The 461,373-nt window shown below is 45.5% G+C and carries 442 protein-coding genes, 10 pseudogenes, 3 riboswitches and 1 other annotated feature; of the genes and pseudogenes, 367 read left to right on the top strand and 85 right to left on the bottom strand.

What is annotated here, in order from left to right; all coding sequences use genetic code 11:
* Positions 1–100 precede the first annotated feature (100 nt).
* The 9 genes from MKY75_RS15355 (at position 101) to MKY75_RS15315 (ending at position 9,465) form a co-directional block, all read left to right on the top strand.
* On the top strand, positions 101–1,306 hold the full coding sequence (locus MKY75_RS15355) for a M20 family metallopeptidase (protein ID WP_029517641.1): 1,206 nt from the start codon (positions 101–103) through the stop codon (positions 1,304–1,306).
* An 84-nt stretch (positions 1,307–1,390) separates the two neighbouring features.
* On the top strand, positions 1,391–1,819 hold the full coding sequence (locus MKY75_RS15350; protein ID WP_029517640.1) for a CBS domain-containing protein: 429 nt from the start codon (positions 1,391–1,393) through the stop codon (positions 1,817–1,819).
* Between the two features lie 297 nt (positions 1,820–2,116).
* Positions 2,117–3,883 carry a DNA repair helicase XPB gene (locus MKY75_RS15345; protein WP_340885829.1) on the top strand — a complete coding sequence of 589 codons (1,767 nt, stop codon included), beginning with the start codon at positions 2,117–2,119 and terminating at the stop codon, positions 3,881–3,883.
* Between the two features lie 6 nt (positions 3,884–3,889).
* Positions 3,890–5,914, top strand: coding sequence for a helicase-associated domain-containing protein (locus MKY75_RS15340; RefSeq protein WP_340885826.1), 2,025 nt, complete (start codon positions 3,890–3,892; stop codon positions 5,912–5,914).
* Between the two features lie 108 nt (positions 5,915–6,022).
* Positions 6,023–6,463, top strand: coding sequence for a YlbF family regulator (locus tag MKY75_RS15335; protein WP_013310906.1), 441 nt, complete (start codon positions 6,023–6,025; stop codon positions 6,461–6,463).
* 38 nt (positions 6,464–6,501) lie between these two features.
* Positions 6,502–6,762 (top strand): YlbG family protein, encoded by a 261-nt coding sequence (locus MKY75_RS15330; RefSeq protein WP_029517637.1) that lies wholly within the window; start codon positions 6,502–6,504, stop codon positions 6,760–6,762.
* Between the two features lie 228 nt (positions 6,763–6,990).
* Entirely contained in the window at positions 6,991–7,428 is a 438-nt protein-coding gene (locus MKY75_RS15325) for a hypothetical protein (protein ID WP_340885824.1), read from the top strand.
* Between the two features lie 211 nt (positions 7,429–7,639).
* Positions 7,640–8,599 (top strand): selenium metabolism-associated LysR family transcriptional regulator, encoded by a 960-nt coding sequence (locus MKY75_RS15320; RefSeq protein ID WP_340885823.1) that lies wholly within the window; start codon positions 7,640–7,642, stop codon positions 8,597–8,599.
* On the top strand, positions 8,596–9,465 hold the full coding sequence (locus MKY75_RS15315) for a PHP domain-containing protein (protein ID WP_039270856.1): 870 nt from the start codon (positions 8,596–8,598) through the stop codon (positions 9,463–9,465). The genes MKY75_RS15320 and MKY75_RS15315 overlap by 4 nt, the downstream gene beginning before the upstream one ends.
* 93 nt (positions 9,466–9,558) lie before the next feature.
* Here MKY75_RS15315 and MKY75_RS15310 read toward each other — a convergent pair whose 3' ends face one another.
* Positions 9,559–11,304 carry an Rqc2 family fibronectin-binding protein gene (locus MKY75_RS15310; RefSeq protein ID WP_340885822.1) on the bottom strand — a complete coding sequence of 582 codons (1,746 nt, stop codon included), beginning with the start codon at positions 11,302–11,304 and terminating at the stop codon, positions 9,559–9,561.
* A 229-nt stretch (positions 11,305–11,533) separates the two neighbouring features.
* Between MKY75_RS15310 and MKY75_RS15305 the strand changes: the two genes are divergently transcribed.
* From MKY75_RS15305 to spoVM, 19 genes are all read left to right on the top strand, one after another.
* Positions 11,534–14,332 (top strand): calcium-translocating P-type ATPase, SERCA-type, encoded by a 2,799-nt coding sequence (locus MKY75_RS15305; protein WP_029517633.1) that lies wholly within the window; start codon positions 11,534–11,536, stop codon positions 14,330–14,332.
* A gap of 109 nt (positions 14,333–14,441) precedes the next feature.
* Entirely contained in the window at positions 14,442–15,275 is an 834-nt protein-coding gene (dapF, locus tag MKY75_RS15300; RefSeq protein WP_340885820.1) for a diaminopimelate epimerase, read from the top strand.
* Between the two features lie 204 nt (positions 15,276–15,479).
* The gene (locus MKY75_RS15295; RefSeq protein WP_340885819.1) at positions 15,480–16,502 is read left to right on the top strand and encodes a hypothetical protein; all 1,023 of its coding nucleotides are present in this window, start codon (positions 15,480–15,482) and stop codon (positions 16,500–16,502) included.
* Between the two features lie 147 nt (positions 16,503–16,649).
* Positions 16,650–18,536: a bifunctional homocysteine S-methyltransferase/methylenetetrahydrofolate reductase gene (locus MKY75_RS15290; protein WP_340885818.1), complete on the top strand. Its 1,887-nt coding sequence runs from the start codon at positions 16,650–16,652 to the stop codon at positions 18,534–18,536.
* Positions 18,537–18,571: 35 nt separating this feature from the next.
* The gene (locus MKY75_RS15285; RefSeq protein ID WP_029517198.1) at positions 18,572–19,459 is read left to right on the top strand and encodes a YicC/YloC family endoribonuclease; all 888 of its coding nucleotides are present in this window, start codon (positions 18,572–18,574) and stop codon (positions 19,457–19,459) included.
* Positions 19,460–19,515: 56 nt separating this feature from the next.
* Positions 19,516–19,776 (top strand): extracellular matrix/biofilm regulator RemA, encoded by a 261-nt coding sequence (gene remA / locus MKY75_RS15280; protein WP_005548256.1) that lies wholly within the window; start codon positions 19,516–19,518, stop codon positions 19,774–19,776.
* A 14-nt stretch (positions 19,777–19,790) separates the two neighbouring features.
* Positions 19,791–20,363, top strand: coding sequence for a guanylate kinase (gmk, locus tag MKY75_RS15275; protein WP_340885816.1), 573 nt, complete (start codon positions 19,791–19,793; stop codon positions 20,361–20,363).
* Between the two features lie 122 nt (positions 20,364–20,485).
* Positions 20,486–20,689: a DNA-directed RNA polymerase subunit omega gene (rpoZ, locus tag MKY75_RS15270; RefSeq protein ID WP_013310893.1), complete on the top strand. Its 204-nt coding sequence runs from the start codon at positions 20,486–20,488 to the stop codon at positions 20,687–20,689.
* A 90-nt stretch (positions 20,690–20,779) separates the two neighbouring features.
* The gene (coaBC, locus tag MKY75_RS15265) at positions 20,780–22,084 is read left to right on the top strand and encodes a bifunctional phosphopantothenoylcysteine decarboxylase/phosphopantothenate--cysteine ligase CoaBC (RefSeq protein ID WP_340885814.1); all 1,305 of its coding nucleotides are present in this window, start codon (positions 20,780–20,782) and stop codon (positions 22,082–22,084) included.
* Positions 22,084–24,660 carry a primosomal protein N' gene (priA, locus tag MKY75_RS15260; protein WP_340885812.1) on the top strand — a complete coding sequence of 859 codons (2,577 nt, stop codon included), beginning with the start codon at positions 22,084–22,086 and terminating at the stop codon, positions 24,658–24,660. Before coaBC ends, priA begins: the two co-directional genes overlap by 1 nt.
* 139 nt (positions 24,661–24,799) lie before the next feature.
* A complete protein-coding gene (gene def / locus MKY75_RS15255) occupies positions 24,800–25,297 on the top strand; it encodes a peptide deformylase (RefSeq protein WP_029517201.1) in 498 nt (165 codons plus the stop codon).
* A gap of 6 nt (positions 25,298–25,303) precedes the next feature.
* On the top strand, positions 25,304–26,263 hold the full coding sequence (fmt, locus tag MKY75_RS15250) for a methionyl-tRNA formyltransferase (protein WP_340885808.1): 960 nt from the start codon (positions 25,304–25,306) through the stop codon (positions 26,261–26,263).
* Positions 26,260–27,675 (top strand): 16S rRNA (cytosine(967)-C(5))-methyltransferase RsmB, encoded by a 1,416-nt coding sequence (gene rsmB, locus MKY75_RS15245; RefSeq protein ID WP_029517203.1) that lies wholly within the window; start codon positions 26,260–26,262, stop codon positions 27,673–27,675. The genes fmt and rsmB overlap by 4 nt, the downstream gene beginning before the upstream one ends.
* Before the next feature lie 187 nt (positions 27,676–27,862).
* Positions 27,863–28,903, top strand: a complete 1,041-nt coding sequence (gene rlmN / locus MKY75_RS15240) for a 23S rRNA (adenine(2503)-C(2))-methyltransferase RlmN (RefSeq protein ID WP_029517204.1) — start codon at positions 27,863–27,865, stop codon at positions 28,901–28,903.
* Positions 28,904–28,909: 6 nt separating this feature from the next.
* The gene (locus MKY75_RS15235; protein WP_069012748.1) at positions 28,910–29,686 is read left to right on the top strand and encodes a Stp1/IreP family PP2C-type Ser/Thr phosphatase; all 777 of its coding nucleotides are present in this window, start codon (positions 28,910–28,912) and stop codon (positions 29,684–29,686) included.
* Positions 29,683–31,962, top strand: coding sequence for a Stk1 family PASTA domain-containing Ser/Thr kinase (gene pknB, locus MKY75_RS15230; protein ID WP_069012747.1), 2,280 nt, complete (start codon positions 29,683–29,685; stop codon positions 31,960–31,962). The genes MKY75_RS15235 and pknB overlap by 4 nt, the downstream gene beginning before the upstream one ends.
* A 72-nt stretch (positions 31,963–32,034) precedes the next feature.
* Positions 32,035–32,952 (top strand): ribosome small subunit-dependent GTPase A, encoded by a 918-nt coding sequence (gene rsgA, locus MKY75_RS15225; RefSeq protein WP_029517207.1) that lies wholly within the window; start codon positions 32,035–32,037, stop codon positions 32,950–32,952.
* 4 nt (positions 32,953–32,956) lie between these two features.
* Positions 32,957–33,625, top strand: a complete 669-nt coding sequence (gene rpe, locus MKY75_RS15220) for a ribulose-phosphate 3-epimerase (RefSeq protein ID WP_029517208.1) — start codon at positions 32,957–32,959, stop codon at positions 33,623–33,625.
* Positions 33,626–34,015: 390 nt separating this feature from the next.
* Positions 34,016–34,096, top strand: coding sequence for a stage V sporulation protein SpoVM (spoVM, locus tag MKY75_RS15215; protein ID WP_010345573.1), 81 nt, complete (start codon positions 34,016–34,018; stop codon positions 34,094–34,096).
* A 224-nt stretch (positions 34,097–34,320) separates the two neighbouring features.
* Here the strand turns inward: spoVM and rpmB are convergent, their stop codons facing one another.
* Entirely contained in the window at positions 34,321–34,509 is a 189-nt protein-coding gene (gene rpmB, locus MKY75_RS15210; protein WP_013310881.1) for a 50S ribosomal protein L28, read from the bottom strand.
* Positions 34,510–35,018: 509 nt separating this feature from the next.
* On the opposite strand from rpmB, the gene MKY75_RS15205 reads away from it, so the two are divergent.
* The 4 genes from MKY75_RS15205 to MKY75_RS15190 all read left to right on the top strand — a co-directional run bounded on the left by MKY75_RS15205 (position 35,019) and on the right by MKY75_RS15190 (position 40,170).
* Entirely contained in the window at positions 35,019–36,803 is a 1,785-nt protein-coding gene (locus MKY75_RS15205; protein ID WP_340885805.1) for a DAK2 domain-containing protein, read from the top strand.
* Between the two features lie 48 nt (positions 36,804–36,851).
* Positions 36,852–37,721: a DegV family protein gene (locus MKY75_RS15200; RefSeq protein ID WP_340885802.1), complete on the top strand. Its 870-nt coding sequence runs from the start codon at positions 36,852–36,854 to the stop codon at positions 37,719–37,721.
* Between the two features lies 1 nt (position 37,722).
* Entirely contained in the window at positions 37,723–39,771 is a 2,049-nt protein-coding gene (recG, locus tag MKY75_RS15195; RefSeq protein WP_340885800.1) for an ATP-dependent DNA helicase RecG, read from the top strand.
* A gap of 111 nt (positions 39,772–39,882) precedes the next feature.
* Positions 39,883–40,170, top strand: coding sequence for a stage VI sporulation protein F (locus tag MKY75_RS15190; RefSeq protein ID WP_013310877.1), 288 nt, complete (start codon positions 39,883–39,885; stop codon positions 40,168–40,170).
* A 150-nt stretch (positions 40,171–40,320) separates the two neighbouring features.
* Here MKY75_RS15190 and MKY75_RS15185 read toward each other — a convergent pair whose 3' ends face one another.
* Positions 40,321–41,589, bottom strand: a complete 1,269-nt coding sequence (locus MKY75_RS15185) for a DNA polymerase IV (RefSeq protein ID WP_029517212.1) — start codon at positions 41,587–41,589, stop codon at positions 40,321–40,323.
* A 216-nt stretch (positions 41,590–41,805) separates the two neighbouring features.
* Here MKY75_RS15185 and MKY75_RS15180 point away from each other — a divergent pair, with 216 nt between their 5' ends.
* Positions 41,806–44,331: a transglycosylase domain-containing protein gene (locus MKY75_RS15180; RefSeq protein WP_029517213.1), complete on the top strand. Its 2,526-nt coding sequence runs from the start codon at positions 41,806–41,808 to the stop codon at positions 44,329–44,331.
* A gap of 14 nt (positions 44,332–44,345) precedes the next feature.
* Here the strand turns inward: MKY75_RS15180 and MKY75_RS15175 are convergent, their stop codons facing one another.
* The 3 genes from MKY75_RS15175 to MKY75_RS15165 all read right to left on the bottom strand — a co-directional run bounded on the left by MKY75_RS15175 (position 44,346) and on the right by MKY75_RS15165 (position 45,871).
* Positions 44,346–44,633, bottom strand: a complete 288-nt coding sequence (locus tag MKY75_RS15175) for a Ger(x)C family spore germination C-terminal domain-containing protein (protein ID WP_340885798.1) — start codon at positions 44,631–44,633, stop codon at positions 44,346–44,348.
* 153 nt (positions 44,634–44,786) lie between these two features.
* A complete protein-coding gene (locus tag MKY75_RS15170; RefSeq protein ID WP_340885796.1) occupies positions 44,787–45,242 on the bottom strand; it encodes a spore germination protein in 456 nt (151 codons plus the stop codon).
* Positions 45,243–45,469: 227 nt separating this feature from the next.
* Positions 45,470–45,871: a hypothetical protein gene (locus MKY75_RS15165; protein ID WP_049816977.1), complete on the bottom strand. Its 402-nt coding sequence runs from the start codon at positions 45,869–45,871 to the stop codon at positions 45,470–45,472.
* Between the two features lie 301 nt (positions 45,872–46,172).
* Here MKY75_RS15165 and MKY75_RS15160 point away from each other — a divergent pair, with 301 nt between their 5' ends.
* On the top strand, positions 46,173–47,063 hold the full coding sequence (locus tag MKY75_RS15160; RefSeq protein ID WP_340885794.1) for a DMT family transporter: 891 nt from the start codon (positions 46,173–46,175) through the stop codon (positions 47,061–47,063).
* 460 nt (positions 47,064–47,523) lie between these two features.
* Positions 47,524–48,228, top strand: a complete 705-nt coding sequence (locus tag MKY75_RS15155; RefSeq protein WP_029517217.1) for a YitT family protein — start codon at positions 47,524–47,526, stop codon at positions 48,226–48,228.
* Positions 48,229–48,341: 113 nt separating this feature from the next.
* On the opposite strand, the gene MKY75_RS15150 is transcribed toward MKY75_RS15155, so the two are convergent.
* Positions 48,342–48,533 carry a hypothetical protein gene (locus MKY75_RS15150; RefSeq protein WP_029517218.1) on the bottom strand — a complete coding sequence of 64 codons (192 nt, stop codon included), beginning with the start codon at positions 48,531–48,533 and terminating at the stop codon, positions 48,342–48,344.
* A gap of 151 nt (positions 48,534–48,684) precedes the next feature.
* On the opposite strand from MKY75_RS15150, the gene MKY75_RS15145 reads away from it, so the two are divergent.
* Complete coding sequence (locus tag MKY75_RS15145) at positions 48,685–49,488, top strand: lipid II flippase Amj family protein (RefSeq protein WP_340887095.1); 804 nt, start codon at positions 48,685–48,687, stop codon at positions 49,486–49,488.
* Positions 49,489–49,592: 104 nt separating this feature from the next.
* On the opposite strand, the gene msrA is transcribed toward MKY75_RS15145, so the two are convergent.
* Together msrA and MKY75_RS15135 are read right to left on the bottom strand one after the other, a co-directional pair.
* Positions 49,593–50,564, bottom strand: a complete 972-nt coding sequence (gene msrA, locus MKY75_RS15140) for a peptide-methionine (S)-S-oxide reductase MsrA (protein ID WP_340885792.1) — start codon at positions 50,562–50,564, stop codon at positions 49,593–49,595.
* A gap of 178 nt (positions 50,565–50,742) precedes the next feature.
* Positions 50,743–51,360, bottom strand: coding sequence for a TVP38/TMEM64 family protein (locus MKY75_RS15135; protein WP_029517221.1), 618 nt, complete (start codon positions 51,358–51,360; stop codon positions 50,743–50,745).
* 350 nt (positions 51,361–51,710) lie between these two features.
* Between MKY75_RS15135 and MKY75_RS15130 the strand changes: the two genes are divergently transcribed.
* The 5 genes from MKY75_RS15130 to MKY75_RS15110 all read left to right on the top strand — a co-directional run bounded on the left by MKY75_RS15130 (position 51,711) and on the right by MKY75_RS15110 (position 56,082).
* Positions 51,711–52,400 carry a TerC family protein gene (locus MKY75_RS15130; protein ID WP_029517222.1) on the top strand — a complete coding sequence of 230 codons (690 nt, stop codon included), beginning with the start codon at positions 51,711–51,713 and terminating at the stop codon, positions 52,398–52,400.
* A gap of 165 nt (positions 52,401–52,565) precedes the next feature.
* Positions 52,566–53,510, top strand: a complete 945-nt coding sequence (locus MKY75_RS15125) for a Gfo/Idh/MocA family protein (protein ID WP_340885790.1) — start codon at positions 52,566–52,568, stop codon at positions 53,508–53,510.
* Positions 53,511–53,582: 72 nt separating this feature from the next.
* Positions 53,583–53,903, top strand: coding sequence for a hypothetical protein (locus MKY75_RS15120; protein ID WP_013310862.1), 321 nt, complete (start codon positions 53,583–53,585; stop codon positions 53,901–53,903).
* A gap of 95 nt (positions 53,904–53,998) precedes the next feature.
* Positions 53,999–54,277, top strand: coding sequence for a hypothetical protein (locus MKY75_RS15115; RefSeq protein ID WP_029517224.1), 279 nt, complete (start codon positions 53,999–54,001; stop codon positions 54,275–54,277).
* Between the two features lie 320 nt (positions 54,278–54,597).
* On the top strand, positions 54,598–56,082 hold the full coding sequence (locus MKY75_RS15110; RefSeq protein ID WP_340885787.1) for an alpha-N-arabinofuranosidase: 1,485 nt from the start codon (positions 54,598–54,600) through the stop codon (positions 56,080–56,082).
* 82 nt (positions 56,083–56,164) lie between these two features.
* Here the strand turns inward: MKY75_RS15110 and MKY75_RS15105 are convergent, their stop codons facing one another.
* Positions 56,165–56,983 carry an AraC family transcriptional regulator gene (locus MKY75_RS15105; RefSeq protein ID WP_340885784.1) on the bottom strand — a complete coding sequence of 273 codons (819 nt, stop codon included), beginning with the start codon at positions 56,981–56,983 and terminating at the stop codon, positions 56,165–56,167.
* A 166-nt stretch (positions 56,984–57,149) separates the two neighbouring features.
* On the opposite strand from MKY75_RS15105, the pseudogene MKY75_RS15100 reads away from it, so the two are divergent.
* The 6 genes and pseudogenes from MKY75_RS15100 to MKY75_RS15075 form a co-directional block, all read left to right on the top strand.
* Positions 57,150–57,443 (top strand): annotated as a pseudogene (locus tag MKY75_RS15100) (Gfo/Idh/MocA family protein); the annotation flags it as partial.
* Between the two features lie 184 nt (positions 57,444–57,627).
* Positions 57,628–58,395 carry a sugar phosphate isomerase/epimerase family protein gene (locus MKY75_RS15095; RefSeq protein WP_340885781.1) on the top strand — a complete coding sequence of 256 codons (768 nt, stop codon included), beginning with the start codon at positions 57,628–57,630 and terminating at the stop codon, positions 58,393–58,395.
* A complete protein-coding gene (locus tag MKY75_RS15090) occupies positions 58,388–59,470 on the top strand; it encodes a Gfo/Idh/MocA family protein (RefSeq protein ID WP_029517229.1) in 1,083 nt (360 codons plus the stop codon). Before MKY75_RS15095 ends, MKY75_RS15090 begins: the two co-directional genes overlap by 8 nt.
* A gap of 76 nt (positions 59,471–59,546) precedes the next feature.
* The gene (locus MKY75_RS15085; protein WP_029517230.1) at positions 59,547–60,515 is read left to right on the top strand and encodes a sugar phosphate isomerase/epimerase family protein; all 969 of its coding nucleotides are present in this window, start codon (positions 59,547–59,549) and stop codon (positions 60,513–60,515) included.
* A 20-nt stretch (positions 60,516–60,535) separates the two neighbouring features.
* On the top strand, positions 60,536–61,267 hold the full coding sequence (locus tag MKY75_RS15080; RefSeq protein WP_340885779.1) for a ThuA domain-containing protein: 732 nt from the start codon (positions 60,536–60,538) through the stop codon (positions 61,265–61,267).
* 247 nt (positions 61,268–61,514) lie between these two features.
* The gene (locus MKY75_RS15075; protein WP_034095058.1) at positions 61,515–61,859 is read left to right on the top strand and encodes a winged helix-turn-helix transcriptional regulator; all 345 of its coding nucleotides are present in this window, start codon (positions 61,515–61,517) and stop codon (positions 61,857–61,859) included.
* 124 nt (positions 61,860–61,983) lie between these two features.
* Here the strand turns inward: MKY75_RS15075 and MKY75_RS15070 are convergent, their stop codons facing one another.
* Positions 61,984–62,283 carry a hypothetical protein gene (locus MKY75_RS15070; RefSeq protein ID WP_223821919.1) on the bottom strand — a complete coding sequence of 100 codons (300 nt, stop codon included), beginning with the start codon at positions 62,281–62,283 and terminating at the stop codon, positions 61,984–61,986.
* 318 nt (positions 62,284–62,601) lie between these two features.
* On the opposite strand from MKY75_RS15070, the gene MKY75_RS15065 reads away from it, so the two are divergent.
* Entirely contained in the window at positions 62,602–63,369 is a 768-nt protein-coding gene (locus MKY75_RS15065; RefSeq protein ID WP_029517232.1) for a DODA-type extradiol aromatic ring-opening family dioxygenase, read from the top strand.
* A gap of 138 nt (positions 63,370–63,507) precedes the next feature.
* Here the strand turns inward: MKY75_RS15065 and MKY75_RS15060 are convergent, their stop codons facing one another.
* On the bottom strand, positions 63,508–64,224 hold the full coding sequence (locus MKY75_RS15060; RefSeq protein ID WP_013310849.1) for a Crp/Fnr family transcriptional regulator: 717 nt from the start codon (positions 64,222–64,224) through the stop codon (positions 63,508–63,510).
* Positions 64,225–64,482: 258 nt separating this feature from the next.
* Between MKY75_RS15060 and adhE the strand changes: the two genes are divergently transcribed.
* The 8 genes from adhE (at position 64,483) to MKY75_RS15020 (ending at position 77,284) form a co-directional block, all read left to right on the top strand.
* A complete protein-coding gene (gene adhE / locus MKY75_RS15055) occupies positions 64,483–67,095 on the top strand; it encodes a bifunctional acetaldehyde-CoA/alcohol dehydrogenase (RefSeq protein WP_029517233.1) in 2,613 nt (870 codons plus the stop codon).
* Between the two features lie 328 nt (positions 67,096–67,423).
* Positions 67,424–69,685: a formate C-acetyltransferase gene (pflB, locus tag MKY75_RS15050; protein ID WP_165147081.1), complete on the top strand. Its 2,262-nt coding sequence runs from the start codon at positions 67,424–67,426 to the stop codon at positions 69,683–69,685.
* Between the two features lie 51 nt (positions 69,686–69,736).
* On the top strand, positions 69,737–70,495 hold the full coding sequence (gene pflA / locus MKY75_RS15045; protein ID WP_029517235.1) for a pyruvate formate-lyase-activating protein: 759 nt from the start codon (positions 69,737–69,739) through the stop codon (positions 70,493–70,495).
* A gap of 219 nt (positions 70,496–70,714) precedes the next feature.
* Positions 70,715–72,937: a copper amine oxidase N-terminal domain-containing protein gene (locus tag MKY75_RS15040; protein ID WP_340885777.1), complete on the top strand. Its 2,223-nt coding sequence runs from the start codon at positions 70,715–70,717 to the stop codon at positions 72,935–72,937.
* Between the two features lie 253 nt (positions 72,938–73,190).
* Positions 73,191–73,682, top strand: coding sequence for a Fur family transcriptional regulator (locus MKY75_RS15035; RefSeq protein ID WP_039270917.1), 492 nt, complete (start codon positions 73,191–73,193; stop codon positions 73,680–73,682).
* Between the two features lies 1 nt (position 73,683).
* On the top strand, positions 73,684–73,974 hold the full coding sequence (gene yidD / locus MKY75_RS15030) for a membrane protein insertion efficiency factor YidD (RefSeq protein ID WP_029517238.1): 291 nt from the start codon (positions 73,684–73,686) through the stop codon (positions 73,972–73,974).
* A 414-nt stretch (positions 73,975–74,388) separates the two neighbouring features.
* On the top strand, positions 74,389–76,407 hold the full coding sequence (metG, locus tag MKY75_RS15025; protein WP_029517239.1) for a methionine--tRNA ligase: 2,019 nt from the start codon (positions 74,389–74,391) through the stop codon (positions 76,405–76,407).
* A 160-nt stretch (positions 76,408–76,567) separates the two neighbouring features.
* Complete coding sequence (locus MKY75_RS15020; RefSeq protein WP_029517240.1) at positions 76,568–77,284, top strand: cytochrome c biogenesis CcdA family protein; 717 nt, start codon at positions 76,568–76,570, stop codon at positions 77,282–77,284.
* Here MKY75_RS15020 and splB read toward each other — a convergent pair.
* Entirely contained in the window at positions 77,277–78,341 is a 1,065-nt protein-coding gene (gene splB / locus MKY75_RS15015) for a spore photoproduct lyase (protein WP_023989268.1), read from the bottom strand. The two genes, MKY75_RS15020 and splB, sit on opposite strands and share 8 nt — an antisense overlap.
* A 252-nt stretch (positions 78,342–78,593) precedes the next feature.
* On the opposite strand from splB, the gene mntR reads away from it, so the two are divergent.
* The 3 genes from mntR to MKY75_RS15000 all read left to right on the top strand — a co-directional run bounded on the left by mntR (position 78,594) and on the right by MKY75_RS15000 (position 81,983).
* Positions 78,594–79,019, top strand: coding sequence for a transcriptional regulator MntR (gene mntR, locus MKY75_RS15010; protein ID WP_029517241.1), 426 nt, complete (start codon positions 78,594–78,596; stop codon positions 79,017–79,019).
* Between the two features lie 136 nt (positions 79,020–79,155).
* Positions 79,156–80,898 carry a family 10 glycosylhydrolase gene (locus MKY75_RS15005; RefSeq protein ID WP_340885775.1) on the top strand — a complete coding sequence of 581 codons (1,743 nt, stop codon included), beginning with the start codon at positions 79,156–79,158 and terminating at the stop codon, positions 80,896–80,898.
* 95 nt (positions 80,899–80,993) lie between these two features.
* Complete coding sequence (locus MKY75_RS15000) at positions 80,994–81,983, top strand: patatin-like phospholipase family protein (protein ID WP_165147072.1); 990 nt, start codon at positions 80,994–80,996, stop codon at positions 81,981–81,983.
* A gap of 119 nt (positions 81,984–82,102) precedes the next feature.
* On the opposite strand, the gene MKY75_RS14995 is transcribed toward MKY75_RS15000, so the two are convergent.
* The 4 genes from MKY75_RS14995 to MKY75_RS14980 form a co-directional block, all read right to left on the bottom strand.
* A complete protein-coding gene (locus MKY75_RS14995) occupies positions 82,103–82,423 on the bottom strand; it encodes a hypothetical protein (RefSeq protein ID WP_029517244.1) in 321 nt (106 codons plus the stop codon).
* A gap of 7 nt (positions 82,424–82,430) precedes the next feature.
* A complete protein-coding gene (locus MKY75_RS14990; RefSeq protein WP_029517245.1) occupies positions 82,431–83,423 on the bottom strand; it encodes a DUF1385 domain-containing protein in 993 nt (330 codons plus the stop codon).
* Positions 83,424–83,588: 165 nt separating this feature from the next.
* Positions 83,589–84,590 (bottom strand): ABC transporter substrate-binding protein, encoded by a 1,002-nt coding sequence (locus tag MKY75_RS14985; RefSeq protein ID WP_340885772.1) that lies wholly within the window; start codon positions 84,588–84,590, stop codon positions 83,589–83,591.
* A 135-nt stretch (positions 84,591–84,725) separates the two neighbouring features.
* Positions 84,726–84,854, bottom strand: coding sequence for a hypothetical protein (locus MKY75_RS14980; protein ID WP_340885770.1), 129 nt, complete (start codon positions 84,852–84,854; stop codon positions 84,726–84,728).
* Between the two features lie 21 nt (positions 84,855–84,875).
* On the opposite strand from MKY75_RS14980, the gene MKY75_RS14975 reads away from it, so the two are divergent.
* The 33 genes from MKY75_RS14975 to MKY75_RS14815 all read left to right on the top strand — a co-directional run bounded on the left by MKY75_RS14975 (position 84,876) and on the right by MKY75_RS14815 (position 114,869).
* Positions 84,876–85,457 carry a YqhR family membrane protein gene (locus MKY75_RS14975; RefSeq protein WP_340885767.1) on the top strand — a complete coding sequence of 194 codons (582 nt, stop codon included), beginning with the start codon at positions 84,876–84,878 and terminating at the stop codon, positions 85,455–85,457.
* Positions 85,458–85,538: 81 nt separating this feature from the next.
* Positions 85,539–86,612: a M24 family metallopeptidase gene (locus tag MKY75_RS14970; protein WP_340885765.1), complete on the top strand. Its 1,074-nt coding sequence runs from the start codon at positions 85,539–85,541 to the stop codon at positions 86,610–86,612.
* A 33-nt stretch (positions 86,613–86,645) separates the two neighbouring features.
* Positions 86,646–87,203: an elongation factor P gene (gene efp, locus MKY75_RS14965; RefSeq protein ID WP_029517249.1), complete on the top strand. Its 558-nt coding sequence runs from the start codon at positions 86,646–86,648 to the stop codon at positions 87,201–87,203.
* Positions 87,204–87,397: 194 nt separating this feature from the next.
* Positions 87,398–88,651, top strand: a complete 1,254-nt coding sequence (locus MKY75_RS14960; protein ID WP_029517250.1) for an aspartate kinase — start codon at positions 87,398–87,400, stop codon at positions 88,649–88,651.
* Between the two features lie 413 nt (positions 88,652–89,064).
* A complete protein-coding gene (spoIIIAA, locus tag MKY75_RS14955; RefSeq protein ID WP_069012729.1) occupies positions 89,065–90,060 on the top strand; it encodes a stage III sporulation protein AA in 996 nt (331 codons plus the stop codon).
* Positions 90,053–90,571, top strand: coding sequence for a stage III sporulation protein SpoIIIAB (spoIIIAB, locus tag MKY75_RS14950; RefSeq protein ID WP_029517252.1), 519 nt, complete (start codon positions 90,053–90,055; stop codon positions 90,569–90,571). Before spoIIIAA ends, spoIIIAB begins: the two co-directional genes overlap by 8 nt.
* 12 nt (positions 90,572–90,583) lie before the next feature.
* Positions 90,584–90,787, top strand: a complete 204-nt coding sequence (spoIIIAC, locus tag MKY75_RS14945; RefSeq protein WP_010345636.1) for a stage III sporulation protein AC — start codon at positions 90,584–90,586, stop codon at positions 90,785–90,787.
* Between the two features lie 8 nt (positions 90,788–90,795).
* Entirely contained in the window at positions 90,796–91,185 is a 390-nt protein-coding gene (spoIIIAD, locus tag MKY75_RS14940; protein ID WP_340885763.1) for a stage III sporulation protein AD, read from the top strand.
* Between the two features lie 12 nt (positions 91,186–91,197).
* A complete protein-coding gene (spoIIIAE, locus tag MKY75_RS14935) occupies positions 91,198–92,391 on the top strand; it encodes a stage III sporulation protein AE (protein ID WP_069012727.1) in 1,194 nt (397 codons plus the stop codon).
* Between the two features lie 39 nt (positions 92,392–92,430).
* Complete coding sequence (gene spoIIIAF / locus MKY75_RS14930; RefSeq protein ID WP_165147063.1) at positions 92,431–93,201, top strand: stage III sporulation protein AF; 771 nt, start codon at positions 92,431–92,433, stop codon at positions 93,199–93,201.
* A gap of 16 nt (positions 93,202–93,217) precedes the next feature.
* Entirely contained in the window at positions 93,218–93,859 is a 642-nt protein-coding gene (gene spoIIIAG / locus MKY75_RS14925) for a stage III sporulation protein AG (RefSeq protein WP_029517255.1), read from the top strand.
* A gap of 62 nt (positions 93,860–93,921) precedes the next feature.
* On the top strand, positions 93,922–94,746 hold the full coding sequence (locus MKY75_RS14920; RefSeq protein ID WP_165147060.1) for a SpoIIIAH-like family protein: 825 nt from the start codon (positions 93,922–93,924) through the stop codon (positions 94,744–94,746).
* 138 nt (positions 94,747–94,884) lie between these two features.
* Complete coding sequence (accB, locus tag MKY75_RS14915) at positions 94,885–95,376, top strand: acetyl-CoA carboxylase biotin carboxyl carrier protein (RefSeq protein ID WP_029517257.1); 492 nt, start codon at positions 94,885–94,887, stop codon at positions 95,374–95,376.
* Positions 95,377–95,437: 61 nt separating this feature from the next.
* Positions 95,438–96,781: an acetyl-CoA carboxylase biotin carboxylase subunit gene (gene accC, locus MKY75_RS14910; protein WP_029517258.1), complete on the top strand. Its 1,344-nt coding sequence runs from the start codon at positions 95,438–95,440 to the stop codon at positions 96,779–96,781.
* A gap of 125 nt (positions 96,782–96,906) precedes the next feature.
* On the top strand, positions 96,907–97,320 hold the full coding sequence (locus tag MKY75_RS14905; protein WP_029517259.1) for an Asp23/Gls24 family envelope stress response protein: 414 nt from the start codon (positions 96,907–96,909) through the stop codon (positions 97,318–97,320).
* Between the two features lie 73 nt (positions 97,321–97,393).
* Complete coding sequence (gene amaP, locus MKY75_RS14900) at positions 97,394–97,933, top strand: alkaline shock response membrane anchor protein AmaP (RefSeq protein ID WP_340885761.1); 540 nt, start codon at positions 97,394–97,396, stop codon at positions 97,931–97,933.
* A 15-nt stretch (positions 97,934–97,948) separates the two neighbouring features.
* Positions 97,949–98,182: a DUF2273 domain-containing protein gene (locus tag MKY75_RS14895; protein ID WP_023989248.1), complete on the top strand. Its 234-nt coding sequence runs from the start codon at positions 97,949–97,951 to the stop codon at positions 98,180–98,182.
* Positions 98,183–98,318: 136 nt separating this feature from the next.
* Positions 98,319–98,768 carry a transcription antitermination factor NusB gene (nusB, locus tag MKY75_RS14890; protein ID WP_013310817.1) on the top strand — a complete coding sequence of 150 codons (450 nt, stop codon included), beginning with the start codon at positions 98,319–98,321 and terminating at the stop codon, positions 98,766–98,768.
* Positions 98,769–98,805: 37 nt separating this feature from the next.
* Positions 98,806–99,663 (top strand): bifunctional methylenetetrahydrofolate dehydrogenase/methenyltetrahydrofolate cyclohydrolase FolD, encoded by an 858-nt coding sequence (gene folD / locus MKY75_RS14885; protein WP_029517261.1) that lies wholly within the window; start codon positions 98,806–98,808, stop codon positions 99,661–99,663.
* Positions 99,664–99,726: 63 nt separating this feature from the next.
* Positions 99,727–101,040 (top strand): exodeoxyribonuclease VII large subunit, encoded by a 1,314-nt coding sequence (xseA, locus tag MKY75_RS14880; RefSeq protein ID WP_069012754.1) that lies wholly within the window; start codon positions 99,727–99,729, stop codon positions 101,038–101,040.
* On the top strand, positions 101,030–101,290 hold the full coding sequence (gene xseB, locus MKY75_RS14875) for an exodeoxyribonuclease VII small subunit (protein WP_013310814.1): 261 nt from the start codon (positions 101,030–101,032) through the stop codon (positions 101,288–101,290). Before xseA ends, xseB begins: the two co-directional genes overlap by 11 nt.
* Positions 101,262–102,185, top strand: a complete 924-nt coding sequence (locus MKY75_RS14870) for a polyprenyl synthetase family protein (RefSeq protein ID WP_069012726.1) — start codon at positions 101,262–101,264, stop codon at positions 102,183–102,185. Before xseB ends, MKY75_RS14870 begins: the two co-directional genes overlap by 29 nt.
* A 107-nt stretch (positions 102,186–102,292) precedes the next feature.
* On the top strand, positions 102,293–104,191 hold the full coding sequence (dxs, locus tag MKY75_RS14865) for a 1-deoxy-D-xylulose-5-phosphate synthase (protein WP_029517266.1): 1,899 nt from the start codon (positions 102,293–102,295) through the stop codon (positions 104,189–104,191).
* Between the two features lie 76 nt (positions 104,192–104,267).
* Positions 104,268–105,119, top strand: coding sequence for a TlyA family RNA methyltransferase (locus MKY75_RS14860; RefSeq protein ID WP_029517267.1), 852 nt, complete (start codon positions 104,268–104,270; stop codon positions 105,117–105,119).
* Between the two features lie 155 nt (positions 105,120–105,274).
* A complete protein-coding gene (locus MKY75_RS14855) occupies positions 105,275–105,751 on the top strand; it encodes a hypothetical protein (RefSeq protein ID WP_029517268.1) in 477 nt (158 codons plus the stop codon).
* 16 nt (positions 105,752–105,767) lie between these two features.
* Positions 105,768–106,217 (top strand): transcriptional regulator AhrC/ArgR, encoded by a 450-nt coding sequence (gene ahrC, locus MKY75_RS14850; protein ID WP_013310809.1) that lies wholly within the window; start codon positions 105,768–105,770, stop codon positions 106,215–106,217.
* A gap of 58 nt (positions 106,218–106,275) precedes the next feature.
* Positions 106,276–107,994 (top strand): DNA repair protein RecN, encoded by a 1,719-nt coding sequence (gene recN / locus MKY75_RS14845; protein ID WP_069012725.1) that lies wholly within the window; start codon positions 106,276–106,278, stop codon positions 107,992–107,994.
* 123 nt (positions 107,995–108,117) lie between these two features.
* A complete protein-coding gene (spoIVB, locus tag MKY75_RS14840) occupies positions 108,118–109,278 on the top strand; it encodes a SpoIVB peptidase (protein WP_069012724.1) in 1,161 nt (386 codons plus the stop codon).
* A 216-nt stretch (positions 109,279–109,494) separates the two neighbouring features.
* On the top strand, positions 109,495–110,298 hold the full coding sequence (spo0A, locus tag MKY75_RS14835) for a sporulation transcription factor Spo0A (RefSeq protein WP_029517271.1): 804 nt from the start codon (positions 109,495–109,497) through the stop codon (positions 110,296–110,298).
* A 379-nt stretch (positions 110,299–110,677) separates the two neighbouring features.
* Positions 110,678–111,427: a class I SAM-dependent methyltransferase gene (locus tag MKY75_RS14830; RefSeq protein WP_340885759.1), complete on the top strand. Its 750-nt coding sequence runs from the start codon at positions 110,678–110,680 to the stop codon at positions 111,425–111,427.
* A 301-nt stretch (positions 111,428–111,728) separates the two neighbouring features.
* Complete coding sequence (locus tag MKY75_RS14825; protein ID WP_340885756.1) at positions 111,729–113,429, top strand: methyl-accepting chemotaxis protein; 1,701 nt, start codon at positions 111,729–111,731, stop codon at positions 113,427–113,429.
* Between the two features lie 164 nt (positions 113,430–113,593).
* Positions 113,594–114,097, top strand: coding sequence for a hypothetical protein (locus MKY75_RS14820; RefSeq protein WP_029517276.1), 504 nt, complete (start codon positions 113,594–113,596; stop codon positions 114,095–114,097).
* Between the two features lie 367 nt (positions 114,098–114,464).
* Positions 114,465–114,869 (top strand): hypothetical protein, encoded by a 405-nt coding sequence (locus MKY75_RS14815; protein ID WP_069012721.1) that lies wholly within the window; start codon positions 114,465–114,467, stop codon positions 114,867–114,869.
* Positions 114,870–114,975: 106 nt separating this feature from the next.
* Here the strand turns inward: MKY75_RS14815 and MKY75_RS14810 are convergent, their stop codons facing one another.
* On the bottom strand, positions 114,976–115,752 hold the full coding sequence (locus MKY75_RS14810) for a sporulation protein (protein ID WP_029517278.1): 777 nt from the start codon (positions 115,750–115,752) through the stop codon (positions 114,976–114,978).
* Between the two features lie 171 nt (positions 115,753–115,923).
* Entirely contained in the window at positions 115,924–116,520 is a 597-nt protein-coding gene (locus MKY75_RS14805) for a thymidine kinase (protein WP_029517279.1), read from the bottom strand.
* A 208-nt stretch (positions 116,521–116,728) separates the two neighbouring features.
* Here MKY75_RS14805 and MKY75_RS14800 point away from each other — a divergent pair, with 208 nt between their 5' ends.
* From MKY75_RS14800 to lipB, 6 genes are all read left to right on the top strand, one after another.
* Positions 116,729–116,962, top strand: a complete 234-nt coding sequence (locus MKY75_RS14800; protein WP_340885754.1) for a hypothetical protein — start codon at positions 116,729–116,731, stop codon at positions 116,960–116,962.
* A gap of 126 nt (positions 116,963–117,088) precedes the next feature.
* Entirely contained in the window at positions 117,089–118,510 is a 1,422-nt protein-coding gene (gene lpdA, locus MKY75_RS14795) for a dihydrolipoyl dehydrogenase (RefSeq protein WP_069012719.1), read from the top strand.
* Between the two features lie 140 nt (positions 118,511–118,650).
* Positions 118,651–119,679, top strand: coding sequence for a thiamine pyrophosphate-dependent dehydrogenase E1 component subunit alpha (locus MKY75_RS14790; protein WP_029517281.1), 1,029 nt, complete (start codon positions 118,651–118,653; stop codon positions 119,677–119,679).
* A gap of 2 nt (positions 119,680–119,681) precedes the next feature.
* Positions 119,682–120,668 carry an alpha-ketoacid dehydrogenase subunit beta gene (locus MKY75_RS14785; protein WP_029517282.1) on the top strand — a complete coding sequence of 329 codons (987 nt, stop codon included), beginning with the start codon at positions 119,682–119,684 and terminating at the stop codon, positions 120,666–120,668.
* Positions 120,669–120,756: 88 nt separating this feature from the next.
* A complete protein-coding gene (locus MKY75_RS14780; RefSeq protein WP_340885753.1) occupies positions 120,757–122,148 on the top strand; it encodes a dihydrolipoamide acetyltransferase family protein in 1,392 nt (463 codons plus the stop codon).
* A 45-nt stretch (positions 122,149–122,193) separates the two neighbouring features.
* The gene (lipB, locus tag MKY75_RS14775) at positions 122,194–122,892 is read left to right on the top strand and encodes a lipoyl(octanoyl) transferase LipB (RefSeq protein ID WP_029517284.1); all 699 of its coding nucleotides are present in this window, start codon (positions 122,194–122,196) and stop codon (positions 122,890–122,892) included.
* A 120-nt stretch (positions 122,893–123,012) separates the two neighbouring features.
* Here the strand turns inward: lipB and prli42 are convergent, their stop codons facing one another.
* Positions 123,013–123,117: a stressosome-associated protein Prli42 gene (prli42, locus tag MKY75_RS14770; RefSeq protein WP_023989226.1), complete on the bottom strand. Its 105-nt coding sequence runs from the start codon at positions 123,115–123,117 to the stop codon at positions 123,013–123,015.
* An 85-nt stretch (positions 123,118–123,202) separates the two neighbouring features.
* On the opposite strand from prli42, the gene MKY75_RS14765 reads away from it, so the two are divergent.
* The gene (locus tag MKY75_RS14765; RefSeq protein WP_029517285.1) at positions 123,203–124,336 is read left to right on the top strand and encodes a tripeptidase T; all 1,134 of its coding nucleotides are present in this window, start codon (positions 123,203–123,205) and stop codon (positions 124,334–124,336) included.
* Between the two features lie 71 nt (positions 124,337–124,407).
* Here MKY75_RS14765 and mciZ read toward each other — a convergent pair whose 3' ends face one another.
* Positions 124,408–124,551 carry a Z-ring formation inhibitor MciZ gene (gene mciZ, locus MKY75_RS14760; RefSeq protein ID WP_080658620.1) on the bottom strand — a complete coding sequence of 48 codons (144 nt, stop codon included), beginning with the start codon at positions 124,549–124,551 and terminating at the stop codon, positions 124,408–124,410.
* A 125-nt stretch (positions 124,552–124,676) separates the two neighbouring features.
* On the opposite strand from mciZ, the gene MKY75_RS14755 reads away from it, so the two are divergent.
* The 7 genes from MKY75_RS14755 to MKY75_RS14725 all read left to right on the top strand — a co-directional run bounded on the left by MKY75_RS14755 (position 124,677) and on the right by MKY75_RS14725 (position 130,287).
* Positions 124,677–125,288 (top strand): NUDIX domain-containing protein, encoded by a 612-nt coding sequence (locus tag MKY75_RS14755; protein WP_029517286.1) that lies wholly within the window; start codon positions 124,677–124,679, stop codon positions 125,286–125,288.
* A gap of 4 nt (positions 125,289–125,292) precedes the next feature.
* A complete protein-coding gene (locus MKY75_RS14750) occupies positions 125,293–126,489 on the top strand; it encodes an endonuclease Q family protein (RefSeq protein ID WP_029517287.1) in 1,197 nt (398 codons plus the stop codon).
* Between the two features lie 188 nt (positions 126,490–126,677).
* The gene (gene spoIIM / locus MKY75_RS14745; protein WP_029517288.1) at positions 126,678–127,331 is read left to right on the top strand and encodes a stage II sporulation protein M; all 654 of its coding nucleotides are present in this window, start codon (positions 126,678–126,680) and stop codon (positions 127,329–127,331) included.
* 99 nt (positions 127,332–127,430) lie between these two features.
* Entirely contained in the window at positions 127,431–127,928 is a 498-nt protein-coding gene (gene fur / locus MKY75_RS14740) for a ferric iron uptake transcriptional regulator (protein ID WP_013310789.1), read from the top strand.
* A gap of 166 nt (positions 127,929–128,094) precedes the next feature.
* Positions 128,095–128,337, top strand: a complete 243-nt coding sequence (locus MKY75_RS14735) for a YqzK family protein (RefSeq protein WP_029517289.1) — start codon at positions 128,095–128,097, stop codon at positions 128,335–128,337.
* 108 nt (positions 128,338–128,445) lie between these two features.
* Positions 128,446–129,390: a site-specific tyrosine recombinase XerD gene (xerD, locus tag MKY75_RS14730; protein ID WP_029517290.1), complete on the top strand. Its 945-nt coding sequence runs from the start codon at positions 128,446–128,448 to the stop codon at positions 129,388–129,390.
* A 72-nt stretch (positions 129,391–129,462) separates the two neighbouring features.
* Complete coding sequence (locus MKY75_RS14725) at positions 129,463–130,287, top strand: purine-nucleoside phosphorylase (protein ID WP_340885751.1); 825 nt, start codon at positions 129,463–129,465, stop codon at positions 130,285–130,287.
* A gap of 124 nt (positions 130,288–130,411) precedes the next feature.
* Here the strand turns inward: MKY75_RS14725 and MKY75_RS14720 are convergent, their stop codons facing one another.
* Positions 130,412–131,623 (bottom strand): O-antigen ligase family protein, encoded by a 1,212-nt coding sequence (locus MKY75_RS14720; protein WP_029517291.1) that lies wholly within the window; start codon positions 131,621–131,623, stop codon positions 130,412–130,414.
* Positions 131,624–131,826: 203 nt separating this feature from the next.
* Between MKY75_RS14720 and MKY75_RS14715 the strand changes: the two genes are divergently transcribed.
* The 20 genes from MKY75_RS14715 (at position 131,827) to ytfJ (ending at position 151,366) form a co-directional block, all read left to right on the top strand.
* Positions 131,827–133,473, top strand: coding sequence for a glycosyl hydrolase family 28-related protein (locus tag MKY75_RS14715; protein ID WP_029517292.1), 1,647 nt, complete (start codon positions 131,827–131,829; stop codon positions 133,471–133,473).
* Positions 133,474–133,687: 214 nt separating this feature from the next.
* Positions 133,688–134,881: a D-alanyl-D-alanine carboxypeptidase family protein gene (locus tag MKY75_RS14710; protein WP_029517293.1), complete on the top strand. Its 1,194-nt coding sequence runs from the start codon at positions 133,688–133,690 to the stop codon at positions 134,879–134,881.
* A gap of 96 nt (positions 134,882–134,977) precedes the next feature.
* A complete protein-coding gene (spoIIAA, locus tag MKY75_RS14705) occupies positions 134,978–135,331 on the top strand; it encodes an anti-sigma F factor antagonist (protein ID WP_013310782.1) in 354 nt (117 codons plus the stop codon).
* Positions 135,328–135,783, top strand: coding sequence for an anti-sigma F factor (gene spoIIAB, locus MKY75_RS14700; protein WP_029517294.1), 456 nt, complete (start codon positions 135,328–135,330; stop codon positions 135,781–135,783). The genes spoIIAA and spoIIAB overlap by 4 nt, the downstream gene beginning before the upstream one ends.
* An 11-nt stretch (positions 135,784–135,794) precedes the next feature.
* Positions 135,795–136,550: an RNA polymerase sporulation sigma factor SigF gene (gene sigF, locus MKY75_RS14695; protein ID WP_023989213.1), complete on the top strand. Its 756-nt coding sequence runs from the start codon at positions 135,795–135,797 to the stop codon at positions 136,548–136,550.
* Positions 136,551–136,726: 176 nt separating this feature from the next.
* Positions 136,727–137,380 (top strand): stage V sporulation protein AA, encoded by a 654-nt coding sequence (locus MKY75_RS14690; RefSeq protein ID WP_029517295.1) that lies wholly within the window; start codon positions 136,727–136,729, stop codon positions 137,378–137,380.
* Positions 137,377–137,799 carry a stage V sporulation protein AB gene (locus MKY75_RS14685; protein ID WP_029517296.1) on the top strand — a complete coding sequence of 141 codons (423 nt, stop codon included), beginning with the start codon at positions 137,377–137,379 and terminating at the stop codon, positions 137,797–137,799. The genes MKY75_RS14690 and MKY75_RS14685 overlap by 4 nt, the downstream gene beginning before the upstream one ends.
* Positions 137,800–137,825: 26 nt before the next feature.
* Positions 137,826–139,520, top strand: a complete 1,695-nt coding sequence (locus tag MKY75_RS14680) for a spore germination protein (protein ID WP_069012714.1) — start codon at positions 137,826–137,828, stop codon at positions 139,518–139,520.
* A gap of 110 nt (positions 139,521–139,630) precedes the next feature.
* Positions 139,631–140,998 carry a diaminopimelate decarboxylase gene (lysA, locus tag MKY75_RS14675; RefSeq protein WP_069012713.1) on the top strand — a complete coding sequence of 456 codons (1,368 nt, stop codon included), beginning with the start codon at positions 139,631–139,633 and terminating at the stop codon, positions 140,996–140,998.
* Positions 140,999–141,160: 162 nt separating this feature from the next.
* On the top strand, positions 141,161–141,595 hold the full coding sequence (locus tag MKY75_RS14670; RefSeq protein ID WP_013310775.1) for a peptidylprolyl isomerase: 435 nt from the start codon (positions 141,161–141,163) through the stop codon (positions 141,593–141,595).
* 252 nt (positions 141,596–141,847) lie between these two features.
* On the top strand, positions 141,848–142,861 hold the full coding sequence (locus tag MKY75_RS14665; RefSeq protein WP_029517299.1) for a 2-oxoacid:acceptor oxidoreductase family protein: 1,014 nt from the start codon (positions 141,848–141,850) through the stop codon (positions 142,859–142,861).
* The gene (locus MKY75_RS14660; protein ID WP_165147036.1) at positions 142,861–145,149 is read left to right on the top strand and encodes a thiamine pyrophosphate-dependent enzyme; all 2,289 of its coding nucleotides are present in this window, start codon (positions 142,861–142,863) and stop codon (positions 145,147–145,149) included. Before MKY75_RS14665 ends, MKY75_RS14660 begins: the two co-directional genes overlap by 1 nt.
* A gap of 219 nt (positions 145,150–145,368) precedes the next feature.
* Positions 145,369–145,833, top strand: a complete 465-nt coding sequence (locus MKY75_RS14655) for an IDEAL domain-containing protein (RefSeq protein ID WP_029517301.1) — start codon at positions 145,369–145,371, stop codon at positions 145,831–145,833.
* A 71-nt stretch (positions 145,834–145,904) separates the two neighbouring features.
* Positions 145,905–146,078, top strand: a riboswitch (FMN riboswitch).
* Between the two features lie 331 nt (positions 146,079–146,409).
* Positions 146,410–147,075: a riboflavin synthase gene (gene ribE / locus MKY75_RS14650; RefSeq protein WP_029517302.1), complete on the top strand. Its 666-nt coding sequence runs from the start codon at positions 146,410–146,412 to the stop codon at positions 147,073–147,075.
* Between the two features lie 59 nt (positions 147,076–147,134).
* A complete protein-coding gene (ribB, locus tag MKY75_RS14645) occupies positions 147,135–147,818 on the top strand; it encodes a 3,4-dihydroxy-2-butanone-4-phosphate synthase (RefSeq protein WP_029517303.1) in 684 nt (227 codons plus the stop codon).
* 29 nt (positions 147,819–147,847) lie between these two features.
* Positions 147,848–148,312 carry a 6,7-dimethyl-8-ribityllumazine synthase gene (gene ribH / locus MKY75_RS14640; protein WP_023989205.1) on the top strand — a complete coding sequence of 155 codons (465 nt, stop codon included), beginning with the start codon at positions 147,848–147,850 and terminating at the stop codon, positions 148,310–148,312.
* A gap of 174 nt (positions 148,313–148,486) precedes the next feature.
* Positions 148,487–149,281 (top strand): segregation and condensation protein A, encoded by a 795-nt coding sequence (locus MKY75_RS14635; RefSeq protein WP_029517304.1) that lies wholly within the window; start codon positions 148,487–148,489, stop codon positions 149,279–149,281.
* The gene (gene scpB, locus MKY75_RS14630) at positions 149,250–149,861 is read left to right on the top strand and encodes an SMC-Scp complex subunit ScpB (RefSeq protein WP_029517305.1); all 612 of its coding nucleotides are present in this window, start codon (positions 149,250–149,252) and stop codon (positions 149,859–149,861) included. Before MKY75_RS14635 ends, scpB begins: the two co-directional genes overlap by 32 nt.
* 168 nt (positions 149,862–150,029) lie before the next feature.
* A complete protein-coding gene (locus MKY75_RS14625) occupies positions 150,030–150,746 on the top strand; it encodes a DUF2953 domain-containing protein (protein WP_029517306.1) in 717 nt (238 codons plus the stop codon).
* A 128-nt stretch (positions 150,747–150,874) separates the two neighbouring features.
* Positions 150,875–151,366, top strand: coding sequence for a GerW family sporulation protein (ytfJ, locus tag MKY75_RS14620; RefSeq protein WP_029517307.1), 492 nt, complete (start codon positions 150,875–150,877; stop codon positions 151,364–151,366).
* 91 nt (positions 151,367–151,457) lie between these two features.
* On the opposite strand, the gene MKY75_RS14615 is transcribed toward ytfJ, so the two are convergent.
* Entirely contained in the window at positions 151,458–152,180 is a 723-nt protein-coding gene (locus MKY75_RS14615) for a hypothetical protein (RefSeq protein WP_029517308.1), read from the bottom strand.
* A 209-nt stretch (positions 152,181–152,389) separates the two neighbouring features.
* Here MKY75_RS14615 and MKY75_RS14610 point away from each other — a divergent pair, with 209 nt between their 5' ends.
* From MKY75_RS14610 to MKY75_RS14585, 6 genes are all read left to right on the top strand, one after another.
* Positions 152,390–153,652 carry a D-alanyl-D-alanine carboxypeptidase family protein gene (locus MKY75_RS14610; RefSeq protein ID WP_340885749.1) on the top strand — a complete coding sequence of 421 codons (1,263 nt, stop codon included), beginning with the start codon at positions 152,390–152,392 and terminating at the stop codon, positions 153,650–153,652.
* Positions 153,653–153,709: 57 nt separating this feature from the next.
* On the top strand, positions 153,710–154,459 hold the full coding sequence (locus MKY75_RS14605) for a nucleoside recognition domain-containing protein (RefSeq protein ID WP_209947367.1): 750 nt from the start codon (positions 153,710–153,712) through the stop codon (positions 154,457–154,459).
* A gap of 7 nt (positions 154,460–154,466) precedes the next feature.
* A complete protein-coding gene (locus tag MKY75_RS14600; protein WP_209947369.1) occupies positions 154,467–154,997 on the top strand; it encodes a spore maturation protein in 531 nt (176 codons plus the stop codon).
* A gap of 78 nt (positions 154,998–155,075) precedes the next feature.
* Positions 155,076–155,834 (top strand): pseudouridine synthase, encoded by a 759-nt coding sequence (locus tag MKY75_RS14595; RefSeq protein ID WP_023989197.1) that lies wholly within the window; start codon positions 155,076–155,078, stop codon positions 155,832–155,834.
* Positions 155,835–155,943: 109 nt separating this feature from the next.
* Positions 155,944–156,660, top strand: coding sequence for a response regulator transcription factor (locus MKY75_RS14590; protein ID WP_029517311.1), 717 nt, complete (start codon positions 155,944–155,946; stop codon positions 156,658–156,660).
* Between the two features lies 1 nt (position 156,661).
* Positions 156,662–158,104 carry an ATP-binding protein gene (locus MKY75_RS14585; RefSeq protein WP_340885747.1) on the top strand — a complete coding sequence of 481 codons (1,443 nt, stop codon included), beginning with the start codon at positions 156,662–156,664 and terminating at the stop codon, positions 158,102–158,104.
* 217 nt (positions 158,105–158,321) lie between these two features.
* Here the strand turns inward: MKY75_RS14585 and serA are convergent, their stop codons facing one another.
* Complete coding sequence (gene serA, locus MKY75_RS14580) at positions 158,322–159,914, bottom strand: phosphoglycerate dehydrogenase (RefSeq protein ID WP_340885745.1); 1,593 nt, start codon at positions 159,912–159,914, stop codon at positions 158,322–158,324.
* Positions 159,915–160,175: 261 nt separating this feature from the next.
* Positions 160,176–160,425: a binding site (T-box leader), on the bottom strand.
* 185 nt (positions 160,426–160,610) lie between these two features.
* Here serA and MKY75_RS14575 point away from each other — a divergent pair.
* Together MKY75_RS14575 and MKY75_RS14570 are read left to right on the top strand one after the other, a co-directional pair.
* Complete coding sequence (locus MKY75_RS14575) at positions 160,611–161,198, top strand: type II CAAX endopeptidase family protein (protein ID WP_069012705.1); 588 nt, start codon at positions 160,611–160,613, stop codon at positions 161,196–161,198.
* Positions 161,195–161,536, top strand: a complete 342-nt coding sequence (locus MKY75_RS14570) for a hypothetical protein (protein WP_029517314.1) — start codon at positions 161,195–161,197, stop codon at positions 161,534–161,536. The genes MKY75_RS14575 and MKY75_RS14570 overlap by 4 nt, the downstream gene beginning before the upstream one ends.
* Positions 161,537–161,678: 142 nt before the next feature.
* Here the strand turns inward: MKY75_RS14570 and MKY75_RS14565 are convergent, their stop codons facing one another.
* Entirely contained in the window at positions 161,679–162,602 is a 924-nt protein-coding gene (locus MKY75_RS14565; RefSeq protein ID WP_069012704.1) for a polysaccharide deacetylase family protein, read from the bottom strand.
* 94 nt (positions 162,603–162,696) lie between these two features.
* Here MKY75_RS14565 and MKY75_RS14560 point away from each other — a divergent pair, with 94 nt between their 5' ends.
* From MKY75_RS14560 to MKY75_RS14465, 20 genes are all read left to right on the top strand, one after another.
* Entirely contained in the window at positions 162,697–163,074 is a 378-nt protein-coding gene (locus tag MKY75_RS14560; RefSeq protein WP_029517316.1) for a hypothetical protein, read from the top strand.
* A gap of 197 nt (positions 163,075–163,271) precedes the next feature.
* Positions 163,272–163,886, top strand: a complete 615-nt coding sequence (locus MKY75_RS14555; RefSeq protein WP_013310751.1) for a genetic competence negative regulator — start codon at positions 163,272–163,274, stop codon at positions 163,884–163,886.
* Positions 163,887–163,972: 86 nt separating this feature from the next.
* On the top strand, positions 163,973–164,668 hold the full coding sequence (gene prsW / locus MKY75_RS14550; RefSeq protein WP_165147009.1) for a glutamic-type intramembrane protease PrsW: 696 nt from the start codon (positions 163,973–163,975) through the stop codon (positions 164,666–164,668).
* A gap of 264 nt (positions 164,669–164,932) precedes the next feature.
* On the top strand, positions 164,933–166,318 hold the full coding sequence (ypeB, locus tag MKY75_RS14545; RefSeq protein ID WP_340885743.1) for a germination protein YpeB: 1,386 nt from the start codon (positions 164,933–164,935) through the stop codon (positions 166,316–166,318).
* A 165-nt stretch (positions 166,319–166,483) separates the two neighbouring features.
* Positions 166,484–167,143, top strand: a complete 660-nt coding sequence (locus MKY75_RS14540) for a flagellar brake protein (protein WP_340885741.1) — start codon at positions 166,484–166,486, stop codon at positions 167,141–167,143.
* 129 nt (positions 167,144–167,272) lie between these two features.
* Positions 167,273–167,980, top strand: a complete 708-nt coding sequence (gene cmk, locus MKY75_RS14535; RefSeq protein ID WP_340885740.1) for a (d)CMP kinase — start codon at positions 167,273–167,275, stop codon at positions 167,978–167,980.
* The gene (locus MKY75_RS14530) at positions 167,977–168,570 is read left to right on the top strand and encodes a lysophospholipid acyltransferase family protein (protein WP_013310746.1); all 594 of its coding nucleotides are present in this window, start codon (positions 167,977–167,979) and stop codon (positions 168,568–168,570) included. The genes cmk and MKY75_RS14530 overlap by 4 nt, the downstream gene beginning before the upstream one ends.
* Positions 168,571–168,690: 120 nt before the next feature.
* Entirely contained in the window at positions 168,691–169,917 is a 1,227-nt protein-coding gene (rpsA, locus tag MKY75_RS14525; protein WP_029517322.1) for a 30S ribosomal protein S1, read from the top strand.
* A gap of 147 nt (positions 169,918–170,064) precedes the next feature.
* On the top strand, positions 170,065–171,387 hold the full coding sequence (gene der, locus MKY75_RS14520) for a ribosome biogenesis GTPase Der (protein WP_013310744.1): 1,323 nt from the start codon (positions 170,065–170,067) through the stop codon (positions 171,385–171,387).
* A gap of 11 nt (positions 171,388–171,398) precedes the next feature.
* On the top strand, positions 171,399–172,007 hold the full coding sequence (gene plsY, locus MKY75_RS14515; RefSeq protein ID WP_029517323.1) for a glycerol-3-phosphate 1-O-acyltransferase PlsY: 609 nt from the start codon (positions 171,399–171,401) through the stop codon (positions 172,005–172,007).
* Positions 172,000–173,040: an NAD(P)H-dependent glycerol-3-phosphate dehydrogenase gene (locus MKY75_RS14510; RefSeq protein ID WP_340885738.1), complete on the top strand. Its 1,041-nt coding sequence runs from the start codon at positions 172,000–172,002 to the stop codon at positions 173,038–173,040. Before plsY ends, MKY75_RS14510 begins: the two co-directional genes overlap by 8 nt.
* 166 nt (positions 173,041–173,206) lie before the next feature.
* Positions 173,207–173,482 (top strand): stage VI sporulation protein F, encoded by a 276-nt coding sequence (locus MKY75_RS14505; RefSeq protein ID WP_013310741.1) that lies wholly within the window; start codon positions 173,207–173,209, stop codon positions 173,480–173,482.
* Between the two features lie 177 nt (positions 173,483–173,659).
* Entirely contained in the window at positions 173,660–174,310 is a 651-nt protein-coding gene (locus MKY75_RS14500) for a hypothetical protein (RefSeq protein WP_340885736.1), read from the top strand.
* A gap of 39 nt (positions 174,311–174,349) precedes the next feature.
* Entirely contained in the window at positions 174,350–174,700 is a 351-nt protein-coding gene (locus MKY75_RS14495) for a 2Fe-2S iron-sulfur cluster-binding protein (protein WP_029517325.1), read from the top strand.
* A gap of 243 nt (positions 174,701–174,943) precedes the next feature.
* On the top strand, positions 174,944–175,081 hold the full coding sequence (locus MKY75_RS14490) for a hypothetical protein (protein ID WP_013371690.1): 138 nt from the start codon (positions 174,944–174,946) through the stop codon (positions 175,079–175,081).
* 38 nt (positions 175,082–175,119) lie between these two features.
* Entirely contained in the window at positions 175,120–176,598 is a 1,479-nt protein-coding gene (gene spoIVA / locus MKY75_RS14485; protein WP_029517326.1) for a stage IV sporulation protein A, read from the top strand.
* 429 nt (positions 176,599–177,027) lie between these two features.
* Positions 177,028–178,143: a sugar ABC transporter substrate-binding protein gene (locus tag MKY75_RS14480; RefSeq protein ID WP_340885733.1), complete on the top strand. Its 1,116-nt coding sequence runs from the start codon at positions 177,028–177,030 to the stop codon at positions 178,141–178,143.
* Positions 178,144–178,209: 66 nt separating this feature from the next.
* The gene (locus MKY75_RS14475; RefSeq protein ID WP_165147000.1) at positions 178,210–179,727 is read left to right on the top strand and encodes a sugar ABC transporter ATP-binding protein; all 1,518 of its coding nucleotides are present in this window, start codon (positions 178,210–178,212) and stop codon (positions 179,725–179,727) included.
* The gene (locus tag MKY75_RS14470; RefSeq protein WP_029517329.1) at positions 179,724–180,710 is read left to right on the top strand and encodes an ABC transporter permease; all 987 of its coding nucleotides are present in this window, start codon (positions 179,724–179,726) and stop codon (positions 180,708–180,710) included. Before MKY75_RS14475 ends, MKY75_RS14470 begins: the two co-directional genes overlap by 4 nt.
* 247 nt (positions 180,711–180,957) lie before the next feature.
* Positions 180,958–181,230, top strand: a complete 273-nt coding sequence (locus tag MKY75_RS14465) for an HU family DNA-binding protein (protein ID WP_013310732.1) — start codon at positions 180,958–180,960, stop codon at positions 181,228–181,230.
* Between the two features lie 71 nt (positions 181,231–181,301).
* Here the strand turns inward: MKY75_RS14465 and MKY75_RS14460 are convergent, their stop codons facing one another.
* On the bottom strand, positions 181,302–181,475 hold the full coding sequence (locus MKY75_RS14460; RefSeq protein WP_165146994.1) for a hypothetical protein: 174 nt from the start codon (positions 181,473–181,475) through the stop codon (positions 181,302–181,304).
* 156 nt (positions 181,476–181,631) lie between these two features.
* On the opposite strand from MKY75_RS14460, the gene mtrB reads away from it, so the two are divergent.
* From mtrB to MKY75_RS14350, 22 genes are all read left to right on the top strand, one after another.
* A complete protein-coding gene (gene mtrB, locus MKY75_RS14455; RefSeq protein WP_013310730.1) occupies positions 181,632–181,862 on the top strand; it encodes a trp RNA-binding attenuation protein MtrB in 231 nt (76 codons plus the stop codon).
* A gap of 98 nt (positions 181,863–181,960) precedes the next feature.
* Positions 181,961–182,512, top strand: coding sequence for a hypothetical protein (locus tag MKY75_RS14450; RefSeq protein ID WP_029517330.1), 552 nt, complete (start codon positions 181,961–181,963; stop codon positions 182,510–182,512).
* A gap of 116 nt (positions 182,513–182,628) precedes the next feature.
* Positions 182,629–183,498 carry a heptaprenyl diphosphate synthase component 1 gene (locus MKY75_RS14445; RefSeq protein WP_029517331.1) on the top strand — a complete coding sequence of 290 codons (870 nt, stop codon included), beginning with the start codon at positions 182,629–182,631 and terminating at the stop codon, positions 183,496–183,498.
* 9 nt (positions 183,499–183,507) lie between these two features.
* Positions 183,508–184,236, top strand: coding sequence for a demethylmenaquinone methyltransferase (locus tag MKY75_RS14440; protein WP_029517332.1), 729 nt, complete (start codon positions 183,508–183,510; stop codon positions 184,234–184,236).
* Entirely contained in the window at positions 184,229–185,095 is an 867-nt protein-coding gene (locus MKY75_RS14435; protein WP_029517333.1) for a UbiA-like polyprenyltransferase, read from the top strand. The genes MKY75_RS14440 and MKY75_RS14435 overlap by 8 nt, the downstream gene beginning before the upstream one ends.
* Positions 185,096–185,100: 5 nt before the next feature.
* Entirely contained in the window at positions 185,101–185,760 is a 660-nt protein-coding gene (locus MKY75_RS14430; protein WP_029517334.1) for a UbiX family flavin prenyltransferase, read from the top strand.
* Positions 185,717–186,583, top strand: coding sequence for a menaquinone biosynthetic enzyme MqnA/MqnD family protein (locus MKY75_RS14425; RefSeq protein ID WP_029517335.1), 867 nt, complete (start codon positions 185,717–185,719; stop codon positions 186,581–186,583). Before MKY75_RS14430 ends, MKY75_RS14425 begins: the two co-directional genes overlap by 44 nt.
* Positions 186,580–187,554 (top strand): polyprenyl synthetase family protein, encoded by a 975-nt coding sequence (locus tag MKY75_RS14420; RefSeq protein WP_039271065.1) that lies wholly within the window; start codon positions 186,580–186,582, stop codon positions 187,552–187,554. Before MKY75_RS14425 ends, MKY75_RS14420 begins: the two co-directional genes overlap by 4 nt.
* 110 nt (positions 187,555–187,664) lie before the next feature.
* Positions 187,665–188,108 (top strand): nucleoside-diphosphate kinase, encoded by a 444-nt coding sequence (ndk, locus tag MKY75_RS14415; protein ID WP_029517337.1) that lies wholly within the window; start codon positions 187,665–187,667, stop codon positions 188,106–188,108.
* 30 nt (positions 188,109–188,138) lie between these two features.
* Positions 188,139–188,939, top strand: coding sequence for a CheR family methyltransferase (locus tag MKY75_RS14410; protein ID WP_039271068.1), 801 nt, complete (start codon positions 188,139–188,141; stop codon positions 188,937–188,939).
* A gap of 229 nt (positions 188,940–189,168) precedes the next feature.
* A complete protein-coding gene (gene aroC / locus MKY75_RS14405) occupies positions 189,169–190,338 on the top strand; it encodes a chorismate synthase (protein ID WP_013310720.1) in 1,170 nt (389 codons plus the stop codon).
* Position 190,339: 1 nt separating this feature from the next.
* Complete coding sequence (gene aroB / locus MKY75_RS14400) at positions 190,340–191,434, top strand: 3-dehydroquinate synthase (RefSeq protein ID WP_340885731.1); 1,095 nt, start codon at positions 190,340–190,342, stop codon at positions 191,432–191,434.
* 2 nt (positions 191,435–191,436) lie between these two features.
* Positions 191,437–191,811: a chorismate mutase gene (gene aroH / locus MKY75_RS14395; protein WP_029517339.1), complete on the top strand. Its 375-nt coding sequence runs from the start codon at positions 191,437–191,439 to the stop codon at positions 191,809–191,811.
* 502 nt (positions 191,812–192,313) lie between these two features.
* Positions 192,314–193,864 (top strand): anthranilate synthase component I, encoded by a 1,551-nt coding sequence (gene trpE, locus MKY75_RS14390; RefSeq protein WP_029517340.1) that lies wholly within the window; start codon positions 192,314–192,316, stop codon positions 193,862–193,864.
* A 34-nt stretch (positions 193,865–193,898) separates the two neighbouring features.
* The gene (gene trpD / locus MKY75_RS14385) at positions 193,899–194,945 is read left to right on the top strand and encodes an anthranilate phosphoribosyltransferase (RefSeq protein WP_029517341.1); all 1,047 of its coding nucleotides are present in this window, start codon (positions 193,899–193,901) and stop codon (positions 194,943–194,945) included.
* Positions 194,935–195,729, top strand: coding sequence for an indole-3-glycerol phosphate synthase TrpC (gene trpC / locus MKY75_RS14380; protein WP_029517342.1), 795 nt, complete (start codon positions 194,935–194,937; stop codon positions 195,727–195,729). The genes trpD and trpC overlap by 11 nt, the downstream gene beginning before the upstream one ends.
* Positions 195,726–196,397: a phosphoribosylanthranilate isomerase gene (locus MKY75_RS14375; protein WP_340885730.1), complete on the top strand. Its 672-nt coding sequence runs from the start codon at positions 195,726–195,728 to the stop codon at positions 196,395–196,397. The genes trpC and MKY75_RS14375 overlap by 4 nt, the downstream gene beginning before the upstream one ends.
* On the top strand, positions 196,394–197,590 hold the full coding sequence (trpB, locus tag MKY75_RS14370; RefSeq protein ID WP_013310713.1) for a tryptophan synthase subunit beta: 1,197 nt from the start codon (positions 196,394–196,396) through the stop codon (positions 197,588–197,590). The genes MKY75_RS14375 and trpB overlap by 4 nt, the downstream gene beginning before the upstream one ends.
* Positions 197,587–198,393, top strand: a complete 807-nt coding sequence (gene trpA, locus MKY75_RS14365; protein ID WP_165146973.1) for a tryptophan synthase subunit alpha — start codon at positions 197,587–197,589, stop codon at positions 198,391–198,393. Before trpB ends, trpA begins: the two co-directional genes overlap by 4 nt.
* A gap of 58 nt (positions 198,394–198,451) precedes the next feature.
* A complete protein-coding gene (hisC, locus tag MKY75_RS14360) occupies positions 198,452–199,555 on the top strand; it encodes a histidinol-phosphate transaminase (protein WP_039271090.1) in 1,104 nt (367 codons plus the stop codon).
* Positions 199,556–199,581: 26 nt separating this feature from the next.
* The gene (locus MKY75_RS14355) at positions 199,582–200,670 is read left to right on the top strand and encodes a prephenate dehydrogenase (protein ID WP_029517347.1); all 1,089 of its coding nucleotides are present in this window, start codon (positions 199,582–199,584) and stop codon (positions 200,668–200,670) included.
* An 18-nt stretch (positions 200,671–200,688) separates the two neighbouring features.
* Entirely contained in the window at positions 200,689–200,853 is a 165-nt protein-coding gene (locus tag MKY75_RS14350) for a hypothetical protein (protein WP_161626999.1), read from the top strand.
* Between the two features lie 105 nt (positions 200,854–200,958).
* Here MKY75_RS14350 and MKY75_RS14345 read toward each other — a convergent pair whose 3' ends face one another.
* Positions 200,959–201,573, bottom strand: a complete 615-nt coding sequence (locus MKY75_RS14345; protein ID WP_340885728.1) for a class I SAM-dependent methyltransferase — start codon at positions 201,571–201,573, stop codon at positions 200,959–200,961.
* 683 nt (positions 201,574–202,256) lie between these two features.
* Between MKY75_RS14345 and MKY75_RS14340 the strand changes: the two genes are divergently transcribed.
* The 8 genes from MKY75_RS14340 (at position 202,257) to MKY75_RS14305 (ending at position 207,981) form a co-directional block, all read left to right on the top strand.
* Complete coding sequence (locus tag MKY75_RS14340) at positions 202,257–202,853, top strand: RNA polymerase sigma factor (RefSeq protein WP_013310707.1); 597 nt, start codon at positions 202,257–202,259, stop codon at positions 202,851–202,853.
* Positions 202,850–203,476: a hypothetical protein gene (locus MKY75_RS14335; protein ID WP_029517350.1), complete on the top strand. Its 627-nt coding sequence runs from the start codon at positions 202,850–202,852 to the stop codon at positions 203,474–203,476. Before MKY75_RS14340 ends, MKY75_RS14335 begins: the two co-directional genes overlap by 4 nt.
* Positions 203,477–203,546: 70 nt before the next feature.
* Positions 203,547–204,149, top strand: coding sequence for a histidine phosphatase family protein (locus tag MKY75_RS14330; RefSeq protein WP_029517351.1), 603 nt, complete (start codon positions 203,547–203,549; stop codon positions 204,147–204,149).
* A gap of 166 nt (positions 204,150–204,315) precedes the next feature.
* Complete coding sequence (locus MKY75_RS14325) at positions 204,316–205,425, top strand: hypothetical protein (protein WP_069012435.1); 1,110 nt, start codon at positions 204,316–204,318, stop codon at positions 205,423–205,425.
* 52 nt (positions 205,426–205,477) lie between these two features.
* Complete coding sequence (locus MKY75_RS14320; RefSeq protein ID WP_340885726.1) at positions 205,478–205,984, top strand: gamma carbonic anhydrase family protein; 507 nt, start codon at positions 205,478–205,480, stop codon at positions 205,982–205,984.
* Positions 205,985–206,006: 22 nt separating this feature from the next.
* Positions 206,007–206,186, top strand: coding sequence for an IDEAL domain-containing protein (locus MKY75_RS14315; RefSeq protein ID WP_013371655.1), 180 nt, complete (start codon positions 206,007–206,009; stop codon positions 206,184–206,186).
* Between the two features lie 172 nt (positions 206,187–206,358).
* Positions 206,359–207,003, top strand: a complete 645-nt coding sequence (locus tag MKY75_RS14310) for a DUF1405 domain-containing protein (protein ID WP_165146958.1) — start codon at positions 206,359–206,361, stop codon at positions 207,001–207,003.
* 132 nt (positions 207,004–207,135) lie between these two features.
* The gene (locus MKY75_RS14305) at positions 207,136–207,981 is read left to right on the top strand and encodes a sporulation protein YpjB (protein ID WP_318627165.1); all 846 of its coding nucleotides are present in this window, start codon (positions 207,136–207,138) and stop codon (positions 207,979–207,981) included.
* A gap of 76 nt (positions 207,982–208,057) precedes the next feature.
* Here MKY75_RS14305 and MKY75_RS14300 read toward each other — a convergent pair whose 3' ends face one another.
* Complete coding sequence (locus MKY75_RS14300; protein ID WP_029517356.1) at positions 208,058–208,927, bottom strand: YitT family protein; 870 nt, start codon at positions 208,925–208,927, stop codon at positions 208,058–208,060.
* Positions 208,928–209,140: 213 nt separating this feature from the next.
* On the opposite strand from MKY75_RS14300, the gene MKY75_RS14295 reads away from it, so the two are divergent.
* The 27 genes from MKY75_RS14295 (at position 209,141) to MKY75_RS14165 (ending at position 235,533) form a co-directional block, all read left to right on the top strand.
* Positions 209,141–209,470: a nucleotide pyrophosphohydrolase gene (locus MKY75_RS14295; RefSeq protein ID WP_340885723.1), complete on the top strand. Its 330-nt coding sequence runs from the start codon at positions 209,141–209,143 to the stop codon at positions 209,468–209,470.
* A gap of 50 nt (positions 209,471–209,520) precedes the next feature.
* The gene (locus MKY75_RS14290) at positions 209,521–210,039 is read left to right on the top strand and encodes a tetratricopeptide repeat protein (RefSeq protein WP_029517358.1); all 519 of its coding nucleotides are present in this window, start codon (positions 209,521–209,523) and stop codon (positions 210,037–210,039) included.
* A gap of 31 nt (positions 210,040–210,070) precedes the next feature.
* The gene (dapB, locus tag MKY75_RS14285) at positions 210,071–210,874 is read left to right on the top strand and encodes a 4-hydroxy-tetrahydrodipicolinate reductase (protein ID WP_029517359.1); all 804 of its coding nucleotides are present in this window, start codon (positions 210,071–210,073) and stop codon (positions 210,872–210,874) included.
* A 56-nt stretch (positions 210,875–210,930) separates the two neighbouring features.
* Positions 210,931–211,365 carry a methylglyoxal synthase gene (gene mgsA / locus MKY75_RS14280; RefSeq protein ID WP_029517360.1) on the top strand — a complete coding sequence of 145 codons (435 nt, stop codon included), beginning with the start codon at positions 210,931–210,933 and terminating at the stop codon, positions 211,363–211,365.
* Complete coding sequence (gene bshB1, locus MKY75_RS14275; protein WP_165146952.1) at positions 211,365–212,057, top strand: bacillithiol biosynthesis deacetylase BshB1; 693 nt, start codon at positions 211,365–211,367, stop codon at positions 212,055–212,057. Before mgsA ends, bshB1 begins: the two co-directional genes overlap by 1 nt.
* Before the next feature lie 84 nt (positions 212,058–212,141).
* Positions 212,142–213,305, top strand: coding sequence for an N-acetyl-alpha-D-glucosaminyl L-malate synthase BshA (bshA, locus tag MKY75_RS14270; RefSeq protein WP_029517362.1), 1,164 nt, complete (start codon positions 212,142–212,144; stop codon positions 213,303–213,305).
* Positions 213,306–213,360: 55 nt separating this feature from the next.
* Positions 213,361–214,683, top strand: a complete 1,323-nt coding sequence (locus tag MKY75_RS14265; protein WP_318627169.1) for a CCA tRNA nucleotidyltransferase — start codon at positions 213,361–213,363, stop codon at positions 214,681–214,683.
* The gene (locus MKY75_RS14260) at positions 214,676–215,650 is read left to right on the top strand and encodes a biotin--[acetyl-CoA-carboxylase] ligase (protein ID WP_029517364.1); all 975 of its coding nucleotides are present in this window, start codon (positions 214,676–214,678) and stop codon (positions 215,648–215,650) included. The genes MKY75_RS14265 and MKY75_RS14260 overlap by 8 nt, the downstream gene beginning before the upstream one ends.
* A gap of 346 nt (positions 215,651–215,996) precedes the next feature.
* Positions 215,997–216,905, top strand: a complete 909-nt coding sequence (panB, locus tag MKY75_RS14255) for a 3-methyl-2-oxobutanoate hydroxymethyltransferase (RefSeq protein WP_039271112.1) — start codon at positions 215,997–215,999, stop codon at positions 216,903–216,905.
* Entirely contained in the window at positions 216,902–217,840 is a 939-nt protein-coding gene (gene panC / locus MKY75_RS14250; RefSeq protein WP_069011505.1) for a pantoate--beta-alanine ligase, read from the top strand. The genes panB and panC overlap by 4 nt, the downstream gene beginning before the upstream one ends.
* The gene (panD, locus tag MKY75_RS14245) at positions 217,833–218,216 is read left to right on the top strand and encodes an aspartate 1-decarboxylase (RefSeq protein ID WP_013371641.1); all 384 of its coding nucleotides are present in this window, start codon (positions 217,833–217,835) and stop codon (positions 218,214–218,216) included. Before panC ends, panD begins: the two co-directional genes overlap by 8 nt.
* Before the next feature lie 82 nt (positions 218,217–218,298).
* The gene (locus MKY75_RS14240) at positions 218,299–218,931 is read left to right on the top strand and encodes a tetratricopeptide repeat protein (RefSeq protein ID WP_340885720.1); all 633 of its coding nucleotides are present in this window, start codon (positions 218,299–218,301) and stop codon (positions 218,929–218,931) included.
* Positions 218,932–219,088: 157 nt separating this feature from the next.
* A complete protein-coding gene (gene dinG, locus MKY75_RS14235) occupies positions 219,089–221,956 on the top strand; it encodes an ATP-dependent DNA helicase DinG (RefSeq protein ID WP_318627170.1) in 2,868 nt (955 codons plus the stop codon).
* Positions 221,957–221,999: 43 nt separating this feature from the next.
* Positions 222,000–222,653: a redox-sensing transcriptional repressor Rex gene (locus tag MKY75_RS14230; protein ID WP_029517369.1), complete on the top strand. Its 654-nt coding sequence runs from the start codon at positions 222,000–222,002 to the stop codon at positions 222,651–222,653.
* Positions 222,640–223,941 carry an amidohydrolase gene (locus MKY75_RS14225; RefSeq protein ID WP_069011508.1) on the top strand — a complete coding sequence of 434 codons (1,302 nt, stop codon included), beginning with the start codon at positions 222,640–222,642 and terminating at the stop codon, positions 223,939–223,941. Before MKY75_RS14230 ends, MKY75_RS14225 begins: the two co-directional genes overlap by 14 nt.
* A 37-nt stretch (positions 223,942–223,978) precedes the next feature.
* Positions 223,979–224,503: a cell wall elongation regulator TseB-like domain-containing protein gene (locus tag MKY75_RS14220; RefSeq protein WP_039271118.1), complete on the top strand. Its 525-nt coding sequence runs from the start codon at positions 223,979–223,981 to the stop codon at positions 224,501–224,503.
* Positions 224,504–224,949: 446 nt separating this feature from the next.
* Entirely contained in the window at positions 224,950–225,483 is a 534-nt protein-coding gene (locus tag MKY75_RS14215) for a hypothetical protein (RefSeq protein ID WP_069011509.1), read from the top strand.
* Complete coding sequence (locus MKY75_RS14210) at positions 225,476–226,978, top strand: AAA family ATPase (RefSeq protein ID WP_029517373.1); 1,503 nt, start codon at positions 225,476–225,478, stop codon at positions 226,976–226,978. Before MKY75_RS14215 ends, MKY75_RS14210 begins: the two co-directional genes overlap by 8 nt.
* A 136-nt stretch (positions 226,979–227,114) precedes the next feature.
* Positions 227,115–227,987 (top strand): 3-hydroxyacyl-CoA dehydrogenase family protein, encoded by an 873-nt coding sequence (locus MKY75_RS14205; RefSeq protein WP_029517374.1) that lies wholly within the window; start codon positions 227,115–227,117, stop codon positions 227,985–227,987.
* A complete protein-coding gene (locus tag MKY75_RS14200) occupies positions 227,984–229,180 on the top strand; it encodes an acetate/propionate family kinase (RefSeq protein WP_039271124.1) in 1,197 nt (398 codons plus the stop codon). The genes MKY75_RS14205 and MKY75_RS14200 overlap by 4 nt, the downstream gene beginning before the upstream one ends.
* Before the next feature lie 130 nt (positions 229,181–229,310).
* Complete coding sequence (gene asnS, locus MKY75_RS14195) at positions 229,311–230,606, top strand: asparagine--tRNA ligase (protein ID WP_013310674.1); 1,296 nt, start codon at positions 229,311–229,313, stop codon at positions 230,604–230,606.
* Positions 230,607–230,609: 3 nt separating this feature from the next.
* Positions 230,610–231,338, top strand: a complete 729-nt coding sequence (locus tag MKY75_RS14190) for a DnaD domain-containing protein (RefSeq protein ID WP_049816981.1) — start codon at positions 230,610–230,612, stop codon at positions 231,336–231,338.
* Between the two features lie 141 nt (positions 231,339–231,479).
* Positions 231,480–232,145, top strand: coding sequence for an RNA polymerase sigma factor (locus tag MKY75_RS14185; protein ID WP_029517378.1), 666 nt, complete (start codon positions 231,480–231,482; stop codon positions 232,143–232,145).
* A complete protein-coding gene (locus MKY75_RS14180; RefSeq protein ID WP_029517379.1) occupies positions 232,142–232,612 on the top strand; it encodes a hypothetical protein in 471 nt (156 codons plus the stop codon). The genes MKY75_RS14185 and MKY75_RS14180 overlap by 4 nt, the downstream gene beginning before the upstream one ends.
* Before the next feature lie 94 nt (positions 232,613–232,706).
* Positions 232,707–233,972, top strand: a complete 1,266-nt coding sequence (locus MKY75_RS14175; protein WP_340885717.1) for a multi-tm2 domain protein — start codon at positions 232,707–232,709, stop codon at positions 233,970–233,972.
* A 1-nt stretch (position 233,973) separates the two neighbouring features.
* Positions 233,974–234,756, top strand: coding sequence for a hypothetical protein (locus MKY75_RS14170; protein WP_340885714.1), 783 nt, complete (start codon positions 233,974–233,976; stop codon positions 234,754–234,756).
* A gap of 165 nt (positions 234,757–234,921) precedes the next feature.
* A complete protein-coding gene (locus MKY75_RS14165) occupies positions 234,922–235,533 on the top strand; it encodes a flavin reductase family protein (protein ID WP_069011515.1) in 612 nt (203 codons plus the stop codon).
* Positions 235,534–236,074: 541 nt separating this feature from the next.
* On the opposite strand, the gene MKY75_RS14160 is transcribed toward MKY75_RS14165, so the two are convergent.
* The 7 genes from MKY75_RS14160 to MKY75_RS14130 form a co-directional block, all read right to left on the bottom strand.
* Positions 236,075–236,731 carry a methylthioribulose 1-phosphate dehydratase gene (locus tag MKY75_RS14160; RefSeq protein ID WP_165146907.1) on the bottom strand — a complete coding sequence of 219 codons (657 nt, stop codon included), beginning with the start codon at positions 236,729–236,731 and terminating at the stop codon, positions 236,075–236,077.
* The gene (locus MKY75_RS14155; RefSeq protein ID WP_340885711.1) at positions 236,731–237,402 is read right to left on the bottom strand and encodes a 2-hydroxy-3-keto-5-methylthiopentenyl-1-phosphate phosphatase; all 672 of its coding nucleotides are present in this window, start codon (positions 237,400–237,402) and stop codon (positions 236,731–236,733) included. Before MKY75_RS14155 ends, MKY75_RS14160 begins: the two co-directional genes overlap by 1 nt.
* Positions 237,399–238,610, bottom strand: coding sequence for a 2,3-diketo-5-methylthiopentyl-1-phosphate enolase (locus MKY75_RS14150; protein ID WP_165146885.1), 1,212 nt, complete (start codon positions 238,608–238,610; stop codon positions 237,399–237,401). The genes MKY75_RS14155 and MKY75_RS14150 overlap by 4 nt, the downstream gene beginning before the upstream one ends.
* A complete protein-coding gene (gene proC, locus MKY75_RS14145; protein ID WP_029517386.1) occupies positions 238,607–239,473 on the bottom strand; it encodes a pyrroline-5-carboxylate reductase in 867 nt (288 codons plus the stop codon). Before proC ends, MKY75_RS14150 begins: the two co-directional genes overlap by 4 nt.
* A gap of 39 nt (positions 239,474–239,512) precedes the next feature.
* Positions 239,513–240,805, bottom strand: a complete 1,293-nt coding sequence (locus MKY75_RS14140; protein WP_039271142.1) for a glutamate-5-semialdehyde dehydrogenase — start codon at positions 240,803–240,805, stop codon at positions 239,513–239,515.
* A gap of 12 nt (positions 240,806–240,817) precedes the next feature.
* A complete protein-coding gene (gene proB / locus MKY75_RS14135; RefSeq protein ID WP_069011518.1) occupies positions 240,818–242,023 on the bottom strand; it encodes a glutamate 5-kinase in 1,206 nt (401 codons plus the stop codon).
* 241 nt (positions 242,024–242,264) lie between these two features.
* Positions 242,265–243,446 (bottom strand): pyridoxal phosphate-dependent aminotransferase, encoded by a 1,182-nt coding sequence (locus MKY75_RS14130; protein ID WP_029517389.1) that lies wholly within the window; start codon positions 243,444–243,446, stop codon positions 242,265–242,267.
* A gap of 176 nt (positions 243,447–243,622) precedes the next feature.
* Between MKY75_RS14130 and MKY75_RS14125 the strand changes: the two genes are divergently transcribed.
* The 5 genes from MKY75_RS14125 to MKY75_RS14105 all read left to right on the top strand — a co-directional run bounded on the left by MKY75_RS14125 (position 243,623) and on the right by MKY75_RS14105 (position 247,498).
* Entirely contained in the window at positions 243,623–244,441 is an 819-nt protein-coding gene (locus MKY75_RS14125) for a carbon-nitrogen family hydrolase (RefSeq protein WP_069011519.1), read from the top strand.
* A gap of 22 nt (positions 244,442–244,463) precedes the next feature.
* Positions 244,464–245,744: a helix-turn-helix domain-containing protein gene (locus MKY75_RS14120; RefSeq protein ID WP_340885708.1), complete on the top strand. Its 1,281-nt coding sequence runs from the start codon at positions 244,464–244,466 to the stop codon at positions 245,742–245,744.
* 236 nt (positions 245,745–245,980) lie between these two features.
* Positions 245,981–246,400: a hypothetical protein gene (locus tag MKY75_RS14115; protein ID WP_029517392.1), complete on the top strand. Its 420-nt coding sequence runs from the start codon at positions 245,981–245,983 to the stop codon at positions 246,398–246,400.
* 72 nt (positions 246,401–246,472) lie between these two features.
* Entirely contained in the window at positions 246,473–247,276 is an 804-nt protein-coding gene (locus MKY75_RS14110) for a hypothetical protein (protein WP_165146856.1), read from the top strand.
* Between the two features lie 81 nt (positions 247,277–247,357).
* Entirely contained in the window at positions 247,358–247,498 is a 141-nt protein-coding gene (locus MKY75_RS14105) for a hypothetical protein (protein WP_165082404.1), read from the top strand.
* 338 nt (positions 247,499–247,836) lie between these two features.
* Here the strand turns inward: MKY75_RS14105 and MKY75_RS14100 are convergent, their stop codons facing one another.
* Positions 247,837–248,754: a LysR family transcriptional regulator gene (locus MKY75_RS14100; protein WP_029517394.1), complete on the bottom strand. Its 918-nt coding sequence runs from the start codon at positions 248,752–248,754 to the stop codon at positions 247,837–247,839.
* Positions 248,755–248,992: 238 nt separating this feature from the next.
* Between MKY75_RS14100 and MKY75_RS14095 the strand changes: the two genes are divergently transcribed.
* From MKY75_RS14095 to hydG, 3 genes are all read left to right on the top strand, one after another.
* The gene (locus tag MKY75_RS14095) at positions 248,993–250,609 is read left to right on the top strand and encodes an alkaline phosphatase (protein ID WP_165146853.1); all 1,617 of its coding nucleotides are present in this window, start codon (positions 248,993–248,995) and stop codon (positions 250,607–250,609) included.
* 256 nt (positions 250,610–250,865) lie between these two features.
* Positions 250,866–251,918, top strand: a complete 1,053-nt coding sequence (gene hydE / locus MKY75_RS14090) for a [FeFe] hydrogenase H-cluster radical SAM maturase HydE (RefSeq protein WP_257791715.1) — start codon at positions 250,866–250,868, stop codon at positions 251,916–251,918.
* Between the two features lie 49 nt (positions 251,919–251,967).
* Entirely contained in the window at positions 251,968–253,380 is a 1,413-nt protein-coding gene (gene hydG / locus MKY75_RS14085) for a [FeFe] hydrogenase H-cluster radical SAM maturase HydG (protein ID WP_013310651.1), read from the top strand.
* A gap of 146 nt (positions 253,381–253,526) precedes the next feature.
* On the opposite strand, the gene hydF is transcribed toward hydG, so the two are convergent.
* The 8 genes from hydF to MKY75_RS14045 form a co-directional block, all read right to left on the bottom strand.
* Positions 253,527–254,780 (bottom strand): [FeFe] hydrogenase H-cluster maturation GTPase HydF, encoded by a 1,254-nt coding sequence (gene hydF / locus MKY75_RS14080; RefSeq protein WP_340885705.1) that lies wholly within the window; start codon positions 254,778–254,780, stop codon positions 253,527–253,529.
* Positions 254,767–256,215, bottom strand: a complete 1,449-nt coding sequence (locus tag MKY75_RS14075) for an aspartate ammonia-lyase (protein WP_340885702.1) — start codon at positions 256,213–256,215, stop codon at positions 254,767–254,769. Before MKY75_RS14075 ends, hydF begins: the two co-directional genes overlap by 14 nt.
* Positions 256,212–256,802 (bottom strand): 4Fe-4S dicluster domain-containing protein, encoded by a 591-nt coding sequence (locus MKY75_RS14070; RefSeq protein ID WP_013310648.1) that lies wholly within the window; start codon positions 256,800–256,802, stop codon positions 256,212–256,214. Before MKY75_RS14070 ends, MKY75_RS14075 begins: the two co-directional genes overlap by 4 nt.
* Positions 256,803–256,865: 63 nt before the next feature.
* A complete protein-coding gene (locus tag MKY75_RS14065; RefSeq protein WP_340885698.1) occupies positions 256,866–258,371 on the bottom strand; it encodes a [FeFe] hydrogenase, group A in 1,506 nt (501 codons plus the stop codon).
* Positions 258,372–258,403: 32 nt separating this feature from the next.
* Positions 258,404–259,054: a 4Fe-4S dicluster domain-containing protein gene (locus MKY75_RS14060; RefSeq protein ID WP_340885696.1), complete on the bottom strand. Its 651-nt coding sequence runs from the start codon at positions 259,052–259,054 to the stop codon at positions 258,404–258,406.
* Complete coding sequence (gene fdhF, locus MKY75_RS14055) at positions 259,051–261,213, bottom strand: formate dehydrogenase subunit alpha (RefSeq protein WP_029517400.1); 2,163 nt, start codon at positions 261,211–261,213, stop codon at positions 259,051–259,053. Before fdhF ends, MKY75_RS14060 begins: the two co-directional genes overlap by 4 nt.
* A gap of 128 nt (positions 261,214–261,341) precedes the next feature.
* Positions 261,342–261,878 carry a hypothetical protein gene (locus MKY75_RS14050; protein ID WP_230585033.1) on the bottom strand — a complete coding sequence of 179 codons (537 nt, stop codon included), beginning with the start codon at positions 261,876–261,878 and terminating at the stop codon, positions 261,342–261,344.
* Positions 261,879–262,584: 706 nt separating this feature from the next.
* Positions 262,585–263,010, bottom strand: coding sequence for a MaoC family dehydratase (locus MKY75_RS14045; protein WP_340885694.1), 426 nt, complete (start codon positions 263,008–263,010; stop codon positions 262,585–262,587).
* A 237-nt stretch (positions 263,011–263,247) separates the two neighbouring features.
* On the opposite strand from MKY75_RS14045, the gene MKY75_RS14040 reads away from it, so the two are divergent.
* The 3 genes from MKY75_RS14040 to MKY75_RS14030 all read left to right on the top strand — a co-directional run bounded on the left by MKY75_RS14040 (position 263,248) and on the right by MKY75_RS14030 (position 264,486).
* Positions 263,248–263,469: a hypothetical protein gene (locus tag MKY75_RS14040; RefSeq protein ID WP_165146841.1), complete on the top strand. Its 222-nt coding sequence runs from the start codon at positions 263,248–263,250 to the stop codon at positions 263,467–263,469.
* 72 nt (positions 263,470–263,541) lie between these two features.
* Positions 263,542–263,772, top strand: a complete 231-nt coding sequence (locus MKY75_RS14035) for a phage holin family protein (protein WP_340885692.1) — start codon at positions 263,542–263,544, stop codon at positions 263,770–263,772.
* 276 nt (positions 263,773–264,048) lie between these two features.
* Entirely contained in the window at positions 264,049–264,486 is a 438-nt protein-coding gene (locus MKY75_RS14030; protein ID WP_340885689.1) for a phage holin, LLH family, read from the top strand.
* A 104-nt stretch (positions 264,487–264,590) separates the two neighbouring features.
* Here MKY75_RS14030 and MKY75_RS14025 read toward each other — a convergent pair whose 3' ends face one another.
* Complete coding sequence (locus MKY75_RS14025; protein WP_340885686.1) at positions 264,591–265,682, bottom strand: hypothetical protein; 1,092 nt, start codon at positions 265,680–265,682, stop codon at positions 264,591–264,593.
* A 103-nt stretch (positions 265,683–265,785) separates the two neighbouring features.
* Positions 265,786–266,601, bottom strand: a complete 816-nt coding sequence (locus MKY75_RS14020) for a hypothetical protein (protein ID WP_245231627.1) — start codon at positions 266,599–266,601, stop codon at positions 265,786–265,788.
* A 283-nt stretch (positions 266,602–266,884) separates the two neighbouring features.
* Between MKY75_RS14020 and MKY75_RS14015 the strand changes: the two genes are divergently transcribed.
* From MKY75_RS14015 to MKY75_RS14005, 3 genes are all read left to right on the top strand, one after another.
* Positions 266,885–268,300 carry a helix-turn-helix transcriptional regulator gene (locus MKY75_RS14015; protein ID WP_039271170.1) on the top strand — a complete coding sequence of 472 codons (1,416 nt, stop codon included), beginning with the start codon at positions 266,885–266,887 and terminating at the stop codon, positions 268,298–268,300.
* A 180-nt stretch (positions 268,301–268,480) separates the two neighbouring features.
* A complete protein-coding gene (locus MKY75_RS14010) occupies positions 268,481–268,711 on the top strand; it encodes a hypothetical protein (protein WP_029514980.1) in 231 nt (76 codons plus the stop codon).
* A gap of 48 nt (positions 268,712–268,759) precedes the next feature.
* Positions 268,760–269,179, top strand: coding sequence for a hypothetical protein (locus MKY75_RS14005; protein WP_069010667.1), 420 nt, complete (start codon positions 268,760–268,762; stop codon positions 269,177–269,179).
* A gap of 194 nt (positions 269,180–269,373) precedes the next feature.
* On the opposite strand, the pseudogene MKY75_RS14000 reads toward MKY75_RS14005, so the two are convergent.
* Together MKY75_RS14000 and MKY75_RS13995 are read right to left on the bottom strand one after the other, a co-directional pair.
* Positions 269,374–269,672: pseudogene (locus MKY75_RS14000) on the bottom strand (SPRY domain-containing protein); the annotation flags it as partial.
* 77 nt (positions 269,673–269,749) lie between these two features.
* Positions 269,750–269,989: a hypothetical protein gene (locus MKY75_RS13995; protein WP_029514978.1), complete on the bottom strand. Its 240-nt coding sequence runs from the start codon at positions 269,987–269,989 to the stop codon at positions 269,750–269,752.
* A 239-nt stretch (positions 269,990–270,228) separates the two neighbouring features.
* On the opposite strand from MKY75_RS13995, the pseudogene MKY75_RS13990 reads away from it, so the two are divergent.
* The 23 genes and pseudogenes from MKY75_RS13990 to MKY75_RS13880 form a co-directional block, all read left to right on the top strand.
* Positions 270,229–270,347, top strand: a pseudogene (locus tag MKY75_RS13990) (fibronectin type III domain-containing protein); the annotation flags it as partial.
* Positions 270,348–270,968: 621 nt separating this feature from the next.
* Positions 270,969–272,393, top strand: coding sequence for a 3-isopropylmalate dehydratase large subunit (gene leuC, locus MKY75_RS13985; RefSeq protein WP_029514977.1), 1,425 nt, complete (start codon positions 270,969–270,971; stop codon positions 272,391–272,393).
* Positions 272,394–272,414: 21 nt separating this feature from the next.
* Positions 272,415–273,017, top strand: coding sequence for a 3-isopropylmalate dehydratase small subunit (gene leuD / locus MKY75_RS13980; RefSeq protein ID WP_165146838.1), 603 nt, complete (start codon positions 272,415–272,417; stop codon positions 273,015–273,017).
* Positions 273,018–273,249: 232 nt separating this feature from the next.
* Entirely contained in the window at positions 273,250–274,827 is a 1,578-nt protein-coding gene (locus tag MKY75_RS13975) for an N-acetylmuramoyl-L-alanine amidase (RefSeq protein ID WP_318627184.1), read from the top strand.
* Positions 274,828–275,123: 296 nt separating this feature from the next.
* On the top strand, positions 275,124–276,623 hold the full coding sequence (locus MKY75_RS13970) for an N-acetylmuramoyl-L-alanine amidase family protein (RefSeq protein WP_318627185.1): 1,500 nt from the start codon (positions 275,124–275,126) through the stop codon (positions 276,621–276,623).
* 45 nt (positions 276,624–276,668) lie between these two features.
* Entirely contained in the window at positions 276,669–277,319 is a 651-nt protein-coding gene (locus tag MKY75_RS13965) for a GerMN domain-containing protein (protein ID WP_029514971.1), read from the top strand.
* Positions 277,320–277,532: 213 nt separating this feature from the next.
* Entirely contained in the window at positions 277,533–278,207 is a 675-nt protein-coding gene (gene nth / locus MKY75_RS13960; protein WP_069010658.1) for an endonuclease III, read from the top strand.
* Positions 278,208–278,265: 58 nt separating this feature from the next.
* On the top strand, positions 278,266–278,538 hold the full coding sequence (locus tag MKY75_RS13955) for a hypothetical protein (protein WP_013310628.1): 273 nt from the start codon (positions 278,266–278,268) through the stop codon (positions 278,536–278,538).
* Between the two features lie 481 nt (positions 278,539–279,019).
* On the top strand, positions 279,020–282,670 hold the full coding sequence (locus MKY75_RS13950; RefSeq protein WP_340885683.1) for a dynamin family protein: 3,651 nt from the start codon (positions 279,020–279,022) through the stop codon (positions 282,668–282,670).
* A gap of 263 nt (positions 282,671–282,933) precedes the next feature.
* Positions 282,934–284,709 carry an ABC transporter ATP-binding protein gene (locus tag MKY75_RS13945; RefSeq protein WP_029518158.1) on the top strand — a complete coding sequence of 592 codons (1,776 nt, stop codon included), beginning with the start codon at positions 282,934–282,936 and terminating at the stop codon, positions 284,707–284,709.
* Positions 284,706–286,544 carry an ABC transporter ATP-binding protein gene (locus tag MKY75_RS13940; RefSeq protein WP_029518157.1) on the top strand — a complete coding sequence of 613 codons (1,839 nt, stop codon included), beginning with the start codon at positions 284,706–284,708 and terminating at the stop codon, positions 286,542–286,544. The genes MKY75_RS13945 and MKY75_RS13940 overlap by 4 nt, the downstream gene beginning before the upstream one ends.
* Positions 286,545–286,674: 130 nt before the next feature.
* Positions 286,675–287,859: a formate-dependent phosphoribosylglycinamide formyltransferase gene (gene purT / locus MKY75_RS13935; RefSeq protein ID WP_069010651.1), complete on the top strand. Its 1,185-nt coding sequence runs from the start codon at positions 286,675–286,677 to the stop codon at positions 287,857–287,859.
* On the top strand, positions 287,852–288,313 hold the full coding sequence (locus tag MKY75_RS13930; protein WP_013310623.1) for a GNAT family N-acetyltransferase: 462 nt from the start codon (positions 287,852–287,854) through the stop codon (positions 288,311–288,313). Before purT ends, MKY75_RS13930 begins: the two co-directional genes overlap by 8 nt.
* A 207-nt stretch (positions 288,314–288,520) precedes the next feature.
* Positions 288,521–289,261: a CAP domain-containing protein gene (locus MKY75_RS13925; RefSeq protein ID WP_340885681.1), complete on the top strand. Its 741-nt coding sequence runs from the start codon at positions 288,521–288,523 to the stop codon at positions 289,259–289,261.
* Between the two features lie 227 nt (positions 289,262–289,488).
* Positions 289,489–290,169, top strand: coding sequence for a TIGR00266 family protein (locus MKY75_RS13920; RefSeq protein WP_029518154.1), 681 nt, complete (start codon positions 289,489–289,491; stop codon positions 290,167–290,169).
* Between the two features lie 175 nt (positions 290,170–290,344).
* A complete protein-coding gene (locus MKY75_RS13915; RefSeq protein ID WP_340885679.1) occupies positions 290,345–291,292 on the top strand; it encodes a GDSL-type esterase/lipase family protein in 948 nt (315 codons plus the stop codon).
* On the top strand, positions 291,292–292,368 hold the full coding sequence (locus MKY75_RS13910; protein WP_340885677.1) for an ABC transporter ATP-binding protein: 1,077 nt from the start codon (positions 291,292–291,294) through the stop codon (positions 292,366–292,368). The genes MKY75_RS13915 and MKY75_RS13910 overlap by 1 nt, the downstream gene beginning before the upstream one ends.
* Complete coding sequence (locus MKY75_RS13905) at positions 292,361–293,350, top strand: ABC transporter permease (RefSeq protein ID WP_340885675.1); 990 nt, start codon at positions 292,361–292,363, stop codon at positions 293,348–293,350. Before MKY75_RS13910 ends, MKY75_RS13905 begins: the two co-directional genes overlap by 8 nt.
* Positions 293,351–293,448: 98 nt before the next feature.
* On the top strand, positions 293,449–295,428 hold the full coding sequence (parE, locus tag MKY75_RS13900; RefSeq protein WP_340885673.1) for a DNA topoisomerase IV subunit B: 1,980 nt from the start codon (positions 293,449–293,451) through the stop codon (positions 295,426–295,428).
* Positions 295,429–295,450: 22 nt separating this feature from the next.
* Entirely contained in the window at positions 295,451–297,913 is a 2,463-nt protein-coding gene (gene gyrA / locus MKY75_RS13895; protein ID WP_254325447.1) for a DNA gyrase subunit A, read from the top strand.
* Between the two features lie 276 nt (positions 297,914–298,189).
* A complete protein-coding gene (locus tag MKY75_RS13890; RefSeq protein WP_318627193.1) occupies positions 298,190–298,660 on the top strand; it encodes a MarR family winged helix-turn-helix transcriptional regulator in 471 nt (156 codons plus the stop codon).
* A gap of 266 nt (positions 298,661–298,926) precedes the next feature.
* Positions 298,927–299,412 (top strand): MarR family winged helix-turn-helix transcriptional regulator, encoded by a 486-nt coding sequence (locus tag MKY75_RS13885; protein WP_318627194.1) that lies wholly within the window; start codon positions 298,927–298,929, stop codon positions 299,410–299,412.
* Positions 299,396–300,898 carry a DHA2 family efflux MFS transporter permease subunit gene (locus MKY75_RS13880; RefSeq protein WP_340885671.1) on the top strand — a complete coding sequence of 501 codons (1,503 nt, stop codon included), beginning with the start codon at positions 299,396–299,398 and terminating at the stop codon, positions 300,896–300,898. The genes MKY75_RS13885 and MKY75_RS13880 overlap by 17 nt, the downstream gene beginning before the upstream one ends.
* Before the next feature lie 136 nt (positions 300,899–301,034).
* Here MKY75_RS13880 and MKY75_RS13875 read toward each other — a convergent pair whose 3' ends face one another.
* Complete coding sequence (locus MKY75_RS13875) at positions 301,035–301,781, bottom strand: RluA family pseudouridine synthase (RefSeq protein WP_069010639.1); 747 nt, start codon at positions 301,779–301,781, stop codon at positions 301,035–301,037.
* A gap of 9 nt (positions 301,782–301,790) precedes the next feature.
* Positions 301,791–302,654, bottom strand: coding sequence for a class I SAM-dependent methyltransferase (locus MKY75_RS13870; RefSeq protein ID WP_028540694.1), 864 nt, complete (start codon positions 302,652–302,654; stop codon positions 301,791–301,793).
* 497 nt (positions 302,655–303,151) lie between these two features.
* On the opposite strand from MKY75_RS13870, the gene MKY75_RS13865 reads away from it, so the two are divergent.
* The 10 genes from MKY75_RS13865 (at position 303,152) to MKY75_RS13820 (ending at position 314,182) form a co-directional block, all read left to right on the top strand.
* Positions 303,152–303,610: a flavodoxin gene (locus MKY75_RS13865; protein ID WP_039271202.1), complete on the top strand. Its 459-nt coding sequence runs from the start codon at positions 303,152–303,154 to the stop codon at positions 303,608–303,610.
* 20 nt (positions 303,611–303,630) lie between these two features.
* Positions 303,631–304,443 carry a hypothetical protein gene (locus MKY75_RS13860; protein WP_069010637.1) on the top strand — a complete coding sequence of 271 codons (813 nt, stop codon included), beginning with the start codon at positions 303,631–303,633 and terminating at the stop codon, positions 304,441–304,443.
* A gap of 357 nt (positions 304,444–304,800) precedes the next feature.
* A complete protein-coding gene (locus tag MKY75_RS13855; protein WP_069010635.1) occupies positions 304,801–305,454 on the top strand; it encodes an HlyD family secretion protein in 654 nt (217 codons plus the stop codon).
* Between the two features lie 15 nt (positions 305,455–305,469).
* On the top strand, positions 305,470–306,987 hold the full coding sequence (locus tag MKY75_RS13850; RefSeq protein WP_061831583.1) for a DHA2 family efflux MFS transporter permease subunit: 1,518 nt from the start codon (positions 305,470–305,472) through the stop codon (positions 306,985–306,987).
* A 68-nt stretch (positions 306,988–307,055) separates the two neighbouring features.
* Complete coding sequence (locus MKY75_RS13845) at positions 307,056–308,522, top strand: efflux RND transporter periplasmic adaptor subunit (RefSeq protein ID WP_039271208.1); 1,467 nt, start codon at positions 307,056–307,058, stop codon at positions 308,520–308,522.
* A 235-nt stretch (positions 308,523–308,757) separates the two neighbouring features.
* The gene (locus MKY75_RS13840) at positions 308,758–309,600 is read left to right on the top strand and encodes an STM4015 family protein (RefSeq protein ID WP_340885669.1); all 843 of its coding nucleotides are present in this window, start codon (positions 308,758–308,760) and stop codon (positions 309,598–309,600) included.
* A 67-nt stretch (positions 309,601–309,667) separates the two neighbouring features.
* Positions 309,668–311,008 carry an STM4014 family protein gene (locus MKY75_RS13835; RefSeq protein ID WP_340885668.1) on the top strand — a complete coding sequence of 447 codons (1,341 nt, stop codon included), beginning with the start codon at positions 309,668–309,670 and terminating at the stop codon, positions 311,006–311,008.
* The gene (locus tag MKY75_RS13830; protein ID WP_307345875.1) at positions 311,001–311,783 is read left to right on the top strand and encodes an STM4013/SEN3800 family hydrolase; all 783 of its coding nucleotides are present in this window, start codon (positions 311,001–311,003) and stop codon (positions 311,781–311,783) included. The genes MKY75_RS13835 and MKY75_RS13830 overlap by 8 nt, the downstream gene beginning before the upstream one ends.
* 69 nt (positions 311,784–311,852) lie before the next feature.
* A complete protein-coding gene (locus tag MKY75_RS13825) occupies positions 311,853–313,271 on the top strand; it encodes an STM4012 family radical SAM protein (protein WP_165146812.1) in 1,419 nt (472 codons plus the stop codon).
* The gene (locus MKY75_RS13820) at positions 313,268–314,182 is read left to right on the top strand and encodes an STM4011 family radical SAM protein (RefSeq protein WP_340885664.1); all 915 of its coding nucleotides are present in this window, start codon (positions 313,268–313,270) and stop codon (positions 314,180–314,182) included. Before MKY75_RS13825 ends, MKY75_RS13820 begins: the two co-directional genes overlap by 4 nt.
* Positions 314,183–314,326: 144 nt before the next feature.
* Here MKY75_RS13820 and MKY75_RS13815 read toward each other — a convergent pair whose 3' ends face one another.
* The 4 genes from MKY75_RS13815 to MKY75_RS13800 all read right to left on the bottom strand — a co-directional run bounded on the left by MKY75_RS13815 (position 314,327) and on the right by MKY75_RS13800 (position 316,606).
* Positions 314,327–314,605, bottom strand: coding sequence for a YxcD family protein (locus MKY75_RS13815; protein WP_039271218.1), 279 nt, complete (start codon positions 314,603–314,605; stop codon positions 314,327–314,329).
* A gap of 3 nt (positions 314,606–314,608) precedes the next feature.
* Positions 314,609–315,064 (bottom strand): hypothetical protein, encoded by a 456-nt coding sequence (locus MKY75_RS13810; protein ID WP_069010626.1) that lies wholly within the window; start codon positions 315,062–315,064, stop codon positions 314,609–314,611.
* A 154-nt stretch (positions 315,065–315,218) separates the two neighbouring features.
* The gene (locus tag MKY75_RS13805) at positions 315,219–315,791 is read right to left on the bottom strand and encodes a PadR family transcriptional regulator (protein ID WP_013310597.1); all 573 of its coding nucleotides are present in this window, start codon (positions 315,789–315,791) and stop codon (positions 315,219–315,221) included.
* Positions 315,792–316,042: 251 nt separating this feature from the next.
* Positions 316,043–316,606: a beta-class carbonic anhydrase gene (locus MKY75_RS13800; protein WP_029518130.1), complete on the bottom strand. Its 564-nt coding sequence runs from the start codon at positions 316,604–316,606 to the stop codon at positions 316,043–316,045.
* Positions 316,607–316,779: 173 nt separating this feature from the next.
* On the opposite strand from MKY75_RS13800, the gene MKY75_RS13795 reads away from it, so the two are divergent.
* The 5 genes from MKY75_RS13795 (at position 316,780) to MKY75_RS13775 (ending at position 322,243) form a co-directional block, all read left to right on the top strand.
* The gene (locus MKY75_RS13795; protein WP_029518129.1) at positions 316,780–318,297 is read left to right on the top strand and encodes a carboxypeptidase M32; all 1,518 of its coding nucleotides are present in this window, start codon (positions 316,780–316,782) and stop codon (positions 318,295–318,297) included.
* 127 nt (positions 318,298–318,424) lie between these two features.
* On the top strand, positions 318,425–319,516 hold the full coding sequence (locus MKY75_RS13790; RefSeq protein WP_165146803.1) for an ABC transporter substrate-binding protein: 1,092 nt from the start codon (positions 318,425–318,427) through the stop codon (positions 319,514–319,516).
* Entirely contained in the window at positions 319,513–320,325 is an 813-nt protein-coding gene (locus MKY75_RS13785) for an ABC transporter ATP-binding protein (RefSeq protein ID WP_165146800.1), read from the top strand. The genes MKY75_RS13790 and MKY75_RS13785 overlap by 4 nt, the downstream gene beginning before the upstream one ends.
* An 8-nt stretch (positions 320,326–320,333) precedes the next feature.
* Positions 320,334–321,167: an ABC transporter permease gene (locus MKY75_RS13780; protein ID WP_013310592.1), complete on the top strand. Its 834-nt coding sequence runs from the start codon at positions 320,334–320,336 to the stop codon at positions 321,165–321,167.
* Between the two features lie 119 nt (positions 321,168–321,286).
* Complete coding sequence (locus tag MKY75_RS13775) at positions 321,287–322,243, top strand: aromatic acid exporter family protein (protein WP_029518125.1); 957 nt, start codon at positions 321,287–321,289, stop codon at positions 322,241–322,243.
* A 21-nt stretch (positions 322,244–322,264) separates the two neighbouring features.
* Here the strand turns inward: MKY75_RS13775 and MKY75_RS13770 are convergent, their stop codons facing one another.
* Positions 322,265–323,581, bottom strand: a complete 1,317-nt coding sequence (locus tag MKY75_RS13770; protein WP_029518124.1) for an amino acid permease — start codon at positions 323,579–323,581, stop codon at positions 322,265–322,267.
* A gap of 115 nt (positions 323,582–323,696) precedes the next feature.
* Here MKY75_RS13770 and MKY75_RS13765 point away from each other — a divergent pair, with 115 nt between their 5' ends.
* From MKY75_RS13765 to glnA, 16 genes are all read left to right on the top strand, one after another.
* Positions 323,697–324,593: a LysR family transcriptional regulator gene (locus tag MKY75_RS13765; RefSeq protein ID WP_029518123.1), complete on the top strand. Its 897-nt coding sequence runs from the start codon at positions 323,697–323,699 to the stop codon at positions 324,591–324,593.
* Positions 324,594–324,719: 126 nt separating this feature from the next.
* Positions 324,720–325,277 carry an outer spore coat protein CotE gene (locus MKY75_RS13760; protein ID WP_013310588.1) on the top strand — a complete coding sequence of 186 codons (558 nt, stop codon included), beginning with the start codon at positions 324,720–324,722 and terminating at the stop codon, positions 325,275–325,277.
* Positions 325,278–325,410: 133 nt separating this feature from the next.
* Positions 325,411–326,643, top strand: a complete 1,233-nt coding sequence (locus MKY75_RS13755; RefSeq protein ID WP_185156335.1) for a putative amidoligase domain-containing protein — start codon at positions 325,411–325,413, stop codon at positions 326,641–326,643.
* A 110-nt stretch (positions 326,644–326,753) separates the two neighbouring features.
* A complete protein-coding gene (gene mutS / locus MKY75_RS13750) occupies positions 326,754–329,573 on the top strand; it encodes a DNA mismatch repair protein MutS (protein ID WP_340885663.1) in 2,820 nt (939 codons plus the stop codon).
* 63 nt (positions 329,574–329,636) lie between these two features.
* Complete coding sequence (gene mutL / locus MKY75_RS13745) at positions 329,637–331,811, top strand: DNA mismatch repair endonuclease MutL (RefSeq protein WP_340885661.1); 2,175 nt, start codon at positions 329,637–329,639, stop codon at positions 331,809–331,811.
* 12 nt (positions 331,812–331,823) lie between these two features.
* Positions 331,824–332,672, top strand: coding sequence for a class I SAM-dependent methyltransferase (locus MKY75_RS13740; RefSeq protein WP_340885659.1), 849 nt, complete (start codon positions 331,824–331,826; stop codon positions 332,670–332,672).
* Positions 332,656–333,636 (top strand): tRNA (adenosine(37)-N6)-dimethylallyltransferase MiaA, encoded by a 981-nt coding sequence (miaA, locus tag MKY75_RS13735; protein ID WP_069010611.1) that lies wholly within the window; start codon positions 332,656–332,658, stop codon positions 333,634–333,636. Before MKY75_RS13740 ends, miaA begins: the two co-directional genes overlap by 17 nt.
* 20 nt (positions 333,637–333,656) lie before the next feature.
* Positions 333,657–333,902: an RNA chaperone Hfq gene (gene hfq, locus MKY75_RS13730; RefSeq protein WP_029518117.1), complete on the top strand. Its 246-nt coding sequence runs from the start codon at positions 333,657–333,659 to the stop codon at positions 333,900–333,902.
* Positions 333,903–334,092: 190 nt separating this feature from the next.
* Entirely contained in the window at positions 334,093–336,753 is a 2,661-nt protein-coding gene (locus MKY75_RS13725; RefSeq protein WP_165146788.1) for a PBP1A family penicillin-binding protein, read from the top strand.
* A gap of 165 nt (positions 336,754–336,918) precedes the next feature.
* Positions 336,919–337,476, top strand: coding sequence for a DUF402 domain-containing protein (locus MKY75_RS13720; RefSeq protein WP_069010609.1), 558 nt, complete (start codon positions 336,919–336,921; stop codon positions 337,474–337,476).
* Positions 337,473–338,168, top strand: a complete 696-nt coding sequence (locus MKY75_RS13715) for a YdcF family protein (protein WP_029518114.1) — start codon at positions 337,473–337,475, stop codon at positions 338,166–338,168. The genes MKY75_RS13720 and MKY75_RS13715 overlap by 4 nt, the downstream gene beginning before the upstream one ends.
* Positions 338,169–338,283: 115 nt before the next feature.
* Positions 338,284–339,267 (top strand): AAA family ATPase, encoded by a 984-nt coding sequence (locus tag MKY75_RS13710; RefSeq protein ID WP_039271232.1) that lies wholly within the window; start codon positions 338,284–338,286, stop codon positions 339,265–339,267.
* 113 nt (positions 339,268–339,380) lie between these two features.
* Positions 339,381–340,667 carry a GTPase HflX gene (gene hflX, locus MKY75_RS13705; RefSeq protein ID WP_029517891.1) on the top strand — a complete coding sequence of 429 codons (1,287 nt, stop codon included), beginning with the start codon at positions 339,381–339,383 and terminating at the stop codon, positions 340,665–340,667.
* Between the two features lie 111 nt (positions 340,668–340,778).
* Complete coding sequence (locus MKY75_RS13700; protein ID WP_165146785.1) at positions 340,779–342,032, top strand: methionine gamma-lyase family protein; 1,254 nt, start codon at positions 340,779–340,781, stop codon at positions 342,030–342,032.
* An 83-nt stretch (positions 342,033–342,115) separates the two neighbouring features.
* Positions 342,116–342,529: a MerR family transcriptional regulator gene (locus MKY75_RS13695; RefSeq protein ID WP_007430683.1), complete on the top strand. Its 414-nt coding sequence runs from the start codon at positions 342,116–342,118 to the stop codon at positions 342,527–342,529.
* 117 nt (positions 342,530–342,646) lie between these two features.
* Positions 342,647–343,975, top strand: a complete 1,329-nt coding sequence (gene glnA, locus MKY75_RS13690) for a type I glutamate--ammonia ligase (RefSeq protein ID WP_013310575.1) — start codon at positions 342,647–342,649, stop codon at positions 343,973–343,975.
* Positions 343,976–344,041: 66 nt separating this feature from the next.
* On the opposite strand, the pseudogene MKY75_RS13685 reads toward glnA, so the two are convergent.
* The 3 genes and pseudogenes from MKY75_RS13685 to MKY75_RS13675 all read right to left on the bottom strand — a co-directional run bounded on the left by MKY75_RS13685 (position 344,042) and on the right by MKY75_RS13675 (position 345,843).
* Positions 344,042–345,206, bottom strand: a pseudogene (locus MKY75_RS13685) (tyrosine-type recombinase/integrase).
* Positions 345,207–345,284: 78 nt separating this feature from the next.
* On the bottom strand, positions 345,285–345,575 hold the full coding sequence (locus MKY75_RS13680) for an ImmA/IrrE family metallo-endopeptidase (protein WP_445671530.1): 291 nt from the start codon (positions 345,573–345,575) through the stop codon (positions 345,285–345,287).
* A gap of 118 nt (positions 345,576–345,693) precedes the next feature.
* Positions 345,694–345,843: a hypothetical protein gene (locus MKY75_RS13675; protein ID WP_202984580.1), complete on the bottom strand. Its 150-nt coding sequence runs from the start codon at positions 345,841–345,843 to the stop codon at positions 345,694–345,696.
* A 613-nt stretch (positions 345,844–346,456) separates the two neighbouring features.
* On the opposite strand from MKY75_RS13675, the gene MKY75_RS13670 reads away from it, so the two are divergent.
* The 3 genes and pseudogenes from MKY75_RS13670 (at position 346,457) to MKY75_RS13660 (ending at position 348,236) form a co-directional block, all read left to right on the top strand.
* The gene (locus MKY75_RS13670) at positions 346,457–346,603 is read left to right on the top strand and encodes a hypothetical protein (RefSeq protein WP_165146764.1); all 147 of its coding nucleotides are present in this window, start codon (positions 346,457–346,459) and stop codon (positions 346,601–346,603) included.
* Positions 346,604–346,802: 199 nt separating this feature from the next.
* Positions 346,803–347,414, top strand: coding sequence for a DUF421 domain-containing protein (locus MKY75_RS13665; protein WP_165146761.1), 612 nt, complete (start codon positions 346,803–346,805; stop codon positions 347,412–347,414).
* A 193-nt stretch (positions 347,415–347,607) separates the two neighbouring features.
* A pseudogene (locus MKY75_RS13660) lies at positions 347,608–348,236 on the top strand (hypothetical protein).
* Positions 348,237–348,434: 198 nt separating this feature from the next.
* Here MKY75_RS13660 and MKY75_RS13655 read toward each other — a convergent pair.
* Entirely contained in the window at positions 348,435–349,292 is an 858-nt protein-coding gene (locus MKY75_RS13655; RefSeq protein ID WP_165146758.1) for an SDR family NAD(P)-dependent oxidoreductase, read from the bottom strand.
* Between the two features lie 174 nt (positions 349,293–349,466).
* Between MKY75_RS13655 and MKY75_RS13650 the strand changes: the two genes are divergently transcribed.
* The 10 genes from MKY75_RS13650 (at position 349,467) to MKY75_RS13605 (ending at position 357,427) form a co-directional block, all read left to right on the top strand.
* Positions 349,467–349,973, top strand: a complete 507-nt coding sequence (locus MKY75_RS13650) for a MerR family transcriptional regulator (RefSeq protein WP_165146755.1) — start codon at positions 349,467–349,469, stop codon at positions 349,971–349,973.
* Positions 349,974–350,302: 329 nt separating this feature from the next.
* A complete protein-coding gene (locus MKY75_RS13645) occupies positions 350,303–350,557 on the top strand; it encodes a hypothetical protein (protein ID WP_165146752.1) in 255 nt (84 codons plus the stop codon).
* A 361-nt stretch (positions 350,558–350,918) separates the two neighbouring features.
* On the top strand, positions 350,919–351,170 hold the full coding sequence (locus tag MKY75_RS13640) for a hypothetical protein (RefSeq protein WP_165146749.1): 252 nt from the start codon (positions 350,919–350,921) through the stop codon (positions 351,168–351,170).
* Positions 351,171–351,373: 203 nt separating this feature from the next.
* Positions 351,374–352,090 (top strand): NPCBM/NEW2 domain-containing protein, encoded by a 717-nt coding sequence (locus MKY75_RS13635; RefSeq protein ID WP_165146746.1) that lies wholly within the window; start codon positions 351,374–351,376, stop codon positions 352,088–352,090.
* A gap of 156 nt (positions 352,091–352,246) precedes the next feature.
* Positions 352,247–352,954 (top strand): stalk domain-containing protein, encoded by a 708-nt coding sequence (locus MKY75_RS13630; protein ID WP_165146743.1) that lies wholly within the window; start codon positions 352,247–352,249, stop codon positions 352,952–352,954.
* A 427-nt stretch (positions 352,955–353,381) separates the two neighbouring features.
* A complete protein-coding gene (locus tag MKY75_RS13625) occupies positions 353,382–353,594 on the top strand; it encodes a hypothetical protein (protein WP_165146740.1) in 213 nt (70 codons plus the stop codon).
* 89 nt (positions 353,595–353,683) lie between these two features.
* Complete coding sequence (locus MKY75_RS13620) at positions 353,684–354,973, top strand: terminase small subunit (protein WP_340885656.1); 1,290 nt, start codon at positions 353,684–353,686, stop codon at positions 354,971–354,973.
* Complete coding sequence (locus MKY75_RS13615) at positions 354,909–356,366, top strand: DEAD/DEAH box helicase family protein (protein ID WP_165147165.1); 1,458 nt, start codon at positions 354,909–354,911, stop codon at positions 356,364–356,366. The genes MKY75_RS13620 and MKY75_RS13615 overlap by 65 nt, the downstream gene beginning before the upstream one ends.
* Positions 356,367–356,726 carry an ArpU family phage packaging/lysis transcriptional regulator gene (locus MKY75_RS13610; protein WP_165147162.1) on the top strand — a complete coding sequence of 120 codons (360 nt, stop codon included), beginning with the start codon at positions 356,367–356,369 and terminating at the stop codon, positions 356,724–356,726.
* A gap of 74 nt (positions 356,727–356,800) precedes the next feature.
* A complete protein-coding gene (locus MKY75_RS13605; protein ID WP_165146734.1) occupies positions 356,801–357,427 on the top strand; it encodes a hypothetical protein in 627 nt (208 codons plus the stop codon).
* A 269-nt stretch (positions 357,428–357,696) separates the two neighbouring features.
* Here MKY75_RS13605 and MKY75_RS13600 read toward each other — a convergent pair whose 3' ends face one another.
* Positions 357,697–358,950, bottom strand: a complete 1,254-nt coding sequence (locus MKY75_RS13600) for a hypothetical protein (protein WP_340885653.1) — start codon at positions 358,948–358,950, stop codon at positions 357,697–357,699.
* A gap of 43 nt (positions 358,951–358,993) precedes the next feature.
* On the opposite strand from MKY75_RS13600, the gene MKY75_RS13595 reads away from it, so the two are divergent.
* The 9 genes from MKY75_RS13595 to MKY75_RS13555 all read left to right on the top strand — a co-directional run bounded on the left by MKY75_RS13595 (position 358,994) and on the right by MKY75_RS13555 (position 369,132).
* Positions 358,994–359,170, top strand: coding sequence for a hypothetical protein (locus tag MKY75_RS13595; protein ID WP_165146728.1), 177 nt, complete (start codon positions 358,994–358,996; stop codon positions 359,168–359,170).
* Positions 359,171–360,017: 847 nt separating this feature from the next.
* Positions 360,018–362,444 (top strand): S-layer homology domain-containing protein, encoded by a 2,427-nt coding sequence (locus MKY75_RS13590; protein WP_340885652.1) that lies wholly within the window; start codon positions 360,018–360,020, stop codon positions 362,442–362,444.
* 210 nt (positions 362,445–362,654) lie between these two features.
* Positions 362,655–364,115, top strand: a complete 1,461-nt coding sequence (locus MKY75_RS13585) for a hypothetical protein (protein ID WP_165146722.1) — start codon at positions 362,655–362,657, stop codon at positions 364,113–364,115.
* Between the two features lie 5 nt (positions 364,116–364,120).
* On the top strand, positions 364,121–365,425 hold the full coding sequence (locus MKY75_RS13580; RefSeq protein ID WP_340885650.1) for a hypothetical protein: 1,305 nt from the start codon (positions 364,121–364,123) through the stop codon (positions 365,423–365,425).
* A gap of 5 nt (positions 365,426–365,430) precedes the next feature.
* Positions 365,431–365,808 carry a head decoration protein gene (locus tag MKY75_RS13575; RefSeq protein WP_340885647.1) on the top strand — a complete coding sequence of 126 codons (378 nt, stop codon included), beginning with the start codon at positions 365,431–365,433 and terminating at the stop codon, positions 365,806–365,808.
* A 15-nt stretch (positions 365,809–365,823) separates the two neighbouring features.
* A complete protein-coding gene (locus tag MKY75_RS13570) occupies positions 365,824–366,837 on the top strand; it encodes a major capsid protein (protein WP_165146716.1) in 1,014 nt (337 codons plus the stop codon).
* Between the two features lie 17 nt (positions 366,838–366,854).
* Positions 366,855–367,244, top strand: coding sequence for a hypothetical protein (locus MKY75_RS13565; protein WP_025724058.1), 390 nt, complete (start codon positions 366,855–366,857; stop codon positions 367,242–367,244).
* The gene (locus tag MKY75_RS13560; RefSeq protein WP_165146710.1) at positions 367,234–367,677 is read left to right on the top strand and encodes a hypothetical protein; all 444 of its coding nucleotides are present in this window, start codon (positions 367,234–367,236) and stop codon (positions 367,675–367,677) included. The genes MKY75_RS13565 and MKY75_RS13560 overlap by 11 nt, the downstream gene beginning before the upstream one ends.
* 376 nt (positions 367,678–368,053) lie before the next feature.
* Positions 368,054–369,132 (top strand): IS3 family transposase gene (locus MKY75_RS13555; RefSeq protein ID WP_152526729.1). Its coding sequence is split into 2 segments (ribosomal slippage): positions 368,054–368,255 and positions 368,255–369,132, totalling 1,080 coding nucleotides; the frame shifts between segments, so codons are not numbered across the junction.
* Positions 369,133–369,509: 377 nt separating this feature from the next.
* On the opposite strand, the gene MKY75_RS13550 is transcribed toward MKY75_RS13555, so the two are convergent.
* Positions 369,510–369,731 (bottom strand): DUF6199 family natural product biosynthesis protein, encoded by a 222-nt coding sequence (locus tag MKY75_RS13550; protein ID WP_340885645.1) that lies wholly within the window; start codon positions 369,729–369,731, stop codon positions 369,510–369,512.
* A gap of 113 nt (positions 369,732–369,844) precedes the next feature.
* On the bottom strand, positions 369,845–370,279 hold the full coding sequence (locus tag MKY75_RS13545; RefSeq protein WP_029517855.1) for a hypothetical protein: 435 nt from the start codon (positions 370,277–370,279) through the stop codon (positions 369,845–369,847).
* A gap of 239 nt (positions 370,280–370,518) precedes the next feature.
* Here MKY75_RS13545 and MKY75_RS13540 point away from each other — a divergent pair, with 239 nt between their 5' ends.
* The gene (locus MKY75_RS13540) at positions 370,519–371,271 is read left to right on the top strand and encodes a BclA C-terminal domain-containing protein (RefSeq protein WP_165146707.1); all 753 of its coding nucleotides are present in this window, start codon (positions 370,519–370,521) and stop codon (positions 371,269–371,271) included.
* Positions 371,272–372,166: 895 nt separating this feature from the next.
* Here MKY75_RS13540 and MKY75_RS13535 read toward each other — a convergent pair.
* The 5 genes from MKY75_RS13535 to abc-f form a co-directional block, all read right to left on the bottom strand.
* On the bottom strand, positions 372,167–373,264 hold the full coding sequence (locus tag MKY75_RS13535) for a GerAB/ArcD/ProY family transporter (protein WP_029517853.1): 1,098 nt from the start codon (positions 373,262–373,264) through the stop codon (positions 372,167–372,169).
* A 29-nt stretch (positions 373,265–373,293) separates the two neighbouring features.
* On the bottom strand, positions 373,294–374,520 hold the full coding sequence (locus MKY75_RS13530) for a Ger(x)C family spore germination protein (RefSeq protein WP_340885642.1): 1,227 nt from the start codon (positions 374,518–374,520) through the stop codon (positions 373,294–373,296).
* 12 nt (positions 374,521–374,532) lie between these two features.
* Positions 374,533–376,149: a spore germination protein gene (locus MKY75_RS13525; RefSeq protein ID WP_029517851.1), complete on the bottom strand. Its 1,617-nt coding sequence runs from the start codon at positions 376,147–376,149 to the stop codon at positions 374,533–374,535.
* A 92-nt stretch (positions 376,150–376,241) separates the two neighbouring features.
* On the bottom strand, positions 376,242–376,451 hold the full coding sequence (locus MKY75_RS13520) for a hypothetical protein (RefSeq protein WP_029517850.1): 210 nt from the start codon (positions 376,449–376,451) through the stop codon (positions 376,242–376,244).
* A gap of 635 nt (positions 376,452–377,086) precedes the next feature.
* Positions 377,087–378,574 (bottom strand): ribosomal protection-like ABC-F family protein, encoded by a 1,488-nt coding sequence (gene abc-f, locus MKY75_RS13515; RefSeq protein WP_029517849.1) that lies wholly within the window; start codon positions 378,572–378,574, stop codon positions 377,087–377,089.
* Positions 378,575–379,197: 623 nt separating this feature from the next.
* On the opposite strand from abc-f, the gene MKY75_RS13510 reads away from it, so the two are divergent.
* The 3 genes and pseudogenes from MKY75_RS13510 to MKY75_RS13495 all read left to right on the top strand — a co-directional run bounded on the left by MKY75_RS13510 (position 379,198) and on the right by MKY75_RS13495 (position 380,887).
* The gene (locus MKY75_RS13510) at positions 379,198–379,590 is read left to right on the top strand and encodes a phage holin family protein (RefSeq protein WP_340887093.1); all 393 of its coding nucleotides are present in this window, start codon (positions 379,198–379,200) and stop codon (positions 379,588–379,590) included.
* A pseudogene (locus tag MKY75_RS13505) lies at positions 379,568–380,520 on the top strand (GH25 family lysozyme). The gene MKY75_RS13510 and the pseudogene MKY75_RS13505 overlap by 23 nt, the downstream one beginning before the upstream one ends.
* Positions 380,521–380,584: 64 nt before the next feature.
* Positions 380,585–380,887, top strand: coding sequence for a hypothetical protein (locus MKY75_RS13495; RefSeq protein ID WP_340885639.1), 303 nt, complete (start codon positions 380,585–380,587; stop codon positions 380,885–380,887).
* Positions 380,888–381,957: 1,070 nt separating this feature from the next.
* Here the strand turns inward: MKY75_RS13495 and MKY75_RS13490 are convergent.
* Positions 381,958–382,203, bottom strand: a complete 246-nt coding sequence (locus MKY75_RS13490; RefSeq protein WP_340885637.1) for a hypothetical protein — start codon at positions 382,201–382,203, stop codon at positions 381,958–381,960.
* A 36-nt stretch (positions 382,204–382,239) separates the two neighbouring features.
* On the opposite strand from MKY75_RS13490, the pseudogene MKY75_RS13485 reads away from it, so the two are divergent.
* The 7 genes and pseudogenes from MKY75_RS13485 to MKY75_RS13460 form a co-directional block, all read left to right on the top strand.
* Positions 382,240–382,374, top strand: a pseudogene (locus tag MKY75_RS13485) (NucA/NucB deoxyribonuclease domain-containing protein); the annotation flags it as partial.
* A gap of 170 nt (positions 382,375–382,544) precedes the next feature.
* Entirely contained in the window at positions 382,545–383,348 is an 804-nt protein-coding gene (locus tag MKY75_RS13480; RefSeq protein WP_029517404.1) for a discoidin domain-containing protein, read from the top strand.
* A gap of 253 nt (positions 383,349–383,601) precedes the next feature.
* Positions 383,602–384,738, top strand: coding sequence for a hypothetical protein (locus MKY75_RS13475; RefSeq protein WP_165146696.1), 1,137 nt, complete (start codon positions 383,602–383,604; stop codon positions 384,736–384,738).
* A gap of 20 nt (positions 384,739–384,758) precedes the next feature.
* Positions 384,759–385,148: a hypothetical protein gene (locus tag MKY75_RS13470; RefSeq protein ID WP_039271255.1), complete on the top strand. Its 390-nt coding sequence runs from the start codon at positions 384,759–384,761 to the stop codon at positions 385,146–385,148.
* Positions 385,149–385,589: 441 nt separating this feature from the next.
* A complete protein-coding gene (locus MKY75_RS25605; protein WP_416145682.1) occupies positions 385,590–385,688 on the top strand; it encodes an IS3 family transposase in 99 nt (32 codons plus the stop codon).
* A 139-nt stretch (positions 385,689–385,827) separates the two neighbouring features.
* Positions 385,828–385,932 (top strand): annotated as a pseudogene (locus MKY75_RS13465) (YjcZ family sporulation protein); the annotation flags it as partial.
* A 404-nt stretch (positions 385,933–386,336) separates the two neighbouring features.
* Positions 386,337–386,495 (top strand): hypothetical protein, encoded by a 159-nt coding sequence (locus MKY75_RS13460; protein ID WP_203055923.1) that lies wholly within the window; start codon positions 386,337–386,339, stop codon positions 386,493–386,495.
* 436 nt (positions 386,496–386,931) lie between these two features.
* On the opposite strand, the gene MKY75_RS13455 is transcribed toward MKY75_RS13460, so the two are convergent.
* A complete protein-coding gene (locus MKY75_RS13455; protein ID WP_029517409.1) occupies positions 386,932–387,252 on the bottom strand; it encodes a hypothetical protein in 321 nt (106 codons plus the stop codon).
* A gap of 600 nt (positions 387,253–387,852) precedes the next feature.
* Here MKY75_RS13455 and tet point away from each other — a divergent pair.
* Positions 387,853–389,230: pseudogene (tet, locus tag MKY75_RS13450) on the top strand (Tet(L)/Tet(K)/Tet(45) family tetracycline efflux MFS transporter).
* Positions 389,231–389,451: 221 nt separating this feature from the next.
* On the opposite strand, the pseudogene MKY75_RS13445 reads toward tet, so the two are convergent.
* The 5 genes and pseudogenes from MKY75_RS13445 to lexA all read right to left on the bottom strand — a co-directional run bounded on the left by MKY75_RS13445 (position 389,452) and on the right by lexA (position 392,014).
* Positions 389,452–389,991: pseudogene (locus tag MKY75_RS13445) on the bottom strand (GNAT family N-acetyltransferase).
* A 229-nt stretch (positions 389,992–390,220) separates the two neighbouring features.
* Positions 390,221–390,361 carry a hypothetical protein gene (locus MKY75_RS13440; protein ID WP_165146693.1) on the bottom strand — a complete coding sequence of 47 codons (141 nt, stop codon included), beginning with the start codon at positions 390,359–390,361 and terminating at the stop codon, positions 390,221–390,223.
* Positions 390,362–390,401: 40 nt separating this feature from the next.
* Positions 390,402–390,566, bottom strand: a complete 165-nt coding sequence (locus MKY75_RS13435) for a hypothetical protein (protein WP_013310546.1) — start codon at positions 390,564–390,566, stop codon at positions 390,402–390,404.
* 235 nt (positions 390,567–390,801) lie between these two features.
* A complete protein-coding gene (locus MKY75_RS13430; protein ID WP_029517411.1) occupies positions 390,802–391,104 on the bottom strand; it encodes a hypothetical protein in 303 nt (100 codons plus the stop codon).
* A gap of 283 nt (positions 391,105–391,387) precedes the next feature.
* Positions 391,388–392,014 (bottom strand): transcriptional repressor LexA, encoded by a 627-nt coding sequence (lexA, locus tag MKY75_RS13425; protein WP_013310545.1) that lies wholly within the window; start codon positions 392,012–392,014, stop codon positions 391,388–391,390.
* 186 nt (positions 392,015–392,200) lie between these two features.
* On the opposite strand from lexA, the gene MKY75_RS13420 reads away from it, so the two are divergent.
* The 4 genes from MKY75_RS13420 to MKY75_RS13405 all read left to right on the top strand — a co-directional run bounded on the left by MKY75_RS13420 (position 392,201) and on the right by MKY75_RS13405 (position 394,464).
* Positions 392,201–392,569 (top strand): LysM peptidoglycan-binding domain-containing protein, encoded by a 369-nt coding sequence (locus MKY75_RS13420; RefSeq protein ID WP_039271343.1) that lies wholly within the window; start codon positions 392,201–392,203, stop codon positions 392,567–392,569.
* A gap of 108 nt (positions 392,570–392,677) precedes the next feature.
* On the top strand, positions 392,678–392,884 hold the full coding sequence (locus MKY75_RS13415; RefSeq protein ID WP_013310543.1) for a DUF896 domain-containing protein: 207 nt from the start codon (positions 392,678–392,680) through the stop codon (positions 392,882–392,884).
* 120 nt (positions 392,885–393,004) lie between these two features.
* Positions 393,005–393,514, top strand: a complete 510-nt coding sequence (locus tag MKY75_RS13410) for a hypothetical protein (protein ID WP_025724118.1) — start codon at positions 393,005–393,007, stop codon at positions 393,512–393,514.
* A 155-nt stretch (positions 393,515–393,669) separates the two neighbouring features.
* A complete protein-coding gene (locus MKY75_RS13405) occupies positions 393,670–394,464 on the top strand; it encodes an HAD family hydrolase (protein ID WP_029517414.1) in 795 nt (264 codons plus the stop codon).
* Between the two features lie 99 nt (positions 394,465–394,563).
* On the opposite strand, the gene MKY75_RS13400 is transcribed toward MKY75_RS13405, so the two are convergent.
* Positions 394,564–395,106, bottom strand: coding sequence for a 1,2-dihydroxy-3-keto-5-methylthiopentene dioxygenase (locus tag MKY75_RS13400; protein ID WP_069011697.1), 543 nt, complete (start codon positions 395,104–395,106; stop codon positions 394,564–394,566).
* 281 nt (positions 395,107–395,387) lie between these two features.
* Between MKY75_RS13400 and metH the strand changes: the two genes are divergently transcribed.
* The 26 genes from metH to MKY75_RS13270 all read left to right on the top strand — a co-directional run bounded on the left by metH (position 395,388) and on the right by MKY75_RS13270 (position 423,029).
* Positions 395,388–398,828 carry a methionine synthase gene (gene metH, locus MKY75_RS13395; RefSeq protein ID WP_165146690.1) on the top strand — a complete coding sequence of 1,147 codons (3,441 nt, stop codon included), beginning with the start codon at positions 395,388–395,390 and terminating at the stop codon, positions 398,826–398,828.
* A gap of 79 nt (positions 398,829–398,907) precedes the next feature.
* Positions 398,908–399,837, top strand: a complete 930-nt coding sequence (gene rnz / locus MKY75_RS13390; protein ID WP_165146687.1) for a ribonuclease Z — start codon at positions 398,908–398,910, stop codon at positions 399,835–399,837.
* Positions 399,838–400,301: 464 nt separating this feature from the next.
* A complete protein-coding gene (locus tag MKY75_RS13385) occupies positions 400,302–401,150 on the top strand; it encodes a TIGR01457 family HAD-type hydrolase (protein WP_081317588.1) in 849 nt (282 codons plus the stop codon).
* A 73-nt stretch (positions 401,151–401,223) separates the two neighbouring features.
* Positions 401,224–402,042, top strand: a complete 819-nt coding sequence (locus MKY75_RS13380; protein WP_025724124.1) for an Fpg/Nei family DNA glycosylase — start codon at positions 401,224–401,226, stop codon at positions 402,040–402,042.
* Complete coding sequence (locus tag MKY75_RS13375; RefSeq protein ID WP_185156338.1) at positions 402,032–402,880, top strand: deoxyribonuclease IV; 849 nt, start codon at positions 402,032–402,034, stop codon at positions 402,878–402,880. The genes MKY75_RS13380 and MKY75_RS13375 overlap by 11 nt, the downstream gene beginning before the upstream one ends.
* A 71-nt stretch (positions 402,881–402,951) precedes the next feature.
* Positions 402,952–403,290 carry a cyclic-phosphate processing receiver domain-containing protein gene (locus tag MKY75_RS13370; RefSeq protein ID WP_029517420.1) on the top strand — a complete coding sequence of 113 codons (339 nt, stop codon included), beginning with the start codon at positions 402,952–402,954 and terminating at the stop codon, positions 403,288–403,290.
* Positions 403,287–403,601 (top strand): thioredoxin family protein, encoded by a 315-nt coding sequence (locus MKY75_RS13365; RefSeq protein ID WP_029517421.1) that lies wholly within the window; start codon positions 403,287–403,289, stop codon positions 403,599–403,601. Before MKY75_RS13370 ends, MKY75_RS13365 begins: the two co-directional genes overlap by 4 nt.
* Entirely contained in the window at positions 403,598–404,371 is a 774-nt protein-coding gene (locus MKY75_RS13360; protein ID WP_029517422.1) for an ABC transporter ATP-binding protein, read from the top strand. The genes MKY75_RS13365 and MKY75_RS13360 overlap by 4 nt, the downstream gene beginning before the upstream one ends.
* A gap of 22 nt (positions 404,372–404,393) precedes the next feature.
* Complete coding sequence (locus tag MKY75_RS13355) at positions 404,394–405,452, top strand: SAM-dependent methyltransferase (protein WP_165146666.1); 1,059 nt, start codon at positions 404,394–404,396, stop codon at positions 405,450–405,452.
* 180 nt (positions 405,453–405,632) lie between these two features.
* The gene (locus MKY75_RS13350; protein WP_165147153.1) at positions 405,633–407,126 is read left to right on the top strand and encodes a serine/threonine-protein kinase; all 1,494 of its coding nucleotides are present in this window, start codon (positions 405,633–405,635) and stop codon (positions 407,124–407,126) included.
* Positions 407,127–407,168: 42 nt separating this feature from the next.
* Positions 407,169–408,155 (top strand): SAF domain-containing protein, encoded by a 987-nt coding sequence (locus tag MKY75_RS13345; protein WP_165146663.1) that lies wholly within the window; start codon positions 407,169–407,171, stop codon positions 408,153–408,155.
* A 22-nt stretch (positions 408,156–408,177) separates the two neighbouring features.
* A complete protein-coding gene (locus MKY75_RS13340; RefSeq protein WP_340885634.1) occupies positions 408,178–408,891 on the top strand; it encodes a hypothetical protein in 714 nt (237 codons plus the stop codon).
* On the top strand, positions 408,888–409,745 hold the full coding sequence (locus MKY75_RS13335; RefSeq protein WP_165146657.1) for a hypothetical protein: 858 nt from the start codon (positions 408,888–408,890) through the stop codon (positions 409,743–409,745). Before MKY75_RS13340 ends, MKY75_RS13335 begins: the two co-directional genes overlap by 4 nt.
* On the top strand, positions 409,746–411,581 hold the full coding sequence (locus tag MKY75_RS13330) for an ATPase, T2SS/T4P/T4SS family (RefSeq protein WP_165146654.1): 1,836 nt from the start codon (positions 409,746–409,748) through the stop codon (positions 411,579–411,581).
* Complete coding sequence (locus MKY75_RS13325; RefSeq protein ID WP_165146635.1) at positions 411,571–413,655, top strand: hypothetical protein; 2,085 nt, start codon at positions 411,571–411,573, stop codon at positions 413,653–413,655. The genes MKY75_RS13330 and MKY75_RS13325 overlap by 11 nt, the downstream gene beginning before the upstream one ends.
* 51 nt (positions 413,656–413,706) lie before the next feature.
* A complete protein-coding gene (locus tag MKY75_RS13320) occupies positions 413,707–414,186 on the top strand; it encodes a hypothetical protein (RefSeq protein WP_023988985.1) in 480 nt (159 codons plus the stop codon).
* Positions 414,187–414,226: 40 nt separating this feature from the next.
* Positions 414,227–414,622, top strand: coding sequence for a hypothetical protein (locus tag MKY75_RS13315; protein ID WP_165146632.1), 396 nt, complete (start codon positions 414,227–414,229; stop codon positions 414,620–414,622).
* Between the two features lies 1 nt (position 414,623).
* Positions 414,624–415,178: a hypothetical protein gene (locus MKY75_RS13310; protein WP_165146629.1), complete on the top strand. Its 555-nt coding sequence runs from the start codon at positions 414,624–414,626 to the stop codon at positions 415,176–415,178.
* The gene (locus tag MKY75_RS13305) at positions 415,165–416,154 is read left to right on the top strand and encodes a hypothetical protein (RefSeq protein WP_165146626.1); all 990 of its coding nucleotides are present in this window, start codon (positions 415,165–415,167) and stop codon (positions 416,152–416,154) included. The genes MKY75_RS13310 and MKY75_RS13305 overlap by 14 nt, the downstream gene beginning before the upstream one ends.
* A gap of 184 nt (positions 416,155–416,338) precedes the next feature.
* Entirely contained in the window at positions 416,339–417,892 is a 1,554-nt protein-coding gene (locus MKY75_RS13300) for an ABC-F family ATP-binding cassette domain-containing protein (protein ID WP_029517433.1), read from the top strand.
* Between the two features lie 94 nt (positions 417,893–417,986).
* A riboswitch (TPP riboswitch) is annotated at positions 417,987–418,095 on the top strand.
* A 264-nt stretch (positions 418,096–418,359) separates the two neighbouring features.
* Positions 418,360–418,953, top strand: a complete 594-nt coding sequence (locus tag MKY75_RS13295) for a thiamine phosphate synthase (protein ID WP_029517434.1) — start codon at positions 418,360–418,362, stop codon at positions 418,951–418,953.
* A 64-nt stretch (positions 418,954–419,017) separates the two neighbouring features.
* Positions 419,018–420,166 carry a glycine oxidase ThiO gene (gene thiO, locus MKY75_RS13290; RefSeq protein WP_029517435.1) on the top strand — a complete coding sequence of 383 codons (1,149 nt, stop codon included), beginning with the start codon at positions 419,018–419,020 and terminating at the stop codon, positions 420,164–420,166.
* Entirely contained in the window at positions 420,163–420,366 is a 204-nt protein-coding gene (gene thiS / locus MKY75_RS13285; protein WP_029517436.1) for a sulfur carrier protein ThiS, read from the top strand. Before thiO ends, thiS begins: the two co-directional genes overlap by 4 nt.
* A gap of 2 nt (positions 420,367–420,368) precedes the next feature.
* Entirely contained in the window at positions 420,369–421,136 is a 768-nt protein-coding gene (locus MKY75_RS13280) for a thiazole synthase (protein WP_340885631.1), read from the top strand.
* A complete protein-coding gene (locus MKY75_RS13275; RefSeq protein WP_340885628.1) occupies positions 421,133–422,194 on the top strand; it encodes a ThiF family adenylyltransferase in 1,062 nt (353 codons plus the stop codon). Before MKY75_RS13280 ends, MKY75_RS13275 begins: the two co-directional genes overlap by 4 nt.
* 142 nt (positions 422,195–422,336) lie before the next feature.
* The gene (locus MKY75_RS13270) at positions 422,337–423,029 is read left to right on the top strand and encodes a response regulator transcription factor (RefSeq protein ID WP_340885626.1); all 693 of its coding nucleotides are present in this window, start codon (positions 422,337–422,339) and stop codon (positions 423,027–423,029) included.
* Positions 423,030–423,102: 73 nt separating this feature from the next.
* Here MKY75_RS13270 and MKY75_RS13265 read toward each other — a convergent pair whose 3' ends face one another.
* Positions 423,103–423,600, bottom strand: a complete 498-nt coding sequence (locus MKY75_RS13265) for a C40 family peptidase (protein ID WP_340885624.1) — start codon at positions 423,598–423,600, stop codon at positions 423,103–423,105.
* A gap of 279 nt (positions 423,601–423,879) precedes the next feature.
* Positions 423,880–424,521 (bottom strand): thiamine diphosphokinase, encoded by a 642-nt coding sequence (locus tag MKY75_RS13260; RefSeq protein WP_340885622.1) that lies wholly within the window; start codon positions 424,519–424,521, stop codon positions 423,880–423,882.
* Positions 424,522–424,669: 148 nt separating this feature from the next.
* On the opposite strand from MKY75_RS13260, the gene MKY75_RS13255 reads away from it, so the two are divergent.
* Positions 424,670–425,134, top strand: coding sequence for a low molecular weight protein-tyrosine-phosphatase (locus MKY75_RS13255; RefSeq protein WP_029517442.1), 465 nt, complete (start codon positions 424,670–424,672; stop codon positions 425,132–425,134).
* Between the two features lie 143 nt (positions 425,135–425,277).
* Here the strand turns inward: MKY75_RS13255 and MKY75_RS13250 are convergent, their stop codons facing one another.
* A complete protein-coding gene (locus MKY75_RS13250; RefSeq protein ID WP_025724149.1) occupies positions 425,278–426,012 on the bottom strand; it encodes an alpha/beta hydrolase in 735 nt (244 codons plus the stop codon).
* 255 nt (positions 426,013–426,267) lie between these two features.
* Here MKY75_RS13250 and pdhA point away from each other — a divergent pair, with 255 nt between their 5' ends.
* The 8 genes from pdhA to MKY75_RS13210 all read left to right on the top strand — a co-directional run bounded on the left by pdhA (position 426,268) and on the right by MKY75_RS13210 (position 437,619).
* Positions 426,268–427,335, top strand: coding sequence for a pyruvate dehydrogenase (acetyl-transferring) E1 component subunit alpha (gene pdhA, locus MKY75_RS13245; RefSeq protein WP_029517443.1), 1,068 nt, complete (start codon positions 426,268–426,270; stop codon positions 427,333–427,335).
* A 100-nt stretch (positions 427,336–427,435) separates the two neighbouring features.
* On the top strand, positions 427,436–428,416 hold the full coding sequence (locus tag MKY75_RS13240) for an alpha-ketoacid dehydrogenase subunit beta (RefSeq protein ID WP_039271308.1): 981 nt from the start codon (positions 427,436–427,438) through the stop codon (positions 428,414–428,416).
* 34 nt (positions 428,417–428,450) lie between these two features.
* The gene (locus tag MKY75_RS13235) at positions 428,451–430,064 is read left to right on the top strand and encodes a 2-oxo acid dehydrogenase subunit E2 (protein ID WP_277397970.1); all 1,614 of its coding nucleotides are present in this window, start codon (positions 428,451–428,453) and stop codon (positions 430,062–430,064) included.
* 3 nt (positions 430,065–430,067) lie between these two features.
* A complete protein-coding gene (gene lpdA / locus MKY75_RS13230; RefSeq protein ID WP_039271311.1) occupies positions 430,068–431,489 on the top strand; it encodes a dihydrolipoyl dehydrogenase in 1,422 nt (473 codons plus the stop codon).
* Positions 431,490–431,741: 252 nt separating this feature from the next.
* Complete coding sequence (gene thyA, locus MKY75_RS13225; protein ID WP_069011721.1) at positions 431,742–432,536, top strand: thymidylate synthase; 795 nt, start codon at positions 431,742–431,744, stop codon at positions 432,534–432,536.
* Between the two features lie 17 nt (positions 432,537–432,553).
* Positions 432,554–433,042, top strand: coding sequence for a dihydrofolate reductase (locus tag MKY75_RS13220; protein ID WP_069011722.1), 489 nt, complete (start codon positions 432,554–432,556; stop codon positions 433,040–433,042).
* A gap of 238 nt (positions 433,043–433,280) precedes the next feature.
* Positions 433,281–434,768, top strand: coding sequence for a glutamate synthase subunit beta (locus MKY75_RS13215; protein WP_069011727.1), 1,488 nt, complete (start codon positions 433,281–433,283; stop codon positions 434,766–434,768).
* A 526-nt stretch (positions 434,769–435,294) separates the two neighbouring features.
* Positions 435,295–437,619, top strand: a complete 2,325-nt coding sequence (locus tag MKY75_RS13210; RefSeq protein ID WP_340885621.1) for a type IA DNA topoisomerase — start codon at positions 435,295–435,297, stop codon at positions 437,617–437,619.
* 31 nt (positions 437,620–437,650) lie between these two features.
* On the opposite strand, the gene MKY75_RS13205 is transcribed toward MKY75_RS13210, so the two are convergent.
* Both MKY75_RS13205 and MKY75_RS13200 read right to left on the bottom strand, forming a co-directional pair.
* Positions 437,651–438,415: an HAD family hydrolase gene (locus MKY75_RS13205; RefSeq protein ID WP_029517450.1), complete on the bottom strand. Its 765-nt coding sequence runs from the start codon at positions 438,413–438,415 to the stop codon at positions 437,651–437,653.
* Between the two features lie 66 nt (positions 438,416–438,481).
* Entirely contained in the window at positions 438,482–439,399 is a 918-nt protein-coding gene (locus MKY75_RS13200; protein WP_039273282.1) for a hypothetical protein, read from the bottom strand.
* Between the two features lie 442 nt (positions 439,400–439,841).
* On the opposite strand from MKY75_RS13200, the gene MKY75_RS13195 reads away from it, so the two are divergent.
* The 5 genes from MKY75_RS13195 (at position 439,842) to MKY75_RS13175 (ending at position 445,259) form a co-directional block, all read left to right on the top strand.
* Positions 439,842–440,999, top strand: coding sequence for an MFS transporter (locus MKY75_RS13195; RefSeq protein WP_069011733.1), 1,158 nt, complete (start codon positions 439,842–439,844; stop codon positions 440,997–440,999).
* A gap of 82 nt (positions 441,000–441,081) precedes the next feature.
* Positions 441,082–441,807, top strand: coding sequence for a phosphonate ABC transporter ATP-binding protein (locus MKY75_RS13190; RefSeq protein ID WP_340885620.1), 726 nt, complete (start codon positions 441,082–441,084; stop codon positions 441,805–441,807).
* Positions 441,804–443,138: a hypothetical protein gene (locus MKY75_RS13185; RefSeq protein WP_029517453.1), complete on the top strand. Its 1,335-nt coding sequence runs from the start codon at positions 441,804–441,806 to the stop codon at positions 443,136–443,138. Before MKY75_RS13190 ends, MKY75_RS13185 begins: the two co-directional genes overlap by 4 nt.
* Position 443,139: 1 nt before the next feature.
* Complete coding sequence (locus MKY75_RS13180; RefSeq protein WP_007432526.1) at positions 443,140–443,838, top strand: response regulator transcription factor; 699 nt, start codon at positions 443,140–443,142, stop codon at positions 443,836–443,838.
* Entirely contained in the window at positions 443,835–445,259 is a 1,425-nt protein-coding gene (locus MKY75_RS13175) for a sensor histidine kinase (protein ID WP_029517454.1), read from the top strand. The genes MKY75_RS13180 and MKY75_RS13175 overlap by 4 nt, the downstream gene beginning before the upstream one ends.
* Positions 445,260–445,345: 86 nt before the next feature.
* On the opposite strand, the gene MKY75_RS13170 is transcribed toward MKY75_RS13175, so the two are convergent.
* On the bottom strand, positions 445,346–446,572 hold the full coding sequence (locus MKY75_RS13170; protein WP_029517455.1) for a glucose-1-phosphate adenylyltransferase: 1,227 nt from the start codon (positions 446,570–446,572) through the stop codon (positions 445,346–445,348).
* A 235-nt stretch (positions 446,573–446,807) separates the two neighbouring features.
* Between MKY75_RS13170 and glgB the strand changes: the two genes are divergently transcribed.
* Positions 446,808–448,730 carry a 1,4-alpha-glucan branching protein GlgB gene (gene glgB, locus MKY75_RS13165; protein ID WP_340885618.1) on the top strand — a complete coding sequence of 641 codons (1,923 nt, stop codon included), beginning with the start codon at positions 446,808–446,810 and terminating at the stop codon, positions 448,728–448,730.
* A gap of 21 nt (positions 448,731–448,751) precedes the next feature.
* Positions 448,752–450,194, top strand: coding sequence for a glycogen synthase GlgA (gene glgA, locus MKY75_RS13160; RefSeq protein ID WP_029517457.1), 1,443 nt, complete (start codon positions 448,752–448,754; stop codon positions 450,192–450,194).
* An 87-nt stretch (positions 450,195–450,281) separates the two neighbouring features.
* Here the strand turns inward: glgA and MKY75_RS13155 are convergent, their stop codons facing one another.
* Together MKY75_RS13155 and MKY75_RS13150 are read right to left on the bottom strand one after the other, a co-directional pair.
* Positions 450,282–451,343, bottom strand: coding sequence for a hypothetical protein (locus tag MKY75_RS13155; RefSeq protein WP_318627302.1), 1,062 nt, complete (start codon positions 451,341–451,343; stop codon positions 450,282–450,284).
* Between the two features lie 51 nt (positions 451,344–451,394).
* Positions 451,395–452,573 carry a M20 family metallopeptidase gene (locus tag MKY75_RS13150; RefSeq protein ID WP_340885616.1) on the bottom strand — a complete coding sequence of 393 codons (1,179 nt, stop codon included), beginning with the start codon at positions 452,571–452,573 and terminating at the stop codon, positions 451,395–451,397.
* Between the two features lie 148 nt (positions 452,574–452,721).
* On the opposite strand from MKY75_RS13150, the gene MKY75_RS13145 reads away from it, so the two are divergent.
* The 3 genes from MKY75_RS13145 to MKY75_RS13135 all read left to right on the top strand — a co-directional run bounded on the left by MKY75_RS13145 (position 452,722) and on the right by MKY75_RS13135 (position 455,968).
* On the top strand, positions 452,722–454,185 hold the full coding sequence (locus MKY75_RS13145) for an ABC transporter substrate-binding protein/permease (RefSeq protein WP_322252732.1): 1,464 nt from the start codon (positions 452,722–452,724) through the stop codon (positions 454,183–454,185).
* Entirely contained in the window at positions 454,172–454,894 is a 723-nt protein-coding gene (locus MKY75_RS13140; RefSeq protein ID WP_029517461.1) for an amino acid ABC transporter ATP-binding protein, read from the top strand. Before MKY75_RS13145 ends, MKY75_RS13140 begins: the two co-directional genes overlap by 14 nt.
* Positions 454,895–455,124: 230 nt before the next feature.
* Positions 455,125–455,293, top strand: a riboswitch (cyclic di-AMP (ydaO/yuaA leader).
* A 6-nt stretch (positions 455,294–455,299) separates the two neighbouring features.
* The gene (locus MKY75_RS13135) at positions 455,300–455,968 is read left to right on the top strand and encodes a 3D domain-containing protein (RefSeq protein ID WP_029517462.1); all 669 of its coding nucleotides are present in this window, start codon (positions 455,300–455,302) and stop codon (positions 455,966–455,968) included.
* A 193-nt stretch (positions 455,969–456,161) separates the two neighbouring features.
* Here MKY75_RS13135 and MKY75_RS13130 read toward each other — a convergent pair whose 3' ends face one another.
* Entirely contained in the window at positions 456,162–456,968 is an 807-nt protein-coding gene (locus MKY75_RS13130; RefSeq protein WP_069011741.1) for a polysaccharide deacetylase family protein, read from the bottom strand.
* Positions 456,969–457,273: 305 nt separating this feature from the next.
* Between MKY75_RS13130 and MKY75_RS13125 the strand changes: the two genes are divergently transcribed.
* The 5 genes from MKY75_RS13125 to MKY75_RS13105 all read left to right on the top strand — a co-directional run bounded on the left by MKY75_RS13125 (position 457,274) and on the right by MKY75_RS13105 (position 460,892).
* The gene (locus MKY75_RS13125; protein ID WP_029517464.1) at positions 457,274–458,296 is read left to right on the top strand and encodes an NADH:flavin oxidoreductase/NADH oxidase; all 1,023 of its coding nucleotides are present in this window, start codon (positions 457,274–457,276) and stop codon (positions 458,294–458,296) included.
* Positions 458,297–458,384: 88 nt separating this feature from the next.
* Positions 458,385–459,053, top strand: a complete 669-nt coding sequence (locus tag MKY75_RS13120) for a PspA/IM30 family protein (RefSeq protein ID WP_010348252.1) — start codon at positions 458,385–458,387, stop codon at positions 459,051–459,053.
* A gap of 131 nt (positions 459,054–459,184) precedes the next feature.
* Positions 459,185–459,592, top strand: a complete 408-nt coding sequence (locus MKY75_RS13115) for a DUF350 domain-containing protein (protein WP_013310484.1) — start codon at positions 459,185–459,187, stop codon at positions 459,590–459,592.
* A 24-nt stretch (positions 459,593–459,616) separates the two neighbouring features.
* Entirely contained in the window at positions 459,617–460,123 is a 507-nt protein-coding gene (locus tag MKY75_RS13110; protein WP_029517465.1) for a DUF4178 domain-containing protein, read from the top strand.
* 13 nt (positions 460,124–460,136) lie between these two features.
* Positions 460,137–460,892 carry a DUF4247 domain-containing protein gene (locus MKY75_RS13105; RefSeq protein WP_029517466.1) on the top strand — a complete coding sequence of 252 codons (756 nt, stop codon included), beginning with the start codon at positions 460,137–460,139 and terminating at the stop codon, positions 460,890–460,892.
* A gap of 139 nt (positions 460,893–461,031) precedes the next feature.
* On the opposite strand, the gene MKY75_RS13100 is transcribed toward MKY75_RS13105, so the two are convergent.
* Entirely contained in the window at positions 461,032–461,259 is a 228-nt protein-coding gene (locus MKY75_RS13100) for a helix-turn-helix transcriptional regulator (protein ID WP_029517467.1), read from the bottom strand.
* Positions 461,260–461,373: the final 114 nt, after the last annotated feature.

Genomic DNA, 461,373 nt, shown 5'->3' with positions numbered 1-461,373 from the left:
AGGATAAAAATGAAGACTTGAGAGCAGCGGTGCATACGTGGTGACGCTGCATGATGAATCGGGAACTTGCCCGGTGCTTTAAAAGGAGAGGTGGAGCATTATGACACAACATGCGATAGACAAGACCTGGTTTGACCAGTTGCAAGAAAATATGGTGGAGTGGCGTAGACATTTACATAAGAATCCCGAAATTTCCTTTCAGGAAAGCAAAACCGCAGCTTTTGTAGCGGATAAGTTGGAGAGTTGGGGAATCGAGATTCGCCGTCAGGTAGGGGGACACGGTGTTGTAGGCACCATTCGTGGTGCTAAACCCGGGCCTGTCGTCCTGCTGCGTGCCGATATGGATGCTCTTCCTATTCAGGATGAAAAGGAATGTGAATATCGCTCCAACGTAGACGGAGCCATGCATGCTTGCGGCCATGATGGACATACATCCGCGCTACTTGGAACGGCTTACTATTTCAGTCTGAATCGGGACGAGCTGCAAGGAGAAATTCGGTTGTTGTTCCAACCTGCGGAGGAATTGCTGCCTGGCGGAGCGGTCAGTGTAATAAAGGATGGTATATTGGAAGGTGTGGACGTCATTTATGGTATCCATTTATGGACACCTTTTCCTGTCGGAACGGCTGGGAGTTGTGCAGGGCCGCTGATGGCGGCGGCAGATGATTTTTATATTGAAATCACAGGTAAGGGTGGGCATGGTGGGATGCCTCAGTCCACTAATGATAGTGTCGTGGCGGGCTCAGCTCTTGTCATGCAATTGCAAAGTGTCGTAAGTCGTTCAGTCGACCCATTACGACCTGCCGTGCTGACGGTGGGAACCATCCAAGGGGGCTCTGCGCAAAATGTGATCGCAGAAACGTGTCGCTTGAGTGGAACGATTCGTACGTTTGATGAGGAGACACGAACGGTGATGAAGGAGCGACTGCATGAGGTAACAGAGCTCACAGCCGCAACATACGGTACAACAGCACAGGTTCGCTATATTATGGGATACCCACCAGTTGTCAATGACGCACATGAAGCATCTCGTTTCTTTAATGAAGCAAAATCTGTTTTCGGCAAGGAGAATGTACAGGAAGCGTCGAAGCTGATGCCTGCTGAAGATTTTGCGTATTATTTGGAACGTGTGCCAGGTTGCTTCATGTTCGTAGGAGCGGGTAACCCAGCTAAAGGAGCGGTTTATCCACACCATCATCCTAAATTTGACTTTGATGAGGATGCTATGATTAACGCGGTTCGGTTGTTTATTGCGATGTCTACGGGATACGCTGCGGAACGAAAAGCAGGGGCAATTAAGGGCTAAAATGAGTTGAATTGGGAACGGTTCAATCTGGAGTATGAGCTGAATGAAATGGGGTACCCTACTCTTGAAAAGGAGGGAGTACCCATGAAAAAGGTTCAGGAAGTTATGACTAAAGAATGCGTAACGGTTACCCCGCAGGACAATATTTATGAAATTGCGGTCAAAATGAAGGACAATGATACTGGTTTTATTCCGGTTGTGGAAAGCGAAGGCAGTGATAAGTTGATCGGCGTAGTAACGGACCGTGATCTTGTCGTTCGCGGTTATGCGGCTAAAAATTCGGGTTCGGGTTCAGTCGATACGGTTATGACGACAGGTATTCGTACAGCCAGTGCGGACATGTCGGTGGACCAAGCAGCTGAACTGATGGCGGAGCAGCAAATCCGTCGGTTGCCTGTGACGGAAGGAGACCGTCTGATCGGGATTGTCTCAATCGGGGATTTGGCTGTTCGTAATATTTTTGCAGACAACGCTGGAGAGGCGCTTAGTCATATTTCCGAGCAGGTCCACTAGAAGAATAATTAAGGTAGGCATTTGTTGGGGGGGCTTAACCCCGGGCGTTAAATCAGGAGTTCAACCCGAATATGGGTTGGACTCCTTGCTATTCTGGTTGATATTCGAATAAACGGATAAGCTATTTATTATATAACTGAATCAATTTCATAATACCTTTAGCTGCTTCAATCAAAACTAGATATAGATCAAAATGATTCGATTTGTCTGTATCTAATTACAACCACCAAACTTTAATGAGTTATGAAATTGATTCAACTTTAAAATGATGTATTGTTAGATTATCAGGAGGTAGTCATGAATCCAGATCATCCTTGTATTGTACAACGTGATTTTACCGTTCTGCTGGAAATGGGCTTGCCCGGTTCGGAATGGGCTCGTTCACAGTTGCAGATTTATGCGGAGCTGGTTAAAAGTCCGTCCGCTTTTCATACATACCACATCACTCCACTGTCTTTGTGGAATGCAGCTGCCCTCGGATGGAGTGCTGAGGACATTCAAAATAGTTTGTATTCCATGTCCCGTTGGGATATTCCACGTGATTTGTTGAATGATATTGAACAGCTCGTTTCTCGTTATGGGACGTTGACGCTTTCACGAGGTACGAAAGAAGACGGAGGTATAAAGACAGGGAAAGCCAACAGCTATACAATAGGTGATCACTTGATCTTGGCAGCAGAGACCCCCGCTTTACTGGATGAGCTACTGACCAAGCAAGAGCTAAAACAGCTTGGTTTACTTCGCGTTGATGAGGAAAGCGCATCGGTCCCGCCCGAAAATCGGGGCTTGCTCAAGCAGGAATTAACTCGCTTGGGATATCCCGTTGTGGATACGGCAGGCTATCTTGAAGGGAATCAGCTTAGTTTTACCTTGGGAAAGGGACAAACGAAGTTGCAGCTTCGTGATTATCAAGTAAAGGCCGCTGATGCGTTTGAAGGAGCGGACGGCTTAGGGGGTAGTGGTGTACTGGTGCTTCCATGCGGAGCTGGAAAAACAGTGATAGGCATGGCGGTGATGAATCGGCTTCAGTGTGAAGTGCTTATTCTAACATCTAATACTACTTCTGTACGGCAATGGGTAGAAGAATTAAAGCAAAAGACGGATATTTCTGCCGATTCCATCGGGGAATATAGTGGTCAGAAAAAAGAAGTGCGCCCGATTACGGTGGCAACATACCAAATTTTGACACACCGTCGCACCAAGGATGGGGATTTTGAGCATATGAAACTGCTGAGTGAGCGGAAGTGGGGACTCATTATATATGATGAGGTTCATTTGCTGCCCGCGCCAGTATTCCGGGCGACGGCTGACATTCAGGCTATCCGTCGTTTGGGGTTAACGGCCACGCTGGTTCGAGAGGATGGTTGTGAACGGGATGTGTTCTCTTTAATTGGGCCCAAACGGTATGATATGCCATGGAAGGAGCTGGAGCGACAGGGCTGGATCGCTCAGGTCGATTGTGTGGAGTTGCGGCTTCCAATGACAGCTGAACTTTTGGAGCGCAGTATGCGTGCTGAGGGCAGACAGCAGTACCGAATTGCAGCCGAAAATCCGATCAAACTGGAGGCGGTGCGTAGCCTGATGCAGCAGCACAGTGGTTTGCCCACGCTCATTATTGGTCAATATTTGGACCAGTTGCGTACATTGGCTCAGGAGCTCGGTGTCCCACTGATTACGGGTTCAATGAGCCAGACGGAGCGGGTACGTTGGTTTGATGCATTCCGCAAGGGTGCAATTCGGACCCTATTGGTGTCCAAGGTTGCAAACTTTGCGGTGGATCTGCCGGATGCAGCAGTAGCCATAGAGGTATCGGGCAGCTTTGGCTCTCGCCAGGAAGAAGCGCAGCGACTGGGACGCATTTTGCGACCAAAGTCAGGCGAGAATAAAGCTTATTTTTATGCTCTAGTGACGGAGAATAGCAAGGAGATGGATTTTGCAGCTCGTCGTCAGCTGTTCCTGATTGAGCAAGGCTATGAATATGCGGTTCGCAGATTTAGTGTGACAGAGGCTATTGGAAGCAGGGATGCTAAGTCTGGAGATCGTGGAAAGAAAAAGGAGGCCTAATCAAGAATGGGCGTAACGAACACGCAAGACAGCTGGAATGAGCTTTCATCGGATGAGCTGCTGGTACTTAGACGATGCTTTATTCGGCACGCGGGACAGCCCATGAAGGAAGAAGAACCTATACAGCTTACCCGGGGATCGTTAAGCGGAGTCGAAACGAAACTGGCACTGCGTGGATTACGTGCCCGGGGCTGGCTGGAGGCTGTTACCAAATCGTGGGGCGAACGAATTTTATATATCCCGGTTTATCGACTACCGGATCTGTACGATATGTTGTTAGAGGAAAATCCAATGAACATGATGCATTCGGATCATCCGATAACGGTACATGAATCAATGACAGGCCTGGAGTCGGAATTGCTGCATGCGTTGTCACGTATTGCAGTACAGGGCGTCCCTTTGACGGCCAAAGGAACCATACATAAGCGATCATTGCAAAAATTGAATGAACTGACCCCCTTTCGCCCGGAGGACCTGATGGGTCTTGGGTTGCATTATGCGCATGCAGAGCTGTATCCTGTGCAAACGGTGGTCATGATGGATTTGCTACTCAGTTTGGGGCTGTTAGTGAAAGAAACGGTGTCTTTTCGCATTCAGGAAACGGAACTGGCGACTTGGATTCGTTTGTCTGCTTGGCAAATGCGCAAGCATATTTTTGCTACACTCATGGAAAGATACGGCAAGGCCGAAGCATCCATGCAGCATTTTCGCTATATGCTGTGTGCCGTCCCCCAGTATATGGGAATAGAAGGGTGGATATCTATCAAGTGTCTGCTGCAATGGATGCTTCAAGTAGGCCTAATCCAGCAGGAGAGTACGAGCGGAGCTGATTCCAAGAACGGCGCCCTTTTAGACCTTATTCCTACAACCTCAAATCCGGAAGGGTTTGCGGGAGAAACGGGTTCTGATTTTAATTTTAATGGATCTTTCATGGAGGGATTGGAGGGTTGGCTGAAGGCCCTGACTGCGTTTGGAATGGGTGATTGGGGCCAGACTGCATCGGGTAAACTGTGTTTTCGCTGGAATGTATCTGTGTTAGACATGCTTCGTCCCAATAATTACGAGGATACAAATCAAGAACAAGGTACTTTTTATGTACAACCTGATTTTGAAATATTGGTTCCGCCAGATGTGGCATATGATGTGCGCTGGCGACTGGAATGCTGCTGTGAACGTGTGACAGGAGATCGGATGGCAATATACCGGATCACCAGAGAAAGTGTTACAGAGGCAATCGAGTTAGGGATGGAAGCTAAAGCAATTCCTGCTCTACTGGACAAGTTCAGCCGGACAGGCGTGCCTGATCATGTACGTATGGCGGTAGAACAGTGGGCAGGCGATGTCGGACGGACGGCATTTGCAACGGTAACACTTTTGCGATGTAGCACACAGGAGGATGCAGACATGGTTGCACGCCATCCCGCGCTGGAAGGATTGCTGGAACGGCTTGGCGACAAGGACTTTATTATTCCGGCGAGCTCTGTTGTCAAAATACGAAAAACGCTTGCTGCAATAGGATTAGGTCCACGTCGTGAACCCGAAGGTGTGGACGAGCCAGCTCATCATTATCCACTGATTTCGGAAACAGAGAACATAAATTCAGGCAGCCTCAACAGTGAAATGGAGTCCGAACCTATTCAAGCCCGTTCTATATTTTCCCAAGAGGGGAGAGCAGGTTTGGTTTATACAGGGCGAACGCTGCACTTTTACGAACAAGAGCATACACTGCCTGATCCGTCTGACTATTTTCCAGAAAGATCTACAGTCCCCTCCTCATGGACAAAAGAATGGAGGAGTTACCATACTTCCACTGCCCGGCAGTTGATCGAGCAAGCGATTCGTTGGCAGGCTGCTGTGGGGCTGCGAATCGGTGGGAAAGAGGTTAAATGGATACCGGAGGCGGTGGTTTCCGGTGCACCATGGAGTGTCACAGGCTGGTATGCCTCAGGAAGGGATGACGAAACACTTTCTCCTGCGACCTTACAGCCAAGTGAATGGTCAGACATGCGCTTGCTGGTTCCTTTTACATAGTAGGGCCAGGAAGTGCATGAAACTCCTTCTTCTCAAAAGAAGGATGTGGTATGATAAATGAGTCTACTTTTACAGGGTAGAACTTTATATAAAGTGAGATGAACATTCATGAGCGTAGCCGAATTGAACACGGTCAATATGGCAGAAGTGCTTATTAACGCCTATGAATTGGGCGATATGGTCAACCGATCCTTTGAGGTATCGGATTATTTATATTGGAAACAGCGTGTGGAATTGAATCCGTCTATTCAGGCGTGTGTACGCAAGCTGGATGCCAAAAAGGAGCTATTCGCGGAAACGGAGCGTTTTGGGCATTTTCATCCGAACTATCATGAAGCGAAGGATGCAGTGCAGGTCGTTGAGCTGGAACTGGAACAATTCGTGGATGTTAAGGAGTTCAAACGAGCCGAAAAGGCGCTGGATGATATGCTTCATGCCATGTCTGAAACGATTGCATATTCCGTGTCCGAGACTATTAAGGTGCCGAGCAATGATCCGAATGTGAAAAAAGGCGGATGTGGCAGCGGAGGGAAATGCTCCTGTGGATAGGTCATAGGAATGATACCGAGTGGGGGGAGATGAAGCGAATGTTTGCCGAGCGGACAGGGTACATCATTTGGGTAAGCGATATCAAGGCTGCCCGCAATCTGGAGAAATACGGAAATGTCCACTTTATTTCAAAGCGTATGCATTATGTAGTGATATATATGAATGCGGATCGGGCAGAAGACACCGTTAAAAATATTCGCAGACTTTCCTATGTGCGTAAGGTCGAGCGCTCTTTTCGAAATGAGATTAGGACGGATTACAACGACGATAAGGAAAAGATGAAAGAATATGAAATATAATATTAAATGTCTATAAATTGTAAACATTTTTTGAAAGGTCAGCCTACAGGCTGGCTTTTTTTCGTGAAGTCAGGACTTTTGCATAATGGTCTTGATGCTGTTAGACCTAAAAAATCTTAAATATCACCCATAAACTTCAATTTTGTAACTTGTAGTCCCGGGTCTGTTGAGGTAACATATGAATATATTGGTAGATATAAAGACCTATCTGGTGGGGAGAGTGATCCCGTGCGTGACAAAGCAATGCAGCGATGGAGTACATACGAACCGTTCTACGTGGAGATGGGCGATAAAAAAGTCGCCGATATCGTGATAACAAATCATGCGAAATCACGTTACTTAGATCGGGTAGAGCAGAAACAGTCCGAGACGAATCATATCGCCGCCTGGCTTTGGGAATGCCTGAAGCAAAACAGGATGGAGTCCTATTATCATAACGAAGAGGATGTATATTTAATTGATGGTGATCTGGTCGTCGTGGCCGAATTTGGAGAGTTGCCCGGCGAGATGGATATTGCGGGGAATCCGCTTCACAAAATGATTGTCATTACCTTTTTGGGCCGGATGTCGGAGACCATTGAATTAAGGGATTTGAAGTCATACTATTCATGGTTACGCCATTCGCGGCGCATGACACTGATGAAAAGCACTCGTAAGCAAAAATAGACGGTCATTTGGAGAACGGCTTCAGATGAAAAAATCTCCAAACTTCCTGAATACCGTTAAGTTTAAGTAGAAAGTATGCACTTATTAGCTGCATGCTTTTTTTATTTTCCAATAATAAAACTACCCAATTCAGTAAGTTTACTTGGAAATGCTTCGACAGACGTTTTTCTTATGTTAAAATAGGGAGAACAGAGGGGAGAGGGCTGTCAGTATGAACTTTCATCAGTTGCACATTTTTTATACCGTAGCGGAACGCGGGAGCTTCTCGGCGGCGGCACAAGCGCTGCATATGACACAACCTGCGGTGACGATGCAAATTCAGTCTTTGGAAGATTATTTTGGCACAAAACTGCTGCAACGTTCGACTAAAAAAATCGAACTTTCAGAGGCGGGAGCGACACTCCTGCCTTTTGCGAAAAAAAGCATGCAACTGATCAGGGAAGCTGACGAGGCGATGTCTGCTTTTACTCACATGTTGGAGGGAAGATTGCATATTGGCGCCAGCCTAACGATTGGTGAGTATATTGTACCCAGAATGCTGGGACCGTTTGGTCAGGAATACCCTCATATACGCATGGCGATGAATGTGATGAATACAACTCAGATTATGGATGATATACTAAAACATCAGCTGAATTTAGGACTGATTGAGGCCCCAGTCCAGCATCCGGATATCGTGGTGGAACCTGTGATGCAGGACGAACTGAAATTGATTGTGCCTTCAGGACATGCGCTGGCCAAGGCTAAAAAAGTGGTTCTGGAAGATGTGTTCAAGCATCCTTTTGTAGCCAGAGAAAAGGGATCTGGTACACGTCAAGTAATAGAAGATGAGCTGAAAAATCGTGGTATGGATGCCTCCCGACTTGGGATTGTAATGGAGATGGGGAGCACTGGAGCGGTTAAATCGGCGGTGGAGGCTGGACTGGGTATTACCATGCTATCACCATCTTCGGTGAAGCATGAAGTTGCGCTCGGATTATTGAAAATTGTAAATATTTCAGATATCACGTTCAAACGAGAATTTTATGCAATTCATTTGAAGTCGGCGTTGTTGCCGATTCCGGTAGTAACCTTCCTGTCTTACTTGCGTCGTCATGATCAGGGAACGGACGTCCTGAGGGACTCGCAGGACGAGCTTGCAAAGGTGAAAGAGAAGGAGGATGTATCATGAAGGAGCAGATTAACGTAAAACGATATGATTTACACACACACACCCAAGCATCTGACGGAATGCAACCACCTGCAGATAATGTGCGCTGGGCCAAGGAAAAAGGACTGGCAGGTGTGGCCATTACAGATCATGATACGGTAGCTGGCCTGGAGGAAGCTCTGGAAGAGGGAAAACGCATAGGAATTACTGTGGTGCCAGGAGTGGAAATTAGTACTCGAGCTGGCGATAAGGATATTCATATACTCGGTTATTTTATGGATTACCGCAATAAAGTGTTTTTGGAACGGTTGGAAAAGCTTCGCCAGGCACGGGATACCCGTAATGATTTGATTTTGAGTCAATTGCGTAGTCTGGGTGTGGAAATCACACTGGATGAAGTGGTGGCTACGATGGGCAGACCGCTGGCACCAGATGAAAGCATTGGACGTCCGCATATGGCGGATACGCTGGTTCAAAAAGGATATGCGAAGGATATGCGGGACGCGTTTGACCGTTACTTGGCGGAAGGAGCGCCCGGATATGTGTCTGTACCCCGTGTAGAGCCTGCGGAGGCCATAAACTGGATTCGTGAAGCAGGAGGGGTACCCGTGGTGGCCCACCCTGGCTTGTACGGAAATGATGAGCTGGTTCGTTCTATTATAGAGGAGGCGAAGCCTGCGGGCTTGGAGGTGCGACATTCGGACCATGATGCTGAGGCTGAGAGCCGATATACTGCGATGGCGGCGCAATATGGGCTCATTGCAACTGGCGGCTCGGATTTTCACGGCGCGCGTCAAGGTGTTATTTTTCACGGTGATCTGGGTAGCCGTAGTGTGGAAGGGCAGGTAGTCGAGGAATTGAGGAAGGCTGCTGTTGGACAAAAGTAAATAAAAAGCCCCTTGCCTTATGCATGGAACACAAGAAGTGTATCGTGCAAAGAACAAAGGGCTTTTTTTGTGGATTCAATAGGCTAGTAGGACTTAGCCGTTTTTGATGCAATTCGGCAGCTTTTTGACTAGTTCCTCATCGGGTGTAATGAAAAGCGTACGCTGATGGTCGTAGATGACAAAGCCAGGTTTGGCTCCGCTAGTCTTACGTACATGTCGAATCAGGGTGGCGTCCACAGGTACACTGCTGGACTGCTTGGCCTGACTAAAATAAGCAGCGAGTTGAGCTGCTTCCTCCAGCGTCGCATCTCCGAATTGCTCAGCACGTATAACGACGTGTGACCCCGGAATATCCTTTGTGTGCAGCCAGGTGTCATTTGGTCCGGCCAGTCGATTTGTTACATATTCATTTTGCAAGTTGTTTTTGCCAACCAGTAACTCGATACCTTCGGATGATGTATAGACGTGCAGGGTTGGACGGTCGTTTTTCTTCTTTTTCTTTCCTTTTTTGACCCGATCTCTGAGATAGCCCTGCTGAACCAGTTCTTCACGTATTTCCTCAATGTCATTCATAGAGGCATGGGCTAGCTGCTGAAGAAGACTGTCCATATAACGGATTTCTTCGTGTGTTTTCTCCAGTTGTTCGTCAATGACAGCCAGGCTGTTTTTATATTTGTTGTATTTTTTAAAATACCGTTGTGCATTATCCGACGGGTTGAGTAGTGGGTCCAGTGGGATGGACATTGGACGCTGTTCCTCATCATAGAAGTTGGTGAGCGTCACTTCTTTGTCCCCTTTTTTCACCTCATGCAGCGAAGCGAACAGCAACTCTCCATAAATGCGAAATTGATCGGCATCTTCCGCCTCGGCCAAATCCTGCTGGAGATAGTCGAGTTTTTTTACATTTTTACTTCGCTCGTTTTGCAGAAACCGCAGTAGGTCACTGACCTTTTGCTTAACCGTATCCCTTTCTGCCTTTTCACCGAAGAAGTCCTCCATACACTCACTGATCGTAGCGTATTCCTTACGTTCTCCTTGGATCAACGTCAGCGGAATAGCTGAGAATATCACTTTATCTTGTGCATTTAGTCCAGATACCGGCTGAAAACGATGATTCCGCACGTCATCCATGATGTGACTGAATGTACTCCATAGTGAATGATCACTACCACCAGATACTTCATTAGTTACTCGAGTTAGTATCTCTTCAGCAATGAGGGGACTGAGCCCGGTAAAAGTGTTCACGATCCAGCGTTTGGGGGTTTCTTCGGCCTCAATCGCTGTTTGATACGAGGATCTGAAAGCCGCCTCTTCTGTTTCTAGTGGATTCAGCTTGTTTTGTTCAGGAGGCTCCGTGTATTGAAAGCCGGGCATAATGACCCGATAGCTGCTAATAGACGGTGTAACATGATGAATGCCATCTAGCATCACGCCTGTTTCCGGGTCAAGCAAAATAATGTTGCTGTGTCTGCCCATCAGTTCAATGATAATTCGTTTGAGTGAAACATCTCCCAGTTCATCACGTTGACGTACATCCATGTGAATAATACGCTCCATGCCCACCTGCGTGATTTTCTCAATAACGCCTCCTTCGCAATGCTTGCGAAGAAGCATACAAAACATAGGAGCTTCTGTCGGATTAAGAAAGCTTTGTTCTGTAAAATGTACACGCGGGAAGGTCGGATTAGCTGACAGCAGCAGCTTTACGCTTCCGCCTTGTGCCCGCAGATTCAGCACGATATCGCGATCGTTTGGCTGATGTATTTTATTAATGCGCCCGCCTCGGATGCCTTGCAGTTCGTGTACGATAGCGCGGGTTACGATTCCGTCCAATGCCATAATTATGTTCTCCTTTGAAGCAAATGTATTTTCGCCTTCCTACTATGATACATAACTTTGGGACAAAACTTAAGCGGCTTTGTGATATTTCAGATCCTGTCCGAATAGATTGAATCTAGAAAGTCTGTCCAGCTTATCAGCAATCGCGGCACAAAAATATAATAACGGGCAGCCATCCTACGCACAACCGACGGAAGCGGACTATCTGACCGGGAGGGAATTGGGGAGAATGGAACAAGCACACTGGCACCAATTAAGCAATGAACAGCTTTCAACAAGTCTGGAAGTCGACCCGAAGCAGGGTCTTTCGGAGGAACAGCTTGCGGAACGAAGAGAAAGGTCAGGATGGAATGAGCTGAGCGAGGGGAAGCGAGTTTCGGCGATCTTGCTGCTGCTCAACCAGTTCAAGGATTTTATGATGCTTGTATTGATGGGAGCGACCCTGATATCCGGCCTGCTTGGCGAGTATTTGGACGCGATTACCATTATTGCTATTGTTGTACTGAATGGAATTCTTGGCTTTGTACAGGAATTCAGAGCTGAGCGTTCATTGCGAGCTTTGAGACAACTATCGGCTCCGACGGCCAAAGTGTTGCGGGGCGGAAAACGAATTCAAGTTCAAGCCAGAGAACTGGTACCGGGTGATATTGTGCTGCTGGAAAGTGGTGATCGCATCCCCGCAGATGTAAGGTGGTTGAGTACGAACGGCTGTGATGTAGAGGAGTCCGCCCTGACAGGTGAATCGGTTCCGGTGAGTAAGCATTGCCGCCCTATTCATGCCGCCGAGGTACCACTTGGGGATCAAAAAAACATCGGTTTTATGGGCACGATGATGACTAGAGGAACCGCACAAGGAATAGTTATACGTACAGGTATGAGTACCGAAATGGGTAAGATCGCAGACTTGATAGAAAATACGGAGTCGCAGGAGACACCGTTGCAGCACAGATTGGAGCAATTGGGCAAAATTTTGATTATCGTAGCGTTGGCGCTAACGGTGCTCGTTGTCGTAGCAGGCATTTTACATGGACAGCCAGCCATGAGCATGTTCTTGGCCGGAGTGAGCTTGGCTGTGGCGGCTATACCGGAAGGGTTGCCAGCTATTGTGACGATTGCGCTCGCATTGGGTGTGCAGCGTATGATTAAACGAAAGGCGATTGTGCGTAAGCTGCCTTCTGTTGAAACGCTCGGCTGTGCATCTGTCATTTGTTCCGACAAAACGGGTACCCTGACCCAAAATAAAATGACGGTTACCAAGCTATGGCTGGACGGCCGCTTCTGGGGAGTTACGGGAGAGGGCTATGACCCTCACGGGCATATTATGGATAGAGACCTTCCTGCCGATCTTAAAAACGGACAATCTCTGCGTAGACTGCTGCAAGCCAGTGTGCTTTGCAACAATGCGGAAATTGTTCAAGCCGATACAGAGGAGCTACGTTCGAAAAAGAAAACCAAAGAGCCGACGCCGTCCTCCGTTTGGGAGCTAAAGGGTGATCCGACGGAAGGAGCGCTGGTCACGTTAGCTGCCAAGGGCGGAGTCACGCGACAAGGGCTATATGAGCTATACACAAGGGAGCGAGAATTTCCTTTTGACTCGGATCGGAAGCGAATGTCGGTACTCGTACGCCACCAGGGAGGACACATTGTCTTTGCCAAAGGTGCACCGGATGTATTGCTGGGCCAGTGCTCCTACATTTTATGGGAAGGAAATGTCGTTCCGTTAACGGGTACGCTGCGCCAAAAGGTACTGGCAGCTAACGAAGGAATGGCCTCGGAGGCGCTACGTGTACTTGGTGTCGCTTACCGTGATATCCGCTCGCATGAGCGTGTCTCCACGGTTGAGGAGGCTGAAGCACAACTGATCTTTATCGGGCTGACAGGCATGATTGATCCGCCACGTCGCGAGGTTCGCGAAGCCATTGGCAAGTGTCGTCGTGCTGGCATTCGCACTGTGATGATTACCGGAGATCACGGTACAACTGCAGAGGCCATTGCACAGCAGCTGGGCATTTTTCAGCGCGGATCCCACGTGTTAACAGGACAGGAATTGTCTGCGATGGATGATGCGTCGCTGGACAAAGCCGTTGATACCGTCTCTGTATATGCACGGGTTTCGCCGGAGCACAAGCTACGGATCGTCAAGTCACTGCAAAGGCGCGGACATGTCGTAGCCATGACTGGAGATGGCGTCAATGACGCTCCAGCGATAAAGGCGTCGGACATCGGCATTGCAATGGGCATTACAGGGACGGACGTGACCAAAGAAGCGGCTGCGCTTGTTCTGAGTGATGATAATTTCTCTACGATTGTAGCCGCAATTGAGGAAGGACGGAATATTTACGAGAATATCCGTAAATTTATCCGTTATCTACTCGCCTCCAATGTGGGTGAAATTTTGACGATGTTTTTTGCCATGATGGCCGGGCTGCCATTACCTTTGTTACCGATCCAGATTTTATGGGTGAATCTGGTGACAGATGGCCTACCAGCGATGGCTCTGGGGGTGGACCAACCAGAAAAGGATCTCATGGAGCACAAACCTCGTGGCGCAAAGGAAAATATTTTTGCTCGTCGACTGGGCTGGAAAATCATTAGTCGTGGCTTGTTGATTGGTTTATGTACGCTAGCGGCCTTCTGGCTGACATTACGTATTGCACCGGATGACGCAGGACAACTGATCAAAGCACAGTCCGTTGCCTTTGCTACGCTAGTTCTGGCGCAGTTAATTCATGTGTTTGATTGCCGCAGTTCCCGTTCTATTTTCCATCGTAATCCGTTTCAAAATAGTTATCTTGTGCTTGCCGTGCTGTCTTCAATAGTACTAATGCTAGTGGTTATGTACGTGCCTATGCTGCAACCTATTTTCAAAACGGTACCGCTCGGTTTGCGTGAGTGGGCGCTATCCATTGTCGCAGCTGGGATTCCGACGTTTCTGATGGGAGCGGGAAGTGTGTGGGGCGGTCGACGCAACCGTCGTCGCGGCGGAAATACACACTTTTCAGCGGGACGTACGAAGTTTTCATCCTAGAAATCGGGTTATGCATATCGCATCGCTTTCCCACTATTGCCCCGTATGATATCATGGGATCAAAGCTTCATGAGGAACATGACATCAGCAGCAACGGCGGAGGTAAGCTATGGAATTCACAAAAATGAACGGTCTAGGTAATGATTTTATCGTTTGGTTTGGGCATCAGGAGTTGCCGTCTGACGCCTCGGAATTAGCTGTTCGGCTATGTGATCGACATTTTGGTGTTGGCGCCGATGGGTTGGTATATATATTGCCATCAGAAAAAGCGGATTTCTGCATGCGCATTATTAACTCGGACGGCTCAGAGGCCGAACAATGCGGTAATGCTATCCGTTGTGCTGCCAAATACGTATATGACCGTAAGCATATCAACCGTGAACAGATCACGATTGAGACCTTGGGTGCAGGTGTACAGCAGGTCGAACTAACTGTAGAGAATGGACTTGTTCGTATGGTGAAGGTAGATATGGGAGAGCCAATTCTTGAGGGTTTGAAGATTCCAACTACACTGGATCTGACCAGCGTAATTAATGAGCCCATTGAAGCGGGAGGAAGTGGTTTTCGCTTTACGGCTGTATCTATGGGGAATCCGCACTGTGTCATTTATGTGGAGGATGCGCCAAGCTTTGATCTGGAAGCCTGGGGGCCAAAGCTGGAATGCCATCCGCTTTTCCCTAAGAAAACAAATGTTGAGTTCGCCACAGTACGTAGCCGTAAACATATAGATATGAGAGTATGGGAGAGAGGAGCCGGGCCAACGCTAGCTTGTGGAACCGGAGCCTGTGCTACGCTTGTGGCTTCTGTACTAAATGGATATAGCGACCGCCACGCCATTGTAAGCCTGAAGGGCGGCGATCTGGATATCGAATGGAACGAGGAAGATAATCACATATATATGACGGGTCCGGCTGAGATCGTGTACGAAGGTCGTCTGTTCTGAATCATGTGACTATAAAGATAACGTGCAACTACTTATGAATCGTATAGAAGTGAGTGAAGAGAAGACCTTAGTAGGTCTTCTTTTTTTGGACTTAGATGCCCCTGTATACAAGGAATACGATGAACAAAGCAACATTCTGTCTTTTTTTGGCGCCTGAACGATGTATAATATAGAAAATGAAAAACAATAAGGAGGCCGTTCATAGTGCGGAAATTTCGTTGGATTTCAACAGTTGCAGTCCTCATATTTGTAGCCACCGCGCTTCCGGTTCAGGCGGCGACCATTCCTGCCGCCGCGGAAACGACGGATAAGCAGGTTGGGTCGCTAACTCCGACAGTGGTAAGCCGTTTAGAAAAAGCGGTGCAAGAACTCATCGGCTCGAAGACAGCATTTCAATTTGACGATGTGACGGATATGGGGAAAACTTGGATTGTAGAGGGCGGACTGGAAGATGGAACTGCTACGTTGCAAACAGAATATAATAAAGAAAAAAATAGAGTAGATTCTACAACCATACGATATAAAATAAGCAGCTTGGGAAAAGCGATGAACGCGCCACTCAAGACGAAAGTACTAAACAGCGCCAAAGCGTTTGACAGCAAGCGTCCTTTGCAATTTGAAGCATTTTGGCGGGTCAAATCCCCTTATCAGTCCAACAAGCCATCAAATTACTGGGTATTTTGGGGCGCAGGAGAACAGGCTTCCTCGTTGTATGTAGATGTGGATCGAGGTAACGCTATTACCATCAACGCGGACTATGCGCTGAAGAAGGTGGACCCTCTGATACTGAACCGTGCAATGAACACATTTAAGCGTGTGAGTGGACAGCCAATTAAGGTGCAGCACGCTTCACGGTACAAGGACGAAACGAAGGGGCTTTCATATTGGTCGTTTGAGGATGCAAACGAGGCCAGTGAGGTCAAAATTAGCGCGGTAACCGGTAAAGTGCTGGCCGTATCCACCTATGGGGTGGATTGGAATGATGACGCAGATTTCAAAAAAACATTTGCAAGCCCGAAATATACTGCCTCAGAAGCTTTGAAGCTAGTCAAGCCCAAGGCTCAGATGTTGTTTAATATCAATTTGACCGGCTATAAAGTGAAAGTTCAAGGGAATCAATATACGTTCTACAAGCAGCAAAAGGGAACGGATTCTATTGTGGCTAAAGTAAATAAAAAAGGGACTTTTTACGCTTACTCTCTCCATTCTTCCGTTGGGAAAATGTAGTAGGAAATAGAAAAGATGAATCAAGCCGCTCCACTCCTGATATCATATTGTCGGGGAGTGGGGCGGCTTTTTTAGTTTTTGGCTTATGTTTGAAGTCTCTTTATGTTACATTAGTATGAAAATAAAGAGCGGGGTGGAGCAGAGGACATGAAACCGGATTTGCGTACTGTGCTGAATCGTGAAATTATTGTCGGAGACGGCGCAATGGGGACTTTTTTATATCAGCTAGGATTTCCAGTAAATACGTCTTTCGAAGAACTGAACATCACTTCGCCTGATGTTATATCAGACGTGCATGGTCAATATTTAAGTGCAGGAGCTCGATTGCTGGAGACTAATACATTTTCTGCAAATGATTATAAGTTAGCCCGGTTTGGACTGGAATCTAAGGTAGAAGAGATCAATCGTGCTGGTGTGAGAATTGCCAGAAATGCGGCCGGACCTGAACATTATGTGGTAGGTGCAGTGGGTTCCATATGTGGGGGCAAACGGCTTAACATATCAAAGCTGGAGCTGGCAAGAAACTATGAACAGCAAATTGATGCCCTTCTCTCCGAAGGAGTCGACGGTATTTTGTGCGAAACGTTTTATTCACTGGATGAAATACGCATAGCGCTTCACAGTGTACGTAAATATAGTGATATTCCGGTGATTTGTCAGTTTGCGGTCGATCAGGTTGGTCGTACTCAGGATGGTTTTTTAGTGGCGGAAGCTTTTTCGGTGCTGCGTAATGAGGGGGCAGACATCCTTGGATTTAACTGTCACTCGGGTCCGCAGGGAATTATGAGTGTAATGGAGCAGCTGGACGGCCCTTTGTCTGTACCGTTGTCCGTATATCCGAATGCGGGACTAGCAGATTATGTGGACGGTCACTATGTATACGGTGCATCACCTGAATATTTTGGAGAATGTGCCAAAACCTTTGTAGACCTGGGAACGAGGCTGCTCGGTGGTTGCTGCGGAACTACACCGGATCATATTGCTGCTATATCCAAAGCCTTGAACCGTTTGCAACCGCCTCCTCTTGCTTCAAAAGAAGCTTTGTCGAAAGAGTCCTTTCAAGTGGCGGAGCAGATTGCAGATGAAGGGGAACGAGGAAATGGCAGACATACCAGTGAGCCCAACATCGTGGATCTTGTAAAGGAACGACATACGGTCATTGTAGAACTGGATCCTCCGCGCGATCTGGACATTACGAGGTTTATGCAAGGTGCTCATGCGTTGAAGAAAGCCGGGGCCGACGCGCTTACACTGGCTGACAACTCGCTTGCAGTCACTCGCATGAGCAACATGGCGCTTGGACATTTGGTCAGTATTGAAACAGGCTTGCGTCCATTAATTCATATAGCATGTCGTGATCGCAATCTGATTGGTACTCAATCCCACATGATGGGTTTTGACGCGCTCGGTATTGACCATGTACTGGCGGTTACTGGAGATCCGGCGCGGTTCGGTGATTTGCCAGGCGCCAGTTCGGTGTATGATATGACCTCTTTTGAAATCATACGCATGATCAAGCAATTAAATGATGGTGTCGCATTTTCCGGTAAGCCACTGAAGCAGAAAGCTAATTTTGTGGTAGGTGCCGCATTTAATCCTAACGTCAAGCATTTGGGTAAAGCCGTACAGCGGTTGGAGAAGAAAATTGCCTCCGGAGCCGACTATGTTATGACTCAGCCCGTATACGACCACGAGTTGATTGCAGCCATCGCGGAAGCGACACGACATTTGGAAGTACCGATTTTTATCGGTATTATGCCGCTGGCTAGTGGGCGCAATGCAGAATACTTGCACAATGAAGTACCAGGCATTCAGTTATCCGATGAGGTGCGTGCACGTATGTCTGGTCTTGAGGGTCCGGAAGGACGAACAATGGGTGTGTCTATTGCCAAGGAGCTACTCAATACGGCAATGGAACATTTTAATGGTATCTATTTTATGACTCCATTTATGTTCTATGAAATGACAGCTGAACTGACTTCTTACGTATGGCAAAAATCAGGCCGCGCACAGGCCCCCTTGTTTCGACTATAATAATCAATTACAATAGTATAATGGATGTGATGCCGATGTCATTGAGTATGACCGGATACGGTCAAGCTATCCTTCATTATGAGGGCTATAAAGTGCGCTTGGAATTGAAATCGGTAAATCACCGCTATTGCGAAGTGATGATGAGAATTCCGCGCGAATGGACTCGTTACGAAGATGGCTTGAGAAGAACGGTTCAACAGCAGATTAAACGCGGTCGTATCGATGTCTTTATCCACAGGGAACGTGATGAAGAACAGATGCCCGCCGCGCGGTTAAATGACACTGTGGTGCAGGCTTACCTGCATGCAGCGGAGCAGCTGGCGGATCGTTATGGAGTGAAAGGAACGTTAGGGATAAGCGATATTCTTGCTTTGCCTGACGTTCTGGGTGAGCCTGGAGAGGCTTTCCATGGAGACGAAGAGGACTGGGAAGAGCAACTACAGCGAGCTTTGAATGAAGCTTTGCAAGGTTTACTGGAGATGAGAAGGCGAGAAGGCGGGCATTTGGCGCAAGATGTGAAATCCCGTATTTTACGTCTGGAATCCCTGCATCATGAAATGACGGTGCTGGCTCCTCATGTTGTGAGCGACTACCGTAACAGGCTGAAACACAGGCTTAAAGAGCTTCAGGACGGTTCATTTACGCTTGATGAACATAAGTTCGGAATGGAGATTGCGTTATTCGCGGATCGCAGCAATATTGATGAGGAACTTACCCGGCTTCAAAGTCACTTTGGGCAGTGCAAGGGGTTGCTGCTATCGGACGAGCCGGCCGGTCGCAAATTAGATTTTTTAATCCAGGAAATGAACAGAGAAGTCAACACGATCGGCTCCAAGGCTAATCATCTCAACTTGGTTAATTTGGTCGTTGAGATGAAAGCAGAGCTCGAGAAAATTCGTGAGCAGGCTGCAAATATTGAGTAGCTACCTGGTAGCGGCACGGCTGCAAGAGTCACATGTATAGGGGGAAAGACCTGAATATGGCAATCAAATTGATCAATATTGGTTTCGGCAATATCGTGTCGGCCAACCGAATTATCTCCATCGTCAGTCCGGAGTCTGCTCCGATCAAGCGGATTATACAGGAAGCCAGGGACCGTCATATGCTAATTGATGCTACCTATGGCCGCCGGACGCGGGCTGTTATTATTACAGACAGTGATCATGTAATCCTGTCTGCGGTGCAGCCGGAGACGGTCGCTCATCGCCTATCCACTAAAGATGATGACAATGACGAATAAAAATGGAGTGTACTATGGCTAAGGGATTATTATTTGTAATATCCGGACCTTCGGGTGTCGGTAAAGGGACGGTAGGCAACGCATTGCGTGACAAGCTACCAGAGATAACGTACTCCGTTTCTGCTACAACTCGAACACCTCGTTCGGGTGAAAAGGATGGAGTGACCTATTTTTTTAAAACGCGTGAAGAATTTTTGGGTATGATTGAACGAGATGAAATGCTGGAGTATGCTGAGTATGTAGGGAACTATTATGGTACTCCACGTGATTTTGTAGATCAGACGCTTGCGCAGGGAAAAGATATTTTTCTGGAGATTGAAGTTCAGGGAGCGCTAAAGGTTAAAGAAAAATTTCCAGAAGGCATATTCATTTTTCTGCTTCCGCCTTCGCTAGATGAATTAAAGGATAGAATCCGGGGACGGGGCACAGAAACTCAAGCGACCATAGACCACCGTATGTCGGTAGCTGTGGATGAAATGAATCTGTTGCGTCACTATGATTATGCGGTTGTCAATGATGAGATTGATTTCGCTTGTAAACGAATAGAATCCATTATTATCGCCGAACATTGTAAGGTTCATCCTTAAACGAGGGCTTTACATATGCCAAGCGTACCTAAAGAGAAATAATACTGTATAAGCTGAGCTTGAAGGTGTACACTGGAGTTCAGCTTATACAGTCCCAAAACTACATGAAGAGGTGTCTATTCGTGCTGTATCCTTCCATTGATGAAATGATGAAAAAGGCAGATAGTAAGTATTCGTTGGTTGTAGCGGCTTCACGTCGTGCCAGACAGTTGCGCGAGGGTGAAAAGACGACCCTCAAGAATCCTAAATCCCACAAACAGGTTGGAGTGGCGTTGGAAGAGATTTACGCGGATCATCTGCGTCTTGAAAGCGGCGAAGACGAGTAAGAATTATACACAACTATTATAACCGGGCGCAATGCCAATTCCTTTGACAACCGCAAGGTTGTTATTTTTTTAGGTCAGGGGGAGTTAACGATGTTGAAGGGGAAAGTTATTATTCTTGGTATAACCGGTGGAATTGCTGCTTACAAAGGGGCTGCGTTATGTAGTAGGTTGACACAAAAGGGCGCCGATGTTCATGTGATTATGACAGCCTCTGCTAAGGAGTTTATTACCGAGCTTACACTGCAGTCGCTCTCTCGTAATCCGGTGTACAGTGATACGTTTGATGAAAGAGAGCCGTCCGTCGTATCCCATATTCATCTGGCAGATGCGGCTGATTTGGTGCTTGTTGCACCTGCAACTGCGAATATTATTGGAAAAATGGCGCATGGCCTTGCTGATGATATGTTGTCTACAACGTTGTTGGCTACAACAGCGCCTATTATGGTGGCACCTGCGATGAATGTACATATGTACACTCATCCGGCAGTCATGCAAAATATGGAGACGCTTGTATCACGTGGTGTGAAGATGATTGAGCCTGGTGAAGGATTACTGGCTTGCGGTTACGTTGGCAAAGGACGTTTGGAAGAGCCGGACACAATTGTGCAAACGATAGAGCACTTTTTTGATCAGCAAGCCCAGGAACAAAAAAACAACATTAAGTCTGAATCCCGATGGTTTGGTGGCGAATCTGTGGAGGCTCAAGTGCCTGAGTCACCTGTGAATGAGAATGAATCGGTGTTTTCAGGTAAAAAAGTCATTGTAACGGCTGGAGGCACGATCGAGCGAATTGATCCAGTGCGTTATATCACAAATGATTCATCTGGAAAAATGGGCTTCGCCATTGCAAAAGTGGCTCAAAAGATGGGGGCAGAGGTGCACTTGATTGCTGCCAATACCAGTGCGGAACCGCCTGCTGGTATTATGCTTGAAAGAGTCCAGTCGGCTGAAGACATGTACGCAGCTGTATTAAAACAATGGGAAACGAGCGATATGGTCGTTATGGCTGCTGCAGTTGCAGATTATCGACCACGTGAGATAGCACAGACCAAGATCAAGAAAAAAGATAGTGTATTTACGCTAGAGTTAGTGAAGAACGTCGATATTATAGAATCACTCGGACGGAGTAAGAAACATCAATTTTTAATTGGCTTTGCAGCTGAAACTGAACATTTGGAGACGTATGCGAAAGATAAATTAGAACGTAAAAATTGTGATTTGATCGCGGCAAACGATGTAACTGTGAATGGTGCTGGTTTTGGCGTCGATACGAATGCTGTTCAAATTTATGACCGAAGCGGGATCGTTGAGCGTATTCCTGTACAGTCAAAGGAAGAAGTTGCGCGTAAGTTGCTTACTATAGCCGCGGGACGCATGGGTGGGGTGCTGCATTAATGGAGACGGGCAATTTAGTTGCCAAGGTCATTGTCGATGTACCTGCCAAGGATACGGACCGCACCTTCGATTATCTGATACCGGATTCAATGAGACCTTGGATTGAGCCGGGTAGTCGGGTAGCTGTGCCATTTGGCAAACGGACGGTGCAGGCTTTCGTCATCTCGGTAGTCCCAGCTGAGGAACCACCGAAATACAGGATGAGAGCGATTCAGGAGTTGCTGGATTTGGTGCCACCTTTATCTGCCGACCTAGTCGAACTGGGCAAGTGGATGAGTGAACGTTATGCTTGTAATCAAATTATGGCATTGCAAGTGATGATTCCTACCGCGCTCAAAGGCAAAGCAGAACGTTATATCTCAATTGCGGAACAGCATGAGTTAACGCATCCACAGCGTAGTATACAACCGAATCAGGGCGATGAGCTCGAATGGGCACTTCTGACCGACGATGGTATGAGTGATCCGACAGAGCGTCGGATTGTCAGCTTCATTCAGGAGAAGGAGCAAGTCCCGTTGCAGCAACTCAGTCGACGTTTCCCTGAGGAAGCGGAGGTTATTAAATCACTGTTACGCCGGGGTGTGCTTCAGGAAAGTCAAGTTATTAAAGACAAGCTTGGCAAAAAGACCATGAAATCCGTTGATCTGGCTATCGGCATAGACGAGGCATCAACGGTACTGGAGCAATTTTCTGCCAAAGCACAGCGTCAGCGGGAGGTACTTGCTTTTTTGCTGGAACGTAGCGAGTTTTTGCCTCTGTCGCTCAAGGGAGTCATGACCTCATTGAGTGTGTCTGCTGCAACGGTTAAGGCGCTGGAAGATAAGGGCTATGTGTTGCTGGAGGATGTTGAAGTGTTCCGCGACCCGTACCGGGGCAGACACTTCAAGCCTACAGAGCCACTCCCTCTCACAGCAGAGCAGCAGTCGGTGTATGAACGGATTATTCGCCAGCTGGACACGCGTGAGCAAGGAGCTTATTTGTTGCATGGAGTCACGGGGAGCGGTAAGACGGAAATTTATCTACAGACGATTCAACGTTGTATCGAGCAGAATCGGCAGGCCATTGTGCTGGTACCTGAAATATCGTTAACCCCACAAATGGTTGAGCGTTTTAAAGGTCGGTTTGGCGATCAGGTAGCAGTGATGCACAGTAGGTTGTCTGGAGGAGAACGGTACGATGAGTGGCGCAAAATACGCGAAGGCCGTGTGAAAGTGGCGATTGGTGCTCGCTCGGCAGTATTTGCGCCTTTTCGTGAGTTAGGTCTTATTATTATGGATGAGGAGCACGAAACGTCCTATAAGCAGGAAGAGACACCTAAATACCATGCGCGTGATGTCGCCATTCGCAGAGCCCATCAGCATGGGGCTGTCGTTATTCTCGGCTCGGCTACACCGTCGCTGGAAAGCTACTATGCGGCTCGCTCACAAAGCAACGACGAGTTTGCGCCGTTGCTACTTGAAATGCCAACTCGCGCATTGGGGAACATGCTACCCGAAGTACATATCATGGATATGCGTGAGGAACTGCGTGCTGGCAACCGCTCTATGTTTAGCCGTGCGTTGCATAATGGGATTGCAGAGCGGTTAGAGCGTAAGGAGCAGACGGTGCTCCTGTTGAATCGGCGTGGACACTCCACATTCGTCATGTGCCGTAGCTGTGGCTATGTGGCGGGCTGTCCGCATTGTGATATTTCGCTTACGTATCATCAGCGGTCGAACAATTTACGTTGTCATTACTGTGGTTATTCCGAGCCTGTGCCTCAGACTTGCCCTGAATGCGGTAGTGAGCATATTCGCTATTTCGGTACAGGTACCCAGCGAGTGGAAGAAGAGCTGGCGAAGCTATTCCCCGGTATACGTGTTGTTCGAATGGATGTTGATACAACGACAGAAAAAAATGCCCACGAAAAGCTCCTCAAGCAATTTCGTGATAAAAAAGCGGACGTGCTGCTCGGTACTCAAATGGTTGCCAAAGGCCTGGACTTTCCCGATGTGACACTGGTTGGTGTCATTACTGCGGATTCAGCTCTCAATTTACCGGATTTTCGGGCTGCGGAAAAGACATTTCAGCTGTTAACACAAGTAGCTGGACGTGCTGGGAGACATCAATTGCCAGGGGAAGTATTCGTACAATCCTATACTCCAGAGCATTATTCGGTGATTCACGCAAGTCGCCATGATTATGCTTCTTTTGTGAGGGAAGAATTGAAACACCGCCGCAATTTGCACTATCCACCATATTGCCGTCTTATTTTGGTAACCTTTTCTCATGAACAACTCCCGGTGCTGGTCCGGCTGGCAGAGAATTATTCAGCAACACTACAGGGACGGGCCAGACAACGAGGCTGGTTCGGGAATATGGATCGTCTTACATCGGATGTACTCGACATTTTGGGGCCAGTAGCTTCTCCCATTTCGAGAATCAAGAATAGATACCGATTTCAATGTATGATAAAATGGCGTGGAAATATCGACGCGATTAGTTTGGCTCAGCAAGTAGCTGATGAAATGGCCGAATCCGCACAGGCGCAAAAGTTGCTGATTAGTCTGGATGTTGATCCACAAATGCTTATGTAGAGCGTTGCCACAAAAGTTATTAGCACAATTAATGCGGACAAGTCGTCCGTACATAGGATAATGTAGCAGTCGCGTTTGTGATGAATACAGTTAAGCCTAAACGAAGGAAAAAGGATAAAGAGGAAGGTGTTCTGTTGTCATGTCAATTAGAATTATAGTGTTGGAGCCGGATGATGTATTGCACAAAGTAGCAAAGGAAGTTACTAAAATTACACCTAACGTGCAAAAGCTGCTCGACGATATGGCAGATACGATGTATGAAGCGGAGGGTGTAGGTCTTGCTGCTCCGCAAGTAGGTATTTTGAAGCGTCTCATCGTTGTAGATGCTGGAGATGAACATGGTTTGATTAAAATGATCAACCCAGAAATCGTGGCCGAAGAAGGGGAGGACTTGGGTCCAGAAGGCTGCCTGAGTATACCAGGGTTGAACGGGGATGTGCGTCGTGCCGAGAAAGTTACAGTCAAGGGACTGGACCGCGAGGGTAAGGCCATTACCGTTACAGCGACAGGATTGCTTTCTCGTGCTTTTCAGCATGAAATCGACCATTTAAATGGAATTTTGTTCACGGATATTGCAGAAAAAGTATATGAGGTTGCGCTGGAACAGCCAGGACCGAACCGTCAGATAGGAGAGTGAGGTTCGATGAGTCAAGACATTCGTATTATCTTTATGGGTACGCCTGAGTTTGCAGTGCCTTCGTTGAACATGTTACTGGATAATGGTTATAACGTGGTCGGTGTGATTACACAGCCCGATAAGCCACAGGGACGGAAAAAAATATTAACGCCTACACCAGTTAAGGAAGCGGCAGAAAAACGCGGATTACCTGTACTGCAACCGACCCGCCTGCGCCAGCCAGAAGCGGTGGCTCTGGTGGCGGAGCTGCGTCCTGATCTGATCGTAACCGCAGCCTATGGGCAAATTTTGCCAAAATCCGTACTAGACCTGCCTCGTTTCGGCTGCCTGAATGTGCATGGTTCGTTACTTCCCCGTTATCGGGGAGGTGCACCGATCCAGCGTGCGATTATTAACGGTGAGACCGTGACGGGTGTGACGCTGATGTATATGGCGGAAGGACTGGATACTGGCGATATGATATCGCGAGTTGAGGTTGCTATAGAGCCAGAGGATACCTCCGGTACGATTTTTGAGAAGCTAAGCGTAGCTGGAGCAAAGCTTTTGCAGGGCGAGCTGCCTAAATTGCTGGCAGGCCAATCAGACCGTACGCCGCAAAACGAGGACGAGGCGACCTATGCTCCGAATCTGAACCGCGACGATGAGCGTATTTCGTGGAGTGACAATGCACAGCAGATATACAACCGGATTCGCGGCCTTGTACCTTTTTCCGGCGCGTTTACGCTTTGGGAGGAAAATGTTTTTAAAATATGGGCTGCTGAGCAGCCTTTCATAAATAATGAAGTGAGTGGCTCAAATGCTCCAGCACCCGGAACGGTTCTTCAATTGACCGCTCGTGGCATTGAGGTGCAGACAGGCGAGGGAACTCTTTGGCTGACTCAGGTTCAACCGGCTGGCAAAAAGGTTATGGATGCCGGAACCTTTGCGCGCGGCGGACAGATGAAGCCAGGCACGGTGCTCGGATGAGCGGGAGTCACTCCCGTCAGGGAGGCAAAGGCAAGGGAGTGGGTGCCAGATCCGGCAATACTCGCAAACAGACGGCGCGGGAAGTTGCACTTGATGTGTTGACCGGTGTGGAGCAAGAGGGTGCGTATAGCAATCTTGAGTTAAATCGTCGACTTCAGCAGGCAGGTTTATCTGCAAGTGACGCTGGTCTGGCGACTGAACTTGTATACGGTACAGTCGCACGCCGAAATACACTTGATTATTTTTTGAATAAATTTGTTCAAAAAGGAACGGCCAAGCTTCAGGCTTGGGTACGTTCGTTGCTGCGGATGAGTGTGTATCAGGTGGTGTATCTGGATCGAGTTCCGGATCATGCAGTCGTTAGTGAAGCGGTGACCATTGCCAAGCGTCGTGGGCATCAGGGGATTTCCGGTATGGTCAACGGCGTGCTCCGCAGCATGCTGCGTGAGCCGGACAAGCTGCGTATTCCTGACGATTTGTCACCAGAGGAACGGATTTCATTAGAACATTCTCATCCACAGTGGCTGGTTAAGCGTTGGATTAAGCAATACGGTGCAGATACTGCTGAGGCTATCTGTCAGGCTAATAATGAGCCCCCTGCGGTCAGCGTACGGGTGAATACGACAATGACCAGCCGTGATCAGCTGCTGGACGAGATGCGCTCAAAAGGACTTGATGCCGTTCCTTCGGCAGTTAGTCCCTATGGGATTGTTGTTCGTAGCGGTGGCAATATGGCGCTTACCTCGTGGTATACGGACGGCTCGCTGTCCGTACAGGATGAAAGCTCTATGCTCGTTGCCGAAGCAGTTGCTCCTGAGCCCGGTATGCTGGTACTGGATTGCTGTGCCGCTCCAGGCGGCAAAACAGCTCATATGGCTGAGCTGATGAAGGATCGCGGTCGGATCGTTGCAAATGATCTGCATGCCCATAAGCATCAATTAATCCGTGAACAGGCTAAACGACTTGGCCTGGATGCCGTGGAAACAGTCACTGGTGATGCGCTAGAACTGAAGGAACGATATGCCCCAGCTTCTTTTGACCGTATTTTGCTGGATGCACCATGCTCTGGCTTTGGAGTAATTCGTCGTAAACCGGACCTGCGTTGGAGCAAAACTGCGCAGGATGTTCGCGACATTACACAGCTTCAGCATGAGCTGCTGGATAGTGTGGCGGGACTGTTGAAGCCAGGTGGCATTCTGGTATACAGTACATGCACGATTGAGCCGGACGAAAATGAAGGACAATTGACTCGGTTTTTAAGCGAACATTCGGAGTATGAATTGGCAGAGGGTCATTCCTTCCCGGACGTGAGCCGCGAAATGGATAGTATACAGGGAGGCTCGGTACAGCTGTTACCGCAGCATTTCCACAGCGACGGATTTTATATCGCGCGCCTACGTCGGGTGAAATAGCGCGGAAGAGAATTCCATGCAGCTGCCCACCAGCATTTCCACATTCCGCCGGAACATTTCCGGCGGTTTTTTGCATGAAGACGAAAAATTTTTACCCCCTCAGGGATTTGTGCTAAAATAGGAAGAATGAAAAATACGATCTGCGATCAAACAGAACTTAATGAAGAAGGAACGGGTGCAAACATTGATGAAACCTTTTATATATGATTTAACTTTGGAGGAGCTTCAGGACTGGGCCAAGAACAATGGCGAGCCTGCTTTTCGTGGAGGACAAATTTTTGACTGGCTGTATGTGAAGCGGGTCAATGATTTCAGCGAGATGACGAATTTGCCCAAGGCGCTGAGAGAGAAGCTTGAGGAGCAATTTAGTTTTGTGACGCTTAGTGAAATTACAAAGTTGGAATCAAAGGACGGTACAGTAAAATTCCTGTTCGGTTTGCATGATGATCATGCCATTGAAACGGTCATTATGAGACACAATTACGGAAACAGTATTTGTGTAACGACACAAGTGGGTTGCCGAATTGGTTGTACTTTCTGCGCTTCGACGCTTGGAGGCCTCAAACGGAACCTGACAGCTGGTGAAATTACTGCACAGGTAGTACAGGCTCAGAAAATTTTGGATAAAACGAATGAACGAGTGAGCAGCATCGTGATTATGGGCTCGGGCGAGCCTTTTGAAAACTATGAAGCGACCATGACGTTTTTGCGTACAATGGTTCATGAAAAAGGTCTGAACATTGGTCAACGTCATATCACAGTGTCGACCAGCGGTATTGTACCGAATATTTATAAATTTGCCGACGAGGATACCCAGATTAATCTGGCAATATCCATTCATGCGCCTAATGATGCACTTCGGTCGAAGCTAATGCCTGTAAATCGGCGTTATCCCTTTAAGGATGTTATGGATTCTCTACGTTACTATCTTGCTAAGACGGGGCGGAGAATTTCGTTTGAATATGCCCTGATTGGTGGGGTAAACGATCAGGCAGAACATGCTGAAGAGCTAGCGGATGTGTTAAAGGACATGCTGTGTCACGTTAATTTGATTCCAGTCAACCATGTGCCTGAGCGCAAGTATGTGCGCACATCGCGTAGCGATATTTTTAATTTTCAACGTATTCTTGCCGAAAAAGGCGTCAATGTGACGATCCGGCGTGAACAGGGTCACGATATTGCCGCTGCCTGCGGTCAGTTGCGTGCAAAGCATATGGAGTTGGGGTGAAACCATTTGATCAAAACAGTTCATGTCAGCCATGTCGGACGTGTACGTTCGGTGAATGAGGATTCTGCCTGGATCAGGCACTTAGAGCAAGGCTATATTCTTGGGATTGTTGCCGATGGTATGGGGGGGCATTTGGCCGGTGATACGGCCAGCCGCCTTGCGGTAGAGACACTTGCCGCTGATTTGGCGACGCTGGAGAGCGGATTATCCGCACATTCTTTGACGGCGGCGCTCAGCGACGCTATTTTGCATGCCAATGAAGTCATCTTCCAGACGGCTGCACGCGATGAGAAGTATCATAATATGGGAACGACAGTTGTTGCGGTTTTACTATACGACGCATCCGGAATTATCGGACATATCGGTGACAGTCGCGCCTATGTCATATCCAAAGGAGCGGTACGTCAGCTTACAGAAGACCATACTTTGGTTAACGAGCTGTTCAAAAACGGTCAGATCAGTAAGGAAGAACGGGAGAACCATCCTCGTCGCAATGTACTGACACGGGCGCTGGGCACTGATTCCGAGGTGAAAGTGGATATTGACTCCATTACGCTGGAAAAAGGCGATGTACTGTTACTGTGTAGCGACGGATTAAGCAATCTGGTAACGGAAGAACAAATCAGTAAAGTAGTAGGTGCCGCAGAGAATCCTTTGGAGGAGCGTGCGGATCGTCTGCTACATCTGGCGTTGCTTGCCGGAGGAGACGATAACATTACTGTAGCTTTGTTTGAATTGCCCGATGACACGGTTTCATTGAATGAAAAGGGGTGTGACGCATGATCGGGCACCTGCTAGGGGGAAGATACGAAATTATTGAGCGTATCGGTGGCGGCGGTATGGCTCTGGTGTACAAGGCTCAAGACATTTTGCTGAATCGCAATGTCGCAGTTAAAGTGTTGCGCCAGCAATTTGTTCATGACGAGGAATTTATTCGCCGGTTTCGGCGTGAGGCGCAGTCTGCGGCTTCGCTTTCGCATTCGAATGTGGTCAGTATTTATGATGTCGGCCAAGAGGATGAAATCCATTATATTGTAATGGAGTGCATCGAAGGTAAAAATTTGAATGAGATTATTAAAGAACGTGCGCCATTGCAAGTGGATGAAGCAGTACGGATTGCTTCCCAGATTTGTGATGCGCTGGAGCATGCTCACCAAAATCAGATCATTCACCGAGACATCAAGCCTCATAATATATTAATTGGACGTAATGGACGGGTTAAGGTAACCGATTTTGGGATTGCTAGAGCTGTTACGTCAACGACCATTACCCAGACGGGTTCTGTTGTAGGTTCTGTTCATTATTTTTCACCTGAGCATGCAAAGGGTGTCGTCACCGGCGAAAAATCGGACTTATATTCTTTAGGTATTGTCTTATATCAAATGCTGACGGCGCAGCTCCCTTTCCTCGGAGAAAGTCCAATTAGTGTAGCGCTCAAGCATTTGCAAGAGGAGTTTGAGGAACCGCGTAAAATTAATCCGTTGATTCCGCAAAGTGTGGAAAATGTCATTCTAAAATCCATGCGCAAAAATCCAGAAGAGCGTTATCAATCGGCAGATGAAATGCTAAAAGATTTGGAAACCTGTTTGCTGCCGGGACGGCGTAATGAATCCAAGCTGGAGTTTACACATTTGGATGATGAGGATCAAACACGGGTTATTCCGGCTATTAAGCCTCAACAATTAGGGATGTCTTCTAGCGGGGAAGATGTACCTGCCCAACCGCGTGAGTCTGAACAGCTTCCGAGCAAGCAATCGTCCAAGAAAAATAGAAAAAAAGCGATCTTGTGGGTAACACTAGTGTTGGTGTTACTTCTGTGCATGGGCGGAGTGGTGTACTATGTGCAAAGTGTACTTGTCGTGCCTGAGGTAAAAGTACCAGGTGTATTGACACAAACAGAAGACCAAGCGAAGGTTAATCTCAGTAAAGCGGGTTTACTCATTGAGGAGCCAATCCAGCATGAATACAAAGAGGGGATCGCGCCTGGAATTGTATTTTATCAAAGCTATCCTGCAGATTCTTTAGTCAAGGAAGGAACCAAGATTAGTCTGAAAGTCGGGATTGCCAAGCCGCTCACCCCAATGCCGGATGTAAAAGGCCAAAGCTACGAGAATGCTGTTAAGCTGCTGACCGCCCAGCAAATTAAGGAGACGCAGATTCAGCAAAATGAGCAGTTCAGTGATCAGGCCGTTGGGACCGTCCTTAGTCAGACTCCAGCTGCAAATGAGCCATTTGATAAGGATTCAGTCCAAGTTGTGCTCACAGTCAGCAAGGGCGCTGACACTGTAAAAATGCCAAGTCTCGTAGGGAAAACGCAGAACCAAGCGGAAAATGAGGTCAAAAAGGCAGGGCTGAAGGTTGGCTCGATTAAAGAAGAATTTAGCTATGAGCAGGAAAAAGGAAGAGTAACCAAACAATGGCCGTCCGAGGCAGGCAGTGAGTTGCCACCAAATACGGAAATTACGTTTTATGTAAGCACTGGTTACCCGCCAGAAGCGATTACGCTGCCATTTAATGTGCCTGTTGCACCGAAGGAAGAGGGTAAAAACAGCAAAATTCGTATTACTTATACGGATGCACGTGGAGAAAATCAGGAATGGGGAAGCCGTACAATTAATACGACACAGGTGTTCACTATCAACCTGCTAATGGCTCCGAACAAAGACAGTGTTGTCTCAGTATTTAGAGATGGTGACTTTATTGATACGTATCCGGTCTCTTATATTGATGCGAAAAATGGAACAGTGACGATGCCTCAAATTGCCCCACCTGCTGGAACTTCACCAACGGATACACCTGATGGTAATTCCTCGCAAAATGGAAGTGGAAACGGCGAGGAAGGTGATAACGGGGGATCTTCTAATGATAGTGGTGACGGTGGAGGCGACTCGAACAATCAGGAGGGCACAGGAGGTAATGGTGACCCTTCCGCCTTTGTTCCTGGAACGAATTCCACGGGGGCTACGCGCAGTGAGTTGGCAGTTAGCCATAAAAACAACCAAGGTCACGCTTCCCACAAAAAGAAGGAAAAAGTGATTGAGGCTGTTCAGCATCAGTAAACGTGCAATAGGAGATGCTTAACCTGCTATACGCAATAAAACTTAAACATTATGAAGGAGGACATCTTACACATGCCTGAAGGTCTGATCGTCAAGGCGCTTAGCGGATATTATTATGTCTCCAGCCTGGATCAGGATGGGCGTCCGGTATCTGGCGAAGCTACGGTACAATGCAGAGCACGCGGCATTTTTAAGAAAAAAGAGATCACGCCTCTTGTCGGTGATCGGGTCGTTTACGAACTGACTGAGAACGGGGAAGGTATGGTCAAGGAGATTAGAAAGCGTACAACGGAGCTGATTCGTCCTCCGGTAGCTAATACCACGCTTGCTGTGCTGCTGTTTTCCTTACGTGAGCCGGATTTAAACCTGCCTTTACTGGATAAATTTTTAGTCCATATTGAGCACGCCGGGCTGGATACGATTATCTGTCTGACTAAGCGCGATTTGTATGAAGGCAGCCCTTCAGAGGATGACACCGTGCTGACCGTTCAGGAAATGTACCGGAAGATCGGTTATGAAGTGCTGGTAACCAGTGCCCGTACCGGAGAAGGAACGGTTGAGCTTAAGAAGCTGTTGGCTGGTCAAATCAGCGTGTTTTCCGGGCAGTCAGGTGTAGGGAAGTCTTCCATGCTTAATGCTTTGGAGCCTGGGTTAACGCTCGAGACGAGCGCCATAAGCAATAAGCTGGGCCGAGGAAGACATACGACTCGTCATGTAGAGCTTATTCCTTTAGACAACGGAGGGTTTGTAGCAGATACGCCGGGGTTTAGCCAGTTGGATTTTCTGGAGCTGGGTGTGGATGAACTATCTCCCTGTTTTCGTGAATTCCAGCAGTATGCGGAAGGATGTAAATTTCGGGGGTGTACCCATATTCACGAGCCGGGCTGTAAAGTAAGAGAGGCCCTGGAAGAAGGACATATTTCACAGGGACGGTATGATAGCTATTTGCAGTTCTATCAGGAATTAAAAGAAAAAAAGCGGAGGTACTGAGTATATGTTAAAAATAGCACCGTCGATTTTATCCGCTGATTTTGCTCGCTTGGGCAGTGAAGTTGCGGAAGCTGCGGCAGGAGGGGCAGACTGGATTCATGTGGATGTAATGGATGGGCATTTTGTATCCAATATTACATTGGGGCCACCTATCGTTCAGGCTATTCGTCCGCATACGACTCTTCCCTTGGATGTTCATCTGATGATTGAGCATCCTGAACGTTATATTGGCGATTTCGTAAAAGCAGGAGCCGATATCATCACTGTTCATGCTGAGGCGTGTGTTCATTTGCATGGTGTCCTTCACTTGATCAAGCAGCAAGGCGCTCTGGCTGGAGTGGCTCTCAATCCGGGTACTTCACCATACGCGATCAAGGAAGTGCTGCCAAATGTAGATATGATTCTAGTGATGACGGTCAATCCTGGCTTTGGAGGACAGTCCTTCATTCCAGAGACGTTGAATAAAATCAGACAAATCCGTGCTTGGTTGAACGAATTGGGTCGTCCAGACGTACATATCGAGGTAGACGGAGGTATTGCGGAGGAGACGGCACCAGCCGTATTTGAAGCGGGGGCTAACGTGCTGGTGGCTGGTAGTGCGGTATTCGGCAGAGCAGACCGCGCAGCGGCTATTGCTACGATTCGGGACAGTGCAGCTCGTTTGTCCAAGTGAAGCTGACCGAAGCATTGTGGATGACTGTCGCGAGCATGGCGACGGGGTTGACCCTTAGCTGTTTCTCGCTTGTGAAGGCTCCTTGGAATGCCGTTCTTTCACTTTTGGCTGTTCTAGTTGTGCTGTTTTATTTTCGTAAAAATGAACGGCGTGGTTTACGAATAGGTTTTGTGGTGTGCAGCGTACTTTATTATATCCTGTTTATTTTCATACTCTCAGCATATCTCTATGTTCGCGGACTTGTCTGATGGTATAGCCTGGGATGGTTGTGCATAAATATGGTTACATGAGCGGGATTCTCATGTAGCCTTTTTTTGTGGGGTAACAACCCTTGACAGGTTGCATAAACTACAGAGAACGGATGCAGGAGGATGATGGGGAGGGTGAGGCATGAAGTTTTACACAATCAAGCTGCCAAAATTTCTGGGTGGATTCGTTAAAGCCATTTTGAATACATTCCAGAAAAACTGAATTCAACGTAATGTAAACACAGGATGTAGGATGAAAGCTAGAGGTACACAGGGCACGCTTCCCGGGCAGAACAGATAGGTAGCTCGGTAGTAAAAGATAAGAACGCACGGGAAGGTGCCTGACATTTTGTTCTCCTGAACTAGGCAGATATTACTTTTCGAATAACCAAAAAAGCACCCGTTTAAAACGAGGTGCCTTTTGTTTATAACGATATTTTTTTACGACTACACGCGAGTCACTTTACCGGCTTTCAATGCACGAGTGCTGACATAAACGCGTTTCGGTTTACCGTTAACGAGAATGCGAACTTTTTGTACGTTGACGCCCCAAGTACGGCGATTACGGTTGTTAGCGTGAGATACGTGGTTACCGCTGCCAGGCTTTTTGCCTGTTACAGAACATTTACGAGACATGATTCCACCTCCTATTCTGAAAATAACCAAATTCCATATGGAACGGGTCTCTCTTCAGGCCGACTGGGTCAGCCGGACTTTGTAAGTCACTAACCTGAACAAAACAATACTTAAATATAATATCATAGTCAAAAAAGCTCCGTCAACTGATTCAAAAACTTTATTTATTTCTCTTTCGCATTATAGTACAATATGGGATAGTTATTGTTGCGATTATTTTGTATTTAAATGGAATGTGAATTCTTATTCCAGTCATGCCGGCGGTTCAGAGGCGGGACTATAGTTATCATTCCAGCCGATGATTTATTGTGGGGCAGTTGACTGGTTTTTCATTGTATATGACCTGTAGAAGAACGACCAGACGTGAGTACAAGAGCTTATGAAAGTGTGACATTCGTATTCGTCGTCTGGCTTTAGTATAATTTAATTGAACCTGTAGGCACAGTTGAATAAGGTGTGGTGAAGGTTGATAGTAAAACAAGTGTATTAAGCTAGGAAGGGGAATTCTCTTGAGTAATCGTTCTTTGAATGGAACAGATTTTACCGCAATGGTTTTAGCCGGGGCGGAACAATTACAGCAGCATGCGGAACATGTCAATTCACTAAATGTATTCCCGGTGCCAGACGGTGATACGGGAACCAACATGAATTTGACGATGAGCGCGGGCGTAACGGAATTAAAGAGGGGGGATTCTTCCTCCATCGGTGTCATGTCCGGCATATTATCCAAAGGTTTGCTGATGGGAGCCCGCGGCAATTCAGGGGTTATCCTGTCTCAGTTGTTTCGTGGCTTCAGCCGTTACGCTGCCCCATACGAGGAATTGAATACCCTTCAGTTCGCATCGGCATTGCAGAGCGGGGTGGATGCGGCCTACAAGGCGGTGGTTAAGCCGGTGGAGGGTACAATTCTTACCGTGGCGAAGGAAGCGGCTAGGCATGCTGTGTTTTTCTCGCGCCGGACGAACGATATCACGGAACTGATGGAAGAAGTGCTTGCCAAAGCGAAGGAAACGCTTGCCATGACGCAGGACATGCTCCCTGTACTGAAGCAAGTAGGAGTTGTAGATTCGGGTGGGCAAGGTCTTGTGTATATTTATGAAGGCTTTATGCAGCATCTTGGAAGCGGCTTGGTGACGTCTCCAATTGCAAAAAGTGATAATGCACGCCAGGTTTTTGCTCCTCACGTATCGGAGAGACCTACTGCTCCTGCAGTTGTTCCTTCCCCAGATGCGCCGATTTCTGCGCAAGCGAAGCTCGAAACGGATAATATTGAATTTTTGTATGATATGGAGTTTTTTATTAATCGACAACTGGGCGATGCGCAAGGTACCTATTTTGATGAGGAAGCCTTCCGGAAAGCGTTATCTGTAGATGGTGATTCTATTATCGTGATTTCAGACGATGATGTCATCAAGGTTCACGTGCATTCTAAGGCTCCTGGTGAAGTACTGAATTTGGCACTGCGTTACGGAGAAATTACACAGATTCGTATTTTAAATATGCGCGAGCAGCATCGTGATTTGTTGTCTGCGGGTATGGATGTTGCTCCTGAGCCTGAGTGGTTTGCTGAAATACCAACAGAGCCTGTACGTGAGGAAGAGCCGTCTGAGCCTCCCGCTCATGAACTGGCATCCTTTGGTTTTATAGCTGTGGCTTCCGGTGAAGGAATTGCTGATATTTTCAGAAGTTTAGGCGTCGATGTTGTCCTTGCTGGCGGTCAAACAATGAATCCGAGCACAGAGGACTTCGTTAATGCGGCCCGCTCGATTGCGGCTCAACATATTTTTATTCTTCCGAATAATTCCAATATTATTTTGGCGGCAGAACAAGCACGTGAACTGCTAGAGATGGAACGTTTGGTGTCGGTTATTCCGAGCAAAACAATTCCTCAGGGCATTGCGGCAGCATTTGCTTTTCAGGAGGAAGAGGCTTTTGAGGTAAATCAGGACAATATGCGTGACGCAGTCACCCGGGTGAAGTCTGGGCAAGTGACCTACGCGGTACGGGATACGACGCTTGATGATCTGCATATTACAGCAGGGCACTACATCGGTATTCAGGATTCCAAGATTGTTGCGACCGAGGAACACTTAATGGCAACGTCCCGTCTTTTGCTAGCGAAAATGCTGGTGAATGGCGATGAAATTGTTACGATTCTTACAGGTTCGGACGCGAATCAAGAAGACACAGATCAGCTTGTTGCATGGATTGAAGAAAATTATGCGGATGCTGAAGTGGAAGTTCATGAAGGTGGTCAGCCGATTTATCCTTATTTGTTCTCAGTGGAAACCTGATGTGCTTTTGCGCCCCAAGGAAGTCCACTACAAAAGGAGGTCTGACTGATGAGTAGTACCATCATTTTGACGGATAGCACAGCTGATATTCCACCGGAATTAGCAGACCGTCTCGGTATAGTCGTTGTACCACTGACAGTGATGTTCGGCAGCACAGCTTACCTGGACGGCATTGAGATGTCAGCGGCGCAGTTTTACAGCGAACTGGTGCGGGCTGATGAGCTGCCTACGACTTCACAGCCTTCACCAGCCCGTTTTTTGGAGACGTACACGACACTGTTGAAGCAATACCCTGAGAGTCAGGTTATCTCTATCCATTTATCCTCGGGTGTGAGCGGAACGTATCAGTCTGCTTTGCTGGGCAAATCCATGCTAGAGAAGCATGAACATAGAGTGACTGTGGTGGATTCCAAATCAGCTTCATACGGATACGGTATGCTAGTGGTTTATGCGGCAGAGCTAGCGGCAGCCGGGCACTCCCCGGCTGATATTGTTCGGGCTGTGGAACGTCGTGGAGAGCGCCGTTGTTTGTATTTCCTGGTGGATACCCTGCAATACTTACAAAAAGGCGGACGTATTGGTAAGGCAGCGGCAATGGTGGGCACGTTGCTTAACATTAAGCCGATACTTTCGATTGACAAAGAAGGCATTATTTATTCGGTTGATAAGGCGAGAGGGCATAAAAAAGCGACAGCGAGAATTATTGAACTACTGGAGCGGGACTTAAAAGGCCAAAAAATTAATATTGCTGTGGGTCATACGGCAGATCGCTCAGCGGCAGAAGCGTTCGTGGCTCAGCTGGCAGAGCATTTTGAGCTAGGAGATCGAATATATACTGAACTTGGCGCTGTGATTGGGACCCATGTAGGGCCAGGAACGATTGGCATTTTTGTGTGGCCGGCCGGAGATGAGAGGTAATATGCTGCAATTGGATCAAATACCTTTAAAACAAATTCATGGCGTGAGTGCTCTCAAAGAGGGAGAGCTTCACGCTTTTGGCATTTTTAACATACAGGATATGCTGGAATATTATCCGTTTCGGTATGAAGATTACCGACTGCGCTCGCTAAGCGAAGTGAAGGACGGAGATAAGATTACGGTACAAGCCAAAATTATGGGCATTCCGGTGCTTCAGCGTTACGGGCGCAAATCAAGGTTGACTTGTAAATTGATGGCCGAGGATTGGATGTTTACCGCGACGTGGTTTAATCGGCATTTCATGAAGGAGCAGCTAACCTCAGGTCGTGAAATTGTGGTGACTGGTAAATGGGACCTCAAACGTATGCAGATGACTGTTGCAGATTCTGAGTTTCCTGATAAAGGAGTAGCCCGCTCGGGGACACTTCAACCGGTGTACTCTATAGGCGGCAAGATTACGCAAAGCTGGATGCGAAAAACGATGAATCAGACGCTCCAGCAGTTTGGTGAAATGATCCCCGAAATATTGCCTGAGTTGCTTGTACGCAAATATAGTATGATGCCGCGCAAGCAGGCTATTGCGGGTATACACCAGCCTCAGGACAACCGCGAGGGGCAAGAGGCTCGTCGGCGAATGGTGTATGAGGAGCTATTTTTATTTCAGCTGAAAATGCAGGCATTCCGGGCGTTAAATCGTGGTCGAGCGGACGGGGTGGTACATACAGTGGATAACGCCACGATTCGTGAATTTGTAAGGGCTTTGCCTTTTGAATTAACGGATGCACAGAAGAAGGTAGAGCTTGAAATACTGCACGATCTACGCTCACCTTATTGTATGAACCGTCTGCTTCAGGGGGATGTTGGGTCAGGTAAAACAGTTGTTGCTGCCATCGGTTTATTTGCCACAGTACGTTCCGGTTTTCAGGGAGCGCTGATGGTGCCAACCGAAATATTGGCCGAGCAGCACATGCGATCGCTTCACAAGCTGTTTGAGCCCTTTGAAATCAGCGTTGGTCTACTGACTGGGAGTACAACCGGGAAGAAGCGTAAGGAACTGCTAGCTGCTCTCCAAATGGGTCTGCTGGACATTGTAGTAGGCACCCATGCTCTCATTCAGGAGGATGTATATTTTCGTCAGCTTGGGCTTGTTGTAACGGATGAGCAGCATAGATTCGGAGTGAACCAGCGAAGTGTACTGCGTCGCAAAGGCTATAATCCCGATGTGCTGACGATGACGGCCACACCGATCCCTCGTACGCTGGCCATCACTGCGTTTGGCGATATGGATGTTTCTACGTTGTCAGAGCGGCCGAAGGGGCGTATTCCAATTTCCACCTATTGGGTGAAGCACGAACTGATGGATCGGGTACTTGGTTTTATTTCCCGCGAGGTAGACCAGGGACGGCAGGCTTATCTGATTTGTCCGTTGATTGAAGAGTCGGAGAAGCTAGACGTACAGAATGCCATCGATTTGCATATTCAAATGCAGCAGGCTTTTCCACATTACCGCGTTGGGCTATTACATGGACGGATGACTCCCGCAGAAAAGGAAGAAGTTATGCGTTCTTTCTATGCGAATGAAATTCAGTTGCTCGTTTCAACGACGGTTGTGGAGGTAGGGGTAGACGTTCCCAATGCGACACTAATGATCATTATGGATGCGGATCGTTTTGGACTATCCCAGTTACATCAATTACGTGGACGAGTCGGACGGGGTGCACATGCCTCGTATTGCGTATTGATCGCTGACCCTAAGTCGGAGGTTGGTCAGGAGCGGATGAAGGTTATGACCGATACGGACGATGGTTTTGAGGTGGCTAGACGCGATCTGGATTTGAGGGGGCCGGGTGACTTTTTTGGTACCAAGCAGAGTGGGCTACCCGAGTTTCGTTTAGCAGATATGGTAGCGGATTTTGAGGTGCTGGAAAAGGCGCGTGAGGATGCAACTGATCTGATCAAGGATGCGTCCTTTTGGACATCTCCGCAGTATGAAGCATTGCGCGGTTATTTGCAAAAAGAGCAGATTTTTCAGGGGGATCTCATCGATTAATCCACCATGAATTATGAGATTGTTTTAAACGTTTTAAACAGATAGGCACAATGGACAGGCTGGCCGTCATATATTTGGGAATGACCGAATGATATGGGAGGTGTGGCAACATTGAGCTATCAGCAATATGGAATCAGTCCGCAACTGGTGGAGCGGATTAAGTTGAAAATGAAGAATCGTGCGCTCAAGGAGCGGGTTAAGCAGCAGATTGAAGGTGTGACTAAAGCGGACCTGCAAAATAAAGCTAAGGTGCGTCATCTTGTGAAGTCCACTTCTGCTATTTTAAACGAGCGTTTGACGGCTGCGCAGGAGGAGCAATTGACCGCCTTCGTATTGGCACAAAAAATTGATCCGTCCAATACATTTCATCTAATCAAGCTGTGGGGAATGTTCCGTTGATTGCTATTTGAAGAGGTGCTTCAAAGCGTTCTCCATGTTTTTTTGTGAAGCACAGATAAAAAAAGGATTGCCTGATATCAGGCGATCCTTTTTGGTTTGTTTTAGTTCATTCCCCGGGCAATAGCTAGTGTGCACTTATCATGAGACTTTTTATTTGTAATGACCGCCAATTTTGATAGAGCGTTCCATGGCCTGCCCGGCATCTGTTAACGATGATGCTCGCATGATGATGGACTGACCATACCGATCCTTTAAAGTGTCCGTCACCTTTTCCAAAGCACGGGATCGCTCCTGATCCTCAAATAAATCCAACTGATATAGTTGATCATCCACCAATCCGCTTAAAGTAACCCCTGCGCGCTTCACGGGCATATGATTCCAAAAAGTATAAAAGATTTTTTTAACGGTTTCATATACTTTTTGGGTATGGTTTGTAGGATCGGGTATCTTCATTTGTCGGGAGAACCCAGTTGGTGCCTCGTAGGGACTGCATATACAATGAACAGTCACAACTGAGCCCATATATCCTTTGCGGCGGGCGTCCCGACACACCTCTTCTGTTAGTTCAAGCAGGATGGTTTCCACTTCCGCAGGCTGGAGATAGTCGCGGGGAAGAGTCATCATATGACCGATGGATTTGGGAGGTGTATTAAATGTTTCCGGCTTGACCGGGCTGTGATCGATCCCGTTAGCAGTCCGCCATATCACCTCTGCCTGAATATCGGACTGCTTGCCGAAATGAGACCGGAATCTGTCCTGTAGCCGGGGTAAGGGGGTACGTGCGATATCTCCAATGGTGTGTAGTCCAAGCTTCTCCAAATGCCGTTCCATACGCGAACCAATGCCGAACATAAGACGTACTGGCTGAGGCCACAGCAACGCTGCAATATCGGATGTAGGCAACAAGAAAATGCCACTGTCATTTTTTTTAGCCCATATATCTGTCGCGGTTTTAGCCAGCATTTTGTTGGAGCTGATGCCAATTCGAATCCATACTCCTGTTTGTGCCAGTACCTTTTGCTGAATTTCACTTGCAATACTCACCGGATCTCCGAACAGAGAGAGACTTCCGCTCATATCCAGAAACTGTTCATCAATGCTGAAAACTTCAACCAAATCCGTATATTCATTATAGATTTCTGTTATTTTTAATGAGACATCGATATAATGCTGCATACGCGGGCGTACAATGATAAGGTCAGGACATTTTTTCACCGCTTCTCCCAGACGTTCTGCTGTAGATATACCGTATTTTTTGGCCAGCGGACATGCAGCTAAAATAATGCCTGAACGAAGTGCAGGGTCACCGGCCACAACGAGTGGCTTATGTTGGTATTTGGGATCATCTGCTTTTTCGATGCTGGTATAAAAACTTTGGCAGTCCGATAAGAATATGGTTCTATTTCTGCGTTCCTTCAAAAATTCGACCTCCTCTCCTGATAGGTGTTGATCATCCTACCAAAATATTCTTGAATGTATACTCTTATAGTAGTATTATATACAGAACAAGTGTTCCTAATACAAATGTATTTTTTGGAACGTTAGAGTTTACGTAAAACCTAACATGGCGTATCATAATATCTTGAGCAAAAACAAGTGGAAATGAATGAATATTGAGGGGAGAAAACCATTTTTATGAACCCAAAACGTCGACCATCATCTCAAAAACGCAGTAGGTGGCGTATTTTTGGCAGAGTTTTGCTAATTAATATCAAGTGGTTCTCGTTTGCGGGTGTACTTGGATTGCTATTTGCTGGAGGTCTTATATCCGGCTATGTAGCGGCACTGGTTCATGATGAACCTGTACGATCACGTCAGTTGATATATGAAAAGGTAAATGAGAACGCTCTGACCAGCTTTGTATTTTTTAATGATCAGGTAACTCCGGTTGGAAGAATGCGCATGGAGGAGGATCGACAGCTCGTTGATCTGAAGGATGTCCCTCAGTCGATTGTGGACGCCCTCATTTCAACGGAAGACAGCCAATTTTATGAGCACCGTGGTGTGGATTTAAAGGGAACAGCTCGTGCCGTTAAGCAGAAGCTTTTGAATGAAAACCGCCAAACAGGCGGCAGCACACTGACGCAGCAGGTAGCCCGAAGGGTTTTTCTCAGTCTGGATAAGACGGACAGCCGCAAGGTGAAGGAAATGCTGCTAGCATTGCGTATGGAACGGTTTATGGGCAAGGATAAAATATTAACGGCTTACTTAAACAAAATGCCTTTTGGTAATGGTTCCGCTGGTTACAATTTATATGGAATCAAGTCTGCTTCGTTAGGAATTTTCAATGTAAGTGATCTACATAAGCTTCATATTGCTCAGGCGGCTTATTTGGCAGGTCTCCCGCAACTGCCATCTGTTTATTCCGCTTTTGATGGTAAAGGGAACTTTGATGAAGAAGGCTTCAATAAAGCGATGGAGCGTCAGCGTGTCGTGTTGGGAAGAATGCTGGCAACAGGTAAACTTACGCTATCCGAATATAATGAGGCGCTTCAATTTGATGTGAAAGCCACTCTTGCGCCACATCGCGAAAAAAGTTATAACACATTCCCTTATTTGATGCTGGAGACAGAGCGGGAAGCGGCCCAATTGTTAGCGCTCCAGCAAAATCCGGATATCACGCCAGCCGAAATTTCCAAGCCTGAGCATGCCGAGCTTCTTCAAAATACGCGAGAAGAGTTGCAAAGGTCCGGATATCGAATTTATACAACGATAAATAAGAAAATTTATAATAATATGCGGCAGATTGCAGCCAATCCACAAAACTTTTCTCCATACAGTAAGAAGAAGGGATTAGAGCAGATTGCAGCAATCATGATTGATCATAAAACAGGGGCTGTACTTGGTATGATCGAGGGCAGAGATTTTAATACCGAGCAAATGAACTATGCAACTCAAATGACACGTCAGCCCGGTTCTGCCATGAAGCCTATTGCTGCTTATTTACCTGCTTTGGAAAAAGGCTACACTCAGCCAGCCGGTCTTATTGATGATTCACAAATCATATTGAAAGACGGACGTAAAGGTTATCATATTCCTAAAAATTATAACAGACGGTACGAGGGGCTTATGACAGCCCGTGAAGCACTCAATCGGTCAATCAACATCCCTGCGCTGAGGCTGTTCTTATATGAAGTTAAAATTCCTAACGCTTGGAATTTTGTGCGTTCTCTTGGAATTACGACCATTCAGTCGCAGGATGAACATGCACAGACAGGGGTTTTGGGTGGACTAAGTAAAGGGGTATCCGTCGAGGAACTGACCGCAGCATATGGAACGATTCCCAATATGGGTGTATATAATGCACCTCATCTGATCAGCAAAATTACGGATGCCAACGGGAAGATCGTATATGAATTTAAACCGCAGACGAGACGTGTATATTCGCAGCAAACCGCATTTTTGATGACGGATATGCTCAAAACGGTTATATCAGATCCGAGGGGAACTGGCAAACGTCTGCAAAATGCTTTTAAAAGCTATGGTGACATTGATATCGCCGGTAAAACCGGTACGACACAAAACTTTGGTGATGTGTGGTTTATGGGGTATACACCTGACGTTACACTAGGCGTCTGGGCTGGTTACCGCCAACAGGTTAATACACTATCTCAAGAAGGCCATTCCAGAGCACAGTCAGTGTGGGCACTGATCATGAATGAGGCGGTCAAGGACCAGCCTGAGCTTTTTAAGAATAAGCACTTTATACAGCCGGAAGGTGTTGTAAGAGTTACGGTTTCTAGCCTTACAGGTAAGCTACCAGGGCGTTATTCCCGTCAATCGGGTCAACTCGTGACTGACTGGTTTAATCAAAAATATGTGCCTACCGAGGTTGGAAGAGAACAGATTCCGCGTTCTGCTAGACCAGTGGTCCCATCCAAACCAGATATCAAGGAAAAAGCAGTCCCAGAGGTTGAGGTCCCTGCAATAGATCAAGAGAAAATTCCACCAGAGGAAACGGATCCTGCTATTCCTGACGCAGACACAGAGGTAGATATGCCTGATGAGAACAACGATGTGCCATCAACAGATACTTCGCAACCTTCTGTTGAAAATGAACAGGAGACTCCTTCTGAATCGGAAAGCCAGAGTGAGACTCCAAAAAACCAATCTGATGAAGTTACTTATCCAGAAATAATATCTGATCAACCCAAAAACTAAGCGACAGGAACGGTTTAGTTTAAAATGCCGTTCCCAACAATGTCTACAGTGACCTGCGGATGAAAACGAACATTGGGGTATTCTTCATTCCAATCTACACTTTTCCATACTACTGGATGATGAGCGATCAACTGTCTGTCTACGCCAAAGGCATCACATCCATTTTCCTGATTGCTTTGAGGATCATCTACAGTCTCTAGCGTTTGCGACAACACGCCTTCAGGAGTGAGATCATAAGCCGATGCATTTGCCAATCGGGCATCCTTCAAATTGTTCTGATCCCAGCAGCCTGTTATAAACATGAGTAGAGCCAGCATTCCAAGCGCTCTGCTCTTTTTTATGTTTCAGGTCCCTCCTTTTTTTTGAAGAGATAGGATAGAATTAGCAGCAGAAAAAGGGAACACAATTAGGGGGAAATAAGTAGAATTATTGGGCGTAGAACCAATTCCTAGTTATTATTTGATGATATGCGCCAGCTCTAATGGCAAAATAGCTGGATGGAAAGTAATCGTCGCAATGTAAATGGCAAGCAGCGTAAAAGCGATCAAAAAGCTCGTCATTCGAATCGTTCTTAGAAATGAACTAATAATCCAACGAGCGTGATAATCGTCTGGGCTTTGGTAAAATGCAGAAAAAGAGATGGGAGCTTTTAGAGTAGTTGGGCTACCATCAGCCAAAATCGCAATCCGTCCCTCCATTAGATTGGCGGTCACACGATCCGGTCGTTCCGTCTGAGCTATTGAGGGAAGAGAATAAGGATTGTCCTCCTTAAATTCTTGAATAAAAACGGGAGGGAGCGCCATATCGGAGGAGATTGCTTTAATTCTCGTTTTCACTGCTTTCACCAGCTCAGGATTAGCCAAGTCTTGAACATAGACAATAACGATTTTAGTTCGGGTTTTAGATCCCACATAAAGAGCGTACAACCAGTGACGGGGTGACAATTTGTTTGCGAATCAGATTCAGATTGATGGATAACTGCTCAAACATTTCTGCTTAATTCAACGGAAGTTGCGTCATGTCCAGCCAAGAGAGCACCTCCTTTTGGATGAGATAGGCATAATGTGTGCCAAATGGACTGAGTTTATCCATGATCTGGTGACTTATCCATTCTTGAATCACCAGATTACAAGGAGGCTTAATCTTGCGTCGGATCAATTCCTAGATAGTGTCCCAGTTTCCGCCGGACCTCGCTGCGAGCAAAGGATGAAAGCATGAAAAATCGCCTTTGATAGCCACGGCATACATACAAAACCTCTACGCCTTCATGATTTCGGATTTCGCTGTAAATTTTAATTCCTAGTGTTTTCATTCGCGCTTTTGTCTCTGCTAATTGAACAGCTACGCGCTGTTGTACTCCAGTCAGGCTACGAACATACAAATCGGGCATTTTTAGAGGAGAGGTATTTATAATACGAATGTCTCGTTCCAGCACATCCAGAACAAGAGTTAAAAGTACACACATCTTGACCAGCCCTGTGTCTTCTTCAGAAGGTAAAGGAGCTTTGCTCTTGTGGTTCAGTATCTTTTGGCTTGGCATAAAAATCTCCTTTACTCCGAGTAAGAATACAATATATAATCAGTATATAGAACGTATGTTCTATTTATACCTCATTATAGGAATTTTTCCATGGCTAAAGCAATCATCAATTATTGGAAAAGTGATGGGGAGCGATACCCATGTGCCATTATGTAAAGAATCTTACGTTTATCGCCAATGACAGTCAAACAGAGTTTATGTTAAGCTAATGGATAAAAACTTACATAAAAGGGGAGATCGTTCTGACTGCGGTCAGCCTTTACTATTTAACTTAAGAAAGTGGAGAAAGAAGGTATACATATTGTCACGTTCGTTATATGCAGCTTTATTACTGTTGAGCCTCATTTGGGGCGGTTCGTTTATGTTTATCAAGGTGTTGTTGCTACATCAGGTAGGGCCGTGGACTATTGTATTTCTCAGGTCCAGCTTTGGGCTTATTTTTATTGTCTTGTTAATGATACTTATGCGCAGGCCGTTTAAAATCAAAAGCATTCCGTGGAAATCGGTTACTCTGGTAGCTTCGGTCAACATGGTCTTGCCATGGACATTGATCGGTTTTAGCGAGACCAGAATAGCTAGCAGCATGGCTTCTGTATTGAATGCTACCACGCCCATATGGACCATGTTGGTGGGGCTTGTTTTTTTCGGAGCTATTTTTCATCGAATGCAGTGGTTAGGAATGGGTCTCGCTTTTGTAGGAATTATTATTTTATTGGGTATTAATCCTGCATCTATTATTTCTGTTGATCCTGTGGGTTTTGGGTGTATGCTGCTTGCGACTCTTTGCTACGGATTTGGAACACAGCTCTCCAAACGTTTTCTTTCCAATCTTTCCATGTATCAGGCTACCTTTGCGACACTGCTTGGTGCGGCGGTAGGGGGTGGCATTATGATGGCAATGGTGGAGAGACCTGATTTGTCGATTGTTTCTGATTCAGGTGTATTGGGTTCTCTTATAGGACTGGGAGTTTTGGGATCAGGAGTAGCATATATTTTGTTCAACTACATGATTTTGCGGGGGAGTGGGGAATTTGCTTCTTCGGTGACGTATTTTGTACCAGTAAGTGCCATTGTATGGGGCTTTTTGCTCTTGAATGAACATATCGGCTGGAACGTTCTAACCGGGCTGGTCCTTATACTTGGAGGAGTGTTTATGGCCAATCAGCGTAGAACCGCCAAATTAAGTGGATAATAATCTAAACAAAAATAAAATACGATTTGGGTTATATTAAATGTACATTCGCCAAACCTTCGGTATAATGCGTTAATTCACACATACAATAAAGCATGCTCACACATAAAATAAAATATGGTGCAGCAAAAAAGCAAGCTGTTTAGCAGGTGACAAGGTGTGGTATAATAAATTATAGAATTATATGTACCACAGAAATGTCGGAGTTTTATTCCACAAAAGAAAGGATCAGGATACCATGTGTCCCCGAAGGATACTTCCCCAAAGGACGATTTGGAAACGATTTGATCTGTCTTATACTTAGCTTTTCCGCGGAGTAACGTCAAGTTGCGAAAGCCAACTCTGCGGAAGAGGGGATTGTACATGCGAAGGACCAAGTCCTCCAGGCACATCTTACCTGGTAGTTTCCGTAAGAGTGGGTTCATCCACATCAAACTTACGAGAAACCGAGGGAGCCTGTATGAGGAAAACTTACGAATCTATCGTGAACAATGGAGCATTGAGACAGATTGCTGTCATGTTGCTCGGAACATGCATTTTAGCTTTTACGTACTATCACATTAATGCCCAAAATCATTTGTCAGAAGGCGGATTTGCAGGCTTGGCCCTGCTGGGACATTACGCGTTTGGCATATCTCCAGCATGGAGTATGTTGCTGCTTGATATTCCCGTCATATTGCTGGCATGGGTACTGAAGGGCAAAAGATTTATGCTGCTTGCGTTAATCGGAGCCGTCGCTTTTTCACTGTTTTATGCAGGATTTGAGAAGTATTCGACTCTGGTTATAGATCTACATGGAAATCTGCTGATAGCTGCTCTACTTTGTGGGGTGCTTACAGGTTTGGGAGCCGGAATCGTACTGCGATTCGGTGGAGCAACCGGGGGCGATGATATCTTATCTCTGCTGATCAGTGAGTGGCGCGGGTGGAAAATCGGCAACGTGTTTATTGTCAGTGACATCATCGTACTGGGATTATCACTATTGTATCTGCCTATGAAGGAAACAATGTTTACAATACTGGCTGTGTGGCTTGCCGGAAAAATAATTACATGGACGACCACGTTCCAACTGCACCGACCTGTGAAAAAGGTACTGCCAGCGGCTATTCCCGCTAAAAAGGTAGTTGCCAAAACAGTGCCGGTCGTCCACAGCCTTCGTCAATAAGGAAAGGGTGTTACGTTAGGAGAGAAATCTTCTTACGTAACACCCTTTCGCTGTATTCAGCTTCTATCAGGAAGGTTTTAAAGTAGACTGAATGCGTCCGTTTTATATTTTTTCTACTGTTTCTCATCTTGCTCGGCTGGATGATTATCGTTCCATTCCTCGGCTTGGGAAGTGGCAATCGCAATCGAGCGACCTTCTTCATAGCCGTCACGGAGTAGAGCGTTAGCAATATCAACGGCTTTTTCTCGCACACGAGGTTCCAGGTTTTTCATGGATGGAGGGTAATCATGTTTGTTCCAAGGCATAGTTGCACACTCCTTATAGCAGATGATGTACTATGTATTACCCGTTGTAGGATTAAACAAACGGAAATCAAAGAAATGAACATATTGTAAAATGTATCTTGAGAAAAAGCGTATAATGGTGTGCAGAATACCAGAAAAAGGAGTGAAGCATTTGCTTGCCTGGGGTTTTGTTTTTTTGCTGACTATCATCATTCATACTACAGATAGCTTGTCCTATGCTCTGCGGCTTGGTGGTTTGCGAGCGCGTCGGATTGGATTAGCGTTAACCGTTGCGGGAATGCTGCTGTTGGTTTCACGCACCTCTAACATGGCGCAGGGGCCTTTACTCGGAGGGATGGTCGATCAGGCTAAAGCTGCAGCACAAGTGGGCGGAACGGATATTAGACTGGAACTATATATGCATGGGGTACTGCTGGCAGCAACCGTTGGAACCATACTTGCTATATTACTGTATCCAACAGTGGTACGCATGTCAGCCAGATGGATTGTGCATTTGGAGCATACCGGATCTATTCCGGCTTTGGTGCGTCATTTAATGCTGCGAAGTCGCTGGAAACATGCAGGCTACTACATAAAACGTCCCACCTGGTCTATGCTTACTTCATTGATTAGCGGAGCGATACCCAAACGTCTAATTATTCTGAATATAACCGTTACTGCGATTTATACAACAGGAGTAGTATCTGCTTTATACGCTTCATTCCTGTGGCCTGCACAAGGTACAGCAATGTCAATGTCGTCAGGTCTAATCAATGGCGTCGCAACGGTATTACTGACCTTGTTAATTGATCCTAGATTGGCGGTTCTGTCGGAGAAAACGCTACGAGGGGAGCTACCCTTAACTCGGATGAACAGCATGTACGGCTGGATGATCATCTCGCGTTTGGCAGGTACTTTATTAGCTCAGCTATTGCTAGTACCCCTAGCCATTTGGCTTGGATGGGTAATGAGTTAAATTGCTAGCTTCGTAATGATGTGCGGCCATATCCCAAAAAAGGCTGGCCCGTGATCATCTATTAAAGATAGATCGCGGGTCAGCTCCAATGATTTTATGGTTACTTACTGTTCAAATAATGACTTATATGCTCCGTATCCTTCACGTTCCAAGTCTGCTTGAGGCACGAAGCGGAGCGCGGCGGAATTGATGCAATAACGCAGACCATCTGGACCAGGACCATCATCGAATACATGCCCTAAATGGGAGTCAGCTTCGCGACTTCGCACCTCGGTACGGATCATAAAATGGCTGAGATCGGTTTTTTCTTTGACATTATAGCTGCGCAGCGGACGGGTAAAGCTGGGCCAACCGCAACCTGCATCATATTTGTCCAATGAACTGAACAAGGGCTCTCCTGATACGATATCTACGTAAATGCCTTCACCCTCATGATCCCAAAACTCATTTTGAAAAGGGCGCTCGGTCGCGTTTTTTTGAGTTACTTCGTATTGAATAGGCGTGAGCCGATCTTTAAGATCGGATTTATCAATCTTGCCAGACCAATTTTGTTCGATAAAATCCTCACGTCCCGAACCTTTGCGGTAGCGTTTGTAATGAGCGGGGTTTTTCTTATGGTAGTCCTGATGATATTCTTCTGCTTCATAAAAAGTGGTCGCAGGCAGGATCGGTGTAGCAATGGGCTTGTCGAAGCGGTCACTTTGAGCCAAAGCTTCTTTAGAAGCTTCTGCCTTGATTCGCTGCTCTTCATTATGATAGAAAATAACCGTTTGGTAAGATGAACCTCTATCGTGAAACTGTCCACCTTCATCCGTCGGATCAATCTGCTGCCAGAATAGCTCCAACAGTTTTTCATACGGGAAAACTTGTGGATCAAATGTAATCTGTACGGCTTCCACATGCCCCGTTGTTTCAGAGCATACCTCTTCATAGGTAGGATTTTCGGTATGTCCCCCTGTGTATCCAGATCTAACCTTCAAAATACCGGGTAATTCCTCAAAAGGGGAAACCATGCACCAGAAGCAGCCACCTGCAAAAGTTGCTTTTTCTACCGTGTGTGGATTGTTGGTACTCATATTTGTCACTCCAATCTGAGAATGTTTAATTAGTTGTTATTTAAATAGCTTACAATTAAATTATATACGAGATTTTTGCAAAATCCAACGAAACGTCAGAAACCAAACGGCAGTGTAACTGGCTCTGTCCTCAAAATCGCCATGAAACATCCTACAGAAACGGTAGCAAACTGTCGCATTAAATTCTATTGATGCGTTGAAGCCTTTTTCGGTAGAGTATAAAGCCGCCGCCCACCAATGCAGTATATAGCACCAAAATGAGCAAACCAGTGATTGGGTGTTCTGCAAAGGTGCCGCCAGCATAAGCATACACCGCAATTGCGGGAAGCTTGCCAATAGCTGTACCTAGGATAAAGCTCCAGAACGGAAACCCCGCTACTCCAGCGTATACATTTACCGCTGCCTGGGGGATGACCGGAATCAGGCGAGCCAGCAGAACAGCAGCAAAAGGCTCCCTTTCCATGACCCGATTGAAGCGCTCCAATGCAGGAACCCGCTTCAAATAGGCTCGTCCTTTGTCACGAAACAGGGTACGTACTGCAATGAAAACGACCAGTGCAGCCATGGTAGTGCCTAGCCAGCAAATCAGAGCACCTTGCCAAGGACCTGCGGCATAAGCAATAGAAGCGATAATCAGCTTGTAAGGCACAAACGGTATTAACGCGAATAAAAATGCGAGCAGTAGCAGAACTGGAAAGGAGGTTTGCTTGTCCGCCCAGGCGAGCCAATCATATCTGTAGATAAACGCGATGCAAAGCAGCGAAACATAAGCAGCGGCAAGTAGCCATTTTTTCATTTACATACCTCTTTCAATATCCCTGTACGGCTTATCGCTTATACAGAAAAAAATAGGGTTCACATTCCTAATAATGTGTGCTATACTGCCACTAATAGAATAGTTCCCAAAGGGGAGTAGCTCAACGAGTAAAGTCGTCATTACGGGATTTTTAATCCCCGGCTTTATTGGCAACGTAATGTTGTAAGCGAGACCTTTGCCAGGATTTTAGGAATCCGGGTAAATGGTCTTTTTTTGATGCCAAATTTGGGTCAGCGCCGTTTCCGGATTCCGTGAAATGGCGCTTTTTTAGTATAAAGCGCTGAACTATGTACAGTATAACAAATAAATAAAAAAGGTGGGAGAAACGTATGGATTTGTTGTCAATTGAGTTTTTAACCGCATTAGTATCCATCATTATCATTGATCTGGTGCTAGCTGGTGACAATGCAATCGTAATCGGTTTGGCGGCTCGCAATGTTGATAAGGCCAATCAAAAGAAGGTCATTATTTGGGGGACGGTCGGAGCGGTCATCATTCGTGTGATTGCTACGGTGCTGGTCACGTATTTATTGCAAATTTATGGATTGCGTTTGATTGGGGGACTCGCACTTATCTATATCGCCTATAAGCTACTGGTCGAAGAGAAGAAGCATGAAATTTCAGCCACGAATCAAATGTGGGCAGCGATCCGCACCATTATTATCGCGGATACGATGATGGGGCTCGACAATGTACTTGCTGTAGCGGGCGCAGCTCATGGAAATATGCTACTCGTTATATTGGGTCTTGCAATCTCTGTTCCAATCATGGTGTGGGGAAGTACGATTATCTTGAAGCTGACAGAACGTTACCCAGTAGTTATTACGATTGGGGCTGCTGTACTTGCTTATACTGCTGCCAAAATGGTGGTGGCGGAACCGTTGATTGCACACTGGTTTATGAACGGGGTCGTTAAATACGGCTTTGAGGTTCTGGTTGTGGTTCTGGTTGTAGCCATTGGGATGCGTGTTAAAAAAATCAAAAGTGAAAAAACAAGAAAGCAAGTGCAGCACGCCTAAGCTAACTTACATTGAGGTAAACTTAGCTGAAGCTGAATGTTCATGCCATAGAGGCTGTTCCGTTATTGTCCAACTGGACCCGGAGCAGTCTCTTTTCTTTACTTGTCAGCAGACTTCCATGTAAACTAGACAACAGATGAATGAGTGATTAGAGGTGGGAATGATATGGACAAGCAAACGAAGACAAGGGTAGCCATTGCGGGACTGGGTGGTATTGCTCGTAAAGTATATTTGACGTTACTGGCTGCACACCAAGGTGTAGACATTGTAGGTGTCATGAACCGTTCACAGGAGCCGGTAAGTTCCGTCATGGAGCAATATAGGTTGCCTAGAGGAACGACAGATGTGAAGGAGATGCTGGCATGGGAACCGGAAGCTGTATTTATACATGCCGCGACCGAAGCTCATTTTGATCTGGTTATGGCGTGTATTGAAAAAGGGATTGCCGTGTATGTGGATAAACCGTTGTCCTATGATGTTCGTCAGAATCTGGAAATGACCGCTTTTGCGGAAGCACAGGCCGTGCTGCTGGCGGTGGGATTTAATCGGCGTTTTGCCCCGCATTATGTTGCTGCTAAGGCTTGGTTAGAGGAAGCGGGTGGATTCAGTCAATGTGCGGCTATTAAACATCGTACTGGATATGATCGAAGACCGGCGGCACAGACGGTTTATGATGATTTAATTCATATGCTTGACTTGCTTTTGTGGCTGGGTGGCGATGATTATGAACTGCTGCATAGTAGTCTGAATACGACGAGTGAAGGATATATGGATGCTGCGTTCGGGACTGTACGTTTGGGAAATGCCACCGGAAGCTACAGTATGAGTAGACAGGCAGGAGCTGACATAGAAAAACTGGAGCTTCACGGGGCAGGACGGTCTGTTGAAGTAACAAATATGGAACAGGCTGTTTTTATGCAAAAAAATCATTCACCATTAACGCAAGCTTTTGGAAGCTGGGATACGATTTTGGAAAGACGAGGATTCACAGGAGTCGTGAATCATTTTCTGGAGCATATTCATCGTCCGGAGGAGTGTGCTGTACGAGCTGGAAAAGTATTGGAAAGCCATATGCTGGCTGACGAACTGATCAACCGTTTGAGTGATTAATATGGAACGTCCGAACATGATCTTAACAGTCCAGACAGACATCAAGAATTAGGTTGAAGGAGAAATGAATGAATGGAAGAAGATAATCGTGGTAAACAGCTAGAAGAAGCCATCATCGAAAATTATAAGCAAGAAGAAGATATGATGATTCTTGTATTTGCGCAATGGTGTATCAATCACGGGTTGGAGCCAGAGGAATTATATCGTGTAGCGTATCCGCATCAGGATAGCAACGAGCGTCTGCTACGAGTACGCAAATTGACTGTATCGCGTGAAGAAGCGGGTGATATTCCGCTGGATACAGTATTAGGGGTACTATCCATGTTCGGAAATGAGGACTTGGCGATGGTCGTATCCGAGGCGGCTGCCAGCCTTCCGTCGGAACGGAAATAGGGCTAGCCAGAATAAAGGATATACAGTTATCATTTATGGCATCATGGACTCACTATATTTACTTAAGACATTGTTGATGGGGAGGTAAGCTGACGATGGAAGATATACCTGTGCCAAGCACCTGCAAAGGTTGTGAAAGAGATATCTCGATATCGGAAGAGCAAATTACCAGAATTCTAACCAACATGAGACCCAAAATGGAATGTGTAAACGATGAAGTGTACGAAGCCAGACTGTTGGCCTGCTCACAATGTGAAGAGTTAATGTCCGGACATACGTGTGGTATCAGCGGAAGTATTGTTCGTGTACGTGCTTTGGCGGCAGCTCAAAATTGTCCCAGTTACCATGGTTCACGGTGGATAGGAACAGCCTAAAAGATACAATGCTCAGGCTCGGCTGAACCTGGATTACGGGTTAAAGTAGTCATACCTTGGTCTGCCTTAATGGCAGGCTTTTTGGTTTGATTGGACCTTTTCTTAACGATTGACAAAAAGTAGACAATAAAATATATTAAACACGTGAAATATTTTTGTTTAATTATTAATATCTATATTAATATTTACTAAAAGTAATGATGCGTAAAAATTAAGATCGAAAGAAAATCGGTGGTATGAGTGGTATTTAGGCCAAAATGAAAGCGCAAACATTTGTGCGGGTGTTCCAACAATCTTAATATTTTTGGGGAGGGTTTGTTGTGAAGGGTTCTATTGTTGTTAATACCGATTGGAAACAAGGCATTATTAATAAAAACATTTATGGACAATTTGCTGAGCATCTTGGACGTTGCATTTATGAAGGCATATGGGTTGGAGAGGACTCACCGATTCCGAACACAAACGGAATTCGTAATGATGTGGTGGAAGCGCTGAAAAAGCTGAATATTCCTGTGCTGCGCTGGCCGGGAGGCTGTTTTGCCGATGAATATCATTGGAAAGATGGTATCGGACCCAAAGGAAATCGTAAGAGAATGGTAAATACGCATTGGGGCGGTGTGGTTGAAAATAATCATTTTGGCACACATGAGTTTTTTCAATTGTGCGAGCTGTTAGATGCAGAGCCTTATATTTGTGGAAATGTCGGCAGTGGTACAGTTCAGGAAATGTCGGAATGGGTAGAGTACATGACCTTCGATGGAGAGTCCCCAATGGCTGCATGGCGTCAGGAAAACGGTCGTGAGAAACCATGGAAGCTCAAATATTTTGGAGTGGGTAACGAAAACTGGGGTTGTGGCGGTAACATGCGCCCAGAATATTATGCCGATCTGTATCGCCGCTATCAGACATATGTCCGTAACTATGGCGAGAACCGCATTTATCGGATTGCAGGTGGGGCGAATGTGGACGATTATCGTTGGACCGAAGTGTTGATGCGTGAAGCTGGGCATCTTATGGACGGTTTGAGCCTGCATAACTATACGATCCCGGGAAACTGGGAAGGGAAACGGCAAGCACTCGGCTTTGATGAAGCGGAATGGTTCGAGACGATGAAAAAATCACTGCACATGGATGAATTGATTACTCGTCATTCTGCTATTATGGACCAATATGATCCTGACAAAAGGGTCGGACTGATTGTCGATGAATGGGGAACTTGGTTCCTGACTGAGCCAGGGACCAATCCGGGCTTCCTGTATCAGCAAAATACGATGCGCGATGCGCTGGTAGCTGGGCTGCATCTACACATTTTCCATAATCACCATGACCGAGTACAGATGACGAATATTGCTCAAATGGTCAATGTTTTACAAGCAATGGTTCTGACCGAAGGTCCTGCTATGCTGTTGACGCCGACATACCATATATTTGAAATGTTTAAGGTGCATCAGGATGCGCAAGCACTGGCTGTTCATGTAAAGGTAGGCGATTATGAATATGACGGGGATTCCATCCCGCAAGTAAGCTTGTCCGCCTCCAAGGCGCAGGATGGTAATATTCATATCAGCTTTTGCAACGTCCATCCGGGCGTGTCGGCAAACTTGAATTTGGAGCTAAGAGGACTGGAAGAGGTTAAAAAGATCAGTGGTGTTGTCCTTGCCAACGACGATATGCAGGCACATAATACGTTTGATCAGCCAGAGCGTGTGAAAAAGGAAGCTTTCACATCCTATCAGCTTCAAGGTCAGCATTTGGATGTTACACTGCCACCAATGTCAGTAGTGATGCTTACAATTGCTCCGTAAAAAAGCTGGGTCGCAGTATGTTAGCAGTATCCACTATTATTGGTTATGAACAAAGAGAGCGTTCAGGTGAACGCTCTTTGTATTACAATTGCTCGCGGTGAATCACCCTGAATTCTTTGGGCGACATACCGAAGCGGGAACGAAATACACGGTGAAAATACGTGTAATTTGCAAATCCTGACGATTCGGCGGCTTGTTCCAGTGACATGGGACTGAAAATGATTCGTTCTCTCGCCATGTTAAGCCTGATGTCCAGCGTGTACTGCATAATGCTCGTATCGAATGTTTCCTTAAACAGATGTACTGCTCGGGATACGCTGATACCGACGTGTGAAGACACGTCATCCAGCTTGAAGTTAGAGGATGCATTTTCTTCAATATAATTTTTAATCTGATACGCAAGATAGTTATGATGGGTAGCGATAGGATGATCGGATAGCATACGGTCAAACTCCAAACATAAAATGCGCATGTAATAACCTGATATTTCCGGGTAAGGATTAGAAATACGTCGCTGCTCCATCACAAGCTGACGAAATAGACCAAGCAGGGCTTCTGTGAGCTGAACCTTAATTCTGTTGGGTCGTTTATGATGGTTCCACCACTCATCTACCCAGGAACCACCGAAAAAAATGTGATAATCTCCGCTTTCCACGACCAGCTCTCCCATGGGATTCAACTCACTATGAATATCCAGTTCATAAGGCTCGGTAGGATTGAATAACAGTAGGTCACCTGCCTCAATCCGTGTCATTTCCCCGTTAATGCGGGCTTGGCAACGTCCATCTGTTTGCAAACGGAATAAATAATTTTTGATCCCCTCAGGCTGGTTCGAATAAAAGGGCTTTCGATGGAAGGAATAGCCTGCGGTAAGAACCTGACAAGGCTCGACGATAGACATGATGATGACTCCTTTGGGCATATGGCTGTTTCAAATATTGACCAGATTGTTCATGTTTTAATCATATTATTCATTTTAAACGAAACAGAAATAGAATACTATGTGAACTGTAAAGCTTACATGTTAGATGAGAAAGTACATGTTGGAGGCCAAGGAGTGTGACGACGTGGAACGAATGAAGGCCGGGATTATCGGATGCGGTACTATTAGCTCGGTATATCTTGAAAATCTCCAAAAGAGCCCACTCATTGAAGTGGTGGCCATCGCTGATTTACTGGATGAGAGGGCAAAGGAGAGGGCCGATAAATTCAACATTGAAAACGTATACAAATCGGATGAATTACTGCGCCAGCCTGAAATTGAGCTTGTATTTAATCTGACCGTGCCTGGCAGCCACGTATGGTCAGATATAGCGATACTAGAGGCAGGCAAGCATGTGTACAGTGAAAAGCCTTTGGCGCATTGAAATTCACGGACCATCGTGCCAATGCTGAGCTGGCCTACCATGTGTTAGAAGCCATGCATGCTTTTCAGCACTCATCATTGGAAGGCAATACATTACGCTGGTAAGTACGTTCAAGCCGGACGAGGATGTGTATTATGGAACAGATATAATGGTTCCTAACTTAAAGAGGTGAAGGGTAATGGCTAAAGTAGGATTGCAATTGTACACCGTAAGGGAAGAGCTTGAACAGGATTTTGAAGGTACATTGCGCAAGGTAGCTGAGTTTGGCTATAAAGGAGTAGAATTTCATACCTTTTTCGGACGCAATGCCAGGGATGTCAGAGCGCTCTTGGATGAACTAAATCTGGAAGTTGTCGGAACTCATGTACAATATTCTCGCTTGCTGGATCATTTGGATGAGGAGATTTCATACCACAAAGAATTGGGCAATAAGTACCTAATCGTTCCTTATTTAACCGAAGAACAGCGGGAGTGGGATGAACTTTTTGCTAATTTAAATCGTATTGGTGAAAAAGTGAAGGAACAGGGCCTGATACTGGCTTATCATAATCATGATTTTGAATTAACAGAAAAGATCAATGATCGCCCAGTATTCGATGCTTTATATGATGCAGTTTCCGATGATTTGTTACAGGTCGAAATGGATACTTGTTGGGTATACTATGGGGGCTATGATCCAGTGGAATACATCGGACGTTATAATGGACGCCTGCCTATCATTCACTTAAAGGATATGGCACGTGACGAGCAGCAAAAGGCAGTGACTGTAGAGCTTGGTAAAGGCGAAGTGCAACTTCAGGCCATTACAGACGCCGCTATTCAGGCAGGTGTGGATTGGGTCGTCGTGGAACAGGATTTCTGCTCAAACCCTCCAATCGAAAGCATTGAAACCAGCATTAAATGGCTCCAACAATACGCAGCTCAGGGAGGAAATATTCATGTCTAAAACACTTAAAATCGGGATTATTGGTTGTGGAGGCATTGCCAACGGCAAACACTTGCCGAGTCTTGCCAAGCAGAAGCGTGCGGAGATCGTTGCATTTTGTGACATCATTCAGGAGCGCGCTGAAGAGGCAGCAGAAAAGTTTGGTGTTGATGGCTCGCAAGTCTATAGCGATTACCGTAAGCTGTTAGAAAATAAAGACATTGAAGTCGTACATGTATGTACACCTAACGACTCGCACTCGGAAATTACCGTAGCGGCGCTTGAGGCAGGTAAGCATGTGCTGTGTGAAAAGCCGATGGCTAAAACTGCTGAGCAAGCACGGGAGATGCTTGATGCGGCCAACCGCACAGGTAAGAAGCTGTCCATAGCGTATCAAAACCGTTATCGTGATGACAGTTTGTACCTGAAGCAATTAGTCGAGCAAGGAGAGCTTGGAGAAATTTATCTGGGCAAAGCCATTGCTCTACGCCGTCGCGCGGTTCCGACTTGGGGAGTATTCTTGGATGAAGAGAAGCAGGGCGGTGGTCCTCTTATTGATATTGGCACGCATGCACTAGACCTGACACTCTGGCTGATGGATAATTACAAGCCTAAAAGCGTACTAGGTTCAACTTTCCATAAGCTAGGGGATCGTAAAGATGCGGCAAATGCCTTTGGGCCTTGGAACCCTGAGGAATTTAAGGTAGAGGACTCAGCTTTTGGTTTTATTACGATGCAAAATGGAGCTACGATTGTACTGGAATCCAGCTGGGCATTGAACGTTGTAGAGTTTGGCGAAGCGAAGACACTGTTATGCGGTACCGAAGGCGGAGCCGATATGCAGGATGGATTGCGCATTAACGGAGAAAAGAACAGCCGTTTGTTTGATACGAAAATAGATCTGGATGCAGGTGGTGTTGCCTTTTACTCTGGAGAGACGGAAAATGAAGCAGACCGCGAAGCCCGCCTGTGGATCGAATCTATTCTGGACGACAAAGAACCTCTTGTGAAGCCGGAACAGGCACTGGTTGTTACTGAAATTTTGGAAGCTATCTATGAATCGGCACGTACGGGAAAAGCTGTCTATTTTGACTAAGCCGTAATTATCCCGAATAGACCATCGTTATAATGAAAGCAGCTTTTTTCACATATGATACAGGGGGGGATTTCTTTTGAAACTTGGAGTATTTATGGTGTTGTTCGGTGGCCGTTCGTTGGAGGAAGCGTTGGATTATGTGGCTTCTCAAGGATTGGATGCTGTAGAAATCGGTACAGGCGGCAACCCGGGGGATAAGCATTGTAAGCCGGATGAATTGCTGGAGAATGATGCAGCGCTCAAAAATTTTAAAAAGGCAGTAGAGTCCCGCGGACTAACGATTAGCGCACTTAGCTGTCACGGCAATCCTCTTCATCCGCAAAAGCATTTGGCCCAGGCTGATCATGATACGTTTCTTAAAACCGTTCGATTGGCAGAAAAGCTGGAAGTTCCAGTTGTGAACACTTTCTCCGGCTGTCCGGGAGATCATGAGGATGCGAAATATCCAAACTGGCCTGTGGCTCCGTGGCCTAATGATTTTCAAGAAGTGTTGAAGTGGCAATGGGAGAATAAAATTATTCCTTACTGGACCGAGACGGGGAAATTTGCAGCAGATCATCATGTTAAAATTGGACTGGAGCTACACGGAGGCTTCTCCGTTCATACACCAGCGACCTTGCTTCGTTTACGTGAAGCTGCGGGAGAGGTTATTGGTGCTAATCTCGATCCGAGCCATATGTGGTGGCAGGGAATTGACCCAGTGCAGGCAGTTCAAATTTTGGGCCGAGAGGGAGCTATTCACCACTTTCATGCCAAGGATACGACGATTGATCCAATTAATGTAAATAAATATGGACTTACCGATATGCAGGAATATACGAAAATGCTAGATCGCGCTTGGCAGTTCCGTACTGTGGGTTATGGACATGATGTAAAAACCTGGGCAGATATTATCAGTGCTCTGCGTCTGGTGGGATACGATCATGTAGTGAGTATTGAGCATGAAGATGGTCTGATGTCCGTGGAAGAGGGCTTTACTAAGGCTGTCCACAATCTTCGTCAGGTACTGATTGAAGAACCGCTGAGCGAGATGTGGTGGGTCTAACCTAATAGGGGGAAATGTTGATGATTAACGTCACCATTTGGAATGAATTTTTGAATGAAAAGTTGAATGATGAAGCCAAACAGATATATCCTGACGGGATACACAAAGCGTTGGCTGACGGCCTGGCAGGAGAGGGATTTGCCATTCAAACAGCTACACTGCGTGATGATGCAGAGCATGGTTTGGGAGAAGAAGTCTTGAATTCCACAGATGTGCTGCTGTGGTGGGGGCATAAAGCCCATGATCAGGTGAGCGATGAAGTTACGGCGCGTGTTGTCAAGCGAGTGCAGGAAGGAATGGGCTTAATCGTGCTGCACTCAGGCCATTTTTCCAAGCCATTCAAAGCCCTGATGGGCACTAGCTGCGATTTGAAATGGAGGGTGGCAGGTGAACAGGAGATTATTTGGTCGGTGAATCCGTCACATCCCATTGCAGAAGGCATTGACGCCAAAATATTGTTGAAGCAGGAAGAGATGTATGGCGAGTTCTTTGATATTCCAGCGCCAGATGAATTGGTATTTGTTAGTAACTTTGAAGGTGGCGAAGTATTTAGAACCGGATGTACTTTCCGTCGAGGTAGTGGTAAAATATTTTATTTTCGCCCAGGCCATGAGACCTATCCGACTTATTACCAGCCTGATATTTTGAAGGTTATTGCCAATAGTATTCGTTGGACTTCTCCAACAAGTATTAACAAACCAATATATGGTAGAAGTGAACCGGTAAGACCTCTCGGTGGAGTGTTGGTATAATGACAATCATCACATTTTGATGAGCTATATAATGAATAGATTGAAAGGCGGAACCTCTAGGGGATTCCGCCTTTTTTGATTTAACGATTTAGACATATACCTGCTGTGTTGGTTTGTTGTATAATCAGTTTTGGTCATGGCAACTTTATCGGCGCAGGTATTTAATTTAAGAAGAAAGTGTTTTCTTTCGGGATAAAGTATGCTAAAATGATATATACTAACAAAAGGAAAGCTTTATCAAACCGAAATGCAAAAGAAGGTGAAAAATTTGGAGAGTCAACCGCAATGTACAAAAATGTGTCCGCGTTTTGAAACCGCCTTTTCATGTTTGGGCAAGCGTTGGAATGGATTAATTATTCAATCCATGATGAGCGGTCCTAAGCGGTTTAAGGATATTTCCAATCTGATTCCCACAATGAGTGACAAAATGTTATCAGAGCGGATGAAAGATTTGGAAAATGAAGGAATTCTTACACGTCATGTATATCCAGAAACTCCTGTCCGCATTGAATACGAGCTAACAACCAAAGGCCGTGCACTTCAACCGGTTATGGAACAGATTCAATTTTGGGCTGAGGAATGGATTAGATGAGCACCAAACTAAATAAGTGTTTTTCATAGCAAAACAGCCTTTTCCTAGAAAAAAGGCTGTTTTTTATATTGCGTTTAGGACTACTTATCCATTTTGCAGAAATGATGTGCTTAGGCAGCACGACTTAATAGCCTTTGACGCGCCCTGCAACTGAGAATAATGCTGCTGTTGCACGGCGAGGCACACGGGTTTGAATATCCAGCGCGGCCGAACGGAATGTACCCAGACAGGAATGACAAAGTCTCCCTGCATAAATAGGGGAACGGCAGGACTCACAAGGATAATCAAGCTGACTGTATGTGGAGGGAAATTTGCCTGCTCTTACCCAATCTGTGAGCAATTCTATAGGTGTACCAGTTACGTCACTGAGCTGGCGAGTATGAGTAGAAGGATGCTTCCATAGATAGTTAGAACAGCGGTCCAAGAATATATTTTCTTCCTGAATACAAGTACTACAGAGGTTTCTAAGGTTTTGACGAAAAACGGAACCGCATTTTGGGCAATTAGAAGTATGTATCTCCATGGAAACCAGTCCTTTGTATCGAAATAAAGTGAAATTTTAAAATTTATTAGTTACATATTACTATGACATTATACCTATATCAATCTTTATTTATAGAATCTTTGACCTTTAAGTGTATGTTAAAATCTGTGTTGACATGACTCTGTTACTTATGTATCATTACTTACATAAAGTTACTTGATGAATAAAATAAATTGTTGATGATAAGGGGATCTTTATATGATGCCATCTTTATTTTTGGCCCATGGCTCACCGATGCTTGCTATTGAACAGACGGACTATACTTCATTTTTAGAGCAACTGGGGAAAAGTATTCGTCCTAAAGCAATAGTTATCTTTACTGCTCATTGGGAAACACAAACGTTGACGATCAGTTCGATGGATGACGTGTACGATACCATTTATGATTTTGGCGGTTTTCCACCGGAACTGTACACAGTGAAATATCCAGCACATGGTTCTGTGGAACTGGCCAATAAGCTGAAAAAATTATATGAACAAAAGGGCATTGACGTAGAAACTGATCGGGTGAGGGGATTGGATCATGGATCTTGGACATTGTTGCATCGTATGTATCCTGAGGCAGACATTCCGGTAGTTCAGATCTCTGTAAATCCATATCTCTCGCCCAAAGCACAATATGCTATTGGTGAAGTGCTGCGAGGACTGGGAGAACAGGATATTCTGGTCATTGGTAGTGGCGTGACTGTTCATAATCTGCGTATCGTCAAATGGGGGGAAACGAAAACAGAACCTTGGGCTATAGATTTTGATGATTGGATTATTGAAAAAGTACAAAGTAGAGATATAGAGGCTTTGGATCACTATGAAAGCGAAGCACCGTATGCTCGCCAGGCCGTACCCAGAGCAGAACACTTTGTACCGTTGTTTATTGCAATGGGGAGTGGCAATCCTGCAAACAAAGCCAAGGTTATCCATAGAAGCTATGAGATGGGGAATTTAAGTTATCTATGTTTACAGTTTTAAAGAGTGTTGCCAGAAGAAGGACTGTCATTAAAATGCTTCGCTACTGCTCCTGTATAAGTAGGGGAGTGGAAATAAATTAGGGAGTGTTATAAGCTATAGTGGCTTATAACACTCCCTTTTACATAAAAAAACGATTTATTATATCCGGCAAATCTCACGAGGGCATAGTTCACAATGACATACACCTTGCAGCATTTCCAAATCTTTGACAACAATCATACCATTATCATATTCAACTGCATTTTTCTTACGTAGATCACTAAGCATCCGGTTTACGCTTTCCCGGGTCGCACCGATCATATTTGATAAGTCAGTATGAGTAATTTTTTTATGAATCAGGATATGTTCGCCGTGAGGCTCACCATAGGTATTGCATAGACGAATGAGCGTTGAACATAAAGCGCCTGGCTTGCCGTACATCATCAAATCGCGGAACTTAGTCTGAGTAATGCGGTGATGTGAACCCATCCATTTCATAAAGTCAATCGCAAAATCACAATGCTGGCAAATAAGCAGTTCCAAATCTGTATGATCGATTACGCCAATATCACTGTCTTCCAGAACCTCAGCAGAAAAGGAATGCTTAGTACCGAAAAATGGATCGGCTTGACCAACAAGATCGCCGCTTTGATACATATATAGAATAAGTTCCTTGCCCTCATCCGTTGTTTTGGTTACTTTCACGCGTCCGCGCTTAATATAAAACAGCTTATCCGCTGTATCTCCTTCCCAGAACAGATGCGAGCTTTCTGGCATAACTCGATCTTTCATCATTACTTGCAATCGGTTGAAGCTGGCCTCCGAGAAGCAACAGGTGTTGCCGCGGGCTTCCATTACATTTGTAGGGTTTCTCATCGTCCATTTCCCCTTTGTATCCTATGTTTTTTATCTGCAACTTGATCAATTCAAATTCATTATATACTTGTGCAATGAGTTTTTGGGGCAAGAAGAGGGGGTAAAAGTGGCAGAATTCCAAACTTTGTGATTTAATTCACTTCATAAAATAAAATTTTAAATAGATTGTGAAAAAAATCACAATATATCTTGAAAAGCTGTGTTACGATCAGTGCGTGAACAAGAGATAGTACACGAGATAACAGGAGGATGAGGGAAATGGCTGTTAAAAACGAGGTTATTCAAAAAGAGCAAAGCGCAGAGCAGTATATTCAAACGCTGATTGACCGGGGGAACCGGGCACAGCAAGCTTTCATGAGTATGAATCAGGAACAGATTGACGAAATCGTACAAGCTATGGCACTCGCAGGGATGGATAAACACATGTACCTGGCGAAGTTGGCTGTTGAAGAAACAGGACGCGGTGTGTACGAGGACAAAATCACCAAAAACATGTTTGCAACAGAATATATCTATCATAGTATCAAAAATGAAAAAACCGTCGGTGTCATTGAAGACAATGATTTTGACAGTTTTCAAAAGATAGCAGAGCCAGTCGGTATTATCATGGGGATCACTCCAGTGACAAACCCGACTTCGACTACGATGTTCAAAGCGCTGATTGCCATTAAAACACGTAACCCAATCATTTTCGGTTTCCATCCATCTGCTCAATCGTGTAGTGCGGAAGCAGCCCGCGTCTTGCTCGAAGCAGCTGTTAAACATGGTGCTCCGGCCGATTGTATTCAATGGATTGAAGCACCTTCGATGGATAAGACCAATGTATTGATGAACCACCCTGATGTGGCGCTAATTTTGGCAACTGGTGGATCAGGCATGGTTAAGGCAGCTTATAGCTGCGGTAAACCAGCACTTGGTGTAGGTCCTGGTAACGTGCCTTGCTTTATTGAAAAAACAGCAGATATCAAACAGGCCGTGAACGATCTTATCCTCTCGAAATCTTTTGATAACGGTATGATTTGTGCTTCGGAGCAAGCGGTTATTATCGAAGAGCCAATCTTCGAACAAGTGAAAAAATTGATGATCGCTAACGGTTGCTATTTTGTAAATAAAGAAGAAGCAGCTAAGCTCACTCAAGGAGCTATGAATGTCGAGAAATGTGCAGTGAACCCAGCTATTGTCGGGCAGTCTGCTGTGAAAATTGCTGAAATGAGTGGTATTACAGTACCAGCAGGAACTAAAATTTTGGTCGCTGAGATTGAAGGGGTAGGAACAAAATTCCCATTGTCTGCGGAAAAATTGAGTCCTGTATTGGCTTGCTATAAAGTAAAAAATGCGGAACAAGGTATTCAACGCGCTGCTGAAGTCGTGGAATTCGGGGGCATGGGTCACTCGTCCGCTATTCATTCGAACGATGAGGATGTTATCGCTCGGTTTGCAAACCGTTTGCAAACAGGACGTATCATTGTAAATGCACCTTCCACACATGGTGCGATTGGCGACATTTACAACACCAATCTTCCTTCGTTGACACTTGGTTGCGGTTCGTACGGTCGTAACTCGACTTCGTCGAACGTATCGGCAGTCAATCTGATTAATGTGAAAAGGGTGGCGAAACGGACGGTGAATATGCAATGGTTCAAAGTACCTTCCAAAATCTATTTTGAAAAAAATTCGACACAGTATCTTGCTAAAATGCCTGATATCACACGTGTAGCTATTATCACAGACCCTATGATGGTACAACTGGGATATGTAGATCGTGTTATTCATTATCTGCATCAGCGCCAAACACCAGTAGCTATCGAAGTGTTCTCTGAAGTAGAGCCAGATCCATCGACAGTTACGGTAGAACGTGGTACTGAAATGATGAGACGTTTCCAACCGGATTGCATCATCGCACTGGGCGGCGGTTCGCCAATGGATGCCGCTAAAGGCATGTGGATGTTCTATGAATATCCAGATACTGATTTCAATAACTTAAAACAAAAATTCATGGATATCCGTAAACGGATTTACAAGTACCCACGTCTGGGCCAAAAAGCACAATTTGTAGCTATCCCTACAACATCGGGTACAGGTTCCGAAGTTACATCGTTCGCAGTAATTACGGACAAAAACCTGGGCGACACGAAGTACCCACTGGCTGACTATGAGTTGACTCCTGATGTGGCAATTATTGACCCAGTGTTTGTATATTCGCTGCCTAAAACAGCTGTAGCGGACACAGGTATGGACGTTCTGACACATGCTATCGAGGCTTACGTGTCCGTAATGGCTAATGACTACACAGATGGTCTGGCAATTAAAGCCATTCAATTGGTATTCCAATACCTAGAACAATCGGCTCTGACCGGTGATAAGCTGGCTCGTGAAAAAATGCATAATGCTTCCACACTTGCTGGTATGGCGTTTGCTAATGCATTCTTGGGCATTAACCACAGTCTTGCACATAAATGGGGTGGACAATACCATACAGCGCATGGCCGCACGAATGCCATTTTGATGCCGCACGTTATTCGTTATAATGCGAAAAAACCGACAAAATTTGCTTCGTTCCCTAAATATTCGCACTTTGTTGCGGATGAGCGTTATGCAGAAATCGCGCGCATACTGGGACTGCCTGCACGCACCACCGAAGAAGGGGTTAACAGCTTGATCGAAGCGATCCGTAAAATGAACAAAACACTCGGTATCGAGGAATCGTTCCAACAAATCGGTTTCGATGCGAAAGATTTCGAATCACGTGTAGATTATCTGGCTGACCGCGCATTTGAAGATCAATGTACAACTGCGAATCCTAAGTTGCCACTGGTTACTGAGTTGGCTGATGTCTATCGCAATGCCTTCTACGGACGTTTTGACCAATAATATAATAGGTAAGAAGAGGCTTGTGAAAAAGCATTTTCTCGTTCAATACCGATGCAGGCTCTCTATATAGAGGGCCTGTTGGTTTGGGAAGGGAGGTGAACGGCAAGGCTAAGGATATAGGTGCGAAGCTAGGGAAAATAAAGTGACAAAAATCACTCATATTGTGATTTTTGTCACATACTACACTCTATCATTATTCTACAATAAGGGTGTAAGAAAGGTCCCGACACTGAGCGTAAGGCATCGGTGAACAGGCCGGGCTCAAGAAATAGCTTTATCGTGAAAAAAATCACAAGTCCGGAAGACCAAACAATTTGGAGGGATTTACATGTCGGTGATTGAGAGAGAATTACAAGAGCAACAATCTGGCTGGAGAGGTTTTAAAAAAGGCAAATGGACTAAAGAAGTCAACGTCAACGATTTTATTGAAACCAATATCTTACCTTATGTTGGCAATGAAGAATTTTTGGTTGGTCCTACGGCCAACACAACTGCATTGTGGGATATTGTATCCGATCTTACCAAAAAAGAGTTGGCAAACGGCGGCGTGCTTGATGTAGACGTGAATACGCCATCCACTATTATTTCACATAAACCGGGTTATCTAGACCGGGATAAAGAGCAAATTGTCGGTGTACAAACAGATGCTCCATTCAGACGTTCTTTACAGCCGTTTGGCGGAATTCGAATGATGATCGACGCTTGCAAAGCCTATGGTTTTGAAGTGCCAGAAAGTATCATTGATATCTTCACTCATATTCGTAAAACTCACAACCAAGGTGTATTTGACGCTTATACAGATGAAATGAGAGCGGCTCGTAAAGCTGGTATCATTACTGGTCTGCCAGATGCATACGGCCGTGGTCGTATTATCGGTGACTATCGTCGTGTAGCTTTATACGGTGCAGACTTCTTGATCCAAGATAAAAAGCTGCAACTGAAAAGCCTTGAAGTTGATTCCATGGAAGAAGACGTAATTCGTCTGCGTGAGGAAATTTCCGAGCAAATTCGTGCTTTGAATGAACTGAAACAAATGGCTGCTGAGCACGGTTTTGATATTTCAAAACCTGCTAACAATGCGAAAGAAGCTTTCCAATGGGTATATTTTGGATATCTTGCAGCAATCAAAGAACAAAATGGTGCAGCAATGTCCTTAGGACGTGTATCTTCCTTCCTTGATATTTACTCTCAACGTGATATGGAAGAGGGTACAATGACAGAAGAACAAGCTCAAGAACTGGTCGATCATTTTGTTATGAAATTGCGTATTGTTAAGTTCTTGCGCACACCTGACTATAATGAACTGTTCAGTGGAGATCCAACTTGGGTTACTGAGTCCATTGGTGGTATGTCCGTAACTGGAGAAACTCGGGTAACTAAAAACAGCTTCCGTTTCCTGCACACCCTCTACAATCTGGGACCTGCACCGGAACCGAACCTGACTGTACTGTGGTCGGAAAAATTGCCTGAAGGCTTCAAAAAATATTGTGCGAAAGTTTCTATTGAAACTAGCTCCATTCAGTACGAGAATGACGATCTGATGCGTCCGATTTATGGAGACGACTACGGTATTGCTTGTTGTGTATCGGCAATGAAAATCGGTAAACAAATGCAATTCTTTGGTGCTCGTGCTAACTTGGCTAAAGCTCTGCTGTATGCAATTAACGGTGGTAAAGATGAAAAATCTGGCGTCCAAGTAGGGCCTGAATTCCCAGCCATTACAGGTGAAGTTCTGGATTATGAAGAAGTGTTGAGTCGCTTCAAACCTATGATGGAATGGTTGGCCAAACTGTATATGAACACTTTGAATGTTATTCACTACATGCATGATAAATATAGCTACGAACGCATTGAAATGGCGTTGCATGATCGTGATATTCTCCGCACCATGGCTTGTGGTATTGCGGGTCTGTCAGTTGCTACCGACTCCTTGAGTGCCATTAAATTTGCAAAAGTTAAACCAATCCGTAACGAAAAAGGGATTGCTGTTGACTTTGAAATTGAAGGCGAATACCCTTGCTACGGTAACAACGATGACCGTGTAGATAACATCGCTGTGGAACTGGTAGAGAGCTTCATGAGCATGATTCGCAAGCATAAAGCTTATCGTAATGCGCTTCCTACTCAATCTGTACTGACTATTACTTCTAACGTGGTGTATGGTAAGAAAACAGGTACAACACCGGATGGACGTAAAGCAGGCGAACCGTTTGCACCAGGGGCAAACCCAATGCACGGCCGTGATAAAAAAGGTGCTTTGGCATCTCTGAGTTCCGTAGCCAAATTGCCTTATGAACACAGTCTGGATGGTATCTCGAACACCTTCTCTATCGTGCCTAAAGCACTGGGTAAAGAAGAAGAAACACGCAAAACAAACCTTGTTTCGATGATGGATGGCTATTTTGGAAGCCACGCACATCATCTGAATGTCAATGTGTTTGCTCGCGAACAACTGTTGGATGCAATGGAACACCCAGAAAACTATCCACAGCTGACGATCCGTGTTTCCGGTTATGCCGTTAACTTTATCAAGCTGACTCGTGAACAACAATTGGATGTTATTAACCGTACTTTCCACGGTACAATGTAAATAAGTATTACAATGACGCACGCATAGCGGATGCGGGAAGGATGATGCAACATGTTGAAAGGACACATACACTCATTGGAAACCTTCGGGACCGTCGATGGTCCCGGCATCCGCTTCGTGCTCTTTATGCAAGGATGCTTGTTGAAATGTCAGTATTGCCATAATCCGGACACTTGGGCCTTGAATGAAGGCAATCCAATGACCCTAGAGGAAGTATTGGCTGAAATTGAACCGTATTTAGCCTATTACCGTTCTTCGGGAGGCGGATTGACCGTATCCGGTGGAGAACCGACATTGCAAGCTCATTTTGTAGCAGAGCTGTTCAAAGAAGTGAAACGTCGCTGGAATTTGCACACGACACTGGACAGTAATGGCTTTAATGATGCGGGCCGTATCCATGATCTGCTGGACGTAACAGACTTGGTGTTACTTGATATTAAGCATATTGACAACGACAAGCATATTAAGCTTACAGGCAAGTCCAACGACCGTATGCTAAGCACAGCTCGCTGGTTGTCTGAGCAAGGGCGTAAAATGTGGATTAGACACGTATTTGTACCGGGTATTCATGATGACGAGCAAGATTTATTGAATTTGGGACGGTTTATCGGAACGTTGAACGGAGTCGAGAAATTCGAAATTTTACCTTACCATCAAATGGGTGTTTACAAGTGGGAAATGCTCGGTAAGGAGTATCCGTTGGAGGGAGTTCCATCTCCTACAGACGAAGAAGTTCAACGTGCTTACCGACTCATTGAAGAGGGTCGTCTGGAGACTGCAGGAAAGAATGCTGTCTGTCGTCCATCATAATGTAAATGGTGCAAAAGCTATTTCTTAGTAATGAAGCCGCCGCCACATCAGGTCAGATGGGTGGCGGTTTTTTGTTGTAGAATTTTTTGCAGTCACAGGAGAAAGTTCCCTTTTTTTCATGATAAGCAAAATTTCCAGAAACTTTTTAACAACTGACGCGTCTAATAGTATGACTTTTTACGGGAATGATAATAATTTGGTGATAGAAGGAGACAGACAATGAATTTCAAGAAATGGACCATGCTCACCGCTTTGGCGGTAGCTCAGGTGGCCGCAGTAGCCCCTGTAGGAGCAGAAGCAGCATCAACAACCGTTCAATCCACCGATTCGGTTAGCGCACAGCAGGCTCAGACCAATGTTGCTGATTCCAGCGTTCAGAATAGTATCGGAGCTCAAGAGGGAACAGGCACACAAAACAACACGGTAACACCAGATAACACAGGCGTAACCAATGATCCATTGACTGGCCTACCTACGGATACAACCAACGGATCGAACGTATCCAATGATGTATACGGTGGAGACGGAACGATCACCAATCCTGGTGGAGCTCCAACAAACATGGGTGCTAATCAACTGATTTTGTATTTAAACAGCGCGAAAATGGAACAAAACGGACAGGTGTATACGGCAACTCAGCCGATGACTGTTAAGGACGGAGTTTCCTATGTAGCTATCCGTTCACTTGTCAGCCGTGTCGGATTGCAGTTTAGTTATGACACTGCCACCAAAGAAACCGTAATCACACAAGGAACAAATGTCATGCGCTTCAAAACAGACAGCAAGGTTTATACGGTTAACGGTGAAGCCAGACAAATGAAGGGACCGGCTTTTCAGCAAAAGAACGTATTTATGGTGCCGTTGACCTCGATTACACAGGCCTTAAATATTCCTTATACTGTGAATAATACGACTAAACAAGTTATCATGGATTTGAATCAGAAGCCTAAAGCTTCCTTCACGGTTCAGCAAAAAGATATCTATGCGGGCGAAACCCAAGTTACGTATTTGACGAAGGAATCTTCTCCTACAGGTCTACCGATTGTGAACCAACGTTGGGAAGGTAAGCAGGACGTATTTCAGGAGCCGGGTACATATGTAGTTACCTATTCTGTTCTTGACTCTGCTGGAAACTGGAGTGATCCTTACTCAGTTACAATTACAGTAAGACCGCCGAACCAACCGCCAGTCGCTCTGTTTACTACAGATAAAAAAGAGTACAAGATGGGTGAAAAGATCACCATTACGGACCTGAGTACGGATGATGAGAATGCTATTACTAAGCGTGATTGGGAGAACAAGAAACTTGCCTTCTTCCAACCAGGTGATGTAACGATTACGTTAACCGTGACTGATAAGCACGGCGCAACAGGTACCAAAAGTGAAACGATTAAAATTACGAATGAACTGCTGTACAACGAAGATGATTTCAATAAAATCTTCACACCATATGGTGATAAATATACAGTAGACGGCAGTCAGGTGCCTACCATGGCTACCATTCCTTTGACAACTACATCTTCACCGCGTCTTTTGATCCGTGCTAACAGCCCGGAACGTGTATTTCAGGACGGTATTGTGTATCAGGAAACCGGATCAGGAAGCACGCGCATACTCGTCCATCATGTGAATGAAACGGGTCGAGATGTGAAAATGTACGTGATTGCAACCAACAACAATATTACTCCTGCCAACATGAATGTCGAAAATTCCGGTTTTGCCGGACCATCTGAATTTGCAACAGCTGCGGGTAAAGTCTCGATTCAACGATATTTTCAATCCATGCAGGATGGAAGCAAGCGTTCTAGCACAGTTCTAAATCCTGGCGAAAGTCGCATTGTTTTACAGGATCTGAACGCACAAAAAATCAAGCAAAAACAAGTCATTTCTCTGTTATCCGATTTATATACGGATCAACCTATTCAATACACGGTTATTGTGTTAGATGCAAATACAGATCCGTTGACCGTGTTGCCTACTTTGGCAAAACTGCCTAAGGACGGTATTCATAACCGTGGAACGTACGCTAATTCGGATATCTCACTCAATTATACCGAAGAGGTTGGTAAAACAGCTCAACGTATCGTTCTTGGCGATAATAAGGTAGACCCGAACCTGATTGGTACGGATGGTCTGGACGGCTCTTCTGCTTCCAATGCCGGTAATTTTGGTGTTGTATATAAAGTTAAATTGGATCATGTAGCGCCGTATTCACTGATTACGTTCAACCCGCGTGGAGGCGAATATTCCGGCTATGCGATGGTAAACAATCAGGTTGTGGGTATCCCGACAAACGGCTCGGTATGGGCTCCAAATGAGATGAGTGTGCTGTATCGCACAGGGCATATCGAGGAAAGTGTAGAGATGTATTTCACTGCTGCTGCAGGAAGTAACTTGCCGGTTTCCGTAGTAGTTATGCCTTTACCAGCTATTAAAAATTAATATGAATTAACCGGTACTGTTTACCGGCTTAGACCTTGGGTCTCGTCATTCACCGTTTAAAAGTCGATGTCACTTGCAGAATATAGGCGTTCTCCTGCTGCGAATTTGATCGTAGCGCTGGAGAGCGTCTTTTTCTTATGTATAGATGCGAATATCTCTTATAATATTGACTTTAATCGTGGTATAATAAATAGATGCAAGCCTAAGCCTGCATCAGAAAACCTGAAACTACAGACAGGGGAGGGTGAAACGCATGCTGACAAAGGATGAGATTATTGCAACAATGTCCGCTCAGGGGCTGCGTATTACAGATCAGCGCAAAACGTTGGCCACGTTATTTTCCGAGAATGAAGGGTATCTGTCCCCCAAAGACGTTTATGAATATATGGGTAAGAAGTACAGTGGACTTAGCTTTGATACAGTTTATCGTAATTTGCGTGTAATGCAGGAATTAGGTGTGCTGGAACAGGTATCTTTTGAGGATGGAATGAAGTTCAAGGTGAGCTGTAATGAGCATCATCACCATCACCATATGATTTGCTTGAGCTGTCAGAAAACATTACCGATTTCTTTTTGCCCAATGCAAATGACGGATACAACGGATCAATTCCAAATCGTCGAGCACAAGTTTGAAATTTTTGGTTATTGTAAAGAATGTCAACAGAAGAATGGACATACTGATAGTAATTCGGATGGGGGATTCAGACAGACGAGCAGTCACACTCACAGCCACGGGGGCTACTGAAATGAAAATCACCACACGCAGAGTGGTACAGGCTCCGATTAAGTTTTATCGTTCCTATATTTCACCGTTAAAGCCGGCTACCTGCCGATTCTATCCAACGTGTTCAGCGTACGCGTTGGAGGCGGTAGAAGTGCATGGTGCGCTCAAAGGTTCATGGCTTGCTACTAAGCGTATAGCCAAATGCCATCCCTTTCATCCAGGAGGCGTAGATTTGGTTCCTCCTGCAAAAAAGGAGACAGACAGGTCTAGCGAAGATCGTTTGGCTACTCATTCCGAGAAGAGTCTGACTTGACAGCGCTATGCGGATTTCGTTATATTTTGGTTAATATTGTTTTCCTGCGAAGGGATGAGTAGGGTGAATTGTCCAGTACAGAGAGCCGGGGTTAGCTGCAAACCGGTCTGGAGCGAAGCCTGAATATGGTCCTGGAGGAACCTTTTTCGAGCGTATTTGCCACAGTTATTTGTGCACGGGAGGCAAACGTAAGGGGGAGGCGTGTTCCAGCGTTAATGGGCGGTCAGATGTGACCGGTGAAGCCTGTAGTCTGCGAGGATACAGGAAAATTGGGTGGTAACGCGTGAGGTGACTCTCGTCCCATAGGGACGGGGGTCTTTTTTGTGCCCAATTTGTGCCAAATTCATAAATTGGAGTACCATCATGTCAGCAGGTCTTATCGAGCTGCCGTGAACAAAACAGGAGGCAACATACATGTCCAATGAGAACACATTTTACATTACGACACCGATCTATTATCCGAGCGACAAGCTACATATAGGTCATGCTTACACGACAGTTGCGGGAGATGCAATGGCCCGTTACAAGCGGCTACGCGGTTATGAAGTGCGTTATTTGACAGGAACGGATGAGCATGGTCAGAAGATTGAGCAAAAGGCAAGTGCAGCTGGCAAAACGCCACAACGTTTCGTAGATGACATTGTGGCAGGCATCCAAGACCTGTGGCGGAAGCTCGACATTTCCAATGACGATTTTATCCGTACTACGGAGGAACGTCATAAGGCTGTCGTACAGGAAATTTTTGATCGTTTATTAAAACAAGGCGATATTTACAAGGGAGAATACGAAGGCTGGTACAGCATCCCTGACGAGACGTACTACACAGAAACTCAGCTGGTTGACGTGGTGAAGGACGCTAAAGGCAATGTGACTGGAGGTAAGAGCCCGGATAGTGGGCACCCTGTAGAATTGGTCAAGGAAGAGAGCTACTTTTTCCGCATGAGCAAGTATGCTGATCGGTTGCTGCAATTTTATGAAGAGAACCCGCAGTTTATCCAACCGGAATCCCGGAAAAAAGAAATGATTAACAACTTCATCAAGCCGGGGCTAGAGGATCTGGCTGTTTCCCGTACAACTTTTGACTGGGGTGTTAAGGTCAAGGGGGACCCGAAGCATGTCGTATACGTTTGGATTGACGCACTTTCCAACTACATCACAGCCTTGGGATATGGTTCTTCTAATACTGAGCTGTACGATAAATTTTGGCCAGCAAATGTGCATATCGTGGGTAAAGAGATTGTACGGTTCCACACGATATATTGGCCAATCATGCTGATGGCATTGGATCTTCCGTTACCTAAAAAAGTATTTGCACATGGTTGGTTACTTATGAAAGATGGTAAAATGTCGAAATCTAAAGGCAATGTGGTAGACCCGGTAACGTTGATTGACCGTTATGGTCTGGACCAACTTCGATACTACTTGCTGCGCGAGGTGCCTTTTGGGGCAGATGGAACATTTACACCAGAAAGTTTTGTAGATCGAGTTAATTCGGATTTGGCAAATGATCTGGGCAACTTGTTGAATCGTACCGTGGCGATGGTAGATAAATATTTTGACGGCAAGGTTCCGGCTTATGAAGCAAATGTAACAGAATTCGACGGAGCTCTGGAAGACATGGCAACATCGACTTATAGCAAAGTAGAAGAAGCCATGGAAAACATGGAGTTTTCCGTGGCATTAACGGCGATTAGCCAATTTATTAGCCGTAGCAACAAATATATTGACGAGACGCAACCATGGAATTTGGCTAAGGATGAGGCAAAACGTCGTGAATTGGCATCGGTTATGTTGCATTTGGTAGAAAGCTTGCGCATCGCTTCCATCTTACTTCAGCCATTCTTAACCCGTGCTCCTCATAAAATTTGGGAACAGCTCGGTATTAGCCAAGGTGAGCTGACTACATGGGATAGCGGCAAGCAGTTTGGTCGTATTCCGGAAGGAACACAGTTGGTCAAAGGTAATCCGATCTTCCCACGTCTGGATTCAGAGCAAGAGGTTGCTTTTATCGTGGAAGCAATGACAGGAGGTAAGAAACCAGAGGAAGCTACGACACAAGTTCAACCACAGAATGCATCTGAGACGAGCCAGGAAGCGCCGGAGGCAAAGGAAGAGATTGGCATTGAGGATTTTGCCAAGGTAGAACTGCGCGTTGCTCAGGTCGTCGCTTGCGAGCCTGTGAAGAAGGCAGATAAACTGTTGAAGCTCCAACTTGATCTTGGTTATGAGCAGCGGCAAGTAGTATCAGGGATTGCGAAGTTTTATACACCTGAAGATATCATTGGGCGCAAGGTGATCTGTGTGACCAATCTTAAGCCGGTAAAACTTCGGGGAGAGCTGTCGCAAGGTATGATTTTGGCAGCTTCACATGGAGATCAGCTTACGCTCGCCACCGTACCGGAAGGTATGCCGAATGGTGCAGTTGTAAAGTAGTACGCTAGTTAATAAAAGAATGTAATGAGCGTATGCCCGAGAATCATTCTTCTTGGGCATGCGCTTTTTGGCGTGCATCATATTTTGCTCCCGCTACACGTATGTTTAATAGGCAGGGCTTGTTTGCTCGTGTTCACTTAAGACAGGGGAGGAAATGAGGATGACAGATATTAACGCCGGATTGGCGATCGTAGCCGGACTGGTTTCTTTTTTTTCACCGTGTTGTTTACCGCTGTATCCATCTTATTTATCGTATATGACAGGGATGTCTGCGCGTGAACTGGCTGAAGGACGGCATAAGGCCGAGGTTCGTTATCGTACGATGGGGCATACACTTGCTTTTGTACTGGGCTTTTCGGTCGTTTTCTATTCACTGGGTGCAGGTGTCGGGTTGCTTGGAGAATGGTTTGCCAATTATGGGGATACGCTAAGAGTGGTAGCAGGGTTACTTATTTTACTAATGGGACTGGTATCTCTCGGTGTGGTAAGTCCTTTGATTCTAATGAGGGAGCATAAGCTTCGCTGGACATGGAAGCCTGCCGGGTACGCCGGTTCCTTTGTAATCGGAATTGGTTTTGCGGCAGGCTGGTCGCCCTGTATCGGTCCCATGCTAACAGCTATTATCGCTTTGGCTGCAGTAGAGCATCACATTTGGTTCAAACTGATTACAGGCTATGCGCTCGGGTTTGCGATTCCATTTTTTGTATTAGCTTTGCTGGTAGGCTCTGTTCGGCTATCCTCTCGCTATACCTCCATCCTCATCAAAACAGGTGGCATACTACTTGTTATCACTGGCATTTTACTGGTAACGGATCATATGACCGATGTAACGCTATTTTTACAACGGATTACCCCGGGTTGGATGCTAGTTATGTGAAATACTCAATACGACTTAAAGGAAAATGTTCAAAAATACGCTCTGTGATAAACTCTCGCAGTGCATTTTGCTGTTCATCGGGATAAACGTATTTGTTTTGTCCCCAGCGTCCCCATTTTTTCTTGCGTTTCTCTATGTCCATCTCCAGCTTGGTTTTCGGATAACGTTTCTCGATGACAGCTTTGGATGTTTTGGTGAAGCGATGCTGTATTAATTCGAACGTCAAATCTTTTGTAGCATGCTGGGGCAAGGTTTCTCCCAATTTGCGCAGTAACTCGCCGTAACCTTCTTCCCAGCCGTCATACCAGATGATGGGTGCAATGATGAACCCCAGCGGATAACCGGCTCGTGCGATTTTGCCCGCGGCTTCAATACGTTCCTCGAAGCGGGAAGTTGCAGGTTCAAACTGTTTAATAACATAATCGGAATTAATGCTAAAGCGGATGCGAGTATGACCATTATGTTTAATATCCAGCAATGGATCAACATGATGATATTTAGTAACAAAACGCAGACGGCCAAATTCCTCATCTGCCATGAAACGAATCAAGTCTCCAAGCGTTCCGGTGATATGCTCCAAACCAACCGGATCGGAGGTACAAGCTGCTTCAAAACGGGTAATTTCAGGCGCACGCTCCTCGATATAAGCTTTAGCTGCTGATAAGATATCGTCAGTGTTGACATATACACGAATATACGGCTTTGCTCCCAAGGTTGTTTGTAAATAACAGTAGTGACAATGCCCCATGCAACCAGTCGAAATGGGGATGGCATATTCAGCAGAAGGCTTGGATTGATCAAAAGTTAACGTTTTACGGATACCAACTACCAAAGTTTTTTTTGCCATTCGGTACTTTTCAACTTCAGTTTCACCTGGTAAATTGGTAATTCGGTTGTGAGAGGTAGTCATCCGGTACGGAATATCCTTGGCTTTAACCCAATCCATAATACGCTGGCCCTTGGGATAATTTAGTGCGTCTGGCTCAAAAAACACCAGGTCAGGCAAAAATGGCTTGGTTCCTCTGGTTTGGACAGGAGTACGCTCAAGCGTAGACATGGCTAACGCTCCTTTCAAAATAAATCCACAGTGCTCTGGTGTCCAACTTTAACATATTGCCGCAGAAGTAAACGATACAGGGACGACGATATTAGTGTACCCGGCTTAAATTGAACAAATCGTGGCAATAGATGTGAGTGAAGGGATGAGACTTGCCAATGGGCAATGATAACATGTATCATTACATAGTAGGTTTAACGCAGGAAATGAAGGCGGTAAGCGCCCGTTCAATAACAGAAAAGAGGGAAACAAGTGCCAACGCCAAGCATGGAAGATTATTTGGAACGCATTTACCAACTGATTGATGAGAAGGGATATGCTCGTGTCTCGGACATCGCAGAGGGTTTAGAGGTGCATCCTTCGTCCGTCACCAAAATGATTCAGAAGTTGGATAAGGACGATTATCTTGTATATGAGAAGTATCGGGGACTGATTTTGACACCAAAAGGGAAAAAGGTCGGCAAACGGTTGGTTGATCGCCATCAGTTATTAGAGCAATTTCTGGATATGATTGGGGTTGAGAAGGACCTGATATATAAAGATGTGGAAGGTATTGAGCATCATTTGAGCTGGGATTCCATCACCCGTATCGAAACATTGGTTGAATATTTTCGTCGGGATGAAGATCGCTTGCGCCAGCTTCATGACATACACAAGGAATTGAGTGGAGATTCCTAAAAGCATCTGTCCTTATGGACGATGCTTTTTTATTTGTCCCGACCGCAACAAATATCCGGTGATTAGCGTCTATCCATTATATAGCAGGACAAGATAGGGGTTAAAATTAACAGGGTTAGCGGAGGATTGTAATAATATGAATCGAAAGAAAATAGTGGCATTGGCTGCAGGCCTACTCTTAGCAGTGCAGACTGCCATCGTTCCTGGAGTTCAAGCAGCTCCAACTGGTGATATTGAAATTATATTGGACGGACAGTCCCTGCAAAGCGACGCGTCACCGTATATTGTACAGGGAGCCAATGTTACGATGGTTCCTTTGCGCGTGATTAGTGAGGGAATGGGCGCTCAGGTCAACTGGTCGGAATCGTCCGGTATGGTAACGATTACGGCTCAGAACAAAAATATATCTATGGAGAACGGTGCACAAAGCGCTACGGTGAATGGCAAGTCAGTTCGACTGGATGCATCTGCCCGTATGACAAGCGGGAGAGTCATGGTGCCTCTGCGTTTTGTTGGAGAAGAGTTGGGATTAAAAGTGGATTGGCAAGCTTCAGAGCGAGTCATTACGTTAAGCAGTGGTAAGGAAGGTGTCTCAACGGGTGGGAGTAGCTCAGCGGGAAACAGTGCTTCCACATCAGATACGTCTGCATCTGGCAATCAGGAGAGTGTAAGTACGGATCAGGGAGCCAGCGATAATGAGCAGACGGTTGTCACTTCACCGTCAACGTCTACTAGTGAGGACGGTTCAAGTTCTTCACAGGCAAATGTTGTTCAGGTAAAGGCTTCAACTTCCATGCGTGGGGCATGGATTTCTACCATCAATGGAGATTGGCCTTCTTCCGCTGCCCGAAGCAGCTCCGAGAAGCAAAAGCAGGAGTTTACTAAAATGCTCGATGATTTGCAGGGGATGGGCATCAATGCGGTATTTGTTCAGGTTCGTGCCAGCGGTGATGCGCTCTACCCGTCAAGTCTCGTACCCTGGAGCAAGTATTTGACCAACACCCAAGGTAAAAATCCAGGCTATGATCCCTTGAAATTTATGATTAGCGAATCGCATAAGCGAGGGATGGAATTCCATGCCTGGTTTAATCCGTTCCGTGCGAATTCTACAGGAACAACCAGCGGTTTGGCTGCAAACCATGTGGCTAATCAACACCCGGACTGGATTGTTAAGAATGGTAGCCAATTGTACATCAATCCAGGAATTCCGGCTGCACGTCAGCATGTCATTGCGGCGATTATGGAGGTCGTGAACGGATATGATATTGACGGCGTCCATTTGGACGATTATTTTTATCCTTACAGCGGGACTTTTGATGATGATGCGACCTTCAAAGCATATAATGCCAACAAAATCTCTAATAAGGGCGACTGGCGGAGAGATAATGTGAACAGTTTTGTTCGCGATTTGGGCAAAAGCATTCATGCCAGCAAGTCTAAGGTTCAATTCGGAATTAGCCCTTTTGGGGTATGGCGTAACAAATCTCAGGACTTAACGGGTTCAGACACGAAGGCAGGCGTTACAGCGTATGATACGACGTTTGCGGATGTGAGAACCTGGATTAACAAAGAATGGATTGACTATGTAGCTCCACAAATTTACTGGAGTATCGGTTTCCCTGCGGCTGGATATGACAAGCTTGTCGCATGGTGGTCCAATGAGGTCAAAAATTCAGATGTTAAGCTATATATCGGTCATTCTCCGTATAAAATCGGCACCCCTGAAAAGGGCTGGCAAACGGCTCAAGAGCTAATTAAGCAGCTTGAACTGAACAAAGATTATAAACAGGTCAAAGGGGATATTTACTTTAGTGCACAGCATTTGCGTAAAAATCCATATGGACTCATTCAGCTTCTTCAAAATTATTATCAAATGTGATATAAATTGGATCATATAGGTTCTATTTGGGCCTCCGTTCTCATAGATAAGCAGTAGAACTGCTTACTCCCAAGAGAACGGAGGTTTTTTGATCTATGCTGATCAATGCTGTGTTCCAGGGTGGAGGGGTTAAGGGAATTTCGCTGGCGGGTGCAGTTAAGGCTGCGGAGGAGCATGGAATTGTATTCAATCGTTTAGCAGGTACATCATCAGGTGCTATTGTAGCTGCTTTATTGGCTGCGGGATACTCTGCGGATGAAATGAAAGCCGTAATTGAGAAAACCCCCTTGGTCAAGTTGTTACGACGTTCTCCAGTGTTCAATATTAAGTGGATTGGACCAGCAGCTCGTATCTTTCTTAAAAAAGGTCTCTACTCAGGGGAGGCACTGGAGCACTGGGTACGTGAGCTGTTACGAGCTAAGGGAGTGCGTACGTTTGCGGATTTACCTCCTGGCAAACTGCGCATTATTGCATCAGATATCACGAATGGACGCATTCTGGTGCTACCTGAGGATATCAAACGTTTTGGTATCAATCCCTCTTCACTGGAGGTAGCCAAGGCCATTCGGATGAGCACAAGTATCCCTTACTTTTTTGATCCCGTTATGTTAAGGCTTGATTCTGCACTTGCCAAGGGAAAGACCTTTTCTCAGCAATTTATATTTGTAGTTGATGGGGCTTTACTAAGCAATTTGCCTTTGTGGCTTTTTGATGAGCCTGTAAATGAACGTGAGGCCAAAACGATTCCAACGGTAGGGTTTCAAATGGTGGGCAAGACGGGTACGGAGACCAAAGTTTCTTATATACGGGGTCCTTTGACCATGCTGCAGGCTATTTTCGATACCATGCTATCAGCACACGATGAACGATATATTGAGCAGGAGAATCGGTATCGGACGATTAAAATTCCAACATTGGGGATCCGCACTGCACAATTTAACATTTCTACAGTGCAAAGTGATTTGCTGTATGCTTCCGGTGTGCAGGCAGGGGATGCTTTTTTCCACAAATGGAGCATCACTTCTTACCAGCAGCAGTATAGCAAATACCAATTGATGAAGGATACCATGTACGCTATGAAATGAACACTAATTGGCAGTTAAAGTAATTTAAAAGGGTGTAAAAAAGGAGCCTCTTCCCGGTCATATTTGAATATGCGGGTGACGGCTCCTTTGTGCTGCATTTTAAAGGATGATTATTATCGTTAATGATATTTAGGTTGTTCTTCTTCATTTTTGCCCTTGGAACCTTCAATCACATGAAAAGGATACGCTTTGCGCTTGCCCGTAGTCTGCTGCTTACGTGCGTTGGCTGTTTTGGCCATGGTGCGCACAGAGGGTTTGATTTTGGGAGTACGATTGCTTTGTCCTGGCAGGTATTTGTATAGCAGAAATATAACTGCAAAAACAAGGACGGGAATGAGTAAACTCATGAGAAAGCCCCAACTTCCTCTCCACAGCATATCCACAATCCCATATGCACCCAAAGCAAGGGTAAGCCAGAAAATAACAGCATGTCTGTTCATTATTCACTCATCCTTTCACAGGATCAAGTGCAGGACTGTTGAAGGTCTCCTTTACAGGTACATTTTCCAACTCAGCATCCAATTCAAGCATACGCTTAAATGAGGCAATGGATACCTCCACTTGATCATCAGTCGGTTCTTTGGTGGTAAGTAGTTGCAGCCACAGACCGGGGTAACCTAAATAACGAAGTACCGGAATTTCACGAAGAGCATTGGTCAGCTTGAGAAATTCAAAAGAAAGCCCCAGTACGATCGGAAGCAGTAGAAGCCGTTGCCCCATACGCTCCCACAGATTATCGTAGGTGAATAGGGAATAGACTAGTACCCCGATGATCACGGTCAGCATAATAAAGCTGCTACCGCAGCGGTAATGCAAACGGCTGTATTTTTGCACATTGGCCGGGGTTAGTTCTTCTCCAGCTTCGAATGCCGTAATTACTTTATGCTCTGCACCGTGATATTGAAACAGTCGTTTGATCAATGGAGTTTGGGAAATGCCCCATAAATAAGCCAGCAGCAGAATCAGCTTAATGGCTCCTTCGGCGAGGTTATGCAAAATTTGGCTGTGAAACAAGCCGTCGAACAGGAAGTCTTCTACAACAACCGGAACGAGGGTTAACACAATTTTGCCGAACAAAAAGGAGATAATCCCGACTGCCGCTACACCGATCATCATACTCAGACTCCAGCGAGATTCTTCTTTTTTCTTTTGCTCAGCGCGTTCTTCCGGATCTACTTCATCATCAGCATACGCATCGGCTGAATAGTTCAAATGCTTGGTACCTTTGGCGCTGGAGTCGATGATGCTTACAATCCCCCGCAATAAAGGAATTCTGCGGAATTTGGATACCCAGGATTGCTCCTTGCGTGGTACTTCCAAATATGTGATTTCGCCAGTTTTGCGGCGAACTGCCGTGACATTGACACGCTTGCCGCCGAACATGACACCTTCAATGACTGCCTGACCACCGTAGCTCACAGGCTTGGATGCTTGTGACAACCGTCTCACCTCTCTTAATACATGCTTTTTTGTATATTGTATCGAATTTGGAAGGGAATATCTAGTTAGATGAAACTGGTGTAACCACAGGCTTATAAAAAAAGCATTTATGGAGCGTCAGACTGCTCACATAAATGCTACTCATTATAAAACTTCGGAAACAACCTATTGCGTAATTGCCCCAACAACCTGGTCAACCAGTCCTTTTGATGAGAGGGGGCCGCCAAATGTCCATGTCGTACCGTTCAGTGGATAGGTGCGTTTTTCTTTAACGAAATTCAGACCGTTCCAGACCGAATTATTTTTCATAGGTGCCCCGAAAACATCATCGTCCGGCTGCACAATATAGATAAAGTTGCTGTTCTGAACAGCAGACAGAGCTTCAATACCGACGGTTGTAAAGCCATACGGTTCAACTTTGCTTGGTTTCCAATCATTAATCATACCGATCTTCGCCAGTGTTGCCACGACGACTGAGTTATCCGAAAACATACGGAGGCTGGCCGCATTTTGCGAAGTGAAAGCTTGTGTCAGTACATAATGATAATCCGACTTGCCAGCAGCGGCGAGCTTTTCTTTGGCTTCAGCATAATGCTGATCCAGTTCGGCAAGCACCTGCTTAGCTTTTTCTTCTTTTCCCAGAGCAACTGCGATGCTATTAAAAATTTCTACCATTTTATCATGATCGTAGCCATTACCATTGTTCAGATTATATTCGATCGTAGGAGCGATGGCCTTAAGTTGCTCATAGATAGCTTCATTCCCATCAACATTGGAAATGATCAGATCCGGTTTCAATGCAGCAATTGCTTCCAGATTCGGCTCGTTACGCGTGCCGACATCGACCACGCTACTATCCAGAGCCGCCTCCGGTGTCACGTATACCTTGTAGTTGGCATTGTCAGCATTACCCACCGGCTGAACGCCCAACGCAACCAAATCCTCTGTAAATGTCCATTCCAGCACTACGACACGCTGTGCGGGCTTGTCGAGCGTGATCTCACCACTATTATGCTTTACCGTCACAGGACCGGTCGCTGTGTCAGTCGGTTTACTACCCGATGTGGCTACCTGATCTTTGTCCGATGCATTGTCGGCTGCTCCGCAACCTGCCAGAGTGAGCGTAAAAACCATTAACAATAAAATCCCGATGAATCCCTTTTTCATAGAAGCGTTCTCCCGTATATATGTTTTTATAAAATGATAATGATTATCATTTTCACCATTATATTATGATAGAGGATTGAAATTTTGTCAATGTAAAAAACGGGTCCGTACCCTCAAGTCGAAAGCTGCCATTATTCAGCATTCCTGTTCATTGTTAAACTCTCCCCCCTTGGAGCATACTACCAGCAAAATGGAATGCAGAATCCGATGGAAGTACATGCATATCCGATTGCGATAGTCTTTACGATGGGAAAAAGTTTTCATATTGAAAGGGGATTAAACAACATGAGCGAAACCTTCTCTATACCCAAGATAGGACATGAACAGGAGCAACCTCGTGGATCTCAGGATCAACGTAATCATAACGACAGTGGTAGAGGCAGGCAGCAGTCAGGCAAAATACATACGCCTCTCATTCCTTTTGCGCTTGAGTTGGGTTTTTTTTCGGGTTTGCTCTGGGGATTGCTGCGCTGGCTGTTTTATAAGTTGCACTTTACTGTAGTAGCGCCTGGCTTTCTCGCAGAGCCTTTTTTCAAGCATTCATTTATGAACACCATGGCGGGACATCTGGTAGGGCTACTGTTTTTTATTGGATTATCCGTCGTAGCTTCACTGGTGTACACTCTGTTGCTGCGCAGATTTAAGGGTCCTTTACCCGGCATTGTGTATGGCCTGATTTGGTGGGTTGTTTTATTTGTATTAACAGGTCCTAAGCTAGGGATGATGAATGCTCCTGATCGGTTAACATGGAATTCCCTGTATACGGAAATTTGTGTGTTTTTACTGTGGGGACTATTTATCGGATATACCGTTGCTGTCGAGTATACGGATGAAAGAAAGCGCGAGCCTGAGAAAGCTGAGGGCTGAACGTAACAAAAACTTCTCAAGCGCCTATTCCCTGTGTTAAAATAGCATTTGGTTATTTGACAGAGGGGAGCGGAATGAAAGATGAAGAATGACCGGGTGTTAAAGCTGCGGCAGGCGCTGGGCGAGCATAATCTGCGGGCTATGCTGATTACTAGCCCTGTCAATCGTCGATATTTGACAGGCTTCACAGGTTCGGCAGGTTATGTGCTGATTACGGAATCCCATAGCTATTTGCTGACTGACTTTCGCTATATGACGCAAGCGACCGAACAAGCCGAAGGCTTCACGGTAGTGCAGCACGCTGCACAGGTCATGGAAACGGTGAAAGAATTGCTGTCTTCCCATCAGATCAGCGAAACAGGCTTTGAGCAAGACGCTGTAACTGTTGCGACGCATAAAGCTTATAGCGAAGATTTGTCACCTATTTCACTGGTTCCGGTGTCGGGCATTGTAGAGAAATTACGGGTGTACAAGGATGCGGAAGAGCTGGAAGTGATGCAGCGGGCAGCGGATTTGGCAGATGCTACTTTTGCACACATTTTACCTTACATCAAACCAGGTGTCAGCGAGCGTGAGCTGGATCTGGAAATGGAATTCTTCATGCGCAAGCAGGGAGCTACATCCTCTTCATTTGACACAATTGTGGCTTCTGGGGTTCGTTCGGCATTGCCTCATGGCGTAGCCAGTGCTAAGTTAGTACAAGCAGGCGAGCTGATTACGTTTGATTTTGGTGCGTTGCTGGATGGCTATTGCTCCGATTTGACACGTACAGTGGCCACACAAGGGGATTTAGCGCCCCAGTTGCGTGAGATCTACGATATTGTACTCAAGGCGCAACTTCACGCACTTGAACATATTAAGCCGGGCATGACAGGCCGTGAAGCGGATGCACTGACCCGGGATATTATTGCAAGCCATGGCTATGGAGACAATTTCGGGCACAGTACAGGTCATGGTCTGGGTCTTGAAGTACATGAATCTACACGCCTGTCGAAGGCGAGTGATGATATTCTGGAGCCGGGTATGGTGGTAACGGTCGAGCCAGGTATCTATGTGCCTGGATTGGGCGGTGTACGGATCGAGGATGATATCGTTATTACAGATAGCGGCATCAAATTATTAACACATTCGAGCAAAGAATTTACAGTCGTTTAATAACGATAACAGTCCTGTAGGAGGGGTATTTTAGTGATTAACGTTAATGATTTTAAAACAGGTTTGACCGTCGAGGTAGACGGAGATATTTTTACGGTGCTGGATTTCCAACACGTAAAACCGGGTAAAGGTGCAGCATTCGTACGCTCCAAGTTGAAAAACTTGCGTAACGGTAACACCGTTGAACGTACATTCCGTGCGGGTGAAACGATCGGTCGGGCGCAAATCGAAAATCGCGGTGTATCTTATCTGTATGCTAGTGCAGACGATCATACATTCATGGATAATGAAACATATGATCAATTCACATTGTCCAGCGATCAACTGAAATGGGAACTTAACTTCCTGAAAGAAAACATGAATGTAAATATCGTTAGCTATAACGGCGAAATCCTGGGTATTAACCTGCCTACCAGCGTTGAACTCAAAGTAATCGAAACAGAACCAGGTATTAAAGGTAATACAGCTACAGGTGCTACCAAAAATGCCAAATTGGAAACGGGTTTGAATGTTCAAGTTCCTTTGTTCATTAACCAAGATGACGTATTGTTAATTGATACACGTGACGGCAAATACATGTCTCGCGCATAAAATTTGCTGCTTTTAGATTTCCTCTGTCCTTGTGAAGGGCAGGGGATATTTTTATAAGCACTAATATTAAAAAACAATGGCTCCGCACAGCACTTTCGTATTATACTGTACTAAAGTTATTCCGCAGGATGTCACGTTCAAGTCGTTGGGTGCCATCTCAAGGTTACATACTGAGTCTGAGGGAGTGAATATCGTTGTCTTTGTATGTCATGAAATTCGGAGGCAGTTCCGTCGGTGACACGGAGCGCATGAAACGCGTGGCAAAACGCGTTGTGGAGAAACAGAGTGAAGGGCATCAATGTGTAGTGGTCGTTTCCGCAATGGGAGACACGACAGACGAACTGATTGACCAGGCCAAATTGTTGAATGAGCAGTTGCCTGCACGTGAGTTGGATATGTTGATGACGACAGGTGAGCAAATTTCAATCGCCTTGTTGTCGATGGCTATTCAGCAGTTGGGTCATGAAGCGGTATCGTTTACGGGATGGCAGGCTGGTTTCCGTACTGAATCTGACTTTGGTCGAGCACGGATTACGGATATTCAACCTCAGCGTGTGCTGGATGCACTGAGCAGCAACAAGATCGTTGTTGTAGCTGGTTTCCAAGGGATGTCTGTAGAGGGAGACATTACGACGTTGGGACGTGGTGGATCTGATACGACGGCGGTTGCGCTGGCGGCGGCGATTCAAGCGGATGCCTGTGAAATTTACACGGATGTGGACGGCATTTATTCAACAGATCCACGGATCGTGAAGGTTGCTCGTAAGCTAAAAGAAATTTCTTATGATGAAATGCTGGAATTAGCTAATCTGGGTGCAGCTGTATTGCATCCTCGTGCGGTAGAATATGCCAAACATAACCGGGTACCGCTGATCGTGCGGTCCAGTTTTAACCATAATGAAGGAACGGTCGTAAAGGAGGATGCAGTAATGGAACAAGGCGTTGTAGTCAGTGGGATTGCATATGATAAAAATGTAGCAAGAATCAGTATTTTGGGCGTCGCCGATATTCCCGGCGTACTGGCGAAAGTATTTGGAACACTGGCGGCAGCCAAAATTGATGTAGACATTATTGTACAGAGCGGGGTTGAAGCTGGTAAAGCGGATTTCTCCTTTACAGTAGCTCTGACGGATCGTGAAGCGGCACTGAAGACGCTGGAAGGTATTCGTGGAGAGCTTCCGTACCGTGAAGTAACGTCTGAGGAAAACTTGGTGAAGGTTTCCATTGTAGGTGCAGGAATGGTTAGCCATCCGGGTGTTGCTGCGCAAATGTTTGCCGTACTGGCAGAGCAAGGCGTTAGCATTAAAATGGTAAGCACATCTGAAATCAAAGTATCGTGTGTAATTGAAGCGGGTAAGCTTCATGAGGTTATTCAGGCGTTGCATACAGCTTATAACCTGGACACCGAGGAGCAAGCGTTTGTGGGTGGACCGCAAGACCGTCGTTAATAACTGCAACGTGATCTAGACACTGAATATGGCTAATGTGAACGATGCTTATGACAGATAAAGGTTGATACATTATATGCCCTCTATTTATAGTTTGATAAATCATAGAATACAGCAGTAGGTTAAGAGGTTGTTCCATCAGTGAGAGTTAAACTGAGGGGCAGCCTCTTTTTTTCTGAATCTATCTTTTCTACCCAAGGGTTTCCCTTAGCCGACAAGGCTTTGAGAGGCCCTTTTTTATTTGTGCAAATTAGAGAATGGTGCTTAAACAAGCGGGAGAAAGGTCTGTTGAGCGTTGATAGGAGTTAGCAAAAGTTTGCCTAGGTTTTCAATATATTTTCGGCATAAAAAGCGAGAGTCAACCATAGACTTGTCTTAAAGAAAAATGACAACTGTGAGGGGGCTGCATCGGTATGGAATGGCTGGAGTTATTTCCCGAACCGTTGCACGGTATACTCGGAAGGCTTCCAGAAACGGTATTTGAGCAACTGGAAGAAATCCGGGTCAGGGAAGGAAGGCCGTTGGAAATTAATGCAAACGGTGAACATCATTTTGTAACGTCTGCTGGTCAGCTGACTTTGAACCATGTGGAAGCCTATAAGCCTGACCGTGAGGATGCCCACCGACTGCTGGATTTTATCAGCAATCATTCCCTCTATACGATGGAAGAGGAGCTTCGTAAAGGGTTTATTACGATCCCTGGCGGTCATCGTATTGGCTTGGCAGGGAGAACCGTGCTCAACCGAGGACGAGTGGAGCATTTGAGGGATATAAGCAGCTTTAATGTAAGAATTGCGCGTGCAATTCCCGGCATAGCTGATCGGATATTGCCTTATGTAGCAGATCGAATGTCCGGGAAAATCCGGCATACCCTCATTTTGTCCCCTCCTCAGCATGGCAAAACGACACTGCTTAGGGACTTGGCTCGGCAACTCAGTTACGGAGGGATGGAAAGCCATGGGGGGCGACGGAATGGACTCAAGGTAGGCATTATAGACGAACGCTCTGAGATCGCTGGTAGTCACAAAGGTATCCCGGGTTTTGATGTCGGGCCTCGCACCGATGTATTGGACGGATGTCCGAAAGCAGAAGGCATGATGATGATGATCCGCTCGATGTCACCGGATGTCCTCATTGTTGATGAAATCGGACGACCGGAAGATGCTGAGGCGGTGCGCGAAGCGCTCCATGCAGGCATTGCAGTCATTGCTTCCGCACATGGTCGCGATGTGGCTGAAATGGCGACCCGGTCTGCTTTTGCTGGATTAACTACAGGACAAGAGCTATTTCAACTCTACGTCATGCTGGAGCGGACGAGCCGGGGCGTCTCATTCCGACTGGCAGATGCCAAGCAACGCAGGATTACACTGTCTGGAGAAGGGCAGAATGGGGGCATCTCCTATGCTTAAGCTGCTGGGTGCAGCCTTGGTTATACTGGCCGCTACGCTGGCAGGTTGGCAACGGGCAAGGCAGTTTGCAATGAGGCCGCGGCAAATCAGGGAGTTGATTCTTGCGCTGCAAAGATTGACCACCGAGGTTTCCTACGGGGTGTCTCCGCTACCAGATGCTTTCGCCAAGACAGGAGAGCCCTTGCGAGAGCCCTTACGCACTCTGTTTCAGCAAGCCTCACGCTGGATGCACCCCTCTTTTGGCCTGACTGCCAGAGAAAGCTTGCATAAAGCCATTGAAGACTCGTGGAGCCGTTCCTCTATGAAGCAAGCCGAGAAGGAAGCGATGCGGCAGCTTGCTTACAGTCTTGGAACCAGCGACCGTGAAGACCAGATCAAGCACATTGCGTTGACCATCCAGCAGTTATCCCATGAGGAAGCGCAGGCGCAGGCAGATCAGGTGAGGTACGAGCGTATGAGCAGGAGCCTGGGACTGCTGATCGGAGCATTGATCGTCATTTTGATCTATTAGCGGGGTGCTCGAATGAATTTAGAAGTGAACGCAATTTTCCAAATTGCCGGAATTGGCATTATTATCGCTATGATTCATACCGTATTAAAGCAAATGGGCAAAGAAGACATGGCGCACTGGGTAACGGTCATCGGCTTCGTCGTGGTCCTGTTCATGGTGGTGCGAATGCTGGATAACCTTCTGCAAGAGATCAAATCTATCTTTCTTTTTCAGTAGGTGGACACATGGAAATTATTCAGGTGGTGGGCTTCTCCCTCATTGCCACAGTCCTTATTTTAGTCATTAAGGAACAGAAGCCGATGTTTGCCTTTTTGATTGCAACAGCTGCGGGAATCGTCATTTTTTTGCTGCTGATTGGGAAGATCGGATCTGTGGTTGCTGTACTGGAGAGACTGGCCCGGTCTTCAGGCATGGATATGATCTATTTTAAAACCGTCTTGAAAATAATCGGTATCGCTTATATTGCTGAATTTGGAGCGCAAATCGTTCGGGATGCAGGACAAGACGGGATTGCTTCCAAAATTGAGCTTACCGGAAAGGTACTCATTATGGTGCTCGCAATCCCGATTATCAGCATTATTATTGATACCATTCTGAAGCTGATGCCCGCCTGAGGGGGTGATGCCATGAAAAGGCTGGGGGGCATGCCGAATCTCAAAGTAATTGCAATGTTGCTGCTATGTTTCTGGTGTGCCTCGGCTGCGTTCCTCTTTGCAGATAATACACCGACAAACGAATGGATCAGACAGCAGGCGGAGCAAATGCCCAAAGACGAAGTAGAACATTATTGGGACGGGCTCATGCAGCAATACGGCGGATTTTTCCCTGATCAGAAAACGCCTTCCTTCATGGACATGCTGCTTCCAGGCGGTGAAGGGTTCAGCATAAAGGGTGTATTGAGCGCTATAGCTGATTTTTTCATCCATGAAATCCGAGTAAATGCCAAGTTGCTCGTCACCATCGTCATGCTCAGCATTATGAGTATGGTGCTGGAAACGCTGCAAAGCGCTTTTGAAAGCAAACAGGTCAGCAAAGTGGCCTACGCTATCGTATACATGGTCATTATCATTTTGGCGATTAATAGCTTTAGTGTAGCGATTGGTTATGCCAAAGAAGCGATTGATAGCATGATTCACTTCATGATGGCAATGTTGCCTTTGCTGTTTACCATGCTAGCCTCGATGGGGAACGTCGTAACAGTTTCGGTGACCCACCCGCTGATTGTATTTATGATCAACACAGTCGGAACAGTCATTCATACGCTGGTTTTCCCGCTGCTGTTCTTCTCGGCTGTGCTGTATTTGGTCAACTCGCTGACGGGCAAATACAAGCTGACCCAGCTAGCCGATCTGTTGCGGAACGCTGGAGTAGCAGTGCTGGGAGTGCTGCTGACCATTTTTCTAGGAGTCATTTCGGTACAAGGCTTGACATCGTCCGTTACTGACGGATTAACGATCCGTACAGCCAAATATATTACAGGTAGCTTTGTTCCGGTGGTCGGCAAGGCGTTGGCAGATGCGACAGATACAGTTATTTCGGCTTCGCTGCTCGTTAAAAATGCCATTGGTCTGGTAGGAGTCATTATTATTTTGTTCCTATGCGCCTTTCCCGCCCTCAAGATTCTGACGCTGGCGCTCATTTATAAAGTGACAGCAGCGATCATGCAGCCTTTGGGTGATACGCCTATCGTGGCATGTCTGGATGCGATCGGCAAGAGCATGATTTATGTTTTCGCGGCGCTGGCAGCAGTGGGATTGATGTCCTTCCTTGCAATTACAGTCATGCTCGCAGCAGGCAATATGACAGTCATGATGAGGTGAACCAATGCACGTAAACCAACAAGGGGGGAGGAGAGTGACGTGACCTGGCTGGCAGGCTGGCTCAAGGAACTGGTGCTAATCGTGTTGCTGGCTTCTTTTGTCGATATGATCTTACCGAGCCGATCTATGGAGAGGTATGTCAAACTCGTTCTCAGCCTGCTTATTCTGCTGACGTTGCTGTCTCCGGTCGTGCGCTTACTGAGCACCAGTCCTTCCGAGGTTCTAGGGCGAGCATTGGATCTTCAACGTCAGGCTGAGACAGGCAAGAGGGAACCGACATTGGAGGAGATTCTAGCAAAAGGCAGCCAGTTAAAGCTACAGCAAGAACAAAGCTCCATGCAATGGGCTGGCAAAGAGGTAGCTAAGGAAATGAAAGGACAGTTGGAACAGTATACTGGGTTAGCAATTCAGTCGGTCCAGGTTACCCTTGCAAAGATTCAACAGGAGGAATCAGGGCTGGAGGCAGGAACGGGTGTCCAGTCGGTAGTGGTCCAATTGGCAGAACAGCAGCCAGAAAAAGAAAAGAAAAACACAGACGTCTCGCCTGGTGCAGATGTCAAGCCGATTATGGTGGAGCCTGTAGCCGAAAAGACAGTGAATATTCGTGTAGAGCCAACACATGCAAAAACTTCAGATTTTAATGAAGGAACGCGAGAAGATGATCGTAATCCTGACAAAACTGTTGAGGACGGAAAGCCAACAGATACGAAAGCATTTGGCTTAATTACAGGACTTTTACGTGAAAAATGGGGGATAGATAGCAAAAATGTTCAGGTGCTTTCTTCGCAGGATGGAACACATGAATGGTAACAGGAGGTGAGCAGAAATGAGCAAATGGCTGAAAAAGCTGGAGCAATGGCTGGGTGGAGGGGCGGATGGGGCGAAAAGGTTCAATTCATTTCGTTGGTTGCTTATTCTTGGCCTTATCGGTGTAGCGATTATGCTCTTTAATTCATTCGTTAATGTAAAAAAGGTTGATCCAGAAAACGTAGGGCGTGAGCCGCCTGGCGTGATGAAAAATGAGCCTACGTTAGAGACAACAACAGGTGAAGAAAGTTCTTTTGCCGGGATTGAGAAGGTTTTTGAGGACAATATGAAACAGATGCTGGAGCAGATTGTTGGCGTAGGAACCGTTGATGTCATGGTTACGGTAGACTCCACCGAAGAAGTTATCGTTCAACGCAATGTAAAGGACATGCAGGAAGAGAACAATGAGACGGACGCCAATGGTGGACAACGGCACACTACTCAATATACACGTGATGGCGAAATTGTCACCTATGAATCATCTGGTGGTCAGCACACCCCGATTGTGACAAAAAAAGTAAAACCGCAGGTGAGGGGAGTGCTTGTTGTGGCTATGGGGGCAGAAAACCCTACAGTGAAGCAGCTAATTGTCGATGCTGTACAGAAGGGGCTAAATGTACCTTCCTACAAAATTTCAGTCGTACCGCGCAAGCAGGGATAATTTGGAATTCAGGAACAAAGAAGTTTATATTTTAAACCATTAATGAATATGGAGGACGGAACATGAATAATAAAAGACAAACCGTTTGGCTGGTGTCCATGCTGAGTTTAATGGTCGTGCTGTCTGCGTATTATTTGTTTACGGAGGACTCAAGCCCTGCAAATCCACCAGTAGCCGATAGTGAACAAGTGAGCAAGGTTAAGCAGGATGCCGCACAGGAAGCAACGACGAAGGCAGAGGAACAATTGAACGAACTGAAGGTAAACGAAGTAGTGACGAATGGAGAAGTAACTGATGGAGCATCAGCAAATTCCACAAAGTCGGATACGGCTTCTACAACTGACCCAGCAACAGAAAACTCAAAAGGCGACAAAGGTACGGCAGCTACCCCTACTACTGAACCGGCGACATCCAATCAAAACACAACAGCGACTAAGACGGACGCGACAGCACAAAGTGACGACAAAGCAGCCTCTACAGCCAAAACCGACCAGCAGGTACTGGATCAAGTGGCAACTGATCAAGCTGCCCAACCTACAGCAGCAGCTGTGATTGACAACTATTTGCTGGAACGGGACGTGGAAAATCAGAAGAAAAATGATGAACTGACTACCGCAATGAACGACAGCACACCAAAGAAAGCTGCGGAGGCTCAAAAGGAATTACATGTACTTGAAGATAAGCAGGCTAAAATTACTGGAATTGAAGAAGAGCTTCAGCAACAGTTCGCCAATGCGGTCGTCCGTGAGGAAGACGCTGATAAATACAAAGTAGTGGTTCTGAGTGAAAAATTGGATGCTAAGCAAGCGGTAACAATTGTCGACAAAGTCATGAAGGAACTGAACGTAACGCAGGATAAGATCAGTGTCCAATATGTTACACAATAAGACAAAAAACGCGAAAAAGCCCGGATTTCTGCATTATTCCGGGCTCTTTCTATTTTTAATGATTGTGATATAATACATAAAGCTGTTTCAACAATGTTATCAGCAACCGGCAAAATGCTGAAGGAGTGATTAATAGAGATGTTTAAATTAAGCGAGATTAAGGAATTGATCAAGCTGGTGGATGAAACGTCTGTGCATGAGCTTGAAATTGAAAATGAAGGAACTCGCCTGTTGATCCGTAAACCGGGCAAAAGCGAAATCGTTACAGTACAGGCTCCTGTGGCAACACCTGCTTATGCAGTGGCACCACAAGCTGTTATTCCAAATCCACAAGTACAGTCCGATGTTGGATCTACAACTGCTGGAGAACCGAGGGAATATGCAAGCAATCTACATAAAATCGTATCTCCGATGGTAGGCACTTTCTATAGTTCTTCATCACCGGATACGGCTCCGTATGTGAGTATCGGCAGCAAAGTGGGCGAAAAAACAACGGTATGTATCATTGAAGCGATGAAGCTGATGAACGAGCTGGAAGCTGAAGTGAAGGGCGAAATTGTGGAAATTTTGGCCGAAAACGGACAGTTGGTCGAGTATGGCCAGCCATTGTTCCTTGTGAAACCGGAGTAAAAAGCTTGTTTGCACCCTCTTTTGAGGGTTCGGCAAGACTGCTCCCAGGGAGGATAAAGTCATGACATTTCAAAAAGTATTGATTGCGAATCGTGGAGAAATTGCGGTTCGTATCATTCGCGCTTGCCGCGAAATGAATATTTCGACAGTTGCTGTATATTCGGAAGCTGACAAGGATTCGTTACATGTGCGTCTCGCAGATGAGGCTTACTGTATCGGACCGACGCTATCTAAGGACAGCTACCTTAATTTTACGAATCTGATGAGCGTTGCTACATTGACTGAATGTGATGCCATTCATCCAGGTTACGGATTTTTGGCGGAAAACGCAGACTTCGCTGAAATTTGCGAATCGTGTAATATTACGTTTATTGGTCCTTCTCCTGAAGCCATTAACAAAATGGGAGATAAAGCCGTTGCCAAGCAGACCATGAAGGATGCCGGAGTTCCGGTTATTCCGGGTTCAGACGGGCTGGTTGAGGATTTGCAGGATGCGATCGGCATCGCACGTGATATCGGATATCCGGTAATTATCAAGGCCACAGCAGGTGGCGGAGGTAAAGGTATTCGTATCGCCGAAGATGAGGATAACCTCATTCAGCAAATCACTACTGCTCAGCAGGAGGCGCAAAAGGCATTTGGCAATGCGGGTGTGTACCTAGAAAAATATTTGACCGGTATGAAACATGTGGAAATACAAATCATAGCGGACAAGCATGGTAATGTTGCCCATTTGGGCGAACGGGACTGCTCTGTGCAGCGTCGTCGTCAGAAGTTGTTGGAGGAAGCGCCATGTCCTGTACTTTCACAGGATGTCCGTGAAGAAATGGGTCAGGCAGCTGTTCGTGCAGCTTTGGCCGTTCAATACTCTGGTGCAGGTACTCTCGAATTTTTGCTCGGCCCGGACAACAATTTCTATTTCATGGAAATGAATACACGTATTCAGGTAGAACATCCCGTAACAGAAATGATTACCGGTGTAGACCTGATTAAGGAAATGATTTCTGTCGCTGAAGGGCATCCGCTTTCCTTTACGCAGGAAGAAGTCACCATCAATGGTTGGGCGATAGAGTGCCGTATTAACGCTGAGGATCCGGATCGTAATTTTATGCCTGCACCGGGTAAAATCGGGTTTTATCTGCCTCCAGGCGGTCCTGGGGTACGGGTAGACAGTGCAGTATATCCAGGTTATAGCATTCCTCCTTATTATGACTCTATGATCGCCAAGCTGATTGTGTGGGCACCTACACGGCAGGATGCAATTGCCAAAATGAAGCGGGCTTTGACTGAGTTTGCTATTGAGGGCATACCCACAACGATTTCTTTTCATCAGCGCTTGCTAGAGCATCCGACCTTTATTAAAGGCGATTTTGATATTAAATTTTTGGAGGAAAACGAAGTTTAATCGGTATATTTCCTCCGTTTGTCATAATGAACGCCAAATGATATAGTATGGATAATAAGTGAGCATGTCTGCTTTGAAATCCAAAGCTGGAATGAAACTTATTTTGACCGAAAGGTGTTGAAGGTATGAGCACAGTGCCAACCGAATTCGAACGTACAGAAATTGGGGAGATTCAAATTGCCCCAGAAGTTATTGAAGTCATTGCCGGACTGGCTACCGTTGAGGTACCGGGCGTTGCGGGAATGAGTGGCGGATTTGCTGGTGGGTTTGCCGAACTGCTAGGCCGCAAAAATTTATCTAAAGGTGTAAAAGTGGAAGTCGGACAGCGTGAAGCTGCTGTAGACGTCTCCGTCATTATTGAGTACGGTAACCGTCTGCCTGAGGTGGCTGCTGCTATTCAGCATAATGTTAAGCGTTCGATTGAGAACATGACAGGTCTTAACGTTGTTGAAGTGAACGTGCAAATTCATGATGTTCAATTCAAAAATGCCGATAAAGTAGAAGAGCCGGAAGTGCTGGGCGCCGGACGGGTTAAATAGAGCGATACTTTGTACAAACCCCCGACCCTTATGGGTCGAGGGTTTACTCTAATTTAAGGAGGCTGTGCGTTTCGTGGCTAAAGTTATGGACAGACTTCTGCTGTTCTTGTACAGCTTAAGTATCGGAATTATTTCCATTCTCGCCATCCTCCTCCTGAGCGGGGCCATTCCGTATGTTTTAAGTATTGAGGATGAGCGAGTAGTGTGGTTTACCAGCCTGATTATTGCAGGGGTTCTGTTGTTATTGAGTCTTCGTTTTTTTTATATCTCTATTCGACGGAACCAAACCGTACAGCATTCTATTGATCAACGAACGGAATACGGTGACATTCAGATTTCAGTGGATACCATTGAAAATCTGTGCCTCAAAGCAGCTTCCCGATTTCGCGGGATGCAGGATTTGAAAGCACGCGTTCGTGTGTTGGATTCGGGACTTGATATTACGATTCGGGCGGTTGTAGACGGGGAAAGCTCCTTTCCGGTGTTAACCTCCGAGGTACAAAAGGGGGTACACGATCATGTGGAAGAAATTACAGGAATTCCTGTGTCCAATGTATCGGTGTACATCGCTAATGTTTCTCAGTCACCCAGCTTTAAGAGTCGTGTGGAATAGAGGTGATTTTCCCTGATGCCCTGGAAAGAAATATGGGGAAGTTACAAGGGCCGGATCATGGGGATCACGGCTGGTATTTTTTTCGGTTTTATTTATTTGTGGGCAGGCTTTTGGAATATGTTGTTCTTTGCATTGATGGTGTTCATCGGATATACGCTAGGAAGACGTAGCGATTCAGCGCTCGGTTCATTCCTCCCTTGGAAGGAATGGGGCGATTGGTTGTCGCAACGTTGGCGTCCTTTTAAATGAACCCTGTGATACGTGTTCTCCAAAAATAGAGCTGTAGCTTCTTTGCGCCCAACGTTTTGGAGGATGCGTTCACAGGTTTTTTTGTGGAAATTGGTTAGAATGAAAAATAGATATAGGCAAGCGTAGGAGGCAGGGCATGAAAAGACGTCTGGCGAGGGAATTAGCGGTACAGAGTATGTACCATATGGAAATGAATGAAGTGGATGCGGCAGCAGCCGTGGACATGTTGCTTCAGGAAGCCGCTGAGGAAAACGAAGCGGAAGTTGTCGTTAAAAATGCAGCAGTGTTAAGAGCGTATGTCTTGGAGCATGTGCGGGGTACGTGGGAGCACAAGGAAGCCATTGATGGGCTGCTGGTGGATTATCTTAAAGGCTGGCAGATCAGCAGGCTTTCACGTGTAGATCGTCAAATTTTAAGGCTTGCGGCATATGAGATGATTTTCCGTGAGGATGTTCCAGCCAAGGTAGCTGTTAATGAAGCGATTGAGTTGTCGAAGCACTTTGGTACCGAGGAATCCGGTAAATTTGTTAATGGCGTACTGGGGCGAGTGATACAAGAACTGGAGCAATTGAAAGCACGTTTTTAAGTAGAGACTACTGAATCAGGTTGGAGAGTGGTAAAACATGTCAGCACCGATCATTGATGGTAAACAAATCTCTCAGGATATTCGCGCAAGCATTCAGCAAGAGGTCATTCGTTTGAAAGAGCACAGCTTTCAACCCGGACTGGCTGTTGTATTGGTAGGCGAAGATCCCGCTTCGCAAGTGTATGTTAAAAACAAGGAAAAGGCATGCCATGATCTCGGCTATTACTCCGAGGTTCACCGGTTGGCAGCAGATACTTCGCAGGAAGCATTACTGGAACTGGTAAACAAGCTGAACCATCAAAGTACCATCCATGGAATTTTGGTGCAACTGCCGTTGCCAAAGCATATTCATGAAAAAGCTGTCATTGACGCGATTGCAGTGGAGAAGGATGTGGATGGATTCCATCCGGTGAACGTAGGGAATTTGGTCATCGGTGACGATAGTCTATTGCCTTGTACTCCTGCTGGAGTCATTGAGTTAATTAAGCGTGCTGGAGTGGAGATAGCCGGTAAACATGCGGTAGTTATTGGTCGCAGTAATATCGTGGGCAAGCCAGTGTCTTTATTGTTGCAGCGTGAAAATGCTACGGTTACGATGTGCCACTCCCGTACAGCGAATATTGCGGACCTAAGTCGACAAGCAGATATCTTAGTCGTTGCGATCGGCAAAGCCAACTTTATTGATGCTTCGTTCGTGAAGCCCGGAGCGGTAGTGATAGATGTAGGGATGAACCGTCTGGAAAACGGAAAGCTGGCGGGGGACGTTGATTTTGAGAGCGTGAAGCAAGTGTCTGGTCCGATTACGCCTGTTCCCGGCGGAGTAGGGCCGATGACAATTACGATGCTGATGCAAAATACGCTCGTAGCGGCCAAGCGGTCGCACGGTTTGGCATAAGGACAGCTGCCTGTGGCTGAACAACGTATTTACTCTATAAAGGACCTGAATCGTTATATCCGGATGAAATTGGAGTCGGATCAGGTGCTGTCTGATGTATGGATACGCGGGGAAATTTCTAATTTTACGCATCATTCAAGTGGTCACATGTACTTTACGCTCAAGGATGAGGGGAGCCGCATACGTTCGATTATGTTTGCAACCCATAATCAGCGGCTCCCTTTCGTACCGAAAGAAGGTACGCGTGTTATTGCCCGGGGAAACGTATCCGTGTACGAACGAGATGGACAATATCAGTTTTATGCGACTCAAATGCAGCCTGATGGTATAGGAAGCCTTTATTTAGCTTACGAGCAGCTCAAGCAAAAGCTGGATGCAGAGGGACTGTTTGATACTGCTCGTAAGCGTAGCCTCCCTGCCCATCCAGTAACCATTGGCGTGATTACGTCACCGACTGGAGCGGCTGTGCGTGATATTATTACGACACTTCAACGGCGATACCCGCAGGCTGGAATTGTGTTGTATCCTGTGCTTGTACAAGGAAAAGGTGCCGCCCCCTCGATCGTCAAGGCAATTGAAACTATGAATCGTATGCAAGAGGTTCAGGTGATGATTGTCGGACGGGGAGGTGGCTCGTTGGAAGAACTGTGGGCGTTTAATGAGGAAGCGGTTGCGCGCGCCATTTACGCATCGGTCATTCCGGTTATTTCGGCAGTTGGACACGAAACGGATTTTACCATTGCCGATTTTGTGGCTGACTTACGTGCGGCAACGCCAACCGCAGCAGCCGAGTTGGCCGTGCCTAATCAGGCAGAGCTACGGGATCAGCTGCTCCAGCGGGAGCAACGGTTGCGCAACGCCCTCCGGCAGCGGCTGGAAACCAGCCGTGTACGCTTGGCGAGGCTTCAGCGTTCACCAGTCCTGCTGCACCCACGCCGCTATATGCTACAGCATGCAGAGCGAATGGACATGCTGCATCAGCGTCTAATCCGCGCAGCGCGTAACCGTTCTCGTTTGAACGCAGAAAAGAACGCACGTATGCGTCAGGTACTAGAACGGTTTAATCCGCGTGAACAAATTCGTTCAGCACGCAAGCAGACGGATATGGCGCAACGTCAGCTGGAGTCTGCGATGCGTGCTATTACGAAAACGGGACGGCAGCAGTTGCACACGGGAATTCGTCAACTGGATGCGCTGAGCCCACTCAAAGTCATGGCCCGAGGCTATAGCTTGGTATACGATGAGCAGGAAAAACGGCTGATTAAGTCGCTCAAAGACGTACAGCCGGGAGATTCCATCAAGATTAAAGTGAGTGATGGGCAGTTGGACTGCCAAGTATGGGGAATGAAGGAGGACGCGAAGCACGGTGGCGAATGAAACGGAATTGAATTTTGAAGCAGCTATGGCTGCTCTTGAAGAAATTGTCGGACAACTGGAGCATGGAGACGTTCCTCTGGAGCAAGCCATTGATTTGTTCCAGCGGGGGATGAAGTTGTCTCAACTTTGCAGTCAGAAGCTGGAGCAGGTTGAACGTAAAATTGAAATGATCGTGGAAGAGGATGGAGATTTGCGCAAGAAGCCTTTTGGTGGGGGACTGGATGAAAACGGCGGTGAAGGACTTGAATAGACCGTCGTTCAAGGAATATTTGACCGGGACGACGGATGCGGTTTCGTCCGCACTGACCGAGCAATTCCCGGCCGATTGGGACATTCCCGATGTTCTTCGAGAATCCATGAATTATTCACTCACCGCAGGCGGAAAACGGCTGCGGCCTCTGCTTGTGATCGCTGCTGCTGAAGCATTCGGTGGAAGCAGGGAAGCTGCGCTGCCAGTGGCATGTGCGGTAGAAATGGTACATACGTACTCCCTCATTCATGACGACTTGCCAGCCATGGATGATGATGACTATCGGCGAGGTAAGCTGACGAATCATAAGGTATACGGCGAGGCGGTTGCCGTCCTTGCGGGTGATGCTTTGTTGACCCATGCCTTTTACAGTATTGTGCAAGCAGGACGGCGTCACGGTGTTTCGTCTGATTCGCTATTGTCCATAGTTGAGGATTTGTCCGAAATGAGTGGCGCGCGGGGCATGGTAGGCGGACAGGTCGCCGATATGTCAGGCGAGCAAGGAATGACGGGGATCGAGGAACTGGAATATATCCATCTTCATAAAACGGCTGATTTGATTATTTTCTCGCTCTTGGCAGGTGGACGGATTGGTGGGGCGGACAAGGGTCAATTAGAGGCGCTTCGACGCTTTGGACGAGATTTGGGGCTGGCTTTTCAGATACAGGACGATATACTGGACCTCATAGGCGATGAGAGTAAAATGGGTAAGAAAACGCAAAGTGATGTTGAACAAGAGAAGGTCACCTATCCGTATTTCATTGGTATGGACGCATCTTTGCAGCAGGTAGAGGAACTCACCGCATCTGCTAAAAGAGTGATAATAGAGAGTGGTATCCCCGATTCTTCTCGTTTGCTGGAGATAGCCGATTACCTGATGAAGCGTGATCATTAGTTGCGTTAGAGCTGTTTTGACTTGTCTGCGTTTAAGCACAGTCAAAAAGTGTGATATAATACTTGTTAACTTTACTCACAAACTTGAAGGAAAGCGGGGAGATATGCGTGCTGCTTCCACACATAAAGCAACCAGGCGATCTGAAATCACTGTCGGTTGAGGAGTTGGCTTCTCTAGCCGAGGAAATCAGGAGCTTTTTGATTGAGAAGCTGTCCGTGACTGGGGGGCATCTGGCATCGAATCTGGGAGTGGTTGAGCTCACGATCGCCCTGCATTATTGCTATAACAGTCCGAAGGACAAGATGATTTATGACGTTGGGCACCAAGCCTACGTACACAAAATATTGACAGGGCGAATGGACCGTTTTGATACACTTCGTCAGCGTGATGGACTTTGTGGTTTTGTAAAAAGAAGTGAGAGCGAGCATGATGTTTGGGAAGCCGGTCATAGCAGCACTTCTCTGTCGGCCGCAATGGGAATGGCTTTGGCTCGAGATTTGAAGGGCGAGGACAATAAAGTCATTGCAATGATCGGAGACGGCGCGCTGACTGGGGGGATGGCCTTCGAAGCGTTGAATCATATCGGACATGAGCGCAAAAATTTAATGGTAATTCTGAATGACAACGAAATGTCCATAGCACCTAATGTAGGGGCCATGCATAATTATTTGAGTAAAATCCGCTCGGACCGCCATTATTTGCGGGCAAAAGATGAGCTGGAAGTTTTGCTGAAAAAAATACCCGCGATCGGCGGTAAACTTGCCAAATCGGCTGGCCGTGTCAAGGACAGTCTTAAATATATGATGGTGCCTGGTGTACTGTTTGAAGAGCTGGGACTTACGTATCTCGGTCCAGTGGACGGACATGATTTGCCGAAGCTAATCGAAACCTTCCAGCAGGCTGATAATGTCACTGGCCCTGTATTGGTGCATGTCGTAACCACCAAGGGCAAGGGCTATAAACCTGCGGAAGCAGATTCACACAAATGGCATGGAATCAGTCCCTACAAAATTGAATCGGGTCAGGTACTCAAAGCTGTAGGTAATCCGATGTATACGGAAATTTTCGGCCGAACGCTGATTGAGCTGGCTGAGCAGGATGAGCGCATCGTTGCGGTCACACCCGCTATGCCTGGCGGATCAGGTTTGGTACCGTTTAGTAAAGAGTTTCCTAGCCGTATGATTGACGTCGGCATTGCTGAACAGCATGCAGCTACCATGTGTGCTGCGTTGGCAATGGAAGGGATGAAGCCGGTGTTTGCGGTGTACTCCACTTTTATGCAGCGTGCTTATGACCAGATTGTGCATGATATCTGTCGTCATAATGCGAACGTAATGTTCGCGATTGACCGTGCAGGTTTTGTTGGGGCTGACGGGGAAACTCATCATGGCGTGTTTGATGTGGCATTCTTACGTCATATCCCCAATCTTGTGCTTATGATGCCAAAGGATGAGAACGAGCTACGTCATATGATGAAAACAGCGCTCGACTATGAAGATGGTCCAATTGCTTATCGTTACCCACGTGTTAATGTGGTTGGCGTGCCGTTGGATAAAGAATTACAGGCTATTCCCATCGGCAGTTGGGAGCTCCTGCGTAAGGGTGAGGGCTTTGCTGTAATTGCATCAGGACCGATGCTCCAGGTGGCGACAGAGGCTGCGGAGGCGATGAAACGGGAAGGTTTGCAAGTGGGCGTCGTGAATGCTCGTTTCCTGAAACCTTTGGACGAGGATATGTTGCGTGAGCTGGCTCGTCAGCATACGAAGCTGATCGTATTGGAAGAAGCTTCTGAAGCAGGAAGCTTGGGTAGCGCTGTACTGGAATTTTACGCTAAAGCCGAAATACAAGAGGCACAGGTGCGCCTAATGGGGATTCCCGATCTGTTCGTGGAGCATGGCTCCATCAAAGAGCAGCGTGCTGAAGTAGGTCTCACCATTGAAGATGTATGCTTAAAGTTGCGTAAATGGGCTGCTGAGCCAGCATATGGCATGGGACAATCTGTATAGGGTAACTTGAAGTGAAGACCATGACGTTTATAAAAAGTATGACAAGAGCAGCCTGGCTGCCTAAAGGGAGATTAACATGTCTGTTCCGAAGGAACGCATTGATGTATTACTTGTAGAACAAGGCTTTTTTGAAAGCCGTGAAAAAGCTAAAGCTGCGATTATGGCTGGGCTAGTGCTGGCGGACAGCGAACGGATCGAGAAGGCGGGGATGAAGGTACCACGCGCCAGCGAGCTTAAAGTTAAGGGTTCGGTGCATCCGTATGTAAGCCGTGGAGGATTGAAGCTGGAGAAGGCCATCCGTCAATTTGAGCTGGATATGAAGGGCAGGACAATGCTGGATATTGGCTCGTCCACTGGAGGTTTTACGGATTGTGCGCTTCAGCATGGAGCTGAATACGTATACGCCATTGATGTGGGTTATAACCAGCTGGATTGGTCGCTTCGTAATGATGAACGAGTATGCGTAATGGAGAAAACGAATTTCAGATATATGACACCCGCGGATTTGAATGGTTCCGTGCCGAATTTTGCTAGTATTGACGTTTCCTTTATTTCATTACGTATTATTTTGCCCCCGTTGCTTGCCTTGTTGCATCAACCTGCTGATATTGTAGCTCTAATCAAGCCGCAATTCGAAGCTGGACGCGAAAAGGTCGGAAAATCCGGTGTGGTCCGTGATCCTGCTACGCATAAAGAAGTGTTGCAGACCATTCTGATGTTTGCACATGAGCTTGGACTTACGCTGCAAGGTTTGGCTTATTCACCTATTACAGGTGGAGAAGGCAATATTGAATTTTTAGCGCATTGGCGTTTGGATGGGTTTCCTGCTGCAGAATCGCAGCTGGAGAAGATGGATTTCAGACCACTGATTGAACGTACCGTTCAGGAAGCAGGTCAGACTTTTAATAATGGTCCATCGCGTAAGTAACATTCAGGGGTTCTCCATGAGTTCTGTGAACTTAAGGGAACCTCTTTTTGGTGTGAGGGATTGATTGTAGAACTCACGTTCGCCTATAATGAGATGTACAAAGGAAAAGGGATTTTACATCTTGTCCTAGAATATGTCCATGAGGTGATCGGTCCATGGACACAAGATATGATACGGTTATCATCGCTGTGATCGGGGTGATATTAGGAATATGGGCTTTGTATAGCCTACGTGCCTGGTTGAAGGAGCCAGAGCCGCTTGTGCTAAAGACGATACCGATTAACGAGGACTTGGACGAAGGACCTGCCACACACCTACTCGAAGAAGCAGGATATGAAGTAGTGGGCGGGAAGATGAAAATACCGCTTGCTTTTAAAGTGAACGGACATACCGTGTATAGCCGTTTGTTTATAGACTACGTGGCTGTACGAAACGGTTCGACATATATGGTCAAAACGTCACGCCGCAAGAAACCAATGGAGTGGAGTGGTCCTGATTTAAGGGACAGGCTCATGCCGTATTTATTGCTCTATCCGGGTTGCGCGGGTGTATTGTACGTTGATACGGACGAGCGAAGTATTCGCCTTATTACATTAGTGGAAGACCTCGAAGAAGAGGAATATGAAGGTTAATCCATAGGAGGATTATATGAAGGGTCAACGACATATTAAAATTAGGGAAATTATTTCACAACATGAGATTGAGACGCAGGATGATCTGGTTGAAGCATTGCGTAAGGCTGGTTTTCAGGTCACGCAGGCGACCGTATCGCGTGATATCAAGGAGCTACTGCTCATCAAGGTCCCAATGGACGATGGCAGATATAAATATTCGATGCCTTCAGATCAGCGCTACAATCCAGCCCAGAAACTGAAACGTACGTTGGTTGATAACTTTTTGCATATTGACTACACAACCAATCTGATTGTGATGAAGTGTCTGCCGGGAACAGCCAACTCGATTGCTGCTTTATTGGACAATATTGAATGGTCCGAAATTATGGGTACGATTAGCGGAGATGACACCATTTTGATTATTTGCCGATCGGAAGAAAACAGCGAAGCTATCGTGAATCGTCTTATGGGCTACATTTCCTAATTATAATGGCTACGCATATTAGGCGTTTTAATTTGTACATCATAGAGGTGAAAGAACGATGCTGGTCACTTTGTCTATACGGAATTTGGCGGTCGTAGAGGCCGTCGATGTTCATTTTTATAAAGGGTTTCATGTGTTGAGCGGGGAAACAGGTGCTGGTAAATCCATTATTATCGATGCGCTTGGGCTAATTGCAGGCGGTAGGGGCTCTGCTGATTTAGTGCGTTACGGTTGTGATAAAGCAGAGATGGAAGCCTTGTTTGAACTGCCAGTAAAACACCCCGTTTGGAATACACTTGAGGAACAAGGGATTAAGGCTAATGCGGAGGAGCATTTGCTAATTCGTCGTGAACTTACGGTTCAGGGAAAAAGCTCTTCTCGAATTAACGGCCAGATGGTTAATTTAACGATGCTGCGTGAGGTAGGTGAGCAACTCGTCAATATACACGGGCAGCATGAGCATCAAAGCCTGCTACGTGCAGATCGCCATCTGGCGCTGCTGGATACGTTCGGTGATTCGGTGATCGGTCCGGTCAAAACGCTTTATCGGGAGCGTTACAATGCTTTTGTCAAAGCGGAAAAAGAAGTAAGAGAACTGCAAAGCTCCAGTCAAAAGGCTTATCAGCTTTTGGATATGTACCGATTTCAACTAGAAGAGATCGCTGCGGCGGAGTTGAAATTGGGAGAAGATGAATTATTGGCAGAAGAACGGGTCAAGCTATCCCATAGTGAGAAAATGATGGATGGGATATCAGGAGCATACGAACTCTTAAGCGGCAGAGGTGGACTGGATACGATCAATAACGTGTTGACCAGATTGAACGATGTCCAAAACTATGACAGCAAAAGCCTTCAGCCCATTGCAGAGCAGATTCAGTCTGCTTTTTACCAGTTGGAGGACGCAGCATTCCAATTACGTTCTTATCGTGAGGATATTGAATTTAATCCAGGCAAGCTGCATGAAGTGGAACAACGTTTGAATCAAATTACCGGATTACAGCGAAAATATGGTGATAGTATAGAGCAGATTTTGGAATACTATAGCCGTATTGAGCAGGAAACCGATCTGCTGGAAAATAAAGATGAGCGGCTGGAGCAGCTCATTGCAAAACGGGACGAGTTGCTGTCCGATTTGCTTGAGATTTCGGAAGAGCTTACAGAAGCACGTGAAATTTGCGCTGAAGAGCTTGCAGAGCAAGTGGAGCAGGAGTTAAAAGACCTACAGATGGAAAGAACGTCACTCAAGGTGCGCATTGATCCAATTGAAGATCCACGCGGATATGAGTACAAAGGTCTGAAGGTAAGACCTACCAAGCAGGGCATTGATAATGCTGAATTTCTTATTTCCCCTAATCCAGGTGAGCCATTACGTCCACTTGGTAAGATCGCTTCAGGCGGTGAGCTATCACGTATCATGTTGGCGATGAAAAGTATTTTTGCGCGTCATGATCAAATTCCAGTACTCATTTTTGACGAGGTGGATACCGGGGTGAGTGGTCGTGCAGCTCAATCCATTGCCGAGAAGCTATATCGTTTATCTTCCGTTTGTCAGGTGTTCTCCATTACTCATTTGCCACAGGTGGCATGTATGGCAGATCATCAGTACCTTATTGAGAAAAATGTTCATGACGGACGGACCATGACTCAAATTGAGGGACTTACGGAGGACGGGCGTGTCAAAGAATTGGCACGGATGCTGGGCGGTGTGGAAATTACCGAAAAAACATTGCATCACGCACAGGAAATGCTGAATTTGGCGGAAGGAAAGAAAGCCTGAAAAGAGCGGCCGGCGTAATGTTTAACAGTTATAAAAGCCTGGGGGCAAGGTTACCTTATAGGTACGCAATTGGCGACCACCTTTACTCGTCAAGCGAAAGAAGCAAAGGGAGCGTGACAGCCATTGAATTTTTACTCCAGGATCAAATTGCTCGGTCTTTTGCTTGTTTTTCTTATGTGTTCTATCGGTAACGCTCAGCATGTGCAAGCAGCGCTGCCTCCACAAGCTTCTTTGGATTTGTTCGGTTCTAAAAGCGTGAGGACAACCCAAGAAAGTGTAATTCCCGATTTAAAAGTATACCCGGGAGGGCAGACGATTGGGGTTAAAGTAAAATCTTCAGGAGTGCTTGTCGTCGGTCACCATATCATTCAGGAAAGTAATGATCGTAAGGTATCACCTGGTGAAACAGCGGGGATTCGCCTAGGGGATCGGATTACACACATGAACGGCAAACCACTCAATAGCCTGGCAAGGGTTGCTGAAGTAGTAGACGAAGCAGGTAAGAATAAAAAGGCGCTCGACATTACGCTTTGTCGAGGTGAGCAGACCATTTCCACCAAGTTAACACCAGCATATGATCAGGATGATAAAGCATGGCGGCTTGGGTTGTATATTAGGGACTCGGCTGCAGGTGTAGGTACATTAACGTTTTACGCACCAGACCAAGGTGTATACGGGGCCTTGGGCCACGTAATTACCGATATGAATACCCAAACCCCTATTGTCGTGGGAAGCGGAGAGATTGTGCAGTCCAATGTGACATCAATTGCGAAAAGCCAAAGTGGGGAACCAGGAGAAAAACGCGCTCATTTTCTCAAAGATCATCGGGTATTAGGAAATATTGAACGAAATACGAATTTCGGAATCTTTGGGAAAATGTCAGATGAGCCGCAATATGGATTGTATTCGACTCCTATTCCGGTGGCTCTTGCGAATGAAGTAAAGGAAGGACCTGCAGAAATTTTGACTGTACTGGAAGGTCAACAAATTCAGCGGTTTCAGGCGGAAATTGTACACATTTCTCAGCAGGACAAACCGGCAACCAAAGGACTTGTGATTCGTATTGTAGATCCAAAGCTGTTGGATAAGACCGGGGGAATCGTGCAAGGAATGAGCGGTAGTCCGATCATCCAAAATGGTAAGCTTATCGGGGCTGTAACACATGTATTTGTGAATGATCCTAAATCAGGTTACGGTTGTTTTATCGAATGGATGCTGCGCGATGCAGGAATCATGCAGAATAACGTAAGCTTAAAATCATCTTCTAATCTTAAGGCGAGCTAGTGGCCTTAAGATTTTTTTGTCGAAAAGCAGGGGAATAGCTCATAATTGCAAGATAAAGAATCAATTATAATAGAAACTATAAAAAAAATAAATAAAAATAATTTTCGACAGAAGGAATTCATAATTCGATGTCGAAATCATATACTCCGACAAGAAATATTTATATACTGTAAACAGATATCACAATGGAATATCACTCAATGAGGAGGAAGTACATTGCAAAAAATTGAGGTATTGTTGGCTGATGACAACCGGGAATTTACGAATTTGCTTGCTGAATATATTTCCGATCAGGAGGATATGGAAGTTACAGGAATCGCCTATAACGGCGAAGAAGTGCTCCAACGCATCGCAGAATCCCGCAACATACCTGATGTACTTATTTTGGATATTATTATGCCTCATCTGGATGGTCTGGGTGTATTGGAGCGTTTGAGAGAAATGAACCTGACTCCACAGCCGAAAATCATTATGCTGACTGCATTCGGTCAAGAAAATATTACACAGAGGGCCGTACAGCTCGGGGCATCTTATTATATTTTGAAGCCGTTTGACATGGAAGTGCTGGCTAACCGTGTTCGCCAATTGGTGGGACCTCAGTTAGTTAACAGCAGTCCGGTGACCATTTCATCCATGCGGTCCAACGTTGTACCTATGGGTAAGACGAAAAACCTGGATGCCAGTATCACGGCCATCATACATGAAATTGGTGTACCAGCTCACATCAAGGGCTATCAATATTTACGTGAAGCCATTACGATGGTGTACAATAATATCGAAATTTTAGGAGCCATCACCAAAACATTATATCCGGCAATTGCCGAAAAGTTCAAAACGACGGCATCTCGCGTAGAACGCGCCATTCGTCATGCTATCGAGGTAGCATGGACCCGCGGAAATATCGACAGCATTTCACACCTGTTCGGTTACACCATTAATATCAGTAAGTCCAAACCAACCAATTCAGAGTTCATAGCGATGGTGGCAGATAAGCTGAGAATTGAGAACAAGGTGTCCTGAAAGGGCCAGAATGATTGATGAAGCAAGGAATTCTTGGGTTTTGACGTTTATCAATGATAATTGTAGGGACGGCTACGAATCTCCACAACAGCCGTCCCGATACCGATATACTTCTGAATAGTGGACAACTAATACCGCCTTTTTATTGGTTCTTCCAGACACCAGTAAAGGAGCGGTATTTTTTATAATTAAAACAATCTTTCAAATGAGGTGAATCGGATGTCTTTCCGTACTGTTCGAAGTATTTAGTTTCCGGGTTGGAAAAAACGCGTACCAGCCGTCAAGGGGGGAGTCTATCCTTTTGACTAAACAAACTAAAATTTTGAATATCGGTCTGCTAGCCCGTAGCTTTTATCCTTATTTGGAAGGTGAAAAGTAAATGAATTCAATAGAGTATAAAGAGTTTTATGATAAGATTGGAAAAATCAACGGATGGGATTTCAGTAACGTGAAATGTATCTCCAAAGGCGTAAAATGGGACTTCTACAATGAAGTAGCGAAGACATGCAAGAAGTCGGACATATTGCTTGACATCGGTACTGGCGGCGGGGAAGCCATTTTATCAATAGCAGATTCTGCATTACTTCTAGTTGGGATTGACCATTCCACCGGAATGATTGAAACAGCAACCAAGAATTCTGCTGAATCAGACATAGCAAATGTTCGTTTTCTCCAGATGGGTGCTGAAAATCTAAATTTTCCTGAGAACTTCTTTAATGTAATCTCTTCTCGACACTCATGTTTTTATGCAAAAGAAATAGAAAAGGTGTTAGTAAAGGGTGGTATGTTCCTGACACAGCAAGTAAGCGAAAACGACAAATTAAATATTAAAGAAGCGTTTGGAAGAGGACAGGCATGGGGTGCTAAGAAAGACTCGTTAAAAGCTAAATATATTACGGAATTAAGTGATGCGGGCTTTAACGACATACAGTCATTTGAATTCAATGCAACCGAATATTATCAGACTCCTGCAGACTTAATATTTCTCTTGAAATACACTCCAATTATTCCTAACTTCGGAGAAAAAGAAATTGATTTTCAAATACTCCAACAATTTATTTTGGAAAACCAAACCGAAATAGGAATAAGGACAAATTCAGAACGATTTATGGTGATTGCTAGGAAGTAAAACATAAAGAGATACCCGTTTTGGGTATCTTTTTTTTAAACTTAGAAGTTTGATGCAATAAGTGAATAAAGATTTTCAGCATCTCTCTTGCTATATATGACGGTACAATTGTTGGGAATTATAAAACATAATGCTCTACAAGAGGTATATAATATAAACCTGAATCAGTTGCACTAACTATCACGAAGAGAAATCTCCCTTTTGTAAACAGTTCTGAAATTCTCTTTAAATTTGATATAAACAATGTGTCGTTTCTTGTCGATATAGTATCTAATTATAAAGAGAGCTGAGGAGCGAATATATGAAATTTAACATTCGAACAAAATTGATATTAGGTTTTCTTGCGGTAATAATATTATTGATTGTCATTAGTACAACATCTATCTCCAGAATGAAAAAATTAGGTGACACTTCGATGGCAATCGATAGCCATTGGATGCCAAGTGTGACTATCCTGGGAACACTAAATGGTGATATATCTGACGTAGAGCGGATCTCATTAAACATTATTGTAGAACGTGACCCAGAAGAAATGGAGAAGGTTCAGGCAGAATATGATAAGGTTTTAAAAAAGGTTGAGGACGGTCGAAAAACATACGAAAAATTAATTGCTACCCCTAAAGAACGTGAAATGTATGAAGAATTCTCCAAAAATTATGCGGAGTATTTGGCTAAGTTGCCAGAAATGATTGAAGCGGGGAAAGCTAATGATTACACTCAATCAAGCATCCTTCATCAAGAGTCCTATAAGTTATGGTATAGTTCAAACGATATGATCAGTCAGCTCATTAAATTGAATGCAGATGGATCTAAACAGACTACGAAAGAAGCGGTTGACAACTTTATTTCAGGTAGACAACTGGTCATCGTTTTGAGCGTTGTAGCCGTTATATTAGCATTGATCATGGCAATCATCATAGCCCAAATTATTTCTAAACCTATCTTGCGAATCAGTCGTGCTGCTGAAAGTATCGCATCGGGTGATCTTACAAGTGAAGCTATCATTGTGAAGGGCAAGGACGAAATCAGTACGTTGGCACATTCTTTCAATGTCATGGTTGAGAACCTTCGTGAACTGATTCAATCTGTGAGTAAGACGACTGAGCTGGTAACCACTTCCTCAGAAGAATTGACGGCCAGCGCAGAGCAAAATAGCCAAGCTTCTGCACAAATAACCGAAACGGTGCAAGAAGTAGCTACTGGAACAGGAGACCAGGTGCATATGGTGACGAAATCGTCCCAAGCTATTGAGGAAATGTCTATCGGTGTTGAGCAAATCGCCATCCGTGCGCAAAATGTATTTGCATCTGCGCAAGATGCGGCCCATAAATCGGCTGAAGGTAACCAGATGATTCAACAGGCAGTTACGCAGATGAATGCCGTGAATGATTCTATGAATGGATTGGCAGATCTCATGGCTGGATTGGGAGAGCGCTCAGACGAAATTGGCAAGATCATTGATGTTATCACCAATATTTCTAGTCAGACCAACCTTCTTGCCTTGAATGCTGCGATTGAAGCGGCACGTGCAGGAGAACATGGTCGCGGATTTGCTGTAGTTGCAGGCGAAGTTCGCAAGTTGGCTGAACAATCGGCTCATTCTGCTCAACAAATTACGGAGCTTGTGGGATTGATTCAAAAGGATACTACCCATGCTATTGAGGCGGTAGCGTCCAACGGGAAGGATGTCATGACAGGTCGTGAAGTTGTACAAAATGCAGGCGCATCCTTTGAACTCATTCAGGAAACCGTAAATAAAGTGGCCAGTGAAATTGAAGAGGTTTCTGCCGGATCAGAACAAATGTCTGCAAGTACTGATGAGATTGTTGGTTTTGTCAGACAAATTTCAGCAATTGCTGAAGAGGCTGCAGCCGGGACACAGCACGTGTCTGCTGCGACTCAAGAACAACTGGCATCGATGGAGGAAATTGCTTCCTCTGCAAGAAACCTGTCCAAAATGGCAGAAGATCTGCAAGGACAAATTGGTAAATTCAAAGTATAATTCATATACTGCTTTTTATGTCTCAGAGGAATAGCTGCTCTATTGTGAGCGGCTTTTTTCTGTTTTTTATTAATACATTGCAATTAAAGAGTGGAGATAAGAAGAGCCTGTAATTGGAACGATATGATATAATGGTGGGAAATTCTTTGGGTTGGAGTGACATCATGGACAATAAGACTGAACTTAAAGCAAGTGACCTACGTCAGTTAGCGATAGATAAAATCATAGCCACACCATTTTTGAATGATTTTAAGTATCTGAAAAGCAGAAAAGTTTTGAAAAAAGACACCAAGGAATTTATATTTGAAATTTATTTTGGTGCGACTAAATATGGTGCATTAAAAGTTTATATTATCGTGGAATCTAAAAAAATAAAAAAGAAGTATAGTACGGGGGCTTGTTTTCAGAGTGAGTTGATTGCTCTGACTAAGAAATATACGGGAAACAGGGATTACCTTGTGTCCACAGAAGCAGAAAGAGAGCGCGTGATCCAAGAGATTATTGAAGATATCTACACTTTCGCGTTGCCTTTTTTCAAGCGATTTGAACATGTAGAAACACTAGCAGAACAAGTACATAAGTCAGGTTTTTTACCGCATCGCAAACGCTTTGATAAGTTTAATCCGTTGACGAAAAGATTCATTGATTTTTATTATCAAGGGGAGTAATGTAGCCATCTGAGGCATTTTTGTTCTTGTTCTCACCATTGAGCAGTAGATAAGCATTTTGATAAGGAGAACGATTTCCCTAGAGTAGATATTATCGTTTTTTAAAAGGATGATGTACAATTTGTAAAACGGTCAATGTACTCCTCAGGAGAAGATGATTTACCTAACATGCTCAATTTCTTGCTAAGAGGCGAGTCAATGTTGCATTAGAGGGTACGGTTTTTATGTGGGTAGGCATTGGATGAACAGCACAGAGGCTGTACACACGGGTATATTTTAATGAATAAAACTATAGGCTAAGTCATCGCATTGAACGGGCTAGTGGTATTAACCCAATTGATTCTAAAGCAAAGGCGGGGATGAGAGCATGTGGAATAGTCTGACTTGGGTGTTCTTCGGCGTGTTGTTGGTGGCATTGGGTTGGATTGTTAAAGCAAGGCGTAATCGCAGCAGCAACAAACAAGTGAATGAACAGCGGGGCAGTAATGTCGTTGAATTTCGTCCTCGTAAGTCTGCTCGACAATCCCGAACTGGAAATGAATCTAAGTCTAAAGGGTCTTCCGGTTCACGCGTGAATACAAAAGCAGCAGGTATTCAGGCCCAAACTGGATTTGGACTGTCTGACTCAATCCAGGGCACTGGCAAGCAAAAATGTTCCTTTTGTAAAAAAGAAGAGAAATTAACCTTCTATGCGGATGACAATGGATCGCTGTATGGGGTCTGCAAAGAGTGTAAGCATAAGGCGGAAAGACAAGATATGTTGCCACTTTAGTCTATACAGACTGTTGAGGACCATCATTAAGAGAATTCTTAAACTAATAAAAACTCCCAACCCATGTAGTAATTGGTTAGGAGTTTTTTGCCTATGTTCTACATTGTTATCTAAGTTGCCTGTCAATTAATTCCTCAAGCGCATCTGCTATGTGATCTGGTCCATAGGATAGCTCTTCCCGGCTTAAGCTCAACCAGGCATGACGCTCATCCATATCAAAGGCACTCTCCAGCCAGCCAGACAACCCTCTGCCCCTGCGGTCTACTTCTACAAGCACATGCACACCCTCGGGTTCCAACTGCATAACCAACTCTAGTTCCTCGATATCCCGTGCATATTCCGAGCCGGGCGTAAATTCAAACTCCTGCACGAATGGAACACTGCGTCCAAGCTTGGGGTGACGTTCGCATGAGGAGGAGCGGAATCGGAAACCCAACAGGTGAACCGCCTCAAACACTGTATTCATATAGGGATGTGGCTCAATTTTGAGTGAATCACGATCGGTCGGGTCCAAAGCCATGCCAATATCTAATGCTGTTTCCAGCCAGACGGGCTGTTTGGCGTGAGTAACAGGAGTTTCCAACGGCAATCTGAAGGAAAAAGGAATTTCAAGCTCTTGTCCTTGCTCTAGATGAAAGCCGTCAGATACCTTAATTCGTGCAATGCAGCAGGTGGTGGTAGTTTTTTTATCATCGTGCTCCACGATATATTCAGTCTTGAGCTCGATGTCAATTTTGCCGATTTCCTGATCAATTTTGCCGCCTTTGATGCGCATGACGCCACTAAGTTCTTCCCCAGGCACATATACGGCTTGATCCACCAGCGTATCGACTTTAGCTGAACCGATTCCTGCGCTTGCTAAGATTTTGTTAAAGAAACTCATTATTCCTTCCCCCCATATAATCTCATGGTCATGATATACAAACGAAGACTAAAAACTTGTACAGCTTAACCGGATATACGGGGGAATGATTCGAATCGTTCCAAAAAAATGCAAGAAAAAAGTCACTGATACTCACGTAGGCATATTGCAGTTTGTCGATCCATCTGTCTACTAATCGCAGTTCACTTTATGAGGAGGTATAAAGCAATTTCGACAACGAGGCTCATAAGCCTCAGAGTCGCCGATCATCACAATAGGTCCCACAGTGGAAGGTTTACCATTTACCATACGTTGCGTAAATACTGCTTCCGAGCTGCCACATACAGCGCAAAAGGAAGTCAGCTTCTCGATGTCATCCGCCATGGCGAGCAGACCACCGACATAGCCGAATTCCTTGCCTCGGTAATCCAGATTCAGCCCATCGGCAATGACATGCTTGCCGCAATAAGCTAGCTCTTGTACGAGCGACATAATATGACGACTGAAAAACTGGACTTCGTCAAAGGCAACCACGTCGGCATCTTGTGTTTCTTGCAAAATACGCTGAACGAGCTCATCTGTGAGTTTTCTGGGGATAGAGATAGCGGGCAGCCGATATCCGATCCGGCTTACTATTTCGTCCTCGGCATAACGATTATCTTCAGCGGGTTTGTAAGCGACCACTTTACGATGCCCGTATTGGATTAGTTTTTGACAGCGGCGAATCAATTCGCCGGATTTTTCACTGAACATGGGGCCTGTAATAATCGTAATTCGTCCTGTAGGCAAAGCGAATTCCCCTCTCTCTAACATGTACATAACACTGTTAATCTTCTTCTCCGAAAGAAAACGCCATTATAGATTACCATAACCAGCCGTATACAGACTAGAGAAAATATATTGATTTTCGACATGTTTTTGTATGTCCATTCCTAAAACGTAAATGTGGTCGTCATTGCTCTGCCGCCGCGGGCATGATATGGTGAAGCGTAGTGGAATGAAGGGAAGAGTGAAAGGCATGGACGAAAAAAATACGGATTATAGTGCCAAAAAAGGAGCATTACTGGAGCAAGGACTGATCAGCCCGCAAGCTCTAGAACTCATCACTGAGCTGGAGACAGATCTGAACTTTCTGCGCAAGCAAAATGAATCATTTCGCAAGGCGCTGCGAGCCAAATCAGCACAAAGTTCAAGGATGTCTACCAAATTACGAGATGCGCTGTATGAATGATATGGAAAGAGATCTGGATTAAATGGTTAACTTTTTTGTAGCCTATGCCTAAACGCTATATTTTGTACAGTGAAATAAAGAGAGTACAATAAGCTATATATAATCAATTGTTAATGGAGGAGAAACATGACTATACATTGTGATGTCGCTATTTTGGGTGGAGGAACCGGGGGGTATGTAGCAGCTATTCGTGCCGCCCAGCTTGGCAAAGAAGTGGTTATCATCGAAAAGGACAAGCTTGGCGGAACCTGTCTGCACCGTGGTTGCATTCCGAGTAAGGCCTTGCTGCGCAGTGCGGAAGTATATGCGACAATTAAGGAAAGTGCACAATACGGTATTGAGACATCGGGAGCACAGCTTGTATTTCCCAAGGTTCAGGAGCGTAAGGAAGCCGTTGTGGAGCAGTTGCATCAGGGCGTTCAATTTTTGATGCGTAAAAATAAAATTACGGTGCTGAGCGGTAAGGGACGCGTGATTGGGCCGTCTATATTTTCTCCAAAAAGCGGGGCAGTTGCTGTGGAATTAGAAGATGGCGAGATGGAGACGATTGTTCCTGCACATCTCATTATTGCAACGGGATCACGCCCGCGTGTGCTGTCCGGGCTAGAGCCAGATGGCGAATTTATTCTGAGCAGTGACGAAGCGTTAACGATGGAGGAGCTACCCGCATCCCTGATTATCGTGGGCGGTGGTGTGATTGGCGTGGAGTGGGCTTCCATGCTAAATGATTTTGGCGTAGAGGTTACGGTGGTTGAAGCCGCGAATCGCCTCATCCCCACGGAAGACGAAGACGTTTCGCGTGAAATGCAGCGCTTGTTAACCAAGCGTGGTGTCAAGGTGCTGACGGGTTCACAAGTGCTGGCTAAAACATACGGCAAAGATGAGGAAGGCGTACAGATTGACGTGCAAAAAGGGGAAGAAACCGAAACCCTCAGCGCTTCCAAATTGCTCATTTCTGTAGGGCGTCAGGCCAATGTGGAAAATATCGGGCTGGAAAATACGGATATCCGCGTAGAGCATGGCTTTATCTCGGTTAATGAGCATTTGCAGACGAATGAGCCACATATTTACGCCATTGGAGATTGTATCGGCGGCTTACAACTGGCGCATGCGGCAAGCCATGAAGGTTTGCAGGCGGTTCATCATCTGGCGGGCGAAGAGTTTCACAGTGTACCTAACCATCTGATTCCGCGGTGTATTTATACACGGCCTGAAGCCGCGAGTGTCGGCTTAACGGAGCAAGAAGCCCGTGAGCGTGGACATCAGGTGAAGACAGGGAAATTTCCTTTTCAAGCTATCGGAAAATCGCTAGTATACGGCAGTCGGGACGGCTTCGTCAAAGTAGTGGCCGACGAGAAGACCCATGATATTCTCGGTGTACATATGATCGGTACGCATGTGACGGATCTGATCAGCGAGGCCGCTCTTGCGCAACTGCTGGATGCTACGCCGTGGGAAGTCGGACAGCTTATTCACCCGCATCCGACGTTGTCGGAGATTTTGGGAGAAGCGATGTTGGCCGTTGATGGACAGGCGATTGGCATATAGACCTTTCAAATAAATCGGTGCTTTTCTTTTTGGGCAGAAAAGGATTATAATGGGGTTAGCCAGAGTTTAGTACCAGGTTTTAAGACAAGATGGTACTAGGTACTGGAAGTAGGATGTTTGACACTTAAGGAGGTGCCTCAATGAGTTCTAAAGGCGCTGTAGACGCTGGCTTCAGACATGAGCAGCTGGGACTTACTCACGGACAAGTTATTGATATGTACAGATATATGTTGCTCGCAAGAAGATTTGACGAGCGCAACATGCTCCTGCAACGGGCAGGGAAAATTAATTTCCACGTTTCTGGCATTGGACAGGAGGCGGCACAAGTAGGTGCAGCTTTCGGCCTTGACCGGGAAAAGGACTATTTTCTTCCCTATTATCGGGATTATGGATTCGTGCTTGCGGTAGGAATGACGCCGCGCGAACTGATGCTGTCGGCATTTGCTAAGGCAGATGATCCCAATAGCGGTGGTCGCCAGATGCCAGGTCATTTTGGTAGTAAACGGCTACGTATTGTGACAGGCTCCAGCCCAGTAACGACACAGGTTCCGCATGCAGTGGGTGTAGCTTTGGCTGCCAAAATGCAGAAAAAGGATTTTGTATCATTTGTTACGTTTGGGGAAGGCTCCAGCAATCAGGGAGATTTTCACGAGGGCTGTAACTTTGCTGGTGTACAGAAGCTGCCAGTCATCATTATGTGCGAGAACAATCAATATGCGATATCGGTTCCGATTCATAAACAGTTGGCAGGCAAGGTAAGCGACCGTGCATTGGGATATGGATTCCCAGGGATTCGAGTCGATGGTAATGATGCGTTGGCCGTATATGCGGCGGTGAAAGAAGCACGGGAACGTGCTGTCCGTGGTGAAGGTCCTACGTTGATCGAAGCCATGATGTACCGTCTGTCTCCTCACTCCACCTCGGATAATGATCTGGCTTACCGAACCAAGGAGGAAGTGGATGAGAATTGGGCCAAGGATGGCGTAGCCCGTATGAAAAGCTACTTGATTGAATGCGGCATTTGGGATGAGGCCAAGGATGCGGATCTGTCGGCTGAGCTGCTGCTCGAAATCAAGGAAGCGATTGAATATGCAGATAATGCGCCTTTTCCAAAGCCCGAAGATACGCTGCTGCATGTGTATGCAGATAGCGATGGGGAGGGCCTGTAACGATGGCGATTATGGAATATATTGATGCGATTCGTCTTGCGATGAAAGAAGAGATGGAGCAGGATGAAACAGTTTTTGTATTAGGTGAGGATGTCGGGGTGAAGGGCGGTGTCTTTACAACGACAAAGGGGCTGATGGACCAATTCGGTGAGCAACGTGTCATGGATACGCCATTGGCTGAGTCGGCTATTGCCGGGGTAGCGATTGGTGCAGCCATGTACGGAATGAAGCCGATTGCTGAAATGCAATATTCGGACTTCATGCTTCCGGCGACGAATCAGATTATTAGTGAAGCAGCTAAAATCCGCTACCGCTCTAACAACGATTGGAACTGTCCTGTTGTAATTCGCGCACCAATCGGTGGAGGGATCTTTGGCGGTTTGTATCACTCTCAGTGTCCAGAATCTATCTTTTTTGGTACGCCGGGTTTGAAAATTGTTGCTCCATTTACACCTTATGACGCAAAAGGATTGCTGAAAGCAGCCATTCGTGACCCTGATCCAGTGCTATTTTTTGAAAATAAAAAATCCTACAAGCTGATCAAGGGCGAAGTGCCTGAGGATGATTATATCGTTCCGATTGGCAAGGCTAATCTATTACGTGAGGGTGACGATATTACGGTCATCGGTTATAGCCAGCCTTTGCATTTTGTCATGCAGGCTGCTGAGGAATTGGAGAAGGAAGAGGGCATTACTGCACAGGTTGTGGATTTACGCACACTCCAACCGCTGGACCGCGAAGCCATTGTTGAGGCTGCACGACATACGGGTAAAGTATTAATCGTGCATGAGGACAACAAAACGGGCGGCATCGGTGCCGAGGTATCGGCTATTATTAATGAGGAATGTCTGTTCGAGCTGGATGCACCGATTGAGCGCCTATGTGCTCCTGATGTACCAGCTATGCCGATCAGTCCACCGATGGAGAAGTTTTATATGTTAAACAAGGATAAAGTGAAGGAAGCCATGCGCCGTCTTGCAATGTATTAATATAGGGCAGATTGGACGAAAGCATTCCAAAAGTGTAGCGGGGGTAGCGGTAAAACGCGCCCTCCTATGATGTTAAGGAGTTGAAAAAATGTCAGACCAAACACAATGGAACGACGTGACCATGCCACAACTGGCAGAATCGCTCGTATCGGCGACAATTGCCAAATGGCTCAAACAACCTGGGGAAACGGTAGAGCAATTCGAGCCGATTTGCGAGGTTATTACAGATAAAGTGAATGCAGAAATCCCATCCACATTGGACGGCATTATGGGTGATCTGTTGGCAGAGGAAGGTCAGACAGTAGCGGTAGGCGAGTTAATTTGCCGTATTCAGACGAAGTCGGCTGCACCTGCAGTGGCATCAGGGGCGACACCTGTTGCACCAGCATCTCAAAGCACCGTACAAACACAAACTCAGCAGAGTGCTGGATCGGATCAGTCCATGAGAGGACGGTTTTCCCCAGCGGTGCAAACCCTGGCTGCTGAGCATAATGTGGACTTAAGCCAAGTACCAGGCACGGGCATGGGGGGACGAATTACCCGCAAAGACGTGCTGAATTATGTGCAGCAGGGCAGTTCCGCTGCCACTGGAGCATCTGGACAGCCGACTGTGACGGCAACAGGACAAGGCTCTCCTTTTGCAGGAAGACAGCAGTCTGCCCCTCAGTACAGTACACCGATTCAAAATATGGACCCTGCTATTCCGGTTCGTAACAGTGGGATTCATTTGACGGAGGCTCCAAAAGCTCCTGTGATCGAAGTTGAGGGTGGCAACAATAACAGATCCGAGTATTTTATTGATGTTACACCCATTCGCAGTGCAATTGCTCGCAATATGCGACAAAGCGTTTCGGAAATTCCACATGCATGGACGACGATTGAGGTGGATGTGACCAATCTGGTGATGCTCCGCAACAAGATTAAAAACGAATTTAAGCAAAAAGAAGGAATTAATATTACGTATCTGGCTTTCCTCATGAAAGCAGTCGTGAATGCAATCAAGGAATATCCGATTATGAATTCGGTCTGGGCAGTGGATAAAATTATCGTCAAAAGAGACATCAATATTTCGCTAGCCGTGGGTACAGAGGACTCCGTTCTTACCCCTGTTATTAAAAAAGCGGATCAGAAAAATATTGCTGGATTAGCTCGTGAAATTGACGATTTGGCACGTAAAACCCGGGAAGGCACGCTCAAATTGGACGACATGCAAGGCGGAACGTTCACTGTAAACAACACAGGCTCCTTTGGTTCCATTTTATCTTATCCGGTGATTAACTATCCGCAGGCTGCAATTCTTACCTTTGAATCCATTGTCAAAAGACCCGTGGTTATCGATGATATGATTGCAGTTCGCTCAATGGCTAATTTGTGCTTGTCGCTGGATCATCGTATTTTGGATGGAGTGATCTGTGGACGATTCTTGCAACGGGTTAAAGAAAATCTTGAAGGCTACACTTTGGATACGAAGCTGTACTAATCATCCGAACAGTTGAGGAAATGTACGGAGAGGAAGTGACAGGCCGTGAACAGACGACCGCTTGATGTAACCTATACGAATAGGATGGAATATGCCCATGCATGGGATGTCCAGAAGGAGATTGTGGGAAAGCTGGATGCGGGAGAGGCAAGAGAAACGCTTATGCTTCTCCAGCATCCACCGACCTACACGATTGGCTCTCAGCGGCATCCTGAGCATTTGCTCCTCACACCAGAGCAACTGAAGGAGCAGGGAATCAGCGTCTTTCAGATTGACCGTGGGGGAGACATTACATATCATGGGCCGGGGCAGCTTGTCGGATATCCTCTACTTATGCTCGGCAACCGGGAGGCGCTGAATCTGCATGGATACCTTCGAAGTCTGGAGGAAGTGATCATTCGGTTGTTGGCATCTTATGGGGTTGAGGGAAGTCGTAAGCCTGAATATACGGGGGTATGGATCGGGAATCTTAAAATTGCGGCCATTGGTGTCAAATTCAACAAGTGTAAGCACCGCCGGGGCTTCGTAACCAGCCATGGCTTTGCCTTTAACATCAAATCAGGGATACAGCATGAGGGCTTTGAGGGCATTGTCCCGTGCGGAATTCAGGAATACGGTGTGACATCATTGGAGGACTGCATACAGAAGCCTACGTCGGTGGAGCAGATTGCGAAGGAAATTGTACCGTACTTTGAACAGCAATTTTCATTTGCTGCGCAATGGCAAACGCATTCTTTCCAATAAAGGTAAGGCGGGCTATTGTGTATTTACACGGGAGCCCGCCTGTTTGCTTTACGTAACAGCTCGTCCACTCAAGGCTTCATAATGCCTTAGAGCAGCCGGATACCTTGAGCGGTATAGTTATTATAGTGGCATAATAAACGGCTCAATTACCATGAACAGTGTAGAACCAATCATAGCTGCGAGCATAATGTAGACGAAAAAACGAACCCATTTTTTGTTCGACATGTGTAACTCCTTTAGGATAGGTTTAAGTCATAGATAAGAACATCTATCCGTATTGTAGCGTAATCGGGAAAGAGAGGAAAGTTTAATGACAGTAAAAGTAGTAAAAGACCGAATCGTACAGGAATTTATGGAACTCGTACAGGTGGATAGCGAAACGAGAAATGAGCAGGAAATATCACGCGTCCTAAAAGAAAAGTTTAATGCTCTCGGGCTGGAAGTAATGGAAGACGATTCTCGTGAAAGAACTGGACATGGTTCAGGCAATCTGATCGTCACCTGGAAAGCGGAAGGTGTAGAGCAAGCACCCAAATTATTTTTTACCTGCCACATGGATACCGTTACTCCGGGTAAAGGCATTAAGCCGCAGTTGGGTGAGGATGGCTGGATTCGTAGTGACGGTTCAACGATTCTGGGGTCTGACGACAAGGCGGGAATTGCTGCTTTGTTCGAGGCGATTCGTGTCGTGCGTGAACAGAATATTCCCCATGGTCAAATCCAGTTCGTGATTACGGCTGGCGAGGAATCTGGTTTGATGGGGGCACGTGCGATGAAGCCAGACGTGCTAGATTCTGATTTCGGATATGCTTTGGATTCGAATGGTGAGGTCGGCTCTATTTGTATAGCTGCCCCCACGCAGGCACGTATTGAAATGAAGATTACTGGGAAGTCCGCTCATGCGGGGGTAAATCCCGAAGATGGCATTAGTGCCATTCAGGTCGCTTCTAAAGCAATTTCTAAAATGAAACTAGGACGGATTGATAAGGAAACGACCGCTAACATCGGCAGTTTTGAGGGCGGCGGCGCGACGAATGTGGTATGCGATTTTGTGTTGATCCGTGCAGAGGCACGTAGTATTGTGCAGGAAAAGGTTAATCATCAAATTCAGCATATGCGTGAAGCGCTGGAAACCACCGCACGCGAATTTGGTGCACAGGGAGAGTTCCGCAGTGAAGTCATCTATCCGGCATTCAGCTTTACGGAGCATGATGAAGTTGTACAGGTTGCACAACGTGCAATTCAAGGACTGGGACTGGCAACGCCAACCTTTCATTCCGGTGGTGGCTCAGATGCAAATGTGTTCAACGGGCTTGGAATTCCGACGGTGAATTTGGCTGTGGGCTATCAGAACATCCATACAACAGAGGAAAAGATCAAGGCCGATGACCTGGTGAAGGTTGCTGAAGTTGTCGTAGCTCTGATTCAAGAAACCACAAAATAAACTTGTATCATACACTTGCAATATATTGAAAAAAGGTTCAGGTTAAAGACAGGAACAGTGTTCCTTCGTCTTTAGACCTGAACCTTTTTTGGAACAACTAGCGAAGCGATAGTGGCTGTAGGTCCGTGTTCCTTTTGCCATTGGCGCAAGAGTGCTTGAATCTGCCAAGCTTTACCAACGATATGGAGGGTGCTTTCAGTACGGTAGCTTTTCATTTCTGCATCTCCTCATGACAGGAAGTTTGTTATTCTACCACCAGCTTATGTACAAAGTGGACAAGTTAGACTAACTTTGGTGATAATTAATAAAGAAAGATAGATATGAAGGAGGAAACTTACTGATGAACGAGCAAACGAATGGACAATTGAACAATTCAACAAACGATGCACCTCGCAAGCCTTATTCGAATCCTGCGCTAGACGAAAAGACCGTGTCCACACAGCCTATCTTTGAGGGAAAGGTTATTACATTACAGGTGGACACGGTAGAGCTTCCCGACGGCTCCACTGGAAAGCGTGAGATCGTAAAGCATCCAGGTGCGGTGGCTGTTTTGGCTCTACATGAAGGGAAAATGCTGGTCGTGGACCAGTACAGACAGGCGATGGGGCGCTGTGAGGTGGAAATTCCTGCAGGTAAGCTGGAGCGGGGTGAAGACCCGATGGAAGCAGCGGGACGTGAGCTGAGAGAAGAGACAGGTTATACTGCCAAGTCGTTGAAGCTGCTGCATTCCTTTTATACCTCTCCTGGGTTTGCGGATGAAATCATTCATCTGTATGTGGCCGAAGAGCTGGAGTTAGGTGAGATGGAACCGGATGAGGATGAATTTCTGGAGCTGTTTGAGGTGACGCTGGAAGAAGCACAGACGCTCATTCGTGAAGGACGGATTAGTGATGCCAAAACGATTCTGGCCGTCTATGCATGGCAACTCCGCCAACTTACAGGGAGCTTCTAAGCGTATGGATGAAAATATAGTAGAACTTAACGACTACTTTGCAGACTTGCATATTCATATTGGCAGGACAGAGAAGGGAAATCCGGTCAAAATTAGTGGCAGTCGCGATCTGACCTTTGCCAACATAGCTAAGGAAGCCTCCGGTCGCAAAGGAATTGGGCTGATCGGTATCATTGACTGCCATGCACCTAATGTACAGGAGGATATTCGTACCTATTTACATACGGGTGAAATGAAGGAAATCAGCGGCGGCGGTATCGCATACCAGGATACGGTTATTCTCCTTGGCACGGAGCTGGAAATACGTGCTGAAGGTCGCCCTGAGGCGCACGTACTGGCCTACTTTCCAGATCTGGCGGCGATGGAGGATTTTACCCAATGGCTGGCCCGGCATATGAAAAATGTTAATCTCAGCTCACAACGAATCTATGCACCGCCACGCGAGTTGCAGCAGCAAATTTACGGACGTGGAGGCATTATGGTGCCAGCGCACGTGTTTACTCCTCATAAGGGCATATACGGCAGTTCAGCGGCCCGTATGGAGGAACTGCTGGATATGGAGCTCATTAGTGGGGTGGAGCTGGGACTGAGCGCAGATTCGTCTATGGCCGGTTTAATTTCGGAACTGGATCGCTTCAGCTTTCTCACGAATTCAGATGCCCATTCACTCGGGAAAATCGGACGAGAATACAATAAATTATCACTGGCGAAGCCGTGTTTTGATGAATTCAGAATGGCTTTGGAGCGGCGGGAAGGACGACGGGTGCGTGCCAACTACGGATTAAATCCAAAACTGGGCAAATACCATCGCTCTTACTGTCAAAGCTGCGGTACGATTATTGACGAGCAACAGATGGCGGATGAACGCTGTCCTGACTGTGGTCATACCAAGCTGGTGCGAGGAGTGCTGGATCGAATATGGAGCATTGCCGACCGTGAGCAACCCATGATTCCCTCCCATCGTCCGCCGTACATTTACCAGATTCCACTGGAATTTATTCCAGGTCTGGGCAAAGCCAAGCTGAACCAGCTATTGGCTGCATTTGGAACAGAAATGAATATTTTACATGAGGTTACACAGGAGGAGTTAGCAGCAGTCGTCGGAAAAGTGCTGGCAGAGCAAATTGTGCTTTCACGCGAGGGGCGACTGTCGCTTGTATCCGGTGGTGGTGGAACATACGGCAAAATAGCTAAGTCCTAGTAAAGTCTTGTCCCTCTAAAGGCATATCAGCGTCTGCTTGTTCATAACCATAAATTATCTATGCCGCTGGCTTGGCACATCATTCGTGATGTTTGATCCGCAGCGAAAGCTGCCCCATTTCTAGCCATCAGCCGTCGGATTACGGTTGTTTTTTGGACAAACAAGCAGATGAAAGGGGCAGGACGCCGATGCAATGGTTTCGTCATACGTTAAAGGATCAGACGCCATATTATGTGTTCTTGGCTGTGCTGTTTCTGGTGGGAGTCGTCTTTGGCGCACTTATGGTAAACGCACTCTCGCTGGAGCAGTTACAGGATTTGTCCCGTTACCTGAAGGATTTTTTTGTAACGGTCAATCAAAACGAACAGGGATTCGCTGATTCGCAGGCGGCTTCGACCTTTTGGGATAGCGTATCTTTACATCTGAAATGGGTCGGCCTAATTTGGGTGTGTGGCCTTTCGGTTATTGGTCTACCGGGTATTCTTGTATTGAATTTCCTCAAGGGTGTGCTAATCGGATTTTCAGTAGGTTATCTGGTGGGGCAATATTCGTGGAAAGGACTGCTATTTTCTTTGGTTTCAGTTGCTCCCCATAACCTGCTCGTGATTCCGGTACTGCTCGTCTGCAGCGTGGCTGCGATGACTTTTTCCATCCATATGATCAAAACCAAAATACTCGCTACCCGGCCGTCAGACGGAATGCTGCGTCCGTTGCTGTCTTACGCAGGGTTGACTGCTGTGATGATCGTGCTTCTTATTGGTAGCGCGTCCTTTGAAACTTGGATCACCCCGGTTATGATGCAATGGGTCACTCCTATGCTGACAGCTTCCGTGTCATCTTGATCCGTTTCAAAATGTTTGACTTTATTTGTATAGACCCCCTATAATAATAGGAGTGAAAAAAGTGCAGTAGGCAGTAGCTTTGCAGGGGGAGGGAGACACATGGAAGCACGGATCGAAAAAATTAAGCAGCAGCTGCAATCCCAGGGCTACAAACTAACGCCTCAGCGGGAAGCCACCGTCAGAGTTTTACTTGAGAACGAAGATGATCATCTGAGTGCGGAAGATGTATTTATGCTCGTCAAAGAGAAAGCTCCCGAAATCGGTCTGGCAACCGTATACCGTACCCTAGAACTGCTAAGTGAACTGCATGTCGTGGAGAAAATTAATTTTGGTGATGGCGTTGCGCGTTATGATTTGCGCGGCGATACAACCAAACATCACCATCACCATTTGATATGTGTGCAGTGTGGCAGTGTAGATGAAATACTGGAAGATTGGCTTGGACCATTGGAGGAGCGCTTGGAACGGGAATATAACTTTACCGTAGTGGACCATCGTTTGGACTTCCACGGTATTTGTTATCGTTGTAAGGCGAAGAACGATACGACCGCTCAGAAATCTTTGGGCAAATCCAGAAAAAACAAATCTCAGGACTAAAAGCTGACTACCCAAGCTCTCACCGACGAAGATGCGTTCGGGAGAGCTTTTTTGGTTCGGAGCCTGTTGTTCGGGATTAAGCGGTATAAAAAGGAATAGCTTGTCATACCCTTCCATAGAGAGTCCTAATTAGGACCATATTCTGGGGAAAAGGCGGCTGATCCACATGGTACTATCGTTGCGGAGAGGACTAAAATGGCTACGTTTGGTAATCTTGTTCGGGGCGCTGGCATGTATGTTCTTTTTTAGCCTCAGGCTGTTTACAGATTGGATAACACCTGTAGATCATTACCGAATACCGGAAGGACATGCAGTGAAGGTATTTGGCGGACAAAAAGTAAATGAAGGGTCCGAGCATCGAATAGCAGTGTTGGAACGTTTACGTTTCTTTTACTGGTATGGTGAATAGTCTAAGTAATCGGTCTTGATGAGCTTATGAAATGATGAAGGTAGCACACGAAGAAGCAGGCGCTGAGACTGAACCGCTGTATGCAGAACAAGGAGACTTTTGGAACTCATGAAAATGTACATTCAACCTTTCGTTCAATTTATGGAAGAGGAAAAGGGTTTGTCGCGCAGCACTTTGGAAGCGTATCAACGAGACGTACAGCAGTTTGTCGAGTTCGCAGAAAGCTGTGGTATTGAGCAGCCGGATAATGTCCAACGGTCACATCTGGTACTGTATTTGGGCCATTTGAAGGAACAGGGAAAGGCTGCGGCGACAATATCACGTAGCGTCGCCTCCATTCGCTCCTTTTTTCATTTTCTTATTCGGGAGGGAATTACGATCCATGATCCGTCTGTTCTGCTGGAGCTGCCCAAAGCGACTAAAAAGAAGCCCTCGGTGCTAACGCAGGATGAGATAGAGCGTTTGCTGGCCGCGCCAGATGTGACTGCCCCGCAAGGGGTGCGAGACAAGGCGATGCTGGAGTTGCTGTATGCGACGGGCATTCGCGTATCAGAGCTGATTGCCTTAAACGTGCGTGACGTGCGCACCGATCTGCGCTTTGTGCACTGTGGCGGCGAGGCAGGCAAGGAGCGTGTTGTACCGATCAGCCGTGAGGCATCACAGTGGGCACAAGCCTATATGGACGAGCAGCGTCTATTATTGCTGAGATCCGGGCAGGGTGAAGAAGCTCAGGTAGAGCAGGATGCCATGTTCCTGAACGTATCTGGACAGCGTCTCAGTAGACAGGGCTTCTGGAAAATGATTAAGAAGTACGGCCAGGAAGCAGGCATAAGCGAGGATATCACGCCCCACACGCTGCGGCATTCCTTTGCGGTACATATGCTGGAGGGCGGAGCGGACTTACGCTCTGTACAGGAAATGCTGGGTCATGCTGATCTGTCAACGACGCAGGTATATGCGCAGACGGCCAGACGGAATATGAAGGAAGTATATGAAAAGCATCACCCGCACGGCGGCAACCGCACTTCTCATGAAAGCAAAGATCGAACATAACGATACTTTGGTTTCATAGAAAATGTGATAATGACTATAACTTTACGATTGTACAAGTCAGGAGAGATATTAATGTCAACAGCCAACCAAGCTACAATTCAGGAAGCAGCAGATTATATCCGCGCCAAGAGCGGAATACGTCCAGAGATTGGCCTTATTCTGGGATCGGGTCTCGGTATTCTGGCCGATTTAATTCAGGATGGAATTAGTATTCCTTATCAGGATATTCCCCATTTTCCTGTATCGACGGTAGAAGGTCATGAGGGTGAATTACTGTTAGGCACGATTGAAGGTCGCGCTGTCGTCATGATGAAAGGGCGCTTCCATATGTATGAGGGCTATGGCCCGCAGCTGACGGCTTTCCCAGTTCGGGTGATGAAGCAATTGGGGATTCAAAGTCTGCTGGTGACGAATGCAGCAGGTGGTGTAAATACTTCCTACGAAGCAGGCGATCTGATGGTCATCTCGGATCATCTTAATCTGACAGGACAAAATCCGCTGATTGGATCAAACGATGCCGGTCTGGGCGTTCGTTTTCCAGATATGTCGGAGGCGTACAGCCGCCGTTTGCGTGAAATTGCCAAGCAAACGGCTAACCAACAGGGCTTCAGCCTGCAGGAAGGTGTATATGCTGGATTGCTGGGACCTAACTATGAAACGCCTGCTGAAATCGTCATGCTGCGTACACTGGGTGCAGATGCAGTGGGTATGTCGACCGTATCTGAGGTTATTGTAGCCCGTCATGCAGGAATTGAGGTACTGGGCTTCTCTTGTATCACAAATATGGCCGCAGGCATTCTGGATCAGCCTTTGTCCCATGGTGAAGTGATGGAGACGGCAGAGAAGGTACGTGAGCAATTTTTAAAACTTGTGCTAGCGATTATTCCACAAATGTAGATTGGGGATCATGTTCAACCGAAGTGGTGGACATATATCCCAAGAGCCCCATATCCAAACGCCTTTTGATGGCGTGGGTATGGGGTTCTTTTTTACATACAGCGGTTGATTTGAGTAACATCTCCTAATGGAGAGGCTGTGTGCTCAATGCAGTTGAATTCGCTTTTTCTGCTACAGCCAGTGTATGTCGTTCTTGCACCTTGATCACAATAACCATAAAAATAATCCAGTAAATGGATAGCGAGTTCAGGAAACGGCTGTCCGTTATATTGTTCAATATGATAAACAGGAAAAAAACAGCTGCCGTCAGCCATGTATACATATCTGCTTTGCCAATTCTAAATTTAAATAAAGTGGTTATGGCGAGTGTAATGGTTGCCAGTAGTCCTGTAAGGCCCACATCGATCCACAGATCTCGGAAACCGCTATGGCTGCTTGTCAGATCAAAACGAATTCCATTCGCATAGATACTGGGCCGGGCTGCCCAGTAGGAGCCATAACCATGTCCGAACCAGTAATGGCTCTGAATCGCACCAGCAATCCCCTGCCAGATTTCCGTTCTTCCAGTTAAGGTCGTTGTCTTTCCGAATTCCGACGCAATCGCATCTCCATAAGTAAAAGTGAACACCAAACCCAAAAGAACGAGCAAGCAGGAACAGCTAATGAAGAAACCACGCAACGCAATGCTTCGGATTCTCTTGAATAGCAATATAAACAATATAAATACGAAGAACGAAGATGTCAGCATCAAAGAGGTGGTAGATTGGCACTTGATGAGCAATAAGGCATTGAGTAAGATGAAGCCAATATGCAAAACTTTATGTTTACCCCTGAAAAAGTAAATGACATGTGAAACAAAACCTAACAGAGAGAGAGTTCCGAGTGTATTCTTATGACCAGAGATGCCCTTCCATAGCCCAGTATGTTCCACGCCACCATGAATAGCAAAGGAGGGAACGAGCAAAACGGCGAGTAAATTGAGTATGCTCAAAATACTTAACGTAACGACTAAGAGACGAATGCAGCCCTGTATTGTATAATGGGTGGCCAAATAGAGCCCAAAGGTAGAGAAGGCAAGAAATTTGAGAACCATCAGCAAGGAAGAGGTCTGCTCTTGTTCAGCCCACAAACAGGAGGCAGCGATGTACAGCATGAGTAAAGTCAGCAACGGATTGTCGGCTAAGGTTGCGATCAATGATCTGAGTGAAGGTAGTAGCATGATATAGCTAAACAACAAGATGAGCAGGGAAATCGTGATAACTCTGGGAGACAAACCCTGACAAGCATAGGGAATCGAAAAAGCCAGTAAACCAGCTACTGTAAGTATATGTTTCACGGTTCCACCGCCTAGATACGTTATGTATCTATAATATACATAACGTATCTTCTTGTACAATAATAATAAAATATTTATTTTCATTTTTCCCACGCCTAGAGCAAGCCCTCTTGTGCATATACTCAGTCCATGCTAAGAAAATGAAGGATTCTTCGGCTGGTCAAAGAGGAACTTTTTACGTTTTTAAACATGGGGGTGTTCGGGTGGCGGATCATTTTTTTACAGACCGTTTGAAGTTGAATTTGAGTGGTACGGGCAAAGAGTTAACGCCGCAGCAATTAAATGAAAATTTTAAAACCATTGAAAAAGAATTCATTGAACGCAGTGTAAACGTAAGCTGGTTTGGAACTGCTGGTGATGGTATTCAGGATGATACGGCAGCTTTGCAGGAATTGATTAATAAGACCCCCGATTATTCTATTCTTCACATTCCCAGTGGACGATACAAAATAACCTCTACCCTACAGATTCGCAAGCAGGGTGTACGCATTTTTGGCATTCATAAGGGCAGATACCGACAAGGCAAAGGGGTTACGTCGATTGAATATTATGGTACGGGCCCTTGTTTTCAAATTGGAGATGAAAGTCTACCAACGTTTAGCGGATTTCAAAATGTGCAGTTTCATGACTTATCGATCCGGTACGAGGGGGCTGACAGAGCCACATTAAATAATCCGTTTTCGCAGTCGGTGAAGCGTGGATATTATGGTAAAGGTACTTTGGGTATTCAGGATTGGAAGGGCGGCGGAGTTGCCCTGGATAATGTCCTAATTGAGCATTTCGAAACGGCTTTTTGGGGCTACGAAAGTGATGTCAATTTATTTAAATGCACAGAGATTAATTACAATAAAACAGGGATTCACTTGCAGAATAGAAGTTCACAGTTTACTAGCATAGCGCTTTTTACATTGGGGAACGATACGGCATTGGATCTGAATAGCTCCAACGGGGCTAGATTTTTGGCTAGCCAGCACATTAAGGATGGAAGTTCCAATGATATTCCCATTCTCATTAATGATTTTATGAACGCTGAATTTATAGGCTGCTGGTTTGAGGGACTAAGCAGAGAGCATAAGATGACAGTACCTTCTTTTATTCAAATTGGTGCTACTAAAGAAACCAAAAATGTGGCATTGCGTGACTCCATTTTAGCGATAGCGGATAAATTCAATGATACCCAATCCGTATGTAACTATTTTGTAGATGTGGTCATTGGCAAAAAAGTTTTGGTGGACGAGGTGGGAGGGTATCCCCGTAATCTAAAAAAGCTTATTTCTTTCTCTGGTAGTTCTTCCACACAGCAGGTGACACTTCGCTCACATTTGGATTTTAACTATAACAATAATCGTTATGACGAGAATAATGGGACAGGGCAGGCTTTGCTGCTGGTCGAGAAATACTCGAACAACGGAATTGAGCATTTGGACGAAACCTTTGTTAAAGCCTACCTGGGAGCGAGACAAAATCTTCCGGCAGGTAGTTGGCAGAAGGTGAAGTTCAATCAAATCAACCAGGATGAGCTGATCGAATTCGATGCGGTGAATAGTCGATGGCGAGCCAAGCGAGCTGGGAAATACAGAATACAAGTCTACATTTCGACCGATCCCCAAGTTGATGGAAACCGTACACGGTTAGCACTTCACTTGAATGATGAGCAGCTTGCCGGGAGTTCCGCCTATGCTTATCTCGATGACAGGATAATTGGCGGACTGAACTATAGTGCATTGAGTGGAGCAATGGAACTTAGACTGGAAGCGAATTCTTTTATTGATATACGGGTGTTCAGTCAAAATGCAATGGATATTCTACCAGGTGGAGGTATCACATATCTCACCGTAAGCCGAATTTAAACAATTATTTCACAGACGATAGATGTTCTGTCATTTTAGATATTGGAAAATGCGCACCATGCTGACTCAGCTTGGTGCTATTTGATGTTTTTAGTCATATGGAATATTTTTCTTTCATTCTGACGACAATGGTTAGCAGCACAGCGAATAGGCCGGAGGAGTAAGTAAATAGGCTCCGGTGGTTTACGCCAATATGTTGAGGAGGGAACCGATTGTGAAGAAAAAAGTGGTGGCGTTCATCCTGGCTTGCCTGGTAGCCTTGACTGCCGTCCCTGTCGGCGGTTGGGCCGAAGAAAGCATACCTGATAGCAAAACCAAAGAGGGATCAGCGGCTGAGCTAGCTCCCCAGGCTCTCTCGGCGATCCTGATGGATGCAGATACGGGCACAGTCATCTATGAAAAAAACAGTCGTGAAAAGCTTCCTCCAGCGAGCATCACCAAGATTATGACGATGTTGCTAACAATGGAGGCCATTCAGGATGGCAAGCTTAAGCTGACCGATAAAGTTCGTGCCAGCGAATATGCATCTTCAATGGGGGGCTCGCAAATTTTCTTGGAGCCGGGAGAAGAAATGACGGTCGATGAGATGCTGAAGGGAATTGCGATGGCTTCAGGCAACGACGCCTCTGTGGCGATGGCTGAGAAACTTGCAGGGTCTGAGCAGGCATTTGTTGAGATGATGAACGCCAAGGTGCAGCAACTCGGGCTCAAGGATACGCATTTTGCCAATTGCAACGGTTTACCCGTAGAGAATCACTATTCTTCTGCGCATGATATTGCGGTTATGAGTCGGGAGTTGTTGAAATACCCGCAAATTACGAAATATACGGGAGCCTATCAGGACTATTTGCGTAAGTCCTCAGTCAAGCCCTTTTGGCTGGTGAATACGAATAAACTTGTCCGTTTCTATACTGGAGCAGACGGGCTGAAAACAGGCTATACGGCAGAAGCAAAGTTCTGTCTTTCCGCTACCGCGAAGCGTGATGGCTTGCGTGTCGTGGCTGTCGTGCTCGGGGAGCCAAATACGAAGATACGCAACAATGAAGTGTCTTCCATGTTCGACTATGCATTTTCTCAATATACAATGAAATCCATATACAAGCCGGGTGAATTGCTGGGCAGCGTAAAAGTTGAAAAAGGCGTGTTGCCAGAGCTGAAAATTCAGGCTGATCGTTCTTACAGTGTGCTGGTGAAAAAAGGTGGCAACAAACAAACGTTGCGTCATGAATTGCAACTGGCCCCAAGCCTCAAAGCTCCTGTCCGGGCTGGTGATCCAGTTGGTAAGCTGGTCGTCTATCAGGATGGACAACGGCTTAAGGAGTTTAATATCACTTCGCCTGTGGCTATCGAGAAGGCCGGATGGTGGAAATTGTTTAAACGTACCATGTCGAACCTATTTTCTTTGTAGATTTTACGGGGTTTTCTTCTAGTTTTGTCGGAGGGCAGGAATCGTCTGCGGCTACGTAGAAATCCTTGTCCAAGACCGGGAGGAGAGTGAGCAAGCATGAACCTGCAAATTGAAATGGAGCATCACCGGGGGGTACTGATTGTAAGGCTGTCTGGTGAGCTTGATCACCATACGTCGGACATGGTCCGTATGCAAATGGATGAGGCGATTCAGCGCCGGCAATGCGAGCATATTGTGCTCAGCCTGAAGAATCTTCAGTTTATGGATAGCTCCGGCCTTGGCGTTATCTTGGGACGGTACAAACTGATCAAGCAAAAGGGCGGAAAAATGGCAGTCTGTGATGTCAATCCGCCAGTACACCGACTGCTGGATATGTCAGGGCTGTTCAAAATCATGCCCATTTATGACAACGAGGGAAATGCGCTCACGGAACTGGAGGTAGTGTCATGAGAGAAGGCACGGGTAACAATTTCATGAGCTTGCAGTTTGCTGCAAAATCCGAGAATGAAGCATTTGCTCGTGTGGCTGTCGCGGCCTTTATTTCCAGGCTTGATCCCACAATGGATGAGCTAAGTGATTTGAAAACCGTGGTGTCTGAAGCGGTGACAAACAGTATCATTCACGGCTATGACAGCGACCCGTCAGGTGTCGTAACGATTAGAGTCGGGATTGAAGCGGACGTGATCACGTTGGTTGTTGAGGACGCAGGCCGAGGAATTGAGGATCTAGAACTCGCCAAGCAGCCTTTATATACGTCCAAACCTGAATTGGAACGCTCCGGCATGGGCTTTACAATTATGGAAAATTTCATGGATGAGTTTGAAGCAGTCAGTGAGCCGGGCGGAGGCACGTCGGTCCGGATGAAGAAAAGGATTGAATCCAAGAAAGCTTTATATAATTAGGAGTTGATCCTATGGAAGCAGGAGGAAAAAAAACTTCGCACAGCTATTTAGAGGATGCGGAAGTCAAGCGGCTTATTGCATTGAGTCAATCCGGTGATAATGAGGCTCGTGAGACACTGGTCAATAGTAATATCCGGCTCGTCTGGTCTGTCGTGCAGCGCTTTATGAACCGGGGGTATGAACCTGACGATCTTTTTCAAATTGGTTGCATTGGCTTGTTAAAATCGGTGGATAAATTCGATCTCAGCTACGAAGTCAAATTTTCAACATATGCAGTACCGATGATTATCGGTGAGATTCAACGGTTCTTACGTGATGACGGTACACTCAAGGTTAGCCGTTCCTTGAAGGAAACGGCCAATAAGGTCCGCAAAATGAAGGACGAGCTATCCAAACGGCTCAACCGCCTGCCTACAGTCAAGGAAGTTGCTGATGAGCTGGGAGTGACGCCAGAGGACGTTGTTTTTGCGCAGGAGGCCAATAAGCCGCCTACTTCAATTCACGAAACGGTGTTCGAAAATGACGGTGATCCGATTACACTTATGGATCAGATTGCTGACGAATCCCAGGAAAGATGGTTTGACAAGCTGGCACTCAATGAGGCCATTGGCGGACTATCTGAGCGGGAGCGGTTGATTGTGTACCTGCGCTATTACCGGGATCAGACGCAATCAGAGGTTGCAAGTCGGCTTGGTATTTCTCAGGTGCAGGTATCACGGCTGGAAAAAAAGATTTTACAACTGATCCGCGATCAGATTGCCCAATAATAACAGTCAGGATCTTAGTGAAATCCTTATGCTTACGTATTTTTAAAGGGTATTCCAAAGCCATTTTAATGGTCAGGGGTACTCTTTTTTGCGTGGGATAAAAGACAATACACAGAATAGGTTTCCTTGCTTCGTTCCATACTAACTGATAATTACGAGGATAAGGAGGGGATCGGATGACTCATACTCCGGCTCCTACAGTAGCTCCTATTGTCTACTTGCGGCTCCGCAGCCGTGTCCGCATGATACAAGGACAGGATTTACATTTGGGTGATGTAGCCAATTTGCTGACTAATCCTGAATGGGAAAAGGAACTGCTTGAGCTTGTTCTCAAGCGGCCGCAGCACCAGGACGGTAATCTGATACTGATAGATATGCTGCAGATCATAGCAAAAATTAGAGATCATATTCCGGGGGTCGTAGTTGAATCTCTTGGGAAGCCGCATGTACTTGTCGAACTCGTGGAGAAACCCCGTAAGCCGTCCAAAATACTGTTTGTTTTGGTATGGGTGCTTCTGTTTTTTGGCTCTGCGCTGACAATTATGAATTTTCATGCCGACGTTAGCATGATGGAAGTACAGGTTCGGATTGTGGAGATGATTACGGGACATAAGGATGAGCATCCGTACCTGTTTCAAATTGCTTACTCAATCGGCATCGGCTTTGGCATGATCGTTTTTTTTAATCACTTGTTCAAGAAAAATTGGAACGAGGAGCCGACACCGCTGGAGGTGGAAATGTATCTGTACCAGGAAAATGTGGATCAGTATGTTGTGGCAGAGGAATATGAAAAGATGGCCCGTCTGCAGACAAAGGCTAAGAAACCATGATATTTGTACAGGCTGCACTTCAGATTATTTTAGGTATTGCTGGGGGCCTTGCGGTGGGTAGCGGTGTAATTGCTTTTTTTATTGTGCTGGATATCATGCCGCGATTAGCTCAACTCACCCGTACGTATAAAAAATCACGTGCATACGAAAAGGCAATGATTATAGGTTCAGTGCTGGGGACTGTGGTCGATTTTTGGAACATTTGCTTGCCACTACCGGGCATATTTACATGGATACCTGGGCTATTTTGCGGAGTGTTTATTGGTTTGCTCGCTGCGGCTTTAACGGAGGTATTAAATCTCCTGCCTATACTCGCCAAGCGACTCCACATGACCGTGTATATGCTCGGTCTGCTAATGGCAATGGTGCTTGGTAAGGTGACGGGTTCCTTATTTGACTGGTTTGTATACAACCGTTAACAACGAAAGCGAAGGGGACAAGGAATATGGATCACAGAGCGGATCAAGAGCATCGGGAGCAGCATCAAGAAGACGGGGTAATCGGAAGGAAATATCATACTGGCGAAGAAAAGTTGAGTCCATGGCAGGAAAAGCAGGCGCAGGAATCTGCACGTTTTAAACACAAAAAAGAGAGTGAGCGATCTGATAACGTAGAGGAGTCCGTTCGCTACTGGCAGGCCGAAGATAATATATCGCCGAGGATGAAGGATAACAAGAATACACTTGAAACAGTATTAGGTTTGGGGGAGACCTTTGATGTCGTTTTCAGGGAAATGACACTGGGAGGGCGTCATACTGGATATCTGTTCCTGAATACCTTTGCGAAGGATCAAATTATGCTTGAAGTGCTAAAGCGGCTCACCTATCTGACGCCGGATAATCTCTCTTCCGATGGACTACAAGCGTATTTCGAAAACTTTATTCCACATATTCAGGTGGAGAAGACAGATAAGATGTCAGTCGTCATTAACAAGGTACTGACGGGGATGAGTGCCTTTTTCATGGAAGGTGAACGTTTTTCCCTTATTCTGGATACCCGTAATTATCCGGTGCGTAGTCCAGAGGAACCCTCTTTGGAGCGGGTTGTGCGCGGTGCCCGCGACGGGTTTACTGAAACAATGCTTACAAATGTAGGTCTGGTACGCCGGCGTTTGCGGGACCCAGGACTTAAATTTGAGGCTATGCAGGTCGGACGCCGAACTCGAACGGACGTATGCTTGGGCTATATTGACGATATTGTAGATAAGGTGATGGTGGATACTGTACGAGACAAAATTAAAAATGTTAATTTGGATGGTATTCCGCTGGCCGATAAGCAATTAGAGGAGACGATTATCAATAAAGGTTGGAATCCATATCCATTAGTACGATATTCGGAGCGACCAGATGTCGTGGCATCGCATATTATGGAAGGGAGACTCGTTATTTTCGTAGATACCTCACCCAGCGTGATGATCTTGCCTACCACTTTTTTTGACTTGTGTCAGCATGCAGAAGAAAATCGGCAAACCGCTTTTATGGGAAGTTATTTGCGGTGGGTACGTTTTTTAGGCATATTCGCCTCAATGTTTCTGCTTCCGATGTGGCTGCTAATGGTCATCAATCCCGAATTAAAACCAGCTTTTCTTGATTTTATTGGTCCTCAAAAGGAAGCACATCTTCCGCTGATTGCACAGTTTATCATCGTGGAACTAGGGGTCGATCTCATGCGAATGGCGGCTGTGCATACTCCGACACCACTGGCTTCCGCTATGGGCTTGATCGCAGCCATTCTGGTCGGTGATATAGCGGTTAAGACGGGACTTTTCGTGAATGAGGTCGTGCTGTATATGGCTGTCGCTGCCATAGGAATGTTCGCAACACCGAGCTACGAGCTGGGGCTGGCAAATAGACTGATTCGACTATTCCTGCTGGTTGCTGTTGCGATTTTTCACGTACCGGGCTTTGTCGTGGGTACGACACTGATCATTTTGATGCTGACGCTGCATCGGTCATATAATTCTTCGTATTTGTGGCCGTTCATTCCTTTTAATGCCAAAGCGTTAGCTTCCATCTTGTTCCGTATGCCTGTACTAGATGCGGCTAACCGCCCGTCATCTAACAAAACGAGGGACAATACGCGTATGCCCCATACGGATGCCGACACAGATTCGAACTCAGGCAATGGACAGGAGCATTAATATAAATGATCTGCATAAAAATCCATTGTTCTTGATGTTTTTTTTGCTATACTGGTGTAAACATTCGATGGAATATGACTAGCTTGTTCCAGAAAGAGAGGCGCCAGAACATGTATTTGCATGGAAGCAGTAAAATTAACAGCAATGGACATTTGGAGATCGGCGGTTGTGATACAACGCTTTTGAAAGAGCGTTTTGGCACGCCGCTATATATTGTTGACGAACAGTTAGTCCGCCGGCGTTGCCGGGAATTCATAGAAGCTTTTCGTGAAACTGGATTGAAGTTTCAAGTTGCTTATGCAAGCAAAGCGTTTTGTGTTATGGCGATGTGCGCTTTAGCTGCTGAAGAAGGGATGTCGCTTGACGTTGTTTCCAGTGGAGAATTATTTACTGCGCTACAAGCAGGGTTCCCGGCAGAACGAATCCATTTTCACGGCAATAACAAAACACCGGAAGAAATTGAAATGGCGTTAGATGCGCAAATTGGTTGCTTCGTCGTCGATAGCGAAATGGAGTTGCATTTGTTGCAGGCCCTTGCCTCTGAGAAGGAACAGCAGGTGAATATCTTACTGCGGGTTACACCAGGGGTTGAGGCGCACACGCATGAATATATGGCCACAGGTCAAGAAGATTCGAAATTTGGCTTTGACATTGGGAACGGTACAGCACGCCAAGCAGTGGAACAGGCTATCAAGCTAGATCATCTTAACCTGCTGGGGGTACATTCTCATATCGGTTCGCAAATATTCGAAGTGAATGGCTTCCAAATGGCTGCTGAACGGGTTGCAGCTTTTTCCAGAGAAATTAAGGAACAGCTTCAGTTTTCTTTCAAAGTGATTAATCTGGGTGGGGGATTTGGCATTCGCTACACAGAGGAGGACACACCGCTGAAAGTTTCCACCTATGTGCAGGCTATCGGCGAAGCGGTGAAAACTTATTTTTCAGGACTTTACGATGAACTTCCAGAAATTTGGATTGAGCCGGGACGCAGTATTGTAGGCGATTCAGGCACGACCTTATATACAGTAGGAAGCATCAAGGATATTCCGCAAGTACGTAAATATGTTTCGGTAGATGGTGGGATGACAGATAATCCACGCCCTGCACTGTATCAGGCCAAGTATGAAGCGATGCTGGCTAATCGAGCGCAGGATACGAACGAAGAGACGGTGTCCATTGCGGGCAAATGCTGCGAAAGCGGCGATATGCTGATTTGGGATGTAGAGCTGCCTCGTATAAATAGCGGCGACTTGCTCGCTGTTGCCTCAACCGGAGCCTACAATTACTCGATGGCGAGTAATTATAACCGAATACGTCGACCTGCAGTTGTATTTGTCAACAACGGTGAGGCCGAGTTGGTGGTGCGTCGGGAAACCTACGAAGATATCGTACGCAACGATGTTGTGCCACAGCGCTTGGTTCGTGATCAAGCCAGTCCGGCGGTTCAGCCCAACGCCAAGATTACGGTTTCGTCCTGATTTTAACATTGTAAGATCAAGCAGGCCATTGAGTCGGTAATCATATACCGGGGTCAATGGCCCTTTTTTTTGGACAAGACTTTGCTAAGCGCGGCAATTCATAGTAAACTGGAACTTGATGTTATTTAGTTCTCAAAACAGGTTGAAAAGGAGATACAAACAATGAAAAAAGGTAGAATAGATCTTGAAAACGGCGGTATCGTCGAAATTGACTTTTTCCCAGAAGAAGCTCCAAACACCGTTGCTAACTTTGAAAAGCTGGCAAACAGCGGTTACTACAACGGTTTGAGCTTCCACCGTGTCATTCCTGGCTTTGTTGCTCAAGGTGGTTGTCCGATCGGTAACGGTACAGGCGGTCCTGGTTACACGATTGACTGTGAAACAGCTACGAATACAACAAAGCATGCCAAAGGCGTTCTGTCCATGGCTCATGCAGGTCGCAACACAGGTGGCAGCCAATTCTTTATCTGCTACGCTCCACAACCACATTTAGATGGAGTACATACTGTATTTGGTAAAGTAACCAAAGGTATGGAATTCATTGATGCTGTAAAGCAAGGCGACAAAATGAAAGAGGTTAAAGTATTTGACGTGTAATTTTACCGTTAATTACATGATCTTTTTTTAATAGCGTTGCACCTAAGCCGTTCTGTCTTTGGACAGGGCGGCTTTTGTTGTCTTTTGTTTGACGGTTTATTGATTTTCGCAATCACGTAGGCATTACAGTGCGTAAGATCACATTCGAAAAGTAAGTGTTGTGATAGCCTTTTCATAAGAATGCAATTTCCAATTTTTTTTATATGAGTATTCAAACTCGTTAAGGATTGGAAAAGAAGGGGGCTTATCACATTGTCTATTTTAACGAGCACAAATCGACTCGGATTTTTTGAAATCCGGCTGGAATCCATTGGTGGACTCGGCGCTAATCTGGCTGGCAAAATGTTGGCCGAAACCGGGGTGCTTGGTTTGGGGCTGAATGCTTCAAATTTTTCGTCCTACGGTTCGGAAAAAAAGGGAACTCCGGTTAAAAGTTTCGTCCGTTTCTGTGAGCCAGAAGTCGATATTCGGGATCACAGTCCGATTGAGCAACCGCATGTGGTAGGCATTTTCCATGAAACGTTATACAAAACGGTAAATGTAATCAGCGGACTGCCAGCGGATGGGATTGTAGTGGTTAATTCCACGCGTCCAGCAGAAGAAATACGGGCTGATTTGGGACTGGTATCCGGAACATTAGCGGTGGTGGATGCGATGGGCATCGCACTGGAAGAGCGAACCAAACTAAATACGTCCATGCTCGGTGCCTTGTTCCGTGTCTGTGACTTCCTGGACCCGGAAGCGATGAGATCGGTTATACGCAGTACCTTTGAAAAGAAAAATCCACTGTTAGTGGAACCTAATCTGCGTACGTTTAACCGTGGTTATGATGAAATGGAACTGCACGTATATCCGGTTACTGATGACGCGCAGGATCGGGTTTTTGAACGTCCGCAGCCATTGCTGGGATACGAAACGCAATTACTGGGGGGCGTTATTGCAACTCAGGGAAACAGCATAACGAGAGATGTTAGTGGTTCACGTCAGGGGTATGTGCCTGAATATGAAGTTGATAAATGTACCCATTGTGCCAAGTGTGATTCGATTTGCCCGGATTACTGTTTTGTATGGGAAGAGCAAGCAGACAAACGCGGAAGAATGATGCCATTTTTGCAAGGGATTGATTACCAGTATTGCAAAGGATGTCTGAAATGTGTAGATATTTGCCCATCGGGGGCACTAAGCTCGCGTCGCGAGCAATGGGGATGGGCTGAACAGAATCGAGTTGCCCACCAATTTCCGGTATATGAAGGAGGGCGTGCGTAATGGCAAAACTGGAGGAAGAACTCAAACAGACAGGCGCCGCGCAAGTGACAACGTTCGAATCCGGTAATGAAATGGCAGCAACGGCGGCTGCGCAGATTAATTATCATATGATGGGATATTTCCCGATTACTCCATCTACCGAGGTAGCGCAGTATCTAGATCAGATGAGAACGAGAGGTCAGCATAATATTAAGCTGGTTGCAGCAGACGGAGAACACGGATCGGCAGGGATTTGTTATGGAGCTGCCGCAGCGGGAGCGAGGGTGGTGAACGCCACTAGTTCGCAAGGTTTCCTGTACATGCTGGAGCAGTTACCTGTTCAGTCAGGTACCCGTTTTCCTATGGTTATGAATCTGGTGACACGAGCTGTCAGTGGTCCCCTAGATATTCGCGGAGATCATTCGGATCTGTACTATGGTTTGAATACAGGCTGGGTCATTTTGACGGCAAGTACACCACAGGCTGTGTATGATATGAACATTATGGCACTAAAAATTGCAGAGCACAGCGATGTTCGGCTGCCTGTAATGGTCGCATATGACGGTTTTTATACGTCCCATCAAAAACGTAAAGTGCAATATTTTGCCGATGCTGAGACCGTGCGTGGTTTTGTAGGTCCTAACCCGAACTTAAATTATCCGAATATTACGGATTTTGATCATCCTGTTACTGTGGGCGCGCATATGAACGGCGATGACTTGACGAATAATCATGTTCAGCTGTCCGAAGCACTGAAGCTGTCAGAAGGAGTATATGAGCAGGTAGCAGCAGAATATGCCGCTTTATCCGGTCGGGAATACCCGATTTTAGATCTGTATCAAATGGAGGATGCTGAGGTTGCGGTATTTCTGTTGAATTCGGCGGCTGAATCGGCCAAGGATGTGGCGGATCAACTCCGCGCGCGCGGAATTAAAGCTGGTGTGATACGTCCGAACATCATCCGACCGTTCCCAGCCGCACAACTGCGGGAAGCATTACGCAATGTCAAGGCGTTGCTGGTAGGTGAGCGTGCAGACTCGTATGGGGCAGACGGCGGTAATTTAACGCATGAAATTAAAGCGGCCTTGCAGGAGGACCCGCTGAATCGGACACTCGTGTTGAGCCGTATCTTTGGCTTGGGCGGCAAAGATTTTTATGCAGAAGATGCAGAGGCGTTCTTCCAGCTTGCAATCGAGGCGGCAGAGGCCGGACGAGTAGAGAAGCCCTTTGATTACTACGGAATTAATTCGGGTTCACCGGACAAGGTGATGCCGCAAGTTATGCAGCCGCCACGTGGTAATGATTACCGTACGGGTCTGATTCAGGTTACGCCGGACGAGGAGACCGGGAAGCTCAAGGTCAAGGTACCCCCTTTGCGGTCGTTGACAACCAAACCACGGCGTCTTTCACCAGGCCACGGAGCTTGTCCAGGATGTGGGGCATTGTCTGCGCTGGAACTGTTTTTCAAAGGTATTGAAGGGGATATTGTCGTGCTGTTCCAGACAGGCTGCGTATATGTGACGACGACAGGGTATCCATATACATCACACAAACAACCGATGATCCACAATCTTTTTCAAAACGGGGCCGCTACCCTTTCAGGAGCGCTAGAAGCTTACATGGAAATGAAACGGCGTAATGAAATTGAGATGTCGGACGATCCGACCTTTATCATGATTAGTGGTGACGGTGGGATGGATATTGGTATGGGTTCTGCGATTGGTGCGGCTCTGCGTAATCATAAGCTAATCATGCTGGAATATGATAACGAGGGGTACATGAATACAGGTTCACAGCAATCTTACTCCACTCCGCTCGGTCACATGACCAGTACGTCGGGTGTAGGTAAAATGCAAAAAGGAAAGCAAGGGCATCACAAGGATACCGTGCAAATCATGGCTGCTTGTAACATTCCGTATGCTTTTACCGCTGCTGAAAGTCATCCGCAGGATATGCTGCGTAAAGCAGCCAAGGCTCAATGGTATGCAAACAACGTGGGTACGGCCTATGGTAAAATCCTGTGCGCCTGTCCGCTGAATTGGAAATCCGAAGACAGACTGGGTACCAGCATTGTGGGCGCCGCAGTCGAGTCCTGTTTCTTTCCTTTGTACGAAATAGAGCAAGGCAGTACGACGATTACGTACAATCCGGAGGACAAAGGAAAACGAATTCCAGCTGCTGAATGGCTGAAATTAATGGGTAAAACGAAGCATCTTATTAAGGAGGAGGCTACGCTGGCGACCTTTGAACAGGAGATTGAGCGTCGCTGGACTATCCTGAAAAAGAAACATGAAATTTCAGAGCTATAATCCTGTTTTTTGCATAATCATCGATTAACATTGTTAGCCGCTGTTACTGTAGTGGCTCGATCAAGATTCTTTGCGCTTTTTGCGCAAAGAATCTTTTTTGTCGTTTATGGGTTGAAGCATAAAAAAACAGGTAATGATTTCCGATATAGGAGTGGAGGCCTATAAGAGGCACGTTAAAAAGTTTTCTTCTGAATTTTAAGATGCAATGAGGTGCAGGTAATGATTAAGCTGAATACAGTTGAAATAATCGAAATTATAAAGAAGCAAATCCCTAAGGTTATGAACATCAAGCCAGTGGAACTCAAGTTTACGGATGATTTTGGACGGACCTCGCTGGCAGCGACAGAACACAAATTTACGCTGACGAACCAGCATTATTCTGCCAAGGTGATGGATTGCGTGTTAGAAACACAAGTACGCCCCATTTTAATGTGCGAAATTATTTATTTTCTAAAATGCGAGTTTATTGACGGACATGTTGATGTACGACTGGATTATGAAGCATGTTCTGAGGAAGGGCGAGGACCGGTTGCTTCAGCCGTAATTACCTTTGATCATGCAACAGAGCTGGGAGTCGAGGAACTGGCCGATCTGATTGACTTGGCGCTTCATATGAACGATAAAACCTGGTTTGAAGAACTCTCCAGCCAATATGTCAAAACCAAAGCAGGAGCTTCTATTTGATAACTTGCTTTTTTTAGAAGTCGGTGCTAATATACGTAACAAGTTTAATGTTAATTCAATTAAATAAGAGCAAGATCCTTCGGGGCGGGGCGAAATTCCCCACCGGCGGTGATGACATGTTTGTGGATCGTTTTTGTGAGAAACAGCATGGCTTAGTCCGTGACCCGGATGCTGAATGATCAGCAGAAGGTGGACCTGGTGCAAATCCGGGACCGACAGTATAGTCTGGATGGGAGAAGGATACGAAGCGCATGTGCATGACGTGACATGTGCCGATTTTTAGCATACCCAATTGTGCGTACGGCTTATTTCGTTGTAGGATGGCATCGGGCGATAGCTTTCTTAAGCTTTCTTTTTGATGGGTGTTCTGAGCGTATTTGGCTGTATCCTCAGTCATGCTTTCTATTGGCAAACCTATGATTTCATGTCGTCTTAAGATGCATATGAACTGCGCTTGTATACTACAAATGTGACTCTCATCACCCCCATGACGGATTGAATCCGAACTGGGGGTTTTTTGCGCTTATAGCTGATGAATTAGGGATAAACTGAAATGTAGTGGAAAGGAGTGAAGGCATGTTTACCGGATTGGTCGAGGAAGTGGGTCGTATTCAAACCATTTCCAAAAGCGGTGAAGCGATGGTGCTGGGGATTTCGGGTTCCGTGGTGTTGGGCGATTTAAAAATAGGAGACAGTGTCTCAGTGAATGGCGTTTGCCTGACGGCGATACAGATCGGTACGAAAGACTTTAAGGTTGATGTGATGCCGGAAACCTTTCGTAGCACTAATCTGAAAGAGTTGAGATCCGGCAGCCGAGTCAATCTGGAGCGAGCGATGGCGGCGAGTGGAAGGTTCGGAGGACATATCGTGCAAGGACATGTGGACGGGACGGGAACGATTCGCGGGGTGACATCAGACCAGAATGCAGTGGTGTACGAAATTGAGCCTAAAAATCAAACATTATTTAAATATATTCTTCTCAAAGGGTCAATCACAATTGATGGTATAAGCCTCACAGTCGCACAGCGTACGGGAGAGACCTTTGCCGTATCCATTATTCCCCACACCTTATCCGAAACGGCCTTACAAGGCAAACGTGAGGGGGATACCGTCAATATCGAATGCGATATTTTGGGCAAATATGTAGAACAGCTTTTAAGTTACAGAGGTGCAGCGGAGGCGGAGAGAGTAGAAGAAGCTCCTCTCAGTTTGGACTATTTGGCGAAACACGGTTTTGCCTGATATTGAATGGTAAGCCTGTTCAGGAGCATTCGTGGCTAAGACATGAGGAGGAAAGTGTTATGGATAGAGGTAGCCAAACAAGTGCAATGGCAAACGTCATAGAGCATGGCGAGTTGGAACATGACGAAGAGATTCGTTTGGATTCCATCGAAGAAGCGTTGGAGGACTTGAAAAACGGTAAAGTCGTTATTGTAGTGGATGATGAACAGCGCGAAAATGAAGGCGATTTTATCGCTTTGGCTGAAAAAGCGTCGCCTGAGGTCATTAATTTCATGATTACAGAAGGTCGCGGGTTGGTCTGTGTGCCGATCACACGACAAAGAGCCGAGGCCTTGGAATTGCATCCTATGGTAGAGCAAAATACAGATTTCCACGGTACTGCCTTTACGGTATCGGTAGATCATATGGAGACAACAACGGGGATTTCAGCGGCCGAGCGCTCCTTGACTGTACGCGCCTTGGCAGACGAAGCAGTCACAGGAAGTGATTTCCGCAAGCCTGGTCACATGTTCCCGCTGATTGCTCGCGATGGGGGTGTCTTGCAGCGTGCTGGTCACACGGAGGCGGCTGTTGATCTGGCTCGACTCAGTGGCTTCAAGCCTGCTGGAGTCATTTGTGAAATTATAAAGGAAGATGGCTCAATGGCCCGCCTGCCTGATCTGGCAGTGGTCGCCAAGCGACATCAATTGAAACTGATCAGTATTCAGCATTTGGTGGACTACCGTCGCCGTTTGTCATTGTAAATAATTTAAATTAAGAGAGGTTGATTAATATGGCACGTTTTCTAGAAGGTAATCTTGTATCGAACGGTTTAAAATATGGTATTGTGGTGGGCAGATTTAATGAGTTTATTACGAGCAAGCTGTTAAGCGGTGCAATTGACGCACTTCAACGACATGGTGCACAGGAAGATGAAATTGATGTAGCCTGGGTTCCGGGTGCATTTGAAATTTCACTAATTGCGCAAAAAATGGCTGCAAGCGGCAAATATGATGCCGTAATTACGCTGGGTACGGTCATCCGTGGTTCTACTTCACATTATGATATCGTCTGCAATGAAGTGGCCAAGGGTGTGGCAGCGAGCAGCCTAAAAACGGGAGTACCTGTTATTTTTGGGGTAGTGACTACAGAAAACATTGAACAGGCTATTGAACGAGCAGGTACGAAGGCTGGTAATAAAGGTTGGGATTCAGCACTGGCTGCGATTGAAATGGCCAATCTCGGCAAGCAATTTTAATGATAGGAATAGCTGAATAGAACGGTATAAACTGCAAGGGGAAAAAAGGGATTGGATTGTTAAGCAAGGCGATGACGTATATACTACAGAAAGAGGGATTGATAACGCAGAGCATAAGTGCTATAGGGAAAGGTATTGTTGAATGATGATTGGAGTAAGGCAGGGGGAAGCACATTGACAGTCGTAAACTACAAGCTGGAAACATTCGAGGGTCCGCTGGATCTACTGTTGCATCTGATTGATAAAGCCGAAATCGACATTCAGGATATCCCGATTAGCGATATTACTGATCAGTATATGGCTTTTTTGCACAGTATGCAGGAGCTGGAACTGGACATTACGAGCGAGTTTCTGGTGATGGCGGCGACGCTCTTATCCATTAAGAGTAAATTGTTGCTTCCCAAGCCACCTGTGATGGAATATGACGATTTGGATTTTTATGAGGAAGAGGATTATGATCCACGTGAGGAACTGGTCCGCAAGCTGGTGGAGTATCGTAAATATAAAGGGATTGCTCGCCATCTAAGTGAACGTGAGTGGGAGCGGAGTCTAATTTATGGCAAAGAGCCAGAAGATCTGAGTGCATTCCTGCCCACTGAACCCGTAAATCCGGTGCATGGGCTGCATGCAAGCGATTTGGTCGCAGCCTTTCAGCGTGCTTTGCGCAAAGCAGAACGACGTACGACGGTAACCCGTGTTCATCGGGACGAAATTTCAGTCAAGGACCGTATCCGGCAAGTTATCGGGGCTTTAGAGATGGTGGGGAATGGAGGACGGCTGCTGTTCTCCAAGCTGATGCATGAGGATATGTATCGGCATGAAGTGGTTGTGACCTTTTTGGCTATCCTTGAACTGATGAAAATGAAGCAAATTTTCTGTTATCAGGAGAAGCTTTTCGATGATATTGTAATGGAGTGGAGAGGGGATTTACGGGTTAATGGATTATCTGAAGCTGAAATCAATTATTGAGGGACTGCTGTTTCTAGCAGGAGAGGAAGGGTTGTCCACCAAGCAGATCGCCGACATTGTAGAGCAGCAGCAAGAGCTGGTTGAACAGTGCCTGGAAGATATGAAGCAGGACATGGAGCAGGGGGGAAGAGGCCTGCAACTTGTCCGTATTGCCGGTCATTATCAGCTTGCAACTTTATCCGAACATGCACCTTACTTTGAAAAGCTCGCATACTCTCCGGCACGTGCGTCACTGTCTCAAGCTGCTTTGGAGACGCTGGCCATTGTGGCCTACCGCCAGCCCATTACAAGAGTTGAAATCGAAGAGATTCGGGGGGTTAAATCCGAGCGGGCCATACATACACTGGTCAACAAGGAGCTCATTGAAGAGAAAGGTCGAGCTGAAGCCATCGGACGGCCGATATTGTACGGAACGACGAAATCATTTTTGGATTATTTCGGTCTGGGCTCTCTGGCAGATCTACCGCAACCGGAGCTGTTCGAGAATTCGGACAATTTAGAGGAAGAGACTCAATTATTGTTCGAGCGTCTGGAGAGTAGCCAGCCTGCGGCCAACGATCTAGATCTTGAATCCCAATAAAGTTGCTCCGGATCTTGCGGCTCACTTATGTAAAAGTTCAAACAGACAGCCAGTCCTCATATCGTTGGGGGCTGGCTGTTGGTATTTTAAGATGCATGATTTTCCGGCGAACGGTCATACTATTTTTGCCATGATATTCTATAGCAAAAAGGTAGGGAGGACACGCCAGTGTGGAAATGGATCAGTATCGCCATCATCGTCGTTATATTACTTGTACTGGCAGTTCTGCTCTCTCGTATTCGTTTGAAGCTGAATATTGCCAAACATGACAATGATGATCGGGCGCATCTAGAGATCAGATTTCTATACGGGATGATAAAAATGAATTACGATGTGCCGGCCATTCTCATAACAGGGTTGAAAAAAGGGCTTCTCTATCGGCTAGATCGCAACAAAAACATACATAAAACGGATGCTTCCGTGGATAGCGGTAATATTGATACAGTAAAAATCAAGCAATTTATACATGATATACGGGTTTTGCTCAAGGGAACGAAATCCTTTAATAAATGGTTGCGACATACATTGGCACATGTGACGATGTCCAAAATGGAATGGTCTACCAACATTAGTCTTGCTGACGCGGCATATACAGCTACCTCAACTGGTATTTTGTGGGGATTAAAAACAACCTTGATCGGTTATGCTTCAAGCTTTGTACGCATGGATTGTACCCCTAAGCTGTATGTTGTGCCCTATTGGGTGGATCGCTTGCGTTTTACCACCACTTTGAACTGTGAAGCAAACGTATCGCTCGGCTATTTAATGTTCTCCATGCTCATCTTATCTTACCGCATATGGCGCGTTCCGGGTGGACCGGAGGCATGGAAACGGGTTTTTTTCAAAAAAAATGCGGCGGATCATCAAGCTAACAATGAATGGTAAACAGTGGAGAGAGGTGAGACTCAACCTTTCTGAACTATCGAATGACATACATATTTCCTTGAACCCCTGCGCACAATAGCGAAAGAAAAGGCAGTCTACGCTTGAGATAAGCAGAGGAGGAATAAATCATGTCAGATCACCCGATTCAAGGGCTCATGCAAACCGCAATGGAAAACATCAAAGCCATGGTAGACGTGAATACGATTGTAGGAGACGCAGTGGAAACACCCGATGGTTCTGTTATTTTGCCAATCAGTAAGGTGGGATTTGGTTTCGCTGCCGGGGGAAGTGATTTTAACGTAGACGAAGAGGCACTTCATACTTCCTCGGCGTCGGGTAATCATAGCGGGAAGGAAGGGCATCCTTTTGGAGGCGGTAGTGGTGGTGGTGTATCTATTCATCCCATTGCTTTTCTGGTTGTTGGCAAACAGGGGGCACAAATCGTTCCATTGGACAATCAAACGCATCTGATTGAGAAGCTCATTGACTCCACGCCATACCTGATTGATAAGGTTCAGTCTATCTTCCGGAATTCAGGCGGCGACTTGCAGACTCCCCCCCCACAGGTACCTGTAGATGTTGCTACGGATCACAGTAATTCTGGCCCGGCTTACTTGTAAAAGTTATTGAAATTAAAAGCATTCTCTCAGGAAGGTATCCCAAAGCCGAGTATAGGCTAAGGAATACCTTCTTTTCTGCTTGTACTTGGGCCTATCCCCGAATATACTGCCTTCCCCCAATGAAAGCATGTATATGGTGACTGTATTCCTGTTGATATAAAGTATGCAGCGAGATTTCATTTTTTCGATTTCCTTCGGTAGCAAACTGCGATAGGTAGATGAAGTCCGGATAGATCACTTCATTCGTCAAATAAGCGGATACCGTGGCATCAGGCCGACGATGTTGATTCAGGGAATCGATAATACCTTTCGCCGGCAAGATGCCAATCCCATGTCCATAAAACAAGTCTTCCTTCAGCTTAACGACATTTTCTCCTTTCCATTCTAATGTTTCAGACGACACATCCGGATTGTTGAAATACAGAATATCGCCAGGAGCCGCTTTATGACTTCCTTCCTGCTGTATGAGCCTGAGGTCGCTGTCATAGTGCCAGTCATACAGCAGCATATCTGCAAAAATCCGATTAAACTCACTTTCCAGAATGGAATCCAGCACTCCATTGTACAGCACAATAACCATAGCTGTTGCACATTCAAAAGCGTATTGATGACCGTTTAAAAAGATATCTCTGATGCCTTGGGCTGGTGTGACACCTGCTTTGATCTGAAAGCCACCTTTTTCCGTTAAATTCCAAAATTGCGGGTTGCAACGTGCGGTAGCAAAAGTGGCAAAGGATACACCGCTTCGATGCAATGCTTCTGCGGACTCTACAATCCGCGATCTTAAAATCATTTCAAACTGTAGTCGCTGCATGTTATAACCCCTCGATCCATATTTAACGTTTAGTAACTAATATATATGTGCTCAGGAGGGCATGTTGCTTGGTTTGTGTAGAAAGAAAGCGAAAAAGGAGCAGCTAATGGTTAGTCCTATAAAGGAATTTTCTGTTATAAAGGTGGACATACTTTGAACAGCTTGGACATAGAATGGTACAAGACTTGCTTAAAACCGGAGGAATCCAAATGTTTAAAAAAAAGCAACACATTCACGCGGACCACAGCCATTTCTTGAATAAGGCACGCGCATTTGTTTTGCCGCTGGTACTACTGCTTATTTTGTCATTGCCGCTTACGTTGCTAAGTCCGCAGCCCGTTCGGGGAGCGATAAAAACAGAAGTAGCGCCGCCCGCATTAGGAACCCACGCACAGGCTGCTTCTTTAATTGATGTCACATCAGGAAGAATCATTTATTCTACCGAAGGTGATCGGGAGCTACGTATTGCCAGCCTGACCAAAATTATGACAGCGATCGTGGCTATTGAACATGGACGCTTGCAGGACCGGGTAAAGGTGAGCCCAACCGCATATGCCAAAGAAGGGTCCTCGCTTTTTCTGCAAATGGGTGAACAAATGTCATTGGAAAATATGCTGTACGGCTTAATGCTCCGTTCTGGTAATGATGCCGCTTCTGCCATTGCTGAGCATGTGGGGGGGACAGAAGAGGGATTTGTTCATTTGATGAACGACAAGGCGGTTCAGCTTGGGCTAAGCCATACACATTTTGCTAATCCGCACGGGCTGGATGCCGAGGGACATTATTCCTCAGCCAATGATATGGCCCGGCTTACTGCTTATGCGCTGCATAATCCAACTTTTGCCCGTATCGTAAAAACAGAATTGAAAAAAGCACCGAATCCCAACGACTCTTGGGACTACTCATGGCACAATAAAAACAAAATGCTGCGGCTGTATGACGGAGCTGACGGGGTGAAAACAGGCTTTACCAAAAAAGCGTTTCGCTGTCTGGTCAGTTCGGCTACACGTGACGGTCGCCAGCTCGCTGCTGTTACCTTGAATGACGGGGACGATTGGAACGATCATGCCCGTATGCTTGATTACGGATTCCGATATTATCCGCTCATTCCGATTACGGACAAGCAGCAACCTATCGATGGTTACCCACTATTAACAGGTACAAGCTTTGCCTATCCTTTACATGATGGCGAGAAAACCCAGTTGCACAAAAGACTGGTGTTGTATAAAAATTCCGCTTCTGCCGATAGAGCGGACGTATCTTTTGGCTTACGAGGACGGGTTGAATTCCTTTTGGAAGGTAAACTTATCGGTTCTGTTCCTGTGTATGCAAAAGGTAGTAAGCTGCCTGCTCAAAATACCGTACAGCCACAGAAGGAGACTCCAACTGCACAAGAACCTGCGAACAATACTCAGCAACGAGGTTGGACGAGCAGATGGAACGAAATCCTTAAGAATTTGTTTGGAGCATAGGGCAACCAGGAAATAGAGCTGTACGTGTCACATCATTGGGAAAAGGAGGAATCAGCCATGATTCATCTCATATGGGTGGCTTTGATTTGTATTGGATTTGTATTTGCTGCCGCACAGGGAAATATTGAGGTGGTGACGAAAGCAGCTTTTGACGGGGCAACTACGGGGGTTACAGTGTGCTTTGGACTGATAAGTGTGCTGGTGTTCTGGATGGGCATGATGCGGCTGGCTGAAGATGGAGGGCTCTTACAGAAAATATCCAAGCTTCTTTCTCCTTTGGTTGCCTTTCTCTTCCCTGATGTTCCGCGTAATCATCCCGCTATGGGTTACATTTTGTCCAATATGAGCGCCAATCTGCTGGGCCTGGGGAATGCAGCCACACCGATGGGAATCAAGGCGATGCAAGAGCTGCAGACGCTCAATCCAGATAAGCAAACCGCCACACCAGCCATGTGTACGCTACTCGCCCTGAATACAGCCAGTATTACGCTTATTCCTACGACGTTGATCGCGATACGGCTAAATTTTCATTCCGCACATCCGGCAGAAATCGTCGGTACGACACTGGTAGCGACCGCAATAGCCACCTTTGCTGCAATTGCGGCGGATCGTTGGTACCGTAGTCGAGAATTGCGCCGCCGTCCTCCAGCGATTCCGCCGTCCCAGTCATCCTTGGCGCCACTCGCCCCACCAGCACCAACATCAACATCTACTGCCTCTTCAACGACGTTGCCCGCATCTTTACCTGCCGTTCCGCGAACGGGAATCACGGCTGCCAAGGGCAGGGACACCACTTGGAAAGGATGAGGGAGGCATGCTTAATTTTATAAACCTCGTATCGACTTGGGCCATTCCGGTTATTCTCGCTTTTATTCCTTTATATGCATATGCTAAAAGGGTCCCTGTCTACGATTCTTTTGTGGATGGAGCCAAAGACGGATTTTCTACCGCCATCAGCATTATTCCTCATCTCGTAGGCATGATGGTGGCGATTAGCATTTTTCGAGCATCCGGCGCCTTGGACTATTTGATCTCTTGGGTTACCCCTTGGATTAAACACTGGGGTGTACCGGGCGAGATATTGCCTTTAGGTTTGCTTCGTCCATTGACGGGCACTGGCTCACTTGCGTTTACGACGGATCTAATTCGCACCTATGGCCCGGATTCCATGATCGGTCGGATCGCTTCAACGATTCAGGGCAGCACAGACACGACGCTATATGTGCTAACTGTATATTTTGGTGCGGTAGGTATCCGCAATGGACGGTATGCTTTGAAGGTAGGACTATTTTCAGATGTGGTTGGTTTTGTGGCAGCCATTGCGATTTGCCTGCTTGTATTTTAATTTCTGCATCGTTTTTTGAACGGGGGTTGTGATTTTGCTCATGGATGGGTATCATTAGCATGAGGTGAATTAGCGAACATGGAAAGATTGCAGAAAATATTGGCCCAAGCTGGTGTAGCTTCCAGACGTAAATGTGAGGAGCTTATTCAGGCGGGTAGCGTGGAAGTGAACGGGGTTGTCGTAACTGAACTGGGAACGAAGGCAGACCCTGATCAAGATATGATTACGGTAAAGGGACGCCCGATCAAAACCGAGAAAAAAATCTATTTGATGATGAACAAACCTAAAGGGGTCATTACGAGCGCTTCCGATCCGGAAGGCCGTAAAATCGTGTCAGACTATCTGAAAGGCGTTAAGGAACGCGTATATCCGGTGGGACGTCTCGATTACGACACCGAAGGACTGCTGTTGCTCACCAATGATGGCGAGTTCGCCAATCTGCTCACCCATCCCAAGCATCATGTGCCCAAGACATATGTGGCAACAGTCAAAGGCGTTCCACATGGTACTGAGCTGGACAAGCTGAAAAAGGGAATCGTGCTGGAAGATGGCATTACTGCACCAGCCGAGGTAGAATATAAAGATGTAGATCCGAATGGTAAGGAGTCTGTGATCCAGATTACCATTTATGAAGGCAGAAATCGCCAAGTAAGACGGATGTTTGAGGCCATTTCACACCCAGTCATCAGACTCAAGCGGATAGCCTTCGGAGATCTTTTGCTACAAAACTTGAAGCGCGGTCTGACCAGACCCCTAACCAAGGACGAAATCAACCGTCTCATTCAACTTGCCAAATCAGACAACACGAAAAAGAAACGGACAGGACGGGGGTCATAACCCCGGCCTTTTTGGTGTAAAGAGACTGTTGGATGAGAGTAAAGTTTGACCAAGCACGGGAAAATAGTAAAATAGAGAGAATGCTTTTTTTAGCGAAGGGGCTGGGAATATGTCAGAACAAAGCAACCGCATATTAATTGTAGATGATGAAGAACGCATTCGACGCCTTCTGCGGATGTATCTGGAAAAAGAAGGATATGCAATTGACGAAGCTGAGGATGGCGAGATTGCCCTCCAAAAAGCGACTGCAAGCGATTACAGCATTATTTTGCTCGATGTGATGCTTCCAGGGATGGATGGGATTGAGGTGTGTACACGGCTGCGTCAGACCAAAGCTACACCTGTGATTATGCTGACTGCCAAAGGCGAGGAAGTGAACCGTGTACAAGGCTTTGAAGTCGGAGCTGATGATTATGTGGTTAAGCCCTTTAGCCCGCGAGAAGTCATTTACCGGGTAAAGGCGATTTTACGCCGTTCGTCGGAAACTGCCTTTTTAACGAAAGAAGCGGTACCAAGCAATAGTATTGTTTTTCCGAATCTTATCATTGAGCATGATGCGCACCGGGTAACTGCGGGTGGGATTGAAATCAGTCTCACGCCTAAAGAGTACGAGCTGTTGCATTATTTGGCGGTGTCACCAGATAAAGTCTTCTCACGCGAAGAACTGCTGAAAGACGTTTGGAATTACGAATTTTTTGGTGACCTGCGCACTGTGGATACGCATGTGAAACGGCTTCGTGAAAAGCTGAATAAGGTATCGCCAGAGGCAGCCGCTATGATTACGACCGTGTGGGGCGTAGGTTATAAGCTGGAGGTTCCAAAATAACGTGAACTTCTGGAGATCGCTGGTAGGCAAGCTGTGGATCACCATCATTTGCCTTGTAGGCTCTGTGCTTATTTTTTTAGGGCTTTTTTTATTGCCGTACATCAACAGAAATTTTGCGGCGTATGAATCGACGGAAATCAAGCATTTGTTCACCTATACATGTATAGTCGGATTTTTATTGACGACCTTTTTTGCCCTATTTCTTTTTACTAAAATCACACAGCCTATGCAGCTGTTGATTCAGGCGGCGAATGCCATTCGTGAGGGAAGGTATGATACTCGGCTTTCGCTGGTGACCAGTGATGAAATTGGAGAACTGGCGAAAACTTTTAATCATATGTCTACGGAACTGGAAGCAACGATCCGCAGTCTGAATGAGGAGAAAAACCATTTATCCAGCGTACTGCGAAGCATGTCTGATGCAGTAATCACCTTCGACAGAAGCGGACAAATCATCTTGACGAATCCGCCGGCACAAAGTTTGCTGAATATCTGGGAAAAGCTGGAGTGGCAGGAACGTGATCTGGAGGAGTTTGGAGCTTCTGTACCTGAGCCTTTGCAGTCTCTGTTCCATACCGTTATGGACAGGGGAGAGGATGTCGGAGACTATATCCATGTCAAGAAGGGCTCCTGGTCGGTGCAGATGGCGCCTCTGTATACGGATAATGCAATCCGCGGTGCAGTAGCTGTGCTTAGAGATATTACGGAAGAAGTGAAGCTAGAGAAGATGCGGAGCGATTTTGTGGCCAACGTATCTCATGAAATCCGTACACCTTTATCTATGATGCAGGGCTACAGTGAGGCGTTGCTGGATGGTATGGCGGGTTCACCAGAAGAATCCGAGGAACTGGTGCAGGTCATCCATGATGAGTCATTACGCATGGGAAGGTTAGTCAAGGATCTGCTTGATCTGGCCCGAATGGAGGCTGGTCATACAGACATGCACCGACAGGAATTGGATGTGAACGAGTTGATCGAGCGTGTTCACCGTAAATTTACGGTACGATCAAAGGAACAGGGACTGACACTCGATTACCGTGAGCATGGCCAACGTTTGTTGCTGCCTGAGGCAGATGAAGACCGTTTGGAACAGGTATTGACCAATTTGCTAGATAATGCATTTAGACACACACCCGGCGGGAAAAAGGTTACTATTGCGGCGGATCGAATTTTGGGAGAACGGCATGAGTTAATCCGTATTCGGATTAAGGATGAAGGTGTAGGCATTGCCAGCGAGGATCTACCTTATATTTTCGACCGCTTTTACAAGGCAGATAAAGCCAGAGTACGTGGTGAGGATAAAGGGACTGGCTTGGGGCTTGCTATTGTCAAGAATATTGTAGAGGCTCACGGAGGCTCTGTCTCTGCTGCCAGCGTATTGGGAGAAGGGACGGAATTTACTATTTTGCTGCCCATCTCCAGCAAAACTAAGCTGGGTCTGTAACAGGCTTATAAGCCCAGGCTGATATACCCCGGTTTGCAGCATCCTCGGAAGAGGGTGCTTTTTGTTGAAAAATCAACATTTATCTTGTTCAACGTGGAACATCCTGTTTCAAAATGATTACTCACATGATAGATAACTCGGTATAAGAAAAAGACGCCTGGGTAGCCAGGCGCCTCTCTTTATTATAAAACCATGGACTTCTCAATAGGGTTTGGAACTAATCTAGCACTACTTCTTGGGCAGTATTTAGTTCTGGCAAACCAACTAGTTGAATCAGTACGTCTTTCGGCACGGCTTTATCGACAGTCAGGATCATGATAGCTTCTCCGCCGACAATTTTACGCCCTACTTGCATGGAAGCGATATTGACGCCGTTCTCCCCAAGCAAGGTGCCGACACGACCGATAATGCCTGGTTTATCATTGTGCGAGATGAGCAGGAAATGAGCTTCCGGTGCCACGTCTACTGGGAACTGGTTCAACCGAACAATACGTTCGCCATAGCCTGCCAGCAGGGTGCCAGATACACGTTGCTCTTCGCCGCTCTGCGTTTTGAGTGTAACGGTAATCAGGTTGGTAAAACCCTTGGTGGCGGGCGCCTGAGATACGACAAGATGGATGTCACGTGTTTTGGCCAGATGTACAGAGTTTACAATGTTCACATCGCTGCCCAGATGACGGCTAAGTACGCCTTTCAAAATATACCGTGTCAGCGGCTGTGTATCCACAGAGGACAAATCGCCAGCGTAATCTACCTGAATTTCACGTACAGCCTGATTCGTGATCTGAGCGGCAAAGCTGCCCAGCTTCTCTCCAAGCGAGAAATATGGCTGCAATTGCGTCATGACGTTGGATGGTACTGGAGGCATGTTGACCGCATTTTTAAAAGGCTCATCACGCAAAATATGCAGCACTTGCTCGGACACGTCGATAGCTACATTCTCCTGAGCTTCGACAGTCGAGGCACCCAGATGTGGGGTAACGATAATTTTCGGATGGCTCAGGAATGGGTGATCTTGTGCTGGCGGCTCTGACTCAAATACGTCAAAAGCTGCACCGGCAACGATACCTTCATCAATTGCTTCAACAAGAGCCATTTCATCGATAACTCCGCCCCGGGCACAGTTGATGATGCGCATTCCTTTTTTCATCACTTCAAACTGTGGACGAGCAATCATATGTTTCGTTTCCGGTGTTAATGGTGTGTGTACGGTCATAAAATCTGCGTTGCGGATAATTTCATCCACGCTCGCAAGCTTAATGCCCAACTTCTCAGCGCGTTCTTCCGTTAGAAATGGATCATAGCCGAGGATACTCATGCCAAATGCTTTGGCACGTTTAGCCACCTCACTGCCGATACGTCCCATGCCGAGGACTCCAAGTGTTTTGTTACGCAGTTCGACACCGAGGAATGTTTTACGATCCCATGTACCGCCAATGGTTTTGGCATATGCCTGTGGAATATGACGTGCTAGAGCCATCATCATCGCAAAAGTGTGCTCACATGTCGTAATCGTGTTGCCGTCAGGAGCGTTAATAACGATAATCCCGCGTTGTGTTGCTGCTTCGAGGTCGATGTTATCCACTCCGACCCCAGCTCGCCCTACAACCTTGAGGTTCTTACCTGCTGTCATGATGCGTTCGGTTACCCGAGTTTGGCTTCGAACGAGTAATGCGTCATAGTCACCAATAATTTGAACCAATTCATCCTCGCTGAGACCTGTGTTCTTGTCCACCTTGACATCGTCTGCATCCATCAGTTGCTGGATGCCCAGGTCACTGATTGGATCGGATACTAACACTTTAAACATTTGGTTTCCTCCTCAAAGTTAACTTCTTTTATGGACAGGATGCACTTCAAACTGAAATACATTCCATAAAGAACATGAAAAAACTTGAAATGCTTCTAAAAGTACAGGAGAGCGGTGTGAAATACTAGTGTGATAACGCATTGACGCAGAAAAGGGATGGAATAGCATTATGCACCAAACTAACGACCAAAAGTCTTATGCGGAGACGCTTTGCGGTTTTCGGGCATCAAAAAAACCCCCGAATCACATACTATCTCCATAGTAAGGGACGAGAGTTATCGTGGTACCACCCTAATTCGCAGCCATTTCGCAATGGACTGCCTTCAGCGGTCATAAAATGACCGAAAGGATAACGGTTTTCTGCCGATTGCATCTAATGCCGGGAAATATTCCCCAGACCTCGGTGCAATAACTCAGGAGCGCTGAAAGTAGTTACTTCGTCACCGGCTTCCACCCAAGCACCGGTTCTCTGAGGACGAAATCAATACCTTTTCTCCATCATTGTTGTTGTCGCTAATAATTTTTTCATAATGTATCATGGCTTACATGGGCATGTCAATAGGACATGCGACATGTGAGGATAGCAGGCTAGATATATAGCTACAGAATGCGGAAAATTAAGATTTAAGTCTTCTTGAATCCGCCCGACTTTTTGGCTATGATGCTAAAGAAGACTATGCAGAGGACTAACTAACTATGAAAAAGCTTAAAGTGAAATGGAAAAGAGCGCAAATTCATGAATTGAACGACCGCTTGCTGCTTTACAATTTGTATCTAACTCAGGGGCTGACCCTGCTGATTGGCGCAATCTGGATATTTTTTCAGAAAAGAAATTTGTTAGAACTATTTGCATTGCCGAACACTCTGCACGTCTTATGGTGGGGATTGGGATTGGCCGCCGCTATGTTACTTGTGGATCTGTTGCTATCCCGGATTATGCCTGAGGATGCTATGGATGACGGTGGTATTAACCAAATGCTATTTCAAAATCGTCCGGTTTGGCATATTATTTGTATAGCAGCTATCGTTTCTATCTGTGAGGAACTCTTGTTCAGAGGTGCGATTCAGTACAGCTTTGGTCCTTATTGGACAAGCATTTTATTTGCGGTGATTCATATCCGATATTTACGGCATTGGATTCCCACTGGCTGGGTTTTTCTTAGCAGTTATGGATTGGGCTACATATATGTGCAGACCGGTAGTCTGTGGGCACCGATCATTTGTCATTTTGTGATTGACCTTATATCTGGTTTAGCGTTACGTTTTCGGAGGTATGAAGAATGAATCAGGAACTTAGCAGAGTGCAGACCTATGGTAGCCGTCGAAATGGTCGCAAAGGCAAGGAAGAGGACAGGTCAAAATCTAAACCAGTTCGCTCCCGTGCTTCACGGCCCGTGCCAGAATTGGCTCACGTTGCCGCTGCACCAGAAGTTGCTGTGACGATGGAGGGTGACACTCCTGCCAGTGAGTACCGAACGCGGGCAGAAATGTTTCCGTCCCGCCGTATTCGGGTAAGCAAGTGGTTTTTAAATTTTTTGAGCACTCTTTTTGTGCTGATTACTGCAGCATTACTGTGGTGGGGCGTCAAGGGTGCACCACCCATCAGTGAAATGCTTTGGTAATATAAAGTTATTATGGACGTCTGTGCTTAGGTCAAGGCGCGTAATGATACGGCGAAAAAGCCTCCATCTCCACATGAATAACGGAGAATGGAGGCCTTTATTGCATCATCTATAGTTAATCCGGAGTATACGCAAGTGTCTACTAGCTAGCAGGAACCTCAATCCCTTGCGGATCGACAAATTGGTAACCCTTTTGCTCAAGGCGCGTCAATAGACTGTCCAGCGCCTCAGCTGTCCATGGCAGTTCGTGCATCAAGATATTGCTGCCTGGATGAAGTTGTTCTGTTACATTTTTGAGAAGTGCCTCCGTTTTATTAGGCTGATTCTTTTTCATTGTCCAGTCCAGAGAACCGACGGACCATGTCATGTATAGGAGACCGTTTTCCTTAGCGACCTTGCGACCTACGTCCCCGCCTGCACCATGAGGGGGGCGGAAGAAGACGGGGGCTTGGCCTGTAATGTCCTTAACAGCTTTTTGTACCGTTTCAATCTGTTTTTTGACCTCGGGCTCAGATTTGTTTTTCAGCACGATGTGATCCCAGCTATGGTTGCCGATGGGCTGTCCACGGTCATGGATAAGCTTAAGCAACTCAGGATGCTTTTTTACACGGTAACCGTTTACGAAGAAAATTGCTTTCGCTTTGTGTTTGTCCAGTACATCTATGATTTTGTTAATCATGGCTGCTTCCTTAGGACCATCATCAAAGGTCAATAACACGACTTTTTTTTCGGTACCTTGTTGGTCAGGGATTACATTGTAAGCTTTGTCCAAGTGATACATTTTGTTATTGGTAGTTGCAGATGTCGCAGCTCCTGTTTCGTTGCTTTCGCTGGTTTTATCATTTTGTGCATTGGTTTTATCCGCTGAGTTGTGATCATCACTGCCTGCTTGCTTACTGCTGCTTTTTGGGGAAGAGACGTTGCTCTGATCTTTGGCGCTGTTACTTGAGTCAGAGGCTACCGAATCCTGCTGGTTGCTTGTTGCCGCAGATTCAGGCTTGGTTGCAGTGCAAGCACTAAGCAGCAGACATGCGGTGAACAAAATGGCTGCTGTTTTTGTACCCATTATTTCATCTCACCTTCCTGTATTTTATACCGTATGAGTTTGTCACTACTGACGAACACTATGCTTGATTCTACCACAAAGGGAGGTTCTAATTGTGAAAACATCTTCATTTTTCCTGGGAATCGTTTTGGGCGCTGTCGCAAGCTCTATGATCTCCCGTAACCGCAACATGTTGGGCTTATCTATGGACATAGGTGGAAAAAAAGGCGGCAATTTAGTGCAGCAAGCCCGTACTAAAATGATGGACGCGGCATTCCCCGGGATGGGCGAGATTACGCTCAATAAAGAAGACACCCATAAGGATCAAGACCATCATTCACAAACAGATAAAACCGCTTATAACGCCCATACTGCCAAGAACAAAGAAGAGAATATGAAGTTGATTAAAGACTTCATCAGCACAAGTCCCGATGTTAAACGTGAGGTCGAGCAAATTTTGAAAGAAACTCATACAGCCGTACCGGGATTGTAACCCAGAAACCTTTATTCCGAATCATTTTGCGGCTTTTTTGTAAAAGCCGTTCAAATGATTCTTTTTTTTATCTTTTTATTGCGTGCATTTACGATTATAAAATGATAACATGATTACATAGAACCATTTTCATCACAGGCATCATAATTGCATCATAATCTGTTAATAACACTCGGCTGCCAGGAGGAGGGTCCAGTATGAAAATAGAAAGATTAAGTCAGGACAAGATACGGATTTTCCTTACCTTTGACGATTTGAGCGAACGCGGTATTCAAAAAGACGATATGTGGCAAGAAATTCCTAGAGTTCATGAGCTGTTTACCGAAATGATGGATCAGGCATACAGTGAGCTGGGCTTCGACGCCACGGGACCGTTAGCTGTCGAAGTCTTTGCGCTTCCTGCTCAAGGAATGGTTGTTATCGTCACTCGGGGTAAATACGACCATCAACAGTATGGTTCGGGTCCCGATGAGGAGCTTCCAGAGGAAGTCTACGAAATGGAAGTCACGTTGGAGCATAGTGATTCCATCGTTTATGCGTTTAGCGATTTCGAAGTACTCATAGAAGCGGCTCATATGCTTCGTAGCAACACTACGGAAGCAGGTAAGCTGTATCATTATAGAGGAAAATGGATTCTGCATTTGGAACCAGAAGAAGTAGAGGAGTCCAAGCTTGCCGCTTTAATCGCGGTTCTTGCTGAATTTGGAGAAGGCTCATCCGTTACACCAGCTATGTTGGAAGAGTACGGCAAACTGGTCATTCCTGAACAGGCAGTTGCTGTCATCTGCACTCATTTTGACAGCCGTTCTTGATTCGTTTTATCAAAAGTGATATCGAAGTGAATTTGTCGGCTCTGCGCTGAAAGCAGAGCCGACTCATTTTTATGGAGGGATGATCGGTGCTTCTGTTTTCAGTTATAGCGGCAGCCACAGCGCCGGGTCTCGCCTTATTGATGTATTTTTACTTGAAGGACAGGTATGATTCGGAGCCACTGCACATGGTTATTAAAGTGTTTTTGCTCGGCTTTTTGGTGGTTCTTCCTGTCATGATTTTTCAACGAGGGCTGCTGCTTTGGCTAGGGGATCACACGTTAATCCAGGCGTTCGGCATTTCAGCCGGAGTGGAAGAGTTTTTTAAATGGTTTCTGTTGTATCACATCATCTATAATCATACCGAGTTCGACGAGCCTTATGATGGTATTTTGTATGCGGCCGCAGTCTCACTCGGATTTGCAACGGTTGAAAATCTGTTATATGCCTGGGCGGGCCATGCTTCGGTTAGCATGATGCTGATGAGATCATTGCTACCGGTATCCGGTCATGCGATGTTTGGCGTAATGATGGGCTACTACATGGGGAAGGCCAAGTTTTCAGAAGGCTTGAGGAGCAAATACATGTTGCTGCTGTCATTGGTGCTTCCATGGTTCTGGCACGGAGTATACGATTTGATTTTAACGAAATTTTCGCATGACTGGATCTGGTTTATCATTCCACTTATGGCCTTTCTATGGTATGGAGGAATGGCGAAGATCAGTCGGGCTAATAACCGTTCTCCTTTTCGTTTGTTAAAACGGGAAGAAAAGGTTAACATGTAACAAAATGGGACACACTGATCTGACAAACCTGTTAGAGAAAGAGGTGTCTTTTTTTGCGTATAAAAGTTAGAATTCATTGTAAAAGATGCGGAGAACGCTTTGTGCTGAGAGGACGCATAGAGCAAGGACAGATTCAGACCGGCTTTAAACGCTGTATTTGCGATAACTGTGAGTTTATTGTTGAAGTCATGGAAAACCATGCATAAGAGAGCTTTCTTCTTGTCACACTATCGGTAGTGTACTTGAAGAAAGGAGACTCCCAATATGTATAAGCGACTTAGTTCCGTATTGTTCCCGGTGGTTACCCTGATGATGATAGGAGCATTTGTGTGGGGTTATCAGCAAAGCCAGATGAGAAAAGAGGTGTCTCTTCAGGCAAATAGCATGTCGATAAAAGCGGAAAATCAATACCAGCGTGCGTTTCACGATTTGTCGTTTCATATGGATCAGCTGCATTCTCAACTCGGTAACGCGGTTGCTGTCCATAATACTTCACACGCGATGCACCGCAAATGTTTGATGAACGTGTGGAGGATTACAAGTGAGGCTCAAAATGAGGTTAATCAGTTGCCCCTCAATGTAATGCCTTTTAATCATGCTAAAGATTTGCTGTCACATCTATCTGCATTTTCGTATCAGACTGCTGTCCGTGATCTGGATCACGAGCCCTTAAACGAGAAAGAAATTTCGAACCTGAAAACGTTGTATAACAATTCCAAAGAAATTTCGAAAAACATGCAGGAAGTGCAGCAGAAAGTCATTAGCAAAAATTTGCGCTGGACGGATGTGGATATGGCGGCAGGTTCTCAAACTGGGCCGAAGGACAACACCATTATTGATGGCTTTAAAACCGTGGACAAAAAGGTGGAAAACTATAAAGAGCTGGATTGGGGACCGTCTGTAGCCAGCATCTATGATAAACGCTCTGTGAAAAAATTGAGTCTCCCGCCAGTAAATGCAGAACAAATTAAACAAAATGCTGCTGAATTTACAGGAAAACCGGAAAGTCAGATCAGGGTGAACGAAAACGGCAAAGGAACGGAATGGGCATCTTATACAGCTACCCTGCTAAATAAGAAGCAGCCTGTGGCCAGTATGGATTTTACGAAAAAAGGCGGCAAGCTTATTTCTTATCATGACATGAGGGCAGTAGGTCCTAAAAAAGCAACACGTAATGAAGCGATTCGCTATGCTAGTGAATACCTTGAACAAAAAGGTTACAAAGACATGAAGCCCGTTGCGTATGATGAAAGCGGGAATTTAGCTAACATTACATTTGTGAGCCAACAAGGGGATGTGATTATCTATCCAGAAAAAATCGCAGTCAGATCAGGCCTTGATAACGGACAAGTGATCGGTTTTCAAGCCAGTGATTATGTGTATGAGCATAGTCATCTCCGCCGCATACCGCAAGCGAAATTGAATTTGAATGCAGCACGAGCAAAATTGAATCCTGAGTTTCGTGAAACTTACCACCGTAAAGCCTTAATTGAAAATGAACTTTCGAATGAAGTTCTCTGTTATGAATTTGGTGGTAAAATCAATGGTTCCGTTTACCGGATATACATTAACGCCAATACGGGGATGGAAGAAACGATTGAAGAGGTTAAAGATTCAGATGAACCTCAGGTTACTGCAAGTAATGCCTAGTTGATTACATGAAAATGAATCAATAGTCACTCTAAACCTCCTTCATGAAGGAGGTTTTTTGTGCTTTAGTCATAGATCAAACAAATATTATGCTTAATATAGGCACAAAGTCGTGGTATTATATACCTTAATTAGAGCTTTTAATGGACAAGGATGGTGGATCATTTGTTTCCCAAAATTAATGATGTGTTATACATACAAGTGGCAGGTACTGACCATAAGGACGAGATTTTTGAATTTAAGTCTCGTATTGCAGAAGAGGAGTCACAGAACTTTTTAATTGAAATTCCTATGTCACAAACAAGTGGGCATTTGAAAAAATTGTTTCTAGGGGAAGAACTGTCTATATTTTTTTTGAGCGAGGGTGGGATTAAAAATTATTTTAATACCCACGTTACGGGTTTCAAAGAGGATATCCTCCGGATGATTCGTATCCACAAACCTGCTCCAGACAGCATCAGCAAAATTCAGCGTCGAAACTTTCTTCGGGTTAAGGCCAACTTGGAAATTGCTGTAAGGCATGGTGCGAACGAGTCCAGATTTGTAGCAGAGACACATGATGTAGGAGGTGGGGGTGTTTCTTTTCACACCCAGGGAACTCATCATCTTGAAGAAGGAGAATCATTGTCTTGCTGGATTCTAGTTCCATATAAAAACGGTACTCAGGAGCATGTTCCGTTCCAATCTGAAATTGTGCGCATTCAGCAGATGGAAAACGGTCGCAAACTCATTATGCTGAAATATGAGGAAATCGCTGATCAGGAGCGCCAAAAACTGATTAAATATTGCTTTGAAAGACAGCTGGAATTCCGGGGGAAATCTTAATCATCCGAAATTTTTCTTTTTTAGTAAACCTGTCGCTTATTTTGCATCGCTTATAAATGTGTGGTATAATTTTCACGTCGCAGGCAATGCCTGCTTTTTTCTTGAGGTTAGGTTAGGAGGAATTCCCTGTTGGCAAGGCAACATGTATCTTCAATTAACAAAATAAATGTAGCCATTGATGGACCTGCTGGTGCAGGGAAAAGTACAGTGGCCCGCTTGGTGGCGAAAGCACTTTCTTATGTATATGTAGATACTGGAGCCATGTACCGAGCAGCAACGTGGTACATGATGCGTAAGGAAATTCCTGCAGAAAATGTACAAAAAGTGCTTCAACATGTACCTGAGCTGGTGATTGAATTAGTACCGGACCCCACAGGCCAAAAGGTTTATTGTAACGGGGAAGATGTAACCACTGTGATCCGTTCGATGGAAGTGACTAGCAACGTGTCACAGTATTCAAGTATTGCCGGTTTACGCACTCGTTTGACTGAAAACCAGCGTGAGATGGCTGCACGCAAGGGTGTCGTTATGGATGGTCGCGATATTGGAACAACTGTACTTCCCGATGCGGAAGTCAAGGTGTTCATGACCGCAAGTGTTCAGGAACGTGCCTCCCGCCGTTTTAAAGAGCTGAGCGAAACTGATGATATCACTCTGGAGCAACTGGAACGTGACATTGCTGCACGTGACAAGCTTGACGAGGAGAGGGACGTATCTCCGCTTCGTTGCAGTGAGGACGCCATCGTGCTCGATACGACCCAAATGGGCATTCAGGATGTCGTTGATACGATCGTATCTTATTGCTTAACGGAGAAGGATGGAGAGATCAGCCAATGATATATACTGTATGCGCCAGTATTTTGCGTCTCATTTACCGCGTTCTGTTTAGACTTGAGGCGGTAGGCAGGGAAAATGTTCCTGCTGAGGGTGGAGTGCTGTTGTGTTCTAATCATATTAGTAATCTTGACCCTCCTACAGTTGGTATTTTGCTGAAGCGAAAGGTTCACTTTATGGCAAAAGCCGAGCTGTTTAATGTTCCTGTACTGGGTCCACTAATTGGGAAACTGGGAGCTTTTCCAGTCAAACGTGGCGGTGTAAGTAAGGAATCCATTAAGTTGGCATTGAACATTTTGCGTGATGGTAAGGTTATGGGAATCTTTCCCGAAGGTTCCAGAGGAGCTGGAGGAATCGGTAAAAAGGGTGCTGCAAGCTTTGCGCTACGCAGTGGAGCGGCTGCCGTTCCGGTCGCCATTATTGGTGATTACAAGCTTTTCCGTAAAACGAAAGTGTTATACGGTAAACCTGTCAATTTGGACGCTTACCAAAAGGGTGCCGATATCGAAGGAGATCCACTTGAACTGGCAACAGAAGCAATTATGTCTCGTATTCGCACGATGAAGGAAACGGGTAAGCCTACGAATAACTGAAAGGCTTGTATGAATTGTGTCTAAGCTCGGAAAACTAGAACAAAAGTTTATTTATGTTTTGAACTCTGCCATGCGCAGGTTTAAATAAATGGTTTTTTTTGAATTGAGGAGGGTATTGACATGTCGGAAGAAATTAAAAATCAAGAAGCTGCTGAAGCGGCAAATCAAGACGAGCTCGATCAAATCGTCTCCCTGAAAAAAGGTGACACCGTTAAGGGTACAATCGTGAAATTGGAAGATAACCAAGCGGTAGTAAGCATTGGATATAAATACGATGGAATTATTCCAATTCGCGAGTTGTCTTCTGGTCTGGATAACGCAGAAGAAGCAGTACAAGTAGGCCAAGAGGTTGAAGCTAGAATTATCAGCATTGACGATGGCAAAGAAAAACTTGTTCTGTCCAAACGTGCAATCGACAGTGAAAATGCTTGGGAAAAGTTGGAGCAACTGTTCGAAAGCAAAGAAGTATTTGAAGTCGTTGTAAATGATGTCGTTAAAGGCGGCATCGTGGTAGACGTGGGTCTGCGCGGATTTATCCCTGCATCCATGGTAGAACGTCACTTCGTAGAAGATTTCAGTGATTACAAAGGCCGCACATTGCGTGTTGTTGTAAAAGAACTGGATCGTGAAAATAACAAAGTGATCCTTTCTCAAAAAGACGTTCTGGAAGCAGAATTCGAAGCCAACAAGCTTAAAGTAATGGCTGAGCTGAAAGAAGGCCAAGAAATCGTAGGTACGGTTCAACGTCTTACTCAGTTCGGTGCTTTCGTAGATGTTGGCGGCGTGGATGGTCTTGTTCACGTATCTGAAATTGCTTGGACTCATGTCGATAAGCCTTCTGATGCAGTTTCTGAAGGAGACCAAGTGAAAGTAAAAGTCTTGAAAGTAGATCCTGAAAAAGGAAAAATCAGTCTGAGCATGAAAGCTGCACAGCCTGGTCCTTGGGAATCGGCTGCTGGACAATTCAACAACAATGACATCGTAACAGGTGTTGTAAAACGTCTGGTTAATTTCGGGGCATTCGTTGAAATCGCTCCTGGCGTGGAAGGTTTGGTTCATATTTCCCAAATTTCCCACAAACACATTGGAACTCCACAAGAAGTTCTGGAAGAAGGGCAAGAAGTGAAAGTTAAAATTCTTGAAATGAATCCTTCCGAAAAACGTGTTAGCCTGAGCATTAAAGAAACTGAGGAAGCTCCTGAAGCTGCTCCTAAAGCAGAAAGAGCACCACGTGCATCTCGTGCACCTCGTGAGGAACTGAATAATCCTAACGTTTCCCTCAATAATTCCGGTCTGAGCATCACGCTCGGCGAGCGTTTTGGCGATAAGCTGAACAAATTTAAATGAGTTTAAATCAATACATTTTATAATATGCATAACGTACACCATCGGCGGACCCAGAGGGTTCGCCGATTGTTGTTACGTGACCATATCGCCAATAGGTATGTTTTTTGCTATGATGATAGCGGAAGAATTGACAGGAGGAGTGAATTTATGGCAAGACCCGTTGTGGCTATCGTTGGTCGTCCGAATGTGGGCAAGTCCACTATTTTTAATCGGATAATCGGGGATCGTTTGTCCATCGTGGAAGATAAACCCGGAATCACTCGTGACCGTATATACGGTATATCGGAGTGGAATGGTAAATCCTTCAGTATTATTGACACCGGCGGCATTGAGATTGATGGTGAGGATGTCATTTTAAAATCCATCCGTATGCAGGCCGAACTTGCAATAGAAGAAGCAGATGTAATTGTATTTATGAGTGATGCGAAAGCAGGAATTACACAGTCAGATGAAGAGGTTGCTCAAATGCTATATCGTTCGGGTAAACCGATCATCGTAGCTGTCAACAAGGTGGACAACCTCAGTCGCGCCGATCTGATTTATGAGTTTTATTCTTATGGATTTGGTGATCCAATCGCTGTTTCTGGTAGCCATGGTACAGGGATAGGCGATCTGCTAGATGCCATTACATCCAATTTGCCTGAGCTGGAAGAAGATCACTATGATGAAGACGTTATTCGTGTTGCCTTGATCGGCCGCCCGAATGTAGGTAAGTCTTCACTGGTTAACGCCATTCTGGGAGAAGAGCGGGTTATCGTTAGTGACATTGCAGGTACGACACGTGATGCAATTGATACACCTTTTGAAAAAGACGGTCAAAAGTATGTACTGATTGATACGGCAGGTATGCGTAAACGTGGCAAGGTATATGAAACGACCGAAAAATATAGTGTAATGCGTGCCATGCGTGCTATTGAGCGTGCAGATGTTGTATTGGTCGTTATTAACGGCGAGGAAGGCATCATTGAACAGGATAAGCACATTGCTGGCTATGCTTATGAAGCGGGTAAAGCATCGCTGTTTGTCGTTAACAAATGGGATGTCGTGGACAAGGACGACAAAACGATGCATCAGTTTGAAACGAAAATTCGCGATCACTTTTTGTTTATGACATATGCTCCGATTGTGTTCTTGTCTGCAAAAACGAAGCAACGCCTGCAAAAGCTGCTTCCTGTTGTACAGCATGTGGCACAGCAGCATGTGTTGCGTATTCAGACACATTTACTGAATGATGTAATTTCCGATGCGGTTGCCATCAATCCTCCACCAACAGACAAGGGACGTCGTCTGCGCATTAACTATGTGACCCAGGTTGCTGTTAAGCCGCCTACGATGGTTGTATTCGTAAACGATCCAGAAATAATGCACTTCTCGTATGAGCGTTATCTGGAGAACAAAATCCGCGCCGCCTTCAATTTTGAAGGAACTCCAATTCGAATCTTTACACGGCGCAAGTCTGACGAAAGTTAGGAGCGAATAGGTTGATTTTACAAATCGTTGCCATCGTACTCAGTTACTTGCTTGGCTCTGTCAGCTTTAGTTTGCTGTATGGAAAATTAAAAGGAATCGACATTCGCCAACATGGGAGCGGCAATGCCGGTGCGACGAATACGCTGCGTGTGCTTGGAAAAGGCCCAGCTATTCTGGTACTGCTGCTGGACGTACTTAAAGGGGTTATTGCGGTACTAATAGGGCACTGGTTAGGTGGGGAATCATCCTGGGTACCGGGTTTGTGCGGCATTGCGGCGATTGCGGGCCATAACTGGCCGGTATATTTTCACTTTCGTGGAGGAAAAGGTATTGCGACTGCTATTGGTGTATTGGCATCGCTTGCCTTACTGCCCGCACTATATGCCGGAATCATTGCGATACTTGCAATTGTAATGACTCGTTACGTATCCCTTGGATCACTCATATTTGTCATTTTGACCCCTTGGATATTACTCGTGCTTGGTTTTGCATGGCCGTTATTCTGGACGGCTCTAATCATTTGTCTGTTCGCTGTGTGGAGACACCGTACCAACATAGTCAAGTTGGTACGGGGGAATGAGAATAAGCTTGGCTCCAAAGGAGGAGATCGTCTTGTCTGAGAAAATAGCTGTGCTGGTCGCGGGGAGTTGGGGAACAGCCCTGGCTTCCGTTCTTGCGGCCAATAACAACGATGTCTCTGTCTGGACGAGAAACGAGCAGCAAGCAGCTGAAATCAATGAGAAGCATACAAATGAGCATTATTTACCGGGCTCTATTTTGTCTGATCGCATTTCAGCTACAACTGATATGCAGGCTGCGGTATCTGGTGCTAAAGCAGTGATAATCGTATCTCCTTCTGCTGCTGCTCGTCAGGTAGCACGTAGTCTGAAAGCTCATTTTAGCAAGGATATGCTGGTAGTGCATGCCATTAAAGGTTTTGAAACAGAAACGCTTAAACGTATGTCCACGGTGATCTCGGAAGAACTGGAAGTCGCGGAGGGCGATATTGCCGTGCTGTCTGGTCCGAGTCATGCGGAAGAAGTGGTGAGGAAATGTCCTACAACGGTCGTTGTAGCTTCCTCCAATGAGCAGGCTGCACAGGCTGCTCAGGGGCTGTTCATGAACTCCTATTTCCGTGTCTATACAAACCGCGATTTGCTCGGCGTGGAACTGTCCGGGGCGCTAAAAAACATTATCGCATTGGGTGCGGGAATGTCAGATGGACTTGGTTTCGGTGATAATGCCAAAGCGGCTTTATTGACCCGTGGATTGGCTGAAATTACCCGTGCCGGAGTTGAGATGGGTGCTAATCCATTAACCTTTGCCGGTCTGGCTGGGATTGGCGATCTAGTGGTCACGGCAACGAGTCGTCACAGTCGCAACTGGCGTGCAGGGTCACTATTAGGACAGGGCCAACAGCTTGATGATGTGCTGGAATCTATGGGCATGGTCGTAGAGGGGATTCGAACGACAAAAGCGGCATACGCCATCTCTCAAAAATTAGGTGTTCAGATGCCTATTACAGAGGTACTGTATGGAGTACTGTTTGAAGGACGTGACGTCCGTAAGGCCGTTGAGGCGCTGATGGGTCGCGACCCTAAGACCGAGATGGAAGTCATGCCACTTCAGACTTGGGAGCAATGGCATTCTTAAAGGCTCAGATGAGCTTTAATAATATAAAGGCTGTCTCATGGTAGATTTTTTCTATAATGAGATAGCCTTTTTTAGTTAGGCGTTTGGCATGTCTTATGTACGCTTAATCACCTTTTGTCTCCGCCACTCATAGACTGAGTTGAGCAATGGCGGAGGAGGGGAGATTATGAATAAAAACTTTCCGAAAGATGCATTGAAGGCCATTAACAAAAAAGGCGGCAAAAACATATCCGAAAATGCAGTGAAAAAGCTGGCAGGCACGGTAAAGGCGGACACGCTTCAAAGCGAAGCGCAACTGCGTCAGCTTATCAAGCAAGTGTCTGCGATGGCCAACATTCCGGTGTCGGAAGATACAGTAAGGGATATTGTTGGTGCCGTCAAAAAGAGCGGAATGAATCCTTCCAATATGGAAGCATTGATGAAAATGATGATGAAAAAATAGACCGCTGGCCGCACGCCAGTTAGTATTATTCACCGTGGACCGGGAAGGTTCGCGGTTTTTTTATATTTTGGAGTGGGTAACCGCTTTTACAGTACACAAAATATCGAACTGCCCTGTCGAACATGTTATAATGATGCCCATCAGGAAACGGAAGGAAAGACAGCAAAGGAGGAAACAATGTTGAAGGAGGCAATATCATCGGTGTTAGTAGACAGGCTTCCTCACAATCTGGCAGTTGCGCTGAGTAGCTTGGCTGAGAACTGGTCAACAGTGTCGGTTCCGTGGATGCTAGGCGGGAGTTGTTCACTACTTGTACATGAAGTTGAACTGGATCGCCTGCCTCGGGACATTGATATTTATGCGGATATTCATGCAGCAAAGCAACTTCATGCGCACCCCCTAGGTATAAGTATAGATCGACAGCAGGTTGATCGTAGCGGCTCTTACGTTTCATTGCTGAGCCACTATGATCTGGAGGGATTTCCAGTCGAGTTGGTGGGGGGATTTGAAGTATTATGTGACGGAGCGTTATACCGCTTAGAGATCGAGCGACTACTTTGGTCGGCTGGTGTTCAGCTTGAGCTGGGGAGTGCTTCACTGCGTCTGATGCCGCTCAGTCATGAACTTTTATTCAATATATTGCGAAATCGACCCGACCGATATAGAGCGATTGCAGAAGTCATGAAGCGCGACCCGCGACGTCATATCATTGTACTGAAGCAGCTACTAGTCAGTAATATTTGGAATGAGGAGCAATTGGACAAGCTTGTAGAACTTCTGCCTTGGCCAGAGTTGCACTCCGTCATCCAGATGGGCAATGAAGTATAAGTTGTGTGTGTTAGGAGAAAGACAACTGGAGGACTATTCATGAATGTGCAGATTACGTTTAGGCCGTCAGGTAGGCGCGTACAGGTCGGTCAGGGTACGTCATTGCTTCAGGCTGCTCGTAAAGCGGGTGTATATATCCCCACTCGTTGTGACGGAAAAGCAGCCTGTCTGATGTGTAAGGTACAAATATCACCGGAATGGGCTGAATTTGCAGACCAACCCAGAGATGCAGAGCAGCGTAAGCTGGGGCCTTTACTGGATGAAGGAATGCGCTTATCCTGCCAGGCACGTGTCCAAGGCGATATGGAGGTAACCATACCGGAGGATAGGCTCAAGGCGGCTATCAGACGGCAACTGGAGCGTCAGGCGCTGGATGATGAACTGTGGTAATGCCGATTATATCAGGAGAATAGAAAAAGGATGTTTCCGACGACTCTAAACGGTCAGGAGAAACATCCTTTTTTATTTAATCTAGCGACGAAGTCATGGGAGAGTCTTGCCCCGCATATATTAGGTGAGTGGAACCAAACGTAAAATATCGTTTCTGCAATGATCGCTCTGTCGTAATCTATTTTTCAAAAAACTAAACATATTTTACGGAGGGGATACATATGATGGTATCAGTCCAAATGCATGTACGAGTTTACGCCGTTTCGCCGATTCCATCAGTCTCCTGAATCTCGGCGGCGGACGACTTCCGGGCATTTTAAAGGCTGTTCTGCCGCATCTGGGATCAAGCAGTTGGTTGAACACGAAGCGGATGCTCTTTAAGCATTTTTCCTTCGGAGACTTTTTAGGAGGGGATTTCATTGGAGAAAGTAGACATTTTTAAAGACATTGCCGAACGTACCGGAGGAGACATTTATCTTGGGGTCGTCGGCGCAGTCCGAACAGGAAAATCAACGTTTATCAAGCGGTTTATGGAGACGATTGTTCTGCCAAACATTACAAGTGAGGCGGACCGTGCCCGCGCCGTAGACGAGTTGCCGCAAAGTGCGGCAGGCAAGACGATCATGACGACGGAGCCTAAATTCGTACCGAATAATGCCGTCCAGATCAAAGTAACGGAAGGACTGGATGTGAATGTACGTCTGGTTGACTGTGTAGGATATGCAGTAGAAGGAGCAAAAGGGTACGAGGATGAAAATGGTCCGAGGATGATCTCCACACCATGGTTCGAAGAACCCATTCCTTTTCAGGAAGCGGCAGAAATTGGTACACGCAAGGTTATTCAGGAGCATTCGACGCTCGGTGTGGTAGTCACTACAGACGGCACGATTGCGGAAATCCCGCGCAGCTCTTATGTAGAGTCGGAGGAGCGCGTCATTGAGGAGTTGAAGGAAGTTGGCAAACCATTTGTTTTGGTTATCAACTCCACGCATCCTCGCAGTGATGAAACACTCCAGCTTCGCGGTGAGCTGGCTGCCAAGTACGATATACCAGTTATGACACTCAGCGCGGCGACGATGACGGAAGATGATGTTACAGGCGTACTTCGTGAAGTATTGTATGAATTTCCGGTGCATGAGGTGAATGTAAACCTGCCGAGCTGGGTCATGGTACTGAACGAAGAGCACTGGCTGCGTAGCAATTATGAAAATTCCGTTCGCGATACGGTTAAAGATATTCGACGCCTGCGTGATGTAGATCGAGTGGTTGGCCAGTTTATGGAATATGAATTCATCGACAGGGCCGGATTGAGCGGGATGAATATGGGGCAGGGCGTAGCTGAAATTGATCTGTATGCTCCCGATGAGCTGTATGACCAGATTTTGGTCGAAGTCGTCGGGGTAGAGATTCGTGGCAAGGATCATTTGCTGCAAATGATGCAGGATTTTGCCCATGCCAAACGAGAGTACGACCGCTTCGCCGAGGCGCTGGAAATGGTCAAGACAACGGGATATGGCATTGCCGCGCCGTCGTTATCTGAGATGGCACTAGACGATCCGCAGTTGATTCGTCAGGGTACAAGGTTTGGTGTGCGGCTCAAGGCGACAGCACCTTCTATACACATGATTCGTGTCGATGTGGAATCGGAATTTGCTCCGATTATCGGAACAGAGAAGCAAAGTGAAGAGCTTATGCGCTATCTGATGCAAGATTTTGAGAATGACCCAATCAAAATTTGGGAGTCAGACATTTTCGGACGTTCGCTGCATTCCATTGTACGGGAAGGCATTCAGGGTAAAATCGCCATGATGCCGGACAATGCACGCTATAAGCTGCAGGAAACGCTGGGTCGTATCATTAATGAAGGCTCCGGCGGTCTCATTGCTATTATTCTTTAAGGGTAAGCCACACCTAAAAAATGTATAAGAGAAATACCGTGGAGAGCAATTTGCTCTCTACGGTTCGCAAAAACAAAATATTAGACTGACCTCCAAAACCAGACAGGGGTAGCCATGGACGAGAAAATAAAGTCCTAGACTACCTCTGTTTTTATTGAGCTTTTCGTTTCTCGTAGCAGGATGTAGGTTCAAATATAACAATCCGATTAATGAGTTTCACAAGTAGAGAGCTAGGCTCCGCCTTGATTTTACATTTAAACAGCAACCGTTTTCCGGTATTCAATCGGGGACGGTTGATTTTTGTGTTCTGGCCTATAAAACAGAAATTTTCCTATATTTCATAAAACCTATTTACATACTTGGTTTAAAGCGATATATTAAGTATCAAATTTGAATCATTTTGTGGTTGAACGAGGGGGAAATGAAATCATGGATATCCAAAAAGAGTTCCAAAGACACAAAAAGCTAGGACTGGGAGGTATCATGCTACTGGTGCTGGTTTTGCTGGTCACTGCATGTGGCGTGCCGAAAACAGAGAGCGGCACTCAAGGGACAAGCACTGCGGAATCGAATACAACAAACGAAAAAACGGACAACTTAAATCTAAAGGGTAAACGGGTTGCGTTGATCATGGAGTTTAACACGGGCACATTTTCGCAACAGTATGTTCAAGGTGTGGAAGAGGAAGTTAAAAAATTTGGCGGTACGCTGACTAAGTTTGTGGCAGATAACGATAAGGCTAAAATGGCTTCTCTGCTTGATAGTGCGATTAACCAGCAGTTTGATGTCATTTTGACTGATCACGGTGATGCATTACTGGAAACAGGGTTGAAAAAAGCAGTTTCCCGCAATATTCCAGTTATCGTGTTCGATGCTGCCGTCAATGTTCCGGGTGCGGTAGTGCTCTCACAGGATGACCAAAGCATGGCTGAGCTAACGCTGGAGCAAATGAAGAAGGATATCGGTGGCAAAGGCAACATTGTGAAAGTATGGGTTGCCGGATTTGCGCCGATGGAACGTCGTCAGGTTGCTTATGGTGCATTTTTGAAATCCAATCCGGATATTAAAGAAATTGCGACTTTTGGTTCGGCTCAGAATCCTGCGTTGGATACGCAAGCCAAAATGGAAGCTGTATTAAAGCAATATCCTAAGGGCGAAATTACAGCCGTCTGGGCGGCATGGGATGAATTTGCCAAAGGCGCAGCACGTGCCATCCAACAAGCGGGACGTACGGAAATTAAAGTTTACGGCATTGACATGAGCGACGAGGACTTGCAAATGATCCAAGACCCGAAAAATCCTTGGGTGGCCTCGGCAGCCGTAGATCCAACAGATATCGGGCGCGTACAAGTGCGCTATGCATATCAGAAGCTGCATGGGGATAATCCGGAGGAGAAAGTCGTACTGAAGGCTGTATATGTGCAACGCGAAGCGTTGCCGGATAAGCAAATTTCCACATCCGAGCTGTCCCAATATGTGAAGGGCTGGGGCCAAAGCGAACAGGGCTATAAGGATTGGATGAAGGAATATGAAACGTCCAAATAAAATGTTTGCATAACGCAAAGGCGCGCTTCGGCGCGCTTTTATCATAAGCAGGCGTGAGGGGGCACCATGAGTTCACAAGTATATACATTGGAAATGAAGAAAATTAGCAAACAGTTTGCTGGTGTAGATGCGCTGCGAGCCGTGGATTTTACAGTGCAGGGTGGCGAGATTCACGCTCTGCTGGGCGCCAACGGGGCAGGGAAAAGTACATTGATGAAGATTCTGTCCGGTGCGTATCATTCCGATCAGGGAGCTATCGTAGTTGGTGGCAAGGAACTGAACATTAGTTCACCGTGGGAGGCCAAAAGAGCGGGAATTCACTGTGTGTATCAGGAGGTCGATTCAGCGCTTGTACCACAGTTAACTGTTGCTGAAAATATTGTAATGGACGATTTGTCAGCCCCTGATGGTCGATGGTGGACTGCACCGGTTTCTATGCGCAGACGAGCGCGTGAGGCATTAGCACGTCTGGAGATAGATATTGACGTGCGACGATATGTGTCTGAATTGACGTTGGCAGAAAAACAGCTTGTACTTATATCACGCATTCTGACACAGCAAGCCAATGCCATCATTTTTGACGAGCCTACGGCGCCGCTCAGCGAAGAAGAAACGCGACGTTTGTTCCGCACAATCCATACACTCAAGGATGAGGGAGTTGCATGTATCCTCATCACACACCGATTGCCGGAGGTTATCGAACACAGTGACCGTGTTACGGTGATGCGTGATGGTGAGCGCGTGTTCACGGGACCTGCGTCTGATTTAAGTGTAGGCGACATCGTTACGCATATGCTTGGGAAAACATTTGAGGAGGAATTCCCAAAAACAGAGGTACCGATTGGTGAAACGGTATTGGAAGCGAAAGGGCTTCACAAAGGATTACGAGTGCACGGCATTGATGTACAGGTCCGATGTGGTGAAATTCTCTCTATTGTAGGTTTGGTTGGTGCAGGCAAGACAGAGTTGTCACGACTTCTTACAGGAGCAGACAAGCCGGATAAGGGAGAGCTGACCTTTAAAGGTCGCTCCATTCGATTGAGAGAACCAGCGGATGCGGTAGCTCAAGGAATTGTGTCCATACCCGAGGAGCGACGGAAGCAGGGGGTGCTAATTGAGGAGAGTGTGGAAAGAAACCTTAGTCTTCCGCTTTTGGGCAAACTGAGTGTCCTTGGTTTCATCAGTCGGCGTAAAGAACGAAATAACGGTAATGGGATTGTCGCCTCTCTCGGTATTAAGACACCATCGCTCCGTCAGAATGTTAAATATTTAAGTGGCGGGAATCAGCAAAAGGTTGCTATTGGGAAATGGCTGCATTCCGGAGCGGATGTATTTGTTTTTGACGAGCCAACCAAGGGTGTAGATATAGGGGCAAAAAGTGATATTTTTCGTATCATTGGTGAGTTGGCGGAGCAAGGAAAAGCGATCATTTATCTAACCTGTGAATTTGCTGAAGGGATTGGCATTGGTGATCGGATTGCAGTGATGTATGATGGCAAAATTATAAAGGAATTTGCTCGGGGCGAAGTGGAACAGGAACAGCTTCTGTTGTATGCCAGCGGGGGTGAAGAGGTGCATTCATGAAGGAAAAATGGTTAAACGTCTCATTTCGTTACGGTGCCGTAGTTGTCATTATAGGTGTGTTGGCGTTTTTTTCATCTACATTACCTTATTTCTGGACTTATGATAATTTAATGGACATTCTTGGCTCGATTGCCATTGTGACTTTCGTTGCCATTGGTGTGACATTGTCACTTATCGTGGACGGTTTTGACCTGTCGGTGGGAGCTACAGTATCTTTGACAACGGTCGTTGCCGCTTCTTTAATGGTCTGGTATGAGCAGCCTGTTGCGGTGGTCATTATTGTGTCTCTGATTGTCGGCGCTTTGGTAGGACTGTTGAATTCATTATTGATCATTAAACTACGTATTCCTGATTTGCTCGCAACCCTTGCAATCATGTATATTGTAAGCGGGATTCACAAAACGTACGCACAGGGCTATACCATATATAATCATATGCAGTTTCCCGATGGTAGCAAGGCGCCGGGGGAGATATCTCCTGCATTTCTTTTGCTTGGGCAAGGTAAATGGTTGGGTATCCCGATTTCGGTTATTTTACTGTTGCTGGCTGTGGCGGCGGTGCATGTTTTCTTGACTTATACAAAGCATGGGCGTCAAATGTATGTAACGGGTGGAAATAAGGAAGCTGCTCGTCTGTCGGGTATACGGGTAAAAAAAGTCCGTACTCTGGCCTATGTTGCTTCAGGTGTATTTGCGGCGATTGCCGGTATTTTGTATGCCTCGCGCGTAGGCTCAGGCCAAATTGACGCGGGTTCCCCCTTGCTCATGGAAGCGGTAGCTGCAGTATTCGTCGGTTTTTCGGTCTTTGGTGCTGGTAAACCCAATGTCATTGGTACATTTATTGGTGCAGTTTTGATCGGTGTGTTGGTTAATGGACTAACGATGATGAATGTGCAATATTTCGCCCATGATATTGTCAAAGGAGTAGTGCTGGTACTTGCGCTGGCCGTTACTTTTTATGTGTTAAACCGTCGTCGTACTTGAAATTGTCTGTGGACTGTATTACTATAAACCTTGTTCCACGCAAGCAGGGTGCCATAAAACGCCAGTTTCGGCCTATATTGCGGAGGTTAGGTATATTCTATGTATATTTAACGACGAAACGGAAACAGATGATAACATTATGGAAGGCAGTACGCCGCCCGGGTTATTTTATACAGGCGACCTCATATCGGTCATTAACACCGATAACCTAAATGCTGGACTACACTTGAATTGGGAGGTGAATATGTTGAATAAAACGGATTTGATCAATCAGGTTTCTGAAAGCACTGAATTGTCCAAGAAGGACGTAACCAAAGCAATCGATGCAGTATTTGAGGCGATCTCTGGAGCGTTGCAAAGCGGAGATAAAGTGCAACTGGTAGGTTTCGGGAACTTTGAGGTTCGTGAACGTTCCGCACGTAAAGGACGTAACCCGCAAACAGGAGAAGAAATCGAAATCCCTGCGAGCAAAATTCCGGCATTTAAACCGGGTAAAGCGCTTAAAGACGGAATTAAATAAGATTTCTTACATATTCCCAATGCGCTGAAAAGACCGTGAATTTGATTCACGGCCTTTTCTTTTTGTCCTGTTTACTTCGTGGTAGGGGTGCTATGGACTGGAGAAGAGGAAGCTGCCCTGCCGTTTCGCGAGGCATAAGCGATCAGCACTAGGGGTTCACCTGTTAGCTCGGCAAATTCATGCTCCAGCTGTTGAAGCCGTTCGATTTGGGCAGGACTGAGATTGGCGGGAAGGTAGTTTTTCATCAGATCCGTTCCTTTCTTTAATAGATGGGACTGCACGGATAGTATGGCTCGGGACATGCTAATTATTGCAGGAGCACGGGAAGCATGTAGTTGACAAAACAAGCTTGAATCTCCATCATAAAAAGTATAGCTTCGGCTCTCAGGGAGGAAAAGGATATGGAAGATAACGTGACGGGTAGCAGTGAGTACGTCGTAATTAAAGCGAAAAGCAACGGATGTCAGGTTTTTGGTTTGACCAGAGGCCAGGATACACGCTTGCATCATTCAGAAAAATTGGACAAGGGCGAGGTACTGATTGTCCAATTTACGGATCATACTTCTGCTATTAAAATTCGCGGCAAAGCCGTTGTGATGACCAAGCACGGGGTAGTAGATACGGAGGATTAAAATGCAGGCATAGCCTGCTTTTTTTTGTTGTAGAATGAGAGTGAGGACCTTTACCGTAGCAAACCCACATTATGAGGTAGAGGTCAGGGGAGGCTCTGATGAAACCTTGGATTGTATTCGGTGGCTCCATTCTCATAACCATCGCAGCAGCTGTGTTGCTGCCGTCTTTACAAGTGCTGGACTCAGGAACCGCAGCAGTTCGTGAGACACAGGCGACGATTTCGCCTCAGCAACGGGTGCTGCTGTCAGATGACAATCTGGTGGATACGCTGAATGAGCTACCGTTGACTACACCGATTGCAAGCGCAAGCTGGGAACATTCAGTCCTGACCCTGGATGTCAAACTGTCCAAGGAAGAAACTGCCCCGCTAGAGATTTATCAAAACATGGCGGAGATTGCCGCTTTTAGCTTTTACGGAACGACGAATGTGCGGCAATTGCTGCTTCGGGTGGTGACGCAGGACGAATGGTCAGGAGAACGTCATTTGCTGCTTGCATCCGATATACGCCGGAACGAGTGGACGAACGAGGCATTGGAACAGCTGAGAAGCCGGGAAGGCGCGGAATTGCCAGAGGATTTGAAATCCCGTTTCCGCATTACAGTAACGCCCATGTGGCAAAACAGGTTTAACGGTGTATATACAGATTAGATGTTTCTGCCGGTGGACCTACAGTACTTTAGTCGCGAATCATTTTAAATTGTGATATAATATAAGGCATTGCAATTATTTGAGTATAGCAGAAAGTCATGTCTCGGAGGCTTAGGATGAAACCGTATCGCGTACCCCAATTAGCAAGGAAATATGTGGAATACGACATGATTCAACAACATACGGAAATGCCGGCTTTTCCTGACAGCCGTACCCGTTTGATGTTTGTGTTTTTGAACCGGAATGCGCAGGAGCTGCATGCCAGTGAGGACGAACTGTACGCATTGGTAACCTCACTTGTGCAGATGGGGCTGGATACGCATGATATGATTGATACTTTATCCGGTATACGGAGCCCGGAGGAGATGCGTTCCAGACAGCTGAAAGTGTTAGCTGGGGACTATTTTAGCAGTCGTTTTTATCAGCTGCTTGCACTGGCAGGCCGCATTACGGCCATTTCGAAGCTGAGTGATGCTGTATGTGAAGTGAACGCAGGGAAAATGAGTCTGTACTGGGGAATGAAGCAATTCCGCCTGGATGCAACTCAGTATTTAACTCAGATGGTTCGTTTCAAAAAGGAGCTTTTTTTATCATTCACTTCACTTGTAGCAGAACAGGATCAGGAAATTTGGAAGCAGCTTCTCAACAAATTTGCCCTCTGTGATACCTTGATGGAGGAATGGGGTAAGCGGACAGAACCGGACAAGTCCCGTTTCGGATATATGTTCTGGCATATTTATGGTAACGGGGACCGGAACGAGCAAGCGTTGCTTTCAGAGAGTGGTACTGACACTGAAGCATGGCGTAAGCTTGTTCTGAAATACAAAGCCGAGGATGCGATACTGGACAAGCTTCGCACGGCAGTTACACACATCCGGCAGATCCTGTCAGATGATCAAAATACAGGGATCGAGGAATTTGAACGCATGCTTGAGCCTTTCCTAAAGCTGCTAAATAGTCCGCACCCAGTTGTGAGGGAAGGTTAGGTGAACGTGATGGGATCAAGCGACACCAAGCCGAAAGAGCAATTCGTTCATGGCGTGTTTGAAAGCATAGCAGGTAAATACGATTTGATGAACGATATACTGAGCTTTCGCAGACATAAGGCTTGGCGGAAATTTACAATGAAAAAAATGAACATGCGTCGCGGCGATACGGCAATTGATCTTTGCTGTGGTACATGTGACTGGACGCTTGCGATGGCGCGAGCAAGTGAAAGTGGTCACATCGTAGGACTCGATTTTAGTCAGAACATGCTCAATGTTGGCGAGCGTAAAATTATATCAGAATCCCGGGAAAAGCAAATTAAGCTTGTTCAGGGCAACGCGATGGAACTGCCTTATGAAGATAATTCATTTGATTATGCAACGATTGGTTTCGGTCTGCGTAACGTACCTGATCTGCGCCACGTGTTACAGGAGATGCAACGAGTCGTCAAACCTGGCGGGCAGGTCGTATGTCTAGAATTGTCCAAACCTACTTGGCAGCCGTTCAAGGGAATTTACTACACATATTTTCAACACATCTTGCCCATGCTCGGCAAATTGTTCGCCAAACGTTATGAGCAGTATAAATGGCTCCCTGATTCGTTGGCGCTTTTTCCAGGAAGGGATGAGTTGGCTGGCATCTTCCGTGAAGTCGGATTGAAGGATGTTCAGGCTCATTCTCTCACCGGAGGCATTGCGGCATTGCACATTGGAATCAAGGAGAGTCAGCATGTTTAAGAAAATTGCTATTTTTTTGGAAATGATTAAAATTGAACATACGTTATTTGCGCTCCCATTTGCATTCATGGGGGCTGTATTGGGGTCAGTTGTTGTGACAGGCAACCTTCCCTCGTGGCCGCAGATCGGCTGGATCCTGCTAGCTATGGTTGGCGCACGCAGCGCTGCTTTTGGCTTCAATCGTATGATCGACCGGGTGATTGATGGGAAAAATCCGCGCACAGCAGGACGCGCTATCCCGGCAGGGTTGCTTAAATCAAGCGAAGTGGTAATTTTCATTATCGTCAGTCTGGTGTTGTTATTCTGGGCATCATTCAAGTTAAGTCCGCTGGCGTTCAAGCTGTTCCCGCTGGCCTTTTTTATGCTCGTTTTTTACTCTTACACCAAGCGTTTCACTTGGCTTTGCCATATTGTACTTGGTCTGACCATTGGTTTGGCGCCACTAGGCGCGTGGGTTGCAGTAACGGGACAAATAGATTTGACCGCTATCGTTCTGTATCTAACGATCGCATTTTGGACGGCTGGATTTGATGTTATTTATGCTTGTCAGGATATAGATTTTGACCAAAACGAAGGAGTTTATTCTATTCCTGCCCGTTTTGGTGTAGCAGGTGCATTGAACATCGCTCGGGCATTTCACGTCATTACGGCGATCGGATTTATTGTACTGTTCTTTATTGCAGATTTAAGCTGGTGGTATCTGGCGGGCATGATTATTTCGTACATTATTTTATTTTATGAGCACTATATCGTATCTCCAAAAGATTTGAGTCGTTTGCAGACGGCATTCTTTACTATGAACGGTGTACTTAGCACTGTCGTATTTGCCTTTACACTGATTGATTTGGTGGTGCGTTAATACTAATGAATAATCAGGTGAGCGAACATCAAGGCAAACGAATCGTTATTGGCATTACAGGCGCGAGCGGAAGCATTTATGGTGTGCGACTGGTAGAGACTCTGCTGGACTTGCAATACACAGTTCACCTGATCGTGTCTAATGCTGGCTGGCGGGTGTTGAAAGAGGAGTTGGGCTGGAATGTAACTGACCGGGAAGGGGCTTTGAATGAACAATTCGGAGGCCGTCCCGGTTCTCTTGTATACCATCCGTTCACAGATATTGGAGCTTCGATTGCGAGCGGCTCTTATTTGGTGGATGCGATGATTATCATGCCATGCTCGATGGGGACGTTGTCAGCAGTAGCACACGGTTCGTCCGACAATCTCATGGCGAGGGCAGCGGACGTGATGATGAAGGAAGGTCGTCCGCTGATCCTTGTACCTCGTGAGACGCCTCTACATGCCATTCATTTGGAAAACATGCTTAAGCTTGCGAGACTTGGCGTCAAAATGATTCCGGCTATGCCGGCTTTTTACTTTCATCCGAAGACGCTGGATGATATTGTGCTGTTCCTCGTAGGCAAAGTATTGGACAGCTTGCGTATAGAACATCAACTGTTTACGAGATGGGGGGATTCCGATGCCGACACCGGACACCAAGACAATCACAATCGGAAAAATTAAATATACAAACGCTTGGCCTATTTTTCATTATTTTAATCCTTCTGAGCTTCTCCATTCGGCGGAGATGGTTTCTAAAGTTCCGGCTGAATTGAATCAAGGTATGTTGAATGGGAGTTTGGATATCAGTGCGATGTCCTCCTTTGCGTATGCATCCGGTGCTGAGGAAATGCTACTGTTGCCGGATTTATCCGTCAGTGCAGATGGTCCTGTGCAATCCATTTTACTATTTTCACGCAAGCCGCTGGACGAAATCAAAAACGGAACCATTGCATTAACGAATACGTCTGCTACATCCGTGAATTTGTTAAAAATTTTGATGCAAAAGGCATGGGAAGGTCAGCCTTCCTATTTTGACTGTGAACCGGATCTTGACTTGATGCTGGAACAGGCAGATGCGGGGCTACTGATTGGAGATCACGCGATTAAGGCATCTTGGCGAAACGAAGGTCTGTATGTTACGGACCTCGGAGAAGAGTGGAAGCGCTGGACGGGCTACAGTATGACTTTTGCTGTATGGGCAGTACGACGTGCTGTTGCTGCTCAAAATCCCGCAGCGGTGGCTGAAACTGCGAGTGCGTTCCGCGCAAGCAAGCAGCGTAGTCTGTCGGACTTGACGTCTGTTATTTCTGAAGCATGCGAGGAAATTGGAGGTCTGCGAGATTATTGGGAGCGCTACTTTACTAATCTGTGTTATGATTTTGGAGAGAAGCAACAACAAGGTTTAGAGCTTTACTTTCAGTATGCGCATGAACTGGGGCTGCTTGACCGACGAGTAAAGCCGCTTCTCTGGAGTGACAATACGCTGACACGGGTGAAAGAATGAAACGATTGGATTTGTTCGGTTTATTAAAGAAGGATATGAACTTTATAGAAGAAGAGTTGTACCGCAGTATCGATAGTACGGAGCCGTTGATTAATGATACGTCGCTTCATCTGCTTAAAGCAGGGGGCAAGCGTTTGCGTCCCGTATTTGTATTGCTGGGAGGCAAGTTTGGAGAATATGATCTGGACAAGCTCAAGCGTATAGCGGTACCTCTGGAACTGATTCATTCTGCCTCTCTCGTTCACGACGATGTGATTGACGATGCGGAAATGAGACGCGGCCAACCCACCGTGAAGTCCAAATGGGACAATCGGGTGGCTATGTACACCGGAGACTACATATATGCACGTGCGCTGTCTATTGCTGCTGGATTGCCGAATCCCGACATTCACCGGGTACTGTCTAAAGCGCTGGTGCAGATGTCCATTGGTGAAATGGAACAAATTCGTGATTTTTTTAATGTGGATCAGAGTGTGCGTAATTATTTGCTTCGCATACGGCGCAAAACGGCTTTATTAATTGCGGTTAGTTGCCAGCTGGGAGCTATGGCTGCAGGGGCACAGGAAAGTGTCAATTCCCTGCTGTACAGCTACGGCTATAACGTAGGTATGGCTTTTCAAATTCAGGATGATCTGCTTGATCTGTGCGGAACAGAAAAAAAGATCGGAAAGCCGCCGGGCAGCGATATGAGACAGGGGAATATTACGCTTCCGGTGATTTATGCGCTCGAACAGCCTGAGTTGCGTGCAGATCTACTGGCTGAAATCCGCCGCATTCAGGATGGAGATGGGCTAGGAGACGCACGCAAAGCGGTGGATATAATCAAAAAAAGTGAAGGAATCGCTAAAGCTGAAATTCTCGCCGACCGATATATTAATAAAGCGCTAAACGCGCTGGACTTACTACCAGATGTCAAAACAAAAAAGACGCTACGCGATATTGCTCATTTTGTAACACGCCGCTCCTACTAAAGTTGTGTTTTGGGTTTGCTGTGACAAAATGCTTTAACCAGTTCCAAGCTTTCTGTTACAATACAGTTTAGTACTGTATAAATACATTAGATTGGATTGGGAGTGAGCCGATGGATCGTACTTTTTTGATGGTTAAACCGGATGGTGTACAACGTGGATTGATTGGACGTATCATTAGTCGTCTGGAAGACAAAGGCTTTAAAATGGCGGCTGGCAAGCTTGTACAAGTATCAAGAGAACAGGCAGAACGGCATTATGCGGAGCATGTGGGCAAGCCTTTTTTTGAAGAGCTTGTAGGTTTTATCACATCAGGCCCTGTGTTTGCTATGGTATGGGAAGGGGATAACATCGTTACGCTTTCCCGCTTGTTGATTGGTAAAACACAAGTAACCGAAGCTCTTCCGGGCACAATTCGTGGAGACTTTGCAGCACATACACCGTTTAACCTCATTCATGGTTCAGATTCACCGGAGAGCGCAGAGCGCGAGATTGCAAATTTTTTCATGCCGGAAGAATCCGTTCGGTATGAAAAAAGTGTGGCGACCTGGGTGTAAGTTTAATTACGTATGAAGAAGGATGGTAGCATGACGGATATGGAACTGGGTCAGACGGACCCCGATTACACAGCGTTTATCCGCAAAATCAAGGACAGCACAGGTATTGATCTTGCACAATACAAAGAAGCACAGATGAAAAGGCGGTTAACTACGCTTCGCAACAAAAACGGGTTTCCCAGTTTTGTTTCTTTTTATGATGCCATGATGAAGGAAAAACCTCTATTCTATGAATTTCTGGATCGGATGACGATCAATGTTTCGGAATTTTGGCGTAATCCCAATCGGTGGGAAGTGCTGCGAGATACAATCTTGCCACAGCTGCTTATGGGGAAGCAGAAGCTTAAGCTGTGGAGTGCGGCCTGCTCGACTGGTGAAGAGCCTTATAGCTTGGCTATGGTTCTCGACGGTAAAGGGATTTTGGGGAATTGCTCCATTACGGCTTCCGACATTGATGATGGTGCATTGGCAAAAGCCAAGGAAGGCAAATATTTGGAGCGTTCGCTCAAGGATGTGCCTGAGCAGGTAGCTAGCAAATATTTTAAGCCGGATGGTGCGATGTATCGAATTGATGACCGTTTGAAACAAGCCGTGAAATTTCAAAAGCAAAACTTGCTGCTGGATCGGTTTGAGGATGGCTATGATCTCATTATCTGTCGAAATGTAATGATTTATTTTACAGAAGAGGCCAAACATACGTTGTATCAAAAGTTTGCAGCCAGTCTTCGTCCCGGCGGAGTATTGTTTGTCGGTAGCACAGAGCAAATCTTTTCTCCTAACCAATATGGTCTGGAATCGACGGAAACCTTTTTTTATCGCAAAAAAGCATAAGCCTGCAAACATCATCCAAAGTTTTATAGGGACTTATTTATATCTTTGAGTAATTGATGGTTGGCTTATTAGCAAAGCACGTCCTTTAGCCCCTTTGGCTAAGAGGCGTGTTTTTGTTTATCTGCATACACGTGGCTTTTCTTGTCAAAGAAAGGTGCGTATACTATAATGAAGCACAGTTAAAGATTTTAGCGATGCACAGTTTAACAGTTTAAAGGGGGAACGCGTCATGAGTTTACGTTATTTAACCGCGGGGGAAACGCATGGTCCCCAGCTAACTGCCATTGTAGAGGGTATGCCGAGCAATTTAAAATTGGATTTTGAGGAATTGAATTTTCAGCTGCACCGTCGTCAGAAAGGATATGGACGGGGTCGGCGTATGCAGATTGAAAAAGATACGGCGAAGATTGCTGGAGGCGTACGTCACGGATACACCACGGGTGCACCGATTGCGCTGGTTGTGGAAAATAACGATTGGAAGCACTGGCAGAACATTATGAATATTGAACCTATTGAAGGCAGTGATGAAGAAAAGCGTCGGGTTCACCGGCCACGTCCGGGTCATGCGGATTTGAATGGCGGAATGAAATACAACCTGAAGGATCTTCGTAACGTGCTGGAGCGCTCCAGCGCACGTGAAACAGCAATTCGTGTGGCATGCGGTGGTTTGGCTCGTCAATTGCTGGCTGAGTTCGGAATCAAGGTGGCAGGTCAGGTCATTCGTATTGGGGAAATCGAAGCTCCTTACCGCGATTTGCCGATTGATGAGCTGATTGCGGTGACAGAAGCTTCCTCGGTGAGAGTAACCGATCCAGAAACCGAAAAGAAAATGGAAGCATATATTGATCTGATCAAGCAAGAAGGTGATTCAGTCGGTGGGGTAGTGGAATGTATTGTAGAAGGTGTTCCGATTGGTCTGGGCAGTCATGTACAGTATGATCGGAAGCTGGATGCACGTATCGCACAAGGCGTCATGTCGATTAATGCATTTAAAGGCGTGGAAATCGGCATCGGTTTTGAAGCAGGAGAGTTGCGCGGTTCACAGGTGCATGACGAGATTCTATATGATGAGGAACGTGGATATCACCGTCGTACCAATCGTTTGGGCGGCTTTGAGGGGGGCATGACGAATGGAATGCCAGTTGTGGTTCGTGGCGTAATGAAGCCGATCCCCACACTCTACAAGCCTCTGCAAAGCGTCGACATTGATACGAAGGAGGCGTTCACTGCACAGGTTGAGCGTTCGGATGCATGTGCAGTACCTGCGGCTAGCGTAGTTATGGAGCATGTGGTAGCTTGGGAGATTGCAAAAGCTTTGCTAGAAAAATTCGGCGGGGATTCGATTGAAGAGATTCGTGCGAATATTGCATCCTACGAAGAACAATTGGGGCGGTACTAAAATGAGTACGCTGACGGTACAGCTTGGCGAACGTTCTTATCCTATTCATATTGGACGAGGACTGTTATATCGAGCCGGAGAGTTGTTGAAGGAACGAGGAATTGCGCAAAAAAGCCCGTTGTTGATTGTTTCTGACGAAAATGTAGCGGGATTCTACTTGGCAACATTGGAGAGCAATCTTCAGGCATCTGGCTACAAGACAGTGTCCTTTGTCGTTAAGCCAGGTGAAACCTCCAAGTCGCTTGCTGTATTTGAGCAGGTCATAACAGCAGCCATTGAGGGCGGCTTGGATCGCAATTCAGCCGTTATTGCACTTGGGGGTGGTGTCGTGGGTGATTTGGCTGGATTTGTGGCAGCTTCTTATATGAGAGGTGTCAAGTTTGTACAGATCCCCACTACGATTCTGGCCCATGACAGTAGCGTGGGCGGTAAGGTCGGCATCAACCATCCTTTGGCGAAGAATATGATAGGAGCTTTCCATCAACCGGAACTTGTGTTGTATGACGTAGATACGTTGTCTACACTGCCTCCTCGTGAGGTATCTGCGGGGCTTGCTGAAATGATCAAGCACGGCTTGATCTGGGATGCTGATTTCGCCCAGTGGTGCCGTGACCATGCGACTGATTTGCTTGCACTGGATGCGACAGCTCTGGAGTACGGTCTGGAAAAGGGATGTTCCATTAAAGCCGAAGTGGTGTCACGCGATGAACGAGAACATGATTTGCGCGCTATTTTAAACCTAGGTCATACGATTGGTCATGCGATTGAAGCTATTGCGGGATATGGTGAGTTTTTACACGGGGAAGCCATTTCGATTGGAATGGTCGGCTCCGCACTTTTGGGCGTGAAGCTGGGGGCAGATCCTTCTTTGGTAGATGCAACGAAGGATATGTTGTCTTCACTACGGCTACCGACCTCCCTTCCGTCACATCTCGATACAGATCGGCTACTGGACGCGATGATGCATGACAAAAAGTTCAAAGAAGGCAGCATTACTTTTGTCGTCCCACGTAGCATCGGGCACGTGGAGGTTGTGAAGGATATTTCCGTCTCTTACATCCGAAGAGTTATTGAACAGTTAAAAGAGGGGGTGTAACGATGTACAATCGTGGAATTCGTGGCGCGACGACCGTAGCGAATAATGAAGAAAATGAAATTTTGGAAGCAACAAGCCAACTACTGGAGGAAATTGTATCCTACAATGAAATTCAGCCAGAGGATATTAGTAACGTATGGATTACGGTGACTCATGATCTGGATACTGCCTTTCCAGCCAAGGCCATTCGTCAGCTTGATGGCTGGGATATGGTTCCGCTCATGTGTGCATTAGAAGTTCCTGTGGCAGGTAGTTTGCCCAAGTGCATCCGTCTGATGGTACAGGTGAACACTGATAAATCCCAGCGGGAAATTAAACATGTATATTTGAACGGAGCGCAGGCCTTAAGACCGGATCTAGCTTCCCAAGGGAAATAAGTGCCTGTTTTTTAAGTTGATGGTTGCCAAAGTAACATCCCATGAGATATAGTGTGTGTAGCAGAGTTAAGTAGAGTAGAGTTAGCCAGAGACAGAGTTGAGATGAGAAGAGTGCAGCCTTAGCCAATTCCATATGAGATTACAGAGATCGGCGGTAGCGGGTAAGCTTTTGTCTATGAAGAGATATTCTTCTACAGAGAAGCTTATTTGAGGCAACCTGCGCGGTTAAACCAAAGGGATGAGTGTATACTTATCAATTTGCTGTAGTCATTTTACATATGGAGCATTCTTATAATTTCAATAACTGACAGCCTCTACCTTACCGGTAGAGGCTTTTTTACGATTATAAAATTTATAAAATTTTCAGCGGAGCTGAACAATTCTATAATCGCAAGAAAAACTTCCGCTACACGCGGTCTGGCCTCCGTGAAGGTACGTCGATAGACGTTTTTCTTATATTCTCTCCTTTGGTTCTGCGCCAATTTGGAAAGGAAGTGATCTCATGTTAACGCCGCATGTGGAGCAAGTGATAACGATGGCGAGTGAATTTAACCTGATTCCTGTATACAAAAAAGTGCTGGCTGATATGGAGACGCCGATTCGGATTTTCCGTCGGTATGCCGAGCGGGACCGTGCCTTTCTGCTAGAGAGTGTAGAGGGAGGCGAGCAGTGGGCGCGACATTCGTTCATCGGTACAGACCCGTTTCTAATGGTCTCGGGTAAAAAGGGACGTTTGATATTGGAACAACACGGTAAACGGCAAATATTAAACGACAAGCCGATTGAAGCGCTCAAAGCATTGCTACGTAAATACCGCAGTCCGAAACTGAAAGAAATGCCTCCATTTACAGGCGGGGCTATCGGATTTTTTGGATATGACCTGCTTCAATACTATGAAAAGCTGCCAGAGCACTCGGTAGATGATTTGAATATGGATGATATTCGTTTTATGTTCTGCGATCAAGTCATTGTCTTTGATCATGTGAAACAGCAAATTTTGCTGGTTGGCAATGTTCATGTAGGCGAAGGGTTCCGCGATGAGGACATTCGAGCTGCTTATGCTGATGTGGAACGCAAGTTGGAGGAAACGGCACAGTATCTGCGCAAGCAGCCTCAGCCTGAGCGATTAGGATCGGCCTCCATTCCAGATGATGTGGAACTGGGTGAGATTCAATCCAATGTGACGAAGGAACAGTTTATATCAAACGTAGAGCAGGCGAAGGAGTATATCCGCTCCGGTGATATTTTTCAGGTTGTACTATCCCAGCGTTTTCACATTGATACAGAGGCCTCTCCTTTACAGGTATACCGCGTGCTGCGCACGATGAACCCGTCGCCATATATGTATTATTTGAAAATGGATGACGAGATCATCGTAGGCACTTCGCCTGAGGCACTCGTCAAGGTGGAAAACGGCCGGGTAGAAACCCGTCCTATTGCAGGAACGAGACCGCGTGGGGTAACGGAGACAGAAGATGTGGCACTTGCTGAAGAACTGTTAAACGATGAAAAAGAGCGTGCAGAACATCTGATGCTGGTCGATTTGGGAAGGAATGATTTGGGCCGTGTATCACAGTTTGGCACAGTCAAATGCGATACGTTTATGGAGATTGAACGCTATTCCCATGTCATGCACATTGTTTCCAATGTGTCGGGTGAGCTACGTGAGGACAAAGATTTCTTCGATGCCTTCCTGTCTTGTCTGCCAGCCGGTACCGTATCAGGGGCACCAAAGCTGCGGGCCATGGAGATTATTGCTGAGTTGGAGCGGGAAGCACGTGGACCCTATGCAGGGGCGATTGGATATTTGGGCTTCTCGGGCAATATGGACGCTTGCATTACGATTCGCACAATTGTGTTTAAAAAGAACCGGGCTTATGTCCAGGCAGGCGCTGGAATTGTGTGGGACTCAGTTCCGGAAAGCGAGTATCAGGAGACGGTGAACAAAGCAAAGGCATTGCTGAAGGCAATCCGCACGGCAGAAGTGATGTTCCCGGCAACGACACAGCCCTATAACAGCGTCATCAACCAGGATTATTTGTACACTCCGTAACACGCAAAAATCTGATTTTGAGGAGGAGACGACAATGGAACGACATGACATGATGCAAGTGGGGTTAAGCCGGATCATGGAGGGACAGCATCTTTCGCGTACGGAGGCCCGGAGCGTAATGGAACAGATTATGAGTGGAAGTGCTACACAGGCGCAAATTGGCGGGCTGCTGACGGCTCTTCGCCTCAAAGGGGAAACGGTAGATGAAATCACTGGTTTTGCCGAGGCTATGCGTAGCTACGCTAGTCCAGTGCAAGCTGAAGAAGGCAGCGGTCGTCTGCTGGACACATGTGGAACCGGAGGTTCGGGTATTCACAAGTTTAATATTTCCACGGTATCTGCGATCATCGCAGCTTCGATGTCTGTACGGGTAGCAAAGCATGGCAATCGTTCTGCAAGTGGCCGTGCCGGGAGCGCTGATGTCCTGGAGGCATTGGGAGTCAATATTCATTTGACGAGTGATCAGGCTAGGTCATGTCTGGACCGAATCGGCATCTGCTTTTTATTCGCACAGCTGTATCATCCGTCTATGAAGCATGCCGCCGCGCCGCGCCGCGAACTGGGTGTGCGGACGGTATTCAATATGCTGGGTCCATTGACGAATCCGGCTGGTGCGGATCGGCAGTTGTTGGGCATTTATGACGCCAGCAAAACGGAAGTCATTGCCGAGGTATTGAACCAGCTCGGCTCCAAACGGGCCATGGTTGTCAGTAGTCTGGATGGACTAGATGAAATTAGCATTTCAGCTGCGACACGAGTATCCGAGCTAAGGGACGGCAAGGTTCACACGTTCGAGCTTCATCCGTCGGATTTGGGCTTGCAGACGCATTCTCTTGATCAGGTACTGGGCGGTGACGCACAGGTTAACGCAGATATCATACGACGAATTTTAAACGGAGAGCATGGAGCTTATCGGGATGTTGTGTTAGCGAATGCAGGAGCGTGCATTTATGTATCAGGCACAGCAGCTACCTTGACGGACGGAGTAGTACGAGCGGCCGAAGCCATTGACTCTGGACGGGCACTTTCCAAGCTGGACCAATTAATACAGGCAACGGGGGAATATCAATATGTATCTTGATAAAATTGTGGTGACGAAGCGACAAGAAGTGGAGCAGCTTAAGGAGCATTTTCAAATAAGTAAAGCTGAACGATTAATTGCTGATTTACCTGCGACGAGAGGATTCGAAAATGCGATCGCGAGCGGACGCAACCGTCCGCTCGGACTGATTGCTGAGGTGAAGAAGGCTTCCCCATCCAAAGGGCTGATTCGACCGGATTTCCATCCGGTGGACATTGCACGTGCATATGAGGGAGCAGGAGCGGATTGCATTTCTGTACTGACAGATGTGACGTATTTTCAGGGAAGTCCTGAATATTTACAGCAGATTCGCGATCAGGTGAAGATTCCGCTGTTGCGAAAGGATTTTATCATTGATGAACGGCAAATATATGAAGCTCGTTTGCTGGGAGCGGATGCAGTGCTGTTGATTGCCGCTATACTGGAACCGCGTGTATTAGGGTCCTTTTTACAAATCGCCAAGAACCTTGGGCTGGACGCATTGGTAGAGGTGCATGACAGTGAGGAGCTTAAAGCGGTGCTGGAGCTGGGGACAGCAACCTTGATTGGCGTAAATAACCGAAATCTGCGAACATTCGAGACTCGTCTCCAGACGACGGAGGAGCTGATCTCACTAATTCCTAAAGGGATTACGTTCATCAGTGAGAGCGGAATTGCTGGACCGGAAGATGTAAAGTATCTGCATTCGGTGGGTGCACACGGCATCCTGGTAGGGGAGCATCTGATGCGCAAGGAAGATGTGGGACAGGCTGTAACCGAATTGATGGACGGGATTAAAGTATGAACAAAACGGGCGTAAAAATTTGTGGACTTCAAAGCGTTGAAGTGCTAAAATCTATGGTAAACTTACCGGTCGATTATATAGGTTTTGTGTTTGCCGACAGCAAGCGCCGGATTGACGGCGTACAGGCTGGAGAGCTGCTTCGCGTATTGGATGAATGGACCTCAGGCAGCAGACCGCGCAGCGTGGGCGTATTTGTGAACCCAGGTGATGCACTGTTAAATGATGTGATGGAGAAAGCACCCTTGGATGTCATACAGCTGCATGGACAGGAGAGTCCAGAGCGCTGTCGGGAAATCAGGGAGTATTTTGGTATACAGGTATTCAAGGCATGGTCTGTGGACAGTCAAGGACAGAGAGAACGCTCGGCGGACGAATTGGCTGCCTATGTCGGAACAATTGATGCTTTACTGCTCGATACATACGATCCCCTGTATGGTGGCGGTTCTGGAAAAACGTTTGCGTGGGATCGAATTCTTGCCTATCAGGCTTGGACCCATCAACATGGAATTCCTTTGTTTGTAGCCGGCGGGCTGACTGCTGATAATGCGGAAAAGCTGGTTCATGAGTATCATCCCGAAGGGCTGGATGTATCCAGCGGTGTAGAGACGAACGGAGTCAAGGACATTGCAAAAATCACAGCATTCCTAGAAAGGGTGAAGCAGGCATGACACAATTACCTGATAACAACGGACGTTTTGGAACATTTGGAGGACGTTTTGTACCGGAAACGTTGATGAACGCACTGATTGAATTGGAGGAATCCTACCGTAAGTACGCGGATGATCCCGAGTTTAAAGCAGAGTTGAACGGGCTCCTGAAAGACTATTCTGGTCGGGAAACCCCGCTTTATCATGCGGAACGTCTGAGCCAGCATTTGGGCGGGGCTAAAATTTACTTGAAGCGCGAAGATTTAAACCATACTGGCGCCCACAAAATCAATAATGCATTAGCTCAGGGATTGCTGGCGAAGCGTATGGGTAAACAGAAGGTTATTGCTGAAACAGGCGCAGGACAACATGGTGTCGCGACAGCAACTGTGGCTGCGTTGCTCGGATTGGAATGCAAGGTGTTTATGGGCGAAGAGGATACTGTGCGCCAGCAGTTGAACGTTTTTCGGATGCAGCTTTTGGGTGCAGAGGTCATTCCAGTGACATCGGGTACACGTACACTTAAGGATGCTGGTAATGAAGCCTTGCGTTACTGGGTCAGCCATGTCCATGATACGTTTTATATTTTGGGTTCAGCTGTCGGCCCGCATCCATATCCAATGATGGTGCGGGACTTCCAACGTGTGATTGGTGATGAAACGCGTCGCCAGATCCTAGAGAAGGAAGGCAGATTGCCGGATGTCATCGTGGCAGCGATCGGTGGCGGAAGCAATGCCATCGGCATGTTTTATCCTTTTATTGAGGATCAGGGTGTCGCTTTGATTGGCGTGGAGGCCGCTGGAAAAGGTGTCGAAACAGAATTCCATGCAGCTACGATGACCAAGGGAACACAAGGGGTCTTCCAAGGCTCTATGAGTTATCTGCTTCAGGATGAGTACGGACAAGTGCAACCTGCGCATTCCATCTCGGCTGGACTGGATTATCCAGGTGTTGGACCGGAGCATTCATACCTGAAAGATATTGAGCGGGCCAAATATGTTCCGATCACGGATCAGGAAGCGCTGGATGCGCTTCAGCTCCTCTGCCGTACCGAAGGAATACTTCCTGCATTAGAGTCGGCACATGCAGTTGCGCAGGTTGTCAAGCTGGCACCCACGTTGACGGCAGATGATATTATCGTTATTTGTTTGTCTGGACGCGGGGATAAAGATGTGGACTCCATTATCAAGTATTTGGGAGGAAATCCGTCATGAATTTAATTGATCAGGCGTTTGATCGCCTTAAAAATGAAGGCAAAACGGCATTAATTCCTTTTCTGACGGTAGGCGACCCGGATGTGGATACGACGATAGAGATCATTCGGCAGTTAGAGTCGGCCGGAGCTGACATATTGGAACTGGGTGTACCCTATTCCGACCCGCTGGCTGATGGACCTGTAATTCAGCGCGCGTCTGAGCGTGCACTGAAACGGCAAATTTCCATCCGCACGTGCATGGAGACAGCTTCTCTGGCTAGGGCGGCAGGTTCAAGCCTGCCTTTTATTCTGTTCACGTATTATAACCCTGTATTACAGATGGGGATGGATGCTTTCTTTGCAGGCTTGCAGGAGCACGGTATCAGCGGTCTTATTATTCCGGACCTTCCGCTTGAGGAAGCGGAGGAGCTGGGAGGACGGGCAGCTGAGGTGGGTGTGCATCTGATTCCTCTGGTGGCTCCAACGTCTGAACAGCGGATCGAGCGAATTGTCCGTCAGGCACGTGGATTTGTATACTGTGTATCCTCGCTGGGTGTAACTGGGGAAAGAGCTTCCTTTTTTGAAGGTATAGAGGGCTTTATCGCGCAGGTCAAACGGCATACGGATATTCCGGTAGCGGTGGGCTTCGGGATCTCTACTCAGGTGCAGGTAACCCGTTTCTCAAATATTTGCGATGGTGTTGTAGTTGGTAGTGCTATTGTACGTCAGGTAGAGGAGGCCATTCCGCTACTGAATGATTCTGCACGCAGGCAAGAAGGTCTTTTGCAAATTCATAATTTTGTGGCACAATTAAAGCAATAATGGGTGTCAAAATATAAAGTAGTAAATATAGTTCTGATTGGATAGAGGAGGTAGGGGCATGCAACCTAAACCGCATATTGTACATTTGCCAGTATATCAGCCCGGTAAACCGATTGAAGACGTAAAACGTGAGCTGGGACTCGATGAAGTCATCAAGCTCGCCTCGAATGAGAATCCGTATGGTAGCTCTCCTAAAGTATTGCAGGCTATTCAGCAGGAGTTTGCTAACATTAGTGTGTATCCTGATGGAAGTGCGGTAGCTTTGACACAGGCACTAGCTAAACGGACGGGTTTAAAAGAGGATCAGTTTATCTATGGCTGTGGCTCTGACGAAATTATTGCGTTGATTACGCGTGCTTTCCTCCTTCCTGGAGAAGAAAGCATCATGGCCGATCAGACATTTTCCGTGTATAAAAGTAACGTGGAAATTGAGGGAGCGGTTGCAGTTGAGGTGCCTTTGCGTGATGGTGTACATGATTTGGATGCTATGCTGTCCCACATTAATGACCGTACAAAAATTATTTGGATATGTAATCCAAATAACCCGACGGGCACGATTGTACCCGAAGCGGAGCTGATTGCGTTTTTGAACCAAGTACCAAAGCATATCATGGTTGTGCTGGATGAAGCTTACGCCGAGTTTGTGACGGATCGTTCTTATCCCGACGGCATTCGTTTGTTGCCAGTGTATGAAAATCTGGTTGTACTTCGCACCTTCTCCAAAATCTATGGCCTTGCTTCGCTTCGCATTGGTTATGGTATGGGAGCTGAGTCAATTATTCGCTTGATAAATCAGGTTCGTGAACCGTTTAATACTTCACGGGTAGCACAGGCTGCGGCTATTGCTGCTTTGGAAGATCAGGAATTTGTTCAAGAATGCCGGGATCGTAATGCAGAGGGCAGAGCTTATTTGCAAAATGAGCTGAAGCGTCTGGGATTGGAGTCTTTCCCAGCACATGGTAATTTTATTATGCTGGATGTACGTCGTCCATCCGGTGAGGTATTCCAGGAGTTGCTTCGTAAAGGTGTGATTATTCGCGCAGGTCATCACAAATATCCGACATATATTAGAGTGTCCGTTGGATCACAACCGCAAAATGAGTTGTTTATTCGTGCGCTGGAACAGGTCCTGGGGGCGGAAGCGGCGAAAGTACGCCTATAATTTCCGCAGATGGGATTTGATAATTGATGAAGATTGCCATTTTCGGCGTGGGACTGATAGGTGGGTCCCTCGCACTTTGTTTTAAAGGGAAGCCGGATATTTCGGTTGTCGGCCATGCCCATCTCCCTGAACTGATGGAACCGATGTTAAGCCGTGGTGTCGTGGACACCGCGACTCTTTCGGTTGAAGAAGCGGCAGAGGATGCCGATTTTATTTTTTTATGCGTACCTGTGGGCTTATTGGAGTATTATCTCGAACTGTTAAGCAGGCTACCGCTTAAAGCGGGTTGTATTATCACCGATGTAGGCAGCACGAAATCGGCAATTGCCAAAAAAGCATCAGAAATTTCTTTGCGCAATGCTTACTTTATCGGTGGTCATCCGATGGCTGGTTCGGAGCGTTCCGGTGTAAAGGCTGCTTCCGCGTTGCTGTTTGAAAATGCATATTATGTGCTTTCCCCGGCAGAGGGTGTGCCTGAGGAAGCATACTGCTCGCTGGAACGTTTATTAAAATATACTAATGCTCATGTTGTGCGTGTCGAACCAGCTATGCACGATGACATTGTCGGTGCGATTAGCCATCTTCCGCACATTATTGCAGCAGCGCTGGTGAATCAGGTGCGAAAGCACAATGATGAAAATCCGTTGTACTGTACATTGGCTGCCGGTGGGTTCCGTGATATTACACGGATAGCCTCTAGTGATCCGGTTGTGTGGCGGGACATCTTACTGAGCAATCGTGAAGTTTTACTAGGTCTGTTGGAAGAATGGAACGGACAGATTGAGCGTTTTACCCATTTACTGAGAATACAAGACGGTGAGGGAATCGCTGACGAGTTTTTAACAGCTGGGCACTTCCGCAGTGAACTGCCAGAGCGTCGTAAAGGAGTCATCGTCTCTACGTTTGATCTGTATATTGATGTACCGGATACCCCAGGGATTATCGGGCGAATTGCTATGGAACTGGGGAATCACAGCATTAATCTGAGCAATATGCAAATCATTGAAAGCCGGGAGGATGTCCCAGGCATCATGCGGCTTTCCTTCCGTCAAGAGCAGGATTGGGAGCGTGCCAAGACACTGCTGGATTCGATGGGCTATAAAGTGGTGGTATAAAGGGTGAAGAAAGTATGAGTGTTCGTTAAAGGAGGGACTGCGCTCCGCGATTCATTTGATCTTACGATCGCTGTTGTCTGCGGATTTTCTGAATATATGTACAAAGGGGAAAATCCCGCAGGCAAAGGCGAGCGCTCCGCTTCTCCAGATTCAAATGAACCTCTACGCTATGGACCGCCTTAAAAGCACCACACTTTCTGGGAGTGAAGTAGTAAGAAAAGATCTAAAGCGGGTGAAGGTTCTCTTCGCTCGCTTTTTTGTTACTTGAAGAGGTAGTGGAGCTACGCGTTATTTTGTAATTACTATCTTTCTATACATACCGTTGAACATTATAGGTGCATCCTTTTTGATCCGCAGTTTTGTTTTTTGGGTTTCAAACAGTTCTTCAAAATTCAACCCTATATCGGTTCCTAACACCTTAATAACGGGCCTTATCGTTTTTTTGAATAATGAGGGCTTTTTTCCTTTAGGAGAAAACTTATCGAAAATAATAATTTCCCCGTCTTTTTTCAAAACCCGCACCATCTCATCGAAGCATTTATTTGCGTTAGGTACTACTGAGAGAATTAAACTTCCTACTACTATATCAAATTGCTCATCCATAAAATTCATTTGTTGAGCATCCATTTCCAAGAATTTTATGGAGGTGTTGGCAAATTTATCTTTTGCTTTGTTAAGCATTTCAGGTGAATAATCTATGGCAGTAATATCCAGCCCGTAGTGATTTATTAATTCTAAATCTGCTCCAGTTCCTACACCTACAAAAAGTATTTTTTGCTCGCTATTAAATGACTTTTCTTGAAATATGATCTTTCTAGAATTGAGGAAGCTACCTGAATTGAAAAAGTTATCATAAATTGGAGACCAAATCTTATATACAGCCTTGTTCCACTTATTATTCATTTCCTGCCCCCTATCTATTGAAAAAATTAATTATATAATAATGTGTTTTAATAGGACAACCAAATAATTGGTGAAATATTGATGTATTTTATCAACCCACATATGGGGTAGGTGAGTAAGGTAAAGAGGAGTATTGGAAAACAAAAAAAAGACCACCCGGGTAAAGCCCCGGGTGGTAGCTACTTTTAGTGAAGTAGCTGAGTAGGATAGGAGTGGAGAGAAACCATACTGTACTTTTATTATATGTATACGTTTTCATTTTGTCAATATTTTTTTTAAAGCGTTTTCTTTTTTTGTGTAATTATCCTTATTGGTTTATTTGATGGCACGCTTTCAGTAGGTTTGTCATTTAATCTTGAAAAAATTTAAAATCCATTGAAAAGCTGTATAAATGAATTAGTTGCCAGCGTTAGGGAGGCATTGATGGAAATCGTGGGGATTTTGGACTTTTTTACTGGCGGTCATTTTGTGGTACAATGGGTAAGTCCATTTTGGACGTTGAATATTGTTGGGGATAGCACCGTTAATGTTGGCACTACATAGGGTAAGAAAATAACAAATGTTCCATGATGCTGTTTCATCCATTTGCGCAGAGGGCGCAACTTTTTTTGACCTGTTCGGTATATATAGACAGAATCGAACGGGAAAACAGCACATGTATGGGCGAGGAGGGTCTCACTCGGATGATGACAGATTCCCAGATGATTCAGGAAATCAAACAAGGTAATGTTGAGGTTTATTCAGAATTAATGAGGCGTCACCAACGTAAAATTTTAGCTTTTGTTTATCATATGCTGAAAAGTTCGAACCTGGAAATGATTGCTGAGGACTTATGCTCGGAGACGTTTTACAAAGCGTATCGGAGCCTGCACTCTTTTCGCGAGGTAGACGCATCGTTCTCCACTTGGTTATATACAATTGCACGCAATACGGTGCTAAGTGAGCTTCGCAAGCACCGTAGCGGTCAGGTTCCATTGGAGGAGAGCGGTTATGTACCGGTAGCTCCATCGGATGTAATTCCGGAGCAGGCTGTCCTTCGCGGTGAGAAGGTAGAGATGGTTCGTGAAGCGATCAATAGATTGCCTGAGAAGCAGCGATCTGCGCTGATTTTGCGTGAATATGAGCAATTAGATTATCAGGAGATTGCGACTATTTTAGGACAGACCGTCAGTGCGGTGAAGTCGTTGCTTTTCCGGGCAAGAACCAGTGTGAAGACGCAGTTGGAGCCTTATTTTTTTGAGCCTCTCTATGAGGAAAACGAAGGGATGAGCAGCCAATGAAATCCAGGGACACTGAGGATTTGTTCGCTACAGGCAAAAATGTATCGAAACAAGACTCGGAGCGCAGACGGGCCAAAAGCTCGTCTGCTGGGTGGGAACATGGTTCGGAAGAAAAAGAGTGGGATTTGTCAAAAGAAAATCGATCCGCTATTCGTGATATTTCCTTTGAAATAACAGATGATAAGCTAGAGGCCATGAATCGCAGAGTCATGGATCGAATTTATGAAGAATCACCGTGGCTTGTTCCGGGTGAGCATCGACGTGCGCGTGTGAACCCAGCAGCCCGTAAGTATATGTCTGTATGGATCGCTGGCTTCTTGGCCGTATTTTTATGCAGCTTTTTGTTTTTGAACTGGAATGGAAGCTCCTCTAAGGAAAATCCCCCTCAAGCAGCTCCTGTCATGGATACGGGTATTTTACCGACAGGCCTGTTGGAAACTACAAGTACATCTCCACAATATCAATACCACATTAAAGATGTGAATAGTGGCATTATGGACCCGCTGGTTGCTAGCATTGTTCCTACTTATCCGCAATACTGGATGCTGTTGTCTGTACTGGCACTTGCGCTTGCTTTATTTTCTCTGGGCTGGATCCATCGGACGAGAAGGGTCAGAAGTTAGCAGGACAGCTGGACTCCAATATGAATTCATAACAATGCCTGAATAACAAAACAGCGGAGGAAAAGACACGATGCTTATTGGCTTAATCAGACATGGATTGACGGATTGGAATGCGGTAGGGAAAATCCAGGGCCACAGTGATATTCCGTTAAATGAGGAAGGACGCCAGCAGGCACGCTTGCTTGCAGAACGATTAAAGAGAGAGTCTTATCATTGGGACGGGCTTATTACAAGTAGTCTCTCCAGAGCGAAAGAGACCGGGGAGATTATTGCTTCTGCTCTGCATCTTCCGTTGCTAGAATCTGATGATCGACTAAGAGAACGTGCTTATGGTCAGGTCGAGGGCATGACACAGGCCGAGCGTGAAGAGAAGTGGGGAGTCGACTGGCATCTGCTGGATCTAGGGCAGGAAAGCGATGCGGATCTTCAGCTTCGCGGGCTAGGTTTTATGGAGGCCATTTGGACGGAAAATCGGGACAAGAATCTGCTGGTCGTTTCCCACGGCGGTTTTTTGGCTAATTTGTATAAGGCTCTGTATCAGGAAAAATTCACGGAACGAATCGGCAATTTGTCACTTAGTATACTTCAGCGTGAGGATATGGATTGGGCACCACTTTTGTATAATTGCACGAAGCATTTGCAAGAGAAAAGTGACTGTAACTCAAAAAGTTAGTAAAAGACCACGGCTTCTACTCATCGTAGAAGTCGTGGTCTTTTTTGTTTTTTAATTATACCTTTGCAAAAAAAGAGGTTTAGAGTTTGAACAATCCGTCAAAGCTGTGGGTACAACAGGTAAGAATCAATTCCGGATGACAGTCCAGTGACGAGGCGATGGAACAATGAATCTGGCGGATATGCTGACATTTGCGGATATTGTGCATTTGAACAGAATCGCGGTGTATTACGATTGTGACTGTAAACCTAATTCCAAGCATGAGTTGATCCAGGGGATTTTGACGAAGCTCGGCAGCAGTAGTTTTTTTGAGGCGCAGGTCAAGGAGCTGAGGTTGTCAGAGGTAAGGTTTTTGAACGCACTGCTGTTCGATGACCGACCGTATTTCAGCATGGAGGAATTGATTGCAATAGCCAAACAGTCTGTTGAGGAGGACGAAAATCCTGGTGAGCGGCCAAGAGATATTGTGACCCGTCTGCGTTCTAGTGGCTGGTTGTTCAACGGTTCGACGCACAACACGAGGTATTTGTTCCAAATTCCGTTGGATATGAAGGAGCGCTTTCGACGTGTTATGGTACATGACTTCCAAAGCGGAATGACACGGGTAAGCGAACCGTCATCGTACCGGGATGAAGGGCATCTACTGGCAGAGGATTTACGGCTTTTCCTTCAATACATGGGGCAGCATGAGGTCCCGCTAAATCCCGAGGGGGCTTGGTATCGTCGCAATCAGCAGCAGCTGATGGAGCATTTGCACATTGCGGAGCCGCTTTTGGGTAAGGGAGGATGGCGTTTCGGGTATGGTTCCTCTTTTAAGTTTTATCCAGACCGAATGGCCCTACTGTATGATTATGCCCGACACTCCAAGTACATCGAGGAGAAAGGGGACCAGGTTGTGCTGACGGCAAAGGGGGAAGCGCATCAGGAGCATACAATTGAGGAAGAAATGATACAGCTATTCAGGTTTTGGTTAAGACTGTATAAAGGAGCCGTTCCTAATTTGCTTTCTCTAGTCTACTGGATTGGAGAATGTGCCAGACCGTGGACGTCCTCAGAGTCGCTTTTTGTACATATCGGCCCACTGATTCGACCGTTTTACTATGATACGCCCCGTTCGGTCTTTGATCAGAGAATTATACGAATGATGCTTCACTTGGGTATGCTTCGTCAGGGTGAACATCCGACGGGACCCTCTGTACAGATGACAGCCTGGGGGCTGAAGTTGGCGGGAGAGTGCCGCATTGGGCGGAACGACTCGGGTATACGGCTCCATTGACAAGCAACACACATGTTGATAGAATTTCACCCAAAATGAGAGGGTGAAGTTGATGCTGATTCACTATAACGGAAACATGCCACAGCTCCATTCATCTGTCTATGTGGCAGAAGGAGCAAAAATTGTCGGAAAAGTAACGATCGGCCAAGATTCCTCTGTATGGTTTAATGCCGTACTGCGCGGAGATATGGCGCCTATCATCATCGGTGAACGCTGCAATATTCAGGACGGTGTCGTGGGACATGTGAACACGGATCAGCCCCTGTTGCTGGCGGATGACATTTCGATAGGTCATGCTGCAATAATCCACGGTTGTATGGTAGGCAAAGGCACTTTAATCGGTATGGGGGCCATTGTACTCAACGGAGCGGAGCTTGGTGAATATGCTTTAATAGGAGCAGGGTCGGTCGTTACGGAAAATACCAAAATACCACCCTATACTCTTTCTCTCGGTACACCTGCCAAAGTGGTGCGCGAATTGACAGATGCAGATTTGCAGCGGATGTCACGAACGGCACTCAGCTATGTGGCGAAAGGAAAAGAATATAGGATCTCTTAAACTCATGTTGGAGGTGCATCCTATGGATAAAATGAAGGTTACTTATGAAGTAATGTTGGGCCTGTCTGCTGAAATGGTTTTGGACGAGGCATTACGTAAACACCGGAGTGAAAAACTCTACAAGGATATTGATGAGGCGCTGGCCTCCGGAGATGAAGTAGCTTTTCGTCATCTTACGGATGAGCTGAAAGCAATGAGTTAGAATAATCTTAGGAACCCTAAGTTGGATTTCAGACCAATTGTTAGTTCGAGATCATAATCATCAAACCTGACTGTAGCGGCGGTCAGGTTTTTTTGATACGCTTGGATATGATATAGTCTTTGTAGGATGGGCCTGTACAAGGCAACCGTCGTATGAACGGAGGATGAAGGGCGTGTCGTTATCTTATTTGTGGAGCCGGTCGTTCTTGACGAGCCGGCCTTTTTTGTGGCTGCTGTTCTGGTGTAATCTGGTAGGAACAGTGTATGGGTACATATGGTATGGGGGGCAGTTGGAATATACTCTAAATTATCATCCGATGTGGCAGATTGTATTTGTGCCTGATAGTCCGACGGCGAGTCTGTTTTTTACGATCTCTATAGCATTTTTGCTCTATTCTCCGCGTCTCAAGAGCTTGAAGGTCATTCGACAGATCATGGAGGCGTTGGCTGTTGTCACGAGTGTAAAATATGGCATATGGGCTTCAGCTATTATTTTTTGGGGAGTTGCGCAGGGGGGACATATGATATGGCAGGATTGGATGCTGGTGGCATCTCACACGGCAATGGCGGTCGAAGCGTTACTGTTCGTGCGTTTTTTCACCTGCAAATGGACTGCTTTATGCCTAGCCGCACTCTGGACATTGTTAAATGATACGATGGATTATACATTTGGTATATATCCGTATCTTCCAAAGACGCTAATGGATAATGTACCGCAAGTGCGTGCGTTTACCTATATGCTAACCCTTGCCAGTATCGTAGCAGCATGGCTTGCCATGTTTGCGCGCAATCGAATGAGAGTAGAAGTGAAGAAATAGAAAGGAATCCGTGATGATCATAAAATAAGAAAGAGCTTTAATCATTTAGCTACACAAAGTTTTGGTTTTGATTTTGAAGAAAGTTCTAGTCCCGGTAACCTTGCCATACAGTAAGGTGAGGAGGGATGTCCCATGATTAGGGGTCAGACGTTTCAAATTACGATACGTATTGTTTCGAGTGTTGTATTATCTATGGTCCTGATGCTGTCCGTCTGCGTCCCTCCAGGTGTGGCAGAAGCGCGTGATCAATCAAAACCCATAGGAAATACAAAAGAAATTGAGGAACTGGATCATGCAGCTGCGATACTGTACCGGGATGTGATGGACGGGAACATTGAAAAAGCGCGCGCGGATGTAGCCGAGGTGAGTCGATGGTTTGGCACCGGACAGGTGCAGGCAGCGTTATCTGTAGAGGCCATTCATGCTTTGTCCGGCAGCATCCTTGAGGTGCAGCAAGCTACACAGTCCGTCCAAGTATCACCAGATGAGTGGGTGAAGGCTGCGGCCACTTTACGACTTGCGACAGATGCGCTTGCACATCCGCGTCAGCCCTTATGGCAGCAGTATTATAAGATTTTAAAAGAAGATGTTAGCGGTTTGAACAGCCAGTTTGCTAAAGGTAACATGAAGGGTTTCAAAGCTGGAGCCGCAGTGCTGGAGGACCATTATGAGACGATTCGTACAGCAGCATTGATACATGGCAGAACAAGTGAGGTTGTCCGGGCTGATTCATGGATTTCCTACGTCAAAGGATTGGGTGATCAGCAATACGCAGATGCCTTAGCAATTAGAGGGGCGTTGGATCAGGGAAATCCGACGTTTAATGCCTTGTTTGGACGTGAAAAAGACGCCACTGCACTGGCGCCATTTATCCCGCGTGAAAGTGAGCGCCGGGCAGAATTGGCAATCGGCATGATTGTTCTGCTGGCGCTGGTCTATGCAGGTTATCGTAAATATCGAGCTGGTTTCTCTGGATAACGATGCAAATTCGAACATTCGCGTCGTTGGCTGCTGAGCCATCCATATATGTTAGCCCATCGCCCGGATTTCCGGGCTATTCCTCTTTGAACCCCTCTCCATGTACATCATGCACATCCTGTATGATAATAAACGCCCGTGGATCAACCGATTTAACAATTTGGTGCAAACGTCGTATTTCCTGACGAGGCACGACACAATAGGCAACATGCTTGGCCTGCTTGGAAAATGCACCTACAGCCGGAATAATAGTAACTCCGCGATCCATGTCTCTAATAATAATATCCGCAATGTCCATCGTGTGGTCGCTGATAATCATAAAGGCTCTGGCGGAATAGGCGCCTTCTTGTATAAAATCAATAATCTTGGACGCGATGAACACGGCGACTAATGTATATAGAATTTTTTCTTTTGGTATGTAAAGTAGTGAAGCACCGATAATGACGATATCAATGACCAGCATAATCCTTCCCATACTCCAGCCAAACTTCCGGTTTAGAATACGAGCGATTATATCCGAGCCGCCCGTGGTGCCGCCAAAGCGGAACACAATACCTAATCCGGCCCCAAGCGTAACCCCCGCATATAATGAAGAAAGTATAAAATCGTGTTCAGTTTGAAATGTTCCCATCCATCCGAGATGAATCATTTTTTCATACAACCACAGAAAAAAAGTGAGCGACCCAATACCTACCCCTGTATATAGAATTTGCTTGCCCCCAAGCATTTTCCATCCAATTAAAAATAAAGGAATGTTCAGAAGCAATGTGGAGAGAGAGGGTGAAATCGAAAAAGCATAATTGAGCAGCAGGGTGATCCCAGTAATACCACCTTCCATCAGTTTACTGGGTATAATAAAATAAAGCAGACCGAATGCATAGATGGCGGTCCCGAGCACAATGGGTAAAATCATTTTAAGCTGTTCCATGGACTTGGATATCTTCATATAATCCCTCGCAGTAGCAGTTTAAGGAAGAACGACTTCATACTGATTTTGCTAATCGCAGCTCCTTATATGTAGTATACCTTTTTACGGTAGCTTTAAAAGACTGATGACAGTAAGTTGGGGTCGTAAGTTCACAATTAAAAAAAATTTGTTTTAAAATGTGCTTTACGATAACATATGAATAAACCTGCACATGGGGGGATTGCGTGTTTCATGGAAAAATCATTAGATGAAATTCAACGTGAGGTAGACCAGTATATATCTCAATTTAAGGAAGGGTATTTTAGCCCTTTAGCGATGTTGGCCCGGATGTCTGAGGAAGTCGGGGAACTGGCGAGGGAAGTCAATCACTCCTTTGGCGAGAAACCGAAAAAAACGGATGAGGCGGACAATTCCATTGAGCTGGAGCTGGGGGACATTTTGTTCATCACCATCTGCTTTGCGAACTCGCTAGGTATAAATTTGACCGAGGCACATGATAAGGTTATGCATAAATTTAACACACGTGATGCGAATCGTTGGACCCAAAAGGACACCGATTAGGCGCTTTGTACATATGCTGTACCAAACCGGTTACCCGGAGGTGCAGTGTCATGAAGGCGGAGGAATACGTTCAGAAAGCTTATCAGTGCATTTTGCAGAACGATTTTGAGCAGGCCGTGGAATGGTTTGAAAAAGCAATTTCAGCTCAGCCTGATCATGCGGAGCATTATTTCCGGTGCTCGGTTACCTATGCTCGTAGTGGTCGTTTGGAGCAGGCTCTCGCATATGCAGAGCATGCGGTTCGTCTCGCTCCACAGCAGGATGAATATGTTCTCCATCTACATGCGCAGGAAGCCAGGCAGCATACGGAGAAGGCCAGAAAAATGCTGGATGTCGACAGAGCTACGCCGCAGGTGCGTCAGGATGCGATCTTGTTACTTGAACGAGCAATAGCCCTCGATCCGTTATGTGGGGATGCTTTTTTGCTGCTCGCATTGATTTATGACGAAATGAATGAGTATAAGCTGGCTGTGCAGGCTGCTCGTGAGGCGGCTGCACTGTTTCCTCACAATGTGCAGCTTGCCAACCTCATGAAGAAGTTATGCCAGCAGATGAATGAACAGATCTAGCACAAATGGATGCATAAGGAGTTGTAGGGATATGTCAGAACCAATAAAAGTGGCTGTTGTAGGAGCAGCAGGGCGTATGGGCCGTGAAGTTGTCAAATTGGTTCTTCAAGATGAGGAACTACAGCTTGTGGCCGCAGTGAACAGAACACATGCCGGCAGTGATGCCGGCCTTCTCGTCGGACTACCGGAAGCGGGTATCGCTATTGTGGAGGATGTGGAGCAGGCATTACTGGATAGCCGAGCGGATGTCATGGTCGATTTTACGGGGCCGCGTTTTGCATATGCACATACAGAGCTTGCTATCAAGCATGGAGTTCGTCCGGTTATCGGAACAACAGGGTTTACTCCCGAACAGATTGATGAACTGGACAAGCAGTGTCGTGAGCAGCAAATTGGTGGTCTGATCGCGCCAAACTTTTCAATTGGCGTCATTTTGATGATGCGGTTTGCGGCTCAGGCAGCGAAATACTTCCCACATCTGGAAATTATCGAATATCATGGTGACCAAAAATTGGACGCGCCATCGGGCACAGCCATTAAGACCGCAGAGCTGATCGCCGAACAGCGTGAAGAGCTGCGACAGGGTAACCCGGAAGAGGAAGAAACGTTAGAAGGATCACGGGGAGGTTACTATCAAGGGTTTCGTGTCCACAGTGTCCGTCTTCCCGGTGTGTTCGCACAGCAAGAAGTGATATTCGGAGGGTTTGGACAATCTCTGAAGATTCGTCAGGATTCTTATGAACGGGCGGGCTATATGCCGGGTGTTAAAATCGGTATTCAGAAGGTCATGGAGCAGCCAGGGCTTGTATATGGATTTGAGCATTACATCGATTAAGAATACGCGAATGATTGGACGAATGAAATTATAGAATGAGGCAGGAGGAACTTCGAATGTTAAAGATTGCATTTATAGCGCATGACCGAAAAAAGGATGAAATGGTAAATTTCATAACGGCCTATGAGCATGTTTTTACAGATCACAAGTTATTTTCAACAGGTACAACAGGTCTGCGCATTATGGAGCAAACCAAGCTTGAAATTCACCGTTTCATGTCCGGGCCGCTTGGAGGAGATCAGCAAATCGGGGCCATGGTTGCGCAAAATGACATGGACTTGATTATATTCTTGCGTGATCCGCTCATGGCACAACCGCATGAGCCGGACATTAGTGCCTTGTTACGTTTGTGTGACGTGCAGGGGATTCCTTTGGCAACAAACGTTGCAACTGCTGAAATACTGGTGAAAGCGCTGGACCGAGGCGATTTTGCTTGGCGTGAGCTGGTACATAAATATAAACCGGGCATTGACCAGCAGGGTGATATATAATGACGCTGGACATCCTGATTTTCGGAGCTCATGCTGACGATGCAGAAATAGGAATGGGAGGCACGATTGCCAAGCATACAGCCGCTGGTTTAAAGGTGGGCGTGTGCGATTTGACGCGGGCTGAAATGTCATCCAATGGTGATGTGGATACTCGTATGTCAGAAGCTGAACATGCTTCGAAAGTGCTCGGGCTTGCTGTGCGGACGAATTTGGGTCTGCCTGATCGTGGATTATATGTAACTCCTGAACATGTAGCTGCAGTTACAGCAGAAATCAGGCGCCATGCACCGAAAGTCGTATTCGCTCCTTATTGGGAGGATCGGCATCCAGACCATGTCATGTGTAGCAAGTTGGTGGAGGAAGCGGTATTTAACGCGAAGTTGCGACGTTTTATGCCAGAAAATCCTGCGATACAGGTAGAGCAATTATATTTTTATTTTATCAATGATATTGGCAGAACGGATATGATTGTGGATATCACCGAGCATTATGAAGTCAAGGAACAGTCGTTATTGAGTTATGCTTCGCAATTTCAGGCAGCGCCTGGAAAGGATACAGTGTCCACACCATTAAATCAGGGATATGTGGAACGCGTAAAAGCTCGCGACTCGTTGTTGGGTCAGCGCAAACTGATTACGTATGCAGAAGGGTTTGCGTCCAAAACGCCATATCTGGTTAAGCTATTCACATAAGAATTCTATACTTGAGCATTTTGCAGAGTGTTAAAATAAATCGGCAGAAAAGTTATCACTGGTGAGCGGAAGGAGGCAGCTAGCTTGAATGACAAACTGAAAATTGGAATTACCTGTTATCCGTCGCTGGGTGGTTCCGGCGTAGTGGCTACTGAGCTAGGCAAGTTGCTGGCAGAAAAAGGGCACGAGGTTCATTTTATTGCCAATAGCATTCCGTTCAGATTGGGCGGGACGTTTCAGAAAAATATTTTTTATCATGAGGTTGAAATTAACGATTATTACGTGTTTAGATATCCGCCCTATGATTTGTCACTGGCGACCAAAATGGCCCAAGTCGCACAAATGAAGAATTTGGATGTACTCCATGTTCATTATGCGGTACCACATGCAGTGTGCGCTTACTTGGCGAAGGAAATGGTGGGTGATCATCTGAAGGTGGTAACCACCCTGCACGGTACGGACATTACAGTGTTGGCACAGGATGAGTCGTTGAAGGACCTGATTCGGCTGGCTATTAACAAAAGTGACGCTGTGACGGCGGTTTCCAAAGATTTGATTCGGGAGACGATAGATGCGCTGGAAATTACACGGCCTATTGATTTAACCTATAATTTTGTAGATAAACGGGTGTATTATCCACGAGATGCCGCTGCGCTTAGAAGAGACTTTGCCCAACCGCATGAAAAAATAATGATGCATATTTCCAATTTCCGTCCTGTCAAAAGGGTGGGCGATGTGTTGGATATATTTGAAAGAGTGCAACGAAAAGTGCCTGCGAAGCTGCTGCTGGTGGGGGAAGGACCGGATCTACCAAAAATCCGCTGCAAAATTGAGGATTTAGGTCTTCAAGACAAGGTCTTCTTTTTAGGTAAGCAGGATCAGATCGCAGAAGTGATTTCTATGGCGGATGTGCTGCTGCTTCCCTCGGAAAAAGAAAGTTTTGGTTTGGTTGCGCTGGAAGCAATGGCCTGTGGAGTGCCGACAATCGGTTCTCAGGCCGGAGGAGTTCCTGAACTCGTTGTGCATGGAAGTACGGGGTATCTTGCTGAAATTGGTAATACTGAGGCGATGGCTGATTATGCAGTTGAGCTGTTGTCCGATGAAGCGATGGCGGAACGTTTCCGTGAAGCGTGTCTGACCCGCGCCCGTACCGTTTTTTGTGATGAGCTGATTACCCGTCAATATGAAGAAATCTATTACCGTGTGTTGGGACGCGAGGTGCCGGATCTTAAACCGATCAGCGTTTAAGGGGGCGGACTCGCGTCCGTTTTTTATATTGAATACTTGCAAAGGGGGAAACCCTATGAATACAAATACTTGGCAATGCGCTGACCAAGAGATGGCACTTCATGGCAGAGAGGTCATACATACACTAACAGCAGCAGGCCACGAAGCTTACTGGGTTGGCGGCTGTGTGCGGGATGAGATATTAGGACGAGCTATTCATGATATGGATCTGACCACTTCGGCTGAGCCTGAACAGGTCTTAGCGCTATTCCCTCATGTTATTCCGACAGGAATCCAGCATGGGACGGTAACGGTTATGCAGGGTGGCCATGCGTTCGAGGTGACCACTTTTCGTACAGAAAGCGGTTATGCCGATCACCGCCGTCCAACGGAAGTTGCCTTCGTGAAGGATATCCGTGAGGATCTGATGCGACGGGATTTTACTATGAATGCGATTGCGATGGCAGAACACGGAGAGCGGGTGGACCCGTTTGGGGGAGAAGCCGATTTGCGAGCTGCTCTCGTTCGTTGTGTGGGACGAGCTGAGGAACGCTTTGAGGAGGACGGGCTGCGAATGCTGCGTTGCATCCGTTTTGCCTCTGTATTTCGGTTCCGGGTGGCCTACAATACCTGGAAAGGTATGATCCGTCGCAGAGAGGGACTTCGATATATAGCCATGGAACGGGTACGAGTCGAGTTAGAAAAGATGCTAGCGGGGCCTGACCCATTACGTGGATTGGAGATGCTGGGACGTAGCGGATTGCTTGGCTGTACGAAGGTTCCGGTTCCCTGGGAACAATGTGACGCACAGGCGCTCAAGGAGATCGTGCAGCTGCCAGCAGAGCTACGGTGGGGTTTGCTCCTTATGTCTTGTAGACTTAGCTCCGAGGCAGCGGACGAGCTATTAAGAGCTTGGACCTTCTCCAACGCCGTACGTTTGCGTTTGGTTCATTTATTGGAATGGGAGACCGAGCTCATCAGCCATGCTGTTGCCATAGCTGACAACTCTGTTTCGAGAGATTCTGACCCTATCAACGACGAGGTACTGCGTCGTAACTGGATTCGATTGTTAATTAAGCTGGGAAAGGATACAGCTTCAGACTGGCTGGAGCTTCACAAGACACTGCCTTCTTCGTTCCGTGGATTACCGCCGTGGGTAGAAAAGCATGTGAAGAAGATTGCCGAACTGGCAAACTCGTGGACACAGCAGGCTGTCGTCGTTCGTATCAAAGATTTAAATATTACTGGAAATGAACTGGTTCAGGCAATGAATCGACCAGGTGGACCTTGGCTGGGGCAGATGATGGAACGGCTTTTACAAGCGGTCGCTTGCGGAGATATCCCGAATGAAACAGAAACATTGCTTCAGGAAGTGAAACGGGTGATGAGTAGTGAATAATCATGATAGACTGTTAGGCATACTGGAGGAAGGTTCATCCGATTACGTATCTGGTGAGGAGATTAGCCGACGCCTCTCCGTTAGTCGCACAGCAATATGGAAGCAAATCAACAAACTGCGTGAGCTGGGTTATAATATCGATGCCTCTTCGCGCCGGGGCTATCGGTTGATATCTCGGCCTGACCGATTGGAAGTATCCAAACTGGCAGATCTATTAACTACACAATCGTTTGGCCAGCGTATCATAGTGCTGGATTCGACGGTATCCACTCAGCAGGATGCTATGCGTTTAGCAGAAGAGGATGCGCCGGAGGGAACGGTAGTGCTGGCAGAAGAACAGACGGCGGGTCGGGGACGTCAGGGACGTAAATGGTATTCCCCTCGCGGCAAAGGGATATGGATGAGCATTGTATTGCGCCCCACCCAGCCCTTAGCTTTTACCCCCCAGCTAACGCTACTTACAGGTGTAGCAGTGTGTAGAGCCATTCGTCGGCTGACGGGTGTGGAGGCAGGAATCAAATGGCCAAACGATCTGTTGATTCATGGTCGCAAAGTATCCGGTATTCTGTTGGAATCTGCAACAGAGGATCAACGGGTCCGCTACTGTATTGCAGGGGTCGGCATTGACGTAAATTTAAATAAAGAAGATTACCCGGAAGAGCTATCCCATGTAGGGACATCCTTGAAAATAGAAGCAGGGCTTGAAATTGACCGTACTGCACTGATTGCTGCAGTTCTGGAAGAAATGGAGCTGCTAAGTAAGTTGTATGCCGAGCAGGGGTTCCAGCCCATAGCCATGCTGTGGGAGGCGTTATCCGTGACGATGAACCGCAGCGTTCGGGCACATACGGGACAAGGGATAGCGGTAGAAGGTACAGCGGTGGGCTTGGACCCTTCAGGGGCATTAGTGATAGAAACGAACCAGGGTGAGCGGATTCAGGTTATTTCAGGGGATATACAATTGTAGAAGCGACCCTAGCTGAGTATACGACCACAATCTTTCTGTTTCCTGTGTGAAACTTCACGTGAAAAAGCTGATGTTTTTTGTTATACTGTGCAGGAGGCGGCATCGGACGGTCCGAGCTGCACTCCAAGGGCACATTGCTCTACTTTAGCAAGTTTGTAAGACCATCATAACTTCATTTGAAGGTTACGTTGGATTCTGCTCTGAGCCGAACAGGACCGAGACAGAAGGGACGATCTCAAAATGAGTGTCTTTTTTGGCTGTTCGGACCTTTTGATGACGCAGATGTACAGGCGTTCATAAAAGGTTATTTTTTGTGCCAAAAAAAGATGGAAGGGAGCCATTCGCGATGGCAGGAAAACAAGCGCTGAATATTGTAAAAATGAAAAAAATGAAGCAGGAGGGCATTCCGCTCAGTATGCTGACCGCCTATGATTATCCATCGGCTAAGATAGCCGAGGAGGCGGGAATTGACATCATTCTCGTGGGGGACTCGCTGGGTAACGTAGTTCTTGGTTACGATTCGACCATCCCTGTGACCTTGGATGATATGGTGTACCATTCCCGGACAGTTGCAAGAGGCGCTGAGAATACATTTATCGTAGCGGACATGCCTTTTATGACATATCACGGCAGCATATCCGAAAGTCTTCAAGGCATCCGTCGTCTGATGCAAGAAGGACATGCGCATGCTGTTAAATTGGAGGGCGGAGCTGAAATTACCGATGTCGTAAAAGCGACTGTTCAGGCAGGTGTACCTGTGCTGGGACATATCGGGCTTACTCCACAATCAGTTAATCAAATTGGTGGCTATCGCATTCAAGGTAAGGACGAAGCAGACGCACGCCGGTTGATGGCAGATGCCAAGGCATTAGAGCAGGCGGGTGCCTTTGGTATTGTCTTGGAATTGGTGACTGAGGAAGTGGCAACGGCGATTTCTAAAGAACTTTCCATTCCAACCATTGGAATCGGTGCAGGACGTGGATGTGACGGTCAAGTACTTGTTTATCACGATCTGATTCAGTACGCATCTCCTTATTTCAGCAAACGCTTTGTTAAAACCTATGCCGATGTAGGCGGCTTGATCCGCAGCAGCATTGAGCAGTATGTGAGTGATGTGAAAGGGCGGGCATTCCCGGCCGCAGAGCATGTATTCAGCGCGGATGACCGTGTTGTGGAGTCCCTGGAGTCCTTGTACGGACAGGCAAAAGGACAAGCGCAGAAACAAGCTAAGGAAAAGGTGGAATCTCAGTCATGATCATCGTAAGAGAAGTGGCTCAACTACGCAAGGTTATTGCCGAACGTCGGCAACTTGGAGCCAATGGAGCAAAAACGGTACACGATTCTGCCTCTTTACTGCAACATAAAGTCGGCTTTGTACCAACGATGGGATACCTGCATGAAGGACATGCGAGCTTGATGCACAAGGCGCGTGAAATGGCAGATACGGTGGTGCTTAGCATTTTCGTAAATCCGATCCAATTTGGACCGAATGAAGATCTGGAAAGCTATCCCCGCGATGAAGCTCGTGATTTGGAGGTAGCACGGCGTGAGGGCGTGGATATTGTATTTTTGCCAACTGTAGCAGAAATGTATCCACAACCAACCCAAACCAAAATTCGTGTATCCGCTTTGACAGATCGCTTGTGCGGTGCTTCCCGTCCCGGCCATTTTGATGGTGTGACTACGGTGGTAGCCAAGCTTTTTAACATGATAGGTCCTGATTTGGCCTTTTTTGGGATGAAGGACGCACAGCAGGTTGCTGTGCTCCAGCAGATGGTGACTGATCTCAATATGAACGTGACTATCGTACCTTGTCCCATCGTCAGAGAGGCGGATGGTTTGGCCCTCAGCTCCCGTAACGTGTATTTAAGTGCAGAACAGCGCGAGCAGGCATTGGTGCTGTCCCAGTCACTGCGTAAGGTGCAAGAAGTGAGCGAAGATATTGTAACAAACACAATTACGATTCGTCAGTTACATCAAATGGTGGAGTCCACCATTACTTCCTCTCCTTTAGCAGACATTGATTACATTGAAATTTTAACTTTTCCTGGTCTGGAGCCCCTTCTTCCCGAGCAGCGGCTATGTGATGTTCAGGAAGACATCATCGTAGCGCTAGCTGTGAAATTTGGCAGTACCCGACTGATTGACAATATAAGAATACAGAAGGCGGAGGTGCTTTCCCATGTTTAGAACTATGATGAAATCCAAAATTCACCGCGCTACGGTTACGGAAGCTAACCTGAACTATGTGGGGAGTATCACTATAGATGAAGATCTCATGGAGACATCGGATCTGTTGGAGAATGAAAAGGTTCAAATTGTAAACAATAACAATGGAGCTCGACTGGAAACCTATGTTATCCCCGGACCGCGTGGGAGCGGTGTGATCTGTCTCAACGGTGCGGCAGCTCGTTTGGTGCAGCCTGGTGATACAGTCATTATTATTTCCTATGCTTCCATGTCAAATGAAGAGGCCAAAACATACAAACCAACAGTGGTATTTGTTGATGAACATAATAAACCAGCCCAAACGATGAACAAAGAAGTACATGCGACGATCATGTAATGAATGGGAGTGCGGATGAAACCCATCTTTTAAGCGAAAAATGTGAGTGTATTAATCCATCTTTCATAAGGGCGGGATGCACATGTTCCAGCATGTATTCGCAGAAATGAACAGCATGTTAGATGATATCGTGAAGCATTACCCATCAGCCCAGGGCTCCCGCAGGCAGGAGCTGCTACAGCACTGGAGTCTGCTGCGGAGAATGAGTGACGGAATTATGGATGAGTGGCTGGCCTTTGAGGAAAAAATGGTGTGCCTGCGTGCGGCCGGCTTTTCCGCGGAGACCGATATGTCTGACACGGAGCTGCCTGAAAAAGAGCTGCCGGCTTTTAGTCGGGGGCAAGGGTATTATCGATTACTTATGTACCCTGAGGCGATCCAACAATTTGAGCAGGTACTACAGCATTTTCCGAACAGTTGGCAGAGTCGCATGTATATGGGAATGGCCTATTTTCAACTAGATGATCCAGCAGAAGCTGTATACCATTTTCAGAAGGTGCTGGACCTGACTGAGCAGGCAGGACTAAAAGCGGTCATCTATAATGCGCTAGGCTGTCTGTTGGCAAAGCAGGCTGACGTAGAGGAGGCGCAAAAATGTTTTGCTCTCGCACATCAGTTCGATCCTGCGTTACCCGAGCCGCTGCACAATATGGAAGCCTGTTTGTCCGGTACCGAAAAGCTTCGATACGACAACTCCATAATGACCTGGATGTAGTTGTCAGACACCGAGTAAGACGATGCATGCCCACCTCCTGAGGCGGCGTATGCATCGTCTTTTTTGGCTGTCTTAATTTCCAAACACGCGATCTTCTGCTATGCTAATATACGGAGTTATTATTTTTGTAAGTGTCATAAGAAAGGATTAAGCCCGAATGAAATTTGCGGTATTGGATTTTGAAACGACAGGCACCCAGTCCGCGGATGACATCATTCAAGTCGGACTTGCAATTATAGATCATGATAACAGCATTTCCCGTGTTTACGGCTCTTATGTGAACCCTGGCAGATCTATTCCACCTTTTATCACTGGATTGACCGGAATTACAGACGATGACGTGAAGGATGCACCTGCACTTGAAGAAATGATGATGGAGCTTGTGCCTATGCTGGACGATGTTGTACTGGTCGGTCATAATGTGGCGTTTGATTTTAATTTTTTGCAAAACGCTCTGGATCGGTGCGGATACTTGCCATTTAGCGGAAGAATCTTGGATACAATGGATTTTCTGAAAATTATGTTTCCATCACTATCTTCGTATCAGTTGGGTTTTGTGTCTTCTGAGTTCGGGCTGGCACATGATCGCCCTCACCAAGCAGACAGCGACGCATTGGCTACGGCCGAGGTGTTTTTAAAGTGTCTGGGTGAGCTTCAAGCATTACCTCTGATAACGATACAGCGGCTTAGTGATTTGTTTGCAGAGGAAGACAGTGACCTTGGATGGTTTCTTGATGGGGTGCGTGAAGAGAAAGAGCTTGATCCTATTCAGGATTTGGAGGGATATCAGTTTTTTCGTCAGCTTGCGCTAAAAGTGGAAGATTGGACGGAGCTAGCTGCTCCGCGTAGAGAAGATGACCCGAATCCACTGTCAGGTGTTACCTTTGAGGAGTACATGGATGATGTGCGGGACAATTTGCGTTCATCCTTGAGTCAATATGAGGAGCGCGAGGCGCAGATACAGATGATTGAGGGTGTGAATCAGGCACTGAGTGAAGACAAGCATCTGCTGATTGAAGCAGGTACAGGAACAGGGAAGTCTCTGGGTTATTTGCTCCCATCGCTGTATCACAGTGTGAAAAAGGGACAGCGCGTTATGGTGAGTACACATACGATCAACCTGCAGGAGCAATTACGCGAGCGCGACATTCCGATGCTGACCAAGGTGATTCCGTTTCCGTTCCGGGCTGCTATTTTCAAGGGTCGGGGACATTATTTGTGTCTGCGTAAGTTTGAACATAAAATAAACAGAAGAGACTTCGCTACACCGAAGGAAGATTTAATTACAGCGGCTCAGATGATCGTCTGGTTGACGCTAACAGAAACCGGTGATGATGAAGAACTGAATCTGAGCAACCGTGGAGGGGATTTCTGGGAAACGGTGGCGAGTGATTCAGAGTCCTGTCTTGGTCGTTCCTGCCCATGGTTCCGCAAATGTTATTATCATCGTGCACGCCATGAAGCAGGAATAGCGGATGTTGTTATTACGAATCACTCTAAGTTGTTCACAGACGTCAAAGCCAGTCATCAGTTATTGCCGAGCTATGAACATCTGGTGATAGATGAAGCCCATCACCTGGAGGAAGTAGCTGGTAAACACCTAGGTATGCATATGAAATATTTCACACTCGTGCATACACTGACGCGACTGTTCAAAGACAGCAAGAATGGACAACTGCCTTCACTTCGTCAACAGTTGGCGAAATCGGGGCACGAGAAGTCGGCAGATTGGGCCTCAACTATCGACCAGCTGTATCCGCTCGTGTTAGAGGTGAAGGAAACTTGGGACCTGCTAAGCGACAAGCTGTTTGGCATGTTGCCGGAGCGAAGTGATGCGACACCGGGTGAAACAGGACAGTTTTCTTCCCGTCTCAAACCTTCGGCCAAGCCTGCAAAGTGGGATCAGGCGGGAGCTTTGGAAAATCAGCTATATGTAACGATGAGCGAAATTTTGCGCAAGGGCGACAAGCTGATGCTGGACGTCAAGGAAGAACATGACGATTATGCGGCGGATAGCCTTATTACAGATATCACGGGTCTGCTCAAGGATTTGGCGGGGATTCGAGAAAATTTGCGCTTTTTTATCCGACTCGATGATGAAACAACCGTATACTGGCTCGAGGCAAGCGGGCAATTCCGTAGTAAATCATTGCAATTTTATGCGGTACCCGTCGATGTGAGCCGCCAGTTGAAAGAAATGTTTTTTGACAAAAAAAGAAGCATTATTCTGACTTCTGCTACCTTGTCGGTAGATAAGTCGTTTCAGTACATGATCGATCAGCTCGGCTTACAGGAGGCCGCAGATCAAGAGCGGCTGATGACTTCGCAGCTCCCGTCACCCTTTAATTACAGGGATCAGGTGTTGCTGGTTATTCCACGGGATTTCCCAAGTGTGAAGGGCAGTGTAGGAGATGCGCATTTTGTAGATATGCTCGTTAGCTCTCTAGGAGCGACTGCTCAGGCGACACGTGGGAGAATGCTCGTTCTGTTTACGTCCTATCGGATGCTCCGGCAAGTGTATGAGCCGCTCAAAGAGGCCTTAGCATCCAGCGAAATTACTGTGCTGGGACAAGGTGTGGACAGTGGAAGTCGCAGCAAGCTAACCCGCCGGTTTCAGGAAGCGAAAGCTTCTGTATTGCTGGGGACCAGCAGTTTCTGGGAAGGCGTCGATATTCCGGGGAAGGCTCTGACTTGTCTAGCCATTGTTCGCTTGCCGTTTCAACCGCCGAATCACCCGCTGCTGGAGGCAAAAAGCGAACTGCTCCAGCAGCAGAAGAAGAATCCATTTATGAAGCTGTCTGTACCGCAAGCGGTCATTCGCTTCAAACAGGGATTTGGTCGGTTGGTACGTACAGCGAACGACCACGGGGTCGTTATCGTTTATGATACGCGTGTGATTGAATCCTATTACGGAAAGCACTTTTTGTACTCGTTACCGGGACCAAAAATGGAGCATATGCCATCGGAGCAAATGGTGCCCCGCATCGCCGAATGGCTCCAATCCGCCCCGGAGACAGAGGCATAACGGACGGACATAAGTATGTTCGTTACAATTAGGGGGAGCAAGTATGAAATCAGATAAAATTTCAGAGGCTGTCGTACGGAGGTTACCCGTATATTTACGTTATCTGAATGCACTGCACAAACGGGAGGTGGCTACGGTCTCTTCTCAAGAGCTGGGACAGAGGCTAGATTTGAACCCGGCCCAAATCCGTAAAGATCTTGCTTATTTTGGAGATTTTGGTCGGAAGGGTATCGGTTATGATGTTTCTTATCTCATTGAGAAAATACGCCATATCCTGAAAATCGACCAACAAATTAATGTAGTATTGGTCGGAGCGGGTAATCTGGGGCAAGCCCTTTCGAATTATAACGCTTATTTAAAAGACAATATGAAGATTGTGGCGGTATTTGATGCGTTTCCGGATAAGGTAGGAACCAAGATCAATACATTGGTCGTGCAACCGATGGATGAACTGGAAGCGACTGTGAAAGAAAAAAACATTCGAATCGGGATTATTACCGTACCTGATTTTGAAGCACAGCACGTGGCTGATAGGCTTATTGATAGCGGAATTGGAGCGATCCTGAACTTTGCACCGACTACTCTCAAGGCACCAGCCAACATTCGGATTCATGCCACAGACTTTACAACTGATTTGCTTAGCCTCGCTTATTATTTGGAGGACGGAAAGGAAGAAGCACAATATGACAGTGAATAAATGGATGATTAAAAACGGATCTTTTGCCGTAAATGGACCAGAAGCAGGGGTAGTCCATGGTTTTATGATTGTGGAGGATAGTCGTATTACTTATATTGGCGAAACCTTGCCTGCGGGTGAGGAAGAGACGGAAGCGATCGATGGTAAAGGGCTATTGTTTTTACCTGGTCTGATCAATACTCATGGTCATGCGGCGATGTCTCTACTGCGTGGGCATGGAGATGATTTGGCACTTCAAGTATGGCTTCAGGAAAAAATGTGGCCTATGGAAGCCAAGTTTACATCTACAGACGTGTACTGGGGTACGTCCTTGTCTGTGCTGGAAATGCTGAAAGGTGGAACAACAACCTTCCTCGATATGTACGATCATATGGATGAGGTGGCTCGTGTGGCTGAAGAGTCAGGTATTCGTGCAAGTCTGATGCGTGGAGCAATTGGACTATGTTCGGAGGAAGAACAGCGAATCAAGCTGGCAGAGGCCGTGACTTTTGCGCGTAACTGGCACGGTAAAGCAGACGGCCGTATTACAACGATGATGTCACCGCATGCGCCATATACATGTCCACCTGCGTTTATTGAAAAATTCGTACAAGCTGCGCATGATCTGGACTTGCCACTGCATACGCACATGTCTGAGACGATCGCCGAAGTAGAGCAAAACGTACGCGACTACGGTTTGCGTCCGGTTGCACACTTGGATAAGCTTGGCTTTTTCTCCCGTCCTTCGCTTGTTGCCCATGGCGTTCATTTGAACGACGAAGAAATAGCTTTACTGGCAGAACGTGGTGTAGCGGTTTCCCACAATCCTGGCAGCAACTTGAAGCTGGCAAGTGGTGTGGCAAGAGTGCCTGAATTGCTGCGTGCAGGGGTTACGGTTTCTCTCGGAACGGATGGTCCTGCCAGCAATAATAACCTGGATATGTTCGAGGAAATGCGTCTGGCAGCACTTATTCACAAGGGTGTATCCGGTGACCCTACGGCAGTTCCTGCAAGTGAAGCGCTGCGTCTGGCAACAGAATACGGTGCAAAGTCGATTGGTTTAAAAGAAGTAGGAGCGTTGGCAGCAGGCAACAAGGCTGACTTTATCGCGTTGGATCTGAATCAGGCACATTTCTTGCCGCGTACAGATCTTATTTCCCATGCGGTATACTCTGCAAGCGCCAAGGACGTGGCTCATGTGTGGGTAGACGGTCGTCAGGTTGTGAAAAACGGCGAATGCCTGACTATGGACGAGGAACGTATCAAACATGAGGCACAAGCCGCCTTTGAAGGGCTGCTGTCGCGCTAATTCAGGTGTCACATCCCCTTAGAGAGGAAGCACGGGTTTGAAAAATAAGAAAAAATGGATAGCGGTCGCCATTTTGGCCGTGATACTGATCCTGGTCAGCATTTTCTGGTATTATTCCTATGTTACTCAAGACCAGGTGGCTGAGAAAAATGCCGCTATCATTAAGGCCAAGCAATCAGGTGGTCTGGTTAGCACGACTCAAACATGGAAGTCTGTGTGGGATCAGGTATATTGGGTGGTTCAAGGGAAAAATGCACAGAATGAAAATATAATGGTATGGGTTCCTTTTCAAAAAGTGGAGGGACAACCTAACGTACCTGCCGCAGATAATAGCGGTGTTCATACCGAGCTGCTGAAGAACGGAGTCGACGAGCAAAAAATGACGTCGCTAATTCAGCAGCAGCTTCCAGGTGTAAAAATTGTAAGCCTCCAGCCGAGTGTGTTCAATGGCGAATATGTGTGGCAGCTGTTTTACGATGATGGAAGCCATCATTACTATGCCTTTTACCGTTTTTCAGATGGGGGAGCGACGGGGGTAAAGTATACTTTGCCCAATAACTGAGCTGGTTGAGGATCAGCAGATGTGGAATGAATGACTAGTAAATGATTAAAAGCTCAAGAAAAAGACGTAAATGCGATGAAATTCGTATTTACGTCTTTTAGTCTTGCTATGCCGTAAAGATGAGCTGAATGCCAGCGAAGCATCTTTACCTACCCAACTTCTCTCCTAAGGCAAATTCATCTTTATGGCGGGCAACAGCGATCGTAAGATCAAATCCTACACGCAGCGTCCCACCTCCACCATAACCAAAGATTTTGCCTCATCACAACTCCTCCACACATTGCCTTCGATTTTAGATATACGTTATGATATACTATATTTTATAAGTGATAGACAAAAATGATAGAAAAAAGAATTGCTGATCACTGTAAGATCATGCAATTTGGTTGTTTGTTGACATTCGTCCCGTTTCTTCTGAGTTTTACATTTTGAGAGGAGGATGTTGTTTGAAATTGCGTGCAGTTCCTATCGTTGTGGCGGCAGTTTTGGCAGCTTTGCTGCTATTTGGGGGATGGTTCATTTACCGTCAGGTTACAATGCAAAGTCCTCTGGAAAAACTGGTTTCTCAATATCCAGGCGTGACAAGCGCTCAAATAGATATTAAACAGGATCAGGTTGTATTGAAACTAGATCTCAAACCGCAGGCGGATGTGGCCGGATTGGTCGATGTAGTTAAGCAAAAAGGACAATCCATCATTGGCAGCCGCACCATTAAGCTCGATATTGCAGACCGTTCCAATACAGCACTGAATCAATGGTGGTCTGAGGCTATGTTTCCTGTAGCCGAAGCGATGGAAAATAGAAAGTATACTCAAATTTCATCTACAGTTGAGCATATGAAAAAGAAAAAGACGGGTATCAAAGCTGATACCGACATGGATTCGAACAATGTCTATATCCGACTCAGCGAAGGGAAAGCGACCAAGTTTATCGTTTTGCCACGTCAATCTCAGCAGATGGGGGTATGGCCTAATGCCTAGATGGATCAAGGAAATATTAATCGGCATTGTGCCGGTAACCATTATATTTCTCGTTTTTATTGGGGTAAATATTATCCCTCTTCTAGTTGCTGGTGTGATGTTCAGCGGCTTGTTAATGCTCATGCATGCTCGTGGAGGCTTGGCCGTAGGTGCTGGGCAAGAACGTAAACGTAAAAAAAATGGCCCGGACAAGCTGACTTTTGAGGAAATCGGTGGGCAAGAAAGCGCTAAGCAGGAGCTGCGTGAGGCCTTGGATTTTTTGAATCGACATGATGAAATCTCCAAGTTTGGTATCCGTCCATTAAAAGGCGTTTTGCTCACAGGTCCTCCGGGAACAGGAAAAACACTGATGGCTAAGGCAGCGGCACACTATACTAATTCTGTTTTTGTTGCAGCCTCAGGTAGTGAATTTGTTGAAATGTACGTTGGTGTTGGAGCAGGTCGTGTGCGTGAGTTGTTCCGGGAGGCACGTACTCGTGCAGCCAAGGAAAAGAAGGAAAATGCAATTATTTTTATTGACGAAATCGACGTAATTGGTGGTAAACGTGAGGGTGGACAGCAACGAGAATATGATCAGACTTTGAATCAGTTGCTGACAGAAATGGATGGTATTTACTCGGTAGATACACCGCGGATTTTGATCATTGCGGCAACAAACCGTAAAGAAATGCTGGACAGCGCCTTAACGCGCCCAGGGCGTTTTGACCGTCATATTCAAGTGGATTTGCCTGATAAGAAGGGCCGTCTTCATATTCTTAAAATTCATGCCAAAAACAAACCGATTCAGGAAGATGCGAATCTGGATAAAATTGCTGAGGAATCTTATGGGTTTTCTGGCGCACAGCTGGAGAGCGTAATGAATGAAGCGGCAATCTATGCGATGAGACAGGATCAGAAAATGATTGCACAGAAACATCTGTCGATGGCAATTGACAAAGTGATGATGGGTGAAAAGACAGATCGAGAATCGACCTTGGAAGAGAAAAAACGTGTAGCGATCCATGAACTGGGACATGCTATTATGGCCGAAATTGTTCGTCCTGGTAGCGTAAGCCAGGTTGCACTTAGCCCACGTGGGAAAGCGCTTGGGTATGTGCGCCACAATCCACAGCAAGAGCATTATTTATACACCAAGCAGTATCTGGAGGAGCAGATTATGATCTCGCTCGCAGGGGCTACGGCAGAAGAAATGTACTATGGCGGTCGAAGTACCGGCTCTAGTAATGATTTTGAGCAGGCGCTGAACATCGTCCATACGATGATGACTTCCGGTTTGACTTCACTTGGCATTATTAACATGGAAATGGTAACGAAAGAAGAACTCATGCGGGAAAATGGCGAGATTATGGCTGACCTGCATACCCGAACTTTGGAACTGCTGGAAAAGCATCGTCCTGTGTTCGACAACTCACTTGACATCCTAATGAAGGAGGAAACTTTGTCTGGAGACCAATTTAGATGTCAATTTAGTGAAAATGCTTTATTACCAGCATAATTTTTTATGCTGGTTATTTTTTTTTACTTTTAGTCCGTGCTAAGATATTATTATCTATTGGGACATAAACATGTATTTTTCGACAAAGAAGGATACAATATATGAGAGTGACCAGGAAAGGGTGGAGTTAAGAATCATGCAATTTAAAAAAATCGGCGTCATCGGCGGCGGCACCATGGGACAGGGGATTTCTGAAATGCTCGCGTCCAAAGGAATCGATGTGCTGCTGGTAGAGCAGACACCAGAGAAACTAGACTACGCCTACAATATGATTGAAACGAGTCTGGACAAACAACTGGAAAAATGGGCAATTACTCAAGCTGAGAAAAAATTGATCTTATCCCGTATTCAGAAAGTATCCCATTTAGCGGAGCTCGGCAGCTGTGATATGGTCATTGAGACTATTACAGAGAATCTGGACGAGAAGAAAGCAGTGTTCCAAGAGCTGGACCATGTGTGTCCAAACAATATTATTCTTGCAAGTAATACATCCACGCTGAGCCTGACCGAGCTTGCCAGCTCGACCAAGTATCCAGAGCGTGTTATTGGTATGCACTTTATTTATCCAGTATCCCGTATTGATCTCGTAGAAATTATTCGTGGTTTAAAAACTTCGGATGATACCTTTGAAAACACTAAGATGTTCGTGGAAGAAATAGTGGAGAAAAAAGGAGTCATGATTTATGAATCTCCTGGATTCGTAACAAGCCGGATTATCTGTCTGCTGATTAACGAAGCGGCCCATGTACTTCAAGAAGGCGTGGCTTCCGCTGATGATATCGATGACGCTATGCGAATCGGCTATAACTTCCAAAACGGTCCTTTGGAAATGGCTGACCGCTTTGGTCTGGATTCCGTTTTGGCTGCTCTGGAGCGTATGTTCCGTGAATTTGGTGAATTGAAATATCGTCCGTCCATCGTACTGAAGAAAATGGTGCGTGCAGGTAATCTGGGCGTGAAATCGGGCGAAGGCTTCTTTAAGTACGACAAGGATGGTGACCGGATATGAAAATTCTCGTAATCAATGCAGGGAGTTCTTCCCTGAAATACCAATTGTATGATATGACGGACGAGTCCGTTTTGGCAAAGGGATTGGTAGAGCGCATCGGTATGGATTCCTCCATTCTGACGCATAAGCCAACCAATAAAGAAGAATACACCGAAGTTAGCGAAATTTTGGAACATACTACAGCCATCCGTAAAGTGCTGAACGCACTCACAGATGCTGAACATGGTGTAATCTCCAGTACTAGCGAAATTCAGGCTGTGGGCCACCGTGTGGTTCATGGAGGCGAAATCTTCAAACAGTCTGCAGTTGTAACGCCTGAAGCGAAGAGTGAAATCCGCCGCTTGTTTGACCTGGCGCCACTGCATAACCCTGCTTCCATGATGGGGATTAAAGCGGCTGAATTGAATATGCCAGATGTACCGCAGGTTGTAGTATTCGATACCTCGTTCCATCAAACCATGCCTGAAAAAGCTTATATGTACGCCATTCCAAGAGTGTTGTACAATAAGTACAAGGTTCGTCGTTACGGTGCCCACGGTACTTCTCATGATTTTGTGAGTAAGGAAGCAGCCAAATTCCTTGGTCGTCCTTTGGAAGACCTGAAGATTATCACTTGTCATATCGGTAATGGTGGTAGTGTAACAGCAGTTCAAGGCGGTTTGTCTGTTGATACTTCCATGGGGATGACTCCACTGGAAGGCCTTATGATGGGTACTCGTAGTGGTGATTTGGACCCAGCAATTGTACCTTATGTCATGAACAAAGAAGAATTGACTGTCAATGAAGTCAATTCCATGCTGAACAAGCATAGTGGACTTTTAGCTATCTCCGGTATTAGCAGTGACATGCGTGAAATCACAGAAGGTATGGAAAAAGGCGAAGCTAATTCTACATTGGCATTTGAAATGTATGAATACCGTCTGCGCAAATACATTGGATCGTATGCTGCCGCAATGAACGGGGTAGACGTAATTGCATTTACAGCAGGTGTAGGCGAGAACTCCATCGTTCTGCGTAAGAGAGTGTTGGAGCAATTGACATTCCTCGGTGTCGAGCTGGATGAATCGTTGAATGCTATTCGTTCTGGCGAGCCTCGCCGGATCACAACTGCAAATTCAAAGGTAGAAGTACTGATCATTCCAACGAACGAAGAACTGGTTATTGCCCGCGACACGTTCCGTCTGGTTCAGTAGTTCGGTTCAAGTGTAAACTTTATGCATGTGGACTATTGTTTGAGTTCCACATGCACCAAACAGCGAGAGCAAACAGCCTGACCCAGGGGGAAGGGCTGTTTGATTTTCGGTTAAGAGGAGAGAGACGGTCATGACGAATAAAAGTACGATTGCCCAAGTGGGTCGCCATGTAGGGGAAACGGTTACAATCGGCGCTTGGGTAAACAATAAACGATCTAGTGGTAAAATTCAGTTCCTGCAACTGCGCGATGGTAGCGGGTATATTCAAGGGGTTATCGTGAAAAGCGAAGTGTCCGAGGATATTTGGAATGACGCCAAATCCTTGACTCAAGAAAGCTCCCTTTACGTTACTGGAGTGGTGCGTGAAGAACCGCGTAGCCAATCGGGCTTTGAATTAACGGTTACAGGCATTGAGATTATTCATTTGACCGAAAACTACCCGATTACACCCAAAGAGCACGGTGTAGATTTCCTGATGGATCATCGTCACTTGTGGTTGCGTTCCGCCAAGCAACGTGCTGTTCTGATCGTACGGGCGGAAATTATCCGTGCTGTACAGGAATTCTTTAACGGCAACGGCTTTACGAAGGTGGACCCACCTATTTTGACTCCTTCTTCTGCAGAAGGCACAACAGAGTTGTTCCACATTAAATATTTTGATGAAGATGCGTATTTGACACAAAGCGGACAGTTGTACATGGAAGCCGCGGCAATGGCGCTGGGCAAAGTGTATTCCTTTGGTCCAACTTTCCGTGCGGAAAAGTCCAAAACACGTCGTCACCTGATTGAGTTCTGGATGATCGAACCTGAGATGGCTTTTGTGGATCATGAAGAATCCTTGCGCGTACAGGAGCAGTTTGTAAGCCATATCGTGCAATCTGTTCTGAAAAATTGTGCGAAGGAGCTTGAAACCATCGGACGCGATGTTTCGAAGCTGGAGCAAATTCAAGGCGAATTCCCACGTATTACGTATGATGAGGCGATTGCCTTCCTTCAAGGTGAAGGTTTCGATATCCCATGGGGGGAAGACTTTGGTGCTCCTCATGAAACGGCGATTGCCGAAAGATATAACAAGCCTGTGTTTATTACACATTGGCCGACACACATTAAGGCATTCTATATGAAACCAGACCCGACCCGTCCAGAGGTTGTTCTGTGTGCCGATATGATCGCTCCTGAAGGCTACGGCGAAATTATCGGGGGTTCCCAACGGATTGATGATCCAGCATTGATGGAAGAACGTTTTAACGAGCATAACTTGGCTCGTGAAGCCTACCAATGGTATATGGATCTGCGCACATATGGTACCGTTCCGCATTCTGGTTTTGGACTGGGCCTGGAGCGTACAGTAGCATGGATTTGTGGACTCGATCATGTACGTGAAACGATTCCGTTCCCACGTATGCTGTATCGTTTGTATCCGTAACCGATGACCGGATCATTCGACAAGACATCAGCGGCAGAATGGGCGGAGGGAGTAGCCTTTGCTATGGAAGCCGGAATGGTCCAGATTCCCTACGCCCTGCTCAAGCATTATCGAACACTTCGGCTGGCAGATGGCGAAATGCTGCTACTGATGCAGTTGCTTGCCTTCAAACAAGCGGAACGTAATGAATTTCCGACATGGGAACAATTGCAGGCCCGTATCGGATGCACTGCGAATGAAATCGCACTCTATTTCAGTAAGCTCATGAAAGAAGGATTTTTGAGAATTGATTCCGTAGAAGACCGCAGTTCATCTGTACAATTCGAACGTTACAATTTGACGGGGCTGTATCGTAAGTTGGCAGAATGTATGATCGCCGAGCGTAACGAGCAGCACGATGAAGATGACATTTTGTTTGCCGGAAAGCCGGATTTACTGAATGGAATATCGGAATCCCCGCTTACAGAAGAACGGAATTTGTTCACGATTTTCGAGAAAGAATTCGGGCGACCATTATCACCGATGGAATACGAGACGATCACCAGCTGGGTGGATCAGGATCGGTATCCCGAGGAGCTTATTTTGCTGGCTTTGAAGGAAGCGGTATTTGCAGGGAAGGTACATTTCCGGTATATAGACCGTATTTTGCTGGAGTGGAGCCGAAACCGTGTCCGTAATGCACAGGATGCCAAAGAATACGCCCAGCGATTCCGTGGTGGCGGACGCAATTAATGTATCGGTCTAAGCCTTTTAGGTAGTAGACTTATATATGAAGGCTGTTACTGCAGATTGGCTATTGTGCAATGAGGACAACATGGAATATCGCCTGTGCGCGTGAGCTAAGCCGAAATGAAGACGAGTAAATAGGCTTTAATGATAGAGGACACACCATTCCGTCAGGAGGGTGTGTCCTTTTTAAATTATTTTTTCGAAATATGCAGGGGAAGGAAATTTCCTGGCGTCTATAGTATTGGGAAGGGGGAGAGCGTCATTGATATAGAGAGAATCATTGAACGAATACGGTCTGGTGACCGGCAGGCGTTCCGTGAGATCGTAGAGCTGTACAGCAAGCATGTATTTCATATCGCCTATTCGGTGCTGCATGACAGCAAGGAAGCAGAAGATGCCGCGCAGGAGGCATTCGTTCAGGTGTACAAGTCTCTCCCCCAGTACCGGAACGAAGGTTTTAAAACGTGGCTGAGCCGAATTGCGCTCCACAAAGCGCTGGATATTAAGCGCAAACAGGACAGACGCCCCGCAGAGCTAATAGACGTCGCACAATCCCTTGTACAGCTCCCTTCCCGGGATGAGGATGTGCTGGCTCGTCTCATCCGCGAGGAGCAAATTAAAGAACTATCGCAAAAAATCGCTCAGTTGCCCCAGCAACATCGGGATATTATTCAAGCCTACTATATGCAAGGCAAAACCTACGACCAAATTGCAGAAGAGACGCAGGTAGCTTTAAAAACGGTAGAGTCGAGACTCTACCGGGCGCGACTATGGATTCGAAACCACTGGAAGGAGGAGGAATGGCAATGACTGACCAACAGGATAAACCGTGGATTGAAGGGAAATCGAATGACTGGCATGCTTACATTGCAGGAACTTGCACGATAGAGGAATCTGCCCGGCTGGAAAGGCTCCTGCTGGAAGACGAACAGGCGCTGATGTTATATCTTGTTGCACTGGAGCAATTGGAGTCAACTATGAAAGATTATTCTGCCTGGATGGATACGGAGCGCTTCACAGATCAGGTAATGGCCGTTCTTCCCGAGCTAGAAGCTGAACCGAGTCAAGTTATGTTCAAAAAACGCCGCTGGTTTGAAAAACCTGTGTTTCACTATGTTGTCGCCGCAAGCCTAACGTTGATCTTGTTGTCCAGTGGAGCCTTTGACAAAATGATGCCGCAAACAGACGGAAAGCCGATTCCTCCAAAAGAACGCGTCTCTTACAGTGAAGAGGTCATGCGAGCTACCACGACCTGGCTCGATAAATTAAAGCCCTAAATCTTCGGATAAAGGGTGAGACGAAAAACTCAAAAACAACAACCTTCAGATGGGGACTTCATTAAAATCCCATAAATAGAAAGGAAGTGTAGCGATGCCTTATACGGAAAGAAGCAAGCTCTTGGCATTTCTATTGAACATCATTCCCGGTGTGGGACACTATTACTGGACCAGAAAAGCCAATGCGTTTGTATACACCATTTTGTTTTTCGGATGTCTGGCGGGAGGATTATTTTTTTCAGTGGTATCAAGAGACGAATTACCTTTATTGGCCAGTATGTTTGTTGCCGCTCTTTTTTGGGGACTGAGTATGCTGCATATTATTATTAGCTTGTTGCGTTATGATCCTCGTGCAGCTGCTGTTCCATATCCCCCTCATGTAGGACCTAATCCATATGGTTATTACTCGCAAAGTGGGCCTTATGGACAGGCTGGTTTAACAGGAGAGGTACCGGAGGAGGCAACACACGCAGATACGGATTCACCGGGGGCAGGAATGGGATATGGCCCAGGCTATAACCATTATCAACAAGGACACTATGGTATGGCAGGATCACCTGCTTTTCAAAAAGGATCGGACAATGAACGATTTTTTACGATTTTGCTGTCGTTCATTCCTGGATTGGGACACCTTCACTTGGGCCTGATGCAGCGTGGTTTGTCTTTTCTGCTATCTTTCTTTGGCTTTGGAGCGATCCTCGTTTTTATTACCAGCATTACAAACGAATCCGGATTTTTGGCGTTTGCGGGCGTGTTACCGATCATTTGGCTGTATTGCATGTTTGATGCGGTGCAGCATGTACATCGCAAACAAGCGGGAGAAATGCTTCAGGACCGTACTTTGTTTGAGGAACTGGAATATGGAAGAGTCGAGGGACGGCGGAGTAAAATGCTGGCTACCATTTTATCGGTATTTCCCGGTGCTGGACATATGTATATCGGTATGCAAAAGCGTGGACTCCAGCTCATGCTTCTGTTTTTAGGAGGCATCTATGTACTGGACGTGCTGCATCTTTCACTTTTTTTGTTCCTGATTCCGGTGGTCTGGTTTTATAGCTTTTTTGATGCGTTGCAGCAAGTAAGCCGTTATGGACGGGAGCCGCTGATCGACAAGCCTGTGATCGGTATGTTTGCACAATATCACCGCTGGGTAGGCTTGGGGTTACTATTGCTAGGAGCCTATTACATCTTAATCAACGTATTAGTTCCTACTTTGGAACGTCTGTTTCCGAATGGAGAGATTTATAATTTGGTTGACATGTATCTACGAACGATTATCGTATCCTTATTGTTGATCGGCGGTGGTATTTGGATGATGATCGGGAATTCCAAATCTAAACGAGTAAAGGAGAAGCAATAGAATGGATACTGAATTTTCAAAGAGTGAGGCTCCCTTTAAGGGAGCCCATCATCCTCAGAGCGATGGAGGAGGCTCCACAGGTATATTGGGTACATCATCTAACAAAAATAATTCCTCTAAAGCGTCAAACGCTCCGGCAGGGGTGTGGAAAGTCGGAAGGCTGTCCATGGGACTTTTCCTCGTCCTGCTGGGGAGCATAACGTTTGCCTCCAAGTTTTGGGGAGCGGGCATACTGGACCAGGCTTTGACCTGGTGGCCTGTCGTTTTTGTTTTGCTAGGTTTGGAAATTTTAATGTATACTGCTTGGAAGGGGACGCGTGAGCGTATTCGTTATGATGTATTCAGTATGTTTATTACGGCGGTATTGGTTTTTTGCTGTATCGGATTTGCCTTGGTCAGTTCATTGGGGATCACTCCGCAAGTCAGAGAAATAATGAGTTCGGTTCAGGAAACAAGGGTTCTCCCAGACTGGCATGAAAAACTGCCTGCCAAAGTGAACAAAGTGATTGTACAGGGAGAAGATCCTTATGCGGTCAAAATTGACGCAACCAGCTCACCGGAAGTGCATGTGTTCGGAAGTTATGTATACACAGGCAAAGAGGACGAAATAAAGGGTCAAGATTTATATCAGACCAAGCAAATCGGCGATACCTTGTATGTATTACTGGGTCAAATTCCGACACGGTTTATGCAGACTCAACAGCAGCTTGATGTTACGATTGCTGTACCTGAGGGAATTACGGTTACTGTGCGCGATAGCCGAGGAAATATAATTGAAAAATAGGGAGATTTTCCGGCTCCAACTTTACATTTTGTATCATTCACGCGATACTTGAAAAGGAAGCCTGAGATGTCATCCATGTCGCTAACTAATGGTGCATTTGCTTATCAGGCGAAACTTGATGGTGTGCAGTCGAATAGCGATTGTGATCGGAAATGAGGGAGAAAAATGATTTCGTTGAATCCTGATACGCTTACAGGGCGTGAAAATTATAAGCTGTTGACCGGAAGTATTATTCCAAGGCCGGTAGCCTTTGTAACGACTTTGAGCAGCGAAGGGGTGCTGAATGGTGCGCCGTTCAGTTATTTTTCCATCGTTGCTTCCGAGCCGCCACTGCTGTCTGTATCCGTACAACGTGTCGATGGAGTATCCAAAGATACAACACGTAATGCGATGGAGCATAAAGCTTTTGTCGTACATATCACAGACGAGGACAATGTGGGAGCGGTGAATGTGACGGCTTCCCGTCTGTCTCCGCAGGAGAGTGAGGTTACACTGGCAGGCCTTACCCCGATAAAAAGTACAAAAATCGCAGTTCCCGGTGTGACAGAAGCGAAAATACGCATGGAATGTATTCTGGAACAGGTGATACCGCTAGGAGGCAAGGAGGACACACCTGCTTGTGATCTGTTAATCGGACGCGTAGTGCAGTATCATTTATCCGAGGAAGCGTACCAAAATACGTATGTGATTGCTAAGGAGTTGCGTCCAGTAAGTCGGTTGGCTGGGAACAATTATGCGAAGCTAGGAGAGCAATTCACGCTGGAGCGTCCCCAATAGGGGGCGCTTTTTTTACAGCATGCCTAAAATTACATCGGAAGGATTCTTATTCATCACATTTCCTTTATGAAGGCTATGTTTAATCTGAATGTTGATATTATTGTGGTGTTTCGAGAGCCAAGTGTTTAAAATGAGTCCCTATTTTGTTGGAGTTCCCTGATGAAAAAAACATTTGCCATTGACCATCGTTTAGTTTCCAAATGGAACTTCTTAATGACCTATTTCCATCGTCAATCGATTTAGTACAGTATGTTGAATGTACAAAATCTGACGACAACAACTTTATTTTAAAGTTGGTAATTATAAATGGTATGTAGTTCAAAGGAGCTCTATCATTTAAAAAAATTAATTGCAATGATTTGTCGTATTTTTTACCCGAAGAGCCATATCACCTCAACTAAGATTTTATGTCACCACTAGGATAGGAAACTTTTTTAATAAAAAAGAGAACGTACCGTGCTTTTCGCTCAGGCCCCGTTCTCGATATTCAATAACCGCTTTTACTAATAATGATACACATCTTTGAGACTTATGAGTTTATTTACTTCAAAGTTTTCAGCAGCAGGGAGCGATACGTCGTTTCAAACAAAAATTCAAACGCCTCCAAATGCTTTTTAGCCTCAAATACATCACGGCCCCACGCATAAATGCCGTGGTTACGCAATAAAATTCCAGGCACCTGATCATTCAGTACACCAGACACCAGCCTGGCAATCGAGGCAATATCCGCGTAATTAGGCAGCACAGGAATATCAATCGCAGCATTTTCTTCCCAAATGTTAAAAGCCTTGATCAGCTCAATACCTTGGATAGGTACAGCGCTTTGCTCACCATAATATTCGGAAATCAGATTGTTAAACACGGTATGCACATGAAAAACTGCTCCACAGCCTGTCAGGCGGTAAATTTCGCAATGGATGAGCGTCTCTGCACTTGGCTTGAGGTTTGTGGCTTCTGCTGCTTTTCCGTATTGGTCTACGAACAGAAAATCCTCAGGAGTGCGTTTGGTTTTATCTTTGCCGCTGGCGGTAACTGCAAAATAAAATTGTTCAGGATGAAAATCACCGATTCGGATCGACAGATTGCCGCTTGTGCCTGGGAACCAGTTACGAGAGGCGAATAGCTCCTTGACATCAGCGAGTTCTTCCAACGAACGGCGTTTTTCCTCGAATGAAATGTCTGCCAAGTTAAAACTCATTACAGTACCCCCTGTTTTTGCTTTAAATCCTCGATAATGTCATCAAATGTTTCAAAGGGGACATGTGGTACGCCAAGTTCTTGACACTTTAAAGTCAGATGCGAACGTGAGTACACAAGATTGGCAATTTTAGCTCCTTCAAAATCGGTTAGGCTGTCGCCGATCAAAATCCGTTCATATTGTTCGGAAGGGTATTGACGAATCACAGTCGTTTTACACATGCCGCAGTCATTTGTACACGGCTCCTCACATGGATGCGGCCACGTAATCTGGATGCGCTCCTCGGAAAAATCTGCTTTGTTGCAATAGATGTGGTCGTGTGGAATATCGAATGGTTTTAGCAATGGATCAATAAAAAAATCAATGCCGCCGCTGGTAACGAAAAATTCAATCTGATGCTCCCGTACATAGTCCAAAAAGCGTGCAAAGCCCTCGCGTATACCAGCTTGTCCAAGTACATATGAGATAATTTCGCCCTTTTGCTCCGAAGGCATCAAGGCGAACATCGCACCTACGCCTTCACGAATGGATGTATGCCCATTTACGATCTGATGCATGATGGGCTCACAGCCTGCAGGCTGAAAATGCTTCATAATGGCGACAATATTATCGCTGTTCGTAATTGTCCCGTCAAAATCGCAAAAAATGACGGGCTTCTTTGCTGTGCTCATCGTTCACCTCCCCATATGTCAAGCGCAGATTGCAGCTCGGGGTGAGTACGGGCGTATTCTGCCAGCGGGACATTCTGCTGTACGGCTTCAATCGCCTGCACAAAGGCGCGCCCACCGGCTTCTGTACCTAGCGGATGGCCGTGAATCCCACCCCCGGCGTTGACAACAACGTCAGTACCAAAGTCACGTACAATTAACGGCACGAGGCCCGGGTGAATCCCTGCGGAAGGGACAGGCATGCTGGCCTTCAGCGGTAGATCAGGGGTGATCAGTTCATCGCGGATCGCCATGTTTTCCTCACGCGGCATCGTCACTGAGCCGTAGGGAGAAGGGAAGAGGACGAGGTCAGCGCCAGCCAGCCGCATAAGCTGACCAAGTAGAACGGACGCCGATATACCATAATGTGGCGACGGATAAGCAGCTCCCGCCAACGAAGGATGAGCAGCAATTGGCACCGAGACGGCGGGATCGCTGCTAAGTTCATGCAGCACATCGTAACCGTAGGCCAACACGTTAAACAGTAACGCGTTGGCACCCGCGTCGATGGCCTTGAGAGCTTGCGTCTTAAGCTGCGAGGTCGGCCCCGTTAAATTAGCCGCATACAGCAGCTTTTTACCGGTTTCGCGCTCAGCCGCTTCGGCAGCTTTGATGCAGGCTTCGACTCGTTTCTCAATTGGTGTCAGCGCATTTTCAAACAAGATCTCGTCATCCTTGATCAGATCGACACCGCCGAGAGCCTGCCGGGTAAACTGTTCACGAAGTTCGTCCAAATTGAGGCCAATCACAGATTTGAAAATGCTCATGAGCAGAGGGCGATCATGCACGCCGAGCTGCTCGCGCAAGCCGCTGATACCGAATTTCGGTCCGGGAAAAGCAGAGCGGAAGGCTTCCGAGAAACCCAGCTTCGTTAGTTTAATTCGGCCGTCCATCGAAATTTTGCCGAAGACTGTGACCAGCAGTGCGGGAATATCCCGGCTGAAGTTGACATCCGGGTAAGCGATGGTCAGGTCGGCGTACCGTTCACCAGGACCTCCATCGTGAATATCCACAGAATGAACCGAGCCAAGATGCTTTTGCATCGCGTCCCGTTTGGCTTGCGGGAGCTCAGTCCAGCTGCCCACCGTCATGCCGATGGCAATAGATTGGGCCTTTTGGTTAAAATCGGCTTTGTCATCGTATACCCGGTAGGTCGCCAAGCAATAGCTCATTCAATTCCCTCCTTGAGTACAGCTCCCATCTCGCGGGATCGTTCAGCGCACCGCTGCACCGCCGCAATCACCGTTTCATAGAAGTCACCTTTGTCCAGCATTTCCAATGCAGCTACCGTAGAGCCATTAGGAGACATGATTTTGTGGCGAAGGGCAGAAGGCTCCTCTCCGGTTTGCTGTACCATGCGTGCCGCTCCAAGCGCGGTTTGCACCGTTAGTTCGTGCGCTTGCTCAGGGGTCAAGCCACCACGAATTCCCCCGGCAATCATGGCTTCCATCAGATAGTAGACATAGGCAGGGCCGCTTCCAGATATCCCGGTCAAAACATCCATTTTCTCTTCCTCTATAACCGTCACCGTACCTACAGATTCGAACATCGTAAGCACATTTTTACGCTGGTTTTCGCTGATCTCTTTGGAAAAGCTAATGCCTGTAGCTCCCAGCCCAATCGAGCTGGATGTATTGGGCATCGTCCGTGCGATCGGCTGCTTGCGACCCAGTAAGGTTTGCATCGTACGAATGGACAATCCAGCGATGACCGATATGATCAGCTGCTCATCAGACAGAAGTGGGCCGAGCTGTCCAAGTGCTTGTGCAGCATCCTTGGGCTTCATGGCAAGCACAATGACTGGAGAACGACGCAGAAGCTCGGTTTTGGCGGCATCCTCGGTTTGGTACAAGACTCCATATTGCTTTTGGAGTTCCTCAAGACGAGCCTGATTACTGCGGTTGATAACGGTAATACCACTACGTTTAACGACAGAACGAGCCGTCATTCCACGAATAATAGCCTCTGCCATTGATCCTGCCCCGAAAAACGTAATTTGCTCGTTAATTAAAACTTTCGTTTGTGATTCACACATAGATTCATAACCTCCAAGGATACGGATTGATTTTTGTTATTATTCCCTGATTTGTCCAGTACCGTACACGCGATATTTGGTTGAAGTCAAGGCAGGCAATCCCATTGGACCACGGGCATGTAATTTTTGTGTGCTGATTCCGATCTCGGCACCAAACCCGAACTCAAAGCCATCCGTGAAGCGGGTAGAGGCATTGTGGTACACGGCTGCCGCGTCCACTTCTTGCAGAAAACGCTCGACATGGGCTTGGTCCTCGGTGACAATACACTCAGAATGCATCGTACCGTAACGGGCAATGTGCTCCAGTACTTCGTCCAAATTGTCCACGACCTTGACGTTCATAATGTAATCATTATACTCGGTGCCATAGTCCTCTTCTGTGGCAGGAACAGCCCAAGGAGCCAATTCTCGTGTGCGTGCGCAGCCGCGTAGCTCGACCCCCGCATCACGAAAGCGTTCTGCCAATCCTGTTAAGTGTGCTTTTGCATAATCCGAGTGTACGAGCAGTGTTTCCATCGAGTTACACACGGACGGTCTTTGCACCTTGGCATTCAGTGTAATCGCTTCGGCCATTGCTGCATCCGCTGTAGCGTCCAAAAAGGTATGGCACACACCTGCTCCGGTTTCGATGACAGGTACGGTAGCGTTCTGAACAACATTTTGAATGAGTGAACGCCCGCCACGTGGAATAATTACATCCAGCAAGCCGTTCAAGGTGAGCATTTCGTTGACCGAGGCACGGTCTGAATCTTCAATAAGTTGAAGTGCCTCGCGTGGCACAGCTGTTGCGTCTAATGCCTGCTGGAGTACTTCGATAATCTTGCGGTTGGAGAAGAGGGCGGCCGAACCACCGCGTAGCACAACCGGATTACCTGTTTTCAAGCACAGGCCCGCGGCATCCACGGTTACATTTGGACGCGCTTCATATATGATGCCGATGACACCCAGCGGCACACGTATCTTCTCAATTCGCAGACCGTTTGGACGTTCAATTTGCTCAAGGGTGTCGCCGACCGGGTCAGGTAGTGCCACAATTTGGCGTAATCCTTCGGCAATTGCCCCGATTCGGTCCTCGGTCAGCGTGAGGCGGTCGAGCAGCGATTCCGATGTTCCCAATTCCCGTCCATGTTTCAGGTCATTATGGTTTGCTGCAATCAGCTCTTCAGTATGGTTTACTAGAGCTTCAGCCATAGCAAGCAATGCTTCGTTTTTCTGTGCTGTAGTCAGGCGATTCATGACCCCGGCACTTTTTTTGGCAAGATTCGCTTTGGTTCGTACTTCGCTAAACTGATTCTCCTCGGTTGTAGCTGTGTTTGTCGTTAAATCACTCATGTTACGGCCTCCCTACATACATAATGTAATCCATTCATCCCTGTGAATCACCTCAAGCCGGTGAATGGGACCAATTTTGCCCACAACCTCACCGCTCGGTAATCCTTGTACCATTCGAAGCTGTTCATCGTCATAATTGACGATGCCGCGTCCTAACACTTTATTTTCCGGTCCGAGCACCTCAACGACATCTCCGGCATGAAAGCTGCCCTCGACACGTCGTACGCCAACCGGAAGTAGACTGTGTCCTCCGTGAACCAGCGCGTCCTCGGCCCCTTCGTCTACATGCACCGCGCCCAGAGGGGTGGACATAAATCCAAGCCATTGTTTTTTCATCGGAAGTGAAGAGAGGTGAGTGTCAAAATATGTTCCCGGTCCGTGTCCTTCAACGGCTGCGTCTAGATCGCCATTCGCGCTTACACGTCCCACATATACAGGCACACCGCCGCGTGTAGCGACTTTGGCAGCTTCGATCTTGGATCGCATGCCGCCAGTACCTACAGACGATCCAGAACCTCCAGCTAATGCATAAATCTCCTCTGTAATTTCTTCGATACGTTCAAAACGTACGGCATTCGGATGCTTGCGCGGATCTGCCGTATATACGCCATCGGTGTCCGTAATGATAATCAGATGCTGAGCTTTGACCAGATTGGCAACCAGCGCGGACAGCATATCGTTATCGCCGAATTTCAATTCGTCAATTGATACCGTGTCATTTTCGTTAAAGATCGGGATAACCTGCTGGCGCAGCAATTCTTCTACGGTCATTCCGGCATTGTTCATCCGTTTGCGGATCAAAAAGTCACTACGGGTAAGCAGAACCTGCGCGATCACTAGGTCAAAATCTTTAAAAGCCTGCTCATAGGCCTGCATGAGAAGAGCTTGGCCAACAGCCGCTGCCGCCTGCTTTTCATGTAGCAGCTTAGGGCGAAACGGGTACCCAATCTCTCTGAATCCGGCGGCTACTGCGCCTGATGTAACCAGCAGCACTTCATAACCTTTTGCACGAAGCAAGCTGATTTCCCGGGCAAAGTAAGCGATGGCTTCCCGATTCAAGCCACCTTCCACTCCAGTTAGAGAGCTGCTACCGATTTTAATGACGATACGTGTTGACATGACGTCCACTTCCTTAATTTTACTCTTTTTAATGCAAAAAAACTTCCATCCTTTGTATGCAAAGGACGAAAGTTTGTGCTTCCGCGGTACCACCTTCATTGATGATTCATGATCATCCCACTTGAAACCTGTTAACGGCAGGGGCCGCCTGATTGCGCAGGGCGCTCGGGGATAGGAGTTGGGAGAGAGTCCAGGTAAATTCTTGCAGCCTATCGGAATTTACTCTCTGAACAGGACCGGGTCTCTCTTAATAGTCCCTTCAACGCGCTAAATGATATTGGATACAGAATACCACGAAAAGACCAGGTTTGGCAAAGAAGTTGTAGCTGGAAAATACGGATTAACCAAACAGGTTTAGCTTGCCAATTCGATCAGCCGCCTCGGTCAGTCGAGCTTCTGAGCTCAGCAGCCCCGCTCGCACATATCCTTCGCCGCCACTCCCGAAGCCGATCCCTGGAGCGACAGCCACCTTGGCTTCCCGCAACAACAGATCAGCAAAAGAAGTAGAAGTATAGCCCTGCGGCACAGGCAACCAACTGAAAAAGGAGCCGCTTGGGCGTGTCGCCTTCCAGCCGATTTGCCCAAGTGCATCATAAAAAGCGTTACGGCGCGATTCATAACGGGCAACCAGCTCGCTTACGCAGTTCTGCGAGGCCGTTAAGGCTGTCGCAGCCGCTGACTGAATGCCGCCAAACAAGCTTACATAAATATGATCCTGCAGCAGGTTAATCATCGAGATGATTTCGGCATTACCGAGCGCGAAACCAACACGCCAGCCCGCCATATTGTACGTTTTGGACAAGGTATAGAACTCAATCCCCACGTCTTTAGCACCCTTAGCCTGTAGGAAGCTTACCGGACGTTCGCCATCAAATCCAATAGCGCCATAGGCAAAATCACTGGCAACCACAATGCCGTTACGTTGCGCGAATTCAACCGTATCCTCGTAAAAGGAAAGTGGAGCAGTAGCCGAGGTAGGATTATTCGGATAGTTAAGGAACATTAGCTTAGCGCGGCGGCGGTCTTCCGCGGAAATGGCTTCATAGTCGGGCAGAAAACGATTCTCTTCCTTTAATGACAGAAAAGACATTTCCGCTTTAGCCAAGGCTACACCTGACCAGTAGTCCGGATAACCGGGATCAGGGACGAGACACATATCGCCGGGATTGAGTAAAACTTGCGGTAGCTGAACCAAGCCTGTTTTCCCGCCAAACAGGATGGCGACCTCGGTTTCAGGATTGAGCGTTACACCGTAATCCTCCTGATAGCGCTGGGCAACGGCTTCCTTGAGAAAGCTATAACCGCGAAATGGCGAATATTTATGATATAGCGGGTTATCTGCTGATTCCTGCAAAGCTTTTACAATATGAGAAGGAGTGGGGGTATCGGGGTTCCCCTGTCCGAGATTAATGACATCATGCCCCGCCGCGATTTCACGGTTTACATTTTGTACAAGTGTGGCAAAAAATTGAGTGGGTAACTGTTTCATGACGTCAGAGGAAGGAATAGAAAAATGAGTCATCCATGTACACGACCTTTTGGAATAGTTTAAGAAATAATCTATCACGATTTTACCGAGCTGTATAGGGGGAATTAAGCTTGCATGGTTGCGTAATCCAGACTGATCGGGCTATGATGGGAGAAAATACCGGACAATGGGTCACGAGAAGCTCCGGCTCACAAGGAGGATGAAGGATTTTGACGTATCAGGAAGCTCAGCCGTTCAGTGTTGCACTCATACAAGCTCACATAGAGATAGGAAATCCCCCGGAAAACCGCAGTCATATCCGAGCTTTAATGGAACAAGCGATGAAAGCCGAACTGAGGCCGGATCTGATTGTCCTGCCAGAAATGTGGAACACAGGCTATGCCTTGGAGCGCATTCATGAGCTGGCGGACAAGGAAGGAACGGAGACCCGGGCATGGATAGCAGCATTCGCTGCCACCCACCAAGTGAACGTAGTAGCTGGGTCGATCGCAGAGAAAAAAAGCGACGGTCATGTGTATAATACGATGCTTGTTTTTGACCGAACAGGCAGAGAGGTTGCTTCGTATTCCAAAATTCATCTATTCCGACTTATGGATGAAGAAAAATATTTGCAGCCTGGCGAAGAAAAGGTTTTATTCGCACTGGATGATGGGATTCAGGCAGGTGCGTCGATCTGCTATGATATCCGGTTTCCTGAACTAGCCCGCAGTTTGGCTCTGTCGGGCGCGAATTTGCTGATCGTACCCGCAGAATGGCCTCATCCTCGGCTGCATCACTGGCGCACCTTGCTGACCGCACGTGCTATAGAAAATCAAATGTATGTCATTGCTTGTAACCGGGTAGGTCGCAGCGGAGAAACTGATTTCTTCGGGCATTCACTTATTATTGATCCATGGGGAGAAATCATTGCTGAGGGCGGAGAGCAGGAGGAGATTCTCACAGGAACGATTGAGTCTGCCTTGGTGCAGGACGTGCGTGGTCGTATTCCGGTGTTTGAAGATCGGCGTCCCTCACTGTATGACCGATAATCAGTGTAGAAAGGAATACTCCATGCTTAAGGAACGCATTGAATTTTTGTGTAAAAAGAAAAACCTGTCCCGTAAAGAGCTGGTAGACGGGCTGGTGACACCTGCACATTTTGCGAATATACTGGCCGACCGTTACCCGTTAGCAGAGGATCTGGCTGAGCAAATTGCTGGGCGTTTAGGTGTAAACCCATCGTACCTCTTACGTGCAGCGGCAGAGGATGAGGAAACGCTGGCTACAGCGGATAAGATTTTTACAGAGCTGTCCAAGCTGGCTAATCCTGCCACGGAAGGCTATGTGGATCAGCTGGAGGATCGCAACGATTCACTGGTAGTGGAAATGACGACTTATTTGATGAAGGCCGTTTATTACCAGCAATTAAATGACCCAACGGCCTATGAATATTTACATCAAACCTATTTGAATTTTTATTTGGAGAAGTTTGGTCGTTCGGATGAGGTGGAGCTGCCCGCACCGCTAAAAAAAGCAATTTTATTTTATAAAATCCAGTATCTCCGCTCTAAAAATCATTATTATGATGTGCTGAATAACGTTACGCAGTTAATCCGATTGGTGGAAGAGGGGACGGAAAACTGGCTCAATGCGCAAAACATTATGATGGAGGCCTGCATTCAGGTTAAGCAATTTGATCAGGCGAAGCAGGTATTCGAGCAGACGATGCGAAGGGTGTATGATGATCGGCTTTTTCACCGTTTGACGGGCCTGTATGTAGCTTACAGCGGATATTGTTTTGCCATGGGTTCTGTACAGGAAGCACTGTTAACGCTGTCTATGGCTGAGGCCAATCTAGTCTATTTGGAAAATGCGGCAGATATGCTCACGACCATCCTGAACAACCGGATTATTATGCTGACATCGATTGGAGAGCTGGACAAGGCATTGGAGGAAGTAGGGCGTTTTGAAGCGCTGGTGAGTCGGGAGCGGGAGGAAATGCAGCAGATGATGCTGCCCGTTACGCTGATATATCGTTGTGAGATTGCGTTTGTGCGGAAAAATTGGGGCCTTCTCTCACAGCATTTGGATCAGCTTCGCCAAACCAATCTGACAACAGATCAGCAAATGGGGCTTGATTTTTATGAAAGCCAGTTTGCGCTTGCTCAGGGAAATCAGGACGCCTTTTGGATGCATGCCTTGCAATGCTTGCCTTATTTTGAAGCTCTTCAGCATCCAGCGCGGCTTGAACAGTTATATGAAACGCTGGCTGTGGTGTCCGAGGACAGTCGTCGTTATAAAGAATCATCTGCGTATTATCGTAAACTGGTCTACCTTTTAAGAAAAAAATAGTCAGAAATCATTCGCTTTTCACAAAACTATCGGATAGATCGTTCGAAAGAATACTCGGAAGTGTGCAAAATTTTGTGCGAACCGTGCCAAAGTTCAAAAATAAACCGACAAAATACAGGTTGAAGCTCCTGTTTTTCCGGTTTTTTTGTATGTGCCAAAACGTATTGTGATGTCAGGAACCGTCTTCTATACTGAATTCATAAGGTACGACAATACAAAATACGAGGTGCAACCACATGATGAACTTTTTCGGTAAAAAGAAAAAACAGCAGGATGCGATAGAACAAGCAGACCAACTGATGAATAAAGGCCTGTCAGGATTATTTATGAAAGGTCTAGTACCCAAAGAGCATCGGGAACAGATCAACCAAAGCCTAAATTCGGCAAGACAAGCTCAAACAGCGGCTAACGGTGGTTTGGCGATGGCAGCGACTGCGGTTATTATTTCGGTAACAGATACCGGGAAGCTCGTGAATTTTGATCCGATCGTAGTGCTAGTGCTAGATGTGACAGAAATTAACGGCAATCGATACCAAAAAACGTTGGAAACGCTCGTATCCAAGCTGCAAATCCCGCGGCCTGGAGATACGGTGGGTCTGGGAAGCAACCCGAAAAATCCATCAGAGCTGATCTATATGGGTCTGGTGACAGCGTAAAATGAATGAGGTGTTTCACCCTATCTTGCTGACATATATTTTAAACAGATGATTGAAAAGGGGTTTTGAAGGATGAAAGGATTTTTGAGTATGATCGGGGTACTTCTAGTGTTTGGTGTAGGCTTCTCACCATTCTTGGCTAACTACTTATGGAATGATCCATTTTTGATTATGGATGCTCCGTGGTATCGGCCGTTAATTTATACAGGCTTTGCGCTTATATTTCTACCTGGTATTATAGGTGCGTTTTTCGGAGGGGGTAAAGTCAAGAAGGGTGCTCCTGGGGTAGGGATCATTACTAGTGTTCAGCAAACAGGGACTTATGTAAACAATCAGCCGCAGGTAAAACTTGGGTTGACCGTAACCAAACAGGGAGAAGACAAATATGATACTGCTTTGACGACGATTATTCCTTTAACTTCCATGGCTCAATTTCAGCCAGGCTCGATCATTCCACTCGTAATATCGGAGAAAGACAAAAAGAAAGTAGGACTTGACCTGAAAGGGCAGGTGTCGCAGATGGATTTGCAAGCGTTAATGAATGAGCAAATGGTCAAGCAGGGCGTATCGCCCGAGCTGATGGAAATTGCCAAAACCGGTGAGCAGGCATATGCAAAGGTGCTGGATGTTACACCCATGGGTGAAGCGGGATCCGATAAAATTAAGCTTCAATTTACGCTGAGTGTAACGAAAAGCAACGGCGATACCTTTAATGTAACCACGCAAAAGGATGTTTTTTCTTCCCAACTATCCAAGCTGCAGCAAGGAAGCATTATAGAGGTCATTTATTCACCTCAAGATCCTTCGAAATTGGTCTTTAAAACACAAGTGAGTGAAGCCGAGGTACAGCAAGCATTTGGTTCTTCTCGATCATAAAAAAGTTTTTTATGATACCTGTTTCAGATACAGCCTATAGGTGTATTATAATAGTATCCCGACACCAGGAGGTTGATAACGATGGATAACCAAAGTAGATCCGAACTGGCGAATAGGGATGGCCTGTCACGGCCGAGAGGCTTAAATAGACAGGTTGTCGGAAACAACTATGAAATGGGCTATGATCAGGACAAAAGTCCACCACATCTAGGGAGACCCTGATCACAACAAGGCGAGGACAGACACTTTGGGATCACACAGCACATTGGAACTGAGGTAGGACATTCTTGGATACCAAGACTAGAGACCTTAAGGAAAGAAGTGATGCGGGATGGATAAAGTGGAGTTTCCGAGCAAGCGTAGAGTAATCAGGCGAGGCTGACATGAATTTCAAATGAACATGAAATGTGGTTCGTTGAAGACAGATGGAAGCAACATCGCAACAGTGTAATCGAACCCGTGATCTAATTGCAGTATTGAAAGTATAGGGGCGAAGCCCCAGGACCGTCTTCCTCTCTGGCTTGGGCTGGGGAGGAAGACGGTCCTTTTCACGTTCGAGGCTACTTTTGAGAAAGTTGCTCGACCGTTTCTCGGAAGGTATCAATAAAAGCTTCGGCAGCTTTAGACAAATAACGTCCGTTCCGGTAAGCAATGGCCAGGGTACGGCTGGGAGTAGGTTCGGCGAGTGGCAGCAATGCTGGAACAAACTCGCTACTGGCGGCCCGTGCGATAAAACGTGGGACGAGTGTCACGCCCATACCTGTCGCTACGAGCGATTGAAGGGTCTCCATATTAGTGCTTTCAAACACCACATTGGGTTCAAAGCCTGCTTGATGACATAGATCCATCGTCAGCTTGCGAAAGCCTTGCCCTTTTTTCAGGACGACAAAAGGCTCGTCTTTCAGTTCTTCCATATGCACTGGCAGCGGCTGGGTACCATTTTTACGCAGGGCTAGGGGATGACCCGGAGGAACAGCGAGATCAATCCATTCTTCACCGATGGGGACATAAGAAAGTGTAGGTTCTACTAAGGGAAGAGAGAGCAGGCTGAGATCTGTATCGCCACTTGCCGTTTTTTTCTCCAGATTCATGGATGAATCTTCGACTAACACGATTTCAATGTCTGGATGAGCCCTCTTGAATACAGGCAGCACATGCGGCAGCAAATGGGAGCCTGTGATAGGCATACTGCCAACGACGACCTTCCCTTTTCGCAGCTGAGAAATATCGTCCATTTCCTGCCGGAGCTGCTCGACTGCATCAACTATTTTTTTTGCCTTTTCTACAAAGCTTGCTCCTGCATGTGTTAATTCCACCGTGCTGGTGTTGCGTTGAAATAAAAGTACCCCAAGTTCTTTTTCAAGTTTGGACAATTGTTGGCTCAAAGAAGGCTGAGCAATATGCAGTTTTTCTGCTGCGCGTGAGAAGTTTTTTTCCGCTGCAATTTGCAGGGTGTACTGAAGCTGTCTGAATTCCATCGAATTTCATGCTCCTTATCTTATAAACTTTTCCTATTACATCATAGACTGATTATACAATAATAAAATTAAATGCCCAGTCCTGACGAATCTCATGTGTCACAAGTATTATATAGATGAAGCGTTTTGTCACAAATATCGTCTTTTAATATAGATAATGAATTCCTTTAACATTCTCCTGATAAAACATAATTAATCTTAGTTCTGGTTGTACAAAAAAGATCTGGGAGGAAAATGAATGCTAAAATGTTGGGGGCTACATACGAAAAAATCGGTGGCTGCACTCGTAGCGACGATGATGCTAGCAGTAAGCGGTGGGACGGCGATGGCAGTCGAAAAGGACACGTCGATTAAAAACGTAATTATTTTGATTCCAGACGGTATGGCTAATGACGCCACTGCACTGGCTAGATGGTACAAAGGATCCTCCTTAACGTTAGACAGCATGGCAAGCGGCATGGTGCGTACGCATTCTGCGGATGCTCCAATTGCCGATTCTGCTCCAGCGGGTACTGCTTTTGCCACAGGACATAAATCTCATACTGGGTATGTGGGTGTCCTTCCTGATGAGGCGACAATGCCTGGACAACAACCCATTGCAGGGGGTGACGCCAAAAAGCCTGTAGCTTCCATTCTTGAGGCTTCCAAGCTGGCAGGAAAATCGACCGGAATTATTGCGACTTCCGAGATTATGCATGCGACACCAGCTGATTTTACCGCACATTATCCTGATCGTAAAAATTATGATGCACTCAGCATGCAGCAAGCCTACAACGGGGTTGACGTAGTGTTAGGTGGAGGCGGCAAGTTTTTGGAGGCAGCAGGGCGTAAAGATGGCCAAGATTTGGTAGCCCAAATTAAAGACCAGGGTTATGACTTTGTCACGACACCTGAAGGGTTGAAAAAATCGACCTCCAGCAAGCTCTGGGGCAGCTTTTCTCCCGAAGCCCTTGCGTATAACCTGGATCGCGATGCATCCAAGGAACCTAGTCTGGCGGAAATGACATCGAAAGCCATTGATGTGTTGTCCAAAAACGATAAAGGCTTCTTCTTAATGGTAGAAGGCAGTAAAGTGGATTGGGCCGCCCATGCAAATGATCCAACCGGAATTATTAGTGACGTGCTTTCATTTGACGATGCGGTGAAAGTGGCTGTGGATTACGCCAAACAAAACCAAAATACTGTCGTCGTAGCAGTGACAGACCACGGAAACGGTGGATTGACGATTGGTAGCAGCGATACAACTAGCAATTATGACAAAACGCCTTTAGCTGCTTTTATAGACCCGCTGAAAAAAGCGAAGCTGACGGGTGAAGGCTTGGAAGCCAAGCTGAATGCAGATCGCAGCAATATTAAAGAGGTGCTTTCCACGTATTTTGGCATCACCGATTTGACAGACGAAGAAGTGAAAACCATTAAAGATGCCAAAGAAGGCAGCATGAACTATGCTGTCGGACCGATCATTAGCAAACGTGCGAATATTGGCTGGACTACAGGCGGACATACAGGAGGCGATGTCGTGTTGTACACGTACGCGCCGAACGGAGACCGTCCATCCGGTGTAATCGACAATACGGATGTAAATAAGTATATGACACGTGTACTTGGACTGGACTTGGATACAGTCAGCAAGCAGCTTTTTGTTCCTGCAAAAGCCGCTTTTGAAGCTAAAGGAGCCAAGTTTACTGCGGATACGAAAGTCATTACAGTGACCAAAGGCAGTAACAAGCTGGAGCTTCCGGTATACAAAAATATTGCTATGCTGAATGGTAAAAATACCACGCTCAACGGTGTAGTTGTATTTAACGGTGTTGATTATTTTGTACCCCAGCAGGCAATTGATTTGATTCAGTAATATGCAGAATCATCGACAAGGGCTGTTTCTTCCATTAGAGGAAGAGACAGCTTTTTTGTGTGTTGAGCTAAATGTGTATTTTTTGAGGCGGAAGTTGAAGAAGGTTTTTATAAAATGGGATTTTTTGTGAAACTAGTCACGTTACATCTTCTTCGATATTGCTAGAATAATACATGTACGGTACAAGCCGCTGATGATGCGAAGTCCGGATGGACGAGGGAAGAAGGGATGAGTCACGGACGAATTATTACTGCGTCTGGCTGACGGCAAGGAATGGACGCATACGGAAATGATGGAGTTGCTGACACGTTTGGATGATGAGCCGACGCTACGGGCTCAACTGAGGCACCTGGCAGCTCGCACCAAATTGGAGCGCTATGGCAAAGGTGTTTTTTTACGGGGATTAATTGAATTCTCCAGTATATGTCGTCAGGACTGCATGTACTGTGGGCTGCGTGCTTCGAATAAACAGGCAGATCGTTACCGTTTGCAGCCGGAAGAAATTCTGGCCTGTTGTGCGGAGGGCTATGAACTCGGCTATCGGACCTTTGTGCTGCAAAGTGGGGAAGATTACTGGTTTACAGCAGCCCGGCTGACGAAATTGATTCGAGAAATTAAAAGCCGTTTCGCGGATGTGGCAGTCACACTGTCCATCGGTGAACGGGATGATGAAACTTATGAGCAATTATACGAGGCGGGCGCGGACCGTTTTTTGCTGCGGCATGAGACAGCTTCCCCCCGTTTGTACGCCAAGCTGCATCCGACGATGACAATGGAAAGCAGGCGCAGCCGTCTGCTGGCTTTGCAACGAATCGGCTTTCAGATCGGGGCCGGATGTATGGTGGGGTTACCAGGACAAACAAATAGTGAATTAGCAGACGATTTGGTCTATCTGCATAGCCTGTCACCAGATATGATCGGGATTGGTCCTTTTTTACCGCATAGCAACACGCCGCTTCGGGATGCCAGTCAGGGGAGCATGGAAAAGGCTCTCGATATTATTTCGTTATCCCGACTGGTTGTTCCAGATGCACTTATTCCGGCGTCCACGGCAATGGGAACGATTCATCCCCAAGGCAGGGAGAAGGCGCTTCAGGCAGGGGCAAATGTGGTGATGCCCAATTTGTCGCCACTGGCGGTGAGGCCTAAGTATGCGATTTATGAGAATAAAATATGTTTGGGAGATGAGTCTGCCCAATGTCGTCATTGCCTGGAACTGCGGATTCGTGGAGCGGGATTTGAAGTCGATATGGGGCGCGGTGATAGTTTGAGGGTGCAACGACAACTTATGAGACAGGAAACTTTGTGAGGCTATGACGGAAACATTGCAGTAACCATGAATAAGGAGATGGGTATACGTGAGTGGAGTACGGGAGAAAGTGTCGGCGGATTTTATTAATGAAGCAGAGATTATGGCAGCAGTGGAGCAGGGGAAACAAGAGGCAACAGATCGACACCGTATTTTAGAAATTTTAGAAAAGGGGAGAGCCTGCCGGGGACTGAGTGCGAGTGAAGCGGCGGCTCTTTTGCATGTGGATGATCCTGAATTATTGGAAGAGATGTTCAAATCTTCGAGGGCAGTCAAAGAGCAAATTTATGGCAACCGGATTGTGTTGTTCGCCCCTTTATATGTAAGCAACCACTGCGTGAATAACTGCGAATATTGTGGTTATAAACATACCAATGACAGCTTTACTCGTAGCCGTCTGACACCGGAGGAATTGGTGGAGGAGGTTAGAGTGCTTCAAGAACTGGGACACAAGCGACTCGTGCTGGAAGCGGGAGAAGACCCAGTCCATTGTCCCATTGACTATATCGTCGATTGTCTGCGCCAGATCTATGAGGTCAAGGTGGATAACGGCAGCATTCGGCGGATCAATGTGAATATTGCATCCACAACCGAGGAGGACTATCGGAAACTGGCAGAGGTGGGCATTGGTACGTATATTTTATTTCAGGAAACGTATCATCGGGAAAGCTATCGTAAATTCCACCTACAGGGACCAAAGCGGGACTTTGATTGGCATACTACCGCCATGGACAGAGCCATGCGTGCGGGTATAGATGATGTGGGGATCGGTGTGTTGTACGGCTTGTATGATTTCCGCTATGAGACCGTAGCGATGCTGAAACATGCCGAGCACTTGGAAGAAGCCTTTGGCTGTGGCCCTCATACGGTTTCAGTTCCACGATTGCGTCCGGCTGAAAATGTAGATCTGGAGCGATATCCGTACCTGGTCAACGATGAGGATTTTATGAAAATTGTATCCGTTCTTCGACTGGCTGTCCCTTATGCTGGTATGATCCTGTCCACGCGCGAGGAGCCGGAATATAGGGACCGCGTCATTGGTCTAGGCGTGTCGCAGATTAGTGCAGGTTCAGCTACAGGCGTAGGGGCATATGCAAAACAGGAAACTGATGATAAGCCTCAATTTGAGGTAGGGGATCATCGCTCACCATCGGAAATTATTAAAAGTCTGTGCCGTGGCGGATATATGCCGAGCTACTGCACAGCTTGCTACCGCGAGGGGCGAACTGGAGATCGTTTCATGGAGCTTGCCAAATCAGGACAAATTCATAATGTGTGCCAGCCGAATTCACTGCTGACCTTCCAAGAATATCTGCTTGATTATGGGGACGAGGAGGCGCGTGAACTGGGGGCTGCCGCTCTGCGAGAGAATCTGGAGCGTATACCACGTGAATCGACGCGCCGTTTGACACTTGACAGACTGGAACGACTGGAAGCAGGCGAGCGTGATTTGTATTTTTAGCAATTTATATTATTCGTAGTATCATTTTACGCAATGAAAATTCTCATGATTTATAATAGAACTTGAAAATAAAAAGCAGTCGCGTTGAAATCAGCGCGGCTGCTTTTGTGTGTCTGGAAAAAATATGAATGACGAGATAAAGTCTTTTAGGAATAACTGCCGGCTTCTACAGCTTGCTCCCATGCCAGCATAGCAGATGGGAAGCATTCAATAGCACGGGGAAAGACCCCCTGTACATAAGCGATGAAAATACCATAGTTCACAATCGGCACTCCGGCAGCTTTCGTTTCCGACATTCGATGAAGCATCGTACGCCGATTGAGCATGCATGCACCGCAATGAATAACCAGTGCGTATTCGCTCAGATCATCAGGGAAGCTGGAGCCGGATGCATGCTCGATGATAAGACGTTTGCCTATCGTTTGGCGGAGCCAGCGGGGAATTTTCACTCGGCCAATATCGTCAGATTGGCATTGGTGAGTGCAGGCTTCGGCAATGAGTACGCGGTCTCCATCCTTGAGGCGATCAATGGCTCTTGCACCTCGTACCAGTTCGTCCAGATCGCCCTTATGACGGGCAAATAGAATGGAAAAAGAGGTGAGAGGCACATCCTTGGGCGTGTCGGCCGCTACTTTCATAAAAACCTGTGAATCAGTAATAACCAAGCGAGGATTGCGTCCCAATCTCTCCAGCGTCAATCGTAGTTCATGTTCTTTGGTCACTACGGCGATGGCATCGCTCTCTAGTGTATCGCGGATTGTTTGCTGCTGTGGCAGAATCAATCGGCCTTTTGGTGCAGCTTTGTCGATGGGAACGACCAGCACAACAACATCGCCGGGTGACAACAGGTCACCGACGATACGGAAACGATCCTCGTTTTGGGGAAGTGTATTCGTGATAGCCTTTTTCAGTTCCGTGTCTCCCCGGAGCAAAGATGCACTGAAAGGAATCAAGGTGAGATCCAGTTCAGTTGCCAGTTTTGTAGCCGTTTTATCTGATTCTGTAAGGGTATCTATCTTATTCAATACCCCAATAACAGGAATCTTTTTGATACGGAGCTTTTCGAGTAGCTCATGCTCGAATGATCCGACTCCAACGGAGGCGTCGATAACGAGAAGAGCCAAGTCTGTACTATTAAGTATTTCTAGCGTTTTGTTGCGGCGCAGCTCTCCGATCTCACCCTCATCGTCCAGTCCGGCGGTATCCACCAAAACAATGGGACCCGCTGGGAGCAGCTCCATCGGTTTGAAAACGGGGTCCGTGGTCGTTCCTCCTACAGGAGATACCACTGCGACGGGCTGACCAGTCAGGGTGTTCAGAATGCTGGATTTGCCTGCGTTACGGCGACCAAGCAGAACGATATGTGGTCGGTTGCTACGAGGGGTATCATTCATTCCCATGGTGAGTTCCTTCTTCCTGCCCCGGAATTCCGGGCTTGGTTACTGTATAGGGATGGCATAATTGGTCAATCCGCGAACGGGTCAGTAGGCCGCGATCTTCTGCAATATCCTCTGGTGTGCGACCTTGCACAATGGCCGTCGATGCAATGGAGGCAGCCTCATCATAGCCAAGCTCCGCGACCAGCGCAGAAGCCATCACGGCTGAGTTACGTAGATTTGTAATACAGCGTTCTTCACGCACGATCAGGCCACGCACACATCGTTCTTCGAATAGTCGAACCGCGCTGTTCAGAATATGTAGCGATTCCAGCAACGATTCGGCAATCAGCGGCAGGAATGCGTTTAGCTCCAACTGACCCGAGGCAGCGGCCATAGTGATAGCCGCATCTTCGGCTATCACACGCATGGCTGTTAGTCCTGCCATTTCAGCTATTACCGGATTGACCTTGCCAGGCATAATAGAGGATCCGGTCTGAACTGGAGGCAGCGTGTATTCGCCAATACCACCGAAAGGACCAGAGGCCAGTAGGCGAAAATCGCCAGATATTTTGTACAGATTCACGGCGGCTGCTTTGAGTAGACCGGACACCTCCACAAAGACATCCATATTTTGAATCGGATCCATCGGGTGGTCGCTGCGACTCAGTCCAAAGCCGGTCTCATCCGCCAGTTTTTCGACCATCCGATAGCTGTAAGCGCGGGGCGCGTTCATACCTGTGCCAATCGCCGTGCCTCCAATAGGGATTTCCCGCAGCCGCTCTTCGGCCTTATAGAGACGCCAGCGGTCGCGCGCTATAGCCTTTGCATAGGCACCAAAGCCCTGCCCGGCCATCATGGGCAGGGCATCTATTAGCTGAGTGCGGCCTAGCTTGAGTAGGTCGGCATATTCTGTTTCTTTGTGTTGTAAAGCATCCTGTAACGAAGACATTGTGTCACATAAAGGCCGAAGCAGCCGTATCGCTGCAATTCGTAGCGCTGTGGGATAGACATCATTCGTAGACTGACAGCAGTTCACATCATCCAGCGGATGTACAATTTCATACTGCCCTGGTCTGCCTCCTAGCTGTACGATGGCCAAATTAGCAATGACCTCATTTACATTCATATGGGTACTGGTGCCTGCGCCGCCTTGCATAGCATCCACGGTAAACATATGTTGGTGTCTCCCGGCGAGTATTTCATCACAAGCATATACAATGGCAGAGGCCCGTTGGACAGGAAGCCGTTTCTGCTCACCATTCACTTGAGCGGCTACTTTTTTTACCAACACAAGAGCGTGGATCAGGTTTTGGTTCACAGGCCTGCCACTGACCGCAAAATTGTTCATCGCGCGTGCGGTGTGAATACCGTAAAAGGCGTCTGCGGGAATTTCCATCTCTCCTAACGCATCCCGCTCGGTTCGCGTATTTGTAGGTAGAGGGAAACCTTCAGTCATAGACCTGTTGCCGGAATGCGTGTCATATGCAGCAGCTGACGTGCACTTGCAGCGCGTTTTTCCTCAACCCGGGCATGAACCAGATCTGGCTCGACCAGCTTGAGGGCTTGTGTTGGACATTTACCAATGCAGGCCGGTCCGCCGTCCACACCTTCGCACAAATCACATTTGCTGGCAATCATGCGTTCTTTGGGTTGCAAACGGCCTGACATATTGGTGTACAGTCCGTCTTGAACGACAGGCTGCCCGTTTCGATACTCGGGTACCATGGTAATCGCGCCGTAAGGGCAGGCGATCATGCAGGTTTTACAGCCAATGCAGCTTTCACTGTTAATGAGAATGCAGCCATCTGCGTTCGTAATGGAGCCGTTCGGACAAGCGTTAGCGCATGGGGCATCCTCACAGTGACGACACTGAACGGGTGCAGTGACTCCAAATGATTTAATAACCTTCAGACGAGGGTGAAAATGAAACTCATCATCTGGTGAGATAAAAGGGTTCTCCGCTGAATGTGCGATGACACATGCGATTTCACAGGTACGACATCCGATACACTGGTCGGGATCAGCTAAAACAAAACGGTTCATACAATTCGACTCCTCTCTAACTAACGACAAATATAATGTATACAGCATAAAAAACTTAACGTATTAATGAATGGAGTAATCCGTATCCCCATTGATAGAAATAGTGCTACTGCGGCTTTGCTTGCCGGGCCCCCGTTGTTGGAAGGTCGTGTGCAGAAGATGATGCGACACATGGCCCAGGGGCTCACCTAGAAATTCATCATAAAGTTTAATGATGTGAGGGTTCTCATGCGATTTTCGTACCTGGTGTGCAGCATCATGTCCATAGATGGAGGATTTACGTGCCCGATAAGCTTCAATTCGTTGCTTTTCTAACATAATCTTGGGTTGTCCCCCTCCACTGATACATCCGGCAGGGCAGCCCATCACCTCAATAAAATGATAATCACATTCGCCCGCCTGGACACGATCCAGTAGCTGATAGGCATGCTGTAGCCCGGCGACGACCGCTACCTTGAGCTGTAGCTTGCCTACCTGAACCTCAGCTACTCGAATGCCTTCCTCACCACGTACAAAATCGAGTTGGAGCTTCGGCAGTTTTTCATTCGTCAGCAGCTCGTAACCTGTACGGATGGCAGCTTCCATGACTCCTCCAGTGACTCCAAAAATGGAGCCTGCACCGGAATATTGCCCTAACGGTGAATCGAATTCTTCATCAGGCAGGTTTGCAAAATCAATTCCGCTCTGCTTGATCCAGTATGCAAGTTCACGCGTGGTCAGTACCTCATCTACATCACGGTAACCGTCAGATTCCATTTCGGGACGATCACATTCAAATTGTTTACAAGTACATGGCATGATGGCAACGCTGTATATATTCGCAGGCTCCACCTCGTCCAGTTGTGCGCCATAAGATTTGATAAGCGCTCCTAACATTTGCATCGGAGATTTGCAGCTGGATAGATGGTCTAGCAGATCGGGATATTCAATCTCGGCAAATCGGACCCATGCTGGACAGCAGGATGTGAACATAGGCAAGGGACCGCCTTCGGTCACGCGACGAATCAATTCCGTGCCTTCCTCCATGATGGTCACGTCAGCTCCAAAGTTGGTGTCATATACCCGGTCGAAACCAAGGCGGCGCAAAGCAGCAGCCATTTTCCCAGGCGTCAAGGTGCCAAACGGCATACCGAATTCCTCCGCGAGTGAAACACGAATGGCCGGAGCACATTGGACGATCCGAAACTGTCCAGGTTTGGTCATCATATCGCTTACCTTATTCAAGTTGTAGCTATAATAGGCAGCGAATAGCGGCTCTCTGATGTCGGCAGGCATATCGCGTTCTTGTATACGCTCTAGCCGTCTAGCGGCGCTTTCCTGTGGAGATGAACCTGCCCAGTCAGATGCGTATACGCTGCATATTTGTACACATTGACCGCAAATAACACATCGGTCTGCATTAATGGTTTGCGGTTCTCCAGGCAGTCCCTCTATGGCATCTACTGGACAAACCTCAGCACAGCGTCTGCATCCCGTGCAGAGCGTCGGGTCAATATGAATGACAGGGTCTGTGCAATCAGTCGTCTTCATACAAGGAGGTGAAGAGATCTTGTCTATAGTGGTTGACATGTTTTTCTACCTTTCTGCGGCTGATTTTGACCTTACAGGCGTGGGAAAAAGACTTCCCGCCGAGGCTCTGGAGGCGAGTCGGATATACCTTTGGCCAGCCGTAGGACATGATTCGGGCAGGCATCTACACATGCAGGCTGTCCGTTCTCTGTTTCTGCGCACAGATCGCATTTGCTTGCCGCGGTGCGGGGAAGGGCCACTCGATTTGCCCGGTGAGTCAGGCCGGACTGCGTCACAAGGTGTCCGGCCCGGTAGACCGGAGACACCTCAATTGCCCCGAAGGGGCAGGCCAAAACACAGGAAGTACAGCCGATACATCGATCCTCATCTATCATGACGACTCCGTCCTCCTGACGAATGGCCTGCACCGGACAGGCATGTGCGCAGGGGGCATTTTCGCAATGCCGGCATTGCACCGGCACATACGTATCTCCTGTACGAACAACATACACCTTGGGTATGACAGGAACGCTGACGGTTCCGACCGAAGCTCCTATACCGTTAGCCTGACTGTGAACGGCGAAGCACGCCAGTTCACAGGCTTTGCAGCCGATGCACTGCCCGGCGTCTGCCACTACAAAAGAAGAAGCAACAGCGCTTGTTCTACCGGCTGCTCCCATTCTACTCATCGAAGCTGACCGGGTATCAGTCGGACGGTGCATCATATTCCCTGTGCCGCTCATCTTGTCACCTTATCAGCCAAAACAGCTTCCTGGACGTTCATCTGTTTGCGAATCTGTTGGTACGATTCATGTACATCACGTTCGGCCTGAGCTTGGTCGGCGATTCGTTCCAGGCGGATGGCACAGTATTTTAATTCCGGGGTTTTGGATACCGGATCGAGAAAATCAGCGGTCAGCTCGTTGCATGCTCCAACCCACCAGTGATAGGTCATGTAGGTCGCACCTTGTTGCACACGGTCACTGATTTGTGCCCGAGCCATGATGCGTCCCCGGCGGGAGGATATGGCAACAATTTCACCATCCAGAATATTCAGATCTGCTCCGTCTTCCGGGCTAATCTGAATAAAGCCAGGCTCATCAGACAATTGGCGCAGCGCACGGCAATTGCCAGTCATGGTACGAACGGAGTAGTGGCCTACCTCACGGACTGTAGACAAGACAAGCGGGTATTTTGCATCCGGTTGTTCTTGTGGCGGACGCCATTCGCAGGCGAATAATCTGCCTTTGCCACTAGGTGTCGAAAATTGATTTCCTTTATACAAATACGGTGTACCTGGATGATCCTCAGTAGGGCAGGGCCATTGCACGCCGCCTTGCTGCTCCATTTTTTGGTAGCTGGCACCGGAGAATAATGGGCAGAGGCTACGCATTTCATCCCAAATTTCCTCTGTGTTTGCATAGGACATAGGGTAGCCCATGGCGGTAGCAACCTCGCTAATAATGGCCCAGTCTGGCTTTACATCACCCTGTGGCTCGACGGCCTTTCGGATGCGCTGAAAGCCCCGATCTGCCGAAGAATATACACCGTCATGCTCGCCCCAGGCAGTAGAAGGGAGGATGACATCGGCATGCAGCGCTGTTTTGTTCATGAAAATATCCTGGACCACGACAAATTCCAATTGGTCTAGGGCTTCACGCAACTCGGCGGCGTTCGGATCACTTTGTACAGGGTCTTCGCCGAAAATGTAATAAGCTTTCAGCTTGTTCTCCTTCAGGATGAGGTGTGGTACCTCCGTAAGTGGATATCCTTTTTTACGCGGCAGCTCAACACCCCATGCTTTTTCAAACTTTTTGCGAACCGTGGTGTCTGTTACATCCTGATAGCCAGGATACACATTCGGTAAAGCACCCATGTCACAGGAACCCTGTACATTGTTTTGTCCCCGTACTGGTCCGATACCCACATTCGGCTTGCCCAGATTTCCGGTCAACAGTGCAAGGGAAGCGAGCCCTTTTACTACGTCAACGGCCTGTGAAAATTGGCATACGCCCATTCCGTACAAAATGGTAGCGGTAGGGGCCTTTGCATATTCCCTCATAGCCGCCCGGATATCGGCCGCCTTGACCCCCGTAATGCCTTCCGCATATTCGGGAGTATATTTTTTAATGCTGTCTACATATTCGGCAAAGCCTTCGGTGTTTGCTTCCACATATCGTTTGTCGTACAGTCCTTCATGCACAAGTACATGACCAAAAGCGTTCACCAAAGCCATGTTCGAACCGCCCTTTAAGGGTAGCCACATATTCGAGATACGAGCTGTTTCGGTCATGCGCGGATCGCATACAATAATTTTGGCGCCTCTTTGCTTGGCAGCTACAATGCGTCTTGCGACGATCGGATGTGTTTCGGGTGCATTATATCCAAATACGAAAATGAGATCAGAGTGTTCAATTTCAGGAATAGAGTTGGACATAGCTCCATCTCCGAGCGAGTAAGTCAAACCTGCCACAGAAGGGCCATGGCATACACGAGCGCAATGGTCAATATTGTTCGTGCCAATGACCGCCCGCATGAACTTTTGCATGACATAATTGGCCTCATTTCCCGGACCACGTGCGGAGCCCGTTCCCATAATGGAGTCGGGTCCGTATTTTTCCTTAATTGCTGACAGCCGTTCGGCAGTATATTGAATGGCTTCCTTCCACTCCACTTCCTCCATAACTCCATTTTTGCGAATCATGGGCTTGCGCAAGCGTGCAGTCAGAATTTGCGGGTCATTCAGAAAATCCCATCCGTAGTGTCCTTTTAGACACAACGTTCCTTCATTCGTACGACCACCAGCCGGCTCTGCGCCAATTACCTGTCCTTTTTCCACCAGCAAATGAAGCTGACAACCGCTCCCGCAGTAGGGACATACGGTCAATACCTTGTCTGCCATAAGTGCAGCACCTCTTTTATATGAAATAGATGAAACTCGAAACATAAAAAAAGCCAATACAAAAATGCCGCTTTACGCTGCATCCTGTACTGGCTTATCCGCGAGCGAGGAGACAAGGCTCCTTCCCGCTAATCCAACCGGTGTATGTGTTGTAGTTCTAGAGTAATGATAATGTGTCCGTCTCCATGGACGGAGGGGCAGACCTCCCAAGTATAAGTGAAGGGACTGCCGAGTGTTTTTTCGGCTTCGTTCATAAACTCCTTTTCCAGATAGGGACGAAGGACGTCCCAATATTCTCTGACCTTGTCCTCAGCCCCTTCATGAACGAGAATTTCGGACAGATTAGACAATGTACCTCGAATTTCTACCGTAATCCGGAGCGGCGAATCCAGTGAAACCTTGACGTTGTCCGGTCCTTTTCCCCGGTAGTGTTTGACAATACATACGGCCAACTTCCTGATGCGCTCACGGTATTCCAATTCGGTATTCAACATCTGGACACTCCGCTTCGAATCAAAATAAAGGCGTACTTGCCGCGCATGCCAGACAGCCTGTGTAGCTAGTTTAGAACAAGACGTAACCGTCCCGACCAAAGTGGTCTGCCCAGCACGGCGTATCACTCTTCTATGGTAGAACAGGTTGGCCCGGAAAGATGTGAAATTCATTACACTGAACCAAAATTTTACATGGATTAGCCCCTCTTGAAGCAGCTTTACCTCTATGGTTTGTATGATGCTTCTCGTTCTATCGCATTGCTTGTACAGTTCTAATACAAAAGCAGTAGATGAATTTATCATTATTACATTGAACGAAAATGCTAGTCGAACACCAGAAAATATAAATATGTTATCCAAAATAGGTGATATCGTACGTGATTCTGCAACTACCATGATATGTGTGGGATTGGAAGTGGTATTCGTGAACATCATCTTCAGGTTATGCGAATTCCGGAAGATTAGTTACTAAGAGGAATACTGGGTACGCTAAATCATCAATCCAACGCTAATTTGTCTGTACACAAACCAACAGATCCTAAGCAGATCGCCCAAGTCATTGTCTGTTACAAACACCCGACGAACAGCGTTGGTTTTCAAGTCGAGACCCATAATAAAGTGGCAGCAAAGCAATTTATCGCACTGTACAATCGCTTTCATCATGGGGTAAAGTGCGGGTTCAAGATGTAGAATCTATGCGAAATTCAGTTGTAGAAGGGCAACTTAAAGGTCGCCAAATGATGGCTTAGAAGGAATTACTGCAATGTGTGGCTGAACATAAAGCCGCAAGTCAAGCCACGTTAGAATAAAGAGAAGAGGTCCGTGCAAAAATGCATGGACCTCTTCAAACCTGTAATAATTGAATTTTTATAAAACTTTACTGTTTAACCAGCACGGATAAATCGCCTTTAAAAACTTGCTCCTCTTTGTTGTTGAAAGTCGACAGCAATACAGTAACGAGTCCTGTTCCATTCCTCTTCTCTTTTACTCCAATCACTTCAACAATGGTGTACAATTCGTCGCCTGGATATACTGGTTTAATAAATTTAATATTATTCATAGCAGTTCCAGCAATAACCTCATCACCGTAACTGCCTGTTTCAACCCAAAGCTTAAAAGAAACAGCTAATGTTTGAATTCCTGAAGCGATAATTCCATTAAATCTGCCTTGTAATGCTTTCTCTTCATCTACATGCATATATTGCGGGTCAAACTCCCTTGCAAATCTGGTAATATCCTCTTGAGTTAATTTTAAAGACTTGGTTTTAAATACTTGTCCGATATAAAATTCATGAAACCGCATTATTACACCTCTTGATTAAATTATTTGCTTATTTATAGAGTAGCATAATATCACCAATCAAGTTAAACTGTCCGTTAGCTTAATGACGTATTGTCCGTCTACAACTTTATATTCACTGAACAATATTTCCCTTTAAAACTCGTAGCGTTATAGCAGCAAATTAATTTAAGATACAAGTATGAAAAGCCTCTGTTAATTCAGGGGCTTATTTTGCGTCTTGAGGAGGTGGCGAAATACATGGCAAAGATAAAATCCACATTGGATATACAACTGGATCTAACCAGATCGGTTCAAGAATTGACTGAGGTTATTTCTGCTGTAATTGCTTCACAGCCAGCACGCCGGAAAGAAATTCTTATAGGTTTGGATATTGCGGTAGGAAATGCATTAGCAGAGATACAGGCCCAAGAGGAAAAGAATCAAAAAGCAAATGATGATAGCTCAGGAAAAGTTTCCTGAACGGAGAGACGGGGGAAGAAGGTTGGATAAGTGGGAGTTTTTAAGTTCTGTACTGCTTTAGGAAGCAGCGCTGTGACGTATTTTTATGGTGGGTGGTCGGGAGTATTGGGGGTGTTACTTGCTCTGGTCATTATTGATTATGTGACCGGCTTATTTGCCGCTGCCGTAGAAGGTAAGAAGGGTACCGGACCAGGTTTAAAAAGCAAGATTGGTCTTATCGGTATAGCTCGACGGAACTTATGTACCGTTGCGGTCTTTGGCAGATGTATTGGGCTTTTCTTATCACTGGGACAACACCCGTAAGGAAGCGTATTTAAACAGAGCCAAGCTGCAAACTGTCCAACTTGTAGACGATACGGCTTATGTGCAACTCAAGCCAATTGCAGAAGCTTACGGGCAGTAGTGTCCTGGGATTCAAAAAATAAAAGCGCATCGTTGAAAACGAAAGGGGAAAAGTAATCATGCAATCAATTATCGAAACTGTGCAACCTTACGTAAATACCATCGCCACAGCCGCTGTGGGTGTGCTTACAGCGTTTGTTTTAGGAGGTCTGAACAAAACTCAAAACTAAGGTTAACGTGTGGCTAGAAGCGCGTACTACGGCGGCACAGAGGGGAATAATCCATAAAATTGCTGGGGAGGGCTTTGCTTTTGCTCAAACAGCATTTAAAGAAGCTGGAGGAGAACGTAAGCTTCAGGAGGCTTTGCAGTATGCTTCACTTACTCTTTCCAGTCAAGGTATCGTAGTATCCCAAGTAGAGTTAAAATCCGTGATTGAGAAGGCATATCTGGAGTATAAGGCCAAAACAAAAGTGGCACTCGCTACTGACGCACAGCCAAACGAGGAGGCAACACGGGCAGCAGCTAAGGAAGCTGTATCGGGTCTTGGCGCGAAGCTTAATGATTTCTTGGCTCGTGCTACAGCAGAGGTATCATCCGGTAAGGTTCAGAAAGCAACTGAGTCTATTCAAGAACCAACAGAATCAGTACAAGCGCCTGCTACGGAGCAAGACTAATACGGCTATAGTTACAAAGTAAACACTAAACAGATAAGGAAAGCCCGAAAGATAGCGTAAACTTGCTTCTTTCCGGCTTTTTGGCATGTTGCTAATCAGAGCAATTACTTGTTCAGCAGCATGAAGTTATTGATGAAACCCTCTTCTTGTATAAAGATGGGGGTTTGAATTTTCGATGTGAAATCATAATAATATACGCCGCGCCCTTCCTCCTCATTTTTCTCAGAGGCGCTACCCAAATAGTAGACACCCTTGCCGTCGGGGGACATATAGACAAATTGGCGGGATAAAATAGGCAACTTGATTTTGGTGCGTTTACCTGTTGCAATATCAATCAGACTATACTCTGGATTGCCACCATTAATGAATCGAGTGGTTATGAGGAGCAGCTTATCATTACTGCTGGACATCGATGATATTTCTTGATTTTTTAGTGTAATAACAGAACGCTCTTGCTTAGTGACGCTATTGATTTCTGTAACCTTGTTATCCGGTGGGATCATAATGGTCTGTGTTCGGTTTGAGATTTCTCTTTGTTCATCTTGCTCCTTAGCTGAATAATGTGAACTGTAAATTGCTTTTTTGGCTGGATTATAGGTTATAGACCAAGTTTGTTCTTCATGGTTTTTATCTTGGTTTTCATCATGCATAAATTTCATGGCGTGCGTTGTTTTATTGTAGAAAATAGTTTTAAGTATACGTTCTCCTTTTTTGACCGCAACCAGAACGAGTGGGCCATCTGGAGTAGTTGGTACGATACGATTGATGGCAAACAAATTATCGGTAAGCTGTTCGATTTTTTTGGTATTCAAGTCATACGAAAATAATTGGTCTCCCTTATCACCAACATCGGCAGAGTAATAAATTTTGTGATCAGGCAAGGACACTACAGAAAGCGGGTATTGAGAGGTATAAGGAACATCGGCCAGCTTGGTCAATTTTTTGCTGTTTAAGTCGTATGTCATAACTCGCATAACCATGCCTTGATCTGATTTCTTCCCATTCACATACTCTGTATAAGTCATGGATAGATACTGGCCTTTCCCGGCCGACACTACTTTTTCATTTGATTGGGCCTTTTTGGGTACAGATGATTCTGCTGGTGGGGTAAAAGAGGGAGAGCAGGATGACAATAAAGCTGGCACGAGCAGGGAAAGTATAAAGAATCTAAAAAATTTGTAGCTACTTGTTCTCAACACGAAGCATCCTTTCTGAGATAAGTGATGAATCAAACTGAAGATGATAACGAAAAGGGAAAGGATAGGACGCGAGATCCTATCCTTTTTTGGTATAAAGATCTTAAAAATCATAGGAATATCTTGCTGAAAATGAGACGTACGAATGCCATTCTAAACCTAACTTCTCTACACCCGTTTTCCAAATATCAATGACTGCATCTGGAAGACTCCCGTTATCAGCTTTATAAAAATTAGCTACGGCATTATTATCATAATTCCTTACCCGAATTTCTGTCCCGAAGTCGGGATTATCAATGGCTCCTTTTGTTGCACAGTCACCTCTTTGGAGTCTATTGGAATTTTCCCCATACGTGTCTGTGAAGTTTGTTCCTCTCCCTGTGCCTCGAACATAGCCACTAGATGTTCCGTTAATTTTAATTTCATTATCATGATCTCCATATGTATAAGTTCCAGGTGATTTGCGTGTACCGCGTGGTAATGCTTGAAGTGAAACATTATTAGTAGTAATCGCATTTTCTTTTTGATCAGGCAAGATAATATCTTTGATAAAACCTTCGCCATCATAAATTACTTTTAAACCAGGCTGAGGGTCAGGGTTATCAATATGATATACCGGTAGTGATTTGGTTGCTTCATCGATCTCTTTATCCTGTTGTTTTTCTTTTTCTAGCTCAGCCTGTTGTTCAGCAGTCAGTGGAGCAATAGCAGCTTTAGATTTTTGCTGTTCAGGTACCGGAGTTCCTTTTTCCAATACAACCATGTTATTGTTCTCATCGTATTGAATGATGGTACCCGCTAACATGCGGTCAGGGATTTTATCTCCTTTTTCGGCATTGGAGGTAGCTGGATAGGCGACCCCAAAAGAAATGAGTAGCGTTGCAGCTAGAAAAGCTTGTGGTAGAAATTTTACTTTCAAACAAAACGCCTCCTTGAAATATTTGTAAATACAAAGCCAGCGTAAAGGAATCTACTAATATTTTCAACCTTTTTATGGCATATATGAATATATTTAATATTTTTTAAGATGGGTATAGGCTGCGGAGAGTGTTCTTTACGTCATTTCATGCCACCGATTATGCCGAAGTTCTTTAATAAAATGCAAAAGAAATAAAGGTTATTGACAACTGTTAAATTATGGACAACAATAGAATGCAATAATATAAAAGTTTTGGAATTTCTGTATGAAGGGTGGATATGACATGAAGCATACACCTACGATTAGAGCAGAATTAGACGGATATTTAAAACAAGAAGGTTTGAGTCTATCGCAATTTGGGCAAGTTGCAGGCATGAATAGGGGGGCGCTAAGTGCCATTGTGACAGGAAACAAGCCTATGTCTGTTAACCAGCTTGATCTAATTACTGAGGCGATGGGTTTACCGGAAGGCCACTTTTACGACTTATTTATAGAAAACTACATCATCGACACGCCCCCGAATATGAGACGAATCGAGCCATTTTTGTATCGTTGTGCGGAGTTGGACAAGTTGGATGCGATCCGTCGAGTGGTAGGAGCCATCATGGACAATCTACTTTATTCGCCCAAACTGTTTGACATTGCAGAAACCCTATTCGCTCAAGGACGCCATGCTGCGGCGCTGCTGCTCTATGAGAGTGTAGCAGAAGCAGAGAAGTACCAACATTCTGAACGTCTGGCAGTCTGTCAATATCGAATATTTACGATTCAAATTGGAGATGATCAAAGTCGGAATATGAAGGCAGCTATACTGTTTGAGCCTTATGTCGAGCGTTTGGATGAAATAGATCAGCTTGACGCATTGAAGGATTTGGCAAACGTATATAGGTCATTACGTAAATGGGACAAGGTAGACGAAATGGCAAGGCAAATGAGAGCTAAAGCGGAAATCCAGTATAGTTTACAACACCAAGAAAAACGAAAGTTTCTAGATGATGAAAAGAGAACAAGAGGGCCGTTATTTGGATACATTGCTTATGCTGACCTGTTGTGTGCTAGTGTTTGTGAAGCTCAAGGCGATTATCAACAAGCTCTACAATATACATACGCCTATGCGGATTTAGACTGGGTTAAAGAGGATGACGAGGACACAAAACACTGGGTAAACCTGTTCAGTCACTGGGCGGTAGGAAATACTTACGTATATAAGCTGTTGTCAGGAGAAATAAGCCTGCTGAACGATTATGTTGAATATATTGCTACAACATCAGCCGCTAACGAGAATGAAAAGCTTTCAAAACTGCTGAATGTTATAATCGCAGCAAACCAGTTTAGCATAGATGTAGACGATATACTCAAACGATTTGAAACGCTAATTGCGACTTTTTCACAACAACCATCATCAGATGATATGTATACCCGACAAGTGATACCGGATTATATCGCGTGGTTTGGTTACGAGTTAGGTTTTTATTATTTATACCGAGGGAAGTACATTGATGGCTTTAAATATTTGATGAATGCAATGGTAAAGTCACATATAATAAATAATGAAACTTACTTTATAAACTGTATGGGGTTGTTTGTTCGTTTTCAAGCCCATGCAGTTCCTGAAACTAAAGCTGAGTATTTCAATTTTATTGAAAGGGTGTGGGAAAACAATGTTCAAAAAAATGGTACTTTTAGTCATCGCGGCTAGCTTTTTGTTTATTGTTACTATGCCGGACCAAGCCTTTAACCACCACCATAGTATTCAGCCTAACGTTACCATTGGAGGATTTTAAAGAAAAAGCTCTGCTAACCTTATGGTTGGCAGAGCTTTCTTCAGTGTAGGAATTACCACACGATTTACTCGAATACTATTTCTGAAGTGATCAGCATGAACTATACATATAGAGTGTCAAAGTCGGATATAGAACTTTTTGCAGATGCGTTAGGCCAGGTAAGAGTATATGTAGTACAGCCGTTGAGCAATGAGTTGATAACGGTCGTTGACTACGGCGGAGTAGTGGAAAAGTTTTCGCCTGATGCAATTAAGATTAACGAGTCGTATTTCTTTCGTAAGCAGTTTGAATTTAGAGTAGATCTTAAAGAACCTACCAAATTGTAATCGGTAGCCTTAAAGGTAGACCATAACAAAAAATAGGAGAGGAAAAGGATGAAGAAAAGAATATTTCTGTTCTCGATTTTATCTTTAGCTATAGCAACTACGGTAGGTGCTGCTTCAGCTTCACCAAGTATAACTAGCAAAAACACCATAATTAATCAAAGATCGGGGGGAAGCGCAACTGTAAAAGAATCCTTTAGTGTCCCTAAAGGATGGGGTCATGTTAAACTTCGTATGAAGAATCACTCTGATCATCCAGTAAAGGTAAGTTTAACTCACAGCGGTTCAAACAAACTATATATTGAAGGATTAGTAATCGCTCCTCACGACACAGTGACTTGGAAATCTACTGACCAAGGTTTCAGCGACGGTTTGCGTTCTGGAGACTACATACTTCAGTGGAGAGGCAGCGACTATAAAGTTAATGGGGAAACATGGGGGGTAGCTGATTCACAGCCTGGAAATCTCTAAGTTATCCTAGCTATACAACTGTCCTTCTAGCCGTTTGGTGAGGAGGGCTAATTATGCGTTTGTTCAAGCCAACAAGTGAATTAATCCCCTTAATTGTTCGGTAGAGCTTTTTTTCATTGATCAGTTTGAATTTAGAGTGGATGTGAATAAGGACTCCGCTGGTATGTAACCAGTATGGAGTCCTTTGGTGTTTATTATTTAGTTGAATACTCACTTACTTCAACGTAAGGATTTTGTTGAATATTACGTAGTCTTTACGGTTGCTGAATGGTCCCTTGTTGTTATTGTGCTTATCAATGGCAAAGAATGAAGGACCTCTACCAGTATCCTTTGCGTCATACCAAGCGGTGAAAGCATTCAATTCTTTTTTACTCAGATCGAATTCTTTATCAAACCCATTACCCATGGTTACAGTAAGAATAGCGCGGTCACCAGTTGCTTGAGAGGCCTCATCTGTATCGGACGAACCAGGTGTTGTAGACGGATCTGGTGTTGGTGTTACCGGCAAATTATTGTACATCTCGAAGGCTCCAAGTGAAAATAGAGAATTACCATTATTACTAGTGATGTTCAAACGGTATTTTTTATATTTTGTTTCATTGGTAAATGAAATTCTTTTTTCTCTTTTTCTTTCCAGTTAGTAATATTTTTTTGTGTATCGAGAATGACCCGTGAAACACCGTCCGACCCTTCGAACATCCAATCTTTTGGCGATTCGGTTAAACTAGATCTACGTGGAGCCAACACATATTTGTTGACAACTACAGGACTTTCAAATTCATAAGCAATCCAGCGTGGATACTTCGCCACGCCTCATAATATAGTATTGAGAAGATTTAATATAATTCCAAGTAATAACAGGGGAGTAGGATCGATCTTGGGTAAGTCATCAGTTAGATAAATATGCAAATATTTAGATTGTATTTATAGATTGGCAGGTTTATGTTTAGACACATTTCGAGGAATATACTTCCAAATATATACAGTAAAATAATGAAGCCTCTGTCACTCCACAAGGAGGAGGTCAAACTGACCCTGAGCAACTCTCAGGTAATCGCGCAATCATGGTATTGACCATGACTACCGGTTTGGACAAGGAATTTGACTTAAGCATGAAAGAGGTCAATGACTTTATCGCTTGGTTGAGAGCAGACAGGCTGGTACTGGATTGACTAAGCATTTTTTGTTAAGAAGCCCTTCCTTTAATCAAGACCTCGCATAGCCTATGGAGTATAGTACCCTAAAATAAAGGAGGCGTTACGTGTGGGGGAAATGAAAAGAGACTACGCGGGAATCACCGGAAGAGTTTGGACGTCGATAGCTGCTGTCTTGGCACTGTTCATTTTGCTGGTAATCATCTTGAAATTAATTCATTTATAAAGATTCTTAAGCTCCACCAGCAGCCACATTAGCTCCTGAGGAATGTATAAGGTTCGCCGTTCGACCCGTCCCCGACCTTAAAGAAGTTGGTGAAACAACAACGTTTTGAAAACAACAGAATGACCTTCAGCCGCTTTTCCGGAGTGGGTAGGGGAATAACCCCTTAACTACGCCTGATCCACGCCGGAGCGGCTGAAATAAGTGGACTGTTTTTACTATTAAGAGCTGATAGAAATCAGTGCAAGGAACCGCCTATATTCACCTCATCTATTCTTATAGCCTTAACCTATCACTTCTATAGATATCATATCTTAGACCAATCAGACATCCCGTGGTATATTGTTGACATTCAAGAGAGAGCCGCTCAGCTTCTCTCCACTAGGTTCGAAAAACACAGGGGTGAATAATGATGAGTAAAAAGACTATGTTCGAGAAAATTTGGGATAACCATGTCATCTATCAGGAAGCAGGTAAGCCGAGTATTTTGTACATCGATCTTCACCTCGTACATGAGGTAACATCGCCACAGGCGTTTGAGGGATTACGTCTTAGCGGCCGTCAGGTACGTCGTCCAGAGCTTACGTTTGCAACGATGGATCATAACGTACCGACTAAGGACCGTTACAATATTACGGACCCGATTTCCAAGCAGCAAATTGATACATTAACTCAAAATTGCCGTGATTTCGGTGTCACACTGTATGATTTGGATACGGTGGATCAGGGTGTCGTTCACGTTATGGGGCCTGAACTTGGTCTGACTCATCCGGGCAAAACGATTGTTTGTGGTGATAGCCATACTTCCACACATGGGGCGTTCGGAGCACTCGCTTTTGGTATCGGAACCAGTGAGGTAGAGCACGTAATGGCAACACAATGTCTCCAGCAAGCCAAAGCCAAAACGATGGAAGTTCGCTTTGTAGGTACCCGCAAACCTGGTGTGACAGCAAAAGACATGATTTTGGGTGTCATCGCCAAATACGGTACAGATTTCGCTACAGGCTATGTTATTGAGTATACAGGTGAATCTATTCGCGAATTGAGCATGGAAGAGCGCATGACTGTGTGTAACATGTCCATAGAAGGCGGAGCCAGGGCAGGAATGATTGCACCGGACGAAACCACCTTCAACTACTTGCGTGGACGTCAACATGTAGCACAAGGAGACGCTTTCGAGCAAGCGGTTGCTGAGTGGAAAGAGCTTGTCACAGATGAAGGCGCTGAGTTTGATGTTGTGCTGGAGTTTGACGTAGATGCTTTGATTCCTCAAGTAACCTGGGGAACGAGCCCGGGTATGGGTACAGATATTTCCTCAACCGTACCGATTCCGGCAGAACTGCCAACCGAAAACGAACGTAAAGCGGCTGAGAAAGCGCTTGAATATATGGATTTGAAGCCAGGTACTCCGATCACGGATATTGCGATTGATTATGTGTTTATCGGCTCGTGCACTAATGGGCGGATTGAAGATTTGCGTGCAGCCGCTGAGGTTGCCAAAGGCTACAAGGTTTCTGACAAAGTAACGGCCATCGTCGTACCAGGTTCGGGACGTGTGAAAATTCAGGCTGAAGAAGAAGGACTGGATATCATTTTTAAAGAAGCAGGATTTGAGTGGCGTGAAGCAGGATGCAGTATGTGTCTTGCGATGAATCCAGACGTGCTGCAACCGGGACAGCGTTGTGCTTCGACTTCTAATCGTAACTTTGAAGGTCGTCAGGGACGCGGAGGACGGACTCATCTGGTATCTCCAGCAATGGCAGCCGCTGCGGCGATTCATGGGCATTTTGTTGATGTACGGGATTGGAAATTCAAGCAGGAAGAAGTAGTCCGCTAGGATACAGGGGGAGGAATTACGATGGAAGCTTTCACAACATTAAAAGGAATTGTAGCACCTGTGGATCGGGTGAACGTGGACACAGACGCTATTATTCCTAAGCAGTTTTTGAAACGAATTGAGCGTACGGGCTTTGGACAGTTTCTGTTCTACGAGTGGCGGTTTGATGAAGAAGGCAATATCAATCCTGAATTTGAACCGAACAAGCCTCGTTATGCAGGGGCGTCTGTGCTGATCTCTCGCGCTAACTTTGGCTGTGGCTCCTCACGTGAGCATGCACCGTGGGCGATTATGGACTATGGGTTTCGTTGCGTAATTGCTCCGTCTTATGCAGATATCTTCTATAATAACTGTTTTAAAAACGGTATATTGCCGATCAAGCTGTCTGAAGAGCAAGTAGAGGAATTGTTCCAGCGTACGGCGCAGCATGATAACTACCAACTGAACGTAGACCTGAATGAAAAAACAATCACAGACGACTATGGTCTGAAAATTGAATTCGATCTGGATGAACATCGCCGTCAGTTCCTGCTGCAAGGCTTGGACGATATTGGACTGACACTCCAGCATGAATCTGAAATTCTGGCGTATGAACAAAGACGCGCTGCGAAACAAGGCGCATAATCATAATTCCCACTTTAGGTTCAATACGAAGCCATATAGCTTGCTCATTTGTTAGACAGAAAGCCCGTACTGGCAATCCTTTTGCCTGCGGGCTTTTATCATGCTCAAAAAATAAATTGGAAAATAAGGGGTTGACGGTTCGACTCAGCATGGTATTGTAAATGTAAAATGGTTGAAGGACTGTGTCTGTGAGAAACACCAAAAAATACATATATAAGTTAGGGGAATGAGGATGAAGAAATATGGTTGGGTGATACTAGCGGCTATCTTGATTTGGTTGTGGCCGTCCTCCCCTCATGTGAACGCGGCTGGAGCAGATTTGTTTTTAGATGGCAAAAGGGTGGAAGCGCCTGCAGATGCCAAGCCTGAAATGGTCAATGGAAAAATCATGGTACCGCTAAGGGTGGTTGGGGAGCAGCTTGGATATCAATTCAAGTGGGAACCACAATCCTATAAAATCTCAATTCAAAAAAATAGTACCGATATGTCTATGTATGTAGGCCGTACATCGGCTGATGTGAATGGAAAAACAGTTAGTCTGGATGCACCTCCTGTGCTTCGGGGCAGCTCAACCATGGTTCCATTACGTTTTGTTGGGGAGCAAATGGGACTAAAAGTAGATTGGAATAATAAAAGTAAATCCGTAAATCTCAGTCAAAAGGCTGCAACTCAACAAGCAAATAAACAGTCACAATCCCAACCATCGTCGCAAACGTCAACACGGAGTACAAAAAGCACCAATAAAACGTCTTCAGCAACAGCGACGACAATAAACCCAGTTGAAGCAGATAAGCATACTGAAGCTGCATCTTCACCAACCAAGCAGCAAAATACAGAACAGACCGCAGCAAATGCGTTGGTTGTAAAAAATATTACTTTTGAGGGTGAAACGTTAAAGATTTCTCTGAATAAAGATGTTACCCCTAAAGTATCCAAAATGACGGGGAATGATCGTATTGTTGTAGATTTACCCGGGGCTTCACTGGCGACTGATTTTCTTCAGCCGTTCCCGATTCGCACCGATGGCACGCGGGCGTTGACGAATAGTGACAGTGAGGATGTGCAGGAAATTAGATTTGCTCCCGCAGATGGACGAGATGGGGGCGTACGCATTGTCATTGCTTTAAATCAGACACGTGATTACGATCTTTCAACCAATGGCCTAGGTGATATCACCCTTCAATTGCGTGAGCGTAGTGTGAATTCAGCAGTGGTAACACCAACGAATGTCGAAGGACGGCGAATCGTCGTAATTGATCCCGGACATGGTGGCAAGGACCCTGGGGCAGGTAGTGTGACTGGGCGACATGAAAAGGAATTTGCATTGGCGGTAGCGTTAAAGGTCGAGCAGCTTCTGCAAAATGATCCCGATATTCAAATCATATTGACTCGTAATGGAGATACGTATCCCACGCTGGATGAACGACCACAGCTCGCTAATAATCAGCAGGCTAGCGTGTTTGTTTCCATTCATGGTAACAGTATGCCAGCTTCTAATAACGGAAAAGCTAATGGGTCAGAAACCTATTATGCACGTCAGGAAAGTTTGAGCCTGGCCACGATCATGCACAAGCATCTTGTAGCAGCAACCGAGTTCAAGGATAACGGCATTAAAGTGGCAAACCATGTGGTGACGAGAAAATCACAAATGCCTGCAGTATTGCTGGAGTGTGGCTACCTTAGTAATATATCTAATGAAGCAGCCATGTTCACAGAAGAAACACAAGAGAAGATCGCTGAAGGTATTGTCGATGGGTTGAAGGAGTATCTCGGAACAGCAGGCACAGGAGCAACGGAACCACTTAACTAAGTGAGGTTTACAATAAAAGCTACTTTCCACCTTATTAATGAAAATTCATGGGGGTGAAAAGTAGCTTTTTTAGTTTTTTCGGCTGTGACTTTTGACGGAAAGCAAATGATCTATATTTTTAGTCAAAATTCGACAAAAGTAGTTCTTTGGCACGTATATTTCTGTTATGATGGAATATATTCGCAACTTTTGGTGTGAGATAACGTCTAAAAGGTTGTCTGATATTACATAAGCGCGTATATCAGGTCGCCGCACCGGAGCATGTGGCAAAAAAATTATGAATGGAAGGGTGACGAATGAAGAAATTTGGTTTTTTGTTGTTATTATTTGTCTTCATGTGGGCGGTTCCGGGTTATGGACATGCGGCTTCGAGTGGAACACAAATCTATCTCGACGATCAACAGTTAAGTGTCCCTAGTGGTGCTAAGGCACAAGTAATTGGCGGAAGTACAATGGTCCCGCTACGCGTAATTTCTGAAAATTTGGGATATGACGTGACATGGAAGCAGCAGGCGCGAACCATAACGATTGAGAAGGACAGTACCTTGATCCGAATGATAATCGGAAGTAAGACGGCGACTGTCAATGGAAGCGACATTAGTCTGGATGCTTCGCCTCTGCTGCGTTCCAATTATGCCCTTGTACCGCTTCGTTTTATCGGCGAGCAAATGGGACTGGACGTAAAATGGGACAGCAGCTCCAAGTCCGTAAAATTATATACCCGCAGTAGCGGGTCTGGAAACGGGGAATTTACACCTCCCAAGTCCGGAAATAACAGTACAGGTACTGGAAGTGTAACTGCACCAACGAATAATGCAAACTCAGGTGTTACACAGGTGCAGGGAATCAGTTTCAGCCAAAACCGTTTAACTATCGCAACAGCCAGTGCCGTCAAGCCGAAAGCGTTTACGATGACAGGCCCTGATCGGGTAGTGGTGGATTTGCCAGCGACTGCGTTTGCTGACAATTTCGGAGACCAGCAAAAGCTGGATAGCAGCTTAAATGGTTCGCTGGACATTGAGAATGAAGCGGATGTGTCCGGTATCCGTTATGCTTTATTCCAAAAGGAACCTTCAACGGTGCGCGTTGTTATTGATTTGAAACATGCCATGAATTATACCGCATATAATGATGGCTCGAATCGTGTTATCGTCGATCTGGCTTCCAAAGATTCAGTGAATACCATGCCAGACGCAACGTTACCAGATGGCTCACAGCCGGATGACACACAGACATCACCAACGAACAGCAATGGTAAAAAGGTCGTTGTTATTGATGCTGGTCATGGAGCAAAAGATTCTGGAGCAGTTGGTGTTTCGAGAAAAAACTATGAAAAGACCTTCAACTTAGCGATGGCTCTGAAAGTAGAAAGCATATTAAAGCAGAACCCCAAACTTGAGGTTGTGCTGACACGCAGTGATGATACATTCTTGGAGCTTAAACAGCGCGTAAAAGTAGCTGAAAACCTTAATGCTAACGTGTTCGTGTCCATTCATGCTAACAGCAGCGGTAGCTCAGCTTCCAACGGTACAGAGACGTATTACCAGCGTAGTGCAAGCAAAGCGTTCGCCAACGTTATGCACAAGTACTTTGCACCTGCGACGGGCCTAACAGACCGCGGCATTCGTTATGGCAATTTCCATGTAATTCGGGAAACGACTATGCCAGCCGTATTGCTTGAAGTAGGATATCTGAGTAATGCAAAAGAGGAAGCCACACTGTTTGATGAAGATTTTCAAAACCGGGTAGCTCAAGGGATTGCAGATGGAATCACAGAGTATCTCGACGTAAAATAAATCTTCAACAAATCGCTTGTCAACGTCAAGCAAGGAGGGGGACATATGAACAAGAAAATCGTAATTGCAGGTCTGCTGGCACTGTTTGCCATTGCAGGTGCAGGGTGTGCCTCTAAGCAAACAACGGCTCCTGCGACTCCATCTCAGGAAACACAAACTTCTAATGCACAAAATAGCACACCCGAACAGACGACCCCTGATCCATCGGCTCAGTCTGCTGAAAATAATGGGGCGAGTCAAACACCTGCATCTCCGTCAACAGAGCCTACAAAGACCAAGACGGACACGGAAAATTCAGGAGATCGACAAACACAACAGATTACGGTGTACTATACGGATACTCAAGAGAACGGCTTGAAAGAACAGAAAAAGGAAATTACCTATCCAAGCGAGCTGGAAAAGTTGCAAAAAGCGTTTGAAGCTCTGCAAAAGAGTGGGGATTCTGCTCTAATTCCGTTGTGGTCCGAGAAAATTTCCGTGCATAAGATCAAATTGGATAACGGTGCATTGACTTTTGATATTTCCCTGCCGGACGAGGCTCGATTGGGAGCTGGCGGCGAGGAATTGGCTATCGATGCCTTGAAGAAAACAATGTTCCAATTCAAGGAAGTCAAAACGCTAGATTTGCTCGTAGATGGTCAATCTCTAGAGTCCTTAATGGGGCATGTAGATTTGGATCATCCCATGAGTCGCTAACCGATCAGACGGTATGAAAATTTCTTGGGAATTTGCACACTTTTCACGTGCAATCTGTGACAGATAATGATAATATAGGAGTGTATTTCTCGCCTATGCAGGCAGTCATGCACAAATAGTATTCGTTTCTTTCCGGATGATTATTTAGAGTGACCGTCTTGATGCGGGCTATCCCGTATCAAGACGTTTTTTTTGGTAGGAGGTAGGATTTCCGTGAATGCAGCAACCGCACGTCATATATTGGACACCATCGGTACGATGTTTCCGGATGCCCATTGTGAGTTGAACCATGACAATGCTTTTGAATTAACGATCGCCGTGTTATTGTCTGCTCAATGCTCCGATCAGATGGTCAATAAAGTAACGGCAGACCTGTTTCAAAAATACAACTCACCTGAGGATTACCTAGCTGTTCCTCTTGAGGAACTGGAGCAGGATATTCGCAGAATCGGCTTGTACCGAAACAAGGCCAAGCATATTCATAACCTCTGTCGTATTTTAATAGACCAGTACGGGGGAGAGATACCTTCGGAGCACGATCAACTGGTTAAGCTACCCGGTGTTGGCCGCAAGACGGCTAATGTCGTTGTATCTACTGCTTTTAATGTACCAGCTATTGCGGTAGATACGCATGTAGAGCGCGTTTCCAAACGACTCGGCTTTGCAGGGTGGGATGATTCAGTGCTTGAGGTGGAAAAAAAGCTGATGAAGAGGGTTCCTAGGGATGAATGGTCTTTGACCCACCACAGGCTCATTTTTTTCGGGCGCTACCATTGTAAAGCTCAAAACCCTCAATGTCAGGTGTGTCCGTTGCTTGATGTATGCAGGGAAGGCAAGAAACGTATGAAAACGTCTCTTATCAGAAAAGATAAGGAACGTAGAGCTTAAAGACCCACAAAGGTAACAAGAGGGTTTAACCATTTATGTGTAGAAAAGGATGAAGAGTATGAAGTGCATTTCGGTATATACAGACAATTTTGAAGCATTCTCTGATATTTTTGAGCAAATTGTAACAACAGAATTTGCTGAAAACGAAGAGCGCGAGCTTGAGGGAATCACGGTTAGTCATTCCGGTGATGTACCTGAGCATTATCTGGAGCGTATGTCACAAAAGCCAGAAGTGGTCGTAATGAAGGATAAATCCCGTGGGATTACGATTTTACAGCATGGTCAAGTATTTGAAATTTTGCTGCCAGTGCTTGAGACTGCAGCCAATTAAGTTCAATTAGCGGACGACATGCGTTGCATGTTCCGGTATAGGCGGCTCGGCTGGTTTAACCAGCCCGAAGGCGCATATATACACGAACCTTGCAGACCATCCTGATGTGGATAGAGCCTCTTCCAATGAAGTGTGCATACATTTTGTACCCTGAATTATGGTGTCTCGTTCCGCATGTTCCAAAAGGTGAATGTACGTAATGAGCAGGCTCACCCGTTGTTTACATATCTTGCTTCGTCGTTGTCCCTTGAGGGCTTTGATAAATGCATTCGGTTGCCTAAATACTTATTCCTAATGATCCGTTTTGGACAGAATAAAATGAACTTTTTGTTATCATGTACGAAAACAGCGTTCCCTAAAGCCAGGTACTGGCGGGGAGCGCTGTTTAGTTTTTTTGATGTGATGATTCTCACAATGGCTTAGGAATGCTACAATATAGCTATTTGGTGCAGACAAGTGATAAGGAGTGGAACCGTAGCTTATGATGCAAACGATTACAGGGGATGCGGGAAAGTGGTTGGATACGATAGAACAGATACAGAATACACTGCGTAAAGCCGGGGATGAAGCGGGAGCGAAGGCGGTAGGGGATCTGCTGGAAAAAGCATATGCGCAGGAGCTGACCATTGCCTTTTGTGGACATTTTTCAGCGGGTAAATCGAGCCTGATTAACAGCCTGTGTGGTAAAACCGTCCTGCCATCTGGACCGGTGCCTACGAGCGCTAATGTAGTGTCCATCCGTTATGGACGTCCGAGAGCACTCATTCATCCAGCCCAAACAGCGGAAAATCCAGAGCCGGAAAGCATGGAAGCCTCCCTGTCCGAGCTTGCTGAGTATTGTAAAAATGGTGGAGCCTATGAATCGGTTCAAGTGTGGGAGGATGTTCCCATATTATCTAACGGAGGAGTGCTGCTGGATACACCCGGCGTCGATTCCACAGACCACGGACATGCGCTGGCGACACATTCTGCTTTACATTGGGCAGATATTGTTTTTTATGTAATGGATTACAACCATGTCCAATCTGAAAATAATTTGTCTTTTGCCAAAAGTTTATCGGATTGGGGCAAGCCGTTATATTTGATCATCAATCAAATCGATAAACACCGGGAGCGGGAGCTTTCATTTACACGTTATCGTAATGAGGTGGAGACTAGCTTTCACGCCTGGCAAGTTCATTATACGGACATCCTTTTTACTTCCTTGAAGGAGCAGAATCATCCATGGAACCAGTGGAAACAGTTGACGCACCTGATTCCGAAATTGCTGGAGCGAAAAACAGAGCTTTTGGCATACAGTTTAGTGTCCTCTATGCATCATTTGGTAGAGCAACATGTAGAGACTGTGCAGTCAGCTGAAGAAGAGGAACTGAACACACTGCTAAAAGAAGCGGGTGGGGAAGAAGCCATTTTGCGGCTGGATATAGAGCAGAAAACCTTGCAGCAAGAAGACGAACACTGGAAGATGCTCCCGGAGCAGGAGCGTAAACGGCTGCGTCAAGAGCTGGATCATCTACTGGAACACGCACATTTGACGCCAGCGGAGCTACGTGAAGCCGCAGGCGAATACTTAGAGAGCCGCAAGCCGGGCTTCAAAACAGGACTATGGTTTGCAGGAGGAAAGACTGAGCGAGAAAAGGAAAGCCGTTTGGAACGGCTGACAGGAATGCTGACTGATCAGGTGGAGGGACAATTGCTTCCTCATGTACGGGAGCTTCTGCGGTCTTGGGGTGACGGTCAGGGGTTGTGGACCTCTGCGATGGAGCAGGAGCTGGATGGCATCCGTCCTGTGATAGACCGGCAACTGGTAGAGCAGACGGTGAAGGAAAATGCGTTGTCGCCAGAGTATACGTTAAACTATTGCAAGGACCTACGCGCTGCTGTGACCGCCGATTGCCGCCGCAAGGCGCTGACGCTGCTAGACCGCCTGCTGGCCCAGCTAGCAGTGCGAGCCAAAGCCCGCCGCGCGGCTCTCGCAGAGAAGCACACTGCGCTGTTGGCGCAGGCGGAGGCGGCGAGCCGCTACAGCACTCGCGTGCAGGCCTCGGCTTCGCATGCCACCCTGTTGCGCAGCTTGCTGCCGCAGGCTTCCGCGCCAAGCGGGTTGCCCCGTGCGGACGCGCCTGTACCTGCGTCCGATACCGCCGCTGCTGCGGCGCCAACGGGCGTTGCGCGCCCTGGCATCGCTGGCCCGCGCAACGCATCGGCACAGCCGCTAGCAGGGACGGCGGCAGCACAGCCTGCCGCTGGAGGCCGCCGCACGCGGTTGGATGCAGCAGCGGCCCAATTGAAGGCTGCCGCTGCCCTCGTAAGTCCGTACCCTGCCATGCAAGCGGCGGTACGGGATTTACATGCCCGCGCTGCTGCGCTGGAGGGCGGGCAGTTTACGCTGGCGCTGTTCGGAGCGTTCAGCGCTGGGAAATCCAGCTTCGCCAACGCTTTGTTGGGTGAAGCTGTGTTGCCCGTATCGCCGCATCCGACGACAGCGGCGATTAACCGCATAATGGCGCCTGCAAGTGCTGAGCGCCATGCCACGGCTGACGTCCATATGAAATCAGTGGAGGCGTTGCGGGAAGATCTTAAATACTCATTTCGGTTATTAGGATTGGGAGAGCCAGAGGCAGCGGGCTGGCAAGAAGCCGTTCATGCTTTATCTCCGGAAGGCATCCATCCTGCGGGCAGGCCTCATTATAGTTTTTTAAAGGCTGCCGCAGCCGGATGGGAAGAAGCTGAAAGCTTGCTGGGACAACAGCTTCAGGTGAATTTAGAGCAGTATCGAGATTTTGTCGCGTCTGAGCACAAATCATGCTTTGTGGAGCATATTGACCTTTATTATGATTGCGCTCTGACCCGTCAGGGCATCGTGCTAGTGGATACGCCAGGAGCGGATTCTGTGAATGCACGGCACACAGGCGTGACCTTCAACTATATGAAGCATGCGGATGCTCTTGTATTTGTCACATATTATAACCATGCGTTTACGCAAGGCGACCGGCAGTTCCTGAATCAACTAGGTCGAGTCAAAGAGACCTTGGCACTGGATCAGACGTTTTTTATTGTTAATGCATCAGATCTGGCTTCTTCTGAAGAAGAACTGCATTCTGTTACCCGGCATGTACAGGAACAACTACAGGCGAATGGAATCCGAAAACCACGTATTTATCCGCTTTCCAGTATGCTGGCGTTGGAAGCTACCGAACAGGGAGAGGCTTCGCTGCGTTCAGCTTCACGTTTTGATGCATTTGAAGATGATTTCTCGGCATTTGCAGCCGAAGAGCTGGCAGGTTTGTCCATCGCTTCTGCTACGCAGGAACTGGCCCGGCTGCGGAAACGCATAGAGCAACATGCAGCCGATGCCCGCTATAGCGTGGAAGAACGGGAGATACGATTAGAGCGATTAACTCGCATCCGTGGGGAATTGGAGCATACGCTCCTAGGCCTGACTGATAGCAACGGTGCATCTGTGTTATCGGGCGAGACCGATGAACTGCTGTATCATGTACGTCAAAGGCTGTCCTATCGGACTGGAGAATTTATGGCAGAGGCGTTTCATCCATCTGTTCTGCGTGAAGGAGTAGGTGATCTTCGTTCGGCTTTTGCATCTTGTGGTCGTGAGCTGATGCGTTTAATCGAACTGGAGCTGTCTCAGGAATTACTGGCAACCACACTCCGGCTGGAAAAAACGGGACAAACTTTGGTGCACAAGGCTATACAACAGTGCGTAGAACACATGAACCATCAGTTGCCAGGACTAGATTGCACAATTCCTGAATCGAGAAAATGGGCTGTTCCCGAGCTGAAGGAAATTTCCCTGCAGGAGTCCATTCATTGGAAGGATTATTGGAATAGCTTTAAAAATCCAAAGCTATTTTTTGAAGGAACTGGTCGAGCGAATCTACAAACCAAACTGGAGCCGATATTACGCGAGCGAATCGGGGAAGCTGTGGATCAGCAACGTGAACGAATGTCTTCTTTTTACGTTACGCTGATGCAGGAGGAACAATTGTGGCAGAAAGCTCAGCTTCGAGAGCAAATGCTGGAGACGACTCGTGGCATGGAGCATGCCCTTATAGGCGGTGAGCAGCCACAGGTTTGGGAAGAGCTTGCTGGCAAGATTGCGGCTTTGGAGTAAAGATAAATATGTTCACCAATGATTAAAGATCAGGACACCGGGTTGTGGGACAACCCGGTGTTTTATGCATACTCCAAAAAGTAAGCAATACTGAGTAAATAGCCACATTCAATAATAAGAAAGCGATTTAATTTGTCTAATCACCCACCAATTGATAACCTGCCTGAATACGGCTCGTTATCCTCTTTGCCGCCTTGGAATGCGAATGGTAAACTTCACTAAGCCATATAACAACGTCGTGCAACTAATGGAGGGACATTGACATGGAAGTGCTCAGGCAACTGCAAGTTTTTTTTCGCGAGAGGAGACACTATCTGTTTCTTTCTATTTTATGCCTTGCGATAGCGACGGCTCTGGGACTGGTGTATCCGAACCTGCTCCAAAGGCTTATTGATAACGCTATCATCCCAGGTGACTTCGGGAAAGTTCCGGCGCTGGCTCTGACTGTGCTGGGAGTAGTCATCATCAAAGGGTTCATGCAATTTTTACATGGTTTTTTTGGTGGACGGCTAGGTAACTACCTGGCATACCGCCTCCGCAATGCTTGTTACGAAAAGCTGCAATTTCTGTCTTTTAGATATTATGACACGGCCAAAACGGGAGATCTTATGTCTCGACTGACTGGTGATTTGGAGGCAATTCGTAACTTTATCGGATTTGGTTTTGCCCAACTCCTCAATGTGCTATTGATGGTCGTATTCGGCTCTATGATGATGCTGTATATTAACTGGCAGCTCACCCTCATTACGATGATCAGCATGCCATTGCTACTCTTCGTCACATTCAAGTTTGAATCCCGGATTCATCCCACCTTTCAGGAAATGCGGATTGCCCTTAGCGCCTTGACGACAGCAGTCCAAGAAAACATAACAGGTGTGCGAACCGTCAAATCTTTTGCCCGCGAATCATATGAAGTTGAGAAATTTTCAGTACGTAATGAGCAATACAAAAGTAATCAAATTCAAGCTGCTTCCTTATGGAGTCGGTTCTTCCCTGCTATGGAACTAATTGCTTCTGTCAGTGTGGTCCTTCTGTTGGGCATGGGCGGGTATCTGGTCATTCAGAAGTCAATGACCTTGGGGCAGCTCGTCGCTTTCTTTAGCTTAATTTGGTATATTATCGGCCCCATCTGGAGCATTGGCTTTCATATCAATAACTATACGCAGTCCAAAGCATCCGGTGAAAGGGTCCTGGAACTGCTAAATCAGTCCATAGATGTAACCGATGAAGCCGGAGCACTTACACTCGATGCCGATCAGGTGGAAGGACATGTTACGTTTGAACATGTTACCTTTGCTTACGGAAATAAGCTTCCTGCTGTTGTTGACATCAATTTAGACGCACCGCCGGGATCAGTCATTGGAATTTTAGGAGGAACGGGGTCAGGGAAGTCTACCATTATTCAATTACTCATGCGTGCTTATAATGTGAATGCAGGAAGTATCAAGTTGGATGGCAAGGATATACGTCACTTGAAGATTCGTGATTTGCGTGCTCAAATTTCTTCTGTGTTTCAGGAGACGTTTTTGTTTTCGTCCTCTATACGTAATAATATTTCATATGGTTTAAGCCATGTCAGTATGGATGACATCATACGCGTTTCCAAACTGGCTCAGGCGCATGAATTCATAACTGAACTACCGCTGGGATATGACACTGTCGTTGGAGAACGTGGATTGGGACTGTCCGGAGGGCAGAAACAACGGATCGCCATCGCGCGCGCACTACTCAAAAATCCGAAAATTCTGGTACTGGATGATGCTACCAGTGCGGTCGATATGGAAACAGAGCATGAAATACAGACCGGTTTTCAAGAGGTTATGCGTGGTCGAACAACATTTATAATCGCTCATCGAATCTCTTCGCTTCGCCATGCCAATGAAATTGTGGTGCTTGAGGAAGGACGAATCGTCCAGCGTGGAACACATGAACAGCTTATTGCTACTCCAGGTCCATATCAGGATGTGTATCATATTCAATACGCCGATTACATAGCTCAGGCTCCAGACGGTGTATCCGAAGGGCAGGTGAGACCATGAATATACCCGCAGAAAAAGCCAAACCGTTAAAAAAACCGACGAATGAGCGCTTTGTCTATCAAGATGATGATGTCATTGATAAACCGTTTAACTGGTCAGAATTCAAACGTTTGCTGGCATACATGAAGCCCTATGCCCGTCAGATTCTGCCGATCCTTCTGGTCATGATGATTCTTGGTACCATTACCAAACTGACGGTTCCTTATTTGATCAGTCTGGCCATTGATAAGGCAATTGCTCCCGCATGGCCTGCATTACCCAGCGTAAAGTTACTGCTGCTCATCACGGGTGCCGTGCTCTTGTTATATTTAATTCAATGGGCAGCCAGCACGTACCGCATTAAATTCACCAATATTATCGGTCAACGGGTTATTTACGATTTGCGTGAAGATTTGTTCAAGCATATTCAAAAGCTATCCTTTAACTTTTTTGATAAGAGACCGGCAGGTTCTGTATTAGTGCGCGTGACGAATGACATTAACTCGCTACAGGATCTTTTTACGAACGGTGCAGTGAATGTCCTGATTGACTGCGTACAGCTTATCGGAATTATTGTCATTTTGCTGCTTATTAACTGGAAGCTCGGTTTGGCAGTAATTGTGACCGTTCCGATCATGTTTTTGATCTCGACCAAGCTGCGCGTTCGCATCCGTCGCGCTTGGCAAGAAGTGCGTATGAAGAACTCGCGTATCAACTCTCATTTGAATGAGTCTATTCAGGGGATTCGTGTGACACAAGCGTATACGCAGGAGCAGGAAAACATGGCTTATTTCGACGACATGAACAGCTCTAGCAAAAAATCGTGGGATAAGGCTTCTGCCATGAATCAGGTTTTTGGCCCACTTATTGATATTACCGGAGGATTTGGTACGCTTGTGCTATTCTGGTTTGGAGCGCATTTAATTCAGACAGATCAGCTTACAGTGGGGCTGCTGGTTGCGTTTGCCAACTATGTTGGGAACTTTTGGGAGCCGATTAATCGGCTGGGCCAAATGTATAATCAGTTACTGGTTGCGATGGCTTCGTCAGAACGAATTTTTGAGTTTATGGATGAACAGCCGAATATTGCAAACAAACCGGGAGCAAAAGCCTTGCCACCCATTCGGGGTGACATCCAATTTGAAAAGGTCATTTTTGAATATGAGAAGGGACGTCAGGCGCTTAAAGGTATTAGTCTTTCCGTCGAAGCGGGTCAATCTATAGCGCTTGTGGGTCACACCGGCTCAGGTAAAAGTACAATTATTAATCTGCTCAGCCGTTTTTATGACATTACGTCAGGGAGGCTTACGATTGACGGTCAAGATGTGCGTGATGTAACGGTGGAGAGCTTGCGAAGCCAGATTAGCATCGTGCTTCAGGATACATTTATTTTTTCGGGGACGATACGCGATAATATCCGATTTGGCCGTTTGGATGCAACGGATGAGGAAATTGAAGCGGCTGCGAAGGCGGTCAATGCTCATGAATTCATTGTTCACTTGCCAGCTGGCTATGAAACAGAAGTAGAGGAGCGGGGGGGAATGCTGTCCATGGGCCAGCGACAGCTCTTATCCTTTGCTCGTGCCTTGCTGGCTAATCCGCGAATTCTTATTCTGGATGAGGCCACAGCCAGTATTGATACAGAAACGGAGCTGAAAATTCAGGAGGCTCTTCAGGTTTTACTGGAAGGCAGAACTTCTTTTATGGTCGCTCACCGTTTGTCTACCATTCGAAATGCTGATCATATCGTTGTACTGGATCATGGGGAAATCCAAGAAAGTGGTAATCATGAACAATTGATGAAAAAACATGGAATATATCGGGGGCTGGTGGAAGCACAGTTCAGATTTTTGTAAAAAAAAGATCAAAAAATCGCGTTTTTTGTAAATTTAAATGCCGAGCACTATTGCATTCTTGGAGCTAAACCCTGAAAATAAAGATGAAAAGAGATCAGAGCAATTTTCGTCAGAGGGGGAAGAGTTCAAGATGTGGGGTGCTCCTTTTTCTGCCAAGGCTAAGAAGATGCTGCTGCTGGGTAGCGGCGAATTGGGAAAAGAAGTCATTATTGAAGCTCAGCGGCTTGGCGTGGAATGTATTGCTGTTGATCGCTATGAACTGGCTCCAGCAATGCAGGTAGCCCATCGCTCTCACTGTCTGGATATGCAGGATGCTGAGGCGTTGAAGGCACTAATTCGTGAGGAAAAGCCCGACATAATTGTACCTGAAATCGAAGCTATTGCTACGGGTGCTTTGGAAGAATTAGAGCAAGAAGGATTTCACGTAGTACCAACGGCCCGTGCCGCCCGTCTTACGATGGACCGGGAAGGTATCCGCAGGCTGGCTGCCGAGAAATTACAGCTTCCGACTGCTGCCTATCGTTTTGCAGATAACTTTGAGCAGTTGCGGTCGGCGGTTCATGAGCTGGGCACGCCATGCGTGGTCAAGCCCTTGATGAGTTCGTCGGGTAAAGGGCAGTCTGTATGCCGGGCAATCGAAGATGCAGAATCCTGCTGGAATACGGCGCTGGAAGGCGCGCGTGCCAAAACTACACGTGTCATTGTTGAAGCTTTTGTCCCGTTTGAGAGCGAAATCACCTTATTGACCGTCAGATCGGTTTCGGGTACGACTTTTTGCCCACCGATTGGCCATATTCAGAAAGATGGGGATTATGTCGAATCCTGGCAGCCCCATGGCATGACGGACAAGCAACTTTCGGAGGCGGAAGACATTGCCCGTACGATTACGGATGAACTGGGTGGTTACGGATTGTTTGGCGTAGAGCTATTTTTAACGGCTGATGGCGTCATATTCAGTGAAGTATCCCCTCGTCCGCATGATACAGGAATGGTGACCATGATCACGCAGGATTTGTCGGAATTTGCACTTCACGTGCGAGCCATCCTCGGATTCCCGGTGCCATCTGTTACGTTGCTTACACCAGGAGCCTCAGCTACTTTGAAGGCAGAAGTGGCTACGCGGGATTTTGTAATAAGCGGTCTGCATGATGCATTATTGCTACCCCGGACACAGGTGCGAGTGTTCGGGAAGCCAGAAACCAAGCCGGGTCGCCGGATGGCTGTAGCGCTTAGCGCTGCAGAAGATGTGGAAACAGCACGGAAGACGGCCAAAGAAGCTGCTAATATGCTGAAAGTGGAGGTAAATCATGTCTAACAATGTGATGATTCCAGTACTGACAATTCGTTCCGTAGAGCTTGGCGATTGCGAAGCCGTAACAGGACTACTAAGAGAAGTCGGATACCCGATGACTTGTGGTGTAATGAAAGAAGTTATGGGAACAACGCGGGAGGACAGTCAAGCGAATATGATGGTTGCAGAAATGGATGGTCGTGTTGTCGGAGTTATCGGCATGCATACGGCTCAAAGCTTGGCTTATCCTGATCCTGCCGTACAAATCACCATGCTAGTCGTGAGCGGGGAGTATCGCGGCGAGGGCATTGGCAAGCGCCTGGTGGCTTGTGGTGAGGAGTGGGGACGTGCGCAAGGATGCTATCATTTATTCATTACTGGAGCGAATAACCGCATCAAACAAGTAGAGGCCCGGGCTTTCTACAACCGAATCGGCTTTGAAAAGCAAGGCTACCGTTTCAGCAAAAAGCTTAGATAATCAGCCTACAACAAGACAATTTAATACTTAAAGCCTCACTACTTTTAACTTAGTTCCGCATGGTTCATTCCGAGCGGGGCTATTTTTTTTCCAACTTTTATACCATTGATCCTGCTATAAAACATGATATACTGCTAGAGTAAAGATTACAAAGTTGTAACCGGACGCGTTCACACCAAGGCATTTATACAACAAGGAGATGACGAAATGAAGAATATGTTGAAAAAAACACTTGTGATGGGAAGTCTAAGCGCCATTTTATCCGCAGGATTCATCGTTCCGGCATCAGCTTCACCAGCTGACGATTTGACTGCCCAACTACAACAGTGGTTTCAAAATAACGGATATACCGTCAATATGTCCAACGGGACGACTACGATAACAAAGACCGTAATTAAGGATGCATCTGAAAAGGACAAGGCTAAAAACAAAACAGCAAATCCTTCATCCGGCAAGCAAACAACAACCAAACAAGGTAGCCAAAAGGCTTCGCACTCTAGTAACAAGCAACAGGCCCAAAAACAAAACACAAATTCAGGCGCGAGTCAGTCTGCAGGGTCTGATGCACAACTCAGCAAGTCCCAATTTGCAGCTGAGGTTGTAAAGCTTGTAAACAACGAGCGCAGCCAAAAAGGTCTGAAGCCCCTTACATCTAATGCGAAGCTTACAGAAGTAGCCTTAGCCAAGGCGAAGGACATGAGCACGAACAATTACTTTTCCCATACATCTCCGACCTACGGTTCACCCTTTGATATGATGAAAAAGTTCGGTGTAACTTATACGTATGCGGGTGAGAATATTGCTATGGGACAACAAACACCACAAGAAGTAATGAAAGCTTGGATGAACAGTCAGGGACATCGTGAGAATATTTTGAAGGCAGAATATACGCAAATCGGTGTGGCTTACTACAATGGATATTGGGTACAAGAGTTCACACGTAACTAAGATGATAGTAAATACGTTCGAAACGTCATGCCGCTGTTATGAAAAGATAGTGGCATGACGTTAATCTGGAGACCCGCTGACACGTTCAGCGGGTCTTTTGGTGTCTCTTATTCCTCCACAGGCATAACCCTTGCTTTATACCAGAAAAGACATAAGGGACGTATTTATAGTATGATAGCAGCAAGTTGAATGGATAGCAGACTATTTATGGAAAGCTAGGTGAGCAAATGAGCTACGAAATTGTGCATGAAGGTGCCTTTGCTATGCTCAAGGTGCAGTTGAACCCCGGGGAAATGATTAAAGCGGAAATGGGAGCAATGGTTTCCATGTCTTCCAGTGTAGATATAAAGGGGACAGTAGACGGTGGACTGTTACGTGGTTTAGGCAGAATGCTAAGCGGAGAAAAATTCTTTTTTCAAGAACTGAGGGCAGCCCGTGGGCCGGCTGAAGTGTTGTTAGCCCCTGCCAGTATAGGTGATGTACAAGCGGTGGAATTGGATGGCACGTATAGGTTGATGGTCCAAAAGGACGGTTTTCTAGCTTGTACAGAAGGCATTGAGGTTAGCACCAAAATGCAAAACCTGATGAAAGGTTTATTCTCCGGTGAAGGTTTTTTTATCGTAGAAATCAGTGGTCGAGGTACGGTATTCCTATCCTCTTATGGAGCCATTCATCCCATTTATATCGCGCCAGGAGAGGAGCGTATTATTGATAATGCTCATCTGGTGGCATGGCCGGATTATATGGATTATAAAATTGAAAAAGCATCGAAAGGCTGGTTGTCCAGCGTAACGAGTGGAGAAGCGCTTGTATGCCGTTTTCGCGGTGAAGGAACGGTACTGATACAAAGTCGAAATCCGGGCAGTTTTGGACAATGGATCAAAAGTTTCATACCTGATAGCAAATAGTTTGATTCGTTTGATTAGAGAAGAGAGGATAAACTGTTCGCACAAGAAAGTATAATATAAGGGTGGCCATTTGCCATCCTTTTTTTGCATGTTCATGGGAAATTATATGTGACTCTAAGCATTTATTGCGCTTTTATTCCGAACGGTTTATTTGCAAAATGATATAAGAAGCTTTATGTTTATTTCACTAAGCTATCAGGAGGGAACACGAGTGAATTCATCAAAATGGATTTGGCGGTCTGTCGGTTCCGTTTCCATTGCCGCCACATTGCTATTATTGTACGGATTTATTACAGCAGTACAAAGTATCACGGCTCCAGAGCCAATGGTTAGCACTCAACCTGTACATCCCGGTTCATCGCAGACACAAACTGCGCCATCCGCTACTAATCAGACGGGAGAGTTTCGGGTAGCTGCCATTGGAGATTCGCTAGCCAAAGGCACGGGGGATGACTCCGGAAGTGGTTTTGTGCGTCGGTCGGTGAGCTTGTTAAATAATCAGGAAGGCCATAAGGCTCAGCTCATAAATAATCTGGGGATTAATGGACTGACGACTCAAGGACTATTGACCAAGCTGGATGAGCCTGGTGTTTCTTATGTGTTGAAAAAGGCTAACGTTATTATGGTCTCGATTGGCGGAAATGATTTATTTCAGGGGGCTCAGGCTGCCCAAACCGGCAAAGAGCCGCCTACACTCAGTGGTTTGCGTAAAGCTGTGCCTGATGCCGCCAAACGTCTGCAAAAAGTGCTGACAAAGGTAGGGAAAATCAATCCGAATGCTAAAATTATCTATGTCGGATTATATAATCCATTCAGTGATCTGCAGGAAATGAAAATTCCCGGTAATCTTGTGGTAACAGAATGGAATCTGGCTGCCATGGCAATTACCAACCAAAACAGCAATATGACTCTGGTTCCAACTTTCGATTTATTCCAGCAAAATTTGCCCGTCTATTTATCATCCGATCATTTTCATCCAAACGGACAGGGCTATCAGGCAATCGCTGAACGTATCGCGCAAGGGTTTGCAGTTGCAAACACGAAGGATGCCGATAAAGTGGATAATGAACAACAGTCTACAAGCAGCCAACCTGCTGAAGTGAAAAAGGGAGGGAACAACTAATGAGCATCCAATCTGCTGACAAGAACGGGACTGGAATAACCGAAAATTCGACCTCAAGCGATGCAGTGTCCAGTTTCCATTCCGCCAATCAGGTTGGCAGCACAGGCAGAGACAGAAGCAATAACGAAACAGTTCTCTCTGTTCAGCACGTTAAGAAACGTATCAAACGCAAAATGATCATTCATGATGTAACATTCGACGTTCGTGCGGGTGAAATTTTCGGATTTCTCGGCCCTAATGGGGCTGGGAAAACGACGACTATTCGTATGCTGGTCGATTTAATTAAGCCTACGGAAGGGACGATTACTGTCTGTGGACATAATGTAAATCGTGACCCTGAGCAGGCTTTACGGCATATTGGTTCTATTGTGGAAAATCCAGAGGTGTACAGCTATCTGACAGGTTGGGAGAATTTAGAGCATTTTGCCCGTATGCAGCCTGGTGTAGACGAACAGCGTATCCGCGAAGTCGTTGAGCTGGTTCGGCTCGATCGCCGTATCCATGATAAAGTAAGTACGTATTCTCTCGGAATGCGCCAGCGTCTTGGTATAGCCCAAGCCTTGCTCGGTAGACCGAAATTGCTGATTTTGGATGAACCGACCAACGGGTTAGACCCCAAGGGGATCAAGGAAATGAGAGCTTTTATCCGTTTGCTAGCGGCAGAAGGCATGGCTGTATTTGTTTCCAGTCATTTGCTTAGCGAAATCCAGCTGCTATGTGATCGGGTGGCAATTATAAGTCGGGGTAAGGTACTAGCTGTAGGTGGTGTACGGGAACTGGTTGAGACGCACTCACATATGGCCGTATGGCAACTGGAGCCTCGTGATCAGGGTCTTGCCATATTGCAAAATTCTCCGCATGTGCAAATGATTACGAACGCCGATGAATTAATTGATGACAGTATTGTTGCAGGTAGCGGAGCCGATGCAATTTTTACAGAAATGGATGAAGAGCATATTGCGGAGCTGGTGACACAAATGACGGCTTCCGGTATTTCCGTTAAAGGTGTAACCAAAATCAACCCTACACTGGAGCAGCTATTCCTGAAAATGACGGAAGGTGAGATACTTGAATAACATTTTACCGCTCGTACAAAATGAAACACTCAAAATTATCAAGAAGAAACGATTTTATGTCATTTTACTAGTTTTACTTGTGCTTGTGCCGATTTTTACGTACGCTCAGATGAAAGTGGCAGAAAACAATCGCGAAAAATTCGGCAATGATTGGCGGCTTGAACTGCGTCAGGCGATTACCGATAATCAAAACTCGCTGGGAAGTGACCGGGTTCCCGAGGAATGGAAGACCTACCGTCGGGTCTTTGTGCAGCAGATGCAATATTATTTGGAAAATAATGTTAATCCGAATGAGCCGAGTGGTGTCACTTTTACCAGAGAGTTTATGGATAATTCGATAAATTTGTTCGTTCCGCTGTTGATTATGGCCATTGCCTCCGATCTGGTTTCAGGAGAACGGACGACAGGCACGATAAAAATGTTACTGACCCGCCCAGTCAGGCGGTGGAAAATACTGCTGAGTAAGCTGCTGACATTGTACATGTTCGTTTCGCTCATCATTTTGGCTGTATTTGTAATTAGCTATGTGATATCAGGCTTGTTTTTTGGTTTTCGCGGTTTTAATGTTCCGGTATTTACCGGATTTCAAATTGTTGGATCGACGGTGGATTTGTCTGCTGTACATGCGATTCCACAATGGCATTATCTGATGCTGCAAGCCGGATTAATCTGGTTTGTCAGTCTTGTGGTAGCTTCGTTAGCCTTTATGGTATCTGTCCTGGTACGAAGTACGGCGGCAAGTATCGTGGTCATGATGGCTGCACTCATTTCGGGCACTATTTTGACAAACATGGCTTCGTCTTGGCAGAGTGCTAAATATTTATTTATGGTTAACCTCCAATTAACCGATTATTTATCTGGAAGCCCCGCCCCGATTGAGGGAATGACTTTACCCTTTTCTTTAGCTGTACTGGGCATTTGGGGGGCTGCGGCATTGATTGTTTCATTCGCCGTCTTTACGAAACGGGATATATTGAATTAAAATGGACAAGGTAAAAGAAAACATCTGTTTGCATTTTTGGTGAAAATCATCAAGAATAAGGCAAAACACGGTTACGATTAGACAAAGGGGGAGCATGAATGGTCGACAAAATCGACTTGTCTGCGGGAGTGTCCGGCACACAAAGCGGAGCTTCAGAATATGGCGCGGACGACATTCAAGTGCTCGAAGGGCTTGTGGCAGTTCGCAAACGGCCGGGCATGTACATCGGGAGCACCAGTTCTTCGGGGCTGCATCATTTGGTATGGGAAATTGTAGACAACGCGGTGGATGAACATCTCGCCAGGTTTTGCTCTCGCATTGATATTACAATGCATAAGGACGGTTCCATTACGGTATCAGACAACGGGCGCGGTATTCCTACGGGAATGCACAAAACGGGAATTCCTACGCCTCAGGTTGTATTCACCATTTTGCACGCCGGAGGTAAGTTTGGCGGTTCGGGATATAAAAAGTCCGGGGGTCTGCACGGTGTAGGTGCGTCTGTAACGAACGCTCTTTCGGAATGGCTTGAAGTAGAAATTTACCGAGACGGTAAGATTCACCGTCAGCGGTTTGAATATTGGCAGGACAAGAAGGGCGTGGAGCATGTCGGGGAACCGACCACAGGCCTTGAAGTGCTGGGCAATACTAACAAGACGGGCTCGAAAATTACATTTAAACCGGATATTCGTGTATTTCAGGCAGGCATTCATTTTAACTACGATACGTTGGCTGAACGCCTTCAGGAGATTGCTTTTCTAAATTCGGGCCTTCGTATTCAACTTAAAGACGAACGCAGCGGAAAATCAGATGAGTATTTTTATGAGGGTGGCGCAAGTCAGTTTGTTGCTTTTCTGAATGAGGGCAAGGATGTGCTGCATGACGTTATTCACTTTAATGCCGAGAAAGAAGACATTGAAGTAGAGATTGCCATCCAGTACAATGCGGGTTATACAGAGACGATTGCTTCGTTCGTTAACTCCATTCCGACACGTGGCGGAGGTACGCATGAAACGGGATTCAAAACCGCTTACACTCGTGTCATGAACGACTATGCGCGCAAAACGGTGATGTTGAAAGAAAAGGATAAAAACTTGGAGGGCAACGATCTACGTGAGGGCATGATGGCTGTAATCAGTGTCAAGATGGCTGAGGTTGAATTTGTCGGTCAGACAAAGGATCAACTGGGTAGCGCTTCGGCACGGAGTACAGTGGATGCCATCGTATCTGAGCAGATGCAGCGTTTTTTGGAAGAAAATCCGCAGATAGCACAAACTTTGATCAAGAAGGCAGTTCAAGCATCCAGAGCGCGTGAAGCTGCACGTAAAGCTCGGGATGAGATGCGTTCCGGTAAAAAGCGCAGTGAAAGTTCCAATTTGAATGGTAAACTGTCGCCTGCGCAGTCCAAGGATTTTACACGTAATGAGTTGTTTATTGTGGAAGGCGATTCGGCTGGAGGATCAGCCAAGCAGGGACGGGATTCCAAAATTCAGGCCATCTTACCGCTAAAGGGTAAACCGATGAATCCGGAGAAATCCAAACTGGCGGATATTATGAAGAATGATGAGTACCGTGCTATTACAGCAGCTATTGGTGCGGGGGTAGGAACAGAGTTTTCGCTGGAAGACAGCAATTATTCCAAAATCATCATTATGACCGATGCAGATACAGATGGTGCGCACATTCAAGTGCTGTTGTTGACGTTCTTTTATCGGTACATGAAAGAGCTTATTGATGCAGGACGCATATTTATTGCTCAACCGCCATTGTATAAAATAACTCGAAAGTCGGGTAAGCTCGAAACGGTGCGTTATGCTTGGACTGACGAGCAGCTTGATAATTATTTGAAAGAATTTGGACGAAATTTTGAGCTTCAGCGCTATAAAGGACTTGGGGAAATGAACCCTGATCAGTTATGGGAAACAACGATGAATCCTGATTCACGCACCTTGTTACGCGTTCAGATAGAGGATGCAGCCAAGGCTGAACGTAGGGTGTCCACTTTGATGGGGGATAAGGTGGACCCGCGCAAACGCTGGATCGTGGAAAACGTAGATTTCACGGAATACGTAGAGTAGTGCTATCAAATGAGGTGTAAACATGAGCTTATCGGAGCAGTTTTTGCCAGCTTTTCTGGAGGAAGTGGTCGGTGACCGCTTTGGCCGATATTCCAAATATATTATTCAGGATCGGGCGATACCCGATGTAAGGGACGGATTAAAACCCGTACAACGTCGTATTCTTTATGCAATGTACGATTCGGGCAATACGCCGGATAAAGCATATCGTAAATCGGCCAAAACCGTTGGGGACGTTATGGGTAATTACCACCCCCACGGTGACTCGTCGATTTACGACGGCATGGTACGGATGGCACAACCCTGGAAAATGAGTCACGTGCTGGTGGACGGTCACGGTAACTGGGGTTCCCAGGATGATGACCCGGCAGCAGCTATGCGTTACACGGAGGCTCGCTTGTCTCCGATCGCAATGGAAATGCTACGCGATATTGAAAAGCGTACGGTTTTGTTCAAGGACAATTTTGATAACTCGGCCAAAGAGCCTGTTGTGTTGCCGTCTCGTTATCCAAATTTATTGGTGAACGGTTCCAGTGGGATCTCGGCGGGATTTGCGACAGAGATTCCTACACATAGTTTACGCGAAGTTATTGATGCCAGCATTGCGGTGATGGAAAAGCCGGAGATTGAGTTGGAAGAGATTATGACCTTTATTAAAGGTCCTGATTTCCCGACTGGTGGACTCATTATGGGTGGCGAAGGCATCAAGGACGCTTACCGTACGGGAAAAGGACGCATTTATATTCGTTCCAAAACGGAAATCCAGTCCTTGCGCGGAGGTAAGCAGCAACTGGTCATTACCGAAATCCCATACCAGATCGTCAAATCAAGACTCGTTACCGCCATGGAAAATATCCGTTTGGAGAAAAAGGTGGAAGGGATTGCCGAGGTTCGTGACGAGAGTGGACGAAATGGTTTGCGCATTGTTGTCGAGCTAAAGAAGGAAGCCGATGCGGAAGGGATTTTAGCATATTTACTGAAAAAAACCGATCTACAGGTGGCATATAACTTCAACATGGTAGCCATTGTGAACAAAGCGCCACATCAGCTTGGGCTAAAGTCCATTTTGGAAGCGTATATTGCTCATCAACGCGAAGTTGTTACTCACCGTATCCAGTATGAACTGGAAAAGGCAGAGGATCGTGCCCATGTGCTGGAAGGTTTGGTCAAGGCGCTGAACATTCTGGATGAGGTCATTGCAGCCATTAAAGCTTCCAAAAATCGCCAGGACGCGCAAAATAATTTGCAATGGATGTTTGGTTTTAGCGAACGTCAGGCAGATTCTATTTTGACTTTGCAGTTGTACCGTCTCACCAATCTGGAAATCACCACGCTTGAAAAAGAACTGGGTGACATCCAGAAAAAAATCGCGCAATATCGTTCTATTCTGGAAAGTGACCGTAAGCTGATCAGCCTAATTCGCAAGGAACTGTTGGAAATTCGCGAAAAGTACGGCATTGACCGTCGTTCAGATATCCAGGGCGAGGTAGAAGAGATTAAGGTGAACCTGGAAGTTATGGTAGGAGCAGAGGATGTGTTGCTGACACTCTCGAAAGATGGATATGTGAAACGTACAAGTATGTTGTCATTCACTCGTTCAGGCGGGGAACGTTCAAGTTCCGGTGTTAAAGAAGGGGATTACGTTACCCAATTGCTTGATGTGAACACGCTGGATGTATTGCTCGTCTTCACCCAGCGCGGACAATACTTTTTATTGCCTGTACATCAGGTGCCAGAGTATAAGTGGAAAGAGCCGGGCACTCCAATTGTCAACGTCATTCCGTTATCGAAGGAAGATCGTATCGTAAGTGTGATTCCGCTCAAAAACATCGAGGAAATCGGTAAAAGTCTGGTATTTGTAACTAAGAAGGGCCAAGTAAAGCGTACAGAGTTGAAAGAATATGCTACAAAACGTTCTAGTGCCGTAGCCGCCTGCAAAGTAGCAGGGGACGATGAGGTATTATCGGTAACGTTAAGCGAGGGTACCCGGGATATTATGCTGATTACCCGCGCGGGTATGAGTATACGCTTCAAGGAGCAAGAGGTTAATGCGATGGGCCGCGTCTCGGCTGGTGTCAAAGGTATACAGCTAGCGGAGGGCGATGAAATTATCGCGGCGTTATGGGTAGAAGAGGATGAAGGAGAAGTGTTGGTGCTGACCGAGTCCGGTTATGGTAAGCGTACGCTTCTGTTGGACTATCCTACACAGGGAAGAGGCGGCAAAGGTATCACCACCTTTGAGTTCAAGGAAGGCAAACGAGTACGTTCGAATGGAACTCGAATCGTGGCTGCCTTCTATTGCCGTGAAGCTGTTCAATTATTTGCAATCACAGCAGAAGGACAAACGATGTCCTTCCTTTCGGAAAAGGCTCCTTTGACCGACCGAAAAGATACAGGCAAGCTGCTGGCTCCAGTGGAGAAGAAGGACGAAATTGTGAATGTGCTGCTGCGTAGTGAGCCGCAAGCTTCTCAGTCTATAGAATAATAGGAAAAGTCAAGCGCTTATTAGCTCGAAAAAGAGAGGTCCTCTCGTGCCATTCCGGCACGAATGAGGACCTTTTTGCCGTCATGGTGTCGAACTCTGACCAGCCTTCAAAACCCAGGTGAGACTTCCTTCCCCTTTTCATTTCATGCTTCAAAAACGGCAGGAAACCGGGGCTAAATGGCGAAAATTTAATGTGATGAAATACAATCCGGACGGTGGCCCATACGGTAACTTTGATGCTTTTACTGACCCTGTTATTTAAAGGAGTGAGGCAAAATGCAAACGACCGAATTTGCGAAAATCTGGTCCAGAATGGCTAAGGATTATAAGGTTCATATGGAGCAGCAGCTGGCTCCATCACTAACGGAAGCTCAACTTACGGTGCTGGAGGTTTTGAACGAATACGGCCGTATGAAACCGTCTCAACTAATCCCATATCTCGCCACCACACCAGCCGCGGTTACGATGCTGCTGGATCGGATGGAGCGGAATCGACTGGTCACCCGTTTCAGAGATGTAAAGGACCGTAGAATTGTATGGATTGTTATCTCGGATCAAGGGAGAGAAGAAGTAGAGCGTGGATTGCGAATCCGGGATGATTTTCTGGGTTCTGCACTAAACCGAATTTCTCAGCACAATCAAAATTTGCTGGTTTATTTGTTGGGGAAAATTACAACGAAGGCGAAGACTTCAGTATCGGCAAGTGAGAATGAGGGAGTAAAGGAACCAATAGAGCGAGCAGAATAACTAGAATGGTGGCTACATGAAAAGTAGCTGTACGCAGCAGGTTATCATTTTAAGGTAAGTAGGAGTGCGCGGATGTAAATACCTATCGTGGTATTCATACCCGCGCCTTTTTTGTGTTGAAGTATAGGTGGTATTTGGGTGAATGTTGACATTTACATAAGAGATGATAAAATAATAGTTATAAATAAATAACATTTCGCATGCAAATAGTTGCTAGTTTATGTATATGGATTGTGAATTGGGGAATAGAAAGAAGGATGGTTTCAGTGAGTGACAGAGAGGAAGACAGACTTGAGGTGTACCGGATTATTCAATCGGTAAGGGAGATTAACAAAACGATATTTTATGCCTTCTGGAATGAGGAGCAGCATTTGGATCTGACGGCCATTCAGCATATGGCTTTGGCAATTCTGAATAAACGCCCCGACATCGGGTTATCCGAGTTGGCAGACATAGCGCATGTGGGAAGCAGCTCTATGAGTGGGGTGGTTGACCGCTTGACCAAGGCAGGATATATTGCTCGCGGACGGCATGAGCATGACCGTAGATCCTTAGTGCTGACGCTTACGCCGGAAGGGAAAGATATCATGCAAAAAGTAGACGACATGTGGATGGAGCGCGTCTTGCCCATTCTGGACATTCCGAAGGAGCATCTAGAGATGGTCCTGGATATCCATAAACAAATGATTATGAAATTAACACCGAAGGGAATGAATCAACTTGAGCAGTCCTCAAATGACACTACCAGGTAATGTACGCAGAGCACCCATTGTGGCCGCTCTGTTGATTGGCGCGATAGTAGCGATATTAAATCAGACGTTGATCAGTGTGGCTTTACCGAAAATGATGAGTGATCTGAATATAGATGCCAATATAGCTCAGTGGCTTAGCACGGGCTTTATGCTCGTGAATGGGGTATTAATCCCGGTGACCGCGTTCTTGATTGCCCGTTTCTCCACTCGTAAATTGTTTATTAGTGCGATGACTATTTTTTCAATCGGCACGCTGTTATGTGCTATAGCACCGAGCTTCAGCATATTGCTGATCGGTCGGCTTATTCAGGCCGCGGGGGCAGGTATCATGATGCCCTTAATGATGGTCGTTATCTTGAACATCTACCCAATAGAGCGTCGTGGCCGGGCGATGGGAACCCTGGGGATTGCTATGGGTTTTGCTCCAGCCATTGGGCCAACCTTATCCGGTTATATAGTACAGCATTATGACTGGCGGGTATTGTTCTGGATCATCCTGCCGATTTCAGTAATTTCGATTGTGATCGGATTTATTTTTCTAAAAAATGTAACGGAGCAGTCCAAGCCAAAGCTGGACATTCCCGGCATCATTTTGTCTACGCTCGGTTTCGGTGGACTGTTATACGGCTTTAGTGATGCAGGAACATCAGGTTGGGGAAGTATTCCGGTCCTGTCTACGCTTATCGTTGGGACAATTGCGCTTATTTTGTTTATTGTTCGCCAATTGAAGGCAGATGAGCCTATGCTGGAGTTCCGTATCTTTAAATACGATGTGTACAGCTTAACGACAATCATTAATGTGATTGTGACGATGGCTTTGTACGCCGGTATGATATTGCTTCCAATTTATTTGCAAAATATTCGGGGTTTTACACCGCTCCAGTCCGGAATGCTAATGTTACCGGGAGCGATTCTGATGGGGCTCATGTCTCCTGTAACGGGGGCTATTTTTGACCGAATCGGAGCGCGTTGGTTGTCTGTAATTGGTTTGCTGATCATGGCTATAACAACTTGGGAATTTACACGGTTGACCGAAACAACCACCTATATGACACTGTTAATTAATTATACGGTGCGGATGTTCGGGATGTCTTTGCTGATGATGCCGATCCAAACGGCCGGGTTGAATCAGCTTCCGCAACGATTGAATGCACATGGTACGGCGATGAGTAACACGCTGCGTATGATTTCCGGCTCAATTGGGACGGCAATTCTGGTGACGGTGATGTCCACACAAAGCAGCAACCGTTTGACGTCGATTGTTACATCTGAGGGACTAACCATGACGGATAAAGTGGGGATGCTGGCTGCAGGCAATCAAGCTACAATTTATGGGATTAACTCGGCTTTTATCATTGCAACAGTGTTGAGTGTGGCCGCTCTGATTTTAGCGTTTTTTATCAAACATACGAATGCAAAAAACGCCCATCCCCGTCAACAGCTGGTAAACAGCAAGAAGGGGCAGTCCGTGGCTTCCTCGTCATAAAAGGATAAGATGACGCATTAATTTAATTTTCTACAAAAAAGAACCTGTAACGCATGTGAACAAACATGCATTGCAGGTTCTTTGTGCAAATGGGGATTGAGGATGTAGATATCCAGATGGAGCAGGGCTTTTCGGTTCAAATTTCAGTCGTAATCATGTTCTCGTAAAGCGACCTGGGCCATTCATTCCATGGAAATTGGACAGGAGGTAACGAGTGAAATCTCATATCGTCCTTGCTAACCGGATGCGGTGCTCCAGCGAGTAAGGACCAAAGCGCCAGCTGTTGACCGGGCCGACTCAGATGACCCCCATATTTTTGGTCACCGTAGAGGGGACAGCCGATCGCCTGCATTTGCACACGAATTTGGTGTGAGCGTCCGGTGTGCAACTTAATCTGCACGAGACTGAGTCCATCTGCTTGTCCGATTACGCGATACTCCAAAATGGCTTCCTTCGCACCAGCCGTGCCAGGCCGAACCGTTTGAACCGTGTTGGTTCGACTATCCTTTAGCAGGTAATGGGTCAGACGGCCTTGCGGGGCCGTAGGAACGCCATTCAGAACGGCTGTATACAGTTTGTGAAAATGACGACTTCGAACCGACTCTGACAGGCGAGAAGCAGCTTTGGACGTCTTAGCAAAAATCATGGCTCCACCTACAGGCCGATCCAGTCTGTGAACTAAACCCAAAAAAACGTTACCAGGCTTATTGTGTCTAATTTTTAAATCTTCCTTGAGTAAAGACAACAGATCAGGATCACCACTGGCATCCTCTTGCGTTGGAACATTGACAGGCTTTACAACCGCCAAAACATGATTGTCCTCATATAGGACAGGGATGTTCGACTGTGCATGTTCATGCCAAGTAAGTTCATTTTGAGTCATAAGAGGAATTTAAGCCTCCCAGCGTCCGAGAATACCACAAGGCAAATTCAATCCCGAGCGTGTGATCGGCAATCCGATTTCACCAGCGCTAATTTGGCCGCCGTACTTTTGTTGCATTGTCATGCTCAGCATGTTGCGCAATACAGTAGGCGAAATACCTGTAGTATAGGAGTTAATGAGCATGAACAGCGGTTGATCTGAAATGATGCTCATGCAGGATTCGAGAAACGGGTATAAGCTTTCTTCAAGCTTCCAAGTTTCTCCGTTCGGTCCGCGCCCGTAAGAAGGAGGGTCCATAATAATGGCATCATAACGGTTGCCCCGACGTTGTTCTCGTTGCACGAACTTGAATACGTCGTCCGTAATGAAACGTACCGGACGGTCAGCCAGACCGGACAATTGAACGTTTTCCTTTGCCCACTGTACCATGCCTTTGGCGGCATCCACGTGAACCACACTGGCTCCAGCATACGCAGCAGCAGTAGTGGCTCCTCCCGTGTATGCAAACAGGTTCAGTACAGAAATGGGTCTGCCTGCACCTTTGATTTTATCCATCATCCAGCTCCAGTTTGCTGCTTGCTCTGGGAAAAGACCAGTATGCTTAAAGCTGGTCGGTTTAATGTGGAATTTAAGCGGTCCATAGCTAATGGTCCAGCGCTCAGGGATAGGTTTTTTCATATCCCAGTTGCCGCCACCGGAGGAACTGCGGTGATAATGCCCATGAACATTACGCCATTCAGCTGTTTCCTGGGCCAAAGGCCATATGATTTGCGGATCGGGACGACGCAGGACAATATCACCCCAACGTTCTAGTTTTTCACCACCGCCTGTATCCATTACTTCATAGTCTTTCCATTCTTGTGCTACATACATGTACAATCCATCCTTCAGCAGTCAATTCAGGATTCAGGCAGCAAGCTGCACAGAAATCCCCATATGGAGTCTATTGTACAACAAACCACAGCAACAATCGAATGATTACATAAATAAGTAAGTAGTCACTTGGTCTTAAAATATTTTTTCTCGGATATACTTGTAATTATAGCGCTTCCATATTAAAATGAAGCCAATCCCACTTGTACGTACAACCATCCGTTTTTTATTATAATAATGAAAATGGAATAAATTGTACGTACATAATATTTTTTTATCAACACAGCTGAAATTCTACTTCATTAAACAGGCCTCTAATTAATTTGCTTATCCATAGGTTTTCAGCCAGCAGCCGCATGTCATGCGGCTGTTTTGCGTATATTTCCCCAAGATTAAACCTAGTTTTTGAAATTAATATTTGACAATGAGAATCATTATCAAATATTATTTGAGTAACAGGGAGTGAAAGCATCCCATATTTCAAATAAAGGTGAGGGATGAACTTGGGTAAAATCATGATTACTTATGCCAGTTTGACCGGTAATACAGAGGAAATTGCGGAATTGATCGCCGAGGGCGTCCGTCAGGCAGGACATGAGGCTGAGTTGAAGGCTTCGTATGATTGCAGCGCGCAAGAACTGCTCGCATATGACGGGTTCCTGCTGGGTGTATATACATGGGGAGATGGTGAGCTTCCTGATGAATTTTTGGATTTTTACGAGGAACTAGACGAACTTGATCTGTCTGGTAAAAAGACGGCAGTATTTGGTAGTGGAGATACATCCTATACGCAATTCTGTGGTGCAGTGGACTTGGTAGAGGAAAAAGTCAAAGAACGCGGCGCATCGGTCATTCAAGAGAGTCTGAAGATTGAATTCAATCCATTGGATGATGATAAGGAGAATTGCCGAGCTTACGGAAGACAATTTGCACAGGCTGGTATTGAAGTGTCCTGAGAAGAGAGTGAGGGATAGGTATGCGCAATAGCGATAGCTTAAGCGGCTTTCCTCTTCTGCACGACTATCAGCTGGAGGAGATGTGGAGAACTCCACAGCCAATCCGTCAATCACAGAGGAAAAGAGGGCGTGAGGGCTGGAATTGGCGGCAACGGGTTCAATATGCAGTAGGGCATGCGCTCAACGAATACTTTGGAATGGAAGTAAAGGTACGGCGGGAAGTCCCTGTCCAGTATGTGCTGGAGAAATGGTGGCCCAAGCAGTCAGACAGCTTTGAATCTTTGTTCCATTATTGGGATGTCAAAAATAAAGTGTCAGGTGAGTTGTCAAAAATTTGTGGCTTAAATAATGACTTGATGGTGCCTGTGATGCTGTATGAACAATTTTGTACGTCTGTGCCTGAGTTAGAGATCAATATTTCGCTTATTGTTCAGGCTGCTTGGCAACTATCAGCAGAAACAGATTCCCTGCTCATTCAAAAGTACATCGTTGACTATAATCCTAACGTTATTAGTACATTCCAACATATGACAAATGTATTTTGTTATTACGCATTTGGGGCCCTTCCTCAGCTTATTGAGGTATACTGTCTGCTGGAAGGCAAGAAGGTCCGCTTCATTCCGGGGCCTGCTTCTTTACAGCAATCTCTGGATTATGTGAGGCTATTGAGGGATTCCAAAGATGATGTACATGGGACGTCAGAACGCTGTCGTTGCGGGGGTTGCATGGAAAAGCAAGCTTCTCAAGGGAATAGAATGAATAAGAACACGAAGGAAGGACAGGAGGCGAAAAACTGCAAACAACGGTCAGCTGTACCTACGCCTTTCTCTTAACATTATTGTGTAACCCTTTAATTGTAAACTATCCCTTTTCGTGAAAGAGCCTTGGAAACAAGGTTCTTTTTTATGAAAAAAAATTATGAAAAAACTGAAAATTTATGTTGCCTGAATAGATAAATATATCTATAATATTTCAATGTACAATAGTTATATGAAAATATTTAAATATAAAAGACGGTTTGTGGACCATGGATCAGATTGTCCTATGTACATAAAATAAGTCCTGTCTTTTGCATGGCACGTTGCCATGTGTTTATTTACGTTCTCCATTTGGTTTAATGGCCTAATATTTCAATTTTAAAATATTAGCGTTGAATAATAAAAATTTTTTGGACAACAGGGGTGGAAGAAGTGAGTAAGAAAACTGTATTGCCAATCCTCATTGTACTGCTCGTTCTGAGCGGTGGAGCTATTGGCTACTATTATTGGTATCAAGCAACACACTTTGTTAAAAGTGACGATGCGCGCATTCAAGCCGATCAATATAAGGTAATGCCGCAAATCTCCGGAGAAATAAGCCACATTGATGTGGAAGAAGGAGATGTTGTTCAGCGTAATGAACCGATTGCCGAGCAGGATGTATCAGGGCTGGATGCGAGCATGATCAGCAAGTCCGTACTGCGCGCGCCGATCAATGGAACTGTCATTAAGATTTATTCGAAAGAGCATGAAATCGGATCGCCGGGTAGTGCTGTTGCAACTATGGTGGATATGAACAGCTTGTATGTATCCACGAATATTGAAGAAAATGACATTAACCGCATTAAACCAGGACAGCTTGTTGACATTACGCTTGATGCAGCAGGGGACCAGGTGATTCAGGGTAAAGTTCGTAAAGTAGGCGAAGCCTCCAACGCCGTGTTCTCACTCGTTCCTGCAGTAAACACAAGTGGTAATTTTAACAAGGTGACTCAGCGTGTGCCTGTAGAGATTGCTGTGAACAAGCCGAAGGATCTGAAGCTTATTCCTGGAACGAACGTGGAAGTAAAAATTCATACACCTTAAAAAGGAGGGGTCCATGTGGCTGCCAATGATATTGCTGCTGCTCCTTCGACAGATTCTTCCAAAGAACGCTGGCTTGCCTTTTTCGCTATCGTTTTAGGCGCCTTTGTCGCCATTCTGAACAACAGTCTGATCAATGTCGCCATTCCAAGATTGACGACGGATTTAGGATCTACGACGACACGTATTCAGTGGGTTATTACAGGTTACACGCTTGCATCTGGTGTAATTGTACCGATTACCGGATATATGGAGCAGCGCCTCGGATACAAAAAGTTTTTGATTCTTGCGCTCAGTGTTTTTTCGCTGGGAACGGGAATATGTATTTTTGCATGGAGTGATTCTTCCCTGATCGCAGCACGGGTGCTGGCTGGTCTGGGCGGTGGTGTTATTATGCCGCTGAGTATGACGATTATTTACAAAATTATGCCGCGTGAACAAATCGGTATGTCCCTTGGTATATGGGGGATCGCCGCAATGGCAGCGCCGGCTGTAGGGCCTACGCTTAGCGGATATTTGATTGAGTGGTTTAACTGGCGGTTCTTGTTTATTGTCAGTGTGCCGGTTGCTTTATTTGCAATTTTAATGGTTATTCTTCTAATCAAAGAGCCGCCTAAAGTAGAGCCGAAGCCGTTTGATCTACCGGGCTTTTTGCTGGCCGCAACTTGTGCCGGAACACTCTTGTACGCATTGACCAACGGCCAGCGTGATGGCTGGACTTCTTTTGGAATTGTATCCCTGCTGTTTATTGCTTTCTGGGCACTTGTTTTTCTGATTTATGTAGAAAGCGGCAAGGATAATGCTGTAATTGAAATCTCATTATTCAAGAATTCAAAGTATACGATTAGTGTTATTGCCTCGAGTCTGGTCATGATGGGGATGTACGGAGGAACGTTCCTAACACCGTTGTTTTTGCAAAATATCCAGCGGGTGTCACCGATTGATACCGGTATTATCCTCATTCCACAGGCCATTGCTATGGCGGCTATGATGCCTATTGCCGGGAAGCTGTTCGATAAGTTCGGCATTGTGCCTTTGGGACTTGTGGGCCTGACGCTAACCAGCTTTATGACCTATCATCTTCACCAGCTTACGCCAGATACTTCGCATGCCTGGTTGGAAACCGTAATGGCATTACGGGGTCTGGGAATTGGTATTTGCATGATGCCATTATCCACGGTCGGTATGAATGCCGTTCATCCGAGCAAGGTAGCCAATGCATCTACAGCATCCAATCTGGTACGTACTGTAGCTGCATCTATGGCGATTGCAGTGCTAACCGCCATTATGCAAAGCCGTTCGGCTGCTCATGCCCAGCAAATTTCGGAGTCCATTACACCGGACTCGGCTCATACGCTACAAGCGACATTGGGCAGCTCATGGATGTCATCCATAAGTAGTTTAATCACACTGGATGCTACATCAAGAGGAATTGGGGATACGTTCCTCATTTCATCCATACCGCTGTTTTGCACGATTCCACTAATCTTTTTGTTTATTCAGAGGAAGAAAGCAAAGACACAGCCGGAAGCTTAATCAAGGAATTATAAAATACGACTGGATGGCTTACATTATTTCCACGGACAGAAAGAAAGGGAATTATCATGAAAATATTGAGAGTAGAAAGTACATTAGCGGCTTTAGTGCTCGGCGGCGCAGTGCTGGCAGGCTGCTCCAGTAATAGCGGGGCGGCTCAGGATATGGTCGTTCCGGTTAAAATCAGCCAAGCACAGCAGGGAATTATCGGACAGGGGAATATTTATACAGGAACGGTTACACCATCGGAGACGGTGAACATCGTGCCTAAAGTGGGCGGTAAAGTGGTTGAACTGCCTGTGGATATTGGCTCCGAGGTTAAAAAGGGTCAAGTACTGTTCAAGCTTGATGATAAGGACATGCGGAATAATGTTGCGAAAGCCCGCGCCGCAGCAGCTGCGGCAGCAGCCGGAGTAAGCACCGCTCAAGCATCCCACGAATCTACGATGGTTCAGGCAAACTCGGGCTTAGTGCAGTCCAAGAGTGGCGTGATTCAATCCCAAAGTGCAATCAATCAGGCACAGGGAGCTATTAATCAAGCCACTACAGCCGTAGAACAAGCAACACATGGTGTCTCCTCGGCAGCCAATACGGTGAAACAAACGCAGCAAGCTTTGGCAGATGCACAGAAGAATGTAACACGTACACAAAGTCTATTTGATGCAGGTGCGAGCACTCAAGCTCAATTAGAACAAGCCAAAACAGCAGTCGTGAATGCGGAAGCGGCTTACAATAATGCACAAAATGCGCAGGCTAACGCGCAAGATCAGCTGGTAGCTGCGCAGAAGGCTCTAACTACAGCTCGCAACAGCTATGATTCAGCAAAAAATAGCTACAGTAATGCAAATAGCGGTTACAGTAATGCGCAAAATCAGCTCAAAGTATCTCAAAATACTGCGGTTATCGAGTCCAGCCAACAATCTCTTAAGCAGGCTCAGCTGAATGTGAACATTGCTCAGGACGCATTGGATGATACTGTTGTAACGTCACCGATCAATGGTATTGTGGGCACGAAAAATGCAGAAGTGGGCGAAATGGTATCCGCTCAGTCTCCTGCGCTGGTCATCGCTAATCTGAGTACGGTCAATACTTTGATCTATGTTCCAGCGGAACAGATCAACAATGTAAAAGCAGGTGACAAGGTACAGGTTCGTGTTGCAGCTTCCAACATTGTAACAACAGGTACAGTTAAAAATGTAAGCCCGTTGGATGCAAGTGGAAAAGGCTATCCTGTAAAAATCTCAGTAGCGAATCCAGACACGAAACTGAAATCCGGCATGTTGGCTGATATCAGCTTTGTCGCTGCCAATGCACAAGAGGGCATTGTGGTTCCTACTGCGGCAGTTCAAAAGGATCAAGGTAAAGAATATGTATATGTTGTAAACGGAGACCATGCGAAACGTAAGGAAGTGAAGACTGTTCAGACGGCAGGTTCACAAACACTCGTTACCAGTGGCTTGAGCAATGAGGAGAATGTGATCGTGAATAATCTGGCATTGCTGTCCGATAACTCACCGATTACAATTAGCCAATAATTTGGTTCTAGAATTACTACTATATAATAGTAGAAGTTTATTACAGATATATGCACAAGACAGTCCGCTTAGCGGTCTGTCTTGTTTTTATTTCATTGAGCATATTTTACATAGGATTGATGTCGATATAGGACTATTTTTGACGAACATTGGTAGAATAGGATAGACTAAATTGGAAATAGATAGTTTTCAAGATTTATTACATTCTCAGATAAATGATCGGAGGAATTGTAAGATGGAAGTGAAATTGGTAGTGGATTATGAAGCTTATGAGAATGGCCAAACGATGGCTAAATCTATTGAGGAACTGGCAGCCAAGCCGGAGAGCGCGCAAGTTACAGATCTCATCATTGGAGATTGGGGCGGCGCCTATGAAAGTTCACCAGAGGATTTTATCCCAGTGTTAGTGAAACTCAAAGATCAATTCCCTAAGATACGCAAACTGTTTATTGGTGATATGGAATACGATGAGTGTGAGGTTTCCTGGATTAACCAGACGAATCTGTCCCCATTGTTAGAAGCGTTTCCAGCATTGGAGTCCTTTCATATCAAAGGTAGCCAGGACCTGAGCTTGGAGCCGCTTCGTCATAACCATCTTCAAGAATTGGTTATTATCTGTGGTGGTCTGCCTGTGAGCGTTCTTGAGCAAATACGTAATGCTGAACTGCCTGAACTGCGCAAGTTGGAACTGTATTTGGGTGTCGAGAACTATGGCTTTGACGGTAGCCTGAAAGATGTTTTGCCGTTTTTAGACAGCAATCCTTTTCCCAAACTTACATACTTGGGACTCAAAGATAGTGAAATACAGGATGAAATTGCAATTGCAGCAGCTAATGCCCCTGTGATTGGACAATTGGAAGTGCTGGATCTCTCACAAGGTACGTTGTCTGATAAAGGTGCAGAAGCACTACTGGCTAGTGAAAGTATAAAAGGGCTGAAGCATCTGGATTTGAGCTATCATTATATGTCTAGTGAAATGATGCAACGTTGGAAAAACTCAGGTCTATCTGTGAACGTGGAAGATCAACAAGAAGCGGATGAGGAAGATGATTGGCGCTATCCATCACTGACTGAGTAATTTGTACAAATGGATTTCTAAAACGGACTGTTTTCAAAATTAAATTGATCTAAAGTGAGGCGGCTCTATGGTTAGGATGTCAGACTGTAATGTCAGCGAGCCGTTTATCTTGTTCGGTAATCCGGGAAATCGTCGAACTACTGGGCTGCAGGAGGCGAGAAGCAGATTAATGCTTCCGCCCGCTCTGGAGGTTTCCTATAAGAATGTGCTGGAAGCTATTCGGCAGAAACAAGGTCTGAGCGAGCTGATGTTGCGAATAGCTGCACGAGCTACGCAAGATAGCGTGAATGGCAGTTCCTTTGTGCAAGAGAGCATTGATCAGTTACTGGCGGGGCAGATGGACAGTGGTCCGCTGCTTCGCCTGGATGCACCGGGCGAAAGCTTTGAGGTAGAGCGTGAGTTGATTGCCCTAGGCGCTCCGGATGCTGAGGGAGACGATTCTCTGTTGCCATGTCCGGAATGGACACAAGGCACAGGTATATCGGCGGCAGAAGCGCGATGTCTGCAGGAGCAGCACGGTCGTATTTGGCACCCGGCACAATGGTTCCGGGGCTATTGCCGTCTGCTGGCCTGGCTACGGGATGAAGTGGCTCTGCTCTGGCCCTCGTCACACTGGATGAACGACCCGGCGGAAGTTGCCGTGATGTTCGACAAACGGCGTTGTAGCGCCGATTTAGGCAAGGCAGATATAAGGGTTCCACCAGTGCTTGCATCTTCAGGTGGTGCATTTCGTGATGTTGTCGATCTGCACACGGCAATGAAGGAGAGCGGGTTTCACCGCGTATTTGTGAAAATATTTTGTGGGTCCGGTGCTTCTGGTGTCATGGCCTATCAGGTACACCCCCATACACACGCAGAACTGGCGGTGACCACGATTGGAACGGAAATCATACACGGACAGCGCGTGTATTATAATGCCGGACGATTGCGTCGTTATACGGATAAGCAAGACATTCATGCTATCCTTAACTGGCTTTGTCTGGAAGGGGTACATGTAGAGCGCTGGATTCCCAAAGCGACCTTGAACGGGCGTGTTTATGATGTGCGCCAACTCGTGTGCGGATCAGAAGCTTGCCATGCGGTTTTACGTTTGAGCCACAGCCCTATTACCAATTTGCATTTGCGTAATGAGCGGCTCTCGCTGAAGGAAGCCGGATTACCACAGAATACGGTGGAATCGGTCCAGCTTACTGCGAAAGCCGCTATGAGTGTTTTTCCGGCGTCCATGGTTGCTGGACTGGATGTACTGGTTCCGGCTCATGGGGGTCGTCCCTATGTGTTAGATGTTAATCCGTTCGGTGATTTGCTGTACCGGGTTGAACATCAGGGTTGGAACCCGTATGAATGGGAAATGCTGCACCTCGCTAATAGGAGCGTGGGTACGGAAAGGAAAGACAGATATGACTGATATGAATCAAATTGTCGGCTCTCATGATATTGTCATGATTACGCTTGATACTCTGCGTTATGACGTAGCAAAGCTGGAAGAAGAGAACTGTCCGAATTTGTGCGGCTCCGGGTCGTGGGAAAAGCGCCATACACCGGGTAGCTTTACCTATGCTGCACATCATGCTTTTTTTGGCGGATTTTTGCCGACTCCAGCGAATACAGATAAGACTTCACATATCCGTCTGTTCCACACCAAGGATACGGGATTGCGTACGCATCCACATACGTGGCTGTTCGATGCCCCGGATATTGTATCCGGGCTAGAGGGTGAAGGTTATCGGACCATCTGTATCGGCGGCGTTATTTTTTTCACAAAGAAAAATAAGCTTGCCAAGGTGCTGCCTGGATATTTCCAAGAAAGCTACTGGCGTATGAACTTTGGTGTTACCAACCCCCGTTCGACGGAGAATCAGGTGAATCATGCTCTGAAACTGTTGGAAAATGCAGACCCGTCACAGCGCTTGTTTTTATTTCTGAATGTATCAGCGATCCATGGGCCTAATCATTATTTTGTGAAGGGCGCAGCCAAAGATTCAGTGGAGTCTCAACGGGCAGCCTTGCGGTATGTGGATGGTGAACTTGGACGTTTGTTTGATGCTTTGCGAAATCGGGGCAAGACGTTTTGCATGGTTTTTTCCGATCATGGTACAGCTTATGGGGAAGACGGCTATGAAGGACATCGTCTGGCGCATGAGGTAGTCTGGAATGTGCCTTACCGCGAATTTATTTTATAGAGCAAATAGAAGTATAGATTGCACTGGTAAAATATCAAGAAATCAATCCAGCGTGAGGAAGGAGCAGAAATGAAAGCCATAAATCTGAATCACTCGCATCCAGCGGATGCGCCAGCCCCGGAGATAGACACAAACTTAGCACCGTCTAGGTTTCAGTGGCCTGAAACTCCTGCTGAATGGGCAAGCACAATCCGTGAAGCTCCTTACCGCTCCTATCTGTACTCTTACCCGCATAAAACGGCCTATCGTCCGTTTGATACACCACTCTTATTACAGGAGTTGTGGGAGAAGGAGGAGTTAGAAAGCTATTTTTTGTATATGCATATTCCATTTTGCGCGGCTCGCTGTGGGTTTTGTAACCTGTTCACTTTGCCGGACAAGCGTCTGGATGTACATAAGGAGTATGTGGATGCACTAGAAAGACAAGCCAAGCAATGGGCACCCATTATGGGGCGTCGACCTTTTTCACGTTTTGCGATCGGCGGCGGTACACCGACCTTACTGGAGGCTCCTTTGGTGGAGCGCTTGTTTGACATTGCGGAAAATATTATGGGACTGGACCCTAAGCGAGCTTCTATTTCGGTGGAGACCTCTCCCGATACTGTGACTGAAGACAGGTTGGAGGTGCTCAAGCGCCGCGGGACAGATCGTGTCAGTATGGGAATTCAGAGCTTTGTGGAATCAGAAAGTGCCGCCATATACCGACCTCAGAAGCCCAAACTTGTTAGAGAAGCACTTGAGCGGCTGGTGGAATACAACTTTCCTTTGCTGAACGTAGATCTGATCTATGGCTTGCCTGGTCAAACGGTGGAAACCTGGCTGTATTCTTTAGAGGAAGCCCTGTCTTACTCGCCAGGAGAAATATTTCTTTATCCGTTATATATTCGAGAAAATACGATTTTAAAGCCAGGCTATACCGGGCTGGATCATGATATTCGCCTTAGCTTGTATGAAGTGGCGCGCGAACGGCTCAAACAAGCAGGATATGTACAATACTCCATGCGCCGTTTTGCAAAAAATGATGGTATATCCAGCAAAGAGCTTTTGCCCTACAGTTGCCAGGAGGAAGGTATGGCTGGTCTGGGGTGTGGTGCACGCTCCTATACACGCAATGTCCACTATGCCAGCCGTTATGGGGTTAGTGCAGCAGCTACCCGTAGCATTATCGCAGATTATGTTGCTGCGGAACGTCATGATCTGGCTGACTACGGCTTTATTTTAAATGTGGATGAGAGTAAGCGACGCTTTATCTTAAAGGCGCTTCTTCATCGGGAAGGTTTGGAGCTATCAGCCTATGCAGAGCGCTTCGGTGTATCCCTGTCGGACGATTTTACAGGAATGTCGTTGCTGCTGGAATCCGGTATGGCTGTCGTCGAGGAGGGCACGCTGCGACTTACAGAGGAAGGAATGGCCTATTCCGATGCGATTGGGGACTGGATGATCTCCACGTCAGTACGTGAGCGTATGGAAGGATATGTAGGCGCATGAGAGCGACCTTATATTATCGTGGTTCGTTGACCTCGTGTAACTATGCTTGCCCTTATTGCCCGTTCAGTAAAAACGTTGATAGTCGGGAAACGTTGAACAAGGATCGGGTCCAGTTGGAACGTTTTGCTGATTGGGTACGGGAACAGGGCGTTTTGGGGCATCGTCTCTCTATTTTTTTTAATCCGTATGGAGAAGCCTTGATTCATTCCTGGTATCGCAAGACCATGATTGAGTTTTCCCACATGGCGCATGTGGAAAAAGTGGCGGTACAGACGAATCTCTCGACGAAGCTGGATTGGACGAAAGAACTGAACGCGGAGACTGCTGCGCTGTGGGCTACATGTCACCCTGGAGAGACGAAAGAGCAAGTTTTTATATCGCAGGCTATGAAGCTATATGAACTTGGTATTTCCTATAGTGTCGGTACCGTCGGGTTAAGACAAGCCTTCCCAGCTATTCGTTCCTTAAGATCGCAACTTCCAAGGGATGTTTATTTGTGGGTCAACGCCTACAAGGATCGACCCCATTATTATACAGATGCTGAAGTCACTGAATTAACTGCGATCGACCCCTATTTTCAATGGAATTTAAAGGATTATAGCAGTCAGGGACGGGCATGTCGCGCCGGTGAAGATGTATTTTATGTCCAGGGTGACGGAAGAGTAAAACACTGCTATCAGGATCGACGGGTGCTTGGACACTTATATAGGGATGGTCTTGAGGGTCTGAGTGGCAAACGTCCGTGCCGGATGAGAGAATGCGGCTGCTATATCGGCTATATTCATATGGAAGAGCAGCCGTTTCGGGAAATGTACGGTAGTAGCTTACTCGAAAGAGTGCCGCAAGTACAGGTATCTCCGGTTCCATCATTTAGCAGACAGGCTGTTCATAGAGATAATGAATCCATATAACAAGGGGTGTCCACATCTAAATGTAATACTATAGCACCTTGATCTATTAGAGAAACGATCAATAAAAAACCGACCCTTGCCATCAAGCAAAGGTCGGTTCATTTGTTTTATAATAACTCTATACGACTGTTCTATGCGATATAATCAAGTTTGGATGATAGCAGTAATTTCTTCATCCAGATCCAATCTGATTTGTTCGCGATAGGCACGAATATTGTATTCGGAATATAGGTATCTCAGAATGGCTTCAATCATATTGGCTTCCACCAGATATTGACTGCGGCCCTGTACATGGACTTCTGCTGAATAACCTGTATCCTCTTCCCAGCTTAGTTCTACTGTCACATCCGTGGGCTGGACACCTTTACGTTCAGCCATATGCAAGCAAATAGCGTTGACAATCTCATCCATACTCAAAATCATAGCTTAGTAACGTCCTCCACGGGAATCATCTGGTCTGCGACGATTTTTAATAGCACGGTAGATACCTACTCCGATCATGATCAGGACGTAAATGGCCAGAACGTTAACGGCAAGGCCAAGCAAGCTGCCCAATGCGCCCATGTTGCCGAACAATCCGCCGAAGAGCATACCTGCCAAACCGCCCAGCATCATACCTTTCAGAAATCCGCCGCCACCGCCAAGGAATCCACCGGTTCTGCTTGTATTACCAGCAGTTGCCCCTGACTTGGCTCCGCTATCTGACTTATTAATTCCATTGCTGTCATTCGCCTTGCTTGGTGTAGATTGGTATGATTTAGGTCCGGATTTAAACCCGCCGCCTCGCCTTGCGTCAGCTGTAGATGGTGCGATCATAGCAATGAGTAGGGTAAAAGCCATCATCAGCATCATCATATTTTTCAAAGTGAATGTTTTTTTCATGTAAATATAATCCCCCTTAGTAAATTTGTTTATAGGTCAAACAACCGCTTACCAGTAATACGAATGGCATGGAAAAGGGTTTCAAAGAATTTTAATTTTTAAAAAATTAAATAATAACGTCCCATAAATCCTATGCATGGATTGGCTAAAACATTCAGCTTTGCGGCTTAAGTGAAAACGGATTAGTGTCAGCACTGACATCACCGGCAAGCAGCATACGCAGAACCATTTGGCACCATTCCAGACCTGCTTTAGCATTCAAAAGTCCTTTTTGTACTAAAATATAGTCACCAAAGTTCTTACTGCCAAAATGTAAATTCTCTGCAGGAATATCGTTCAGGATATCCTCAAGATGCTGGATTTTCTGAATAAAATGACGTTTGCGTTCCTCCAGCATACGATTGGCACTACTTTTGTCCGTTAACCAAAGACAGAACAGTCGAAGACTTAATTCATCCCGTGTAACCGGAGCAGCTAACGCTTCCTGGGACCATTGCTGAAGCATATGGATTCCCTTGTCGGTAATGGTATACATTTTCTTATCAGGCTTGTCGGACTGCTGAATCCAACGGGAGGCTAGCAGTTCCTTGCTCTCCATACGGGCCAGTAGCGGATAGATCTGACTGTGCTTGGCCTGCCAAAAAGGCTGGATACGCAACATCAGATCATAGCCGGAGGATTCCTCTCTTGCGAGAAGCCCCAACAGACCATACGATAGTAAATTCATAGATCTTATCTCCTTCATCCATCATAGTAACGGTTGTAACAGCACTGCGGCAGCTATTCTGCAGCTTCATGAAAAGTGTACACTGAAACTGTATGGTTTGACAACTTTCAGTCAGGTCGTTCACAGGTTAGCCAAAATTGACTCTTGTCATTCTCCACGTATATGTGCTTTTTTTCATAAAAAAGGGTAGTTTAAGCTCGTATGTACGAGCTTAAACTACCCTGGTAACCTTCTGCCGAAGCGTATCCTATTTACTGTTCATTTCCATCAACGAGAAGTGTTAACGCTCCTGTATCTGGATGAATAACCATGCCGTGAACGGGGGCATTAGGAGGGAGAAGCGGGTGATTTTTAATAAGCTTCACGGTAGTTCTTACCCCTTCTTCAATGTTGTCAAAACCTTTTAACCATTTATTTAGCTTAATTCCTGAATTTTCTAATGTATTCAGCACTTCCTGAGAAATTCCGCGATCGAGCATTTCATTGACCATGTGGTCTGCATTTAATGCAGCCATGCCGCACTCATAATGACCTACAACGACGACTTCGTCTGCTCCCAGCTCATACAGGGCGACTAGCACACTGCGCATTACACTTCCAAAGGGCTGTGAAATAATAGCACCCGCATTTTTGATGATTTTCACATCACCGTTGCGCAGGTTCATGGCTTTCGGGAGTAACTCCGTTAGCCGTGTATCCATACAAGTGATAATGACCATTTTTTTATTGGGGAACTTGCCCGTTCTATAGGCCTCGTATTCTTTGTTTTCTACGAAAACACGATTGTACTCTAAAATTTCTTTGATGTGATTCACGATTGTTCCCTCCAGATTCTATTAAAGTTTGATATGTACAGCCCAACGTTTATTTTAGGTCTTAGGAGCTGGTCGTACATGTTGTGTGTTGATTATACTTTTTAATATAAGTATCATCAAGTATAGGTATTGTAAAGTTTTATCCATTTTAAGTTAAAGAGGTGACCTCAAATATGGCGCAACAGACGTTGGATCAATTGACGGCTTTAAAGGAGCTTTCACACAAAATCAGTAGTTATGGCGAAGCAGTAGGTCTGCTGCACTGGGATTTACGAACTGGTGCTCCGCGCAAGGGTGTTGACATTCGGTCGGAGACGTTGGGTATGCTGTCCACTGAAATGTTCAAGCTGATGATCTCGGATGAAATGGGACAATTGCTGCAATTTTTTGCCACAGTAGATAAGCTGGAGCAACTGGAAGACAATGATCGCAGATTGGTGGAGGAATGCCGTAAAAATTATGACCTGAATCGTTCGGTTCCGGCAGACCGATACCGGGATTATAGCATTCTCGCAGCGCAGGCAGAGAGCAAGTGGGAGGACGCAAAGGAACATAGCGATTTTGTCGGATTTGAACCCTACTTGTCTAAAATCGTAGACATGAAGCGTGAATTTATCGGCTACTGGGGGATTAAGGATACAGAGTATGACACGCTTTTGGATCAATATGAGCCGGGGATGACGGTTGAAAAACTGGATGCTGTGTTTGATCGTCTCAAAAAGCGCCTTGTGCCACTATTGTCTAAAATTCAGGCTTCACCGAACCAGCCGGATAAGAGCTTTTTAGATGGTGTGTTTGATGTGAAGCAGCAGGAGAAGTTCAGCCTGTTCATATTAGGTCAGATGGGGTATGACTTTGACGCAGGTCGCTTGGATGAGAGCGTACATCCTTTCGCAACAGGATTAAATCCAGGTGATGTGCGTATAACAACACATTATCTGCAAGATGATGTAACTAGTGCTATTTTCAGCTCGTTGCATGAAGGAGGCCATGCGCTGTACGAACAAAATATTGCTCCTGAGCTAGCAGGATCACTACTGTCGGGAGGAACCTCTATGGGGATTCATGAATCCCAGTCCCGCTTGTGGGAAAATAAAATCGGACGCAGTCGTGCTTTCTGGGATCGGTATTACGATGATTTGCAAAAGCATTTTCCTGATCGCTTGGCAAAGGTTACGGCAGATCAATTCTATCGGGCAGTCAACCGTGTGGAAAATTCACTGATTCGTATTGAAGCGGATGAGCTAACATATAATTTACATATCATTATCCGTTATGAAATTGAAAAAATGTTGTTTAATGAAAAGCTGGATGTGAAGCGTCTCCCTGAGGTGTGGAATGCGAAATATAAGGAATACCTAGGGTTACTTCCACCGAATGATGGACTGGGCGTACTTCAAGACGTTCACTGGTCCGGTGGTGATTTTGGCTATTTTGCTTCCTACTCGCTTGGCAATATGTATGCAGCACAAATTTTGGCGACATTACGCAAAGAGTTACCAAATCTAGATGAATTAATCTCTGCTGGAGAACTTGAGCCGATCAAGCAATGGCTGACCGAACGTATTTACCGTTACGGCAAGAGCCGGACGCCTTCCGAGTTGATTGTAGCCATTACAGGTGAAGATCTGAACCCGGATTATCTCGCCGACTACCTGGAAGAGAAATATACCTCCATATACAAGCTGTAAATCATATGCCATCTTCCCCACGTTCCCGGGCGAACGTGGTTTTTTTTTGTGCAATTAACCAATATATCGACAACCGCATAACAATATATGAAGTCAACGGATGTAAAAAGGTGGGGAGGGAATAAGGATGAAAAACGGCGCTCGTTTCAAAGCTGTGGTGGCTGCGGCACTACTCGGATTACTGTTGCTCAGTGGGTGCACCCCCAAAGGGGGGGAGCAGACAATTGAGATCAGACTAGGCGAGGTAGCCCGTACGGTCTTTTATGCGCCGCAGTATGTAGCCTTGAGCCAGGGAATGTTTGCTCAGGAGGGACTGGATGTCCAATTGGCAACGATTCCCGGGGGGGACAAGGCGATGACGGCGTTGTTGTCCAACCAGGCGGATATCGCGCTCATCGGCGCGGAAACATCTATTTATGTGTATCAGCAAGGAGCAGAGGACCCTATCATTAATTTTGCCCAACTGACACAGAAGGATGGAACCTTTTTGTTTGCCCGTCAAACGCAGGATAACTTTGCATGGAAAAAGCTGAAAGGACAAAATTTTTTGGGGCAACGCAAGGGCGGAATGCCACAAATGTCACTTGAATTTACGCTTCGCAAACACGGCATTGATCCTCATAAGGATCTGAAGCTGATTCAAAATATTGATTTTGCTAATGTTGCCTCTGCTTTCGGCTCGGGTACAGGGGATTATGTACAGCTATTTGAGCCACAGGCATCTATTTTTGAAAAGGCAGGTCGTGGGCGGGTAGTTGCCTCTATCGGTGTGGAGAGCGGCGAATTGCCGTATACGGTATATATGGCTAAGCAAAGCTACCTGAAGGCAAATAGCGAGGCTGCACAGAAATTTACAAATTCTGTATATCGGGCACAACAGTGGATTGCTACGCATTCACCTGAACAGATTGCCGAAGCAATCACGCCCTATTTTAAAGATACAGATTTAGCTATTTTGACAAGTAGTATCAAGCGATATAAGGAACAGAGCACCTATGCTTTGAACCCGATGATTGAGGAAAAGGAATGGAAGAACTTACAGGATGTCATGACCTCGGCAGGGGAGCTTAAAAATCCAGTTGCACTGGATAAGCTAGTGAACCCAAGTTTTGCACAACAAGCGATTTCGTCAAACTCTATCGGGAAAACTGAACCGCCTGTGAAAAAGAGCACAACTGAATCTACGGATGCAGGTGTCGATGCTGGAGGTACGTCATGATGGAGGAACGGAGTGATCTAACTTCGGACGCGACAAGCCCGATGGTGAGACTGGAGCAAGTGACGCATGTCTATGTAACGGATCGTGAAGCTTCGCTGGCGGTTGAGAATATTGATTTTTCCATAGAGACAGGGGAGTTTGTCAGCTTGGTCGGCCCAAGCGGCTGCGGCAAAACGACGATCCTGTCCATGATCGCAGGGCTACTGCGTCCAGCGGCAGGCCAAGTCATGTTGCAAGGTCAGCCGGTAAGTGGGCCGAGTCCAGAAGTCGGTTACATGCTGCAGCAGGATTATCTGTTCCCGTGGCGGACGATCATGGAGAACGCATTGTTGGGTCTGGAACTAGCCAACAGAGTAGATGAAGCTGCACGTGAGCAGACAAGGCTGTTACTGGAAGGCATGGGTCTGGGAGGGAAGGAGCATCTGCATCCATCCCAGTTGTCTGGGGGAATGCGCCAGCGCGTGGCGCTGGTACGGACGCTGGCGACCAATCCGGGATTGCTGCTGCTGGATGAGCCGTTCTCCGCGCTGGATTATCAAACCAAGCTACAGCTGGAAGATCTGATTGCGGAAACCTTGCGCGAGCGGAGGAAGACGGCTATTTTAGTCACACATGATTTGGCCGAAGCCATTGCGGTCAGTGACCGGATTATAGTGATGGGTCGAAATCCTGGTCATGTCCGACGTACCTTCGAGATTCCGGGTTGCATCCGAGAAGCTCAGCCTTTTTATGCACGCGAGCAGCCGGGTTTTAATGAGCTTTTTCATGAAATATGGGGTGAACTGGAGGCTTCGGGAGCAAAGGAGTGAGTTAACGTATGAAGGACGAAGCGGATCAGCTTGAGCAACGTTGGATTCAAGGACTACATCAGGCGTATTTACGCAGCAGGCGTTCGCAACGATGGTTAGTGACAGGGGTACAGACAGCTATTTTACTGCTTTTGTTTGTATTATGGGAAATTGCAGGTCGATTGAAGTGGATTGATGTACTGTTGTTCAGCTATCCGAGCAAAATTTTCACCCAGATCGGTAAGGATGCGGTCAGTGGTGAATTATGGGGACATGTAGGTGTCACCGTGGGAGAGACGATGGCGGGGTTTTTACTCGGTACACTGTTAGGTACGTTGCTGGCTGTACTTATTTGGTGGTCACCGTTTTTGTCGAGGGTGCTTGACCCCTATATGGTCGTGTTCAACAGTATGCCTAAGGTGGCGCTAGGTCCAATTTTTATCGTTATGTTTGGGGCGGGATTTACTGCTATTCTAATGACAACCCTCTCCATTACGGTCATCATTACGACACTAGTCGTATACAACAGCTTTCAGGAAGTCGATTCGAATCTAATCAAAGTGGTTCGCACGTTTGGCGGATCACGCCGTGATACGTTTCAAAAGGTGATTTTGCCTGCATCCTTTCCTGCAATTGTCTCTACACTGAAAGTGAATGTGGGTATGGCATGGGTTGGCGTGATTGTTGGTGAATTTCTGGTGGCTAAAAACGGCTTAGGCTATTTGATTATCTATGGTTTTCAGGTATTCAATTTCACGCTGGTTATGTCCAGTTTGTTGATCATTGCTGTCGTAGCTACTCTGATGTATCAGGCGGTCGTGTATGTGGAGCATCGCCTGCTTTCGGGTCGTCCTCATCGGTAATAATAAAAGTTCTGAACATTTGTGTAAAACGTGAAAATAAAGTACCATGAAAAATGAAAATACTTAAAATTTATGAAAATGCTAAAACAGATTTCATCCAGAGAGGACAGAATTTTTTCATGGGCTTTCGTACGATTAAAACGGCTATTGCCGCATTAATGGCCGTACTTATTGCGGAGGGTTTTGGCATTCATGGTGCTACCTCAGCAGGGCTTTTAGCGATTTTGGGGGTGGATGTCACACGCAAGAGAAGTCTCCGTACTATTTCGGCGAGATTTTTTGCATCCGTCGTGGGGCTTCTTTTTGCTTGTGTTTTGTTTGTAGTATTCGGATTCCATGATTGGGTACTGGCATTATATATTTTAACGGCGTTTCCAGTCATTGTACGGGTGGGCTTTAAAGAAGGGATTGTCACCGGTTCGGTCGTGGTTTTTCGCGTATTCAGCGGCGGCGTGATTGATATGGAGGTACTGCTGACCCAGCTAGGTCTGCTAGTGATTGGACTGGGTTCCGCAATGATTGTCAATTTAGCCTATATGCCGGGTTCTGATAATACCATGCAACAAATTCGGCAGGAGGTAGATCGGACATTTTCTGTTATATTCAGAAATATGGCCAATACGCTGCGTAGTCCAGCATACATATGGGATGGCAAGGAAGTTATTGAAGCGAACAGCGTGATAGCCAAAGGGGTCACTGAGGCGGGGCGTTCCTTGGAAAATCAGATGCTTCGTCCCCAAGAGGGCTGGAATGTGTATTTTTATATGCGAAAAGAACAGCTGGATTCGATCCAAAACATGATGCAGTTGATCGCACAAATGTATCAGCATATGCCGCAGGCCAAGCTTCTGGCTGAGCTGTTCGACCAGCTTAGCAATGACGTTTTGGCTGGACATTATACGGGACAGACCGAGAAGCTGCTGGAGCAGGTTCGTGAAGAATTTAAAGCCATGGAGCTTCCCGCAACCCGGGAGGAATTTGAGATTCGTTCGGCATTATTACAGCTTACACATGAGCTTCATCAGTATTTGAAAATTGCGAAAAAGGACAAGGCCCCTACTCCAGTAAGAAATTAGAGTAAAGGCCTTGAGCGGCTACTATCCATGACGGACAGTAGCCTTTTCTTGTTCAGTGTCGGTAGAAGCCGGATGGTTTAAAGTCCGTTTGTGCCGAATTCGGTCTGTGATCCATAAGACAGCGGTGATCAGGCAAGGATACAGCATAGCCCATCCGACAAAGGGGAAAACGACCGCTGTAGAGATAAACGATATCCAACTAATGGCAACGCCCCAGCGACTACCACGTAGAAGTTTAATTCCTGCTGCGCAACCGCCGAGATAGGTCAGAATAAAGGTGGCGTTCGGGAACTGGATCAGGTTAGTGAGTGAAACAGTACCACTACCGTACAACACCATAATGATCACGAAGCAGACGCTAAGAAAAGCAATGCCTCCGATAGGGGTGTGGAATCGTTGGGATAACATGCCCATCCAGCGAAAGGCCTGTCCTTGCCGGGATAAAGCATAAGCGACACGTGAAGCGGCACCCACATAAGCAATAATAGTAGCGGTACAAATAAAGATACCCGTCAAGCCTGCAATTATCGCGCCCCATGGCCCAATAGCCCGGCTAATCACCCATACGAGCGAAGCATCCGAACCCCCTGCAAGGTAACTTTGTGTGCCCACAGTAGCCAGCGCTGTTAAGAAATAAAGCAAACCAACAATGACGGCTGCAATGGTCACACCTCTAACGGCCGCCCGCCGGGGATTAGTGAATTCCTCTGACATATGGGACACGGCCTCCCAACCGATAAAGCACCAAAACAGAATCGCGGCCGCTTGACCGACGGAGAGCCAGCCATGTGGAGCAAACGGGGTGAAGTGGATTGTTTTCATCTGAGGAAGTGCTGCGGCAATGGCGAATATAAGGACAGCAACGATAGCTATGACGACTGCGATCTGAATACGTCCCGCGACCTTCATGCCGATCCAATTGATGATCAGGCCCACCGCCAGCATAGCAGCGGCTAACATCATGCGGCTTTCCTCTCCCCAGCCCATGGCTGCGGTCATATAGCCGGCTCCGGTGAGTGCGGCAACAGGAGCCCCAATCGGAACTGACATGAGAAAAAACCACCCGATATAAGCACCGGCACGTGGTGAAAAGGCCAACGTGACAAAATGCGATACTCCACCCGCATTCGGGAATTTGGCGGATAGAAGACCCATAGAAAGTGCCATTGGCAAGATGAGCAGGGTCATAAAACCCCATGCCAGCAGCGATGCCGGTCCCGCCATTTGGGCGGCAAGACCAGGCACAATCAATATTCCCGAACCCAGTACAGCTCCGATATAGAGTGCAATGGCCTGTGGAAGACCAATGGTGGATTGAAGTTTACTTTCACTTGTCATGCAGAAAAGCCTTCTTTCTATTGTTATTTTCTCCAGCTTATCAGATAATCAATCTATCGGAAAAACGGAATATAACGATTGCTTGCATCGAAAAAAACGATTGAAGGAGCGGATTATGGAATCGCGGCATTTGTTTACCTTTTTAAATGTAGTTGAGGCAGGCAGTTTTACGCGAGCAGCGCGTATACTGGATTATGCACAGTCGAGTATCACTGCTCAAATTCAAACGCTGGAGACTGAGTTGGGTACGCCGCTTTTTGATCGCATTGGCAAGAAAATCATGCTGACGGATGCCGGGCGACGTCTGCTGCCCTATGCGCAGGAAATTTCCAAGATGCATGCTATGGCTAAGGATGCGCTTCGTTCAGAAACGGAATTGGCAGGCACGCTGAAAATAGGAGCACCAGAGTCTCTGGCCGCTTTTCGTCTACCGAGTTTGATCCGTGAGTACAGGGAGCGGTATCCGAAGGTTAAAATTGTCCTCAAACCCGGCGAATGCTGGGAATTACGCGATTTGATCCGTTCCGGTGAGCTGGATTTGGCTTTTTTGCTTCAGCCCGAGACAGAGGATAGAGAACTGAATGTCACCACGCTTATTCACGAGCCGATGGCCTTGGTTGCGCCACTCGAGCATTCGCTGGTTACCTATACCCAGGTAGAGCCTGCCGACTTGAAGGATGAAACCATTTTGCATACAGAGGCAGGATGTACGTACCGTATCCTTTTTGAGCAGTATCTGAATAAACACGGTATTTTTTCAGACCCTAGCCTGGAATTTTGGAGTATTGAAGCCATCAAGCAGTGTGTCATGGCTGGGCTGGGTATTGCGTTGCTCCCGCTAGTAACGGTACAAAATGAGCTGCGAGAAGGTAAAATGGCGCGTTTAGCCTGGGATGACAGTGAACAGCAGGTGGCTACTCAGGTCGCTTATCACACGAAAAAGTGGAAATCCCCGGCTCTTAGCGAATTTTTACAGATCGTTGAGCAGCATGTAACACATTGGCGTGCATGAGTTCAAGCCATCACGGCATATGCTTATACAAATAATATTTTTTCCTTTTCGCCTATTCACTCAACATTCGCCCACAACCTGCATACATATGTATGGAATGATTGATTGTATGGAGGAGGTTCAAGAATGGCATTAAGTCATAAAAATCGTAGAGAGATTATTACCAAAGCGATCTGTGGTAAAGGTCGCAGATTCTCTACCGTAACCCATACCGTAACTCCGCCGAATAATCCGACGAGCATTTTAGGGGCATGGATTATTAACCACCAGTATGAAGCTGTGGCGGCGGGGGACGGCATTGAGGTCGTCGGGACGTATGATATCAATATTTGGTACTCATACGATAAAAATTCGCAGACCGATGTTGCCAAGGAAACGGTGTCGTACGTAGAAAATGTGCCGCTCTCGTATCTTGATCCGAAGCACCGGGCGTCTACAGTGGAAGTATCCGCCGAAGCTACACAGGAGCCGAGTTGCGTCGAGGCCAGTGTGTCTTCTGGAGGTGGCAGCGTAATGATCCGGGTCGAGCGGGAATTTGCGGTGGAGCTGGTGGCGGAAACGAAGATTGTTGTAGAAGTATTCCCGAATGGCAGCAGCGATGATTTTGACAAAGACTTTGATTTTGGAGCGGAAGAGGGGGACTATGAGGAGCTCGACCCCGACCTCATTGACGACGAGCTCTGACAGAAGCAACCAAAAAGAGGGCCGCTTTACTCTTGCGCCGGCTGATTCTGCGCAGGGGGCAAAGGCCCTCCTTTTTTGTTGTTGCGGGTTGAAATTGGATTGAAATCCGTACGTAGTTCGTAGGGGGGATATAATGCAGCAGCCAGGACAGGCGCTCATACGCTTCAGGCAGATGCCAAATGATGAAAAAAAGCGTAGACTGGAGCGTTCAGGCATAGCGGTGCAGTGGATGGATAGCAGTATAGCAGATTTTGCGATAGGCTACGCGGTGCAAATCCATCAACTGCGAGTGTTGGAGATTCGTAGGCGTGCCATCGAAGGCCCTTCCAAAGTCCGCGCATACGATCTGTCTGAACTGGATCAACATTCACCGCTCTATGTCCGGATGGAGCGGCTAGCTGTACGTGCGTTGTATACACTGGGTTTGGACAGTGGTGAGGTGATACTGACGCCGCTGGGGGAGCGCAGCTGTCAGGTGCGTGAAGTCTCGGCACAGCCATGGTTGAACGATAGACGTTTGGCCGCGCTATATGAAATTGCTGCGCGCGAAGGGGATGTTGAGGGTGAGAATCTTTCAGCGCAACGAGGGAGAGATCGACTACTCATCGGAATGGACCCTGAATTTGTGCTGATTCGTATGCCAGAGGGACGGGTCGTGCCGGCCTCAAGATATTTGGGTCGTCTCGGCATAGCCGGCTGCGATGCTGTTACGCGTCGAGGACGAACGCTGTATCCAGTCGCTGAGCTTCGTCCAGCGCCGAGTGGAGATCCGGACCGTCTGCTGAAGCACCTGCGTCAAGCTTTTGCAACCGCAGCCCGGCGCATTACCGACCGCACACTCATCTGGCAGGCGGGGGGGATGCCGCAACCGGGTTTTCCACTGGGCGGACATCTGCATTTCAGCGGGGTTGCGCTAAACGGTGCCTTGCTCCGGGCACTGGATAACTATTTGGCACTGCCTTTGGCGCTACTGGAAGACAAGCGTGCGGCCCGGCGCAGACCGCATTATGGCAATTTGGGTGATTTTCGACGTCAGTCGTATGGAGGCTTTGAATATCGTACACTGCCCAGTTTTCTTATCTCGCCACAGCTAGCTAAAGGGGTGATTGGTATGGCGTTTCTCATTGCTACTCAATATCCGCGTTTGCAACGTAGGCCGCTGGGTGAAGAGGAGGCTCACAGAGCCTTTTATGAAGGAAATCAATTTGTGCTTAAGGAGTATATGGAACCTCTTATTTTGGATATGGTTTCACTGGAAATATACTCGCAATATGAAGCTTATGTAGCGCCATTGCTGGACAGCCTCCGCAAGGGGAAGCAGTGGGATGAATCACGGGATTTGCGCCCCTTTTGGAAGCTTACGTAAAATCAAGTGTCGACACCAGGAATGGTTTCATGTTATCGACTGTCATTTTTGATATAATGAGAGATAATTATAAGTTTAAACGGAACAAAGTGTGGGGGTTAGTAAACGGTATGTCTAAATATACACCGATGATTGAGCAGTATTTATCCATAAAAGAGCAGGCTAAAGATGCATTTTTGTTTTTCCGTCTGGGAGATTTTTACGAGATGTTTTTCGATGATGCAATTCTTGCATCCAAGGAGCTGGAAATTACACTTACGGGTCGTGAGGGTGGCGCCACGGAAAAAATTCCGATGTGCGGCGTGCCTTATCATTCAGCGGAAAATTACATACAGCGCCTCATTGAGAAAGGTTATAAAGTGGCCATCTGTGAGCAAATGGAGGAAGCCTCAGCTACGAAGGGGATGGTGCGGCGGGATATTGTCCGCGTTGTGACCCCGGGTACAGTAATGGAAGGCAAGGTGCTGGGTGATAAATCCAACAACTACATGGTATGTGTCACAGAGACGGACGGGATGCTGGCTCTTGCGGCGTGCGACTTGTCAACAGGTGAATTGTATGTGACCTCTGTGCCTGATTCGAAAGAATGGCTACTAGATGAAATAAACATTTATGAGCCGTCCGAAATGTTGGGGGATGGTCATCTGCTTGATTTTGTGGCTTCCCGTATGTCCCCCGTTGGACGGCGTGTTGTGTATACGGCCTGGGACAAATCCAAGGATGATTTGGTTCGGGATCAATTTGGCGAAGCCACGTGGGCAAGGCTTACGGAGGAACGCAGACGGTGCGTATCACGCTTGATTTCCTATTTGAATGAAACGCAAAAAAGATCGTTAGGCCAATTGACCCAAATCTCCGTATATGAGCCAAACCATTTTATGATTCTGGATCCATTTACCCGCAGGAATCTGGAACTGGTGGAGACAGTACGTGAACGCTCCAAGAAAGGCTCGCTGCTGTGGCTGTTGGATCGCACAGAGACTTCCATGGGAGCGCGTCTGTTGCGTCGTTGGATCGACAAACCGTTGTTGAGCAGCAGTCTTATTGAGGAACGCTTGGAAGCAGTGGACAAGCTGTACCACCAGTTTATTTTCCGAGAGGATGTACGTGCTCAGCTTAAAGAGATTTACGATCTGGAGCGTCTGGTTGGGCGGATCGCCTTTGGCAGTGCTAATGCACGTGATCTGATCGCTCTCAAGCTGTCGTTGGCCCGAATTCCTTCTTTACGCGAATTGTGTGCTGAATCTCCTTCGAAGACGCTGAGACGGATTGCACAAACGTTGGATAGCTGTACAGACCTGTGTACATTGATTGAGGAAGCGGTGGCTGATGAACCGCCGATTTCCGTAAGGGATGGAGGTCTTATTAAGGAAGGCTACCATCAGCGTCTGGACGAACTGCGGGAGGCGAGTGTCAACGGTAAGCGTTGGATCGCTGAGCTAGAGGCCAAGGAACGTGCAGCAACCGGCATTCGATCACTTAAAATTGGATATAACAAAGTATTTGGTTATTATATCGAGGTGACCAAATCCAATTTGGCTTCATTACCAGAAGGTCGATATGAACGCAAACAGACGTTGGCGAATGCGGAACGGTATATTACACCGGAGTTGAAGGAAAAGGAATCTCTAATTCTGGAAGCCGAGGATAAAATGGTTGATCTGGAGTACACACTTTTCTCTGAGCTTCGCAGTAAACTAAACGCTGAAATTCCCCGTTTGCAAAAGCTGGCAGAGCAAGTGGCTGAAATTGACGTGTATCAGTCGCTGGCATCGGTTAGCGCGGAACGGGGATTCGTGAAACCTGAGCTGACTACAGGATATGATTTCGTAGTGGAGCAAGGTCGTCATCCCGTGGTGGAGGCCGTAATGAAAGATGGCGGTTTTATCGCCAACAGCACGGTGTTGGAGGAAGCGGATGCGCATATTCTACTTATCACCGGGCCGAACATGGCTGGGAAAAGTACGTATATGCGTCAGGTCGCACTTATTGCAATTATGGCTCAGATTGGCTGCTTTGTCCCTGCTGCACGTGCCAAGGTGCCGATGCTGGATCGCATTTTCACACGGATCGGCGCAGCGGATGATCTCATCGGTGGGCAGAGTACGTTTATGGTCGAAATGGCAGATATCCAAGTAATGACGGACAAAGCAACTCCGCGAAGCTTGATCATTATTGATGAACTGGGACGAGGTACGTCTACCAGTGAAGGAATGGCAATTGCACAGGCAGTCATCGAATTTGTCCATGACACGATCGGCTGTAAGGCACTGGTATCCACGCATTTCCATGAGCTGGCGCATTTGGAGCAAGGCCTGTCTTCGCTGCGAAATTACTCTATGGCCGTGCAGGAAAGCGGCGACAAAGTGAATTTCCTGCGCAAGCTCATACCGGGAGCGGCTAGCAGTAGCTATGGTATTTATTGTGCTCGGCTTGCAGGCTTGCCCAATAACATTATTGAGCGAGCGAATGGACTGCTGAATGGTTTTGAACAGGCAGCGGCTCAAGTAACGGCAGGTACCGAGATAGTAGTAGGAGGGAAGGAAGGGACTGATCTTCGTACAGTTTCAGGGACAGAGGATATTTCTTCTTTGACCAAATATAATTCAGGCCAGACATTGCGAGAAAGCGGAGAAACTGCATCATCAGCTCAGTCTTTATCACAGCAGGCGACCCTGGTAAAAGAAGATACTCTACAGACTGTGGAGGATTCCAGCAGGTTGGAGCAAGGAGCAACCGAAGTGGTACAGCTGTCCATTTTTGGAGAGCAGGAGCTTGCCACCTCCAAGCCCCACGCAGAGACAGTAGAGACGAATCCAATTGTGCGCCAAATTTTGCGCAAGGTGAAGAATGCTGATGTCATGAATATGACTCCTTTACAGGCAATGCAGCTATTAAATGATCTTAAAAATAAGGCCAATGGCCTGTAGTTAAAATAAGTGACATTATTCTTATTTTTCATCGCACTTTGAAGTCAGGAGGAGGTTAAAAGGATGTCTAAAATTCGGGTACTGGATGAACATATTGCGAACCAGATTGCTGCCGGTGAGGTCGTGGAGCGTCCAGCCTCCGTCGTGAAGGAACTGGTGGAAAATGCGATTGATGCAGGCGGTACGCGGGTGGACGTATGGGTAGAAGAGGGCGGCTTGCAAAGTATCCGGGTGACGGATAATGGAAGTGGCATTGAGCCTGAAGACGTGGAAACGGCATTCTATCGGCACGCGACAAGTAAAATTGGACATGGTCGCGACCTGTTTCAGATCACAAGTCTCGGCTTTCGGGGAGAGGCGTTGCCAAGTATTGCGGCAGTATCGAAAGTAGAGTTGCTTACAGCAGCCGGAGATGACGGGCGTGCCCGTAAATTAGTGATTGAAGGCGGTAAGCTGTTACTTCACGAGGATGCTGCTAGTAGGCAAGGGACGGATTTTACCGTACGGGAGCTGTTTTATAATACACCTGCAAGGCTGAAATATATGAAAACAATCCAGACCGAGCTGGGACACATTTCGGATGTATTGTACCGAATGGCGCTTTCGCACCCGGAAGTGGCCTTCACATTGCGGCATAATGGCAATACATTGCTGCAAACGCTGGGCAATGGTGATTTGCTGCAGGTGATTGCCGCTATTTACGGAACTTCTGCGGCGAAATCCATGCTGCTGCTAGAAGGAGAGAGCCTGGATTACCGAATTAGTGGCTATGTCAGTCGCCCAGAGTGGACGAGATCAAATCGCAATGCGATCTCGACAGTAGTGAATGGACGTTTTGTACGAAGCTACGGGCTTAATCAGGCGTTGCTCAAGGCGTATCATACCTTGTTGCCGATCAATCGTTTTCCGCTGGCTGTGATCCAACTGGAAATGCATCCTTCTCTGGTGGATGTTAACGTTCATCCTGCCAAGCTGGAGGTAAGGTTCAGTAAAGAAGCTGAACTGTTTCAGCTGGTTGAAGATTCGGTAAAAGCTGTCTTAGGGCAGCAAGTGCTGATTCCGAAGGCAGTCAAGCGCGAGATCGGTGGCAAGGACAGTGGCTCGTTTGTGCAGGAGCAGTTTCACTTCTCGAAGGGAAATGGTGCGGAAGGGGATGCTCCTTCCGGCAAAGACCGGGGGGGAGCACTGCCACCTTCCGTGACTTCGCCGGAGAGCCAGGAATCGCGCCAATCCAATTACTTGAACAGGAACGAAGAGAATAACAGGGGTAGCCAGGAGCGTGAGCAACGTCCGAGCAGGGATAGTCTCTCAGCCATTGGACGGGCAAACAATCTTTCAGGTAAAAGTATTAATGATGATGAACTGGATGCAGATTTTGTGGAAGAAAACAACGGGAGTGAAGTTAAAGGGGAAGTGCCGCTCCCTGATGGGGCGACCGTACAGTCGTCCGAAGGAGATAATGCTGCAATAGGCACATCTTCTTTATACAGTGGAGGGATAAAGGAAACGGCTGCTTCTGCTACTTACCCATCTTCTGTGCCGCCGATTGCAGGACAAGCTACGGATTCCCGTCATTTCGCGGATCAGAAGCCGCGCCTGCAACGTCTGGATGCGGAGCAATTGGCAGCGGTGTCGGGAGAAGTTCCAGAGCTGCCCACTTTTCCTGAACTGAATTTAATCGGTCAGCACCATGGGACATATCTGATTGCGCAGAACGACCAGGGCTTGTATTTAATTGATCAACATGCCGCACATGAACGAGTCAATTATGAATTTTATTATGAAAAATTCGGCAATCCTGAGTCAGTATCGCAGGAGCTGCTACTGCCAATTACACTGGATTTTACGCCTTCCGAAACGGAAAAGTTGAAAACAAGGCTGCACTGGTTTGAACAGGCGGGGGTGTATCTGGAGCATTTTGGCGGTCAAACCTTCCGTGTCAGCTCTTACCCGTACTGGCTTCCCCAAGGGGAAGAAGCGGATGTCATTGAGGAAATGGCCGGATGGGTGCTGGAGGAAAGAGCCATTGATCTTGCTAAGCTGCGGGAAGCAGCCTCAATCATGTGCTCCTGCCGGGCTTCGATTAAAGCAAACCAGAAGCTGACTGATCGGCAGGCTATTGTGCTGCTAGAGCGTTTGGCAGCGTGCAAACAACCTTATACTTGCCCTCATGGGCGACCTATTGTGGTTTCCTTTTCCACATATGATTTAGAGAAGCTGTTTAAAAGAGTAATGTAAGGGAGTATATATATGTTGCAGGATCGGGAAAACCGTGAAGAAGAGCAGTCGAGCCTACGGGAAAAGCAAGTCGAATTACTCGTCACGACAGGGGATTCCCCCTCGGCTGAGGTTGTGGAGCGAGCGAAGTTGCTTGCAGCCGAGTTAGGGGCGCTGTATGCCCCTCGTCGTGGCATATCGGTAGCTAAGCTAATTGCGGCTCACAGAGCCCGTCATGCGTTGGTTCTGGTGCAGGGCGGAGTAAGGCTGATTAGCCCAGAACAACCACCGATGGCTTTTCACCCCAGTATGGGCTTCATTCGCGCCAAACGGGTATTAAAGGGTGAACCTGACCCGATGTTGACGGCTGCCCGGATCGTCCCGGGTGATACCGTGCTGGATTGCACTGCAGGACTTGGTACGGATTCTCTTCTATTTTCAATTGGAACGGGAAGCTCTGGACAAGTCACGGCTGTGGAGAGTTCTTTCCCCGTCTACGCTTTAATCAAGGATGGAATGAGGCATTACCGTTCCGGCAACGCTGAAGTAGATAAAGCCTTTTCCAACATTGACGTTCGTTTTGGTCATCATTTGGACTATTTGCGTAGTTTGCCGGATCGCAGTATAGATATTATTTATTTTGACCCTATGTTTCGTGATCCGTTGCTCGATTCCAGCGCAATTGGTCCATTGAGAGGGTTGGCAAATCCAGACGCGTTGAGTGAGGAAAGTATTGTTCATGCGAAACGGATTGCACGAAAAACAATTGTATTAAAAGAAAAACGGGGTAGCGGGGAATTTGCCCGCCTCGGCTTCCGTGTAGAGCAGCGGGGCACAACGAAAACAGTGTACGGAGTGATCGATATTGACAGTGGCACCTAAGCCTAAACTACTCGTTCTTGTTGGCCCGACTGCGGTTGGCAAGACGAAACTAAGCATTGAGATGGCTCGACAATTTGACGCGGAAATTATTTCCGGGGATTCCATGCAGGTATACCGTCATATGGACGTTGGAACTGCCAAAATTTCCGAACAGGAAATGGAAGGAATCAAGCACCATTTAATTGATATTCATGAGCCTGAATACCCATATTCAGTAGCCCAATTTCAGGAGGACTGTCGTCGTCTCATACCTGATATTCAATCTAGAGGAAAGCTACCGTTTATCGTAGGCGGAACAGGTTTATATGTAGAATCAGTCTGCTATGAATACCAGTTTTCCGAGGTAGGGGCTGACGAAGCTTTTCGTCAGGAGCAGCTGGACTATGCCGAACAGTTTGGAGCTGACGCGCTTCATGCGCGACTACAGGCGGTTGATCCCGAAAGTGCACTTCGTTTGCATCCTAATGATCGTCGTCGTGTCGTTCGGGCACTGGAAATTTACCATGTTAGCGGAACGACACTTAGCTCTCAACTTGCCAGTCAAAAAAAGGAATCTCCCTACCAACTCTGCATCGTAGGTTTGACAATGGATAGGCAAATGCTATATAAACGTATTGAAGACCGAATTGACGGGATGCTCGATCAAGGGCTTGTTGCTGAGGTAACCTCCTTAATGGAACGGGGAGTGCGAAGCGATGCCATCTCCATGCAAGGTCTAGGCTATAAAGAGATATCCTCCTACCTGCGGGGAGAGGTGTCTTTGGAAGAGGCGGTGACTTGGCTAAAACGGGATACGCGTCATTTTGCGAAGCGACAGCTCTCGTGGTTTCGCCATATGAAGGATATCCAGTGGGTAGATGTCACTGATTTCGGAAATTTTTCTGCTCATGCAGCCCAAATACACGAAATTATAGCAGGAAAGTTCCGGACAGACCTTGAATATACTTCAAAACAATCCAAATGATTATTGGGGGTACGGCTAAAATGAACAAGTCCATTAATATCCAAGATACGTTTCTGAATCAATTGCGCAAGGATTCTATACCTGTAACGGTATACCTCATCAATGGATTTCAGGTGCGAGGGACGATTAAAGCATTTGACAATTTTACGATTGTGATCGACTCGGATGGAAAGCAGCAGCTGATTTACAAGCATGCCATCTCCACCTTTACACCGCAACGCAATGTATCGCTTGTACAGCAACAGGATAGCGCTAGCGATAACTGATTACGGCTTGACGGTCGTCCGGGTTCATGAAACTTTTCAGGCGTCCGTCTCGTCTAACTGTATAGGAATGTGACCGGGAGCAACCTGATCAGGGTTGTTCTTTTCATTCCGTTTACTTTCAAGCTGCCGACAGCAAGCTTTAAGCTTATGTTAGGTACCATATGATTATTCGCGAAAGGGAGTCAGGGGAATGCCAAACGATTCATTGTCCAGATCCGGCAATCGCAATAGAAACACATCTAAAGAGAAGCCGAAGGGCAAGAAAAAGAAAATTACAGGTAAGCGAATTGGATGGACGCTGTTTATTACCGCGGCGGTAGCTATATTTTGCGCACTTGGTGGCTATTTATTTGTCATGGTAAATGGCGAAAAAATTTACGATGCGAACAAGGACAAAATCACAGTGAATGAGACATCAAAGGTTTATGACCGCAACGGTGTGCTCATGGGTGAGTTGTCTGTGCAAAAAAGTGATCCTGTCAAAAGTGAAGAAATACCAGACTTGCTCAAAAAAGCTTTTATTGCAACCGAGGATAAGCGTTTTATGGAACATCAAGGAGTTGATATTTGGTCTATCGGCCGGGCAGCCGTTAAGGATATCGTGGCCCGTTCGGCAGTGGAGGGCGGCAGTACGCTAACTCAGCAGCTGGCCAAAAACTTGTTTTTGACACGCGACAAAACCTTTTTCCGTAAAGCGACAGAGGTGTCCATCGCAATGGCGCTGGAGCGGAGGTTGACTAAAGATGAAATTATTACTCTCTACTTAAATCGGATTTGGTTTGGACGCTCCTATTCTGGAATTAAGGCAGCGTCGGAAGGTTATTTTGGGCAAACCAACTTAAAAGAATTAAAATTGTGGCAAATTGCTACACTGGCAGCTATTCCGAAAGGGCCATCCAAGTATAATCCGATCAGTAACCCGGAGAACTCGAAGGCACGACGTGCGGTGGTTCTCCAGCTGATGTTTGAGCAGGGGATGATTGGAAAGCAAGAGATGGAAGAGGCCAAGGCTGTAAATTACAATTACAAACAACCAGAAAAAGTTCAAAAGTATCAAAATTTTATGGAATACGTCATGGATGAGGCAGAGGATGCACTGCCAGGAGTTAGCGGCAATGATCTGATTATTGGCGGTTACAAAATTCATACCACAATGGATGCCCAGGCTCAAAATGCGCTGGATCAGGCGATGGCAGATGATGACATGTTCGAAAAAAGTCCTGACGATCAGCCGGTTCAAGCTTCGATGGTCATTATTAACAACCAGACAGGTGGAATTGCCGCTATGGCACCCGGACGGGATTACAAAAAGGGAACCTTCAATCGTGCGACACAGAGCCGCAGACAGCCAGGATCGGCCTTCAAGCCGATTGTAGCCTATGCGCCAGCTCTCGAATCCGGTAAATTTACGATGGATACTCCTTTGAGTAACGAACGCCAGAGCTTTAACGGATACAGTCCGAAAAACTTGCATGGTTACTCGTCGACCATCAGCATGCTCGACGCGATTACGAAGTCTGAAAATATTCCGCCTGTATGGTTGCTGAACCAAATCGGTGTGGAAAAAGGGGTTCAATTTGCCGAGAGCGTAGGCATTCCGATGGACAAAAACGATCACTCACTTGCTATCGCATTGGGTGGATTAAGCAAAGGGACGAATACCCTTGAAATGGCGCAGGCGTACAGCTCATTTGCCAATAAAGGACAATTCCAAAAGGCTTATTCTATTAAGCAAATTAACAATAGTGATGATCAAGTAGTTTATACTCATGAAGAGGAAACTAAATCTGTAATGAGTGAAAAAACGGCTTATGAAATGACAAAAATGATGCAAAATGTAGTCAATAGCGGCACAGGTCGCAAAGCACGCATTGACTGGCCTGTAGCCGGTAAAACGGGTACGACCCAAAGTGGAATTAGCGGTAATAGTGGTAACCGGGACATCTGGTTTGTCGGTTATACGCCAGAATATACCGGAGCAGTATGGATGGGTTATGATAAGCCGGACAGTAAACATATGCTCAGAAACTATAGTGGGCAGTCGGCAGCCTTTTTCGGAAGGGTCATGGGTGAAGCTCTCAAGGGGCATCCGGTTACGCAATTCAGCGAGCCGAAGGGATATGAACCACCAGTTGAGCAGAAGCCAGAAGAGCCGGTTCAGGCTACCGCTCCAAGCGGACTGAGCGGGTCTTATAGTCAGGACACCCAAATTGTATCGTTGTCCTGGAATGCGGCAGAGGGAGACAATGTACAATACCGTGTTTATCGTAAAGAGTCTTCCGAAGGAAGCTTCAGGACGATTATGGAGGCGATGAGAGGCACGAGTGGCGAAGATACGTCTCCTGTAGCTGGAAAAACGTATCAATACTATGTCGTAGCTTATGGAACGGATGGTAAAGAATCCGCAGCTTCGAATACGATTAGTGTAGAAATTCCGACAGAGACTACTCCGATAGATCCGCAGCTAGGAAATGATCCTAATCAGGATGGAACTGTACCGGATAATGGCGAGAATATAGATGGTCAGGACGGCACAGACCAGGGGAATACGACTCCTGGAGGTACTGATAACGGTACTGGTTCTGACCAAGTACCAACGTCTCCTGGAGGTAACAATGGAAATGGTACTGGAGGCACAGGCAACAGTAACGACAATTTTGGGAACGGAAACGATACAAATACGGGGAATGGTCAGACGACTACGCCGGATTCAGGTATAACTGATGAAAATACTATGACCAATCCAGAAAATACAGATGCATCTACCACAGGTGCTATTATGGATGGAAGTCAGGAAAGCAAATCCAACGGTCATTCAAACTCCAATCGTGGACGTCACAACCGGGATTAGCAAATATGTTTTATGTAAGATGATATTGGCTTCAAATCAAAGGTATTTTCGGACTGTTTTGACAGTCTGAAAATACCTTTTTTGCTGTAATACAGGGGTTCTTTTTGAGTGTACAGTTTAAATATGGTAAGCTGGTTTTACCAATGTTGGAGAGGAACATCATTTATGAAGCGCAAATTCGGAGACCGGGCCAACTGGCGCAGAATCACCAATCGCAAGTTTGCTTGCCGGTATGTAGAAAGTGACGCGTTTACAGGATATATGACCCTGTATACCATTTTGAGTCTCAAGGAGCCGTTATGGAAGAGTTACGGTGGTCATACGTTTTGCATAGCCGATAAAGGATATTCCTGGCTGCAATATTATCCAAAAGGTGAGCACTATGTGGTGACTGCTATGTTTGACAATCGGGAGCAAATCGTTGAATGGTATATTGATACCTGCCGAAATCAGGGTGTGACTGATCAAGGAGTCCCTTGGTTTGACGATCTGTATTTGGATGTTGTGGTGCTTAAAAACGGTGAAATCTTCCTGGTGGATGAGGATGAATTGGAGGAGGCATTACAACGGGGGCATATCTCAACGCAAGAGGCAGAATTGGCTAACCGTACAGCGGCTGATGTGTTACATCAGATAGATGCCCACGTGTTCCCTTATTTTAAAATGTCGCTGAAACACCGATCAGAATGGTTTCACAACGGTGATTTCAAGAGAGAACGGTGAAAGTTTTGCAGTGGATTAAAGACATCGGGCCCCAACGCCCTGAGTTGAAAAGCAGGCAGAGTCGCCTTAAGAAAATATCTATGGTAACCAAGCGTCTTGTACTTTCTTTGATAATTTTCATTTTGATCGGATTGGTATGGGCAGGAATCCGAGTGTGGAACATGAATACGGCCGCCTCTACCACTCCGCTCCAGCAAGTGCAAATTGGTATCGTATTAGGTGCTTCTATGTGGGGGGCTGAGCCCAGTCCTGGATTGAAGGAAAGGCTGGAAGAAGCCTTGCGCTTATACCGCAACGGGACGGTACAGCATCTAATTGTAAGTGGTGGACTGGATAAACCCGATTTTCCGTATACGGAGGCTGAGGGCATGCAACGCTATTTGGTAGATAGAGGGGTCCCTGTACAGCATATTGTGTTGGAAAACCATGCGACCAGTACTTACGAAAATCTGCTCTATAGCCAGCGCATTATGAAGGAATATGGATGGACCTCTACCGTGATCATCACACATAGCTATCATGGCCCTCGGGCGATGGAGATTGCTCAATTCTTAAAGTTTGATCATCCTCAGATGGCTCTGACGGAATCTAAAGTGCTGAATATGCCAATTCATCAATCAAGAGAAGTATTGGCATACGCTAAATGGACGCTGCAACGGTGGTGGATCAGCGCTCAAACTTGGGTTGCCTGAATTAAAGAAAAGGCTTTGTGCACGTTCCCGTTGCTTTTATGCTAATAAGGACATGCCAGACCGAATACATTAATAGGGTAAGCTGTGCCTGAAGAAATGTTGAGGTGATGGATGCATGAACGGACGGGGAATCGCCGCGGGCAAGCGGTCGGAGGAGAGACCTTCCAGACAAATTAATGTCGTGCTGCGTAGCCCGGAGCCGATAGCTTCGGTGACTGTGGACGAGACGGAAGTAGTGGCTTCAACCAAGTCACAGGCGCTACCGCAGTATCTCAGTCTTTATCAGGAAATTCAGAAAGAACTCGATCATCTCGTCGGCTTGGATAACATCAAAGACCTGGTATTTGAGGTATATGCCTTTTTGCAGATCGCCCATATGCGCACGGATGCAGGACTGTTGAGCAATGCCCACGTGTATCACATGATTTTTAAAGGAAATCCAGGTACAGGGAAAACGACAGTGGCCCGCATTATCGCTAAAATGCTGCAAAAAATGGGGGTACTGAGCAAAGGTCATCTGATTGAGGTGGAGAGGGCTGATCTGGTCGGTGAGTATATTGGCCACACGGCGCAAAAAACGCGAGATCTGGTAAAGAAATCTCTTGGCGGCGTGTTGTTCATTGATGAGGCTTACAGTTTGGCACGCGGAGGGGAAAAGGATTTTGGAAAAGAAGCGATTGATACCTTGGTAAAGTCCATGGAAGATCAAAAAAATCAATTTATTTTGATTCTCGCTGGATACTCGGGGGAAATGGACTTTTTTTTACGAACGAATCCTGGTCTTCCTTCTCGCTTTCCAATCCAGTTGGATTTTCCTGATTATACTGTGGATCAGCTCATCCAAATTTCCGAGATGATGGCCAAGGAGCGGGATTATATTCTCATGCCTCAGTCCATAATTAAAATGAAGGAGCATTTGCTAAACGAGCGTAATGACAGTCTTCATGCATTTAGTAATGCACGCTATGTTCGTAATGTGATTGAAAAAGCGATTCGGCACCAAGCTGTCAGGTTGCTTAATCAGTACAGGAGCGGGCAACCCGGCAAACAGGAATTGATGACGCTGCGTCCAGAGGATTTGAAAATGGATAAAAGATAGGCGATAATAGGAATCTGAATCACATCGAATGCTATGACATCGAACGGGGGCCGGCCTGAACATCAGGTCGGTCTCTGTTCGAGAGTTGACATGAAAATAAAGGAGCAAACAATATGGCGAACTCCACTCATGATACACAAACCGAAATGCAGGACAAGGCGGTTCTGGTCAGTCTGATTACGGATGAAGTCAAACGATCTGGCATTAATACGGAATACTCGTTGGATGAGCTGGTGAAACTGGCTGAGACAGCGGGAGTTGAGGTACTGAGCGTCCTGACACAGAATAAGGAAGCCAAGGACTCAAAATGGTTTATTGGTAAAGGAAAAGTAGAGGAATTGCGTGCAGTTGCTGAAGAATTGGGAGCGAATACAGCTATTTTTGATCAGGAGCTCTCGGGGGCCCAAGTACGGAATCTGGAAGAAAGTCTGGATCTCAAAATTATTGACCGTACACAGTTGATTCTGGACATTTTTGCTCAACGTGCAAAAACCCGGGAAGGTATTATTCAGGTTGAACTGGCACAGTTGTCATATTTACTCCCCCGATTGTCTGGACATGGCAAAAACCTCTCGCGTCTTGGCGGCGGAATCGGAACACGTGGTCCTGGTGAAAGCAAGCTGGAGACAGACCGTCGCCATATTCGTGACCGAATCAGTGATCTGAAACGCCAACTGGAGGAAGTGACCCGTCACCGGTATTTGCACAGGGAGCGCAGACAAAAGAGCGGTATTGTTCAGGTTGCACTTGTTGGCTATACCAATGCGGGCAAATCGACGCTGTTGAAGCAACTGACAGCAGCCGATGTATATATTGAGAACCAACTGTTTGCGACGCTGGATCCTACCTCCAGAACAATGGAACTTCCGAGTGGAAAAGAAGTTATTCTTACGGATACGGTCGGTTTTATTCAAAATCTTCCTCATGATTTGGTGGCTTCCTTCCGGGCTACTTTGGAGGAGGCGAATGAGGCACATCTCATTTTGCATGTCGTGGATGCGTCTTCGGATATGCGAGACGAACAGATGAAAGTTGTAGAGACGATCTTACAGCAGCTAGGGGCTGCGGACAAGCCTCAGATCGTATTATTTAACAAAAAAGATGCCTGTACCCCTGAGCAACTCGAAATGCTTCCTTCCGGGGAGGGTTATTTGAAAATCAGCGCTTTTGATGAAGGGGATTTGCTGGGCATTCGTGAACTGATTCAAGAGCATCTGAGTGGTGATACGCTGAGATTTCGCATTCCTGCGGAACGTGGAGATTTAACATCGGTGCTTTATCGAATTGGAGATGTACTACTGACAGAGTATGATGGCAATGATGTCATTTATGAAGTTGAAATTCAAAGAGGCGAGTACGAAAAGTATGGTCATGCGCTCAGCGAGTTCACAGAAGGTTAACATCTAATGATGTTTTTGGGTCAATAAAATGATAATGCTCATCGTTCAAAGTGAACAATAATATAACATGAATAGCCTAAGGCTGCGTAAGAGAGAGGGTCAAGAAAGTAAATGGTAGTTTTTAGTCCAGAAATACAGCAAATTCAGGAAACGGCAGAACATAAAATACAAGAACGTATACAGCACATAGATCATATTGTAGATTCAAATCAGTGGAAGGTAATTCAGGCATTCCAGCGGAAGCAAGTGAGCGATTTCCACTTTGCGGGTTCGACGGGATATGCTTACAATGACCGGGGACGTGAGGTGCTGGAAGAAGTCTATGCGGAAGTGTTCGGTGCGGAGGCAGCGTTGGTGCGTCCGCATTTTGCTTCGGGTACTCATACAATTGCCACTGCTTTATTTGGTGTGCTACGTCCAGGGGATGAACTGTTATACATTACTGGGAGGCCTTATGATACACTGCACAAAGTGATTGGTAAGCCCGGCGACGGAACAGGATCATTGCAGGATTTTGGCGTTACTTATGGGGAAACCGCACTAACAGCGGAAGGTAAAGTGGACTGGGAAGCGGTGGAGTCTGCGATCCATGCCAATACCAAAGTGATCGGTATTCAGCGTTCACGCGGTTATGATTGGAGAGCTTCGTTTAGTGTAGCAGATATTGAAGAAATGACAGCACGTGTGAAGGAAATAAAACCTGACGTCATTGTCTTTGTTGACAATTGCTACGGTGAATTTACCGAGAAGCTGGAACCTACTCAAGTCGGTGTCGATTTGATGGCAGGTTCGTTGATTAAAAATCCCGGTGGTGGCATTGCAGAAACGGGTGGATATATCTGCGGCAAACAAAAGTATGTAGAACTGGCATCCTACCGATTAACTGCACCTGGAATTGGTGGAGAAGTAGGAGCCATGCTAGGTACTACACGAGGCATATTTCAGGGACTATTCCTTGCTCCAACACTGGTTGGGCAAGCGGTTAAAGGGAGCGTATTCGCAGCTGCGGTCTTTGAAGAGATGGGATTTGAGACCAAACCTGCCTGGCATGAAGAGCGTACGGATTTGATTCAGGCTATTTCTTTTAGTGGACCAGAGCATCTAATTGCTTTTGTACAGGGCATTCAGCGTGCGGCTGCCGTGGATAGTCATGTGGTGCCGGAGCCGTGGGATATGCCGGGTTATGAGCATCCAGTTATCATGGCTGCAGGTACGTTCATACAAGGGGGAAGTTTGGAATTATCCGCAGATGCTCCTATTCGTGAGCCTTATATTGGTTACATGCAGGGGGGGTTAACCTACTCTCATGTTAAATTTGGAGTACTTATGGCTCTGCAAACGATGAAAGAACGTAAATTATTGTGAGTTTTTCTAACATGTCATTGACACTTTGCATCAGCTAAATGTACAATAAGGTGTATAATAGATCACTGGAAGGTTGATGACAAATGGGCGACGAAATTCGCAGAAATATGGCCTTATTTCCAATAGGTATTGTCATGAAGCTAACGGACTTGTCAGCGCGTCAGATTCGTTATTATGAACAGCATAACTTGATAGTTCCTGCCCGTACATCGGGAAACCAACGTCTTTTCTCTTTTAATGACGTAGAGCGTCTGCTTGAAATTAAGGCGTTGATCGAGAAAGGTGTTAACATTGCGGGAATTAAACAAGTCATGAATCCGGTTACCAAGGAATCGGAGGAAGCTACGGTTATTACTGCAGATACGGAAGTTAAACGCCGTGAAATGTCTGATACTCAGCTTCACCGCTTGCTGAAACAACAACTTGTTGCAGGCAAAAGACCAGGACAGGTATCCCTGATCCAAGGTGAATTATCACGGTTCTTCAATAAGAGATAATGCTTTGACTTACCTCTTGGTATAAGGTTGCCTTACTTTAAAACCAGGTCTCATCATTTAAGTAATTTATAGAACAACTGATTCGTATATAGTCGTTACAGAAAGGGAGAGGTTAGAGTGAGTTATAGCAGAGAAGATATCCTTCGGATTGCGAAAGAGGAAAATGTTCGTTTTATTCGTTTGCAATTCACAGATTTGCTGGGCACTATTAAAAACGTTGAAATTCCGGTTAGTCAACTGGAAAAGGCATTGGATAATAAAATGATGTTTGACGGATCTTCCATAGAAGGTTATGTGCGTATTGAAGAATCTGATATGTATTTATATCCGGATTTGGACACTTGGGTTGTATTCCCTTGGGTAACCTCGGATCGTGTAGCTCGTTTGATCTGCGATATTTACAAGCCGGATGGAGTCCCATTTGCAGGTGACCCGCGGGGCATTTTGAAACGTGTACTTAAGGAAGCCGAAGAGCTGGGATACACTTCGATGAATGTCGGACCCGAGCCTGAATTCTTCTTGTTCAAAACGGATGAAAAAGGCGAGCCAACTACAGAACTGAATGACCAAGGCGGGTATTTTGACCTGGCTCCGATGGATCTGGGTGAAAACTGCCGTCGTGAAATTGTACTTAAGCTTGAAGAGATGGGCTTCGAAATTGAAGCATCCCATCATGAAGTTGCACCTGGTCAGCATGAGATTGACTTTAAATATGCAGACGCGATTAAAGCTGCGGACCAGATTCAAACGTTCAAGCTCGTTGTTAAGACGATTGCTCGTCAGCATGGTTTGCATGCTACCTTTATGCCAAAACCTTTGTTTGGTGTAAATGGCTCTGGTATGCACTGCAATCAATCGTTGTTTAAGGACAATGAAAACGTATTTTATGATGAAACGGACGAACTCGGATTAAGCCAGACGGCCCGCCACTATATGGCTGGTATTCTGAAACATGCACGTGCAATGGCAGCGATCACGAATCCAACAGTAAATTCCTACAAACGTCTCGTACCTGGTTATGAAGCGCCTTGTTATGTGGCTTGGTCTGCAAGCAATCGCAGTCCAATGATTCGGATTCCCGCGTCTCGTGGTCTGAGCACTCGCGTCGAAGTTCGTAACCCTGATCCGGCAGCGAATCCTTATTTGGCCTTGGCAGTGATGCTGAGAGCTGGTTTGGATGGGATCAAACGTCAGTTGGCTCTGCCAGCTCCGATTGATCGTAACATTTACGTGATGTCTGAAGAAGAGCGGATTGAAGAAGGCATTCCAAGTCTGCCTGCAGACTTGAAAGAAGCTTTGTCTGAACTTATTCGTAGCGAAGTTATCTCTGACGCACTGGGTGACCATGCATTGGCCTACTTCTATGAGCTTAAGGAAATTGAATGGGATATGTACCGAACCCAAGTTCATCAATGGGAACGTGATCAATATCTGACGCTTTACTAAAATGCAAGATGCTGTAGTGACAGGGATTTTGGAGGGTTAATTCGGGGGACGTTTTAGAAGTGAGTGTTAATTCTTCTGAGGCGTCCCCCTTTTATCCCCCAACTCTGAACCGAGAATAGACGCTGTGTATTGCTCATATTTATCCATGCTGCGCTTTTCCAACTTTTTAGAGATGTGTGCATACACATCGGATGTAATTTGTACGCTGCCGTGACCCAGTTGCTCCTGAACAAACTTAATGTCTGCACCAGCTTCAAGCATAAGTACAGCATAAGTGTGGCGGAGTGAGTGGATGCGTAAATCGTCATGCAGTTCTGCCCGCTTCAAAATACGCTGGAATGAGTTAAACAGCGTTGACTTGGGCATAGGACTTCCATCATTGCGGCAAAGGACCAGATTCAGATCATGCCGGTACATAGCTTCACCTAGATTGGCTTTGTTTTGCTGCTGCCACTCCTGGTGATACCTAAGATCGTTAACAAGTGTACTACTGATAGTAATTGTGCGAGTTGATCTGAACGTTTTGGTATCGCCAAACATTTCATCTTCACTATCCGGTTGAAAATCGAGAGTCTCGTCAATATGGATTGTCTTCTCATCAAAATTAATGTCAGACCATCTTAATGCTGCGGCTTCTCCTTTTCGCATCCCCGTCTCAATAAGCGTCTTATAAAAAATCCAGTGCACGTATCCGTACCCCCTAGCGGCGTGCAGGAACTTAGGGATGTCCCCTGAATCAATGAACTCAATAGAGTTCTTTTTCTTATTTCCTTTGATGACTGATCCCTTACAAGGGTTGCGCTCTAATTTGCCTTGTATCAATGCGTGTTCCATCGCCCCGTATACCGTTGAATTAATAATTTCAACAGATCTTCTGCTCTGGCCCTTTTTCGAGACATGAGTCTAGAAACTTTTGGTACATATCCGGTTTCAAGTCCTTTAGCATTAGTTGTTTGAAATAAGGCTTAATGTGTGTATTCAGGCTGTTCTCGTGCTGTTTAATAGTATTTTTTCTTACAACTCCTTTCTTATAGTTATCAATCCAATTACGTATATAATCTGTCAGAGCAACATCGGTTTGTTCATAACCTTGATTAAGCTTCTTTAGAAAATCAGCTGCCGCTAATTCCGCTTCAGGTTTAGCTGATTTTTCTCGTTGCTGCTGTGTGAAAGGGTCGGTGTATTTTAACCGATATCTCCATCCACTTTTCAGCTTCTTGTAATTAGCCATCTTTATACCTCTAATAAGAACGTGTGTTCCTATTTTTGCGTATATAAAACCGCCTCGCAGCGGTATAAGCGCAAGTTATCATAAGAATGTATGTAGTTCAGGTGGGATAGAGCATCTGCGTAAGAATTGCTCTATAGTCTCGCCCGGATCTGGTGAGGACGTAGCCGTGAGTAACTTGACAGCAAATTGTTTTGCTTGCCTCTCGTATTTTCCGGCATTGGAAAACGACCGTTCGTCCAGAAAGAATCGGCTGATACCTGGATGAAGTCGATCATGGACAAGTTCATGTGCGCAGATGAATTTCTGCCAAGGTTCACTCAACTTCGAATGAATTACTATAAAGCGCCTGCGCAGCTTACGGTAATACATGCCGCGTGTGCTATCCCCTAAATCACAATGCCATATCTGTATATTCATCCTATCTGCTATCTCAAAAGGGCAGTTAGTTTTGTGGCGTCGAATGAGTCTGTATGGTTTTGTCCATACGTCAGTCCTCTGTCTTTTTTCGGCCGTAGGTTTCTTTGTTTTTCTTCTTAGCGTCCCAGAACATGGCCTCCATGACTCGTTTTATTTTCTCTTTGTCATCATCCGAGATTGGCACTCCATCAAACATTACAGGTCTATCTTCCTCCAGCATTGTTTTAAAATCTCTTTTGTCTTTGGAAGATGCCCATGCTGGAATAATGCTTTCGTCTCTACCAAGTAAAAAATAAAGATGTAAAGATTAATTCGCTTCGTTCAAAGTATTCCAACTTAATAAGCCAAAAAGATAAGTTTTTTAAAGACTACGCTGTTTTTCGCGCTGATCCAATAGGATTCAACAAAAGGCGCAAGGCGTAGGATGCAAAGGTTGAAAAAAGAGGTGGCGCCCGAAAAGGAGCAGGGCGCAAATCTCTTGGACTCAAGAAATCCGTTACAATAACCCTGACGCAAGAGCGGTGGGATGCAATAGATGATTTGATAAAGAACGGTAAATTCAAAAGCTACCCTGATTATTTCAGGCATTTGGATAGTAAGGATTAAGCCTAAGGAAGGATGATAGATATGTCAAACTCACAAGATAAACAAGGAGGACTTATAGCGGAAATCCAGTCTATATTGATGGCTCATGGTTATAGCACTGAATGGACTTCCGTTGAAACTAGTGTTAACCATAATGACCTGATTTTGGGGCTTAGATTTATAAATTTACTTGAGGATTAAACCAATACAGGGTGTAGGACCTACACCCACTAAGGGAGGATATATAGATGCCACAGGTGATCAGCGTGCTAGAATCGTTTATTCATGATCTGGAAGAAGGGGAAACGGAAATGAGTGAATTTGGAAACGTATTTGGAACGAATGAGCTTAAAGAGCTTTTGGAACTGGTAAAGCGCGGTGAGGAACAACAATGACAGATAAACTACCACAGAAGTATCCGAAAATGACTTATGAGCAACTTGAGAACTCTCATAATGAGTGGAAGAAAACAGCTATGGACAATTACGATTGGGCTAAATTGTGTATGTTTAAAGCCAAACTGAGGATATTTTTTCTCCATTTCGGTAAAGATAAATCTGGAAACATGATTTTATGAAAAAGGAGTCTTCAGGTTTGGAATACGAATGGATATGGCAGACAATTTTAATCTTTATTGTAGGCGTTCTTCTCTTACGTATAACTGGACGCAGGTCCATTTCACAAATGTCAATACCAGTAACTGTAATGATGATTGCAATTGGAACATTACTCATTCAGCCTGTAACTGGGAAAGGTCTCTGGGTAACGTTTGGAGCAGCTGCATTATTAACTTTGCTATTAATCGTGACAGAGTATACGCAAATTAAATTTGATGCTTTTGAAACACTAGTTACTGGTAAAGCGGTAGCAGTAATTCAAGACGGACAGTTAATACTGGAAAATATGAAGAAAGTTAAATTATCAGTTGATAAACTGGAGCAAAGACTTAGACAAGCTGGTATAGCCAATATCACAGATGTAGAGTGGGCGACACTAGAAGTTAGTGGACAGCTTGGGTATCAACTGAATGCAGAAAAACAGCCAGCGACTAAAGCAGATATTCAGAAACTTATCAATCTTATCGAAACAAAGTGGGAGCACGGTGATGGTGTTATAGAGAAAGGTCAGAAGGAAAACACTAATAATCTGTTTACCGAAGTAATTAAAGGAGGGCATGATTCTCGCCCACCTGAGGAATTACAGTAAAACTTTACAGCCTCCTCCAAACAAGAAGAAAATCATAACGGTTTACGTCTGTGCCGCGTCCGCACGGTGCCTGTCCAGTCTTACAGTAGAGAACATAGAGAATAATGTCCCGGGTGTCCCTGCTGAATGAAGCAATAAATTATATTGGTTAAAATTTTTCTATTGTTTTTAATCCTATTGGAGTGATTTTGTGATGATACGTAATGAAATACTACAAACAAAAGGTGAAATTGAAGACAATAACAAAATTATTCAGGTAAACTTTTTCGACGATATCCAAAAGGACGATATCAGAAAACCAAGTGGTTACTGAACAAATACACCGATTTAATAGATGTAATCAAAAACTATGAATACTCACTTCAACAATTGGAAAGCGGTATGGCTGCATATGATTTGCTTTCGGCAGAGGGATCGGTTGCTAAACGAGTTACGGGACAAGAATTGACAGCAGATGTGACAGCAAATGCCGTGCTACTCAAAGACCAGCGACATGTGAACTATAAATTCTATCAATTCCTTACGAATAACATTAAGTTTGCAATAAATAATATGCGTGATAAGCACGAGGGATTGATAGCAAAGCTGTTATTTATGGATGGTATGAAATATCTCAAAGCTCAACAATATTTGGAAAAAGGTTATCGCAAGGACATTCCTCCTATCTCAGCAACTACATTTGCAGATAAACGGCGTAGGGTTATTGTCAACATAGCAAACAGCCTAAAAACAAACCGTACATTGGATTTTGTCACCATCGACTATGGTCGGGGGCGAAACAAAGAGGGTGAAATTGGACTGAGGATGCCAGAAGTAAATTAGACCGTAAGGGCTTAAGCCTTTGCGGTCTTTATTGTAGGTGTCTAGAGTTCTAGACTGGAAAATAAAGTGATTTTCTTGACAATGCTTCATTAAGCTAACGGGTACGTTAGTTCAAAGTAAGGGAGCAGTTTACCGCGGGGCCGGCAGCTGCTCCTTTTTTATTGAAGTAACGGGCAGCAGGTTAATACAGCCGTAAGGTTAACAATTACGTTGTAAAAATTCGTGTTCGTAAATCGTATTAATCCTTTCCAAAACGTTCCGCGCTTGATCTTTAAATTTTAATTCCGCAACCTGACCTTTCAGTAAAAAGACGCCGGTCTCATTACGGTGTTCCCCGAGAGCACCCTCATACAGCTTGTTGGCGCCGTGAGTAGGCGGAGAGAAAAACAGCTTCATCAACGTTTTAACCAATATGGGAAGTCCGGAATTTTTCCCTTTTCTTAGCGTATTGTTGCTACCCGGGTCAACACTGCGGATCTTGATGTCGTCCTTGGAAAGCTGCAGCGCGATGGCCTGAGTCCACAGTGAAAGCGCTAGCTTTGAGGTAGCGTAAGGACCAAGTAGCTTGCGGAAGATTTTGGGGCGCTCGAGGATTTCGATATTAAACTTTTTCGTGAAATTTAGCGCTGAAGAAGAGGTATTGATTACCGTTTTAAAGTGACCGCTTTTTATAAGTCCCTTCAATTCCATCAGAATGATATATGGAACGATCGTCAACAGTTCATAATGCATTTCGCGTCCTTGTTTCGAATAGCTCAGCTCGGGAAAGGACCCGCCGGCGTTGTTGAACAAAATATCGATCCGCTGCTCCTTGCTTTTGATTTCTTCCAAAGTCCGTCTCAAGCTGGCATAATCGGCAAGATCGGCCGTTTTATAAATTCGAAGCCATCCACTCTTGACTGCTTTTTGGATTCTCATATCGTCCGGCGGAAAGTCGGAACGGTTTAAAGCAACCACCTGCCAGTCCTCCGACAACAATTTCCGGGCTAATTCCAACCCGATTCCAGCGCTTGCGCCTGTAATTAATGCGATATTCTCATGTTGTCTCTTGTTCATTGCACGTCTCCTCCTGATATCGGGTATTTCCACTGATATTGCACATTCTATAACTTAGAGTCGGCTCCAAGTCAAGCTGGGAAAACAGATGTTTTGTCCTAAGGATAAGGACTTGACTTAGAGCCAGCACCAAGATGTATAATGCACATAAAAAAATCTCTGGGAGGGGACAGGATGAAGGAAGAGCACATTTTTACGATAAAGCAAACCGCTAAGCAAACCGGAATTTCTGAAGATACGATCCGTTATTACGAAAAGATCGCTTTACTGCCTCGGGCAGACCGGAAGGATAACGGGCACCGCATCTACCGGAAGGAGGATATCAATACGATCCGGCTGATATCTTGCCTGAAAAAAACGGGTATGCCACTGGAAGAAATGCGGCCTTTTTTGGCGGTCTCCGCTGATGCAGATCCCGCGGAATATCCCGAACTGGTGGAACACTTAAGGAGCCACCGGGAGAATATGGTCAGCCAAATCGCCTCTCTGCAGCAAGTCGTCGATTTTATCGACATGAAATTGGAGGAGGGGAGATACCGAGGGGACTGCTCGGAAGAATTTCAGGACGGCATGTCAGAGAAAATGATGGGAGAACCGAAAGCGAAGCCCGTCTCACCTGTTGAGATGAGTTATTTTTCCGCATCGGCTAATGGGGGTAAGTCACCGATTTCCGTAAGATAAGCACGCAATACCTAAGGGAGTACCAACGAGGCTTGACACCACTGGAAAACGTTAGTGAAAATGTCTGTTTGAAAGTGTTCTAGTTTTCGATGCGAGGCGCCTACTTCCTACCGCAAACCGTTAAGCTATCGGGTACGTTAGTTCAATGGAACAGCGACAGTCTAGGACTTTTTTTCGTCCTTGGTTGTCGCTGTTTCAATTTCTAGGCTCAGTCTACTACTTTATTTTCTGCTGATAGTAGGAACTAGCAAATCCGTAGTAGGTACGGAGTAGAAAGGATTTACACTTTATTCAGGAACAAATTAAATCCATTCTAGGAGGCAATAAACATGGCACATAGTTACGCTTACTTGGACAAGGAAAAAATTCTCCATCTCCATCCATTGGAAGATGAAGCAGTTAAGCATGGCAAGTATGTGGGTACAAATCTGGATTACGACGAAAGCGGTTATCCGGTTATCGGGGGCGAAGGTGTAATCTACTATGTAGACAAAGACACAGCTTATGTAAACGGCAATGAACATGATGGTAAACAAATTGCTGTACCAAGTGGGCTTAGAGCACTAGCTGGTCAACTTCGGTAATCGTTAAGATTTAAATGTGGTGGCGGAATAGACGCAAGGCCGTGATACATGCCTCGCCCACATCGAAACTAACTACAACTAACTTGAAACAGCCGTAAAGAGGGTCATAATACCCCATCGGTAAGGGCGCCAGACTGTTCCGCACGTAATGCGGACAATGTAACCTGTAAGCCCTGGTAATCTGACACGGCCGTTCAGGTTATCAGGTGAGGAATTATGATTCGTTAGGGAACTGGACTGTGTAGAGCATGGCTGCAGACAGCGCAGCGCCTGACGGAGGGTTAGAGCGCAACTAATATAAGCAAGCATGAGGGCATCGGTATACGGTGTCCTTTTTGCTATGTACAGGAGGAAACAAACGATGGGACAGAATTACGCATATCTTGATCAATACGGCATTCTGCATCTACACGATGAGGAGCATGTCAAACAGCACGGCAAACATGTTGCTACTGAGCTGCAAGCAGATGAGAGTGGTTATCCAGTTGTAGAGGGCAACGGAGTAGTCTACTACAGCAACGAGGATGCAGCATACATCAAGGGCAACCGTAAAGATGGACAACGCATCAGTACACTGGCTGTAATTAAACAGTTGGCTGATCAACTCAAGTAACTCTAAAGGTCGGGTGCATAACGCACCTTACCTTATTTGACACATACAGGATGATAGAGGTTCGATTCCGCTGTGTGTCATTTACTTACGTTAAGGGTTACCAGAAAAAACATGTTAAAATATTCCTGTACAGATAGGGAGGAAAACCTATATTATGACTATGAGACTAGGTCTAACTAACTATATAAGGGACGGTATATTTGATGAAAGACAAAGTAAAAGGGCTTGTATTAGGTTTAACGATCGGGACAATGATTACAGGTGTATCAGCATATGCTGCTAGCACAGCGAAAATTGAGGTCATATACGATAATTTAAAATATATGGTAGATGGAAATCAAAAAGTACCTTCATCAGGTCAGGGCTTCATTTATCAAGGAACAACATATGTACCCCTTCGTTTTGCTGGGGAAGCGGCTGGTAAAGAAGTAACATGGGATGGCAAAAACAAGACCATATGGTTTGGTAAAAAAGATTCTGCATTCAAATACTTAAGTGATATTCCTTACGCCCGGATGGATGGAAGATCTGTGAATGACTTGGATTTAAATCAAAACTATGATAGAGAAAAGATAACTATTGCTGGCAAGCAATATCAGAAAGGGATTAGCACTTATATTAGTCCCTATGCGTTAACACAAAAATTGAGTTTGGATTATAACTTGAACGGTAAGTTCAAAAAGTTCACAGGTGAATTGGGTGTTGATGATAAGACTAAGAATGCCCCAGAGAATGTGACAATCACTTTTATAGGCGATGATAAAGAACTATCTCGTTTTTCTGTTAAAGGTGGAGATAATCCTTTACCAGTTACGGTAGATTTAACGGGTGTACTGAAATTTAGAATTGTTTTTGAAATTGATCCGAAATCTAGTGATTTCGTCTATGGGGCAATTGGAGATGCAAAGATTTTCGACTAAGAAAAAGAATCGCTGAGAGAGCTTTTTAATTTGTTAGTGATTTACGAAGATTAGACTGCAATACCTATGAGCATCCTTCGGGGTGCAAATGATTGCTGGAAACGATCTGGAAAAAGATGCTATTTTCCGATGTTTTTTAAATGGGAGGAAATTCTTTTGAAAAAAGAAATTAAAGGATTTGTGTTGGGTCTTGCTTGTGCCACGCTCTTAACCGGAGGGGTTGCCTATGCAGCTTCTAATACGGTAAAACTAGAGGTCAACTACGGAATTAAATTAATACAGAATGGCATCGACAAAACTCCTACTGGGAGTGCAAAACCATTTATTGCAAATGGAAATACGTATGTTCCTCTGTCTGTTGTTAGTGATCTTGTAGGAATTAAAACTGCGTGGGATTCTAATAATAAAAGTGTAATAATAGGAGAAAAAAGCGAGGGTAAACCTTTAGGGACTCCTGATTTTTTAGACTCCCAGCTTTCTTATTCGAATAAGCCTTCTCTTAGTAGTAACGAAAGCATGGTGATAAACGGAAAATCGTACGGATCTTTGGGTTTTAAAATAGATAGCACTTATTATTACGGAAGAGGAATTGATTATATTAAGCTAAATTATGCGTTAAATAATCAATATTCTGACTTAAAATTATCTGTCGGCATTGATGATAAGGATCTAAGTAAATCTGGATTGCTGAGGAATATTTCTTTTAAAAATGAAAACGGAGAAGTTTTAAAGCAAGTTTCCTTGGGTGGAGGAAGTGTCCAAGAAAATATAACTGTTAATTTAACAGGAGTTCAAAAACTTGTTATTGAGATAACAGGAACCGGTTCTGGTGTCATAGATTTTATTAACCCTACTATTAAATAGAATGAACAGTATCTTAAGCCACCCGATGCAGGGTGGTTTTTTGTTACTCAAAGTTCATCAAATAATTGGTGACAAACAAACAGAAAGAGGGGGGATATGAAGCTAAGTTAGTTATCACGTTGAGCAATTTTTGATGGACTTGCAAATTGTTTCGGTTACTTACGATGAATGGAGTCCTGCGGCTTACGAGGGGATTCAAATTACGCATAATGGCACAGAGCAAATTATTAATTAAGGGAACTTTATGAATGATTGGATAGAAGTCCAGCAAGATACAAAGACTTTTGCAGATCAAGTGCAGTCGATAATTTTACTAATGATATGTTTAGAGATACGGATCACTAATAGGCGGCTTTTTTATTGAATTAATAACCAACTAATGAATTATTACTCTCCTGACGAAATAAAGAACAGGAGGGGAAAAGTGATGACTTGGACAGGAATATGGGACAATGCAGGCCCGTTCATTATTGGAGCGATTACAGCGGTAGTGATTTATATTCTAGGTGAAATTTTGTGTACATTCATACCGAGGGGTCTAACAAGAGAAATATATAGGATTTTTTTAATAGTTGTGGTAGTGATCGGTACAGTAGCTGCGACCTATATTAGCAGTCGAATATGGTGGGGTATCAGTTAAGTCGAAGTCGCCAATAGGCGGCTTCTTTTGTATGTCAGGAAACTTTTCCTTAGCTTCAGATACATTATCAAAAGGGGGGAATAATAAACATGGGACGAAAGAGAGATCCGAAACGGGATGAAGCATTCGATTTATACAAAGCCAGTTCCGGCAACATACGTCTCACAGAAATAGCCTCTCAACTTAGTGTATCTGAAGGTACGGTAAGAGGATGGAAGGCTAAAGATAAGTGGGGGAGTTTGATTGCTGGAGAAGCGAAACATACGGAACGTTCCGATGAAGATGAAACTGACCAAAAAAATGAACCTGCAAAGAAAGAGGAAGATACAACATCATATCCTGACGATCTTTTTCTAAAAGCTGTCCAAATTGTAGCCGAGGCCAAACAAGCCTCGGTTTCTTTATTGCAGCGAAGAATGAGGATAGGTTATAGCAGAGCGGTCCGACTGATTGATGAAATGGAGCGGCGTAAATTTGTCGGTTCATTTCAAGGTGATAAGCCAAGAGAGGTATATGCTACCCTGCTAACAGTTGATGCGCTCTCTAAAGAGCTAAAAGTCGCTGCTCCAGAAATACGGAACGTTCCGAAAAAAATACCGGAACGCTCTAATGATATGGAGCGTTCCAAAACAAAAAAGAACGTTCCAGTAATCGAGGAGAAGCCGGAGCCGGAAATTCCAGACGAAGAGGGGTTAACGCCGAAACAGCGGATCTTCATAATGGAATACCTCAGAGATTTCAACGCGACAAGGGCGGCAATGGCTGCTGGATATAGTAAGAAAACAGCATATTCAATTGGATGGGAATTATTGAGGAAACCTGAGATTAAGGCTGCGATACAGAATTACAACGAATCCCTGATGGATGGGGTTGGTTTAAATGCTCAGCGCGTTCTAATGGAGTACATGAAAATTGCTTTTGCAGACATAACGGACTATGTGACATTCGGTCAAAAGGAAGAGGATGTTCTTGGTTTAGAAGGAGATCCCGTGTTTGATCCTGACACTGGAGAAACGAAAAAGTACAGATACAATTATGTCTCTTTTAAAAATAGTGATGAAATTGATGGAACTCTGGTTTCACAAGTCAAGCAGGGTAAGGATGGAGTGAGCGTAAAGCTACACGACAAAACCAAGGCATTGGACGTGCTAACTAAATACATGGATCTGCTTCCAGACAAACATAAACGGATGGTTGAAGACGAGAAACTTAAGATGCAACGTGAGAAACTTGAGCTTGAAAGGGCAAAGGTCACTGGAGAAGGCAATACAGAAGACGATTTAATTGACGACTGGGTAGAGGCGGTGGTAGGTGATGAGGCAGAAGGACTCACCGGAGACGAAACGGAGACTTCAAGCATTCAAGAAACGGATTCCTGAGTATCGCAAGAATCCCATATTGTTCTGCCAAGAGATGCTTAAGTTCTATCCTGATGATTGGCAGGCAAGTACACTAATGGATTTAGCTAATAATCCGCGCGTTTCAGTACGTTCAGGTCAGGGCGTAGGAAAAACAGGATTAGAAGCGGCAACTGCATTATGGTTCTTGTCGTGTTTTCCATATCCAAAGGTGATTTGTACAGCTCCTACAAGGCAGCAACTACATGACGTGTTATGGGCTGAGATTAATAAATGGCAATCTAAAAGTCCGGTGCTGAAACGAATCCTTAAGTGGACAAAGACTAAAATATACATGAAGAACTATGAGGAACGCTGGTTCGCTACAGCTCGGACAGCAACCAAGCCAGAGAACATGCAGGGCTTCCATGAGGATTACATGCTATTTATTGTGGATGAGGCATCGGGTGTTGCTGATCCAATCATGGAAGCTATTTTAGGTACGTTGTCGGGTGAATTCAATAAAATATTAATGTGTGGCAACCCGACAAAAACGTCGGGTGTTTTTTATGATTCACACAATAAGGACAGAGCGGATTATAAAACACGCAAGGTTTCATGTTTGGACAGTCCGAGAACTAGCAAGGATAATATCGCTATGCTCAAGCGGAAGTATGGCGAAGGCAGTGATGTATGGAGAGTCCGGGTTGAAGGTGAATTCCCCCGTGGAGAATCGGATACATTTATTTCGTTGGAAGTGGCTGAATTTGCAGCTAAAGAAGTGAAGCTGGAACCCAGCGGAGATATGCTAACCATAGGTGTTGACGTTGCACGATTTGGTGATGATGAAACCTCAATGTTTGCTGGTATAGGGCCAAGAGTTGTAGGAGAACACCATCATTTCAAGAAAGACACAATGGTAACTGCTGGTTGGGTGATCAGCCTGGCTAAAGAACTAAATGAAGCTCACCCATATTTAAACCGAATCAGAATAAGAGTTGATGATAGTGGTGTAGGTGGAGGAGTAACGGATCGACTAAATGAAATCGTAGCTGAAGAAGGACTACCATATGAAATCATACCAATTAACAACGGTTCCTCTTCATTAGATGAACACTATGGAAACCTAGTTACTGAAATGTGGGCATCCATTAAGGAACAATTAGAACAAAATATGAGCAACTTTATGAATGGAGATCCAAGCGTTCTGCAATTGCCTGATGATGATGTACTAATAACCCAACTTACAGCACGTAAATGGAACATGACCAGCAAGGGTAAAATGCTGCTTGAAAGTAAGAAGGATATGAAAAAGCGTGGGCTCAAGTCACCAGACCGAGTTGACGCTTTTGTTTTGACATTTGGGGAATATTTAATGGAACCAGATACACATATTATGCTTCCTTCAATAAGCAGTGTGGTAGTAAAAAGGTAAATTGGTTTTGGGAGGTGCGATTATCGGGCTTATTCATATAGAGACCATCAATCTACAAATGCGATCAGCAAGCAAACAGAGAACATCGTTGTTTACAATATTGACAAGGAAGTAAAGCTTCAGGCGAAAGATCAGTTGCTTGATATGGCGATGGGGAATCTGTCCAGTATGCAACGTGAGGTCATTCAACGGAGTTACTTGAATGATGAAGGCAAGTTTGACTACATCAGTTGCGGAGAGATGGGGATTTGTGAGAGTTCATTTAGACAAATTAAGACTGATGCAATTGGAATACTAGCGGCGGCACTAAGATTGGTTGTATTGCAAGTGAGTAGCAGTTTTCTTAGATCGGTGTATTAGCCGGTCTATTTTTTTTGAATACTTTTCCCGATAAGTAATATGTACATATTTTTTTGAAAAGGAAGGTGATTAAGTTGAGATTCAAGTGGGGGGCTTTCTTTAAGAGGAATGGCTTCATGGGTTTCAATTCTGCAAGTAAATTCATAAGAAAAACTTACGGAAAGAAATATGGATTTAGTGGAGGGTTAGGTTCTATCAACTTAGAGAGTGCTAAAGAGATGAAGAAAGAACTGGTTAAGTTGGATTTAATGGATTTGCAAAACTTGAAGGGAGACATCAACGCTCAATATGATTTTCATAAAACATTCAGTTTTGTGTTTTCACTTATGACATCTTTTCTTTCCGTAGTTCTTGTTTTTCTAACGTTCATGATAACTTTGGCACTCAGAGTAATAGATATTAACGGGAAAAATCCCAGCTCAGAAAAGTATTTTGAAGTAGTAGGTAGTTTATTTACAGATACAATTTTTACTCCTATATATATTATAATTTCTCTAATTGTTGCATTACTAATTCTTTATATGGGTAGATTTATGTGGATATCAAGGATCAATTATATTGTAGAAGGTGCTTATGAATTAAAAGGGAAATTGGAGGAAAACAAAGATAATAACCTTAAAGGTCCTGAGTCAAAGACTAAGCCCAAGCCCAATAATAATGCCGTTAATAATCCTCGAAATAATTATAGAAGAAAAAAATAGTGATTGTTATTTGAATGGAAATTGACCGTTTTATGACCACTCATTGGACTTTTGATGTGGTAAATTTATATCATGGAACGTCGAATAAGGAACACACCACAGCTTTCAAGCCTCGGTGAATCAGGTCGGCAAATGTGCCGACCTTTTTTCATTACACCAGGTATTGGTAATGACATTAGTCATGACATACAAATCGCAGAACCATAGCATGTTTTCCACAGTGACCCTACAAAAAGAGAAAGCGGCTTCCATCGCCGCTTTTAAATTATTCAATCATTTTTTTTAATAAAGGGGAGGAGATAGTCTATAAAATCAATGTATTTTTCATCGGAAGGCTGTTTATTGCCTTCAATCGGATTTCCCTTTGAACTTTGGTTAAGCTTTACATTAGCTGTTCCTAATTTTAATTCTAAGTTAACATCAACGAACCCCAAATCTAAACTCGTACCAATTTTTAAAAATTCTATCTTTCTTTGTTCAAGTAGAGTTGATAAGTTACTCCAGTAGAGTTTATCAGTTGATATGCACTTAAAGGCTTTATCTGATATAGCCACTTCAGCAAAACTATTCGTATCTTCAGTTCTTTGATTTCTAAACTTTATTCCTACAACATCACCTAACTGTGATAAATCTAACGAAGAAGCAATAATTGCTAGAACTGTATTGGCAACATAGTTTGAAGTAGTTACGTTATTTTCATGTTGAGTAGGAAAGTTCGAATCAATTAGCGCAGAAAAATTGTCAATATGATCTTGGAAATCCATTAACTTGGAATAAGCTACATCCCTTTTAGGCTGCAATACATGTTCTTCAAGTAAAAATAATGAATCTCTAAAATAAGAAATTTTTTTATATCCAATAGAAGGTGTGAGGTTACTGATAAACCTTAATGTTCTTTCAACGCGGCCCTCCATTGTTCTAACGTCGACAGATTTATTTTGAATATTATCCACGTCCCTTAGTCTGATATGAAGTAAGTTTCTTCTAAAGTCGAACTCAATCAATGTTGCGTAGACAGCAAATTCTGTGTCTTTATTTTTCTCTTTTAATTCAACTAGTTCCTTATCAAATAGCAAAAGCCTAATGGAATCCGTTCCATTAATTCTAAATCCACTTATAACAAATTTCTCAAATGTAGGATTTGAAGCTAATCCATTGAGTATTTTGTTTTCTTGAGGTGTTCCCCAACTTTCTAAAACTTTGTAGAGTGAATTAATATCCCTAAAGTTAATATTTGTATTTTCTAAATTGTATAAAAAAGAATTAAATAATTTGTCTTCAATTGAGAGAAAGAGGAGTTCATCTAAATCATTTTCAGAAATTTTTTCCTCCTTTAATCCTGAAGTTAAAGTCATGCAAACATTTTTGACTGTGTCTAAATTATCGTTTTCTTGTCTATTCTTAAAGTAAACTTGATGAAAATCTGGATACTTGCTCATCAACTGTAAATGGTTTTGAATGGATGATTTATTAATGTACGGCTTAAAGTACATTAAATTATCAAATATATCATCGTAATTCATCGATTATCCCGCCTTATTAAAAAAATGATGGAGGTTTTCTAAAATGAAATTTGAAATTTTTACTACAAATCGTTTTCTTGGTGTGTACGATATAAGCGACATCTTTAATAACGAAGTGAGTATCGTTGCTGTAGGGACACTGATAGTTATAAATGATAAAAAATATTGCATAAAAGACATCTTAGTTAGAGAGGATGGTAATGCGAGACTAACAGTATAGTTTTGTCGTTAAATATAAATCATCTCCGTTCTTAGGTGAATTTGAGTGACATTAACAATTTTCTACAAAAAATGATAAAATCCTCCCTTTGAAAAAAAAAAATGAGTAATTGGATCTATATGTGTATAAGTCTTTGTGATTAGTTGCATATAAGGAATTTAAACATACTGTTTGAGAAGATTAATAGTGATAAATAGAGCAAAAGTCAGGTTTTGGTTTAAAAGTTCCTTCTCGGGTTGCTACATGATTTTTGCTCTTTGACGGGTATTCTAATAATTTGAAAAATCGTTTTGTCATTCCTCTCCTTGGAATTAGTCAAAAGCTAGGGAGGAATCTTTTCGGATGTTTTTGAAGGTGCATATGTAGATATGTGGGGTGCTGTAGGAGGAAACAAACTATTAATATTTATTTTAGTCTCATTCTTATGGTGTGTAGTATGCATTCCCATTAAAAAAATACTTGGAAAAAGATTTACTGGAATCCTAGCAAGTGTAGGTGTTCTGGTTATTTTATATTATTGGGCTAAGCTGTTTCTCAATTAGGGGCAACCCTCGGGGGCTCTTTTTTTAATTTTGTAGATTGAATGTATGTCTTAAGCTTTACTTCTGTTTATGAACGAAATGCTGTAAGGAGTTCAGGGAAGGCATGTACGCGTTTCGTGATCATGTTGACTGGTATATGAATATGCGTCTTCCTTTTGATATTTATTCAAGAAAAATCCTCTTATGGATTAAAAGGTAGTGACATCATCGATTAATCTTGTAATAATAGGCAAGTGATTCTATATACCTAAAATATTAGGTACATAGTCTTGATTTAACACTACATAAATGAGAGGACAAAAAAGATGAAGAAGTGGGTTAATGTTTTCACGGCTGGAATTTTAGCGACCTCTGTATGGGCTAGCCCCATATTCGCAGCCGATAGTTTACACCAAGTAACAAAGGAAGAAAGTTCTACTGTATCTCAACCTTATGGGGATATGGTGAACCATTGGGCAACGGATAACGTTACAAAATGGAGCCACCGAGGTGTGGTTTCGGGTGTAGAAAACGCTCGTTTTGAGCCAAACCGTCCGATTACGAGAAGTGAATGGGCTGCTTTACTAAATCGTGCATTTCAAATACAGCCAGGACAAGCAGCATCTTTTACCGATGTAAATAAAGATGATTGGTTTGCTCCAACCGTTACTGATGCAGTTTATGCTGGATATATGAAAGGATTCAAAGATGGCAGCTTTCGCCCTACACAAGTATTAAGTAGAGAAGAGGCGGCAGTGACTGTAAACCAATTACTTCAAATACCTTCTTCCGATACAATTAAAACCTTTAAAGATAGCACATCTCTGCACAATTGGTCCCAAAAGGCCGTTAATTCTGTAGTGGCAGCGGGTATTATTGAAGGTTACCAGAACGGTACATTTCAGCCTCAAAAATCATTGACTCGTGCTGAGGCGGTTACGATTCTAGATCGAGCTGTGAATCATTTTGGTGCTTGGTATGGAGAATCTGGAACATATGGGCCTTCGACTGGACTCGCCAAGCAGGCAGGCAATGTTGTCATCAATACAACGGGTGTAACGCTTCAAAATACGGAAATCGCGGGTGATTTAATTATCGGGAAAGCCGTTGGGAACGGCGACGTATTCTTGAAAAATGTTAAAGTCCACGGTCAAACTTATGTTTATGGGGGCGGAGAGCATAGCGTTCATCTGAACAATTCTGTGCTGGTTAGCATCATTGTAAACAAAGTGGATGGAACTGTTCGTTTGGTGGCAGAAGGAGCAACGTCCATCAGCGAAGTGAAAATTAAGACGGGCGCAGCCCTCGATGTCTCACAAGGAGCAAGCGTTGATCGAGTTACTCTAACAAATAAGCTCCCCGCAAAATCTAATGTGAGTCTTACAGGTTATTTTCACACTGTGAATGTAGAAGCATTCGCTATTAATGTAAATATCCCAAATGGACAGATTGATACATTAAACGTAGCTGATAACGCTACGGGTACAACCATAGATACATCAAAAGAGTCTTCTATTCTCTCATTAGTTCTTAATGCTGCTGCCAAAGTAATAGGATTAGGTTCTGTTGATAAAGCCGTAGTTAATGCTGAAAATGTTTCCTTTCAAACAAAACCAAAATCTCTGACAAATGGCGACAAGGTAAGTAGTGATGTTAAAGTCACAATAGGTGATTCGGCAAAAACTTTGGGATTACAGGGCACAACAACATCAGGTGGCGGTGGGGGTTCTTCCAGTAACTCTAATGAATCCGATAATTCCAAAAAAGATGATCATAAAAAAAGTGACGACAAGAAAGATGATATACCTCAAGCACCGGAGCATAATGGGGACGCTAACATTTCTGTCCCTAAAAAAATAGTGACGATCGGAGAGTCCGTTTATTTTACTAGCTCTTATGATGGCACTGCTTACTTTTCAAGTGATTTAATAGATTTCGGTAATCTTCAATCTCTTGAGTTAGGTGTCGAAAGTGGTGAGGTGCTTAAAATGGAGGTTCCGGCCAATAAAACTGTCAGTTTCTCGACATATGATATTAACCATTGGAATTATCCTAATAACTTTGAATTTGATCTTACGGTTTATGACAAAAATGGTATTTATCGTAGCAAGGAAATAACGGTTTTAGATGAGAGTGAGCCTCTTGTTGGGTCACCAATATATTCTCATTATTCTGAAAGAAAGGATAGACTTGATCAATTCTCTATTGATTATAATCGCTTATTACAGCTTGCGGACGGGAAGTCGACTGAGGATATCGTTCAGTGGTCTGTTGGTGACAGTCCTTTCACGCCTTTCGCAAAGGAAAATGGGTCTGTAAGAGTCGAGGACAACAAAGTCTATATATTGCCTAAACACTTGGAGGATCGGTTGGTTTATAAATTCCGTTTAGTCACAGACTCCGTGGTTACATCAGATGGTGAATTCAATAAAGAGTTTCAGACATGGGGGAATAGAAGAACGGTTAGAATTACAATGATTCAACCTATCGGGGATATATTAAAGGTGAAAAAAGGAGACGCTCTTACATTCTCTCTTTCAGATGTTTCAGATGTGTATCTGCTAAATACATTTGTTTTGGGAAGCCAAAGTAACTACGACGATTTGGTTGCAGAAAACTGGGGTAAAAAGATAATTGTTACGGATGATGAAGTGAATAAACCAGTTACTATCTCTACAGGCGATTTGCCGTCAGGAAAGTATCAACTTCTGGTTTGGGATGGACAAGATTTGGATCTGGAAATTATAGAATAAAACTGAATTCCTTAGGTAAGTGAATTAAACATTACGATATTATAAGTGGTCAGGAAACTTTTCCTGACCATTTTTTTGCTCCAATATTTCGTCTTGAAAAGAGGATTTATGGTATGCATAATGCTGATCCCCTCGAAAATCAGTAGTAAATCCGAATAATGCAGATGTTATTCTGTATTCATAGAAGTTTGCAAGAAAGGCGGTGAAACTTTGAAATGGTATCATAAAGCCATATATTCATTTGTGAACTCTGTTTTACCGACAGCAGTAAAACGGCAGATGATGGGTGTTGGCAGAGTGACAGTGTCTAATAACGCTAACCCGTGGGGCATATTTAACTGGCTACCCAAGAAACATCAGCAGGCTCACAATATTGACCTTACCAAGTTACAGAGCTATACAGCAGAGGAATTACTGGAACTTCTGATATCAGTTCATCCAGATGTATCCTATGCCTTATACACATACTTACGTATGGGAGATACCGAATTAACATTTACAGCTAAGAAGCTGAATGGGAATGTAGATAAGGGCGGGCAACGAGTACTGGATGAACTCAAAGCTATGCTTAACACACCTCTACCTTCGACGGGATACCAGCATGGCCGATCTTTGAACAAACTGGATACAATTCAGCGTATGATGATTATGGTTCGCGGAGCTTGTGCTGGTGAAATCGTATTGAATGAGCGATGTAATGATGTAATTGATATCGTACCAGTTGATCCGGCGTTAATTTGGTTCCGTAGGGAACCAGAAACTAATAGACTTATACCCTGGCAATACGTAAAGAATCCGAGAAGGAACCCAAATGAGGAGTGGTTCGGTAATTACAAGAAGATTGACACACCAACGTTCATCTTTGAAGAGTTTGATCCTATGGTTGATGATCCTTATGGACGAACGCCTATGCTTCCAGTGCTGCAAGTAGTATTCTTTCATCTTCAGGTGTTAGCGGATCTAAAAGCAGTGGTCCATAACCAGGGGTATCCACGGCTTGATATCTCCATGCTGGAAGAAATCATGCTGAAGAATATGCCGAACAACTTGAAAAGTAATCCCGATGGTCAACAGAAATGGCTTAAAGAGCGAATGGAAGAGATGATAAACCATTTCAACTCACTCAATCCAGACGATGCCCTTGTCCACTGGGATAGTGTAAAGGTGGAATACCTCAAAGGCGGTAATTCTGGGCCAATGATTGATATTAAGAAGCTGATTGATATCATTGATACTCAAATGGCTACTTCACTAAAAACACTGCTTACCATCCTTTCCAGGCATCAAGGATCAACTGAAACATACAGTTCGATTGACACTCAAATATATATCAAAAATGTAGAGTCCGCGCGGAGCGTAACCAAACGTTTCTGGCAGCGGGCTTTTTCGTTGTCTGCAAGAGTAAAGGGGACTCAAACAAAGGTTGAAGCTGACTATCTCCCCATAGATCTACGCTCTGAAAATGAAATTGAACGTGACTGCCGTTCAAAGATCGATAACTACATCATAGCGGAGAAGAATTTTTACATCACACCTTTGGAAGCTGCTGAGGAAATACGTTGGACTCTTGGTATTAATGCCAAAATTCCTGCTGAATTACTTCCTCTGCTTGTAAAGAAGCATGAATCTGATTCGAATGAAGAAAATACTCCATCGGAGGGAGGTGAATAAACAATATGGCTAAACCTACACCCGAACAATTGGCGAAGATCAATCAAAAAGCATTGGTCCCTTTAACCGATGAACAGACTCATGTGTTTCAAGCGAGAATCATTGGAACCAAGCGTATTGATAAGTACAAAATGAAGATTACTCCAAACTTCCTACGCAAAATGGCAGATCAAGTTAAAGAGGGAGTTGTCTTGCTGGTTGACCATCCGTGGCAGAAGTGGGAAGCCTTATCTTTCCCGTATGGCAGAACTTTTGACAGTCGAATTATCGAAGAGGGAGGGGAACTGGAACTTTACGGTGATCATTACATGGCAAAGGGGCTAGAAGCTAATGGGATCTCAACGGATCAACTGGCTGCCGGAATTGATTCAGGAACTATATTTGACACCTCGGCAGGCTTTGTAACAACGAAGCATGTGTGTGGTATCTGCGGCGGTGATTACTACGGACCTTCGGCATGCTCTCACATCCGTGGACAAGTGTATGACGACAAAGAATGTCTTGTTTTAGCTGATGACGGATACATCATGGAAAACTCCATTGTATTTGATGGAGGATATGAAGGCGCTGGAATAACACGTGAATTTCTGTCGATGAAACAACATAGTGAAGCTGAGCAACAGCGACAAACTGAATATGAACCGCTACTTTTAGATGCGAAGTCGCTTGATGGTGATGAACGCGTCTTTTATTTTTTCAGCAACAAAGGCGGCATGTCCGCTTTTGTATCTAAACAGCATCAAATAAAAGAACAGGCCAACACACTGGCCCAAGGAGATGACACTGTGACAGACGAACAAAAAGCTGCGTTGGCAGTAGCACAAACCCAAGCAACTGCATTGTCAGCAGCTAATAGTGAACTTGGACAAATTCGAGCTGCATTGAGTGTAGATAATGATTCCGATATTCTGAGCAAGCTTACATCATTGAGCGCTCAGGCTGCTGATGGAGCGACATACAAGATCAAAGTTACTGAGCAAGCATGTGGAGCTGGTGTCCGTGCTCTTGGTGAAGCTTTTAATGTAGAAGCCATGAAAACGGCATTATCTCATCTGCCAGTATCTGAAATTGAAAAGATCGGCGCAACGTATGAGGCACAGGCACAAGCTGCTTTGGGTGGCGGTGGTCGCCATACACAAGGTGACGATGTAAACCTTCCTGAGGGAGCACTGAATGGAACACCACCAACCAACTCACAAAATGATGGTGGCGAGAAAACGCCAGAACAACTTAAAGCATTAGCTCGTGAAGAAGCTCGGGCGGCACTTAAGAATACAGGCAGGGGTAATCTGCTTAAGGAGGATAAATAATTATTGTGCAATCTCAGTATAATGGCGCTCCTGGTCCCGGTCAGGTTATTGCTCAAGAGTTTACGGAGGTTCTAGCGTCTACTGACCTTCAGGCTAACCTACCGGGAGGGATCTTGCTGAAACAAGGGCAAGGAATCCTGAAAAAAGGGACGATTATAGGCAAGATCACAGCAGCAGGAGCGGATAAGGATAAAGCGGTAACTTATAGTTCCGCAGCAACCAACGGCTCCGAAGTGGCACTGTGTATCCTTGATAATGATCATGACACAACACTTTCTGATATCGGGGCATCTGCGTGGATTGCAGGTATTTTTGATTCATCCAAATTGACTGGCTTAGATACAGCAGCTAAAACAGTGCTGAAGCTTTGCTACTTTGTATAAGGGGGATAAACACACATGGCAAACGTACTTGATCCATATTTCCTTACGGAAGTCGTTCAGAACATCCGAACAGATATTAACAGCTTTCGAGGGGCTCAACTGCTAACCAATGGAGTTGACTTCAAACCGGAACTTGGACTCACTATTGAATACGACATCACCTATGACGATACGGGTATGACGCCACCTACAGGATTGAATGATCCTTCACCTATTCATACTCCACCTGTGGTGAAACACATGAACTTCACGAACCAAGAATGGAGAGAAAAGGTTGTTATTGACCGTGAAAAGATTGCTACATTGAGAAAGCCAGGCAACAGTCTTGAGCAAAAGTGGGGCGAAGAATACATGATTGAGAAAATGGTCGGTCTGAACCTTCGCCTTGAGACACGGTTTGAGTGGATGAGATGGCAGTCATTAACGGGAAAACTTATTGTACCAGCCACATCCACCAAACCAGCCAGAACGATTGACTATGGTGTTCCAGCTAATAACAAGCCAACAGCAGCCGTATTGTGGAGTAATACCGAAACAGCAGATCCATTGGCTGACTTAGATGGCTGGTCACTTCGATTCCGAGGGAGTGGGGCTCGTCCTGTTAAAATTATTGTTAATAAGAAAGTCGATATCTATTTGAAGCAGAATGCTAAAATCCGCGAATTGATCAAGTACACTTTTGGTAAAGATGTTGTCACTGACGGTTCGCTTGCTGAAATTGTCAGCCAAAATTTGAATGGTCTTAAGTATGAAGTTTACGATGGTGGTTACATTGATGACTCTGGCGTATTCTATCCGTTCATTCCAGATAATGCAGTAATCATAATCGGTCAAGGTATGACAGGCTCAATTATGGATCTTGTGACCGGCCCGAATAACTATGAAGACATTTTCACCGGTCATACAGGAAAGTTTGTACTGACTAAGTTGATCAAAGGAGACCCCGATCAATGGCAAGCCATCAATGGTGCAACAGTGCTACCGCGTCTGAAATACGTTAACTGGCATATCTTCGCAACAGTGGCGTAAGGGAGGAGATCGAATTTATGACAACTGTAAGAGTATTGGTTGATGCTGTTGGGCAATACAATTCGGGGGACATCGTAACAGATGCCCCTGATGGTCTTGTAGATATCGCAAAGAATGAAATCCGTAATGCCGCAACTGGGCAATTGCTTGCGGAGATTGTAGATGGTAATGGGGCTCTTGATGGTTCTCCTTCAGAACGGGAGTTGCAACTTCAGGCCGAATTAGAACAGTCCAAAGCGCGAGAAGCAGAATTACTTGAGCAAATTGATATTCTTCAGTCCGATGGTGAGTTGAAAGAATTGAAAGCCTCAGCTAAGGAATTGAAAATACCCGGATACACCAAAATGAGTATTGAAGAATTGAAACAGGCTATCAGTGCTGCAGGCGGTGCAGCAGATGGCAACTAATAAGATACTCACTACAGAAACATATCACGAGGAGATTAGAGGGCGTCTAGGCGTTGGTGAGGATGTAATATCCGATGCTGACATAGACGCTCTTTCTGTTTTGCCCATTGGAGAATCGAGGATTGTAAAAGCCGTTCCTGATTATGCTGAGTTAACTGGTGAGGATCAAACTTATGTGTATGCAGCAGCCGTTTGTATGGTTGCTGCCATACTGGTCCCTTCCATGACAGCGAGAATCAAGAAGTCTAAAAAGGACTTTGACTTCTCTTTTGAAAATCAGGCTGTTGATTGGAATAAATACGCTGTTCAGCTTGTTGATGAAGCCTATGAGTTAATCGAGTCCATATCAACAGTACAGCATGGGACAGATGTTCCGGTATTCGGTGTAGCTGGGCCGACTCGGGCGAGAGAAAGGCGGCAAACTAATGTTTAAAGACTTCGCTCATAGGCATTCACCTTGTACTGTCAATGGTGAGCCTGATGTCGTTAAAAGAGTATATGTACAATGGTTTGTTTTCTTCGGAAATCATTTGTAAAGCCGGGAGATATAGTTCAGAACGAATCGTCGTATTTGGTACAGACTCTACGTACAACAACTGAGGAGGACAACCACTGCTCTCTGATTAAAACGAACGTTTTAATTGAAGTCCAGCGCTTCAGCAGTCCTATGATACAAACTGGATCGGCTACACTCTTCTAGACAGAAAAATTGTGGTCTAATATAGTAGACTACAGACCAACCTAGAAGGAGCAAACGGATCATGACTAAAAAAGAAAGACGTACCTTTAGCGCTGAATTTAAAGCGTAGATGGTTCAGCTCTATCAAAGTGGCAAAGCACGAAAGGATATCATTCAAGAATATGATTTGAATCCTTCATCGTTGGATAAATGGGTGAAACAGAGTTCCACATCTGGATCCTTCAAAGAGAAAGACAACCGGATTCCAGAGGAATTAGAACTGCTCGAACTTCGAAAACAGAACAAGCAACTGCTCATGGAGAATGACATATTAAAGCAAGCCGCGCTGATCATGGGACGAAAGTAAATGTCATTCGCCAGAATAAACATAAATACTCGGTATCAGCAATGTGCGACGTCCTAAAACTCCCGAGAAGCACCTATTATTATGAAGAAAACAAAGTAGAAGTGACATCGGAGGGTGAGCTTCCCTCCCTGATTATGGACATTTTTCAAAGCAGCCGTCAAAACTACGGTACGCGTAAGATCAAAAAAGCGTTACACCAGCAAGGCTCTACGGTATTCAGGCGGAGTATTGGACGAATCATGAAGGAATACGGGGTGGTTTCCTCGTATACGGTTGCTCAGTACAAGCCTCATCCCACGAGATGCAATGAAGCCAAGCAAGCGAATGTACTGGACCGGAAATTTGAACAAGAGCAAGCGTTGTCTGTCGTCGTAAGCGATCTGACGTACGTCCGAGTGGGTTCATATTGGAACTACGTATGCTTCTTTGTAGTTCTGTTTAACCGCGAGATTATTGGCTACAGTGCAGGCCCTCACAAGGAGGCCAAGCTGGTTTACCGTGCTTTGGCTTCAATTAAGGGCAACCTGAATGACATTCAACTCTTCCATACCGACCGAGGCAATGAATTCAAGAATAAGCTCATCGACGATGCGCTAAAGGCTTTTCAGATTGAGCGTTCTTTGAGCATGAAGTGCTGTCCCTATGACAATGCCGTTGCGGAAGCTACTTTTAAAATTTTCAAAACGGAATTTGTGAAGAAACGTCATTTTGAAAGTCTTGCTGAGCTAACCACAGAATTACATGGCTATGTACACTGGTTTAACCATATTCGGATTCACGGTTCTCTGGATTACTTGAGTCCAGCTGAGTTCAAGCAGAGACACCACAAAAAAATTGTCTAGTTTAGTGTTGACAATCCATATGTGTTGGATGCCTTGAAGACTTAGAAAGAAAACAAGTCATTACACCCGGGTATACTGGCACTTCTAAACCACTCACTCTCGAGAGTGACGAGTCGAGTTTTACATTGTTCTTCCTTATAGGATGGCTGGTTTGATGACTAAATACTATGCGAGAAAAATGATCTTTACTACTTACTGCAGCTTACTACAGCGGCAGGTCGGTCTCAGAAGATTAAGGAAAATCGATTACTGGAAGCTTTGGATGAGAGACAGATTTCTGTTTTGAAAATATGCTAAATGATATTTGAGGAGCATCAGCCAAACAGCAAATTCCGTTTCGATATGGTATTTTGGTGATTGGTAACAAGTAGTGGAACTTATAGGAAGATAACCAAAAGTCCACATACTAAAAAGAAGGACCCAAAGAGTATAGATACAGAGCCTCTAAATTTCATGCCGTCAATGTAAGCGTCGCTTGGTTCTGAGTCACCTTTGATCTTCCAGGCTTCGTTTGCACGCCATCCCCAAGTGGGGTTACGTTTACTTAAAATACCAAGTGAGAAAAAAATAATTGCAATAAAAATAAGCATGAATCCCATTTGATCAACTCCTTAAGTAAACTATACCAAAAAAGAACGACAGATGGAAAATGTCGTCCCTCAAGGACAGATGGAAAAAAAGAGGGCTTTGCCCTCCATATGATGGTGTAATGTTAATCTGAATAGGCAACCGCATTAAAACTTTCTATTCCTATTCGGGTGGCATCCGCTGTGCAAAATAAATATAAGGTATACACTAATTCATTTGATGGTGGTAGAGGGACATTGTAATCGGATGCATTAATAGTAACGACCTGTACAGCGTTTGGGTTTGCTTCGGAGACACTAACAGAGTAAAGGGCGTATGCAACAGGAGAGTCGAGAGTGCCTCTAACAATAGAAATAGCAATAACGGAGTCAAAAGGTGGAGTAGTGGGAAATGAAAGCTCAGCAATCCCTGATAATTGTACACGCATATTTTCCCCAGCGCCCGTCACGTCTAAGCCAAGCTCTGCGATGGCAACAGGAGTATTGGCTGGCATGGAGATTGAGATCGTATTACCGTAACTTGCGTTTTGAGATGTTCGAGCATCTAACAATCTAGTCATTATCTCATCTCCTTTTTTGGGTAAAGATTTTGCAAGCTGGAAATAGAAAGATACATACAGTGCAGGGGCTGGATCGGTTGATAGTAGGGCTATTAAGCTTTAGAAGGATAAGCAGTAATAATCTAACACGATAGGGTCAGACCTATGCCTATTTTCCCAAGATCAAGTCAACAGCCCAATCTTTTTGGTTAATTGCACAATAAGCTACTTTGACTAGACTTTGGAGGTGATCATTAATTATGTTTAGACATTATTATTGGCAAAAGAAAATGCATCGGAGAAAATTTAGAAGATGTGTAGTTAAAAAAGTCAAAGTTTTACCGAAAGTTATTGTTAAAGGGATCCGAGGACCTCAAGGACCTCAGGGACCGCAGGGAGCGCAGGGACTGCCGGGTCCACAGGGAGTTCCAGGTGCTCAAGGCCAGCAAGGGCTACAAGGTTTTCAAGGAATTCCCGGACCAACAGGACCCGCAGGAGCAGTAGGGCCAGCAGGAGCAGTGGGGCCAGCAGGACCAGTGGGACCGGCAGGAGCGGTAGGACCCGCAGGAGCAACGGGGGCAGCAGGGCCAGCAGGGCCAGCAGGCGGCGGGATATCAGACTTCTTAAGTGTCTTCCGAGCAGATCCTGGTACGGGAACGGACACAGTTCCGGGTAACTCACCAATTACCTTTACTGGAGTTTTGGCTAATGTTGGTGGTGCATTTACTTTCACTCCTCCATCTACAACGATAACAATCAACGAAACGGGAAGCTATCTAATAGATTTTACAATTCATAACCAAGGTGATGCTGCCTTTAACCTTACCGTAAATGGAATCCCTGTTACTCCTGTTCCCTTCACGGGTAACGGTGGCGGACCAATTTCGGCAGAAGTCATTATTACTGTAGGGGTCGTTCCTACAACTATTCAATTGGTAAATGCAAATGCAACCCCAGCCCAACTTCATAACTTTACCAATACTACTCTTACTATATTAAAGTTGACCGTTTAAGCCATTTTTAATGATATATAGAACATTATATGTAGCCGCTTTAGAAAAGACTGTACGATTTCATATCGTCAGTTTGTCTAATTCACTTATAGTAAGCAGACGAATTTATGGGGGAGGGATTGTATAGCATGGCAAGAGAACGTAGTGGCAGTAATAAGATCCATTAAACACTATCACTACTCCAAAGCCTATCTTTAAAGTTAAAATGGTAAATCCGCAGTAACATTGTAAAAAAACAATGATATTATTCAAACATTGAAATATGAATGCTAAGAAGGTTAGGAAACTTTTCCTACCTTCTTTTTGTTGTGGCATTTAAAAAAGAAATTTATTCGCACGAAGATCAATAGTAAATCTGGATAAGTCAGACGTTATTCTGTATTTATAGTAGTTTGCGAATGTAGTCCATCCGGCATCGGTTAGCGTCAAAGATGGACATTGGTAGGGCGAACAGTTCCAAGTAACTCCAATCAGTGAGGCATTTTTAACTGGCTGTCAAAAAAGCATCAGCGGGCGTAAATAATTGACCTGAATCACACTAATGGAGATTTGCCGGAGCTACTTGTATCTGTATCGCACACAAGTTCACCAGTGGGAACGTGATCAATATCTGTACTTTACTAAATAGTGAAACCCCTTGGGGCTCTAGGGGATATGGCCCATTGGTGAGATAAACCAAGACACCTTCAAGGTAAATGGAAATTCTCTTTCTGAAAATGCCATAGTGGTAAGCGTAAAGGCACAGCATAGTAAAACAGCAAAGGCAATCGAATCATGAAGCTAAAGATTGCTGACAAATTGTCGAAAACATCAGTAAGTTCTTCAACATTAGTCATTAGAGAATCCAATGTGGCTAAGACAAAGAAGAAATTAGACAGTGTTGAGAAGGCTATAGCTAACTATAAGTCCTTCTCTTTTTCTTCCGAATTAGCATGGTCAGGAAAAGGAGGACAGGCAGAGCAATCTGAAAGATAGGCCAAACTCGAACCAAGGCTACATGAAGACCGAACCACAAAAATTCGGTTAACCTAGAGGAGAGAAACGTAAGGGCGTATATGATGATACTTAGCAACAGTAAAGCAGGCTTATATCTAAAGGGGGTTATCGTTTGAAGCCCAATGACGGCACCAAACATAAAACCAGCCGTTTTGATTCCGATTCCAATAAATAGAATCATCGAAAACAGGACATCAGCTCTCTCAACGATCTTCGGTAGCTGAATTAGTTGTGTAACCTCAAATAAGGGATAGGTGCTTGATGCTGCCCATTCCGGACCTAAAACCAGGATTGTTAGTTCATTCATTACAATAAGGAACACAGCAGTGATCCAGTAAACAATGACGATTGACCGCTGTAATTTACGTTTATCCGTAACAATCTTGAACAGCACAAGAAAAAGAACCGTCTGCCCGAAGGGAAAAGACACGATCTCGGGAATGGCAGCCTTCACTACGGGAGTTAGACCATTCTCCAATACAGGAAATAAAAATTCAAAGTGAATGAGTCCTGTAAAAGGAGTAAGCAATAATAAAATGCCATAACCAAAAACCAATAGAAGAAGGAAGATATGACATAGAAGGAACCAGACCCTCGGTCCAAACCACACTACATCGGCACAGACAATTAACGCTATAAACGTAATAACTTCGGTAGGAGTTCTGTTAAGTAATGTCAATGCGCCGAGCTCACCAATGTCCCTGACACTCCTGGAAGCTTCATAAGCAAAGTAACTGATGAACAGAAGACCACCCAGACTACCTATCCATTTTCCCCAATAATGGCATAGGAGCTCGTACAAATCTCGATGTGGATCAAGTTTATGCATGTATAAATACATGATTAGCAAGACGAAGCCTACAAGTGCGCCGATCAGCATGGCTAGCCATGCATCCTGCTTGGCTGTAGCTCCCAAGAGGAATAAGGTTGTACTGCCAACCTGAAACAAGGAAAAAGCGATAGCTAACCCGGATACCCTGGTGACGGTTTTATTCATACTTTTAAAGCCCCTTTATACAAAATGGGTTAGGTTTGACTTCCGATATGCTTCTGTAGGAGGCCAGGACGCTGAATCCGTGCATCCACTCGAATGTCCAGTTCTATCTTCTTGAATTCCTGATCCCAGTCTTTTTTCACCGTTCCCCACTCCCTTGGGAACCTCCGGTGAATCCGGTCAGCAAAACCAGTTGCGTCTACACCAAGTTCCTGAAGTTTAGCCCAGCCCTTATTTATCGTACTGGTCACTTCTTTTGCAATCTCTTCTTCCAGATCATGTATGGTCTTCGTCTTGGAAATATCCTTAGTGCATGTAGTTTCATTTAAAGTCCCATTAATTTTCACTCCAACCTGCATAGTGTAATGAGAACTGGTTTTTCTGGGTGTAAGCTTTACATTAGCAGAGTTTACTAGTATGGAAGAGTACATTTCCCTACCGGGCTGTTTGCTGCATGGGAACGAAATTTCGCTGTTGTTAATCTTTTGAGACAGATAAGATACACCCAGACTCTCTTCCTTGTTGAGAAACCCTTTGAGCTTTCCTTTTTGGAATACCGCCAATTTAGTCAATGCCAGTTTGAGCGGGGCCGAGGTTTTTTTGAAGACATCCAGACTCTCTGCTTCCTTCACATCCTGATAGTCCCCTTCTCCGGTCAACTCGGCGACCGGTACTCCAATAGATTTGGAATCCGAGTTCATGCTTAATACGAAATCATAAACCCTAACTTTCGGAAACACCGATAAAATATCACTCTCTTTGTCGACTAATTCAGCCATGGCGACGCCTTGAAGTTTTTCAGGCGGCAGTAATTTCTTTAATAGATCGGATGCTAAGCCGTCCGTTACAATCATAGTTACCATCTCCCTTGCTTCCGTATTACGAAGATAAAAATCAATTAAACGGTCCATTCCTTTCTCAGCCGCTCTCTTACCGATAAATACAACACGATTATGTGCTATGTAGATTTGTCTTGATGTTTTTAAATTGCTGTACGATAACGCCTGGTTATAGGTTTTGGACTTTACTGAGAATACATGGGATGCCGGTTGAGAAGACCCTCCCGTTCCTCCTCCGGTACCACTTGCAAGGGCGGAGGGAATAATAATCTGATAGGACATCATCCACTGTCCGTCGTCCATCATATCTACTCCTGTAGCCGCAGTTACCCACAGCTCATTCAGTTCGACTCGGTTCCAGCAACCCGCCAAAATGAATAATATGACCAAGGCCAAAATAAATCTGCCTGATTGGGACATATCGGTTCCTCCTTACGCCATGGGATCTCGGCTGTGTTCCCCCGCTTGTTCTGCAAATGATTCCTGTTCCGTTGCCTGTCTTACTGGATTGACATCCCCAATCATTTTCGGCCGTTTCTTCATCTTCCACCAAGGTACACGCACAAACAGGTCTTTCATATTGCTCGTATAGAAAGGTGCGAGCGGCATCATATAAGGAACGCCGAACGAATTCACAGATACTAATCGAACGAGGATGGGAACCAAGCCCGCCAAAACGCCGTATAATCCAAATAAACCCGCTAACAGCATGAGTCCAAATCTGAGCAAACGAACAGCCCCCGCCATATTGATCGCAGGTAGTACAAAGTTGCAGATAGCTGTGAATGAAACCACAATCACCATAGCTGCAGAAACCAATCCCGCCTGTACAGCAGCTTGTCCAAGAACCAATGCCCCAACGATAGAGATTGCAGGCCCTACGGCGCGCGGCATTCGTACTCCTGCTTCGCGAATAACCTCAAAGGTCAGCTCCATTAGCATTGCTTCAAGCAGGGCTGGCAATGGTGTATTCTCTCTCTGCGCAGCCAAAGTGATGAGCATTGTTGTAGGCAGCATTTCCTGGTGAAACGTTGTTGTTGCAATAAAGAATGAGGGTAATAGCAATGCCAAGAAAAAGGATGCCATTCGAACGATTCGAAGAAAAGATGCCAGATCATAACGTTGGTAGTAGTCTTCACTGGATGCGATGAACCGAAAAAAGGTTACAGGAGCAATCAATACAAACGGAGTCCCATCAACCAATATCGCTACTAACCCCTCAAGCAAGCTGCCTGCTACAGTATCCGGGCGCTCAGTGTTATATATGGTTGGAAAGGGGGTCCATACCCCATCTTGAATAAATTCCTCGATATATCCACTTTCGAGAATACTGTCCGTGTTAATGGAATCTAATCGTCTGGAGATTTCCTTAACCACCTCTGGATCTGCAATGCCTCGAATATATGCCACCGATACCTTCGTCTGCGTGTATGATCCGATAATTCGAGAATCAAAGTGGAGTTCAGTTGATTTGATCCTTCTCCGGAGGAGTGCGATATTGGTGGATATATCCTCTGTAAACCCCTCTTTAGGACCGCGAATTACTGTCTGCGATGTTGGCTCCTCAACCGCTCTTTTAGCCCCCCCGCTCATAGAAGCAGCAAAGGCCTTGGTGCTGCCTTCGACAAGGAGAACCACCTGTCCATAAAGAACGGCATGGATAAGTGCTTTCTCATTTTTAAGGCAAGTGATGCCCCCAATAGGAATACGATCCATCAACCAACTTTCAACATTACGATCGGAGAGATCCCCATTTCGAATACCTGCAGTAAGTTCCTCCAGCAGTGTCGTTAAAATTTGCTGATCAATCAGGCCTTGAAGAAAACCTACAGCGAGAACCGGATTGCCCTGTTTATCGTTCAAACAACGAAGAATGAAATCCGTGCTATGTCCTATTTCCTGCTTCAGCAAGGTCACGTTGTCCTTAAGCGTGCCACTCAGTTCCTTGGATAACTCAGTCGATTTTTTATCATTAACTGGTTCAGAGCTCGTGCCATTTTTAGATCGTGAAGGCTGCTTAAACAGCCATTTTTTTAACTTGTCAACCATAGCAATACAGTTCCCTTCTAGATAGCGGTTAACTGTAATATGTTGCTATTCCACGATTTATATGTACACACCTTCCAAAAGATGTTTTTATATCAATTTATTTCAACTATGTTTACAATAGTAGAAGCTTTTTTAGTGGCATACGGCAAAAATTGTTGGCCGGTATAGACACAGTCTAAGAGAAGGGCTTGCGGATGTCGTTTTTGTATTGGATGGATTCGTTGTAGCCAAAGACCTTCATTCAGAGTTTTTAAAAGATGAGTCATTTCGAATGGTGGTATCTCCAGATCATCTGCTGGCATCTCGTTCCTCATTGATTGTTGATGACTTTCACAGAGAACAAATTTGGTTGCTTTACCATAGGATTTACCGGATATATCATTTTCTGCGCAAATGCTCTGGCATCGGGAAAAGTGGATTTTCACATCGTTGGCTGCTCTAATACATGTTGCAAAGAATGAATTAAAATCAAATGAAGCATCTGGCTCATAAGAGGAGCACTTGCGAAGTTATTTAAAGCACAAAAAAGTCCTCCGGAAATCACCATTTAAAGATATTCTTGCCAGATGTCATTTTTCGTTGGCTACCGTGAGGGAGGCAGAGCACTTAAATATTGCTTTTTGATAGCTGTCCACTTGACAGGGGGCGCTTCAGTTTGGAGAGGTTTTTACTCTTTTATAAGGGGAGACGATATTATGGAAGCAAAACCCGCTGTAGAATAATATAGCTCTCAGTCTTAGTGAAATAACTATTAGAATGCCCCCAATAGAAAGAATCGGCAGCCATGGATAAGAAAATAAAATAAAATCCTAGACTGCCGATGTTCTATTGAACTCTCGTGTCCCTTAAGTTCAATCGCTTCCCTTTTCATAAAAGTTGTTGTGCAAAGCTTTCTGCCGTTTAAATCATGTCTTACTCCAAGTCACTTTGTAAATTTCTAATCTCCACCGAGTTCAATCGTTTTCGTGGCGACACGGTCATGAAATTCCCGATCATGTTCCACGAATACAATGGTCGGCGTGTACTCAAGCAACAGCTCCTCAATTTGCATCCGGGAAATCACGTCGATAAAGTTGAGCGGTTCGTCCCAAATATGCAGATGAGCCTCCTCACATAGGCTTCTCGCGATTAGAACCTTCTTCTTCTGCCCGCCGCTAAACGCCGATATATCCTTCTCAAACTGGATGCGGGCGAAATCTAGCTTACGTAACACGGCCTTAAATAAGCTTTCGTCAATTCTGTGCTCTGCTGCATAATCGGAAAGCGTTCCTCGCAGATGAGAAGTATTCTGGGATACATAGGAAACGCGAAGCTGCGGCTCCCGCTGAAACGTACCTGTATAATGTAGCGTCTCATCGTTCAGCAGGCGGAGCAAGCTAGACTTACCTGAACCATTTGGACCTGAAATTGCAATCCGATCTCCTGGTTCGATCGTCAGACAAATGTTCTTGCAAACCGCTCTTTCCCCGTAGTAAATCGTGACGTGATCCAGCATAGCCAATTCCGATTTGGGATACACGAGCTGAGAGATCGCAAGGCTTTCTGACTGTTCGATATTTCGGAGCAATTTCGATTTTTCCTCTAAAGCGGCGTGTTGCCGCTGTTCGATGGATTTCGAGCGTTTCATCATTTTCGCTGCCTTATGCCCGACGTATCCCTTGTCAAGCTTGGAGCCGGAGTTTCGTGTGCCGTTTTTCGATTTTTCGGTCTCGAAAGACCAGCCGCTAGTACGTTTAGCAGAAGCAGATAAACGCTGTATGTCTTTGTACAGCTTTTCGTTTTGTGCCATTTCGAACGTATCTTGGCGAGTTTTGTTCGTCCACCAACTGGAGAAGTTGCCTTTTTGGATTTCGATATTCGTTTTGTTGATCGATAGAATATGATCCACGCAGCGGTCGAGAAAAGCCCGGTCGTGTGAAACAAGAATAAAACCGCGCTTCGTATTCAGATAATCGGCGACAAGCTTGCGTGCGTGCAAGTCGAGATGATTGGTCGGTTCGTCGATGAGCAGAAATCGATTGTCTTGGATGAATAGCACGGCCAGCAATACCTTCGTCTGTTCCCCTTGGGACAGCGATTCGAATGGCCGGTACAACACGTCTTCTGAAATCTTAAGCAGGTTCAGTTCGCGCATCAACTTCCAGCTCTCATAGCTTGGCACGATCTCTTCGACGACGTCTAAGGTCAAATACTCCGGGTGCTCGACGGGAAACGGAAAATAATCAAAGACGACTGGTGTGGAGATTGTACCGCTGTATTCGTATTTCTCCTGCAACAGGTTTAAGAACGTCGTTTTCCCCCGACCGTTTCGCCCCGTAAAGCCCAACTTCCAGTCTGTATCAATTTGAAAATGAACATTTTCGAATATGGGGTCATAGCTGCCTGGATAGGCAAAAGTAAGATTGGTTACCTGAATGGCGGGCATGGCAGTCATCCTTTCGTTTGGAAATAAAAAAGAGCCGCAAGAAAGGTGCTATCTTGCGGCTCTAATCCATACGAGGAAATACGGCCCCATTTCAAGGGGCCGTATGACTGTCCGGAGAGGGAGCGCAAACGAAACGTAGACCTTTCTTGCAGAGATGAATAAAACGACCACAGCCGATCGCTGAGTCCGTTCTTTTCGTGATCTCAAAGCAAGAAAGTTCTACATGTATCCGTTCAACTCCCGTCATCAAATTACATCCAGTTTATCACAATAGTAATTTAACTACAACCTGCGTAGCCCTGTTAGGCTGAAGCCTCGCGTAGTTCGACATGCTCCTTAGATCAATTCCTGTTATTCAACTATCCTGCTCGTTCGTATTAGGTTGATAACATATGGGTTTTTAAAATACCTAGCGTTATAGCAGCAGAACCAATTTAATATTTAAGTATGGAAGTCTCTGATAACTCAGGGCCTTATTTTGCGTCTTGAGGAGGTGATGAAACCCATGGCAAAAATAAAGTCAACATGGATATATACAACTGGATTTAACAAGACCAGTTGAAGAATTGACTGTTAGTCATTTCTGCTGTCATTGCTTCACAGCCAGCACGCCGGAAAGAAAAATACTTAAAGGATTGTATATAGTATTGGGGGTGTTGCTCGCGCTGGTCATTATTGATTATGTGACCAGATTATTTGCCGCTGGCGCAGAAGGTAAGAAGGGAACCGGACCCGGCTTAAAAAGCAAGATTGGTCTTATCGGTATCGCTCGAGAGGTATTTATTTTTACAATAGTTGCTGTATCTCATCTAATCAATGGAGTCTTAGGCGATTCGCACCTTTTCCGGGATGCGGTCGCCTATTTTTATATGGCAAATGAACTGCTGTCCATTTTGGAGAATGGCGGCAGACTCGGCGCTCCTATCCCGCCTGTGATCCGACATGCCGTAGAAGTTTTGAAAAGTAAAGGTGGTAAGGAAGGAGAGAAAGAGGATGCAACGACGAAACAGCCGTAATGCAAGAGGGATCGACGTATCCCGTTATCAAGGAAAGATTGATTGGAAGGCGGTCAAGGCAGATGGTATATCTTTTGCTTTTATTAACGCCAGCCAGGGGCAACGTTACGTTGATCCTACATTCACCACGAATGCAAAAGGAGCCAGAGCAGTCGGGGTATTGCCGGGTGCATACCACTTTTTAGATGCCACCACTGTTGAGGCAGCTAAAGCGGAAGCGCGGCATTTTGCCGAAGTATTGGAACAGGTAGGTGGTGGGAAAACGCTAGACTTGCCGCCTGTAATGGATTATGAAAATAATCCCGGTAACCTGTCCAAAACGCTTATTAGCGCTGTAGCTTTGGCTTTTCTTCTCGAACTGGAGCGACTTACAGGACGCAAGCCCATTGTCTATACAGGTAATGCATTTGCAGCGAATTTTAACGCCTCTTTGGGTGGTTACCCATTATGGATAGCTCGGTACAGTGATACTCGTGTCCCAAGCGACACAGTGACGTGGAAACGTTGGGATATTTGGCAATACAGCGACAGCGGCAAGGTAGCAGGGATAAAAGGGAACGTGGATATGAATGAGTATGATGGTACGGCGGACGAGCTGCGTGAACGTTTCACAAAGCGCCCTGAGCAGCCGGAGACAGTCACGTCCGGTACGTTCGTCGTAAATGGCAAACAGGTGTAGGGAAGACGCTGCTCTATAGTGGCAGGACGTATGTTCCGCTGCGTGTGCTTGCTACTGTGTTAGGCTTATCGTGTCATTGGGACACCAGTCTCAAGGTCGCTTATTTAAATGGAGCCAAGCTGCAATTTATCCAACTGGTCGAAGGAGTGGCATACGTGCAGCTCAGACCCGTTGCGGCGGCATACGGTGCTGTAGTGTCCTGGGATTCAAAAAATAAAATCGCATCGTTGAAAACGAAAGGGGAAAAGTAATCATGCAAACAATTATCGAAACTGTACAGCCTATGTAAATACCATTGTCACAGCCGCTGCGGGTGTGCTTACAGCATTTGTTTTAGGAGGTCTGAATAAACTCAAGACTAAGGTTAACGTGTGGCTAGAAGCGCGTACAACGGCAGCACAACGTGAGGTAATCCATAAAGTAGCAGGAGAGGCTTTTGCATTTGCTCAGACTACGTTTAAAGATGCTGGTGGGGTTCATAAGATGCATGAGGCTTTACAGTATGCATCCTTACGGCTTACGGAACAGGGCATTGTGTATCGTCTACGGAGTTACAAGCAGCAATTGAGAAGGCATATCTGGAGTATAAGGCTAAAACAAAAGCGGTACTCGCTATGAAGCACAGCCAAATGAGGAAGCGGCACAAGTAGCAGCTAAGGAAGCTGTATCGGATCTGGCTGCAAAGCTTAATGATTTCTTGGCACAGGCTACGGCTGAGGTAATGCCAGACGCTCAGGTTCAATCTGCACCCGAGCCTATTTCTGCATTAGTAGATTCCGTACAAACTCCAGTCATTACGGAGTAAATCTAAAAAACTAATGCCCTGCTGGTTTCGGCTGGTGGGGCTTTTTTTGTTTTTGCTCATATAGGATGTACCCATAAGATTTGGTATGTAATATAAAAGCCCTCCATTTAAGGAAGGCTCTTGTTAAACGCTGAGCATGCAAATCATAAATCAATGTGATTTACTACGTCTTTTCAAAAAAATCACAAAAAGCATAACAAGCAGTATACAGAAAAATATTGCAAAAGCAATCACGATCCACCACTGAGGGTCAATTATATACAACACGACTCCGACAAGCAGGACTGTTGTTGTTATTGCAATTCTCACTTTCAACATTGTGCTTTTACTTATCCGAGGCTCCAATTTTCGTATTGTAATTTGAATTATTATAGCAAGTACAACGAAAAATATTGAAGTGAATGAATTATAGATAATATCAGCTCCCTTTACTCATTATGCCTATCTTGTACTCCGATGGGGGCTGTTAAAGATGGGAATTAAGAGTTGTTTGTGATGGAATATCCTGTACGCATCAAGTTAATCGTAATTCCTTTGCCCTTATCTTGGTTTTTAAGGATTTGTGCAATAAGCCCTGCTCCTGCCCCTATTACTGCGCCAAAAACACCCGATCAAATGACTGTTACTACCGAATAGACTAATCGGATACAATTTCAAAGTAAACACTAAAAGCTCTACTGGCCAAGCTAGTAAGAGAAGAGTGCTCAAAGGTGCGACTGTGGGAGAAGTTACGCAATAGGTTTAGTGATTGGAATCAGATAAAGAAAGCCGGAGAGAAAGCGTAAACTTCTTTCCGGCTTTTTGGCATAGTTCAACAGAATAATTACTTGTTCAGCAGTATGAAGTTATTGATAAAACCCTCTTTTTGTATGAAAATGGGGGTTTAAATTTTCGATGTGAAATCATAATAATATACGCCTCGTCCGTCCTCCTCATTTTTCTCAGAGGCGCTACCCAAATAATAGATACCCTTGCCGTCCGGGGACATATAGACAAATTGGCGGGATAAAATAGGCAACTTTATTTTGGTGCGCTTACCTGTTGCAATATCAATCAGACTATACTCTGGATTGCCACCATTAATGAATCGAGTGGTTATGAGGAGCAGCTTATCATTACTGCTGGACATTGAAGTTATTTTCTCTTTTTTTAGTGTGACGATAGAATGTGTGGAGAAGGTGGCGTAGGTGCTGATATCAGATACATAACCCCTAGTGATAACCGGGGAGCAGGATCATGGGTAAGTCATCAGTTAGAAAAGTATGCTGATGGAATCAAAGTGAGGTTTATCGTGAAATAAAAACAAGGACTCAACCAGTATAGAAGCTGGAATGAGTTCTTTTTAATACCCAATAAAAAATAAATATGCAAAAATATAGAATATATTTATAGATAAGCAAGTTTATGTTTAGACACATTTCCTCAATTAAATTATTCTTAGTTCTATTAAACATATTGGAGGATCATTTAATGAAGAAAGCATGTATAACGATTTTATTTTTAGTTCTTTTATCTCTACCCTTATCGAATGTCTTTGCAGCTGAAGCAGAGTACTCAGAAAATTTAATTCCTAAAATGACATCTAACAATTTGCCATCTGGCGTGGCAAGTGCGAGCAACGAATTTTCATACGCATATAGATCTTTTGACGGGGATTTTGCTACTATCTCTAGTGCTTGGGGATCTAATGAAAATACTGCATGGTTAAGATATGACTTTCCTAAACCTGAAGTTATTGAACAATACGTTATATATCCACAGACAACGGCAACCGACCGGGCCCCTAAAGATTGGACTTTTGAAGGATCAAATGATGGGGTTACTTGGAACGCGCTTGACACTCAGTCAAATATCACTGAATGGGTAGATAGCACTCCAAAAAAATTCACTTTTTCTAATTCTAATTCATACAAGGACTATAGAATTAATATTACAGCAAACAATGGAAGTCAGTATATAACTCTTGGCGAATTAGAGATGATGTCTAAGGTATCAAGTTCCACTCCTAACCCAGGAACAGAGGAACCGACTCCAAACGGGGATCGTACAATTCTGGTAGTTACCATGACAACTGGTTTGGAAAAGGAATTCGACCTAAGCATGAAAGAAGTCAATGACTTTATTGCCTGGTACGAAAGCAAGCAGGCTGGTTCTGGATCAGCATCATATGCTATCAATAAGCACGATAACAATAAAGGCCCATTCAGTAGCCGTAAGGATTACATGCTATATGATCGTATCCTAACGTTTGAAGTAAGTGAATACTCTAAATAAATAAAAAGCTCTGCTAACCTTAATTGGTCGGCAGAGCTTTTAACGTTTCTAACAGGTCTGTGTTAGGCTGAATTATATTTCGTTTTAGCTTCTTCATATAATTTGCCGAGGTTACGAAACTCAATTGATGTCCTTTATCACGTTGAAAATATGTTTACTATTTAATATTTTTCGTATATATTAATATTTGGAAATTAGTCTTCATAAATTTTTCCTGCAAAACCAGATTAATTTAACAAAGGAGATTATTTTAATGAGTATTTCATTAAGAATAGAACGCAAATCCGGTGGTGAGCCAATTGAGTTTGTAAAAGGTGAAATCACTGGCTTTACTTATAAGAATAATAGTTCCATAAACCTTTCAGCTAAGTCTCCAAACTTGGCTCATTCGCTACATATTGGAAGCAAAATTCCGCTTCATTCGCTTCCTTCAGTTATAGACAATGCGGATAATTCCAACATGCTGTATACATGGGCAAATACAGAATATAAACCTGATAGTGAGGATTACTATCGCAAATGTAATATCCAAATCGTTAGAAATGAAAACACAATCCGAGATATTACGTTTACACACGCTTATGTAGTAAAGTATCAAGAACAGATTGATACCAGCAAAGAGATCCTTGAGTTTGAACTCGTTCTAAAACAAAAAGAAGATCAATTGGGAAAAATTCAATACAGTCCTCAGTTAGAACCTAAGGAAACAAGAGAAAAGGATCAGTCTGATGTCTCGCAAAAAGTACTGGAAGGTGCATATAGTAAGAATATGTTAGTGTATGCAGGAAATATTACTTTTCCGTTTGAAAATCCTATGGTAGAACTAGAAAAGACTTGGGTACGAGGCGTAGAGAAGGTAAAAGATTCGACAGATACTGTAATACATTATCCTGATCGTAAAGCATTTACATTAGTAGCTGTTCCTATAGCTCGAAAGAAGTACGGAGACATCACAGCCCATTTACTTCAACATTCACTTGACTACAAACCAGGAAATTTACACTTTAACGAGTGGTCATATGAGGCGCAGCAAGTTAAAAAATCTAAAGAGCACATCGCAATAGTTAATGATGAAGTCAAAAAAGCTAATGGTAAAAAAGTTAAAAGTTTTTCTTATAATGGATCTGCGCAATTAGAAAGTGATAGAGATTTATATAATGCTTTTCACAACATGTATTATGAAATAAATGGGGATTACGTTAACGGGCAATGGAAAATTACTACAATATATTATGATAAATATAATTTCGAGTTTAATTTTAAACGAATGTTTACTGGGAACAACAAACTCGGTTGGGCTGCGGCCAATCTAACAAATATAATGGAATCATGGGGAACACTCAATGAGTATACGTCTTATGTAACAGTAACTGATACAAGAAAAGCCTAGAAGTGAGGTATGAATTGCAGATGAAGTTTAGATATATCTTTATTTTGATCTTGGTCTCTCTACTAGTTATAACTACTACTATAATTTTTCTAGTAAATTTTGCGGATAATACGAACTATAAATACCCAGATGGAAAAGATACCGTAGAATATTTTGGTGACGGGACTTTTCAAATTTTGAGAGGGGGGCGGGACAACTGTTTAATACTTTATAATCATCTTGCTGCTCCAACGGAAAAAGCTGTTGATAATATTGTGTCATATAAGATAAAAAAAAATATCGTATATATGGTTGGGGAAAATGGCTTCATCAAATTGGATTCAAGTACCAACACATACGTGAAAAAGAAACGGATTTCTGACTTTACTTCCGAAGATAGAGAGATATTTAATAAATTAACGGAAAAATAGAAGCTATCATAAACAAATGTGGTAGCAAGGGAGATTTAACTTGTTCACAAAGGTTAACTTAACATGCGCTTTAGTTGAGCTATTGTTATGTAAGTATTTTAAATTTATAAAGAATGGTTACCACCAGTGGTGATATTATGATTATTAAAATTGAAGGTTTCTTTTTTCAGAATTTGATTACTGGTCCCCTATGCACACAAGAAGAACTATATCAAAAGTATATACAAGCAAAAATGCTGAGTCTTAATATTAGAGATTTACCTGATATATTTTGTCGACTTCATAATTTTGATCGATTACGTTTTGAAGATGACACAGAGGTTGGTTTCGTGATTGATACAGATACGGACAGGATATATAGACCGATATATTGATGTTTAAAGCGATGTATTCGAAAGATATCTTCCCATCTCCTTTAATTACAAGTAATGAAGGACTCACATAACTGGCTACTATATTCGATTTTATAATCAAAGTCGATCACAACGAAAGTTAAATAAGTTGCCTCCGAAAGAATATCGAAAGCAGCTTATAGTCTAGGGGCTTTTTTCCGTGTCTATAAAATGGGGACTTGACCACTAGCTAAGCTAGTGTTTTTTTATTTACCTGCATGCCCTATCATAGAACGTATTTAAACATATATTAAGGTAACGACAAATAAAGGAGGTTAAAAGAGAGGGGTGCCTATGAAAATACAGGTGGCGGCGGTGTATGGACTTCTACAGCGGCAATTTTAGTGCTCTTTATTCTCTTAGTTATCATCACTAAATCACTTTGGGTTTAGTTTGTAAAAAGAACTGTTGGAAAATATCATTTCACTCATGGATATTCAATAGTTGAGCCCATTGAGCGCATAAGCTATTTGGCAATAGCCACCGTATTCGCTTCTCTTTCGGCAAATACTTGGTGGATTCCTGCCATAATAGTTTTGCGCTTATTGTATTTCATTTTATCTTTTCAGTAGCGAGTCAAGACCACTGCTGGCTTATCAGGCTTCTGTTAGATAAAATTCTCAAAGAGGTGGTAGGATGAAGGTTGAAGTAAACAAATGTAATTGCAGCATCAAAAAACCAATATATCTAAAGAGTAATGTTACTATTACCACAGTGGGTAAGGGGGCTACAGTGCTGCAAATTGATGCTAACTAGGGATAATGGAGCTTTAACTTCGAACAATTCAAACCGGGCATTGAATGTAATTATTAAAAATTTAACAGTGCATGGTGTAGCAACAACCGAGCCTGATAAAGTGCCAAGTTATGTTAGCATTACAAATTATGGTATTCTGTTGGAAGGTAGTAGCTATGTGAACGATAAGGTACTCTTTGAGAAAGAACATAGAGATTAAAAATACAAATATGGGGCTCCATATAAAAGGATTTTCCGACGTAACGGTACAGAATAGTGAATTTCACGACAACGGTGGGGGTTCTAAAAAATCTAGCCAAAGTCCATACATGTATTGTGACGATACGTGAGCTTTAGCTTTAACTAATTGCCCAAAAAGTACCAATAACTCACAATAATGACCTTGCCAGTACGAAATCACAACTAATACATATGGAGAAGTTAGTACCTAGCGAGTGAAAGTTAAGACTATGAAACTGCTATTAACGGTCGGCAAACCACTTGACGACGATTGATCCACGCCGGATCGTAGCCTTTTCCACTGCTCTAAAGTCGGCTTGATTCCAAAAGTGTATTTAAGTAAGTGAATACTCTAAATAAATCGAAAAGCTCTGTTACCTTAATTGGTCGGCAGAGCTTTTAACTGTTCACGGTTTTTAAAATATATCCAGGTATTCTTTCTGGAATTTGATGAAATCTTGCACACTGTCGTGATAGGTAAATCTACCGCCATTTTTATCAATAATCCAGTTGATATTCTCGTCATTTAACAAGATTCCATACATGCAGTGATGAAGCAGTTCAATTTGCTTTTCATCCCTAATTCGGATCAAATGTTTTTCTTGTTCGATAATGAGGTACCATTTCGTTTCTGTTTCATCTACATCCGCATCCACATACAGTATTGATACCGACAAGGGGAATGGCCAGTCAAACCATTGTCCTCGCTTGTCTTCTCTATAACCTTCAAATGCCATGGTTATTCCCTCCTACTTGGATAATTTCCTGATTAGTTTAAATGTATCTAACGTGCTGCGATTGTACGCTTAATTAGGTTCTTGTCTTATCCTACTGGCACAGGAATATCGCCCCCATATTCTTCTCCTTGGCTTCACGTACACCATCATAAACATCTGTAAAAGTTCAGTGTCACTTTGGCAACCGTCTAATTCCGCTATTGTTGCACAATAGTTGTATCCGCTTTTATCGTTCATTGTTCTGATCTGTACAGTATACGGAAATCGACAGGTAATAAAGAAGCTGAACGCTTTGTTATATCAAAACGCTATTACCAATACTGTACAATTATTCTACTGAGCAATGACGTGGTCCAACATGAAGGACTGGAGATAAGAACAGGTAGCAGTGTAATGGACATAAAGGCGCGTCTGCTGGTTTTGGAAGAGGGGACCACAAGAGCGATATACGCTCTATATTGTAATCATAGGGGGCTGGGATGGTGACCAAAAGATCATTACATTTTCTCGTATGGAAATAGGCGCTGTATTAAACCTCCAATGATATGGAGCAAGGATACACTCATGTCTTGAATGTATCTTATTTCTGGAGGGTCAAAAGTGAAAACCCCTTATTCACAGTCCGTTTTGAGCTATAACCAAATTTTAATGTGGCTTTGTGTTCTTTCGTTTTTTAGTGTGTTAAATGAAATGGTTCTTAATATCTCTTTACCTGATATTGCTGATGAATTCAATAAGACACCAGCCATTACAAATTGGGTGAATACTGCCTTTATGCTAAGTTTTTCTATAGGAACAGCTATATACGGAAAGTTATCTGATCAGTTAGGTATTAAAAGGTTGCTCCTGTTTGGAATCATAGTGAATTGCATAGGATCATTAATTGGATTTGTGGGACATACTTTTTTTCCAACACTTATCTTGGGACGATTTATACAAGGGATTGGTGCAGCTGCATTTCCTTCACTTGTGATGGTCGTAGTTGCTCGCTATATCCCAAAAGAAAACAGGGGAAAGGCAATATGGCCTCATCGGGTCTATCGTAGCAATGGGTGAAGGGATAGGACCGGCTATTGGTGGGGTGATTGCTCATTATATTCATTGGTCTTATTTACTGCTTCTTCCTGTTTTAACTTTTGTAACTGTTCCCTTCCTGATAAAATTATTGAAAAAGGAAGTCATTTCAAAGGGCTCGTTTGACATTGCAGGAATCGTGCTTATATCTCTAGGTATTGTATTGTTTATGTTGTATACAACTTCTTACAGAATTTCTTTTCTGGTGATAAGTGTTCTATTTTTCTTGATCTTTTTAAAACATATCAGACAAGTAACCAATCCTTTTGTTGATTCTTCATTGGGGGAAAATACTGCATTTATGATAGGAATCCTTTGTGGGGGGCTTATGTTTGGTACCGTAGCTGGATTTGTTTCTATGGTCCCTTATATGATGAAAGACGTTCACCACTTAAGTACCGCAATGATTGGCAGTGGAATTATTTTTCCTGGAACGATGAGTGTTATTTTCTTTGGTTTTCTTGGAGGAGCACTTGTTGATAAGAAAGGTTCCTTACATGTGCTAGCAGTCGGCGTTGCATTTCTTGCCGTCAGTTTTTTGGTAGCTGCTTTCTTTATTGAAATGACACCTTGGCTGATGTCTATTATTCTAGTCTTTGTTTTCGGTGGTCTTTCTTTTATTAAAACAGTAATATCCACTATTGTTTCAAGTAGTTTAAAACAAGAAGAAGCTGGCGCAGGAATGAGCTTGCTTAATTTTATAAGCTTTTTATCAGAAGGAACGGGGATTTCAGTTGTAGGAGGCTTATTGTCAATACGTCTTATTCATCAAAAATTTATACCAATCATTAATTTTCCATCTGCTTATTTATATAGCAATATGTTATTGATTTTTTCAGTGGTCATTATAATTAGCGGGATTTTATCTGTTATTGTATATAAACGTTCAGTTTCAGATTCCTGATAAGAGCAAAAAAGGATTACATGCTGAAAATGATCGCATCCTCACGTTTGAAGTAAGTGAATACTCTAAAAATAAATCAAAAGCTCTGCTAACCTTAATTGGTCGGCAGAGTTTTGTGTGCTGATCAGTTTGATTTTACTAGATACGGGAAAAGTAGCAATGCAAAGTGTGCGTACAAGATGGTATTGTTTTTAAATTCGGCCTTATTACAGAAGGATAGGCTAATTTGAATACTTAAACTTATAATACCAAAAAATCGCTTTCTCATGGGCTGTGGAAAAGTTAGAATATAGCATAGTATCAACTCCGCCGATTACAAAGTTATTTTTAGCATAGAATCGACAAGCTAAAATATTCACATCCTGTGTTTCAAGCATAAGGCCAACAAGATTATTCTGCTTAGCCCACTCGGTTGCTTTACTCAATAAGGCTGCTCCGATTCCCTTGTGTCTCGAGTCTTTAGCAACGGCAATATCCTCAATTAGAGCATAGCCATTCCAATAAGTACAAAGTTTAATTTTCCCAACACAGTCGTTCTCATCATAATATAAAAAAATAGATTTTCCTTGTTCATTAATATAACTGATATCGACGTCATCATCCTCATACTGTTTAAAATATGGTTCGGGAAAACTTTCTTATATATATGACCAAATGTTGTTCTCGTATTTAGGTATAATTTTTCCTGACACAATAAAGCCGTTATTCTCATTTGACTTTTTAAAATCCCCCATATTTGAAAGTGACATTTTAATTATCATGGCTTGTCTCCTTCTGGTTTAATTTCTCTATGCACATTATTCTAAAAGAGAACCACTTTTTCCTGTCTGTTAGATTTATAAAAGAGTAAAATAGTAGCGACTGTTCAACTATGTGTGATATTTTAGATCCCCCTCCGCTTGCTTAAATGATTCATAGCAGTAGTTAGGTGTGCTATTTAACACAAAAAAGCAGGAAGAATTCCTCCCGCTTTTTGCATGGAAACAATTATTAACGTCTGCGTTGTCTATCGTTTACGCTAAACAAATTAACAGCCAGTGCGTTACCTCTTGCACGCGCAGTGGCTCTTTGATTGGAACGGATGTTCAATCTTCTTCTTCTTAAATCACGTCTGCAATGTCTTCTGCTCATAATATCACCTCCCTTCAAGAAATGAAGGTGCGGTTGAATCTTAGTGGCGTTTATGCTTACGCTTGGAAATTTTGATATTCAAGGCATTGGTTGCTAGTGCATTTCCGCTTCCTGTTTTAGCAGCTGCGGCTTGAAAGACTTTAACGACCAGATATCTGTTTTTCCCGATGCGATGCTTATACGTTTTAACTCTATTTCTGATCATCTGCATATCTCCTTTGCTTAGTTCTGCTATATATATATGTCAATTGTGATAGTAATGTATCAGCATAAATCTATTAGAAGCAAAAAGAAGCTAGTACCTATATCCCTAAAGGTTAACAAAAAAACTCATGCGAACCTGTCTTCGCCTTTTCAACTTTACGTTGCAGGAGATGTTACAGGCAGGTCGGCATGAGTCTAATGTGTAGAATAAAGATAATATGCAGTTTGTATGAAAATTATTTACTATTAAGGGTGTTAAGTTTTTTTTCGTAGTATGCCTCTTGGGCAAGAATATGATTCAGTTGTTCTGAGAGCTGTTTATATTCTTGGCTGGCCTCTGGGTAATTATTTCTTTCGGAAATTACAGCTTCAAGTTGCTTTTCTAAATACCTGAAATGGATGAGTATTTGTATGTACTGAATACGATCGTAGGTTGTTATGTGTGATTTCTCTTCTGCATACAAATGATCCATTGTTGGAACTGCACAGCTTACGACGATAAATATCATAACAAACGCTGAAATTATTATTTTTTTCATTTAATTCCTCCTACAGAGCTATGAGTAATTAATATACCATATTTAGCTAAAAGAAAGAAAGATCTATTAGTTTTTCCCATAACAGTATAGCTGTTCAAGATCAGTGGGGGATTATTTGAGATGATGAGGCTGATTTTATAGTAGATACAATAGGAATAGGTTGCAAAAAGGAAAGAATAGTTGTGAGATACATAGTAAGCATAATAACAATACAAAACCGGCTTGCCCTAGGCAGCCGGTTTTGTATTAGGGGATAGAATAACGGGGAAGGAAGAACGAGAAATCAGTGGAAGTCCCGGAAGAGTCCTACAACTTTGCCCAAAATACTGACGTGTGTCAGACGAAGCGGTTCAAAGGCTGGATTTTCAGGTTGAAGCCGGATATGATCTTTTTCTTTGTAGAAGGTTTTAACTGTAGCTTCGTCTTCATCTGTCATAGCTACAACAATATCGCCATTATCAGCGGTCTGCTGCTGACGTACGATTACATAGTCTCCGTTAGCAATCCCAGCCTCAATCATGCTTTCGCCTACAACAGATAACATGAATATTTTATCCTCACCAACAAAGTGTTGGGGAAGAGGAAAGTAATCTTCAATATTTTCTGTCGCCGTAATAGGAAGACCAGCGGTTACTTTGCCGACGACGGGGACACGACTAATGGAGTAATTAATCAAGTTGCTGTTATCCGATTCGTCTTGACCGAGTAACTCAATAGCCCGTGGTTTTGTAGGATCGCGGCGAATGAGTCCTTTTTTCTCTAAGCGATCCAAATGACCGTGAACCGTAGAACTGGAGGCCAATCCGACAGCCTCGCCTATTTCGCGTACAGAAGGGGGGTATCCCTTTAGACGCACTTCATTGCGGATAAATTCAAGAATGGCCTGCTGGCGGCTCGAAATCTTAGACATACCGTATCAACCCCATTTAGTAACGTTTGGGAAAATTATAGCATAGAACCTCCGTTCGTACAAACATAAGTTCTAAATAATCCCTAAAAAAATTGCGAACTTTTGTTCTCTTTTCTATTGAACAAAACAAACGTTCGTGTTATATTGTGAAAACATAAGAACAAACGTTTGGAGGACACAGCCATGATGAAATATAGCACCTATCAAAGTATTTTTCCAATGAATATAGAAAATTTACAGGAGACCCGAAAAGAGGGTAGGGCGCGTTTTATGCAGATTATTACCCATACTCTTTTACTTAAGCTTCTTATTATAGTGATTGTTGCTTGGATTGCAGGAGCAGGTGTACTTACGGTTTTCGCGGCTCCTTCAGCTTCCAAGGAAGAAGTGACTAAACTGACGGTACAACCTGGGGATACGTTGTGGCAGATTGCCGCGAATCATAAACCGGAACGAATGGATACACGGGTATATATAGAAGGAATTGTGCGGATTAACGGTTTAGAGGATCGGGGAGTGCAGGCAGGTCAGGTACTCAAGCTTCCTGACTTATGATCTATTGACTATTAGAGCTTGTCAGGGAGCGTAATGCGGGAGCCTTGACAAGCTCTTTTCTACATGTCAAAGTGTATTATATCTTTGCTTTTATGGAGGGGACACAATTTGGATATAGACAGCTTGGTACAGCGCATTAATGAATTAGCGCGCAAAGCAAAATCCGAGGGTTTGACGGAAGAGGAAGCCACAGAGCGCGCCAATCTTCGAGAAATTTATTTAGGTAACATTCGCCGTAATTTTCGGCAGCAGCTTGAAACGATTGAATTTGTGGACGATGATACATCGAAGGGAAATGACGGGCTGAAGCATTAATGTTGTTAAAGCGCCCAAGCCTGCAATTTGCCTTTTGTTTTAGGTACCTCTCATGGTATCTATATAGATCAGCTTTGAGGCAATTGTTTTAATGTAATATATCTGGGAAGGAATTGAGAGATGGCCCGATCATTTGAAAGAAAAGTACGCAAAAACACAGCGCATTTAAATAAATCGCGCAAAAAGCAAGGTATTCAAACCATTAGCGGCGCAGGTTCTGCAATGGATATTTTCCGTGGCCGTAACATTACTGTGCCAATTATGCTGGCTGGTCTTTCTGTATTGTACATGCTTATGAGTTACTTTTTGACTAAGACCGGTATGCGAGGGATGGATTGGCTTGTATTCGGCCTGTACTTGATGTTGGCTGTTATCTTTTTTATCCGTCGTCCTTATCTGAAAGTGGGAAAGGATACTCTCTATATGCTGAAAGGTGGTAGAGAACGTCCAATGACGGCAGGGGACATGAAAGCCATCAAGATTGAAAAGGGTTACGTAACCGTTGAAAGAAAAGGTAAGGGTGGTAATTTTATTTTCACAAAATCATTAGGTCGCTATGACACGGATGCCATTGCAGAGCGACTTGAGAAGTTTGCGCTATCCAATCAGATACAGGTTGACAAGAAATAACTGATTTAGCCTGTAGCTCTGTAACAAAGGCCGTATGATGTTATTTCATATAACATGCTGCGGCCGCTTGCTTAATATGGGCACACATAACGATTCAAATGCTTAATCAAGCAAATAGGCGTACATATACTGTGGAAAGAGAGTGGATAATTCAGATGACGATTCAGGCGGTAATGTTTGATCTTGATGATACCCTTTTGTGGGATGAACGTAGTGTAGAAGAGGCATTTGATGCAGCGTGTCAAACAGGCTCCCGTGAAGCAGGTGTTGATCCAAAAGCTCTGGAGGAAGCCGTACGTAAAGAAGCACGCGCTTTGTATGAATCCTATGAAACCTTTAGTTTTACTCAAATGATCGGCATTAATCCGTTTGAAGGATTGTGGGCGAATTTTACAGCAGGTGAGCAGCCTGAATTCCGTCAATTGGAACAGTTGGCCCCTGTTTATCGAAAGGAATCATGGCGCAGAGGACTCCAGCAACTAGGGATAGATAATGAGAAGTTGGCGGAAAAGCTGGCTACCCAATTTGCTTCGGAAAGACGCGCGCGTCCCCATGTATATGAAGAAACGTTTGAAATTCTAGAACAATTGAAGGGACAGTACAAGCTGTTATTGTTGACAAACGGTTCCCCTGATTTACAACAGGAGAAACTGGATGGAGTTCCTCAATTAGCTCCTTTCTTTGATCATGTGGTCATTTCAGGTTCATTTGGTCGAGGCAAGCCGGATCCGTCTATATTCCAGCATGCGTTGGGGCTTCTTGGTATTGAGCCCGAACATGCTTTAATGGTAGGAGATAAGCTGACGACTGATATTCAAGGAGCGTTGGCAGCAGGTGTTCACTCGGTGTGGGTGAACCGAAACGCCAAAACCAATACCACAGAGATCAAGCCGAAGTTTCAAATCAAGCATCTGTCTGAATTGGATGGAATTATTCAGTCGTTAAAGTAAGAAATCTACACCTTTAGAAACGAGTATTAAGAAAACTCCCTTCGCTCGATTGTCACAGAGCAGAGGGAGTTTTTTATTTACACAAGGATAAATTCGTAATTATGCTTTAATGAAGGTTGGATCTTCGAACGGTTCCGCAATCCAGCCATTTTCTTCAATGAACAAGCGGACTGCCACGATCTTTTGATTCTCCATTAAAGTGAAGAAGTGAGGTATATTTTCGGGTACGGAGATAACGTCCCCCGGTGAAAGCTCTACGTTAAAATAGCCGATCTCTTCAGGTCCTTTAATGATAAAGATGCCTTTACCAGCGACAATGGCACGGATTTCATCCTCGGTATGGGTGTGAATTTGCTCAAACTTGGCCAGCAGCTCGTCCAAATTCGGCGTTGCTTCAGATAGAGTGATAACGTCCCATATTTTATATCCGCGACGTGCGGCTAAATCCTTGATTTCGGGTTCAAATGTTTTGAGAACAGCGGCCTTTTGATCATCTGTTAAGGTAAAGTTCTCTTGCAGCTCCCCGGACAATTTGGAAGCATCCCAATGTTCATACAATATCTCGTGACTCTCCAGAAATTCACGTACTTGTTCTTCACCGTTAATTCTTTCATTCGTATTACGTATTAAGATTTCGGCCATGTATTTATTCCCTCTTTTCCACTTGGATTAATGTTATATAAAGAATACCATGTCTTGAAACGTTGTACAATACAGGATTTCAACATTTTATAATGCAAATGGCTATAGCTAAAGGATACAGGGTTAAGTACGTTCTAAAATGCTACAAACTATAAAAATGGATTAGAGAAGTCATTTTTACAAAGAACAACCTGTATAAAACGTATGTTTTTACTTCAATCTATCTAAATGATACGGTTTCTGCTAAACTAGGATTTAACGTTTTGCGGGGGTGAAGAAATTTGGATAAAGTTAGCTTGCAGGATGCATTACAACGAAGAATACTCCTTCTTGATGGGGCCATGGGCACCATGATTCAACAGGAAGACCTTTCCCCCGATGATTTTGGTGGGGAAGAGCTGGAGGGCTGTAATGAAATGCTGGTCTTAACGAGACCGGATGTCATTCAAGGGATTCATGAAGCCTACTTGAAGGCTGGGGCAGACCTAATTGAAACGAATACATTTGGAGCAACATCCGTCGTTTTGGCGGATTACGATATACAGGAACGTGCCCGTGAAATTAATCTGGTGGCGGCCAAACTGGCGCGTAACGCGGTGGATAAATACAGCACTGCGGACAAGCCTCGTTTTGTAGTAGGAGCTATGGGCCCAACCACGAAAACCTTGTCTGTCACAGGTGGTGTTACATTTGCTGAGCTGATTGACAGCTATCAAGAGCAGGCCTTGGCGCTTATTGAAGGCGGCGTGGATGTACTCCTTTTGGAGACCTCACAGGATACGCTTAACGTCAAGGCTGGAAGCATCGGAATTCGGCAGGCTTTTGAGCAGACAGGTATCGAGCTTCCGCTAATGATTTCAGGCACGATTGAGCCTATGGGAACGACGTTGGCCGGACAAAATATCGAATCCTTTTGCATATCACTTGAACACTTACATCCCATTTCGATTGGATTGAATTGTGCTACAGGTCCAGAGTTTATGCGTGATCATATTCGCTCTCTGTCTGAAATGTCCTCTGCAGCTATTAGCTGTTATCCAAATGCGGGCTTGCCCGATGAAAATGGCCAATACCATGAATCGCCTGATTCATTAGCACGTAAAATGGCTGCTTTCGCTGAAAAAGGCTGGCTGAATATTGCTGGGGGTTGTTGTGGTACCACGCCTGAGCATATTCGAGTTATGAGTGAAAGTATGGCGCAGTTTGAGCCACGTCCGCTGGTAGGTCATCATCCTCCTGCCGTATCAGGCATTGAGCCTGTATATATTGAACAGGACAATCGTCCGTATATGGTTGGTGAGCGAACGAATGTTCTGGGCTCCCGCAAATTCAAGCGTTTGATTGTGGAAGGCAAATATGAAGAGGCATCTGAAATTGCCCGCGCTCAGGTAAAAAGCGGAGCGCATGTCATTGATATTTGTGTGCAGGACCCGGATCGCGATGAAATGACGGATATGGAAGCGTTCTTGAAACTGGTTGTAAACAAGGTAAAAGTACCTTTGGTGATTGATACCACGGATATAAAAGTCATTGATAAAGCACTTCAATATTCGCAAGGTAAGGCAATTATTAACTCCATTAATTTGGAGGATGGTGAAGAGAAATTTGAGAACATGGCTCCTCTTATTCATAAGTACGGCGCCGCTGTTGTTGTTGGTACGATTGATGAACGCGGACAGGCTATTTCACGTGAGGATAAGCTTGAGGTAGCTAAACGTTCTTATGATCTGTTGGTGAACCGTTACGGTTTGGCAGCGGAGGATCTAATTTTTGATACGCTTGTATTTCCAGTAGGAACAGGTGATGAGCAATATATCGGTTCAGCTAAGGAAACGATTGAGGGTATTCGCATTATTAAAGAGGCGCTTCCCGGAGTGCATACTATCTTGGGCATCAGTAACGTTTCTTTTGGTTTGCCGGAAGCGGGTCGTGAAGTGCTCAATTCCGTCTACTTATATGAATGTACCAAAGCAGGTCTGGACTATGCGATTGTAAACACTGAGAAGCTTGAGCGTTATGCATCCATTCCAGAGCATGAGCGGAAACTTGCGGAAGACTTGATCTATAAAACAAATGACGATACTTTATCCGCTTTTGTAGCAGCTTTTCGTAACAAGAAAGTGGAGAAAAAAGAAAAGATATCAAACCTTTCGCTCGAAGAAAGACTGGCTTCCTACGTAGTGGAGGGAAGTAAGGAGGGACTCATTCCGGATCTGGAGCAAGCGCTTGTGAAATATTCTTCGCTGGAGATTATTAACGGCCCGCTGATGAAGGGGATGGAGGAAGTAGGACGACTGTTTAACAATAACGAATTGATTGTAGCAGAGGTGCTGCAAAGCGCTGAAGTGATGAAGGCGTCCGTGGCTTATTTAGAGCCGTTCATGGAGAAGAATGAATCCTCAGTAAAAGGTAAGATTTTGTTGGCTACAGTCAAAGGTGATGTGCATGACATTGGTAAGAATCTGGTGGAGATTATTCTATCCAACAATGGTTACCATATTGTGAATCTGGGTATAAAAGTACCACCAGAACGCATTATTGAGGCTTACCGTGAAGAAAAGGCCGACATGATTGGCTTATCCGGGTTGCTTGTTAAATCGGCACAACAAATGGTGCTGACCGCACAGGATTTGAAAAATGCGAATATTGATATTCCAATAATGGTGGGTGGAGCTGCTTTAACACGTAAGTTCACTAAAAATCGTATCCGTCCTGAGTATGATGGTCTGGTTGCCTATGCAAAGGATGCTATGGATGGCCTAGATATTGCCAATAAGCTTATGAATCCTGAGTCCCGTAAAAAAATGGCCGAAGAGATGGAGGCTGAGCGAGAAGCTGAAGCGGCAATCGTCGTGGAAGCCAAGCCGCTCCCTAAACTCACTCGAGCTGTGCGCTCTAACATTGCTCAGGATCTGCCCGTCTATATTCCACCAGATACGGATCGCCATGTACTGCGTAACTATCCACTGAATTATATTTTGCCTTACGTGAATATGCAGATGCTAATGGGGCATCATCTTGGTTTAAAAGGCAATGTTGAGCAGCTGCTGGCTTCGGAAGATCCGAAAGCGATTCAGTTGAAGGAAACCGTGGACAGCATCATGTTTGAAGCTGTGACAGACGGAATCATCCAGGCACATGCCATGTATCGTTTCTTTCCAGCGCAGTCGCAAGGGAATCAAATTCTGATCTATGATCCGTCGGATGTGAGCAAGGTACTGCACACATTTACATTTCCGCGCCAGCAGGTAGAGCCTTATCTGTGTCTGGCTGATTTCTTGAAATCAGTGGAATCCGGAGTTATGGACTATGTGGGTTTCATGGTCGTTACAGCTGGTCATGGGATTCAGCAGATATCTACCCAGTGGAAAGATAAAGGGGATTATCTGCGCTCGCATGCACTTCAAGCGGTAGCACTCGAAGTAGCAGAAGGGTTAGCGGAACGGCTTCACCATATTATCAGGGATAGCTGGGGTTTTCCGGACCCTGCCGATATGACAATGAAACAGCGGCACGGTGCCAGATATCAAGGCATTCGGGTATCCTTTGGCTACCCTGCATGTCCAGATCTGGAGGAACAGGGGCCGTTGTTCCAGTTGTTAAAACCTGAGGATATTGGCGTTGAGCTGACGGAAGGGTTTATGATGGAACCGGAGGCTTCTGTATCAGCCATGGTGTTCAGCCACCCTCAGGCGCAGTATTTTAACGTCGAAAAGGTTTAACACCTTTATCAGATGGGATAGCAAATACCCTCCGAGCTTCGGAGGTTTTTTGCTGGTCAGCAGGAAGAAGGTTAATGTTATGGAATTTTATTTTCTCGGTACAAATGCAGGGGTGCCTACGATTCAGCGAAATGTAACGTCCATCGCTCTTCGTTTGCTGGAAGAACGAAGAAGCATGTGGCTGTTCGACTGCGGTGAAGGCACTCAACAAGAGGTATTGCGTTCGCCGCTCAAACTAAGCAGACTTGAAAAAATATTTATCACCCATTTGCATGGGGATCATCTTTTTGGTCTGCCGGGGCTGCTGTCGAGCAGAGCGTACCAGGGGGGAACGACACCACTGACGGTATATGGACCGCCTGGAATCCAGCAATATATTGAGCTATCTTTAGGGATCAGCCAATCGCGTATCAATTACCAACTACATATTGTGGAGCATACGGGCGGGGTTCTGTTTGATGACGGACAATTCCGGGTAGAGTCAGCTTTGCTGGATCATCGGATCGACAGCTATGGCTACCGAGTTGTAGAGATGGATAAGCCCGGTAAGCTTAACCAAGAACTGTTGGAGCGATATGGAATCAAGCCCGGCCCGGTGTACGGTAAGTTAAAGCGTGGGGAAAGCGTGGAGGTAGAGGGTGGAGTTATTTTGCACCCTCAGGATGTTTTGGGTTCGCCGAAAAAGGGGCGTATCATCACGATTTTGGGGGATACGAGACCTTGCCCGAATACGGTAGTGCTGGCTCAAGATGCAACTGTCGTCGTTCATGAAGCCACTTTTCTGCATGAACTGGTAGATACAGCGTACGAGTATCATCATAGTACGGCGCTTCAGGCAGCGGAGGCTGCAAAAGCCGCAGGTGCGGGTCAGCTAATCATGACACATTTTAGTTCTAGGTATAAAGATCAGGAGCAGCTTCAGCCATTGCTGGAGGAAGCGCGAAGCATATTTCCCAATTCATTGCTTGCGGAGCAGCATGTGTTGTTACCGGTACCCGATATCGGTTAATAAACGATTGGAGAAAGATATGTGCATGGGTACCGGGGCTTGCTCCGGTGCCTTTGTTTTTCACCGAAATTATTTTCCGGGAAAGCGCAGGATGCGACAAGAGATGAGAACCCGTACACGGTGGTGGGGATGAATTTGTTCTACCACATATGGAGGTATGTCATATTCGCGTTTCTATATATCGAATTTAAAGGATTTTATGTCTTGAGCATGATCAGGAAATACAGAAGATTTCCTTTGAGGAAATAGCGCCTTCGATGGATTTCGACGAAGATGTGAACTTATGTCATGTGAAAGCGACGGCTTTTAGCGAGGAATGGCGCTATTTTGCACGGTTTACCAGCAATTCATGGACTTCATAAGCATTTTTGACTTAAGATAGATGGGATGAATGGAGACAGCCGATTATTTTATAACCTGAATCATTAAGGTGGTTAAATAAGAAGGAGAACATCGTTCATAGGATGAATTATAATTTTCAATGCTATGATGTGAATGGATTTGAAGTGGGGGAGGGGATTGCGATAAAATCGTTACTAATTGATCTGGATGGAACCCTTTATCATGGAAATCGGATGATCAAGGGTGCGGATCTGTTCATATCCCGATTGCGTACAGACCAGATACCTTATGCTTATGTTACAAACAATGCTTCACGCACACCCGAATCGGTGGCTGAGCATTTGGTTGGTATGGGAATTAAAGCGGCCAGCCATGAAGTATATACTTCGGCGTTAGCAGCTGCACAATATGTAGCACAGCAAAGTCCTGGAGCTCGTGTATATTGTATTGGTGAGACAGGATTACGTGATGCACTCACAGGAGCCGGTTTGCAGCTTGTTGAGAACCATCCTGATTATGTGGTGCAGGGGATAGATCGTCAATTTACATATGATGCGCTGGCCGCTGCCATGCGTTGGATTCGGGAAGGAGCCACTTTTATTTTGACAAACCCGGATCTCCAATTGCCTTCACATGATGGGCTAACGCCAGGAGCAGGTACGATTGGAGCAGCAATTGAAGCGGCTTCACAGGTAAAGCCTATTGTCATCGGTAAGCCTTCAAGCGTATTGATGAATTATGCACTGAACCGCTTAAACATTAGGGCGGATGAAGCTCTGGTTGTGGGCGATAATATGCTTACAGATATTGCGGCAGGTGCAGCAGCAGGTTGTAAAACAGCTCTGATCCTGTCGGGCGTGACGACCCGCGCTAATATGGACGAGCATGTGCGTACCGTTGGAGTAAAACCTGACCTGATGTTTGAAAATCTCGCTGAATTGCAGGACTGGATGAAAGAAGAGCTGAGATAATAGAAAAAAGTATATGCCTTAGAAAACTTGCGAGCATTAAAAGCTATGTAGCTACGAAAGGAAAGATGTTGATATGCCGGAACTTCCTGAAATGGAAAACTACAGAATCTTATTATCCAAACAAATTTTGGACATTCCGATTACTGGAGTGACGGTTAGCCGTGAAAAGTCCATTAATACTGAAGTGGAAACGTTTGAGAAGCAATTGCTCGGAACGACCGTTGTATATTTAGAGCGTCGAGGCAAGCATTTGATTTTTCATTTAAACACGGGCGGACGGCTCGTACTTCATCTGATGTTGGGAGGGCTGTTATTTCTGGGAACGGAGGAGCAGCGTCCAGATCGTACAGTTCAGATCGAATTAGATTTTAGTGGAGTAAAGCTTTATTTTATCGGACTGCGCTTAGGTTATCTGCACTTGCTGACGGCTAAAGAAACAGAGGAGGCTTTGTCAGACCTGGGACCTGACCCGTTAGACCGCCGCATGACGTTGGAAAAGTTTACAGCACGGCTGAAGGGACGCCGGGGGATTTTAAAAACAACACTGGTGAATCAGCAGATTTTTTCAGGTATTGGCAATTGTTATTCGGACGAAATTGCTTATATCGCCGGATTTACACCGGGTTCCAAAGTACAAAACATTGTGCAGTCGCCAGAAAAAGTGGAAAAGCTATACCATGCCACTCAATCCGTACTACGTGAAGCTACTGCGGAAGGCGGGTACATGGAAATGCCTCTAATGGAGGGAGACACGCTAACAGGTGGATTTGATCATCAGTGTCGAGTATATGACCGCGAAGGAGAAGAATCTCCAAGTGGCGGAAAAATTGTAAGGGTTGAACTGGCGGGGAAAAAAGCATTTTATTGCCCGGTACAGCAGCATGATGCCTAAATTGCTCATCGGCTCCCATGTGAGTACGCGTGGTGGCTTTTTCAAAGCCGCTATGCGTGCGCGAGAGCAGGAGGGGCGTTCATTTCAATATTTCCCGAAAAATCCTCGTAGTCTGAGACTGAAGGAATGGAGTGCTACTGATGCTGCTGCTTGCAACGCTTACTGTGTAGAGCACCAGCTTCAATCCATTGCTCATTCGCCATATCCCGTTAATCCGGCTCATGGGTCTGAGCGTGGTCAGGAACTTTATGAGCTGACGATTGCTTCATTACGCAATGATCTGGATATTGCTGAAGCCTGTGGGTCAAAAGGGATTGTCGTTCATTTTGGTCACATGCATTCGTTAGACCCTCTAGAGGGCTATCGTAACATCATTAACTGTTTTAATGATGTGCTGGAAGGCTGGCAGGGAAATGCTAAAATATTGATTGAAAATCAGGCGGGGGATCATGGACCTATGGGAACCACGCTTGAGGAAATGGTGCAAATCCGTCAGTTGTGCCGGTATCCTGACAGTATCGGCTTTTGCTTGGACACTTGTCATGCGTATGCAGCAGGATTGTGGAACGGTGGAATGGACGAGGCTTTGATTGATAAAGGAAACCGTCTCGGCTATTGGTCAGCTCTATGCGGAGTTCACTTGAACGATTCTAAATACCCGTATGGCTCTAAAAAAGACAGACACGCTCGTGTGGGGCAAGGTTACATTGGTACTGAGGGCATGCGCTGGATGACAGATCAGGAGGCTGTAAGAGGCATTCCTATCGTTTTGGAGAGTGAGACGGGACCTGATGGAACACATCAGGAGGATATTCAAATGATTCTAAGCTGGGAGTAAATCAATCTGATTGATAATAACTATCTTTGAGGCATGTGAGCTTGCATATATGGGAAAAGGAGGAGAAGTTGATGTATTTGTTTATGGACGATTATCGGCCTTGTCCTCCGGGCTTTAAGCTGGCAAGAGATGCGGAAGAGTGTCTGCTGCTGCTTCATGAATATCCTATTACGATACTATCGCTAGATTATGATTTGGGTTCAGGTCAACCCACGGGAAAAGATGTGGCTGCTGCTATCGCAGGGAAACGGTTATATCCGCGTGAAATTTACTTGCATTCCTCCAGTCCAGAGGGGCGGCGAGCCATGTATGAGCTGCTCTATGCGAATAAGCCAGAGGGAGTCACCGTGCATAATGGGCCCATACCCGAGGAGCGTATGCGAGAGATCAGAAAAGGGTCTGAACAATGAAAGAGATCGGACAAAAAGACGCGCGCCGTGCCATATGGGAGGGATGCAAGCTGGCTTTGTTTGTGTACACTCCCATGTGCGGAACATGCGCGGCTGCCCGTAAGATGCTGGAGGTAGCAGAGCATTTGCTCCCCGAAGGAGCAGTGGTGCAGAGCAACATTAACTATATTCCTGAACTGGTACAGGAGTACCGGATATCCAGCGTTCCCGCGCTTCTTATATATAATGGTGAAAACAATAATCCTGAAATCATCTACAAAATGGAATCTGTAGAACACTTGCTGAGCAAAATAAGGAGCGTGATGGAATGATATCCATGAAGAGCATTACGTTGCAGCGGGAAGAAAGACGGATATTGGACGATGTAAGCCTGGATATACGAGAAGGTCAACATTGGGCTATTCTGGGTCGCAATGGTTCCGGTAAAACAACTTTGCTGGAAATGATGACAGGGTATATGTTTCCAAGTCGTGGTACGGTTGAAGTGCTTGGGCAAATGTATGGTCAATGTGATGTGCGGGAGGTCCGCAAGCAGATCGGATATATCAGTCAGACCTTATTGGAAAAGCTGGCGCTAAAAGATCCAGTTTGGGAAGTAGTCGCTACAGGTGCGTATGCTTTTTTGCGCTTTTATCAGGAAATTCCAACAGAGGCAAAAGAAAAGGCCATATCTTTGCTGGAGGGTATGAATTTAGGTGACTTGATTCATCATCCGCTGGGGACGTTATCTCAAGGAGAACGTAAAAAGGTGATGTTGGCCCGCTCACTGATGGCGGAACCCCGTCTGCTAATTATGGACGAGCCTTGTGCTGGGTTGGATCTATTTGAGCGGGAAAAAATGCTGGTCGAGATTGATCGGCTCCGCAAGCGGGACTTATCAGTGGTCTATGTGACTCATCACATTGAGGAGATTGTCCCCCTATTTACACATGTTGCATTGATTCGTGATGGTAAGGTTGCAGCAGCTGGACCGAAAAAAGAAGTTTTAACGAAAGAATTGATTATGCACACATATGAAGTTTCGGTTGAGCTGGATTGGGATGGAGAACGTCCCTGGATTCGGGTGTGCGCTGGAGGGTAATGTTATTTTGGAGGAACTATATATGAGTACAGATGAACAAAGTGAATCTACTTTGTCATCATCAAGATTTATTTGTACGGCCAATCACGGTTTTGCACCCTATGCTCAAGAGGAGCTTAGAAGAATATTTGGCTCTGTGAAAAGTACGATGCTTTTACCTGGTGAAATTTTTCTGGCTACATTACCTGCGGAAGAAATTGAGGCAGTGAGGACAATTACAGGTCAGCCGCCGATGTTTTTACGTCACTTGTTTCCTGTTCATTTTCAGGAAGAAGGAACGGATCTGGTTCAGGTGCAGGAGCGTCTGGTTGCATTCATCCGTAACCGCAAGGAACTGATGGATCAACGTGTTTCTTTACAGGTGCGCAAAGGATCTAATAGCAGCTGGACTGAAAGCGCAGGTGCACTTAAGCAGGCTTTGAGTGAACAATTAAGTGATCTACCTATGGAGCAAACAGTACAAGGCGCCGATGTTATTGTGTCCGTTTTTGCAGATACAGATACGTGGTATGCAGGTGTATCACGTCCTGAGGACAACCTATCGGATTGGAGCGGAGGTGCGGTTCGTTTTCAGAAAGAAGACGGACAAATTTCCCGTGCCAAATTCAAGCTATTGGAAGCAGAAGTAACGTTCGGCATAGATTTTGGCGCTTTCCATCAGGGACTGGATATTGGGGCAGCACCGGGTGGATGGACTTCCTTCTTACTGGAGCGGGGACTGAAAGTTACTGCGGTTGATCCGGCAAAGATGGAGCCATCACTGATGAAGTACGCCAATCTGACTTTTTTGCGTAAAAATGCAAGTGAAGTCAAATTTAAAGAGAATTCGTTCGATCTGCTGGTTTGTGATATGAGCTGGAGTCCTAAGCAAATGGCAAGGCTCGTTACTGATTTACTATATAGTTTGCGAAGCGGTGGTACTGCTATCGTTACGGTCAAGCTAATGCATAAAAAGCCCTTGGCGCTCATTCATGATGTAATTGCTTCATTTGAGGAGTCCGGCATGCAGATTCAGCGAGCTAAGCAGCTATTCCATAATCGAGATGAGATTACCCTGTACATGATTAAGTATGGAAAATAACACTTTACAATAGATACAGGTGTGCTATATAATAAATCCAAATTGTTCCTTAAAAATAATAATGATGTTTAAATCAAGGGAAAGCATCCCGCGAAAACGGTTTTCATGGCGACATGGAAATTTGATTTTGCGGCAGCTTTCCCTTTTTTGCGTTGTCTGCTTAAGAAAGGAGGTAGGAGAATAATGAAGCAACCATCACAGTTGGAATTCGGATCAATTGTTGGTGAACGTTACCGTATTGTGCGCACATTGGGTTCGGGAGGAATGAGCCGCGTGTTCATGGCAGAGGATTTAAAACTGCCAGGCAAGCAATGGGCAGTGAAGGAGTCGGTTGCCGAGCCACAAGTGATGAAGCTTGTACGCACGGAGGCAGAGATGCTGATTTCACTAAGCCATCCACGTTTACCAAGAATTGTTGATTTTTTTGAGCATCCCCCATCTGGAGCGGTATACCTGGTTATGGATTACATCGAAGGAATTACGCTGGAAGCATATATGAAGGGCTACCAAGGCTATATTCCACAGGAGCAAATCGTCCCATTCGCTTTGCAGGTACTGGATGTGTTGGATTATTTGCATACCCGTCAACCACCAGTCATTTACCGGGATCTGAAACCAACGAATATTATGCTGACACCGGAAATGGAATTTATACTGATTGATTTTGGAATAGCGAGGAGCTACAAGGCTGAGCTGGATCAAGATACGGTAAAGCTGGGCACAGTGGGCTTCGCTGCCCCGGAGCAATATGGAGCAGGTCAGACGGATGCTCGTTCAGACTTATACAGTTTGGGAGCGCTACTATTGTATCTCTGTACAGGAGGCAAATATAGCGAGTGGACTGCGGGAGTAGAAGGATATATACGCGGGGAATTGTCTCGTCATTTGATTCCAGTAATTCGAAAACTGCTGCGTCAGAATCCTGAGGAACGATTTCAATCCGCCGGGGAGGTCATTGGAGAACTGCGTCGCAGTGCTGATTTTCAACCTGCTCAACAAGAAATATCCGTTAATGATGCCTCAATGGATTATGCAGGCACAAGGGTAGTGGCTGTACTGGGTGTATCTGCCGGCTCCGGTGCTACGCATACAGCAATTACGGTGAGCCACTATCTGGCTCGAAGATCCCGCTCCGTAGCTTTGGTTGAGCTGCACAGCACAGCCAAAGCATTTGCCCGACTTCAAGAAGTCGTAGAAGGCACATCCGTTGGACAAATGAGTTCAAGTCGGCGTTTTGAAGTCGATGGAGTACATTACTGGCGACAAACATCGCGTGCGGATGTCATTTCTTTGTTGGGTGGTTCTTACAGATTTATCGTACTGGACCTGGGGAGTGGGCAGGATAATGAACGTCTGGAAGAATTCTTGAGAGCCGATTATCCGCTCGTCGTTGGCTCAGGGGCCGAATGGAGGGTTCAGGATATAGCAGGGCTAGCCCGATCTCTTCAGCGCCACCCACAGCACAAATGGAATTACTGCTTGCCATTGGCAACTTCGGAGGCGGTTCGCAGGCTTCGTAAGGAGCTGGATCACGATAAAGTATTTGCTCTACCGTTCCACTCAGACCCCTTCGAACGGGATGATGAGATGGATCAGGTGCTGGACGAGCTGTTTCGCGGAGTTATTCCAGACACCCGGAGAAGACGCTTCGCATTCCTTAAGCGACGGCGCTAAATAGAAAAAGTATATATCAAAAAGAGGCAGGGGAGAAGTTGTGTGTCCAAGCTAAGAAAGAGCAGTAAACAAAAACTGTATGCCGGTTGCATTGGCGCTGGGATTGTTGGCATTATCTTTGCCGGCTACCTTATGGTTAATATCCATCAAATGAATGAGGTCAGGAAACAGGCTGAGGTAGAGGCAGAACTGAAATGGAAAGTGTATGAACAAGAGCAACGAACCGCGAAAAAAGGCTGGGCGGTTGTCCGTGATATTTCTCCAGGTGAACAGATTGCATCTAATGATTTGAAGGGAATTAAAGTTCCCGGTTCTCAGGCTCCATCAAATTTGCTGGCAAATAAAAGTGAAGTTTCCGGAACCACAGCCAAGATTGAGCTTAAAAAAGGATCTGTGCTTACATCGTCTATGATTACTGCTGATGAACCCACACCTAAAGATTTACGCAACCGTGAGCTAAAGGTGGTGGTACTACCCAACAGTCTAAAGTCGGGGGACGAAGTAGATATCCGCATACAATTTCCAACAGGTCAGGATTACATTCTATTATCCAAAAAGAAGATTTCCCGACTGGAAGGTCCAATTGTCTGGGTCACTTTGAATGAGCAGGAAATATTATCGCTTTCGAGCGCGATTGTTGATGCCTACCTGCATAAAGCATCCATTTATGCTCTGACATATGTGGATCCCCAATTTCAGCCCAAGGCAATCCCGACCTATCCGCCTAATGCGCAGGTATTAGCGTTAATGAATAGTGATCCGAATTTGATACACATTGCTGAACAAAAGCTGTCTAAGCAGCTGCGGGGTTCCCTTGAAAATGCAATTAATTCATCAAACAGTGTAATTTCAACACCCGTGGAAAGAAGTCTGAGTGAGGAAATTGCAGCTCAACATGCGGGTGCTACTATAGAAAACCCAACAAGCGGGATTGATGTTACAAGAAATGAATATGAGAATGAGCAGGATCATCAAGAACAAACAAAGATTCTGACGCAGGGTGGAAGCTCTGACCCGTATGCCAAATAAATGAGAGAAAAGGAACGGAAGTATGAAAACATGGATATTTGCCGGGCTTTGTGACAAAAGCGATACCTTGTTATACATCAGCAGCATATTAGCAGCTTCTGGCCAACGAGTACTGCTTGTAGATGCTACGCTGCGGGGACGGTATCGGTATAGCATAGGGATGCTTGACAAACCACTTCCCATTACGCAGTTTAGTGGTTTTGATGTAGCAATTGGATTTACAGCATGGGAAGACCTGCATATAGGTATGAGGGCTGATCAGAAGGCAGAGCAGGTTTATGACATTGTTATTTTAGATGTAGAGTTACTTGATTTTTGTCCAATTTCTGTTTGGAAAAGGGCAGAACTGCGAGTTTGGGTCAGTGATTATAGCCGCATGCTAATGCATAACGGACAGAATTGGCTTCAGCATTTATTCAGTCAACCTGAATTTCCCAAAGATCTTGTATTTCACAAGCTATTTTTACAGGCCGTGGATTGTGGTCTGGAGGAGCCGTATCTGTGGGAATACATGAATCATTTCCCGGCATCTTGGCAGCAAGAGCCATATATACTGCCATGGGATGAGGGGTTGCTTGCTCTGAAACTGGAAAATGAGCATAAAAAACAGCTAATACTAAAACCGCTATCCAGAATGTATAAGAAAGAACTATGCCGTTGTATTGGGGAATGGATGAGTTGGGAATTAAAGGTGATTCGTCGTGCGCTAAAGCGTGCGGAAAGGAGCAGAGCATGAGTACCATTTTGTTTTGGAGCCCCATTAAGGGGGCTAGTGGAAGTAGCTCTTTGGCGGCAGCAATAGCAATTACCATAGGCAATCTATATAGAGGAAGACTATTATTGACTCATTTGGGTCGTAGACATACTGGTATTGAATCAGGATTACCTATACAAGAGTATGGTATGGATGATCCAACCCTACAGCTTCAGGAAGGGGGCTGGGATGCTGCCGCACGTTTAGTTCTGCGAGGGACACTGTCTAAAGAAAATATTCGTAATTATACGACACCTGTACTCGAACATACTTTGGATGTACTTGAGGGAACCTCCAGCTTTGGAGCTGCACCGCCGTTACTGTCTCCAGGGCTTGTACGGGCAGTAATAGATACAGCGAACCAATATTATGATTTAACGCTAATTGATGCAGGAAGTGGAGCAGGATGGGGGGCTGTACAGCATGAAGCATGTGCACGAGCCAAACTGGCTGTTCTTTCACTCACTCAGAATATGCGAGAGTTAGACGCTTATTTTGAATCCGTGTCACCGTTATCTACCTACTCATCGTTACCCTTATTAATAGTACTTGGAAAATATGATGTGCATTCTCAAGTGAATGAAGCGAATATTCGCAGGAGATATGGCTACAAAGGTGCTCTGTATACAGTCCCTTATAACACCGGATTTATGGACGCATGGAACCGCAGGGATGTGATCGGCCATGTGCAGCGTGAGGTACGAAGTGGAAAAGGGCAGCCTCGCAAGCTTTTTATGACTGTAGGATGGGCGCAGAGTATACGTCATATCAGCAAAGCTATTCTGGAGGCGGCAGAGTCCGATCTTCGGCTCAAGGCTTTGGAGAGGGGCGCTTAAATGCTGTCCGCTCAAATGATCAACGGATTGATTCTTACCTGTATAGTATTGATGTGCATCGTACTGATTATTGTAAAATATCGAGGGAATTTTCACTCGCGACATTCAACCCTTCGGGTAGAAAAAAAGAATGAAGATGCCACATTCGAAACATTAATAGAGTATATCAAAAATGCACTTCATGAACTAAGTCATAGCCAGATGGCGGATGCCGGATTGCATGAAGAGGAATATAGACGGCGTATCCATCAAAGGGCGGAACTACGCAGGGCATTAAAGGACTGTGCCAATGGTAGCAGTGGAGATAAACGTTTTGTTAAAAATCTGATGGCTGAGCTTCTGATTCACGGTTACGGCTTGAACGAGAAAATCGTCGATACTGTTATGCCATTCTCCAGACCTGAGTTGTTTAGCATACAGGATCAATTCGAAATTATATTTTACCAATACCAGCAGAAGTTTGGCGCTGATGCACTATCACGTTTACTGGATACTTATGACTTGGCCGAAATGAGATATTCACAGCAGGGTGAAGAAGATGGAAGTTATCTCGTTACCGCAGAGGACATTCGTTATATCTATGATTGTGAGTACCGGCCCCTTTCCTTTTTGGAGAAGGTGGATATTATTGTCCAGCGGATTTATCAGCATTACAAAGGCTTTTCCGTCATTGATGATATTCGTGACCAGCGGATCGACGGTGTAAGTGGGGGCGTCAGTGGTATGCCGGAAGGTGGGATTCCTGCATCATCAGACTGGCCTTCCGATGGGTATGTATTTGAACAAACAACTATGCCTACTGCCAATAGTTATGAGAGCGTATGGATTTTTTATAAAGGTAAAACGATCCATCTTTCGTTCCTTTCCTTCGGATCTGAGCGTGAACTTAAAAGGGTGTGCCAAAATATTTACAAATACAATTACCCGGGACAGCTTTCCGAAGCGAATGGTTATAAGGTCAATGAAATGAAGGATGGGTCACGGGTAGTGGTGGTACGACCTCCTTTCTCAGAATCGTGGGCTTTCTTTGTCCGTAAATTTGATATTCAAAGCGCATCGCTGGAACAGTTAATTAAGGGACAAAATGCTGATTTTCCAATCCAGCTACTTTCTTATTTAATGAAAGGCAGCCGGATTACTGCTATCACAGGCGCGCAGGGCTCAGGTAAGACGACGTTGTTAATGGCGATGGTCAAGCACATTTATGCTTCGTATACGCTTCGCGTTCAGGAAATGGCTTTTGAACTGCATCTACGCAGCATCTACAGTCGCCGTAATATTCTTAGCTTTCGAGAAACGGATCATATTTCAGGACAACAAGGGCTTGACTTACAGAAAAAAACAGATGGAACCGTCAATATACTAGGCGAAGTAGCAAGTGATGAAGTAGCTGCTTGGATGATTCAAATGTCGCAGGTTGCCAGTCTGTTCACCATTTTTACTCATCATGCCAAAACATTTCGTGATCTCGTGTTTTCACTTCGTAATTCATTGCTCAAAACAGGAGTATTTCAGCATGAAGGCATTGCTGAGGAACAGGTAGTTCATGTCATTAACTTTGATGTGCATCTCAAACGTGATGCGGAAGGGCGACGCTACATCGAACGGATCACAGAATGTGTGCCGCGTGACCCAGATCATACGGATGCAGGCTCCAATGCTTCAACGAGCTACAGTTATCGCCACGTTATGGAATATCGGAACGGAAGCTATATACCGATGGAGCCCTTAACAGCCAAAAGTGTACAAGAAATGTATGAGCAGATGAATGTAAATGATGCCAGAGATTTCCGCAGTTTTTTGACCCGCTATTGGGAGGAAGACTATGAGTCTTAAAGAAATTTTATTATGGATTTTACTTATATCAGGTGGGGGCTTTACGCTTCTATATATAGCTTTATGGGGGTTGCGTAAGCGCAGTAGTCATGCAGTTCGCAGAGGACGAATTTATTCTGTGAAGGAAGGGCGCAAGGGAAAAGCGGTACTGCAACGTGAGCTGCAAGCCTTACTGCATAAGTTGTACACGCTGTGTATGAAGGTCCCTTTCTTGTCCGGATACATCATGAGTATACGTAAGCGACTAGCTGGTCAGCATGCCTACGATGAGTACAAGCTTCGCCTACAGACGATGAAGATGACACTGTTCATCTGGGGAGCTTTTGCTTGCAGTGGTGTTGTGCTGGTCATGATGAAGCCAGGAATAGAGTTTGCTATATTAGCCGTTTTATGCGGAGTGGTAATCAACAGTCTTATTTTGGATATGGCCATTAGCCGGATGGAAAAAAGGCTACTTGCACAGATGATCGAATTATTCGCCAATGTGCGTCACTATTACCATCAGCACGGTATGGTGGAGGAAGCTATATCCGAAGCGGCCGATTTGGCGGAGGCAGAGGCCGGGAGACACGCACGACTCATCCATGAGGCGCTAACAGATGTTGATCCGCACGAAGCATTGGAAAGATACTATGAATCGGCTCCTAATCGATTTTTAAAAGCTTTTGCCGGTATCTCGTATATGGTAATGGAGTTTGGTGATCGGGTTGAGGAGGGTGGCTCCATTTACTTGAAGGGGCTCGGCAGTCTCGCACGCGAAATCCAGTTGGAGTTGCTGCGAAGAAATAAACTGGACTATCTGTTAAAAAGTCTAAACGTGATCGCACTAGCACCAGTTTTCTTTACCACCCCAATCGAGACATGGGCGAGGTCCAGCTTTCCCTCCATGGATGAGTTTTATCAGGGAAAATTGGGTTATATCACAAAATTATCCGTTTATATTGTGATAATCGTATCTTATTTCCTGTTACAGAAGCTACAACAGACCGACGAGACAGGATATCGTGCGGGTAGAGGACGGAGGGTTTGGGAGCAGAAGCTATACCGTTTTCCTATCATTCGTAATGTGGTGGATTCTTTAATTCCGCGACAGCATATGTCTTCTTATTTTCAAATAACCCGCTTATTAAAGGAAAGTGGTGCGGAGATTAGGCTGGAGTGGCTCTACATACGCAGAATGGCTCTTTGTATTATAGGATTGGTGCTCAGTATCAGTACGATATTTTTTTTACATGAAGCTGAGAAAACGCATATCCTTCACGCACCAGTGCAATCGGGTCAAATGTTTGGACGTTTAAGTCCGGTGGAGCAAAAAGAAGCTTTGAAGCAGAGTGAGATTGATCGCAAAATCATGCATTCGCTGAACATGAGGTCAAATAGCACATACGAACAGATGTACGCTGCTTTAGAGCATAATGCTAATGGAACTGCTACTCCTGAACAGTTATCCACAAATACTTGGCGTATCCTCCAAAAGCTAAAAGATTGGAATGATGAATACATCAAGTGGTGGGAAGTGCTGATTAGTTTGATTGTTGGGTACGCAGCCTATCAAATGCCTATGCTTTTATTATATTTGCAACGAAAAATGCGTCGGTTGGATATGAGGCATGAGGTGTATCAATTTCAAACAGTTATTTCCATTTTACGGGTTATGGAACGAATGTCTGTCGAGGAAATATTGGAGTGGCTGAACAGATTTTCAGTTATATTCAAAAGACCTCTGCAAAAATGTTTGCTTCATTATGAACATGGGCCAGAGGCAGCTCTCGACTTGCTAAAAGAAGAAGCGCCTTTGCCGGAATTTCAACGTCTCGTGGATAAGCTTCATTTGTCTTTAGGTAAAATTACGATTCGAGAGGCCTTTGATGATTTGGAATCCCATATGTCCTACTATTTCGAACAAAGAAAACAGGAGTATGAAAAAATAATAGACAGTAAGGCTATCTGGGGAAGGATGATTGGTTTTGCCCCGATGTATGGTCTTATCTTTTTATATTTGGTGATTCCGTTGATCGGCATGAGCTTTGTTCAGATGGATAACTATTATGAACAAATACAAAAAATTCAGTAAGAAAGTTAACCTATGACTAATACAAAATAACAAGCTAGGAGAGAAAAATAAATGAATAACGCATCAACAGCTTTAAAGGTAGCCGCTGGGATATTTTTGACCATCGCTCTAATTACGATTGTAGTTATACTATTTATTTCAGCCCAGGAGGCGACTAAAACGGCACAAAACAATTTTGCTGATATTCAGACCGAATTGTCTCAAGCCTCTTTTACGGTATATGACGGCACAACGATTAGCGGTTCCCAGGTGACCAATGCGCTGCGGAAGTTTCAGGGGAAGGACCAATTCGGCATTCAGATTAAAACCGGCAAAAATATGGCAGGCCAGTGGTACGGTAATGCTCTGAACATTAGCCCAGACAGTGAACAGTATGGCGCCGTGAATGGTGGCAGTGATAAGACAGGGAAAATCACGAATACACTTAATGAGAAAGAGAATGAATACGTAAATCCGAGTGGTAAATTTAAAGCTGAAATCGTCAAAGACAAATCGAACGTGGTACGTGGGTTGTTGTTTACCCAGTCCTAAGCACTACAGCAGAGATAATAATCATAAAGGGGATGAGAGTATGTCTGATCACGCTTCAAGTATGCTGCGGCTTGGTGTGTCAGTTATTCTGTTCATAACCGCATGTGTAACGGCAGCAGACTTGTCCAGGCAGCTGGATGGTGCACTGGAATTAAGATCACAGCAAGAGGAGCATTCTGAAGGGCGAATAGCCCATACTGCTGGGGTGGGGTTGCCGGAGCGGATTAAAGGAACTCAGGTCATACAGGCAATTCGCATGAACTTACAGGAGGGGATTTCGATTCAAGTCGACGGGACAGAGTATGATGTATTTTCTGAACCGTTTGAGCCTGATGTATCGACCCTGGATGCTTCCTCATTATATTCCATGTACCCCCAGCGTAATGGGAATGGGGACATAACATCTGTACGTTTTGAGAAATTGGGGGAAGACTGAAGTGGTTCAAACAATATCGAAGCTGTTGGGGGCGCTGCTCGCTGTATTGCTTTTGTACATCGTACCCGCAGCTCAAGCTGCTGAACGGCAGGATGATATATCCGGGTTAAATACATATCATGCAACTGTACGTTTTGTTGATATGGTAAGAACCAAGGGTTACATTACACCGACGATGTATAACGATTTTATGCGTGATCTGGAATTGACAGGCAATACGTACGAAGTTGACTTGGAGCATATGCACAAAAAGTATGTACCGGACTATGCAGATGCCGCGAAGCCAGACAGTTTTCTGGGCAATTATGAAGCTGTATATGATGGGTACTATAATTCGCAAATTTTTCCTGTACTGTTTCCTGACAATCAGCAGCCAAAATCAGATCAGACGCGTCGATATACCTTGATGGCCGGGGATTATTTTACGGTCCGGGTACATAATACGAATCGGACTCCTGCGGACTTGTACAAATCATGGCTTCTTGGTGGGGCAGATAGCGGCAAGCCAGCAGTTACAGCTTCTTACGGGGGCATGGTTCTGAATGAGGATTACTGATTTTGCGGTCATATTTATACTTTTGTTTTTGCCCTTTGGTGTAGTTAGTGACTTACGGGTGCAGAATCAGCGTGAAGTGCAGCAGCTAGAAATGAAATATACGTCGGCTCTCCGTACCGCAGTTCAGGATGCAGGGGTTGTACTCTCACAGAATGAACGTCAGGAACGCGAGGCCGGATACGGATCGGATAAGTTTTTTCGGGTAGATAAAGAAGCAGCGCTGAACACGTTCCTGCACACCCTTTTTCTTAATGTAGGCATTGATGGGGATATAGTAGCACAACGTGCATTATTGGATTACATACCGGCTATTGTAATTCTGGATTATGACGGTTATTATGCGTTCACCTCAGAAGCCTATACAGACGAGCATGGACAAGCTGCTATTGGCCACAAATGGAGCGAAAAAAAGCCATATGCCTATGTTGATTCAGTAGGCAACAGTGTGGGGTTCACCTTGGATAATTATGTGCACGCATACGATGCTCGAAATCACAGGTGGGTAGAGGGCTTTCAAAAGGAACTTCAGGATCAGACCGCTATATCTTTGCTGAAAAATTCAGAAACTTTTGAGCAAATACGTCGTTCCACCATTGTTCGCAGCGTTCAAGAGAACTTGGCGCGAATTATTAATGTCCATAACGAAAAAGCAGCACGTAACGGCATAACTTATTCGTTCACGCTACCGATCATTCCGCAAGAGGAGTGGTACAACACGGTAGATGATGTGGGGCTGATCGCGTTTATCCAAGGCATTCCGGTTGGAGACAGGTATTACAATAACTATGGATTTGGTGGTGGGAGAGTCGTTAGAAAGCAAGACATTATCGGTGGCATAGAACCAGATACTGGAATAAAGTATTTTTATAGAGATTCATGTCCAGCTCCCTTTAAAGCGAGTGAACGTTTCACGGATGAAAAATCTGCAGCAGCTGCGGGTTACTTTGAGTACAAATGTTATAATGGCTTAAAATAATCACCCTCATGGGTGGTTTTTCTTTTTTTAGGCAGATCCATACCAAAAAACCTTAAAATTCACTGTTTTCAATATTCCGATATGGTTGCAGAATGTGCTACAATAAAGCTTTGAGAGAAACGAAATGCATATGAAATAAGAACAGTCGGCAATGCCGATGACAATAAGGAGCCAAAAACAGCTTATGAGTTTATTGACTGTAGAAAATGTATCCCACAACTTTGGGGACCGCGCATTATTTAAAAATGTTTCCTTTCGATTGCTTGCGGGGGAACGTGTAGGTTTGGTAGGAGCTAACGGTGTTGGTAAATCGACACTCATGAACATTCTCACTGGAAAATTGCTTAAGGATGAGGGTAAAGTGGAATGGACTCCACGTGTGCGTTACGGCTATCTGGATCAGCATACCAAGCTGACACCGGGCAAAACGGTACGTGATGTATTGAAGGATGCTTTTCTTCCTTTGTTGGAATTGGAAAAGGAAATGATGCAGATTACTGACAAAATGGGGGATGCTTCTCCTGATGAGTTGGAAGTGTTGCTGGAACAGATGGGTGAAATTCAGGAGCAACTGGATATGGGGGATTTTTACCTCATTGATGTAAAGGTTGAAGAGATGGCGAATGGACTAGGTCTGTCGGCCATAGGACTGGATCGGGATGTATCCGCACTTAGCGGCGGGCAACGGACAAAGGTTCTTCTTGCTAAGTTGCTGTTGGAAAAGCCGAACGTCCTGTTGCTGGATGAACCTACCAACTATTTGGATGTAGAGCATATTGAATGGCTTACGCGCTATTTGAAGGATTATCCTTATGCTTTTATTCTTATTTCACATGATACTGAATTTATGAACCAGGTCGTTAATGTTATTTACCATCTTGAATTTGCCAAGATGACCCGTTATTCAGCTAATTATGAAAAGTTTCTCGAAATGGCGGATCTAAACAAAGCCCAGCATATTGATGCTTATGAGAAGCAACAGGATTTTATTAAGAAACAGGAAGATTTTATTCAGCGTAATAAAGCGCGTGCCTCTACATCAGGCCGAGCAAAGAGCCGTGAAAAGCAGCTTGATCGGATCGAACGTATTGATAAGCCTGAAGAAGCCGCAAAACCAACCTTTCAATTCAAAGAGGCACGTGCAAGCGGAAAGACGGTATTTGAGGGTATTGATTTTGAGATTGGTTATACACATGCCCTTTTGCCTAAAATGTCCATGACGATTGAACGTGGCGAAAAGATTGCAATTGTCGGCTACAATGGTGTCGGTAAATCGACATTGCTCAAAACCATATTGGGAAAAATTCCGCCAATCAGTGGAAAAACCTATCAAGGTGATTTTTTGCAACCCGCTTATTTTGAGCAGGAAGTAAAGGCCGAGAAAATTACACCGATTGACGATGTGTGGAATGAATTTCCGCATTTGAACCAGCATGAAGTACGAGCACATTTGGCGCGTTGCGGTTTGAAAAATGAGCATATCACGCGTCCGCTATCTGCGCTCAGTGGTGGAGAACAGGCTAAAGTCCGTCTTTGCAAACTGTTAATGCGTGAAAGCAACTGGGTACTGTTCGATGAGCCTACCAACCACTTGGATGTTAAAGCAAAGGATGAGCTGAAACGTGCTTTGAAGGAATACAAAGGGACCGTATTGCTTGTATCTCACGAACCGGACTTTTACGAGGATTGGGTAACCAAAACGTGGAATGTGGAAGAGTGGTCAAGTAAAGTTAACTAAAATCAGCTAAATCCAGTTCCAGCAAATTTCACACGAAGTGGGGTTTGCAGAATTAGAAAAATATGCTAAGCTATCTTTAGCTTATACAATAAAATAGTCACACTAGGGGAGCCGCCCATGCGGCTGAGACGGAATAAATGGATTTCGGACCCTTTGCACCTGATCTGGGTTATGCCAGCGTAGGGAAGTGAGCGCCGTACAAACAAGGCAACACCATCTTTATTTTTGTTTGTGCGTGGGACGATACACGTATACGGATTCATGGTCCGTTCGATTATTGGGCGTTCGTTAAACCACTTCCTTGGGGAAGTGGTTTTTTTGCGTTTCGTTCATTTTAAGTAGTTCGAGCTTCCGTAGACGATTCACATATAATCCCCTTTCATTCCTGCTGGTAGACGTGGCTGGCTAAGCTTAGATCCTTTAGTCCAATGTGAGGTGAAGACAAAATCGAATTACACGCAATTTCGATGGAAAAGGGCACTTTTGCACAAGCCGCCCAAGTGGCTGCTGTGATTTGTCCGTATGTTCATTATGTACACGCACGTTTAAAACAGAATGGTGCCTCTGCATTGCTTTCTTTGACTCGCAGCCTGGTGGAGCAGGAAGTTCCTTTGCAACAAATTGTAGTAAATGATCGTGTGGATGTAGCTTTACTTACTTTGGTCGGAGCCGTTCAATTACCAGCTAATGGATTACCTGTTGTGGATGTGAAAAGCCTACTTCCAAAGGGTACACGCTGTGGAGTGTCTGTACATTCCTTGGAGGAGATGCAAATTGCTGAGCGGGCAGGAGCGGACTATGTACTTTATGGTCACGTATATGAGACCCATTGTAAGCCCGGTATTGTACCGCGGGGTTTAGCTCAGCTTGAACATATTTGCAGACTGTCAAACATTCCGGTGATTGCGCTAGGCGGCATACAACCGCATCATATCCCGGAGCTTTATAGGGCCGGAGCAAGCGGAATTGCAGTGATGTCTGGTATATGGGAGGCTGAGTCGCCCGTTGCAGCTGCAATGGAGTATAGGCGAATGGCAGACCTTGTAGTTCACAGCCTGTAGCGAGAAAACGAGAGTAGAGGCAAGCTGAAAGCAGAAGGGTTTATGGAGAGGAGATACGGAACAAATGCTAAAGATACACACAGAGGAAAGAGTGATAGGACACGCTGAATGCTTGGTCATAGGTGGAGGTGTCATCGGCAGTTCCATTGCTTATCATGTGGCCAAGGAGGGAAGAAGTACGATTATGCTGGAACGATTGATCCCGGGTGAGGGAGCCTCAGGAGCAGCGGTTGGAATGCTGGCAGCGGAAAGTGAAGAGTTCACCGACTCTGAGCTATCACGATTTGCTCGCATAAGTCGAGATGCATTCCCTGAGCTTGTCTGTGATCTAGAGCGTTTGTCAGGTATTTCGGTGGAATTCCGTACTGAAGGGTTTGTGACCCCTTTCCGTACGGAGACTGAAGGCCAAAAACGCTGGAAAGCTGCTAAAACGCGAGAGGGTGATTGTCCTATCTGGTGGGATGCGAAAGAATTGGCCCGACGAATTCCAGGTTTGGATGAACAAGCGATCGGGGCAATATATCGTTCAAAGGAGACACAAGTGGCTCCTGTCCAGCTTTGCCGTGCTTATGCAGGTGCTGCTGCGGTGCTGGGAGCAACGGTATGGTCTGGTACACAGGCAGAGCAACTGGTCATACAGGATGGTCGAATTTGCGGTGTCCGCACAGATAGTGGTTTTTTTTCCTGCGATCAGGTCATTATTGCCGGAGGCTTGGATAGCATGAAATTGCTAGCGCAGGTTGGGTTTGAATATCCACTTTATCCGGTCAAGGGCGAAGCGGTAGCGGTCTCCTTGAAGGATCACCCGTTAGAATATACCATTTATGCTGATGATATTTACCTCGTGCCTAAACAGAATAACGAGCTTTGGATTGGGGCAACGAGCCTTCCACATCAATATGACGAAGAGGTGACCGTAGGAGGCTTGGAGGGGTTGCTGGCACGTGCCTCTGCCTGGCTGCCGCGCGTCCGTGAAGCTTCTTTTATACGCGCTTGGGCGGGCTTACGTCCGCAGGCTGTATCAGGTCATCCTTTTATAGGAATTGTTCCTGGGGTCGAGGGCGTATATGCTGCAGTCGGGCATTATCGTAACGGTGTCCTGCTGAGTGATGCTACCGGGCGTGCGATGGCAGCTATGCTTAATGGGGCTTGTGCAGCAGAACTTGGGATAAGTAGTTTTTCTTCTGAGCTCCTCAAGGAGAAAAGCTTATGAAGCTGACGATTAACGGCCAGAGCCTGACCTTTTCTAATCGAATCACTCATGTGAATCAATTGCTACATGAGCTTGATGTAAAGGTGAAAACCGTAGTGGTGGAGCTGAATCGGCATATATTGACCCGTGAAGATCATGATGAAGCGGTACTGAAAGATGGAGATTGCCTAGAGATTGTACATTTTGTGGGAGGCGGTTGATTATGTTAACCATTGGAAAAGCATCTTTTACCTCGAGGTTGTTGTTGGGAACAGGAAAATTCTCTGATCTGGATATCCAATCCCAAGCCGTAGAGGCTGCTGAGACGGAAATATTGACGTTTGCTGTACGGAGATTGAACTTGGAGGAACGGGATAAGCAGCATTTTCTCGATATGCTGGATTTGAGCCGGTATACACTTCTTCCCAACACAGCAGGGGCTACAACAGCAGAGGAGGCGATTCGTATTGCCAAATTGGCAAAAGCCTCCGGCCTGTGCGATATGATTAAGGTGGAAGTCATTGGGGATAGCAAGACACTGCTGCCGGACCCATTTGAAACGTTGAAAGCTAGTGAAAAGCTGTTAGAAGAAGGCTTTATCGTGCTGCCCTACATATCGGACGATGTGATTCTAGCAAAGAGGCTACAAGAGCTTGGAGTACATGCCGTTATGCCTGGAGCTTCACCGATTGGTACAGGACATGGTTTGCTTAATCCGTTTTCATTAGGTCTAATTATTGAACAGGCGGAGGTTCCGGTTATTGTCGATGCGGGTATTCGCTCACCCGGTGACGCGGCAATAGCGATGCAGTTAGGGGCAGATGCTGTTTTGTTGAATACATCCGTATCAGGAGCGAAGGACCCGGTAAAAATGGCAGAGGCCATGAAACTGGCTGTTCGTGCTGGAAGATATGGTTTTGAGGCGGGGATGATTCCTGTAAAACGTTACGCTTCAGCAAGCAGTCCGATAGAAGGTATGGTTCAGGCATGAAGGTAACTGACAAATCCGGTGCAGGAGGAACACATTCAAGTGACCGTTATTCCAGACAGGAAAGATTCGCGCCCTTTGGACCGACAGGACAACGTCGGCTTGCTTCTTCCCACGTACTAATCATAGGTGCCGGAGCGTTAGGTACAGGTATTGCGGAAACGCTCGTTCGCGGGGGTGTAGGTACAGTGAGCCTCGTAGACCGGGATTATGTGGAATGGAGCAATTTGCAGCGCCAGCAGCTTTTTCAGGAAAGTGATGCTGCGCAAAGATATCCCAAAGTAGTAGCTGCTCAGCGAAGATTAAAGGATATTAATTCGGAAACGGTTATACATGCACATGTACTGGATGTTGGGGTGGAAGAGCTGGAAGAGTTGATCCAAGGGGTAGATCTCTTGATGGATGCAACCGATAATTTCGATACCCGACTTCTTATGAACGACATGGCACTCAAGCATCGGATACCTTGGATTTATGGGGGATGTGTAGGCAGCTATGGTGTAACCTACACCATTTTACCGGGTCAAACGCCTTGTCTTCACTGTCTGCTGGGAACTATACCGTTTGGTGGGGAAACCTGTGATACCGCCGGGATTATTCCGCAGGCTGTACAGATGGTCACGGCTAACCAAACTACGGAAGCTTTCAAACTTCTTGGTGGATATCCGGAAGATTTGAGAGGAAAGTTACTTTCGTTTGATTTGTGGAAAAATGAGTTTGTAGCGATAGCAGTAGATAGCGTTAAAAAGGAGAACTGTCCTTCTTGCGGCAGCCACCCGACGTATCCCTATTTGTCGGCCTCTCATCGGCAGAAGACAGATGTTTTGTGCGGTAGGGATACCGTTCAAATTAGACCAGCAAACCCGACACATCTGAATCTTGCAGAAACAGCAGATAGATTTGCTTCTTTGGGAGAAGGAAAAGTAGAGCGGAATCCGTTTTTGGTTTCCTTTAGTACAAGCGAGCATCGGTTGGTTGTTTTTGCAGATGGCAGAGCGTTGATTCATGGGACAAAGGACGTGGCAAAAGCAAGAAGTCTGTATCATCGCTATTTGGGTTAAACCATAAAAGCAGAAAGCCATTCTTTGGAGAATGATTTTCTGCTTTTTTGTTACAATAATATTATTATGCTTTAATGGCTTATAACACAAACTTGTTCGTATCCAATATGTAATGCTATGTCCAAACCAGGTGGGTGAAAAGGTGAGCCCGTTAATTTTGCTTGTGGATGTAAATGAAGCGTCTCCCGTAATTGTTCGTCCATTGGAGCAGGAAGGTTATCAGGTGGTTCATGTTAGCAATGCGACGGATGCAAGCTCTTATGTAGCCCATAATCCTGTGGATTTGCTGCTGCTCAATATAGAAGATAAACAGACAGTTTCGCAAGGTTTACTTCGCATATTGCAGCAATACCATCCTCAGGTCCCGCTATTAGCAATGACTTCATCAGATGAGGAGGACCATATTGTTTCCTGTTTTGAACAAGGAGCACATGATGTGATCGTTCTGCCCTTTTATCCTAGAGTTTTTCAGGCTAGAGTGGCTAATTTATTGCGGATTTTTGGTATTGAACGTGATGTGAAAAGGGCAATCGAGGCGGGTGATTTACATATAGACAATGCAAGCAGATTGGTGAGCAGAGGGGGACAAAAGCTGGAATTAACTCCGAAGGAATTTGATCTTTTACTTCATCTGGCGATACATCTTAACCAAGTTTGTAGCAGGCAGAAAATTCTGAAGGATGTTTGGAAACATGATTATATCGTTGATACGAACGTTGTAGATGTCTATATCAGACATTTGAGGGTTAAAGTAGATAAGGGGTATAAGTTTAAAATGATCCGTACGGAACGAGGGATTGGTTATTCACTCAGAACACCAACTGTATCAGAATAGCACAAGGCATATAAAAAAGCCGGAACTTTTCGTCCCGGCGCGCATATTTCAAAATGAGTTTCATGCTACAGCACTACAGCACGCGGCGTGCTTTAATGTATGTTTTTTTCCAGTTGCCAGAGTCCAAATTGGAGATGGTCACGCCAGGTCCGCCGTAAGTGTGCAAAATTTTACCCCCGCCCATATAGACTGCTACGTGGGTAATGTTGCGTCCTGTAGCACGACTACCGCTTGAAAAGAAAACTAAGTCCCCTTTTTTCAGATTGGACTTGGATACGGCATGTCCAACTTTAGACTGTTGAACAGAAGTACGCGGCAAATTTACTCCGTATTTCTTGAATATGTGCTTCATGAAAGAAGAACAGTCAAAATTACGTGTAGTGCTTGTGGAAGCTCCAAACTTATAAGGAGTTCCCATATATTTTTCACCGTAGTTAATCACTTTTTGGCCTACCGAAGTCGTAGTGGCGGCTTGTGCCGTATTTGTTCCCTCAATTGCAAATGTGCCAAAGCCGATCGTGGCTGCGACCCCTGCTATAATTACCTTTTTTATGATTTTCTGCATATTCATGTTGTAAATACCTCCAAAAATTGATTTGTGCAATATTTTGCTGAGTTGCTAACTAACTGACAGCGTTGAGTATAACAGTTTTGAAGCCGCCTAATAGTTGGAAAAGAACTCTCAAATGCTTGAGGGATAAGACTTACACAGCGATTATTAAAAAACGATTAAAAATTACAATTTGTAAAAAATATATCGATTCATTGATCTCTATAAACGGAAAAACCCTTGTTCATCAAGGGTTTTGAGTGAAAAACAATTTATATAATGGTTACAATAATGTCATAATTAGTCCTTGCTTTGAATAACGAGTAGCAGACCGCTTTTGATGGAAATCGTACCTTTTGAAGCCGTTAGCTTATTACTGACAGCACGTGATTGTCCCATTTTGAGGGTGGCATTATGTAACGGATACATAAATCCTTCTAGTTGTATGCCAGTTACTTCGGCGGTCATAGGAAGCAGCGATGTATATGTATAGCCCATAGGTTGGATTTCAAGCGTTGATCCGGTGAGCTCAATATAATTATGTGCGTCCATAATAGCGCAGCTAATATGATGCTGCATTGCACGTACCAATATTTGAACATTAGCCAATGTGTGGTCCATCCGGGTGCCAGTCACACCAAGCATCAGTACTTGATCTGCCTGTTCGTCCATAGCGATTTCTAAAGCAAGCTCAGTATCTGTTAAGTCTTTAAGTACTGGATCGCACGCAATCATACGTTGGCTTGCTGATTCTACCTTTTCTTTTTCCTCTGGTGTGATTGAATCAAAATCTCCTACAGAGATATGTGGTGTAACACCGTGCTCGATCAGGAAAAGAGCACCTTTATCTGCACCTATAATAAAATCATCGGGCTGTATTTGATGTAAATCTTCTTCATTAAGACGACCACCTGAAAATACAATCGCTCGTTTTTTTGTCATAATCAACATCCTTTCTTTCTGATACGATCCTATATATACCATCGTTTTTAAGTATACCGCGTTAAATATGGCTTGCACAATTTTGGAGGACATGGCTACAATGAAACAGAAAAAAGAAAGTGTAACGTGTAATAGGAAGGAGAACGAAATGATTAACGTTTTGTTTGTGTGTTTGGGCAATATTTGCCGCTCTCCGATGGGGGAGGCAATACTGAGACATAAAGCGCAGGAACGGGGATTGGGTGCAGAAATCGGGGTGGACTCGGCCGGGACAGGCGACTGGCACATCGGAAATCCTCCGCATGAGGGAACACTAAAGCAACTTAAACTGCATGGAATCAGCGAACAAGGCATACAGGCGCGGCAAATAACGGGCCGTGATTTTGACGCGTTTGATTATATTGTGTGCATGGATGACTCTAATGAACGAAACATGCGAAAGATTGCAGGTGGAGCGGAGGCAGATATTCTAAAATTTATGGATTTGCTCCCTCAAGAAAAATTAAGAGAAGTACCCGACCCATATTTTACAGGGAATTTTGAAGAGACCTATCGATTAATGGACGCAGGTTGCGACGCCTTGCTGGACAAGATCGTAGAAGAAAAGCTATAATGTGAACGACAGATGACGGCAATCATTGCCGTTTTTCGTTATACATTTTTGAAAGCGCAACCAAATTATGAAAAAGAAGAAGGAGCTTTATAACCTAGTAGGTCAAATGCTCCATTCCCTTTTAGTTACCTTGGAGAATTTACTCAGGCGCGATCCAAAAAATACATTAGCGCGTCTGGCAACTCGTTTTGCCAAAAGCCCCACAAATGTTTGCCATCCTTTTCACGGTAAGAAACTTCAGCGTTCCGTTCGCGCAGCAAATCTGCGCATTGACGGTTAAGCTCTACAAAGTTGTAAATGCCAGTATCACTCTCAAATGCATCTTCCTGAAGGCCAACCGTCATCCACACCCGCAAATGAGACAGATCTTTCTCACGGGCGATGATTTCCTGCGAAGCTTCATAGTAAGCACCTGAGAGGCTGATAATGCGGTTGAACAACTGAGGATACATCAAAGCCAAATGCAGAGACACACTGCCTCCCAGTGAATCCCCCGCCAAAATACGGGATGCTGCATCTTTTCTTATAGGATACTTTTGCTCTACATAGGGAATAATCTCTTCTGCAAAACAGGCGGTATACGCCTCAAAACGATTGCCAAAGGGAGCATACTCCTGCGTTCGAATTTTTGTATTCACTTCCACACCTACAATAATGAAGGGTTCGACGCCCTCATCTAGAATGAGGCGGTTGGCATGAGTTGCAATGCGGCCAAAATTGAAAAATTCTTCTCCGTCCTGACAGTACACGACCGGGTAGCTCAATATTTCATTATAGCCGGGCGGCAAATAAATCCGGAGAGTTCTGGTCTCGCCAAGAAAGCGGCTGTCTACTTCGTCTTTAAGGATGGTTCGTTTTAAATACCGAGAATCCGTCATTTTTCGTCACCTTTCTTGGGTATTATTTTGCATTCGGGATCACAATAAGTTAAGATTACCCTGATTGCAATAGATGTTTAAAATTTCAATCATGTACTAAGCTGTTACAGTAAAAAACATACCCTGTTACACACACAAAAATGTGACAAACTCAAAAAAAATAACTAAATCTTTGACGCGAGCGATATAACAGGTGTATAATAATCCTATAACAGCGGAACTTGATATTCAAATTTTTTTGTTGAGGTGAAGAAAATGAGCAAGGTTCCTTATGAAGTTTACACAGAGGAAGTTGAGGCGCTGTCCGTACTTTCTCCGGATGGTGAAATTATCAATAAAGATATGTTGCCTAAACTTACAGATGATCAATTGAAAGAAATTATGTATCGAATGGTATTTACACGTACTTGGGATGACCGTGCCGTTAACTTAGGCCGTCAAGGGCGTCTCGGTTTCTATGCTCCGGTATCCGGACAAGAAGCAACCATGGTTGGTAGCGAATATGCGCTCCAAAAAGAAGACTTTATTGCTCCAGGCTACCGCGATATTCCGCAAATCGTTTGGCATGGCCTGCCATTATACCAAGCTTTCTTGTATTCCCGTGGTCATCAACACGGCGGCCAAGTGCCGGACGGTGTTAATGTACTGATGCCGCAAATCATCATTGGCGCGCAAATTTTGCATGCTATGGGTATTGCTATGGGTTACAAGCTGAAAAAACAAAAACAAGTCGCCATTACATATACAGGTGACGGCGGTTCTTCCGAAGGTGATTTCTACGAAGGCCTGAACTATGCTGGTGTATACAAGTTGCCAGTTATTTTCTTTGTGCAAAACAATGGTTACGCGATCACGACTCCATTCTCAAAACAAACGGCTGCTCTTTCGATCGCTCATAAAGCAGTAGCTGCTGGTATTAAAGGCGTGAAAATTGACGGCATGGACGTGCTTGCAGTTATTAAAGCCGTTCAAGAAGCTGCAGAGCGTGGACGTAATGGTGAAGGTGCTACTTTGATTGAAGCCGTAACGTACCGTTTCCGTCCGCATTCCCTTTCTGATGATGCAACAAAATATCGTTCTAAAGAAGAAGAAGGCGAATGGAATGCGAAAGATCCAATTGCCCGCTTTGCGAAATACCTTGAGAAAAAAGGTCTTTGGACTGAAGAAGATACAGCTCGCGTAAAAGAAGAAGCTAAGGCAAAAGTGAATGAAGAGATCAAAAAAGCCGAGAAAACAGAAAAAATGACAATTCCTGGCCTGATTGATAGCATGTTCGAAACAACGCCTAAGCACTTGGAAGAGCAAAAAGCTGATTTTAAATAATTGAACTTGAAAGAGACCGGGCGGTAACCCGATCCGGTCTGCTTTTCGATTGACCTGAACTGAAATTGATCTGTCAATGTTTAAGGAGGAAATGAAGCAAATGGCACAAATGAACATGAAAGAAGCGATTCGTGACGCACTGCGCGTAGAGTTGAAACGCGACCCTAACGTCCTGCTTTTCGGTGAAGACGTAGGTCATGTAGGTGGCGTATTCCGCGCTACAGAAGGTCTGCAAAAAGAATTTGGCGAAGAACGTGTATTCGATACTCCGCTGGCGGAATCCGCAATCGGGGGTCTTGCTGTCGGTTTGGGTATTCAAGGCTTCCGCCCTGTAGCTGAAATCCAGTTCGTAGGCTTTATCTTTGAAGCGCTTGATCAAATGGCAATTCAAGCATCCCGTATGCGTTACCGTTCCGGTGGACGTTACAATTCTCCAATCGTATTCCGTACACCTTTTGGTGGCGGTGTTAAGGCAGCCGAGCTGCATACAGATTCCTTGGAAGGTCTGCTGGCTCAAACACCTGGTATCAAGGTTGTTGTTCCATCCAACCCTTATGATGCAAAAGGTCTTATGATTGCGTCTATTCGCGACAACGATCCTGTGTTTTTCATGGAGCATTTGAACTTGTATCATGCATTCCGCGCTGAAGTTCCTGAGAATGATTACACAGTTGAACTGGGCAAAGCTAATGTAGTTCGCGAAGGTTCCGATGTGACGATCATTACTTACGGTATGATGGTACACACTTCGGTTAAAGCTGCGGATGAGCTGGAAAAAACAAAAGGTATCAAAGTAGAAATCATTGATTTGCGTACCATTAGCCCGATTGACATTGATACCGTTGTTGCTTCTATTCAAAAAACCAATCGTGCCATCGTTGTTCAAGAAGCGCAAAAGAGCTCCGGTGTAGCTGCTGAAGTTATTGCACAAATTAACGAAAAAGCAATCCTGCATCTGGAAGCACCCGTTCTGCGTGTAGCAGGTCCGGATACCGTTTATCCTTTTGCTCAAATTGAAGATACTTGGTTGCCAACGCCAACACGTATCATTGATGCGGTTAATAAAGTATTGGAATTTTAATTAAAGCACACCGTAAATTTGGGAGGTTTTAAACGTGGCTAAATTTGAATATAAATTCCCGGAGCTAGGTGAAGGTCTTCACGAAGGCGAAATCATCAAGATGCACATTAAGCCCGGCGACAAAGTAACAGATGAAGATATCATCATGGAAGTACAAAACGATAAGGCTGTAGTTGAAGTTCCTTGTCCGGTTAATGGTACAGTACAAGAAGTATTTGCCAAAGACGGTGACATCTTTAACGTAGGTCAAGTCGTAGCTGTAATTGATGCAGAAGGTGAACTTCCCGAACAAGAAGATGCACCAGAAGCACCAGCTGCTAGCCCTGAGCCAAGTGCTGCTGCACAAAGCGGAGCTGCAGGTACAGCTAGATTTGAATATAAATTCCCAGAGCTGGGTGAAGGTCTTCACGAAGGCGAAATCATCAAGATGCACATCAAGGCTGGCGACAAAGTAACAGATGAAGATATCATCATGGAAGTACAAAACGATAAGGCTGTAGTTGAAGTTCCTTGTCCGGTCAATGGCACAGTACAAGAGGTATTTGCCAAAGACGGCGACATCTTTAACGTAGGTCAAGTCGTAGCTGTAATCGCTGCAGAGGGTGAACTTCCAGAACAAGAAGAAGCACCAGCTGCTGCTAAACAAGAACAGGATGCTGCACAAGGCGGAGCTAACACTAAACCAGCTGCAACTCCTGCTGCTTCTAACAAAGATGTACTAGCTACACCTAGCGTCCGCAAATTTGCTCGTGAGCAAGGTGTAAACATCGCTCAAGTGAGTGGCTCCGGCAAAAATGGTAAAATCACCAAAGAAGATGTAGAAGCTTTCAAAAATGGTGGAGGCCAAGCGGCTGCACCAGTAGCGAAAGAAGCTGCAAAAGCACAAGAGCCTGCTAAGAAAGAAGCGAAAGCTGCAGCAGCATCCGCACCAGCAGCAGATCCACGTGCTGAGGAAGAGCGCGTACCATTTAAAGGTATCCGCAAGGCTATTTCCAATGCTATGGTTAAATCGGCTTATACGGCTCCGCACGTTACGATTATGGATGAAGTAGATGTAACTGAACTGGTTGCTTTCCGTACTCGTATCAAACCAATTGCTGAGAAGAAAGGCACAAAAGTAACATACCTGCCATTCATCGTAAAAGCTTTGGTTGCTGCTTCCCGTCAATTCCCGGCTCTGAATGCCTCAATCGACGAAGAAGCAAACGAAATTGTCTACAAAAAATACTACAACATCGGTATCGCTACAGATACAGACAACGGTTTGATCGTTCCTGTTATCAAAGATGCTGATCGTAAGAGTATCTGGATGATTGCTGATTCCATTCGTGATCTGGCTGTGCGCGGTCGTGATGGAAAATTGGCAGCAAATGAGATGAGAGGAAGCACAATCTCCATCACTAACATCGGTTCCGCAGGCGGTATGTTCTTTACTCCAATCATTAACTTCCCTGAAGTTGCGATTTTGGGTACTGGACGCATCAGTGAAAAAGCAGTCGTGAAAAACGGTGAGATTGTTGCCGCTCCAGTAATGGCTCTTTCTCTGAGCTTTGACCACCGTATTATTGACGGTGCAACTGCTCAAAACTTCATGAACTATATCAAACAGCTGCTCGCTAACCCTGAGTTGCTTGTTATGGAGGTGTAATCAATGGTAGTAGGAGACGCTTCTCTGGATATTGACACATTGGTTATCGGTGCGGGTCCTGGCGGCTATGTAGCTGCCATCCGTGCCGCACAATTAGGACAAAGCGTATTGATCGTTGACAAATCTGAGCTGGGCGGTGTCTGTCTGAACCGTGGATGTATTCCATCTAAAGCTTTGATCTCTGCAGCTCATCAATACGAAGCGGCTAAACATGGCGAGTCTTTCGGTATTTCGGCTGAAAATGTAAAAGTAGACTTCGCTAAAACACAAGAATTCAAAAACGGCGTTGTTAAGAAAATGACAGGCGGCGTAAGTGGCTTGCTCAAAGGCAACAAAGTTGAAGTTTTCAATGGCGAGTGCATGTTCATCAACGAAAACGAAGCGCGTGTATTCAACGAACATGAATCACCACGTTACCGTTTTAAAAATGCAATTATCGCAACAGGTTCCCGTCCAATCGAACTGAAACCATTCCCTTTTGGTGGACGCATTCTGTCTTCTACAGAAGCATTGAACCTGCCTGAAATTCCGAAAAGCCTGATCGTAATCGGTGGTGGATACATTGGTGCAGAGCTCGGACAAATGTACTCGAAATTCGGTTCCAAAGTAACGATTATTGAAGGTATGGATACAGTGCTTCCTGGTTTCGACAAAGATATGACTTCGATCGTTGCGAAAAGCATGAAGAAAACGGGCATCGAAATCTTCACTGGCGCTAAAGCGGAAAGTGCAGAGCAAACAGATAAAGACGTAACAGTGAAATTCTCCGTTAACGGCGAAAGCAAAGAAGTAACTGCTGATTATCTGCTTGTAACTGTTGGACGTCGTCCAAACACAGACGGTGAACTGGGTCTGGATCTGATCGGCCTAGAACTGGATGAGCGCGGAATGGTGAAAGTTGATCACCAAGGACGTACTAGCATTCCTCACATCTTTGCAATCGGCGATATCGTAGCTGGTCTTGCTCTGGCGCACAAAGCTTCTTACGAAGGTAAAGTAGCTGCTGAAGCAATTGCAGGCGAGCCGTCTGTAGTAGATTACAAGTGTATGCCGGCTGTCGTTTTCACGGATCCAGAATGCTCCAGCGTAGGCTACACAGAGTCACAAGCCAAAGAAAAAGGCTACAATGTCAAAGTTGGCAAGTTCTCTTATGGAGCAAACGGTCGTGCGGTTTCCCTGAACGCTGCTGAAGGTTTTGTGAAAATCGTTGCTGACGCTGACACAGGTTTGGTACTGGGTACGCAAATCGTAGGTCTGGAAGCTTCCAACCTTATTGCTGAGCTGGGTCTGGCGATTGAAATGGGTGCTACACTCGAAGATATCTCCTTGACTATTCATGCTCACCCTACACTGGGCGAGATCGTTATGGAAGCAGCGGAAGTCGTGCTGGGTCATCCGATCCACGCATTGGCACCACGTCGCTAATACCATTTTTCATTATCTCGTTCTCGTTTTCATACATGACAAAGAGAGGCAAGGAGCGCTATATCTGCGCTCTTTGTCTCTTTTTTTTCAAACTTTAGGATTTTCAGGACTACCATGAAAATTCACACAGTACATGGTCAACGAAGTACCGTACATGATAAACTAACTATAGATATGGGTGCAGAAAAGAATTTTAAAGATTAGAATCTGGCGATGCCAGGTTTTTATTCATGCTCAAAGGAGAGGAATAACGTGCGTAACTATTTGGAACTGCTGGAGGATATTTTAGAGAATGGAGTAAAAAAAGAGGATCGTACAGGAACAGGTACACTATCTGTTTTCGGAAGGCAACTCCGTTTTGACCTGGCCAAGGGCTTCCCCTTGGTGACCACCAAAAGAGTACATTTGAAATCCGTTATTCATGAGCTGTTATGGTTTTTGCGGGGAGATACCAACATTTCTTATCTCAAGGAGAACGGAGTTACCATTTGGGATGAGTGGGCAGACGAGCAGGGGAATCTGGGGCCTGTATATGGGTCGCAATGGCGCTCGTGGGAAACAACAGACGGACAACATATTGACCAAATTGCGAATGTCATTGAAGCTATTAAAAAAAATCCGGATTCACGTCGACACATTGTCAGTGCTTGGAATGTGGCTGAAATCGAATCGATGAAGTTGCCGCCTTGTCACTTTGTATTTCAGTTCTATGTAGCTGGAGGGAAGCTTTCCTGTATGCTAACGATGCGTTCTGTGGATACCTTTTTAGGGTTGCCGTTTAATATCGCAAGTTATGCATTACTAACGCATATGGTTGCACAGCAGTGCGGTTTGGAGCCCGGCGAATTTATTTGGTCAGGCGGCGATGTGCATATTTATTCAAATCATATGCAACAAGTGCATACACAGTTGGAACGTGATCCTTATCCGTTGCCTCAGTTGAAAATTCTGCGCAAGCCGGATTCGATTTTTGATTATACCTACGACGATTTTGCTTTTGAAAATTACGAATATCATCCAGGGATTAAGGCGCCTGTCGCCATTTGATTAGAGGAGGTGGGAAAATGGGCATTTCAATGATATGGGCTATGGCACAAAATGGTGTGATCGGCCGAGATAACAAACTTCCCTGGCGCCTCCCTAGAGACATGGCCTTTTTCAAAGAGCAGACGATTAATAAAACGGTACTCATGGGACGCAAAACGTGGGAATCCTTTGGAGGAAAAAGCCTGCCAAACCGGCGTAACGTTGTCTTGACCCGAGATCTGCGCTATCAGACGGAAGGTGCGGAAGTAATTCATTCAATGGAAGAAGGACTCCAATTAGCAAAGCAGGAAGAGTTAATGGTCATCGGAGGAGCAGAGATTTATTCACTGTTTTGGCCACATGCTGATCGGCTGATTGTGACTCGGATTGAGGAGGTTTTTGAAGGCGATACAACCTTCCCTGAGCTGGATTGGAACGGCTGGAATATAGTTAGTGAGACCCCAGGTATCAAGGATGACAAAAATCCCTATGAGTATCGTTTTGTTGTTTACGAGAGAACCGAATAAGAATAGACTATATCCGACCCCACTCATTTGAAAAATTAATAAACCATATAAAAAATCCTTTTGGCTGTTGATGCAGAAAGTTGCATAAGTTTTCATCACTTTTACGCTGTATTGTGATACAATAAATCAAATTCAATGAGAACAGACCCTTTCATAATACAAATAGACAAATTCGAATTTGACTTAAATTCTGAATGGATGATCGGGGTTCATAAGCGAAGAGATGGGGGAACGTAACATGTCTACACCAACTGGATTTATGGAATACACACGACAGCTTCCTACAGACCGGGACCCGGCAGAGCGTATAAAGGATTGGGAAGAATTCCATAAGCATATGTCTGAGGAAGAGCTGCGTACCCAAGGGGCGCGTTGTATGGACTGCGGAACCCCTTATTGTCATACGGGGATGGATATCATGGGAGCAACTTTAGGCTGCCCGGTTCATAATCTCATTCCGGAATGGAACAATCTCGTATATCGTGGTTTGTGGAAGGAAGCGCTAGAGCGGCTGCACAAAACGAATAACTTCCCAGAATTCACAGGTCGTGTTTGTCCTGCGCCATGTGAGGGTTCATGTACTGTGGGACTGATCGGACAGTCTGTTACAATTAAAACCATTGAGGAAGCTATTATCGAAAAGGGTTTTGAGGAAGGCTGGGTTGTCCCTAATCCGCCAGAAAAGCGTACAGGCAAACGAGTGGCTGTTGTCGGTTCGGGTCCGGCAGGTTTGGCTGCAGCGGCTCAGCTTAACAAAGCAGGGCACAGCGTGACTGTGTATGAGCGTGCAGATCGTGTGGGTGGATTATTGATGTATGGCATACCGTCCATGAAATTGGATAAAAAGGTTGTTCAGCGGCGTGTGGATTTGCTGGAGGCTGAAGGTATTCAATTCATCACCAATACGGAAATCGGCAAAGATATCCCTACCGATCAGTTGATTGGTGAATATGATGCTGTTGTTCTATGCGGTGGTTCTACGAAGCCAAGAGAATTCAACATTGAAGGTAGCGATTTGAAGGGTGTTCATTATGCGATGGATTATCTGAATGGTACCATCAAAAGTTACTTGGACTCCAATCTGGAAGATGGAAACTATTTGTCTTCCCAAGGTAAGGACGTTATTGTAATCGGTGGCGGTGATACGGGTTCGGACTGTGTAGCTACTTCTTTGCGTCATGGTTGTCGGAGTGTCACTCAATTTGGCACACATACCAAAGCACCTATGGAGCGTGACCCGATTGCCAATCCTTGGCCACAATTTCCAAACGTGTATTCTCTTGATTATGCACAGGAAGAAGCTAAGGCGTTGTTCGGAGAAGATCCACGTGAGTTCTCCATCATGACGACCAAATTTGTAGGTGATGAAAACGGTAATCTGAAAGAGCTGCACACCATTCAAATTCAACGGATTGTTGATGAAACAGGGCGCAAAATCTATCAACCGATTCCAGGTACGGAGCGCGTATTCCCTGCACAAATTGCTCTTATTGCCATTGGATTTGATGGTCCTGAGCAAACGATTGTAGAGCAAATTGGCTTGGAGACGGATCGTCGTTCCAACGTTAAAGCACGTTATGGAAAATATGTTACTAATGTGGATAAGGTTTTTGCTGCAGGTGATATGCGTCGCGGACAAAGTCTTGTTGTGTGGGCTATTAATGAAGGTCGAGAAGCTGCGCGTGAAGTTGATAAATACCTCATGGGCGCTACCGTTTTGGTGTAATTATAAATTTTATGTTACGGATCAGTCAAAGCTCCATCTTCGGATGGGGCTTTATTGTATTTCAAGCTGAGTCTCCCAGAAGCGAAAAATGAATAAATGATTATTGAGCTGTGAAACATTGTGAAATATATGTTATATAATATAACTTAAATTTAATCGTATCACCATATATTTCTTATCTAAATTGATCATAACATAAAAAAGAGTGTTTAGTGTAGCTTTTTTATAGAAAAAAGAATTATTTCACAAGAAAATTTGATAAAATCTGATATATATGTGATGTAAATTAACATATACATAACTTTCGTTGACTATTTAAAATCATGACCTGAGAGAACCATGGTATCTATGGTATAATACACGTATATTGTTGAAGCGTTTGACTAAATGAATTTACAAAGGAGCTTTCGTCGGGAGAAGGCTCCTTTTGCATGAGGCCGGGATACCTGTGTTTTCTTTAATATCCATGTATATGTATGATTCATGGAGGAGAAACAGAAGGCCGTCAGGAAGGAATGGAGTATGAATGAAGACGTTGATTATTGCTGAGAAACCGGATATGGGACGGACGATTGCCGCTGTTATGGAGCCGCGGGCTAAAAATAACCGTACCTATTTGGAAGGGGAGAAATACATTGTAACCTGGGCGATCGGGCATTTACTGGGTTTGGCTGAGCCGGATGCATACGATGCTAAGTACAAGCGATGGAACATTAAGGATCTTCCTATTATCCCTGAGCAGTTCAAAATTGTACCGAATCCGAAAACAAAAGATCAGCTGAAAATGATTGGTGAACTGGCCAAACGCTGCGATGCCATCGTAAATGCTTGTGATGCTGGACGGGAAGGGCAATATATTTTTGCGTTGATCCAACAGCAATTAAAGTTGCGTCAGCCAGTTAAGCGACTGTGGATTTCAGACTTGACAGCGGAAAGTATTGCGACAGGCTTTGAACGATTGCGAGATGCTTCGGAGTTTGAATTTCTGACTCAAGCTGCGCGGGCACGAAGTGAAGCGGACTGGCTGATCGGCATGAACGCTTCCAGAGCGTTCACAACACGACATAACACACTGCTGTCGGTAGGACGGGTGCAGACTCCCGTGCTGGCACTGATTCATGACCGGGAAAAAGAAATTGAGGCATTTCAGTCTCAAACCTTCTATGACGTGTGGGCAGAATTTAAGCAAGATCAGATCAAGTACAAAGGTGCGTGGCAGGGGGATAGGCTGACGAAGCCAGAGGAAGCTGAGGAAATCGCTGCGGCTGTTCGCGGAAAAATAGGTAAAATCACCAAATATGACACCAAGCAGACAAAAGAGTATCCTTTTAAATTGTACGATTTAACGCTGCTTCAACGCGAGGCGAATGCCAAGTACGGTTATTCGGCCAAAAAAACACTGGATGTGGCACAAGCGCTTTATGAGCGCCACAAGGTCATTTCCTATCCGCGTACCAATTCTAACTATGTGACAGAGCAAAATATAGACGGCATGCACAAGGCACTACGGATGCTGGGCACAGGTCCTTATGCTGATCTGGTCCAACAAGCGAACCCCAATTTGGTTCATAAACAGAATAAATCGGTCTGCAATCCATCTCGTGTTGAGGATCACCATGCTATTTTGCCGACATTAAAAAGGCCAGGAACACTAAGCAAAGAAGAGCAAAATGTATATGACCTGGTTATTCGCAGGTTTTTGTCGCATTTTTTTCCGCCTGCTGAATACAAAATGCATACCGTAATGACACAGGTGGACAAGCATCTGTTTAAAACAAATATTAAAGAGCTTCTTTCCTTGGGGTGGAAAGTAGTTTTAAGTAAGGTTGATCAGGATAAAGGTAAAAAGAGCAAATCACCGAAAAAAGAAGATGAAGAGGAAACGGACGAGTGGACGGACAAGAAGTTTGAGATTGATGCGGGGCGTCCCGTGGATTGTGTTCGCGCCGAGATGAAAGAAAAGGCAACTCAGCCCCCTAAAAGCTACACGGAGGGTACATTGCTTAAGGCGATGGAAAGCGCGGGTAAACAGATGGAGAATGAGGAATTGCGTGAGGTCATGAAGGATGCCGGTTTAGGCACACCTGCGACGCGGGCCGCCACAATTGAACGATTGAAAAAGGTTGGCTATATTGAAATGAAGGGTAAAAAGATTCTTATTACGGAAAAAGGAAAGATGGCTATTGACCTGATCCGTCATGCTGGGGTTGATCTATTAGCCTCCCCGGAGATGACAGGTCAATGGGAACGTCGCCTACATCAAATTTCCAAGGGTGAGGCGGCTCAAGAGAAGTTTATGGAGAACGTTAAAAGATTTACGTTGTCCATCATTGATAAGGTGAGGCAGCAGCCGCCGGCTCCGGCAAATGCCTTTGGTGAGGAAGCAAAGAGGAAGCGTGCGGTTGGAAAAGAAGGCGCAAGTAGTGCGCGTGCGAGCGGACGCACCGCCGCCAAAGGGGTGGGGCGTGCTACATCAGGACGCGGTGGCAGCGCTGGAAGCGCAACGCTAGAGCAAGCAGCACCACCAGCACGCAGCTCTTCCGACGGATCCTCAGGCATTTCAGGAAGCCAAAGGCAAGCTTTAGGTAGCTGTCCACGCTCTAATTGCGGCGGAAGCATTATTGAAGGGCGTAAAGGGTATGGGTGCAGCCACTACAAGCAGGGTTGTGGCTTTGTCGTCTGGAAGGAATATGCTGGAAAGCAGATTACCGAAACGATGCTCAAGTCCTTGTTGACGAGGGGACAGACGCAATTGTTGTCTTTTAAGCGTAAAGATGGATCGACCGTCAAAGCGCGAATTGTTCTGAATGAACCTGGTACAGGACAACTTAGCGTTCGAGAGGAATCCTGAGACAGGGTTTAGACCAATACAAAAAAGGACCCTATCCGAGGGTCCTTTTTTGTTGGTGCAATTGTATGCTTTCGTGGATAACCCGTGGTACTTCCGTTAGCTTCTGTATCGTATACATCACGGAGTTCACGTTTTTTTGCAGTTCAACCATATTGTAAATCCATTCCTTAGGCTGCTTGAGATATACAGCATGAATACCTGCGGCAAGGGCTGGAGAAACATCAGTGCGCAGAGAATTCCCGATCATCCAGGTGATGCTTCGGTCCAAGCGATTCATCTGGATGATTTCTTCTAGGGCTTCGACATTTTTATGCTGGCGAATGTAGATGCGGTCATCAAAGTAGGTAGCCAGTTTCATTTGTTCAATCTTTCTTTCTTGAATGATCTGCTCACCGCCAGTATACAGATGGAGGGAATGCCCTGCTTTTTGGAGGGAGTTCAGCGTTTCGACCATGCCTGGATATGGTTCGATTTCCTGTTCGTACACACTTCGGCCAAGAGAGCGAAGCTCCTGCTCTTCCCGAGAATCGAGACGGCGTCCGAATTGTTCCGAGAAAAATTGGTACGTATCTATCAAAGATTGTGGGAAATGCTCGCTGGCAAAGCCTACTTGATGAACTCCAGCCACATCAATTTCGATTTGTTTTTCACGAATCGTATTTTTCGTTAGGTTATGAGTTGCAAACCATTCCTGAAGCAAATCGAAAAAGTGGTTGAGGATCAGGTCAAAATACTTGTTGCAGTGGACTAAGGTGTCATCAAGATCAAATAAAATGTGCTGCTTCGGATACGACATGATGCATACTCCTTCCAAGCCAAAGCTTTAACGTTGCTTCGGTTATAACTAAAAGTACAATTCAAATTACAATCCAATATAGGATTCCAAAAATACCTGTAAATCAGCCGCGCCATCGGGACGGATGCTGAATCTTTCCTTATGATAACGTCCGATGTGAATTCGGAGCAGACCAGCGACTCGTAAAATCATCATATCAGACATGAGTGTATCTTCCAAACGGCTCAAATCATGGCGCATATCTTCGAGAGACTTAGGACCTTGAGCTACATAACGCAGAATTCGTAGCCGCTGCGGATCATTAACCGCACGAGTGAGCCGTAGCAGAAGCGTAGGCGGTTCTTCCTCGCTCTCCTCGGGGATATCTACTGGATACTGGATCAGCAGTGTGCGGGTATAAAAACAGTATGAATTAATCGGGCGATTATGGACAACTGGAAATAGGACTACTGTATCCAGGTCTTCCATGTGTGGCACGACTAGTCCAGCTGTCGCATATTCAACCAGTGCTTCCGGTTCCATTTTACTCAGCAGCATGCGCTTTTCCGCAGCGTCTTCTTCTGCCAACACACGCAGTTCGCCTTCCAGGGCCCGAAAATAATCACGATCCCACAATTTGAGGAGTGGTGCGTATACCTTACGAATGCGTAAAGATTCTTCAAAGGTTAAAAAAGGGATATGCGGAACGAGCAACTCAAACATATCTTTATCCGGACCGTGGTCCAAATAAGAGATATAATCAGATATTTCATCTGATTCCGGACGAAGTAACGCCCAAGCATAGAGTGCGTCATAATCGCTAAAAGGGCAATCCTGAGCTGTAGCCAGCTCAGTACGAACTTCATGTTGTAGTCGTGCATCTACCTTGTCGATCCATTCATGGCCCAAGTCCATATCTTGAACCCACTTTTTAGTCACATAGGCCATGAAGCTGCCGAGCAATTCATAAATTGGAGAAGTGTCTATTTTAATTTGATAACTCATGGAACCCAATGCCTCCTATTCTGTCTTCTAGCCCAGAGCGGTGAACGTAATTAAGCCCGTCCATAAGCAAAACATGAGCATTTTAATGATTGCTCACTTATTTATTATGGCTTGTTCTGCCAGGGATTGTCCACTATAATATGAAATAGTGCGTTGTGACGTGAATGGGTTCGGATTGAACATACGAGGCTCCTTAACCGAAGGAGTCGGATACATACCAGACAAGCTCTTTCCGTAAAATCGTCATCTCAGATGGCGATTTTTTTCTTCTATTCTTTAATACACTAATTACACCTGAATTTGTATATGTGATTTGCCGGTTTTGCAGGACGGCATGGAATACATAGTGATAAGAATTATTATTGATTATGGAATCAAATGCAAATCATTTCTTAACATTGATTTTTTTATTATTTTATTTGTTCGATCAGGAGGAGCTAGGATGTCGTCGTCGTTACGGGTTCATTATTTTATTTTAATTGCTGTTATTATTGTTGCCGGATTATGCCAAGGTTTATTATTACCTATTCTGTCAATCTCGTTGGAACAAATGGGAGTTTCATCTTCACTAAATGGAATGAATGCGGCTGCTCTGTATATTGGTTCATTTGCAATGACGTTGGTGGCAGAACGGACATTGGGCTGGTTAGGGTTCAAAAAGCTGATGGCCGGTGGGCTTGTGCTAGTGCTCATTACGCTGCTGCTGTTTCCGCTAATCCCTGATATTCGAGTATGGTTCATACTGCGTCTGCTAGTAGGTATTGGTGACAGTGCATTGCACTACTCTGCGCAGCTATGGATATTGCTGGTGACTCCAGCAGAGAAGCGAGGCCGCAACATTTCCTTTTATGGTATGTCATATGGTCTGGGTTTTGCATTAGGACCATTGGGATTATGGCTACTTGATTATGGAATGCTGGTTCCATTTGCTGCGTTGGCCTTATTGTGCTTGCTTGTTTTGCTGTTGGTGTTAATTAAGCTGCCGGACTCCAGACCAGAGAAGCTGGAGTCCGAGGCGCGTCCCACTCAAAGATTTCGTCGCAGCTACAGCTGGGCATGGTACGCTCTTTTGCCTGCATTTCTATATGGCTATATGGAAGCGAGCCTGAACAGTAACTTTCCAGTCTATGGCCTGCGTATTGGCTTTCATACCGATGAAATCGCCGCCTTGCTGCCGTTCGTCAGTTTGGGAGGGTTAGTTCTGCAGCTGCCGCTAGGGATATTGAGTGACCGTTGGGGACGTAAAAAGGTGCTAATGAGCGTAGGCATAGCAGGGGGAATGACCTTTATGTTGCTACCATGGAGCGGCAATCATTTTATGTTCACTTTGATATTGCTGACCCTAGCAGGTGGTTTAGTAGGCTCCTTTTTCTCCCTCGGTTTGGCCTACGCCGCTGATCTGTTGCCCAAATCATTTTTAGCAGCCGCGAATGTACTGGCATCCTTTCATTTTAATCTGGGAAGTGTGATCGGACCTAATATTAGCGGGGGGTTGCTGGACTTTGGAACTCAAGGCAGCATGTTTCTTGTCCTTGGTGGTAGTTACATTGTTTTCGGATTGTTAGGTTTGTTTTCCAGAAAAAGAGTAACGGCGGTTTAAAACTGCGGTTTGCATGGTATTTGTTTCACATTTACTATAAAATATAAACAGTATTGATGGTGCGCAAAGGGGAATCACTTAGATGATTAAAATTCGGAAGCTGACCAAACAAGTGGGACCTGAACGGACCCGGCTACTTCGAGGAATTGATGCTGAAATTCATCAAGGCGAATTCATAGCCATAGTGGGGCCAAGTGGAAGCGGCAAAACGACGCTGCTTCGCTGTCTTGCTTTACAAGAGCCATGGGATGAAGGCAGTTTAATTGTAGGTGGCAATGATGTGCTGAAATCCGGTTGGACTGGCAAGATGAAAATAAAGCGGGAATGGGCATACCTGGAGCAAAACCCGCATCTAAATATGAATCGAACCGCTCTTAAAAATGTGCTCATTGGCAGATCCGGTCAAACTCCAATGTGGAGAATGGTGACCGGTATGGTGCGTTCCGACGATTATATGGGAGCGATGGACGTACTGGAGGATCTGGGTCTGCTGGATAAGGCGCATGATAAATGCGACAAGCTCAGCGGTGGCGAGCGGCAGCGGGTAGCGACTGCGCGTGCTCTCGTGCACGGAGCTAAAGTTATTTTAGCGGATGAGCCTGTAAATGGACTTGATCCAGCTTCGGCAGCGCATGTATTGGAGACTTTTCGCAAGCTGTGTTCTGACGAGCGGGTGACGATCATGACTGTATTGCCGCTGGAAATGGCTGAACGCTTTGCTTCCCGTATATGGGGGTTGAATGATGGTGAATTGGTGTTTGATATTCAGGGAAGACGATTGACACAAGCGGAAAAGAACAAATTGTGAAGGGGACGGCAAGAGAAGTGAAAATAATGCTGTTGAGAATGGTGGCTGGCTGCTGTTCCTTGCTGCTCCTTGCTGGATTTTTAAGCGGCTGTAATGTTATTAGCGATCCCATTTCGCTGATGGAGACACCGACGATGTCTGACGAGAAGCAGGAACTGAATGGTGCAGTGAATACGCAACTAGGGGCGGTACAGCCTTTAAGGCCGAATGATCCAGATGACCCGACGCCAATTCGAACGGGTGATTTGAACAATGATGGCACAGACGAAGCAGTGCTCTTTTATGAAACGCCTGATGAGAGCGTAAAAATACATGGTGCCTTGTTTGAAGATCAGGGGGGAACGTGGGTAAAGAAGCTGACGTTTGATGGGGAAGGCACTGTGCTGGAGTCATTTAAGCTCGTGGATTTAACGAATGATGGAACACTCGATATTGTAGCGGGTTTTTCCAGCGGAGATAGTGGCGATGGCGGGGACCAGAAGGGACTCATCGTGTATTCCTATACCGGAGGAACTCTGGAGAAAATATATGCTACAGGTTATACGGACTTCGTCGTAGATGATTTTAAGCATAACAAGATGGACTTAAACGGGGATAAATTGAATGATTTGACGATTATCACGCTGCGACGTAATGAATTCTTTACAGTTAAAACATTCCAATTCAGTGGGGGGACCTTTAAGGAAATCGGATCGTTGGATTTGGACAGTCAGGTCTTAGATGTCTATAATGTCGTTGCTGGCAAGGTAGCCGAGGGTAGGCAGGGGATTATTATAGACACCAAAATTGCTCAGACCACTACCGTTTCCAATGTTATTGTGATGGATCACGGCAAGCTTAGGAAGCTTAATCTTATGGATGTCACCTTCAAGGATGCGACCATCGCCAGTGGTGATGTGGATGGTGACGGTATTCTGGAATTTGGTAATTTGGAGAAGCCTAAAGGTTGGAGTAACAAGCCGCTGGATGAGGTTCCATATTTTGTGTCGTTCTATCAGTGGGACGGGGCGAAAGGAACGATTTTTAAGCAGCAGCAGTATCGTGATTCTAATGAACAGGTCTACTTCAGATTACCGAAAGAGCTGCATGGCAAGGTGACGATTGATCCGAAAGTTTCGAAGAAGGACAGCTATTTGCGCTTTATTTTGGATGATACAGACAAAACGATAGCGGAAATTAAATTTTTCTCGTTGTCACAATGGGAGCGAAACAACGAAGGGTATAGCCAACTGTGGCGAACGAATGCGCAGGTCATTGGCATTAAGCGATCCAGTGAGCTGGAACCGCGTAAAACCATTAAAAACAAGCTGGGGGAAAGGCAGGTAGAGTAGAGTGAGTAAAGTTTTAATCATGGAAGACGAGGAATCCATTCGCAGCTTTATCGTCATTAATTTGAAACGTAACGGTTTTGAGGTGCTGGAGGCGTCGGAAGGGCATGAGGCTCTGAATATTTTGAACACGGTGCGGGATATTGATATTGCACTGCTTGACGTAATGGTACCCGGTATGGATGGTTTTGAAGTCTGTCGGAGAATCCGGGAGACGAATGAGCGCATCGGCATTATCTTTCTCACAGCGAAGGTACAGGAGCAGGATAAGGTATATGCCTTGTCTGTAGGGGCCGATGATCATGTGAGCAAGCCTTTTAGCCCGACGGAGCTGATTGCACGTATTCAATCGTTATTGCGTCGGGTGAATGTTCATCGTGAAACAGCAGCCAAAGTGTCCTTCCAGTCTGGACCGTTCACCCTAGATTTGATTGCTAAGCAATTTAAGAAGAACGGGCAGCTGATTGAGCTGACACCGACTGAGTTTTCCCTGATTCAATTTTTTCTGGAAAAAGAGAACACGCCGCTCAGCCGAGATGTTCTACTTGATCACGTATGGGGCAAAGAGTATATGGGCGATCCGAAAATTGTAGATGTGAATATCCGACGTCTTCGGCAGAAAATTGAAAACAATCCATCCGAGCCAGCCTTTTTACAAACAGTTTGGGGACATGGATATAAATGGAAAGGTCAGTCTCAATGATCAAAAAGGGAATTCGCCGACAGATTGTGCTTCACTATTTTTTCGTAGTGTTCTTAGCGCTTCTGTTAGTAGAAGTCATTTTTATGTTTGCACTCCGGTCGTACTATTACGATTCCATTTACAAACATATCGAAAGCCGTATCGAATCGGTAAGTGAATTTGCACCCAAATTTAAAGAGCCGGAACAGTCTTTGCAATCGTATTTGTTAAATACATTTTCTCTGCCCTTTACTGAACTGCAGTTGCTCGATGAACAGGGAAATGTAATTGATAACTCGACGAATTTTGCAGCAGATCTAAGTGTGCAAACAAGTGATGTGACACAAGCATTAGCTGGGGATACGGGCAAATGGATCGGAAAGCAACCGAGCACGGGGCAGCAGGTGATGGCGGTATCTCAAAAACTGGACAATATCGTCGGAGACCAGGTGTACGTTATTCGGTATACAACCTCGCTGGAATTGGTAAATGATAAGCTGTTTACGATTACGCTGTTTTCTCTTGGCATCATGGCAGCTGTACTGGTTATTGTATTTGTGGTCAGTACAGGGCTCGCGAATTCCATTGTTAGACCGATTAATAATATCCGCGATGTATCTGCTCAGATGGCTCAGGGAAGGTTTGATACACGCATTGAAGGCGATTATCGGTATGAGTTGGGTGAACTGGCTTCGACACTGAACTATATGGCACAGGAAATTGTCAGAACAAATCAAATCAAGGATGATTTTATTTCATCTATATCTCATGAATTGCGTACTCCGCTTACATCTATTAAGGGTTGGAGTGAAACGTTAAATTCTGGCGGCTATGACCCCGAAGAGACGAAAATCGGGATGAAGATTATCTCTAAAGAGACGGATCGGCTGATTGGCTTGGTGGAGGAAATTCTCGATTTTTCCAAGCTGGAGCAAAATGCCATGAAGCTTGTAATGGGAACGGTAGATCTTCGGGAGCTTTTGCAGGAAATTATGCTGAACGTATGGGCCAAAGCAGAAATGAAGCAAATAAAACTTCAGCTTGATTCGGAAGAAGCGGCATATTTCGTCCATGGAGACGGTAACCGTCTAAAACAGGTATTTTTGAACATTGTGGATAATGCTATCAAGTTTTCGCATGAAAGCTCAATTATTTTTCTGTCGCTTCAACGGGTTGATGGCAATATCGAGATATCCGTACAAGATACAGGAATTGGAATTAGTGCTGAAAATCTTGCCAGAGTAAGAGACCGCTTTTTCCAGGTAGACCACCAAAACGGTGGTACTGGACTGGGATTGGCAATCTCACAACAGTTTGTCGAGCGCCATCATGGTCAGATGCTCATCAGAAGTGAACTGGGGGCTGGCACCACTATTACGGTTTCATTACCTGCTCTGCAAGCAGAGCAATCCGTGGAACCACCACAACTCACTGAAGAATAGATTTAAAGCCTACTTATAGGTGCAATTAGAAAAACAGCCAGTCCTCTTAAATCGGGAGGGCTGGCTGTTTTTGATTTGGGGTAACGTTATGAAGTAAAACCTTCGGCACGCAAGCGTGTATTGCGCTCGTAAGCTTCTTTCAGCATACGTGTAGTTTGCGGCCGTACCGCCATTTTACCAAATACCACTTCATTGGGTCCGATGACCATAATTTCGCCCGGACTGCCTTTAATGACAGCACCATCGCGAATCACAGCACCTTCACCGATAATCGCATGTTCAATATGGACGTTACGTCCAATGCGTGTGTCCGGCATAACGATACTTTCTTTGATGGCTGATCCTTTACCTACCTCGACACCACTAAATACAACGGAGCGTTCAATTCGGCCCTCTACTTGACAGGAATCATGCAACAAGCTGCCCAATGGCTGCGTTTGACGGTTAGGTACCTTTTGTGCGCTCAACCTTGTGCGGCGTTCACGTGTATACATCGGCCAATCCTTACGTTGAAGGTCGATCGCACAATTCTCGTGTAACAAATCCATGTGTGAATCCCACAGGCTTTTAACGGTACCTACGTCCTTCCAATAGCCCTGGAATTCATAAACGTACAAGGATTCTTGATCCGCTAACATTTTAGGTATGATATCTTTACCAAAATCATGACTGGATTGAGCATCCTGTGCGTCTTCTAACAGGTAGTTTCTCAAGTAATCCCATTTGAAAAGATAAATACCCATAGAGGCCAAATTACTTTCCGGTTTCTCAGGTTTCTCTGCAAATTCTGTGACACGTAGATCTTCATCCGCACTCATAACACCAAAACGGTGTGCTTCATCCCAAGGTACCTCCATGACAGAAATGGTAGCCGCAGCTCCTTTTTCCTTATGGTGGTTCAGCATTTCGCGATAATTCATATAGTAGATATGATCACCGGATAAAATAAGCACATGCTCCGGATTTTGGCTGTCAATATATTCAATATTCTTATGAATAGCATCTGCCGTTCCTAAGTATTCAGCGTTACCTGTGTTGTAAGATGGAAGCAGGGTAATTCCTTTGTCATCTGTTTTTGTAAGACCCCATGGTGTTCCATCCCCGATATGTTCGTGCAAGGATTCTGCCTCATATTGCGTCAGTACACCTACAGTATCAATGTCTGAATTTACGCAGTTACTGAGAGGAAAATCGATGATTCGGTAATGACCGCCAAAAGGTACGGCGGGTTTTGCAATCGTTGAAGTAAGGGGAGCAAGACGGCGTCCCTCTCCGCCTGCCAGCAGCATGGCAATGCATTCTTTATTAAACATTTCGTTTCCCTCCCGGTTTAGTTGTCAGTGTAGTACATACATAAACGGTATGGGGTACTCTTGAAACCATTAGGTATATAAGATTCCCCAAAAACTAAGGTTTATTTTTTTCCTAGTCATTTTTCTGTTCATTGTGGCTAGAATGGGGTAATAACTCAAGTCAGCTTTGAGCCAAAAGCGAATGCATTACCGATTCATACATTTTTACTTACAAACATATAAGGGTGGTGACGTGATGACAGACCAAACTCTTCCGCAACAGGCTATTTCATCGGAAGATATTTATTTGTTTCATGAAGGAACGCTTTATCACAGCTACCGATCTTTGGGTTCCCACCTTACTGTGGAGAACGGAGAACAGGGCGTCCGTTTTACGGTCTGGGCTCCTCATGCTCTCCATGTCGGGCTTGCTACAGATCGCAACAACTGGAATGGGGAACAGGATTCCTTATATAGGGTTCCCAAATCCGGTTTTTGGAGTCGTTTTTTTCCGGGGATATCCCAAGGAACTTTTTACAAATACGACATTACGGGTGCAAACGGTGAACGATTTCTGAAAGCAGACCCTTACGCGGTACGTGCTGAAGTGAGACCGGCAACGGCTTCTGTGGTAGCTTCTATAGATGGTTATACTTGGAACGATGCGATTTGGCGCCGAAAACGTAGAGCACCGTATGGAAAGCCTCTACACATATATGAGCTTCATCTGGGCACTTGGAAGCAAAAAGAAGATGGTACGTTTTATACATACAGGGAAATAGCTGAGCTTCTTGTACCTTATGTGACTGATATGGGGTATACACATATTGAGCTGATGCCGCTGAGTGAACATCCGTATGATCTTTCCTGGGGCTACCAACTTACTGGATATTTTGCACTCACAAGCCGTTATGGAGAACCGCATGATTTTATGTATTTGGTGGATCGTTGCCATCAGGCGGGAATTGGAGTGCTGATGGATTGGGTCCCAGCCCATTTTGCAAAAGATGCTCATGGATTAAGGTTGTTTGACGGATCGCCCCTGTTCGAATATGCGGATCCGCTGATTGCGGAAAAGCCCGGCTGGGGAACGCTGACGTTTGATTACAGCAAACCGGAGGTGCGTTCTTTCCTGATATCTAATGCGTTATTTTGGATGGATATGTACCATATTGACGGCCTGCGGGTAGATGCTGTGACGAGTATGCTACGGCTGGATTTTGAAAAGCAGGACGGTCAATATCGTTTTAACTCTAAGGGAGGTATTGAAAATGAGGAGGCTATTGCCTTCCTTCAACAACTGAATGAAACAGTATTCCGCTATTATCCGTATGCTCTGATGATGGCAGAGGAGTCCAGTGCCTGGCCTATGGTAACTTCCCCAGTAAGCGATGGAGGACTCGGTTTTAATTACAAATGGAATATGGGCTGGATGAACGATACGCTTGATTATATCGAAACGAATTTCGATCAGAGGCCGGAGCGCCATAATTTGCTGACATTCCCCATAGCTTATGCGTACAGCGAAAATTTTACACTGCCGTTGTCGCACGATGAGGTTGTTCATGGTAAGAAGTCGCTGCTTGATAAAATGCCGGGTAGCTATGAGCAAAAGTTTGCCGGGCTTCGAGCGCTTCTCGGTTACCAACTCACCTCGCCGGGCAAAAAGCTATTATTTATGGGAGGGGAATTCGGCCAATTCATCGAATGGAAGGATGAGGAGCAGCTTGACTGGTTTCTGCTGGATTATGACAGTCACCGTTCGCTGCACGCTTTTACGAAAGCGCTGAATCATTTGTATATTCAGGAAAAGGCACTATGGGAACTGGATCATTCGTGGGATGGATATCAGTGGATTGAGGCGGAGGACCGTGGGCAGAGCGTAATTACGTATTTACGTAAAAGTAAAAAGCCAGGAGATACATTGGTCGTGCTTATTAACTTTCAGCCCGTACCGAGAGAGAACTACCGAATTGGGCTGGAAAAGGCGGGGAGTTATATCGAACTGCTGAACAGTGATCATAAGGACTTTGGGGGAAGTGGCCAGCTAAATACCGGAATGATACGGACCGCCCGTATTCCTTGCCACGGTCAGCTTCACAGCTTGGAGGTGACCATACCACCCCTGAGCATCGTTATACTCAAGAAAGCGCCTCGGAGGCCTAAAAAAGCAGATTAACCACATAAGGAGGAAGCATATATGAACATTTTGTTTGCGGCAGCAGAAGCACATCCATTTATTAAAACAGGCGGGTTGGCTGATGTCATTGGCGCACTGCCGAAGGCACTTCGTCAGGCGGGGTGCGACGTCCGAATCATTTTACCTAAATATGCGGGGATTCCCGATACTTATAAAAAGTCTCTGCGTCCGGTAGCGGTAAAGCAAGTAGCCGTAGGCTGGCGTAATCAATATTGTGGAATAGAGGAACTGACATTAGACGGAATCAAGGTTTATTTTATAGACAATGAGTATTACTTCGGTCGTGACGGTATTTACGGTTATATGGATGATGGCGAACGCTTTTCCTTTTTTAACCGAGCGATTTTAGAAATGCTGCCTGAATTGAACTTTCGGCCGGATATTTTGCATTGTCATGATTGGCATACAGCGATGGTTCCGCTACTTCTGAATGCCGATTATCGACATTTACCCTTCTACAGCGATATTCGCACGGTGTTTACGATACATAATCTGCTGTATCAGGGGGATTTTCCGTATGAGGTCTTAACTGAGCTGCTCAACCTGGATGGAAGCTATTTCACCTCCGAGGGTGTGGAGTATCATGGCAGACTGAATTTTATGAAAGGTGGGCTTACGTACTCGGATCATGTCACGACCGTGAGTCCAACCTATGCAGAGGAGATTCAAACGGAATTTTACGGATATGGGCTTGAGGGTCTGCTTCGTAAATTGGGAGATCAGGGTCGCTTAACAGGGATTGTGAACGGAATTGACACCAAAAGCTATAATCCTGCTACGGACAATCGTATTTATACGAAGTACCGAACGAGTCTGACAAAGAAAAAGGAAAACAAAATTGGTCTGCAAAAGGAGCTGGGTCTGCCGGTACGGCCGGACGTACCTATGATTGCCATGGTAACCCGACTTGTAGATATGAAGGGGCTAGATCTGGTAACGAGAGTGCTTGATGAAATCTTGTATTATGATGATATCCAGTTTGTCGTTTTGGGAACAGGGGATCCGGCTTTTGAGCATTGGTTCCGTGAGGCAGCGGGACGCTATCCACTGAAAATGTCGGCGCAGCTTGCTTTTAGCGAACCTCTGTCACGAAAAATATATGCGGCAAGCGATATGTATCTTATGCCATCAAGGTTTGAGCCTTGCGGGATCAGCCAACTGCTAGCGCTTCGTTATGGAAGTATCCCTATTGTGCGAGAAACTGGAGGCCTTAACGATACTGTGCAGGCTTACAATGAGTCTACAGGGGAAGGAAACGGATTTAGCTTCACGAACTACAATGCACATGATATGCTGAACACCATTCGTCGTGCTGTTCATTTTTATCGCCAATCTGAGCATTGGTCGAAGCTTACACAGACGGCTTTCGCAGGAGAATATAGTTGGGATGTTTCAGCCGAAGCGTATATGGATATTTACCATTTGCTCACAAAGACGGACTGAACGGAGTAGGAACACCATATTCATATTAATGAAAAAGGGAATCCCTTTAGCCAGTGTTTGGCTGAGGAATTCCCTTTTTTGCTATGATCAGTCGCCCCCGCCACCACAGCTGCTTCCACATGAAGAGCCGCTGCTACACGAAGAATGGCTACCAGAATCGCCTGAATCATGGTGAGAAGAGCCTCCATGATGAGAACTGTCATGGGAGGAATGATGATGCGAGTGATGCGTATCCCAGTTCGAGCAGCCGCTTGCCGAGCTACAACCAGATGAGCTAGCTAACCCGGCATTGCCTGTAGCATCCGGGTGCATGTGTATGGCAAATTGTTCAGGTTGATACCATGAATACCATACAACAGCTAATAACAGATAGTCGACCTGTAAATAGTTGACCTTAGGCAATTGCTTACCCTCAGGATCATCCACCGCTTTATTCACCCGCTCGCGCAGATGTTGTACAATCTTATGAACCGCTTGTTGGGCTTGCTGTGAAATGGCTATATTCTCCTGAGTATTCCAACGGTTACCTGCTGGCTGCGCCGAAGTTGTGAGTTTGTAATAGTGTGAAAGCTCGTCGTTCGGTAATGGATGATTAAAAAAAGTCCCCCACAAACTGGCGCTATAGCGGTTCCAGCCAAAGCATTCCACATACAACCAATCAAACCACGCACGCTCCTCCGGCATCGGCTGAGAGCCGCCAGAATGGGGCGCATGGTGAAGCATACGACCAAAAAAAGCTTCCGAGAATTGCTGATATTCGCGGGTAAACATCAACATTTCGTGCCATAATTCATCCACATCACTACTGAACATAGGCACACGATTCATAATCGCGCATAGCATAAAATATCGTTTTAGCTCATGCCAACGCCAATCATATTCTTGCTCCGTAATCTCTGGGTGGGCTTCCATTACACGATTCCTTACGCTATGAGCATAGGAGACGGGAATGGATTGCTCCAATAGCTGCATCAGCTCCGTAATCTCTGGATGACGCTCCTGCGTAAGGGAAGAAGGAGAAGGGGAGCTGAGGAAAAAAGCATTCCGGCGCCGTGTTTTTCTGTTTCCCCGGTTCCTGCGTATTGCACGGAATATAAACCAAAAAATGATGAGGTCTATCACAATAAACAACGTCCAAAAGCTACTCATACTATCCATGATGGCTGGCTACTCCTTTCTGAAATAACACGGAATTAAGATTTAGCGTTCGTTATTCAGCAGAGCGAATTCTTTTTTTATCTGGGCTAGCAGTTCAGGATTCGTGATTACATCGCAAGCAGTCCATGCCAAAGTTCTCGCAGCCAGCAGCATTCCTTCCATGGCTCGGTCCTGCATCGCCAAATCGCGGAATTCTGGTGTATGCAAGGCATGCTTCTCGTCAATAACTTGAATGTAAGGATGAATAGCAGGGCAATGAAGCGATACATTTCCGATATCCATGGAGCCATGATCTTCGCCTTCCGTTATATCTTCTTGCGAAATGCCAGCCTGCACCAAATTTGCGGTAAACGCATCGGAAAGTACACGGTTCGTGACCATTTCATCATAAGAAGTCTCATAATTGGAGGTCTCCAAACGACACCCGGCCTGTAAAGCAGCTCCTTCAGCAATTTGAATAACACGGCGAGTCAGCGGGTTCAGTTCTTGACGTGTAGCGGCCCTTACATAAAATTGGGCTGAGGCGTAATCAGGAATAATATTGGCTGCTTGCCCACCCTGATTAATGATCCCATGGATACGCACTGTACTTTTTACTTGTTGACGGAACGCATTGATGCCATTGAACGTTTGAATCACAGCGTCCAGCGCGTTAATGCCTTCGTGCGGGCTGGCAGCCGCGTGAGCGGATTGACCAAAAAATTCGAATTGTACAGCATCAATCGCCAGCGATTTGCCTGATTTTTCGTAACGATCATAAGGATGCGTCATAAGTGCTATGTCGCAATCATCAAACAAACCGGCAGCGGCCATAGGGACCTTAGCACCACGAGTTTCTTCGGCAGGTGTGCCGTATACCCGTACTTCTCCACCAGTTTCGTCGATGATCGACTTGAGGCCAACGGCAGCACCGGTACTCATCATGCATATCAGATGGTGCCCACAGGCGTGTCCTAAACCTTTCAGAGCGTCATATTCTGCCAGAAAAGCGACAATCGGTCCGGATTTTTCAGCTTTGTAAGTTGCAATAAAGGCTGTTTCTAGGCCCAAAACGGGTGCCTGGACCTCAAAACCGTGAAAAATGAGTTCTTCTTTTAAACGGGCAGCGGCCAGAAATTCCTCGTTTCCAAGTTCAGGATTTGCCCCAATATATAACGAAATGTCCTTAAAGCGTGGGGCATGCTGCTCAATTGTCTTTTGAATGGTCTGTTTAAAATCCATGCTGAAAACTCCTTTATATAAGCTGTAATGTAGGTACTGCGCTAGGTATGCTGAAATTGTACTATAACATTCATTGCATAATCATGCATATTCATTTATAATGACACAATCTTATTTATTATAAAGAATTTAAGGAGAGAAAAAAAGATTGAAAAAGGCATATCGTTTTACCGCCCTGGTTTTGACGGCGGTTATCTTGCTGTTGACGGGTCTTCCCATGCTCAATGCATACGGAACGGAAGCAAAGCCACAGAAAAAACTTGTAGTGGGCATGAGTGCCGACTTTCCGCCGTATGAGTTTCATAAAGTTATTAACGGTAAGGATACTATTGTTGGATTCGATGTGGAAATCGCGAAGGAAATCGCCAAAGATTTGGGTGCGGAGATGGTCCCTGAGGACATGAGTTTTGACTCTTTGCTACCTGCTCTGCAAAGTGGTCGCGTAGACTTGGTACTGTCCGGTATGACACCGACGGATGAGCGTAGAAAAAGCATTGATTTTTCAGATGTATATTATCGCTCCAAGCAAGTCATTATGGTACGCCCAGAGGATAAAGACAAATATCCTACGATGGCTGCTTTGAAAGGCGAGAAGATTGGCGCGCAAAAGGGGAGTATTCAGGAAGAAATTGCTCAAAAAGTACCCAATGCCTCTGTAACCTCACTGGACAAAATATCCGATCTGGTACTCCAGCTGCGGACCCAGCGTATCAACGCTGTTGTGATCGAAGATACGGTTGCTAAAGGCTACACGTTAGATGGGACCGTAACACTTGCCAAAGCGGTACCTGAGGATGCCGGAGCAGAAACTGCTGTAGGTATACGTAAGGGGAACGCAGAATTGCTTGCCTCTGTAAATAAAACGTTGGCTCGCCTGAAAGCGGACGGGTCGATTGAAAAGTTTTCTACAGAAGCGAGTGCACTCTCGGCAGATCGACAGGTTTCTTCTAATAACATCGTAGATATTTTTTGGAAATACCGCAGTCTTTACGCTACGGGTATTGGTTACACTCTGTTGCTGTCTGCACTCGGAGTACTGTTTGGATTTATCATTGGTCTGATCGTATCCTTGCTGCGGATGAGTGGTATACGCATCATTGAGTGGTTAGGTACCACATATGTGGAGATCCTGCGTGGCACACCTATGCTGGTGCAGCTCATGATCATTCACTACGGGATTGCTTTGACGCTGGGTGTCAATTTTACTCCACTCCAGTCCGGTATAATCACATTGTCTCTGAATAGCTCGGCATATCTGGCTGAAATTTTCCGTGCAGGTATCCAGGCAGTAGACCGTGGACAGATGGAGGCTGCACGCTCATTGGGTATGGGACGAGGCAAAGCTATGCGTCACGTCATTTTGCCGCAAGCGTTTAAATCTATTTTACCTGCTATCGGTAATGAGTTTATTACAATTATTAAAGAATCCTCCATTATTTCGACTATTGGTATGGTGGATATTATGTATCAAGCCCAGGTCATTAAGAATATTACCTATGAAGGATTAAGTCCGTTCATAATCACAGCCGCTATTTATTTTGTAATGACATTCAGCTTGTCTAAGCTGCTTGGTTTATGGGAAAGGAAGTTGAGAGCCAGTGATCACCGTTAAACAATTGCGTAAATCGTTCGGCAAGAATGAGATTTTAAAAGGCATTGATATAGATATCGCCAAAGGAGAAGTTGTCGTTATCATCGGTCCCAGCGGTTCGGGGAAGAGTACGTTTTTGCGTTGTATGAATCTGTTAGAACAGCCGACGGATGGGGAGATTTTATTTGAGGGCGAGCCGATTACAGCTCGTGGTCATAATATTAATGTAACCCGGGAAAAAATGGGGATGGTGTTCCAGCATTTTAATCTGTTCCCACACAAAACAGTGTTGCAGAACCTGACGCTTGCACCGACGCAGGTTAGAAAACAGTCAGGTAAGGAAGCGGAAAAAATTGCATTAGAACTCCTGCGTACCGTGGGGCTCGAGGATAAGAAGAATACCTATCCGAACCAGCTATCCGGTGGTCAGAAGCAACGTATTGCGATTGCGCGTGCTTTGGCCATGCAGCCGCACGTAATGCTGTTCGATGAGCCGACTTCTGCATTGGACCCTGAAATGGTTGGAGAGGTTCTGGATGTAATGAAGAAGCTCGCCGAAGGCGGTATGACAATGGTAATTGTAACGCATGAAATGGGCTTTGCCCGCGAGGTAGGCGATCGAATTATCTTTATGGATAACGGTCAAATTGTGGAGCAGGGTGCACCAGACCAGGTATTTGGCACTCCAAGCCATGATCGCACTCGTGATTTTCTTGCCAAAGTATTGTAAGAAAGTACTGATCTAATCATAAAAGAGCTCTCCGTTGACGGAGGGCTTTTCTTTTTTTGTCACCATTTCCCCATACTTTCGTAACAAATATAAATTTCTTGATGACAAAATTGTAACGAGTGTAGTATGATGTTCAGGGTTCCCAACATTTTCATGCGGATAAGGTTACAAAATTGTGATATTATGCAGTAAGCCAAAACTTACCGGGACAGCATGCGGTTAGACAAGCGCTGAAATGCTGGCCCAAACTATGGGAAGTGCGGGGGACGTAACAACGGCAGCCATTCCGATACGTCATAAGACGATGAGGAATATGCCTAGGGGTGAATTGCACGAGCATAGGGCTTCTCCTGAGTCCGAATCCGACAGCTAACTTCGCAGGCATAAAAGAGGAGGTACATATCTTTGAAACATTTAAAACATATTGGTAAAACGATGAAAATTGCGGTGCTTGCCGCAGCTATTGCAGGGTTGGCACAGACAGCTGGAATAGCGGATGCTGCCTCGCTTCACACTGCCAAAGAGGGCGATACCTTCTTTTTGCTTGCTCAGCGTTATGGAGTATCGGTAGACGAGCTAACAAAGGCTAACCCAAACATTGCCTCCAGCAATATATATGCAGGTCTGCAAATTAAGGTGCCTGGCGAAAAAAGTGTAAAGGCAGCTTCGGAATCGAAGCCGCAGCTTCTTACGGAGAAAGCAGCAGCGAATGAGGCGCCAACGATTGAAGCTTGGGGTAAAACATTCAACTATAGCAAAATAGTTGACGTTAAGGCTTCAGCGTATTCTGCCGCAGCCGATGAGAATGGTAAATGGGGCGCAGTGGACTACTACGGCAATCCGCTTAAACTAGGTACAATTGCGGTAGATCCTAACGTCATTCCGATGGGCACGAAAGTACTGGTTACAGGCTACTCCCATCCAGGTTTGCCGGATCATTCTTTTGTAGCTGTCGCTCGCGATCAGGGCAGCGCCATTACAGGAAAGCGGATTGATATCTTTATTCCAGGCAACAAATCATTTGTGAACGACTTTGGATTTCAAAATGTGAAGCTGTACGTTATTGATAAATAGCATTGTACGTATATACAGTTTAATTAAACATAATATATATTATGTAAACATAACGCCTATATCCGTATATATCTAGGTCGGACTCTTATCAGGTCCTATCCGTAAAAAGGCTGTCTTGACGAGCAGAATACTTCTGCTGGTAAGACAGCCTTTTTACGTTGCTTTAGCTTGGACCTCAATTATAAACATACTGTTATTTTCGTTCCGATGTGTGGAGTAGCCGGGGGACTGTCACAAATTTGTAGCCCTTAGCTTTTAGAGAGTGAATTAGACCCGGCAAAGCTTGGATAGTGCCTTGCAAGTTGGAACTTTGACCTCCACCAGCGTGCATTAAAATAATAGAGCCAGGCCCTGTAGCTGGAATCACATTTCGCTGAATTTGTGTTTTACTTAGTCCCTTCCAGTCGAGAGAGTCTACATTCCAGTTGACAATCATGTAGCCATGACGACGTGCCCACTTTATTTGAGGCTCTGTAATTTCACCGTAGGGTGGACGAATCAACTTGGGGCGAAAACCTGCGCTGGCTTGTAAAATACGTTCTGTTTTTGTAATCTGGTTGCGAAAGCGTTCTGGTGTAGCCTTCCTAAAATCCGGATGAGTATAGGAATGATTTCCTATAGCATGGCCTTCACGGATAATACGACGTATAATCCCCGGATGCTTTTCCGCACGGTGACCGACGATGAAAAAGGTGGCTTTGATACCGTTGGCGTGTAATACGTCCAAAACCTGCGGCGTATACCTAGAATCGGGCACATCATCAAAGGTTAAGGCAATTTGGCGGGTGTGTGGGCCGCACATTTTAAAAATGTCCGCATGTTTTTTACGCAACATTGCTAATGTAGGAGTAGCTCGATCTGTACTCAGATGTACAGAAGAAGCAACAGCTGCTTCCTTGGGATGGGGCGTTCCGATCTTGGGAGGCGCATCCGCGTGAACGGGTAAACTTGAAAATGCTAGTAACAGTGCCAAGCATGGCAACACTCCCCTGTACGGCATATGTATCCCCCCTTTTCGTGCAGTGGTACCTAGTGGTGCTCTCGACTATTATGTACCTGTCCTATTAAAAATATGCTGGTTACCAAGTTAGGCTCATAAACGTCTGGAAAGAAGTTCGCGATGAAATGATTATCAATGAAGATGATGGAGCTAAACGTACATATTCTCTTAAACATGACCGAAAACAAGAGCATTTTCGCAAGTTTTAGCCTTACAACGGATTCGGTATCCCGTGACAGCTGGTGTATAATGGGGTTGCAATTCATAATTATACAGACATGGAATTGAAGGAAGGAAGGATAAAAGTGACCGACTTGTTTACTCCTTATCAATTAAAGGGGCTTTCTTTAAAAAATCGGATTGTTATGCCCCCGATGTGCCAATTTAGTGTGGAGGCCGAGGATGGAAATCCGACGGATTGGCATCATGTCCATTATGTGAGCCGAGCAGTAGGAGGTGCTGGTCTTATTATTGTGGAAATGACAGCGGTTCATCCTGATGGACGTATTACGGATCGTGATTTAGGTATTTGGAGTGACGAACATATTCCTGCATATCGTAAGATTGTAGAGGAAGTTCACAAGTATGGTGCCAAAATTGGCATTCAACTAGGCCACGCTGGACGCAAGGCCGAAGATGCTGAGCAACCTGTGGGTCCTTCTTCGATTCCTTTTAGCGAACGCCTTAAAAAGCCGCACGCCTTAAAGACAGCAGAAGTCAGGGAACTGGTTCAGGCATACAAAGAAGGCGCGCGCCGCGCGGTGGAAGCCGGTTTTGATACGGTTGAGATACATGGCGCTCACGGCTATCTGATCCATCAATTTCATTCGCCTTTAACAAATACGAGAGAAGATGAATATGGCCAGGATCTGTCACTGTTCGGTGTTGAGGTCATACATGCTGTTAAAGAGGTTCTTCCTGCTGATATGCCTGTGCTTATGCGGATATCTGCCAAAGAATACGTCGAAGATGGATATAATGTGGAATACATAACAGGTGTAGGGGAACGATATCGTGATGCAGGTGTGGACATTTTCCATATCTCTTCTGGTGGCGAGGGTCCAATTGGTTCTGGCGGAGGGCCGTCTGCGCGTGCTGGCTATCAGGTGGATTTAGCTCATACCGTCCGTGAAAAGCTGAATGTACCTGTAATTGCTGTTGGATTACTGGATGATTATGAAGACGCCCGTCGGGTTGTTCAGCAAAAAGAAGCTGATCTGGTAGCAATAGGCCGCGCCATGCTGCGTGATCCCTATTGGGCGTTGCATGCATCGCGGGAGCTAAAAGTACAGGCCGACATCCCAGAGCCTTACTTGCGCGGCTTTTAGATAATTTTTGAAACCCTCTTTGCAAAGCTTGCGTAAACATGTGTACAGAGCTTAAAATTTAAGCATTCAACTCTAGGAGGAACTTCACATGTCTATTTTCAAACGATTAAGAGATCTTACGATGTCCAACATTAACGCCATTATTGACAAGGCAGAAGATCCAGTTAAAATGACGGACCAATACATTCGTGATATGCAAGAGGACCTGGAAGATGCAGAGAAAGCGGTAGCCGCTCAAATTGCTATTGAAAAGAGATTCAAACAGCAATACGAAGAACAGGCTGCTTTGGTAAAGAAACGCGAAGAACAGGCACATACCGCTGCAAAAGCACAAAATGTAGATCTGGCCCGTCGCGCGCTGGAAGAAAAGAAATCTGCTGAACAAAAAATGAACGAGTTCAAAGCTGGTTACGAACAGAACAAAGCTGCGGCCGATAACCTGCGTGGCAAGCTGGATGAAATGCGCAGACAGCTGACAGAAATGAAAAACAAGCGCGAGACACTGGTTGCCCGTTATAACGCAGCTAAAGCGCAAACTGAAATTAACAAAGCTATGAACGGTTTTAGCTCTGATACGGCAACTGCCGGATTGAAGCGTATGGAGGAAAAAATGCTGCAAGCAGAAGCACGTGCCGAAGCGAGCAACGAAATGTCTTCTAAGGAAAAATCGTTGGATGAGGAGTTCAAAGAGCTGGATAAGAAAAGCGCCGTGGACGATGAGCTTGCCGCTTTGTTGAAGCAATACGAAAATAAATAAGAACATTTAAGCAGTGCCGCCAAGTTTGATTGCTCAGGAAGCGAAGGAGAAACGTTTTCTCCTTCGCTTTTCCCTGCCCGCAGGCGTAAAACATTATATGAAGGTCAAGAAGATGTGGAGGATGGTATGAAATGCATTTTTTAGAAACGATGAAAGCAATGCTTGTATGGACTGGTGCGGGAGCTATTTTGATCTTCGCATTAATGTATGTCGACTCTTTATTCACGAAGTATAAGGATTTTGCCGAAGTGAAAGCTGGAAATATGGCCGTAACGGTACGAATGATTATGAAGCTGGTTGCACAAGGCTATATTTTGTCAGGCTCTATCGCTACAGCTAATAATTTGCTCGAAGCGCTTGTGTATTCTGTGATCGCTTTTGTCATCCTGCTTGTTTTGGAAGTTATTGTACGTCTGCTGTTGCGGTACTGGGCCCAGTTTGATCTGGATAAAGGTACACAGGAAGGTAAAATTGGTTTCGGCCTGTTTTCAGGAGCGCTGCATCTGGTTGGCGCCTTGATCATTACAGCATGCTTCTAGGCTAAGAAAGGCAGGAATATAACCATGGGTGTTTGGAAACGAATTTCAAATCTATTTGCTAAGCCGGAGCCGCCAAAAGCAGAGAAAAGCATGCTTCACTTAAATCCAGGTGATATCTGTGAAGTTTCGCTTGTCACCTATGAAGTGGTAGGTCGTGTACATAATCGTGCCCGGAATGCCGTTGTTTTGACACTTCAGGATGGTAATCAAATCAGTTATCTTCATATAGAGGAACGGGAAACACTGCAATTCGGACTATATCAGGCCATCGACGGCAGACTTGACAACCCTGAGGAAGTGCCGACCATTTTAGAGCTGGATGATACAACGTATCATTTGGAGGAGCAATATTCTGGGCAAGTTACCGTCATGGGCCGTGCTCCTTTCCGACAGGGTGGAGAGCAGCATGTTTGGCAGTACCAGTCTGATAATTACCATTTGTTGCGGGTAGAGTGGCAGGACGGTCGCTTTATGCTTTATGAAGGAGAAGAAGTGATTACCGGAGACGTCAAGGTTATTCGGGCAAGCTAGGAGAGGGTTACACATGAGCAAACGCACCTGGCAGTATGCATTAAAGGTCTTTGTGGCGCTGAGCTTGTTCGTATCCGTGTTAAGCGGTTGCGGCGCGCCAAGTGTAAAGGATACGTATCCGCTGGAATCGGTTAGTGGCAGCGGAAATTCAACCTCGTATGTATACCGGGCAGCTGGCAAGACAGTCCCGGAAGTAGCGGAGGAATTGAAAGAACAGCGTACACCGGAACAAATGTCACCGCAGAGCAATGAGCGGATGTTTCTGGTATATAGCGATGAGTGGTACCATTTGCAGCAAGATCCAGCTAAGAAGGAAGATACACTCATTGAAATTGACAGTAAAAAGTATGTAGAACAAAATTACAGTTCAAGCTTTTTAAAAGGATACTTAACCGCAACTGTGCTGGATGCTCTGTTTGATTCCTTACGTGGTTCAGGCTCCTATCGGGGCTACTCCAGCAGAGATGTATACCGACCTTCTCAGGGCCAATATCGTGCTCCTACAGTGCAGGAGAAAAAGGCGATTCCGCCGATTACGGTGGAGCGGAAAGGTTCGGTTACCCGTAGAGGGAAGAACTCGGATTCTAGCGTTGGATCAAGCGGAAGTTTGTTCGACAGAGGGTCCAGCAGTTCACCGAGCAGAGGCTCGATTTCACGTGACCGGAGCGACAGCGGCGGTTCCAGCATATTTGATTCGCCGCGTAAATCTTATAGTAAGCCCAAAACACGTAGCGGTTCAGGTAAAATCAGCCGACGAAGTCGACGATAATGGGTAAAATTTTATTTTCTTCTAAAGTTGTTTGCGGAACTGTGGAGCTGTTGCACAGTTCCTTTTTTGTAGTTTGATATAACCTAAAGTGAATTGAACGGTGCTCCTTTGCTTCGATTTTATTGCCGTCTATTTTGACCTACACTTGATCAGAGCTTATGTGTTCAATACCATCGTCTTCAATAATGTTGCTTTTTTTGATATGGAAATGACGAGCTATCTTTTCTATAGCACCCATCCGTGGTTCAGAAAGTCCGCTCTCCCAAGCTGAAATTGCTTTATTGGTAACCCCAGCGATCTCAGCAAGTTCTTGTTGAGTCAAATGATATTTTATACGTAATTTTTTAAAATTGTCACTTAAAGCCACTATAATCCCTCCACCCCAAATTAAGTAGATTATAACCTTGATATCGAAAAAAAACCAACATAATACATTAGCAAAAGCAACGTCGCTCACTTGGGGTGACTTTTTTTGTTAGTA

Source organism: Paenibacillus sp. FSL L8-0663 (assembly GCF_038008125.1).
GTDB classification, from domain to species: Bacteria; Bacillota; Bacilli; order Paenibacillales; family Paenibacillaceae; genus Paenibacillus; species Paenibacillus polymyxa_D.
This window is presented reverse-complemented; position numbering and strand designations above follow the sequence as displayed.

What these genes read in the sequence shown, in the direction of transcription:
- MKY75_RS15355 (WP_029517641.1), top strand. Translation starts at nt 101, where the DNA reads ATGACACAACATGCGATAGACAAGACCTGGTTTGACCAGTTGCAAGAA.
- MKY75_RS15350 (WP_029517640.1), top strand. Translation starts at nt 1,391, where the DNA reads ATGAAAAAGGTTCAGGAAGTTATGACTAAAGAATGCGTAACGGTTACC.
- MKY75_RS15345 (WP_340885829.1), top strand. Translation starts at nt 2,117, where the DNA reads ATGAATCCAGATCATCCTTGTATTGTACAACGTGATTTTACCGTTCTG.
- MKY75_RS15340 (WP_340885826.1), top strand. Translation starts at nt 3,890, where the DNA reads ATGGGCGTAACGAACACGCAAGACAGCTGGAATGAGCTTTCATCGGAT.
- MKY75_RS15335 (WP_013310906.1), top strand. Translation starts at nt 6,023, where the DNA reads ATGAGCGTAGCCGAATTGAACACGGTCAATATGGCAGAAGTGCTTATT.
- MKY75_RS15330 (WP_029517637.1), top strand. Translation starts at nt 6,502, where the DNA reads ATGTTTGCCGAGCGGACAGGGTACATCATTTGGGTAAGCGATATCAAG.
- MKY75_RS15320 (WP_340885823.1), top strand. Translation starts at nt 7,640, where the DNA reads ATGAACTTTCATCAGTTGCACATTTTTTATACCGTAGCGGAACGCGGG.
- MKY75_RS15315 (WP_039270856.1), top strand. Translation starts at nt 8,596, where the DNA reads ATGAAGGAGCAGATTAACGTAAAACGATATGATTTACACACACACACC.
- MKY75_RS15310 (WP_340885822.1), bottom strand. Translation starts at nt 11,304, where the DNA reads ATGGCATTGGACGGAATCGTAACCCGCGCTATCGTACACGAACTGCAA.
- MKY75_RS15305 (WP_029517633.1), top strand. Translation starts at nt 11,534, where the DNA reads ATGGAACAAGCACACTGGCACCAATTAAGCAATGAACAGCTTTCAACA.
- dapF (WP_340885820.1), top strand. Translation starts at nt 14,442, where the DNA reads ATGGAATTCACAAAAATGAACGGTCTAGGTAATGATTTTATCGTTTGG.
- MKY75_RS15290 (WP_340885818.1), top strand. Translation starts at nt 16,650, where the DNA reads ATGAAACCGGATTTGCGTACTGTGCTGAATCGTGAAATTATTGTCGGA.
- MKY75_RS15285 (WP_029517198.1), top strand. Translation starts at nt 18,572, where the DNA reads ATGTCATTGAGTATGACCGGATACGGTCAAGCTATCCTTCATTATGAG.
- remA (WP_005548256.1), top strand. Translation starts at nt 19,516, where the DNA reads ATGGCAATCAAATTGATCAATATTGGTTTCGGCAATATCGTGTCGGCC.
- gmk (WP_340885816.1), top strand. Translation starts at nt 19,791, where the DNA reads ATGGCTAAGGGATTATTATTTGTAATATCCGGACCTTCGGGTGTCGGT.
- coaBC (WP_340885814.1), top strand. Translation starts at nt 20,780, where the DNA reads ATGTTGAAGGGGAAAGTTATTATTCTTGGTATAACCGGTGGAATTGCT.
- priA (WP_340885812.1), top strand. Translation starts at nt 22,084, where the DNA reads ATGGAGACGGGCAATTTAGTTGCCAAGGTCATTGTCGATGTACCTGCC.
- def (WP_029517201.1), top strand. Translation starts at nt 24,800, where the DNA reads ATGTCAATTAGAATTATAGTGTTGGAGCCGGATGATGTATTGCACAAA.
- fmt (WP_340885808.1), top strand. Translation starts at nt 25,304, where the DNA reads ATGAGTCAAGACATTCGTATTATCTTTATGGGTACGCCTGAGTTTGCA.
- rsmB (WP_029517203.1), top strand. Translation starts at nt 26,260, where the DNA reads ATGAGCGGGAGTCACTCCCGTCAGGGAGGCAAAGGCAAGGGAGTGGGT.
- rlmN (WP_029517204.1), top strand. Translation starts at nt 27,863, where the DNA reads ATGAAACCTTTTATATATGATTTAACTTTGGAGGAGCTTCAGGACTGG.
- pknB (WP_069012747.1), top strand. Translation starts at nt 29,683, where the DNA reads ATGATCGGGCACCTGCTAGGGGGAAGATACGAAATTATTGAGCGTATC.
- rsgA (WP_029517207.1), top strand. Translation starts at nt 32,035, where the DNA reads ATGCCTGAAGGTCTGATCGTCAAGGCGCTTAGCGGATATTATTATGTC.
- rpe (WP_029517208.1), top strand. Translation starts at nt 32,957, where the DNA reads ATGTTAAAAATAGCACCGTCGATTTTATCCGCTGATTTTGCTCGCTTG.
- spoVM (WP_010345573.1), top strand. Translation starts at nt 34,016, where the DNA reads ATGAAGTTTTACACAATCAAGCTGCCAAAATTTCTGGGTGGATTCGTT.
- rpmB (WP_013310881.1), bottom strand. Translation starts at nt 34,509, where the DNA reads ATGTCTCGTAAATGTTCTGTAACAGGCAAAAAGCCTGGCAGCGGTAAC.
- MKY75_RS15200 (WP_340885802.1), top strand. Translation starts at nt 36,852, where the DNA reads ATGAGTAGTACCATCATTTTGACGGATAGCACAGCTGATATTCCACCG.
- recG (WP_340885800.1), top strand. Translation starts at nt 37,723, where the DNA reads ATGCTGCAATTGGATCAAATACCTTTAAAACAAATTCATGGCGTGAGT.
- MKY75_RS15180 (WP_029517213.1), top strand. Translation starts at nt 41,806, where the DNA reads ATGAACCCAAAACGTCGACCATCATCTCAAAAACGCAGTAGGTGGCGT.
- MKY75_RS15175 (WP_340885798.1), bottom strand. Translation starts at nt 44,633, where the DNA reads ATGTTTATAACAGGCTGCTGGGATCAGAACAATTTGAAGGATGCCCGA.
- MKY75_RS15165 (WP_049816977.1), bottom strand. Translation starts at nt 45,871, where the DNA reads ATGCCAAGCCAAAAGATACTGAACCACAAGAGCAAAGCTCCTTTACCT.
- MKY75_RS15155 (WP_029517217.1), top strand. Translation starts at nt 47,524, where the DNA reads ATGAGGAAAACTTACGAATCTATCGTGAACAATGGAGCATTGAGACAG.
- MKY75_RS15150 (WP_029517218.1), bottom strand. Translation starts at nt 48,533, where the DNA reads ATGCCTTGGAACAAACATGATTACCCTCCATCCATGAAAAACCTGGAA.
- msrA (WP_340885792.1), bottom strand. Translation starts at nt 50,564, where the DNA reads ATGAGTACCAACAATCCACACACGGTAGAAAAAGCAACTTTTGCAGGT.
- MKY75_RS15135 (WP_029517221.1), bottom strand. Translation starts at nt 51,360, where the DNA reads ATGAAAAAATGGCTACTTGCCGCTGCTTATGTTTCGCTGCTTTGCATC.
- MKY75_RS15130 (WP_029517222.1), top strand. Translation starts at nt 51,711, where the DNA reads ATGGATTTGTTGTCAATTGAGTTTTTAACCGCATTAGTATCCATCATT.
- MKY75_RS15125 (WP_340885790.1), top strand. Translation starts at nt 52,566, where the DNA reads ATGGACAAGCAAACGAAGACAAGGGTAGCCATTGCGGGACTGGGTGGT.
- MKY75_RS15120 (WP_013310862.1), top strand. Translation starts at nt 53,583, where the DNA reads ATGGAAGAAGATAATCGTGGTAAACAGCTAGAAGAAGCCATCATCGAA.
- MKY75_RS15115 (WP_029517224.1), top strand. Translation starts at nt 53,999, where the DNA reads ATGGAAGATATACCTGTGCCAAGCACCTGCAAAGGTTGTGAAAGAGAT.
- MKY75_RS15105 (WP_340885784.1), bottom strand. Translation starts at nt 56,983, where the DNA reads ATGTCTATCGTCGAGCCTTGTCAGGTTCTTACCGCAGGCTATTCCTTC.
- MKY75_RS15095 (WP_340885781.1), top strand. Translation starts at nt 57,628, where the DNA reads ATGGCTAAAGTAGGATTGCAATTGTACACCGTAAGGGAAGAGCTTGAA.
- MKY75_RS15090 (WP_029517229.1), top strand. Translation starts at nt 58,388, where the DNA reads ATGTCTAAAACACTTAAAATCGGGATTATTGGTTGTGGAGGCATTGCC.
- MKY75_RS15080 (WP_340885779.1), top strand. Translation starts at nt 60,536, where the DNA reads ATGATTAACGTCACCATTTGGAATGAATTTTTGAATGAAAAGTTGAAT.
- MKY75_RS15075 (WP_034095058.1), top strand. Translation starts at nt 61,515, where the DNA reads ATGCAAAAGAAGGTGAAAAATTTGGAGAGTCAACCGCAATGTACAAAA.
- MKY75_RS15065 (WP_029517232.1), top strand. Translation starts at nt 62,602, where the DNA reads ATGATGCCATCTTTATTTTTGGCCCATGGCTCACCGATGCTTGCTATT.
- MKY75_RS15060 (WP_013310849.1), bottom strand. Translation starts at nt 64,224, where the DNA reads ATGAGAAACCCTACAAATGTAATGGAAGCCCGCGGCAACACCTGTTGC.
- adhE (WP_029517233.1), top strand. Translation starts at nt 64,483, where the DNA reads ATGGCTGTTAAAAACGAGGTTATTCAAAAAGAGCAAAGCGCAGAGCAG.
- pflB (WP_165147081.1), top strand. Translation starts at nt 67,424, where the DNA reads ATGTCGGTGATTGAGAGAGAATTACAAGAGCAACAATCTGGCTGGAGA.
- pflA (WP_029517235.1), top strand. Translation starts at nt 69,737, where the DNA reads ATGTTGAAAGGACACATACACTCATTGGAAACCTTCGGGACCGTCGAT.
- MKY75_RS15040 (WP_340885777.1), top strand. Translation starts at nt 70,715, where the DNA reads ATGAATTTCAAGAAATGGACCATGCTCACCGCTTTGGCGGTAGCTCAG.
- MKY75_RS15035 (WP_039270917.1), top strand. Translation starts at nt 73,191, where the DNA reads ATGCTGACAAAGGATGAGATTATTGCAACAATGTCCGCTCAGGGGCTG.
- yidD (WP_029517238.1), top strand. Translation starts at nt 73,684, where the DNA reads ATGAAAATCACCACACGCAGAGTGGTACAGGCTCCGATTAAGTTTTAT.
- metG (WP_029517239.1), top strand. Translation starts at nt 74,389, where the DNA reads ATGTCCAATGAGAACACATTTTACATTACGACACCGATCTATTATCCG.
- MKY75_RS15020 (WP_029517240.1), top strand. Translation starts at nt 76,568, where the DNA reads ATGACAGATATTAACGCCGGATTGGCGATCGTAGCCGGACTGGTTTCT.
- splB (WP_023989268.1), bottom strand. Translation starts at nt 78,341, where the DNA reads ATGTCTACGCTTGAGCGTACTCCTGTCCAAACCAGAGGAACCAAGCCA.
- MKY75_RS15005 (WP_340885775.1), top strand. Translation starts at nt 79,156, where the DNA reads ATGAATCGAAAGAAAATAGTGGCATTGGCTGCAGGCCTACTCTTAGCA.
- MKY75_RS15000 (WP_165147072.1), top strand. Translation starts at nt 80,994, where the DNA reads ATGCTGATCAATGCTGTGTTCCAGGGTGGAGGGGTTAAGGGAATTTCG.
- MKY75_RS14995 (WP_029517244.1), bottom strand. Translation starts at nt 82,423, where the DNA reads ATGAACAGACATGCTGTTATTTTCTGGCTTACCCTTGCTTTGGGTGCA.
- MKY75_RS14985 (WP_340885772.1), bottom strand. Translation starts at nt 84,590, where the DNA reads ATGAAAAAGGGATTCATCGGGATTTTATTGTTAATGGTTTTTACGCTC.
- MKY75_RS14980 (WP_340885770.1), bottom strand. Translation starts at nt 84,854, where the DNA reads ATGAAAACTTTTTCCCATCGTAAAGACTATCGCAATCGGATATGCATG.
- MKY75_RS14975 (WP_340885767.1), top strand. Translation starts at nt 84,876, where the DNA reads ATGAGCGAAACCTTCTCTATACCCAAGATAGGACATGAACAGGAGCAA.
- MKY75_RS14970 (WP_340885765.1), top strand. Translation starts at nt 85,539, where the DNA reads ATGAAGAATGACCGGGTGTTAAAGCTGCGGCAGGCGCTGGGCGAGCAT.
- spoIIIAA (WP_069012729.1), top strand. Translation starts at nt 89,065, where the DNA reads ATGGAATGGCTGGAGTTATTTCCCGAACCGTTGCACGGTATACTCGGA.
- spoIIIAB (WP_029517252.1), top strand. Translation starts at nt 90,053, where the DNA reads ATGCTTAAGCTGCTGGGTGCAGCCTTGGTTATACTGGCCGCTACGCTG.
- spoIIIAC (WP_010345636.1), top strand. Translation starts at nt 90,584, where the DNA reads ATGAATTTAGAAGTGAACGCAATTTTCCAAATTGCCGGAATTGGCATT.
- spoIIIAD (WP_340885763.1), top strand. Translation starts at nt 90,796, where the DNA reads ATGGAAATTATTCAGGTGGTGGGCTTCTCCCTCATTGCCACAGTCCTT.
- spoIIIAE (WP_069012727.1), top strand. Translation starts at nt 91,198, where the DNA reads ATGAAAAGGCTGGGGGGCATGCCGAATCTCAAAGTAATTGCAATGTTG.
- spoIIIAG (WP_029517255.1), top strand. Translation starts at nt 93,218, where the DNA reads ATGAGCAAATGGCTGAAAAAGCTGGAGCAATGGCTGGGTGGAGGGGCG.
- MKY75_RS14920 (WP_165147060.1), top strand. Translation starts at nt 93,922, where the DNA reads ATGAATAATAAAAGACAAACCGTTTGGCTGGTGTCCATGCTGAGTTTA.
- accB (WP_029517257.1), top strand. Translation starts at nt 94,885, where the DNA reads ATGTTTAAATTAAGCGAGATTAAGGAATTGATCAAGCTGGTGGATGAA.
- accC (WP_029517258.1), top strand. Translation starts at nt 95,438, where the DNA reads ATGACATTTCAAAAAGTATTGATTGCGAATCGTGGAGAAATTGCGGTT.
- MKY75_RS14905 (WP_029517259.1), top strand. Translation starts at nt 96,907, where the DNA reads ATGAGCACAGTGCCAACCGAATTCGAACGTACAGAAATTGGGGAGATT.
- MKY75_RS14895 (WP_023989248.1), top strand. Translation starts at nt 97,949, where the DNA reads ATGCCCTGGAAAGAAATATGGGGAAGTTACAAGGGCCGGATCATGGGG.
- nusB (WP_013310817.1), top strand. Translation starts at nt 98,319, where the DNA reads ATGAAAAGACGTCTGGCGAGGGAATTAGCGGTACAGAGTATGTACCAT.
- folD (WP_029517261.1), top strand. Translation starts at nt 98,806, where the DNA reads ATGTCAGCACCGATCATTGATGGTAAACAAATCTCTCAGGATATTCGC.
- xseA (WP_069012754.1), top strand. Translation starts at nt 99,727, where the DNA reads ATGAAATTGGAGTCGGATCAGGTGCTGTCTGATGTATGGATACGCGGG.
- MKY75_RS14870 (WP_069012726.1), top strand. Translation starts at nt 101,262, where the DNA reads ATGAAAACGGCGGTGAAGGACTTGAATAGACCGTCGTTCAAGGAATAT.
- MKY75_RS14860 (WP_029517267.1), top strand. Translation starts at nt 104,268, where the DNA reads ATGTCTGTTCCGAAGGAACGCATTGATGTATTACTTGTAGAACAAGGC.
- MKY75_RS14855 (WP_029517268.1), top strand. Translation starts at nt 105,275, where the DNA reads ATGGACACAAGATATGATACGGTTATCATCGCTGTGATCGGGGTGATA.
- ahrC (WP_013310809.1), top strand. Translation starts at nt 105,768, where the DNA reads ATGAAGGGTCAACGACATATTAAAATTAGGGAAATTATTTCACAACAT.
- recN (WP_069012725.1), top strand. Translation starts at nt 106,276, where the DNA reads ATGCTGGTCACTTTGTCTATACGGAATTTGGCGGTCGTAGAGGCCGTC.
- MKY75_RS14830 (WP_340885759.1), top strand. Translation starts at nt 110,678, where the DNA reads ATGAATTCAATAGAGTATAAAGAGTTTTATGATAAGATTGGAAAAATC.
- MKY75_RS14825 (WP_340885756.1), top strand. Translation starts at nt 111,729, where the DNA reads ATGAAATTTAACATTCGAACAAAATTGATATTAGGTTTTCTTGCGGTA.
- MKY75_RS14820 (WP_029517276.1), top strand. Translation starts at nt 113,594, where the DNA reads ATGGACAATAAGACTGAACTTAAAGCAAGTGACCTACGTCAGTTAGCG.
- MKY75_RS14815 (WP_069012721.1), top strand. Translation starts at nt 114,465, where the DNA reads ATGTGGAATAGTCTGACTTGGGTGTTCTTCGGCGTGTTGTTGGTGGCA.
- MKY75_RS14810 (WP_029517278.1), bottom strand. Translation starts at nt 115,752, where the DNA reads ATGAGTTTCTTTAACAAAATCTTAGCAAGCGCAGGAATCGGTTCAGCT.
- MKY75_RS14800 (WP_340885754.1), top strand. Translation starts at nt 116,729, where the DNA reads ATGAAGGGAAGAGTGAAAGGCATGGACGAAAAAAATACGGATTATAGT.
- lpdA (WP_069012719.1), top strand. Translation starts at nt 117,089, where the DNA reads ATGACTATACATTGTGATGTCGCTATTTTGGGTGGAGGAACCGGGGGG.
- MKY75_RS14790 (WP_029517281.1), top strand. Translation starts at nt 118,651, where the DNA reads ATGAGTTCTAAAGGCGCTGTAGACGCTGGCTTCAGACATGAGCAGCTG.
- MKY75_RS14785 (WP_029517282.1), top strand. Translation starts at nt 119,682, where the DNA reads ATGGCGATTATGGAATATATTGATGCGATTCGTCTTGCGATGAAAGAA.
- MKY75_RS14780 (WP_340885753.1), top strand. Translation starts at nt 120,757, where the DNA reads ATGTCAGACCAAACACAATGGAACGACGTGACCATGCCACAACTGGCA.
- prli42 (WP_023989226.1), bottom strand. Translation starts at nt 123,117, where the DNA reads ATGTCGAACAAAAAATGGGTTCGTTTTTTCGTCTACATTATGCTCGCA.
- MKY75_RS14765 (WP_029517285.1), top strand. Translation starts at nt 123,203, where the DNA reads ATGACAGTAAAAGTAGTAAAAGACCGAATCGTACAGGAATTTATGGAA.
- mciZ (WP_080658620.1), bottom strand. Translation starts at nt 124,551, where the DNA reads ATGAAAAGCTACCGTACTGAAAGCACCCTCCATATCGTTGGTAAAGCT.
- MKY75_RS14755 (WP_029517286.1), top strand. Translation starts at nt 124,677, where the DNA reads ATGAACGAGCAAACGAATGGACAATTGAACAATTCAACAAACGATGCA.
- MKY75_RS14750 (WP_029517287.1), top strand. Translation starts at nt 125,293, where the DNA reads ATGGATGAAAATATAGTAGAACTTAACGACTACTTTGCAGACTTGCAT.
- spoIIM (WP_029517288.1), top strand. Translation starts at nt 126,678, where the DNA reads ATGCAATGGTTTCGTCATACGTTAAAGGATCAGACGCCATATTATGTG.
- fur (WP_013310789.1), top strand. Translation starts at nt 127,431, where the DNA reads ATGGAAGCACGGATCGAAAAAATTAAGCAGCAGCTGCAATCCCAGGGC.
- MKY75_RS14735 (WP_029517289.1), top strand. Translation starts at nt 128,095, where the DNA reads ATGGTACTATCGTTGCGGAGAGGACTAAAATGGCTACGTTTGGTAATC.
- xerD (WP_029517290.1), top strand. Translation starts at nt 128,446, where the DNA reads ATGAAAATGTACATTCAACCTTTCGTTCAATTTATGGAAGAGGAAAAG.
- MKY75_RS14725 (WP_340885751.1), top strand. Translation starts at nt 129,463, where the DNA reads ATGTCAACAGCCAACCAAGCTACAATTCAGGAAGCAGCAGATTATATC.
- spoIIAA (WP_013310782.1), top strand. Translation starts at nt 134,978, where the DNA reads ATGAACCTGCAAATTGAAATGGAGCATCACCGGGGGGTACTGATTGTA.
- spoIIAB (WP_029517294.1), top strand. Translation starts at nt 135,328, where the DNA reads ATGAGAGAAGGCACGGGTAACAATTTCATGAGCTTGCAGTTTGCTGCA.
- sigF (WP_023989213.1), top strand. Translation starts at nt 135,795, where the DNA reads ATGGAAGCAGGAGGAAAAAAAACTTCGCACAGCTATTTAGAGGATGCG.
- MKY75_RS14690 (WP_029517295.1), top strand. Translation starts at nt 136,727, where the DNA reads ATGACTCATACTCCGGCTCCTACAGTAGCTCCTATTGTCTACTTGCGG.
- MKY75_RS14685 (WP_029517296.1), top strand. Translation starts at nt 137,377, where the DNA reads ATGATATTTGTACAGGCTGCACTTCAGATTATTTTAGGTATTGCTGGG.
- MKY75_RS14680 (WP_069012714.1), top strand. Translation starts at nt 137,826, where the DNA reads ATGGATCACAGAGCGGATCAAGAGCATCGGGAGCAGCATCAAGAAGAC.
- lysA (WP_069012713.1), top strand. Translation starts at nt 139,631, where the DNA reads ATGTATTTGCATGGAAGCAGTAAAATTAACAGCAATGGACATTTGGAG.
- MKY75_RS14670 (WP_013310775.1), top strand. Translation starts at nt 141,161, where the DNA reads ATGAAAAAAGGTAGAATAGATCTTGAAAACGGCGGTATCGTCGAAATT.
- MKY75_RS14660 (WP_165147036.1), top strand. Translation starts at nt 142,861, where the DNA reads ATGGCAAAACTGGAGGAAGAACTCAAACAGACAGGCGCCGCGCAAGTG.
- MKY75_RS14655 (WP_029517301.1), top strand. Translation starts at nt 145,369, where the DNA reads ATGATTAAGCTGAATACAGTTGAAATAATCGAAATTATAAAGAAGCAA.
- ribE (WP_029517302.1), top strand. Translation starts at nt 146,410, where the DNA reads ATGTTTACCGGATTGGTCGAGGAAGTGGGTCGTATTCAAACCATTTCC.
- ribB (WP_029517303.1), top strand. Translation starts at nt 147,135, where the DNA reads ATGGATAGAGGTAGCCAAACAAGTGCAATGGCAAACGTCATAGAGCAT.
- ribH (WP_023989205.1), top strand. Translation starts at nt 147,848, where the DNA reads ATGGCACGTTTTCTAGAAGGTAATCTTGTATCGAACGGTTTAAAATAT.
- scpB (WP_029517305.1), top strand. Translation starts at nt 149,250, where the DNA reads ATGGATTATCTGAAGCTGAAATCAATTATTGAGGGACTGCTGTTTCTA.
- ytfJ (WP_029517307.1), top strand. Translation starts at nt 150,875, where the DNA reads ATGTCAGATCACCCGATTCAAGGGCTCATGCAAACCGCAATGGAAAAC.
- MKY75_RS14615 (WP_029517308.1), bottom strand. Translation starts at nt 152,180, where the DNA reads ATGCAGCGACTACAGTTTGAAATGATTTTAAGATCGCGGATTGTAGAG.
- MKY75_RS14610 (WP_340885749.1), top strand. Translation starts at nt 152,390, where the DNA reads ATGTTTAAAAAAAAGCAACACATTCACGCGGACCACAGCCATTTCTTG.
- MKY75_RS14605 (WP_209947367.1), top strand. Translation starts at nt 153,710, where the DNA reads ATGATTCATCTCATATGGGTGGCTTTGATTTGTATTGGATTTGTATTT.
- MKY75_RS14600 (WP_209947369.1), top strand. Translation starts at nt 154,467, where the DNA reads ATGCTTAATTTTATAAACCTCGTATCGACTTGGGCCATTCCGGTTATT.
- MKY75_RS14595 (WP_023989197.1), top strand. Translation starts at nt 155,076, where the DNA reads ATGGAAAGATTGCAGAAAATATTGGCCCAAGCTGGTGTAGCTTCCAGA.
- MKY75_RS14590 (WP_029517311.1), top strand. Translation starts at nt 155,944, where the DNA reads ATGTCAGAACAAAGCAACCGCATATTAATTGTAGATGATGAAGAACGC.
- serA (WP_340885745.1), bottom strand. Translation starts at nt 159,914, where the DNA reads ATGTTTAAAGTGTTAGTATCCGATCCAATCAGTGACCTGGGCATCCAG.
- MKY75_RS14575 (WP_069012705.1), top strand. Translation starts at nt 160,611, where the DNA reads ATGAAAAAGCTTAAAGTGAAATGGAAAAGAGCGCAAATTCATGAATTG.
- MKY75_RS14570 (WP_029517314.1), top strand. Translation starts at nt 161,195, where the DNA reads ATGAATCAGGAACTTAGCAGAGTGCAGACCTATGGTAGCCGTCGAAAT.
- MKY75_RS14565 (WP_069012704.1), bottom strand. Translation starts at nt 162,602, where the DNA reads ATGGGTACAAAAACAGCAGCCATTTTGTTCACCGCATGTCTGCTGCTT.
- MKY75_RS14555 (WP_013310751.1), top strand. Translation starts at nt 163,272, where the DNA reads ATGAAAATAGAAAGATTAAGTCAGGACAAGATACGGATTTTCCTTACC.
- ypeB (WP_340885743.1), top strand. Translation starts at nt 164,933, where the DNA reads ATGTATAAGCGACTTAGTTCCGTATTGTTCCCGGTGGTTACCCTGATG.
- MKY75_RS14530 (WP_013310746.1), top strand. Translation starts at nt 167,977, where the DNA reads ATGATATATACTGTATGCGCCAGTATTTTGCGTCTCATTTACCGCGTT.
- rpsA (WP_029517322.1), top strand. Translation starts at nt 168,691, where the DNA reads ATGTCGGAAGAAATTAAAAATCAAGAAGCTGCTGAAGCGGCAAATCAA.
- der (WP_013310744.1), top strand. Translation starts at nt 170,065, where the DNA reads ATGGCAAGACCCGTTGTGGCTATCGTTGGTCGTCCGAATGTGGGCAAG.
- MKY75_RS14505 (WP_013310741.1), top strand. Translation starts at nt 173,207, where the DNA reads ATGAATAAAAACTTTCCGAAAGATGCATTGAAGGCCATTAACAAAAAA.
- MKY75_RS14500 (WP_340885736.1), top strand. Translation starts at nt 173,660, where the DNA reads ATGTTGAAGGAGGCAATATCATCGGTGTTAGTAGACAGGCTTCCTCAC.
- MKY75_RS14495 (WP_029517325.1), top strand. Translation starts at nt 174,350, where the DNA reads ATGAATGTGCAGATTACGTTTAGGCCGTCAGGTAGGCGCGTACAGGTC.
- MKY75_RS14490 (WP_013371690.1), top strand. Translation starts at nt 174,944, where the DNA reads ATGTACGAGTTTACGCCGTTTCGCCGATTCCATCAGTCTCCTGAATCT.
- MKY75_RS14480 (WP_340885733.1), top strand. Translation starts at nt 177,028, where the DNA reads ATGGATATCCAAAAAGAGTTCCAAAGACACAAAAAGCTAGGACTGGGA.
- MKY75_RS14475 (WP_165147000.1), top strand. Translation starts at nt 178,210, where the DNA reads ATGAGTTCACAAGTATATACATTGGAAATGAAGAAAATTAGCAAACAG.
- MKY75_RS14470 (WP_029517329.1), top strand. Translation starts at nt 179,724, where the DNA reads ATGAAGGAAAAATGGTTAAACGTCTCATTTCGTTACGGTGCCGTAGTT.
- MKY75_RS14460 (WP_165146994.1), bottom strand. Translation starts at nt 181,475, where the DNA reads ATGAAAAACTACCTTCCCGCCAATCTCAGTCCTGCCCAAATCGAACGG.
- mtrB (WP_013310730.1), top strand. Translation starts at nt 181,632, where the DNA reads ATGGAAGATAACGTGACGGGTAGCAGTGAGTACGTCGTAATTAAAGCG.
- MKY75_RS14450 (WP_029517330.1), top strand. Translation starts at nt 181,961, where the DNA reads ATGAAACCTTGGATTGTATTCGGTGGCTCCATTCTCATAACCATCGCA.
- MKY75_RS14445 (WP_029517331.1), top strand. Translation starts at nt 182,629, where the DNA reads ATGAAACCGTATCGCGTACCCCAATTAGCAAGGAAATATGTGGAATAC.
- MKY75_RS14440 (WP_029517332.1), top strand. Translation starts at nt 183,508, where the DNA reads ATGGGATCAAGCGACACCAAGCCGAAAGAGCAATTCGTTCATGGCGTG.
- MKY75_RS14435 (WP_029517333.1), top strand. Translation starts at nt 184,229, where the DNA reads ATGTTTAAGAAAATTGCTATTTTTTTGGAAATGATTAAAATTGAACAT.
- MKY75_RS14430 (WP_029517334.1), top strand. Translation starts at nt 185,101, where the DNA reads ATGAATAATCAGGTGAGCGAACATCAAGGCAAACGAATCGTTATTGGC.
- MKY75_RS14425 (WP_029517335.1), top strand. Translation starts at nt 185,717, where the DNA reads ATGCCGACACCGGACACCAAGACAATCACAATCGGAAAAATTAAATAT.
- MKY75_RS14420 (WP_039271065.1), top strand. Translation starts at nt 186,580, where the DNA reads ATGAAACGATTGGATTTGTTCGGTTTATTAAAGAAGGATATGAACTTT.
- ndk (WP_029517337.1), top strand. Translation starts at nt 187,665, where the DNA reads ATGGATCGTACTTTTTTGATGGTTAAACCGGATGGTGTACAACGTGGA.
- MKY75_RS14410 (WP_039271068.1), top strand. Translation starts at nt 188,139, where the DNA reads ATGACGGATATGGAACTGGGTCAGACGGACCCCGATTACACAGCGTTT.
- aroC (WP_013310720.1), top strand. Translation starts at nt 189,169, where the DNA reads ATGAGTTTACGTTATTTAACCGCGGGGGAAACGCATGGTCCCCAGCTA.
- aroB (WP_340885731.1), top strand. Translation starts at nt 190,340, where the DNA reads ATGAGTACGCTGACGGTACAGCTTGGCGAACGTTCTTATCCTATTCAT.
- aroH (WP_029517339.1), top strand. Translation starts at nt 191,437, where the DNA reads ATGTACAATCGTGGAATTCGTGGCGCGACGACCGTAGCGAATAATGAA.
- trpE (WP_029517340.1), top strand. Translation starts at nt 192,314, where the DNA reads ATGTTAACGCCGCATGTGGAGCAAGTGATAACGATGGCGAGTGAATTT.
- trpD (WP_029517341.1), top strand. Translation starts at nt 193,899, where the DNA reads ATGGAACGACATGACATGATGCAAGTGGGGTTAAGCCGGATCATGGAG.
- trpC (WP_029517342.1), top strand. Translation starts at nt 194,935, where the DNA reads ATGTATCTTGATAAAATTGTGGTGACGAAGCGACAAGAAGTGGAGCAG.
- MKY75_RS14375 (WP_340885730.1), top strand. Translation starts at nt 195,726, where the DNA reads ATGAACAAAACGGGCGTAAAAATTTGTGGACTTCAAAGCGTTGAAGTG.
- trpB (WP_013310713.1), top strand. Translation starts at nt 196,394, where the DNA reads ATGACACAATTACCTGATAACAACGGACGTTTTGGAACATTTGGAGGA.
- trpA (WP_165146973.1), top strand. Translation starts at nt 197,587, where the DNA reads ATGAATTTAATTGATCAGGCGTTTGATCGCCTTAAAAATGAAGGCAAA.
- hisC (WP_039271090.1), top strand. Translation starts at nt 198,452, where the DNA reads ATGCAACCTAAACCGCATATTGTACATTTGCCAGTATATCAGCCCGGT.
- MKY75_RS14355 (WP_029517347.1), top strand. Translation starts at nt 199,582, where the DNA reads ATGAAGATTGCCATTTTCGGCGTGGGACTGATAGGTGGGTCCCTCGCA.
- MKY75_RS14345 (WP_340885728.1), bottom strand. Translation starts at nt 201,573, where the DNA reads ATGAATAATAAGTGGAACAAGGCTGTATATAAGATTTGGTCTCCAATT.
- MKY75_RS14340 (WP_013310707.1), top strand. Translation starts at nt 202,257, where the DNA reads ATGATGACAGATTCCCAGATGATTCAGGAAATCAAACAAGGTAATGTT.
- MKY75_RS14335 (WP_029517350.1), top strand. Translation starts at nt 202,850, where the DNA reads ATGAAATCCAGGGACACTGAGGATTTGTTCGCTACAGGCAAAAATGTA.
- MKY75_RS14330 (WP_029517351.1), top strand. Translation starts at nt 203,547, where the DNA reads ATGCTTATTGGCTTAATCAGACATGGATTGACGGATTGGAATGCGGTA.
- MKY75_RS14325 (WP_069012435.1), top strand. Translation starts at nt 204,316, where the DNA reads ATGAATCTGGCGGATATGCTGACATTTGCGGATATTGTGCATTTGAAC.
- MKY75_RS14320 (WP_340885726.1), top strand. Translation starts at nt 205,478, where the DNA reads ATGCTGATTCACTATAACGGAAACATGCCACAGCTCCATTCATCTGTC.
- MKY75_RS14315 (WP_013371655.1), top strand. Translation starts at nt 206,007, where the DNA reads ATGGATAAAATGAAGGTTACTTATGAAGTAATGTTGGGCCTGTCTGCT.
- MKY75_RS14305 (WP_318627165.1), top strand. Translation starts at nt 207,136, where the DNA reads ATGATTAGGGGTCAGACGTTTCAAATTACGATACGTATTGTTTCGAGT.
- MKY75_RS14300 (WP_029517356.1), bottom strand. Translation starts at nt 208,927, where the DNA reads ATGAAGATATCCAAGTCCATGGAACAGCTTAAAATGATTTTACCCATT.
- MKY75_RS14295 (WP_340885723.1), top strand. Translation starts at nt 209,141, where the DNA reads ATGGAAAAATCATTAGATGAAATTCAACGTGAGGTAGACCAGTATATA.
- MKY75_RS14290 (WP_029517358.1), top strand. Translation starts at nt 209,521, where the DNA reads ATGAAGGCGGAGGAATACGTTCAGAAAGCTTATCAGTGCATTTTGCAG.
- dapB (WP_029517359.1), top strand. Translation starts at nt 210,071, where the DNA reads ATGTCAGAACCAATAAAAGTGGCTGTTGTAGGAGCAGCAGGGCGTATG.
- mgsA (WP_029517360.1), top strand. Translation starts at nt 210,931, where the DNA reads ATGTTAAAGATTGCATTTATAGCGCATGACCGAAAAAAGGATGAAATG.
- bshB1 (WP_165146952.1), top strand. Translation starts at nt 211,365, where the DNA reads ATGACGCTGGACATCCTGATTTTCGGAGCTCATGCTGACGATGCAGAA.
- MKY75_RS14265 (WP_318627169.1), top strand. Translation starts at nt 213,361, where the DNA reads ATGAATACAAATACTTGGCAATGCGCTGACCAAGAGATGGCACTTCAT.
- panB (WP_039271112.1), top strand. Translation starts at nt 215,997, where the DNA reads ATGGCAGGAAAACAAGCGCTGAATATTGTAAAAATGAAAAAAATGAAG.
- panC (WP_069011505.1), top strand. Translation starts at nt 216,902, where the DNA reads ATGATCATCGTAAGAGAAGTGGCTCAACTACGCAAGGTTATTGCCGAA.
- panD (WP_013371641.1), top strand. Translation starts at nt 217,833, where the DNA reads ATGTTTAGAACTATGATGAAATCCAAAATTCACCGCGCTACGGTTACG.
- MKY75_RS14240 (WP_340885720.1), top strand. Translation starts at nt 218,299, where the DNA reads ATGTTCCAGCATGTATTCGCAGAAATGAACAGCATGTTAGATGATATC.
- dinG (WP_318627170.1), top strand. Translation starts at nt 219,089, where the DNA reads ATGAAATTTGCGGTATTGGATTTTGAAACGACAGGCACCCAGTCCGCG.
- MKY75_RS14230 (WP_029517369.1), top strand. Translation starts at nt 222,000, where the DNA reads ATGAAATCAGATAAAATTTCAGAGGCTGTCGTACGGAGGTTACCCGTA.
- MKY75_RS14225 (WP_069011508.1), top strand. Translation starts at nt 222,640, where the DNA reads ATGACAGTGAATAAATGGATGATTAAAAACGGATCTTTTGCCGTAAAT.
- MKY75_RS14210 (WP_029517373.1), top strand. Translation starts at nt 225,476, where the DNA reads ATGCCTAGATGGATCAAGGAAATATTAATCGGCATTGTGCCGGTAACC.
- MKY75_RS14205 (WP_029517374.1), top strand. Translation starts at nt 227,115, where the DNA reads ATGCAATTTAAAAAAATCGGCGTCATCGGCGGCGGCACCATGGGACAG.
- MKY75_RS14200 (WP_039271124.1), top strand. Translation starts at nt 227,984, where the DNA reads ATGAAAATTCTCGTAATCAATGCAGGGAGTTCTTCCCTGAAATACCAA.
- asnS (WP_013310674.1), top strand. Translation starts at nt 229,311, where the DNA reads ATGACGAATAAAAGTACGATTGCCCAAGTGGGTCGCCATGTAGGGGAA.
- MKY75_RS14190 (WP_049816981.1), top strand. Translation starts at nt 230,610, where the DNA reads ATGACCGGATCATTCGACAAGACATCAGCGGCAGAATGGGCGGAGGGA.
- MKY75_RS14185 (WP_029517378.1), top strand. Translation starts at nt 231,480, where the DNA reads ATGATAGAGGACACACCATTCCGTCAGGAGGGTGTGTCCTTTTTAAAT.
- MKY75_RS14180 (WP_029517379.1), top strand. Translation starts at nt 232,142, where the DNA reads ATGACTGACCAACAGGATAAACCGTGGATTGAAGGGAAATCGAATGAC.
- MKY75_RS14175 (WP_340885717.1), top strand. Translation starts at nt 232,707, where the DNA reads ATGCCTTATACGGAAAGAAGCAAGCTCTTGGCATTTCTATTGAACATC.
- MKY75_RS14170 (WP_340885714.1), top strand. Translation starts at nt 233,974, where the DNA reads ATGGATACTGAATTTTCAAAGAGTGAGGCTCCCTTTAAGGGAGCCCAT.
- MKY75_RS14165 (WP_069011515.1), top strand. Translation starts at nt 234,922, where the DNA reads ATGATTTCGTTGAATCCTGATACGCTTACAGGGCGTGAAAATTATAAG.
- MKY75_RS14160 (WP_165146907.1), bottom strand. Translation starts at nt 236,731, where the DNA reads ATGAGTTTTAACTTGGCAGACATTTCATTCGAGGAAAAACGCCGTTCG.
- MKY75_RS14155 (WP_340885711.1), bottom strand. Translation starts at nt 237,402, where the DNA reads ATGAGCACAGCAAAGAAGCCCGTCATTTTTTGCGATTTTGACGGGACA.
- MKY75_RS14150 (WP_165146885.1), bottom strand. Translation starts at nt 238,610, where the DNA reads ATGAGCTATTGCTTGGCGACCTACCGGGTATACGATGACAAAGCCGAT.
- proC (WP_029517386.1), bottom strand. Translation starts at nt 239,473, where the DNA reads ATGTGTGAATCACAAACGAAAGTTTTAATTAACGAGCAAATTACGTTT.
- MKY75_RS14140 (WP_039271142.1), bottom strand. Translation starts at nt 240,805, where the DNA reads ATGAGTGATTTAACGACAAACACAGCTACAACCGAGGAGAATCAGTTT.
- proB (WP_069011518.1), bottom strand. Translation starts at nt 242,023, where the DNA reads ATGAAGGTGGTACCGCGGAAGCACAAACTTTCGTCCTTTGCATACAAA.
- MKY75_RS14130 (WP_029517389.1), bottom strand. Translation starts at nt 243,446, where the DNA reads ATGACTCATTTTTCTATTCCTTCCTCTGACGTCATGAAACAGTTACCC.
- MKY75_RS14120 (WP_340885708.1), top strand. Translation starts at nt 244,464, where the DNA reads ATGCTTAAGGAACGCATTGAATTTTTGTGTAAAAAGAAAAACCTGTCC.
- MKY75_RS14115 (WP_029517392.1), top strand. Translation starts at nt 245,981, where the DNA reads ATGATGAACTTTTTCGGTAAAAAGAAAAAACAGCAGGATGCGATAGAA.
- MKY75_RS14110 (WP_165146856.1), top strand. Translation starts at nt 246,473, where the DNA reads ATGAAAGGATTTTTGAGTATGATCGGGGTACTTCTAGTGTTTGGTGTA.
- MKY75_RS14105 (WP_165082404.1), top strand. Translation starts at nt 247,358, where the DNA reads ATGGATAACCAAAGTAGATCCGAACTGGCGAATAGGGATGGCCTGTCA.
- MKY75_RS14100 (WP_029517394.1), bottom strand. Translation starts at nt 248,754, where the DNA reads ATGGAATTCAGACAGCTTCAGTACACCCTGCAAATTGCAGCGGAAAAA.
- MKY75_RS14095 (WP_165146853.1), top strand. Translation starts at nt 248,993, where the DNA reads ATGCTAAAATGTTGGGGGCTACATACGAAAAAATCGGTGGCTGCACTC.
- hydF (WP_340885705.1), bottom strand. Translation starts at nt 254,780, where the DNA reads ATGGGAATGAATGATACCCCTCGTAGCAACCGACCACATATCGTTCTG.
- MKY75_RS14075 (WP_340885702.1), bottom strand. Translation starts at nt 256,215, where the DNA reads ATGACTGAAGGTTTCCCTCTACCTACAAATACGCGAACCGAGCGGGAT.
- MKY75_RS14070 (WP_013310648.1), bottom strand. Translation starts at nt 256,802, where the DNA reads ATGAACCGTTTTGTTTTAGCTGATCCCGACCAGTGTATCGGATGTCGT.
- MKY75_RS14065 (WP_340885698.1), bottom strand. Translation starts at nt 258,371, where the DNA reads ATGTCAACCACTATAGACAAGATCTCTTCACCTCCTTGTATGAAGACG.
- MKY75_RS14060 (WP_340885696.1), bottom strand. Translation starts at nt 259,054, where the DNA reads ATGAGCGGCACAGGGAATATGATGCACCGTCCGACTGATACCCGGTCA.
- fdhF (WP_029517400.1), bottom strand. Translation starts at nt 261,213, where the DNA reads ATGGCAGACAAGGTATTGACCGTATGTCCCTACTGCGGGAGCGGTTGT.
- MKY75_RS14050 (WP_230585033.1), bottom strand. Translation starts at nt 261,878, where the DNA reads ATGAATTTCACATCTTTCCGGGCCAACCTGTTCTACCATAGAAGAGTG.
- MKY75_RS14045 (WP_340885694.1), bottom strand. Translation starts at nt 263,010, where the DNA reads ATGCGGTTTCATGAATTTTATATCGGACAAGTATTTAAAACCAAGTCT.
- MKY75_RS14040 (WP_165146841.1), top strand. Translation starts at nt 263,248, where the DNA reads ATGGCAAAGATAAAATCCACATTGGATATACAACTGGATCTAACCAGA.
- MKY75_RS14015 (WP_039271170.1), top strand. Translation starts at nt 266,885, where the DNA reads ATGAAGCATACACCTACGATTAGAGCAGAATTAGACGGATATTTAAAA.
- MKY75_RS14010 (WP_029514980.1), top strand. Translation starts at nt 268,481, where the DNA reads ATGAACTATACATATAGAGTGTCAAAGTCGGATATAGAACTTTTTGCA.
- MKY75_RS14005 (WP_069010667.1), top strand. Translation starts at nt 268,760, where the DNA reads ATGAAGAAAAGAATATTTCTGTTCTCGATTTTATCTTTAGCTATAGCA.
- leuC (WP_029514977.1), top strand. Translation starts at nt 270,969, where the DNA reads ATGAGTAAAAAGACTATGTTCGAGAAAATTTGGGATAACCATGTCATC.
- leuD (WP_165146838.1), top strand. Translation starts at nt 272,415, where the DNA reads ATGGAAGCTTTCACAACATTAAAAGGAATTGTAGCACCTGTGGATCGG.
- MKY75_RS13975 (WP_318627184.1), top strand. Translation starts at nt 273,250, where the DNA reads ATGAAGAAATATGGTTGGGTGATACTAGCGGCTATCTTGATTTGGTTG.
- MKY75_RS13970 (WP_318627185.1), top strand. Translation starts at nt 275,124, where the DNA reads ATGAAGAAATTTGGTTTTTTGTTGTTATTATTTGTCTTCATGTGGGCG.
- MKY75_RS13965 (WP_029514971.1), top strand. Translation starts at nt 276,669, where the DNA reads ATGAACAAGAAAATCGTAATTGCAGGTCTGCTGGCACTGTTTGCCATT.
- MKY75_RS13955 (WP_013310628.1), top strand. Translation starts at nt 278,266, where the DNA reads ATGAAGTGCATTTCGGTATATACAGACAATTTTGAAGCATTCTCTGAT.
- MKY75_RS13950 (WP_340885683.1), top strand. Translation starts at nt 279,020, where the DNA reads ATGATGCAAACGATTACAGGGGATGCGGGAAAGTGGTTGGATACGATA.
- MKY75_RS13945 (WP_029518158.1), top strand. Translation starts at nt 282,934, where the DNA reads ATGGAAGTGCTCAGGCAACTGCAAGTTTTTTTTCGCGAGAGGAGACAC.
- MKY75_RS13940 (WP_029518157.1), top strand. Translation starts at nt 284,706, where the DNA reads ATGAATATACCCGCAGAAAAAGCCAAACCGTTAAAAAAACCGACGAAT.
- purT (WP_069010651.1), top strand. Translation starts at nt 286,675, where the DNA reads ATGTGGGGTGCTCCTTTTTCTGCCAAGGCTAAGAAGATGCTGCTGCTG.
- MKY75_RS13930 (WP_013310623.1), top strand. Translation starts at nt 287,852, where the DNA reads ATGTCTAACAATGTGATGATTCCAGTACTGACAATTCGTTCCGTAGAG.
- MKY75_RS13925 (WP_340885681.1), top strand. Translation starts at nt 288,521, where the DNA reads ATGAAGAATATGTTGAAAAAAACACTTGTGATGGGAAGTCTAAGCGCC.
- MKY75_RS13920 (WP_029518154.1), top strand. Translation starts at nt 289,489, where the DNA reads ATGAGCTACGAAATTGTGCATGAAGGTGCCTTTGCTATGCTCAAGGTG.
- MKY75_RS13915 (WP_340885679.1), top strand. Translation starts at nt 290,345, where the DNA reads ATGTTTATTTCACTAAGCTATCAGGAGGGAACACGAGTGAATTCATCA.
- MKY75_RS13910 (WP_340885677.1), top strand. Translation starts at nt 291,292, where the DNA reads ATGAGCATCCAATCTGCTGACAAGAACGGGACTGGAATAACCGAAAAT.
- parE (WP_340885673.1), top strand. Translation starts at nt 293,449, where the DNA reads ATGGTCGACAAAATCGACTTGTCTGCGGGAGTGTCCGGCACACAAAGC.
- gyrA (WP_254325447.1), top strand. Translation starts at nt 295,451, where the DNA reads ATGAGCTTATCGGAGCAGTTTTTGCCAGCTTTTCTGGAGGAAGTGGTC.
- MKY75_RS13890 (WP_318627193.1), top strand. Translation starts at nt 298,190, where the DNA reads ATGCAAACGACCGAATTTGCGAAAATCTGGTCCAGAATGGCTAAGGAT.
- MKY75_RS13880 (WP_340885671.1), top strand. Translation starts at nt 299,396, where the DNA reads ATGACACTACCAGGTAATGTACGCAGAGCACCCATTGTGGCCGCTCTG.
- MKY75_RS13875 (WP_069010639.1), bottom strand. Translation starts at nt 301,781, where the DNA reads ATGACTCAAAATGAACTTACTTGGCATGAACATGCACAGTCGAACATC.
- MKY75_RS13870 (WP_028540694.1), bottom strand. Translation starts at nt 302,654, where the DNA reads ATGTATGTAGCACAAGAATGGAAAGACTATGAAGTAATGGATACAGGC.
- MKY75_RS13865 (WP_039271202.1), top strand. Translation starts at nt 303,152, where the DNA reads ATGAACTTGGGTAAAATCATGATTACTTATGCCAGTTTGACCGGTAAT.
- MKY75_RS13860 (WP_069010637.1), top strand. Translation starts at nt 303,631, where the DNA reads ATGCGCAATAGCGATAGCTTAAGCGGCTTTCCTCTTCTGCACGACTAT.
- MKY75_RS13845 (WP_039271208.1), top strand. Translation starts at nt 307,056, where the DNA reads ATGAAAATATTGAGAGTAGAAAGTACATTAGCGGCTTTAGTGCTCGGC.
- MKY75_RS13840 (WP_340885669.1), top strand. Translation starts at nt 308,758, where the DNA reads ATGGAAGTGAAATTGGTAGTGGATTATGAAGCTTATGAGAATGGCCAA.
- MKY75_RS13835 (WP_340885668.1), top strand. Translation starts at nt 309,668, where the DNA reads ATGGTTAGGATGTCAGACTGTAATGTCAGCGAGCCGTTTATCTTGTTC.
- MKY75_RS13830 (WP_307345875.1), top strand. Translation starts at nt 311,001, where the DNA reads ATGACTGATATGAATCAAATTGTCGGCTCTCATGATATTGTCATGATT.
- MKY75_RS13825 (WP_165146812.1), top strand. Translation starts at nt 311,853, where the DNA reads ATGAAAGCCATAAATCTGAATCACTCGCATCCAGCGGATGCGCCAGCC.
- MKY75_RS13820 (WP_340885664.1), top strand. Translation starts at nt 313,268, where the DNA reads ATGAGAGCGACCTTATATTATCGTGGTTCGTTGACCTCGTGTAACTAT.
- MKY75_RS13815 (WP_039271218.1), bottom strand. Translation starts at nt 314,605, where the DNA reads ATGATTTTGAGTATGGATGAGATTGTCAACGCTATTTGCTTGCATATG.
- MKY75_RS13810 (WP_069010626.1), bottom strand. Translation starts at nt 315,064, where the DNA reads ATGAAAAAAACATTCACTTTGAAAAATATGATGATGCTGATGATGGCT.
- MKY75_RS13805 (WP_013310597.1), bottom strand. Translation starts at nt 315,791, where the DNA reads ATGAATTTACTATCGTATGGTCTGTTGGGGCTTCTCGCAAGAGAGGAA.
- MKY75_RS13795 (WP_029518129.1), top strand. Translation starts at nt 316,780, where the DNA reads ATGGCGCAACAGACGTTGGATCAATTGACGGCTTTAAAGGAGCTTTCA.
- MKY75_RS13790 (WP_165146803.1), top strand. Translation starts at nt 318,425, where the DNA reads ATGAAAAACGGCGCTCGTTTCAAAGCTGTGGTGGCTGCGGCACTACTC.
- MKY75_RS13785 (WP_165146800.1), top strand. Translation starts at nt 319,513, where the DNA reads ATGATGGAGGAACGGAGTGATCTAACTTCGGACGCGACAAGCCCGATG.
- MKY75_RS13780 (WP_013310592.1), top strand. Translation starts at nt 320,334, where the DNA reads ATGAAGGACGAAGCGGATCAGCTTGAGCAACGTTGGATTCAAGGACTA.
- MKY75_RS13775 (WP_029518125.1), top strand. Translation starts at nt 321,287, where the DNA reads ATGGGCTTTCGTACGATTAAAACGGCTATTGCCGCATTAATGGCCGTA.
- MKY75_RS13770 (WP_029518124.1), bottom strand. Translation starts at nt 323,581, where the DNA reads ATGACAAGTGAAAGTAAACTTCAATCCACCATTGGTCTTCCACAGGCC.
- MKY75_RS13765 (WP_029518123.1), top strand. Translation starts at nt 323,697, where the DNA reads ATGGAATCGCGGCATTTGTTTACCTTTTTAAATGTAGTTGAGGCAGGC.
- MKY75_RS13760 (WP_013310588.1), top strand. Translation starts at nt 324,720, where the DNA reads ATGGCATTAAGTCATAAAAATCGTAGAGAGATTATTACCAAAGCGATC.
- MKY75_RS13755 (WP_185156335.1), top strand. Translation starts at nt 325,411, where the DNA reads ATGCAGCAGCCAGGACAGGCGCTCATACGCTTCAGGCAGATGCCAAAT.
- mutS (WP_340885663.1), top strand. Translation starts at nt 326,754, where the DNA reads ATGTCTAAATATACACCGATGATTGAGCAGTATTTATCCATAAAAGAG.
- mutL (WP_340885661.1), top strand. Translation starts at nt 329,637, where the DNA reads ATGTCTAAAATTCGGGTACTGGATGAACATATTGCGAACCAGATTGCT.
- MKY75_RS13740 (WP_340885659.1), top strand. Translation starts at nt 331,824, where the DNA reads ATGTTGCAGGATCGGGAAAACCGTGAAGAAGAGCAGTCGAGCCTACGG.
- hfq (WP_029518117.1), top strand. Translation starts at nt 333,657, where the DNA reads ATGAACAAGTCCATTAATATCCAAGATACGTTTCTGAATCAATTGCGC.
- MKY75_RS13725 (WP_165146788.1), top strand. Translation starts at nt 334,093, where the DNA reads ATGCCAAACGATTCATTGTCCAGATCCGGCAATCGCAATAGAAACACA.
- MKY75_RS13720 (WP_069010609.1), top strand. Translation starts at nt 336,919, where the DNA reads ATGAAGCGCAAATTCGGAGACCGGGCCAACTGGCGCAGAATCACCAAT.
- MKY75_RS13710 (WP_039271232.1), top strand. Translation starts at nt 338,284, where the DNA reads ATGAACGGACGGGGAATCGCCGCGGGCAAGCGGTCGGAGGAGAGACCT.
- hflX (WP_029517891.1), top strand. Translation starts at nt 339,381, where the DNA reads ATGGCGAACTCCACTCATGATACACAAACCGAAATGCAGGACAAGGCG.
- MKY75_RS13700 (WP_165146785.1), top strand. Translation starts at nt 340,779, where the DNA reads ATGGTAGTTTTTAGTCCAGAAATACAGCAAATTCAGGAAACGGCAGAA.
- MKY75_RS13695 (WP_007430683.1), top strand. Translation starts at nt 342,116, where the DNA reads ATGGGCGACGAAATTCGCAGAAATATGGCCTTATTTCCAATAGGTATT.
- MKY75_RS13680 (WP_445671530.1), bottom strand. Translation starts at nt 345,575, where the DNA reads ATGTATTACCGTAAGCTGCGCAGGCGCTTTATAGTAATTCATTCGAAG.
- MKY75_RS13675 (WP_202984580.1), bottom strand. Translation starts at nt 345,843, where the DNA reads ATGCTGGAGGAAGATAGACCTGTAATGTTTGATGGAGTGCCAATCTCG.
- MKY75_RS13670 (WP_165146764.1), top strand. Translation starts at nt 346,457, where the DNA reads ATGCCACAGGTGATCAGCGTGCTAGAATCGTTTATTCATGATCTGGAA.
- MKY75_RS13655 (WP_165146758.1), bottom strand. Translation starts at nt 349,292, where the DNA reads ATGAACAAGAGACAACATGAGAATATCGCATTAATTACAGGCGCAAGC.
- MKY75_RS13650 (WP_165146755.1), top strand. Translation starts at nt 349,467, where the DNA reads ATGAAGGAAGAGCACATTTTTACGATAAAGCAAACCGCTAAGCAAACC.
- MKY75_RS13645 (WP_165146752.1), top strand. Translation starts at nt 350,303, where the DNA reads ATGGCACATAGTTACGCTTACTTGGACAAGGAAAAAATTCTCCATCTC.
- MKY75_RS13640 (WP_165146749.1), top strand. Translation starts at nt 350,919, where the DNA reads ATGGGACAGAATTACGCATATCTTGATCAATACGGCATTCTGCATCTA.
- MKY75_RS13635 (WP_165146746.1), top strand. Translation starts at nt 351,374, where the DNA reads ATGAAAGACAAAGTAAAAGGGCTTGTATTAGGTTTAACGATCGGGACA.
- MKY75_RS13625 (WP_165146740.1), top strand. Translation starts at nt 353,382, where the DNA reads ATGACTTGGACAGGAATATGGGACAATGCAGGCCCGTTCATTATTGGA.
- MKY75_RS13620 (WP_340885656.1), top strand. Translation starts at nt 353,684, where the DNA reads ATGGGACGAAAGAGAGATCCGAAACGGGATGAAGCATTCGATTTATAC.
- MKY75_RS13615 (WP_165147165.1), top strand. Translation starts at nt 354,909, where the DNA reads ATGAGGCAGAAGGACTCACCGGAGACGAAACGGAGACTTCAAGCATTC.
- MKY75_RS13600 (WP_340885653.1), bottom strand. Translation starts at nt 358,950, where the DNA reads ATGAATTACGATGATATATTTGATAATTTAATGTACTTTAAGCCGTAC.
- MKY75_RS13595 (WP_165146728.1), top strand. Translation starts at nt 358,994, where the DNA reads ATGAAATTTGAAATTTTTACTACAAATCGTTTTCTTGGTGTGTACGAT.
- MKY75_RS13590 (WP_340885652.1), top strand. Translation starts at nt 360,018, where the DNA reads ATGAAGAAGTGGGTTAATGTTTTCACGGCTGGAATTTTAGCGACCTCT.
- MKY75_RS13580 (WP_340885650.1), top strand. Translation starts at nt 364,121, where the DNA reads ATGGCTAAACCTACACCCGAACAATTGGCGAAGATCAATCAAAAAGCA.
- MKY75_RS13570 (WP_165146716.1), top strand. Translation starts at nt 365,824, where the DNA reads ATGGCAAACGTACTTGATCCATATTTCCTTACGGAAGTCGTTCAGAAC.
- MKY75_RS13565 (WP_025724058.1), top strand. Translation starts at nt 366,855, where the DNA reads ATGACAACTGTAAGAGTATTGGTTGATGCTGTTGGGCAATACAATTCG.
- MKY75_RS13560 (WP_165146710.1), top strand. Translation starts at nt 367,234, where the DNA reads ATGGCAACTAATAAGATACTCACTACAGAAACATATCACGAGGAGATT.
- MKY75_RS13550 (WP_340885645.1), bottom strand. Translation starts at nt 369,731, where the DNA reads ATGGGATTCATGCTTATTTTTATTGCAATTATTTTTTTCTCACTTGGT.
- MKY75_RS13545 (WP_029517855.1), bottom strand. Translation starts at nt 370,279, where the DNA reads ATGACTAGATTGTTAGATGCTCGAACATCTCAAAACGCAAGTTACGGT.
- MKY75_RS13540 (WP_165146707.1), top strand. Translation starts at nt 370,519, where the DNA reads ATGTTTAGACATTATTATTGGCAAAAGAAAATGCATCGGAGAAAATTT.
- MKY75_RS13535 (WP_029517853.1), bottom strand. Translation starts at nt 373,264, where the DNA reads ATGAATAAAACCGTCACCAGGGTATCCGGGTTAGCTATCGCTTTTTCC.
- MKY75_RS13530 (WP_340885642.1), bottom strand. Translation starts at nt 374,520, where the DNA reads ATGTCCCAATCAGGCAGATTTATTTTGGCCTTGGTCATATTATTCATT.
- MKY75_RS13525 (WP_029517851.1), bottom strand. Translation starts at nt 376,149, where the DNA reads ATGGTTGACAAGTTAAAAAAATGGCTGTTTAAGCAGCCTTCACGATCT.
- MKY75_RS13520 (WP_029517850.1), bottom strand. Translation starts at nt 376,451, where the DNA reads ATGCCAGCAGATGATCTGGAGATACCACCATTCGAAATGACTCATCTT.
- abc-f (WP_029517849.1), bottom strand. Translation starts at nt 378,574, where the DNA reads ATGCCCGCCATTCAGGTAACCAATCTTACTTTTGCCTATCCAGGCAGC.
- MKY75_RS13490 (WP_340885637.1), bottom strand. Translation starts at nt 382,203, where the DNA reads ATGTCCAGCAGTAATGATAAGCTGCTCCTCATAACCACTCGATTCATT.
- MKY75_RS13480 (WP_029517404.1), top strand. Translation starts at nt 382,545, where the DNA reads ATGAAGAAAGCATGTATAACGATTTTATTTTTAGTTCTTTTATCTCTA.
- MKY75_RS13475 (WP_165146696.1), top strand. Translation starts at nt 383,602, where the DNA reads ATGAGTATTTCATTAAGAATAGAACGCAAATCCGGTGGTGAGCCAATT.
- MKY75_RS13470 (WP_039271255.1), top strand. Translation starts at nt 384,759, where the DNA reads ATGAAGTTTAGATATATCTTTATTTTGATCTTGGTCTCTCTACTAGTT.
- MKY75_RS13455 (WP_029517409.1), bottom strand. Translation starts at nt 387,252, where the DNA reads ATGGCATTTGAAGGTTATAGAGAAGACAAGCGAGGACAATGGTTTGAC.
- MKY75_RS13440 (WP_165146693.1), bottom strand. Translation starts at nt 390,361, where the DNA reads ATGAGCAGAAGACATTGCAGACGTGATTTAAGAAGAAGAAGATTGAAC.
- MKY75_RS13435 (WP_013310546.1), bottom strand. Translation starts at nt 390,566, where the DNA reads ATGATCAGAAATAGAGTTAAAACGTATAAGCATCGCATCGGGAAAAAC.
- MKY75_RS13430 (WP_029517411.1), bottom strand. Translation starts at nt 391,104, where the DNA reads ATGAAAAAAATAATAATTTCAGCGTTTGTTATGATATTTATCGTCGTA.
- lexA (WP_013310545.1), bottom strand. Translation starts at nt 392,014, where the DNA reads ATGTCTAAGATTTCGAGCCGCCAGCAGGCCATTCTTGAATTTATCCGC.
- MKY75_RS13420 (WP_039271343.1), top strand. Translation starts at nt 392,201, where the DNA reads ATGAAATATAGCACCTATCAAAGTATTTTTCCAATGAATATAGAAAAT.
- MKY75_RS13410 (WP_025724118.1), top strand. Translation starts at nt 393,005, where the DNA reads ATGGCCCGATCATTTGAAAGAAAAGTACGCAAAAACACAGCGCATTTA.
- MKY75_RS13405 (WP_029517414.1), top strand. Translation starts at nt 393,670, where the DNA reads ATGACGATTCAGGCGGTAATGTTTGATCTTGATGATACCCTTTTGTGG.
- MKY75_RS13400 (WP_069011697.1), bottom strand. Translation starts at nt 395,106, where the DNA reads ATGGCCGAAATCTTAATACGTAATACGAATGAAAGAATTAACGGTGAA.
- rnz (WP_165146687.1), top strand. Translation starts at nt 398,908, where the DNA reads ATGGAATTTTATTTTCTCGGTACAAATGCAGGGGTGCCTACGATTCAG.
- MKY75_RS13385 (WP_081317588.1), top strand. Translation starts at nt 400,302, where the DNA reads ATGAATTATAATTTTCAATGCTATGATGTGAATGGATTTGAAGTGGGG.
- MKY75_RS13380 (WP_025724124.1), top strand. Translation starts at nt 401,224, where the DNA reads ATGCCGGAACTTCCTGAAATGGAAAACTACAGAATCTTATTATCCAAA.
- MKY75_RS13375 (WP_185156338.1), top strand. Translation starts at nt 402,032, where the DNA reads ATGATGCCTAAATTGCTCATCGGCTCCCATGTGAGTACGCGTGGTGGC.
- MKY75_RS13370 (WP_029517420.1), top strand. Translation starts at nt 402,952, where the DNA reads ATGTATTTGTTTATGGACGATTATCGGCCTTGTCCTCCGGGCTTTAAG.
- MKY75_RS13365 (WP_029517421.1), top strand. Translation starts at nt 403,287, where the DNA reads ATGAAAGAGATCGGACAAAAAGACGCGCGCCGTGCCATATGGGAGGGA.
- MKY75_RS13360 (WP_029517422.1), top strand. Translation starts at nt 403,598, where the DNA reads ATGATATCCATGAAGAGCATTACGTTGCAGCGGGAAGAAAGACGGATA.
- MKY75_RS13355 (WP_165146666.1), top strand. Translation starts at nt 404,394, where the DNA reads ATGAGTACAGATGAACAAAGTGAATCTACTTTGTCATCATCAAGATTT.
- MKY75_RS13340 (WP_340885634.1), top strand. Translation starts at nt 408,178, where the DNA reads ATGAAAACATGGATATTTGCCGGGCTTTGTGACAAAAGCGATACCTTG.
- MKY75_RS13335 (WP_165146657.1), top strand. Translation starts at nt 408,888, where the DNA reads ATGAGTACCATTTTGTTTTGGAGCCCCATTAAGGGGGCTAGTGGAAGT.
- MKY75_RS13330 (WP_165146654.1), top strand. Translation starts at nt 409,746, where the DNA reads ATGCTGTCCGCTCAAATGATCAACGGATTGATTCTTACCTGTATAGTA.
- MKY75_RS13325 (WP_165146635.1), top strand. Translation starts at nt 411,571, where the DNA reads ATGAGTCTTAAAGAAATTTTATTATGGATTTTACTTATATCAGGTGGG.
- MKY75_RS13320 (WP_023988985.1), top strand. Translation starts at nt 413,707, where the DNA reads ATGAATAACGCATCAACAGCTTTAAAGGTAGCCGCTGGGATATTTTTG.
- MKY75_RS13315 (WP_165146632.1), top strand. Translation starts at nt 414,227, where the DNA reads ATGTCTGATCACGCTTCAAGTATGCTGCGGCTTGGTGTGTCAGTTATT.
- MKY75_RS13305 (WP_165146626.1), top strand. Translation starts at nt 415,165, where the DNA reads ATGAGGATTACTGATTTTGCGGTCATATTTATACTTTTGTTTTTGCCC.
- MKY75_RS13300 (WP_029517433.1), top strand. Translation starts at nt 416,339, where the DNA reads ATGAGTTTATTGACTGTAGAAAATGTATCCCACAACTTTGGGGACCGC.
- MKY75_RS13295 (WP_029517434.1), top strand. Translation starts at nt 418,360, where the DNA reads ATGGAAAAGGGCACTTTTGCACAAGCCGCCCAAGTGGCTGCTGTGATT.
- thiO (WP_029517435.1), top strand. Translation starts at nt 419,018, where the DNA reads ATGCTAAAGATACACACAGAGGAAAGAGTGATAGGACACGCTGAATGC.
- thiS (WP_029517436.1), top strand. Translation starts at nt 420,163, where the DNA reads ATGAAGCTGACGATTAACGGCCAGAGCCTGACCTTTTCTAATCGAATC.
- MKY75_RS13280 (WP_340885631.1), top strand. Translation starts at nt 420,369, where the DNA reads ATGTTAACCATTGGAAAAGCATCTTTTACCTCGAGGTTGTTGTTGGGA.
- MKY75_RS13275 (WP_340885628.1), top strand. Translation starts at nt 421,133, where the DNA reads ATGAAGGTAACTGACAAATCCGGTGCAGGAGGAACACATTCAAGTGAC.
- MKY75_RS13265 (WP_340885624.1), bottom strand. Translation starts at nt 423,600, where the DNA reads ATGAATATGCAGAAAATCATAAAAAAGGTAATTATAGCAGGGGTCGCA.
- MKY75_RS13260 (WP_340885622.1), bottom strand. Translation starts at nt 424,521, where the DNA reads ATGACAAAAAAACGAGCGATTGTATTTTCAGGTGGTCGTCTTAATGAA.
- MKY75_RS13255 (WP_029517442.1), top strand. Translation starts at nt 424,670, where the DNA reads ATGATTAACGTTTTGTTTGTGTGTTTGGGCAATATTTGCCGCTCTCCG.
- MKY75_RS13250 (WP_025724149.1), bottom strand. Translation starts at nt 426,012, where the DNA reads ATGACGGATTCTCGGTATTTAAAACGAACCATCCTTAAAGACGAAGTA.
- pdhA (WP_029517443.1), top strand. Translation starts at nt 426,268, where the DNA reads ATGAGCAAGGTTCCTTATGAAGTTTACACAGAGGAAGTTGAGGCGCTG.
- MKY75_RS13240 (WP_039271308.1), top strand. Translation starts at nt 427,436, where the DNA reads ATGGCACAAATGAACATGAAAGAAGCGATTCGTGACGCACTGCGCGTA.
- lpdA (WP_039271311.1), top strand. Translation starts at nt 430,068, where the DNA reads ATGGTAGTAGGAGACGCTTCTCTGGATATTGACACATTGGTTATCGGT.
- MKY75_RS13220 (WP_069011722.1), top strand. Translation starts at nt 432,554, where the DNA reads ATGGGCATTTCAATGATATGGGCTATGGCACAAAATGGTGTGATCGGC.
- MKY75_RS13215 (WP_069011727.1), top strand. Translation starts at nt 433,281, where the DNA reads ATGTCTACACCAACTGGATTTATGGAATACACACGACAGCTTCCTACA.
- MKY75_RS13210 (WP_340885621.1), top strand. Translation starts at nt 435,295, where the DNA reads ATGAAGACGTTGATTATTGCTGAGAAACCGGATATGGGACGGACGATT.
- MKY75_RS13205 (WP_029517450.1), bottom strand. Translation starts at nt 438,415, where the DNA reads ATGTCGTATCCGAAGCAGCACATTTTATTTGATCTTGATGACACCTTA.
- MKY75_RS13200 (WP_039273282.1), bottom strand. Translation starts at nt 439,399, where the DNA reads ATGAGTTATCAAATTAAAATAGACACTTCTCCAATTTATGAATTGCTC.
- MKY75_RS13195 (WP_069011733.1), top strand. Translation starts at nt 439,842, where the DNA reads ATGTCGTCGTCGTTACGGGTTCATTATTTTATTTTAATTGCTGTTATT.
- MKY75_RS13190 (WP_340885620.1), top strand. Translation starts at nt 441,082, where the DNA reads ATGATTAAAATTCGGAAGCTGACCAAACAAGTGGGACCTGAACGGACC.
- MKY75_RS13175 (WP_029517454.1), top strand. Translation starts at nt 443,835, where the DNA reads ATGATCAAAAAGGGAATTCGCCGACAGATTGTGCTTCACTATTTTTTC.
- MKY75_RS13170 (WP_029517455.1), bottom strand. Translation starts at nt 446,572, where the DNA reads ATGTTTAATAAAGAATGCATTGCCATGCTGCTGGCAGGCGGAGAGGGA.
- glgB (WP_340885618.1), top strand. Translation starts at nt 446,808, where the DNA reads ATGACAGACCAAACTCTTCCGCAACAGGCTATTTCATCGGAAGATATT.
- glgA (WP_029517457.1), top strand. Translation starts at nt 448,752, where the DNA reads ATGAACATTTTGTTTGCGGCAGCAGAAGCACATCCATTTATTAAAACA.
- MKY75_RS13155 (WP_318627302.1), bottom strand. Translation starts at nt 451,343, where the DNA reads ATGAGTAGCTTTTGGACGTTGTTTATTGTGATAGACCTCATCATTTTT.
- MKY75_RS13150 (WP_340885616.1), bottom strand. Translation starts at nt 452,573, where the DNA reads ATGGATTTTAAACAGACCATTCAAAAGACAATTGAGCAGCATGCCCCA.
- MKY75_RS13130 (WP_069011741.1), bottom strand. Translation starts at nt 456,968, where the DNA reads ATGCCGTACAGGGGAGTGTTGCCATGCTTGGCACTGTTACTAGCATTT.
- MKY75_RS13120 (WP_010348252.1), top strand. Translation starts at nt 458,385, where the DNA reads ATGTCTATTTTCAAACGATTAAGAGATCTTACGATGTCCAACATTAAC.
- MKY75_RS13115 (WP_013310484.1), top strand. Translation starts at nt 459,185, where the DNA reads ATGCATTTTTTAGAAACGATGAAAGCAATGCTTGTATGGACTGGTGCG.
- MKY75_RS13110 (WP_029517465.1), top strand. Translation starts at nt 459,617, where the DNA reads ATGGGTGTTTGGAAACGAATTTCAAATCTATTTGCTAAGCCGGAGCCG.
- MKY75_RS13105 (WP_029517466.1), top strand. Translation starts at nt 460,137, where the DNA reads ATGAGCAAACGCACCTGGCAGTATGCATTAAAGGTCTTTGTGGCGCTG.